Genomic DNA, 459,227 nt, shown 5'->3' with positions numbered 1-459,227 from the left:
CCCGGGCGCTGGAGGCCGAGCAGCTCGCCCGGCTGATCCTGGCCACGGCCCAGCGGGCGCAGCGCTCGATCGGCGCCCAGGTCGTGGAAATCATGACCGAGTACCTCGGCGACGGCGCCGCGCTGGACTTCGTCCAGCGGAACATGCCCGCGGCGGCGGGCGTCGAGGAAGGCCCGTACGACGAGGACGACTACTTCGCGAACCCCCGGGTGGTGGTCCGGTGAACGCGCCAGGTGAACTCCACGTCGACCTCGCCCAGATCCGGGCGCACGCGGGCACCGTGGCCGAGCTGGCCGGTGGGCTGTCCACCGCCGCCGGTGGCCCAGCGGGCGGGCTGGCCGAGAACGCGCTCGGCACGTTCGTCCACTCCCTCGCGGCCGGGCTGGGCAGCGCGATGGCGCAGACCGGGGACGCCCTCGCGCAGGCCTCGTCCGCGGTGCACGAGGTGAGCGGCGCGCTCGCCCGGACCGCCGCGGACTACGAAGCCGCGGACCAGGACGGCGCCGCACTCCTGCGCGGGGAGGGATCGCGGTGACCGCGCCGACCACCGCCCGGCTGGTCGAGGACCTGCGGGCGACCACGCACGCCGTGCGGAGCGGCGGCTGGCGCTCCACCGACCTCGACGGCGGCACCGGGGCGGAGGCCCCGGACGCGGCGTCCGACCCGATGTCGGCCCTCAGCAGCGCCGGCTTCGGCTTCATCGTCGGGCCCGTGTCGTTCCTCGCCGAACCGCTCGGGCAACTGGCCTGCAACCCGGACGCGGTGTCCACCAGCGCGCAGGCGTGCCAGGACGCCGGGCGGGCCGTCACCTCGATCGCCGACTCCTACCGGCAGTCGACCGGCCCCGGGACCAGCGGCTGGTCCGGTACCGCGGCGTCCGAGTACCTGAAGACCGGCGCGGAACTCGTGGACGGGCTCACCGGTCTCGGCGAGGCGAGCCAGGCGCTGGCGGAGTCGGCCACCGGCGCGAGCGAGGTGGTCGCGACGACGCTGCACCAGGTCACGACGCTGGTCAACGAGGCCGTCGGCCGGATCATCGCGCTCCTCCAGCAGGCCCTCGCCGCCGCCCAGGCGACCTTCGGCGCGAGCGTCGCGGCGGCGATCCCGCAGGCCGTGCAGCTCGCCGCGGAGTACGGCGGGCGGATCGTCGGCGCGATGCAGCACCTGCTCGCCAGCGCGCAGGGCCTGCTGCAGCACGTGGGCACGGCGACGAAGGCGGTCGGGGAGCTCACCGGGACGATCGCGCGGATCGGCGAGCGCTGCCGGCAAGACTCGGGCGACACCTCCGCCACGGACACCGGGACGACGTCCACCCGCGACGTCCCGGCGGAGGCCGGGCCGGAGCGCCGGACCGCGGCCGACGCCGAGGCCGGCCCCCTGATTGCCACCGCCGACCGGCGGGACGGCGCCGGTACCGACCAGGCGGAGCCCGGCACCACCCGGCAGGAGATCTGACCCGACGCGCGCACCTCCGGGGCGCGGGACCGGGCGCGAGGCGAGCGAACCGCTCGTCTTGCCGGTAGCACGTAGGCTGGTGGTCGTGCGATCGATCATGTTCGACGAGCGATCGGTCGACCGACGTCCTGAGCCGCAGGAGGAGTGTTCATGGTGGACCAGCACGCCGAACCCGTGGAGTTCAGCCCGACGAACTGGGTCCAGGAGATGACGAAGGAGATCCTGGAAACCGGGACCACGCAGGGCATCGAGGTGAGCGGGACGCCGATCGTCCTGCTCACGCTGCGCGGGGCGCGGAGCGGCAAGCTGCGCTACACCCCGCTCATGCGGGTGGAGCACGACGGCGCCTACGCCGCCGTGGCGTCCAAGGGCGGCACGCCGGAGAACCCGGCCTGGTACTACAACATCAAGGCCCACCCGGAGATCTCGCTCCAGGACGGGACCACCACCGGGGAGTACGTCGCGCGCGAGGTCGACGGCGCGGAGCGAGCGCGGTGGTGGGACCGGGCCGTCGCGGCCTTCCCCGCCTACGCGGACTACCAGGAGCGGACCGACCGGACGATCCCGGTCTTCGTGCTCGAACCCCGATGACGCTCGGCGCGCGGACGCCCCGCCCGGTCGAACCGGCCGGCCGGGGCGCGTCGCCGGTCAGCCGTGGAACCGGTCGGCCTTCACCGCACCGATGAACGCCGACCACTGGGTGCCGGTCGTCGTGAAGTACCCGGCGGCCCGGTCCTTGGTGTCCCGCACCGCAGCACCACCACCGATGCTGCCGACCTCGACGCGGGTGCTCGTGTTCGCGCTTCGGCTGGACTTCCGCCAGTTCCCAGGCGTTTGCGATACGGTCATTGTGTCGTCTCCACTTCGTGGATGACATCGCGAATGAGTTCGCTGTGGCATCAGCGCTCATCGCGATCTCCTGTACCGTACCGGCGGCTTCCCGATACATGTCCACATCTTCCTGCTCGTGCAAGAACAGCCCGGAGCGGCGGTTCTCCAACTGCACGATCGGTCCTTGTTCTGCCTCGATAAGCACGAACGGCCCTTCAAGGGCAGGATGCCACCCAGTCGTATACGGCATCGCGCGGAGCTCAACATTCGGCAATGCAGCGCCCTCCAGTAGGTACTCAAGCTGCTCAGCCGTGACAGCGTCGGTCCCGATGCGCTGCCGTATAGCGGATTCACCTACCAACGCGCAGAACTGCGCGGGATGACGCCGGGTGATGGCATCACGCCGTCCGACTCGCACGGCAACCCGTGTCTCGACTTCGTCGGCAGGCACTTTCGCCGCGACCATGATCGCGCGTGCGTACGAACTCGTCTGGAGAAGACCGGGAATCAGCAGCGGTGAAACCTCGGTGATCCGGGTCGCCTGGCTCTCGAAGTCCAGCAACGCTGCGAGCTGATGGCGCTGCTCCGGAAGCGTCACTGCTAGCCAACGCGGCTCGTCGGTGCCGCTGGACATTTCGATGATCTCGTCGTAGCGGGCTCCGGTGACCTTCAGCGTGGCGAGGATCTGCGCAACATCGGTAGGACGCGGCGCGCGCTCGCCGGTTTCCCAGCGGGAGCCTCGCCGACGAACCGACCCACGTCCTGCCCCGCGTCGCGCCGGACCCGCTGCCCTCGTCCTACTCCCGCGACCAGGCGATGCTGCGTCGGCTCCTCGACGCGCTGCACCGCCTGTAGACCCGGCGCGGCGCCGACCGCACCCCCGATGCTCGGCGCCGCGTCGCGGCCGGCCGGTGCGATCCCAGCACCGGCCGGCCATCCAGGCGGCCTCACCCCCAGCGCCGGACGTGCTCCAGCAGCGCGTCGCGGACGAAGGCTGCCACCTCCGGTGCGCCGTAGGTGCCGGCGAAGTCCGGGTCCTGCGCGTACATCTCGGCGAGGCAGCGCACCATCTCGGCAGAGCGCTCCCGGTCGCCGTCCGCGAGGGGTGTCGCGGGGACCTGGGCCAGCCACCGCACGTGCCGGGCGGCGATCTCCTGGGCGCTGTCCGCCCCGGGGGATCCGCCCACGCGCCACGCGTCCTGCCACGCCGCGATCAGCTCGTCGGTGTCCCGCTTCCAGTCGACCTGCTCGCGCAGGCTCTTGCCGTGCCACCAGTCGTGCGCCTCCTGGTAGGCCCGCTCCCCCCAGCGGGCGACCACCTCGTCCCGGTACGGGTCGTTGAAGCCCTCCAGCAGCGCGTCCAGGGACGGATCGACACCGGTGCGCCGCGCTTCGACGGCGCGGCGCACCGCATCGATCCGCCGGTCCAGCCGGTCCCGCTCGGCTTCCAGCAGCGCGACGTGCTCGCGCAGCGCGGCCTCCTCGTCACCGGACCGGTCGAGCACCTCGGCGATGTCGTCCAGGGACAACCCGAGGTCGCGCAGCAGCAGGATGCGTTGCAGCCGCGCCACCGCCGTGGCGTCGTAGTAGCGGTAGCCGTTCGCCCCCACGCTCGAAGGCCGCAGCAGGCCCAGGTCGTCGTAGTGGCGAAAGGTGCGGCTGGAGACGCCCGCCTTGCGCGCGACCTGCTGAATCGTCCACTCCACGACGTCCTCCCCGGCGGTCACCGCTCGGCGAATTCTCCCCCGAAGCTCCGCGCCCACTCCTGGGCGGCCTGCTGCTCGGCCTCGCGCTGCGCGGTGAGGACCACCAGGTTGCCGTCGGGGTCCTCGACGCGGAGGTCGGAGGTGAACCACGGGGTGTCCACCGGGCCCTCGACGCGGGCGGTCGGGGGCGCGACCGCGCGGATCTCGCGGGCCAGCCGCGCCAGGTCCTCGCCGTGCGCGGCGAACGACACGGTGGTGCTCCCGCGCACCGGCTGCCCGGGCACGAGCAGGACGTCCTGGTACGTCAGCCGCCGCAGGTGCACCACGGCGGCGGTGCCGTCGGCGTCCGGGACCGTGGCCAGGGAGATGAAGCCGAGGGCGCGGTAGAAGGTCTCGGCCACGGCCAGGTCCGTCACCGCGAAGGTGGCGAACATGGGCATGGGGTAGATGGTGCGGTCGATGTCGAGTCCTGCCATGTCCCCGACGCTAGGAGTTGACGCGACGTCAAGGTCAAGCCGACGACGGGCGCCCCCGCAACGGGTTGCGGGGGCGCCCGGCTGATCGGACCTCGGCGGGGATCAGACCTTGGCGGTGCGGTCCTCCTCGGCGGTCGCGCCGGTCGGCTCCGCGTCACCGGACAGCAGCGGCGGGGCGCTCGGCGCGGCGAGCACCTCGTCGTCCAGCAGTCCCTCGCGGCGGGCGACGACGGTGGGCACCACCATCTGACCCGCGACGTTGGTCATGGTGCGCATCATGTCCAGGATCGGGTCGACCGCGTAGGCGATCGCGATGCCGGTGGCCACCACCTCGGCCGGGAAGCCGAGCGCGGCCAGCGTCAGGGTGAGCATGGTGAACCAGCCGGTGACCCCGGCGGTGGCGATCGCGCCGAACACCGCCACCGCGATGATCGTCAGGTACTGCACCACGCCCAGCTCGATGCCGAACATGTTCGCGATGAAGATCGAGGCGATGGCCGGGTAGATCGCGGCGCAGCCGTCCATCTTGGTGGTGGTGGCCAGCGGGACCGCGAAGTTCGCGTACGAGCGGTCGACGCCGAGGTCGACCACGGCCTGCCTGCTCAGCGGCAGCGTCGCGCTGGACGAGCGGGAGACGAAGGCGAACTGCAGCACCGTCCAGGTCTTGGCGAAGAACCGCCCGGGGCCGACCTTGGCGACGAACCGCAGCAGCAGCGGGTACACCCCGAACAGCACCAGCGCGCAGGCGAGGTACACGCCGCCGGTGAGCTTGAACAGTGGCAGGAAGAACTCGTTGCCGTAGGTGGCCACGGCGTGCCCGATCAGGCCCAGCGTGCCGATCGGCGCCAGCCGGATGATCCAGCCCAGCACCCGCTGGATGACGTCGAAGGCGGACTGGTTGAACCGCACGAAGGGTTCCGCCTTGTCCCCGAGGCTGTAGGCGGCCGCGCCGACGATCAGGGACACGAACACGACCTGCAACGTCTCGCCCTCGGCGAAGGCGGCGACCAGGTTCTGCGGCACCAGCCCGTTGATCAGGTCCAGCCAGGAGCCCGCGGTGCGCTCGCCGACGGAGTCGAGGTTCTGCTGGTCGGGCCGCAGGACCAGGCCGCGCCCCGGTTGCAGCAGCGAGGCGATCACCAGACCGATCAGCACCGCGATCAGCGAGGTCAGCGCGAACCACAGCGCCGTGCGCCCGCCGAGCCGCGCGGCGGTGCGCCCGCCGCCGACCGACCGCAGGCTGTTGATGCCGACCACGATCGCGGTGAAGATCAGCGGCAGCACGGTGAAGGTGAGCAGGTTCTTGAACGTCGTGCCGATGGTGTCGAGCGCGGTGATCAACCACGTCGCGTCGACGGCGCGGGCCAGCCAGCCCAGCAGCGCGCCGAGCACCAGCGAGGCGAGCACCGCGACGGCGAAGACCTTCGGGTTGAAGCGGACACGGGTCCGGCGGGCGGACGCGGAGGAACTGGCCACAGGGATCTCCCGGATGACTGCGGATCACCGGCGCGGTGCGCGCCGTGGCGGAGCGCCCTGGTCCGGGCGCCCGCGAGGACTGGAGGGCGGGGTTCCTACCGACAGCAGCAACTGGCCTGCCGTCGCAGATCGACGTGCAGGCGGCAGGTCAGGTACCAGCGCTTCGGCTCCATAGCGATCTCGTCAACCGATGGAGTGGCGTCTTTCATCCATATCGGTAAGGTTTGTGACCACCTTCACTCGAATGGAGCAGCAATGGCGGCGGGGAACCTGCGCCGCCCGCCGAAGCGGACCGGGTGATCGCGCTGCGGGACACGAGTGGTGCCGCGTCAGGGGCGGTCAGGTCGCTCCAGGACTCAGCCGATGACCCAGGGCGGCGCCCCGCGACCAGGGGTGCCACCGCGTTCCAGGAGGAGGCAGCACCATGCACGAGACGACCTACACCCCGCCGGAGCTGACCGAGGTCGGCGACTTCTCGGCCGAGACCCTCGGGTTCGGGGGCCGCAACTGGGACAGCCTCTGGCGCATGAACTGGTGAGCACGAAGCGGCGGCCCGGATCTTCCCGCGGGAAGGCCCGGGCCGCCGCGAGGCGCGCACACCGAGGACGGCGGGGCCTACCGCACGCACCCCGCGGTGACCGCGGTGCCGCGTCCTACGGCTGCGGGGCGGTGGGCGCGGTGCTGGTGGCCCCGGGCGCGCCCCGGGAGTCGTCGCGCCGTCCGCGCCGGGCGTGCGCCACGCCCACCGCACCGGCCAGCACCACCCCGAGCGCCGCGGCGGCCAAGCCCTTGTTCATGCCCGGCGGGGTGAAGGTCAGCCGCAGCTCGCCCGCCCGGGTGCCCGGCGGCAGCTCCACCTCGAGCAGCCCGCCGGGACCGGAGCGGGCCGGGACCACCGCGCCGTCGAGCTCCGCCCGGTAACCGGGCCACGCCAGGCGGCTGAACACCAGCGTCGCGGGCTCGTCCGCCGTGGCCCGCTCGAACCGCAGCCGCTCGGCGCGATCGCCGCCGGCCACGTCCGAGACCACCCGCACCCCGGGGGAGGCGGCGGCCAGCGTGCCCGCCGGCCACGGCGAGGTGAAGTCCCGGCGCAGCACGGTGACCTGCTCGCCGCGCTCGACCCGCCAGCCCGCGGGCACCCGCGGTGCGTCCAGGACGCTGCGCTGCACCACGACGGTGTCCAGCCGCAGCAGGTCGGCCAGCGGCACGTCGGTGCCCTCCGGCGCCCGCCACAACCGCGGCACGGCGTCGGCGCACGAGGTGCTGGTGTAGTTCAGGCACAGCAGGTCGGAGAACGGCGCGTAACCGATGCCGGTGTAGGCGTTGATGCTGGTCACCCCGGCCGCCGGGTACATGCCGCCGGGCAGCATGTCCTGCCACACCCCGGGCTGCTCGGTGCTGTCGAGGTCGGCGACCTGGAACACCACGCCCGGGTAGCGCTCGGCGAACCGCTCGCGCAGCTCCGGCACCGACGACGGCAGGCCCGCCGTGGCGAACCCGGGCGAGGTCACGAACGCGGGCGCCTGCACCGCGACGACCAGCGCGGTGCCCAGGGCCAGCACGGTCGCCAGCCACCGGATGCCGCCGACGAAGAACACCCCGAGGGCCAGCGCGGTCAGCACCACGACCACCAGCAGCCCGAAGGCGTTGCTCCGGAACCGGTCGGGCTCCAGTGCACCGGACATCCCCGCCGCCGCCAGCAGCAGGGCGACCGTGCCCCCACCCGCAGCACCGGCCGGTCCCGGCGCAGCCCCCGGGACAGCAGCACGGCGAGGATCACCGCGAGCCCCAGGTAGCCGTAGTGCAGCACCCGGATCGGCCACCGGAACATCCACATCTCCGACGGCCCGATCGCCAGCAGCAGGAACCCGCCCGCGACCACCGCGCAGGCGCTCAGCGATCGCCACCGCCCGCGCAGCGCGCCCCAGTCCAGCCAGGCGGCCAGCGGTAGCGCGAACCAGCAGAAGTACACCGCCGGGACGGCCAGCGGGGCGCCGCCGAGCCCCTCCACGTCGGGCACGTGGTGCGGCAGGCTCAGCGCGGGCAGGTCGAACGGCGACGGCGCCATCACCCCGGTGTTGCCGAACGAGGTCTCCGAGCGCCAGGTGACCGACGAGCTCAGCACCAGCGGCAGGTACACCAGCGGCACCAGCGCCCCGATCCCCAGCGACACCAGCACCAGGTCGCGCACCGACCGCCACCGCCCGCGCAGCGCGGTCTCCACCAGCACGCCGAGCAGCACCAGGCAGACCGCGAGCATGCCGTAGGGATTGCCCGCGGTCACGATCAACCCGCCGAACAGGAACGTCCACATCGGGTTGATCCGCCCCCGGCCCGCCTTCCGCGCCGCCCACCACAGGTGCGGCAGCCACGCGAACGCCAGCAGCGCGGCGGGCCAGAGCACCACGTCGAAGTAGAACAGCGAACCGGCGAAGGGCAGCGCCGCGCCCAGCGCCGCCGACATCGACCGCCGCGCCCCGTACTCCCGGCACAGCGCGTAGATCCCGAGGGTCAGCACCACCAGCGCCGCCGCCCGGATCACCATCCCGGCCACCGCCAGGTCGGGCACCAGCGCGGCGGTGATCCAGACCAGCGGGTAGAGCGGGTTCCACACGCCGTAGAGCGCCTCGGCGGCGATGTTGCCGCCCATCCAGGCGTCGACGTCGAGCAGCGGCGGCCAGCCCCCGGCCAGCACCTGCTCCCCGAGCCGCCGCCAGGTCGGCAGGATCTGCACGGCGGCGTCGTCGTAGAAGTAGAACCACGGATCGGCCCGCAACGGCAGCAGCAGCACCACCACGACGAGCAGGCACGCCGCCAGCGGCGGCCCGAACCTGCCCCGCGCTCCGACCGCGGGCGGCTCCACCGCGCGCGTCCTCCCGTCGAGCACAATCCCTCCCCTGCGTCGCATGGCACCCCGTGTGTACTGCACCCGTCGGCGCCGCACCGCAGGCATCAGCCCTTCGGGTGGCGCTACCGGTCCAGCCGCACCTCCCAGAACCCCGGCCCGACCGGTTCGCGGAAGTCACCGCGCGCGATGAAGTAACCGTCCTCGTCGACGGTGATCGGCAGTTGGGGCAGCGAGCGGGTGGCCGGGCCGAACACCGGCTTGGCCGACTCGGTGATGAGGAACTGCGACTGGTGGCACGGGCACAGCGCGATGTTGTTCTGCACGTCGTACTGCGAAGCCGGGCAGCCGAGGTGGGTGCAGATCTTCGAGAACGCGTAGAAGTCGCCGTGGTTGAACTCCTCCTGGCCCGGCCGCTTGCGCACGGCGGTGCCCGGGCGCAACCGGATCAGCATCACCGGGCCGTCGGAGGCGCGCTCGGCGGCCAGCAGCAGTTCCTCGTGACCGCGCTCGGACTCCCGGAACGGCACCACCGTCAGGAGCGTGCCCGGTTCGAGGTCCTCGGGGCGCACCAGCACGATCCGGCCGAGCACTCCGGTGTGGACGCGCAGGTAGACCTTCTCGTCGGAGACCGGGTGCCAGCCGGTGATCCACAGCGCCGCGTTGCGCCGACCGGTCCACGGGTCGCGGACGAATCCGCCGACGCCGAGCACCGCGGTGGCGGCGGCGACGAACGCCCCCGCGCCCAGCAGCGCCCGGCGCAGCAGCGGGCGCCCCGCCCCGGCGTCCTCGGCGATCTCGGTGAGCCGGGCCGCCGCGCTGCGGCGCGCGAAGTCCTCCGACGGCCCGTCCTGGCGCCGCTGGACCGCGAGCTCCTGCGGCATGACGCGCTTGCTGTGCAGGCCGACCCCGACGGCCAGGCACAGGAAGGCGCAGCCGAACGCGGTGCCGATGACCGGGGTGTAGAGCAGGTAGAGCAGGTGGCCGTGCTCGGCGGGGCGCCGGTACTCGTGCGGCCAGAGCACGTAGGCCGCCACGAACAGCACCGCGAACACCGCGGCCAGCGCGAACCACAGCGCCACGATCCGCTCCGCGCGCGGGCCGCCGGTGCGCTCCTTGACCACCACGGAGACGCCGTCGGCCGCCGATCCCCGCCGGAGCAGGTCGGCCCGCTCCGCCTCCCGGCGACGGCGACCGCGCCGGAACAGCCGCCTCACGCCCGGGCCCCCAGCCACAGCGCCACCCCGATCAGCGCCGGCACCCCGAGGAGGAAGACGACGAACCCCTCGGTGGTCGGGCCCCACTCGCCGAGGTTGAACCCGCCCGGCGCGTTGTGCTGCCCGCGGACCTCCAGCACGTAGGCGATGATGTCGGCCTTCTCGCCCGGGGAGAGCTCGCGGTCGCTGAACACCGGCATCGCCTGCGGTCCGGTGAGCATCGCGGTGTAGAGCTGTTCGGGCGTGGCGTCGTGCAGGTTCGGCGCGAACTTGCCCGCGGCGAGCACCCCGCCGCGTCCGGTGAAGTTGTGGCACTGCGAGCAGTTCGACCGGAACAGCTTGCCGCCGCGCGCGGTGTCGGTGCCGACGAGCGCGGCACCGCTGCCCTCCGGCCGCCGCGGGCCACCGCCGTGGGCCTGCACGTAGGCGCCGAGGGCCGCGAGGTTGCGCCGCCCCTCCTCGGTGCCCGGGTCGAACTCCGGCGGCGGAGGCTTGCGCTCGGCCTGGGCGGTGCTGCGCGCCAGCGGCATCCGCCCGGTGGACACCTGGAAGTAGGTGGCCGCCTCCCCCACCCCGATCAGGCTCGGCCCCCGGTCCGGGACGCCCTGCAACGCGCTGCCGTGGCAGGTCAGGCAGGAACGCCGGTACAGCTCCTCGCCCCGTTCGATCAGCGGAGCCTCGGCGGAAACCCGCTGCGGCGCGGGGACCAGCACCGCGTAGGCGGTTCCGGTGGTGAGCAGCCCGAGCAGCAGGCCGAGCACCATCGCGCACCGCCGGCGTCGCCGACGCGGTCGGCTCGAAGGGCCCGGATCGACCACCACGCCGCCTCCCGTCGCTGCGCTGATCCGCCGCACGCGGAACGCGCCGCCATGCTGCGCCCGGAGCCCCGAGGCCGCAATCCACATCGGAGCGCTGATCGCACGATCCGGTGGCCCGCGCACGGCACCGGAGTCCACGGCGGACGGCCGACCTGCTGTTTCCCCGCCGCGGGGCGGACCGGCGCCGTGTTGCCGCCACCGGCTCGCGCCCCGACGCTGGCGGTGGACCGCGCCCCGGACGGCCCGTCACCTCCGGTGGTGACCGATACCGCAGGCGAACACCTCGCAGGCGCGTGGCGACGCCGAGGGAGGAACGCATGCGCTTCAACGAGGTCTTCCACGAGATCCTGCACACCTGGTCCTGGATCGCCGGGGTGGTCTTCGCCCTCGTCGTGGTGGTCCTCGGCTGGGCCGTGGTGTTCAACCGCGCCGGGCGGCGCCGGCGCCCGCTGTTCCGGGTCTCGCAGAACGTCCGGCTCGAACTCGGCTACGCGGCCGTGCTCGCCGCGGTGGCCGCCGTGCTCGTGATCGTCGGGTTCGGCGCCAACGCCCGGGTGCACGACGGCGAGGGCAACACCGCCGAGGCCGTCCCGGCGGAGCGGATCGACGTCACCGCCTACCGCTGGTGCTGGGACTTCCGCTACACCAGCGCGCCGATCCAGGTCACCGGCGAATGCCGGGGCGGCGAGATGCCCACCGTCGTGGTGCCCGCGGGCCGCCCGGTCGAGTTCGCGCTGACCTCCCACGACGTGATCCACTCGTTCTGGCTGCCGGACTTCGCGGTCAAGCGCGACGCGAACCCCGGGCAGGTCAACGAGCTCCGGATGACCTTCCCCGAGCAGGGCCGCTGGAAGGGCCGGTGCTCGGAGTACTGCGGCACCCACCACGTCACGATGGACTTCTGGGTCGAGGTCGTCTCCCCCGAGGAGTACCAGGACTACCTGGCCGGCGGCGGCACCGCGGTATGACGCGGTCGCCCGAACGTCCCGCCGCGGGCGCGCTACCCGCCCGCGGCGGTTCGATCGCCGACTGGCTGGCGACGACCGACCACAAGCGCCTCGGCGTGCTCACGATGGGCACGGCGCTGGTGCTCATGCTGGTCGCCGGTGCGCTGGCCACCGTGATGCGCACCCAGCTCGCCGGTCCGGAACTCCGGATCGTCGGCCAGGACCAGTACAACCAGATGTTCACCATGCACGGGTCGATGATGATCTACCTCGTGCTCACCCCGCTGGCGGTCGGCAGCGGGCTCTACCTGGTGCCGTTGCAGCTCGGCGCGCCGAACGTCGCCGCACCGCGCGCCACGCTGTTCGCCTACTGGCTCTACGCCGCCGGCTCGGTGACCATGCTGTCCGGCTTCGCCACCGGGACCGGCGCCGCCGACCACGGGTGGTACTCCTACACACCGCTGGCGACCAGCCGCTACACGCCCGGTCACGGCGTCGACCTGTGGATCGTCGGCGTCGCGCTGGCCGGGGCGGGAATGCTGATCATGGCCTGCACCGTGCTGTGGTCGGTGCTGGCCAAGCGCGCCCCGGGGATGAGCATGCTGCGGATGCCGGTGTTCAGCTGGGCGACCGTGGCGACGAACCTGATGGTGATCGGGGCGTTCCCGCCGCTGCTCCTGGCCGTGGCGATCCTGGCGCTCGGCCGCTTCCAGCCCGACCTGTTCACCGACAACATCTGGAACATCGGCTACCAGCACGTGTTCTGGTTCTTCGGCCACCCCGTCGTCTACGTGATGTTCTTCCCGTTCCTGGGCGCGGTCGCCGAGGTGCTGGCCACCTTCGCCGGGCGCCGGTTCTTCGGCTACCGGCTGACCGCGTTGTCGCTGCTGCTGTTCTCGGCGCTGTCGATGAGCGTGTGGGGCCACCACATGTTCACCACCGGGCAGAGCGCGAACAACTACTACTCGCTGACCTCGACGCTGCTGCTGGTCCCGGCGGGCATCGAGTACTTCGGGATGCTGGCGACGGTGGTGGGCGGCCGGTTGCGCTTCCCGGTGCCGATGCTGTTCGCGCTGGCGTTCATCCCGCAGTTCCTCGTCGGCGGGCTCACCGGGATCATGCTCGGCACCCCGGTGCTGGACTACCAGATGCAGGACAGCTATTTCGTGGTCGCGCACTGGCATTACACGCTGGCGGCGGGCAGCCTGTTCGGCCTGTTCGCGGGCGTCTACTTCTGGTTCCCGAAGGTCAGCGGCCGGATGCTCGGCACCGGGCTCGGCCACGCGCACTTCTGGATCTGGATCGTCGGCACCAACCTGACCTTCCTGCCGATGTTCTGGGTGGGCCTGGAGGGGATGCCCCGGCGCGTCCCCACCTACCTGCCGCAGGACGGCTTCGGCGCGGAGAACCTGCTGTCCACGATCGGCGCGTGGCTGCTGGCCGTCGGTGCCCTGGTGTTCGCGATCAACGCCGCCTCGGCCCTGACCCGGCCGAGGGATGCGCCGCCCGACCCGTGGCGGGCGCACACCCTGGAGTGGGCCACCAGCTCGCCACCGCCCCGCTACAACTTCGACGCCCACCACCCGGTGCCGCCGGTGACCAGCTACGCACCGCTGCTGGACCGGCGGGAGCGGGCCGAGGCGGAGGGCGGCGGATGAGGTCGGAGCTGCTGCTCGTCGTCGGGTGGGCCGTGGCGAACCTGGGGCTGGCGCTGGGCCTGCTCGCCTTCGACCAACCGCTGCGGCCGCTGCCGGTGGTGCTGTTCACCGGCGCGAGCGCGCTGGTCGCCTGCTACGGGTTGGTGGCCGCGACGGCGATCCGCCGCGGCGCGGGCGGCGTCCGGCTGCGGCAGCCGCGGCGGGGCTGGTCGGCCGCGTTCGCCGCCCTCGGCCTCGCGGTCGCGCTGCTCGGCGTGGCCTACGGCTGGTGGATCACGCCCTTCGCCGCGTACCCGCTGCTGCTCGCGGTGGTCACCGCCGGGGACCGGCGGGTGTCCCGGGGGACCGGGCCGTGGCCGGCCGCGCTGGACGGCGCCGAGCCCGCGCCCGGCCGCCGCTTCGTCCACGACGGCACCGGACTCGGCCAGTCCGTCCCGGTGCCCGAGGACCACCCCGGGCACGGTCCCCCTCCGACGCCCGCGCCCGCCCCGCGCCGCACCGGGCTGCTGCGGCGGGCGGTGGCCCGCCTGGTCCCCGGGAGGCGCCGGTGAACCACGAGATCTGGCACATGGCGCTGATGGGCCTGGTGGTGTCCGCGCTGTGCCCGGCGGGCTGCGCCGCGCTGCTCCGCCTGCTCCCGGCCGCGGAGGCGTGGACGGTCCCGGGCTGGTGCGCGCTGCCGCTGTTCGTCGTGCTGCACGCGGCGGTGGCGGTGCGGTCGGAGCACCACCACGGCGGTGCGGTCGCGCACGCGCTGCTCGTCGTCGGCGCGCTGCTGTTCTGGGCACCGGTGCTCGGGACGCGCCACCGGCTCAGCGATCCGGGCCGGACGCTCTACCTCTACACCGCGCTGCCGCTGCTCGACCTCGCCGGGGTGTGGCTGGTCGCCGCCGGGCGGCTGGCCGGCGGCTTGGCGATGATCGCCGGGATGCTGCCGATGGGGGCGATCGCGGTGGTCATCACCTGGCGGTGGATGTGCCGCGAGGAGCAGGCCCTCGGCCCGCAGGAGGAGACGTGAGCGCACGCCGCAGCCAGGCGGGTGGCAGCCCGGGCGGGTGGTCGCGGTGAGCCGCCCGGGACCGCTGACCCGCGCGCTCGGCCGCCGGATCGGGCGCGGCGTCGACGAGCGCTTCCAGCTGGCCGGGCTGGTGCGCTCGGAATCCTCGCACGTGTTCCCCAAGCACCACTCCTTCCTGTGGGGCGAACTCGCCCTGTACTCGTTCGTGGTGCTGCTGGTGACCGGCACCTACCTGTCCCTGTTCTTCGTGCCCGACACCACCGAGGTCGTCTACCAGGGGGCCTACGACAACCTGCGCGGGCTGCACGTGTCCCGGGCCTACGAATCGGCCCTGAACCTGTCGTTCGAGGTGCGCGGCGGGTTGTTCGTCCGGCAGATCCACCACTGGGCCGCGCACGTCTTCGTCGCCTCGATCGTGGTGCACATGTGCCGGAACTTCTTCACCGGGGCGTTCCGCAAGCCCCGCGAGCTGACCTGGCTGACCGGCATCGCGCTGCTGGCACTGTCCATGCTGGAGGGCTACCTCGGCTACTCCATGCTCGACGACCTGCTCTCCGGCGTCGGGGTGCGGATCGCCTCCGGCCTGGTGCTGTCGATCCCGGTCGTCGGCACCTGGCTGCACTGGCTGGTCTTCGGCGGCGAGTTCGAGGGGGAGCTGTGGATCTCCCGGTTCTTCGTCGGGCACGTGTTCGTGCTGCCCGGCCTGCTGTGCGCGCTCGTCGGCGTGCACCTGCTGCTGGTCTGGTACCAGAAGCACACCCACTTCCCGGGCCCGGGGGCGACCGGGTCCACGGTGGTCGGCGACCGCGCGGCGCCCGGGTTCCTGGTGCGCACCGCCGCCAACGGGCTGGCCGTGGTCGCCGTGCTGGCGCTGCTCGGCGCGCTGTTCCAGATCAACCCGGTGTTCCTGTGGGGCCCTACACGCCGATCGACGGCTCCACGGGGGTGCAGCCGGACTGGTACATCGGCTTCCTCATCGGGGCGCTGCGGATCTTCCCGCCGTGGGACCTGCACCTCGGCCCGTACACCGTGAGCGCCCCGTTCTGGCCCGGGGTGGCGCTGCCCGGAGCGCTGTTCGCGCTCGCGGCGGCCCACCCGCTGCTGGAGCGGCTGCTGACCGGGGACCGCGGACGCCACCACGTGCTGCAACGACCGCGGGACAACCCGGTGCGCACCGGGCTCGGCGCGATGGCGCTGTCGTTCTACCTGGTGCTGCTGGGCTCCGGCGCCGACGACGTGCTCGCCGTGGGCCTTTCCGTCCCGGTGGAACGCCTCGTGTGGGCCGGGCGGATCGGGGTGCTCGTGCTGCCACCGCTGGCCTACCTGGCCACCGTCCTGATCTGCCGGGGGCTCCAGCGCGAGGACCGGGACGTGCTCGAACGCGGGCTCCGGACCGGGCTGCTGCGCGCCGGGCCGGACGGCGTCCACGCGGAACTGCGGCAACCTCCCGGCGGCACCGACCACGCGGGGCGCCCGAAGCCGATGGACTACGGCGGCGCCCGGATCGGCTCGCGCATCGTGGTGCGTCCCGAGGACGAGCCGCCGCGTCGGGGTGCGGGGCGCGGGGAGCAGGGGTAGACAGCGGACATGGCGAACTCGGGGCTTCGGCGGGCGGCATCGCTGGTGCTGCTCGCGGTGCTCTGCGGCTGCGGCCACCGGCAGCTCCCGCCGGACCTGCTGCGGGTCAGCACCGGCGCCGAGGGCGACGTCGGCCCGATCGCGGTGCGTGAGGTGATGTTCGCCCACCGCACCTCGGGCTACCGCACCGGCGCGGACGTGCCGGTGCTCGCCACGGTGGTCAACGGGGGCGCCACGCCGGACCGGCTGGTGGCGGTGCGCACCCCGCTGGCCCCGGAGGTCGTCGTGCGCGGCGACACCGCGCTGCCTCCGGAGGGGACGGTGCACACCGCCTACCCGAACCAACCCGCGGGCGCCGATGCCGCGCTGATCGAGATCCGGCTGCGCGACCTGCGGGCCCCGCTGCGGCCGGGGATGACCTACCCGGTGGAGTTCCGCTTCGCCCGGGCCGGGGCGGTGCGCCTGGAGGTCACCACCGACCACGCCCTCGCGCCCCGGCCGGAGTGCCCGCTGCCGCCGAACGGGACGCCGCTGGAGACCTACCACGCACCGCTCGACGCACCCCACCCGCCGACGCCGACACCTCCCGACTGCTCCTCGCTGCCCTGAGACTCAGCGCGACGCGGCGATCCGCACGCGAGGGCGGTCGCCGGAGAGCAGCGACGCCAACTCCCGCCCCTCCTCGGCGACGGCGGTGCGCTCGGCCCGGGAGAAGCGGCGCAGCGGGCCGACGACCACGGTCCCGCCCTCGACCGCCCAGGTCGCGGCGACCCGGCCGTCGACCAGGACGACGCGCGCACCGGCGACCGACAGGCCGCGGTGGGCGTCGTCGATGATCCGGCCGCGGTCGTGGTAGCCGAGGACCGCGTTGTCGAACGCCGGGAGGTACCGCACCGGGGCGGGCGTGCCGGGATCGGGCCGCGGCGCGTCGGGCAGGTCGAGCAGCCGCCTGCCCCGCTCGTCGCGGAAGGTGACGAGCTCCTCGCGCATCGCCGACACCGCGGCGGGCAGTCCGGCCAGACCGCACCAGGCGCGCACGTCGGCCGTGGCGGCGGGGCCGAAGGCGGCCAGGTAGCGGCGGACCAGCGCCCGCCCGACCGGATCGGAGCCGTCCGGGGACGGCGGATCGATCTCGCGCCCCAGCCACGCCGAGACCAACGCGTAGCGCGCCGCCCCCGTGGCGCCCCACAGGCCGCGCGGTGGCAGTTGGACGACGGGCAGGAGGGCGGCGATCAGCAGCTCGCCCAGCGCCCGCGGCCCCGGCTCCGGCCAGCGCCCGGTGAGCTCCCGCGCGAGCCCGGACATCGTGCGGGGTTCGCCGTCGGCCAGCACCGCCCGCCCCGCCGCCGCGAGCTCGTCGAGGTCCACCCCGGCGAGCTCCCGGCGGTAGGTTCCGAGCACCCGCTGGCGCAGCATGGCGCCGTGGCGGGCCCGCCACGCCAGGACGTCGGCGGCGGTGAGAAGGTGGACGGTGCGGCGCATCAGGTGGGTCCGCACCACGCCGCGCCGGACCAGCAGGTCCGAGAGCACCGCCGGGTCGAATCCGCGCAGCCGCGACCACAGCCCGACGAACGGTTCCTGCGGTTCCTGCGCCTGCAGGCCGCACAGGTGCCCGACGGCGTCGTGGACCGGCAGTTCGGCGCGGTCGAGGAGCAGCTGGCGGGCCAGCGTCGCGCGGTTGAGCGCCCGGGCGTCCAGCACGGTCATCGGACCACCGCCCGCGCCGGCTGGTCCGGATGGTGCTCAGATGTCGTCACGATGCTCCCTCCCGGTCGGTGCCCGGCCCCGGTCAGGACGACCGCTGCCCGTCGATCGCCTCGCGCAGGATGTCGGCGTGCCCGGCGTGCTGGGCGGTCTCGGCGATGACGTGGGTCAGCACCCCGCGCACGCTGCGCACCGCTCCCGGCTCGTGCCAGGGCACGTCGGGCAGGGGATGGGTCACCGACAGGTCGGCGGTGGCGATGACGTCCTCGCTGCGGGCGGCGACCTGTTCGTAGCGCGCGAGGATCCCGGCCAGCGTCTCACCGGGCAGCATCCGGAAGTCGTCCTGGTGCTCGATCATCCACTCCGGGACCACCCGGGCGGTCCCCGCCGCGAGGTCGGCCCAGGTGACGCCCGCGGGCAGGTCGTGGCGCATCGCCGACGGGCCCTCCACCGCGAAGCGCAGCCAGCTTTCCTCCATCGACGCCACGTGCTTGATCAGCCCGCCCAGGCACAGGGCGCTGACCGTCGGGGTCTCGCCGAGCTGCTCGTCGGCGAGTCCGCGCACGGTGCTGGTGAGGGCGGCGCGCGCGGCCGCGAGCGCGGCGATCAGGTCGGTCCGCTCGCCGTCGGTGGTCGTGGTGGCAGTGGTCATCTCGATGCGGCCCTTCGGGTCGTCGTTGTCCGGCACGACGCCAACGATGGCAACCGAAGCGGCCGGGGAGTGTCCGCTTCCCGGTGCAGCATGGCGACCATGCCGAAAACCTCAGCGCGGCTGCTGTCCCTGCTCTCGCTCCTCCAGGCGCGCCGGGACTGGCCGGGCCGGACGTTGGCCGAGCGGCTGGAGGTCAGCCCCCGCACCGTCCGCCGCGATGTCGACCGCCTGCGCGAACTCGGCTATCCGATCGCGGCCACCAGGGGGCCCGACGGCGGCTACCGGCTCGACGCGGGTGCCGAGCTGCCGCCGCTGCTGTTCGACGACGAGCAGGCCGTCGCCCTGGCCATCGCGCTGCGGATCGCCACCACCGCGGGCGCCGGGATCGACGAGGCCGCGGCCCGCGCGTTGCACACCGTCCGGCAGGTGATGCCCGCGCGGTTGCGCCGCCGCATCGACACCGTCCAGGTCACCGCCGTCGAGCGGTCCGCGGTCCCGCCGCACGTCGACAGCGGCGTCCTGGTGGCGCTGAGCAACGCCGTCCACGCGCGCGAGGTGCTGCGCTTCGACCACGACCCACCGCCGTGGGGCGGGGACGAGGTGCTCCCGGTGCGCCGGGTCGAACCGCACCACCTCGTCACCTGGGGCGGGCGCTGGTACCTGGTCGGCTGGGACCTCGACCGCGACGACTGGCGCACCTTCCGCGCCGACCGGATCACCCCGCGCACCCCCACCGGACCCCGCTTCACCCCGCGGGCGGTGCCCGGCGGTGACGTGGCCGCGTTCGTCGCCGCCCGGTTCCGGGGCGCCGACGGCTCCGGCGGCTGGCCCTGCCGCGGCGAGGTGATCCTCGACCTGCCCGCCGAGGAGGTGTCCCGCCACGCCGGCGACGGAATCGTCGAGGAACTCGGCCCGGACCGCTGCCGCCTGGTCCTGGGCTCGTGGTCGTGGTCGGCCCTGGCCGCCGCGCTGGGCCGGTTCGATGCCGACCTCGAGGTCGTCGGACCGGCCGAGCTCAAGGCCGCCTTCGCGCACCTGGCCCGCCGCTGCGCCGCCGCGGCGGGCGACCACGCCTGAGGGGACCTTTCAGCATGCGGCGGAGCCGCATGCGGGTGCGGCCGTCAACCGGTGCCGCGGCCCGCGCTCGGACGTGACCGCTCAGCGGTCTTCTCGCGAGGACGCCCTGGTGCCGTGCATGGGCAAGGGCGCCCGGAGCGAGAAGGCCGCTGAGGTTCCGCCGCCCGCACCGCCACGCAGGTCTATGGCGAAAGCGGCCCTAACTCCGCGGGAACACGAGGGCGTCGTAGAGGTAGGTCTTGGTCTGGCGCTTGGCGTAGAGCTCGTGCTGCACGTGCGGCAGCCGCTGCGACGGGGACCACTGCCGCACCTGCCCGGAGGTGCCCTCGACGCGCACCACCTCGCCCTCGACCAGCTCGACCGGACGCGCGGCCAGCACCGTCACCCGGGTGCCGGGAGCCTCGGCAGCGACCAGTTCGAAGCGTTCGGGACCGTGCACCCGGACCACCTTCGCGTCGGAGACCACGACCCGCTCGCCCAGGTATTCGCCCTCGTAGAAGTGCTCCGGCGCCTGCAGGTCCGGCACCGGGACCTCGGCCTGCCCACCGCCTCCGCACGCCCCGACCGAGGCCAGCACCCCCGCACCGATCAGCGCCGCCGCACCGCGCACCGACACCACTCCCCCTCCGACACCCCGCGAAACCGCCGTGCCGGGATGGTGCCGGACGCGCCGCCGTCCCGCCCGCCCCGTCACCCGGGCCGCGCACCGCCCGCCGGCACCAGCACGAGCAGCGCGACCGCGGCGAGACCGCCGACCACCAGCACCGCGGCCCGCAGGCCGAGGTGTTCGGCGGCGAATCCGGTCAGCGGCGGACCACCGAGGTGGGCGAGGTAGCCCCAGGCGGTCACGGTCGCCGCGGCACCGCCGACCGCCCCGCGCGCTCCCGCCGCGCTCAGGGCCAGCGGGAACAGCGGCCCGCACCCCACCCCGGCCAGCGCGAGGGCGCCCACGAGGACCACCGGCGAGGGCTGCGCCACCCCGATCGGCACCGCCACCAGGAGTGCCCCGGCCGCCCACCGCGCCACCACCACCGGACCGGCGCGCCGGACGACCCGGCCGACGAGGCCCCGCGACACCGCCATGGCACCGCTGAACACCACCACGCCGAACCCGGCCAGCGACGCGGGGGCGCCGAACTCCTCGGCGAGCAGGACGGCCGACCAGTCGGTGAGCAGCCCTTCGAGCAGCAACGCGCACAGCGCGACACCGATCAGCCGCCACCCCGGATGAGCACCGCCCTCGACCCCGCCCCGCTCAGGACCACCTGCGGGACCGGGGGCGTGCTCGGGCAGCCGGCGCCACGCGACCGCGAGCGCCCCCAGCAGCACCGCGGCAACCAGGAGCAGGTGCGCGGCCACGGGGAGCGTCCCGGCGACCGCGGCGCCCGTCCCCGCACCGCCGAGCACGCCGAGGCTGTAGGCGGCGTGCAGCCCGGGCAGCGCGACGACGCGGTGCCGCCGTTCGAACTCGACCGCCGCCGCGTTCATCGCCACGTCCAGCATCCCGCTCGCCGCACCGAGCAGCACCAGCACCACCGCCAGCCCGACGACGTCCCCCGCCGCCGCGATCAGCGGCAGCCCGGCCGCGAACACCAGCGCCGAAGCCCGGCACAGCAGGTGCGCCGGGACGGACCGCAGCAGCCGACCGGTGAGCAGCAGCGTCGGCACCGAACCGGCGGCCACGCCCAGCAGCGCCGCGCCCAGCGCCAGGTCGGACAGCGCGAGGTCCGCCTTGACCGCCGGGATGCGCGGCGCCCAGCTCGACAGCACCGCACCGTTGAGGAAGAAGACCAGGCGCAGCGCGCGCGGTACCTCGGGCATCGGTCCCTCCACGAGACCGCCCTGCCGCACGCACGAGGAGCGCGGTGCGCCGATCGGCACCTCCGGACGGAACAGAGGACCCGGCGACCGCGCACCCACCGTACCGCACGATCATCGCGCCGGGGGCGCTCCGCGCCGCACCCACCGCGCGGCGAGCAGCGCCAGCACCCACGCCGTTCCGGCCTCCACCAGCAACCACGTCCAGATCCCGGACATCATCGACCTCCCTTTCTGGTCCACTTCGGACTGATCACGTCACGTCGGCCGCGCGGCGGATCCGCAGCGACAGCAATGCGGCGGCGGCGCAGAGCAGCCCGGCACCGATCCAGACCGCCGCGTACGAGCCGAGCAGCGCCCGGGTGGTGCCGCCGGCGAAGGCCGCGGCACCGGCGCCGAGGGCGTGCGCCGCGCTCACCCAGCCGAACACCACCGCGCCGTCGTCGCCGCCGAAGAACTCGCGGCACAGCAGGATGGTCGGCGGCACCGTGGCGAGGTCGAGCAGGCCGTACACCACCACGAACACGATCATCGGCGGCTGCACGGTCGGCCCCAGGAACAGCGGCAGCAGCACCAGCGAGACCCCGCGCACGAGGTAGTACGCCCCGAGCAGCCATCGCGGGTCGATGCGCTCGACCAGCCATCCCGACGCGGCGGCGCCGACGGTGTTGAACACGCCCACCACCGCCAGGAGCGTCGCCGACACGGTCGTGGGCATCCCGTGCTGGCTCGCCGCCGGGACGAAGTGCGTCATCATGATCCCGTTGGTGGACGCCCCGCACACCGCGAAGGTGCCCGCCAGCAACCAGAACGGCCGGGTCCTGGCGGCGGTGCCCAGCAGGCCGACAGCGTGGCCCGCCGCGCCCGTGGTCCGGGGCGGCGCGGGGGTGAACTCCGCCGCGCCGTAGGCCTTCAGGCCGACTTCGCCGGGGTGTTCGCGCAGCACCCACCAGACCAGCGGCACCAGCGCGGCGGCGGCCAGCCCCACCGCGAGCACCCCGGCGCGCCACTCGAAGCGGTGGACGATCGCGGCCAGCACCGGCATCAGCACCATCCCGCCGAACATGCTCGCCGAGGTGAGCACGCCGCTGACCAGTCCGTGCCGCGCGACGAACCACCGGTTCGCCACCGTCGCGGCGAACGTCAACGCCATCGCACCGGTGCCCAGGCCCACCAGCAGCCCCCAGGTGAGCACCAGGTGCCACGACTCGCCCACCGCGGTGGTCAGCGCGGCGCCCGCGACCATGACGACCAGCGCCGCGACCACCACCCGGCGGATGCCGAACCGGCCCATCAGCGCCGCCGCGAACGGCGCGGTCACGCCGTAGAGCACGATGTTCACCGCGAAGGCGAAGGAGATCGCGCCGGTGGACCAGCCGAACTCGCGCCGCAGCGGGTCGGTCAGCACGTCGGGCATCCCGGTCGACCAGCCGGTCACCAGGATGACCAGCCCGGTGGTCGCCGCGATCCACCACGCGCGGTGCCTCCCGGCGCGGGGCCGCACCGCCCGGTCCGGGCTCCTCGTCTCGGTCATGCCGACCATCGTGGGGCGCCGATCCGCGTCGAACGAGTGGCCCGACGGCCAACATGTGCAAGGATCGGGCCATGACGGCCTTCCACCACCCGCGCCGGCACCGCATCGCGGTCCTGGTCCGCCACGGCGTCCTGCCGATGGAGCTGGGACTGGTCCACCAGCTGTTCGCGCTGGCCACCGACCGCGACGGCAGCCCGCTGTACGAGGTCCTGACCTGCGCCGCCCCGCCCGGACCGGTGCGCACGACCGCGGACTTCACGCTGCACGTCGAGCACGGCCCGGACGCCCTCGCCGAAGCCGACACCGTCTTCGTGCCCGCCTCCGACGAGGACTACGACCCGACCCCGGAGGGCGTGCTCACCGAGCCGATGGCCGCCGCGCTGGCCCGGGTGCCCGCGCACGCCCGGATCGCGTCGATCTGCACCGGCGCCTTCGTGCTCGCGGGCGCGGGCCTGCTCGACGGCAAGCGGGCCACCACGCACTGGAACGCCGCCGCGCGGTTCGAGCGCCTGTTCCCGTCCGTCGCGCTCGACCCCGACGTGCTCTACGTCGACGAGGGCACCGTGCTGACCTCAGCGGGCGAGGCGTCCGGGATCGACCTGTGCCTGCACCTGATCCGCACCGACCACGGCGCGGCGGTGGCCAACGACGTCGCGCGCCGGGCCGTGGTGCCCGCCCACCGCGACGGCGGGCAGGCGCAGTTCATCCGGCAGGCGGTGCCCGAACCGCAGCGCTCCTCCACCGCCCGCGCCCGCGCCTGGGCGCTGGAGCACCTCGACGAGGAGCTGACCTTGCGCGCCTTGGCGGCGCGGGAGTCGATGAGCGTGCGCACCTTCACCCGGCGGTTCCGGGACGAGATGGGGCTGTCGCCGCTGCGGTGGCTCACCCGGCAGCGCGTCGAACGGGCCCGGCAGCTCCTGGAGGAGACCGACCTGCCCATCGACCAGGTGGCCGTGGACGCCGGGTTCGGCACCGCCGCCTCGATGCGCCAGCACCTGCGCGCCGTGCTCGGCACCTCCCCGAGCGCCTACCGGAGCACCTTCCACCCCGGCCCACCCGCGGCGGCGAGCTGAGCCCCGCCGCCACGGCCAGGGCCGCCAGTGCACCGGGCCGTCAGTGCACCGGGCCGAGGGAGAGCAGGTCGTCGTACTCCTTCGGGAGCTGCGTGGCGAGGTCGTCGAACTCGTGCCCCGTGAGGCTGCCGCGCAGCGCGGTCATCACCGCGCGGGAGTGCTGGCGGGCCTGGCTGGCGGTGCAGCCCTCGCCCTCCTCGCGGGCCACCCTGCGGTAGAACTCGTCCATCCCGAAGCGCTCGCCCTCACCCTGCGGCGGCAGCTCCCGGGCCAGCGGCTCGGGAAGTTGCGAGGCCAGGTGCCGGGTCTCCCCGCCCGCCAGGCGTTCCCCGAGCACCCGCACCGTCGCCCGGACCGCCTGCTCGGTGTGCGCGGGGTCGCCCAACCCGGTCGTCTTCTCGACGGCGGAAACGATCTCGTGCTCCTTCATCAACACCACCCCGTTGCCGTGACGTTTCGCGTCCTCGGGGTGCCCGGCGGCGCCGCGCCGCTAACCCGCCGTGACGCTCCCGAGGCGCACCGGGAGGGACTGGAAACCGTTGCCGATGAAAGACTCCAGCGGGAGCAGGTGGTCCGGGTGGGCGGCCAGCGCGAGGTCCGGGAAGCGGTCGAACAGCGCGGGCAGCGCGATGCCCGCCTCCAGCCGGGCCAGCGGGGCACCGAGGCAGAAGTGCACGCCATGCCCGAAGGCGAGGTGCTGGTCCTGGTCGTCCCGGGTGAGGTCGAACCGGTCGGCGTCGGTGCCGAAGACCTCGGGGTCGCGGTTGGCGCCCGCGTACCCGGCGAGGATCGCCTCACCTCGCGGGATGGTGGTGCCATCGGACAGCACCAGGTCCTGCACCGCGAACCGCAGCGGGAGGTTGGCCAGCGGGGGCTGCCAGCGCAGCGCCTCCTCGATCGCCCGGTCCCAGCCGACCTCGCCACCGCGCAGCAGGGCGAGCTGGTCGGGGTGGGCCAACAGCGCGGTGACGGCGTGGCCGAGCAGGTTCACCGTGGTCTCGTGCCCGGCGCCCAGCAGCAGGATCAGCGTGTCGGCCAGTTCCCGCTCCGACAGCGGCGGATCCGCCTCGGCGGTGAGCAGGGTGGTGGTCAGGTCCTCGGCGGGTTCGGCGCGCTTGCGGGCCAGGAGTTCGCGCAGGAAGGCCTCCATCCGCCCGGCGACCGCCACCGCCTCGTCCGCGCTGGTGGTGCGGAACACCGCGTCGACGATGTCGCGCAGCTCCGCCTCGGTGCCCTCGGGTACGCCGAACAGCTCCGAGATCACCCGGATCGGCAGCGGGTAGGTGAACGTCGCGCGCAGGTCCACCGGCTCGTCACCGGGACGGGCGGCCAACGCGTCCAGCAGTTCGCCGGTGATGGCCGCCACCCGGGGCCGCAGGGCTTCGACCCGGCGGGCGGTGAACGCCTGCGACAGCACGCCGCGCAGCCGCCGGTGCGCGTCGCCGTAGGCGGTGAACATGTTGTCGACCCCGACCCACTGGAGCAGCGTCCAGTCCGGTGGGATTTCCCCGGTCCCCCACTTCGACCAGTGCCGCCGCGGGTCCTTGGACACGTGGGGATCGGTCAGCAGCGCCCGCAGGTCGGCATGGCGGGTGACGACCCACGCCGGGATGCCGCCGGGCAGGTCCGCGCGGACCGCCGCCGCGGTGGTGCGCCACTCGCGGGCCTGGGCCTGCAGGTGGCGTCCGGTCGGGTCGAGGGCGGTCGGATCGAGGGCTAGGTGCTCGTCGCGTGGTGCGGGCATGGTGTTCCTCCGGTGGTGCGTTGGGTGCGTGCGGGGAAGACCACGGGCAGCGCGGACAACGCGCGGTGGAACGGTCCGGGCCGCCAGTGCAGGTGCACGTCCGGGGCGGCCCGGAGTCCGGGCAGGGCGTCGAGCAGCGCCTCGATCGCCACGGTGGCGATCAGGCGGGCGGGGTCGTGGGCGGGACAACCGTGCGGCCCCGCGCCGAAGGCGAGGTGCGCGCGGTTGCCGGTGGGCACGTGACCGTCGGGGCCGACCACGGCCGGGTCGGTGTTGGCGGCGGCGATGCTGATCACCACCGGTTCGTGCGCGGCCAGGGTGGTCCCGCCGAGGCGCACCGGCCGCACCGGGTAGGTGATGGCGTAGTTGGCCAGCGGCGGGTGTCGCCAGAGCACGTCGTCGAGCGCGTCGGCGATGGCGACGCCGCCGTTGACCAGGTTCTCGGCGAAGCAGGTTTCGGTCAGCAGCAGCCACAGGGCGTTGCCGATCCAGCCCGCCACCGGCTCCACGCCCGCACCCATCATCACCACGAGCTGGTGCAGCAGCTCGTCGTCGGTGAGCCCGTGCGGGTGCTGGAGCAACCGGGTGGTGACGTCGTCGCCGGGATCGGCCCGCTTGGCGGCGATCAGGTCGCGGACGCAGTCCTCCAGCTCCTCGTTGGCCCGGACCGGATCGCTGCCGTCCCAGAGCGCGCGCATCGCCGCGGCCATCCGCGCCGACAGCCCGGGCGTGCAGCCGAACATCAGGTGCAGCACCTGGAGCGGCAGCGGCGCCGCGTAGTCGGCGATGAGGTCGGCGTGGCCGCGGTCGGCGACGGCGTCGATCAGCCCGCTCGCGGTGTCGTGCACGAAGCGGCGCAGCGCCGCCGGATCGGTGCGGCGCAGGCTGTCGGTCACCGGCGGGCGCAGCCGGGCGTGGTCGCCGCCGTCGGCGAACAGGGTGTTCGGCCGCCAGGACATCATCGGCAGCACGGCGGCGTCCGGCGGCGCGCTCTCCTGCCAGGTCCGCGAATCCTTGGCGAAGTCCTGCGGCGAGTGCAGGATCTTCAGCGCCGTGGCGTAGTCGGTGACGAGGGTGGCGGTCACCCCGGGCGCCAGCTCCACCAACGCCACCGGGCCCCGGGCGCGCAGCATCGCGTAGGTGCGCTGCGGGTCCGCCGCGAAGTCGGTGCCGTAGAGCGGTACGGCGGGGCCGGGGGGCTGCGATGTCGTCACGTGAGCTCCGAGTGGACGTGCTGGACGAGCGTGATGAGGGCGCGGCGGCAGTCCTCCGGCCGACGCGCGTCGCAGGTCACCAGCGGGACCTCGGCGGGCAGGTCCAGCGCCTCCCGCACCTCCTCGTCGGGCACCTGCGGGGAATCCGGGAAGCGGTTGACCGCGACGCAGAACTTCAGCCCGTCGTCCTCCAGCCGGGTGAGGGTGTCGAAGGCGAGGTCGAGGCGCCGGGTGTCGACCATCAGCAGCGCCCCGATCGCCCCGGTGGTCAGCGTCGGCCACAGGTAGTGGAACCGCTGCTGGCCGGGCGCGCCGAACAGGTAGAGCACGAGGCTGGAGCTCAGCCGGAGCCGGCCGAAGTCCATCGCCACGGTCGTCTCCCGCTTGTCCGGGGTGAGGGTGAGGTCGTCCACGGCCTCACCGGCCCGGGTCATCGGCTCCTCGGTCCGCAGCGGCGGGATCTCCGAGATGCTGCCGATGAAGGTGGTCTTGCCGACGCCGAGGGGTCCGGCGACCACCAGCTTCGCCGACCGGGTCACGGTGGCGGGCAGCGCGGGATCAGCCCGCGGTGTCGAGGTCGCGGAGACCACGCAGCACCTCCTCCAGCACGGCCGCGCTGGGCCCCTGCGGTGCCGCCGCGCGCACCGACAGCCAGCCGTCGGCGACCAGATCACCGATCACCACGGCGGCCACCGTCACCGGCAGCCCCGCGTGCGCGGCGACCTCGGCGACCGCCAGCGTCCCGCCGCAGCACACCTCGACGACGCGGTGCTGCTGCGGGCCGAGCCCGCGCGGCGGCTGCCGGACCTCGGCCCGCACCAGCGTCGCCGGGTCCAGCCCCGGGTCGTCGGGCCGCGCCCGCCCCGCGGTCACCACGTAACTGCGGACGAGGTCGCGGCGGGGGTGCGCCGGGCTCATGTCGAGCGCTGTCCGGTGCCCAGGGCGCTGCCGAGGCGTTGCACGATGCCCTCCAGGGTCGTGCTCACGATGCCCATGTCCGCGGTGTAGCTGACGTGCACCACGATCGTGGTGTGCTCCCCGGCGCGCTGCACGATCTGGTGACTGCTGTGGCCGTCGTCGATGATGGTGCGGGTGCGCGTGGAGAGGGATCCGCCGCTGCACTGCACCATCTGCTGGGCCGCGGCGTTGATCCCGGAGGCCGCCGCGGCCCACGGGTCGGCGGCGTCGCGCGAGAGGCCCGGAGCCTCCTCGGCGAGCAGCCCGTCGTCGGAGACGACGAAGGCGGTGAGCACGCCGGGCACCTCGCGCAGGCGGTCGGTGATCCAGGCGCTGTCCACGGTGCTCATGTGCTGTTCACTCCCGGTTCTGCGTGATGGCGACGAACTGATCGTGCCGGGCCTGGGTCACCGCCGGGTCTTCGCCGGTGCCCGTCCCGGGCGCGGGGAGGATCTCCCCGGTGCGCGAGGTCGGTGGGCGGCGGCGGTCGCGCTTGGGCAGACCGCTGGCGGTGCGGACCGAGGCCTCGGCGGGGCGCTCCTCGGCGGGCTCGGGGCGCGCCGAGGTCCCGGCGGGCGGGTCGTCCGGCTCGGGATGGGTGAGCAGTTCGTTCGGCACGAAGACGGTCGCGCGCATCCCGCCGTGCGGCGAGCCGCTGTCCAGCGCGACCTCGAAGCCGTGGCGGCGGGACTGCTGCGCGCACACCGCCAGCCCGAGGCACGGCGGGTTGCCCAGGTCGGTCAGCTCGGGGTCCTGCTCGGCGACCAGCACCCGGCGGGCCCAGTCGAGCCGGTCGGAGGGCATCTTGATCCCGCCGTCGAGGACCTCCACCGACAGGCCGTGGTGGTTGCGCTCGAAGAGGACCTCCACCGCGGCCTGCGGCGGGGAGAACTTGGTGGCGTTGTCCAGCACCTCGGTGATCGCCATCTTCAGGCCCTCGACCGCGCGGGCCTGCACCGAGACGTCGTGGTCGGAGACGAGCACCTTCACCCGCTGGTAGTCGTGCACCCGCGACTGCGCGCCCTGCACGATGTCCACGAGCCGCTCGGTGCGCCGCTGCTGGCCCGGCCAGGACCCGGCCAGCGCCAGCAGGTTCTGCACCCGGCGGGACATCTGGGCGATCGAGTGGTCGACCGGCATGAGATCGCGCAGCACGCGCGGATCGGAGTGCTCGCCGATCATGTCGTGGATGCGCTGAGCAGCGGTGTTGCCGAGCGCGAGGAGTTCGTTCATGGCGCCGTTGAGCGCTTCGCGCACGGCGTGGACGGCCTGCTCCCGGACCTCGACGAGATCCTCGGCACGCGGCGACCGGGCCGCGGCGGCGAGCCGCTGCTCGGCCGCGTCGCACTGCCGCTGGAGCTGGTCGGTGAACTCCCGTTCCTGGTCCAGGGCCCGCCGGGAGCGCTGCAGCAGCACCCCGAGCACGACGACCAGGGCGATGAGGCTGAGGACCACGGCCAGCCAGACCGCGTTGGGCATCACGTCTCCATTCCCGCCGCGGCGCGGTGGGCACCGGCGACGGCCGAGCTGAACACTGCGCGGACGGCATCGCCCTCCGCGTACGCGCCGCAGCGTATCGAATCACGATCGCCTGATCGAGACGGTGGCGCTTCCACGATCGGCGGAAGCGCCACCTCGAAGCGCTACCAAGGCCGGGCGCCCACTCGCGGAGAGGTGATCACGCTCACCCGGACGGCGGAGGTTTCGCACCCCCGTCGGCCCGGCAAGCCCCTGGGCACGGATCGGGAGGGGAGAACCATGCCCAGGCCAGGAAGCCACAAGTACGAGATCAAGCGGGCCCACCGGCGCACCGGCTACGAACGCCAGGAAGGCATGCCGGACCAGCGCGCCAAGGAGAAGGCCGACTACGACCTGCACCAGCAGAACCCGCCGATGCGCCCGGCCGACGACCGCGCGGCCGGACCGTTCGGCGAGCGCCCGTCCGGGCGGCCCGGCGCGAAGGGCCGGCAGCACGACGCCGAGGGCGGCGGCATCCGGTTGCGCAGCAGCAGCTTCCAGGACCACGACCTGATGCCCCGGTGGTGCAGCGGGGACGGCGAGGGCGTCTCCCCCGAGCTGGAGTGGGACGGCGTGCCGGACGGGACGGTGGAGCTCGCCGTGGTGTGCGTCGACCCCGACGCGCCGACCGGCACCTTCGTGCACTGGCTGCTGACCGGGCTGCGCCCCGGCGAATCGGGGCTGGAGCCCGGTCGGCTGCCCGACGGCGCCGTGGAGTCCCGCAACGACTTCGGCGAACCGGGGTGGGGCGGACCGCTGCCGCCCGCCGGGGACGACCCGCACCGCTACTTCTTCCGCGTGCACGCCTCCGACCACCCGCTGCGGCTCGGTGAGGACTCCACCGTGGACGACCTCGACCGCGCCCTGGGCGGGGGCGAACTCGCGCGCGGCACCCTCGTCGGGGTCTACCAGCGCTGAGCCCTCCCCCGCGCGAGACGGGCGCCCCTCGTCGCGGTCCCGGTGAGCGGGAGCGCGACGGGGGCCGAGTGCTGCCGGGCGCAGAATCGGCACGCAGCACCGGCCGTCGGGATGCGAGGGGGCGCGATGAGCAGCGCGGAGGATCCACGTCGAGCGGCCGCCGCGCTGCTGGCGGAGCTGACCGGGCCGGGAGGTGACTTCGAGCTGGTCACCGAGGAGGTGCTCGGCTCGGCGATACCGGTCTTCCGCGAGCGGGACCGCTCGCTCGACGCCGTGCTGCGCCGGTCCCGGCGCCACGGGGACCGGGACTACCTCGTCTCGGTCGACCAGCGGATCAGCTTCGCCGAGCACGCCGACCGGGTCGCCTCGCTGGCGGTGGCGCTGCGCGACGAGTACGGCATCGGCAAGGGCGACCGGGTCGCCATCGCCGCGGCCAACTCCCCGCAGTGGATCATCGCGTTCTGGGCGGCGGTCTCGCTCGGCGCCATCGCGGTGGGGTGCAACGCGTGGTGGTCGCGCCCCGAGCTGGCCTACGCGATCGGGCACAGCCGTCCCTCGCTGCTGGTCGTCGACGCCAAGCGCGCGGAACTGGTCGACCCACCCGGGATCCCGGTGCTCGACGTCGAGCGGGACGTGCCCCGGCTCGCCGCGCGGCACCCGGGCGCCGAGCTGCCGACCGCCGAGGTGGCCGAGGACGATCCCGCGGTGCTGCTCTACACCAGCGGGACCTCCGGGCGCCCCAAGGCGGCGGTGCACTCCCACCGCAACCTGATCGCGGTCATCGACTACCACCGCCTCAGCGCCGAGATCCCGCACCGGCTCGGCGATCCGGTGCCGCCCGAGGACAAGCGCTACCTGCTGGCGCTGCCGCTGTTCCACATCGCGAGCCTGCACAACCTGGCCCTGCCGCGACTGGCGACGGGCAGCGCGGTCGTGATCCACCAGGGCGCCTTCGACGCCGATCGGGTGCTGGCGCTGGTCGAGCGCGAGCGGGTCACCAACTGGGCGGTGGTGCCGACCCAGGCCAACCGGCTGCTGGAACGCGGTGGGCTCGACCGGTACGACCTGTCCGCGCTGACCGCGTTCTCGTTGGCCTCGGCACCGTCCTCGCCCGCGCTGAAGGACCGCGTCCGCGCGCTGCTGCCCACCGGCGCCCGGCAGTCGGTCACCGACAGCTACGGGCTCACCGAGTCTTGCACCGGCGCGTGCGTCGCCACGCCCGCCGACCTCGCCGAGCACCCCGACGCGGTGGGCCGCCCCGTCGTCGGCGTGCAGCTGGAGATCCGGGACCCCGCGGGCCGGGCGCTGCCGGACGGCGAGGAGGGCGAGGTGTGCCTGCGCAGCATGTACAACATGCTCGGCTACTGGGAGGACCCGGAGGCCACCGCGCACGCCCTGCGCGAGGACCGCTGGCTACACACCGGTGACCTCGGCGTCCGCTCCGGCGGACTGCTCCGGCTCAGCAGCCGCCGCTCGGACCTGATCCTGCGCGGCGGGGAGAACGTCTACCCGGCCGAGGTCGAATTCGCCCTCGCCGACCACCCCGCGGTGCGCGAATGCCTCGTGCTGGGCGTCGCGGACGCCGACCTCGGCCAGGCCGTCGGGGCGGTGGTCGTGACCGGGCAGGACGGCGCCGTGCGGGCGGACGAGCTCGCCGACCACCTCCGGGAGCGCCTCGCCTACTTCAAGGTCCCGACGGTGTGGCGGCTGACCACCGACCCGCTGCCCCGCAACGCCACCGGGAAGGTGGTGCGGGCGCGGGTGCGGCTCACCGAGGACAGCTGACCCGGTTCCGCTCAGCGGGACGACCGGTCGGCACCGAGCGGGATCGGCGCTAGCTTCGCCGCCGTGCCGGGCGGCATCCCGGACCGACATCGGATCTCGACGGCAGGAGGGCGGAATGGGTGCGGACACGGACCTGACCGGGCGGACCGCGATCGTCACGGGAGCGGGCGGCGGCCTCGGCCGCAGCGAGGCGCTCGCCTTGGCGCAGCGCGGTGCGGCGGTCGTGGTCAACGACGTGGGCGCGGGCGCGGAGGCGGTGACCGCCGAGATCACCGCCGCCGGTGGCCGGGCCGTCGCGGTGCCCGGCGACGTCGGCGACTGGTCGTCGGGCGAGCGCTTGGTGGACGCGGCGGTGGCGTCGTTCGGCCGGCTCGACGTCGTGGTGAACAACGCGGGCGTGCTGCGCGACCGGATGCTGTTCAACCTGTCCGAACAGGACTGGGACGACGTCGTCCGGGTGCACCTCAAGGGCCACGCCGCGGTGTCCCGGTCCGCCGCCGCGCACTGGCGCGCGGAGAGCAAGCGGGCGGGGGCCGCGGTGTACGGCAGGGTGATCAACACCGCCTCCGAGGCGTTCCTGTTCGGCGCCCCGGGGCAGCCCAACTACTCGGCGGCGAAGGCGGGCATCGTCGCGCTCACCCTGTCCACCGCCGCCGGGCTGGCCAGGTACGGCGTGCGCGCCAACGCGATCTGCCCCCGCGCCCGGACCGGGATGACCGCCGACGTGTTCGACGGCCCGACCGACGGGCCGGATCTGCTGGACCCGGAGCGGGTCGCCACCTTCGTCAGCTACCTGGCGGCGCCGGCCGCCGAGGACATCAGCGGCCAGGTGTTCGTGGTCTACGGGGACATGGTCGCCCTGCTCGCACCGCCCGCGGTGGAGCGGAAGTTCGTCGCGGCGGACGGGACGTTCTCCGTCGAGGAGCTGGACCGGACGCTCTCGGCCCACTTCACCGGACGCGACCCGCACCGCACCTTCGCCGCCACCGACGTCGCCGCCCTCGACACCACCGGCGCCACCACCCCTTAGCACCGCTTCCGGATGCGTAGCGGTGCCGGTGGCGGAACATCAGCGGCCTTCTCGCTCCGGGAGCCGCTCCTGATGCACCGAAAGCGGTCCGCAGAACCAGTCCGCGGCCCGGGCGCGGAAGGTGTCCGGGTCGAGGTCCCCCGCACCGCGCGGGAGCCGGGCGGTGATCGGGAGTCCGGTCACCCGCGGCAGTTCGGTGAGGTTGTGCCGGGCGGCTTGGTCGGGGTCCGCGGGCACCGAGCCGAGGATCAGGCCCGCCGGTTCGAGGCCGCGGGAGCGCAGGGCGGCGACGGTGAGCTCGGTGTGGTTGAGGGTGCCGAGGTCGAGCCGGGTCACCACCTGCACTCGGACCGGCGCCAGCGCGGCGGCCAGGTCGAGCAGCGTGCCGCCCTCGGTGTCCAGGCGGACCAGCAGCCCACCGGCGCCCTCGACGATCACCCGCTCGTACCGGGCCGCGAGATCCCGGAGGCGGGCGGCGTGGTCGCCGATCCGCGGGATCGCCACGCCGCGCAGCCGGGCGGCGGTGTCCGGGGCGAGCGGGTCCGCGAGCCGGGTGAACTCGGCGACCGGGCAACCGGCCAGCCGCGCCACGACGGCGGTGTCGGGTTCGTCGGCGGGCACGCCGGTCTGGGCGGGCTTCACCACGACCGTGCCCGGGCCGGAGCGGACGGCCAGCGCCGCGGTGGCGAGGGTCTTGCCGACACCGGTGCCGGTTCCGGTGACGATGGTGATCATGTCGGCCTCCGGGTGAGACGGGTCAGCACGTCGAGGGCGTGCGCCCAGCGGTCCTCGGGCAGTCCGGCCCGGGTGGTGATCCGCAGCCGCGAGGTCCCGTCCGGCACCGACGGCGGCCGGAAGCACCCGACCCGGACCCCGGCCTCCAGTGCCGCGGCCTGCGCGGCGAGCGCGGACCGCGGCGACGGCATCGGCACCGACAGCACGGCTCCGGCCGAGCGCGGCACGCCGAGGTGGTCGGCCAGCTCCCCGCCGCGCCGGTGGATCCGGGACGGCAGCGCGGGTTCGGCGCGCAGCAGGCGCAGGGCGCGCAGCGCCCCGGCGGTCGGAGCGGGCGCCAGCGCGGTGTCGAAGACGAACGGCCGCGCCCGGTTGACGAGGTGGTCGATCACCGCGTGCGAGCCGAGTACCGCTCCGCCCATCGCACCGAGGGACTTCGACAGCGTCGCGGTCAGCACCACCTGCGGGTGCCCGGCCAGGCCGTGCGCGTGCACCAGACCCCGGCCGCCGTCGCCGACGACGCCGAGCCCGTGCGCCTCGTCGACGACCAGCAGGGCGCCGTGCTCGGCGCAGACCTCCGCCAGCTGCGGCAGCGGGGCGGCGTCGCCGAGCACCGAGAAGACCGACTCGGTGAGCACCATCGCCCGCCGCCGCCCGGCTCCGGCCAGCGCGGAGCGGACCGCGTCGACGCGGTTGTGCGGCACCACCTCGACGGTGGCCCGGGACAACCGGGCGGCGTCGATCAGCGAGGCGTGCACGTGCGCGTCGGAGACGATCAGCGCGTCCCGGTCCGCCAGCGCGGTCACCGCCGAGAGGTTGGCGTGGTAGCCGGTCGAGAGCACCAGCGCCGCGTCGCGGCCGGTGAACCCGGCGAGGGCGCGTTCCAGCTCGGCGTGCAGCGCGGTGGTGCCGGTGACCAGCCGGGAGGCACCCGCGCCCGCACCCCAGGCCAGGGCGGCGTCCGCGGCGGCCCGGCGCACCTCGGGGTGGCGGCTCAGCCCCAGGTAGTCGTTGCCGGCGAGGTCGACGAGGTCCTCGTCGGGTTCCCGCGACCGCAGCGTCCGCTGCAACCCGGCCGCCTCGCGCGCGGCCCGCTGCTCGGCGAGCCAGTCCGCCCAGCTCATCCCGCCGCCGCCGCGGCAGCGATCCCGGCGCAGAGGGTCGCGACGTCCTCGTCGGTGCACACGTACGGCGGCATCGTGTAGATCAGGTCGCGGAACGGGCGCAGCCACACCCCCGCGGCCAGCGCCGCCTCGGTCGCCGCGGCCACGTCGACGGCGTGGTCGAGCTGGACCACGCCGACCGCACCGAGCACGCGCACGTCCGCGGCCTCGATGCGGTGCAGCGCCTGCAACCCGGTGTTGATCCGCCGCACGTTCGCCGACCAGTCCTGCGCGGCGAGGAGATCGAGGCTCGCGGTGGCGACCGCGCAGGCCAGCGGGTTGCCCATGAACGTCGGCCCGTGCATGAGCACCCCGGAGTCGCAGGCCGACAGGCCGCGGGCGACCTCGGCGGTGCACAGCGCCGCGGCCAGCGACAGGTACCCGCCGGTGAGCGCCTTGCCGACGCAGAGCACGTCCGGGCGCACCCCGCCCGCCTCGGCGGCGAACAGCGTGCCGGTGCGGCCGAACCCGGTGGCGATCTCGTCGAAGACGAGCACCAGCCCGTGCCGGTCGGCGACCTCGCGGAACACCGCCAGGCACTCGGCGGGATAGGGGTGCATGCCACCGGCGCCTTGCAGCAGCGGCTCGACGATCAACCCGGCGAGCCGGTCGGCGTGCTCGGCGGCCAGCGCGCGGAACCCGTCGGCCCACTCCGCGATGTCCGCGCCGAGGGCGGGCGGGCGCTCGCCGAAGACCTGCTCGGGCAGCACGCCGGACCACAGCGCGTGCATCCCGCCCGCCGGGTCGCACACGCTCATGCAGTCGAAGGTGTCACCGTGGTAGCCGCCGCGGACGGTGAGGAACCGGGTGCGCCCGGTCCGCCCGGTGCCGCGCTGGTGCTGCAACGCCATCTTCATGGCGACCTCCACGGCCACCGAACCGGAGTCGGCGAGGAACACCCGGTCCAGCCCGTCCGGCGCGAGCGCGACCAGCCGCCGCCCCAGCTCCACCGCGGGCTCGTGGGTGAGCCCGCCGAACATCACGTGCGCCATCCGGTCGAGCTGCTCGCGCACCGCCGCGTCGAGCACCGGGTGGCGGTAGCCGTGGATGGCCGACCACCACGACGCCATCCCGTCGACCACCTCGCCGACGCCGTCGATGCGGATCCTGCTGCCCGCGGCGCCGGTGACCAGCCGCGTCGGCGCGGGATCGGTCATCGAGGTGTAGGGGTGCCACAGGTGCTCGCGGTCGAAGGCGAGCAGCTCCGCCGGGCCCATCACGCGTTGGGGACGACGTCGGTTCCGGCGCCGCGCCGCCGGATCGCCGGATCGACCGGGCGCTGCGCGCGCTCCTCCGCCGAGCCGAGGACGACGAAGCCGCCGTCCCGGATCAGCTCCAGGTCGGCCTGCGCCGCCTGGCCCTCGGAGGTGAGGTAGTCGCCGAGGAAGAGCGAGTTCGCCACGTGCAGCGCGAGCGGCTGCAACGAGCGCAGGTGCATCTCGCGTCCCCCGGCGATGCGCACCTCGCGGTCCGGGCACACGAACCGCGCCATCGCGAGGATCTTCACGCACCGGGCCGGCGTGAGCTCCCAGGTGCCCTCGAACGGCGTGCCGTCGAAGGGCATCAGGAAGTTCACCGGGATCGAGTCGGACCCCAGCTCGCGGAGCGCGAACAGCGCCTCGACGAGCTGCTCATCGGTCTCCCCCAGCCCGGCGATCAGCCCGGAGCAGGGCGACAGGCCCGCGTCCTTGGCCTTCTCCACGGTGTCCACCCGGTCGGCGTAGGTGTGGGTCCCGACGATGGCGTCGTGGTGGCTCTCGGCGGTGTTGATGTTGTGGTTGTAGGCGTCCACCCCGGCGTCCCGGAGCCGGTCGGCCTGGCCGTCCCCGAGCAGACCCAGGCAGGCGCAGACCTCGACGTCCGGGTGCTCCTGCTTGAGCGCCCCGACCAGCTCGGTGACCTTGGCGACGTCGCGGTCGGACGGCCCGCGACCGGAGGCGACCAGGCACACCCGCGCGGCGCCGCCCCGCAGTCCCGCCGCGGCTTGCCCGAGCGCGTCCTGGCGGGACAGCCACGAGTACTTCAGGATCGGGGCCGCCGAACCGAGGGCCTGCGAGCAGTAGCCGCAGTCTTCCTGGCACAGCCCGGACTTCAGGTTCACCAGGTAGTTGACCTTCACCGCGTTGCCGAAGTGCGCCCGGCGCAGCCGGGACGCGGCCGCGACGACCGCGAGCAGTGCGGCGTCGTCGGCGCGCAGCACCGCGAGTGCGTCGTCGGGGGTGGCCGGTCTCCCGGCCAGGACCGCATCGGCGAGCTGCTGGAAGGTGTCGGGCATCGGTTCTCCCGGTGTCGGCGTGCTCCACGAACTGAACGGTGTTCAGGTGAACGGCGTTCAGGCTAGACTGGACGGGTCCACCGGTCAAACGGGAGGGGTTCGCGTGCGCTACCACCGCAGCGACGTCGTCGACCGCGCCCTCGCGGTCCTCGACGAGTACGGGCTGGAATCGCTGACGATGCGCCGGCTGGCCACCGAGCTCGGCGTGCAACCCAGCGCGCTGTACCACCACGTGCCGAACAAGCAGACGTTGCTGGCCGCGGTGGCCGACGAGATCCTCGCCCGCGGGCGGCGACCCCGCCGCGCCCGCACCTGGGACCGGCGGGTGGTCGAGCTCTGCGGCGAGCTCCGCGACGCGATGCTGGCCTACCGCGACGGCGCCGAAGTGGTCGCCACCGCGCAGTCGTTCGGACTCGGCGCCGGTGACCTCGCCGCGGCGCTGCGGGAGGCGCTGCGGGACGGCGGCCTGCCCGACGAGCTCGTCGACGTCGCGACCCGCACCCTGCTGCACCTCGTCTTCGGCCACACCGCCGAGGAGCAGACCGCGCTGCAGGCCGCCAGCGCCGGGGCCATCGACGGCGAACCCGCCCGCTCCTCGGACTTCGAGCGCAGCCTGGAGATCGTCCTGGACGGCCTCCGCACCCGGGTCCGCAGCTGAGCCCCCTCACTCGCGAGGACCGCACGGCGCGCGCGGAGCCGGTGGGCGGCGTTCAGCGGACGTAGCCGCGCGGGGTCCCCCAGTTCTCCCCCCGGGTGGTCGTCCGGTCGACGAGCACGCAGCGGGTGCCCGTGTAGCTGGTCACCATGCACTTGTTGCAGTGGATGCACAGCGACGGGGTCGCGGCGTCGGCGCGGATCCGGTCGAGCAGGTCCGGCTCGCGCAGCAGCGCGCGTCCCATCGCCACGAACTCGAAGCCCTCGGCCATCGCGCGGTCCATCGTGGACCGGCCGGTGATGCCGCCGAGCAGGATGACCGGCAGGTCCACCGCCGACCGGATCTGCCGCGCGTCCTCCAGCAGGTACAGGTCCTCGTAGGGGTAGGCGCGCAGCATCCGGCCGCCCACGAGCCGCACGCCCAGCTTGACCGGATGCGGCATCACGGCGGCGAAGTCGGCCAGCGGCGCGTCCCCCTTGAACAGGTACATCGGGTTCAGCAGCGAACTGCCCGCCGTCATCTCCAGGGCGTCGAGGGACCCGTCGGACTCCAGCCACCGCGCGACCGGGATCGCCTCGTCCAGCCAGAAGCCGCCGGGCACGCCGTCGTCCATGTTGAGCTTGGCGATGATCGCGATCCGGTCGCCCACCGCGTCGCGGACCGCCCGCATGATCTCGCGGGGGAACCGGGCCCGGTTCTCCAGGCTGCCGCCGTAGCGGTCCCCGCGGCGGTTGATCTTCGGGCTGAGGAACGAGCTCGCCAGGTAGTTGTGGCCCAGGTGGACCTCCACGGCGTCGAAGCCGGTCTCCACCGCGCGGCGGGCGGCCTCGGCGTGGGCGGTGACGATCCGCTGGAGGTCGGCGACCGCCGCCTCCCGGGCGAAGCTCAGCGTCGTGGCGTGGAACTGCCTGCTCGGCGCGAGCGCGGGCCGCCCGTTGGCCTTGGGGTTGGCGACCGGTCCGGCGTGGCCGATCTGGGCGGACGCGGCGGCGCCGTGGGCGTGCACGGCCTCGGTGAGCCGGCGCAGGCCGGGCAGCGCGTCCTCGTTCCACAGGATCTGGTCCGGGTGGGTCCTGCCCTCCGGCGCCACCGCGCAGTAGGCCACGGTGGTCATGCCCACCCCGCCCTTGGCGTAGCCGACGTGGAAGTCCAGCAGGTCCTCGGTGACCAGCCCGCGGTGGCTCAGCCCCTCGTAGGTGGCGGACTTGATGATCCGGTTGCGCAGCTCCACCGGACCGAGCCTGGCCGGCGCGAAGACGTCCGGAACCGATCGTTGACCCATGAGACCTGACCTTCCTGGCATTCGTGTCCGTCGCGGCTACCCGAAGTGCGCCTGGCCGCCGTCCAGCGGGACCGTGGCCCCGGTGAGGTAGCCCAGGTCGGGGCCGACCAGCGCCACCACGGCGCGCCCGATGTCCTGCTCGCAGTCGCCGATCCGCCGCATCGGGATCGTCGCCTCGAACGCCGCGGCGTCCTCGGGGTTGGCCTCGGCCCACGCCCGGACCCCGGGCGAGGTGGCGTGCGGGGCGATCGCGTTGACCCGGATGCCCTGCGGCGCCCACTCGACCGCCGCGGTCCGGGTCAGCGAGCGGAGGGCCTGCTTGGCGGCGGCGTAGGCGCCCCAGGTGGACAGGTCCCACCGCACCATCGCGGAGGTGACCACGTTGACGATCGACCCGCCGCCGCGCTCGACCATCGAGGGGTGGCACGCGGTCATGAACGCGAACGCCGCGAACGGCGCGGTGGTGAAGCCCCGCTGGAAGTCCTCCTGCGTCATCGACAGCAGCGGACCGTAGGCACCCCGGTACGCGTTGTTGACCAGCAGGTCCACCCCGCCGAACGCGGCGACGACCTCCGCCACGACGCCCGGGATCGCCGCCGTGTCGGCCACGTCGAGGACGAACGGCTCCGCCCGGACGCCGCGCGCCCGCAACTCCGCGCAGGTGCCCTCGAGCGTCGAGCGCGTCCGGCCGAGCGCGGCGACGTGCACGCCCTCGCCCGCCAGCGCCAGCGCGATGCCCCGGCCCACGCCCTGCCCGGCACCGGTGACGAGCGCGACCTGGTCCCGCAGCGCTGCCATCGCGCACCTCCCGCCTTCCCGACGGACAGGGTCGGGCATCGGCGGGGGCCGCGCACCGTCCGTCCCGGTGAACGGGAGCGGCCCGGCGGGTTCGTAGCATGGGGGCGACGCGACGGACGCACCGAGGGGGAGCCCGTGCCCAGGATCGCCGAACCCAGGCAGGCCGCCGAGCCCCACTCGCCCGGGCAGAAGGCCCGGCGCGAACGCATCCTGCGCGCCGCGGCGCACCTCGGCGCCGAGCACGACCTGGAACACGTGCAGATGCACGAGGTGGCGCGGGAAGCCGAGGTGGCCATCGCCACGCTGTACCGCTACTTCCCCTCCAAGACGCACCTGTTCACCGCCCTCCTGGCTTCCCACGTCGAGCGCCTCGGCGAGGACGCGGCGGCGGTCGACCCCACCGCCGACCCGGTCGAGGCGGTGGTGGACGCCCTGCTCCGCGCGACGCGGCACCTGGTGCGCCAGCCGCGGCTGGCGCGGGCCATGCTGCAGTCCAACAACGCCGCCCACACCGCCACGATCAGCGAGGCGACCGCCATCGAGCGCCGGGTCCTGGACGCCGTGCTCGGCCTGCTCGGCCTGGACGATCCGACCGAGCAGGACGAACGCCTGGTGGGGCTGCTGATGAAGTGCTGGCACGGCGTCCTGGTGTCCGCGCTCAGCGAGCACTCCAGCACCTCCGACGCCGAGGCCGAGATCCGCTTGGCGTGCCGGGTGCTGCTCGCCTCCCGCTCGAACGCGCGCTGACCTCCCGCTCACCGGGACCGCGCCCCCGCCGGGAGGCGCCCCGGCCTACGGTCGCCTTCCCGAGCCGCCGCACCGGCGCCTCGGCCCGCCGACGAGGGAGGCCCCCATCGCACGCACCGTCGTGGTCACCGGCGCGGCCTCCGGGATCGGGAGGTGCACCGCGGACCTGCTGCGCGAAGGCGGCGACCGGGTGATCGGCGTCGACCTCCGCGGGACCGAGGTGCTCGCGGACCTGTCGACCGGGGACGGCCGCCGCGCCGCGGCCGAGGCCGTCCTGGCGCGCACCGGCGGGACCGTCGACGGCGTGGTGACCTGCGCGGGCCTGGCCGGGACGGACCCGCGCCTGGTCTCGGTCAACTACTTCGGCACCACCGAGCTGCTGGCGCAGCTGCGCCCCGCGCTCGCCGCGGCGCCCCGGCCGCGCGCCGTCGCCGTGTCCTCGGTCGTCGTCGTGCACGGCTGCGACGAAGCCCTGGTCGAGGCCTGCCTGTCCGGTGCCGAGGCGGAGGCGCTGGCGCTGGCCGAGCGCGCCGTGGCCGAGGGGCGCGGGCGGCAGCTCTACCCCTCCTCGAAGGCCGCGCTCGCGCGGTGGGTCCGGCGCACCTGCCTCGCCCCCGGCTGGGCGGATGCGGGCATCCCGCTCAACGCGGTCGGGCCGGGCGTCGTACTGACCCCGATGGCGGCCACCGCCGTGACCGACGAGCGGACCCGGCGGGCCCGGGACGCGGCCGTGCCCATGCCGCTGAACCACCACCAACCCCCGGAGTCGGTCGCCGAGGTCCTCGCCTTCCTGGTGTCGGAGGCCAATTCGCACATCACCGGGCAGCTCGTCTACGCCGACGGCGGCGCCGAAGCCACCCTGCGCGGCCCGCTCGCCTACTGACGCCGACCGGGGTCACACCAGGTTGTCCTCGACGTCGAAGCCGAACGCGCCGCGCCCGTAGAGGGCGAGGGTCCGCTCGACGTCGTTGGCCGCGTGCATGCCGCCCGCGTGCACGTCCCGCCACGCGCGTTCGATCGGATCGCCGCGCCGGAGCGCGCGGCCCCCGGCCATCGCGAACAGCCGGTCCACCGCCTCCAGCGCGCGTTCGGTGCCGTGCACCTGATCGCGCCGGGCGCGCAGCCGCAGTTCCCGCGGCGGGTCCTCGCCGCGGTGCGCGCAGTCCAGCAGCTCGGCCAGGTTCCGCTCCAGTTGCAGCACCGCGGCATCGATCTGGGACGCCGCCCGCGCCACCGCCGCGTGGGCGAACGGGTCCTCGGCGAACCGGCCACCGCCCAGGCTGAGCCGCGTCCGGTCCCGCGCGGTCTCGACGTAGGTGCGCAGGCACCCCTCGGCGGCGCCCAGGATCGGCGCGGTGATCGCGGCGGTGAACACCGCGCCGAACGGGAGCCGGTATAGCGGGCCGCGGTTCACCCGGTGCCCGGGGCAGCGCAGCCGGGCCTGCGCGTAGTTGCGGATCACCCGGTGCGCGGGCACCACCGCGCGCTCGACCACGATGTCGTTGCTGGCGGTGCCGCGCAGGCCGACGACGTCCCACACGTCCTCGATCGCGTACTCCGAGCGCGGGACCAGCACGGTCAGGAAGTCGACGGGGCGGCCGTCGGCACCGGCCACGACCGCGCCCAGCAGCGCCCACGAGGCGTGCTCGCAGCCGGAGGAGAAGCTCCAGCGCCCGGACAGCGCGTACCCGCCGTCCACCGGCACCAGCGCGCCGACCGGGGCGTACGCCGAGGACAGCAGCGCCTCCGGGTCCTCGCCCCACACCTCGTCCTGCGCCCGCCGGTCGAACAGGGCCACCTGCCAGGGGTGCACGCCGAGCACCGCGCCGAGCCACCCCGTCGAGGTGCACGCGCCCGCGATCGACCGCACCGCGCGGAAGAACTCGACCGGGTCGCCTTCGAGGCCGCCGTACCGCCGCGGCCGCAACGCCCGGAAGAAACCGGCCTCGCGCAGTTCCCGCACGGTCTCGACGGGGACGCGGCTCGTCTCGTCGGTGACCGCGGCGCGCTCGGCGATGCGCGGCAGGAGCGCGCGCACCGCCTCCCGCAGCTGCTCCATCACGCACCGCCTCCCGCACCGCGTTCGGCCAGCGGCCCCAGCAGCGCGCGGCAGGCCAACCGGAGATCGGCCTCGGCGGCGGCGACCGAGCTGCGACCGTTGAGGTTGGTCTGCAAGATCCCGTACCAGGCGTGCTGCAACAACCGCACGAGCACCCGCTCGCGGTCGGTGGGGTCGCCGATGCCCGCCGCCCGCAGCAGCATCGCGCTCACCTCGGCGTCGATCGCCGCGGATTCGGTGACCACGGACGGATCGGCGGCGTTGTTCGACTGGATCATCGCGTTCGCCAACCGGGGCGTGCGCAGCAACGACCGGGTCGCCCGCGCCAGCAGGTCGACGACGCGCTCCACCGGGTCCGCGGAGACCGGCGTGCGCCGGCCGAGGGCCTCGGCCATCCGGTCGGTGCGCTGGGCCAGCACGCCGACGAACAGGTGCGTCTTCGACGGGAAGTAGCGGTACAGGGTGCCCAGCGCCACCCCGGAGAGCCGGGCGACCTGGTGCATCTGGACGTCGATCCCCTCCGCCGCGCCCAGCCGCGCGGCGACGTCGAGGATCTTCCGGCGGCGGGCGCGCTGTCCCGGCGAGCTCGGTTCGGCGGCCGGCCTGCCTTCCGCGGTCCTGGGCAACACCGCCTCCTCTCCCCCGCGACCACCGGCGGGCGCGGGCCCATGGTGGGCGAGCCCGCGGCGGGCCCGGTCCGCCGTCCCGGTGACCGGGACGCGCCGACCCGCCCGGTGCCGGGCTCCCTACCGTGGCGCAGCGAGCGGTAGGAGGAGACGTGATCGACGACAAGACGTACGGGCCGTGGGCGGTCATCGCGGGCGGCTCCGAGGGCGTGGGCGCGTCCTTCGCCGAGCAGCTCGCCGGGGCGGGCATCAACCTCGTGCTGATCGCCCGCAAACCCGGTCCGCTGGACGAGGCGGCCGCACGGGCGCGGAAGTGCGGGGTCGAGGTCCGGACCCTCGCGCTGGACCTGCTCGACGACGACGCCCTGCCCGCGATCCGGGCGGCCACCGACGACCTCGACGTGGGCCTGCTGGTGGTCAACGCCGGGGCCAACAGCTACGGCCACGAGTTCGTCACCGGGGACCTGGACCGCTTCGGCGAGGTGCTCGCGCTGAACATCACCGTCCCGATGGCGCTGGGCCACCACTTCGGCGCGCGGCTGAAGCGGCGCGGGCGCGGGGGCGTCCTGCTGGTCGGCTCGCTCGCCGGGTACCTCGGGCAGGCCGACCTGAGCGTCTACGCCGCGGCCAAGGCGTTCAGCCGGATCTTCGCGGAAGGCCTGTGGCTGGAGCTGCGCGAGCACGGCGTGCACGTGCTCGAACTCGTGCTGGGCGTGACCCGGACCCCGGCGATGGAACGGGCCGGGCTCGACTTCGACCTCCCCGGGCTGAACGTGGCGGACCCGGACGAGGTGGCGCGGGAAGGGCTCCGGCACCTCGCCGACGGCCCGGTGCGGATCGCGGGCGGCAACGAGCGCGCCGCCGAGCAGCGCAGCGGGCCCGACCGCGCGGCGCTGGTCGCCGGGGCGCACGAGGCCTCGCGGCGGTTGATGGGGCGCGCCCGCTGAGCCTCAGCGGGCGTCCCGCGCCGGGGACCCGGCCGCCGCCGCACCCGCCCGCCTGCCGAAGAAGGTGCCGTCGCCGAGCGAGGTCCCGCTGACGTAGCCGTCGCCGTGCAGGCCGGAACTCGCCCGCCCGGCGGCGAACAGGCCGGGGACCGGCTCCCCCGGCACGTCGAGCACCGCGCCGTCGGGGGTGGTGCGCAGGCCGCCGAGGGTGAACGCCGCCGCCCCGGTCCCGATCCCCGCGCTGCGGCGCGCCCCGCCCGCGAAGCCGAGCCGCGGGTCGAAGGCGGCCAGCGGTGCCCGCAGCGGCCGCAGCCATCGCCCGCTCTTGCGCAGGACCGGGTCCGCGCCGCGGGCGGCGTGCCGGTTGTACTCCCGCACCTCGCCGCGCAGCGCGCCGTCCGGCATCCCGAGGTCGCGCTCCAGCTCGGCCGCGGTCGCCGCGACGTGCACCGGCCGCACGCCCCACCGCTCCGGCTCGGGGACGTCCTCGTAGGCCGCCTCGTCGGCGATCACCCAGCACGGGCCGGGCTGGTGGCGAACCGCGGCGATGCTGAACAACCCCGGGTAGACGTCCTCGTTGATGAACCGCCGGCCGCGCGCGTTGACCAGCATCCCGCGCACCGCCAGGGCGGGCAGGGCGGTCAGCGCGATCTGGGCGGCCGCCATCCGGCGCGTCGCGGCCCCGGCGGCCATCGCCATCAGGATCCCGTCGCCGTCGTCGAGGCCGTCGCTGACCTTGCCGTGGGCGAGCAGGTCGGGCGCGTGGTCGGCGAGCATCCGCTCGTTGTCCACGAACCCGCCGGTGGTCAGCACGACCCCGCGGCGCGCCCGGTAGACGAGGTCGCGCCCGTACCGCCGGGCGACCACGCCGACGACCCGGTCGCCGTCGCGGATCAGCGCCCGGGCCCGGGTGTCCACGTGGACCACAGCACCCGCACCGCTCACGGCGGCGATCAGCGCGTCCATCAGCACCCGGCCGCCGGGACCGGGCGCGGGCGGGCGGTGCCCGCGCGGCGCCGGCCTGGCCAGCTCGGCGTAGGGCCAGGCGTTCTCCCCCAGCCACATCAGACCGTCGGTGGTCAGCGGCATCCAGGTCGGCGCCTCGTGCAGGGAGTGCTGGAACTCGACCCCGAGCTCCCGCAACCAGTCGAAGTGCGCCGCGCTGCCCGCGCAGTACAGCCGGAGCTTCGCCGCATCGACGTGCGGCCCGAGCGCGGCTTCGAGGTAGGCGAACATGTCCTCGGCGGTGTCGGTGAACCCGCACGCGCGCTGGACCGGGGTCCCACCGCCGAGGTAGAGCTCGCCGCCGGACAGGGCCGACGAACCGCCGGGGGCACCGGCCCGCTCCAGCACCAGCACCCGGGCGCCGCGCGCCCGCGCCTCGTGGGCCGCCGCGGCGCCCGCGCAGCCGAACCCGACGACGAGCACGTCGGTCTCGTGGTCGGGCTCACCCACCTCCTGGACCGGGACCGGTCGCGGGCTCACGGCTTCGCCGCGAAGGCCGCGAGCGGCTCGGAGGCCGACCAGTCGTGCCCCCAGTAGCTGTCCGCGGTGATCTCCTCGGCGGTGTAGTGGGATTCGTCGACCAGCATCCCGTCGGTGCCGAACTCCAGGTCCCACCCGCCGGGGGCGCGGACGTAGAACGAGACCATCTTGTCGTTGGTGTGCCTGCCCAGCGTCGAGGACAGCGAGAACCCGGCTCGCTGCACCCGGTCCAGCGCCCGGCCCACCGCGTCCAGCGAGTCGACCTCGACCATCAGGTGCACCACGCCCGGAGCACCGCTGCGCGGGGCGGGCACCACGGCGAGGCTGTGGTGGCGCTGGTTGACGCCCATGAACCGGACCCGCCGGTGCGGCGGCCCCTGGGTCCCGCCGCCGAGCTTGACCGCCCCGCGCGGCAGGAAGCCGAGGACCTCGGTGTAGAACCGGACGGTCTCGTCCATCGCGGTGGTCGGCAGCACCACGTGGCCCATGCCCTGCGCCCCGGTGACGAAGCGCTGGCCGGGTCCGGCCTGGACGGGGCCGTGGTCGAGCACCGGGCCGAAGAACACCTCCACCGCGACCCCCGCGGGATCGCGGAAGGTGATCGCCCGCTCGACCGCGCGGTCGTCGGCCTCCTCGGGGGACAGGGGCGCGACCGGCGTGCCGGCGGACTCGACCGCCTCGGCGACGTCGTCGAGGGCGAACTGGTCGCGCACCTCCCACCCGACGGCCAAAACCCGGTCGGTGTCCCCGGGCAGCACGACCAGGCGGGCCTGCCGTTCGTCCATCCGCCCGTACAGACCGCCCGGATCCGGTCCGGTGCCCTCGGCGAAGCCGAGGCAGTCCACCACCAGCTCCCGCCACCGCGCCACCTCGGCGGTCTGCACCCGCAGGTAGCCGAGCCCGCGAATTCCCACCATCGTCTCCTCCTCGAATCTCGTCAGATCATGGAGCGCATCGGGCCTTCCGGCGGCTCCACGCCGATCTCGGTGAGCGCCGAGGCGTGGAAGACCGAACCGGTGACGTGGATCGCGTGGGCCAGGCCCACGTGCGCGTCGCGCCAGAACCGCTGGATCGGGTTGCTCATCCGCATCGCGCCGCCGCCGGAGCGCCCCACGACCTCGTCGACCGCGCGCACCGCCCGCCACGCGGCCTGCACCTGGGTCCGGCGCCCGATCGCGCGTTCGGCGAAGGTGAACTCGTGCCCGGCCTCGGCCCGGTCGTACATCCGGCTGGCGTTGTCGAGCAGGGCCACCCGGGAGGCGTGGATCTCGGCGGCGGCTTCGCTGATCGCGGTGAGCACGTACGGGTCGTCGGCGACCCGGGTGCCGGTGATCTGGACGCGGTCGCGCTGGTGGTCGAGGTGGTGGGCGAGCGCGCCCTCGGCGATGCCGATCACCGCGGCGGTGATGCCGAGCGGGAACGCGCAGGAGAACGGGATGCGGTAGAGGGGGTTGCGCAGCCCGGCCTCCGCCGCGGCGGTCCCGTCGACCACCTTGGCGTACTCCAGCACGCGGTGCTGCGGCACGAACGCGTCCTCCACGACGACGTCCTTGCTCCCGGTGCCCTTGAGCCCGACCACGTCCCACGACCCCTCGACGATCCGGTAGTCCGAGCGCGGGAGCACCAGGTGCATCGACACCGGCGGCTGCGCCCGCGCCCCGGAGGGGTCCCCGAGGAACCCGCCGAGGAAGATCCAGTCGCAGTGGTCGGTGCCCGAGGAGAACTGCCAGCGCCCGTTGAACACGTACCCGCCCGGCACCGGGCGGGCGATGCCCATCGGGGCGTAGGGCGAGGCGATCCAGGTGTCGCGGTCGGCGCCCCAGACCTCCTCCTGCAGCAGCGGATCGCAGAAGGCCATCTCCCACGGGTGCACGCCGACGATCCCGGCGACCCAGCCCGCCGAGCCGTCCAGCGCCGCCACGGCCATCACCACTTCGGCGAACTCGCGGGGATGCGCCTCGGCCCCGCCGTAGCGGGCGGGTTGCAGCATCCGAATCGCGCCGCAGTCGCGCAGGGCCTTCGCCGCCTGGTCGTCCAGCCGACCGAGTTCCTCGTTGACCGGGCCGAGGTCGCGGATCTCGTCGGCCCGCGCCACGATGCGGTCGAGTACCTCGTTGGTCATGTTCTGCTCGCTTCCCGCCGGTGCCGCCCCGCCTACCCGGTCCACCGTCGCAGGACGGGATCACCGGTCGCGCGCGCTCTCCCGCTGACCGGGACCGCTGCCGTGCACCGGTTCGGGTTCGGGGGCGCGGGCGAGCAGATCCCGCACCGCCGCGCCGACTTCCGCCGGTTCCCACCGCCTGCCGACGTCGCGGCCGGGACCGCACCGCCACCCGGTGACCGCGGTCAGCGCACCGCCGCCCACTTCGAACACCCGCCCGGTGACGTCGCCGGAGTCGGCGCTGCCCAGCCACACGACCAGCGGGGCGACGTTCTCCGGTGCCATCGCGTCGAAAGCGCCGTCGCCGGGCCGCGCCATCGACCCGGCGAACACCTCCTCGGTCATCCGGGTCCGCGCCGACGGCGCGATCGCGTTGACCGTGACCCCGTAGCGGGCGAGCTCGCAGGCGGTGTTCACGGTCAGCGCCGCGATCCCGGCCTTGGCCGCCGCGTAGTTGGACTGCCCGACGCTGCCGCGCAGTCCCGCGCCGGAGGAGGTGTTGATCACGCGCGCCGCCACCTGCTCGCCGGACTTCGCCCGGTCCCGCCAGTGCGCCGCGGCGTGGCGGGTGGTCGCCGCGTGCCCCTTGAGGTGGACCCGCACGACCTCGTCCCACTCCGCCTCGGCGAGGTTGACGAACATCCGGTCGCGGACGAAACCGGCGTTGTTCACCAGGACGTCGAGCCGGCCGAACTCCTCGACGGCGCACCGGACCAGCTCCCGGGCCTGGTCCCAGTCCGCGACGTCGGCCCCGTGGACCACCGCTCGCCCGCCGAGCGCGCGGATCTCGGCCGCCACGGCGCGCGCCGGGCCGCCGTCGCCACCGCTGCCGTCCAGCGCCACCCCGATGTCGTTGACCACCACCTCCGCGCCCTGCCGGGCGAATTCCAGCGCGTGCGCGCGGCCGAGCCCGCGCGCCGCACCGGTGACCACCACGACCCTGCCGTCGCAGATTCCGGGCACCGTCCACCTCCTGCTCCTCCGGGCGCTCGCACGGATCCGGCACTGGCGGCCCGCCCGCCCCGTTGCTACCGTAACCACCCAACCAAGCAATTGCTAGGTTTTGGAGGGCTCGTGAGCACGACCTGGGAACGGCGCGAGGACGGGACGGTGGTGCTCACCGTCGACCACCCGCCGGTGAACGCGCTGCCCGCCCGCGCCTGGCACGAATTGGCCGCGACGATCCGCGCGGTCGGCGCCGACGAGGCGACCCGCGTCCTGGTCCTGCGGGCGGCGGGCCGGGGCTTCAACGCGGGCGTGGACATCAAGGAGCTCGCGGCCGACGGCGGGCACCGCGCGCTCGTCGAGGTCAACCGGGGCTGCGCCGAGGCGTTCGCCGCCGCCTACGAGTGCCCCGTGCCGGTGATCAGCGCCGTGCACGGGTACTGCCTGGGCGGCGGCATCGGGCTGGTCGCCAACTCCGACGTCATCATCGCCGCCGACGACGCCACCTTCGGACTGCCCGAAGTGGACCGCGGCGCGCTCGGCGCGGCCACCCACCTGTCCCGCCTGGTGCCGCACCACGCGGCCCGGGCCCTGTACTACACCGGCCGCACCGCCACCGCGCAGGAGCTGCACCGCTTCGGCTCGGTGTGGCGGGTGGTCGAACCGGACCGGTTGCTCGACGCCGCGCTGGAGCTCGCCGCGGAGATCGCGGCGAAGGACCCGCGGGTCGTGCGGATGGCCAAGGAGTCGTTCAACGGCATCGACCCGGTGGACGTGCGGCGCGGCTACCGGTACGAGCAGGGGTTCACCTTCGAGCTCACCCTCGCCGGGGCGGCGGACCGGGCCCGCCGGGAGTTCGCCCGCGGCGGCGATGCCGAGACGTGAGGGAAGCGCGGATGCGGGACAAGCTGATGAGCGCGGACGCGGTGGTCGCCGAGCTCGCGGACGGCATGACGATCGGGATCGGCGGCTGGGGGTCGCGGCGCAAGCCGATGGCGCTGGTGCGGGCGATCCTGCGCTCGGACCTGGCGGACCTGACGCTGGTGTCCTACGGCGGCCCCGACGTCGGGCTGCTGTGCGCGGCGGGCAAGGTACGGGCGCTGGTGCACGGGTTCGTCTCCCTCGACTCGATCCCGCTGGACCCGCACTTCCGGGCCGCGCGGCAGCGCGGCGAGCCGCAGGTCGCCGAGTACGACGAGGGCATGGTGCTGGCGGGCCTGCGCGCCGCCGCCGCGCGGCTGCCGTTCCTGCCGACGCGCGCCGGGATCGGCTCCGACGTCCTGGCGCTGAACCCGGGCCTGCGCACGGTCACCTCGCCGTACCCGGACCGCGAGGAGCTGGTGGCGATGCCCGCGCTGGAACTCGACGCCGCCCTGGTGCACCTCAACCGCGCCGACCGGTACGGCAACGCCCAGTACCTCGGCCCCGACCCGTACTTCGACGACCTGCTGTGCGCCGCGGCCCGGCGCAGCTTCGTGAGCTGCGAACAGGTCGTGCCCACCGCCGCGCTGCTGGACGGGGCGGGCCGCAGACCTTGCTGATCAACCGGACCCACTCCAGCGGCGTGGTGCACGCGCCGCGCGGCGCGCACTTCACCGACTGCGCCCCGGACTACCCGCGCGACGAGGCGTTCCAGCGCCGGTACGCGGCGAGCGGGACCGACCGGGAGAGCTGGGAGCGCTTCCGCGCGGAGTTCCTCGCCGGGGACGAGCAGTCCTACCAGGACGCGGTCGACGCGTTCCACGCGACCGGAGGAGCGGTGGCATGACCGACGACGTCACCCGGGCCGAGGTCTGCACCGCGGCCTGCGCCGACACCTGGCGGGACGCAGGCTGCGTGCTGGCCTCCCCGATCGGGCTGATCCCCGCGCTCGGGGCGCGGCTGGCCCGGCTGACCAGCGCCCCGGAGCTGCTGCTGACCGACGGCGAAGCGCTGCTGCTCGCCGAGCCGCCGCCGATGGGCGCCGAGCGCGGCGCCGGCCCCGTGGAGGGCTGGATGCCGTACCGGCGGGTGCTCGACCTGCTCGCGGGCGGGCGGCGGCAGGTGATGATGGGCGCCAGCCAGATCGACCGCCACGGCAACCAGAACATCTCCCGCATCGGCCCGTGGGACAAGCCGTCGGTGCAGCTGATCGGCGTGCGCGGCGCCCCGGGCAACACGATCAACCACACCACCAACTACTGGATCCCCCGGCACGGCGAGCGGGTGTTCGTCGACTCCGTCGACCTCGTCTCCGGGGTGGGCCACGACCGGGCGCGGCGCGCCGGGGCGCGGTTCCACGACGTGCGGGTGGTGGTGACCGACCTGGCCGTGCTCGACTTCACCGGCCCGGACCGGACCATGCGGCTGCGCTCGGTCCACCCCGGCGTGACCCCGGAGCAGGTGCAGCAGCGCACCGGGTTCCCGCTGGTCGTCGACGAGGTGGCCGAGACCCGGCTGCCCACCGGCGAGGAGCTCGACCTGATCCGCCGCACCCTCGACCCGGAGGGCCTGCGGCACCGCGAGGTCCCGGCGTGACCGCCCCGGCGTTCGACACCGCCCCGCCTTTCGATACCGCGCTGTGCCGCCTGACCGGCGTCCGACACCCGCTCGTGCAGACCGGGATGGGCTGGGTCGCGGGACCCCGGCTGGTGTCGGCCACCGCCGAGGCCGGGGCGCTGGGCGTGCTGGCCTCGGCGACGATGAGCACCTCGCGGCTGGCCGAGGCCATCGCCGAGGTCAAGCGGCGCACCGACCGCCCGTTCGGCGTGAACCTGCGCGCCGACGCGGGCGACGCCGAGGAACGCGTCGACCTGCTCATCCGCGAGCGCGTCGCGGTGGCCTCGTTCGCCCTGGCGCCCGACGAACGGCTGATCGGCCGGCTCAAGGACGCCGGGGTGGTCGTGATCCCGTCGGTCGGCGCCCGGCGCCACGCCGAGAAGGTCGCGGCGTGGGGTGCGGACGCGGTCGTGGTGCAGGGCGGTGAAGGCGGCGGGCACACTGGCGCGGTCGCCACCACCCTGCTGCTGCCGCAGGTGGTCGACGCGGTGGACGTCCCGGTCATCGCGGCCGGCGGCTTCTTCGACGGGCGCGGGCTGGCCGCGGCCCTGTGCTACGGCGCCGCCGGGATCGCGATGGGCACCCGGTTCCTGCTGACCACCGACAGCACCGTGCCCGACGCGGTCAAGCGCCACTACCTCGCCGCGGCGACCTCGGACACCGTCGTGACCTCCCGGGTGGACGGGATGCCGCACCGGATGCTGCGCACCGGCCTGACCCGCGCGGCCGAGTCGGCGCACCCGCTGCGCCGGCTGCCCGCAGCGCTGCGGCAGGCGTGGGCGTTCAAGGAGCTGACCGGCATGTCCTGGCGGCGGTTGCTCGCCGACGGCCTGGCGCTGCGCCGGAACCACGAGCTGCCCTGGAGCAGCGTCCTGCTGGCCGCGAACGCGCCGATGCTGATCAAAGCCGCGCTGGTCGACGGACGCCCGCAGGCCGGGGTGCTGCCCGCCGGGCAGGTCGCCGGCGTCATCGACGAGCTGCCGAGCTGCGCGGAACTGGTCGACCGCATCGTCGGCGAGGCGGCGGCCGTGCTCGCCGACCGCGCCGCGACCGTCAGGCCCGGTCCGGCTCGCTGATCCCGTCGCAGAAGATCGCGACGTACTGCTCGGCGACGACGTTGGCGGTGAGCCGGCCGCGCGGGTTGTACCAGTGCACCGAGGTCCACACGGTGTCCCGGATGAACCGGTAGGCGAGCTTGACGTTGAGATCACCGCGGAAGGCGCCCGCGCGCTGACCGTCCCGCAGCACCCGGGTCCAGGTGCGCTCGAACTCGGCGGCGGCCCGGGACAGGTACTCGAACCGGTCGAACTGCGCCAGGTACTTGGACTCGTTCTGGAAGATGGCGACCGCGTGCGGGTACCGGTGCATCGCCCGGAAGGACTGCCGGATCAGCTCGGCGATCGCGGTGCGCGCGTCGGGGTGCGCGCGCAGCACCTCGTCGTTGATCGCGCGCTGGTGGTCCAGGAAGTCGCGCAGGATCTCGTCCACCATCGACTCCTTCGAGTCGAAGTGGTGGTACAGGCTGCCGGAGAGGATGCCCGCCGCGTCGGCGATCTCGCGGACCGTGGTCGCCAGGAAGCCCCGCGAGGCGAACAGCTCCCCGGCGATGGCCAGCAGTTCCGCGCGCCGTCCGGAACCCGCTTCCCGCGTCGCGGCCCGGGGGGACGCGTCCTTCGCACTCACCACGGAACTCATCCTCTCAGAACCCGGTTCGGACCCGGCTGCGCGGGGCCGCGCGGTGCGGTCACGGCCGCGGTTCCCGGGGCAGCCCGAGGACCCGCTCGGCGACGATGGTGCGCTGGATCTCGTCCGAACCGCCGTAGATCGTGTCGGCCCGGGTGAACAGGAACAGCCGCTGCCACTCGTCGAGCTCGTACGGCGGCCCGCCCGCGGCCAGTCCGCCCGCCCCGGCCACCTCCATCGCGAGCTCGCCGAGACCGCGGTGGAAGCCCGCCCAGTACAGCTTCGCGATGGACGCCTCCGGGCCGGACGTCCCCTCGGCCACCCCGGTGAGGGTGCGCAGCGCGTGGAACCGCATGATCTCCAGGCCGATCCGGGCCCGCACGATCCGGTCCCGCAGCACCGGGTCCTCGATCGCCCCGTTGCTCCTGGCCAGCGCCACGATCCCGGCCAGCTCGCGGCGGAAGACCACCTGCTGGTCCACGGTGCCCACGCCGCGCTCGAAGCCGAGGGTGCCCATCGCGACGCGCCAGCCCTCGCCGACCGCGCCGACCACGTCGTCGGCTCCGGTGCGGGCGCCGTCGAAGAACACTTCGTTGAACTCGGAGGTCCCGGTGAGCTGCACGATGGGCCGCACCTGGACGCCCGGCTGGTCCATCGGCACCAGCAGGCAGGACAGCCCCGCGTGCCGCGACCCGGCGGGATCGGTGCGGGCGAGCAGGAAGCACCAGTCCGCCACGTGCGCCAGCGAGGTCCAGACCTTCTGCCCGTGCACGACCCACTCCCCGCCGTCGAGCACCGCCCGGGTCGACAGGCTCGCCAGGTCGGAACCCGCGCCGGGCTCCGAGTAGCCCTGGCACCACAGCTCCCGCACCGACACGATCGGGGGAAGGAACCGGCGCTGCTGCTCGGGGGTGCCGAAGGCGATCACCGTCGGACCGAGCAGCTCCTCCCCGATCCGGCCGACCCGCACCGGGGCTCCGGCGCGCGCGTACTCCTCGTGGAAGATCACCTGCCGGTGCAGCGACGCACCGCGGCCGCCGAACTCCTCGGGCCAGCCGAGGCAGGTCCAGCCGTGCGCCGCCAGGTGGCGGTCCCACGCGAGCCGCACGTCGAAGGCCTCGTGCTCGCGGCCGGGACCGCCGAGCCCCTTGGCCTCGGCGAACTCGCCCGCCAGGTGGTCGCCGAGCCAGTCCCGCACCTCGCGGCGGAACGCCGCTTCCTCCGCGCTGTCCGCGAGATCCACTCCAGCCTCCCCGGAATCCGGCGTCCCCGTGATCCTACCAAGCACTTGCTTGCTACGGCTAATCTGGCGCGGAACGGGCGCGCCGCACCACCACCGGGAGGACACCGTGCACTTCGCGTTCACCGACGAGCAGGAGGACCTGCGCCGGACCGTCCGCACCCTGCTGGACCGCCGGGGCGGTCCGGACATCCCCCCGCCGGAGGCACCGGCCGCGGCCCACGACGCGGCGCTGTGGGCGCGGATGGCCGAGCAGATCGGCACCCACGGCTTGGCAGTCCCCGAGGAGCACGGCGGCAGCGGGGCCGGTCTGGTGGAGGCCCTCATCGTCGTCGAGGAGCTCGGCAGGCGACTGGTGACCAGCCCGTACCTCGGCAGCGCGGTGCTGTGCAGCCAGGTGCTGCTCGCCGCCGGCGATCCCGGCGCCGCCGCGCGCCTGCTGCCCGGGATCGCCTCGGGCGGCTCCGTCGCGGCGCTGGCCTGGGCGGAGCCGAAGCACCGGTGGGACACCTCGACGTGCGCCGCGCTCGCGCGCCGCGACGGCGACCGGTGGCTGCTGACCGGCCGGAAGCTGTTCGTGCTCGACGGCGCCGAGGCCGACGTCCTGCTCGTGGTCGCCACCACCGGGACCCGCCCCTCGCTGTTCGAGGTGGACCCGGGTGGGTTGCCGCACGCGCGGACCGACGCGGTGCCGATGGACCCCACCCGCCGCTGGACCGGGTTCACCTTCCACGACGCGCCCGCCCGGCTGATCGGCGCGGCGGGCGGCGCGGAACCGGCGCTGGCGCGCTGCCGGGACGTCGCCGCCGCGGCGCTGGCCGCCGAGCAGGTCGGGGCGGCGCAGCGCTGGCTGGGCGAAATCGTCGAGTACACCAAGGTGCGCGAGCAGTTCGGCAGGCCGATCGGCTCGTTCCAGGCGCTCAAGCACCGCCTCGCCGACCTGTTCGTGGCCGTCGAGTCCGCCCGGTCGATGTCCTGGGCCGCGAGCTGGGCCGTCGCCCACCGCACCGAGCAGGCGGCCGAGTGGGCGGCGATGGCCAAGTCGTACTGCTCGGAGACCTACGCCGCGGTGGCCGCCGAGGGCATCCAGCTCCACGGCGGCCTCGGCATCACCTGGGAGCACGAGGCCCACCTGCACCTCAAGCGGGCGCACTCCAGCGCGCAGCTCTTCGGCACGCCGCGGGACCACCGGCGACGGCTGGAGGCCGCGCTCCTGCGGGCCCGGCCGTGAACCGCCGCGCCGCTACAGCCGCTCGACGATCGTGACGTTGGCCGTGCCGCCGCCCTCGCACATGGTCAGCAGGCCGTAGCGGCCACCGCGCCGCTCCAACTCGCACAGCAGGGTGGCGAACAGCTTCGTCCCGGTGGCGCCGATGGGGTGGCCGAGCGCGATCGCGCCGCCGTTGACGTTGACCCGGTCCGGGTCGGCACCGGTCTCGGCCAGCCACGCCAGGACCACGCTGGCGAACGCCTCGTTGACCTCGAACAGGTCGATGTCGTCGACGGACAGCCCGGTCCGCCGCAGCGCGTGCTCGGTGGCCGGGATCGGACCGGTGAGCATCCACACCGGATCGGCACCGCGCACGGCGAGGTGGTGGATCCGCGCGCGGGGGCGCACTCCGTGCTCGGCGACGAACCGCTCGGAGGCCACCAGCGCCGCGCTGGCGCCGTCGCAGATCTGGCTGGCCACCGCCGCGGTGAGCCGGGAACCGTCGGCCAGCGCGGGGAGTTCGGCCATCCGCTCGGTGCTGGTCCCCCGGCGGGGGCACTCGTCGGCGGTCGCGCCCGCGACCGGCACCAGCTCGCGGTCGAACCGCCCGGCGTCGAGGGCGGCGAGCGCGCGTTCGTGGCTGCGCAAGGCGTAGTGCTCCATCCGCTCCCGGGTGATCCCCCAGCGCTCGGCGATCAGGTCGGCGCCGCGGAACTGCGAGACCTGCTGCTCGCCGTACCGGGCGCGCCAGCCCGTCGAGCCCCCGAAGGGATCGGGGAAGCCGTGCTGCTGCCCGGCGAGCATCGCGGCGCTGATCGGGATCGCGCTCATGTTCTGCACCCCGCCCGCGACGACGAGGTCGGCGGTGCCGGACAGGACCGCCTGCGCCGCGAAGTGCAGCGCCTGCTGGCTCGAACCGCACTGCCGGTCGACCGTCACCCCCGGGACGTGCTCCGGGAACCCGGCGGCCAGCCAGGACGTGCGTGCGATGTTGCCCGCCTGCGGTCCGATCGCGTCGACGCAACCCAGGACCACGTCGTCGACCAGCGCCGGGTCGATCGCCGCGCGGTCGAGCAGGGCGGCGAGCACGGCCGCGCCCAGGTCGGCGGGGTGCACCGCGGACAACGCGCCGCCGCGCTTGCCGACCGGGGTCCGAACGGCATCGATGATGTAGGCCTCGGGCATGGTCGCCTCCTCGTCGGGCCGGTGGGGTGGGACGGTCCCGCTCACGGGTGCTGGCCGCTGACCGACACGACCTCGCCGGTGAGGTACGAGGCGTACTCGCTGGCCAGGAAGACCACCACGTTGGCCACCTCCCACGGTTCGGCGGGACGGCCGAAGGCCTCGCGCTCGCCGAGCCGCGCCAGCAGCTCCTCCGAGGTCACCTTGGCCAGGAACGGGTGCGCGGCCAGGCTCGGCGCCACGGCGTTGATCCGGATGCCGTGCGCGGCGACGTCCAGCGCGGCGCAGCGCGTCAGCGCCATCACCCCGGCCTTCGCGGCGGCGTAGTGGGCCTGCTCGGCCTGCGCCCGCCAGCCGAGCACCGAGGCGTTGTTGACCACCGCGCCACCTCCGCCCTGCGCGAGGAACCGGCGCAGCACGGCGCGGGTGCAGCGGAAGGTGCCGCCCAGCGTGACGTCGAGGACCCGGCGCCACTCGTCGTCGGACATGTCCACGATGGACCGGCTGCCGCCGAGCCCGGCGTTGTTGACGAGCACGTCGATGCGGCCGAACTGCTCGGCGGCGCCCGCGACGAGCCGCTCGACCTGCTCCTGGTCGGTGACGTCGCAGCGCAGCGCGTGCACCCGGTCCGGGAACTCCGCTTCGAGTTCCTCTGCCGCGGCCGCGAGCCGACGCCCGTGCGCGTCGCTGAGCACGACCGACGCCCCTTCTTCCAGGCTGCGCCGGGCGACCGCGGAGCCGATGCCGGTCCCGGCCGCGGCGGTGATCACGACGACCTTGGCGGCGAGCAGGTCGTGCGCTCGCGGGTAGGGGGGTGGGATCACGTGTCCTCCTCGGGCGGCTCCACGACATCTGTTCAACGGAGCCCGCCGTGCGTAGGATAAGCCACCAAGCACTTGCTTGGGAGGTGTCGGAGTGGACCGGATCGGCGAACGCGCCACCGTCCCGGCAGCGCTGGATGCGGCGGCGCGCCGCTTCGGCGACCGCGAAGCCCTGGTGGACGGGCCGGTCCGGCTCGGCTTCGGCGAACTCCGCGAGTCGGCCCGCGACTGCGCCCGGGCGTTGCTCGCCCGCGGGATCGGCGCGGGCGACCGGGTGGCGATCTGGTCGCCGAACACGCACCACTGGGTCCGGGCCGCGCTCGGCGCGCTCTGCGCGGGCGCGGTCCTGGTGCCGATCAACACCCGGTTCACCGGGGCCGAGGCCCGCGACGTGCTGGCGCGCAGCCGGGCCCGCGCGCTGGTGGTGGCCGGGCCGTTCCTCGGCCAGGACCGGCTGAGCAGCGTGCGCGAGGCCGCCGGGGACGGGCCGGGCGGACCGGTCCCCGGGCTCCCGGAGCTGCGCACCGTGCTGCGGGTGCCCGTCGAGGACGCGGTGGCCGCGGAAGCGGGCGTGCTCCGGTGGGACGACGTACCGGCGCTGGCGGCGGCGGTCCCGGGAAGCGCGGTGGACGACCGGATCGCGGCGCTGTCCCCGGACCACGTCAGCGACGTGCTGTTCACCTCGGGCACCACCGGGCGGAGCAAGGGGGCGATGAGCGCGCACCGCCAGGCGCTGGCGGTGGCCGACGCGTGGGCCGAGCGCACCGGGCTCACCGAGGCCGACCGCTACCTGGTGATCAACCCGTTCTTCCACAGCTTCGGCTACAAGGCGGGCATCCTGGCCGCGCTGCTGCGCGGCGCCACCGTCGTCCCGCAGCGCACCTTCGACGCCGGGGCCGCGCTGCGGCTCATCGCGGCGGAGCGGATCACCGTCCTGCCCGGGGCGCCCACGATCTACCAGGTGCTGCTGGACCACCCCGACCGGCACCGGCACGACCTGGGCAGCCTGCGGATCGCGGTGACCGGCGCGGCGACCGTGCCGGTCGCGCTGGTGCGGCGGATGCGCCGGGAACTGGCCTTCGAGCACGTGCTCACCGCCTACGGACTCACCGAAGCAGTGGTGGCGACGATGTGCCACCGCGACGACGAGCCGGACGCGGTGGCCCGGACCTCCGGCCGCCCGGCCGCCGGGTTCGAGGTCCGCGTCGTCGACCCCGACGGGCGCCCGCTCGGTCCCGGCGAGCCGGGCGAGGTGCTGCTGCGCGGGCCCAACGTGATGCTGGGGTACCTCGACGACCCCGCCGCGACGGCCGCCGCGATCGACGACCGCGGCTGGCTGCGCACCGGCGACGCCGGGGTGCTCGACGAGGCGGGCTACCTCAGCATCACCGACCGCATCAAGGACATGTACATCTGCGGCGGGTTCAACGTCTACCCCGCCGAGGTGGAGCAGGTGCTCGCCCGGCTGCCCGGGATCGCCGACGCCGCCGTCGTCGGCGCGCCCGACGCCCGGCTCGGCGAGGTGGGCAAGGCGTACCTGGTCCGCCGCGGCGGGGCGGAGCCGTCCGCGACCGAGGTCATCGCGCACTGCCGCGAGCACCTCGCCAACTTCAAGGTGCCGCGCCAGGTCGAATTCGTCGAGGCCCTGCCGCGCAACGCCGCGGGCAAGGTCCTCAAGCAGCGGCTCGGCGGGCAGGCCACGAACGGGGAGGAGCACGGATGAACGAGGACGACGCCGTGGTGCGCTACGACCGGCGCGGACCGGTCGCGACCATCACGATGAACCGCCCGGAGTACCGCAACGCGCAGAACTCGGCGATGACCTACGCCCTCGACGCGGCCTTCGCGAAGGCGGTGGACGACGACGAGGCGGCGGTGATCGTGCTGGCCGGGGCCGGCGAGCACTTCTCCGCGGGCCACGACATCGGCACGCCGGGGCGCGACGTGGACACCTCCTTCGACCGCGCGGCCGTGCTGTGGTGGGACCACGTCGGCAAGCGGGGCGGGGACCAGCGCTTCGCCCGGGAAGCCGAGGTGTACCTCGGCATGTGCCGCCGCTGGCGGGAGATCCCGAAGCCGGTCATCGCCCGCGTCCAGGGCGCCTGCATCGCCGGTGGGCTGATGCTCGCCTGGGTCTGCGACCTGATCGTCGCCGCCGAGGACGCGTTCTTCGCCGATCCCGTGGTGCGGATGGGGATCCCCGGCGTGGAGTACTTCGCCCACCCGTGGGTGCTCGGGCCACGCGCGGCCAAGGAGGTGCTGTTCACCGGCGAGCGCTTCTCCGCCGCGCAGGCGCGGGAGTGGGGCATGGTCAACCGGGTCGTCCCGCGCGACCGGCTCGACGCGGAGGTCGCCGGGATCGCCGACCGCATCGCCGGGATGCCGCCCTTCGGGCTGGCGCTGGCGAAGAAGGCGGTGAACCAGGCCGAGGACCTGATGGGGATGCGGGCCGGGATGGATTCGGCATTCGGGTTGCACCACCTGGCCCACGCGCACAACGCGGAGGTCTCCGGCGGGGATTCGCTGGGCGGGCAGGACGCCCGGTCGATGGCCCGGTCGGCGGACGGGAAGGGCTGACGTGGACCTGGACCTGGACGAGCGCGCCCTGGCCTTCCGGGCCGAGGTGCGCGCGTGGTTGCGCGAGCACGTGCCCGAGCGGCCGCTGGCGTCCTTCGACACCGCCGAGGGCTTCGCCCAGCACCGCGCGTGGGAGGCGGAGCTGGCCGAGGCCCGGCTGTCGGCGGTCTCCTGGCCCGCCGAGTACGGCGGCCGGGACGCCTCGCTGCTGGAGTGGGTGCTTTTCGAGGAGGAGTACTACGCGGCGGGAGCCCCGGGGCGGGTCAACCAGAACGGCCTGTTCATGCTCGCCCCGACCCTGTTCGCCCACGGCACGCAGGAGCAGCGGGACCGGGTGCTGCCGCGGATGGCCCGCGCCGAGCAGGTGTGGGCGCAGGCGTGGTCCGAACCCGAAGCCGGCAGCGACATCGCCGCGCTGAGCAGCCGCGCGACCCGGACCGCCGGCGGCTGGCTGCTCTCCGGCCAGAAGACGTGGAGCTCCCGCGCGGCCTACGCCGACCGCGCCTTCGGCCTGTTCCGCACCGGTCCGGCGGGAGAACGGCACCGCGGCCTGACCTACTTCCTGTTCGACCTGCGCGCCGAGGGGGTGACGGTCCGGCCGATCCGGCAGCTCGACGGCGAGCCGGGGTTCGCCGAGATCTTCCTCGACGAGGTGTTCGTGCCCGACGCCGACGTGCTCGGCGCCGTCGGCGACGGCTGGCGGGTGGCGATGACCACCGCGAACAACGAGCGCGGGCTCTCGCTGCGCAGCCCCGGGCGGTTCCTGGCCGCCGCGGACCGGCTGGTGCGGATCTGGCACCGGGAAGCCGACCCCGCCGACACCGCGCTCGCCGACCGGGTGACCGACGCCTGGATCGGCGCACGGGCCTACCAGCTCCACACGTTCGGCACGCTCACCCGGCTCGCCGCCGGTGGCGACCTCGGCCCGGAGTCGAGCGTGACCAAGCTGTTCTGGTCCGGGCTCGACGTGGCGCTGCACGAGACGGCGCTGGACCTGCTCGGGCCGGACGCCGAGCGCCGCGATCCGGACGCCCCGGACGGCGGGCGGTGGCCGGACGGGTACCTGTTCGCGCTGGCGGGGCCGATCTACGGCGGCACGGACCAGATCCAGCGCAACACCGTCGCCGAACGACTGCTGGGGCTGCCGAAGGAGCGCCGATGAGGTTCGCGCCGTCGAACGAGCACACCGCTTTCGCCGCCAGCCTCGGCGAGCTGCTGGGCGGCTCGGACGTGCCGGCGATCGCCCGGGCGTGGGCCGAGGGCGACCACGGGCCCGGTCTCGCGCTGTGGCACCGGCTCGCCGAGCTCGGCGTCACCGCGCTGCTGGTGCCCGAGGGCGAGGGCGGGCTCGGGGCGGACGCGGTGGACCTGGCGATCGCCTTCGAGGTGCTCGGCTACCACGCGGTTCCCGGACCGCTGGTGGAATCCGCTGCCGTCGTCCCGGTGCTGCTCGCGGGCAGCGCGGCCGGGCAGCGCTGGCTGCCCCGCCTGGCCGCGGGCGAGTCCCTCGCGACGGTCGCGGTGCACCCGCACGTCCCGCACGCCGTGGACGCCGACGTCGCGGCGCTGCGGCTCAGCATCACCGGCGACGAGGTGCGGGCCTGCACCGGCGCCGGGACCGGTCCGCTGCGCTCGGTGGACCCGGCGCGCCGGCTCTTCGCGCTGCCCCCGGGCGAACTCCTGCCGATCGGCTGCGGCGCGGCGTTCGACCTCGGCGTGCTGGCGGTGTCGAGCCAGCTGATCGGCGCGGCGCAGCGGGTGCTGGACGACTCGGTCGCCCACGCCGCGCGGCGCACCCAGTACGGCCGGGAGATCGGCCGGTTCCAGGCGGTCAAGCACCTGCTGGCCGACGTGGCCGTCGCCGTGGAGCTGGCCCGCCCGCTCGTGCGCGGGGCCGCGGTCGCGCTGGCGGGCGGCGCGCCGGAGGCCGCGCGGGACGTGTCCGCCGCGCGGGTGGCCGCCGCCGACGCCGCCCACCTCGCGGTCCGCACCGGGCTGCAGGTGCACGGCGCCGTCGGCTACACCCGGGAGCACGACCTCGGCCTGTGGCTGACCAAGGTGCGCGCGCTGATCGGCGTGTGGGGCACCGGATCGTTCCACCGCCGCCGCGTGCGGGAGGCGCTGACCGGCGCGGCGGACGGCAGCGGAGGAGGACGGGCATGATCGACTTCACCGGACGCGCGGTGCTGATCACCGGCGGCACCAGGGGCATCGGCCGCGCCATCGCCGAGGCGTTCCTGGCCTCGGGCGCGGACGTGGTGGTGTGCGGGCGCTCCGCGCCCGAGCAGCCGCCCACCGCGGCGGGCCGCAGCGCGGCGTTCGTGGCGGCCGACGTGCGCGCCGCCGACCAGGCCGAGGCGGCGGTGTCCGCCGCGGCCGAGCGGTGCGGGCGGCTGGACGTGGTGGTGAACAACGCGGGCGGCTCACCGGACGCCGACGCGGCGACGGTCTCGCCCCGGTTCGTGGACAAGATCGTCGCGCTGAACCTGCTGGCGCCGTTCTACGTGGCGCAGGCCGCCAACGCCCGGATGCGGGACGGCGGTGGCGTCGTGATCAACATCGGCAGCGTCTCGGCGCACGACCCCCAGCCGGGCACCGCCGCCTACTCCGCCGCCAAGGCGGGACTGCTGGTGCTGACCAGGGCCCTGGCCCTGGAGTGGGCACCCCGGGTCCGGGTCAACCACATCACGACCGGCCTGGTGCGCACCGAGGCCGCCGCACCCGGGTACGGCGCGGACGGCGGGGCGGCGGTGGCGTCGCTGATCCCGATGGGCCGGATGGCGACCCCGGACGACGTCGCGGGCACCTGCCTCTACCTCGCCTCGGACCTGGCGTCCTACGTCACCGGGGCCGACATCGCGGTGCACGGCGGCGGCGAGGTCCCGGCCCGCTACGTCGCGACCCGGCCCTGACCCGTCACGGCGCGCTCAGCAGCAGGCCGCTGGTCGGCACCCCGGTGCCCGCGGTGACCACGGCGGTGCCGACCTCCCGCGGCTGGTTGCACGAGGTGCCGCGCACCAGCCGGACGGCTTCGGCGATGCCGTTCATGCCGTGCAGGTACGCCTCGCCGAGCTGCCCGCCGTGGGTGTTGGTGGGCAGCCGCCCGGCGAGCCCGAGGTGGCCGTCGGCGATGAAGTCCTTCGCCTCGCCCCGGCCGCAGAACCCGAGCTCCTCCAGCTGCGGCAGCACCAGCGGCGTGAAGTGGTCGTAGAGCACCGCCGCGTCCACGTCCGCGGGCCCGATCCCGCCGCGCTGCCACAACCGCCGCCCGACCACGCCCATCTCCGGCAGGGTCGCCAGGTCGCGGCGGTAGTAGCTGGTCATCATGTGCTGCTCCGCCCCGGAACCCTGCGCCGCCGCGCGCACCCGCACCACCGGCTGCCGCAGGTCCCGGGCGCGTTCGGCGGAGACCACCACGAGCGCCTGGCCGCCGTCGGTCTCCTGGCAGCAGTCGAGCAGCCGCAGCGGTTCGGCGATCCAGCGCGACGCCTGGTGGTCGGCCAGCGCGATCGGCCTGCCGAAGAACCAGGCGGCCGGGTTGGTGGCGGCGCGCTCGCGGGCCACCACCGCCACCCGGCCGAAGTCCTCGGTGGTGGCGCCGTATTCGTGCAGGTACCGCCGGGCGAACATGGCCACCCACTGCGCCGGCGTGTTCAGGCCGAACGGGGTCATCCAGGAGTACGCCGTCCGGTCGGCCCCGGGGTCCACCGCCCGGTCCGCCTGGCCGAGGCCGTAGCGCTCGCCGGAGCGCTCGTTGAACGCCCGGTAGCACACCACGACCTCGGCGGCGCCGGTCTCGACGGCCATCGCGGCCTGCGCGACGGTGCCGCACGCCGCGCCGCCGCCGTAGCCGACGCGGGAGAAGTGCGTCAGCTCGCCCATCCCGGTGCCGCGCGCGAGGTGGATCTCGGAGCTGGTGTCGGCGGTGAAGGTCACCAGCCCGTCCACGTCGGAGGGTTCCAGACCGGCGTCGGCGAGCGCGGCGAGCGTCGCCTCGCAGGCCAGCCGCAGCGCGCTGCGCCCCGACCGCTTGGAGAACTCGGTCGCGCCGATCCCGGCGATCGCGGCCCCGGACGACGTGCTCATCGGCCCCACCCCTCCGGCAGCGCGACCACGACCGCGCCGCTGACGTGCACGCCCCGGGCGTGCTCGCCGCGCACGGCCACCTCCACCCGACGACCGTCCACAGCAGACACCTCTCCGGTGAGCACCAGTTCGTCGCCCGGGTGCACCGGGGCGCCCAGCCGGATCCGGATGGCGCGCACGACGGCCTGCGCTCCGGCCCACGAGGTGACGAACCGCTCCACCAACCCGTTGGTGGTCAGGATGTTCAGGAAGACGTCCGGCGCCCCGCTGCGCCGGGCGAGTTCGGGATCGTGGTGGACGTCCTGGTAGTCGCGGCTGGCGATCGCGGTCGCCACCACCATCGTCCGGTCCACCGGGATGGTCAGCGCCGGGAGTTCCTGGCCCACCGCGGGCGGTCCGGGGCTCACCGCGCCCGCCCCCCGACGAGGACGTCGCCGAGCTCGGCGAGCACCGCGCTCGGACCGCCGAGCGTCCCGGCGAGCTGCTTGCCCCGCAGGAAGTACCGGTGCACCGGGTAGTCGATGTCCACCCCGATCCCGCCGTGCACGTGCTGCACGCGGTGGACCACGTTCAGCCCGCCGTGCCCGGCCCACCACTTCGCCACCAGCACCGCTTCGACGGCCCGCTCCCCCGCCACCACGGCCGACACCGCCCGCCACACCGCGACGCGCAGGGCGTCGACCTCCACGTAGCAGTCGGCGAGCTGGTGCTGCACGGCCTGCAGGCTGCCCAGCGGGCGGCCGAACTGCTCCCGCTCGCGCACGTACCCGGCGGCGCGGTCCAGGGCACCCTCGGCGACGCCGAGCTGCAACGCCGACAGCGCCACCGAGGCCCACCGCAGCACCTCGGCCGGCGCTCCCCCGCCCGGGGCGCCGACCGCCTCGGCGGAGGCGCCGTCGAGCCGCAGGTGCCCGGCGACGTCGCGATCGGTCGTCTCGCACCGCTGCCACCCGATCCCGGCACCTCCGGCCGCGATGAGGAACAGGCCCGGTCCTCGCCCGGTCGTCGCGGACACCAGCACCCGGTCCGCCCCGAACGGCGCGGGCACCACCGCCTTCTCCCCGGTCAGCCGCCACCGCGATCCGTCCTCCTCGGCCGCGCAGGCCGGCGCCGCGGGCGGCGCGGGACCGAACTCCTCCAGCGCCGCGGTGAGCCGCACCGACCCGTCGGCGACGCCGGGCAGCAGCGCCGCGCGCTGCCGGTCCGCGCCCCACCGGGCCACGGCCAGCGCCGCCACCGCCGACGGCCACAGCGGGACCGGTGCGACCGCCCGGCCCTGCTCGCGCAGCAGCGCGCACAGCCCGCCGAGCCCCAGCCCGGCACCGCCCACGTCCTCGTCGAGCACGCTCCCGAGCAGACCGGCCCGCCCGAGCTGCGCCCAGAGCGCCTCGTCGATCCGGTCCGGCCGCTCCTCGACCGCGCGCAGCCGTTCCGCGGTCGCGTGGTCGGCGAAGATCTCGCGCGCCAACTCCGCCGCCGTCGCCCACTCCTCGTCCAGCGCGAAATCCATCAGCGTCCTCCTCCCGGCCGGAACACCGGCAGGGACAGCTCCTCGTCGGCGTCCAGCCAGTCCAGCGCCACCGGCATGTCGATCCGCACGTCCGCGGGCGCGACGTCGACCAGGTTCGCGATGAGCCGGGTGCCCTCCGCCAGCTCGACCACCGCGACCACCAGCGGGTAGTCGAAGGCGGGGTGCCGGGGGTGGTGGTTGACCGCGAAGCTGTGGACCACGCCGCTGCCGCCGGATTCCACGGTGTCCCAGTCGAAGGAGCGGCACTCCGGGCAGCACGGACCGGGCGGGTGCCGCAACGCCCGGCAGGCGGCGCAGCGCTGGATCAGCAGCCGGTGCTCGCGGGCCGCCTCGAACCAGAACGCGTTGTCCTCGTTGAGCGCCGGACGCGGTCGCCGCGCGGCCGGTGCGGGACCGGGCCGGTAGCGCAGCGTGCGCCAGCGCTGGGTCGCCACCACCGCACCACCGCTGTCCCGGTAGGTCCGCACGGTGGTGACGAAGCGGCCCGCGCCCAGCGCGGTCGCCTTCTCCGGTGAGATCGACTCGACGACCTCGGTCATCCCGATGCGGTCGCCCGGCACGAGCTCGCGCTCGAAGGCGAACTCGGAGTCGGTGGCGACCACGGCGGTGTAGCCGCCCTCGGCCAGCAGCGCCGACAGCGCCTCCTGACCGCCGGTCCCCTCGGGGTCCACCGCGGCGGCGTACCCGCGCATCGTCCACGCCTGCACCATCGACGCCGGGGCCACCACGCCGGCGCGGCCGGTGGCGCGGGCCGCCTCGTCGTCCAGGTGCACGGGATTCCGGTCGCCCATCGCCTCGGCCCAGTGCCGGATCATCGGCCGGTTCACCGGGTCGGGCGCGGCCCGCCAGCCGATGAGCTCCGCGCCGGCGAACTCCCGCAACCGCCGCTCGTAGTCCCCGCTCATGCGCCGCGCCTCGCCCTCGGCAGGCCGAGCCCGCCCGTCGCGACCATGTCCCGCAGCACCTCGTTCACCCCACCGCCGAAGGTGTTCACCAAGCCCTGCCGGGACAACTGCTCCACCTGCCCGGCCAGCGCCGCCCCCGGCGACTCCGGGCGGATCCGGCCCGCGGCCCCGAGGACACCGCTGAGCAGCCGCTGCACCTCGATGTGCGTCTCGGTGCCGTAGACCTTGGTCGCGCCCGCGTCCGCCCCGGTGAGCGTGCCCGCCGCCACCGCACCGGCCATCTTCCAGTTCAGCAACCGCATGGCTTCGAGGCGCGCGTGCGCGCGGGCGAGGTCCTGCCGCACCCACGGCAGGTCGGCGACGCCGTTCTCCCGCGCCCAGGCCAGCACCTGCTCCCACAGCTCGATCATGCGCCCGCCCAGCGCGGCCAACCCGATCCGCTCGTGGTTGAGCTGCGTGGTGATCAGCCGCCAGCCACCGTCGACCTCGCCCACCACGTCGGTGGCCGGCACCCGGATCCCGCTGTAGTAGGTGGCGGTGACCACCATCCCGCCGACCGTCCTGATCGGACTCCAGGAGAAGCCGGGGGCACTGGTCGGAACGATCAGGATGGAGATGCCCCGGTGCTTCGGCGCCGCCGGATCGGTGCGGCAGGCCAGCCAGACGTGGTCGGCGGTGTTGGCGCCGCTGGTGAAGATCTTGCTGCCGTCCACGACGAAGTCCTCGCCGTCCCGGACCGCCCGGGTGGACAGCGCCGCCAGGTCGGTGCCCGCGCCGGGCTCGGTGTAGCCGATCGCGAACACGACGTCCCCGGCCAGGATGCCCGGCAGGAACCGCCGCTTCTGCTCGGCGGTGCCGTGGTCCATCAGCGTCGGGCCGACGGTGTTGACGGTGACGAACGGGAACGGCACGCCCGCCCGCTGCACCTCGTCGAAGAACACGTACTGCTCCTCGGCGGAGCGCCCCTGCCCGCCGTACTCGGTCGGCCACCCGATCCCGAGCCAGCCGTCCGCGCCCAGCCGCTTGACCACCTCGCGGAACCGCTCTCCGCCGACGCCCTGCTCCCCGGCTCGCCTGCGCTCGTCCGGGGGCAGCAGGCCCGCGAAGTACTCCCGCAGCTCGGCGCGCAAGGCGCGGTGCGCCCCGGTCTCCCGAAGGTCCATCGACACTCCCTCCGCCGGTCGGCGCTCAGGGCAGCAGGCGCGCCCGGCCGCTGGTGGCGAACTCGGCCCGCAGCGCGTCCTTGTCCGCGTCGGTCATCAGCACGTAGTCCGCACCGCCCCGGCCGGTCCACCGGTAGACGGGATCGGTCGTGCGCCACCCCTCGGCCTGCAGCTCCTTCTTCCGCAACTTCCCCGAACCGGTCGCGGGCAGCGCGTGCGACACCCGGACGAAGCGCGGCGCGCCCTTGGTCCCGAGGTCCCGCTGCGCGGCGAGGAAATCGGGCAACCGGAGGTCCGCGAAGCACCGGCCTTCGGGGATCTCCAGCGCCGCCATCACCTGATCACCCGAGCGCGGGTCGGGCACCGCGAAGGCCGCCGCCGCGAGCACGTCCCGGTGCCTGCGCAGCACCTGCTCGGTGACCAGCGCGGAGATGTTCTCGCCGTCGACCCGGATCCAGTCGCCCGCGCGTCCCGCGAAGTAGAAGTGGCCGTCCTGGTCGACGTAGCCGAGGTCCCCGGTCCAGTACCAGCCGTTGCGGACCCGTTCGGCGTCGGCCACCGGGTCGGCGTAGTAGCCCTCGAACGCCGCCGCCCCGTCGACGTCGACGATCGCTCCGATCGCCGCCGCCGCGTTGCGCACCCGGCCGTGCTCGTCGAGATGGGCCGGCGGGCACTCCCGGTAGCTGTCCGGGTCGACGATCCGCACGCCGTCCTTCGCCGCGACCCCCAGGCTGCCCGGCGGTGCGCCCGGGGCGCGGGCGAACATGCCCGCGCCTTCGCTGGAACCGTAGCCCTCCAGCAGCCGGCAGCCGAACCGCCGCAGGAACGCGGCCTGGTCCTCCGGCGAGGCCTCGGTGCCGAAAGCGTGCGTCAGGGTGTTGTCGGCGTCGTCAGGACGTTCCGGCTGCGCGAGGACGTAGCTGATGGCCTTGCCGACGTAGGTGAAGAACGTCGCCCCGAACGCGCGCACGTCCGGCAGGAACCCGGAGGCGGAGAACTTCGGCGTCAGCGCCACGCAGGCCCCGGCCGCCAGCGCGGGCGCCCACAACGCCATCAGCGCGTTGCCGTGGAACAGCGGCATCGGGCAGTAGCAGACGTCGGTGGCGGTGACGTCGTACTTGGCGCTGTTGCGGTGGCCGAGACCGGCGAGCCGGCCCTGCGAGCACAGCGCGGCCTTGGCCGCCCCCGTGGTGCCCGAGGTGAACAGCAGCAGCATCCGGGTGCTCGGCGCGATGTCCGGGTCGAGGTGGGGCTCCGCCGCGCAGGCGGCCACCCGGGCCGCGTAGTCCGGCTCGTCGACCAGCAGGAACCGGTCGCGCCGCACCCCGATGTCGAGACCGTCGAGCAGTTCCAGGCCGCGCCGGTCGGTGACGATCAGCCGGCAGTCGGTGCGCCGGACCTCCTGCTCCAGCGCGGCACCGCGCCGCGTCGGGTTGATCCCGACGACCGCCGCCCCGGCCAGCGCCGCCCCGCCGAGCCAGAACACGTACTCCGCGACGTTGTCGAGCAGGATTCCGATGTGGAACGGACCGCCACCGCGCACCGAGCGCGCCAGCGCGGCCCGGTCGGCGCTGGCGCGCACGACCTCGTCCCAGTTCCAGGTCCGCTCCCGAGTGCGCAGCCCGGGTCGCCGGTCTCCCAACCGGTCCAGCAACAGCTCGGCGATCGTTTCGCGTGCCACACGTCCTCCCTGCGTCGCGGTGGGACGTTAGCGCCGCGCCGCGCGGGATTCCGGCTCCGTCCCGGTGACCGGGAGCCGGGCTAGAACCCGGCGCCCGCCGTCATGCCCCCGTCCACGACGAACTCGGCACCCGTGCAGTACCCGGATTCCTCGGCGGCCAGGAACAGCACCAGTTCGGCGACCTCGGCGGGTGCGCCCGCGCGCGCGATGGGCAGGGCCGCCAGCGGGGAACCCGCCCGTTCCGGTCCGGGCACGTCCGGGTCGCGGCCGGTCATCGCGGTGGCCACCCCGCCCGGGTGCACCGAGTTCACCCGGATGCCGCGCGGGCCCAGTTCCAAGGCAGCGGAGCGGGTGATGCCGCGCACCGCGAACTTGCTCGCGCTGTAGGCAGAAACCCCGGCCCCGCCCACCAGTCCGGCGACCGAGGAGACGTTGACGATCGAGCCTCCCGGACCCATCGCGCGGCTCGCGTGCTTCACCCCGAGCCACTGCCCGACGGCGTTGACCTCCAGCACCGCCCGGAAGTCGGCGACGGCCATCTCCTCGATCGAGCCGGCGCGCAGCACACCGGCGTTGTTGACCAGCACGTCCAGCCGGCCGAACACCGAGGTGGCGGTCCGCACCGCGGCGATCCACCGGTCCTCGTCGGTGACGTCGTGCGGCACGAACCGGCACCGCTGCCCGAGCTCGGCGGCCAGCGCCCGCCCTTCCGGCTCCAGCACGTCGCCGAACACGACCGCGGCACCCTCGCGCAGGAACGTCCGCACGTGCGCGGCTCCCATCCCCCGCGCGCCTCCGGTGATCAGCGCGACCTTGCCCGCGAGCCTGCCCATCGCCGCCTCCCTCCCCACCGCCGACGCGGCAGGCGTCCGTCGTCGTCCCCAGCACGTCCACAGCGGTCTGCTCGCGAAACCCGGCGCAGCTCCCACGCCCCATCACCCGTTCGGGAGCCAGGCTCCCTTGTGCCAGTTCGGGGTCCTTTCGGAATGCGGCGGAGCCGCATGCGGTGCGGCCGTCAACCGGCACCGCGGCCCGTGCTCGGACGTGACCGCTCAGCGGTCTTCTCGCGAGGACGCCCTGATGCCGTGTATGGGCGATCCATCAAGAAGGGCGCCCGGAGCGAGAAGGCCGCTGAGGTTCCGCCACCCGCACCGCCACGCAGGCCATTGGCGAAAGCGGTCCCAACTCGGGCAAGGGTGCCCCTCACTCACTTCCCGAACGGGTGACTCAGCGGCGGATCGTGGCGGTGGCGTGGGTGAGGACCGGCGCCTCGTCCTGCTCGGGGCAGGTGGCCACCAGGGCCAGTCCGGGGTGCTGCCACCACAGGCTGGTGCGGATCGTCCCGCCCGGGAACACCGGCCGGGCGAACCGGACCGACAACCCCGCCAGCCGCGTCACGTCCCCGTCGAGCGCGCCGTCGACGACGGCCTTGGCGACGATGCCGTAGGAGGCCAGGCCGTGCAGGATCGGGCGGTCGAACCCGGCCGACGCGGCGAACTCCGGGTCGACGTGCAGCGGGTTGAGGTCGCCGTTGAGCCGGTAGAGCAGCGCCTGGTCCGCCGTGGTGGGCGTGTCCAGCACGAGGTCGGCAGGGCGGTCCGGGGCCGGTTGCGGGCTCGCCGGTCCGGGGTCGCCGCCGAAACCGCCTTCGCCGCGGGCCCAGATCCGCGTCGTCGTGGTCCACAGCGGATCGCCGTCCGCGGTCGCGCGCTGCTCCTGGACGATCAGGGCCGCCTTGCCCTTGTCCCACAGCTCGGCGACCCGCGAGGTGACCACGGCGGTCCCCGCGGGCGGGATCGGGCGGTGCACCGCGAGCTCCTGCCCGGCGTGCAGGAGCCGGTGCAGGTCGACGTCGATCCCGGGCAGGGACAGCCCCGGCGCCGGACCGTCCCCGGCCGAGGGCCCCTGCCCCGCCACCATCGCGAAGGTCGGCAGCACCCGCAGGTCCCGCTCGTAGGTGTACCCGAGCTCCGGCCCGGTCGCCGCGTGCCGCCCGGCGCCCAGGCTCAGGTGGTACAGCAGCACGTCGCGCGACGTCCAGCGCACCTCCCGCGAGGTGGGTTCGGCGGCCAGGGCCGCGGTCGGGTCGATCGGCATGCTCAGCTCCGTTCGTCGGTCGGCGGCACCGGTCAGGGCGTCGCGGGTTCGGGGTCGCGCGGGAGCCCGAGCAAGCGCTCGGCGATGATGTTGAGCTGCACGTCCGTGGTCCCGCCCGCGATCGACATGCACCGGGAGTTGAGGAACATCCAGGTGGCGGAGTGCCGACCGGGGTCGCCGTCGAGCGCCGCGGGACCCCGCCACTCCACGGCGGTCTCCCAGACCTGCTGGAGGTGCTCGACGCCGATCAGCTTGGCCACGCTCGATTCGGCTCCCGGTTGCCCGCCCGACAGCGAGCGCACGGTGCTGCGCAGGCCGAACAGACCGCCCGACTGGGCATCGCAGAGGACGCCACCGAGCGCGGTCAACCGCTCGTCGTCGAGCGCGACGTCGCCGCCGGCCGCCATCGCCAGCAGGGCCTCGCCGCCGCTGCCCAGCGAGGAGTCCCGCGACAGCGACACCCGTTCGTTGGCCAGCGTGGTGCGGGCCAGCTTCCAGCCGTCGCCCGGCTCCGCGACGAGCATCTCGTCGGGGACGAACACGTCGTCCAGGAACACCTCGTTGAACAGCGCGTCGCCGGTGAGCTCCCGCAGCGGCCGGATCTCGACGCCGGGGGCGGACATGTCCAGCAGGAAGTACGATAAGCCGCGGTGCTTGGGCGCGGCGGGGTCGGTGCGGGCGAGCAGGATGCCGTACCGCGCCTCGCGGGCCATCGACGTCCACACCTTCTGGCCGGTGATCCGCCACCCGCCCTCGGCCCGCTCGGCCCGGGTGGACAGACCGGCGAGGTCGGATCCGGCGCCGGGTTCGCTGAAGAGCTGGCACCACACCAGCTCGCCGCGCAGGGTCGGGGGCAGGAACCGCTGCTGCTGCTCGGTGCTCCCGTGCGCGATCAGCGTCGGCACCACCCACGCGCCGATCACCATGTCGGGCGCGGACATCCCGGCCGCGGCCAGTTCCTCGGCGATGACGAGCTGCGCGACGGCGTCGGCGCCCCGTCCCCACGGTCGGGGCAGGTGCGGCGCGGTGAACCCGCGGTCGGCCAGGTGCGCTCGACGATCTGCGCCGTCGAGCCCGGCCGCCGGGGCGAGCTCCGCGCGGACTTCGGCCCGGACCCGCTCGGCCTCCGGCGGCAGCTCCACGGCGAGCTCCCGCCGGACACCGCCCAGGGTGAGCCGGGCGACCCGCCGCCGCCACCAGGCGGTGGAACCGAGCAGCAACCGCGACGTCTGGGCCCGCCGCAGGTACAGGTGCGCGTCGTGCTCCCAGGTGAACCCGATGCCGCCGAGCGTCTGGATGCAGTCCTTCGCGCCGGAGAACCCGGCCTCCACGCTGGTCGCGGCCGCCACCGCCGCCGCGAGCGACGCCTCCTCCGCACCGGCCGACGACCACGCCCGGGCCGCGTCCCAGGCGCACACGGCGGCCTGCTCGGCCCGGGTGAGCATCCGCGCACACCGGTGCTTGACGCCCTGGAACTGGCCGACCGGCCGACCGAACTGGTGGCGCACCTTCGCGTGCTCGGCGGCGGTGGTGGCGGCCCAGCCCGCGAGGCCGGAGGCCTCGGCGGCCAGCAGCACGGCCGCCAGGTCGAGCGGTGCCTGCTCGGGCACCTCCAGCACGTCACCGGCCGGAACCGCCGCCTCCCGCGCCCGCACCCGGGCGGACCGGCGGGTCGGGTCGTGGCTGGGCAGGTCGACGACCTCCAGCGCGTCGCGGGGCAGCACGATCCACCGGACCCGGTCGCCGTCGCGTGCGGGCAGCACGAAGAAGTCCGCGAGCTGCCCGCCCAGCACCGGATCGGGTTCGCCGGTGACCCGGTGGCCGGAACCGGTGCTGGTCAGCTCCAGGCTCCCCGGCCGGAGCGCGACCGCCCCGGTGGTGGCGCCCGACGCGAGGTCGGCCAGCAACCGCCGGTGCCCGGCGTGGTGCAGGACCGCGCCGGCCAGCGCGGTGGGCAGGAACGGTCCGGGAGCCAGCGCCCGGCCGAGCTCCTCGACGACCACCGCCAGTTCCAGCAGCCCGTACCCGGCGCCGCCCGCGGACTCCGGCAGGTGCAGGCCGAGCAGGCCTTGCTCGGCCAGCAGCGACCAGAACTCCGGCCGCTGCTCGGTCCCGGCGTCGACGGCCGCGCGGACCACCTCGGCGGTGATGTGCCGCTTGCTCAGCGCGCGCACCGAATCGCGCAGCTCCCGGTGCTCCTCGGCGATGGCGATGGTCATGGGCTCACCTCAGTGCTCGTCGTGGTCGTGCCCGCGCGGGGGCGTTCGGACCCGGTCGTGGAACCCGCTGCGCCGCGCGAGGCGGTTCCCACGGCGGGCTTCAGATCCGTTCGAGGACGGTGGCGGTGGAGTGCGCCCCGCCCGCGCACATCGTCACCAGCGCCGTCGAGGAGTCGGACCGCTCCAGTTCGTGCACGGCCTGGGTGAGCAGCCGCGCCCCGGTGGCGCCCACGGCGTGCCCGAGCGCGATCGCCCCGCCGTTGACGTTGACCCGGTCCTCGTCGGGCTCGTGCACCCGCGCCCAGGACAGCACCACCGAGGCGAACGCCTCGTTGATCTCCACCAGGTCGATGTCGGAGAGCGCCATCCCGGCCCGGCGCAGCACGTGCTCGGTGGCCGCGATCGGCCCGTCGAGGTGGAAGTGCGGATCCGTGCCGACCATGCCGGAGGCGACGATCCGCGCGCGGGGGCGGAGCCCGAGGGCGTGCGCCCGCTCCCGGCTCATCAGCAGGACCGCCGCCGCGCCGTCGCTGATCTGCGAGGAGTTCCCCGCGGTGTGGATGCCGTCGGGCAGCACCGGCCGCAGCGCGGCCAACGCCTCCGCGCTGGTCTCGCGCAGCCCCTGGTCGCGGCGCACCTCCGCCGGTCCCGAGTCGTCCGGCGCGGTGACCGGCACGAGCTGCGCGTCGAAGCGGCCCTGCTCCCACGCCCGGGCCGCCTTGCGCTGGGAGGCGAGGCCGAACGCGTCGGCCTCGGCGCGGGTGATGCCGCGGTGGGCCGCGATGCGCTCGGCGGCGGTGAACTGGTCGGGCATGTCCAACGACCAGCCGGGCGGCGTGGGCGTCCCGGTGTCCGGCGTGCTGGCCTGCCCGAGGAAGACCCGGCTCATCGACTCGACGCCGCAGCCGATGCCCGCCTCGATGGCGCCCGCCGCGATGAGGCCGGCGACCAGGTGCACCGCCTGCTGCGAGGAGCCGCAGGCGCAGTCGATCGTGGTGCAGGCGGTGGTGTGCGGCAGTCCCGCGTGCAGCCAGGCGTTCCGGGTGACGTTGTTGGACTGCTCGCCCGCCTGGGTGACGCACCCGCCGATCACCTGCTCGATCTCCGCCGGCGCGGTGCCCGTGCGGTCGAGCAGCCCGCGCTGGGCGATCCCGAGAAGCTCCGCGGGGTGCAGACCGGACAGCGCACCACCGCGCCGCCCCACCGGCGTGCGGGCGGCGTCGACGATGACGGCCTCAGCCATGTTGCCTCCTGCGGTCCGCGGATCCCCGAGCATCCGCAAAACTAGAATGAATTTTCAGCACCCGGCAAGGGCCGTCCCGGTGCCGCGGCGGCGGGGTCACCCGCGCTCCGCGAGCGTCACCGCGATGTCGATGAGCTGGTCCTCCTGGCCGCCGACGAGGTTGCGCCGACCCGCCTCGACGAGGATCTCGGTGCCCGACACGCCGTAGCGCCGCGCCTGCTGGTCGGCGTGCTTGAGGAAGCTGGAGTAGACCCCGGCGTAGCCCATGGTCAGCGACATCCGGTCCAGCAGGCACTCGCCGTCCATCACCGGCCGCACCGCGTCCTCCGCGGCGTCGATGACCGCGGCGGTGTCGATGCCGGTGCGGATGCCCAGCCGTTCGGCCACGGCGACGAACGCCTCGACCGGGGTGTTGCCCGCCCCGGCGCCGAATCGGCGCGCCGAGCCGTCGATCTGCCGGGCGCCCGCGCGCACCGCGAGCACCGAGTTGGCCACCCCGAGGCCGAGGTTCTCGTGGCCGTGGAAGCCCACCTGCGCGTCGGCGCCGAGTTCGGCGACCAGCGCGGCGACGCGGTCACCGGCCTCCTCCAGCACCAGCGCCCCGGCCGAATCCACCACGTACACGCACTCGCACCCCGCATCGGCCATGATCCGCGCCTGCGCCGCCAGCACCTCCGGCGGACGGCTGTGCGCCATCATCAGGAACCCGACCGTCTCCAGCCCGAGGTCGCGGGCGAGCCCGAAGTGCTGCCCGGCGATGTCCGCCTCGGTGCAGTGCGTCGCGATCCGGCAGATCCGGGCGCCGTTGTCGGCCGCCTGCCGGATGTCGTCGCGCACCCCCAGCCCGGGCAGCATCAGGAACGCGATCCGCGCCGACGTGGCCGTCTCGACCGCGGCGCGGATCAGCTCCTGCTCGGGCGTGCGGCTGAAGCCGTAGTTGAACGACGAGCCGCCGAGCCCGTCGCCGTGCGACACCTCGATCACCGGGACCCCGGCGGCGTCGAGCGCGGCCACCACCGAGCGCACCTGCTCGGTGGTGAACTGGTGCCGCTTGGCGTGCGAACCGTCGCGCAGCGAGGAATCGGTGATCCGGACGTGGCTGTCTTCGTGGGTCATCGCGTGGTCGCCTCCTCGGCCGCGGCGCGGGTGGACAGGACCCGCCGGGCGATGCCGGCGCCGACCGCCGCGGCGGCGGCGGTCATGATGTCGAGGTTCCCGGCGTAGGGCGGCAGGAAGTCGCCCGCACCCTCGACCTCCAGGAACACCGCGACGCGGGCGAGTCCGCCGCTCATCGGGGTCGGATCGTCGAACTGCGGCTCGGCGCGCAGCCGGTAGCCCGGGACGTAGGACGCGACCTCGGCCACCACCCGCTCGATCGACCCGGCGATCGCCGCCCGGTCCGCGTCCTCGCCGATCGAGCAGAACACGGTGTCGCGCATGAGCATCGGCGGCTCCGCCGGGTTGAGCACGATGATCGCCTTGCCCCGCCGGGCCCCGCCGATGCGCTCGATGCCCCGCCGGGTGGTGTGGGTGAACTCGTCGATGTTGGCCCGGGTGCCCGGTCCCGCCGAGGGGGAGGCCACGCTGGCGACGATCTCCGCGTAGGCCACCTCGGTCACCCGCGACACCGCGTGCACGATCGGGATGGTCGCCTGCCCGCCGCAGGTGATCAGTCCGACGTTCGGGGCCGCGACGTGCTCGCCGAGGTTCACCGCGGGCACCACCGACGGCCCGAGCGCGGCGGGGGTCAGGTCCACCGCCGGAATCCCGCACCGCTCGTACCGGGGCGCGTGCTCGCGGTGCACCTGCGCCGAGGTCGCCTCGAAGACCAGGTCCGGCCGCTCGTCGAGCGCCAGCAGCCAGTCCACGCCCGCGGCCGAGGTGCGCAGGCCGCGCTCGGCCGCGCGGGCCAGCCCCGGGCTGTCCGGGTCGACCCCGACCATCCAGCGCGGTTCGATCACCTCCGATCGCGCCAGCTTGTGCATCAGATCGGTGCCGATGTTGCCCGAGCCGACGATCGCGGCAGTCGCCTTCGCCACTGCGCCCTCCCTCATTCGAACCGTGCCGTCACGTGGCCGAGCCCGGCGAACTCGGCGCGGAACACCGAACCGGGGTCGACGTCGACCGCGCGGGTGCAGGAGCCCGGCAGGACCAGGTGCCCCGCCTCCAGCACCACCCCGAACTCCGCGACCGTGCGCGCCAGCCACGCCACCGCGGTCGTCGGATCGCCGAGGACCGCGCTGGTGTTGCCGCGCGCGACCTCCGCGCCGTCGCGGTGCAGCACGGCCTCGACGTCGGCCGGGTCGATCTCACCGGGCCGGACCCGGGCCTCGCCCAGCACCACACCGGCGGACGAGGCGTTGTCGGCGATGGTGTCGGCCAGCGCGATGCGCCAGTCGCGGATCCGGCTGTCGATCAGCTCCAGCGCCGGGACCAGGTACTCCGTGGCGGCGAGCACGTCGGCCTCGGTGCAGCCCCGACCGGGCAGGCGGGCGCCGAGCACGTAGCCCACCTCGACCTCGATGCGGGGAGCGCAGTAGCGCGCCACCGGGATCGGTCGGTCGGCGGCGAGCACCATGTCGTCGAGCAGATGGCCGTAATCGGGTTCGCCGACGCCCATCATCCGCTGCATCACCGGTGAGGACAGGCCCACCTTGTGCCCCCGGACGCGGGCGCCCTCGGCGCACCGCCGCCGGACGTTGTCCAACTGGATCCGGTAGGCGTCCTCGACGTCCACCTCGGGCCACCGCGCCGTGAGCGGTTCGATCGGTGCCCGGTCGAGCTCGGCGGCCCGCAGCAGGTCGGCCGCGGCGCGGCGGTGGTCGAGATTGAGCATTCCCTGGCCTTCCCGCTGGTCGGTGAGCTCGCCGCACGCTGCCACGGGAGGCGGCCGGCGCGGCGCGCCGATCCCGGTGAGCGGGAGCACCGGCTCACCCGTCGTAGCTGATCCGGACCCGGTCGCCGACCGGTCTGGCCTGGCACGCCAGCACCAGGCCGTCGTCGAGGTCGCGCTGGTCGAGCACCTCGTTGCGGTCCATCGCCACCTCGCCGTCGAGCAGCACGCACGCGCACGCGCTGCACGCCCCTTCCCGGCAGGAGAACGGCGCGTCGATCCCGGCCGCCAGCAGCGCTTGGAGCAGGGTGGCGCCCCGCGGCCAGGGCACGCTGCGGACCCGGCCGTCGAGCGCCACCTCCACCTCTCCCGACGGGCCGCCGGTGTCGAAGGCGGTGAACGGGTCGCCGCGGTGCGAGGTGAACCGCTCGGTCCTGATCCGGTCCGCGGGCACGCCGAGGTCGGCCAGCACGGCGGCGGCGAGCTCGACGAACGGTTCCGGGCCGCACAGGAAGGCGCGCCGGTCCGCGTGCGCGGCCACCAGGGCGCGCAACCCCGCGCCCGACGGCACGCCCTGCACGGACTCCAACCAGTGCACCACGGCGAGCCGCCCCGGGTGCTCGTCGGCGAGGGCGCGGAGCCCCTCCCGGAAGATCACCGAGCGCTCGTCGCGGTTGGCGTAGAGCAGCGCCACGGACCCGGTCCCGGCGCTCAGGTGCGCTTTGGCGATCGACATGACCGGCGTGATCCCGCTGCCCCGGCCAGCAGCAGCACGTCCTCGTCCAGCGAGTCCGGGGTGAACGCGCCCGCGGGCCGCAGCACCTCCAGCACGGTGCCCGCGACGACGTTGTCGCACAACCAGTTCGAGCCGTACCCGTCGGCGGTGCGCTTCACGGTGATGGTGGGCCGCTCCCCGCGGTGCGGTGAGCTGCACAGCGAGTAGCAGCGCGCCACCCCGCCGCCGGCGCCCGGGATCCGCACGGTCACGAACTGGCCGGGCCGGTAGTCGAAGTCCGCGTCCCCGGGATCCAGCACGAACGACCGCGCGTCCGGGGTCTCCTGGATCACCCGCACGACCCGCGCGCGCAGGCCGGCGGACCGCGCCCCCCGGTCCGCGGGCGTCACGCAGCGCCGTCCGGGCGGGTCAGGAACGCCAGCACCGCGCTCTCCCACGCCTGCTTGCGCTCGATCATCGCCCAGTGCCCGCAGTCCGGGAACACGTGCAGCTCGACGTCGGGGATGGTGCGCATCGGCACGATCGCCATGTCCAGCGGGCTCACCCGATCGTCGCGGCCCCAGGTGATCAGCGTCCTGGCCCGCACCCGGTCCAGCACCGCCCAGGTGGGCGGTTCGCCGGAGGCCGCCGCCGCGGCGGCCCGGGCCGCCAGCGCCTCCCGGCCGTACATGGCGCGGGCGCTGGCCAGCGATTCCGGTGCGGTGGCCAGCCGCCACCGCTGCTCGACCAGCTCCTCGGTGATCAGCGACCGGTCGTGGACCATCGAGTTCAGCCACCGGACGAGCCGTTCGCGGGTGGGGTCCTCGGCGAACTCGGTCAGCAGGTTGATCCCTTCGCCCGGCCCGGGGCTGAACAGGTTGCGCCCCATGCCGCCGACCGTGACCAGGGCGCCGATCCGCTCCGGGAAGTCGATCGCGGTCCGGGTGGCGACGATGCCGCCCATCGAGTTGCCGATGACGTCCACTCGCGACAGTCCGAGGCCGTCGAGGAAGCGCGGCACCGCCGGGGCCGCGGCCGCCATCGGGTGCTCCCCGGTGGCGTCGCTGACGCCGAAACCCGGGAACTCCAGCACCAGGCAGCGGAAGTGCTCGGCGAGCGCGGGCAGGTTGCCCCGGAAGTTCTGCCAACCGCTGACGCCCGGCCCGGAGCCGTGGAGCAGGAGCAGCGGCGGCCCCGCGCCGAACTCGTGGTAGCGCAGCACCCCGCGGTCGGTGCGGAGTTCGCGTGCGGTGGATTCGTAGGTCGGTTCCGGCATGTGCCCCACCCCTCGACGGCCAGCTCCGCGCGGCGGCGGACCGCCCGGTCGCCGCCGCGGCGACGCTAACCGGCTCCGCCGCCGGAGCACCGCCGACGTCCCGGTCAGCGGGACCCCCTCGTCGGCCTTCGGACCCGGGGCCCGGCGTCCGCTGACCGGGATGCCCGCAGCCGCAGGGAGAAACCGCTTCCTACCGTCCGTGGCATGACTTCCCGAGGAACATCGGCCGCACCGACCCCGGCGGAGCTGCGCAGCGCGCTGGGGGCGTTCGCCAGCGGCGTCACCGTGGTCACCGGGATCGACGGCGGCGAGGCGGTCGGCTTCACCTGCCAAGCGTTCGCTTCGGTCTCGCTGGACCCGCCGCTGGTGCTGTTCTGCGCCGACCGGTCCGGCCGCGCCTGGCCGCGCATCCGCAGCGCCGGCCGGTTCTGCGTCAACGTGCTCGCCGAGCGGCAGACCGAGGTCTGCGCGCGCTTCGGATCGCGCCGGGGCCGCAAGTACGACGGGCTGGAGTGGGACGTGTCGCGCTGGGGCACGCCCGCGCTCCGCGACGTGCTGCTGCACGTGCACGCCGAGGTCGACGACGTCCACGCCGCGGGCGATCACGACGTGGTGATCGGCCGGGTCCTCCAGGTGGCGCCGGGCGCCGAGGACCGCCCGCTGGTGTTCTACCGCGGCGGGTTCGGGCTCGCGGACGGGCACCGCCGCGGCTGATCCCCGCCGCCGCGCAGCGCCTCCCCGGCGCTCAGAGCCAGGCGCCGCGCCCGGTGTCGGCGAGCAGCCGGTCCATCGCCTCCGGCGACCAGGTCTCCTCCGGCGCCTCGGCGACCGGGCGGGTGCGGCGGCCCCCCGGCGGGAACAGCTCCTGCGCCGCCCGCCGGGTCGCGTCGACCACGAGCGGAGCGACCTTCTCCAGCGGCGCGCGCCGGTCGCCGACGAGCGACACGCTCGCCAGCGGCTCCTCCGGTCCGCGCACGGCCGCCGCGACGCAGCTGATCCCGGCGGCGCACTCGCCCCGCTCGAAGGCCAGCCCGTGCCGCCGCCGGATGCGGTTGAGCTCCTGGTGCAGCGTGCTCAGGTCGCCGATGGTGCGCTCGGTCAACCGCGCGACCGCCCCGCCGAGCCGGTCCTCCACCGCCTCCGGGGCCAGCCAGGCGAGCATCGCCTTGCCGAGCGCGGTGCTGTGCGCCGGCGCGCGGCCCCCGACCCGGGACGGCACGCTGGCGGCGAACCGCCCGCCGACCTTGTCCAGGTAGTACACGTCGGTGCCGTCGAGCACGGCCAGGTGCACCACCATCCCGGTCCGCATCTGGAGTTCGTGCAGCAGCGGCGCGGCGACGGAGCGGATCTCGGCGTAGCTGCCGTCGCGGCCGCCGATGCCGAGGACGCGCTGGCCGAGGCCGTAGCCGAACGAGGTCCGCTCCAGCCACCGCAACCGGACGAGCTGGTCGAGGATCCGGTGGGTCGTCGATCGGGGGAGCCGGGTACGCCGGGCGACGTCCTCCAGGCCCAACCGCGCGGACCGCCCCTCGAAGGCGTCCAGGATGAGGGTCATCCGCTCGACCATCGACGGCGGGATCTCCTGGCCCTGGTCCCGTCCGGCCCCGGCGTTGTGCTGAGCACGGTCATGACACCCTCCCACGGCCGAGAAACTGAAACGAATTATGTTTTTGCGAATCTAACAGCGACCCGGAGCGCGCGGAAGCACCCGCGCGGGTGCGCCCCGGAGGCCGCCGCGCGCCCCCGATCCCGGTCAGCGGGACGTCGGGGCCGGGCGCCCCGCGCGGCGGATAGGAACGCGGGTGACGACCAGGAACGGGAGGCATCGCATGCGGATCGGGATCGTGAGCCCGGTCGTGACCCGGGTCCCCGGCGCGCACTCGCCGTGGGAGGCCGAGGCGGGCATCGAGGAGCTCGGCGCGATCGCCGAAACCGCGGACCGGCTGGGGTTCCACCACCTGACCTGCAGCGAGCACGTCGCCGTCCCCACCGGCGTCGCCGAGCAGCGCGGCGGCACCTACTGGGATCCGCTGGCCACGCTCGGCTACCTGGCCGGGCGCACCACGCGGATCCGGCTGACCACCCAGGTGCTCGTCCTCGGGTACCACCACCCCCTCGAAATCGCCAAGCGCTACGGCACGCTGGACCGGGTCTCCGGCGGGCGGCTCACCCTGGGGCTCGGCGTCGGCAGCCTCCAGGAGGAATTCGCGCTGCTGGGCGCCCCGTTCCGGGAACGCGGCGCCCGCGCCGACGACGCGCTCGGCGCGCTGCGCGCCGCGCTGTCCCGGCGGGAACCGCGGTACCGCGGCGACCACTACGAGTTCTCCGACGTCGTGGTCGATCCGCACGCCGTCCAACCGCGGGTGCCGCTGTGGATCGGCGGGCGGACCCCGCGCTCGCTGCGGCGGGCACTGCGCTTCGGCGACGGCTGGGTCCCCTTCGGACTCCCGCTGGACGACTTGGCCGCGATGGTGCGCCGGGCCGACCCACCCGAGGGGTTCGACGTCGTCCTGCCCGCGGGGCGCCTGCTGGACCCGCTCGGTGCGCCGGAGGCGACCGACCGGGCGCTGCGCCGGGCGCGGGAGGCCGGGGCCACCGTCGTCGGTGCCGCCCTCGCGGCCACCTCCGCCGACCACTACCGCGAGCAGCTGGCCGCGCTGGCCGACCGAGGAGTGACATGAGCAGCGATGCCGAGCGGCGCCTGAGCGCTCTCGAACGGCGGGTCGCCGAGCTGGAGGACGAGCGCGCGGTGGCCCGGCTGGTGGCGTCCTACGGGCCGCTGGTCGACAGCGGCAGCGCCGAGGCGGTGGCCGCCCTCTGGGAGCCGGGCGGCAGCTACGACGTCGACGAGCTGGTGCTGGCCGGGCACGAGGACATCGCGGCGATGGTGCGCTCCACCGCCCACCAGCGGTGGATCGACGGCGGCTGCGCCCATCTCGTCGGCCCGCCGCAGGTCACCGTCTCCGGCGCGGAAGCGACCGCGATCTGCCATTCCCTGATGGTGGTGCGCACCGGCGGGCGCTTCCGGGTGCACCGCGCGACCGCGAACCGCTGGCGGCTGCGCAAGGGCCCCGACGGCTGGCGGGTCACCACGCGCACCAACCGGGTCCTCGACGGCCGGGTCGAGGCACCGGCGCTGCTCGCCGAGGCGCAACCGCCCGCCTGAGCACCGCTTTCGCCGATGCCCCTGTCGCCGATGCCCCCTGTTGCCGATGCCCCGGGGCGGTGCCGGTGGTGAGCCGCACCCGCAGCGGCTCCGCCGGGCCCCCGGGTCTCCGCCCCGGGTGGCGGGCGAGCGGCTCGCCCACCACCCGAGCGCTCACCTCGGGCGCGGCAGGTGCTTGCCGATGAAGAAGCCCTTCGCCGCCACGCACACCGCACCGTCGGCGGTGCTGATCGCGCCCTCGGCCCAGAGCTTGCGGCCGTCGACCGCGACCTGCCTGCCGGTGACCGCCAGCGGGACGAACAGCGGGACCGGCGCGCGGTAGCGCAGGGTCAGCTCGGCGGTCATGCCCGACCGGCCGCCCCAGTGGTTGGCGACGCCGAGCGCGTGGTCGAGCAGCAGCGCGCTCACCCCGCCGTGCGCGCAGCCGGGCTGGCCCTGGTAGGCCACGCCCAGCTCGACGACCGCGGAGACCGAACCGTCGGCGGCGCCGGCGAAGCGCACCGGCGGCGCGAGGGCGTTCTCCGGGCCGGTGACCGGGTCGTGGCGGGTCGTGGCGTCACCCGCCCACATCGCCACCATCCGCTCGTCGAACGGCGGGGCGTGCGCGTCGAGCCGGTCGGCGATCGCGGTGAGCTGCTCGGCGATGCCGGACATCGCGACCCCGGTCCCGTCCCCGGCGCGCAGCAGCGAGTCGATCAGCCGGCGGGCGGCGGCCGCCGCCGCGTCCACGCCGTCCTCGCGGGCCACCGCGGTCAGCTCGACCGGTGGTTCCTGGTGCGCCGTCACGGATTCCCGCCCCGCACGGGCGTGCCGAGCGCGCGGCATGCAGAGATCATCACGCGGCCGACGGTAGGCCCCCGGCGCGGGCTCCACAACGGACCGTCCCGCTGAGTCGGACGCCGGTCGTGCTCCCGATGAGCGGGAACGCGCGGGGGTCCGGCGCCGCCGCGCAGTAGCGTCCGGCGCCCGCCGCTCACCCACCGGGAGTTCAGATGAGCGAAACACCGACGTCCTCCCCGCTCGGTTCGGACGCCGACGGCGAAGCCCTCCGCCCGGACCGGTCCCGGGCGCACCACGCCGCCACGGTGGCGCTGCTGGTGCTGCTCGTGGAGATCACCGGACTCACCTACACGATGGTCACCCCCGCGCTGCCGCTGATCGCGGCGACCTTCCGGACACCGCACGTCGCGTGGACGATCACCGCGGTCACGCTGGTCGGCGCGGTGGCCTTCGCGCTCTGCGGCAAGCTCGGCGACCTCTTCGGGAAGAAGAAGGTCGCGCTGGTGTGCGCGGGCCTGTTCGCCGCGGGCTCGGTCGTCAGCGCGCTGGCCGACAGCTTCGCCGTGCTGATCGCCGGGCGGGCGCTGCAAGGGGTCGGCCCCGCGGTGCTGACCCTGACCTACGGCCTGGTGCGCGACGTGCTGCCCAGGTCGCTGATCCCGGTCGCGCTGGGCTTCCTCGGCACCGGCATGGGCGCCAGCGCCATCTTCGGCCCGGTCCTGTCCGGGGTGCTCGTGGAGGGCTTCGGCTTCCGCGGCATCTTCTGGTTCCAGGTGCTCTACGTGGTGGTGATCGGCGCGCTCGTGCTCCTCCTGGTGCCCGAGAGCAGCCTGCGCAGCAGGGCGCACCTGGACTGGGTCGGGGCGCTGCTGCTCGGGGCGGGCACGCTGGCGCTGCTCGCCGCGCTCAGCGGCGTCGAAGCGGCCGGCTGGTCGTCGCCGGGCGTGCTCGGCGGGATCGCCCTCGGCGTCGCCCTGCTGGCCGCCTGGTTCCGCCACGAACGGCGCACCGCCGAGCCGCTGGTCGACTTCGCCCTGCTCCGGCAGCGCCGGGTGGCGCTGACCCTGGTGGCCAGCTTCTGGGTCCAGTTCACCCTCGTGAGCGCCTCCATGCTGGTGCCGCTGCTGGTCATGACGCCCGCCGGGACCGGCTACGGGTTCAGCGCCTCCCCGCTGGAGGTGGCGGTGTTCATGGCGGCCAGCGGGGTCGCGGGCATGATCGCGGGCCCGATCAGCGGCGCGGTCGCCCGGTGGCGCGGGCCCCGGCTGACCCTGATCGTCGGCGGCGCGTCGCTGGCCACCGGCTCGGCCGTGCTGGCGGTGCTGCCCGGCGCCGAGCTGTCGGCGCTGCCTGGCGCGGAGCTGTGGGTGCTGGTCGGGCACTTCATCATCGGCATCGGGATCGGCACCTGCACCGCGTCGCTGCCGAACCTGATCACGGTCTCGGTGCCCGCCGGGGCGCAGGGCATCAGCGGCGGGATGCTGAACCTGCTCGGCAGCCTCGGCAGCTCGCTGGGTTCCCAGCTGGCCGTCGTGCTCCTGCTCGTGCCCGCCGCCACCTACGCCGGGGACCGGGTGATCTACGGCCAGTCCGGGTTCGTGCTCGCCTTCTCCGCCTGCGCCGGTGCCGGTGCGCTGGCGCTGGTCAGCGCGATCGCGATGGGTCCGGTCGGCCCGCGGCGGTGAACCCGGCGTACCGCTGAGCGGGATCGGCGCCGGATCGCGCCGGGTGGTGCGGTTTCGTACGACCACGTTCCGGCGCACGTCGAGGAGGTCCGGCAGTGGGGCAGCAGTGGGATGAGGAGTACGACGTCGTGGTCGTGGGGTCCGGGGCCGGGGCGCTGACCGGCGCCCACCTCGCGGCGCGGGCCGGCCGTTCGGTCGTCGTCGTCGAGAAGACCGATCGGGTCGGCGGCATGGCGTCGTACTCCGGGGCCGCGCTGTGGCTGCCCGGCACGCAGGTCCAGGAGCGGGCCGGGGTCGGCGATTCCACCGAATCCGCCCGCACCTACCTGCGCGCCGTCCTCGGCCCGGCGGAGGCGGCCAAGCAGGACGCCTTCGTCGAAGCCGCCCCGGCCGTGGTCGCCGCGCTGGAGGAGGACCCGGCCGTCGAATTCGCCCACCAGGTCTTCCCGGACTACTTCGACCGGCCGGGGCGGATCCCGGGCGGGCGCTCGATCATCCCGGTCGACATCGCCCCGGAGGAGCTGGGCGAGCTGCTCCACCTGGTCCGGCCGCCCGCCTCGCGCGACCGGGTCGGGTTGGACCACTCCCCGGAGCCGCTCACCCGCGGGCGCGCCCTGATCGCCCGGCTGCTGCTCGCGTTCGCCCGGACCGGTCGTGGGGTGGTCCACACCGGGACCTGCGTGGACGAGCTGGTGACCGACGGCGACCGGATGATCGGGATCGCCGCCGAGCGCGGCGGTCGCCGGGTTCGGATCGGTGCGCGGCAGGCGGTGCTGCTCGCCGCGGGCGGTTTCGAGCACGACGCGGGAATGCGGGGCGAGCACGGGGTGGCCGGCGAGGCCGCGTGGTCGATGGCGCCGGAAGGCACCAACACCGGTGAACCGCTCCGCGCCGCGATGGCCCTCGGCGCGGCCACCGACCTGATGCACGAGGCGTGGTGGGGCACCGGGCTGGCCATGCCGGACGGCACCGCGGGTTTCATCGCCGGGTTCGCGGGCGGGCTCGTGGTCGACGGGCGAGGTCACCGCTACACCAACGAATCCCTGTCCTACGAGCGGCTGGCCCGCGAGATGGCGGCCGACCCGGCGCGGACCCCGTCGTACGCGCTGTTCGACCACCGCACCGGTGGGCACCTGCCCGCCGTCGTGGTGCCCGCGGGACATCCGGAGGACCACCTCGCCGCCGGGACGTGGACGAAGGCGGACACCCTCGCCGAGCTGGCCGAGTCGATCGGCGTCGCACCCGAGGAGCTGACCGCGACCGTCGAGCGCTACAACCGCTTCGCGGAGTCCGGGACCGACGAGGACTTCGGCCGCGAGGCCGACGAGTACGGCCGGTGGTTCGGCGAACCGGTGCTGGTGCCGGTCGACCGGCCGCCCTACTACGCCGCGAAGCTGGTGCTCGCCGACCTCGGCACGAAGGGCGGGCTGGTGATCGACGTGGCCGGGCGGGTGCTGCGCGCGGACGGGACGCCGATCCCGGGCCTGTACGCCGCCGGGAACACCAGCGCGTCGTTCACCGGGGCGTTCTACCCCGGCCCCGGCACGCCGATCGCGACCGCGATGGTGTTCGCCGCGCTGGCCGTCCAGGACGTCCTGGACGCGTACCGCTGAGCGGGACTCCGGGCCGGGGGCCCGGTGCGCGGCCTTACGTTGGCGGCGCGGGAACTTCGGCGGGAGGAACCAACGATGACCACCTTCGACGACATCCGCGACATCGAGGCGGAGGCGCTCCCGACGCGCTTCGCGCGGGGCTGGCACTGCCTGGGGCTCGAACGGGACTTCGCCGACGGCGAGCCGCACACGGTCCACGCCTTCGGGCAGAAGCTGGTCGTGTGGGCGGCTTCGGACGGAACCCTGAACGTGCTCGACGCCTACTGCCGGCACATGGGCGGTGATCTGTCCCGGGGTTCGGTGGTCGGGGACGCGATCGCCTGCCCGTTCCACGCCTGGCGCTGGGGCGGCGACGGGCGGTGCGCCGGGATCCCCTACGCCCGCCGCGTGCCGCTGCGCGCGCGCACCGCGGCGTGGCCGACCGCGCAGCAGGACGGGATGCTGTTCGTCTGGAACGACCCGGAGGGCAACCCGCCGCCGGAGGACGTCACCGTCCCGCGCATCCCGGGCGCCACGAGCGACGAGTGGACGGACTGGTACTGGTTCTCCACCACGATCGAAGGGGCGAACTGCCGCGAGATCGTCGACAACGTCGTGGACATGGCGCACTTCTTCTACGTGCACTACTCGTTCCCCACCTACTTCAAGAACATCTTCGAGGAGCACACCGCGACGCAGATCATGCACGGCGTCGCGCGGGAGGACGTGCGACGTCCCCAGGCCGACAGCGGTGCCCCGACGGTGCTGGGCAACACCTCGGTCGCGACCTACCACGGCCCGTCGTTCATGATCGACGAGCTGACCTACCACTACGGCGACGGCGACGTGAACTCGGTGCTGGTCACCTGCCACTACCCGGTCAGCCCGGACTCGTTCGTGCTGCAGTACGGGGTCGTCGTGGAGAAGGCCGCGCACCTGGGCGACTCCGCGCCGCAGGTGGCCGCGAAGATGGGCGATTTCATCCGGATCGGCTTCGAGCAGGACGTGGAGATCTGGCGGCACAAGGCGCGCATCGACAACCCGCTGCTGTGCGAGGAGGACGGTCCGGTCTACCAGTTGCGCCGCTGGTACGAGCAGTTCTACGTCGATGCCGCCGAGGTGCGCCCGGAGATGACCGAGCGGTTCGAGTTCGAGATCGACACCACCCGGCCCAACGAGGCGTGGCGCGCGGAGATCGAGGCGAACGTGGCGCGGCGGCGGGTGGCCGCCGGGGAACGGCCCGCGTGATGGGCGTGCGCTCCGACGCCCGGCTGCTCGACGTGCCGATGGAACCGGTGACCTGCCGCCGGTGCCGCGCGCGGGTCGAGGTGCGCAAGAGCAGTTGGGACCAGACCAGCGTCCAGTGGCACGAGGACGCCGCGCGGTCCTGCGCGGAACGCCGGGCCGGTGCCCGCGGGACGGGTCCCAACGCAGCGGTCTTCGCGGGCTGCTCCGCACTGCGCGACTCCATCCGCCGGGCCGCGGTCCGGGGTGAGCTCCCGGTCGGCACCGAGCGGGGCTGACCGGGCGCGGCGCGGGCGGGCGCCGCGCCCGGTGGCTCACCAGGTCACCGGGAGCTCGTGGACCCCGTAGACGGAGCCGTCGTGCTTGAACGGGATGCGGTCCCGGTCGGTGGCCAGCCGCAGGCCGGGCAGCCGCCGGTAGAGGGTGCCGTAGACGACCTGGAGCTCCAGCCGGGCCAGCGGCTGGCCGAGGCACTGGTGCACGCCGAAGCCGAAGGCGACGTGGCGGCGGGCGTCGCGGGTGATGTCGAGCCGGTCCGGGTCGGCGAAGACCTCCGGGTCGCGGTTGCCGATGTCGTTGGGCACGATCACCCCTTCGCCGGCCCGGAACACCTCGCCCGCGATCTCGATGTCCTCCAGCGCCACCCGGCGCCGCCCGTTGTGCGTGATGTTGAGGTACCGCAGCAGTTCCTCCACCGCCGAGGCGACCAGCGACTCGTCCTCGGCGTCGCGCAGCAGGGCGAGCTGATCCGGGTTCTCCAGCAGCGCCAGGGTGCCGAGGGCGATCATGTTCGCGGTGGTCTCGTGCCCGGCGATGAGCAGCAGCACGCCCATCTCGGCGGCGTCCTGCTGGGTCAGCTCGCCGCCGTCGACCCGCTCGACCAGCCCGGACAGCAGGTCCTCGCGCGGTTCGGCGCGCTTGGCGCCCAGCAAGTCGTGGAGGTACCCGACGAGGGCGCCCATCGCCGCGGCGCGTTCCTCGGGCGCGGCGTCGCGCCGGATGATGGTCTTGCTGTTGTCCTGGAAGAAGTCGTGGTCGGCGTAGGGCACGCCGAGCAGCTCGCAGATCACCAGCGACGGCACCGGCAGGGCGAACTCCTCCACCAGGTCCACCGGCTTCGGACCGGCGAGCAGCCGCTCGATCCGCTCGTCGACGATCCGCTGCACCGCGGGGCGCATCGCCGCGACCCGCTTGACCGTAAACGGCGGCGCGACCATCCGGCGCTGCCTGCCGTGCTCCGGGTCGTCCATCAGGATGAAGCTCAGCCGCGATCCCGAGACCGGCGCCGGGCTCGGGTATCCCGGCCGGGTGACGTCGGAGCTGATCCGCGGATCGGCGAGCAGCGCCCGCTGCTCGGCGTAGCGGGTCACCAGCCACGTCGTGCGGCCGTCCCACAGCCGGACCCTGGTGAGCGGGGCCTCCTGCTGCGCGGCCTTCAGGCCCGGCGGCGGGTCGAAGGGGCACCCGGAGGCCCGGCTCATCGGGTACTCCGGGGCCTCGGGCTGCTCGGCTGCGGGGTTCGCGGCGGTGGTCATCCCACTCCTCCATCGGACGTCGTGTTCGTGCGGTCCCCCGGCGCGGAGGACGCGGGCGCCGACCACAGGCCGGTGATCGCATCGATCAACCCGGTCGCGGCATCGCGCCAGGTCGCCCTCGGGGTGGCCGTACCCGCAGCGAGCGCGCGCTCGCGCTCGGCGCACAGGTGGACGATGAGCTGACCGGTCATGCCGTCGCGCTCGTCGACCACCTCGGCCGGCAGGTCGGGCCGGCACCGGTGCAGCCCGGTGAGCAGGCGGCGCAGCGCCGGGGACGCGAGCGCCTCGTCGAGCACCACCTCGCGCAGCGACGCGTCGGCCAGGACCTGCGCGCTGAACCGGGCGTACCAGCTCGGGACGCCCAGCGCGGCGAGGTGCTCGGTGCTCGGCCGGACCAGGCAGGACACCTGGTCCCGCAGGTCCGGGCGGTCGCCGATGGCGGCGACCATCCGCTCGCGCACCCGCTCGATCGGCTCGGCGTGCCTGCGGACGATGGCGCGCACCAGCCCGGACCGGGCACCGAAGTGGTAGCCGACCGCGGCGGTGTTGCCCTGCCCGGCGGCCTCGCCGATCTGCCGGTTGGACACCGCGAACACGCCGTGCTCGGCGAACAGCCGCTCCGCGGTGACCAGGATCCGCTCGCGGGTCGCGCCGACCCGCTCGATCCGCCCCCGCTGCGGCGCCGCCGCGTCGTCCCGGCCCATCGAGCACCTCCTCGGCCCCGGCTTCCCGGGGACCAGTCAACGCCCTCCGCTGGATTAAGTCAAGCGACTGATTTAATGTGTGCGTCGTACGCAACCCCAGGAGGCCACCCATGCCCAGCTCGTCCGCGAACCACGCCCCACCGGGAGGCACCGGCGTGGTGGCCGTGCTCGCCTTCGCCGGGATCGTGGTCTCGCTGATGCAGACCCTGATGATCCCGCTGGTCCCCCGGCTCCCCGAACTGCTCGACGCCTCGGCCGCGAACACCGCGTGGGCGATCACCGCCACGCTGCTGGCCAGCGCCGTCGCGACCCCCACGGTGGGGCGGCTCGGCGACATGTACGGCAAGCGGCGGATGCTGCTGACCAGCCTGGCGCTGCTGGTGACCGGATCCGCCGTCGTCGCGCTCAGCCACTCGCTGGTGCCGGTGATCGTCGGACGCCTCCTGCAAGGCCTGTCCGCGGGGGTGATCCCGCTGGGGATCAGCATCATGCGCGACGTGCTCCCGGCCGAACGCCTCGGTTCGGCGACCGCGCTGATGAGCGCCTCCCTCGGCGTCGGCGGCGCCCTCGGTCTGCCCGCCGCCGCCTTCCTCGCCGAGCGCACCGACTGGCACGTGCTGTTCTGGGTCGCGGCGGGCTTCGGCGCCCTGGCCGCCGTCCTGGTCCTGGTGCTGGTGCCCGAATCCGCGGTGCGCACCGGCGGGCGGTTCGACCTCCTCGGCGCGATCGGGTTGTCGATCGTGCTGGTGTGCCTGCTGCTGGCGATCTCCAAGGGCGCCGACTGGGGCTGGACGAGCCCGACCACGAGCGGACTGTTCGGCGCGGCCGTCGTCGTGCTGCTGCTGTGGGGGACCTGGGAGCTGCGCACCCGCCGACCGCTGGTGAACCTGCGCACCAGCGCCCGCCACCAGGTGCTGCTCACCAACCTGGCGTCCGCGGTGTTCGGCTTCGCCATGTTCGCGATGTCGCTGGTGGTCCCGCAGCTCGTGCAGCTGCCCGAGGTCACCGGGTACGGGCTCGGCGGCACGATGCTCACCGTGGGCCTGGTGATGGCACCGTCCGGCTTGGTGATGATGGCCATGTCCCCGGTGTCGGCCCGGATCTCCGCCACCCGGGCCCCAAGACGACCCTCATGGTGGGCGCCGTCGTGGTCGCCGCGGGCTACGGCCTCGGGACCGTGCTGATGTCGAGCACCTGGCACCTCGTGCTGCTGTCCACCATCATCGGCGCGGGCATCGGGCTGTCCTACGGCGCCATGCCCGCGCTGATCATGGCCGCCGTGCCGGTCTCCGAGACCGCCGCCGCCAACAGCCTCAACACCCTGATGCGCGCCATCGGCACCTCGGTGTCCAGCGCCGTGGCCGGCGCCCTGCTCGCGCAGCTGACCACCACCGCCGGCGGCCAGAGCTACCCGAGCCAGGGCGGCTTCCAGCTCATCATGGGCATCGGAGCGGGCGCCGCGCTGGCCGCGCTCGTGCTGGCCGCGTTCCTCCCGAAGCACCGGCGCCCCACCGCCGAACCGACCCCACCGACGCCCGCACCCCAACCCACCGGTCGCTGACGGCCGGTCGACGCCGCGAACGCCAGGTGCCCCTGCGCGCGGGCCGGGGGCTCCCGCAGTGGTCTGCGGTCAGCCCCGCCGCGCGTAGACCATCCTGGTGCCGGTGCCCTTCGGCGCCGCCGCGGCGTCCTGGAGCTCGACGGCGAAGCCCCGCTCCCGCAACAGGTCCGCGACGCGGTCCAGCGCGCCCCCGGCGGTGTGGACCTCCAGGACGACGTGCCGGATGCGGCGCCAGTCCGCATCGGACACCCCGGCGAGGACCGCTTCTTCGCTGCCCTCGACGTCCACCTTGAGCAGGTCGATGTCGCCCTCGGCGTGCGCGGAACCGCGCAGGACCGCCGACAGCGGGCGCATCGCCACCGCGCACTCCTCGTGCCGGTACACCTGCTCGGCCACCTCCGGGCCGGCGTAGGTCGCGACGGTCCGCTTGTCCGCGAGCTTGCCGTCGAGGTGCACCGTGGAATTGCCCGGCATCGCGGGGAAGTAGAAGAACCGCGCGTCGCCTTCCCGATCCGAGAGACCACCGGCGTGGACGGCCACACCGGACACGCCGTGCAACGCGAGGTTCGCCCGCAGCGCCGCCACGTTCTGCGGCGCGGGCTCGACGGCGAGCACCGCAGCCGCCGGGAACCGCTGCTTGACGAACAGGGTGAACAGGCCGATGTTGGCCCCGGCGTCCACGACGACCCGGGGGTTGATCGGGCCCAGCCCGCCCAGGTAGGTGTCGCGGCGGAAGATCTCGTCGTAGATCAGCACCGCCTCGGAGAGCACCGGGTTGCCGTTCGCCGGGCTGTAGCAGGAGAACGCGTCGTCGATCTCGACGAGTCGCAGACCGGTCATCACATCACCACTGAACCTTCGCGATCGGAGGACGGCAGGACGGCAAGGCCCGGCTCACCCGCCACCGGGCGGACGTGGCGCGCGGGCCAGGAACTCCTCCAGGGCATCGGCTCCCCGCGCCCCCGCGTCGACGGACCGGAGCCGGTCCCGCCAGCGGTCGAGCGTCGACCGCAGCACCGGATCGGCGACCACCTGCTCGACGGCGGCGCGCAGCTCCGCCGCCGTCAGCGACTCGGTGTCCAGCGCGCGCCCGAGCCCGAGTTCGGCGGCCCGCCGCCCGTTGAGGGCCTGCTCCGGGGTCTGCGGCACCGACACCACCGGCACGCCGTGCAGCAGGGCTTCCATGGTGGAACCCATGCCGGTGTGCGAGACGAACGCGGCGGCATGCCGCAACACCTCGAGCTGCGGCACCTGGCGGTGCACCTCGACGTTCGGCGGAACGGCTCCCGGCGGCGCGGCGCGGCCGGTGGCCATCACGACGTGCCACGGCGTGCCCCCGAACGCCTCCAGGCAGACCCCGAGGAGGTCGGGGCGGTCGTTGAACACGGTGCCCAGCGACACCAGCACGAGGGGGTCACCGGTGGGCGGGGACCAGGCATCGGGTCGGGCGCGGCGGGGCAACGCCGGACCGAGGAAGCGGAACGCCTCCCCGAAGGTCTCACCCGCGACCTGGAACTCGCGGGGCACGAACACCAGGTTCAGCGGCGCCCGGGCATCGGTGGGGCGCAGCGCTGCGGGCGACAGACCGTACCGGGCGGCGAACGCGGCGAGCTCCCGGCCCACCTCGGCCAACCGCGGGTCGGCGGGATCGAAGTCGACCGGCCACATCAGCGCGCGCAACGAGAAGTGCTCGTTGCCCACCATGTTCGGGGCCATCGCGACGCCGGGGACCGCGAGCCGATCGGCCAGCGCGCGACCGGGCAGCCCCATCGCGTCGTAGCACACGCAATCCGGCGGATCCGCCAGGAACGGCGCGAGCAGCGCGTCGAAGCTCGCGGTCAGCTCCGCGGTACCGGCCACCATCATGCGGACCAGTCCGTCCTGGGTGTAACCGCGGCCGGCCAGATCGCTGAGCTCGACGCCCCACGGCATCACCACCGCCGTCGCCCCGGCCCGCTCGACCGCGGGCGCCTGTTCGGAGCCGGTGGCGTAGGTGACGCGGTGCCCGCGCGAGACGAGTTCCTCGACCAAGGGCAGCGTCGGATTGACGTGGCCGTGCGCGGCCAGCGATGCGAAGGCGAAGTGCCCGGCCAAGATCGTCCCCCATCCTCTCCCGCCGCGGCGGGCCGCGCGCACCGGCCGGAGCCGACCCCGACGGCGTTCCGGCAACGCGCGCCGTCATCCTACGGCCGGACGAGCCCACGGGACCAGTCCCGCGAAAACCTTGGCCGCGGCGGCACATCCTTGGTTGAATGCGCTCGACACCGCACGGCACCGGGGAGTGGCATGGACGGCAACCAGCCCGGCGAGGGCGGATCCGGCACCTGGCGCGGGATCCAGGTGTACTTCTACGCCGAGGACAAGGACGACCTCCTCCTGAACTGCGTCCGACCGCTGTTCGGCCGGGTGGCGGCGCGCACCGAGCGGCTGCTGTTCACCCGGCACTGGCTGCGCGGTCCGCACCTGCGACTGGCCTTCCGCGCGCCGGACGACACCGTGGTGCCCACCGTCGAGCGGGAGATCACCCGGTACCTCGCCGCACATCCCTCGACGGCGCGGATCGATGAGCGCGCGCTGCTGGCCACCCATCGGCGACTGGCCGAGCAGGAGCAGGAACCCGGGCCGCTGACCCCGCTGCACCCGGACAACTCCGTCCAGCACGCCCCGCACGACCGGCGTTTGCCGGTCCTGGGCGGCGCGGCCGCCGCTGCGCTGCTGGAGGACTTCTACCACGAGACCAACGACGCCGCCTTCGACATGCTGGCGCACGTCCGGGCCGGCGGTGATCGGCTGGTCCTGGCGCTCGACCTCATGCTGGCCACGGCGCACGCGCTGTGGCCCGGGATCGACCGCGGCTTCATCTCCTACCGCTCGCACGCCGAGGGCTTCATCGTGCGGGCGGCGGATCCCGCTGCACGCCGGGCGTTCTGCGAGGAGCGGTACCGCGCGCAGTCGGCCTTCCTGCGGGAGCGGCTGACGGCGGTGCTGGCCTGCCTGGACGGCGGTGGTGGGGACGTCCCGTTCATCACCGACTGGGTCGCCGTGCTGGCCCGCTATCGGGCCGCGGCCGAGCCGCTGATCGGTTCCGGCGAGCTCTCGTTCGCCGCCGCGCAGCGCAGTCCGGGTCGGGGAGGTTCCGGGCGGCGCGGCTGGGACGAGGGGATGCTGGCGCACAGCACCTTCCACCAACTGCTCCAAGGCGAAGGCGGCCGGATGGAACAGCTGCAGCGGGATCCGGCCTTCCTCGGGTACCGCTTCGCGCTGAACTACCTCTACCTCCACCTCAACCGGATCGGTCTGCGCCCGGTCGAGCGGTTCCTGCTGTGCCACCTCATCTCCGACGCGGTGGAGGAGCACTACGGGATCTCGGCCCACGACTTCGTCGCCTCCTGAGCGCTGTGGCGGGAACCGACCCCGTGGTGTTGCGGTGGCCGGTCGCCAGCCGTGCGGAGGGGCCACGCGGCCGGCGACGAGGCCCGCGAAACCGCTGACCGGCGCTGCGCGGCGCGACTAGGCTGGCCGCGTGGGCGAAGAGGTGGTGGCGGTCCCGGTATCCGAGCGCGGCCTGGTGGGCGTGCTGCACAGTCCGGCCACGCCGGGACCGCACCCGGCCGTGCTCGTGCTCGGCGGTTCGGAAGGGCTGGTCCCCGAGCACGCCGCCGCCCGGCTCGCCGGGGAGGGGTACGCGGCGCTGGCCCTGGCCTTCTTCGGGCCACCGCCGCTACCGCGCGATCTGGTCGAGATCCCGCTGGAGTACGGCACCGCGGCGTTGGAATGGCTGGCCCGGCACCGGGGAACCGACCCGGAGCGGATCGCCGTCCTGGGACGTTCGCGGGGCGGCGAACTGGCGCTGCTGCTGGCAGCCGCGCATCCGGAGCTGGTCGGCGGTGTCGTCGCCTACGTGCCCAGCAGCGTGGCCTGGCAAGCCGTGCCATCGGACCCTCGGGCTACGATGGCCGCACCCCGCTCGTCGTGGAGCCGCGGCGGGTCCCCGGTGCCCTTCGTCCCGATGGCACCGCCCACCGCGGCCGACGCGGCCGCCTTCGCCGGCTTCCTCGACGGCGAGCCGATGTCGTTCCGCTCGTTCTTCGAGCGGGCGATGGAGCAGGACGCCGCGGTGCGGGCCGCGACCATCGAGGTGGAGCGGATCGGCGGACCGGTGCTGGTGCTCAGCGGAGGTCGGGACGAGCTGTGGCCGTCCGGGCCGTTCGGCGACCGGATCACCGCACGACTGGCCGACCACGGCCACCCCTTCCCGCACCGGCACCTGTCCTACCCCGACGCCGGCCACCTGCTCGGCGTGCCGGGCACGGCGTCGCGCCGCCGCCGATCCGGCTTCGACCGGCTGCGGATGGGCGGGTCCCCGGAAACCGACGAGGCGGCGAGTCGGGATGCCTGGCCGCGGGTGCTCGACGTGCTCGCCTCGGCGCGGTCGCGTCCGGCGGCGCGGCCCCGCGCGGACGGCCCCGGACGCTGACGGCGGACCGCGCGCGCCGGACGAGCACCGAAACCGGTTGACGTGCCGCGGCCGGACTGGCAAGAATGGCCGCGCTACCGAACTACTGGGGGAACACATGGTTCGAACTGCGAAGAAGTCGGCCGGCCGTCCCGGGGAATGTGCGATGGGCTGACGCCCGCCGACCGAGGAATGCCGTAGCGATTCGCCACGTCGAGTCCGGGGTTCCGGCGACCTGATTCGCCGGATCGACCCCGATCGCGCTCGATCCGGCGAACCGCCGATTCCTGTCGCACGAAACCGGACGACGATCCGACTTTCACAAGAATTATCAGCAATTTCTCAGATTATCGAACCGGAGCGCCGCGGCGAACCGAAGTCCGATCACTACTAGCGGGTCGGTCGCACCTGTTGCTCTGTTCGGCGCACCACCACCAGCAGCGGAACCGGCAACGCGCATGACGGGCGGTACCGCTATTTCGTCGCGCCCACCAGAATTCCACACCACCCGAAAATAGGAGCGCTTTCAACCAAGGCATTCCGATGACAGCCGATCGGAGATCGTGCTACAAAGTTCTCGTCGACGCCAGGATCCCGGGAAAGCGCGTTGACGAATGATCTATTCCTATGACCGAACGTGGGGTATGACATGGAAGGTCTGAAACTCGAGCTCGACAACCTCGAGGTGGAGAGCCTCGCCTTCGGCGGCGACGCCGACGGCGACCTGCAGTCGCTGGGCATGGGCCACGGCATGACCGAGGTCGGCGCCTCCGCGGGCTGCTGCTGCTGCACCTGCAGCTGCTGCTGCTGCCCGTGCGGCTGATCTGACTCCACCGCGGACATCCGGGCTGATCGCCACGCGATCCCTCCCGGATAGGTGAGGTCTGCTCTGCTCGCCTGCCGCACAGGCGGGCGCGGGGCTCCGGACCCGTTGTTTCGCCGGCGCCGTCGTCCGGAGTCCCGTGCTCGCCGTGCGCCCACCTCGTTGCCGTGAACCCGTGCGATGCCTGGATGGAGCAAGTGAAGCCGAAGCTCAAGAACGACACGCTCTACCTCCCGTCGTCGGACGGGATCTACTTCGTGAGCAACCGCGGGACGCTGACGCTGGAGGGCAAGCACGTCTACCAGTGGGTCGACAAGCTGGCCCCGTTCCTCACCGGCGCGCACACCCTCGACGAGATCACCGAGAACCTCTCCGAAGACCGCAAGCGGATGGTGACCGGCTTGATCGACGGCTTGGTCGCGAAGGGATTCGTCAAGGACGTCGGCGACGACCGTCCACACGGGCTGGACGAGCGGGAGCTCGCCGCCTACGAGTCCGGCATCGCGTTCATCGACTACTACCAGGACTCGGCGGCGCACCGGTTCGAGGTGTTCCGCGACAGCCGAGTCCTGCTGATCGGCTCCGGTCGCACGGGCGCCGCGCTGGCCCGGGCGTGCCTGCACGCCGGTGTGCGGGAGGTCCGCTGGGCCCGCACCGGTGGCGCGGACGCGGGCCTGGACCGGGTCCGGGAGTTCGCCGCGCGGAACCGGGAGAGCGATCCGCGGCAAACCCTGGACGTGCTGCCCGATCCGGGCGACGCCGCGGAGGAGGCGATCGCACCGTTCGACGTGGTGCTCCACGTGTCCGACGCGCCGATGCTCGACCGCGCGCGACGGCTCAACCGGACCTGCCTCGAGCGCGGCGCGGTGTTCGCGCAGGCGGTGGTCGACGGACCGGTCGCCTGGATCGGCCCGCTGGTCGCCCCGGGCCGGGGCGACGTCTGCTGGGAATGCGCGTGGTTGCGCGTGCTGGGCCGGAACCCCCGGCCCGGTGCGCCGTTCACCGACACCCCCGACGTCGTCCCGAGCGAGTTCCTCGCCGGCCCGACCGCGGCCATCCTGGCGAACCACCTCGCGTTCGAGGTGTTCAAGCACCTCACCGAGGCGGGTCCGGTGGAGACCGCGGGCGCCGTGGTCCGGCTCGACCTGGAAACGCTGCAGAGCAGCGTCCACCCGGTCACCGCCCACCCGCTGTGCACCGCGCACGGCGACCCGGTCCCGGCCGGGGAGCGGGAGTTCACCACCGCGGTCCGGCAGCGCGCCACGGCTCCCGCGGTGTCGGCCGAAGCCTTCTCGACCGCCGCGGCCGGCTGCTTCGACGCGGCGACCGGTCTGCTCGGCGCACTCGACGAAGGTGATTTCGGCCAGCTCCCGCTGAAGGTGTCGCGCGCCGAATACGCCAACGCCGTGCTGGCGCCGGACTTCGACCAGGAGCGGTCCGCCGCGGTCGAGGTGTCCACCGACTTCACCGAGGCACGCGAACGCACGACCCGCCGTGCCTGCGAGCTCTACGCCGCGAGCGTGGTCGACCGGCGCAGGCTGGCCGGCTCCGCGGAAGCACCGCTGACCTGGGGGTGGGACCTGGTCGCAGCGCAAGCGCGCGAGCTGCCCGCCGCAACCGCCTTCCCCTCGCTCACCGGCGCCGCGCCCTCGCACCGCAGCACGCCCGGCCTGGCCTCCGGACTCACCTGGGCCGAAGCGGTGGGCCGCGGCCTGCTGGCGCAGGTCGCCCGGATCACCGCCGTCGAGGCCGCCGGGGCGCGGACCGCCTTCCCCCGCGTGGACCCCGGCTCGCTGGAGCGCACCGACCGGGTCCGCCGGTTCACCACCATGCTCGACGTCCTCGGCGTCGACGTGGTGGTCCACGACATCACCGGCGTGCTCGGCGTACCGACCTTCGCGGCCCGCGTCGGGAGCACCACCGTCGGCTGCGCCTCCGGGTTCGACACCGCACTGCTCCTGGAATCCGTCCTGGAGCAGGCGCTGCGGCACGACCAGGCGCGGACCGAGCGGTGGCCGGACTACGCCGCCGACGCCGGGGAACCACCGGACCTGCCCGAGGCGCTCGGCGACGACGCACCGGTCGCCCAGGTGACCCCTGCGGCTCCGCAGGGCTGGGCCGACGCGCAGGAGCTGCTGGTGCGACACCTGCGGGACGCCGGACACCGGCCGGTCGTGGTCCCGCTGGACCACGACCCGGTCCTGGACCAGGTGCTCCACCTGGTCAACGTCGTACTCGTGGAGGAGGACTGAGTTGCCCGCGGACGTGGCGGCGATGAGCGCCGGACCTGCCCTGATCGGCCTCGTCGGGGAAGGCGCCCTGCACGAGGCGATCCGGCGAGCGCTGGCCGAGGAGCACCGGGTGGTAGTGCCGGACCAGCACGACAGCGCCGAGATCGACCTGCTGCTCCTGGTCGAGGACGGCTGGGACCGGGATCGGCAGCACCGGTGGAACGACTGGTCGCTGACGACGGGGGTGCCGCTGCTGCCGGTCTACCTCACGCCGGGAGCGGCGATCGCCGGACCGTGCACCTCTCCGGCGGACGGCGGTTGCCAGGTGTGCGTGGAACAACGCCGCCTGCGCGCCCGCGACGACCACGGTGACTACGAGCAGGCGCTGGCGTCCCACCCCGACGGGATGTCGACGATCGGGGCGCTGTGGCTGACCTCCTTCGCGGCGGACCTGGTCAGCACGCTGGTCGAGCGCGAAGTCTCCCGGTTCACCGCCGACCGCTCCGCGATGACCACCCGCGGCGCGCTGCTCCGGCTCGGCTTGGACGACCTGCGGACCAGCGTGCACCGGTGGCTGCCCGATCCGCTGTGCGAACGGTGCGGCACGTTGCCCGAGGATTCCCGGGAAGCCGCCGTGATCGAGCTCCAGCCACGGCCGAAGGCCTCCCCCGACGGCTACCGGGTGCGTTCCCTGGCCGGGGAGGAGGACCGGCTGCACCGAGTCTACGTCGATCCGGAGGCCGGGTTGCTGCGCGCGGTCTACAAGGAGGGGCGCAGCGTCTTCCCCAGCTCCAGCGCACCGATGGGGCTGCGGGCGACGACCCGCACCGAAGTCGGCTACGGCCACCGGTTGGACTTCGCCGCGAGCAGGCTGACCGCCGTCGCCGAGGGCATCGAGCGCTACGGCGGCATCGAACCGGGCGGCAAGCGCACGGCCGTGCGCGCCAGCTACCGCGAGCTCGGCGAGGACGCGCTGGATCCGACGACGCTCGGGCTGCACGCCGAGGACCTGCACGCGCGTCCCGGGTTCCCGTACCCGCGTTACCACCACGATCTGGCCTTCAACTGGGTGTGGGGGTACTCCTTCGCCCGAGGCAGGCCCGTCCTGGTGCCGGAGAACTACGCCTACTACGGCACCGTGTACCGCAACACGCGCGACCACCCGTTCGTCTACGAGATCTCCAACGGCTGCGCGCTCGGCGGATGCCTGGAGGAGGCCGTCCTGCACGGCATCCTCGAAGTCGCCGAGCGGGACGCCTTCCTGATGACCTGGTACGCGCGGCTGCCCGCACCCCGGATCGACCCGCGCTCGGCGCCGGGACCGTCGGTCCCGCTCGTGATCGAGAGCATCGAGGCCTTCTCCGGCTATTCGATCGAAGTCTTCAACATCACCCTGGAGCAGGGCGTGCCGTGCTTCTGGGTGATGGCCGTGGACCGCACCGGGATGCCGGACATGCCCAAGGTGCTGTGCTCCTCCGGGTCCAACCTCGACCCCGAGAAGGCCGTGATCAACGCGCTGATGGAGCTGGGGCCGCTGGTGAGCAGGCCACCGGAGTTCCACCGGCGGAACCGGGCGCGGGTGGAACGGATGCTGGCCGACCCGTACGCGGTGGTGTCCATGGAGGACCACGCCGCGCTCAACGGCGCGCCGGAGGTCTTCGACCGCTTCGGCTTCCTGCTGGACACCCCGGGCAGCCAGAGCTTCACCGACGCGTTCAAGGACCACTACCAGAAGCCGAGGAACGCCGACCTGAGCGCGGACCTGGCCGAAGTGCTCGAGCAGTACCAGCGCACCGGCCTCGACGTCGTGGTCGTCGACCAGACCACGCCCGAGCACCGCGCCGGGGACTTCCGCTGCGTCAAGGTGATCATCCCGGGAGCGCTGCCGATGACCTTCGGGCACCAGCGCCGCCGGGACCGCGGGTTCGAGCGGCTGCACCGGATCCCGCACGAGTTGGGCTACTACGACCGCCCGCTCACCGACGCCGACATCAACCCGCACCCGCACCCCTTCCCGTGACGCCAGGACAGGAGGGGTGATGGGCAACTGGGACCTCGACATCGGGGAGCACTACCTGCGGCGGACCGTGCACGAGGCGGAGGAGCTGTTCGCCGAGGTACTGGCGGAGGAACCGATCGGCGCTGATCCGCTGCCGTTCAAGGTCTACCGGGGCGTGCCGCGGTACCGGCTACCGGAAGGGCTCCCGCTGGAGATCGGCGACGCCCGCCGCTGCTTCGCGGACGTCCCGACGAGCGGGGACACGCCCGGCGGGGAGCCCGACGGGCTGCTCGCCGCGCTGCTGTACTACGCGTACGGCTTCTCCCGCTGGGACGAAGGCCCGGGAGCGGTGTGGCCGTACCACCGGGTGGTCCCCTCGGCCCGGTGCTACTTCCCCACCGAGCTCTCGTTGTGGATCCCCCGCACCGGGGGCATCCCCGCGGGCCTCTACCACTACGACCCGCTGCACCACTCGCTCGCCCTGCTCCGCGGTGGTGACCTGCGCGGCGAACTCGGGCACCTGCTCGGCACCGGGCTCGACGACGTCCGGTGCGTGCTGCTGCTGTCGTCGCTGTTCTGGAAGAACGCCTTCAAGTACCGCGGCTACTCGTACCGGCTGTGCGCGCAGGAAGCGGGCATGGTGGCGGGCAACGCGCTGCTGGTCGCCGGCGCGCTGGGCCTGCGCGGCGCGGTGCACTACCAGTTCCCGGACCGGCGGGCCGGGGCCCTCCTCGGCCTCCGGGGAGGCGAGGAACAGCTCTTCGCCGCCTTGCCGCTGCGGTCGGCCTCCGCCGGTGAGCCCGGTCCGGTCCCACCACCCCCGCCCCGCCGGTACCCGACCCGGTGGCGCACGACTACGTCCGCCCGGAAGGCCCGGTCCACCCGCACGACGCGCTGTTCACGTCGATCGCGGAGAACTCGCTGCTGGCGGACGGCGAGGAGCGCCCCCGCGAACCACCGGACGCGCGACCGAGGTGCCCGCACGACGCAGCCGCGGTGGTGCCGATGCCGCCCGCCCGCCGCGACCCGATCGAGCTCGGCGCGGCGCTGCGCGCCCGCAACTCCGGCAACGTGCTGTTCAACCCGGTCGCCCGCCCGTTGGCGCGGGACGACTTCTGGGAGATCCTGCGCCACGCCACCAGCCCCTACCGGTGCGACCTGCGGGACGGACCGGCGGAGCCGGGCGTGGCGCTGCACGTGGTGGTGTTCGACGTCGACGGGATGACCCCCGGCGCCTACCGCTTCTGCCGGGAGCACGGCGGCCTGCACCCGGTGGTCGAGGGCGCTCTCGCGATGCGGTTGCAGGGCGCGCTGCCGGTACCCAACATCAACCTGTGCGCGACCAACGCGGTGGTGTACCTGGCCGCGGACCACGCCGCGGCCTCGAACACCTTCGGCAACCGCGCCTATCGCTTGATCAACCTCGAAGCGGGTCTGGTGGCGCAGCGGCTCTGCGCGCTCAGCGCCGCGCACGGCCTCGCCGCGCGGGTGCACAACGGGTACGACGCCGCCGGGGTCGGGGCGGTCCTGGGTTTCGACGACGCCACGCTCACCCCGTTCTTCCAGGTCGCCGTCGCCCACAACCGGCCGGGGGTCCAGCACGGCCTCCCGGTCCTGTTCTGAAAGGGGCCGCCGCCGATGGACGTCCACGTCGAACCCACCTTCGTGGTGCGCGTCGCGGGACTGCCGCTGGAGGTGCTGGACCGGCTGCGCACTCCCCGGACGGCCGCGCTGGTCGAGGCGGCCCTGGACGCCGAGCAGTGGCTCGACGAGCACCAGGAGGAGTTGTCCGACGCGCTGCACGAGGTCGTCGGCGCCACCACCGACACCGCGCTGCGGCGCAGGCTGCTGACCCTGCGCCGCGACGTCCACCGCAGCCGGGCACCCCGTTCCGGCCTGGTCGACGCCGACCTGCTCGGCGCGCTCCCCGGCTCGGTCGCCGCGGCTGCCGAGAGTTGGCACCGGCGGGTGACCGAGCGCGACGCGCTGGTCGAGCGGGCCGCGGCCGGGTTCGACGCCGAGGTCGACGAACAGCGCCACGCCCTGCACGACATCGCCGCGGCCCCCGACTTCCGGCGCGGGTTGGTGCTGGCCAGCGAGGACCTGCGGCGAAGCCTGTCCAAGGCCGGACCGCACCGGGCGGACCGCAAGCTGGAGCGCAAGCTGGCCAAGTACCTCGCCCGGATGGCGTCCAAAACCAGCCCCTACAGCACGTTCACCGGTGCGGCGCTGGGCCGGTGGGCCGGCGCGGACGAATCGCCGCGGTGGTCGACCGGGACGCGGTGGCGCAGCATCGTGGAGCTCAACGCCTTCACCCAGCAGCAGATCCCGCGGACGTTGGCGAGCTGGCCGGAGATCCGACCGACGCTGCCGGTGGCCGTCAACAGCAGCGCCGTCGAGGACGGCCGTGCGATCCGCTTCCTCGGCCGCGACGGCGGTGAGGCGCTGCTCGAACTGCCCGCCTCGGAGACGCTGCGGCGGTTCCTCGCGGAGATCGGGCACGGCGACGACCGCACCTGGGCCGGCGTCGTACGTGCGCTGTCCGCAGTGGACGGAGGTGGCCGGGACGCGGCGGTCGGCGCCTTCCTCGACCGGCTCATCGACATGGGGCTCGTCGAGATCGGCTTCGGCATCCCCGACGACGCGGACGACCCGCTCGGACGGCTCGTCGACGCCCTCGCCCGGTTCCCGCAGCAGCGCGTCGTGGACGCGCGCCGATCGCTCGCGGGGCTGCGCGCGGAACTGGACGGCTACGGCGGGATCGATGGACCCGACGACCGCCGCACCCGCGCCGCGTCGATCGACGACCGCCTGCGCGAGGTCTACGACCTGCTGGGCTGGACCGCCTCGGGCGAGGAGTTCCCGAAGAACGCGTTCTACGAGGACGTTCTGATCACCGAGGACACCCCCGTGGTGCCGCCGCGGATGTGGCGGGAGACCTTCGGCGAACTGGACCTGGTGCGACGGCTGGCCGGGCTCTACGACCGCTTCCTCCCCGGCCGCATCGCCGCCGAGGCCTTCTTCACCGATCACTTCGGCGTCGGTGCGCGGGTGCCGCTGCTCGACTTCTACGGCGCTTTCAGCGCCGCGCTGAGCGCCTCCGCGCGGCCCGACGCCCGGGTCAGCGGTGCGGACCTGCTGGCCTGCTACGAGCGGGCCTTCCCGGTGCCCCGCACCGGTCTCCCCCGGCTCGACGAACTCGCCGACTGGCAGGAGAAGGTGGTCGCGGCGGTGGCGGGCGCGTCCGTCGACGGCACCGGCGTGCGGCGGTGGGAGCCGGGCGCGGTGCGCGCGCTGCTGGACGGGCTGCCGGAGTTCGTGCGGCCGATCGAGTCCTTGGCCTGCTACCTGCAACCCGTCGCGGACGGCGCGATCCGGGAGCGGGCCGTGCTCAACGAACTGATGACCGGATTCGGCCGGAGCCGGGCCCGCTTGCTGCGGCTCGGCCGGACGGCGGGGGTGGCCGGTCCGCCCGCACCGGCGCGGCGGCCGTTGCCGGGCGAGCGGGTTCCGGCCGAGGTGACCGGCACCGTCGGCTCCAACCTCAACCTCACGCATCCGGCCACCCACTACGAGATCAGCTACCCGGCGAGCACCAGCTGCCGACCACCGGAGCAGCGGATCCCGCTGGGTGACCTGGTTGTCGCCCACGATCCCGCGGCCGGCGAGCTGCGCCTGCTCTCCCGCAGCCGCGGCTTCGAGGTCATGCCGGTGCACCTCGGCGTGATGGTGGAGTTCCTGCTGCCCGCGGCGCATCGGTTCCTGCTGCAGATGTTCGGCCAAGCGGTGCCCCGGTTCGAGTTCGTCAAGCAGCTCGCCACCGCGGCGCCCAGCGGCGAGCGCGACGGCGTCCGCCGCCATCCGCGGCTGGCTCTGGGCGGCCTCGTGCTCAACCGGGCCGCCTGGTCGGTGCGTGCCGCCGACCTGCCCCGGCGGGAGAACCGCGGCAGCGTGGACCACCTCCTCGCGGTGAACCGCTGGCGGCGGCGGCACGGTCTCCCGCACCGGTGCTTCGTGCGGGCCATCGCCGCGCGGGGCGAGGCGGCACGTCGCTCCCGCGTGGCGGGCCTGTTCGACAAGACGCGCAAGCCCGTGTACGTGGACTTCTCCAGCGAGCTGTTCCTGAACGTCTTCGAGGAAGTCGCCGGGAGCACCGACCAACTGCTCGTCTTCGAGGAAGCGCTGCCGGGGCCGGCGGAACTGCTCCTGCGCGACGAGCACGGCCGCCCGCGCGCCGGCGAATTCGTCGTCGAGGTGGGCCGCCATGGATGAGACCGGCTGGATCAGCGTGCACGTCCACTACCACGACCCGCTCGACGGGCTCATCACCGACGCGGTCCGGCCCTTGCTGACCGAGCTGACGGCCGACGGCCTCACCGGCGGCCACTTCTTCGTCCGGCACTGGCAGGGCGGCCCGCACTTGCGGCTGCGCATCGCACCGGTCTCGCAGGACCGCGCTCGGGAGGTCCGGGCGCGGCTCGATCGCCACGTCGGCGCGTTCCTCGCCCGGCACCCCTCGCGCGCGGTCGTCGAGGAGGCGGACTACCTCCGGATCGCCGAACCGCTCGTCGGCGTCGAGCGCGGCCAGGACGCCGCCGAACCGCTGCGGCCGAACAACTCCGTCCGCGACGTGCCGTACGAGCCGGAGCTCGCCCGCTACGGTGGGACGCCCGGGGCCATGCGAGCCGTGGAACGGCATTTCACCGCCTCCAGCGAGCTGGTGGCCGAGCTCCTGACCGCCGGGATGGGCGAGGCCCAACGCACCGGTCAGGCACTGGCGATGATGCTCGCCGGCGCGGTGGTGGCCGCCGACGGCGTGGACGGCGTGGCCGCCTACCTCACCACCGGGCAGCGCGACTGGGGGCGGCGGCTGGTGTTCGGCGACGTCACCACGGGCGAAGACGTCTTCGAGGCGAAGTACCAGCGGCAACGGGAGCACCTGACCGGGCTGGTCGCGCGGCTGCTGGACGGCGGGGTGGCCGATCGGGCCGGGACCGCGGTGGGCCGGTGGGTCGCCACCACCTCGGCGCTCCGCGACGAGCTCGTGCGGCTGCGCGCGCAGGACGCGTTCCGGCCCGAGGACGTGCTGGTGACCGCCGCGGCCGACGAGCGCTACGACACCGCGCTGGCCAGCGTGCTGCTGTTCTGCTCGCACATGCACAACAACCGCTTGGGGGTCTCGTTGCCGGAGGAGTCCTACCTGATGTACCTGCTGCGGCGGGCCGTCTCCGAGGTCACCGGAGCCGCGCGGTGAACCCCGGACGTGGGCGGACCGGCGCGGGCACCGCCGCCCGCGAGTACGTCGAGCTCGTCGAGAGCTCCCCGCTTCCCGGCGATGTCGAGTGGGACGACGCCCCCGGCCAGTTCAAGCTGTACCGGGGACGCCCGCGGATCCCGCTGGACGAGGCCCCCGGCCAGGTGGGCGAGCTGCTGCTGGACTCCTACGGCGTGACGCGCTACCGGTGGACCGCCGCGGACGCGCTGCGCCGCCTGATCGGCACCCGGGGGCCGAGCCGGGCGGCGGGGCCGAGCTGGCCAGGAACTCGCTGCGCCCGGTGCCCTCGGGAGGTTCCCGGTTCCCCGGTGAGGTCTACGTGGTCTCCGGACCCGGCGGTGCGCTGCCCACCGGGGTGCACCACTACGACGCCGCGCACCACGCCTTGGTGGCGCTGCGCGAGGGCGACTGGACCGGCGAGCTGGCGGCGGGCCTGGGCGCACCGGCCGCGCGGCTCCCGCTGACCCTGCTGGTCACCGCCTTCTTCTGGAAGAACGCGTTCAAGTACGGCGAGCTGACCTACCGGCTGTGCGCGCTGGACCTGGGCGTGCTGGTCGGCCAGGTGCTCGCGATCGCCCCCCGGCTCGGCCCGGCCCGGGTGCGCTACCGCTTCGTCGACGACGACCTCGACGGTCTGCTGCGCCTCGACCCGATGCGGGAGAGCGTCTACGCGGCGATCACGATCGACGAGGCCCCGGGGCGGGGAACCGGCCCGCTCCGCCCGCTGCGCGACGGGACAGCGGAGGTCTCGCGCACCGGGACGGCCGCCAAGTCGGAGCGGGAGTGGACGCTCGACGCCCAGCCGTTGCAGGCCCGGGTGCACCGCGGCGCACGGCTCCCGGATGCCACCGCGGTGCGGTCGGCACCGGCGGCACCCGATCACGTCACGGCACCCGGTCCGACGGTGGCGCTGCCCGAGCGCGCGGTCGACCTGCTCGCGGGCCTGCCCGAGCGCCGGTCCTCGATGGGCTACTTCACCCCGGCCGAGCTGCCTGCGGAGCCGGTGTCCGCGCTGCTGGCCGCCGCGGCCGAGGGCTACCGCAACGACCTCGCCGACGGGTCCAGCGCATCGCTGCGGCACACCGCCCTGTACTGCGCGGTGAACCGGGTCTCCGGTGTGGCGCCCGGGGTCTACCGCTACCGGCCCGGGTGGTCCGGCGGCCCTGGGCTCGAGCGGGTGCGCACCGCCGACATCGGCGCGGAGCTCCAGGACTCGTTGCTGATCAAGCTGTTCAACATGGACCACACCGGACTGTGCGTCTACCCGGTCGGCGATTACGGAGCCGGGTTCGACGTCCACGGCGACCGGTGGTTCCGGATGCAGAACATGGAAGCGGGCATCGCGGTGCAGCGGCTCTACCTCGCCGCCGCGTCGTTGGGGCTGCGCTGCCACGCCAGCCTCGGCTACGACGTCCAGCGCACGCACCGGCTGCTCGGCCTCGACGGCACCGGGTTGAGCAGCCTGATCCAGGTGATGATCGGCTCCGGCCGGGCGCCCGGTGATTTCTACGAAGCCTCCTGGCGCTGACCTGGTGGTCGCCCCGGCGTCCGGCCGGGACGACCACCGCGCCGGATCAGGACCGGGCGCGAGCGCGCCGCCGCATCATGCCGTTCATGGCGCGGAACGAGGCCCTGGACAGCGACGTCGCGATCGTGCCGCTCCGCAGCCCTTGGTCCTGGTAGCGCAGCGCCTTGCGGACGGCGGCGAAGCCGTAGTCGAGCATCGCGGTCTCGTAGGCCCCGATCGCCTGCTCGGTCGACGCCGCACCACCGTCGAGCCGGACGAGCTGACCGCGGAGCTCGTCGGCGTCGCGCAACGCCGTGTTGCCGCCCATGCCACCGACCGGCGACATGCTGTGCACGGCGTCGCCCAGCAGCGTGATGTTGGTGCTCTGCCACGGCTTCAGCGGCACGGAGGTCTTGTACGGCACAAGCAGCGCACTACCGGGGTCCGATTCGGCGACCAGCCTGCGCAGATCCGGGTGCCAGCCGGAGATCATCCGTCCGACGAGCCGGATCAGCTCGGCCCCGTCGAGCGCGTGGATGTTGGCCGGGCAGGCGCCGCGCCGCACGACGAAGGCCGTGCCGACGTAGGCGTCGTCGCCGGACGAACCGGGTCGCTCGGCGGACCGGTCGAAGACCGACACCGACAGGAAGTACGGCGTCGGGGCCATGATCATGCAGCGCCCCGTGGACAGCGGCGGGCGCAGCCAGGCGCGCACCTCATCGGTCAGCGGCAGCTTGAGGCCGATGCCGAAGGCATCGGTGTCGACCCGTTCGGCCTGCGGGAGGTACTGGCCCCGCACCGGCGAACCGACGCCGTCGGCGCCGATGAGGACGTCACCGGTCGCGGTGCTGCCGTCGGCGAAGTGGGCGACCACCCCGTCCGGAGTGCGTTCGTAGCGCTCGAACTTCTTGCCGAAGTGCAGCACGTCGTCGAGCCCGGTCAGCAGGATGTCGCGCAACGTCACGCGGTCGATGGCGTGGGAGCGCGAGGTCGGCCCACCGTCGGGCACGCGGTGGGCGTCCGGCTCGAGTTCCATGAGTTCCCGCAGCCCTTCGGTGAGGAAGCGGAAGCTGCCGAGATCCACCGTGCTGGCCGTGAACTCCGCCCAAGCCTTCTCCGGCAGGCAGGAGTGCAGCGCCTTCGCCCCGTCCGGATCGATGTGGATCCGGTAGCCCTCGAGCCGGTCGTCCCTGGTGCGGTCGCGTTCGTACACGGCGACGTCGATCCCGGCGCGCTTGAGCCCCTGCGCCAGGCACAGGCCGCCGATACCACCGCCGACGACGAGGACCTTCAACGATGCTCCGGACATGCTCCCGTGGCCTCCTGTGCTTCCGGACGAGTAGGGCGGTGTGCCGTGCCTGGGCCCGCGCGCTCCGCTTTCCTTGCCGGCCGGATGACGCGGACGCTATACTGCGGCCCGCGACGACCAGCCTTGAATCGCGTTCCAGGACAACGGTTCACGCGACGCGCGTTCGCGGTTCGGCGGAATCCTCCCCAGTTCGGACCACAGCCACCGCAGACTGTTTCACACTACCCCTCGGGCGGTCCAGGATGCAGATGCACGACATCACGACGAAGGCGGGGTACGACCTCTGGGCGGAGTCCTACGAACGGACGCCGAACCCCGTCGTCGCCGTGGACGCCCAGCAGGTGATCGGGCTGCTCGACCCGGCGCCGGGCGAGCACGTCCTGGACGCCGGGTGCGGGACGGGGCGCAACTTCGCGGGAATGCTCGCGGCCGGGGCGCGGCCGCACGGCGTGGACTTCTCCCCCGGAATGCTCGCGGTGGCGCGCCGCGCCTTCCCCGACGTACCGCTGACCGAAGCGGACCTGCAGGACGCCCTGCCGTTCTCCGACGGCGAGTTCGACGCGGTGTGCTGCGCGCTGATCGGCGAGCACTTGGAGCACCCGGATCGGGTCGTCGCCGAATTCCACCGGGTGCTGCGCCCGGGCGGCAGACTGGTGTTCTCGGTGTTCCACCCGGAACTGGCCGCGACGGGGATGTCGGCCCAGTTCGAGAACGACGGCGCCGCGTACCGGCTGGTCGCCCACCCGTACTCGGTGGACGACTACGCGTCCTGGGTGACGGCGGCAGGGTTCGAACGACCGCAGCGGCACGAGTTCACCGGCGGCCCGGACCTGGTCTCCGAGGTGCCGTGGGCGTCCTGGCTGGTGGGTCGGCGGATCCTGCTGGTGCTCACCGCGACCAAACCCGGCTGAAGGCGGAGGTGCTCGCCGTCGAGGCGCTGCGCCGACGCCCCCACGTCCGGACCGGACGCACCTCGGTGCCCAGCATCCTGCTCGTGCTGGCGGCGGCTACTCGGCGGGCTCCGCGGTGCGGGCGGCGGCGAGCAGCAGCAGGCCGCGGGCGGTGCGCGGGTCGGCGCCGGTGCGCGCGGTGATCCGGGAGAGCCGGTTGTCCACGGTGTTCGGGTGCACGTGCAGCGCACGCGCGGTGCGGTGGCGGTTGAAGTCGTGCGCCAGGTAGGCGTCGAGCGTCGCGGCGAGCTCCGGCCTCCGGCGCAGTTCCCGGGCCAGCGCGGTGAGCCCGCTGCGCGCCGCGCTGTCCCGGCTGAGCTGGTACTCCAGCAGCAGGTCGGGCAGGACGGCGACGTCGTCGTCCCGGCGTCCGGGCAGCCGCAGCAGGTCCCTCGCCTGCTGCGCGGCGCCCGGCAGCGCCGAGCGCGTCGGGGCGTGCGCGAAGGCGGCGGCGATCGGTGCGCCCGCCGCCGCCCGCAGCCGGGGCAGCGCCTCCCGGACCGCGCGCAGGTCGTGCGCGGAGCTCTCCGGCGCGGACGGCAGCAGCACCAGTCCGCCGTCCGGGTCGAGGGCGGTGAGCGACCGGGTGCCGAGCCGCCGGTGCACCTCCGCCACCAGCCGGTGCAACGCGCGCCGTTCGGCGATCCGGCGACCGATCCCGTCGGCGGCCGCTCCGGTGGCGGGGTGCTCGCCGAGCCGCACGGCGAGCACCCCGTAGGCGTCGGCGAGCCGGACGTCGAAGCGGTGCGCGAGCTCGGCGGCGGACCCGCCTGCGACGAGGGCCTGCACGATCTCGTGCACCGCGAAGCGCTCCTCGCCGTGCACGAGCTGGTACTCCTGCTGGTGCGCCTGGACCGCGGCGTCGACGATCTCGTGCATCCGGTGCAGCAGCGCCGCACCCAGCTCCCCCGGCACCGCTCCGCCCGCGGCGCGCGCCAGTTCTTCCCACGTCATCTGGATGTTGACCAGGTAGGCGGTGACGAAGTCCGCCACCGGCAGCCCCTCGTCGGCCCGCTGCCGCGCGCGCTCGCGCAGCAATTCCAGCTCCGCCCCGGTGGGCGAGCGCTGCTCCCGCACCGCGCGCAGCGCCAACCGGGCGCTCTCCCGGCAGGAGTGGGCCATGTGCTCGCGCACGTGCTCGGGCCACCGCCCCTGGTAGCGCGCCGACCGCCGGACGTACTCGCGCACCGCGCGATCGGCCGCGGCGGGCAACCGGCGCTCCACCGCGTCCAGCAGCGGTTGTGACATGTCACAGCAGTCTAGGGCGGAGAGTGGACATCGGGCGATACCTCGGTCGCGGGTGCGCGAGCCAGAGTGGGGCCACGCCGTCATCCGAGGAGGCACCGTGACCGATCTGCTCGACTACGCCGACCGCGTGTGGCGCGGCGAGGAGACCATGAAGGCCTACCACTCCGGCGCCCTGCGGGCCGAGGGGCTGCACGAGGTCGCGCCCGAGGTGTGGACGTGGCCCGCGTTCGGCAACGTCCACGTCTTCCCCACCGCGGAAGGGCTGTTCTGCTTCGACACCGGCAGCGCGGCCACCGCGCCCGACCTGTTCGCCGCCACCCGGGCCCGCACCGACGCCGCCCTGCACACCGCGGTCTACTCCCACGGCCACATCGACCACGTCTTCGGCACCGCACCGTTCGACGCGGACGCCGCGCGGCGCGGTCTGCCGCGACCGACCGTGCTCGCGCACGAGAACGTGCCCCGCCGGTTCCGCCGCTACCAGGCCAGCCAGGGCTACAACAGCGTGATCAACCAGCGGCAGTTCCAGAACCCCGGCATCGAGTGGCCCGCGGAGTTCCGCTTCCCGGACCTCACCGTGGCCGACGCGACCACCGTGCGGCTGGGCGAGCTGTCGGTCCGGCTGCGCCACGCGCGCGGCGAGACCGACGACCACCTGACCGCGTGGCTGCCGGACCGGGGGATCCTGTGCACCGGCGACTTGTTCATCTGGTCCTGCCCGAATCCCGGCAACCCGCAGAAGACCCAGCGCTACGCCCTGGAATGGGCCCAGGCGCTGCGCCGGATGGCCGCCCTGGACGCCGAACTGCTGCTGCCGGGCCACGGCGTCCCCATCGTCGGCGCGCAACGCGTGCGCACCGCGCTGCTCGACACCGCCGAGCTGCTGCAGACCCTGCACGACCAGACCCTCGCGGCGATGAACGCGGGCGCCACCCTGGACGAGGTGCTGCGCGAGGTCACCGCTCCGGACGAACTGCTGCGCAAGCCGTACCTGGCACCGTCCTACGACGAACCGGAATTCATCGTCCGCAACGTCTGGCGGCACTACGGCGGCTGGTACGACGGCGACCCGGCGCACCTCAAACCCGCGCCGGCGGGCGACCTGGCCGGGGAGATCGCCCGGCTCGCGGGCGGCGGCCCCGCGCTCGCCGAGCGGGCGCGGGAGCTGCTGGCCGCGGGCGAGCTGCGGCTGGCCGGTCACCTCGCGCAGTTCGCCGTGGACGCGGACCCGGCCGACCACCTCGCGCACGCCGCCCGGGTGGAGGTGTTCCTGGCGCTGCGCGCGGCGGCCACCTCGACGATGGCCAAGGGGGTCTACGGCTGGGCGGTGGCCGAATCGCGGGCGGCGCTCGACGGCGGCGACCGCGACGAGGCGCTGCGCGCCGACGGCCCGGAACGCACCTCGTGGGCGGCGCTGTGACCAGCACCGTCCGAAGTGGACCGCGTTCGGGCCGAGCGGGCCCCGTTCCCGGAAACCGCCCGCCGCGCCCGACCTCGGGCCTACTCTCCAGGCATGGCGACCTTCCCCCGTTCCCGCCGCGGCGCCGCCGCGGTGCTGGCGTTCGCGGCCCTCGGCGGGTGCACCGCCGCCGACGCCCCGGACCGCGCTCTCCCCGCGCCGCCGCCGAGCACGGCACCCCGGCCGAGCCGGGAGCCGGGCCGCACCGGCGCGGTGACTGCCTGAGCATCGTCGACGGGCGGATCCAGCAGGTCGGCTGCGAGACCGAGCACCAGTACGAGGTGGTGCTCTCCCGGCGGATGCCGCCGGAGGTCGGGGACGCCTACCCGCCGCCGCTGGACACCGCGGTGAGCCCGGTCTGCCGAGGCGCCTTGCCCGAGTACGTGGGCAGCCCGGACGCACCGGCCTCCCGGTTGGAGGCGCTGTCGACCTGGTCGGACCAGCAGGAGTGGGACCGCGGCGACCGATGGTTCGCCTGCCTCGTGGTGGAGCGGGGCCCGGACAACGAACCGCTGCCGCGGACCGGATCGCTGGCCGGGGCGCTGACCGGCGGGCTCGGCTCGTTCCGGCGGTGCTACGTCGACGAGCCGCTCGCCGACGGCCCGACCCGGGTGGTGCCCTGCTCGCGGCCGCACCGCAGCGAGGCCGTCCCCGGGGTGCTGGACCTGGGCTCACCCGACGAACCGGCGCCCGGCATCGACGCCATGCTCGACCGCACCATGCCGCACTGCGATCGCGTCGTCGCGGACTACCTCGGCGGTCCCCGCCCGGGGTCGAGCCCCACGGCCTGATGCCGTTGCCCGCGGACTGGCCGACGGGCAAGACGACGGCGGTCTGCTACGCGGTGTCCGAGACCCCGGTGACCGGAACCCTCGGCGGCTGAGCCGCCGGGCGCCTCCCGGCGCCGCCGTGCCGCTCGCCCCCGGTGCGGTGCACTGGGACGATCGGTCCGGTGCGACCGGAGGCTGCGACATGGGATTGAGGTACTCCAGCGTTCCGGGACCTCGACCTCGAACCGGCGCTGCGGCACCTGCTCGGCCGCGCTCCCCGGCGCGACACCTGACCGGTCAGCGCCCCAGGTCGGCCAGCACCGCGCGGGCCACCCGCCGTCCGGAGACCAACGCGCCCTGGATCGACGGGGTGTCCCGGTGATCACCGCAGACGTAGCGCCCGGAGCCCAGGCGCACCGGGCGGCGCAGCGGCTCGCCGGGGCCGAACACCGGCAACGCGCGGTCGATCGGGTACGCACCGATCAGCTCCCAGTCGGCGGTGCCGGTCCGATGCAGCTCCGCGAGCCGGGTGCGCACCCGGGGCTCGATCCCGAGGTCGGCCCGGCCCGGTGCGGACGCCGCGACCAGGGCCGCGCCGAGCGGCGCGTAGCCGGGGGACACGTCGCTGAGCACCGCGCTGTTGAGCAGCAGCCCACCGCCGTCGACCAGCAGGACCGGTGCGCCCGCCGGGGAACCGGCCACGCGGTAGTAGAACGTCGTGACCGCGTGCCAGGACGGGGTTCTCAGCCCCGGCAGCAGCCGCGCCGCGACGTCGGCATCGGTGGCCACCACCACCGCCCGCGCCGTCAGCTCCGCACCGCCCGCGAGCCGCACCGCGACCCCGTCCCCGGTGTCGCCGAGTCCGTCGACGCGTTCCCCGGTGCGGACCACCCCGGACGGCAGCGCGGCGGCGAGCTGTTCCGGCAGCGCCCGCATCCCCCGGGCGGGCAGCACCGCTCCCCCGGCCAGGAAGCTGCGCCACACCAGGTGGAACAGGTGCGCCGAGGTGCTCAGGGCGGGATCGAGGAAGACCCCGGCCAACAACGGTCGCAGCACGTCCTCGACGGTGCGCGACGAGATCCCCCACCGCCGCAACTCCGCGCCGGTGCCGCGCGCGACCCGACCCAGCCGGTCGGCCGGCAGCGCCAGGTCGCGGGCGGACAGCAGGGACAGCGCCGCGCAGTCCCGGGGCCGGGCGAGCACCTCCCGGGCGCCGCCGCCCGCACCCGCCGGGCGGGACCGCGGCGGGCCCAGCCACCGCCGCTGCGCCCCGGCGAGCAGGCCGCGGCTGAAGTACCCCGGGGCCAGCGCGGTGAGGTCGACCTCGCGGCGCACCTCCGGGTACGCGGGCAGCAGCACCTGGAACCCGCGGTCGAGCAGGAACCCGTCGACCTCGTCGGTGGCCACCCGCCCGCCGACCCGCTCCGCCGCCTCGCACACCCGGACCGCCACCCCGGCGCGGTGCAGGTGCCGGGCCGCGGCGAGCCCGGCCAGCCCCGCCCCGACCACGACGACCTCCGCGCTCGCCGCCATCGCTTCCCTCCCCGCCCCGGTGTCCGCCGGTACCACCATCCCGGTCGCGCGGTCGCCCCGCTCAGCGAGGCCTACGGCGCGCGGAGGCGGGTGAGGAGTGCGTCGAGCTGGGCGAGCTGGCGGTCCGGGGTGGTCTGCGCCGGGGACAGCACGGCGAGGACCTGCAGGCCCACCAGCGCGGACAGCAGCTCGTCGGCGGTGGTGCCGGGGTCGACGTCGGCGCGCAGCGTCCCGTCCTGGCGGGCCTCGGCCAGCCGCGCCGCCAGCTCCGCCCGCCAGCGGTCGGTGGACCGGGTGTGCAGGGCGGCCCGCGATGCGGAGTGCAGGGCCTGCTGCCAGAACGTGACGGCCAGCCGCGCCTCGGCGAGGCGCTCGGCGTCCAGCGGCAGGATCTCCAGGCACAGCGTGCGGAGCCCGTCGAGCCCCCGCCGGTCCGGGTCGGCGGCGTCGGCCCGGGCGTCGGTGGCCTCGACGACGTGCCGGAACGCGGCGTCGAGCACCGCGTCCTTGGTCGGGAAGTAGTAGAGCAGCGTCCCGTTCGCGAACCCGGCCTCCTCGGCGATCCGCCGGGTGGTCACCGCGTCGAGGCCTTCGGCGGCGATCAACCGCCAGACCACGTCGACGATCGCGCGGCGGCGCGCCTCGTGGTCGACGATCTTGGGCACGCGTCCTCCCATCGGGTCGGTGGGGCTTCAGCGTAGAACCCGATCGGACCTTCTTTTTCGTACGAGCGCTCAGTAACCTCGGCCCGAGTCCGGCACGTTCCCGATCCCGCAGCGCTGTTCTCCGCCCCGAGCCCCGCAGTGAGGAAGTGCCCCATGCCGCGAACCTCCGCACCGCACCCGCTGGATCCGATCGAGCCCGAGGAGATCCGGGCCGTGCACCGCGCGCTGGCCGAGGCGGGCCTGGTCACCGCCGACACCCGCTTCGCGCACGTCGGCCTCGACGAACCGCCCAAGCACGAGTTGCTCGCGCACACCCCGGGGGCGCCGGTGGTGCGGCGGTTCCGCGCCCTGCTGCTGGACCTGGCCGCGCAGACCTCCCGCGACGTGCTCGTGGACGGCACCGCCGGAACCGTCCTGTCGGTCACCGAGCTCGATCCCGCCACCGGCGGGCAACTCCCCGTCCTCGACGAGGAGTTCAGCTTGGTCGAGGAACTGCTGTCCACCGACGAGCGGTGGCTGGCCGCGCTGGACGAGCGCGGGCTCGACGTCCGGCAGGTGCGGGTGGCCCCGCTGTCGGCGGGCGTCTACGCCGACGAGTACCCGGACGAGGCGGGGCGGCGGATCCTGCGCGGCCTGGCGTTCCTGCAGGAGCACCCCACCGGATCGGCTTGGGCGCACCCGATCGACGGGCTGGTCGCCTACGTCGACACCCTCAACCGCGTCGTCGACCGGGTCATCGACCGCGGCCCGGTCCCGGTGCCGCGCGGCTCGGGCGACTTCGACGACCCGGCGGTGACCGGACCGCCGCGCACCACCCAGCGGGAGATCGCGATCAGCCAGCCCGAAGGTCCGAGCTTCACCCTCGACGGGAACCTGCTGACCTGGGAGAAGTGGTCGCTGCGGGTCGGTTTCGACGCGCGCGAAGGGCTGGTGCTGCACCAGGTCGGCTTCGACGAGGGCGGCGGCACCCGGCCGATCGTGCACCGCGCGTCGATCGCCGAGATGGTCGTGCCCTACGCCGACCCGTCCCCGGTGCGGTCCTGGCAGAACTACTTCGACACCGGCGAGTACCTGGTCGGGCGCTGCGCCAACGCGCTGGAGCTGGGCTGCGACTGCCTCGGCGAGATCACCTACCTGGACGCGGTGATCTCCGACGCGCGCGGCGAGCCGAAGGTGCTGCGCAACGCGGTCTGCATCCACGAGGAGGACGCGGGCGTCCTGTGGAAGCACACCGACCTGTGGTCGGGGGCGGCGCAGACGCGGCGCCAGCGGCGCCTGGTCATCTCGTTCTTCACCACCATCGGCAACTACGACTACGGCTTCTACTGGTACCTGCACCTCGACGGCACCCTCGACTGCGAGGTCAAGGCCACCGGGATCGTGTTCACCTCGGCGCACGACGGCGGCGAGTACCCCTACGCCGCGCCGCTGGCGCCCGGCCTCGGCGGGCCGCTGCACCAGCACCTGTTCAGCGCCCGGCTGGACATGGCCGTCGACGGGGTGCGCAACCGGGTCGAGGAGGTCGACGTCGAGCGGGTGGCGATGGGGCCGGAGAACCCGCGCGGCAACGCCTTCACCACCACGCGCACCGTGCTGGCCTCCGAATCCGCCGCCCAGCGCGACGCGGCGCCGGAGCGCAACCGCACGTGGCACGTGGTGAACCCGGAGCGGCGCAACCAGGTCGGACGGCCGGTGGGCTACGCGCTGGTGCCGGAGGGACTGCCGACGCTGCTGGCCGATCCGGGCTCGTCCATCGCCCGCCGCGCCACCTTCGCCACCCGGCACCTGTGGGTCACCCGCTACGACCCGGCGCAGCGCTACCCGGCGGGGGACTTCGTCAACCAGCACCCCGGCGGGGCGGGCCTGCCCGCCTACACCGCGGCCGACCGCGACCTCGACGGCGAGGACGTGGTGCTGTGGCACACCTTCGGGCTCACCCACGTCCCGCGTCCGGAGGACTGGCCGATCATGCCGGTGGACCGCACCGGGTTCCGCCTGCGCCCGGTCGGCTTCTTCGACCGCAACCCGGCCCTCGACGTGCCACCCCCGCGGCACTGCGGGGCGCAATGACCTACTCGGCGGTATCTACCGCTGAGTAGGTTCCGCTACCGTCGCTCCGCTCGTGCAACGAAGCCGGAGCGAGGAGTCGTCATGGGACAATCGCGCGCCATCGTCGGAGCGCTCGCCGCGGCTCTGCTGGTGGGCGCCGGGGCCGGCCCGGCGCCCACCGCAGCCGCCGAGGACGTCGGGGCGCACCGCTCCACCGTCCGGTTCGTCGACATCGAGGGCCACGACGGCGTCGTGCTCAAGGCCAACGTCGTGTCCCCGGCCGGGGGCGGCAGCCACCCGCTGCTGGTGCTGCCGACGAGCTGGGCGGTCCCGCAGGTGGAGTACCTGGCGCAGGCGCAGCGGCTCGCCGACAGCGGATACGTCGTGGTCAGCTACAACGTCCGCGGCTTCTGGCAGTCCGGCGGGCGGATCGAGGTGGCGGGGCCACCGGACATCGCCGACACCTCGCGGGTCATCGACTGGGCGCTGGCCCACACCCGCGCGGACGGCGAGCGGGTCGGCGTCGCCGGGGTGTCCTACGGCGCGGGCATCGGGCTGCTGGCCGCCGCCTTCGACGAGCGCGTCGACGCCGTGGTCGCGCTCAGCGGTTGGGCCGACCTGGTGGACTCGATCTACAGCGGACGCACCCAGCACCTGCAGGTCGCCGGGCTGCTGGCCGGCTCGGGCGAGCTCACCGGGCGACCCAGCGACGAGCTGCGCGACATCCTGGAGGGCTTCCTCAGCTCGGACCTCGCCCGCGAGCAGGAGCTGATCGAGTGGGGACGCAGCCGCTCGCCCGCGACCTTCGTGGACGCGATCAACCGCGGCGGCGCGGCGGTCATGCTCGGCAACGCCTGGGGCGACAGCTTCTTCCCGCCCAACCAGTACGCGGAGTTCTTCGAGCGGCTCACCGTGCCCAAGCGCCTCGAATTCCGGCCCGGCGACCACGCCACCGGCGAGCTGACCGGGCTGCTCGGCCTGCCCAACGACACCTGGACCAGTGCGCACCGCTGGCTCGACCACCACCTCAAGGGCGCGGACAACGGCGTCGGCGAGGAGCAGCCGGTGCGGATCAAGTCCCGCTCCACCGGGGACTACGAGTCCTACCCGGACTGGGACGCGGTGGGCGCGCGGCGCTACGAGATGCCCCTCGGCGGCACCGAAGGGATCGCCGCCAACGTCGACTCGGGCGCCAACGGCGGGGTCGTGCTGCTCACCGGGGCGCTGGACCAGTTCGCGCGGCTGCCCCCGGTCGTGCCGGTGCCGCTGCTACCGCCCGCGCACACCGCCGTCTGGGAATCCGCACCCGCCGCCGAACCGCGGCCGGTCCGGGGCACGCCGGTGCTGCGCACCACGGTCACCAGCGACGCCCCCAGCGGGACCTTCGTCGCCTACCTGTACGACGTCGGACCGCTCGGCACCGGTCGGCTGATCACCCACGCCCCGCACACGTTCCACCACCGGACCCCGGGCGAACCGTTCACCGTGGACCTGGAGCTGTTCTCGACCGCCTACGACGTGCCCGCCGGGCACCGCCTCGCGCTGGCCGTCGACACCGTCGACCCGCTCTACGCCGAGCACAACCCGCACGGCGCCGACCTGACGTTCTCCTCCCCGGCGGACGACCCGTCCCACCTGTCGGTGCCCCTGGGCTGACGGCCCCGGCTTTCACCCGTTCGATACCTGAGTGAGGGGCACCTTGATCCGACCATGCCGGATGAAGGCGCCCCTCGCCTGGAACGAGCAGGCCGTCGAGGTCCCGCCTCGCGAGGCGGGTTCAACGCCGGGTGGTGGCGCGCAGCGCGGTGCGCAGCGCGCCCCACAGGTCCGGGGGTTCCTGGTCGGCGCTGTGCTCGACGGCCACCCGCATCGCGGCGTTGACCACGGCCGCCTCCACCTTGACGTCGAGGTCGCCGGGGTCGCGGCCGGACCGCTCGGCGATCCCGGCGGCGAACACCGGCTCGGCGTCCTGGTGCGCCCGCAGCCACACCGCGCGCACGCCGGGCTCGGTGCGGGTCAGCCGCACCAGGTCCAGCATGGTGTCCACGTCGGCCAGTTCCGGGCGCGGCAGACGCTCCAGCGCCTCGGGCAGGTCCTCGTCGGGGCTCCACCCGGCCAGCGCCCGGGCGACCTCCTCGATGCCGGTGCTCAGCAGCGGGCGCACGCAGTTCTCCTTGCCCGGGCCGGGGAAGTACCGCCACAGCGTGCGCAGGGAAACCCCGGCCTCGGACGCGATCTCCTCGGCGGAGGTCGCGGCGACCCCTCGGGTGGTGAACAGCCGCACGGCCGCGCGGGCGATGTCGCGGCGGATCTCGGCCTTGCGCCCTTCAGTCAGCGGTGGACGTCCGGGACGCTTCGCCGACACCGCAACTCCCTCCTCCGGCACTGGGACCGCCCCATCGTAGGGCCCCGTGATCCGCATCCTCCCGGAAGTATCTGGCACACTGTGCCTGAAACGTCGAGGACGCCCGGCCCGCGCCGGGCCCGATGCGAAGGAGCATCCGATGAGCCCCACCGGTCTGGAAGGCCGCACCGCGATCGTCACCGGCGCCGGATCGGGCATCGGCCGCGCCGCCGCCCTGCGGTTCGCCGCGGAAGGGGCGCGGGTGCTGATCGCCGACCTCAACGGCGAGGGAGCCGCGGCCGTCGAGCAGGAGATCCGCGCGGCGGGCGGCACCGCCACCACCGTGGTCGGCGACCTGAGCGAGCAGCCCGTGGTGGACGAGGTCGTCGCGACCGCGGTCGAGCGCTTCGGGACGGTGGACGTGCTGGTCAACAACGCCGGCATCATGGACAGCTTCGCCGCGGCGGCCGACGTCACCGATGCCGAGTGGGAGCGGCTGGTGCGGGTCAACCTGACCGCGCCGTTCCTGCTCGCCCGCGCCGTGCTGCCGCACATGCTGGCCGCCGGGCGCGGTGCGATCGTCAACACCGCCTCAGAAGCGGCGCTGCGGGGCAGCGCGGCCGGGGCCGCCTACACCACCACCAAGCACGGCGTCGCGGGGCTCACCAAGTCGCTCGCGGTGATGTACCGGGACAAGGGCGTCCGGGCCAACGCGATCGCCCCGGGCGGCACCGCCACCGGCATCTCCGTCGACATCGACGCCGAGGCCCACGGGCCGGGCGTGGTCATGGGCTACGGCGGGAACATCGGCCGCGTGTCCGAAGCCGAGGAGCAGGCCGCCGCGATCGTCTTCCTCGCCTCCGACGCCGCCAGCAACATCAACGGCGTCATCCTGCCGGTGGACAACGGCTGGTCCGCGGTCTGATCCCGGCACGAACCCTGCCGAATCCCCGGCGGTCCGGCACACTGACGCCTGACCGTCGGGGATCAGCCGCGCACTGGCGGTGAGCACGCTGGTCGGGCTCACCACGACAGGGGAGGTTCTGGCCACCCTTCGCGGCGACGGTCCGCCCCGGGGAGTAGTTTCCCGGCTCGGTGTCTTTGGCGGACGTCTCGGGGGATCGAAGGGGCCGGAGTGCGGGAACGGGGGGTGCGCACCGACGCGGCGCGCACGGGTCGATCGGCGCGGAAGCAGCCCTCGGTGCTGCGGCAGCCGGCGCGCGTGGTCGCCGCCGGCTTCGGGCTGGCCATCGCGATCGGCACGGTGCTGCTGATGCTGCCGGTCTCCAGCGAGTCGGGCGAGGCGACCTCCTGGGTGTCCGCGCTGTTCACCTCGACCTCGGCCGTGACCGTCACCGGCCTGTTCGTCGTCGACACGCCGACGCACTGGTCGACCTTCGGCGAGCTGGTGCTGCTCGGGCTGTTCCAGGTGGGCGGGTTCGGCATCATGACCTTCGCCTCCCTGCTGGGGCTGCTGGTCACCCGGCGGATGGGGCTGCGGATGCAGCGCAGCGCCCAGGCCGAGACCAAGACCCTCGGCCTCGGGGACGTCCGCCGCGTCGTGCTCGGCGTCATCGCGCTGAGCCTGCTGGTGGAAGCGGTCACGGCCGTGCTGCTGACCGCGCGGTTCGCCACCGGGTACGGCGAGCCCTTCGGGTCGGCCGTCTACCTCGGGATCTTCCACGCGGTGTCGGCGTTCAACAACGCCGGTTTCGTGCTGTACTCGGACAGCCTGATGGGCTTCGCCACCGACCCCTGGATCTGCCTGCCGATCGTGGCCGCCTTCGTGCTCGGCGGGTTGGGCTTCCCGGTGCTGTTCGAACTCGTCCGGCACCTGCGGCGCCAGCAGCGGCGCTGGTCGCTGCACATCCGCATCACCCTGGGCGCCTACGCCGCGCTGTCGGTCGTCGGGCCGGTCGCGATCATCGGTTTCGAGTGGGACAACCCCGCCACCCTCGGCCCGCACGGCGTGGGCGGCAAGCTGCTGGCCGGGTTCGTCCAGGGCATGAGCCCGCGCACCTCCGGGTTCAACGTGCTGGACGTGGGCGCGATGCAGCCCGCCAGCCTGCTGGTCAGCGACGTGCTGATGTTCATCGGCGGCGGCAGCGCCGGAACCGCGGGCGGCATCAAGGTCACCACGTTCGCGCTGCTGGCCTTCGTGATGCTCGCCGAGATCCGCGGTGAGCCGCACGTGCACGTGCTCGGCCGCAAGCTGCCGCCCGAGGTCCACCGCCAGGCGCTCACCGTGGTGCTGGCCGGGGTCGGCCTGGTGCTGGCCGCCACCCTGGCGCTGCTGGTCATGACCCCGTTCAAGCTCGACGACGTGCTGTTCGAGGCGGTCTCGGCCTTCGCCACCGTGGGGCTGTCCACCGGCATCACCCCGGAACTGCCCGCCGCGGCCCAGATCCTGCTCGTCGTGCTGATGTTCGTCGGCCGGATCGGACCCATCACCTTCGCCTCCGCGCTCGCCCTCCGCGAACGCGGCCGGCGCTACGACCTGCCCGAGGAGCGCCCCATTGTCGGCTGACCGCACTCCCTCCCGTCACCGCGAAGGCCCCGCCCGGGTCGTCGTGATCGGCCTCGGCCGGTTCGGCGGTTCGCTCGCGCTGGAGCTCGTCGAACGCGGCACCGAGGTGCTGGCCCTGGACGCCCGGCCGCACCTGGTGCAGCGGTTCGCCGATTCGGTGACGCACGCCGCCGTGGCCGACACCACCGACGTCGAAGCGCTGCGCCAGCTCGACGTGCCCGACTTCGACCGCGCCGTGGTGGCCATCGGCGACGACCTCGAGGCCAGCATCCTCACGACCTCCCTGCTGGCCGAGTTCGCCATCCCGCACATCTGGGCCAAGGCCGTCAGCCGCCAGCACGGGCGCATCCTCGAACGCGTGGGCGCCACCCGGGTGGTGCTGCCCGAGCACGACATGGGCGAGCGGGTCGCGCACCTGGTCACCGGGCGGATGCTGGACTACATCGAGTTCGAGGACGACTACGCGCTGGTCAAGACCCGGACCCCGGCGATGGCGGTGAACCGGCCGCTCGGCGAGACCCGGATCCGCAGCCGCTACGGCGTCACCGTGGTGGCCATCAAGCGCCCCGGCGCGGGGTTCACCACCGCCACCCAGGACACCGTGCTCGAACCGGGCGACATCCTCATCGCCGCGGGCCGCGCCCGCGACGTCGAGCTCTTCGCCGACCTCACCTGAGCGGCTCGGGCCGGAACCGGTACCGATCGCCGTGGGCGACGTAGTGGAACTCGGTCGTCGCCGACGACTCCGCCGCGGCGGCCTTGAACTCGTCCAACCCGGACCGGAAGACCGAGAAGTCGTTGTAGTGGATCGGGACCGCGTTCCTGGGCCCGATGATCTCCACGCAGCGCACGGCCTGCTCCCCCGTCATGGTCACCACCGTGCCGAGCAGAGTCGTGCCGCCGGCGTGCACCAGGGCCAGGTCGACGTCGGGGTACCAGCGCGGGATGTCGTGCAGACGCTCGTGCAGCAGCGTGTCGCCGGTGATGTAGAGGCGGAACCGGTGCGCTTCGCCCTGGTAGAAGTCCAGCATGCTGCCCATCACCGGTGGGAGCAGCCCCGCCACGTGGTCGGGCGCGTGCTTGCCGGGCATCGACGTCACCCGCAGGCGCGCGTCCCCGCGGACCACGTCCTGCGCCTCCCAGGTGTCCAGCGCGTGACCGCGGTGGAACCCCTGCTCGCGCAACAACCGCACGGCGTGGTCGTTGGTGATGATCGGCAGCTCGTGGTCGAGCTCCCGGGCCGCCACGTCGTCGAAGTGGTCGCCGTGGTGGTGCGACAGGACCACCAGGTCCACCGGCGGCAGGTCGGCGACCTGGCACGCCGGTTCGACCTCCCGCCGCGCGTACGCACCGTGCCCCAGATGCACGTGCTCCCCGGCGTGGAGGAACGCCGGATCGGTCAGCACGGAGAACCCCCCGTAGCGGATCACCGTCGTGGCGTTGCCCACGAAGTACAGCTCGCCCGCGTCGAAGTCGACGTCCGCGGCACTCGGCAGCTCGATGGCCATGGCAGCTCCTCCCCTCCCCCGAGCAGGTACCCCGCTGCCCGGCCGCCCATGCCGCCTCAGCCGACCACCCGCCACGGGGCGGTGACGCGGTGGGAGCCGCTGCCGAGCTCGGCCGGGGCGGTCCCGGGCAGCGCCACCTCGGCGGTCGTACCCGGCGGGACGACCACGTCCACGTGCAGCTCCTCGCCCGCGCGCCGCCAGGCGACCTCGGCGGGGCCGTAGGGCGTCAGGTGCCGGGCGCGGGCGCTGGTGAGGCCACCGCCGGGCAGCGGCGCGACCCGCAGCCGCCGGTAGCCCGGTGCGGCCGGGGCCAGGCCCGCGACCCGCCGGTGCAGCCAGTCGGCGACCGCGCCGAGCGCGTAGTGGTTGAACGAGGTCATCTCACCCGGGTTGACGCTGCCGTCGGGCAGCAGGCTGTCCCACCGCTCCCAGATCGTGGTGGCGCCCTGGACGACCGGGTACAGCCAGGACGGGCACCGCTGCCCCAGCAGCAGCCGGTAGGCGGTCTCCGGGTAGCCGTTGTCGGCGAGGGCGTCGCAGATCACCGGGGTGCCCGCGAACCCGGTGGCGATGGTGTGGTCGGCGGCGACCACCAGATCCCGCAGGCGACGGGCCGCGGCCGCCCGCAGCTCGGCGGTCGGGAGCAGGCCGAAGTGCAGCGCCAGCGCGTAGGCCGCCTGCGTGTCGGAGCTCAGCGCGCCGTCCTCGCCCACGTGCACCGCGGCGAACGCCGCGCGGGCCCGCCGCGCCATCGCCGCGTAGCGGTCGCGGTCGGCGTCCTCGCCGAGCTCCGCCGCCGTCCGCGCGAGCACGTCGGCTGAACGGACGAAGTAGGCCGAGGCCACGAGGTGCGGATCGGTGCGCGCCTGGAACGGGTCCTCCGGCGGCGCGGCCGGATCGAGCCAGTCGCCGAGCTGCTTGCCCCGCCGCCACAAGCCGTCCTCGTCGAGCTGGGAGTGCACGAGTTCCACCCACGCCCGGGCCGAGGGGTACTGCGCGGCGAGCACACCCCGGTCGCCGAACCGCTCGTGCAGCGTCCACGGGGTCAGCACCGCGACGTCGCCCCACACCGCCGCCGCCCACGGCGGGGTCCACCCCGGTGCCGGGATCGTCGGGACGATGAACGGAACGGTGCCGTCGGAGTGCTGCTCGGCGGCCAGGTCGGCCAGCCACGAGGTGAGCAGCCCGGCGCAGTCGAACAGGAAGCTCGCCGTGGGTGCGAACACCTGGATGTCGCCGGTCCAGCCGAGCCTCTCGTCGCGCTGCGGGCAATCCGTGGGCAGGTCGAGGAAGTTGCCGCGCATGCTCCAGACGACGTTGTCGTGCAACCGGTTCAGCAACGGGTCCGAGGTCTCGAACCAGCCGGTGCGGCGCATGTCGGTGTGCAACACCTGCGCGGCCACCTGGTCGCGCGACGGCGTGCCCGGCCAACCGGTGATCTCGGCGTAGCGGAAGCCGTGGAAGGTGAAGCGCGGCTCCCACTCGCCGTCCGGGAGGCAGCGATCGGTGGCCTCGGCGCGGCGCAGCGGCCGGGTGCACAGCTCGCCGTCCTGGAGGACCTCCGCGTGCCGCAGCACCAGGTCGGCGCGATGCGGGGCGTGGACCCGCAGCCGCCCCACCAGGTTCTGCCCGAAGTCCAGCAGCGCGCGGCCGTCCTCGGTGGTGCTGATCGCCGCCGGCCGGACCTCCTCGACCCGCCGCACCGGCGGTCCCAGCGGTGCCACCAGAGTGGCCGGGTCGCGCTGGAGGACCCGGACCGGGCGCCACCCGGCGGTGTCCAGGCCCGGCTCCGACCAGCCCGGCACCTCCTGCCGCGCGTCGTAGGACTCACCGTCGTAGAGGCTCGCCGACAGCGTGGGGCTCGGGTACCAGCACCAGGAACCGTCCGTTCCGGAGCGGACCGCGCTGCCGTCGGCGCACTCCACCTCCAGCTGGCCGAGGAACCCGACGTCCGGCCCGTAGATCTCCCTGGTACCGCCGTGGAAACCGAGCCGACCCCGGTACCAGCCCTCGGCGAGCCAAGCGCCGATCGCGTTCTCGCCCTCGCGCAGCAGCCCGGTGACGTCGTAGGTCTGGTAGCGCAGGCGGCGGTGGTAGCTCGTCCACCCCGGGGCGAGCACCTGGTCGCCCACCGCAGCGCCGTTGATCCACGCCTCGTACAGGCCGTGCGCCGTGGCGTGCAACCGGGCCCGGCGCGGTGCCGCGGGCAGGTGCAGCGCGCCCCGCACCAGCACCGGCCGCTCGGGGCCTCGGCCTCCGGCTGCGGCCCCACCATCCGGGCCGTCCAGTCCGCCGCGCGCAGCAGCCCTGCTTCGACCACCAGCGGCGGGCTCCAGCTGGACGCCGAACCGTCGCGGCCCCACACCCGGACCCGGACCTCGCGCCTCTCGCGGGAGTCCAACGGCGAGACCGGCCACGGCACCAGGACCGACTCGTCGCTGTCGACGCGCCCGCCGGTCGCCGGCTCGGCGTCCGCGGCCCGCACCTCGATCTCGTAGGCGCGCTGCCGCCAGTCCGGCTGTTCGGCGTCCACTGTCCACGACAGGCGCGGGCGGGCCGTCCCGATCCCGAAGGCCTCCCGGTGGTGCTCCGCGGTGGGAGCGGTGACGGTGACGGATTCGCCAGGTGGCACGGAACCCTCCGATTCTGCGGTCCTGTTGGGCGCCCGTTCCGCGAACGGGCGCCGACGGCATCAGCGCGCTTCGACCGCCCCGGCCGACGGTGTCGCTTCCGCGCGCCTGCCGTGCATCCGGTCGATCGCGTAGCCGAATCCCATCGAGATCGCGACCAGCACGGCCAGGCTGGCGAACAGGAACTCGGGGCCGATCTCCACCAGCAGTGGCGTCCACAGCGCCACCACCGCGGCCAGCACCCGGGCCAGTGCGATCGTCGTGCCCTGCGCGGTGGATCGCAACAGGGTCGGGAACTTCTCCTGGGTCCACACCTTGTAGATCGCCTCGAACGCGAAGGCCAGGCCCAGCGTGCCGACGAGGTTGCCCAGTGCGAGGCTCCAGATGCTCACCCCGAACACCGCGGGCAGGGCGAACTCCCCGACGAAACCGATGGCGCCGATGGTGTACCAGCGCATCCGCCGCGGCCCGTCGACCACCCGCATGAACACGATCGCCAATCCCACGCTGACGATCTGGGCGGCCAGCCCGAGGGCCGAGGCGATCTGCACCGTGCTGCCCGCGGCGTTGACGTACATGTAGGTGCCGAACTGGCCCTTGGTGTTGGCGGCCACGTTGGACAGGCAGTAGAAGCCCGCCAGCGCCAGGAACGGCAGGAGGTAGCGCCGGTCGCCGAGCAGCCGCCGCACGGCCGAGGCGTTCCCCGCCGCGCTCGGCACCTCCTCGGCGGCGTTGCGCTCAGCGATCCACTGCCGGGACTCGGGCACCCGCAGCCGCAGCACCAGCACGACCAGGGCGACCACCGCGAGGTGCCCGTAGATGATCCGCGCCCCGAGTTCGCCCATCCCGCCGATGAGCACGCCGATGAGCTGGCTGCCCAGGATGCCGCCGTACCACAGCACCTGGGACAGGCCCACCAGCTTGCCCTTGGCACCTTCCGGCGCCTCCTCGGAGATGAGCGCGATGGACACCGGGAGGTCGGCTCCCGAAGCGAAGCCGACCAGCAGGATGCCGGCGTAGAGCAAGGCCGCGTTCGGCGCCGCGGCGAGCAGCGCCGAACCGGTGACGAGCAGGACCATCGTCACCGTGAACACCCGCCTGCGCCCGTACCGGTCGCCGAGCCGACCGCCGACCAGGGCGCCCACCGCGATCGCGAACGTCAGCATCGACGACAGCGCGCCGATCTGGCCGGCGCTGAGCCCCAGCGGTTCCTGGTAGAGCACCAGGGCGATGCCGGTGGACACGATCGCGGCGGCGTCGAGGTACGAGGCCATTCCGGCGACACCGGACCGGAACCAGTCCTTGGCGGTCACCGCGGCGGGCGGCGGGGTGGCGGACATCCTTCTCGCCTTCGTCGTCGAGGGAGGAGAAGCTGAGCGGCTCGCGAGCACCGATCCGGCGCCCTGTCGTGCTGCGCGGATGAACCGTTTTAACGGACCGTAAGGTGACCTCGACCACAAGTCAAGACCACCCTTCCCCTCCCCTGCCGACCTCACTATTTCGTCCGTCGAGATTTGCTGTGGTCCGAAAAGTCGCGCCCCGAACGGCTCATTGACCCGGGAACACTGCCGTTCCTACGCTCGATGAAACCTTTCAAAGTCTCCCGTGCCGGGCCACCGCCCGCCGACGATGTCCGGGCCGCACCGCGGCACCGGGAAACGGAGTCCAGACATGACCGACGTCCCCGCCGCCGCCCGCACCCGCGTCGTCGAAGGGCTCAGCGGTCTGCGCATCGAGACGCCGTCCTGGGGCTACGCCAACTCGGGCACGAGGTTCAAGGTCTTCGCGCAACCGGGCGTGCCGCGCACGGTGCACGAGAAGATCGACGACGCGGCGACGGTGCACCGCTTCACCGGCGCGGCGCCGTCGGTGGCGCTGCACATCCCCTGGGACGCCGTCGAGGACTACGGGGCGCTGGCCGACCACGCCGCCGAGCGCGGCGTCCGGATCGGCACCGTCAACGCCAACGTGTTCCAGGACGACGCCTACCGGTTGGGCAGCGTCTGCCACCCCGATCCGGCGGTGCGGCGCAAAGCCGTCCGGCACCTGCTGGACTGCGTCGACATCATGGACGCCACCGGGTCGCGGGACCTGAAGCTCTGGTTCGCCGACGGCACGAACTACCCCGGCCAGGACAGCATCCGGCGGCGCCAGGACCGGCTCGCCGAAGCCCTGCGCGAAGTCCGCGACCGGCTCGGCGGGAACCAGCGGCTGCTGCTGGAGTACAAGCTGTTCGAGCCGGCCTTCTACACCACGGACGTGCCCGACTGGGGGACGGCGTTCGCGCACTGCCTCGAACTCGGCGACCGCGCGCGGGTGGTCATCGACACCGGGCACCACGCGCCGCACACCAACATCGAGTTCATCGTCGCCGTGCTGCTGCGCTTGGGCAAGCTCGGCGGGTTCGACTTCAACAGCCGGTTCTACGCCGACGACGACCTGATGGCCGGGGCCGCCGACCCCTTCCAGCTGTTCCGCGTCCTCTTCGAGATCGTGCAGGCGGACGCGCTGCGCCCGGACTCCGGGATCGCCTTCATGCTCGACCAGTGCCACAACGTCGAGCCCAAGATCCCGGCGGTGATCCGCTCGGTGATGAACGTGCAGGAGGCCACCGCGAAGGCGCTGCTGGTCGACACCGCGGCGCTGGCCGAGGCGCAGCGGTCCGGTGACGTGCTGGGCGCGCACGCCGTCCTGATGGACGCCTACGACACCGACGTCCGCCCCCTCCTGGCCGCGCTCCGCGAGGACACCGGCCTCGCCCCCGACCCCATCGCCGCCTACCACCACTCCGGTCACGCCGACCGCCTCAGCGCCGAACGCGCGGGCGGCAGGCAAGCGGGCTGGGGCGCGTAGCGGGACCCGCCGCGAGGACCACGACGCCACCAGAACGGAGAAGGAATGCACTGCGCCGTCGACTCCCTGCTCTCCCGCTCCCACCGGCTCGGCTCCGACCCCCGCAACACGAACTACGCGGGCGGCAACACCTCGGCGAAGGCGACGGCGATCGACCCCGTCACCCGCGAACCGGTGGAGCTGCTGTGGGTCAAGGGTTCCGGCGGTGACCTCGGCACGCTCACCGAGGAAGGGCTGGCGGTGCTGCGGTTGGACCGGTTGCGCGCGCTGGTCGACGTCTACCCGGGACCGGCGCGCGAGGACGAGATGGTGTCGGCGTTCGACTTCTGCCTGCACGGCAAGGGCGGCGCGGCACCGTCGATCGACACCGCGATGCACGGCCTGGTCGGGGCCGCGCACGTCGACCACCTGCACCCCGACGCCGGGATCGCCCTCGCCACCGCCGCCGACGGGCAGGCGCTGACCGAGCGGATCTTCGGCGGTCGGGTGGCGTGGATCCCGTGGCGCCGCCCGGGTTTCCAGCTCGGGCTGGACATCGCGGCGGTGGCGGCGGACCACCCCGAGGCCATCGGGGTCGTCCTCGGCGGGCACGGGATCACCGCGTGGGGCGCGACCTCGCAGGAGTGCGAGCAGAACTCGCTGGAGATCATCCGGACGGCGCAGCGCCATCTCGACGAGCACGGTGATCCGGAGCCGTTCGGGCCGGTGCGCCCGGGGTTCGAGCCGCTGCCGCGGGAGGAGCGCCACGCGCGCGCGGCAGAACTGTTCCCATTGCTGCGCGGCTTGGCCTCGACCGACGCACCGCAGGTGGGGCACTACGTCGACGACGACGTCGTGCTGGACTTCCTCAGCCGGGAGAAGCTGGCACCGCTGGCCGCGCTGGGCACCTCCTGCCCGGACCACTTCCTGCGCACCAAGGTGCGGCCGCTGGTCGTCGACCTGCCCGCGACGGCCGCGCCCGAGGAGGTCGCGGAGCGGCTGGGCGAGCTGCACACCGCCTACCGCGCGGAGTATCGCGCCTACTACGAGCGGCACGCCGGTCCGACCAGTCCGCCGATGCGCGGGGCGGATCCGGCGATCGTGCTGGTGCCCGGGGTCGGCATGTTCAGCTTCGGCCGGGACAAGCAGACCGCCCGGGTCGCCGGGGAGTTCTACGTCAACGCCATCAACGTGATGCGCGGCGCGGAATCGGTCTCCCGCTACGCCCCGATCGAGGAATCCGAGAAGTTCCGCATCGAGTACTGGGAGCTGGAGGAGGCCAAGCTCCGCCGCAGGCCCGCGCCGAAGCCGCTGGCCACCCGGGTCGCCCTCGTCACCGGCGCGGGCTCGGGCATCGGCCGCGCGGTGGCGGAGCGGTTGGCCGCGGAAGGCGCGTGCGTGGTGGTCGCCGACCTCGACCAGGACCGGGCCGCCGAGGTCGCCGCCGGGATCGGCGGGAGCGACACGGCGATCGGCGTGGCCGTCGACGTCGCCGACGAGTCCGCCGTCTCCCGGGCGGTGGCGGCGGCCGTGCTCGCCTTCGGCGGGATCGACCTGGTGGTCAACAACGCGGGCCTGTCCATCGCCAAACCGCTGCTGGAGACCACCGCCCGGGACTGGGAGGTGCAGCACGACGTCATGGCGAAGGGGTCGTTCCTGGTGGCGCGGGAGACCGCCCGGACGATGCTGGCGCAGCGGATGGGCGGCGACGTCGTCTACGTCTGCAGCAAGAACGCGGTGTTCGCCGGCAGCGACAACCTCGCCTACGGCGCGACCAAGGCCGACCAGGCGCACCAGGTCCGGTTGCTGGCGGCCGAACTCGGCGAGCACGGCGTCCGGGTCAACGGCGTCAACCCGGACGGCGTCGTGCGCGGCTCCGGCATCTTCGCGGGCGGCTGGGGCGCCAGCCGGGCGGCGCACTACGGGGTGCCGGAGGAGGAGCTCGGCGCGTTCTACGCCCGGCGCACGCTGCTCAAGCGCGAGGTGCTGCCCGAGCACGTCGCCGACGCGGTGTTCGCGCTCACCGCGGGCGAGCTGTCCCGGACCACGGGCCTGCACGTCCCGGTCGACTCCGGCGTCGCAGCGGCGTTCCTCCGATGAGCGCCGCCCACGTCGCGGCCGTCGATCTCGGGGCGGCCAGCGGGCGCGTGGTGCTCGGCCGGGTCGCGCCGGACCGGTTGGAGCTCGAGGAGGTGCACCGGTTCCCCAACGGACCGGTGCGGCTGCGCAACGCGCTGCACTGGGACGTGCTCGGGCTTTACCGCGAGATCCTCGAGGGCCTGCGCGTCGCCGGGCGGGCGGCCGGGCGCCTGGACGCCGCGGGCATCGACACGTGGGCGGTGGACTACGGGCTGCTCGACACCACCGGGGCGCTGCTGGGCAACCCGGTGCACTACCGCGACGCCCGCACCGACGGGGTCGCCGAGGCGCTGCACGAGCGGATCCCGGCCGCCGAGCTCTACGCCGCGACCGGGTTGCAGGTGCTCCCGTTCAACACGATCTACCAGCTCGCGGCGGCGACCGGGACGCCCGCGCTGGCGGCGGCGCGGCACCTCCTGCTGCTGCCCGATCTGCTCGCCTACTGGTTGACCGGGCACCGCCGCGCCGAGATCAGCAACGCCTCCACCACCGGGCTGCTCGACACCGCGCGGCGGTGCTGGGACCGGAACCTGATGGCGCGCGCCGGGATCGACCCGGGGTTGTTCGCGCCGCTGGTCGAGGCGGGCACCCGGGTCGGCCCGCTGAGCCCGCACGTGCTGGCCGAGACCGGGCTGGGCGGACCGGTCGAGCTCGTCGCGGTGGGGTCGCACGACACCGCCTCGGCGGTCGCCGGGGTACCCGCCGCGGATCCGGCGTTCGCCTACGTCGCCACCGGGACCTGGTCGCTGGTGGGCGTCGAGCTCGACGCCCCGGTGCGCGGCGAGGCGAGCCGGGCGGCGAACTTCTCCAACGAGCTGGGCATCGACGGCACGGTCCGCTACCTGCGCAACGTGATGGGGCTGTGGCCGTTGCAGGAATGCCTGCGGCACTGGGGGAACCCGGACCTGGCGGAGCTGCTCGCGGCGGCGCGCCGGGAACCACCGCTGGCCGCCGTGGTCGACGCCGCCGACCCGGCCTTCATCCCGCCCGGCGACATGCCGGGGCGGATCGCCGCCGCCTGCGTCCATCTCGGCCAGCCCGCGCCCCGCTCCCGGGCCGCGATCGTGCGGTGCGTGCTGGACAGCCTCGCGCTGGCCCACCGCCGCACCGTCCGCGAAGCCGTGGCGCTGTCCGGCCGCGCGGTCGGCACCGTGCACCTGGTGGGCGGTGGGGCCCGCAACGAACTGCTCTGCCGGCTCACCGCCGACGCGTGCGGCCTGCCGGTCGTGGCGGGTCCGGTCGAGGCGGCGGCGGTGGGCAACGCGCTCGTGCAGGCGCGGGCGCTGGGCGCGCTCGACGGCGACCGGTTCGCGCTGCGCGACCTGGTCCGCCGCACCCACCGGCTCGCCCGCTACGAACCGGCGGCCGACGACACCGCCTGGCAGGAAGCCGAAACCCGGCTGGTCGGCTGAAAACCGGGCCCGGTTGGACCCGCTGCGGTCCGCCCGTCCCACGCGAGGCGGGTCCGGTTCAGCGGCGGCGGGTCGAGGCCCGCGCCACCAGTTCGGGGGTGAACAGGATCTGCTGGTGCTCGTGATCCGGATCGGTCGCCTCCTCGATGAGCAGCGTGGCCGCGGTGCGGCCCAGCTCGTGCCGCGGTTGGCGGACCGAGGTGAGCGGCACGGCCGCCGCGTCGGCGAACTCGATGTCGTCGTAGCCGACGATGGCGAGGTCACCGGGCACGTCGAGGCCCAGCGCGACGCACTGCTGGAGCAGCCCGAGCGCGACGAGGTCGTTGGCGCAGAAGGCCGCCGTGGGCCGGTGGCTCGAGCGCATCCCCGCGATCCGGGCACCGGCCTGCCGCCCGTCGCCGACGGTGTTCGAGGCGGTGTCGATCCGCACCACCGAATCCGCCGGGTGCCCGGCCCGCACCGCCTCCCGCACGGCACCGGCGCAGCGGTCGCGGATCTGGCCCAGGACGTGCGGGCCGCCGACGAACGCGATCCGCTCGTGGCCGAGGTCGAGCAGGTGCGCGGCGGCCAGCTCCCCGCCCAGCACGTCGTCCACCGCGACCGTGCAGTGCGCGCCGTCGGCGCGGGTGCGGTCCACGACGACCACCGGTGTGCCGCGCCTGGGGATCTCGTCGAGCGAAGGGTGGTCGGCGTCGACGGGCGTGATCAGCACGCCGGCGACCCGCTGCTGTTCGAGGCGGGTGAGGTAGGACAGCTCCCGGTCCGGCCGGTTGTCGCTGTTGCACAGGTACAGCGACAGGTCCGCCGCCTCGGCGGCGCCCTCGGCGCCCCGCGCCACGTCGGTGAAGAACGGGTTGGCCGCGTCCAGCACCACGTAGGCGATGGTGTTGCTGCGCCCCGCGCGCAGTTGCCGGGCGGATTCGTTGCGCACGAAGCCGAGTTCGATCATCGCGTGCTGCACCCGCAGCCGGGTGCTCTCGCTGACCACGTGGGGCCGGTTGAGCACGTTGGAGACGGTCCCGAGCGACACGCCGGCGGCCCGGGCCACCTCCCTGACGCTGACCACGCTCCGAACCTCCCGCGCCGACGCTGCCGTCGCAACTCTACCGGCACGAGCCCGTCGTCCCAGCGCACGGGACGACGGGCGGCACCGACGGGGCCGGCCACCCGACGGCGGGCCGAGCGGTTCCTCGCCGACGCCCGGACCGGACGTCGTGCGGCCCCGCCCGGCGGACCCTCAGGCGGTCGCCCCGAGGTCGGCGAGCAGGGCCCGGACGCGGCGGTCGATCTCGTCGCGGATCGGGCGGACCTCGGCGGCGGTCCGGCCCGCCGGGTCGTCGAGCTCCCAGTCCAGGTAGCGCTTGCCGGGGTAGACCGGGCAGGCGTCACCGCAGCCCATGGTGATCACCACGTCGGCCGCGTCGACCGCGTCGGAGGTGAGCCCGGCGGGGACCTCGCGGGAGAGGTCGAGGCCGAGCTCGGCCATCACCTCGACGACGGCGGGGTTGACGGTCCCGGCGGGCGCCGATCCGGCGGAGCGGACGACGACCCGGTCCCCGGCGTGGTGGGCGAGCAGGGCGGCGGCCATCTGGGAACGTCCCGCGTTGTGCACGCAGACGAACAGGACCTCGGGGACGGAGCTCATGGTTCCTCGCTGGTGGTCGCCGGGCGGGGTGCGCGCCGGGAGGGGCGGAAGCGGCGGCGGGCGGCCAGGGAGACGGAGACCAGGCCCACCAGCACCGGGACTTCGATCAGGGGGCCGACGACTCCGGCGAGCGCCTGCCCGCTGGTGACGCCGAAGGTCGCGATGGCCACCGCGATGGCGAGCTCGAAGTTGTTGCCCGCCGCGGTGAACGCCAGCGTGGCGCTGCGCTCGTAGCCGAGGCCGATCCCCGCGCCCAGGGCGAAGGAGCCGGCCCACATCACGACGAAGTACACCAGCAGCGGCAGCGCGATCCGGACCACGTCCAGCGGCTGCGAGGTGATCGCCCCGCCTTGCAGCGCGAACAGCACCACGATGGTGAACAGCAGGCCGTACAGGGCCAGCGGGCCGATCCGCGGCAGGAACCGCTCCTCGTACCACCGCCGCCCCTTGGTGCGCTCGCCGAGACGGCGGGTGAGGAACCCGGCCACCAGCGGGATCCCGAGGAAGATCAGCACGTTCTGGGCGATCCCCCAAGCCGAGACCGCCAGGCCCACCTGCGGCAGCCCGAGCCACCCGGGCAGCACCGACAGGTAGAACCAGCCCAGCCCGGCGAAGGCGATCACCTGGAACACCGAGTTCAGCGCCACCAGCACGGCGGCGGCTTCCCGATCGCCGCAGGCCAGGTCGTTCCAGATGACGACCATGGCGATGCAGCGGGCCAGCCCGACGATGATCAGGCCGGTGCGGTACTCGGGCAGGTCGGGCAGGAACACCCACGCCAGCGCGAACATCAGCGCCGGGCCGACGATCCAGTTCAGCACCAGCGAGGAGACCAGCAGCCGCGCGTCGCCGGTGACCGCGTCGAGCCGGTCGTAGCGGACCTTGGCCAGCACCGGGTACATCATCACCAGCAGGCCGAGCGCGATCGGCAGCGAGATGCCGTCGATCGCGACGGCGTCCAGCGCCGGACCGAGTCCGGGGACCCAGCGTCCGGCCAGCAGTCCGGCGACCATCGCCAGCGCGATCCACAGCGGCAGGAAGCGGTCCAGCGCGGAGAGCTTCCCGACGACGGCCTCGTCGGCGGTCCGGGTCATGCCGGCACCGCCGGGGCGAGCGAGTCGGCCAGCAGGCGCAGCGCCTCGGGGCGGACGCGGTAGTAGATCCAGGTGCCCCGGCGGCTGCCCTCGATCAGCCCGGCTTCGCGCAGCACCTTGAGGTGGTGCGAGATCGTCGGGCCGGACAGCTCGAAGGCCCCGGTCAGGTCGCACACGCAGGCCTCGCCCCCGGCGTGGCAGGCGATCAGCGACAGCAACCGCAACCGGACCGGATCGCCGATCGCCTTGAACACCGGCGCCAGCTCCTCGGCCCGCGCGGCGCTCAGCGGCTCGCACAGCAGCCGCGTCATGCAGCCTTCCTTCGACATGCATCTAATTTGACACACATCGATGCGTGGGACAGCCTCGGGGTCCGGTACCGGGCCCCGAGGAGGCGTGGAGTTGGCAGCACGGGCCGACGACCGCGAGGTCGTGGTGATCGGCGGCGGTCAGGCGGGCCTGGCCGCGAGCTACTTCCTGCGCCGCGCCGGGGTGGACTTCGCGGTGCTCGACGCCGCGTCGGCACCGGGCGGGGCCTGGCGGCACGGGTGGGACTCGCTGCGGCTGTTCTCCCCGGCCCGCTACAGCCCGCTGCCCGGCTGGTGGATGCCCGAGCAGCCCGGCGAGGAGTTCCCCACCGCCGGTCATGTCGCCGACTACCTCGCCGCGTACGAGCGGCGCTACGAGCTGCCGGTGCTGCGCCCGGTGCGGGTCCGGCAGCTGCGCGGCGGGCCCGAGCGGCTGACCGTGGACACCGACCGGGGGACCTGGCGCCCGCGTGCGGTGATCAGCGCCACCGGAACCCGGGGCGCCCCGCACCGACCGCACCACCCCGGGCTGGAGCGGTTCACCGGCCGCGTGCTGCACTCCGCCGACTACCGGTCACCCGCGGACTTCCGCGGTCAGCGGGTGCTGGTGATCGGCGGCGGCAACTCCGCGGCGCAGATCCTCGCCGAGCTCTCCACCGTCGCGGACACGACGTGGGCCACCCGGCGACCGCCCCGGTTCATGCCCGACGACGTCGACGGGCGGGTGCTGTTCGACCTGGCCACCGCTCGGCACGCGGCCCGCCGGGCCGGGCTGCCCGACACCGGAGGTCCGGCCGCGCTGGGCGACATCGTGGTGGTGCCGCCGGTGCGGGCCGCCCGCGAGCGGGGCGCGCTGCGCGCCGAACCGATGCCGGAGCGCTTCACCGGGCGCGGCGCGGTGTGGCCCGACGGGTCCGAGCGGCCCTTCGACGCCGTGCTCCAGGCCACGGGGTTCCGGCCCGACCTGTCCCACCTCGCACCGCTGCTGCGTCCCGGCGGCGACGGCCGGATCGCCACCGAGGGCACCCGCTCGCTCCAGGACCCGCGGGTGCACCTGCTCGGCTACGGCGACTGGACCGGCTGGGCCTCGGCGACGGTGGTCGGGGCCGCCCGCACCGCCAAGGCCGCCGTCGCCGGGCTCACCGCCCTGCTCCGCGAGGCACGGGCCCGGTCCCGGTGACGGCACCGACGGCGGCGGCACCGTCCTCGAAGGCGGTGGAGTCCTGGAAACCGGAAACGGCGTGGGACGCTGCCCGCCGTCCCGGTTCAGCGCCACCCCGGCGCCGGTCGCGCAGCTGCCGGACGGTCCTCGGGGCGAGTCAGCGCGCGAGCCATCCGCCGTCGACGGCCAGCACGTGCCCGTGGACGTAGTCGGCGGCCGACGAGGCGAGGAACAGGGCAGGCCCCACGACGTCGGCCGGGTCGCCCCAGCGCCTCGCGGGGATGCGCGCGAGGATCTCGCGGCTGCGCTCCCGGTCCTGCCGGAGCCCGCTGGTGACGGCCGTGGCCAGGTAGCCGGGGGCGAGGGCGTTGACGTTGACGCCTCTCCCGGCCCACTCGTTGGCCAAGGCGCGGGTCAACCCGCTCAGGGCGTGCTTGCTCGCGGCGTAGGAGGGCGCGAACATCCCGCCCTGGAAGCTCAGGACCGAGGCGATGTTGATGATCTTCCCGCGCCCGCGTTCGAGCATGCCGCGGCCCGCCGCGCGCGCGAGTTCGAACGCGGCGTTGAGGTTCAGCTCGATCACCTGGTCCCAGTCCGCGTCCGGGAAGTTCTCCGCGGCGGCCCTCCTGATCTGCCCGGCGTTGTTCACCAGGACGTCGACCTCGCCCCGCCCGAGCAGTTCGGGGATGGCCTCCCGGCGCTGCCGCGCATCCGCGAGGTCGAGGCGGAACTGATCGGCGGAGACCCCCAGACCGACGGCCTCGGCGACCACCGGACCCAGGTTGTCCTTTTCCGACAGGAGCAGGAGATCCGCACCGGCCGCGGCGAAGCCGAGGGCGATCGCCCGCCCGATCCCGCTACCGGCTCCGGTGACCAGGACGCGGCGTCCCTGGAAGTCCCCCGATTTCGGACTCGCTTGACCCGACACACCCGCTCCGTTCTCCCGTGCGGCTGATGCGACTTGCGGTTCGTTCGCCTGGGAACGATACGAACCCGCACGCACGCTCGTGAAGCGCACGTTCCGAATGCGGGTATCCAGCTGGCGAATCCACGTTCGGCCCCGAGCGGCGGGCCGCCTATCGCGGTCCGGCGCGGCGGGCCCGCGCGCGTTCCGGGGTGGGATCGGTGCCCGCGGGCGGCTCGGTGTCGATGATGCCGTGCAGCAGCGTCCGGGCGGCCGGGGTGAGCGGCCGGACGGAGTCCCAGCACACGGCCACCCGCCTGCCCGCAGGCCCTTCCAGGCGGCGCACCTCGACACCGGTGGTGTCGGCGACCTGCGCGGCGAGCCAGTTGGTGACACCGACGCCGATTCCCTGCCGCACGAGGGAAACGAGCGTTTGGGGCTGGTTGGTCGCCTGGACCGGCTCCACTTCGTACCCGTGCTCGCGGAACAGCTGGTAGGACTCGAACTCCCCCGTCTCCGGTGCGTCGAGCCGACCGATCGAGACGATGGGGTGCTCCACCACGGCTCCGAGCGGTATCGGCTCCGGCAACCGGGCCAGCGGGTGGTCCGGGGCGTGCACGACGACGAGCGGTTCGTTCCACAGCGGCAGCGAACGCGCCGAGGCCGAAGCCGGCGGCGGGGACATCGGCCGGAGGTAGGCGTCCACGGCGCCCGAGGTGAGCGCGTCGTCGAGCTCCAGTGTGGACCGTTCGAGGAGCACGACCTGCACGTCCGGGCTGGAACGGCGCAGCGACGCCAGCAGGCGTGGTACGAAGGCCGCGCTCGCGCTCGGGTACGACCCCAGCGTGACGACTCCGCGCGTCCCCCCTCGCCACGGGGCCATCGAGGCTTCGGCGGATTCCAGCGCGTGCAGGATCTCGCGCGCGTGGACGGCCAGCGCCGCACCGGCCCCGGTCAGCTCGACGGGGCGCTTCCGGCGATCGAACAGCGGTAAGCCGATCTCCCGCTCGAGGGAGGCGACGTGCGTGCTGACCCGGGGCTGCGAACGCCGCGTCGACTCGGCGGCGGCGACGAAACTGCCCGTGTCGATGACGGCGAGGAAGGAGACGAACCATTCCAGCCTGACATCGGCGCTCAACATCATCGTCCTCCCTGTTCGCCGCCCGGAACCGCATCCGGACGACCGTTGGTCCGGCCGAGTGGCCCCGGTCACAGCCGACGAATCAGTCTGCGCTCCCCGTCCGCGCGTGGCAATGGCCGAACTCGGTGACATGGCCGGACGGCCGCCCGGGAAGGCGGCACCGCGGGATATTGCGGAGTCGAATGCCGCCATTCAAACCTCGCGCTTGACCAGGTGCGGAGCCGGATGATTACTGTTGCAACCACGCATTCGGGTGCTCACGGACGATTTCTCACCCACTCGATTTCCCATTCTTCGGTGGAACGTCCCGTTTCCGCGGTGAGCCGACCGCTCTGGAGGCATAGGTGCACGACAAGACGAGTGAAAGCAACGGGTCCACGAGGAAGTTCGGCCGCCGGAACTTCCTGACCGCGGTGGCGGCGGGAGCGGGCGGGATCGGGCTCGGCGCCGCGCTCGCCCCCTACGAGGAACGCGTCGCGTACGCGACGCGCAACGTCAACCGGAATTCCGCGCCCAGCTCCCTGAAGATCACCGACCTGCGGGTCGCCGTGCTCGACGAGGTGCCGTTCACCAGCCCGATCGTGCGCATCGACACCAACCAGGGCATCTCGGGGTACGGCGAGGTCCGCGACGATGCCGACCCCCGCTACGCCCTGATGCTCAAGAGCAGGCTCCTGGGGCAGAACCCGACGAGCGTCGAGAAGCTGTTCGCCGGCATCCAGCAGTTCGGCGGGCACGGGCGGCAGGGCGGCGGTGTCTCCGGTGTCGAGATGGCCCTGTGGGACTTGGCGGGCAAGGCGTTCGGGGTCCCCGTCTACCAGATGATCGGTGGCAAGTACCGGGACGATGTCCGGCTCTACACCGACACCGCGGCGTCGCAGGACCCGGCCGTCTACGCCAGGCGCATGAAGGAGAAGGTCGACCGGGAAGGGTTCACCTTCCTGAAGATGGACGTCGGGATCGAGCTGATCAAGGACATCCCCGGCGCGCTCACCGGCGCAGGCGCGTGGGGTGATCTCGAGCAGTACAGCGGGAAACACGGTAGCTACGGGATGACCGAGCACCCCTTCACCCGGATCCAGATCACCGACAAGGGTCTCGACGAGATCGCCAAGTACTACGAGGCGGTCCGCAACGCCGTGGGCTACGAGATCCCGCTCGGGTCCGACCACTTCGGACACTTCGGGGTCAACGAGGCGATCAAGCTCTCCGAGCGGATGGCCCAGTACAACCTCGCCTACATGGAGGACCTGGTCCCCTGGTTCCACACCGACATGTGGAAGGAGATCTCCCGCGCCACGACGGTGCCCACCATGACCGGGGAGGACATCTACGGCTTGGAGGACTTCAAGCCGCTGATCGACGAGCGCGCCGTGGACCTCGTGCACCCCGACATCGCCAGCGCGGGCGGGATCATGCCGACGAAGGAGATCGGCGACTACGCGGCCGAACACGGCATCGCCATGTTCCTGCACTACGCGGGATCGCCGATCGGAGCGATGGCGAGCGCCCACGTGGCGGTCGCCAGCCACAACTTCGTGGCGTTGGAGAACCACTCCGCCGAGGTCGAATTCTGGGACGACCTGGTGACCGGCGTGGAGAAGCCGCTGGTGCGCAAGGGATTCTACCGGATCCCGGATGGCCCCGGGCTGGGCGTCGAGCTCAACGAGGAAGCCGCCCGGCAACACCTGAAGAAGGATACCGAGCTCTTTCCCCCGAGCGACCAGTGGAACGAATCCGGCTCCTGGGACCGCACCTGGAGCTGACCCGCCGCTCACCCCTGCGGCAGCAGGCACCCACGATGGAAAGGACCACGATGGCCGACAACGGCACCTCCCCCGGCCGCGGACCCGCCGGCCTGCCCGACGAGATCGCGATCCCGGCCCTCCCCGAGGACGACCGCGGATGGGTCCCCCAGGCCCCCGACGTCTGGTTCCGCCCGCTGTTCCTCAACACCGTGACCGGGCAGTGGTGCAACCTGCTGCGGGTCACCGCATCGGGGATCGTCTCGCGACACCGCCATCCCGGCCTGGTGGTCGGTTACGTCCTCCGCGGCAAGTGGCACTACCTGGAGCACCCGTGGACCGCGGAGGAAGGGCACTTCGTCTACGAACCGCCGGGAGAGGTGCACACCCTCGAGGTTCCGGACGACTGCACCGAGATGATCACGTTCTTCAACGTCGCGGGAGCCATGATCTACCTGGACGACCGGGGACGGCAGACCGGCTACGAGGACGTCTTCACCAAGATCGAGATGTGCCGCGCGCACTACCGCGACACCGGGCTCGGCGCGGACTACGTCGAGCAGTTCATCCGGTGAGCGGGGAACCGAAGCCGGACAACGCCGCACGCACGGTTCAGCAGGAGCTTCGATGAGCACACCAGGGCAGCACAACGCGGACGTGGCACCGCCCGCAGGCACCGGCCGGACGGGCCGGGTGCGCTGGGCCATGATCGCGATGGCCTTCGGCGCCACCACCATCAACTACGTCGACCGCGCCAACCTGGGCGTGGCCCTGCCGTACATGACCGAGGAGCTGCGGCTGTCGAGCACCGCGTACGGCATCCTGCTCGGAGCGTTCTTCTGGACGTATTCCTTCATGCAGATGCCGTCCGGCTACCTGGTCGACCGCTTCGGCCCCCGTCGGATGCTGGCGTTCGCGCTGATCACCTGGTCGGTGATCACCATGCTGATCGGCGCCGCGACCGGATTCCTGGTGCTGCTGCTGTTGCGCCTGCTGCTCGGCGTGGGCGAATCCCCGGCGTTCCCGTCGAGCTCGGCGGTCGTCGCGCGCTGGTTCCCCGTGCGGGAACGCGGCATCGCCGCCTCCATCTTCGACAGCGGAGGACGTGCGGGCACGGCCTTGGCGCTGCCGCTGATCGCCGTGCTCATCGGCGTCATCGGATGGCGCGGTTCGTTCCTGGTGTGCGGGCTGCTCGGCCTGGTGTTCGTGGCGATCTGGCTGCGCGTCTACCACGATCCCGACCAGCACCCGAAGGTCACCGCGCAGGAGCTGGCGCACATCCGGGGCGGAACCGGCGACGCCCGGGACGACCAGCCCCCGCTGCCGTGGCTGAGCCTGCTCACCTACCGGACGACCTGGGGGATGATCGCGGGCTTCTTCTGCTTGTCCTTCGTCCTGTACTTCTTCATCACCTGGTTCCCGTCCTACCTGGTCGACGCGCGCGGCTTCGACCTGCTCAACCTCGGAATCTTCGGCATGCTGCCCGCACTGCTGGCCATTCCGTCGCAGTGGCTCGGGGGCCTGCTGCAGGACGGGCTGATCAAGCGGGGACGTTCGGTCTCGTTCGCGAGGAAGCTCCCGCTCGTCAGCGGCTTGGTCGTCTCGTCGGTGATCGTCTTCGCCGCCCAGGCCCCCAACGCCGCGATCGCGCTGACCTTGCTCACGATCTCCTACGGCGCGCTGACCTTCGCGGCGTCGAGCCTGTGGGCGCTGCCCAGCGACGTCGCGCCGTCCCGGGGCAACGTCGGATCCCTGGCGGGCATCCAGGGGTTCGCCTCCAACGCCGCCGGCGCGGCGAGCCCCATCGTCATCGGCGTGCTGCTCGACGTCACCGGGGGCTCCTACGTCGTCCCCCTCGCCGTCGCGGGGGCGATGGCCCTGCTGGGCGCCCTCGTCTACGCCTTCGGCATCGGCCGGATCGCGCCGCTGCCCACGTCGTGACCGGCGCCGCGGACCCCGGCGAGGACCTGATGCGACCCCGTCCGGCGCAGCGGTGCGGCCGGACCGCAGCGGCCACCGCGGGACCGGTTCCTGATGTACCCCACTTCGAACGGAGCAGAGGATGAACCAGTCGTACTCCCCCGAAACCATCGCCGCGTTCGCGGAACTGCCCACCGCGTCGGTGGCCGACGCGGTCGAGCAGCACGGCGGGCGGGGCTACCTCTCCGGGCGGATCCACCAGATCGTCGCGGGCAAGGTCGTCGGCCCCGCGGTCACCGTCCGCGAAGTCCCCGACGAGGAGGCGCTGCCGCCCGAGCACGCGCTGCGGGCCATCGACCGGTCCGAGCCGGGGAGCGTGATCTGCATCGACGCCGGGAGCGCCGACGTCGCGGTCTGGGGCGGCCTGATGACCGCGGGTGCGGTGGCCAAGGGGCTGGCCGGAGCGGTCCTCGACGCCGCCGTGCGCGACGTCGAGGAGATCCGCAGGGACTACGGCTTCCCCGTCTACGCGCGGGGCAGCGTCCCGGCTACCACGGTCGGCCGGTTCCGGACCGTGTCGCTGAACGAACCGGTCGTGCTGGGCGAGGTCACCGTGCACCCCGGCGATCTCATCGTGGCCGACTCCGACGGCGTGGTCCGCGTTCCGGCCCGGCACGTCGAGTCGGTCCTCGCCGCCGCCACCGAGATCGAGACCCGCGAGCAGGAGCAGACGAGGTTGATCCTGGACAGCGGGTCGTTGCAGGACGGCCTCGCGAAGTACGGCCGGATCTGAACATGAGCGGTATCGACGTCCTCGCGATCGGCGAACCGCTCGTGGAGTTCAACGCGGGCACCGACGGCGACCTGTCCGGCAGCGAAACCTTCTCCCGGGGCTACGGCGGCGACACGTCCAACTTCACCATCGCCGCCGCCCGCTCGGGAGCCCGCACCGAGTACTTGACCAGAATCGGCGACGACGCCTTCGGGACCGCCCTCGGCGACCTGTGGCGGCGGGAAGGCGTCGGGACACCGCACGTCGTGCGCGAGGCGGGCGGGCGGACCGGCATCTACTTCATCGCCCGGAACGGCGGGGAGCACGCCTTCACCTACTACCGCCACGACTCACCCGCCACCCGGTTGTCCCCGGCCGACGTGACCGGCGAGGTGATCGCACGGGCCAGGCTCGTCCACCTCACCGGCATCACCCAGGCGATCAGCCCCTCGGCCTGCGATGCGGCCTTCCACGCCATGGCGCTGGCCCGGGAGCGCGGCGTCCTCGTCAGCTACGACCCGAACCACCGGCCGGGGCTGTGGGCGACCGAACGGGCGCGAGCGGTCATCCTCCGCAGCCTCGCCCTCTGCGACATCGCGCTGCCCAACCTCGACGAGGGGCGCATGCTCACCGGTGCCGACCAGCCGCGTGACGTCCTCGCGGCACTGCGCGAACTCTGCCCCGGCACGGTCGTGCTGAAGAACGGCGCGCAGGGGGCGCTGCTGGCCGACGGGGCGACGATCGCGGAGATCCCCGCACCGCCGGTCGCTTCGGTCGACGCCTCCGGGGCCGGGGACGCCTTCGACGGGGCCTTCGCGGCGCGACTGCTGGGAGGAGGTGAACCGGCCGAAGCGGCCCGCTACGCCGCCGCGGCGGCGGCGCTCAGCACCACCGGGCACGGTGCCGTGCGCCCCATCCCGCGCCACGAGGACGTGCTCGAACTCCTCTGACGAACCGTCCGCCGAGGCTCCCGGCCCGTCCAGCGCACTGGGCCGGGAGCCTCGGCAGTCCCGCGCCGGGCAGCTCCGCCACGTCGGCGACGGCGTGCGCGGGCGGGTCGTCGGCAAGGCCCCGCCGCACCGCCAGGTCACCGCCGCGGACGAGGTGGGCTGTGGACGCCGCAGACCTCGACCTTCCCGGAGAACCGCGTGAGCCCCGCCCCGCCCCGCTCGGCGGGATTCCGCACGGTCGGCCTGCGCGAGCGCGTCGCCCGCCAGCACGGCCGGTGGCGGGACACCGCCGTGCTCGAACGCCGCCGCGCCGACTGACCGCGGCCCCGTGCGGGCGCCCCACCGCCCGCACGGGGGCGGTCCCGGGGTAACCGCGGGCGGCGCCGCCCAATCCCGGAACCACCGGTCCTCAGGGGCGCAGCAGCACCTTCACCACCCGGTCCCGCCGCTCGCCGAGGAGCCGCAGGGCCGTCGCGGCGTCCTCCAGCCCGAACTCGCGGCCGACGATCCGGGACGGGTCGAGCACCCCGGCGACGAAAGCCCGCACCGCGTGGACCCACGCCCGGGACGAGGCGCCGAACACCGTGTGCAGGGTGAGCTGGGACAGCACCAAGTGGCTGGCCGACAGCGTCCGGTCGTCGGCGGCGGGCACCCCGGTCAGCACGACCCGCCCGCCGCGGCGCGCGAGCCGGGTGGCGAGGTCCGAGGTGCCCCGGGCCCCCGCCGCCTCCAGCACCGCGTCGAACCGGCCGGCGCGCCGCCCGGCCTGCTCCGGACCGAGCAGCTCGGTGGCGCCGCACGCCGCGGCCAGCTCCGCGCGTCCGGGTTCGGGATCGACCACGACCAGTTCCGCGGGCGAGGCGGCGGCGAGCAGTTGGGCGGCCAGCAGGCCCAGGCTGCCGCCGCCCACCACCGCGATCCGCTCCCCCGCCGCGGCGCCCAGCTTCAGGCACGCCTCGGCGACGCACGCGGCCGGTTCCAGCACCGCGGCGGCGCGCAGGTCGGCGTGCTCGGGCAGCACGTGCAGCAGCCGCGCCGGGAGCGTGAGGTGGTCGGACCACGCGCCGGGCCGGGTGAACCCGGTCTCGTCGTACCCGCCGCCGCACAGGTTGTTCTCGCCCCGGCGGCAGGCCTCGCAGACCTGGCAGTTGCGGAACCCCTCGCCGACGACGGGACGGCCGACCAGATCGGCGGTCACGTCGGCGCCGACCTCGACGACGGTGCCGGACCACTCGTGGCCGGGCACCACGGGGTAGCGGACGAGCTCGGCCGGGCGGTGGCCGGTGAACACCTCGCGATCGGAACCGCAGATGCCGCTCCACGCCACCCGCACCAGCGCCTCCTCGGGCCCCGGTCGTCGCGGTTCGGCGGGGGCGATCCGCAGCTCGCCGGGCCGGTCGATGATGACGGCGCGCGATGTCATGCCTTGCCTCCGATCAGGGCCCGGCCGAGCCCGGTCACCGGTCGCCGTGGCCGAGCGGGCGCAGCTTGAGCCACAACGCGAACGCCGCGCCCACGACGAGCATGCCAAGCCCGGTCCAGAGGTTGATGTTGATCCCCTGGGACTTGGCCATCCCGGCTTCGGTCGGGAACAGCCCGGCGCCGCCGATGAGCACCCCGTACACCAGGAACAGGCCGCTGATCACGGCACGCACGTCGAACAGCCTGGCCGCGGTGCCCGACCGCTCCTCCAGCCGCGAGATGTTCTCGGCGTGCTCCTTCGGGTTCTCCTGCATCCGTTCCTCCTCCGGGTCGCCCTACAGCGTGAACGGGACGTAGCACAGCGCGGCCAGGACCACCGCACCCCAGCCCAGCAGCGCCGGCCGGCGGTACCAGGCGTCGTCGCCCGGGGCGGGGGTCCCGCCGTCGCGCGCGGCAGCGCGACTGTAGACCAGCCCGGCCAGTTCCGCGTCCGTCTTCGGGGTGGTGGCCAGCGCGATCGGCACGCTGACCGCGATGTCCACGGCGAAGGCGATGATCGCCGCGGTCATGTTCGCACCCTGGTCGGTGCTGATCGGCACGTAGCCGGCCTGGTAGGCGAGGTAGAAGCAGATCGGTGCCAGGGTCCCCAGCAGCAGACCCCAGAACCCCGCCTTGGCCGTCATCCGCTTCCAGAACAGCGCGAGGATGAACGTCGCGAACAGCGGGACGTTGAAGAACGAGAACAGGGTCTGCATGTAGTTCATGATGTTGCTGAACGACGCGGCGATGAACGCCGTGCCCATGCCGACCACCACGCCGACGGCGGTGATCACCCGGCCCACCCGCAGGTAGTGCGCGTCGGGCATCCGGGGCTTGATGTAGGCCTGCCAGATGTCGGTGGTGAACACCGTGTTGAAGCTGGACACGTTCGCCGCCATCCCGGCCATGAAGGAGGCCATCAGGCCGGTCACCGCGAGCCCGAGGACGCCGTTGGGCAGCAGGTCGCGCATCAGCAGCGGGATCGCGTCGTTGTAGGTGTAGCCGCTGCCCGGCTGACCGATGGTCGGTTCGACCAGCAGCGCGAGGATGCCGGGCAGCACGACGATCAGCGGGATGAACATCTTGGGGAACGCCGCGATCAGCGGGGTGCGCCGCGCGGCGGAGAGGTTCTTGGCCGACAGCGACCGCTGCACCTCGGCGAAGTTCGTCGTCCAGTAGCCGAAGGAGATCGCGAACCCGAGCCCGAGCGTGATGGTCAACCAGTTCGCGCCCAGCGGGTTCTCCTGCCCGAAGCCGGTCCCGCCCCACGCGGTGAGGAATTCCGGTCCCGGTCCGGCGAAGACCCGGTCGATGAACCCGTCGATGCCGCCGACCCGCGCCAGCCCCAGCACCGTCAGCGGAACCAGCGCGGCGACGATCACGAAGAACTGCAGGACCTCGTTGTAGATCGCCGAGGACAACCCGCCGATCACGATGTAGGCGAGCACGAACACGCCCGACACGACGATGGAGACCGGCAGCGGCCAGCCGAGCAGCGCTTGCAGCACGATCGCCAGCGCGTAGAGGTTCACCCCGGCGATGAGCACCGACGCGACCGCGAAGATCACCGCGCTGAGCAGGTGCGAGGACGGGCTGAAGCGCAGCAGCAGGAACTCCGGGACGCTGCGGACCTTCGAGTTGTAGTAGAAGGGCATCATCACCAGGCCCAGGAACACCATCGCCGGGATCGCGCCGATGAGGTACCAGTGCACGGTGTAGGCGCCGTACTGCGCGCCGTTGGCGGCCATGCCCAGGATCTCGGTCGCGCCGAGGTTCGCCGAGACGAACGCCAGTCCGGTGACCCAGGCGGGCAGCGACCGCCCGGACAGGAAGAAGTCCAGCGTGGTGTTGACGCTGCGCTTGGCGGCGAAGGCGATCCCGAGCACCACGGCGAAGTAGATGACCAGGATCAGGTTGTCCAGCCAGTTCATCGACAGCCGTAAGCCGTCCGCGGGTATGTCCATTGTCGACGCTTCCTCGTCTTCGGCGGCGGATCCGGTCGGTTCGAGCGGGAGGTGATGTCCGATGGGCCGGACGATGTTCGGGAACGTACGCGAGCCCGCGGGTCCGGTCAACACGCTCACCGGAACGGGTAAAACCGAAAAGTGTTGGAGTGAAGGGACATTCCGGCATTCGTGGCGCACCGCCGCGCCGGCGCGGGCGCGGCGGTGCGACGGCGGGCGGGTCAGCGGCCGCGCATTCCGGTGCTCTCCCGCACGATCAACTCCGGCGGCACGATGGAACGCCCCGGCGGGTCGTCACCTTCGATGCACCGCAGCAACCGCCCGAAGGTCAGGCGACCCAGGGCGAGGAAGTCCTGCCGCACCGTGGTCAGCGGCGGCGAGTAGTACGCGGCTTCGGGGACGTCGTCGAACCCCACGACGCGCACGTCGTCGGGCACCCGGCGCCCGGCTTCGGACAGCGCCCGCAGCAGCCCGAGCGCCATCTGGTCGTTGGCCACGAACACCGCCTCCACGCCCTCGCGGTCGAGCAGCTCCTTCCCGAGTTCGTAACCGGAACGCGGGCTCCAGTCGCCGCGCAGCACCGGAGGCGGCGGCGCACCGCGCTCGGCGAGCACCGCGCGCCACCCCTGCTCGCGGGCCCGGGTCTCCAGCCAGCCGTGCGGCCCGGCGATGTGCCAGGCGGTCCGGTGCCCGAGCGCCAGCAGGTGCTCCGTCGCGCGCCGGGCCCCGTCACGCTGGTCCACCGCCACCACCGGCACCGGCGCCTCCTCGGTGTCGGCCACCGCCACCAGCGGCACCTCCCGGGGCGCGATCTCCAGCGCGCGCCCGGCCGCGACGTGGGGGCGATCACGACTATCCCTTCGACGCCCTGCCTGCGCAGGTTCTCCACCGCATCGACGATCGAGGTCCGCTCGGGAGCGCTGACGCTGGCGACCGAGACGCTGTAACCGGCCTCGCGCGCGGCGTTCTCGATGCCGAACAGGGTGCTCGCCGGTCCGTAGAGCACCGAGTCGAGCGCGACCACGCCCAGCGCGCGCGAGCGCCCGGTGGCCAGCCCGCGGGCGAGGGAGTTCGGCCGGTACCCGAGCCGGTCGATGGCGTCGAGCACCCGGCGCCGCGTCTCCGCACGCACCGGCCCCGCGCCGTTGACCACCCGGGAGACGGTCATGTGCGACACCCCGGCCTGCGCCGCGACGTCGGCGAGCGAGGGCGGCCGTCCCGTCGGTTCGGACGTGCCCTCGGACCGCTTGACCACCGACCTGCTCCCTTCAGCGCCCGGGCGTTGCGTATCGAGTGTTAGCGGTAACACGCCCGCGGTCAATCCGCCGATGGGCGCACCCATAGGCCCAGGCGCCAACTGGATGACCTATTCGGATGATGCGAGCGGATCGCCACGGCCCACCGCTACCTGGACGCGCCGCTCGACGGCCTGCGCGGGGCGCTCGACGGGCAGCGGAACGCGGCTGAACCCGCACCCCCGCCTTCGCGCCTGCCGGAGTCCGGGCGGCGCGGTCCCTAGTCGGCCGCGCCGCAGCGCCCGGCGATCACGATCCGCGCGGCGTCGACGGATTTGCGCACCACGAGGTCGACGTCATACCCGTGCTGGCCGAAAACGCCGTCCAGGTGCAGCGTGGCGTAGCCGTGCGCCTGGGCGAGCAACTGCTCCATGAGCTCCAGGGCCGTGGGCGGGTCGGGGGCGGCGGCCAGCGCCAGTTCGAGGAAGCCGTCCATCAAGGTGCGCTTGCTCTCGTGCAGGTCCTCGCGCTGGGAGTTGTGCAGCTCGGAGGCGAACACCACCGGCAGCCCGGCCCGGCTCTCGATGGTGTGACGCGTGTAACCGCCCGCCGCCGCCGCGAGGCGGTCCGCCGGGTCGGTGTGCTCCTCGGCGGCGGCGCGGACCTGGTCCGCCAGCTCCTCGGCGACCGTGCGCGCGACCGCCGCGAGCAGGCCTTCCCGGTCGGCGAAGTGCCGGTACGGCGCGGCCGTGCTGACCCCGACCCGGCGGGCCACCTGGGCCACCGAGAACCGCTGCATCCCCTGCTCGGCGATGAGCTCCAGCGACCCCCGGATCATCGCGGCACGCAGCTCGCCGTGGTGGTACCGGCGCACCATGTCGAGGATCACCTCCGCTTCACACCGATGTAAGTGGGGTCTTACATTGGTGGTGCATTCACAGATAGCAATGTTGCGGTCCGCGGTGCGGGCCTTCTCTGGAGGATCTCATGGCACAGACGCGCGCGATCAGCGTTCCCGCTCCGGGGGCGCCCTTCGAGCCGACCACGATCGACCGGCGGGAGCTGCGCCCGGACGACGTGCAGATCGACATCGCCTACGCCGGGATTTGCCACAGCGACATCCACCAGGCCAAGGAGGAGTGGGGCAGCGCCATCTTCCCGATGGTGCCCGGCCACGAGATCGCCGGCGTCGTTTCCGCGGTCGGTTCCGAGGTGACCGCCCACCGGGTCGGCGACCGGGTCGGCGTGGGCTGCATGGTCGACTCCTGCGGTGAGTGCGAGTACTGCCGGGCGGGCACCGAGCAGTTCTGCGTGCGCGGCAACGTCCAGACCTACAACGGCGTCGGCTTCGACGGCGAGCCCACCTACGGCGGCTACAGCCAGCAGGTCGTGGTCAAGGACCACTTCGTCTGCTCCATCCCGGACGGCATCGGGCTCGACGTCGCGGCCCCGCTGCTGTGCGCGGGGATCACCACCTACTCGCCGCTGAACCGCTGGAACGCGGGGCCGGGCAAGAAGGTCGCCGTGGTCGGGCTGGGCGGTCTCGGCCACCTGGCCGTCAAGATCGCGGTGGCGATGGGCGCCGAGGTCACCGTGCTCAGCCAGAGCCTGAAGAAGCAGGAGGACGGGCTGCGCCTGGGGGCGGAGCACTACTACGCCACCAGCGACGAGTCCACCTTCGAGGCGCTGCGGTCGAACTTCGACCTGATCCTCAACACCGTGTCCTCGGAGATCCCGGTCGACGCCTACCTGGGTCTGCTGCGGACGGGCGGCGCGATGGTCAACGTGGGCGCCCCGAGCACCCCGCTGTCCTACAACGCGTTCTCGCTGATCGCGGGCAACAAGGTGCTGACCGGGTCGATGATCGGCGGTCTCCCGGAGACCCAGGAGATGCTGGACTTCTGCGCCGAGCACGGCATCGGCGCCGAGATCGAGACGATCCCGGCCGACCAGGTCGACACCGCCTACGAGCGCGTGCAGAACAGCGACGTCCGCTACCGGTTCGTCATCGACACCGCCACCCTCGGCCCGCGCTGAGGGCGGTAACGCCCGCCGGGCCGACGGCCCCGCCTCCGTTCCCAGGGGCGGGGCCGTCGAGGCCGCTACCGGTGCAGCGGCCTGATCCAGATGTCGCGGAACTCGGTGCGGCTGTCCGGGTCGTGGTTCTGCAACCCGACGTGGCCCTCGGTGCCGCGCGCCGGGTCGGTGCTGGTGAAGTCGTTGACCAGCACGTCGTTGAGGTAGATCCGGTACCGCTGGCCGACGACGACCAGCCGGTACTCGTTCCACTTCCCGACCGGCTTGGACGCGGTCCGGAACGGGTCCTGGAAGTTGTAGACGGTGCCGGTCTTCTGCGGGTCGCCCCCGGGGTTGTCGTTGATCTGGATCTCGTAGCCCCGGTCCACCGCGACCCACGGGTCCTGGCCGGGGTCGGGGAACCGCAGGAACACCCCCGAGTTGTCGGTCTCGGCCGTGACCCGCCACTTCAACCGCAGTTCGTAGTCGGCGAAGGTGCGCTCGGAGTACCACAGCAGCCCCATGCCGCCGCGGCTGACGAGCTTGCCGCCCTCGACGTCGAACCCGCCCGGTCCCGCCTGCGACCACCCGCGCAGCGAGTGGCCGTCGAACAGCCGGATCGGCTTGGCGCAATCCCGGTCCCGCGTCGTCACCGCCGTCGCGCCGTCCACCGGCGCCGCGGCGGCGGACCCGCCCGACAGCGCCATCACCAGCGCCACCAGGGCGGTCACCGTCGACTTCGCACGCATAGCTCCTGCCTCCTCCTCGGACGAACGGTGCTGCTCGATCGCGGGGTGCGGCAGGCCGAACCGCGGCCTGCCGCACCCCCGGCGCTCAGTCCAGCGGCCGGACCCGGACGTTGCGGAACCGGAGCTGGTCACCGGCGTTCTCCAGACCGATGAACGGCCCCTGGCCCCGGTCGGCACCGCCGGTGTACTCGGTGACGACCTGGTCGTTGAGCCGGACGACGTAGCTGTCGCCGCGGACCTCGATGGAGAACTTGTTCCACCCGCCCTGCGGCGGCTTGGCGGCCAGGAACTCGGCGGCCTTGACCCCGCGCAGCGATCCGGTGCGCTGGTCGACGGCCTCCACCCGGTCCAGGATCGCCACCTCGTAGCCCTGCGTCCCCGGCACCTCCGGATCACCCTGCGGATCCGGGAACCGCAGCATCAGCCCCGAGTCTGCGCTGACGTCGTCGGTCTCGTACTCGGCTTCCAGGACGAAGTCGCCGAACTCCTGCCCGGAGTACCAGAGCACGCCCCGGCCCTCGGCGGACGGGCGCAGCACGCCGTCGACGACGGTGAACCCGCCCTCCCCGACGTGGCTCCACCCGGCCAGGCTGCGGCCGTCGAACAGGGTGTGGAAGCCCTGCTCGTCCGGGGCGGGGCGCCACGTGGCGTCCGCCACCGCGACCGGGACGTCGGTGCGCGCGTTCACCGGCTCGTCGTCGACGACCGCCAACCGGCCGTCACCCCGGCTGCAGGAGTCCCCGGCGGCCACGCAGGCCAGCACCACTTCCGAGCCGGCCACCGCGGAGCTGTACTCGAACACCGCCCGGCCCTTCTCGTCGGCCTGGACCACCTGCCGTTCGGCCCGCATGTGCGGCACGCCCTCGGTGTGGCCCGGGGGCAGACCGGCCGCCGGGGCCCGCCGGTACACCTCGAAGGTCACCGGCTGCGCCGCCGCACCGCCCTCGGGCCGGAAGGTGGCGGTCACCCGGTGCTGCTGCCCGGCGTCGAGGTTGGCGGTGGGCGGGACGAGCCGCATCGTGCCCTCGACCCCGTCCACCACCTCGACGGTCGTCGTCGCCGAGCCGCGCACCACCCCGTCGGGGTCGGTGACGGTGACCCGAGCGGTGTGCTCGCCGGGTTCGGTGTAGGTGTGCGACGCCTGCGCGCCCTCACCGGTGGCGCCGTCGCCGAAGTCCCACCGGTAGGTCGACCCGGCCGGGGCGTGCGGCGCCTGCGCGGTGAAGCCGACCTCCATGGGCGCCGGGCCGCGGGTGAGGTCGCTGCTCGCCGAGACGTTCAGCGGCCCGGCCGCGCCCAGCCCGTTGAACTGCATCGCGTCCAGGCGGAACAGGTCCTGCTCCCCCTCCGCCCCGCGGGCGACCGCGAAGTACTCGTGGCTGCCGCCGGGATCGGTGACCGGCACCGGTGGGAGGTCGACGTAGCCGGTGGTGCCGCCGGGCACCTCCGCGGTGGCCGCCACCGGGCCGTCCGGGGCGCCCGCGCGCAGCTCGATCGTCCCGCCGGGGCCGGGTGCGCTGACCCGGAAGCCCACCGATTCCACCGACTGCAGGCTCAGCGGGTCGAACGAGACCGCGTCCCCGGGGCGAGCTCGCCGACGGCGGTGCCGCCTTCGGCCGCCTCGTCCTCGACGACCGCCGCGCCCTGGTTGCCGCTGAAGTGCTCGGCCTGCTTGTGCTTCGGCTGCAACCGGATCTCGTGGTTGCCCTCGGCGGGCGGGACGCCCGGCCCCCCGGCGTCGGTGTAGGACGCGCGCAGCACGGTGAACAGGTTCGCGTCCGCCCCGTGCCCGGCCTCCTCCTGGATCTGGATGCGGCCCTCGCACCCCTTGGTCTCGGTCTGCGGGTGCGCGTGCTCGTCGTGGCCCAGCGCCACCTGCACGGTCACGTCGTGGCAGTTGACCCCGGAGCCGATGGAACCGTCCTCGGCGTCGTTGACGCGCACCCGGTAGGAGACCTCGTCCCCGAATTCGAACGTCGAGCCGTCCGGTGGCAGCTCCAGCGTCACCTCCGGCGCCTGGTTGCCCACCGACACCGGCACCCGCGCCACCGTGACCTTGCCGGTGGCGTCGGTGATCGTCAGCTTGGCGTCGTAGGCGCCGTTCTCGGCGTAGGTGTGCTCGGCGGTCGGGCCCGCGGCGTCGTCGGTGCCGTCACCGTCGAAGTCCCAGGCGAAGGTGAGTGCGTCGCCGTCGGCGTCCGAGGAGCCCGTCGCGTCGAACGACACCGCCAGCGGCGCGTCCCCGGAGGTCGGGGTGGCGTCGACGACGGCGGTCGGGGACCGCTGCCCGCCGGTGTGGTCGATGCGGTAGAGGCCCGCGTTGGGACCGGGGGTGAAGAAGCCGCCGCCGTACTCCAGGACGTAGAGCGAGCCCTCCGGGCCGAACTCCAGGTCCATCGGCTGGTCGAAGTCCGTGCCCGGCAGGAACGGGTCGATCGACTGCAACGCGCCCTGCTCGTCGACCCGGACGGACTTGACGAAGCCGCGCGAGTACTCGTAGAAGAACTCCACCCCGTCGTACTCCGGCGGGAACTTCGTCGGCGAGTCGAGGTTCTCGTCGTAGCGGTACACCGGGCCGCCCATGGCCGTGCCGCCGCCCGGGCAGTCGATCTGCGGGAACTCCTCGGAGCAGTCGTAGGGGTACCACACCAGCGGTGGCTGGGCGGGCGGCAGCTCGCGCAGCCCGGTGTTGTTCGGCGAGTCGTTCACCGGGTTGGCGCAGTCGAACAGCTCGCCGGGCTGCTGCGTCGCGAAGTCGTAGTCGCGGTACGGGATGTTGTCGGCGATGCAGTACGGCCAGCCCGCGTTGCCCGGACCCTTGATCAGCTCCAGCTCGTCGTACTGGCGCGGCCCGCGCTGCGGGTCGTCCTCGGCGGCGTCCGGACCGACCACGCCCAAGTACACCCAGTCGGTCGCGGGGTCCACGCTGAAGCGGAACGGGTTGCGCAGCCCCATGTAGTAGATCTCCGGGCGGGTCCCCTCGGTCCCGGGCGGGAACAGGTTGCCCGGCGGGATGGTGTACGAACCGTCCGGCTGCACCGTGATGCGCAGCAGCTTGCCGCGCAGGTCGTTGGTGTTGCCCGAGGTCCGCTGCGCGTCGAACGGCTCGCGCCCCGGCCGCTCGTCGATCGGCGTGTAGCCGTCGGAGGCCCAGGAGTTCGTGTTGTCCCCGGTGGACAGGTACAGGTTGCCCTTCGAGTCGAAGTCGATGTCCCCGCCCACGTGGCAGCACAGGTCGCGCTGGGTCGGCACCTCCAGGATCACCTGCTCGGTGGCGAGGTCGAGCACCGCGCCGTCGAGCTTCATCCGGGACAGCCGGTTGAGCGGCTCCGGGCCCGCCGGCGAGTAGTACACGTACACCCAGTGGTTGGTGGCGAAGTCCGGGTCGAGCGCGATGCCCTGGAGGCCGTCCTCCTCGCCCGTGTAGACCGGGATGCGCGCGGCCTCGGTGACGTTGTGCGTGGCCGGGTCGAACAGCCGGACGATCCCGCGCCGGTCGGTCATGAGCACCCGGCCGTCCGGGGCCACCGCCAGCGCCATCGGTTCCCCGACGTCGTCGGTGAGCTTCTTCTTCTCGAAGTCGGACTCCGCGGCGTTGGTCACGTTGCCGGCCACCACCCGTTCGGCCGAAGCCGGCGGTGGTGGCGGCGGATCGGGCTCGCGGGCCGTCCCGACCCCCACCGAGGCCCCCGCCACGGCCACCACCAGGCCGAGGACGACCAGGGGCCGCCGCACGAGGTGCGTCAACGATGTCATCGCTACGTCCTTCCGCTGCGTCGTCAGAAGTGAACAACGGCCCGGGAACGCGTGGACCGGCGGCGATCGGCGGAAGCGTACGATGAAAACGATTCGAATGGTCCGGACAATCTGCGTCGAATTGATTTTTACGGCACCCGACGGACGGTTCCGGCCCCCTTTCGGTCGCCCCGGTGCGCCAGGATGATCGATCAAGTACCGCGCCCGGCGACGCGGCGGGAGATCAGGCGTCGTAGTCGACGACGACGGCGTCCGAGGACGGCAACGACTGGCAGGTGAGCACGAAACCTTCGTCTACTTCGGACTTCTCCAGGGCGAAGTTGCGGCGCATGTCCACCTCGCCCCCGGTGATCTTGGCGCGGCAGGTGCCGCACACCCCGCCCTTGCAGGCGAACGGGAGGTCGGGCCGGGCGCGCTGGGCGCCGTCGAGCACCGCGACGTCCCGCGGCACCGGCACGGTGGTGGAACGCCCGTCCAGCACGATCGTCACCTGGCTGGCCGAGGCGTCGACCGGGGCCTCCTCGTGCCGCACCGGCTCGGGCGGGGCGGCTTCGACGAAGAACAGCTCCTGGTGGATCCGATCCTCGGCCACACCCGCCGCGCGGAGCCGCTCGCGCACCCCGGTGACCATCCCGAACGGCCCGCACAGCCACCAGTGGTCCACCCGCGCGAGGTCGCCGAGCACCGGCCGCAGCGCGTCGAGCTTGTCGGCGTCGAGCCGGCCGGTGAACAGCTCCGCCTCGCGCGGCTCGCGGGAGAGCACGTGCACCAGCTCCACCCGCGTCGGGTAGCGGTCCTTGAGGTCGGCGAGCTCGTCGGCGAACATGACCGAGTCGCTGCGCCGGTTGCCGTACAGCAGCGTCACCGATGCCGCCGGCTCGCGCAGGACCGTCGCGGCGATCGAGAGCATCGGCGTGATGCCCGACCCGGCCGCGACCAGCACGTGCCGCCCGGGGACGTCCGGTTCGGGGCTGAACGCGCCGGTCGGCGTGCCCACCTCGATCCGGTCGCCCGGCCGGACCTCGCGCACCAGCCAGGTGGAGAACAGGCCGTCGGGCACCTCGCGGACGCCGATCCGCGGCGGCGCCCCCTCCGGGGCGCAGATCGAGTAGGAGCGCCGTTCCTCGCGGCCGTCGACCACCCGGCGCAGGGTCAGCGACTGACCCGCCCGGAAGGCGTAGCGGTCGGCCAGCTCGGGCGGGACGTCGAAGGTGATGGCGGCGGCGTCGTCGCACAGCGGGGTGAGCTCCGCGACGGTGAGTGCGTGGAACTCCCCGCGCAGGCGGGACTTCGTGCTCGCGATCAACTCAGATCTCCTTGACGTGCTCGAACGGTTCGCGGCAGGATCGGCACCGCAGCAGCGCCCGGCACGCGGTGGCGCCGAACTCCGAGACCCGCTCGGTCTCCGCCGAACCGCACCGCGGGCACCGCACGTCGGCCGGGGGCGGCGCGAGCGTCAGCGGGACCGGACCGGGGCGGCGCCGCGGCGCCCGGCCGGGCGGGGCGATCCCGGCCTCGGCTAGCTTGCGCCTGCCTTCGGCGGTGATCCAGTCGCTGGACCACGCGGGGTGCAGCACGGTGCGGACCTCGACGTCGGGGTACCCGGCCCGCTGGAGCGCGTGCACGAGGTCGTCGCGCATGGTGTCCAGCGCCGGGCAGCCGGTGTAGGTGGGCGTGATGGACACGACCACCCGGCCGCCCTCCTCGGCGACCTCCCGGAGCACGCCCAGGTCGGCCAGGCTCAACATGGGCAGCTCCGGGTCGGTCACCGACTCCGCCACCGCGCGCGCCGCGGTCACCACGTCGCCTCCGGGTCCGCCCGCGCGACGCCCTGCATCTCTGCCAGCAGCTCCACCAGCGCCGGGGTGTGCGCGCCGTCGCGGCCGGCGGGACCGGGGACCGCGGGCGGCGGTCCGGGCGCGGGCAGGGTCGCCGCCGCGCACACCTGGGCCAGCACGTCGTCGAACTCGGCGCGCACCTCGGCCGGGTCCACGCCGATCCCGGCCGCGGCCAGCCGCGACTCCACCTCGTGCGGGGTGAACAGCTCCCCGACGTGCGGGTGCACCGCCGCCAGCCCCGCGAGCAGCCGCTCGCGGGAGAACTCCGTGCCGTCGCCGAGCCGCACGGCCCACCGCGCGGCGTAGTCCCGGTGGTAGGTCAGCTCCTTGACGCCCTTGGCTGCGATGGCGGCCAGCACCGGGTCCCGCGAGGAGGTGAGCCGCTGGAACAGCGCGAGCCGCCAGGTGGTGAACACCAGCAGCGCGGCGGTGAGCCGGCCGAAGTCGCCGCGTTCGAGCTCGGCGAGCCCGACGTTGCGGAACTCGTGGGCGTCCCGGAAGAACGCGTAGTGGTCCTCGCCGCGCCCGCCGCCCTCGGCGTGCCCGGCCCGGGCCAGCAGGAGCCGGGCCTGGCCCAGCAGGTCGAGCCCGATGTTGGCGAGGGCGACCTCGTCCTCCAGCTCCGGCGCGCGGGTGCACCACTGCTGCAACCGGTGGCTGAAGACCAACGCGTCGTCGCCGAGCATCAGGCAGTAGGCGGCCAGCGTGCCGGGCTCGACCCCCTCCGGGATCGCGGTGTCCACTCCGGACAGCGGGTCGTCGAACCCGGTGCCGAACGCCCACCGGGCGCTGTTGTCCTCGGTGATCGCCTCGTAGGCGTTGTCGAAGGCCATGGCTGCTCGCTCACAGGTGGGGCACGTCGTCGGGGATGTCGTAGAAGGTGGGGTGCCGGTACACCTTGTCGCCGCTCGGGGCGAAGAAGGGATCCTTCTCGTCCGGGCTCGACGCGGTGATGTCGGCGGCCTCGACCACCCAGATGCTCACGCCCTCGTTGCGGCGCGTGTAGAGGTCGCGGGCGTGGTGCAGGGCCATCTCGGCGTCGGCGGCGTGCAGCGAGCCGACGTGCACGTGGTTGAGCCCCCGCTTGCCCCGGACGAACACCTCGTAGAGCGGCCAGGTGCTCATGCGACGGCCACCTCCGCCCGCTTGGCCGCGTGCGCGGCGGCGGCCTCGCGCACCCACGCGCCCTCCTCGTGGGCGGCGCGCCGGTGCTCGAGCCGTTCGGCGTTGCACGGCCCGTCGCCGGAGACCACCCGCTTGAACTCGTCCCAGTCGATCTCGCCGAAGTCGTGGTGCCCGCGTTCGGCGTTCCACCGCAGCTCGGGGTCGGGCAGCGCGACACCGAGCGCCCCGGCCTGCGGCACGGTCATGTCGACGAACCGCTGGCGCAGCTCGTCGTTGGTGTGCCGCTTGATCTTCCACGCCATCGACCGCTCGGTGTTGGGCGAGTCGGAGTCCGGCGGGCCGAACATCATCAGCGACGGCCACCACCACCGGTCGGTGGCGTCCTGCACCATCCGGCGCTGCTCGGGGGTGCCCCGCATCATGGTCATCAGCAGTTCGTAGCCCTGCCGCTGGTGGAAGGATTCCTCCTTGCAGATGCGGATCATCGCGCGGGCGTAGGGCCCGTAGCTGCTCCGGCACAGCGGGACCTGGTTGCAGATCGCCGCGCCGTCGACCAGCCAGCCGATCACGCCGACGTCGGCGAAGGTCAGCGTCGGGTAGTTGAAGATCGACGAGTACTTCTGCGCTCCGGAGATGAGTTTGTCGGTGAGCTCGGCCCGGTCGGCGCCCAGCGTCTCGGCCGCGGAGTACAGGTACAGCCCGTGGCCCGCCTCGTCCTGCACCTTGGCGAGCAGGATCGCCTTGCGCCGCAACGAGGGGGCCCGGGTGATCCAGGCGCCCTCCGGCTGCATCCCGATGATCTCGGAGTGCGCGTGCTGCGCGGTCTGGCGCAGCACCGACTTCCGGTAGTCGGCAGGCATCCAGTCGCGCGGCTCGATGCGCTGGTCGCGGGCGATGGTGCGCTCGAAGTGGGCTTCCAGCTCGTGCTCCGGTGTCATCGGCGGTCCTCCTTGGCGACCAGGGTGAGCACGTCGTACTTGGCCACCGAGTCGCCGTCGGCGTTGGTGACGTCGGTGTCCCAGCGCACCTCGCCGTAGTCGGCGTTCTCGCGCGGCGTGATCTGCTTGGCGGTCAGCGTCACGGTCAGCTCGTCGCCCGGCTGCACCGGCGTGAGGAACCGCAGGTTCTCCAGGCCGTAGTTGGCCAGCACCGGCCCCGGTTCGGGCGAGACGAACAGCCCGGCGGCGAAGGACACCACCAGGTAGCCGTGCGCCACCACGCCGCCGAACAGCGGGTTCTCCCGCGCCGCCGCCTCGTCGGTGTGGGCGTAGAAGGTGTCCCCGGTGAACTCGGCGAAGTGCGCCACGTCCTCGGCGGTGACCCGGCGCGGACCGGCCACGACGCTGTCGCCCACGCGCAGTCGGGCCAGCGGCTTGCGGAACGGGTGCTCGTCCTCCGCCGCGCGCGGCGCGCCCGGCACCCACCGGCCGGTGACCCCGGTCAGCACGGCCGGGCTGCCCTGCACCGCGGTGCGCTGCATGTGGTGCAGCACGCTGCGGATGCCACCCAGCTCCTCACCGCCGCCCGCGCGCCCGGGTCCGCCGTGCACGAGGTTGGGCAGCGGCGAACCGTGCCCGGTGGACTCCCCGGCGTCGTCGGCGTCGAGCACCAGCAGCCGACCGTGCCACGGCGCGGCGCCGAGCACCACGTCCCGGGCGAACTCCGGGTCCCCGGTGACCACCGATCCGGCCAGGCTGCCCTGCCCGCGCGCGGCGAGCTCGACGGCGTGCTCGGTCGAGCGGTACGGCAGCAGCGCCGCCACCGGGCCGAACGCCTCCACCTCGTGCGGCTCGGAGCGTTCCGGGTCGTCGCAGCGCACCAGCACCGGCGAGAGGAACGCGCCGCGCTCGGCGTCGGCACCGACCACCTCGACCCGCTCCGGATCGCCGAAGACCACCGAACCGGCGCCCAGCAGGGACTTCAGCGAGCGGCGCACCTCCTCGCGCTGCTCCAGGCTCGCCAGGGCGCCCATCCGCACGCCGTCGGCGCCCGGAGCTCCGACGACGACCTCGGCCAGCCGCTCGCCCGCCGCGGCGGCGACCTCGTCCAGCAGCTCCGCGGGGACCAGCGCGCGCCGGATCGCGGTGCACTTCTGCCCGGCCTTCACCGTCATCTCGGTGACCAGCTGCTTGACGAACAGGTCGAACTCGGTGGTGCCGGGGACGGCGTCCGGGCCCAGGATCGAGCAGTTCAGCGAGTCGGCCTCGGCGTTGAACCGCACCGAGTGGCGCACGATCGCCGGGTGCGCGCGCAGCCGCTGCGCCGTGGACGCCGAGCCGGTGAACGACACCACGTCCTGCGGCCCGACGTGGTCGAGCAGGTCGCCCGCCCCGCCGCACACCAGCTGCACCGCGCCGGCGGGCAGCAGCCCGGAGTCCACGACGAGCTCGACGAGGCGGTGGGTCAGGTAGGCGGTCTGGCTCGCGGGCTTGATCAGCGTCGGCATCCCGGCGAGGAAGGCGGGCGCGAACTTCTCCAGCGGCCCCCACACCGGGAAGTTGAAGGCGTTGATCTGCACCGCGACGCCGCGCAGCGGGGTGCACACGTGCTGGCCGACGAACGTGCCGCCCTTGCCCAGCGGCTCCGGCGCGCCCTCGACGTGGACGGTGGCGTTGGGCAGCTCCCGGCGTCCCTTGGAGGAGTAGGCGAACAGCGCGCCGATCCCGCCGTCGACGTCGACCTTCGCGTCGCCCCGGGTGGCCCCGCCGCGCGCCGAGAGCCGGTAGAGCTCCTCGCGGTGCTCCTGCAGGTGCGAGGCCAGCGCCTTGAGCAGCGCCGCCCGCTGGTGGAAGGTCAGCTCCCGCAGCGCGGGACCGCCCACCTCGCGGCCGTGCGCCAGGGCGGCCCGCATGTCGATGCCCGCCGAGGAGATCCGGGCCACCGCCGCACCGGTCACCGCGTCGTGCACGGGCACGCCCTCGTCCGACGGCGCCTGCCACCGGCCGCCGACGTAGCTGGGCAACAGCGGTGTCGCTCGCTGGTCCATCGAACCTCCTCGGGATTACCTACCGAACGTTCAGGAATTGAGGGTAGCGCGCGGCGGCCGCTTGCGGAAGCCGGAGCGGCGACGCACTCCGCCGCCTTGACATCGGCTCACCCGCTGGCTTTCATGAGGCCCACCCTTTCCCCACCGTCCATTCGGTCGGTAGGGCGTTCCCGCTCCGAACCGCGTCCTCCACGTCCGGCACCGGGCAGACCGAGGAGTCCCGCATGATCACCACGCACGACGACGTGCCGACCCGGCGGCTCGGCGCCGCACCGGCGGTCGACGAACTCACCCCGGCGGAACGGCTCAGCACCGACGAGTTGCGCTCGGTGCAGTGCGAACGCCTGCGCTGGACGCTGCACCACGCCTACGACAACGTCCCCTTCTACCGGCGCAAGTTCGACGCGGCGGGGGTGCACCCGGACGACTGCCGGGACCTCTCCGACCTCGCGAAGTTCCCGGTGACCACCAAGCAGGACCTGCGGGACAACTACCCGTTCGGGATGTTCGCGGTGCCGCGCGACGAGGTGCGCCGGCTGCACGCCTCCAGCGGGACCACCGGCACGCCCACCGTCGTCGGCTACACCGAGCGGGATCTCGACACCTGGGCGACGGCGGTCGCCCGGTCGATCTTCGCCGCGGGCGGACGACCGGGCCACGTGGTGCACGTCGCCTACGGGTACGGGCTGTTCACCGGCGGGCTCGGCGCGCACTGCGGGGCCGAACGGCTCGGCTGCACGGTCATCCCCGCATCCGGGGGCATGACGGCCCGGCAGGTCCAGCTCATCACCGACCTGCGGCCCGAGATCATCATGGTGACCCCCTCCTACATGCTCACGCTGCTCGACGAGTTCGAGCGCCAGGGCGTCGATCCGCGCGCCTGCTCGCTGCGGGTGGGCATCTTCGGGGCCGAACCCTGGACCGAGGGGATGCGCCGCGAGATCGAACAGCGGATGGACATCGACGCCGTGGACATCTACGGCCTGTCCGAGGTGATGGGACCGGGCGTGGCCCAGGAGTGCGCGGAGACCAAGGACGGCCTGCACATCTGGGAGGACCACTTCTACCCCGAGGTCGTCGACCCGGTGGACTGCGCCCCGCTGCCCGACGGCGAGCACGGGGAACTGCTGTTCACCTCGCTCACCAAGGAGGCGCTGCCGATCATCCGCTACCGCACCCGCGACCTCACCGCGCTGCGCCCGGGCACCGCGCGCCCGGCGTACCGGCGGATGGACCGGATCAGCGGGCGCAGCGACGACCTCATCATCCTGCGCGGGGTCAACGTGTTCCCGCTCCAGGTCGAGGAGATCGTGCTCGACGTCGATGGGCTGTCCCCGCACTTCCAGATCGAGCTGACCCGGCGGGACCGGCTGGACGAGATGACGGTGCTGGTCGAAGCCCTCGACGACACCCCGGCGGAGCGCCGGACCGCCGCCGCCACCGAGATCGCCGCGCGGGTCAAGGACGGCGTCGGCGTCAGCATCGGCGTGCGGGTGGTGGACCCGGCAACCCTCGAACGGTCGGTCGGCAAGCTCCGCCGGGTTCTCGACCGGCGGCCGAAGGCCTGAGCGCCCGCCGTGCCCGCCGCAGCGGCACTCGCCCACCCCCGCACCCGCCGCGGGTCCGCAGCGCTCCGCGCCCGGCGGCGAGCTCACCGCCGGGCCCCGGAACGGCCTGGGAGAATGCGGTCATGAGCACCCCGCCCCAGCGCGCAGGCAGACGAGGCAGGCCCGGCTACGACCTGGAGTCGTTGCTCGCGGTCGCGGTCGGGCTGTTCAACGAACGCGGCTACGACGGCACCAGCATGGAGGACCTCGCCCGCGCCCTCGGCATCACCAAGTCGGCGATCTACCACCACGTGCCGGGCAAGGAGGAACTCCTGCGGCTGGCCGTGAACCGGGGGCTCGACGGGCTGTTCGCCGAGGCGGCCCGGATCGAGACCGTCGACGGGCGGGCCATCGACCGGCTGGAGCACCTGGTGCGGGCCAGCGTCCTGGTGCTCGTCGAACAGCTGCCGTTCGTCACGCTGCTGCTGCGGGTCCGGGGCAACACCGAGGTGGAGCGGGCCGCGCTGGCCCGCCGCCGGGAGTTCGACCAGATCGTCGCCGACCTGGTGAGCAAGGCCGCCGCCGACGGCGACCTGCGCCCGGACGTCGATCCGGCGACCTCGGCCCGGCTGCTGTTCGGCATGGTCAACTCGCTGGTCGAGTGGTACCGGCCGGACGGCGACGTGGGCGCCGACGCCCTCGCCGACGCGCTGACCGCGGTCGCCTTCGACGGCCTCCGCCCCCGCCGGGACTGATCCCCACCCGAACGTGCGCTGAGTGAGGGGCACCCTTGCCCAACATAGGACCGCTTTCAGAATGATCTGCGTGGCGGTGCGGGTGGCGGAACCTCAGCGGTCTTCTCGCTGCGCCGATCGCCTCCTGATGTACCAACGACGTACACGGCGTCGGCGCTGTCCTCGCGAGAAGACCGCTGAGAACCCGCCGCGGTGCACGCTGCGTGCCTCACCGCATGCGGCTCCGCCGCATTCTGAAAGGACCCCATACTGGGACAAGGGTGCCCCTCACCTGTTCGACTCGGCTCGCGATTAAGTCAATCGCTTGACTTAAGGTGGTGCGGAGCGGTTGACTGGTCGGCAGTTGCGAGAGCGGATGCAGGGAGGTCGTGCGGTGACTCAGGCCGACAAGCAGGTGCTGGACTACCCGATCCCCGCCCCCGGGGCGCTGGAGCCCCCGGCGGAGTGGGAGGAGCTGCGCCAGCAGTGCCCGGTGGCGCGCGGGAAGCTGCCCAGCGGGGACGAGGTGTCGCTGCTCACCCGCTACGACGACGTCAAGCAGGTGCTGTCCGACTCCCGGTTCGGCAGGCAGCTCAACGCCCCGGACGCGGCCCGGGTCAGCGACACCGAGTCGGGCGGGCTGTTCAACAGCGACATCGCCTCGGCGATCCCGCAGAGCGGCGACGGCCACCAGCGCTGGCGGCGGCTGGTCAACCGGTGGTTCACCGCCAAGCGGATGGCGGCGCTGCGCCCCGAGATCGAAGCGATGGCCGAGCAGCTCATCGACGAGATGGTCGAGCGGGGTCAGCCCGCGGACCTGAAGGCGGGGCTGGGCTTCCCGCTCCCGGTGTGGGTCATCTGCGACATGCTCGGCGTGCCCACCGCGGACCGGGACCGCTTCTCCCGCTGGTCGGACATGTTCCTCAACCTCACCCGGTTCACCGGGGAGGAGTTCGACACCGCCCAGCACGAGTTCTTCGCCTACATGGCGGGCCACGTCGCGGCCAAGCGCGCCGACCCCGGCGACGACGTGCTCAGCGAGCTGATCAACGCCACCGATTCCGAGGGCGAGCGGATGTCCGACCACGCCCTCGCGGCCACCGGCTTGGGCCTGCTGATCGCCGGGCACGAGACCACCGCCAACATGATCGGGAAGATGGTGGCCATGCTGCTGTCCGACCGGCGGCGCTGGGAGTCGCTGCTGGCGGACCGCTCGCTGATCCGCACCGCGGTCGAGGAGGTGCTGCGGTTCGACGCCAACTCCGGCCTGGGCATGGTCCGCTACCTCCACGAGGAGGCCGAGATCGGCGGCACCGCGCTGCCCCGGGGCACGACCGTGATGTGCAGCATGGCCGCGGCGAACCGCGACTCGGCGGCGTTCGAGGACGCCGACGAGATGGACCTGGGCCGCAACCCGAACCCGCACCTGGCCTTCGGCGCGGGCGCGCACTCCTGCCTCGGGCAGGCGCTGGCCCGCACCGAGCTGCAGGTCACGCTGGAGGTGCTGCTGCGCAAGCTGCCCTCGCTCGAACTGGCCGTCCCGGTCGAGGAACTGCGCCCGTTGGAAGGGCTCGTCGTCGGCGGGCTCACCGAAGTGCCGGTGCGGTGGTGACTTCCGGCGCCGGTCCGGTGGGGACGCGGCGGGTCGCCGCGACGCGGGAGCAGATCCTCGTCGCGGCGGAACGCCTGTTCGCCGAGCAGGGGACGGCCGCGGTGTCCCACCGCCGGATCAGCGAGGCGGCGGGGCAGGGCAACAACACCGCCGTCGGCTACCACTTCGGCACCAAGGCGGCGCTGGTCCGCGCGATCGTGCGCAAGCACCAGGAGCGCATCGAGCACGAACGCGGTGCGATGGCCGACCGGGCCGGCCGGTCCACCGAGGTGCGCGACTGGGTGGCGTGCCTGGTGCTCCCGACCACCCGCCACCTCGCGGACCTGGGTCCGCCGACGTGGTTCGGCCGGTTCAGCGCGCAGATCATGACCGATCCGGCCTACCGCGGGATCGCGGTGGCCGAGTCGCTGCACTCCCCCGCGCTGCTGCGCGCCACCGACGCGCTGGTGCGGTGCCTGCCCGAGCTCCCGCAGGAGGTGTGGCGGGAGCGCCGGGACATGTCCCGCCTGCTGCTGGTGCACACGATCGCCGAGCGGGAACGCGCGCTCGCCGACGGCGGCTCGACCAGGCGGGCGTCCTGGGAGCAAGCGGCGACCGGGCTGATCGACGCGATCACGGGGCTGTGGCTGGCCCCAGCGACTCCGGCGGTGCCCGACGCCGCACGCGAGGAGATTCCCCACGGAGGAGAGGAGGACGCGTCATGAAGGTGACCGTCGACGAGGACAAGTGCTGCGGCGCGGGGACGTGCGTCATGGTCGCGCCCGACCTGTTCGACCAGCGCGACGAGGACGGCGTCGTGGTGCTGCTCGACGCCGAACCATCGGCGGAGCTGCACGACGGCGCGCGGGAAGCGGCCAACATGTGCCCGGCCCGGGCCATCGAGCTCGACGAGTCGGCATGACGGTGCCGGACTCGGTGCTGGTCGTCGGCGCCTCCGCCGCGGGTCTGTCCACGGTGGAGGCGCTGCGGCGCGGCGGGTACGGCGGTGCGGTGACCGTGCTCGGCGCCGAGCGGCACCTGCCCTACGACCGGCCGCCGATGTCGAAGAAGGTCCTGGCCGGGGACTGGGAACCGGACCGCGCGCGGCTGCGGCCGGAGGACGCCTTGGAGGCGTTGGGCGCCGAGTTCGTCCTCGGCGACCCGGCGACCGCCCTGGACCCCGCGGCCCGGACCGTGCGCACCGCCTCCGGGCGGGAGCTGCGCGGTGACGCCGTCGTGCTGGCCACCGGGGTGCGGCCGCGGACGCTGCCCGGCCAGTCCGGTCTCGGCGGCGTCCACGTGCTGCGCACCGTGGAGGACGCGCTGGCCCTGCGGGCCGACCTGCTCGCGGGCGAGCGGCTGGTCGTCGTCGGCGAGGGCGTGCTCGGGGCCGAGATCGCCGCGACCGCGCGGGGCATGGGCGCGACCGTGACGATGGTCGGTCCGCAGCACGCGCCGATGGCCGCCCAGATCGGTCCGCTCGTCGGGAGCAGGCTCGCCGAGCTGCACGCCGGGCGCGGCGTCGAGCTCCGGCTCGGCACCGGGGTGGACGGTCTCACCGCCGCGGGCGAACGGGTCTCGGGAGTCCGGCTGACCACCGGCGAGGTGCTGCCCGCCGACGTGGTCGTGGTCGCGATCGGCGCCGTCCCGGCGACCGACTGGCTCGCGGGCAGCGGCCTGGACCTCGACGACGGAGTGGTCTGCGACGCGCACTGCCGGGCCGCACCGGGGATCTACGCGGTCGGCGACGTGGCGCGGTGGCGGCACGAGGGGCTGGGCGGGCTGGTGCGGCTGGAGAACCGGACCAACGCCACCGAGCAGGCCGCTGCCGTGGCGGCCACCCTCCTCGGCGAGCAGCGCCCCTACACCCCGGTGCCCTACTTCTGGACCGACCAGTACGACGTCAAGGTGCAGGTGCACGGCGTCCTGCCACCGGACGCCGAGGTGACCATCGCCGAGGGCGCCGTCGAGGACGGCCGGTTCGTGGCCCGGTACCAGCGCGACGGGCGCACCACCGGCGTGCTGGGCTGGAACATGGCCAAGCGGGCGAGGCTGCTGCGCCAGGAGATCACCGCCTGATGGGGGCTGCCGGGCAGCTCATTCCGGCACGAGCCTGCCCTCCAGCCGGGCCGCGGCCAGCTCCACCCGCGAGCGGCAGTCGGTGCGCTCGAACAGGCGGGTCAGCCTGCTCTCCACGGTCTTCACGCTGATCCCCAGCGCGATCGCGATCTGGCGGTTCGTGCACCCGTCGCTGACCAGGTCGATGATCCGGTTCTCGACGGCGGACAGCACGGTGCGGGGACTGCGCGTGCGCGGCGCCGCCGGGCCAGCTCCACGCCTTCCCGGACCCGCCCGACGTCGGCGTGCAGGCCACCGCCCACGATCAGCACCATCTCCCGCGCGGAGCCGGTGCGCGCCCGCCGGTCGACGGCGCGCAGCTCGCCGAGCAAGCCGTGCGCCCCGGCGGTGTCGCCGAGCTGCAGGCTGTAGGCGATCAGGCGGGCGAGAAGCCGCTCCAGGCCGACGACCGCGCCCAGCTCCCGGCACCGCGCCAAGTCCCGCCTGCCCTCGGCCACGGCCTCGGCGGTGCGCCCCTGCCGGTGGCGCAACCCGCAGCGGACCCAACTCGCCAGGTGCCCGGTCGTGCGCGGCGACCGGTGCAGCCACCAGGCCGCCCGGTCGAGTTCACCGCGCACCGAGCAGATCTCGGCGGCCACCACCCGGGAGAGGTGGTGCGCCGGTCCGGTGCGGCCCGGTCCCCGCTCGGTTTCCAGCGCGCGGGCCGCGGAGAGCGCGGCGTCCCAGTCCCCGGCGTGGTAGGCGGACACGACGTGGTGGTAGCGGTGCGGCGCACCGCGCCGCGACGGCCGGTAGTGCGGCCCCAGGACCGCGCTCAGCGCGGCGGCGTGGTCGCCCCACGCCCCGGCCTCGCGCAACCGGGGCGAGCACGTCCCCTCGATCCCGGCGGGCGCGGCAGCCTCCCACGCCGTGCGCGCGCGGCGGAACCGGCGGTCCTCCCCGCCGAGCGCGGCCAGCAGCGACAGCAGCGCGGCGAGGGAACCCACCCGCAGCACGGCCGCACCGGCACCGGCCGTTCCGGCGGTGATCAGCGCGCTGAACGCGGACAGCACCTCCTCCGCCCCGCCGCGCACCAGGGCTGCGGCGAAGCGGCGCGCCTGTTCGACGCAGCCGCGCTCGGCGGCCACCGCCTCGACGACGCGCACCGCATCGCGGACCTCGCCGATGCGCTGTTCGTGCAGCAGCGCCGCCACCCACCAGGCCGCGACCTCGAACAGCAGCACATCGCGGTCGGCCGCCGGAGCGGGTGCGCCACCCGCCACGGCTGCCACCACGGCACCGAGGTCGTCGGCCAGTTCGTGCTGCCGCCCCGCAGCGAGCTGCAACCGCATCATCGTGGGCAGCGCCCGGCTCCAGCGGCGGTCCGCGCCGGGCGGCCGGCGCACCGCGGCGTACCAGCCGAGGTCCACCGCCCCGTCGGTGCGCTCGCCCGGCGGCGGGAGCGGGTCGCCGAAATCGTGCTCGGCGCGGGCGAGGTGGTCGGCCAGCGCGGTCCGGTCCACCGCCGCGCCGCGTTCGACGGCGGCCAGCAGGTGCCGCGCGACCGCCGCGTGCACCGCCCGGGGCGACCGCCCGGTCGCGCGTCCCGCCGCCACGCCCAGCGCGGGCACCGGCAGGTCCAGCGCGCCGTCCCGCGACCGGACGACCTCGCGGTCGACCAGCCGGTCCAGCACCTGACCGCAGGTCCGCACGTCGGTCCCGGCGGCCACCGCGAGCACCGGCAGGTCGTGGGCGGCGATCTCGCCGAGGACCGCGACCGCCCGGACCACCGCCGCGGCTGCGGGTCCGCAGTCGCGCACCGCCGCGACGAGTTCGTGGTCGTCGGGCAGCGCGATCGGTTCCCCCGCCGGGCGCAGGCAGACGTGCCCGTCGACGAGCACCAGCCGGCCCTCCGCGCGCAGCGCCCGCAGCGCGGCGCGCACGGTGCCCGGATTGCCGAACAGCGGGCCGAGCCCGGTCAGCAGCGCGCGGGTCACCGAGGCGTCCACCGGCGCGCGCATCCCCGCCCACGCGCCGAGCAGACCGGCGACGTCGGAGTCCCGCAGCGGCGGCAGGTCCACCACGACGTCGGCGTTGCGCGTCCACCGGCCGATCGCGGAACCCGGTCCACCGGTGGCGATGACGACGACACCGGCCGCGCGGACGCCGAGGGCCAGCGCCGACAGCGCTGCCGCCGACGTCCGGTCCATCCGGTCCACGTCGTCGACGAGCAGCGCGGTCCGCTCGCGGGGCACCAGGTGGGCCAGCGCGCGGGTCAGCTCGTGCACCAAGGGCAGCGGGTTGTGCTCGGGAATCTCCCGGTCGCGGTGGCGGAGCCGGGATCCGGCCGCCACGGCGTCGAGCAGGCTCGGCGGCCACCGGACGTCGCGCGGCTCGTCGATGCGCCGCCGCACCGCGTCGAAGAGCTCCTCGAACACCCCGGGCGCGGCGGTGGCGGTGCTCGCGAACGTGCGCACGCCCCGCTCCGCCCAGCGCTTCCGGACCGCGCCGAGCACCGCGCTCTTGCCCGACCCGCGCGGTCCGCGCACCACGACCAGCGCCCCGCCGCCACCGGCTACCGCGCCGTCCAGCGCCGCGAGCTGCTCGTCCCGCCCGAGCACTGCCTTGTGCTTCCGGGTCATGCGCGTTCCTCCCGTTCAGCGGTACCGACGCGGTGCTCGACCCCGGGCCGCGCTCGCGCGGTTCGTCCGGGATCCCGGCCTTCGGCGGTGGTCGAGTTCACAGGCCGCCTCGATCGGGGGCGAATCCCGGTGGACCATAATCGTCCGGCATGGGAAAACCCACCGCGCTGCACCCTCCTGTCCGGACGCGCGAACGCCGCCGTGGTTGAGTCCTCCCGGTGGACGCCGCGCGATCCGCCCGTCCCGCGGGGCGACGAACCCGAGAACCTGCCGCTCCCGCCGCGCCGGACCGCCCTGGTGCACGAGGTGTGCGCGGCGGTGCGGGCCGGTGATCCACCGCTGACCCTGCTCGCCGGGGAACCGGGCAGCGGGCGCACCAGCCTGCTGGACGCGGTCGCCGACGAGCTCGCCGGGACGGGGACCCGGGTGTTGCGGGTGCGGCTCGGCGAGGACGACGCGATCGGCGGGCACGGGCTGCTCTACCGGCTGCTGGCCGAACTCGAATTCGCCGACGGGCGCCCGCCGTCGTCCGCCGATCGGGAGAACTCCGCGCTCGGCCTGGTGGCGCGGTGGGGCGAGGCCGGCCGCGGTCCCGCGTCGCCGACCGCGCTGCCCCCGCTCGCCGGGGTGCTGTCGGCCGCGGTGCGCGGCCACGTCCCGCTGGCCGTGCTCGTCGACGACGCGCACTGGACCGACGCCGGCACCGCGTCGTTGCTCGACCAGTTCGTGCGCAGGCTCGCCCGCCCCGGTTGCGCCCTCGTCGCGACCTGGCGCTGCTGGCCGCCGACCGGTCCGGACGACCACCACCGCGCCGCCGCGGTGCGGCGGCTGGTCGCCGCCGGGTCGGCCCGGATGATCGCGCTGCGCCCGCTGACCCGCTCCGAGACCGGTTCGGTGATCGCCGAATCCGTCCGCGCCAACCCGGGTTCCGAACTGGTCGACCGGCTGCACGCCGACAGCCGGGGCAATCCGGCGGCGCTGGCCGCGACGATCGAGGCGCACCGGGAATCCGGGGCGCTGCGCGTGGTGGACCGGCATGCCTACTTGCAGCGGGCGATCGAGTCCCGGCCGCTGCCCGGCGGGCACCCGCTGCTGACCGCGCTCCGCGACGCCGGCGAGCTGTGCTGGTCGGTGGCCCGGGCGATGGCGGTCCTCGCCCCGCTCGGCGACGCCGCAGCCGGGCTGGTCGCCGAGGCGCTGGAGCTGGACCCGGCCGTCGTCGACGTCGCGCTGCGGAGGCTGCGCGCCGGGCGGGTGCTCGTCGGCTCGGCGGGCCTGCGGTTCCGGATCCCGGTGCTCCGCCAGGCGCTCGAACACTCGCTGGGCCCCTACGAGCGGCAGCGGCTGGCCGCGCTGGCGGTGCGCGCGGTGTGGGACGGCGTCGCCGCACCCGCCGACGGGACCTACCTCCCGGACCAGCTCGTGGCGGCGGGCCGGCTCGTGGACCCCGAACGCGCCACCGCCGAACTGCTGGCCGCCGCCGACGCCGCGATGTTCACCGACGGGCTGCGCACCGTGCGCTGGCTGCGCGCGCTGGTCGACCGGGTCCACGAGCCGGAGCAGCGCGCCAGGGCGCTGCTGGCGCACAGCGCGGCGTGCGCCATCCACAACCGGCTGGAGGAGGGCGTCGATACCGCGCGGGCCGTGCTGGTGGAGCACGCCGCGCACCTGTCCGCGGAGACGTTGCAGGAGACCGAGATCGTCTACGCGATCGCGCTCGCCGCGTGCGGTGACCGGGCGGAGCTGCGGCGGCTGGCCGCCGGGGACGTCCCGGTGCCCGGCGGACCGGCGAACGAACTGGTCACGAGGGCCTACGCGCTGCTGATGCTGGGCCGCGGCGTCGAGGGCGACGCGTTGCTGCGGGAGCACGAGGCGACGTGGGCGGTGGCGAACCCGGTGACCGCCGACATGGCGAACCTCTACCGCGGCGGGCTCGGCGTGCAGACCGGCGATCTCGGCGTGCTGCGGCGGTTCCTGGCCGACCCGGCGGCGTGGCGCTCGCGGGAGGCACCGCGGCACCGGTTCGAGCAGGTCCGCTACGAGGTCGACATGCTGCTCGTGCTGGGCGAACTGGACGAGGCGATGCGGGTGCTGCGGGCCAACGGCATCGACATCGAGCAGTTGCACAGCACGGACCAGTCGCTGCTGCGGGTGCTGCGCGGTGAGCACTCGGCCGCCTTGGACGCGGCCCGGCGCAGCATCGCCGAGGGCGTCTACTCGTCCCGGCCGTTCATCCCCGTGGCGGTGGCTCATGAAGCGGCCGGAGTCCTGGTCGGCCGGGGCTGGCTCACCCGGGCGCACGAGCTGACCGGCGTGGTGCGCGGGATGCACCTCGACCACCTGCTCGACCACGCCGACGCGCGCTGCCTGCGGGCGCTCGGGGACGACGACGGCGCCGACGAGCTGCTGCGCGCGGCGTTGCGGGACGCCGACGAGCGGGGCTTCGTGTTCGGCACCGACCGGATGTGGTCGGAGCTGGCCCTCCGCGAACACGCGCTGGGCGACCAGGAACGGGCCGAGCGGTGCGTGCGCCGCCTCGCCGGGGTCGCGGCGGCGCTGGGGACCGGCCGCGCCGAGATCGCGCACCTGATCGCCCGGGCGCGCGTGCACGGCGATCGCGCGGCGGGCGAAGCGGCGGTGCGGCGGGCCCGCGAGCGCGGGATGCCCGACGAGTCGGCGTGGACCTTCACCCGGGCAGCGCTGTCCGGCATCGACCCGAAGCGGTTGCTCCCGGAGGCCTACGCCCTGTTCGGCGAGCTCGACGCCCTGCTCTGGCGGGCGCGGCTGCGCTCCCTGCTGCGGGAGCACCGCGTTCCGGTGCCCGGCCGCAGCACCACCACGGCGGAGAACGAGCGGTTGCTCGCGGTGCTGGTCACCGAAGGGCTGCCCAACCGGCGGCTCGCCGTGCTGTTCGGCACCAGCGAGAAGAGCGTGGAGAGCAGGCTGACCCGGATGTTCGCCCGCCTCGGCTACCGCTCCCGGGTCGAACTGGCCGCGGCGATGGTCGCCGGCGAGCACCCGGGCTGAGCACCGCTCCACCGGCACGCCGGCGCGGTGCCACGCGCCCGGGGGTCCGGGCCTCGTGCGGGAGAACCCTCCGCGGGACCGTCCCGGCGGCTTCGGCGGCAGACAGCGCCCGGGCCCGCTCGCAGACTTGGCCCCGAAGCGCCGCACCGGTGGCGCGGAAAGGCTGGAACGGCACAGTGAACGCAGTACGCGTGTTCGTCCGGGCGGCGGATCCGTTGACGAGCACGGCGATCAGCACCCACCTCGACTCCTTCCCCGACATCGACGTCGTGCCCGCCGAGCAGCTCGCCTCCGTCGACGTGATCGTGGTGGCGGCCGAGCGGATGACCGTGGAGGTCTCCTCGGCGCTGCGCAAGTGGAAGGCCACCGTGGACGTGCCGGTGGTGCTGATCGTCGCCGAGACCGGTCGCGACGACCTGGTCGTCGCCGTGGAGTGCAACGTCGTCGCGGTGCTGCCCCGGGAGGCGGCCACCGCGGACCGGATCGAGCACGCGGTGCGCACCGCCGCCACCGGCGGCGGGGTGCTGCCGCCGAGCGTGCTCGGCGAGCTGCTCAGGCAGTTCGAGCAGGTGCAGCGGGAAGTGCTCGCCCCGCACGGCTTGCACGTCTCCGGGCTGACGCCCAGGGAGATCGATGTGCTGCGGCTGATGTCGCACGGCCTGGACACCGCGGAGATCGCCGAGGAGCTGTGCTTCTCGGAGCGGGCGGTCAAGCGCGTGGTCTCCGGGGTGACGAGCCGCCTCGATCTCCGCAACCGGCCCCACGCCGTCGCCTACGCCCTGCGGATGGGCGTGATCTAGCAGGGGGCCGCCTCGCGCGGGGCACCAGGCCGTAGCGGACCACGTCATCGAGACCGGAAGGCACCGCCGGATCAGCGGTATTCCACTTCGGACGCGCCCGGTCAACTCGGGACCTGCGGTGCGTCGCTGCCTCCACGGTCAACACCCGGACCCTCCGTGCCGACGACGCGCCGCCGCTCCCGGGCGGGAACGGCGGCGCGATCGGGGGAGCGCGGTCAGCTCACGCCGGTGAGCTCGTTGGGCGCGGCGGGCAGCGTCGCGGTGGCGGTCTTGTCCCCCGTGGCGAGGTCGACGGCGTGGATCGCCCGCCCGGCGGGGTCGGTGACGTAGGCGGTACCGCCCCGGACGAACAGCGCGGGCCGCGGCTGCTGCCACTCCAGCGGCTCGGTCCACCGCTCGATCACCGGGATCGAGCGCACCACCCGCCCGGCCACCGGGTCGATCTCGTGCAGCGCGCCGTCGGTGCCGAGCACCAGCGCCTCGCCCTCGGGCCCGCGGGCCAGCGAGCGGAACGTGTAGCTGGTGCCGAGATCCACCAGCCGCAGCGTGCCGTTGGTGGTGTCGATCAGCGAGACCTGCTGGGGGCGCTCCAGTTCCGCGTCCTCGTCCTGCTTGTAGTCGCCGAGCACGATCGGCGAGTGCTCCGAACCGGCCTGGTTGCCGATGCGGCCGTACTCGGTCGGGCTGGTGATCTTGGTGATGGTGCCGTCGCGGTAGACCAGGGCGCCGTCCTCGCAGCCGACCACGACCGCCCCGCCCTGCGCGGTCGATTCACCGTGCACGCCGGGGCACTGCTCGTTGCGCGCGATCTCCCGCCGCTGCTCGTCGAGCACGACGATGCCGGTGCGCTCCTCCTCGTTGCCCAGCGTGGTCACGAGTTCGCCGTTGCCCAGCTCCACGGCGACCCCGTGGTGGGGTTCGGCGGACAGGTGGCTCTCGGTCTCCGGCGACCCTTCGGCCAGCGTCGCCGGGTCGAACGTGAGCACCTCGCCGGTGCCGTCGATGAACAGCGCGGTGCGGCCGTCGTGGTGCACGACGTGCCCGGGCTTCTCGCCGGGGAAGCGGATGTCGGTGAGCTCCGGGTGGACCGCGTCGAGCACCCGGAAACCGTCGGAGGTGGAGACCATCACGTGCCGGCCGTCGCCCGCCGGGTTGATCCGGTTGAAGCCTTCCAGCGGGATGTCCCGCGCCACCTCCAGGGTGCGGCCGTCGAGCACCTGGAGACCGCCGTCGTAGGTGACCACCAGCGGTTCCGGCACGGCGGGGCCCGGTGCCGCCTCGGGCTCGCCGGAGGCACCGGTGGGTGCCTCCGCGGCGCCGCAGCCGGACAGGACCAGCGCCGCGGCGGTGATGGCGAGCACGGCGGGGCGCCTGCTCGCTCGGATCGGGTTGACCATGGATTCCCTCTTCTCCTCGGTCGGGACGTGCGCGTTCAGCCGCCGAGCGCGGTGGCGATCGCGTTCGCGTTGTGGGTGGTCATCTCCAGGTAGGTGGCCGCGCCTTCCCCGGGCCGGCTCAGCGATTCGGAGAACAGCGGGACGATCCGCACCTGGACCCCGGCCTGCTCCGCGAGCGCGCGGGCCAGCCGGTCGGGCTGCGAGGTGTCGGCGAAGATCGCCGGGACTCCCTCGGTGGTGATCTGCTCGGCGAGCCCGGCCAGGTCGGAGGCGCTCGGTGAGGCCAGCGTGGTGCCGCTGGGGATCACCGCGCCGATCACCTCGAAGTCGTAGCGCTGCGCCAGGTAGCCGAACACGTGGTGGTTGGTGACCAGCGTGCGGCGTTCCGGGGGAATCGCCGCGAACTGTTCGGAGATCGTCGCGTGCAGCGCCTCGACCTCACCCCGGTACCGCTCGGCGTTGGCCCGCACCACCGCCGGGTCCACCCCGTCGACGTGCTCCACGACGTGCCGGGAGATGACGTCCACGGCCCGCGCGACCCGCACCGGATCGGTCCAGAAGTGCGGGTCGGGCGCCCCCGCGGACTCGTCCTGGGCGTACCGGAGGGGATCGACGTGCTCGCCCACCGCGAGGGTGGGTACTCCGGCCTGCGCCGCCGCGTCGATGTTGCGCGCGACGCCTTCCTCCAAGCCGAGTCCGTTGGCGATCACGAGATCGGCCCGTTCGAACTGGGCGGCCTGCTGCGCCGACACCCCGAACGAGTGCGGGTCCGCGTTCGGCTTCATCAGCACCGAGATCCGTGCCTGGTCGCCGATGATCTCGCGGGTGATGTCGCCGAGCACGTTCGTCGTGACGACCACCTGCACGCGTTCGGCAGCCGGGGCGCACCCGGCGATGGCGAGCAGCGCGAGCAGGCCCGTCACCAGCGCTGCCACCCGGCTCCGGAATCCGGTCGCGGCCCTCATCGTCCCGTCTCCACCACGTGCGCGACCTCGCCGCCGAGCGGGAATTCCCTTGCCAAGCGCAGGGAATCGTTGTAGTCGAGCTCGTGGATCGTCCCGGTGGCGACGTCGTTGACGTACGCGCGGCTGGTGTCGATCTCGATCGCGGGGTCCGGGCGCGCCGGGTCGAGCGGCTGCTCGCTGATCCGGGTGGTGGCGATCTCCTCACCGGTGCCCTGGTCGTAGCCGTGCAGCACGCCGTCCGCAGTGAGCGCGAGCACCGGACCGCCCGCACCCACGGCGTTGGCCGTCACCACCGGGCCGGTGGGCAGCAGCGTCCACGCGCGTTCGGAGACGTCGAGCACCCACACGCCGCGATCGCCCGCCGGCGCGGCGAGGGTGGCGCTGCCCGGCCGGTTGCGGAACTCCACCGCGCGCTCGTCCGGGGCGACCGGCCGCGGGTACCCGATCTTCGTCCCGGTGAGGGCGCCGTCGTCCTCGTCGACGAGCAGGGCTCCGTCCGCGCAGCCGATGACGACGCCCCGCCCGGTCACCGCGGTGCCCCGGGGGCCGGGGCAGGGCCGCTCGATCGTCCCGACCTCGCGGCCGGACCGGTCCAGCACCCGCACCCCGGACTCCCGGGGCGCGAGGACGTGACCGGCGTGCGGGACCGCCGCAGCACCGGGCGCCACCGGGACGGTCGCGAGCGGGGCGACCGATCCCTCGTCCAGCGCGGCGCGGTCGAGCAGCGTCGCAGTCCCGGTCTCGTCGGTGACGGCGGTGACGGCGGTGTCGCTGTGCGCGGCGACCGGCCGCCCGGCGGGGAAGGAACCGACGTCCCGGGCGGCGGCCCGGTAGTAGTGCACGTGGTCGCCGTGGTCGACCATCCAGGAGCCGCTGTCCACCACCCGCACCGACCGGCCCGGGCCGCCGACGTAGGCGTAGCGCCCGTCGCCGACGAGACCGGTGGCGCCGTCCACCCGAGCGATCTCCTCGACGTCCTCGTTGATCAGGTCCAGCACCCGGACCGCGCCGCCGCCCGCGACGACGAGCCGGGACTGGGCCTCGGCCGCCTCCTCGGCGCCTTCGACGTAGCCGTGCGGTGCGGCGGGCGGGGGCGGCGCGGGCTCGGCGGCGCAGGCCGCGGTGGTGAGCAGGGCCAGCAGGACCAACCCGGTTTTCGTGGTGGTTCTCATGCGGTGAACTCGACTTTCCGTGGTTCGGGCGCGATCGCGGGGCGGACCCGGTCGCGCAGTGCGGCGCACAGCGCCGAGAGGAAGAACAGGGCCACCGAGGTCGCCGCGATCGTGGCGCCCGCGGCGGTTCCCCAGTGCCAGGAGATGAGCAGGCCCGCCGCGGTGGCGAAGGAACCCAGCAGCGCCGCGCCGAACATGATCGCCGGGATGCGGCGGGCCCAGAGCACCGCGGCGGCGGGCGGGGCGATGAGCAGGCCGAAGACCAGCAGGGTGCCCACGACGTTGAACGACGCCACGATCGCCAACGTGACCAGGCCGAGCAGCAACGCGTGCGCCGCTCCGGGCCGCAACCCCCAGGTGCGGGCCTTGCGGGGGTCGAAGGCCAGCGCGACGAACGAGCGGTGCCCCGCCAGCGCGAGCACGCCGGTGACCAGCAGGGCCACCAGCAGCCACACCAGGTTCGACTCGGTCACCGCGAGCACGTCGCCGAACAGGAAACCGGTGAGGTCCACCGCGAACGAGTCCGAGTGCGACACGATGATCACGCCGACCGAGAGCATCCCGACGAACAGCAGCCCGATGGCGGTGTCCCGGCTCAGCCGCCGCGACCGGCCCAGCGCGGTCACCCCGGTCGCCATCGCGCCCGCGCTGAGGGCCGCCCCGACGAGCAGGTCGCCGCCCAGCACCGAGGCCAGCGCCACGCCGGGCAGCATCCCGTGCGACATGGCGTCGCCGAGGAAGGCCATCCCGCGCAGCACCACCCAGGTGCCGACGAGCGCGCAGATGAGCGAGACCAGCACCCCGGCCAGCAGCGCCCGCTGCACGAAGGACACCTCGAAGGGCAGCACCAACCAGTCCATGACGAGGTACTCTAAGATGAAAATGAATCTCATTCCAGTCTGAGTTCGGTGAGCGTGGTCACCAGTGGAGGAGCGGAGTCCGATGAACACCGACCGGAGCGCGGTCGCACTGCACGAGATCAGCGCCGGGTACCGGAACCGGCCCGTCCTGCACGGGATCACCGCCGAGGTCCCCCGGGGCGGGATCACCGCGATCGTCGGGCCGAACGGTTCGGGGAAGTCGACCCTGCTCGACGTCGTCGCCGGGGTCCTCGCGCCGAGCGGTGGCGCGGTCCGGCTCGCCGACCGCAGCCGCCCCGCGCTGGTCCCGCAGCGCTCCGCGGTCTCCGACGCCCTGCCGCTCGCGGTGCGCGATGCGGTCGCGATGGGCCGGTGGTCCGCGCGGGGGCCGTGGCGCCGGCTCACCCGCGCCGATCGGGCGATCGTCGATGATTGCCTGGAGCGCCTGGACATCGCCGACCTCGCCGACCGCCAGCTCGGCGCGCTCTCCGGCGGTCAGCGCCAACGCGCGCTCGTCGCCCAGGGACTCGCCCAAGAGGCCGGGCTGCTGCTCCTCGACGAACCGGGCGCGGGACTCGACCTGGAAGCCCAGCAGCGGATCAACGCCGTGCTCGAGGACGTCGCGGCGCGCGGCACCACCGTCGTCCACGTGACGCACGACCTCGCCGAGGCGATGCGGGCCCGGCACTGCCTGCTGCTCCGCGACGGACGGCTGGCCGCGGCCGGACCACCCGGCACCGCGCTCCACCCCGAACTCGTCCAGGAGGTGTGGAGCCTCACCCTCACCCGTTCGGGAGACGTGTGAGGGGCACCCTTGCCCGAGCAAGGGCCTGTTTCAGAATGATCTGCGTGGCGGTTCGGGTGGCGGAACCGCCGCGGTGCAAGTTGACGGCCGCACCGCATGCGGCTCCGCCGCATCCTGAAAGAACCCCTTACTCGGGCAAGGGGTTTTCCCGTTCGGCCTAGTCGATGCCGGGGACCTCCCCGGTGGTGATCACGCGCTGGGCGATGTCGCGCAGCTTGGTGTTGCCGTGCTGGGAAGCCTGCCGCAGCAGGGCGAAGGCCTGCTCCTCCGGAACCTTGCGGCGTTCCATGATGATGCCGAGGGCCTCCCCGATGTCCTGCCGGGTGCCGATCGCCGACTGGAGCTGCGCGCTGGAGCGCGCGGAGGAGAACGCCACCGCGGCGTGCGAGGCGAGCACCCAGCCCAGCCGTTCGGAGCGGTCGGTGAACGCCCCGGGGCGGGAGGAGTAGAAGTCCAGGGCGCCCAGCTCGTCCTCGTCGGTGTAGAGCAGCAGGCCCATCATGCTGCCGATGCCGAGGTCTCGGGCCCGCGGCGCGTAATGCCGCCACCGGTGCCCTTCACCGGCCATGTCGGCGATGCGGTACGCGGGGGTCGAGTGCGCGGCGGCGTCCAGGCAGGGACCTTCGCCCAGCTCGGCCTGGGTTTCGTCGGAGATCCGAACCAGGTCGTCGGTCGCCGAGGCGGTCTCGACCCGGCCCTTGCGGTGCACCACCATGATCCCGGCGGCCTCGCAGCCGTCGACGAGGTCCACGGCGTGCGCGCTGATGCTGTCCAACGTCCCCTGCACCGTTTCCTGGGCGAGCAGGTCCCGCGACATGTGCGCCAACGCGATCGCCAGGTACTCGTCCGACTCCGGCATCCCCGCTCCTCTCTCCCGGTACCGGACGCCGTCCGCCCGGCGGCGCACGGCTGAAGCAGGTCGGCGGGCGGTCCGAACGCACGGGGCGCGGCACCGGGCACCGCGACGCGGGGCCGCGCGGGCGCCGCAGGGCGCGCCGGACCGCCCGGACCTCACCGCTTCCGGGCCTTGCGGGTCCGCTGCCCGCTGGCCTTCTCCAGCGCCTCGACGAGCTGGGGCTTGTTCATCGACGACCGGCCCTTGACGCCGAGCTCCCGCGCCCGCTCCACGAGGTGCTGCTTGCTGGCGCCGGCGTCCACACCGCCGGCGGTCGGCTTCTCCCGCTGACCCGCGCCCCGCCGGGCCTGCTTGTCCGAGGGGCCGCGCTCCTCCTTGGGCTTCCAGCGGTCCCCGACCTTCTCGAAGTCGTGCTTGAGCGCCGAGTACGCGGTGCGGTGGGCACGCTGGCCCTCGCCGTAGGTGCGCACGGCGCTGTCGTGGGCCTTGATCCACGTCCGCTGCGCCGCCCGCGGCGACCGCTCTAGGGTGGACGGGAGTTCCTGGCGTCCCGGCACAGTTCTCACCTCCGGATCTCGTTTCGGCTCCCCAGCGGTTTCCCGATCCACCGGCGCGCAAACGTACCGGGGCGGAGCGGGGCCTCCGGCGCACCGCTCCGCCCCCGGCTCAGGCCGAGCCCACCGACCTGCGGAAACCGCCGATGCCCTCGTCGTCGGCGTCCCGCCACAGCTCGGGGTCGTGGGGCGTGTCCGGGATGAGCACGACTCCCCGGTCCTCCCGGCGGTCCGCGCAGGTCGCCGGGAGGCCGTCGGTCAGATCGAGTTCCAGGAGCTCGACGGCGTTGTGCAGCCGCCGCACCACCGGGCAGTTCCGGTGGTCGCGGCGCAGCGAGTCGATCGAGCGGCGCAGTTGGCCGACCAGGTGGTTGACCCGGCGGAGTTCGGCGTCGGACATCGTCACCTCCGGTGGAGCATCGCTGCGACGGCGGTCGCGAGGTCCAGCGACTGCCTGCGGTTCAGCCTCGGGTCGCACGCGGTCTCGTAACGCCCCGCGAGGTCGGCGTCGCCGGTGGCGCCGTCGACGCATTCGGTCACGTCCGAGCCGGTGAGTTCCAGGTGCACCCCGCCGGGGTGGGTGCCGAGCCCGCGGTGGACGTCGAAGAAGCCGCGCACCTCGCGCACCACGTCCTGGACGTCGCGCGTCTTGTAGCCGGATGCGGATTCGTGGGTGTTGCCGTGCATCGGATCGCACACCCACACCACCGGGTGCCCGGCGGCTTCGACGCGTTCCACGAGGGGCGGCAGGGCGTCGCGGACCGCCTCGCACCCCATCCTGCTGATCAGCGCCAGCTTCCCGGGAACCCGGCCCGGGTTCAGCCGGGAGGCGTACTCGACGACCTCCTCCGGCGTGGTCCTCGGCCCGATCTTCACGCCGATCGGGTTGGCCAGCAGTGCGGCGAAGGCGAGGTGCGCGCCGTCCGGCTGCCGGGTCCGCTCCCCGATCCAGAGGAAGTGGCCCGACGTCGCGTACAGGTCCTCGTCCGGGTCGATGCGGAGCTGGGCCCGCTCGTAGTCGAGCAGCAGCGCCTCGTGGCTGGTGAACAGCCGCTTCCCGGCCGGGTCCTCCCGCTCCTGGAGCATCCGGAGGAAGTTCATCGTGCTGCTCGCGTGGCCGTGGGCCCGGACCAATCGGTGGGGGTCGGGCCGCCTCGCCGCGGGGGTCGGGTCGACCCCGTTGACGATGTCGCCCCGGTACGCGGGCAGCCCCAGCACGTCGGTCGGCTTGGAGCGGGGCTTGGCGTACTGCCCGGCCATCCGGGCGAGCTTCACCACCGGCAGCCCGGCCCCGGACAACACCCCGGCCATCCTGGCCAGCAGGTTCACCGTGCCCCCGAGGTGCTGCTCGGTGCCGCCCGCGAAGGTCTCCGCGCAGTCGCCGCCCTGCAGCAGGAACGCCCGGCCCCGGGCGACCTCGGCCAGTTCCCGGCGCAACCGCCGGGTTTCGGCGGGCGAGGTGAGCGCGGGCGCGGCGCGGAGCACCCCGGTCGCGGCCCGGAGCGCGGCCCGGTCCGGCCAGTCGGGTTGCTGCGCCGCGGGCCGGGCCAGCGCCTCGTCCAGCTCGCGCCGCCGGTCCGGCGGGATGCCGTCCGCCACCGCGGTCTCCAGGTCGACCCGGAGGCCGGCGAGCGAGGGCAGGGCGGCGGGTTGCGGCCACGCTTGGGGGATCATGGTGCGCCTCTCCATCCGTTCGGTCCACCGGAGCCCGCCCCGATCGGCGGCGCCAGCCTGGACTGCAGTTCCTCCGACGCGGCCGCGAGCCCCGTGGCGTCGTCGACCGCGCCGAACGCGTAGAAGTCCGGGCGGACGAGGATCGCGCCCGACCCGGTCTCCGCCAGGTACGGCAGGTAGACGTCGTCGACGTCGACGACCGCGTCGCCGTCCGCCCGCTCCGCAGGGGTCCCGGCGGGCAGCAGCCGGACGACCGCGGTCCCGAGCTCCCGCAGGAACGGCGGCATCCCACCGCCGAGCACGGCATCGTCGGCCACGAGCAGCACGAACCCGCCTCCGACGAGGTCGTCGAACAGGCCGGTCCGGCCGCCGCGCGCGACGTCGGCCTGCGGGACCAGCTCACCGGCCCGGGGACCGCCGGCCGCCGGGAGCAGCCCGGTGGTCAGCCGCTGCACCGAGGACCGGGGGCGCACCCCGCTGGTGCCCCGCTCCCGGGCCGCGACCATCACCTCGTCGCGGTCCCGCGCGGCCGCGGCATCGGTCTGGCAGATGACCTTGCCCAGGTCGACCGAGATCCGCAGCGCGTGCTGGACGTGCGCCCGCCGCTCCTCCTGGTAGGTCTCCAGCAGCTCCTCGCCGGCGAACCCGCTGAGCACGAGGTCGAGCTTCCAGGCGAGGTTGGCGGCGTCCCGGAACCCGGAGCACATCCCCTGCCCCGCGAACGGCGGCATGAGGTGCGCCGCGTCCCCGGCCAGCAGCGCGCGCCCGGAACGCCACACGTCGGCGCAGCGGGCTTCGAAGGTGTAGAGCGCGTAGCGCTCCAGCTCCGAGTTGCGCGGCGTGATGCCGTAGGGCTCCAGCAGGTCCCACACCGCGGCGGCCTGGTGCAGCTCCTCGACCGACTCGTCCGGCAACCGCATGAACTCCCACCGCCGATGCCCCGGCCCGGCGGAGACGACCGTCGCGGGCCGCCGGGGATCGCACACCTGCAGGTTGTTCGGGGTGAACTCGCGCCCGTCGTTCGGGACGACGTCGCAGGTCAGCCAGTCGTTGGAAAAGCCGAGGTCGGTGCTGGTGATGCCGGTGGCGGCGCGCACGAAGCTGTTCGCCCCGTCGCACCCGACGACCCAGCCGGCCGAGATCCCGAGCCGCTCGCCGCCGCTGCCCTCCACGACGAGCTCGGCGGAATCCGGCCCGTCGGTCAGCTCGACGGCCTGGTAACCGCGCAGGACGCGCAGCCCCGGCAGCGCCGCGCCCCGCTCGGCGAGAGCGGCTTCGATGCCCGGCTGGTACATCGACGTGGAGTCCGGCCAGCCGGAGTAGCCCCGCTCGGGCACGTCGACGTGCAGCAGGACGCTCCCGGCCCCGTTCGTCCACGTGTAGTCCCGGGAGCACTCGCCGTGCTCCCCGATCGCCGCACCGACCCCCGCCGAAGCCAGGATGCGCGCGGATTCGCCGTCGAACGAGACCGCGCGCGGCATCGGGTACGGGCTGGGCCACCGCTCCACGACCACGACCTGGTGCCCGCGCTGCGCGAGCAGGGCCGCCAGGACCTGCCCCACCGGGCCGTACCCGACGATCGCCACGTCACAGCGCTGCGCCTGGCTGCTGCTCGTCATGCTCTCCTCGCCACCTTCCGCTGCCCGGATCGCCGGGTCGAGTTCCTGCCCGCGACCCTGCGAGCGGATCGCCGGGGTTCCGCCCCGCGAGGCGGGTTCACCGAAGGCACTCAGGACTCCGCGCGCAGGATCGTGCGCACCACGCGGTCGTGCTCGTCCTGGTCCACGAGCACGCGCACGGCCTCGGCGCCGTCGTCGACGTGCAGGTACCGCCGGCCGATGAGGACCATCTGACCGGTCTCGAACGCGCGGCCCCGGATCACCGTCCCGGCACCCACCAGCCGCTCCGCGAACTCCACGAGGGCGGGCTGATCACCGCTCCACTCGTGGAACTGCCGGGGCGTGGGTCGGAACCGGTACACCGGCGACCAGTCCGCGGTGCGCCCCTTGCGCTCGACGACGTGGTAACCGTCCTGCTCGGTGATCCGGAAGCGCGAACCGCACTGGCTCTGCTCTTCATCGGACAGCAGCAGCGGCTCCACGTAGGACGGTCCGACGAACCCGACGTCCACCAGCCAGCTCCGGCCGGCCAGCTCCACGCGGTTGAACACGTGCTCCAGGTCGGGGCCGAAGGTGCCGTCGACCTGCCGGATGCCCGCCGAGAGCACCGCGGTGCGGAAACCCAGCTCGTCGAGCAGCGCGCGGAACAGGCCGTTGAGCTCGTAGCAGTTGCCGCCCCGGCCGCCGCGCACGACCGCGTCGAACACGGCGTCGACGTCGATGTCGACGTCGCGCCAGATGGAGATCCCGCGCTCGGCGTTCCACGAGCTGTCGTACGGGATCGTCATCAGGTGGCGCTTGTGCAGGAACCGCAGCGACTCCAGGTCCGCCTCCGGACGCTCGTCGCACCCGAGGACCGCCAGGTATTCGTCAACGTCGAACATCGGACACCTCCGGGGTGGGCTCGCCCGCGGACTCGGCCAGCAGGTCCTGGACGTGATCGGCCAGCAGCGCCGGGGTCGGGTGGTCGAACAGCAGCATCGCGGGCAGCGCCAGGTCGAAAGCCGCGCCCAGCCGGTTGCGCAGCTCGACGGCGGTCAGCGAGTTGAACCCGATCTCGAAGAACGGGCTGCCCCCTTCGATCGCCCCCGCGTCGGCGTGCCCGAGGACCGCGGCGGCTTCGTCCCGGATCCTGTCCAGGACCAGCCGCGCGCGCTCCTCCTCGGGCAGCCCTTCGAACCGTCGGGCGAAGGTCTCCTCCGGCGCCGCGTCGGCGCCGTGGTCGATGTGCTCGGACATGGTCGTCTCCCTCGTCGTGTCGTCGGATTCCAGCCAGTAGCGCTGGTGCTGGAAGGCGTAGGTCGGCAGGTCGACCCGCCGGACGTCCGCCGGGAACAGCGGGGTCCAGTCCACCGCCACGCCCCGCACCCACAGCTCCGCCAGCGAGGTGGCGAACCGGGTCAGGTCGCCTTCGTCGCGGCGCAGCGTGCCGGTCACCGCGGCCGCCACGCCGCGGTGGGCGTCGAGGGTCTCCTGCACGGCCATCGTCAGCACCGGATGTGCACTGACCTCCACGAACACCCGAAAACCCGCGTCGATCAGCGCGTCGGTGGCCTCGGCGAACCGCACCCGCTGCCGCAGGTTCCGGTACCAGTAGTCCGCGTCCAACACCGTGGTGTCCTCGACCCACATGCAGTCCACCGTGGAGAAAAACGGCACCTCCGATTCCTCCGGCTTGATGTCGGACAAGACCGCGGTGAGCTCGTCGCGAATGCTCTCCACCTGTGCGCTGTGCGAGGCGTAATCCACCGGCACCCGACGCACCCGGACCTCCCGCCGCTCCGCCTCGGCCACCAGCGCCTCGCAAGCCGCCGGATCACCAGCGACGACCACCGACGACGGCCCGTTGACCACCGCCACATCCAGCCCCGGACCGATCAGCTCCGCCGCCTCGGACTCCGGGACCGCCAACGACACCATGCCACCCCGACCCGCCAACTCCTCGCCGATCAACCGACTCCGCAGCACCACCACCCGAGCCGCATCTCGCAGTGACAAGGCACCCGCGACGTGCGCGGCAGCGATCTCGCCCTGCGAATGCCCCAGGACCGCGTCCGGGGTGACCCCGTGGGACTGCCACAGCCGAGCCAGTGACACCATCACCGCGAACGACACCGGCTGCACCACGTCCACCCGGTCCAGCTCCCGCCCCTCGCGAATCACCTCCAGCAGGGACCAGTCCACGAACTCCGACAACACCGAATCGCACTCGTCCATCGCCTCCGCGAACACCGGCGAAGCATCCAACAACTCGGCACCCATACCGACCCACTGCGCACCCTGACCCGGGAACACCAACACGGTCCGACCATCCACATCGGCCACACCGGACACCTGGCCCGGGGCGCCCGATGCGACCGAGGCCAGATCCATCGCGATGCGGTCGTGGTCGGCCGTGAGGACCACCGCGCGGTGCTGGAGCTTCGCGCGGGACAGCAGCGACCACCCCACGTCGCAGCGCAGCAGGTCGGGGCGCGGCGCGAGGAAGTCGCCCAAGCGCTCCGCCTGCGCGCGCAGGGCGGCCGGGGAATGCCCGGACAGCACCCACGGCACCACTCCGGCATCAGCGCGTTCGTCCATCGATCCCGCCGGTGCCTGTTCCAGGATGACGTGCGCGTTGGTGCCGCTCACGCCGAAGGACGACACCCCGGCCCGACGCAACCGACCCGTCTCCGGCCACACCCGCGACTCGGCCAGCACCTCCACCGCACCCGAATCCCAGTCCACCTTGGACGACGGGGACGACACGTGCAGCGACGCCGGAAGGACTCCGCGCTGCAGCGCCAGCACCATCTTGATCACGCCCGCCACACCGGCAGCCGACTGGGCGTGCCCGATGTTCGACTTCAGCGAGCCCAACCACAACGGAGCAGCCGAATCCCGTCGGCCGTAGGTCTTGAGCAGCGCACCGGCCTCGATGGGATCCCCGAGCGAGGTCCCGGTGCCGTGCGCTTCCACGGCGTCCACATCGGATGGACCCAGGCCCGCGTTGGTCAGCGCAGCCCGGATGACCCGCTCCTGCGCGGGACCGTTCGGCGCCGTCAGACCGTTCGACGCACCGTCCTGGTTCACCGCCGAACCCGCCACCACGGCCAGCACCCGATGACCCAACCGCCGGGCATCCGACAACCGCTCCACCACCAGCACGCCCACGCCCTCGGACAACCCGGTGCCGTCGGCATCGTCGGAGAACGCCTTGCACCGCCCGTCGGCGGCCAACCCGCGCTGCCGGGAGAACTCCACGTACGGGCTCGGCTGCGCCATCACGGCGACGCCCCCGGCCAGCGCCAGCGAGCACTCCCCCGTGCGCAGCGACTGCACCGCCAGGTGCAACGCCACCAGCGACGAGGAACACGCCGTGTCCACCGTCACCGCCGGACCCTCCAGACCCAGCGCGTAGGACACCCGCCCCGACGCGACGCTGCCCGCGGTGCCGGTGCTCAGGAAACCTTCCAGCCCGGCGGGGACACCGCGGGTGCGGGTGCCGTAGTCGTGGTACATGACGCCGGAGAAGACGCCGACGTCGCGCTGCGACAGCGATCGCGGGTCCAGTCCGGCGTGTTCCAGCGCTTCCCACGAGGACTCCAACAACAACCGCTGCTGCGGATCCATCGCCAACGCCTCACGCGGACTGATCCCGAACAACCCCGCATCGAAATCACCCGCACCCTCGAGAAAACCACCACGCCGAACGTAGGACTTGCCCGCCGCACCAGGGTCAGGATCGAACAGCCCGTCCACGTCCCAACCACGATCCGACGGGAACTCCCCCACCGCATCGCCACCGGAAGCCACCAGGTCCCACAAGCCCTCCGGCGACGACACCCCGCCCGGCAACCGGCACGCCATTCCCACGATCGCGATCGGCTCCCGCCAGGCGGCGGTGAGCGAGGTGTTCTCCTGCTTCAGGCGTTCGTTCTCGCGCAGGGCGGCGCGCAACGCCGCCACGACCTTGTCGTCCGAACCCGTCATCGTCATCTCCGCATCCGCGATCGAGTCAGTTGCCCGCGCCCAGCGCACGGGCCACGAGCTCGTCGACGTCCATCGTTTCGATCCAGTTGCTCTCGTCGTCCTGCTCGGCACCGGCCCCGTCCTCTTCGGCGCCGATCAAGCCGAGCAGGGCCTCCAGCACGCCGAGCTCGCGGAACCGGCTCAGCGGGGTGCTGGCCAGCGCGCTGCGCAACCGCTCCTCGTCGACGCCGGGGTCGGCGGCGCACAGCTCGTCGTGCAGGTGCTCCGCGAGCGCGTTCGGGGTCGGCCGGTCGAAGACGAGCGTGGCGGGCAGCCGCAGGCCGGTCTCCGCGGCGATCCGGTTGCGCAGCTCGACGGCGGCCAGCGAGTCGAATCCCATCTGCTTGAACGCGTGGTCCGCGCGGACCGGGTCCACCGAGGGGTGGCCGAGCACGGCGGCGGCGTTCCTGCGCACCAGCTCCACCAGGGTGCGCAGCTGCTCCTGCTCGGCCATCCCGGCCAGCCGGTCCGCCCACGAGACCGCACCCGCCCGTGGCGCCGCCCGCCGGATCGGCGCGGCCAGCCCGCGCAGCAGCGGCGAGGTCGACGCACCGGACCGCAGCGCGGCGAGGTCGAACTTCGCGGGCACCAGCAACGACCGCTCGCTCCGCACGGCGCGGTCGAACAGGGCCATGCCCTCGTCGTCACCGAGACCGAGCAGTCCGTCGCGGGCCAGTCGCTCGTGGTCGGCGTCGGACATCCGCGCGGTCAGGCCGGTGGCCTCCGCCCACAGGCCCCACGCCAGCGACACCGCGGGCAGGCCGAGGCGCCTGCGGTGCGCGGCCAGCCCGTCCAGGTAGCCGTTGGCCGCGGCGTAGTTGGCCTGGCCCGCGCCGCCGAAGACCCCCGCCGCCGAGGAGAACAGCACGAACATCGCGAGGTCGGCGTCCGCGGTCAGCTCGTGCAGGTGCCACGCCGCGTCCACCTTCGGCCGGAACACCCCGTCGAACCGCTCGGGCGAGAGGGAGGAGAGGACCCCGTCGTCGAGCGCACCCGCCGCGTGGACCACGCCGGTCAGCGGTCGGTCGGACGGCACGTCGGCCAGCACCCGGGCCAGGGCTGCCCGGTCGCCGACGTCGCACGCGCTGATCCGGACCTCGGCGCCCAGCGCGCGCAGCTCCGCCGCCAGCTCCGCCGCGCCGGCCGCGTCCGGGCCACTGCGGCTCACCAGCAGCAGATTCCGCACGCCGTGCGCACCGGCCAGGTGCCGGGCGACCGAGGCGCCGAGCGTCCCGGTGCCACCGGTGACCAGCACCGTGCCCGCCGGGTCGAGGACCGGCGCATCGCGCTCGTCGCCGCGGGCCGCGACCAGTTTCGGGGCCCACGCGCGGTCGCGCCGGACCGCGAGCTGCGGTTCGTCGACGGCCGCGAGCGCCGCCAGCGCGGCGTCGGACTGCGCACCGTCGACGTCGACGAGCGCGATCCGGCCCGGGTGCTCCGCCTGCGCCGCCCGGACCAGCCCCCAGACCGCGGCGGCCCCCGGACGGACGTCCGCGTCGTCCGCGGCGACCTCGACGCCGCCCTCGGTCAGCACGACCAGCTCGCCGGGCTGCCCGGTGTCGTCGGCGAGCCACCGCTGCACCACGGCGAGCACCGCGCCGACCAGCGCCCGCACCGCCCCCGGGTCCGGATCACCACTTCCGGTGCAGTCCACCACCACGGCGTCGGGTGCCTGCTCGATCGCCTCCGCCAGCTCCGGCGCGGTGGCGTCCGCGGTGAGGCGGACGATCCGCGCGGTCGTCGGTCCGGTGGTCACCGGGCTCCAGTCGAGCCGGTGCAGCGGCAGCTCGTCCCGGCGGAGCCGGTCGATCGGGGTGGGGCGCAGCACCAGGGACTCCAGCGACGCGACCGGCGCCCCGGTCTGGTCGGTGAGCGCCAGCGACACGGCGTCCTCGCCGGACCACACCGCGTGCACCCGCAGCGCCGTCGCACCGGAGGCGTGCGAGGAAAACCCGTTCCAGGCGAACGGGAGCAGGACGTGTCCCGCGGCGACCTCGGTGGCGCTGCCGAACCGGGTCGCCTGCATGGCGGCGTCGAACAGCGCCGGGTGCAGCCCGAACTCCCCGGCATCCACCTCTTCCGGGAGCGCGACCTCCGCGAACACCTCGGCACCCCGGGTCCACGCCGCCGACAAGCACCGGAACGACGGACCGTACTCGTACCCGGACTCCGCCATCCCTTCGTAGAAGCCCTCCACCGGAACCCGCCGCGCCCCCACCGGAGGCCACTGCTGGGCCGGGGCCGCGGGGGCCGGTGCCGTGGACAGGGCACCGCTGGCGTGCCGGGTCCAGTCACCGTCGTCGTCGGGCCGCGAGTAGATCCGCACCGCACGCCGGCCCGCGTCGTCGGCCTCGTCCACGTGCACCTGGAGGCGCACCGCGGACTCCTCGGGCAGGACGAGCGGCGCTTCGACGACCAGCTCGTCGAGGGCCGGGCAACCGACCTCCGCACCGGCCCGGGCGGCCAGTTCCACCAAGGCCGCGCCGGGGACCAGCACGGTGCCGAACACGGCGTGATCGGCCAGCCACGGGTGCGTCCGCAGGGACAGCCGGCTGGTGAACGCCGCAGCACCGGACTCCGGGAAGGCGAGCGCCGCGCCGAGCAGCGGGTGCCCCACGGCGTCGAGCCCCGTCAGGGCGAGGTCACCGCCGGACTTCGCCGGGTCCGAGGCCAGCCAGTAGCGCTGGTGCTGGAAGGCGTAGGTCGGCAGGTCGACCCGCCGGACGTCCGCCGGGAACAGCGGGGCCCAGTCCACCTCGACCCCGCGCACCCACAGCTCGGCCAGCGAGGTGGCGAACCGGGTCAGGTCACCCTCGTCGCGGCGCAACGTGCCGGTCACCACGGCGGGAACATCCGCACACCGCTCCAAGGTCTCCTGCACCGCCATCGTCAACACCGGATGCGCACTGACCTCCACGAAGACCCGGAAGTCATCGTCGATCAGCGCGTCGGTGGCCTCGGCGAACCGCACCCGCTGCCGCAGATTCCGATACCAGTAGCCCGCATCCAACACAGTGGTGTCCTCAACCCACGCGCAATCCACCGTGGAGAAGAACGGCACCTCCGATTCCTCCGGCTTGATGTCGGACAAGACCGCGGTGAGCTCGTCGCGAATGCTCTCCACCTGTGCGCTGTGCGAGGCGTAATCCACCGGCACCCGACGCACCCGGACCTCCCGCCGCTCCGCCTCGGCCACCAGCGCCTCGCAAGCCGCCGGATCACCAGCGACGACCACCGACGACGGACCGTTGACCACCGCCACGTCCAGCCCCGGCCGCCGCTCGATCAACTCGGCGGCTTCTGCTTCCGGCAGGGCCAACGACACCATGCCGCCCCGACCCGCCAACTCCTCGCCGATCAACCGACTCCGCAACACCACCACCCGAGCCGCGTCACGCAACGACAACGCACCCGCCACGTGGGCGGCCGCGATCTCACCCTGCGAATGCCCCACCACCGCATCCGGATCCACACCATGCGACTGCCACAGCCGCGCCAGCGAGACCATCACCGCGAACGACACCGGCTGCACCACATCCACCCGGTCCAGCTCCCGCCCCTCGCGGATCACCTCCAGCAACGACCAATCCACGAACTCCGACAACACCGCATCGCACTCCGCCATCGCCTCCGCGAACACCCGCGACGACCCCAACAGTTCCGCACCCATACCGACCCACTGCGCACCCTGACCCGGGAAAACCAACGCAGTGCGCCCATCCACACCCGACACTCCGGTGACGAGACCGTCCGCGAGGTCGCCGGACGCCAGCGAGCGCAGGTCGGCCAGCGCCGCGTCGACGCCCGCACCCAGCACCACCGCGCGGTGTTCCAGGCTCGCGCGGGACAGCAGCGACCAGCCGACATCGCCCCGGTCGAGCTGGCCGGGTTCGATCGCGTCGGCGATGCGCGCGGCGTTCGTCCGCAGCGCCTCCGGCGAGTGCGCCGAGAAGTTCCACGGGACGGGAACGCCGGAGGAAACGCGCTCGTCGGGCCGGGCGGTCTCGGCGGGGGCGTGTTCGAGGACGACGTGGGCGTTGGTGCCGCTCACCCCGAACGACGACACCCCCGCCCGACGCACCCGACCCGTCTCCGGCCACGACCGCGACTCGGTCAGCACCTCCACCGCACCCGAATCCCAGTCCACCTTGGACGACGGGGACGACACGTGCAGCGACGCCGGGAGAATCCCGCGCTGCATCGCCAGCACCATCTTGATCACACCCGCCACGCCCGCAGCCGCCTGCGCGTGCCCGATGTTCGACTTGATCGACCCGAGCCACAGCGGTTCGGCGGATTCGCGCTGGCCGTAGGTAGCCAGCAGGGCGCCCGCCTCGATCGGATCGCCCAACGAGGTGCCGGTGCCGTGCGCTTCCACCGCGTCCACGTCGGAGGGACCCAGGCCCGCGTTGGCCAGCGCGGCCCGGATGACCCGCTCCTGCGACGGACCGTTCGGCGCCGTCAGACCGTTGGAGGCACCGTCCTGGTTCACCGCCGAACCCGCCACCACGGCCAGCACCCGATGACCCAACCGCCGGGCATCCGACAACCGCTCCACCACCAGCACACCGACGCCCTCGGACAGACCGGTCCCGTCCGCCCCTTCCGAGAACGCCTTGCACCGGCCGTCGACCGCCAACCCGCGCTGCCGCGAGAAGTCGACGAAGACCGCGGGCTCGGCCATCACGGCGACGCCACCGGCCAGCGCCAGCGAGCACTCCCCCGTGCGCAGCGACTGCACCGCCAGGTGCAACGCCACCAGCGACGAGGAACACGCCGTGTCCACCGTCACCGCCGGACCCTCCAGACCCAGCGCGTAGGACACCCGCCCCGACGCGACGCTGCCCGAGTTGCCGACCCCGAAGTACCCTTCGAGCCCGCCGGGCAGCTCGCGCAGGGTGCTGCCGTAGTCGTGGTGCATCAGCCCGGAGAAGACACCGACATCCCGACCCCGCAACCCCAACGGATCCAACCCGGCGTGCTCCAACGCCTCCCACGAGGACTCCAACAACAACCGCTGCTGCGGATCCATCGCCAACGCCTCACGCGGACTGATCCCGAACAACCCCGCATCGAAATCACCCGCACCCTCGAGAAAACCACCACGCCGAACGTAGGACTTCCCCACCGCACCAGGATCAGGATCAAAAAGACCCTCCACATCCCAACCACGATCCGACGGGAACTCCCCCACCGCATCACCACCGGAAGCCACCAGATCCCACAAACCCTCCGGCGACACCACCCCACCCGGCAACCGGCACGCCATCCCCACGATCGCGATCGGCTCGTTCTGCCGCTCCTCCACGTCGCGGAGCCGTCGGCGGGTCTGCTGGAGGTCCGCCACCGCGCGCTTGAGGTAATCGCGCAGCTTCTCGTCATTCGACATCGTCAAGCCTTCCCAGAAGTGCGGAGTCGGTTCGATCGGCGCAAGCCGTCACGCGTTCCCGATTTCCTGGTCGATGAAATCGAACATCTCCTCGTCGGTGGCGGAGGTGAGGTCGAAGCCGTCGTCGACGGCGGTCACCGCCCCGAACCGCTCCGCCAGGACCCGGAGCCGGTCGGCCAGCAGCGCGCGGACCTCCTCGTCCACGGCCGCGTCCGACAGCAGTTCCCGCTCCAAGGCGTCGAAGCGGTGCAGCAGGGGCTGTTCCGGCGCCGCGCTGCCGCCGATCTGCTCGCGCAGGAAGTCGGCGACCGCGTTCGGGCTCGGGTGGTCGAACACCAGCGTGGCCGGCATCCGCAGCCCGGTGGCCTTGGTGAGGCGGTTGCGCAGCTCCACCGCGGTCAGCGAGTCGAACCCGAGCTCCTTGAAGGCCCGGTCCGCCGGGACCGGGTCCGCGCTCGCGAACCCGAGGACCGCGGCGGCCTGCTCCCGGACGAAGGCGACCAGCGTCCGGCGCTGCTCGGCCGCGCCCATCCCGGCCACGCGCTGCGCCAGCCCGTCCGCCGCGGTGGCCGCCGCCGCGGCCTGCTTGCGGACGGGTCGCACCAGCCCGCGCAGCAGCGGCGGCAGTTCGCCTTCGGCGGCCGCGGTGCGCAGCGCGGGCAAGTCGAGCTTGACCGCCGCGAGCACCGGCTCCCCGGCGCGGAGCCCGTCGTCGAACAACGCCATGCCCTCCGCCGAGGACAGGCCGCGCACCCCGCCGCCGGCCATCCGGGTGTGCTCGGCCGCCCCGAGGTGCCCCGTCATGGCGCTGGCCTGGCTCCAGAGCCCCCAGTCCAGGGACACCGCGGCCAGCCCCCGCCGCACCCGGAGCTCCGCGAGACCGTCGAGGTAGCCGTTGGCCGCCGCGTAGTTGCCCTGGCCCTTGCCGCCGAACGCCGCGGCGGCCGAGGAGAACAGCACGAACGCGGCCAGGTCGGCGCCTTCGGTGAGCAGGTGCAGGTTCCACGCCGCGTCCACCTTCGGGCGGAACGCGGTGTCGAGCCGTTCCGGCGTCAGCGCGGAGACCACGCCGTCGTCGAGGACGCCCGCGGTGTGCACCACCGCCGTCAGCGGGTGCGCCGCGGGGATCGAGCCCACGACCGCCGCCAGGGCGTCCCGGTCGGCCGCGTCGCAGGCGACGATCCGCACGTCGGCGCCGCGCTCGCGGAGGCCGGCGGCCAGCTCGTCGGCTCCGGCCGCGTCCGGGCCGCTGCGGGAGAGCAGCACCAGGTGGCGCACGCCGTGCTCCGCAACCAGGTGGTGGGCGACGAACCCGCCGAGCGTCCCGGTACCGCCGGTGATCAGCGCCGTGCCGTCGGGGTCCAGCGGAGTCGGCACCGCGCGCTCGGCATCGGTCTTCCCCAATCGGGGGACGACCAGCGCCCCGCCGCGGACGGCGACCTGCGGTTCGCCGGTGGCCACCGCCGCGGGCACCAGCGCGCGAGCGCCCGGTGCGTCGTCCACCCCGACCAGCACCGCGCATCCGGGGTTCTCCGCCTGCGCCGACCGCAGCAGGCCCCACACCGCGGCCGCGGCCGGATCGGCGACCGGGTCGGCGGTGAGGACCACCAGCGGCGCGACGGTCGGAGCGCCGAGGTGCTCCTGCACGCGGGCGAGGGCCTCGGCGGTCAGGTCGCGGACGGCGGCCGGGTCGGCGGCACCGCGCGCCCGCGTCAGGTCCAGCACCGCCTCCTCCGGCGGGGCGGTGACGGAACCGGGCACGTCCAGCGTCGTCCAGTGCACCCGCAGCAGGCCGTCCCGCGCGGTGCCCGGGGACGCGCTGAGCTTCTCCGTCGACGTGGGCCGCAGCACCAGGGAGTCGAGCACCGCGACGGGGTTGCCCGCGGTGTCGCTCAGCGCCACCGCCACCTCGTCCGCGCCCGACCAGGTGGCGCGGACGCGCAGCGCCCTGGCTCCGGTGGCGTGCAAGGCGAACCCGGTCCAGGCGAAGGGCAGCAGGACCGCGCCCGGTTCGGCGGTGGGCGCGGAACCCAGGTTCGTCGCCTGCATGGCTGCGTCGAACAGCGCCGGGTGCAGCCCGAACCCCCCGGCATCCACCTCCGCCGGGAGCGACACCTCGGCGAAGACCTCGGCGCCCCGCGTCCACGCCCCCGACACGCAGCGGAACGACGGACCGTACTCGTACCCCGACTCCGCCATCCGCTCGTAGAAGCCCTCCACCGGCACCCGCCGCGCCCCCGCCGGAGGCCACTGCGCGTCCTGCGGGGCCACGTCCGGGAGCCGCGTCGAGAGCGCTCCGCTGGCGTGCCGGACCCAGGACGACGCCGCACCGGTGCGGGAATGCACCCGCACCGCACGCCGCCCCGACTCGTCGGGCGCGGCGACACCGACCTGCACCAGCACGTCACCGCGCTCGGGCAGGACCAGCGGCGACTCGATCACCAGCTCGTCGAGGACGGGGCAATCGACCTCGTCACCGGCTCGCACGGCCAGCTCCACCAGCGCTGTGCCCGGGACCAGCACGGTGCCGAACACCGCGTGGTCGGCCAGCCACGGGTGCGTCCGCAGCGACAGGCTGCTGGTGAACACGACCTCCTCCGACTCCGGCAGGGCGAGGACCCCGCCCAGCAGCGGGTGGTCGACCGGGGCGAGGCCGGAACCGCTCACGTCACCGTCCCGCGCCTTCGGCTCCAGCCAGTAGCGCTGGTGCTGGAAGGCGTAGGTCGGCAGGTCGATGCGCCGGACGTCCGACGGGAACAGCGGCGACCAGTCCACCTCGACGCCCCGCACCCACAGCTCCGCCAGCGAGGTGGCGAACCGGGTCAGGTCACCCTCGTCGCGGCGCAACGTGCCGGTCACCACGGCGGGAACATCCTCGCGCCGCTCCAGGGTCTCCTGCACCGCCATCGTCAACACCGGGTGCGCGCTAACCTCGATGAACGCCCGATAACCCGCCTCGATCAGCGCGTCGGTGGCCTCGGCGAACCGCACCCGCTGCCGCAGATTCCGGTACCAGTAGTCCGCATCCAACACAGTGGTGTCCTCGACCCACGCGCAGTCCACCGTGGAGAAGAACGGGACCGCTGCTTGCACCGGGACGACCTCGGCCAGGATCGCGGTGAGCTCGTCGCGGAGGCTCTCCACCTGTGCGCTGTGCGAGGCGTAATCCACCGGCACCCGACGCACCCGGACCTCCCGGCGCTCCGCCTCGGCCACGACCTCAGCGCACGCCTCGGGATCACCGGCGACGACCACCGACGACGGACCGTTGACCACCGCCACATCCAGCCCCGGACCGATCAGCTCCGCCGCCTCGGACTCCGGGACCGCCAACGACACCATGCCACCCCGACCCGCCAACTCCTCGCCGATCAACCGACTCCGCAGCACCACCACCCGAGCCGCGTCACGCAACGACAACGCACCCGCCACGTGCGCGGCAGCGATCTCGCCCTGCGAATGCCCCAGGACCGCGTCCGGGGTGACCCCGTGGGACTGCCACAGCCGAGCCAGTGACACCATCACCGCGAACGACACCGGCTGCACCACATCCACCCGATCCAGCTCCCGCCCCTCGCGAATCACCTCCAGCAGGGACCAGTCCACGAACTCCGACAACACCGCATCGCACTCCGCCATCGCCTCCGCGAACACCCGCGACGACCCCAACAGCTCCGCACCCATACCGACCCACTGCGCACCCTGACCCGGGAACACCAACACGGTCCGACCATCCACACCGGACTCGCCGGTGATCGCGCCGGGAGCTCCCGAGGTGATCGCCGCGAGCCCGTCGACGGCGGTGCCGTGGTCGGTGTTCAGGACCACCGCCCGATGCTGGAGCTTCGCACGGGACAGCAGCGACCACCCGATGTCGCCGCGCGGCGAATGCGGTGCGACGACTGCGCTGATGCGCTCCGCCTGCGCGCCCAGGGCTTCCGGGGTGTGGCCGGACAGCACCCACGGCACCACACCGGCGTCCGCGCGTTCCTCCCCGGCACCTCCGCCTCGGGAACGTGTTCGAGGACGACGTGGGCGTTGGTGCCGCTCACCCCGAACGACGACACCCCCGCCCGACGCACCCGACCCGTCTCCGGCCACGACCGCGACTCGGCCAGCACCTCCACCGCACCCGAATCCCAGTCCACCTTGGACGACGGGGACGACACGTGCAGCGACGCCGGAAGAATCCCGTGCCGCATGGCGGCGATCACCTTCATCAGACCGGCCATGCCCGCCGCGGCCTGGGTGTGCCCGATGTTCGACTTCACCGAACCGAGCCCCAGCGGCTCGCCGGACTCGCGCCGACCGTAGGTGGCCAGCAGCGCCTCAGCCTCGATCGGGTCGCCCAGCGAGGTTCCCGTGCCGTGCGCCTCCACGTAGTCCACAGCGGACTCGTCGAGCCCGGCGTTGGCCAGTGCGGCCCGGATGACGCGTTCCTGCGACGGGCCGTTCGGCGCCGTCAGGCCGTTTGAGGCACCGTCCTGGTTCACCGCCGAGCCCGCCACCACGCCCAGGACGGGGTGGCCGTTGCGCCGGGCGTCGGACAGCCGCTCCAACAGCACCACGCCCACGCCCTCCGCCATGCCGAACCCGTCGGCGTCGTCGGAGAACGCCTTGCACCGCCCGTCGGCGGCCAGCCCGCGCTGCCGGGAGAACCCGATGACGCCGTCGAGGGTCGCCATGGTGGACACCCCGCCCGCGACGGCCAGCGAGCACTCCCCGGTGCGCAGCGACTGGGCGGCGAGGTGCAGGGCGACCAGCGAGGAGGAGCACGCCGTGTCCACCGTCACCGCCGGGCCCTCCAAGCCCAGCGTGTAGGACACCCGGCCGGACAGCACGCTGCCCGCGGTGCCGATGACCAGGTAGCCCCCGTCCGGACCGGTGCTGCCCTCGGCGCCGTAGTCCTGGCCGTGGGTACCGACGAACACCCCGGTCGGCGTGCCGCGCAGCGCGGAGGGGTCCAGGCCGGCCCGCTCGAAGGTCTCCCAGGAGACCTCCAGCAGCAGGCGCTGCTGCGGGTCCATCGCCACCGCTTCGCGGGGGTTGATCCCGAAGAACTCGGCGTCGAAGTCGCCTACGCCGTCGAGGAACCCGCCCCGCCGCACGTAGGTCTTGCCGACGGCGTCGGGGTCGGGGTCGAAGAGGTCGTCGAGGTCCCAGCCCCGGTCGGTCGGGAAGTCAGCGATGGCGTCGCCGCCCGCGAGCACGAAGTCCCACAGCTCGTCCGGCGACGACAGCCCGCCGGGGTAGCGGCAGCCCATCGCCACGATGGCGATCGGATCGTCGTCGCGGTCGGCGGTGGGCGCCACCGCCGCGGCGGTCCCGGGGGTCCCGGCCGGAACGACGAGCTGCTGCAGCAGGTGGTCGGCCAGCGCCGCGGGGCTCGGGTGGTTGAAGATCAACGTCGCCGGGAGCCGCAGCCCCGTGCTCGCGTTGAGCCGGTTGCGCAGCTCGACGGCGGTGAGCGAGTCGAAGCCCAGGTCCTTGAACGGGCGGGCCGGGTCGATGCTGTCCGGACCGGCGTGCCCGAGCACGGCGGCGGAGGCGCCGCGCACCAGGTCCAGCAGCACCCGGCGGCGCTCGTCCTCGCCGAGCGCGGCGAGGCGCTGCCCGAGTTCCGGTCCGTCCCCTGCGCCGTCCACCCGGTCGGCGGCGCGACGCGCCCGCTGCGGCACCAGGCCGCGCAGCAGCGCGGGGACCTCGCCACCGCTGCGCACCGCACCGAGGTCCAGCCGGATCGGCACCAGGGCCGACCGCCGGCTGTGCAACGCGGCGTCGAACAGCGCGAGCCCCTGCGCCGCGGACAGCGGTCGGGTCCCGCCGCGCGCCATGCGCGCCAGGTCGGTTTCGCTGAGCCGGCTGCCCATGCCGTGCTCCTCGCCCCACAGCCCCCAGGCCAGCGCCACCCCGGGCAGGCCCAGCTCCCCGCGGTGCTGGGCGAAGGCGTCGAGGAACGCGTTGGCCGCCGCGTAGTTGCCCTGCCCCGCACCGCCGAACGTCGAGGACGCCGAGGAGAACAGGACGAAGGCGCGCAGGGCGAGGTCCGCGGTCAGCTCGTGCAGGTTCCAGGCGCCGTGGACCTTGGTGCGCAGGACCGCGTCCCACTGGTCCGGCCGCAGATCGGCCACCACGCCATCGTCGACGACGCCGGCCGCGTGCACGACGCCGACCAGCCGATCGGCCAGCGGCGCGATGACCTCGGCCAGCGCGTCGCGGTCGGCGACGTCGGCGGCGACCAGCCGCACCGACGCGCCGGTCTCGGCCAGCGCGTCGACCCAGGCACCGCCGGTCCCGGAGCGGGACACCAGCACGAGCTCGCGCACCTGGTGCACGCTCGCCAGGTGGGCGGCCACGAGCCGGCCGATCCCCCCGGTCGCACCGGTGACCAGCACGGTTCCGCCGCGCAGCGGCGATTCCCCGGGCTCGGCGGGGACTTCGGCGCGCACCAGCCGGGGGACGTGCGCCCGGCCGTCCCGCACGACGACCTCGGGTTCGTCCCCACTGACCGCAAGCCCGGCCCGCACCGCGGCGGTGTCGCGCCGGTCCAGGTCGAGCAGGGTGAACCGGTCCGGGTTCTCCGACTGGAGGGTGCGGACGAGCCCGGCGAGCGGGCGCTGCACCACGTCGGTCCCGTCGATGGCCACGACCAGCCGCGAGGTCGCCGTGGCCGGGTCGGACAGCCACTCCTGGACCGACCGGAGCACGCGCAGGCCGGTCAGCCGCACCCGCTCCGGGAGCGGGCCGTCGGGCTCGGTCTCGGGCGCGTAGACCACCACGGACGCCGCGGGACCCGCCGGGAGCACCGCGTGCGGCGTCGGATCGCCCACCTCGGCGGCGCCCGCGGGGGCGGGCACCGCGTCGACGGCGAACATCAGGCCACCGACGCCGTGGGACGCCTCGCGGAGCCGGTCGACCTCGACCGGGCGCACCACGAGCCCTTCCACGTCGACGACCGGGGCGCCGGTGCCGTCCACGCCGGTGATCGCCACCGAGTCCGGGCCGGTCGCGGTCACGCGGACCCGCAGGGTCCGGGCGCCCGCGGCGTGCCACCGGACTCCGGACCACGAGAACGCGAGGCGGGGCTGCTCCGGGTCGGCGAAGAAGCCGGACACGCCCAGCGGGTGCAGGGCGGCGTCGAGCACGGCGGGGTGGACGCCGTAGCCGTCGGCGTCGGGCAGGTCGCCGGCGTCCTCCGGCAGCGCGATCTCGGCGTAGACGCGGCCCTCGTCCACCCACGCCGCGCGCACCGCCCGGAACGACGGCCCGTAGTCGACGGCCAGGCCGGCGTAGAGGTCCGCGACGTCCACGGGACGCGCCCCCGGCGGTGGCCAGGAGGTGAACCCCGGCTCGGCACCTCCCGGAGCGCCGTCCGGGGCCACCGAACCGGAGGCGTGCTCGGTCCAAGTGCCGTCCGCACCGGCCCGGGAGTGCACCCGCACCGCGCGGTAGCCCGCCGGATCGGGTTCGCCGACGCGGAACTGCAGGTCGACCGCATCGGGAACGAGGATCGGTTTCGCGATCGTCAGCTCGGCCACCACGGGCGCCCCCACGTGGGCACCGACCGCACCGAGGGCGTCCACCAGCGCGGTGCCCGGCAGCAGCACCGCCCCGCCGACGCGGTGGTCGTCCAGCCACGGAAGCGTCCGCGACGACAGCCGACCGGTGAACACCACCTCGCCGGAGTCGGGGGCGCTGACCATCGCGCCGAGCAGCGGGTGCTCGACGACGTCCAGGCCCGCGGCGGAGACGTCGGCGGGCGCCGCCGCGGTCGATTCCAGCCAGTAGCGCTGGTGCTGGAAGGCGTAGGTCGGCAGGTCGATGCGCCGGACGTCTGCGGGGAACAGCGGAGCCCAGTCCACCTCGACCCCGCGCACCCACAGCTCCGCCAACGAGGTGGCGAACCGGGTCAGGTCACCTTCGTCGCGGCGCAGCGTGCCGGTCACGATCGCCGCAGTTCGGTGAGCGTCCAAGGTCTCCTGGACCGCCATCGTCAACACCGGGTGCGCACTGACCTCCACGAAAACCCGGAAGTCATCGTCGATCAGCGCGTCGGTGGCCTCGGCGAACCGCACCCGCTGCCGCAGATTCCGATACCAGTAGCCCGCATCCAACGTCGCGGTGTCCTCGACCCACGCGCAGTCCACGGTGGAGAAGAACGGCACCTCACCCGCTGAAGGACTGATTCCTGCCAGCACCTCGGTGAGCTCGTCGCGGATGCTCTCCACGTGCGCGCTGTGCGAGGCGTAATCCACCGGCACCCGACGCACCCGGACCTCCCGGCGCTCCGCCTCGGCCACGACCTCAGCGCACGCCTCGGGATCACCGGCGACGACCACCGACGACGGACCGTTGACCACCGCCACATCCAGCCCAGGGCCGATCAGCTCCGCCGCCTCGGACTCCGGGACCGCCAACGACACCATGCCACCCCGACCCGCCAACTCCTCTGCGATCAACCGGCTCCGCAGCACCACCACCCGAGCCGCATCTCGCAGTGACAAGGCACCCGCGACGTGCGCGGCAGCGATTTCGCCCTGCGAATGCCCCAGGACCGCGTCCGGGGTGACCCCGTGGGACTGCCACAGCCGAGCCAGTGACACCATCACCGCGAACGACACCGGCTGCACCACGTCCACCCGGTCCAGCTCCCGCCCCTCGCGAATCACCTCCAGCAGGGACCAATCCACGAACTCGGCCAGCACCGCATCGCACTCCGCCATCGCCTCCGCGAACACCGGCGAAGCATCCAGCAACTCGGCACCCATACCGACCCACTGCGCACCCTGACCCGGGAACACCAACACGGTCCGACCATCCACATCGGCCACACCCGACACGGGACCTTGGGTTCCCGAAGCAATGGCGGCGAGACCGTTCCCGGCGCTGTCGCTCGATGCGGACACGACGACCGCGCGGTGGTCCAGCGTCGCGCGGGACAACAACGACCAGCCAAGGTCGGCGCGATCGGTTGCCCCGACCGCCGCGCTGATCCGCTCGGCCTGGGCTCGCAGCGCCTCCGGGGTGTGGCCGGACAGCACCCACGGCACCACACCGGCGTCCGCGCGTTCCTCCCCCGGCACCTCCGCCTCGGGGGCGTGTTCGAGGACGACGTGGGCGTTGGTGCCGCTCACCCCGAACGACGACACCCCCGCCCGACGCACCCGACCCGTCTCCGGCCACGACCGCGACTCGGTCAGCACCTCCACCGCACCCGAATCCCAGTCCACCTTGGACGACGGGGACGACACGTGCAGCGACGCCGGGAGAATCCCGCGCTGCATCGCCAGCACCATCTTGATCACACCCGCCACGCCCGCAGCCGCCTGCGCGTGCCCGATGTTCGACTTCAGCGAGCCCAACCACAACGGCTCGCCCTCGCGGTGCCGACCGTAAGTGCCGAGCAGGGCGCCCGCCTCGATCGGGTCGCCCAACGAGGTGCCGGTGCCGTGCGCTTCCACCGCGTCCACATCGGAGGAATCCAATCCCGCGTTGGCCAGCGCAGCCCGGATGACCCGCTCCTGCGACGGACCGTTCGGCGCCGTCAGACCATTCGACGCACCGTCCTGGTTCACCGCCGAACCCGCCACCACGGCCAGCACCCGATGACCCAACCGCCGGGCATCCGACAACCGCTCCACCACCAGCACACCGACGCCCTCGGACCAGCTCGTGCCGTCGGCATCGTCGGAGAACGCCTTGCACCGCCCGTCGGCGGCCAACCCGCGCTGCCGGGAGAACTCGACGAAATCGCTGGGGCTGGCCATGATCGCGACGCCACCGGCCAGGGCCAGCGAGCACTCCCCGGTGCGCAGCGACTGGGCCGCGAGGTGCAGGGCGACCAGCGAGGAGGAGCACGCCGTGTCCACCGTCACCGCCGGACCCTCCAAGCCCAGCGCGTAGGACACCCGCCCCGAGGCGACGCTGCCCGCGCGGCCCGTGCTGAGGTAGCCCTGGATCTCCTCCGGCACTTCGGCTAGCCCGGAGGCGTACTCGTGCCGCATCAGCCCGGAGAAGACACCGACATCCCGACCCCGCAACCCCAACGGATCCAACCCGGCGTGCTCCAACGCCTCCCACGAGGACTCCAACAACAACCGCTGCTGCGGATCCATCGCCAACGCCTCACGCGGACTGATCCCGAACAACCCCGCATCGAAATCACCCGCACCCTCGAGAAAGCCACCACGCCGAACGTAGGACTTCCCCACCGCACCAGGATCAGGATCAAAAAGACCCTCCACATCCCAACCACGATCCGACGGGAACTCCCCCACCGCATCACCACCGGAAGCCACCAGATCCCACAAACCCTCCGGCGACACCACCCCACCCGGCAACCGGCACGCCATCCCCACGATCGCGATCGGCTCGTTCGCGGCGGGTGCCACCGCGGCGCGGTCGTCCGCGTCCTCCCCCGGGATGCCGAACAGCAGCGTCGCCAGCCGTTCGGCGAGAGCGGCGGGCGTGGGGTGGTCGAACGCGGTGGCGGCGGGCAGGCGCAGTCCGGTCTCGGCGCTGAGCTCGTTGCGCAGTCGCACCGCCATGAGGGAGGTGAACCCGAGTTCCTTGAACGCGACGTGCGGCCGGATCGCCGAGGGGGCCGCATCGAGCGCGGTCGCCACCGCCGACCGCACCAGGTCGAGCAGCGCGCGGTGCCGCGCGGCGCCCGGCCGGGCGCGCAGGCGCTCGCGGAGCCGGTCGGCCTTCGCGTCGTCGGCCTCCTGGGCGCCGCCGACCGCCACGTCGAACAGCCCGGTCAGCACCGACGGCGGGGTGGAGCGCAGCGTTTCCGGGGTCGGCTTCGCCGCGAGGACCGCGGCCTCGGGCTGGTTCAGGGCCGCGTCGAACATCGCGCGGCCGTCGCGGACCGGCAGCGCGGACAGGCCCGGCATGTCGCGCTCCCCGCCGAGGTCCCAGCCGAACGCGAGCGCGGGCAGGCCGAGTCCCCGCCTGCGACGCGCGAGCTCCGCCAGCGACGCGCGGACCGCCGCCTGGTGCCGGTCCCCGGCGAGGCCCGGCGCCGCGACCGGGGTGAGCAGGACGAAAGCGCGGAGGTCGGCGTCTTCCACCAGCTCGGCGAGGTGGTGGGCACCGGTGACGACGGTCCCCCGGTCCTGGCCGTCCCGGCCGGGGGTGTGCACGACGGCGGTCAGCGGCGGGGTGCGGCCGTCGAGCACGGCGGCGAGCGCCTCGCGGTCGGCCGTGTCGCAGGCCTCCAGCGCCACCTCGGCGCCGGACTCGGCGAGGTCGGCGGCCAGCTCCCGCGCGGCGCTGTCCTCGGCCCCCCGCCGGCTGACCAGCAGCACGTGGCGGGCCCGGTGCCCGGCGACCAGGTGGTGCGCGATCGCCGCGGCTTCGGCGCCGTCGGCACCGGTGATCAGCACCGTGCCCTCCGGGTCGAGGGAGTCCGCGGCCCCCACCTCGGGCACCGCCACGCGGACCAGCCGGGGACCAGGGCGACGCCTCCGCGCACCGCGGCGCAGTCCTGCCCGGAAGCCACGGCGGAGGCGAGCAGGTGCGCGGGCACGTCCGCGGCGGCGTCGAGGTCGACGAGGACCACCCGGCCCGGGTGCTCCTGCTGCACCTCGGCCACGCGCACCCACGCCGGGTGCTCGGGCGCGTCGTCGTCCACCCCGCCGACGGCGACCGCCCGGTGGGTGACCACCACGACCCGCGCGCCCCCGGTCCGCTCGTCCGAGGACCACGCCCGGAGCTCGTCCACCAGCTCGTCCACCTCGGCGGGGCCCGGCTCGACGACGAGCACCGGTCCGAGCGCGCCGGCCGCCACCGCCTCGCGGGCGGCGGCGAGATCGGCCCACCGGTGCGCCGGTTCCCCGGGCAGCACCGCGGTGCCCGCACCGACCGCGGCCCACGGGACGGCGGCGACCGGGGTGGCCGTCACGGACGGCAGCGGGGTCCACTCGACCCGCAGCAGGTCCTCGTAGTGCGTGCTGCCGGCCATCCGCAGCCGTCCGGGCTGTTCGAGCAGCACGTGCCGGGTGATCTTGCCCGAGGCGGTGCGCGGCACCCGGTCGATCTCGTAGAACTCCTCCGGCACCTTGAAGTAGGACAGCCGGCGGCGGCACTCGTCGAGCAGCCGCCGCGGGTCCACGCCCTCCGGGCCGGGGACCAGGTACGCCACCGGCACCTCGCCGAGCAGGTCGTGCGGCTTGCCCGCGACCGCGACGTCGGCGACGCCGGGGACGCCGCGCAGCACCTCCTCGACCTCGCCGGGGTGGATGTTCTCCCCGCCGCGGATGATGAGCTCCTTGATCCGCCCGGTGATGGTGAAGAAGCCGGCCTCGTCGCGGCGCGCCAGGTCGCCGGTGCGGTACCAGCCGTCGCGCAGCACCGACTCGGTGACGTCCGGGCGGTTGTGGTAGCCGACCATCACGCTCGGCCCGCTGACCCACACCTCACCTTCCCGGCCGTGCGGCACGTCCAGGCCGGTGTCGGGGTCGACCAGCCGCACGTTGACCCCGGGCACCGGGAGGCCGCAGGAGCCCTCGACCCGGGCGCCGTGCGGCCAGTTGATGGTGATCGACCCGCAGGTCTCGGTGCTGCCGTAGGCGTCGACCAGCGGCGCGCCGAAGGCCTCCTCGAAGGAATTGCGCAGCGCCGCCGTGGTGACCGCGCCGCCCACCAGGCACATCCGCAGCGCGGGGGCCTGGAAGCCGTCCCGCCGGGCCGCCTGCACCAGGTAGTGGTACATCGTCGGCACCCCGGCCAGGAACGTCGACCGCTCCTCGCGCAGCGCGGAGAGGATCTCCTCCGGCGCGAACCCGTCGACGATGCGCGCGGTGGCGCCGACCGCGTTGACGGCGAGCACGCAGGCGATGTGGGAGAGGCTGTGGAACAACGGCAGCGGCCACAGCACCCGGTCGTCGGCGGAGAGCTCCGGCACGGGCACGTAGCAGGCCGCCACCGACCACAGGCAGTTGCGCTGGGTGGAGAGCACGCCCTTGGGCTTGCCGGTGGTGCCCGAGGTGTAGAGCATCCACGCGAGGTCGCCGAGGCCGAGGTCGTCGCGCGCGGGTTCCGGCGGTTCGGAGGTCGCGAGGGCCTCGAAGGACGCGGTGCCCGCGGGTGCATCGAAGGGCCGGTCCTGGTCGACGACCACCAGCCGGACGTCGTCCCGGTCGCCGACCGCGCGGCGCACCTGGTCCACCCGGCCCGCGTCGGTGAACACCACGCGGGCGCCGCTGTCGGCGAGGAAGAAGGCCAGCTCCTCATCGGAGGCGCGCGGGTTCAGCGGCACCCCGATGGCGCTCGCCCGCGCGACGGCGAGGTAGCTCTCCACCACCTCGACGCGGTTGCCGAGGAAGATCGCGGCGCGATCGCCCGGCTGCAGCCGCAACCGCGCCAGGTGCCCGGCCAGCCTCCCGGTCCGCCGCGCCAGCTCGGCGTAGCCCACGCTCCGCCGCGCATCGCGGAAGGCGACCTTGTCCCCGAATCGATCGGCGTTGTCCCGGATCATCTCGGGCAACGGCCGGATCAGTTCGGTTCGCAGCATGTTCCACCACATCCTCGGTCAGCACACCGGACGCGGGGAGGCCATCCGGGACCCGTCCATCGTTCGCCGGTCGGGAATTCCGGCGTGCGAGCGCGGCAACGCGCAGCCCGGTCGCCCATGACCCACCCCAGTGCACCGATTCCTATCGCACGGGGACCGCCGCGCAGCCCCCTGCACACCCCCCTAGGACGTCCCTAACTTCGGACTGCTGCGGCGTTCTCGCCGGTTGCGCGTGGCGCGGAGGCGCTCGTCGGAACTAGTGTCGGGCGGGCGCGGGCCCCGATGTCCCGCCGGGCGAGCCCGCCCGGCGGCGTCCCGCGCTTCCCCCGTCCGTTCGCACATTCGCCGAGGTGCTTTGCGTTGACGCGTGACTGGTCACTCCTACTCGTGCAGACGTCCCCGAATCCCGAAGCGACGACGGGCGAACCGCTCGCCGCGCTGCGCACCCTCGCGGCCCTGCTGCGCGCCGAAGACCCGGACGGCCGGTGGTTCTTCGAGCGCCAGGACCACCCCGAGCCGATCCTGGCGGTGTGGTCGCACACCACCCCGACCGCGCGGGACGCCGCCGCGCGCGAGACCGCGGCGGCGCACCCCGGGGTGCACCTCGCCCCGCGCCCGTGCGAGGCGGATCCGGCGGCGCTGTCGGGCACCGCGCTGGCCCTCGCCGCGCTCGGCAGCGAACTCGCCCTGGAGGTGCTGCGCGACGGCGAGCTGTCCCCCGCCCGCCAGCTCCCGTTCACCGCACTGCACCTGGACCGGCTCAGCGACCACGTCGCGGCCGGGCAGCGCTCGGCGTTCCTGTTCCAGTGCTGGCAGAGCTGGGCCGCCCCGCTCTCCCCCGGCGAACGGGTGGAGCTCGGCGCGCACGCCGACCGGCAGGTCGACGAGGTGCTGGAGGCGGTCCCCGACCAGGGCGACGAGGCGGGCACGGCGTGGCGCCGGTACGCCGAGGCGGTGGAGGAGCTCGCCGCGACCGCGGCCGAGGGCACCACGCCCTGGAACTACCTGCTGTTCGACCACGCCCACCGCACCCATCACCGGATGGGGATCGGCGGACCGGTCCAGGCGCTGACCGCGCGGCTGCTCCGCACCGCGCACCGCACCGGTCGCGGCGTGCGGACCGCGGAACCGGCGCTGGCCCACGCCGGGGGAGCCGGCCGTGACGGCGGACCTGGCCGGAACGGCCACCAGGATTCGGGTCGACCTGGACGAACGCGGTTACGACGTGCACGTGGGTCCCGGCGTGCGGCGGTTGCTGCCCGAGCTGGTCGCGGGCCTGGGCGCGGGCAAGGCCGCGGTGGTCACCGCCCGGCCGCCCGAAGTCCTGCCGAACCTCGGCGTGCCGACCCTGGTGCTGACCGCACGCGACGGCGAGCACGACAAGACCTTGTCCACAGTGGAGTCCATGTGCCGCCGGTTCGCCGAGTTCGGCCTGACCCGGTCGGACGTGGTGATCTCCTGCGGTGGCGGCACGGTCACCGACTCCGCCGGTCTGGCCGCCGCCCTGTTCCACCGCGGCGTGCCCGTCATCCACCTGCCGAGCTCGCTGCTCGCCCAGGTGGACGCCAGCGTCGGCGGCAAGACCGCGGTCAACCTGCCCGAGGGCAAGAACCTGGTCGGCGCCTACTGGCAGCCGAAGGCCGTGCTGTGCGACACCGACCTGCTGGCGACCCTGCCCGAGCGGGAGCGGATCAACGGCTACGGCGAGATCGCCCGCTGCCACTTCATCGGGGCCGGGGACCTGCGCGGCCGGTCGCTGCCCGAGCAGATCGCCGCCAGCGTGGCGCTGAAGGCCTCGGTGGTGGCCGCCGACGAGCGCGACACCGGCCGCAGGCACCTGCTCAACTACGGCCACACCCTCGGCCACGCCCTCGAACGGGCCACGGACTACGCGCTGCGCCACGGCGAGGCCGTCGCCATCGGCACCGCCTTCGCCGGTCGCCTGGCCGCGGAGCTGGGCCGCATCGACCAGCGGCGCGCCGCCGAGCACGAGGAGGTCGTGCGGCACTACGGGCTGCCGTGGCGGCTGCCCACCGAGGTGCGCACCGAACGCTTGCTGGAACTGGTGCGGCTGGACAAGAAGGCCACCTCGGGCCTGGCGTTCGTGCTGGACGGACCGGACGGGCCGGACCTGGTGCAGGACGTGCCCGAGCCGGTCGTCACCGGGGTGCTGGCGGCGATGCCGCGCGGCTGAACGGCATCGGCCCCGGACCGAGCGGTCCGGGGCCGTTGTCGCGTCCGGTCAGCGCGGCGGCGCCACCAGCGCCAGCAACTCGTCCGGGACGCCCAGCACGGCGTCCGGCTCCGCGCCCAGCAGCGCCGCCACGTCGGCCTCGGCCCACGTCGCCGCGATGCCCCGGACACCCGCCTCGCGGGCGGCGACGAGGTCGGTGACGGCGTCACCCACCATCACCGCGCGGTGCGCCGGGGTGTCGAGCAGCTCCAGCGCCCGCAGCACGATGTCGGGGGCCGGCTTCGCCCGGGCCACCTCGTCGGAGCCGATGACGTGCTCGAAGTGCCCCAGCACGCCCAGCCCGTCGAGCAACGAGCGCGCCCGCGGGCCGCTCTTGCCGGTGGCCACGGCCATCCGGACGCCGCGACCGCGCAGGTCCGACAGCAGCTCCCGGACCCCGTCGAACAGGCGCACCCGGTCGGCGAGCCGGTAGCTCTCCCGGACGAACGGCTCCTCCAGCTCCAAGGGCAGGTCCATGATCCGCATGATGTCCGGGAAGTACCGGCCCAGGTGCTTGCGGTACTCGTCGAACGGGGCCGCGCCCTCCCCGACGACCTCGGCGTAGGCGCGGGCGAACGCCTGCTGCATCACCCCGAAGCTGTCCACCAGCACACCGTCGAGGTCGAACACCACGGCCGCGATGCCCTCTTCGGCCGCCAGCGGCCGCTGTCGTTGGATCGTCGTGTTGCTGTCCACCCACGTCTCCTCTCGGCACGTCCTGGGTTCAACGGCGGGTCCGGGCGGCGGAGGCGTAGACCCGTTCGATCACGCCGATCGTGCGGGTGGCGTCCGCGACGGCCCGCCCGCGCGCCGCCGGATCGGCCAGCAGCGCGGCCAGCTCGTCGAGCTGGCGGTGGTACTCGGCACCGATCTCCTCGGCCGGCACCGCGACGGCCTCCGGCTCGCCGTCGCGGGTCAGGGTCAGCACCGGCCCGCCGTCGCGGTTCGGGCTGAACCCGAAGGTGCAGCGCAGCTCGGCGATCCCGGCGCTGCCCTCGATGCGGATCGCGGTGACGTCGCGGGGCTCGTGGGAGGCCCAGCTCGCGCGCAGCGACGCGCTCACCCCGGTCCCGGTGACCAGGAAGGCCCGGGCGGTGTCCTCGACGTCACCGCCGGCGGCGGTCGACGCCTCCTTCCGCCAGACCGCCCGCCACGCCCCGTCGTGCAGGAAGTCGTCGGTCACCGAACCGACGACCTGGTCGACCGCCACCGGACCGAGCAGGTCGGTGAGCACGTCCAGCAGGTGCCAGCCCAGGTCGACCAGCGCGCCGCCGCCCGACTTCGCCCGGTCGGTGAACCACCCGCCCGCGCTGGGGATCCCGCGCGAGCGCACCCAGGACACGTCGACGTGCCGGACGGTGCCGATCTTGGCGGCGAGCTCGGCCAGCGCGCGCACGTCGGCCCGGCAGCGGGCCGCGCTGCCCGCCAGCAGCACCGCACCGCCGACCCGCTCCGCCTCGGCGAGGCGGGCCGCCTCCGCGGAGTCCAGGCACACCGGCTTCTCCAGGAACACCGGCACGCCCCGTTCCAGCAGCGCGCAGGCGACCGCGCAGTGCAGGTGGTTGGGCACCGCGACGACCGCCAGGTCGATCTCCTCGGGCCGCACCTGGTCCACCGACGACAGCAGCGCCGGGCCGGGGTGCTCGCGCGCCGCGGTGGCCCGGACGGCCGGATCCGGGTCGACGGCCGCCGCCGCGGCGAACGCCGGGTGCCGCTCCAGCCGGGGCAGCCAGATCGATCGCGCCGCCCAGCCCAGCCCCACCACGGCGGTGCGGATTGGCCCGCCGTCCGCCGGTGCGGTGGCGCCGGGGCCGCTCACCTGCTCTCCACGGTGTCCGCGACGACCTCGGCGAGCTCGTGCATCTGCTGCTCGGTGCCGAGCAGGGTGCGGTGGTGCAACCAGATGCAGTCCTGGTTGATGGCCTCGGTGTTCGGGCACCGGCGCGCGATGTCCTCGACCGACTCCGCGGGCGCGGCGGTCTCCCAGAAGCCGTCGCAGCGGTAGATCGCCCGGAACGCCGCGAAGGCGGGCACGCCGCGCTCGACCAGCGTGTCGACCAGCTCGTTGCGCCGCTGCTCGCTGATGCCGGGGATGCGGAACATCGCCATGTAGTGCGGGTTGCGGTCGCAGCGCTTGTCCCGGCCCTGCGGCACGACGCCGGGGATCTCGGCGAGCAGGTTGGCCAGCAGCGGCCAGCGCTGCTCCCGGGTCTCGATCTGCTCCTCCAGCCGGGAGAGCTGGGCGCGCAGCACGCTCGCCGAGAATTCGTTGAGCCGGAAATTCGACCCGGAGGTCTTGTGGAAGTAGCGGCGATCGGTCGGCGGGCGCCCGCAGCTGTGCCGCAGGAAGGCGGTCTCGTGCAGCTCGGCGTTCGGGAACAGCACCGCGCCGCCCTCCCCCGCCGTCATCAGCTTGCCGTTCTGGAAGCTGAACGCGGCCACCGACCCGAGCTCGCCGACGCGCTTGCCCATCCACTGCGCGCCGTGCGAGTGCGCGGCGTCCTGGACGATCGCGATCCCCGCGTCGTCGGCGAGCTTCTGCAGGCCGGTCATGTTGGCGAAGTGGCCGGCCATGTGCACCGGCATGATCGCCTTGGTGCGGTCGGTGATCGCGCGCTCGGTGGCGGCGACGTCGATGCAGTAGGTCTCGGGGTCCACGTCGACGGGGACCGCGACGGCACCGAGCCGCTGCGCCGCCTGGGACGAGGAGATGAACGTGAAGGCCGGGACGATCACCTCGCTGCCGGGGCCGACCCCGAGCACCTGCAGCGCCAGCTCGAGGGCGTGCGTGCCGTTGGTGACCGCCAAGGCGTGCTCGGCACCGTGGTGCTCGGCGAACTCGCGCTCGAAGGCGTCGACCTCACCACCGCCCATGCGCCACCACTGGCCCTGGTCCAGGGCCCGGATCAGGCCGGTGCGCTCGGCCTCGCCGTGCTGGGGCCACACCGGGAATTCGGATGCCATCCGTGCACCGCTCATGATTCTCCACTCGATTCTCAAGACCGCCGGCGACAGGAGCGCGATCGCGCTGCGGCGATTCGCGCGGAGACGAACACGTCCGCCGAAGGCGCTGCCGTGATCCACTGAGGACGGAAGTGCCACGGGCGGACCGCGCTGCCCCCAGGTTCCAGGATTCCCCGCCATTCCGGGGGATCGGCGGCACGTGTCCGCGAACGCCGTGGACGCTACCGCAGCTCGCGGGGCCCGTCATGTCCCCTAGCGCCCCCCTAGGACCCCCCTGGTTCCGGCGATCACCGCCGACGTCGGTCCGCGCCCGGAAATCCGGTGCTATAACGAGATCGCCCGGACGATCGCATTCTTCCGCGATTCCGGCAGCGCCCGTGACGAATCGAGCACCGAGGTGACCGTTGCGCGAACTGCTCCTGCTGAACGGACCGAACCTGGGAATCCTGGGTAAGCGAGAACCGGAGGTGTACGGCACCGAAACGCTGGCCGATGTCGAGGCGTCGGTGGCCGCGGAGATCGCCCCGCGGGGCTGGCGCGTCCGCGCCGTCCAGGACGACTGCGAAGGCGCGCTCGTGCGCACCCTCCACGACAGCTACGAGACCGTCGGGGCGATCGTGAACCCGGGCGCGCTGATGATCGCGGGCTGGAGCCTGCGCGACGCGCTGGCGAACTACCCGAACCCGTGGATCGAGGTGCACCTGTCGAACGTGTGGGCGCGGGAGAGCTTCCGGCACGAGTCGGTCATGGCCCCGCTGGCGAGCGGTCTCATCGCCGGTCTGGGGGCCACCGGCTACCGGCTCGCCGCCCGGGCGCTGCTGGGCCTGGTCGACGGCTGAGCCACCGCGGCACCCTGCGCGGTCCCGCGGGCGGCTCGTCGCGGGTGCTCAGCGGTTCCGCGAGCACGGCGGCGAGGGGACCCGCCGAGCGGGTTCCGCGCGCTTGAGGGTGGCGTGCGCGCGACCGCCGTCGCGCGCACGCCACCGTCAGCCCTGCCGGGCCAGCAGCACGGCGCCGTGCAGGGAGGACAACCCGCCCAGACCGGCGGCGCCCACCCGCGGCACCGGTTGGCCCGGTCGGGCCAGCTCGGCGACGCCCTCGGCCACCACCTCGGCGAACCCCGGCAGTCCGGCGGCGAAACCGCCGCCCACCAGAACGAGCTCGGGGTGCAGCAGCTCGGCGGTGCCGATCGCGACGGTGGCCAGCGCGGTGCAGCTCCGCCGCACCGCGGCCACCGCCCACTCCTGCCCGGACCGCCACGCCGCGCGCAGCTCCTCGTACCCGGTCTCGCCGCCGCGCAGCTCTCCGGCGTAGCGCAGGGTGGCCGGGCCGGAGGCCAACGCCTGCAGGCAGCCGCGCCGGCCGCAATCGCACCGCGGGCCTGCGGGATCGGCGATCACGTGCCCGATCTCGCAGGAACCGCGGCGCGGGCCGGGCAGCGGACGGCCGTCGAGGACGGCACCACCGCCGATCCCGGTGCCGACGCCGAAGTACAGCACGTCGGTGCTCCCGGCGTGGTCGGCTTCCGCCAGCGCCGCGAGGTCCCCGTCGTCGGCGGTGCGCACCGGCACGTCCGGGAACAGCTCGGCGAGCGCGCCGTGCCAGTCGAGGCCGACCCAGCCGGGCCGGTTCGGCCAGCTCGTGACCCGGCCGGCACCGTCCACCGTGGCCGGTAGCGCGATCCCGACCCCGCCGGGCGGGCCGGCCGCCGCCCGGGCCGCGAGCGCGCCCGCGCGCAGGACCGCCAGATCGCGCCGCACGTCACCGGAGTCCGACCAGCGCACCGCCGACTCGTACGGCGCGCGGCCGTCCGCCGCGCGGAAGGCGACCTTGGTCCCGCCGATGTCGATTCCCAGCAAGCCCATGCGCCACCTCGCCCCGGTGCCGCGCTCAGCTCGCGGTGGAGGCCCGGACCTGCGCCACCGGGCGCACGCCGATCCGGAACTGCAGGACCGCGTTCGCGGCGGCCACGATCAGCAAGACCACCGGCATCAGACCGTTCTGCAGCAGGTCGCCGCTGATCACGTGGAAGCCGACCGCGCCGAGCATCATCAGGACCAGGCCGATCGCCGCCGCCGCGCCGAGCACCCTGATCTTGAACCCGGCCAGCAGCCCGAGCGCACCGGCCACCTCCAGCAGACCCAGCACCACGACCATCCCCGACGGCAGACCGAGCTGACCGACGAAGACCTCCGTGTTGAAGATCTTCATCGCGCCGATCGCCAGGAACACCAACGCCAGGATCCCGGACAGGACTCCGAGCAGGATTCGCATCGCACAACTCCAGAATTCACGTCGCAACGTCCCGCGCAGAGTAGCCGCGAAACCGGTCCATCCCGGGTCGTCGCCACCACCGACCGCCCACGCCCGGGTAATTCCGCGCCCATCCCGGTTCCCGTTGTAGCGGCGATCACAGCGCGGCAGGTAACGCGGGTGCGCTCGGTTTCAACGATGGGCGGCCAGTTCTCCGGGAATGGGCGCAGAACCCGGGTGCGCGCCCATTCCGTTGCTACCGTCCGGTCCCGGATGTTTCCGGCGACAACTGAGTGGCGGGTACGGCACCTATGAGCGTGAACGGAGTCGATTCGAGAGGCGCTGCGACGCTGCGGCGCGCACCTGCATCCGAGCGCGCGGCGCAGCTCGCGATCCTGCGGCGGGCGCACGACGATTGCCTGCGTGGGCGGGGCTCGGTCGTCCTGGTCGAAGGACCGCTCGGCGGGGGCAAGACGGAGCTGCTGCGCACCACGGTGGAGCAGGCCGAGCAGGCGGGGTTCCGGACGGTGCAGGCGGTCTGCGCCGAGACCGAGCGCCAAGTGCCCTTCGGGGCGCTGGACCAGCTCGCGCGCGGGCTCGTCGACCGGCCCACCGACCTGCTCGGCGGGCCGGTGGAGGAGGCCGAGCGGGCGCGGACGTTGCAGCGGCTGCGCGCCGCCGCGCTCGACGTCGCCGCCGAGGTGCCGGTGCTGATCTGCGTCGACGACGCGCAGCACCTCGACGACGACTCCGCGCGCTGGTTGCTCCAGCTCGTCGGCAGGTCGCGGTCCTCGCGGGTGCTCGTCGTGCTCACCTCCGGGATCGGGACGGCGCCCGGGCCGCTGCGCACCGAGCTGAGCAGGCAGCCGCACTTCCGGCACGCGGTCCTCGCGCCGCTGTCGGTGTGCGAGGTGACCGAAGTGGTGCGGCGCCGGACCGACGACGTCACCGCGCAGCGGCTCGGCGCGGACCTCCACTCCCGCACCGGCGGGAACCCGCTGCTGCTCAACGCGGTCCTCGACGACCACGAGGGGGGCACCGCACCGCGCGATCACGACCTGGCGCTGCTGAGCTGCCTGCACCGCGGTGGTCCGGTGGTGCGCGGGTGCGCCCGCGCGCTGGCGGTGCTGGACCGGGAGGTGACCCCGGCGGAGCTCGCCCGCGTGGTCGGCGCCGAGATCCCGGACGTGCGGCGCGCGCTGACCGACCTGTGCGCGGCCGGGCTGCTCGACGACGGCAGGTTGCGCAGCGCGCAGGCCATCACCGCGGTGCTCGGCGAAACCGGCGCCGCCGAGCTGGGCGGCATCCGGCGGCGCGCCGCCGAGCTGCTGCGCGACCGCGGCGCGGACGCCTCCTCGATCGCCGCCCAGCTCGTGGCGGCCGGCTCGGCGGGGCCCGCCTGGGCCCAGCGGGCGCTGCGGGAGGCCGCCGAGCTCGCGCTGCTGGAGGGATCGCCGGAGTTCGCCGCGCGATGCCTGGAGCTGGCCCACGAGTCCACCCGGCGGCCCGCGGAGCAGGCCGCGATCCGGGCCCGGCTGGCAGAGGCGGAATGGCGGCTGCAACCGTCCTCCGTGCTGCGGCACCTGGCACCGCTGGTCGCCGCCGCCTCGGCCGGCCAGCTCGACCGCGCCGACCACGTCGTGCTGGTCCGCCAGCTGCTGTGGCACGGCCGGATCGACGAGGCGCAGCAGGTGCTGCGCCGGCTGCGGGGCACCGGTGCGGACGCGGCGAGCGGCGAGCTGCACGACATCGAGTCGTGGCTGGCCTACTCCCACCCGTCGCTGGCGCACCGCTGGCAGCGCCCCCGGAGCGGCCCGCGCACCGACTCGCCGCAGCTCACCGGGGACGACCCCTGGCTGCACTCCACCGCGGTGCTCGCCGACGTGCTGGCCCGGGGACGCAGCCACGAGGCCGTCGAGCACGCCGAGCGGGTGCTGCGCGACGTGCACCGCACCCGGACGACCGTGTGGTCGGACGAAGCGACCACCTTCGCGCTGATGGTCCTGCTGCACGCGGAGCGGACGGAGACCACGGCCGAGTGGTGCCGACGGCTGCTCTCCGAGGACCCGCAGCGGTGCACGCCGACCCGCCGGGCGGTGGTCTTCAGCGTCCGCGCCGAGATCGCGGCCCGGCGCGGCGAGAACGCCGCGGCCGTGGAGCACGCCGAAGCCGCGCTGCACCACCTCCCGCCGCAGGCGTGGGGCGTGGCGATCGGCCTGCCGCTGAGCACCCTCGTGCAGGCCAACACCCGCCTGGGCCGCTACGACGAGGCGGCCCGGCACCTGGCCCGCCCGGTGGACGAGGCGGTGTTCCGCAGCCGCTACGGACTGCACTACCTGTTCGCCCGCGGCGAGTACTACCTGGCCACCCGGCACGGGCACGCGGCGCTGGCCGATTTCCTGGCCTGCCGCGATCTGACCCGCGACTGGGGGCTGGCCCAGTCCGGCCTGGTGCCGTGGCGGATCAACGCGGCGGAGGCCTGGCTGCTGCTCGGCAACACCGACGAGGCGCGGCGGCTGCTCTACGACGAACTGGCCCAGGCGGGCACCGAGCGGGTGCGCTGCCGCGGTCTGGCGCTGCGCCTGGTGGCGTCGACGAACCCGCCCCGGCGGCGACCGCAACTGCTCGGCGAGGCGCTGGACCTGCTGGAGCAGTGCGGTGACCGGTACGAGCAGGCGAGGGTGCTGGCCGACCTCGGGCAGGCCCACCACGAGCTCAAGGACAACCGCCGCGCCCGCCGGATGTTCCGCCGCGCGTGGCACCTGGCCAGCGCGTCCGGGGCGGACGCCCTGTGCGAACGGCTCCTGTCGATCAGCGGGGAGGCGGCGACGCCGGTCGCCACCGGCGACTCCGACGACCGGGCCGCGCGGCTGACCGAATCCGAGCGCCGGGTCGCCTCCCTGGCCGTGATGGGCTACACCAACCGGGAGATCGCCGAGAAGCTGTTCGTCACGGCCAGCACCGTGGAGCAGCACCTCACCCGGGTGTTCCGCAAGCTCGGGGTGAAGCGGCGCGACGACCTGCCGGTCGACCTGTGGGGCGCTGCGGCGCGCACCGCATGACCCCCGGACGTGTGACCGTCGTCGCTCCCGCCGCCCGGCCCGGGCCCGCTGCCCGGACGGACACATCGATGTTCCCGTGGCACAAGGAAGTGCCTCCTTCCGAGCGCTGTCGCGGCGCCGCAGACTGACCGCAGGACGGCCCGGTCGACGGCTCCCCGGAGCCGACCCTGGACCGCTGCGGAACCTCCGCCACCGCCCCGCACGGGCCGAGCACGCGCCCGCGGCGGGGTGGCGCCGAGACCCCGCACCCGCACCACCCAGCACGCCCGTCCGGACATCCGAGAGAGGAAACCGTGAACGAGACAGCCGCCCGACCGGCCCCCAGGCCCGGGCTCGTCCTCGCCCTGCTGGCCTTCGCCCAGTTCATGACCGCCATCGACTTCGACATCGTGTTCGTCGCGCTGCCCGAGATCGGCCGCGCGCTGGACTTCTCCGACCAGTCCCTGCAAGCCGTGGTCAGCGCCTACACCGTGGCTTTCGGCGGGTTCCTGCTGCTCGGCGGTCGCGCCGCGGACCGGCTCGGCGCCCGGCGGATGTTCGTCCTCGGACTGGCGCTGTTCGGCCTCTCCTCGCTGGCGGCCGGGCTGGCCGTGAGCCCCGCGATGCTCATCGTCGCCCGCGCCGTGCAGGGCCTGGGCGCCGCGCTGCTCACCCCCTCGACGCTCAAGCTCGTCACGAGCAGCTTCGCGGAGGGCCCGAGCCGCAACCGCGCGATGGCCATCTGGGGCGCCGCGGGCGCCTCCGGCGCCGCCGTCGGCGCGCTCGGCGGTGGGGTGCTCACCAGCTTGCTCGGCTGGGAGTGGGTGTTCATCGTCAACGTCCCGCTGGTCGCCCTCGCCCTGCTGGCCACGCCCTCGCTGCTCGCGGCGGACGCGCCGGGCACCGGTGCGCGCGGTTTCGACCTGCCGGGCGCGCTGACCTCCACCGCCGGTGCGACGCTGGTGGTGTTCGGCCTGGTCAGCGGACCGGAGACGGGCTGGCTCACGGCCCGCGGCGGTGGCGCCGTGGTGGTCGGCGCGCTGCTGCTGGTCGCCTTCCTCGGGATCGAGTCCCGCACCCGGGATCCGCTGGTGCCGCTGCGGATCTTCCGCAACCGCAACGTGGTCGCGGCGATCGCGGTGATCTTCGTGTTCATGGGCACCGTCGGCACCCAGTACTACCTGTTCACCACCTACCTGCAGACCGTGCTGGGCTACACGCCGCTCCAGGCCGGGTTCGCCTTCCTGCCGCTGAGCCTGTGCAGCATGGCGGCCTCGGCGAAGGTGGTGCCGCTGATGCTCAACCGCTTCGGCATCCGCACCACGCTCGTCACCGGCATGGCCGGGGTGGCGGCGTCGATGATCGCGCTGGCGCTGGGCATGTCGACCGCGGGGGCCTACTGGGCCGTGCTGCCGGGCGTGGTGCTGTGGGGCGTGTTCGCCGGGCTGTCGTTCCCGCCGATCTTCGTGGCGGTCTCCACCGGGGTGCCCGCCGAGCAGCAGGGCGTGGCTTCGGCACTGGCCTCGACCTCGCAGTACATCGGTTCCGCGGTGGGCCTGGCCGCGCTGGTCGCGGTCGCCACCGCCGGGGTGGGCGCCACCGCCGGATCCGACGCCGTGGTGGCGGGCCTGCAGCGGGCGGGCTGGGTGGCCGCGGTGGTGACCCTGGCCGGCGCCGCGCTCAGCGTCCTGATCCTGCGCAAGCCCGGCGCCGCGCCCGGGAACTCCCCCGCACGGGAGGAAGTCCCGGAACCTGCCGAGCGCTGACCGCGCGCACGAGGCGGGGGTGCGGCCGATGCCGCACCCCCCGCTTTCGTCCGCAGTGGTCAGAGCAGGTCCCGCACCCGTTCGTAGCAGCGGATCCGCTCGTCGAGGTCGGTGACGTTGTTGGTCACCATCAGCTCGTCGGCACCGGTGGTGACCAGCAGCTCACCGAGGCGCCGGGCGACGTGCTCGGCGTCCCCGATCGCCTGCGCCGCGACGATGGCGTCGGCCTCGGCGCGCTGGCGGGCCGTCCACTCTTGCGCGTCGGCCTCCTTAGGGCTCGCGAACGGTTCCGTCCGCCCCGCGCCACCGACCCCGAGCGCCGACATGATCGCGGGTGCGGCCAGCCAGCGGGCGTGCTCGGCGTCCTCACCGCACACGACGTGCGCCGTGATCATCGCGTGCGGCCGGGCCATCCCGGAGACCGGGCGGAACTCCGCCCGGTACGCGGCCAGCGCCTCGGCCGCGCCGGTAGCCCCGAAGAAGTGGTGGGCGAAGGCGTAGGGCAGGCCGAGCAGCGCGGCGGCCCGCGCGCTCGACGTGCTGGCGCCGAGCATCCACACCTGCGGCGGTGCGGCGGGAGCCGGGACGGCGCGGATCCCCTCGTAGTGGTGACCGGGCGGGAACGATCCGCGCACGAACCCGATCAGGTCGTCCACTTCGGACCCGAACCGCTCGGCGGGAACGCGGCGCAGGGCTTCGGCGGTGGTCGGGTCGGTGCCCGGCGCCCGGCCGACGCCCAGGTCGACCCGGCCGGGGTGCAGCGCGTCGAGCGTGCCGAAGGACTCGGCGACCACCAGCGGCGGGTGGTTGGGCAGCATCACCCCGCCCGAGCCGAGGCGGATCCGCTCGGTCACCGCGCCGACCGCGGCGAGCAGCACGGCCGGTGCGGAACTGGCGATGTTGCCGGAGTTGTGGTGCTCGGCCACCCAGAACCGGTGCAGCCCGGCGGAGTCGGCCCAGCGGGCGACCTCGCGGGCGGCGGCGACGGCACCGGCCGCGGCGGTACCGCGTTCGACCGGGGCCAGCTCCAGGACGGACAGCGGAATGCGGTCACTCATCGTCGGACTCCTCGCTGCGGATCTCGTCGTGCCGACGGCGCCCACCGGTCAGGAAGTGGTGGCCGACCTCGGCGATGTCGGGCGCGACGCGCGCGGCCAGCGCCCGCACGTCGCGCCAAAAACGGCCCAGCGCCGCCATGTCGGCGTCGGCGGTGCCGACCGCGTCGAAGGCGCGGCGGCAGACCTCCTCCGCGACGGCGGCGGCCCGGTCGAGCACCGCGGTCGCCCGCACCCGGTGCCCGTCCCGGTCCCGGCCGTCCACCGACCTGCGGCGGTCGTGCAGCACCTCGGCCTCCCGCCCGACCTCGTCGGCGAACGCCTCGGCCTGCCACAGCACCGGCAGCAGCGCGCCGAGGACACCGGCCGCCCGCGGTGGCGCGGACGCCCGCGCGCGGTCGGCGGCCGCCTCCAGGGCACCGCGGGCCAGGCCGAGGAAGACGTTGGCCAGGCCGAGGTCGAGCGTCGGGTGCAGGAAGGCGTTGTAGGTGCGGGGACGGAACACCTTGTCCACGTGCCCGAGGGCGCCGGTCCACGGGATCGCGACGTCGTCCACCAGCACCGGCGCGGACGCCGACCGCCGCAGCCCGAAACCGGTCCGGCGCCCGGCGAGGGAGAATCCCGGCTCGGTGGCCATCGCCAGCGCGCTGATCGGCGTGGGGCGCCCCGGGATCCGGCCCTCCAGCATCACGATGTCGCACACCTGGCAGCCGATGGGGTCGTCGATCTCGCCGCGGAAGACCATGTCGGAACCGGCGTCGGAGATCTCCAGCGCCGCCTCGCGGACCCGCGACGGGCCGCCGAACAGCCACCGGGCGCGCACCGCGACCTCGCCGATGTGCTCGATCTTCTCGTCGGTGCCGATGAACTCGGCCAACCACACCCAGGCGTAGTGGTGCGCCAAGAGGTGCCCGATGGAGCCGTCGGCGGCCGCGAGCGCGCGCACCACGTGGTGCGCGGTCGACCAGCGCTGCCCCCCACCGCCGTGCTCGGCGGGACCGAGCACGGTCACCAGCCCCGCCGCCTTGAGCAGCTCCGCTTCGGCGTGCGGCGGTTCCCCGGCGCGGTCCCGTTCGGCGGCGTCGGCGGCGAGCACCTCGGCCACGTCGGCCGCCCGGGCGCGCCACTGCTCGGCGGGGCCGCCCGGCGGCAGCTCCGGCCACCGCGCCGCCCGCAGTGCCGCGACGCTCCCCCGGCCGACGACATCAGCGCTGTTCATCATCTCGAAACCTCGTCCAGTCGTGGTGGTCACCGGTGCCCGTCCGCGGAGTGGTTCCTTCCCCCGGTGATCGGTTCGCATCCCCGCGGGGCCGCAGCGGCCCGGCGCGGCAGGAGGGGAGCACCGCGCGACGAGCGGATCCCGGACGGGCGTTCACGACGCCGACCGCTCGCCCGGCCGCTCCACCGAGGGCGTCGCGGCGAGCAGCAGGCGCGTGTAGTCGTGCCGCGGGGCGGTGAAGACCTCCTCGGTCGTCCCCCGCTCGACGATCCGGCCCTCGTGCACCACCACGACCCGATCGCTGATCTCGCGCACCACGGCCAGGTCGTGGGTGATGAACACCAGCGCCACGCCCGTCTCGGCGCGCAACCGCTCCAGCAGGTCCAGCACCTGCCGCTGCACCGAGACGTCCAGCGCGGACACCGGTTCGTCGCAGATCAGCACGCGCGGGGACGGCGCGAGGGCGCGGGCGAGCGCCACCCGCTGCCGCTGCCCGCCGGAGAGGGTGCGCGGTCGGCGGCTCGCGAACTCCGGTCCCAGGCCGACCTGGCGGAGCAGCTCCGGCACGCGCGCGGCCCGCGCCGCCCTCGGCAGCGCCTCGCCGATGATGCGGGCGACCGGGTGGCGGGGGTCGAACGCCGAGAGCGGGTCCTGGTGCACGAGCTGGATGGCCCCGCGGTGCGGTCGGCGCGCGCGTTCGGGCAGCGCGGACCAGTCCTGCCCCGCCAGCAGCACCTCGCCGGAATCCGGGCGCACCAGCCCCATCGCGAGCCGCGCGAGGGTGCTCTTGCCGGACCCGGACTGCCCGACCACGCCGAGGACCTCGCCTTCCCGCAGCGAGAACGACACGTCGTCGACCGCGCGGACCGGTCCTCCCGGCCCGCGGTGGTCCTTGACGAGGTGCCGACCGCGCAGCACCTCGGCCCCGGCGGCCGGGGCCGCGACCCGCCGCCTGCCGGGGATCGCCGCCACCAGGTCCCGGGTGCGCGGGTGCGCGGGCGCCCGCAGCAGTTCCTCCGGCGGCCCGCTCTCCACGACGGCCCCGCCGCTCATCACCAGCACCCGGTCGGCGAGCCGGGACACCACGCCGAGGTCGTGGCTGACCAGCAGCAGGCCCCGGCCGTCGCGGGTCGTCTCGGCGAGCAGGCCCAGCACCTGGTCCTGCACGACCACGTCCAGCGCGGTGGTGGGCTCGTCGGCGATGAGCAGGTCCGGGTCCCCGGCCAGCGCCGAGGCGAGCAGCGCGCGCTGCCGGAGCCCGCCGGAGAGCTGGTGCGGATGGCGTTCGCGCAGCACCTCGGGTTCGGGGACCCCGACCCGCGCGAGCAGGTCCACCACCCGCTCGGTGACCGCGGCACCGCGCACGCCGCCGCGGCGCGCCGCCTCGGCGATCTCGGCGCCCACCGTGCGCAGCGGGTCGAGGGAGACCATCGCGTCCTGCGCCACGAGCGCGACGCGCCGGCCCCGCACCGCCCGCCACCGCTGCTCGGTGAAACCGGTCGCGTCCGCACCCGCGATCTCCAGCCGTGCGGCGCCGACCCGGGCGTTCCGGCCGGCCAGGCCGAGCAGCGACCGGGCGGTGACGCTCTTGCCCGAGCCCGACTCGCCCACCAGCGCGACGCACTCGCCCGGGCGCACCGACAGCGACACCCCGGAGACCACCGGTGCGCCCCTGCCGAAGCCCACCCGCAGGTCCTCCACGTCCAGCAAGCTCATCGCAGCACCCTCAATTGCAGACCGCGACCGACCAGGGTCATGACCACGACGACCAGCACGATCGCCGCACCGGGGGTCACCGAGACCCACCACGCCAGTTGCAGGAAGTCCTTGCCGTCGGCGACCATCGCGCCCCAGTCGGCCTGCGGCGGCCGGGGCCCGAGGCCGAACAGGCTCAGCCCCGAGGCGGTGATCAGCGCGGTGCCGGTGCCGATCGAGGCGAGCACCACCACCGGTCCGCTGACGTTGGGCAGCACGTGCCGCACCAGGTAGCGGGTCGGCGCGACGCCCAGCATCCGGGCCGCTTCGACGTAGTCGGAGCGCAGCACCACCAGCGCCTGGCCGCGCACCAGGCGGGCGTAGTTCGGGATCGCCGCGATGCCGATCGCCAGCGCGGTGTTGACCGCACCGCTGCCGAGCACGGCCACCACCAGCAGCGCCAGCAGGAGTTCCGGGAAGGCCAGCAGCACGTCGACGGCGCGCATCAGCAGCGAGTCCACCCGGGTGCCCGCGGCCGCCGACAGCAAGCCGATCAGCGCGCCGCCGAGCACCCCGACCGCGGTGGCCGCGGCGGCGATCAGCACGGACAGCCGCGCGCCGTCGACCAGCCGGGAGAGCACGTCGCGGCCGAGCTGGTCGGTGCCGAGCGGGTGCGCGGCGCTGGGTCCCTCCAGCACGGCGCGCAGATCGGTCCGCTCCGGCGGGTACGGCGCGAACCAGTCGGGGAAGGCCACCACGAGGACCATCACCAGCAGCACCGCCCCGGCCAGCGCACCGAGCACCGCCGTCGTCGTCGTCGATCCACCGGTCGCCGGTCGTCCGGGGTTCATCGTGGCGCACCTCCTCGCAGCCGCGGGTCGATCAGCGGGTGCAGCAGGTCGACCACCACGTTGATCACCACGAAGGCGATCGCCGCGAGCACCACCAGCGCCAGCACCACCGGGATGTCCCGGGCGGACACCGCCTCCACCAGGACCCGGCCCAACCCGGGCCGGGCGAAGATGTTCTCCACCAGCACCGCACCGCCGAACAGGCTGCCCAACACCCAGCCGGACAAGGTGGTGACCGGCAGCAGCGCGTGCCGCAGCGTGTGCCGCAGCAGCAGAGCGGTCTCGGAGAGCCCGCGCGCCCGGGCGGTCAGCGCGAACGGCGCGGCCTCCGCCGCCTCCAGCTCCTGCCGGATCACCTGCGCGAGCACCCCGGCCAGCGGCACCGCCAGCGCCAGCGCGGGCAGCACCAGCCCGGCGAGCCCCCGCGCGCCGATGGCGGGGAACCAGCCCAGGCCGAACGAGAACACCGCGATGAGCACCATGCCCAGCCAGAACGCCGGCGTGGAGACGGCGATCAGCTCCACGGTCGAGGCCACCGCCTTGGCGAACCGGCCGCGTCCCGCGGTGACCACGGCCGCCAGCACCGCGAGGAGGAACGCCGCGGCCAGGGCGGCCAGCGCCAGCTCGACGGTGGGCCAGATCTGCCCGGACAGCAGCCTGCTGACCGGCTGGCTCTGCTGGTAGGAACGCCCGAGGTCCCCGGTCAGCAGGCCGCCCAAGTAGTCCAGGTACTGCACCACCAGCGGATCGTCGAGCCCCGCCTCGGCGACGATCTGCCTGCGCAGTTCCGGGGTGGCGGCGGCCCCGGGGCCCAGGACGGCGTCCACGACGCTGCCCGGCATCAGCCGGATGGCGAGGAAGGCCAGCGTCGCCGTCGCCCAGACGACCACGATCCCGGCGAGCAGCCGGCGGAGCACGAAGCGCACGACCATCAGCTCTCGCTCACCCACGTGTCGTAGAAGTTCGGCCACGAGTGCGCGTCGAAGGTCAACCCCCGCACCCGATGCCCCACCGCCGTGTCGCGCAGCGGCACGTAGACCGGCACCGCGTAGGCCTGCTCGACGACGCGGTGCTGCACCCGCCGCTGGTACTCGGCGATCCGGACCGGGTCCGTGGTGGCCTGGCGCAGGTCGAGCCACTCGTCGAGCAGCGGGTCGCGGACCCGGGAACCGTTGGCGCCGCCGTCCGGGAACTGCTCGCCGGAGTGGAACAGGGTGCGCAGCGGACCGCCGTCCGCGCCGCCCCAGGAGAAGGCGAACACGTCGTAGTCACCGGTGCGGGTGCGGCCCATGCTGGCCGCCGAATCCAGCGGCGCGAGCACGAGTTCCACGCCCACCCGGCGCAACTGGTCCTGCACCCCGATGTTGACCGTTCGGTTCTTGGTCGAGACGAAGGACTGCACGTAGGGCAGCTCTACCGACAGCCGCCTGCCGTCGCGGGTGCGGTAGCCCTGCTCGTCGCGACCGGTGAACCCGGCCTCGTCGAGCAACCGCCGGGCCTGCGCCGGGTCGTGCGGCCAGCTCCGCTCCAGCGCGGGAGCGTAGCCCGGCGTGCCGGGCGTCAGGGGCGACCAGGCGCGCGGGTACTCGCCGAGGAACACCCCGTTCGCCACGGCACCGACGTCGATGGCGCAGCGCACCGCCCGGCGCACCGCCACGTCGTCGAACGGCGGGCGCCGGGTGTTGAGGTGGAACGAGTACGGCGAACCCGGCGTGACCGCCCGCACCACCCGCAGGGTCTGGTGGGCGCGGATGGCGCCGAGCCGCTCCGCCGGGATCTGGTCGGCGACGTCGACCTGCCCGGACAGCACGGCTCCGGTGCGCGAGGAGTCCTCGGTGACGATCTCGAAGACGAGCCGGTCGAGGTGGGCCGGGCCGCGGTGCGCGGCCGTCTCCGGTGCCCACCGGTAGTCCTCCCGGCGGCGGAAGACCGCCCGCTGCCCGGCCCGGACCTCGGTGAAGGTGAACGGACCGGTCCCCACCGCGTACCGCCCGCCCGAGGCCAGGTCGTCGGGGTGCTCGCGCAGCGCCCGCGGCGAGTGGAACCCGAGGAAGGTGCTGCTGGCGGCGTTGAGGAACGCCGAGTACGGGCTGCGGAAGTGCACCGCGACCGCGTGCTCGCCGAGCACCTCGGTTCCCTCGTAGGGGCCGAGCAGGCCGGCGGCGCGCCGGGACGCCGTCTCCGGGGCGACGATGCGGTCGAAGTTGAGCCGCACCGCTTCGGCGTCGAACGGGGTCCCGTCGCTGAAGGTGACGTCGTCGCGGAGCCGGAAGGTGTAGGTGCGCCCGTCCGGCGAGACCTGCCAGGAGCGGGCCAGCCAGGGAGCCGCCGACCCGTCCGGCCGCTGCGCCACCAGCGAGTCGAACACCCCGCGCAGCAGCAGGCCGGTCACGTCGGTCGACGCCACGTGCGGGTCCCAGCTCTCGCTGTCGACGGCGGAAGCGAAGGTCAACGTCCCCCCGCGGCGCGGCGGGCCCGGGCCGCCGCCGGCGCGGTCCGGGAGCACGCCGACACCGCGGCGGCGGACGCTCCCAGGGCGGCCAGGCGCAGCACCGCGCGTCGATCGTGCATGGACCTCACCCCTCGGGATCGGTGGTGTCGCCGAACGCGGCAGGAGCCCGCGTTCCGCCGTCGCGGTTCGCCCAGTCTGCCCCGAACGGACCTGGTCCGATCCCCTTGTTCACCCCCCTAGACCCCCCAACTGTCCGCAGTGGACGGTCCTGCGCCGGCGCGCGGACCGCGGTCCGGCACGGGAACCGGCGGACCCGTCCCGACGAATCCGGGTGCGTCCGAACAGCGGTACCCGGACCGCCGGTGGGATTCCCTCGGAATGCGCTGGTGGTTCCCGTTCCGTTCTCTTCTCCCGAGGGCTGGAATCAATTCACGGCACGGCCGACAAGCGCCTCCGGGGAGGAGTAACTTCCCCCCGGGAAGATCCGAGCGAAGAGGTGGCCGAACACGATCGCGCACTACGGAGGGACGCACCGTGCACGCGAAGTCACTTGGCACCGCGAACCCGCGGGCGGCGCGGGGGCGCGGGGGCGCACCGCGCACGTGCCGCCGCAGCACCAGGTGACGAGCCGCACCACTTCGCCATTCGGACACCATTCTGGGGAGTTCTCATGCAGTTCAACTTGCTCGGCCCATTGGAGGTCCTGGTCGATGGTGAGAAGGTGCCGATCAGCGGGCTGAAGCAGCGCTGCACCCTCGCCTACCTCCTGCTCAACGCCAACAAGGTCGTCGCCACCAGCCGGCTGCTGCGCGCGCTGTGGGGCGAGCAGACCCCGCCGACCGCCCGCAAGATGCTGCAGAACGCCGTGTCCGGACTGCGCGTCACCCTCGCCCGGCACGCCGTCGACGACGACGGCCCGGAGGTGCTCACGCACGCCCCCGGGTACCTGCTCCGGATCGCCGACGACCGGGTGGACCTGACCCGGTTCCAGGCGATGGTCGAGGACGGGCGCGCCGAGCTCGCCACGGGGTCCTGGACGTCGGCGGCCAGCACGCTGCGGCGGGCGCTGGGCCTGTGGCGCGGCCCGGCGCTGGCCGACCTGACCGAGGCCGGGATCGACTGGCCCGAGCTGACCGCGCTGCGCAACGCCCGGCTCGCCGCGCTGGAGGACTACGTGGAGGCCGAGCTGGCCGCGGGCAACCACCACGAGGTCGTCAGCGAGCTGGAGACCGTGGTGGAGACCGAACCGCCCCGCGAACGGCTGTGCGGGCAGCTCATGCTCGCCCTGTACCGGTGCGGTCGGCAGGCCGACGCGCTGGGCGTCTACCGGCGGGCGCGCACCGCCCTGATCGACGAGTTCGGCCTCGATCCCGGGCACGAGCTGCAACGGCTGGAGCGCGCCATCCTCAACCAGGACCCGGGCCTGGACCAGGTCGCCGACGCGGTCGCCCCCGCGCGGAGCTCCTCCCGGATCGAGGTCTCCCGCGAGACCGCCGCGCCGCCCGCCCCGGCGGCCGAACCCGCACCCGCCGCGCCGCCGACCAGACCCACCACCGAGCGCAAGTGGGTCAGCGTGCTGCTGGTGCAGACCGACCAGCTCCGAGTGCCCGGCGAGCACGACCCGGAGGACGTCGACGAGGTGTTCCGGCGGCTCACCGCCACCGTCCGGGACGAGGTGGACCGCTTCGGTGGCACGCTGCACACCACGTTCGGCGGCGTGTGGTTCGCCGCCTTCGGGACCCGCCGCACCTACGAGGACGACGCCGAACGGGCCATCCGGGCCGGCTTCGGGCTCCGCCAGCGGCTGGGGGCGCAGGCCCCGCGGGGCCGGGCGGCGAGCCGCAGCACCGGATCCGGGCCGCGGTGGCCACCGGGGAAGCCCTGGTGACCAGCCGTCCCGGCGGCGCCCCGGGCGAGGTGACCGGCGACGTGCTGGACGCCTGCCTGCGGCTGCTGGGCTCGGTGCAGCCCGGCGAGATGCGGGTCTGCGAGACGACCAGGCTGGCCAGCCTGGGGGCGGTCACCTACGCCGACACGGCCTCGACCGGCAGTGACGTCCTCGCGGTGCGCCCGGAGCACGAGGGCGCCACGGTCAGCGTCCCGTTCGTGGCCCGGGAGCGGGAGAAGGCCACCCTGGACGGGCTGCTGGCGGACGTGCAGGAGCGGCGGTCACCGCGCCTGGTCACGCTGCTCGGCGAACCCGGCATCGGCAAGAGCCGCCTGATCAGCGAGTTCCGCGTGTCGGCCGAGACGTCGGGGCCGGTGCGCTGCTTGATCGGCCGCACGCCGCGCTTCGGCTGGAACGCGCCGCTGACCGCGCTGGCGGGCGTGGTGAAGGCCTACTGCGGCATCTCGCACGCCGACACCACCGGCATCGCCGTGCAGAAGCTCAGCAGCGCCGTGCACGACCTGGTCGGCGATACCGACACCGCGGCGTGGCTGCTGTCGCACCTGCGCCCGCTGGCCGGTCTGCAGGACGACGTGCGCGGTCCCGCGGCGGTCGACGAGGCGTTCCAGGCGTGGCGGCGCTTCCTGGAGGAGGTCTCGGCGCGCGGACCGCTGGTGGTGGTGATGGAGGACCTCCAATCGGCCGACGACACGCTGCTGAACTTCGTCGAGGACCTGGACGAGCAGCTCGGGCCGGTGCCCCTGCTGGTGATCGCGACCGCCCGCCCGGAGCTGCTGCGCCGCCGCCCGTCCTGGGGCAGCGGCAAGCACGACGTCACCACCATCACGGTGGGGCCGCTGCCCCCGGACGCGACCCGGCGACTGCTCGCCTCGCTGCTGGTCCGGCACGGGCTGTGCGACAAGCCGCTGGACAGCCCCGAGCAGCACGACGACAGCGGCTTCTACCAGGACCTGATCGAACGGGTCGGCGGCAACCCGCTCTACGCCACCGAGCACGTCCGGATGCTGCGCAACGAGCTGGTGCCCGGCCGCGAGCTGGCGGTTCCGGCGCTGACGATCTCGTGCGCGGGCCCGCGCGCGAGCGCGGAGCGGTCGGTGCGGCTGCCGCAGTCGGTGTACAACATCATCGCCGCCCGGCTGGACACCCTGTCGCGCGTGGAGAAGTCGGTGCTGCAGAACGCGGCCGTCTTCGACCGGGTGGTGTGGGCCGACCCGGTCACCGAGATCAGCGGGCTGGCCCGCGACGAGGTGGCCGAGTACCTGAAGTACCTGGAGCAGCGCGGTTTCCTGGTGCGCACCCGGCAGCGCTCCGGCCACGGCGAGTTCAAGTACGAGTTCCGGCACAGCCTGGTGCGCGACGTCGCCTACTCCCAGCTCCCGAAGGCCACGCGCGCCGACAAGCACCAGCGCTGCACCCGGTGGTTGGCGGAAGCGGGCGGCGGCGCCGGACTGCTCGACCACCACCGGGGGCGGGCCGCCCACCACGCCGAGACCGCGCAGCCGCGCACCGGATCGTCGTGACCGGTCGTCAGCCGGTGCCCGGTTCGGCGTCGTAGGCGACCCGGGACCGCTCGATCGCGTCCCGGTGCCGCTGCGCCCAGTCGGTCAGCGCGGTCAGCGACTCGCACAACTCCACGGCCATGCCGGTGAGGGCGTACTCCACCTTCGGCGGCACGGTGGGGTACACGGTCCGGACCAGCAGGCCGTCGCGCTCCAGGTTCCGCAGCGTGAGCGTGAGCATCCGGCGGCTGATGCCGGTCACCGACTGCTCCAGCTGGGTGTACCGGACCGGGCCGTCCGCGGCGGCGAGCAGCACGCCGATGCTCCACTTGCCGCTGACCTGCTCGACCACCTCGCTCAACGCGCACGCGTGGTCGTTCGGCCGCTGGGATCCGACGCCGCTCCGCCTGGTCATCCAGCACCTCCGTCGCGCACCGCGTCACCCCGCATCCTAGCCCGCCGGGTGCGGCGCGTCCCGCCGACCGGGAGGCGCGGCACGGCGCCCCGCCCATCCGTCCACTGCGGACACCGCCGGGCGCGGCCGCACCGAACCCCGGTGCGGCCGCGCCCGGCGGACCGTCAGTGCACCGTGACCAGGCCCAGCGCGAACCCGGCGGAGATGACCACCGCGCACACCACCAGCGCCCACTTGATCGCGAACCGGTGGTGGTCGCCCAAGTCGACCTTCGCCAGGCCGAGCAGCACGTACATGGCGGGCACCAGCGGGCTGAGCATGTGGATCGGCTGCCCCAGCAGGGAGGCCCGCGCCAGCTCCATCGCGCCGATGCCGTGCTGCGCCCCGGCCTCGGCCAGGATCGGCAGCACGCCGAAGTAGAACGCGTCGTTGCTCATGAAGAAGGTGAACGGCACGCTGAGCACCGCGACGATGACGCTGAAGAACGGGAACAGCCCGTCGGGCATCGCGGCGAGCAGGTAGTGCGCCATCGCCTCGATCATCCCGGTGCCCGACAGCACCCCGGTGAACACCGCCGCCGCGAACACCATCGACACCACGGCCACCACGCTGTCGGCGTGCGCCGCGATGCGGGTGCGCTGCTGCTCCAGCCGCGGGTAGTTGGCGATCAGCGCGATGCCGGTGCCGATCATGAACAGCACCGCGATCGGCAGCACCCCGACGATCAGGCCGATCAGCAGCGCGGCGGTCAGGGCGGCGTTGAACCACAGCATCCGGGGCCGCAGGCTCTCGCGGTCCGGGGCGAGCACGTCGAAGCCGCCCGCGCCACCGGCCGGGCCGTCCGCGGGCGGACCGGCGGCACCGGCGGGCACCAGGTCGCGGGTGCGCAGCTTCGCCCGCTCGCGCAGGCCGATCCCGAAGGCGATGACGAACACGGTGGCCAGCCCGGCCAGCAGCGCCGGGATCATCGGCACGAACATCTCCTGCGGGTCCAACCGCAGCGCGCTCGCGGCGCGGGCGGCCGGGCCGCCCCAGGGGACCACGTTGAGGATCGCGTTGGTCATGCACGCCAACCCGGTCATCAGCACCGGGCTCACCCCGAGCCGGTGGTAGATCGGCAGCAGCGCCGACACCGTGATCATGAAGGTGGTGGTGCCGTCGCCGTCCAGCGACACCACGGCGACCAGCGCGACCGTCCCCACGATGAGCCGCAGCGGGTCGTTGCGGGTGAGCCGCACGACGCCGCGCGCGATCGGGTCGAACAGACCGGCGTCGATCATGATGCCGAAGTACAGGATGGCGAACATGAGCATGGCCGCGGTGGGGGCCAGCTCGGTGATGCCGTCGAGGACCATCGAACCGAGGTCCGGGGCGAAACCCGCGAGCACGGCGAAGATCACCGGGATCACGATCAACGCCACCATCGGCGAGAGCCGTTTGCTCATCACCAGGTAGAGGAACACGGTCACCATGACCAGTCCGAGCAGCGCGATCACGGCTTTCCTCCTTTCCGGACTGCGGCGCGGCGGTTCCGCCGCGCATGAGGGGGCGGGAGCACCGCCCGACCGCGTGCCGCTCGACGTGGTCGGCGTTACAGCGGTGTTGCGTTCCGCGGAACCGTAGGTGCTGCGGGCCGGGCTGGGGAGACTTGCCGACGTTGTCCGCGTAGTCCGCGTTCGCCGCGTTTTGCGCGTTTCGCTCCCGAGGTACCGTCGGCGCGTGGCACGTCGTCCCCCGCGGTTCGCGCGGCAGGTGCTCGCGTTGCAGGTCGGCCTGGTCGCCCTGGTCACCGGCGTCGGGTTCGTCCTCGCCGCCACGCTCCTGGACCGCAGCCTCGTCGAGCAGTACGGCCAGCGGGCGCTGGGCGTGGCCCGCGCGGTCGCCGCGGACCCGGACCTCGCGCGCGCCACCGCCGCGGGCGACCCGGCCGGACTGGTCCGCGACCGGGCCCAGCGCGTCCGGCAGGCCACCGGGGCGCTGTTCATCGTGGTCGCCGACCGCGGCGGGATCCGGCTCTCGCACCCCGACCCGGAGCAGATCGGCGAACCGGTGAGCACCGATCCCGCCGCACTGGCCGGTCGCGAGGTGGTGGACGTGCAGCGCGGCACCCTCGGCCCCTCCGCGCGGGGCAAGGTCCCGCTGCGGGAACCGGGCGGCCGGATCGTCGGCCAGGTCAGCGTGGGGTTCGACGCCCAGGACATCGACACCGCCTTCCTGCGCCTGCTGGGCACCTCCGCCGCGCTCACCGGTGGGGCGCTGCTGGTCGGCATCGCGGGCTCCGCGCTGCTGGTGCGGCTGCTCAAGCGGCGCACCCTCGGCCTGGAACCGCACGAGCTCGCCGAGCTGCTGCGGCAGCGGGAGGCGGTGCTGCACGGGATCGGCGAAGGGGTGCTCGCGGTGGCGGCCGGCCGGATCTCGCTGGCCAACGGCGAGGCGCAGCGGCTGCTCGGCCCCGCCGCGTCCCCCGGCGCGCCGCTCGACGACCTCGACCTGCCGCCCCGGCTGCGGGAGGCGATCACCGCCCGGCAACCGCTGGACCACGTGATCGCGGTCGTCGGGCCGCGGGTGCTGGTGGCCAACCACCGGGTCGTGCGGCGCGGCGGCGCGGACCTCGGCTCGGTGCTGACCCTGCGCGACCGCACCGACCTGGAGGCGCTGAGCCGCGAGCTGGAGGCGGTGCGCGGCACCACCGACGTGCTGCGCGCCCAGCGGCACGAGTTCAGCAACCGCCTGCACGTGCTGTCCGGGCTGCTGCAGACCGGGCACCACCAGGAAGCGGTGGACTACCTGCACGCGCTGTCCACCGGCACGGTCGCCGGGCTCGGTCCGGCCGCCGACGCGGTCCGCGATCCCTACCTCGCCTCGTTCCTCGCCGCGAAGAAGGCGGGCGCGCTGGAGCGGGGCGTCGAACTGGTGCTCGGCGAGACGAGCTGGGTCGAGACGCCGGTGGCGGCCCCCGTGGAGGTGCTCACCGTGCTCGGCAACCTGGTGGACAACGCCTGCGAAGCCGCCCAGGTCGGGGCCCGGCGACCGGCCCGGGTGGAGGTCGACCTGCTGTCCGAGGGCACCGCGCTGCACGTCTCGGTGCTCGACAGCGGCGACGGCGTGGCCGAGCGGGCGCGGGACGAGGTGTTCGCCCAGGGCATCAGCACCAAGGGCGGGGAGCGGGGCATGGGCCTGGCGCTGGCCCGCCAGTCGGCCCGCAGCCTGGGCGGTGACCTGCGGCTGGCCGATCCCGGCGGCACGACCGGCGGCGCACTGTTCGTGGCGCGGCTGCCCGACGCGCTGGAAGTCCCATCGGATGCGGAAGGGGTGGCGCGGTGATCCGCGTGCTGGTGGTGGAGGACGACTTCCGGGTGGCGCAGGTCCACGCGGAGTTCACCGACGGGGTGGCCGGGTTCCGGACGGTCGGGATCGCGCACTCGGCGGCGGAGGCCCGCGACCTCGTCGCCCAGCGCGCGCCGGAGCTGGTGCTGCTGGACAACTACCTCCCGGACGGGCCCGGCGTGGCGCTGCTGGCCGGGCTGGAGGTGGACACCATCATGCTCACCGCGGCCAGCGACCCGGCCACGGTGCGCGCCGCCCTCGCCGCCGGGGCGCTGAACTACCTGGTCAAGCCGTTCAGCGCGGAGCAGCTGGCGGCCCGCCTCACCGCCTACGCCCGGTTCCGCGCCCGCCTGCCGGAGGACGGCGGCCAGGTCGGGCAGGAGGAGATCGACCGGGCGATGCGGTTGCTGCACGACGGCGACCAGCCGGGCAACCCCAAGGGCCAGTCCACCATCACCACCCAGCTCGTGGTGGACGCCCTGCACGCCGCCGACCGGCCGCGCTCGGCGACCGAGATCGCCGAGGCCCTCGGCATCGCCCGCGCCACCGCGCAGCGCTACCTCGCCGGGCTCGCCCGCGACGGCAGGGCGGTGGTCTCCCTGCGCTACGGCGCCAGCGGACGCCCCGAGCACCAGTACGAACCGGTGAACCCGCCGCGGCGGTGATCACCACGGCGCCGCGGGGTCGGGCAACCCGGGGTGCCGGTTGCCGGAGCGCCACCCGACCGACCACGGGTGCAGCGGCACCGGATCGACCACCGGGGTCCGCACCAGCCGACCCGCATCCGCTCGCCGACGAAGGTGAGCAGCGACCCCGGGACCGGCGATGGTGTCCACCATGGACTCCATGCCGAAGTCCGGCCCGGTCCGGTTGCTCCCGAGCGCGAACGACTGCGCGAGCTCGTCGTAGCAGCCCGCCCACCCACCACCGCTGACGGTGCCCGGCACCCGGGTCCTGCGCTGAACCGGCGGACGGGGATCGACTGGCGTCGGCCGGGGTTCGCTGCGACGGTGGCCGCACCGGACCGGTCCGGTCCCGGCGGCGGGTGTTGTGGAGGTGGCGATGCTGCTGAGCCTGCAGGAGCGGGAACGCTTGATGGTCTACACCGCGGCCAAGCTGGCGCTCGAACGCCGGGACCGCGGCGTGCGGCTGAACCTGCCCGAGGCCACCGCGGTGATCACGTCCTTCCTGCTGGAGGGGGCGCGTGACGGGATGGGGAAGGTCGACCTCCAGGAAGCGGCTCGGGGTGTCCTGGGCCGCGACGAGGTGATGGCCGGGGTCGCCGAGATGCTGCCCCAGGTCCAAGTGGAAGCGACCTTCCCCGATGGCACGAAGCTGCTCGCCGTGGAGGAGCCGATCCAATGATCCAGGAACGACCTCGAGCGGGCACCGGCAAGGAAGCCGCTCCCGGCACCGGCAAGGGCGCGAACACCGGACTGGTGCAGCCCGGCGCCGAGTCGAGCGAGTCGGCCGGGGCCCCGGGGCAGATCCGCTACGCCGAGGAACCGGTGCGGATCAACGAAGGCCGCCCCGTGCGGTCGCTGCGCGTGGTCAACACCGCGGACCGCCCGGTCAGCGTGGGATCGCACTACCACTTCGCCGAGGTGAACCCGGCGCTGGAGTTCGACCGGGAGGCCGCGTGGGGGCACCGGCTGAACATGCTGGCCGGTGGCATGGTGCGGTTCGACCCGGGCGCGACGGTGGAGGTGGAGCTGGTCCCCTTCGTCGGGCGGCGGATCGTGCGCGGTCTGCGCGGCGAGGCCGGAGGTGCCCTCGATGGCTGAGGTCGAACGCCGGGAGTACGTGGCATCGCTGGGTCCGACGACCGGTGACCGGCTGCGGCTGGCCGACACCGACCTGTTCGTCGAAGTGGAGGAGGACCGCTGCGTCGGCGGCGACGAAACGGTCTTCGGCGGCGGCAAGTCCGGGCGCGAATCCCAGGGCCAGTCCCACGCCACCCGCGCCGAGGGGACGCCGGACCTGGTGATCGGCGGCGTCGTGGTGCTGGACCACTGGGGCGTGGTCAAGGCCGACGTCGGCGTCCGGGACGGGCGCATCGTGGCCGTCGGCAAGTCCGGCAACCCGGACATCATGGACGGCGTGCACCCGGACCTGGTCGTCGGCCCGGCCACCGAGATGGTCAACGGCAGCGGTCTCATCATGACCGCGGGGACGGTGGACACGCACGTGCACTTCGTCTCCCCCGACATGTCGGTGGTGGCGCTGGAATCCGGGACGACGACCGTGGTCGGCGGCGGGACCGGCCCGACCGACGGATCCAAGGCGGCGTTGGCGACCCCGGCCGGGTGGTGGATGCGGCGCATGCTGGAGGGATTCGACCCGTGGCCGCTGAACGTGCTGTTCCTGGGGCGGGGCAGCACGGTGTCCGAGGAGGCGCTGTGGGAGCAGCTGCGCTCCGGGATGGCCGGGTTCAAGTGCCACGAGGACTGGGGCGCCACCCCGACCACGATCGACGCCGCGCTCACCGTCGCCGACGCCGCCGGGGTCCAGGTCGCCATCCACAGCGACACCCTCAACGAGGCGGGCTTCGTCGAGGACCTCCTGCGCACCGTGGCCGGGCGCAACTTCCACGCCTTCCACACCGAGGGCGCCGGTGGCGGCCACGCGCCGGACATCATCCGGATCGCCGCGGAACCGCACGTGCTGCCCTCCTCCACGACGCCGACCAGGCCGTTCACCGTCAACACCGCCGACGAGCAGCTCGACATCTGCCTGATCGCCCACCACCTTAACCCGCGGGTGCCCGCGGAGCTGGCCTTCGCCGAGAGCAGGGTGCGCGCCTCCACGATGGCCGCCGAGGACGTCCTGCAGGACATGGGGGCGATCTCGGCGATGTCCTCGGACGCGCAGGCGATGGGGCGGCTCGGCGAGGTGGTGCGGCGCACCTGGCAGACCGCGCACGTGATGAAGCGGCGGTTCGGCTCGCTGCCGGGCGACGTCCGGGCCGACAACAACCGCGCGCGCCGCTACGTCGCCAAGTACACCATCGTGCCCGCGGTCATCCACGGGCTCGAACGCGAGGTGGGTTCCATCGAACCGGGCAAGCTGGCCGACTTCGTGCTCTGGGAACCGGCCGTGTTCGGGATTCGGCCCACGGCGGTGTACAAGTCGGGCATGGCGGTCTCGGCGCTGCTCGGCGACCCCGGTGCCGCCGTGCCGACGCCGCAGCCGATGCTCCCGCGGCTGGGCTACAACGTGCACACCAGGGCGGCCGCGGCCACCAGCGTGGCCTTCGTCGCCCCGGCCGCGATCGAGGACGGGCTCGCCGACCGGCTCGACGTCGATCGGGAGCTGGTCCCGGTGCAGGACGTGCGCGGCCGCAGCAAGGCGGACCTGCCCGAGAACGACGCGACGCCGTCCATCGAGGTGGACCCGGACACGTTCACCGTGCGCATCGACGGCCAGGTCGTCGACCACGAGCCGGTGGACGAACTGCCGATGGCCCAGCGCTACCTCCTGTTCTGACCGGCTGGAAAGGACGCGCCCATGTCGACCGGTTCGCCAGGCAGCCCGGGCCTTTTCGCGCTGGTGCTGCTGGCCGACGGCCGCTTCCCCACCGGTGGCCACGCCCACTCGGGCGGGTTCGAAGCCGCAGCCGCCGCCGGTCGGGTGCACGACGTTCCCACGCTGGAGGCGTTCCTGCGGGGGCGCGCGGCCACTGCCGGGTGCACGTCGGCGGCGTTCACCGCCGCGACGTGCGCCGCCCTGGCACGCGGAACGGCCGACGAGTGCGACGGACTCGACGCCGAGCTGGACGCGCGCACCCCCGCACCGGCACTGCGCGCGGCCTCGCGGGCGCTGGGCCGCCAGCTGCTCCGCGCCGCCCGTGCGGTCCGCCCCGACGCCGCCCTGGACGCGCTCGCCGCGGCGTGGCCGCACGGCCCGCACCAACCGATCGCGCTCGGCGCGAGCGCCCGGGTTTTCGGACTCGGACCGCGCACCGCGGCCGTCGCCGCGCTGCACGAAGCGGTGACCGGGCCCGCCACCGCGGCGGTGCGCCTGCTGGGGCTCGACCCGTTCGCGGTGCACGCGGCGCTGGCCCGGCTCGGGCCGCTGCTGGAGGAACTGGCCGACGCCGCGGCCGGTTCGGCCCGCACCCCGCCGCGGGACCTGCCTGCGCTGAGCGCGCCCATGCTCGACATCTCCGCCGAGGACCACGCCACCTGGGAGGTGCGTCTCTTTGCGTCCTGACCACCACGAGCACACCGGCCCGCAGCCGACGTTGCCCCGCACCCCGGGGCAGCCCCTCCGGATCGGGCTGGGCGGACCGGTCGGCTCCGGCAAGACCGCCCTCGTCGCCGCGCTGTGCCGGGCCTTCGCCGATGACCTGCGGCTGGCGGTGGTGACCAACGACATCTACACCACCGAGGACGCCGATTTCCTGCTCCGCAACGGAGTTCTGCCCGCCCGGCGGGTCCGTGCGGTGGAGACCGGGTGCTGCCCGCACACCGCCATCCGCGACGACATCTCCGCGAACCTGGAGGCGATCGAGGACCTCGAACGCGAGCTGTCCCCGCTCGACCTGCTGCTGGTGGAAAGCGGTGGGGACAACCTGACCGCCACCTTCAGCCGCGGGCTGGTGCACCACCAGATCTTCGTCGTCGACGTGGCCGGCGGGGACAAGGTGCCGCGCAAGGGCGGGCCCGGCGTGAGCACCGCGGACCTGCTGGTCATCAACAAGACCGACCTGGCCGAGCAGGTGCGGGCCGACCTCTCGGTGATGGAGCGGGACGCGACCGCGGTGCGCGGCGAGCTCCCGGTGCGCTTCCTGTCGCTGGTCGACGACCCGGCGGCCGCGGAGATCACCGCCTGGGTGCGCACCCGGCTGGCCGCCTGAGGGCACCGGACCGTGCGCGCCCGTGCCCGGCTCGGCACCGAACACGACGCCTCGTCCGGCGGACGGGGGCGCACCCGCGTGCGGACCCTGCGGTCGGAGTGGCCGCTGATGCTGCGCACCACCGCGCCGCTGCGCCGGGACGTGATCAGCGCGTGGGCGTCCCGGGGCGCGGACCCGGCCCGGCTGCACCTCGCCGCCGCGGCGGCCGGTCCGGTGGGCGGGGACGCGCTGCACCTGGAGGTCGTCGTGGGGCCGGGCAGCGCGCTCCTCCTCGGCGAGGTTTCCCCGACCCTGCTGCTGCCGGGTCCGCGGGGCGAGCGGTCGAGCATCCGGGTGGACGTCCGGGTGGGCGCGGGCGCCACCCTCGCCTGGCTGCCGCAGCTGGTGATCGCGGCGCGGGGTTGCTCGCACCGCACCGAGGTCCACGTCCACCTGGACCCCGAAGCGCGCCTGCTGCTGCGGGAGGAGGTGCTGCTCGGTCGGCACGGCGAAGCGCCGGGCGCGCTGGCGCAGCGGCTCCGGGTCACCGTCGGCGACCGGCCCCTGCACGACCAGGAACTCGTCCTGGGCACGCCGTCCTCCGGGTGGAGCGGTCCCGCCGTCGCGGCCGACCACCCGTGCCTCGGCTCGCTGCTGCTGGTCGACCCCGCCCTCCCCGAAGGCCCCCGCATCGCAGGAAACGCGGCCGCGACGATGCCGCTGGCCGGGCGGGGGTGCCTGGTGACCGCGCTCGCCCCGGACACCTCCGGCCTGCGCGATCAGCTCGACGCGGCCTGCGCCGACCTGATCGGCGACGAGCAGCCGCAGCCCGTCCCAGCCGCCCCGGCGAGAGCCGCGCGCTGACCGCGCTCACCAGAGGTGGAGGGTCCAGGCCAGGGAACCGAGCACCGCCACGCCGGCGCACAGCCCCGCGGCACCGGCGAGCCGCGCCACGCCGAGGCGCCGCAGGAGGGTGCGGACGAGGACCCCGCACGCGAGCGCGGAGTGGAGGGCGAAGAAGACGCCCGAATGCGCCGCGGTCCCGAGGCCGAGCGCGCCGCCGCGCTGGAGCAGGTAGGCGACACCGCCGAGGGCCACGACCACCAGGCTCGTCCCCAGGACGGGGCGCAGCGAGTCCGGCAGAGCGCGGCCGGGCAGCTCCGGGTCCGGGCGCCGGAGTCCGCCCGATCGCACCAGCACGACCACGCCGACGACCACCACGACCGCACCCACGAGCAGCGAGAGCACCTCGCCCACGTCCAGCCAGGGCGAGGCGTGGGGCGGGCAGTCGATCCGCTCGCGGGAGCCGTCCGGGTGCACCACGGTGCAGCGCCGGGCCAGGTCCTCCATCGGGCGACTCCTCGCGGTGCGGCCGAGCGCGATCGCCGCGCCGTCCGGCGATCCTAGCCGCGCGGAGATGATCCGCCCGGTTCCGGCAGCGCAGCCGCCCCGCAGCGCGAGACGTCCGCCATCGCGTCGGCACCGGCGGGCGCGGGCAGCGCCCCGGGCCCGCGGGGCGCTGCCCGTCGTCTCAACCCTGCCGGGCCTTGTAGCGCGGGTTCTTCTTGTTGATGGCGAAGACCTTGCCGTGCCGTCGGACGACCTGGGCGCCGGGCTTGTCCTTCAGCGACCGCAGCGACTTCCGCACCTTCATCGTCGTCCTCCTCGTCGTCGGCGAGCGCCCGTCGGCGCCCGCTCCGGTTCAGCGCTCCTCGCGGAACTCCACGTGTCTGCGCACCACCGGGTCGTACTTCCGCAACCGGAGCCGGTCCGGATCGTTGCGGCGGTTCTTGCGGGTCACGTAGGTGAATCCGGTGCCCGCGGTGGAGCGGAGCTTGATCACCGGGCGCGCGTCGGTGGCGGCCATCAGGGGGCCACCGCCCGCGCGCCCGGGCGCACCCGGGAACCTCGGTCCCCGACCACTTGGCGTACGACTCCCATGCGCTCCTCCTGAAAACGACATTCGTTTTCATTAAGCTTAGACGTGGGAGCCGGCGCGGCGCAAGGGAGGGATCGCACTCCGGCCTGGAAGGGCCGCGACCGCCCCAGCGGGGCAGCGGCGTCCAACACCCGAGGTCCCGGGTCACGCCGACCGGTGCCCGGAAGGCCAGCCGCCGTCGGCGAGCAGCACCTCGTACCCGGTGCCGGAGCCCTCGCCGGGGCTTCCAGCGGTGCGGATCACCGGGCCTGGGCGAACGGCTCCGCCACCGCGGACGAACCGCACTCCGCACCATTCCCGCGCGGCGGAACCCGTCCCCCTCGACGTACCGCCCGGAGTCAGGGCCGCGAGCCGTCCAGCCGGAGCAGGACCTTGCCGCTGGCGGGATCGGCGGCGACCGCGAGGGCCTCGGCCGCATCGCCGAGGGCGAAGGTGTGCGTGATGAGCGGATCGACGTCCAGCCCGTCGCGCAGCGCGGCGAGCGCGTCGGTGATCTCGTCGACGAAGCGGTAGGAACCGAGCCAGGTGATCTCGCGGGTCACCAGGTCGCCGAGCGCGGCGGGCGCCGGGGCGCCCGGCAGGTTGCCGACCTGGACCAGCGTCCCGCCGCGCGCCGTCGCCCGCAGCACCGGTCCGAGCGCGCCGGGTGCTCCAGATGCCTCGAAGACCAGCTCGACGTCCTGGGGCAGGGGCTCGCCCGCGCCGAGCCGCCGCACCTCGTCGGCGCCGAGCCGCTCGGCGATCCGCAGCGCCGGATCCGCCGGGTCGGCGGCGATCACCCGCGCCGCCCCCCGGTGCTTGGCCGCGGCCACGACCAGCGCACCGATCGGCCCGGTCCCGTTGACCAGCACCGTCCGGCCGGACACGTCCCCGGCGCGGTGCACCGCGTGCAGGGCCACCGCCAGCGGCTCCGCCAGGGCGCCCCGCCTGGTCGACACGCCGTCGGGCAACGGCCGGAGCTGGTCGGCGCGCACCGCGCGGAGCTCACTGAAGCCGCCGTCGGTGTGCGGGTCGAACGCCGCCGATCCGTAGTAGCGGACCCGCGCGTGCAGGTTGGTCCGCCCGGCCAGCCGCTCGGGCAGCGGCTCCGGGCCGACCGGCTCGGCCGGGTGGACGGTGACCGGCCTGCCGACCTCGATCCCGGTGACACCCGGTCCGAGAGCCGCGACGCGTCCCGCGACCTCGTGGCCGAGCACCAGCGGGTGCCGGAGCGCGGCCGTGCCGGAGCTGCCGTGCCGCCAGTAGGCCACGTCGGACCCGCAGATCCCGCCCCACTCCATCGCGACCATCACTTCGCCTTCCCCGGCCACGGGGTCGGGTCGGTGGTCGACGCGGACATCACCGGGGCCGTGCGCGACTGCGGCTCTCATGCGGCGTCCTCCAACCGGACCAGGTCACGACCGCGGGTCTCCGGCGCGAAGTAGGCCGAGACGAACGTGATCAGCGAGTAGGCGATGAGCATCGCCGCGATGGGCCACCAGTGCCCGGTCACGGCGGTGAACGTGGCGGCCAGCACCGGGCCGATGGCGGTGGCGAGGGTGCCGCCGATCTCCTTGGCCACGGCGAGCTGGGTCAGGCGCGTCCGGGCGCCGAACAGCTCCGCCATCGCGGCGCTCTCCACCGAGAACAGGCCGAGCACCCCGATGTTGAGGCCGAGGACCAGCGCCGCGCTGAGGGCCACCGGGTGCCCGGTGCCGATGACGGCCATCATCGGCACCGCGATCACGACCGTCAACGCGGTCAGCGCCAGGTACACCGGACGGCGGCCGAACCGGTCCCCGAGCACGCCCACCGCGGGCACCACGGCGAACCCGAGGACCGAACCCCAGACCAGCGCGCTGGTCGGCACCGCCTCCGCCACGGCGAGGTTGGTGGCGATGTAGCCGACGAGGAAGGTCTGGATCAGCCCGGAGTTGCCCGCCTGCCCGAAACGCAGGCCCAGCGCCAGCAGGAAGGCCTTGCCCTTGCGCTGCCGCAGCCCCGCTTCCAGCCCGCTCCCCGCGGTCGCCGCGACCTCGGCCCGCGCCACCGCGACCCCGTCGACGACGTCGGCCCGCTCCTCGAACACCGGGCTCTCCTTGAGGTGCGCGCGCATCCACACGGCGAGCAGCAGCAGGGCGAAGCTCAGCAGGAACGGCAGCCGCCAGCCCCAGCTCAGCAGTTGCTCCTCGGACAGCACCGCCAGCAGCACCGCCCACAGCCCGGAGGCGGCGAGCGTGCCGGAGTTGGTGCCCAGGGCCACCAGCGAGGCGATGAGCCCGCGCCGCCTCGCCGGTGCGTACTCGACGAGCATCACGGTGGCGCCCGCGATCTCGGCACCGGCGCCGAAGCCCTGGACCAGGCGGAGCGCGACGAGCAGGACCGGCGCCGCGATCCCGATGGTCGCGTAGGTCGGCAGCACGCCGATCAGCGTGGTCGAGCCGCCCATCAGCAGGATGGTGAGGAACAGGACCTTCTTCCGGCCGATGCGGTCGCCCATCCGCCCGAAGTAGACGGCACCGGCGAGCCGCGCGACGTAGCCCACGCCGTAGGTGGCCATCGAGGCGATCAGCCCGATGGCGGGGCTGACGTCGGGGAAGAAGAGCTGGTTGAAGACGGTGGCGGCGGCCAGCGAGTACAGCTGGAAGTCCATGAATTCCATGGCCGTGCCGAGCCAGCCGGACGCGGCGGCGCGGCTCAAGTCCTTGGTCGTCCTGGTCCCGCCCGGCGCCGTCGGCGCGCTGTCGGTCATCGTGAGCCCCTTCGCCGCACGTGGTTGCCTGTTCTGCGACCTCGTGAACCCCTCGTCACAGGTCGATCCGCCCCGCGCGCACGTCCGGCATCCGCGCGGCGACCGAGCGCACCAGGTCACCGTCCTCGGCCAGGTCGGCGGCGCCGAGCGCGGTCAGCAGCCGGGCGACCACCTCCGCCGGTCCCGCCGCACCGTCCCAGCACTCCGCGAGCGCCGCCTGCGCCGGGTCCGCGGTGCCGAACGCCTGCCCACCGCGCTGCCCGGGCCGGGTCGCGTCGGCCCAGGCGCCGAGGGCGAGTTCGAGCACGGGCGCAGCGGTCCCGCGCGCCCGCAGTTCCCGCAGGCCGCCGAGCCACCGCTCCGGGACCTTCCGCGAACCGTCCGAACCGATCTGCTGGAGGCGGTGCGCGATCGCCGGGTTGCCGAACCGCGCGACCAGGTCCTCGACGTAGGCCGCGACGTCGAGCCCGGCGGGCAGGGTGGCGGCGACCTCGCCGGTGAACCGGCGCACGAGCCGCTCACCCCACTCCGCGCGCATCACCTCGGCCACCGTCGCGCACCCCGCCGCCAGCCCGAGGTAGGCCAGCGCCGAGTGCGCGCCGTTGAGCAGCCGCAGCTTCATCAGCTGGTGCGGGGCCACGTCCGTCACCAGCAGCGCCCCGTCGAGCTCCCACGGCGGCCGGTCCGCGGCGAAGGCGTCCTGGACGACCCACTGCCGGAACGGCTCGCCGAGCACCGCCGACCCGTCGCGCACCCCGAGCGCCCGCGACGCCCGGTCCCGGTCCTCGTCGGTGGTCGCGGGCACGATCCGGTCCACCACCGAGTCCGGGAACGCCACCGACTCCCGCAGCCAGTCGAGCAGCCGGTCCCGGTCCGGCCAGGCGGCGGATTCGGCGAACCCACGCACCACGGCCGCCAGCGCGGTGCCGTTGGCCGCGGCGTTGTCGCAGGAGACGACCGTGATCGGCGCGCCGCAGCGGCGGAACCGCGCGGCCAGGGACGCGGTCAGCCTGCCGACGACGGTGCGCATCGGCACCGGTTCCCGGCCGGCGGTGGCCGCCAGGTCGGCGGCGATCCCGGGATCGGCGGTATCGAGCGCTCCGGTCCCCGGAAGGCGGGAGTAGCCCTTCTCCGTCACGGTCAGGGTCACCGCGGTGACCTCGGGGCAGGACAGCAGCGCGTCGATGCGCTCGGCGTCCGGGCCCATCCGCAGGGCATCGACCACCGAGCCGACCACCCGGGTCCGGCCCGCGCCCGGCACCCGGTCGGTGACCGAGAACAGGCAGTCCTGGGCGCGGGCGTCCTCGATCGGCGCGCTGGAGCGCGGTCCGACGGCGACGATGCCCCAGGGCTCGCCCGAGCGGGCCGCGGCGGCCTCGGTGTAGACGGCCTGGTGCGCCCGGTGGAACGCACCCAGTCCGAAGTGGACGATGCGCGGGCGCAGCTCCGCGGGATCGACCAGCGGGCGGCAGGCTTCGGGAAGCGCGGGCAGGGCCGCGCGGTTCAGCGTCGGGTTCACCAGTCGTGCACCGATCCGTCCAGGCGCCGCGCCACCGGCAGCGAGCGCGGCTCGTAGGGGAAGCGCTCGGCCGCCTCGGCGTCGTACTCCACGCCGAGCCCCGGGGCTTCCGGCGGGTGCAGCATCCCGTCCTCGAAGCGCACCCCGCCGCGGAACACCTCCGCCGTCTCCGGCGCGTGCGGCATGTACTCCTGGATGCCGAAGTTCGGCACGGCCAGGTCCAGGTGCACGGCCGCCGCCAGGGTGACCGGGGACAGGTCGGTCGCGCCGTGCGATCCGGTGCGGACCTGGTGCAGGGCGGCGAGGTCGAAGATCCGGCGCAGGTGGGTGATGCCCCCGGCGTGCACGACGCTGGTCCGCACGTAGTCGACGAGCTGTTCGGTGATCAGGTGCCCGACGTCCCAGATCGAGCTCAGCGCCTCGCCCACGGCGATCGGCGTGGTGGTGTGCTGCCGGATCAGCCGGAACGACTCCTGGTTCTCGGCGGGAGTGGGGTCCTCCAGCCAGAACAGGCGGCAGTCCTCGACCCGCTTGCCCAACCGCGCGGCCTCGATCGGGGTGAGCCGGTGGTGGACGTCGTGCAGCAGGTGGAAGCCGAAGCCGAAGCGCTCCCGGACCGCCTCCAGGTAGGTCGGGGCGAAGTCCAGGTAGGCCTCGGTGGACCAGAGCTGCTCCTCGGGCACCGCGGCCGACGCCGGCTCGTAGATCGCGCCCTTGCGCACCCCGTAGCTGCCGGACCCCGGCACGGCGGCCTGGGCCCGGATCGCCCGGTAACCGGCCTCGCGGAAGCGGGCGACGTCGTCGAGCAGCGCAGGCACGTCGGTGCCGCTGGCGTGCGAGTACACCAGCACGCCGTCCCGGGAACGACCGCCGAGGAGCTGGTAGACGGGCAGGCCCGCGACCTTGCCCTTGATGTCCCACAGCGCGGTGTCCACGGCCGCGATCGCCGTCATCGTGACCGGCCCGCGCCGCCAGTACGCACCCCGGTACAGGTACTGCCAGGTGTCCTCGATGCGTGCGGGGTCCCGGCCGACGAGCTGCGGCGCGACGTGGTCGCGCAGGTAGGCGGCCACCGCGAGCTCGCGGCCGTTGAGGGTGGCGTCCCCGAGGCCGGTCACCCCGTCCGAGGTGGTCACGCGCAGCGTGACGAAGTTCCGGCCCGGGGAGGCGACGAACACCTCGGCCCGCTCGATCGTGCTCACGGCGATCCGCTCCTTCGAGGACGTTGCTGGCGTACCAGTGCTGGTATACAAGCAGTCCTCGAGGAGTGCGTCAAGGGTTGGCCGGTCCGGCGCCTCGGGTGACCTCGGCGCCGGGAGCAAGCCGTAAGGTGGGGCCCGTGGCGGAGGGGGCGAAGCGACGCATCGGCAGGCGGGCCATCTACGAGGCGCTGCGCCGCAAGGTGCTGACCCTGGAGCTGCCGCCCGGGACGGCGCTGTCGGAGAACGAGCTCGCCGCGTCCCTCGGCGTGAGCCGCACCCCGGTGCGCGAGAGCCTCGTGCTGCTGGCCGAAGAGGACCTGGTCCAGGTGTTCCCGCAGATCGGCACGTTCGTGTCCCGGGTCGACCCGCAGCGCGTGGCCGACGCGCAGTTCCTGCGCGAGGCGGTCGAGCTGGCGGCACTGGAGGACCTGCACCGCGATCGCGACCCCGAGGTCCTCGCCGCCCTGGAGGAGAACCAGGCCCGGCAGCGCGAACCCGGGATCGACCTCGAGGAGTTCTTCGCGCTCGACGAGGAGTTCCACCGCCTGCTGCTGCGGCTGTCCGGCCACGAGAGCGCGTGGCCGACCGTCGTGTCGGCCAAGGGCCACCTCGACCGCGCCCGCCGCCTCGGGCTCTACGAGGCCGCCTCCCCCGGGACGTTCGTCGAGCAGCACGCCGAGATCCTGCACGCGGTGCGGGACCACGACGTCCCGCGCGCCCGCGCCACCATGCGCGGGCACCTGCGCGAGGTCTTCGCCGACATCGAGCGCATCCGGGCCCGCAGCCCGGAGCTGTTCGCCTCCAACGACGCGGGCGCCCCGGTACGGCGCAACGTCGTCGTGTGGGAGTGACCCGGCGAACACAACAGAACAACACCACGCAGATCACGCCCGAATCGGGCGGACTTGTACGGCAATAGTGTTGACTTGTGAGCGTCTGCGTTGACACTTGTTGGCTGCTCCGCGTTCAATACGACCGCACCGCGCCAGCGAGGCGCCGCGTCCGGCGTTGTGGCGTCGGCGCGGTCCCCCCGGAGAAGGGTGTCCGACAATGGTGTCACCAGCCTCGACGACTCGACCGCGGACGACGCGGAAGCTCCTGAGCGCCCTCGCGATCACCACGGCGGCCCTGCTCACCGCCGCGGCGACACCGGTCGCCGCGGCGCAGGAACCCGTCTGGCGGATGGGCGAGCCACCCCTGACCACGCCGTGGACCGCGCAGGTCTCCCCGGACAACGCGCTGCCGGAGTACCCGCGCCCGCAGCTCACCCGCGAGAAGTGGCAGAACCTCAACGGCACGTGGGAATTCGCCGCCGCCGAAGCCGGTGAGGCCCCGCCCTTCGGGCGGAGCCTGGGCGAGCGGGTCCTGGTCCCCTACCCCATCGAATCGGCGCTGTCCGGGATCCAGCGGCACGAGGACCGGATGTGGTACCGGCGCACGTTCACCGTGCCACCGGACTGGCGGATCCACCACGGCCGCGCGCTGAAGCTCCACTTCGGGGCCGTGGACTACGACGCCGTGGTGTGGGTCAACGGGAAGCGGGTGGCCACCCACCGCGGCGGCTACGGCGCGTTCTCCGCCGACATCACCGACGCCCTGCGGCCGCGCGGCGAGCAGGAGATCGTGGTGGGCGTCGAGGACCGCACCGACGCGACCTGGCAGCCGGTGGGCAAGCAGCGCCTGGTCCCCGACCGCGGCATCTTCTACGAGGGCGCGTCCGGCATCTGGCAGACGGTCTGGATGGAACCGGTGCCGACGGCCCACGTCGTCGAGCTCGACATGGTGCCCGACATCGACACCTCCACGCTCGGCATGACGGTGCGCACCGGCGGGAACGCCGCGGGGCTGCGCGCGGAGGTGGTCGTCCGGGACGGCCGGCGGGTGGTCGGGCGCGCAGTGGGCGCCGCCGACCGGCCGATGGAGGTCCCGGTCCCGAACGCCAAGCTGTGGTCGCCGGAATCGCCGTTCCTCTACGACATCGACGTGGTGCTGCGCGACCGCGGCCGTCCGGTCGACCGGGTGTCCTCCTACGTCGGGATGCGCGAGATCGGCACGGCGACCGGCGCGGACGGCAAGCTCCGGATGACCCTCAACGGGGAGATCCTGTTCCACATGTCCACGTTGGACCAGGGCTACTGGCCGGACGGCATCTACACCGCTCCCACCGACGAGGCCCTGCGGTTCGACCTGGAGCAGCACAAGCGGCTCGGCTTCAACACCGTGCGCAAGCACATCAAGACCGAACCCGACCGGTGGTACTACCACGCCGACCGGCTCGGCCTGCTGGTCTGGCAGGACATGCCGTCGATGCGCACCGGCGCGGGCCGGCCGCCGGTCGAGGCGCAGCGGCAGTTCGAGGCCGAACTGCACGAACTGGTCGAGGAGAAGAAGGACTGGACCTCGATCATCGGCTGGGTCCCGTTCAACGAGGGGTGGGGCGAGTGGTCCCGCGAGGCCACCGGCCGCATCGCCGACGAGATCGCCCGGCAGGACCCGACCCGGCTGGTCAACGCGCACAGCGGCGTGAACTGCTGCGATTCGCTCGGTGATTCCGGGAAGGGCGACGTCATCGACTGGCACCAGTACGTCGGACCGGCTGCTCCCCAGCCGGAGGGCGACCGGGTCTCCATGGACGGCGAGCACGGCGGGTTCGGCCTGGAGGTCGAGGGCCACATGTGGTTCGGCGAGGGCCACGCCTACGAGATGACGCCGGACAAGGCGACCCTCACCCGCCGCTACGTGGAGAACCAGCGCGACGTGCTCACCGCGGCGCAGCGGTGCGGCATCAGCGGCGCCGTCTACACCCAGATCACCGACGTGGAGCACGAGGTCAACGGCTTCTTCACCTACGACCGGCGGGTCGAGAAGATGGACTTCGCCCGGGTCCGGGCGATCAACGAGGAGATCGTGCGCACCGCCGACGGCCGCACCGCACCGCCCGCCCCGGACCCCGGGACCCCCGGGCTGGGCGGCGTGCACCGGTACGAGTTCGAGGGCACCGGCCCGACGGCGGTGGATTCCGCCGGTTCGGCCGACGCCGCGCTGACCAACGCCGAGCGGGTGCCCGGGGTCCAGGGCGGCGGGCTGTCCTTCCGCGGCGACGGGCAGGCCGACACCGGTGCCGCGTTGATCGACACGGCGGGCAGCTACTCCGTCTCGGCCTGGGTCCGGCTGGACGAGGCGGCCGGGGGCTTCCAGACCGTCGTCAGCCAGGACTCCGGTTCCCACAGCGCGTTCTTCCTGCAGTACTCGGGCGCCGACCAGCGGTGGGCGATGAGCTTCGCCGGGTTGCGCGCGCTGTCCCCGGACAAGCCCGAGCCGGGCCGCTGGTACCACCTGACCGGGGTGCGCGACGCGGCCTCCGGCACCCTCTCGCTGTTCGTGGACGGTCAGCGGGTCGCCCAGCAGAGCGCCTGCCTCGCCGGGGAGTCCAGCGGCAGCACGGTGATCGGGCGCGGCCAGTACGGCGGTCAGCCGGTCGACTTCCTGCGCGGCGACGTGGACGACGTCCGGATCTTCGACCGGGCGCTGTCCGACGAGGAGGTCGCCGCCGTGGCCGCGCGCGGCTGACCGCGGCGGCGGAGGGCACCCGGTGCCCTCCGCCACGCGTCGCCCGGGCTCAGCCCGTCCCGCACCTGCCCGGTGCCCGGCTCACGCCGCGGCCCCGGGCAGGCGCAACCGCTGCCAGCCCGCGGTGTCCCGCAGCAGTTGCCGGTCGTGGGTGGCGAGCACGACCGCGGCACCGGTCGCCCGGAGCGCCTCGGTCAGCTCGTCCACCAAGGACATCGACAGGTGGTTGGTGGGTTCGTCGAGCAGCACCGCGTGCGGTCGGCCCGCCAGCACGATGGCCAGGTCGAGCCTGCGCTGCTGGCCGACCGAGAGCTCCGCCACCGGCCGCCCGGTCGAGGGCAGCAGGCCGAGCTGCGACAACGGCACCCGCTCGTCCTCGGCGAGGCGACCGGCGCTCACCCACCGCTGGACGGCCTGCTCGTAGGCGGCGTGCGCGCTGCGCCGGGCCGACGCGGCCGATTCCTGCCCGAGCCACCCGATGCGCGCGGCCCGGTTGCGCCGCACCTCGCCGGAGGTCGGCTCCACCGCACCGGCCAGCACCGCGAGCAGCGTGGACTTGCCCGCCCCGTTCGGCCCGGTCACCACGAGCCGGTCGCCAGAGCTCACCGCGACCGACACCGGCTCGGGCAGCCGACCGGCCACCGCCACCTGATCGGCGCGCACCAGGGTCGCGCCGCGCAGCTCCGGCAGCTCGGGCATCCGGAACCGCTGCGGCGGCTTCGGCACGTCCACCGCGTGCTGCTCCAGTGCCTCCCGCTTGCGGTGCACGGCCTGCACGAGCCCGGGCGCGCGGGTGGCCCGGGTGTGCTTGCCGGTGCCCTTCGGCGGCCGCCAACCGGTCGACAGCCGGTTCTGCGCCGCCGAGAGGTCCTCCGCGAGCCGCCGGTGCTCGGCCTGCTGGTCGGCGTGCTCGCGCTCCCAGCGCTCGCGCTCGGCGCGGTGGCCGTCGACGTAACCGGCGTACCCGCCGCCGTGGACGCGCGGCCGCCCGTCGCTGGTCGGGTCCAGGTCGAGCACCGTGGTGGCGAAGTCGGACAGCAGCGCGCGGTCGTGGCTGACCAGCACGACGCCCCCGGGGTGCTCCCGCAGCGCCGCGGTGAGGTGTTCCAGCCCGGCGATGTCGAGGTGGTTCGTCGGCTCGTCGAGCAGCAGCAGGTCGTGCCGCGCCCCGAGCAGGCAGGCCAACCGGACCCGGTAGCGCTGCCCGACCGACAGCGCGGCCAGCTCGCGGTCCCGGTCGTCGACCGCGCCGAGCGCCGCGAGCGAGACGTCGACGCGGCGGTCGGCGTCCCAGACGTCGCGCGCTTCCGCGGCCGCCAGCGCCTCCGCGTAGGCCTCGTCGGCACCGGGACGCCCTTCGACGAGCGCCTCGGTGGCGGTGTCCAGTTCGCGGAGGACGGCGCGGACGCCGGCGAGCTCCACGTCGATGAGGTCGCCGACCGTGCCGTCCGGCGGGATCTCCTGGTCGGCGACGCCGAGGCTGCCCGCCCGGCGGATCTCGCCGGAGTCCGGCCGGAGCCGACCGGCCAGCACGTGCAGCAGCGTGGTCTTGCCCCGTCCGTTCTCGCCCACGACGGCGAGCCGGTCACCGGCCGAGACGGTGAGGTCCACCCCGGTGAGCACGGGATTTCCACCCCGGGCGAGGTGCACGTCGGAGGCGGCGAGATGGGCCCGCGAACGCGCGCGGGCAGCAGTGGTGGTCATGTTCTTCCTCGAGCATGAGTCGTCGCGCGCACGCCGGGAACGGCGGCGCGGCGAAGGTGCGTTGGACGCGGCCCCGCTCAGCGCTGACCGGGCTTGAGCCCGTGCGCCGAGCGCTCTGCGCTCAGAGGAAGAAGTAGTGCATGCCGACGAGCGTAGGCGGCGCGATCGCGGTCACGCAACGTGTTTTCCGGCGGCCCACACCCGGGAGTGAAGTGTGACGTGCGCCACTTTCCCTTGGATGGCGACGATCAGCGGGGTACCCAGTTACTGCTACTTCAAGTAACAGTTACTCCTCGTCCGGAACAGCCGTCACCGCAGGGAGCTCCCATGACCGGCACCGCGAACCACACGGCCTCGTCGCAGTCCGGCCGCCACGACGTCGCGGACCGACTGCTGCGCTCCTCGGAAGTCCTGTCCTACGACCCGGCGCGGGAAGTGGACTGGGACACCCCGCTGGACACCAGCTACCACGGCACCAGCCCCGAGTGGAGCACGCTGTACGGGACCGCCTACTGGCGCGAGATGACCCCGGAGCAGCAGCGCGAGCTCACCCGGCAGGAAGCCGCCTCCGTCGCCAGCACCGGCATCTGGTTCGAGATGATCCTGCAGCAGATGATGCTCCGGGACTTCTACGCCAAGGACCCGACGAACCCCGACTTCCAGTGGGCGCTGACCGAGATCGCCGACGAATGCCGGCACTCCATCATGTTCGCCCGCGGGGCGGCCAAGCTGAACGCGCCCGCCTACCGGCCCAAGCGCCTGGCCGTGGAGCTCGGCCGCGTGTTCAAGACGGTCGCCACCGGGGAAGCCGCCTACGCCGCGATCCTGGTGGCCGAAGAGGTCCTCGACGTGATGCAGCGCGACTGGATGCGCGACGAGCGCGTCGTGCCGTTCGTGCGGACCGTGAACAACATCCACGTGGTCGAGGAGTCGCGGCACATGAAGTTCGCCCGCGAGGAGACCAAGGCCCGGCTGGAGGGATCGGGGCGGCTGCGCCGCGAGCTCAACGCCGTGGTCGTCGCCACCGCCGCCCACGTCATCGTCACCAGCATGGTCAGCGACCAAGTGTACGCCAGGGCCGGGCTGGACCCGAAGCGCGCGATCCGCGAGGCGAAGGCCAACGAGCACCACAAGTCCATGCTGCGGTCGAGCTGCTCCGGGCTGATGGAGTTCCTCGGTTCCGCGGGCCTGCTCACCGCCCCGGCGCAGCGGATCTACCAGCGCGCGAACCTGATCTGATGGCCTTCGCGATCACCCAGACCTGCTGCAACGACGCGTCCTGCGTCGCGGTCTGCCCGGTCAACTGCATCCACCCGACGCCGGACGAACCGGACTTCGGCACGACCGACATGCTGCACATCGACCCGGCGGCCTGCATCGACTGCGGCGCCTGCGCCGACGCGTGCCCGGTCGACGCGGTCTTCCCGGTGGAGTCGCTGACCGCACCGCTCAAGGCCTATGCCGACCTCAACGCCGCCTACTACGCCGACCGCGACCCCGCCCCGCACGACCGCGACCCGGCGCCGAACTTCCACACCTGGGCCCCACCGGTGTACGACCGCGTGCTGCCCAGCGACTTCCCGGAGCTGGACGTCGCCGTCGTCGGCACCGGTCCCGCGGGCATGTACGCCGTCCAGGACCTGCTGCTGCACACCAGCGCCCGGGTGACGCTGCTCGACCGGCTGCGCACCCCCGGCGGGCTCGTGCGCTACGGCGTCGCCCCCGACCACCCGTCGACCAAGAAGATCGGCGAGGCGTTCCGCCGCTTCCACGACCACCACCGGCTCCGGCTGCGGCTCGGCGTCGAGGTCGGTGCCGACGTCTCGGCCGCGGAGCTGGCCGAGCGGCACGACGCGGTGATCTACGCGGTCGGGGCCTGCGCACCGCGCCGCCTGGGCCTGCCCGGGGAGGACCTGCCCGGCAGCATCCCCGCCACCGACGTCGTGGCCTGGTACAACGGACACCCGGACGCACCCGCCGACGGCATCGTCCTGTCCGCCGAGCGCGCGGTCGTGGTGGGCAACGGCAACGTCGCGCTTGACGTCGCCCGGATCCTCACCGCCGATCCCGAGGACCTGAGCGGCACCTCGATCGCCCCCGCCGCGCTGGACGCGCTGCGCTCCAGCCGGGTGCGCGAGGTCGTCGTCCTCGGCCGGCGCGGTCCGGAGGCCGCTGCCTGCACGGCACCCGAACTGCGCGCGCTCGCCCACCGCACCGAGCTCGTCCTCGACGACCACGACCCGCGCATCGCGGAGGCCCTCGACGCCGCGACCGACGAGAAGGCCCGGCTCCTGCGCGAGCTCCCCCGCGAGGGCGTCGACTGGACCGCGCCTCCTGGGACCCGCCGCATCGTCCTGCGCTTCCACTCCGCACCGCGGGCGTTCCTCGGCGACGGCGCGGTGCGGGGACTGCGGGTCTCCGGCGGCGCCGGCGAGGTGGACATCGGCACCGGCCGGGTGATCACCGCCGTCGGCTACCGCGGCACCGCGCTGCCCGGACTGCCGTTCGACGAAACCGGCGGCACCGTCCCGAACGAGGGCGGACGCGTGCTGGACCGGCCCGGCACCTACGTCGTCGGCTGGATCAAGCGCGGCCCCTCGGGCGGGATCGGCAGCAACCGGGCGTGCGCGCGGGAGACCGTCGACGCCCTGCTCGACGACGTCGTCCGCGGGCGGCTGGTCCCGCGCCGCGGCGGGCGGGCCGCCGCCGCGCTCCGGCGCCTGCGCGGCAAGGCCCTGCCCGACTGACCGGCGGGCGTCCAGCCGGAGCCGGGCGATCCCGCGGATCAGGAGTTCCGCATCCGGGCGACATCGGGCACGGTGGCACCGAGGCGATGGCGACCCGGACGGAGGGCTGCGATGGAGACCGGGACAACAGCGCACGCGGGGGCCGAGGCGGTCGTGTCGGCGTTCTCCCGGGGGTGGCGGGAACCGCACCCGCACGCCTGGGACGACGTCCTCGCCGAGGACATCAGGCTGGTCCAGCCGCTGCTGCGCGACCGGGTGGGCAAGCAGGCGCTGGCCGAGGAGTACGGCCGGTTGCTGGCCCTCGTCCCCGACCTCCGGGGCGAAGTGACCGGGTGGTCGGCGACCGGGAGCACGGTGCGCGTCGCACTGCGGCTCACCGGCACCCTCGGTCGGCTGCCGCTGGTGCTCGACGTCGTCGACCAGCTCGGACTGGACGACCGCGGGCTGATCCGCTCGCGGCGCGCCCGGTTCGACCCGCTGCCCGCCGTGGCCCTGCTCGCCCGGCAACCGCGCGCGTGGCGGGCGTGGTGGCGCTCCGGCGTCGGTCCGCTGCTCGGACGGCGACGACTGCTCCCGCACGACCCCGAGCACGCCGGGAGGACGCCGGTCGTCGCCGTCGGCGGGTTGCTGCTCGCCGCCTCGGCGTGGGCGCTCTCCCGGCACGGCCGACCGGCTCGGCGGGGGGTCAGCTCACGGCCTTCCGGACGAGCGCGGCGAGGGATTCCTGGGCCTGCTCGCTGAGCTCGGTCACGGCGTAGGAGGTCGGCCAAAGACCGCTGCCGTCGTCGAGACCGGCTTCGGGGGTGAACCCGAAGGTCGAGTAGCGCTCCTTGTCGTCGTGGCCGCTGCGGAAGAAGCACACGACCTTCCCCTTCCGGGCGTAGGCGGGCTGGCCGTACCACAGCTTCGGCGACAGCTCCGGGGCGTTGGCGGTGACGATGGCGTGGACCCGTTCGGCCACCGCGCGGTCGGGGCCTTCCATCCGCTCGATCTTCGACAGCACGTCGGCTTCGTCGGCTGCCGCCTTGCCGCCCCGGCCGCGGACCTTCTTCAGCTCGGCGGCGCGCTCTTTCATGGCCGCGCGTTCCTGCTCGGAGAACCCGCCCGCGTTCGTCGTGGCGGCCTCGTCGGGCGTGGAGCTCATCGCTGCTTCCCCTCCTGGTGGTGATCGCTGGTCGCGACGGTAGTCGCGGCGAGCACCCCGGGCTTCTCGAATCCTGATCGATCAGCTCGCCGCGATCGACGCCCTGGACACGGGCGTGCGCGGCGGTCCGGAACCCGAGGAGATCACCTTGGAGTCCTTCGGCCTGGAGATCCCGGAAGCCTGAGCGGCCGTCCCCCGCGAACCGGGGTGATCGCGGTCGGGCTCACCGGGCCGACTCCTCGGCCAGCGCCGCCATGCCGGACAGCACCTCGGCGAACGACGTCGACAGCGGTGCGGGACCGATCCGGATGCCGTCCGGCGTCCGGAAGTCCGGGAGCACCCCGCGCTCCCAGAGCCGGTCGGTGACCTCGCGGAAGTCCGCCCGGCGCAGCGTCAGGTGGCCGCCGCGCCGCTCCGGGGCGCGCGGGGAGGCGACCACCACCCCGCGCGGGCCGAGCCACTCGTCGGCGAGGCGCAGCGCGAACCCGGTGAGCAGCACCGACTTCGCCCGCACCGCGTCGATCCCTACCTCGTCGAGCAGGTCGAGCCCGGCCAGCAGCGGGATCATGGCCAGGACCGGCGGGGTGCCGGACAGCAGCGCGCGGACGTCCGGCGCCGCCTCGTGGCCGGGCCCCATGGCGAACGGGTCGCGGTGCCCGAACCAGCCCTGCACCGGCTGCCGCAGCGCGGCCTGGTGCCGCGCCGCGAGGTAGCCGAAAGCCGGGGCGCCGGGGCCGCCGTTGAGGTACTTGTACGAGCAGCCGACGGCGAGGTCGGCGCCCCACTCGTCCAGCGCGACCGGCACCGACCCGACCGAGTGGGACACGTCCCACAGGACCGGTGCGCCCGCGTCGTGGGCGATCCGGGTGATGGCCGGGCCGTCGGCGAGGTGCCCGGAGCGGTAGGCGACGTGCGAGAGCACCACCAGCGCGGTCGCCGGGCCCACCTCGGCGGCCACCTGCTCCGAGGTGACCCCGGCGGCCGGGTCGGGGTCGATCCAGCGCAGCGCGGCGCCGCGCTCCGCGGCGATCCCCTCCAGCACGTAGCGGTCGGTCGGGAAGTTCTCGGCGTCGAGCACGATCTCCCGGCGCCGCGGGTCGGCCGCCATCGCCGCGTCGACGGCGGCGCGGGCCAGCTTGTACAGCAGCACCGTCGTCGAGTCGGCGACGACGACCTGGCCCGGGGCGGCACCCAGCGCGGCCCGGCCGATCCGGTCGCCGACCTGGCGCGGCCAGTCGATCCAACCCTCGTCCCAGCCGCGGATGAGCCGCCCGCCCCACTCCTGGCCGACGAAGCGCCCGAGCCGCTCCCCCGCGGCGCGCAGCGGCCGGCCGAGCGAGTTGCCGTCGAGGTAGGCGACGACGCCGTCGGCGGGCAGGAAGCGGTCCCGGTACCGCCCCAGCGGGTCTTCGGCGTCCAGCCGCCGGGCCTGCTCCGCGAACCGCTCGAACTCCCGCACCGCGTCCTCCGCCCACCGCCCGGCACCCGTCGGCCGACAGGGTAGTGAGCGCGGCGCGACGGCGGTCGCTAGGCGGTGCGCATCCCCCGCCACACCAGGTCGGTGAGGCTCTCGGCCTGGCTCCGCCAGTCCCCCTCCGGGTCGAGGAAGAACAGACCGCACAAGCCCCGCTGGACCGTCTCCGCGTCCAGGTCGGCGCGGACCGCACCGGCCTCGACGTTGGCCCGCAGGAGCGCGTCGACCGCGCCCACCACGGACTCGTAGGCGTTCGCGGGCAGTTCCAGGTCCGAGGTCGTCGCGGCGCGCAGGGCGGTGGCCAGGCCCCGCTTGGTCATCATGTAGTGCGCCAGGTGGTCGGTCACCCAGACCCGGAAGGCCCGTTCCGGGCCGTGCTTGTCGAGCAGGTCCGGAACGACCTCGACGAGCTGCCGCACCTCGCGCTGGTACACCGCCAGGATCAGCGCTTCCGGGGTCGGGAAGTGCCGGTACACCGTGCCGACCCCCACGCCCGCCTGCTTCGCGATAGCGTTGAACGAGATCTTGCCCGACGAAGCCAGCGACCCGGCCGCCACCGCGAGGATGCTCTCGTGGTTGCGGCGGGTGTCCGCACGCCGGGAACTGACCGGCCCCATCGCCCCTCCCGGTTGTCCGCGTTCGAGCAAGGTGACGGTAGTCCACCACCCGGAGCAACCGCGCCCGGGCAGCGTGCTCCTTGCGGAGCGGATTGTAATCCGCTAGCTTCGGACCAAGAAGCGGATGAATATCCGGTTCGCTCCTGGACACGACGATCCCACCACACCCACCGCCAGACGTCCTGCCCGGACGACCCACGGGAAAGAGACGCAGTGGACATCACACTCGACATCAACGGCAGAACAGAACGACTCGACGTCGAACCCGGCGTGACGCTGCTGGACGCGTTGCGGGAACGACTCGGCATCACCGGCCCGAAGAAGGGCTGCGACCGCGGCCAGTGCGGCGCCTGCACCGTGCACGTCGACGGCGCGCCGGTGCTCTCGTGCCTCACCCTGGCCGCCACCGTGCGCCGGCCCGTGACCACCGTGGAGGGCCTCGCCGCGGACGACGAGCTGCACCCGGTGCAGCAGGCGTTCGTCGACCAGGACGCCCTGCAGTGCGGGTTCTGCACCCCCGGGCAGATCATGTCGGCGGTCGCCGCCGTCGACCAGGACGTCGACGACGTCCGGGAGTTCATGTCCGGCAACCTCTGCCGCTGCGCGGCCTACCCGAACATCGTCGCGGCGATCGACCAGGCGAAGGCGGGCTGATGCGACCCTTCGAACTCACCGCACCCGCGACCGTCGACGAGGCGCTCGCCGCGTCCGGGGACTTCCTCGCCGGCGGGACCACCCTCGTCGACCTGATGAAGCTCGACGTGCTGCGGCCCCAGCAGGTCGTGGACATCAACGAGCTGCCGCTGCGCGGCATCGACACCAGCGACGGCCTGCGGATCGGCGCGCTGGAGCGGATGGGCGCCGTGGCCGAGCACCCCGGCGTGTACCCGGCGATCTCCCGCGCCCTGCTGCTGAGCGCGTCCCAGCAACTGCGCAACATGGCCAGCATCGGCGGGAACCTGCTGCAGCGCACCCGGTGCACCTACTTCCGCGACGTGGCCTCGCCGTGCAACAAGCGGGAGCCCGGCACCGGCTGCTCGGCGATCTCCGGGCACAACCGGATGCACGCCGTCCTGGGCACCAGCGACGACTGCGTGGCGACCCACGCCAGCGACGTGGCCGTCGCCCTGGTGGCGCTCGACGCGGAGGTCCGGCTGGTCAGCGCCGCCGGGACCCGCACCGTCGCGCTGGCCGACTTCTACCGGCTGCCCGGCAGCACCCCGGAGGTCGAGAACGATCTCCGCCCGGGCGAGATGATCACCGAAGTGCTGGTGCCGCACCGGGACTGGGCCTCGCACTCGACCTACGTCAAGGTCCGCGACCGGCAGTCCTACGAATTCGCGCTGTGCTCGGCCGCGGTCGCCCTCGACGTCCAGGACGGCCGCATCGCCGACGCCCGGGTGGCGGTCGGCGGGGTGGCGACCACGCCCTGGCGGCTGCCCGCGGTCGAGGAGGCCCTGCGCGGCACTCCGCCGACCCCGGCGTCCTTCGAGGAAGCCGCGTCCGCGGCGGCCGACGGCGCCGAGCCGTTGTCCGGCAACGGCTTCAAGGTGTCCCTGCTGAAGCGGACCGTCGTCCGCGCACTGCTCGAACTGACCGAGGAGCGCCGTTGATGCCCAGCCGACTGGACAGCCCGCTGAAGGTCACCGGCCAGGCGAGGTACGGGCTGGACCACGACCTCCCGGGCATGACCTACGGGTACGTCGTGGTGAGCACGATCGCGCACGGCGAGATCGAGGCCATGGACGTCACCGCCGCGACGAGTTCCCCCGGTGTCATCGCCGTCTACACCCCGTTCGAGCCGCTCGACCTGCGCTCGCCGAGCACGCCGATGTTCGGCGAGACGTGGGTGCCGCTGCGGGACCGGGAGGTCGCCCACTACGGACAGCCGATCGGCTTCGTGGTGGCGGAGACCTTCGAGCAGGCCCGGGACGCGGCGGGGCTCATCGAGGTCTCGTACCACGAGCGCCCGGCGCTGACCTCGCTGCGGGACGGCCTCGCCGAGGCCCCGGACGCACCGCCGAGCATGGGCGGTGAGCCCCCGTCGCTCGACGTCCTCGCGCCGGACGTCGAGTCCATCGAAGACGCGCTGGCGGCGAGCCCGGTGGTCGTCGACCAGACCTACACCACCGCGACCCAGAACCACGCCGCGATGGAGCCGCACTCCGCGGTCGCCGCGTGGGGCCCCGACGGCCTGGTGCTGCACAGCGGGAACCAGATGTCGGACATGCAGGCGGCGGAGGTGGCCGGCGCGCTGGGCCTCGACCCCGCGTCGGTGCACGCCGTCAACCCCTTCGTCGGCGGGGCGTTCGGCGGCAAGGGCCAGACCTCGGCACCGACGTTCCTGGCCGCCGCGGCGGCCAAGGCCCTCGGCCGACCGGTCAAGGCCGCCCTGACCCGGGAGCAGGTCTTCACCGCGACGGCGAACCGCGCCGCCACGGTGCAGCGGATCTCCCTCGGCGCGGACCACGACGGCACCCTCATCGCGGTCCGGCACGACTCGTGGGCCGCCACCCCGGCGGGCGGCGGGTTCGTCGAACCGACCTCGCACGGCACCTCCCGCGAGTGGTATGCGACCCAGAACCTGTCGCTGCGCCAGAAGATGGTGCCGCTGAACCTCCCGCCGACCACGTTCATGCGCGCACCGGGCGAGGCACCCGGGTCCTTCGCGCTGGAGAGCGCGATCGACGAGCTGGCGGTGGAGCTGGGCGTGGATCCGATCGAGCTGCGCAGGCGCAACAGCTCGACGGCACCGCCCGGCAAGGACCTGCAGTGGTCGGCCAAGTACCTCGACGACTGCTTCCGCATCGGCGCGCAGCGGTTCGGCTGGGCGGAGCGCTCGCCGCACGGCCGCACCGACGGCGACTGGCTCGTCGGGATGGGCACGGCCACCGCGATGTTCCCCGCGCTGCGCTTCCCCGCCACGGTCGAGGTCACCTTGCGGGCCGACGACACGGCCGCGGTCTCGACCAGCGGAGCCGACCCGGGGACCGGTCTGCGCACCGTGCTCTCCCTGGTCGGGGCCGAATCGCTGGACATCGCGCCGGACCGGGTCACCCCGCGGCTGGGCGACTCGTCGTTGCCGTCGGGCGGCATGTCCGGCGGCTCGACCGCCACCGCGAGCGCGGGCACCGCCATCATGATCGCCGCCACCAAGGTGATCGACGAGCTGCTCGCGCTGGCGTCGGCGGCGGGCGCGCCGTTCGAGGGCGCGGACGTCACCTACGAGGACGGCCGCGTGCTGGCCGACGGCCGGACGATGACCTTCGGCGAGCTGCTGCGGGCGCTGGGCCGCGAATCGCTGTCGACGACCGGCTCCTCGGCGCCCGGCGAGGAGCGGACCAAGCACTCGTTCAGCTCCTTCGGGGCCCAGTTCTGCGAGGTCCGCGTGCACCGGCTGACCCGCGAGATCCGGGTGTCCCGGATGCTCGGCGTGTTCGACGCGGGCCGCATCATCAACCCGCAGCCGGCCCGCAGCCAGCTCATGGGCGGCATGATCTGGGGCATCTCGGCGGCCCTGCACGAGGGCCTGGAGGTGGAGGACAGCGGGCGGTTCGCCAACGGTGACTTCGCCGGCTACCTGCTCCCGGTCAACGCCGACATCCCCGAGGTCGACGTCCAGTTCGTCGAGCACCCCGACACCCTGCACAACGACCTCGGCGCCAAGGGCATCGGCGAGATCGGCGCGGTCGGCATGGCGGCAGCGGTCGCCAACGCCATCCACAACGCCACCGGCACCCGAGTCCGCCACATCCCCATCACGATCGAGGACCTCCTCGACTGACGGACCCCGTGCTCCCCACCGAGCCCCTCGGCGGGGAGCACGGGGAACCTCCGCTCCTGGACCTCGCGGGGATCGGGTTCTTCCGGAACGGAGCCGATTGGTCGTGAGGCCTTCAACTCGCACCGCCACCCACACGGTTGGCGAAAGCGGTCCTCAGTCGCCGGAGAGCAGGCCGAGTCTGGTCGGGAGCCACAGGGACAGCTCGGGGAGGAAGACGACCAGCAGCAGCACCGCCGCCAGCGCCGCAAGGAACGGGACGAGTCGGCGGATCACCGGCTCGATCGCCTGCCCGCCGACGCGGGACGCGATGAACAGCACGTTGCCCACCGGTGGGGTGATGGTGCCGAGGCCCAGGTTGAACACGATCATGGTGCCGAAGTGGACCGGGTCGATGCCGAACTCCTCGGCAATCGGCAGGAAGATCGGCGTGAAGATGAGGATCGCCGGGGTGGGGTCCATGAACGTGCCCACCACCAGCAGGACGAGCATCATCAGGAGCAGCACGACCGCGGCGTTGTCGGTGATCCCCAGCAGGCCGCTGGAGATCACATCCGGGAGCCCGGTGAACGACATCACCCAGGACAGCGCCGCGGAGACCCCGACCAGGAGCATGACGATGGCGGTCGTGCGGGTGGCGCTGAGCAGGATCCCGGGCAGGTCGGACACCGTGAGGTTGCGGTAGGCGAAACCGAGGACGAGGCAGTACAGCACCGCGATCGCGGCTGATTCCGTGGGTGTGAACAACCCGCCCAGGATGCCGCCGATGACGACGATGATCAGCAGCAGCGACGGAACGGCCCGCCAGAGCACGAGCAGCGCTTGGCGGAAGTGCACGCGCTCGGTCCTCCGGAGCTCCGACCGCTTCCGGGAGTACAGGAAGACGACCACCATGCAGGCCAGCGCCCACAGCAGTCCCGGCCCGTACCCGGCGACGAACAGCGCGGCGACCGAGCTGCTGCTGACCAGCGAGTACACGATGAACGTGTTGCTGGGCGGGAGCAGCATCCCGGCCGGGGCCGAGGCCGCGTTGACCGCCGCGGAGAAGGCGGGGTCGTAGCCGTCCTCCTGCTGCCGCGGGCCCATGGTGCTGCCGACCGCCGCGGCCGAAGCCACCGCGGCGCCGCTGACCGAGCCGAACAGCGCGTTGGCCACCACGTTGGTCTGCGCCAGCGACCCCGGCATCCGGCCGACGAGCACCTTGGCCGCGTCGACCAGCCGCGCGGCGATGCCGCCGTTGTTCATCAGCACTCCGGCCAGCACGAAGAACGGGATCGCCAGCATGGTGAACGAGCTGGTCCCGGAGACGATCTGCTGGGAGGCCACCAGCACGGCGTGGTCGGCACCGAGCACCGCGATCGCCGCTACGGTGCAGGACAGGCCGATCGCGACGGCGATGGGCACGCTGAGCAGGATCAGCCCGGAGATGCCGACGAGCAGGACGAGCCCTGCGAGCAATGCTGGATCCATCACCGCTCCTGGTTCGGTTCGGCCGGGCCCTCGCCGACGACCGGTGCTTCGGCTCGGCGCAGGACCAGGGCCAGGTGGTAGAGGGCGTAGAACGCGATGATCAGGCCGCTGATCGGCATGACCAGGTAGACGATCCCCAGGTGCGCGGGCAGCGCGGTGAGGCTCTGCCCCCAGGCCACGGCCGCGAGGCGCGTGCCGCCCCACACCAGGGCCAGGACCGCGAACGCGAGGATCGCCGTCTGGACCGCCGCGGCGGCCACCTGCTGGAACCGGTCGGCGAACCTGCGGACGACGACGTCGACGGCGATGTGCCCGCGTTCGGAGAACACGAGGGCGGCACCGAACATGCCGAGCCAGACGAACACGTGCTTCGCGAGCTCTTCGGACCAGCCGCTGGGCTCGTCGAGCACCTGCCGGGTGAACACCTGCCAGCTCACCGTGGCGATCAGGACCGCGAACAGCGCCACGCAGCCGGCGGCGAGAACCTTGTCCAGGACCTTCTTCACACCGTGCATCCCGGCCCTCCGGAATCGTCGGATCATCGCGCTGCCGCCCGGGCCTGCTCGTAGATCGTGCGCGCGCTCGCGCCGGCCTCGTCCAGCGCCCGTTCGGTCAGCGGTGCCAGGGCTTCGCGGAAGGCGGCGGCGTCGACCTCGTGGAACCGCACGCCCCGGCTCCTCAGCTCGGCGACGGCGTCCTCGGTCGCCTGCGCCCACAGCGCGGTGAACTCGCGCATCGTCGCGTTCCACTCCGCGTCGAAGACCGCCCGGTCCGCGGCCGGCATCCGGGTCAGGCGACCGGTGTTGGCGACCAGGTAGTCGAGCCCGATGAGGTGTTCGGTGCGGGAGAAGTGCGGAGCGACTTCGTAGTGCTTCTGCGTGACGTAGGAGACCTCGTTGTTCTCCGCGCCGTCGAGCACGCCGGATTGCAGCGCCGTGTAGACCTCGCCGTAGGACATCGGCGTGGCCGAGCCGCCCATCATGTCGAGCATGTCGGAGTGCACCTCGCTCTCCTGCACTCGGATCTTCTGGCCCGCCAGGTCGGCGGGGGCCGTGACCGGTCCGCGCGAGCTGTAGACGCTGCGGGCGCCCTGGGTGAACCCGCCGAGGACGGTGAGGTTCCGGTGCTCCAGCGAGGAGTACAGGTCACCGACGATGCCCGGATCGTTGATGACCTCCATCTGGTGCTCGATGGAGTCGAACACGTGGGGCAGGTTGAAGACGACGAAATCCCGGTCGAGGTTCTCCAGCTGGGTGCCGGAGACGATCGCGAGGTCGACGCTGCCGTCGCTGGTCAGCTGCAGGGTTTCGAGCTGGCTGCCGAGGTTGGAGTTCGGGTGGACGTCGATCTTCCACCGACCGCCGGTGCGTTCGCTGAGCCGCTCGCCGAAGTTCTCCAGCGCGGTGAAGGACGGGTGGTCCTCGGACTGGTTGAGCGCCAGCCGCAACGTCGTCCCGCCACCGCTGTGCGCGGCGCCGGTGGCGCACCCGGTCAGCACCAGCACCAGCGCGCCGAGCGCCGCCGCGAGCTGGGACGGTCTTCCGATCATCTGCTTCCCCTCCTGCTCCTCGTCGAGCGGCGCGGTCGCCGGGGTCGGACGTCCCCGCATTCACCCAGGGCGGCCTCGGCGGCGGCAACGAGTTGCCAGCAGTTGCCAGCGGTGGATTGCGAGGCCGTGATCCGCCGCGAACCGCACGGCCAGGTGCGGATTCGGGCGAGCGTTCCCCTCCGCCGCGCGAGCGCCGGACCGGATCAGCCGCGGAGATCCCGCAACGGCCGCGCCATCGGATTCCCGCGGCGGTGGCCGGGTATCGATCAAGCCGCCGGAGGCCAGGGATCAGCGGGCTGCACCGAATTCGCGCGCACGATCCTCGACGGCCGCGACCAGTTCGTCGTCGGCGGCGAGTTCCTCGTCGAGGGCGGCCAGGGCACGGCGAGGCGCGTCCGGTCCGTGCGCGAGCGCGGTGAGCTCCTCGACGCGGGGATCGCGCACCTCGTGGGTGCGGAGGTGGAGCAGCCACCCGGCCAGCGCGGCGACCGCGCTGTCGGGCAGGCGTCCCCGGTGCCGTTCGGCCCGCAACACCGGCAGGATCCGGGCGGGCAGCTTCTGGGAACCGTCGGAGGCGATCTGCCGGAGGTGGTGCCGCAGTCCCCGGGAGGCGAAGCGCTGGCGCAGGCGTCGCCGGTACTCCAGCAGGTCGTCGGAGCCCAGGGTCGCGTGGCGCCCGGCCGCGTCCCACCAGGATTCCACCCAATCCGAGAGCCTCGGGTGCCGCACGGCCTCGTCGATGGTCCCGCAACCCAGCACCGGGCCGGTGTAGGCCAGCAACGAATGGGCGCCGTTGAGGAACCAGAGCTTGCGCTGCTCGTAGGCGTCGAGGTCGTCGACGAACCGCGCGCCGGCCCGCTCCCACGCCGGTCGGCCGAGGCGGAACTCCCCGGCGAGCAGCCATTCGCCGAACGGCTCGGTCACCACGGGCGCGCGGTCCTCCAACCCGAGCAGGCGGGCCGTCGTGGTGCGGTCCTGCTCGGTGGTGGCGGGGGTGATGCGGTCCACGACGGTGTCGACGAAGGACACCTGCTCGTCCAGCCACGCGCGGAACTCCGCACCGCACCGCTGCGCGCCGGACCGCAGCGCCGAGCGCAGCGCGGCGCCGTTGCCGGGGAGGTTGTCGCAGGGCACGAGGGACAGGGGTGCGCGGCTGGTCTCGTAGCGCCGCCGCAGCCCGGCGAGCAACCGCCCGAGGGCGGTGCCCGCGGGATCATCGGGCGCGCGGTAGGCGGCTTCGGTGACGGTGAGCGTCACCAGCGCGACCTCGGGCGAGGTGAGATCGGCCAGCCATCGCTCGGTGTCGTCACCGCGGTGGACCCGGCTGATCGAGTCGACGATCTCGACCCGCGGCGCGGTGTCGCCGCGGACCTGCACCGAGTACAGGCCCTCCTGCTCGGTCAGCAGGCGCGGGAGCTCGGTGTTGCGGAAGGTGTAGGCGGCGATGCCCCAGTCCGGATCGGCGGCGGTGTAGACGGCCTGGTGCGCGCGGTGGAACGCGCCGAGTCCGAGGTGGACGGCGCGCACCGGCGCGGCGGGGCGGGCGCGGGCGGAGGTCCGGTCCAGGCGTGCCATCACAGGCGGAAGGCGATGCGCGGCTGGCGGTCGTTGAGGTCCCGGATCACCTGCGCGGCATCGTCCTCGGCGAGCACGTGCTCGGCCACGAGCCCGGCCAGGTGCGCGGCGTCGACGCGGCGGGCGGTGTCGTGCCGGGCGGGGATCGAGCAGAACCCGCGGGTGTCGTCGATGAATCCCGCGCTGCGGTAGAACCCCGCCGTCTCGGTGACGGCGTCCCGGAACCGGTGCATGGCGCGCGGTGCGTCGAGGAACCACCACGGCGCACCCAGGTACACCGCCGGGTAGAACCCGGCCAGCGGGGCGAGTTCGCGGGAGAACGCGGTCTCGTCGAGGGTGAACAGCACCGTCCGGAAGCGCGGGTGGGTGCCGAAGCGCTCCAGCATCGGTTGCAGGGCCCGGGTGAACTCCGCCCGGACGGGGATGTCGTGGCCGGTGTCCGGTCCGAACCGGCGCAGGGTGTCCGGGTGGTGGTTGCGCCGGCTGCCGGTGTGCAGCGCCAGCACCATGCCGTCCTCGCTGGACATGCGCGCCATCTCCCCGAGGAGCTGCTGGGACAGCAGCACGGCCTCGTCCCCGGTGGCGCCGCCGGAGCGGACCCGCTCGAACAGGGCGGCCGCCTCCGCCGGGTCGAGGAAGGCCATCCGCGCGTCGGGGGCGCTGTGGTCGGTGGCCGTCGCACCGTGGGCCCGGAAGAACTCCCGGCGCGCCTCCAGGGCGCCGACCAGACCGGCGTAGTCGCCGGTGTCGATGCCGCTGGCCGCCGCGAGGTCGTCCAGGGCCCGCGCCCAGCCGGCCGCGGTGGCGTCGAGGTAGCGGTCGGGGCGGAAGGTGGGCACGACCCGACCGGACCAGCTCGGGTCCTCGGCCAGCGCGCGGTGGTGCCACAGGTCGTCGGCGGGGTCGTCGGTGGTGGCCAGCACCGCGATGCCGAACGACTCGTACAGCGCGCGGGGGCGGAACTCCGGCTGCCGCAGCCGGGCGGTGAGCTCGTCGAACAGCTCGTCGGCGGTGTCCGCGGACGGCTGCACCGCCACCCCCAGCACCTCGTGCAGCTCCGCCTCCAGCCACTGCCGGGACGCGGTGCCCAGGAACAGGTGCCAGCGGGAGCAGAACGCCCGCCACACCTCGCGGGGCTCGGCGGGCTCCGCGCCGTCCTGGTCGCGCAGGCCGAGTTCGGGCAGGCCGACGCCGTCCGCGTGCAGCAGGCGCGTCACGTAGTGGTCCGGGGTCACCAGCAGGGACGCCGGGTCCGGGAACGGCCGGTCCTCGGCCAGCAGCCGGGGGTCGACGTGACCGTGCGGGCTGATCAGCGGCAGGTCGCGCACGCCCTCGTACAGGCGGCGCGCGATGGCGCGCCGCTCGGGCTCCGGGGGCAGGAGCCGGTCCGGGTGCGGGGCCAGGGGGACGCGGCCGTCGCTCGGCATCCCGCGCCGCGGGGCGGCGGAGCTGGTGGTCGTGCGCGCACCGTTCGACGATGCCGCCGGAGTCGAGTCCGTGCGGTGGTCCATGCGCCGCAGCGTGCTCGGTCGGGCGCCGGTGCGGCAACGAGTTGCCATCAGTTGTCGTGCGCGGGCGGCCCCGTGGAGCCCCGGGTCACCAGGTGGGCGTCGAACAGCATCGACGGCGGTCCCGCCTCGCGGTGCGTGAGCCGCGCGTGCAGCGCGTCCACCGCGCGCTTGCCCACCAGTTCGGTCGGTCCGGAGATCGTGGTCAGCGGTGGGCCGGTGAAGTCGGCACCGAAGATGTCGTCGCAGCCGACGAGGCTGAAGTGCTCGGGCACGACGACCCCGGCGGTCCGCAGCCGCTGCAACGCGCCGATGGCGATGAGGTCGTTGTAGGCGATCGCCGCGGTGCAGCGCCGCAGGATCAGCGCGTCGGCGGCTTCCTGGCCGCCCTGGCGGTTGGGCGCGTGGGGTCCGAGGAACTCGGCCTCCACGCCGAGCGCGGCGGCCTCGTCGTGGACCCCGCGCCAGCGGGCGCTGTTGATCCACGAGTTGCGGGGGCCCGCGAGGTAGGCGATGTGGCGGTGCCCGAGGGCGGCGAGGTGGCGCACGGCCTTGCGCATCCCGCCCGCGGTGTCCACGACCAGGCTCGGGAGCCCTCGGACGTCGCGGTTGACCATGACCAGCGCGCGGTGCTGGGCGAGCTGGTGGATGACCTCGTCGGACAGCCGCGAGGTCGCCAGGATCGCCCCGCTCGTGGTGGCCAGGAGCTGCCGCAGGTTGCTGACCTCGATCCGCGGTGACTCGTCGCTGTCGAGCAGCGCGAGCGCGTAGTCCTTCTCCAGCGCCTGCGCCTGCGCCGCCTTGATCAAGGGCGCGTAGTAGGGGTTGGCGATGTCGGTGACGACCAGCATCAAGGTCCGCGCCCGGCCGGGAGCCTCGGCCCGCGCCACCGGTTTCGGGGTGTAGCCGATCTCGCGGGCGGCCGCGCGGACCTTCTCGCGGGTCGCCGGGTTGACCCGGCTGGGATGGGCGAAGGTGCGCGAGACCGTCGAGGCGGCGAGCCCGCAATGCCGGGCCACGTCGTAGATCGTCGGCCCGCTCCGGCCCATGTGGACTCCCGGGGAGGTGACAACAAGTGGCAACTGGGTTGGCACGCTACGGGCGGGCTCCTAGCGTGGGCAAGCACCCGCTGCGCAGGGATCACCGCGTCTCGACCGGAGCACGCGCGGCGCCGACGGCTCCGGTCACCGACGCTGGACGGCACACCGGAGAGCGGCCCGCCTCCGCCGCCAACGCAGGACAAGGAGTGGTGCAGTGCTCATCGAACGCGCGGACGTCATCATCACCAGCCCCGGCCGGAACTTCGTCACGCTGAAGATCACCACCGGCGACGGCGTCGTGGGCCACGGCGACGCCACCCTCAACGGCCGCGAGCTGTCGGTCGCCAGCTACCTCGACGACCACGTCGCTCCCCTGCTGGTGGGCCGGGACGCCCACGCGATCGAGGACACCTGGCAGTACCTGTACCGCGGCGGGTATTGGCGGCGCGGGCCGGTGACGATGGCGGCGATCGCCGCGGTGGACACCGCCCTGTGGGACATCAAGGCCAAGGTCGCCGGACTGCCGCTGTACCAGCTGCTCGGCGGGCCCAGCAGGCGGCGGTGCCTGGTCTACGGCCACGCCAGCGGCAAGGACCTCCCCGAGCTGTTCGACTCCGTGCGGGAGCACCTGGAGGCGGGGTTCCGCGCGATCCGCGTCCAGACCGGCGTGCCCGGCCTCGACTCGGTGTACGGGGTGGCCTCGAGCGCGGCGGCTTCGGTCGGTGAGCCGGGCCGCTACGACTACGAACCCGCGCGCCGGGCCGCGTCGCCGGCCGAGGAGTCCTGGGACACCCGCGCCTACCTCCGGCACGTGCCCTCGGTGTTCGAGGCGGTGCGCGGCGAGTTCGGCGAGGAGGTCGCGCTGCTGCACGACGCGCACCACCGGCTCACCCCGATCCAGGCGGCCAAGCTCGGCAAGTCGCTGGAGCCCTACGACCTGTTCTGGCTGGAGGACGTCACCCCGGCCGAGAACCAGGAGGCCCTGCGGTGGGTGCGCCACCACACCACCACTCCGCTCGCGATCGGCGAGGTGTTCAACACGGTCTGGGACTACCAGCACCTGATCCGGGAGCAGCTCATCGACTACGTCCGGTCACCGATCACCCACGCGGGCGGCATCACCGGCGTCCGCCGCATCCTGGACTACGCCGCCCTCTACCAGGTGAAGTCCGGGATGCACGGTCCCACCGACGTCTCCCCCGTCGGCCTGGCCGCGGCGGTGCACCTCGGGCTGGCCGTGCACAACTTCGGCATCCAGGAGTACATGGTCCACAGCGAGCGGACCCGGGAGGTGTTCGGTCCGACCCACGAGTTCGCCCAGGGCGGGCTGCGCCCGAGCGAGGAACCGGGCCTGGGCATCCACTTCGACGAGGAGCTGGCGGCCGAGCACCCCTACGAGCCGGCCTACCTGCCGGTGAACCGCCTGCTGGACGGGTCCGTCCACGACTGGTGAGGCTGCGCGCCGGTGCCCGGGAGCCGTTTGAGAGGCTGCGCGGGTGAACGCGATCCGCCCGTGCCCGTGCGGCCTCGGCGAGCCGTTCGCCGACTGCTGCGCCCCGCTGCACGCCGGCGAACGCCGAGCGGCCACCGCCGAACAGCTCATGCGCTCGCGGTACTCGGCCTTCGCCGTCGGCGACCGCGCGTACCTGCTGGCGAGCTGGCACCCGTCGACCCGCCCGGGCGGGCTCGACCTCGATCCGGAGCAGCGCTGGGTCGGCCTCGACGTCCTCGACCGCACCGGGGGCGGACCGTTCGACGCCGACGGGACCGTGCGGTTCCGGGCGCACTACCGGCTGCGCGGACGAGCCGGCTCGCTCACCGAGACCAGCCGCTTCCGGCGCGCGGGCACGAGCTGGTACTACGTCGACGGCGACCACGACTGACCCCTCCTGCGCCGCGGGCGCGACGCCCGACACCTGGTGCGACCTGACCGCCCGCCCCTGCTCGGCGCCCACCGGCACCGGTCGAAGGCCGCGGCCGGAGGCGCGCCGCGCCGGTCGCCGCAGCGCGGCAGCCCGGCGCCCGGCCGGGCATTGACACGGCGGGCGGCGCATCGTTCACTGAGACCGCTTCGCGGAACCCTGGTTCCGCCAAGCGGAATCAGAGGAGGTGGTATGTCAGAAGGTGACGCCCCCGCGGCCGCGGCGCCCCACCGTCGTTGGTACCGGTCCTTGTTCGTGCAGGTGCTGATCGGCATCGCGCTCGGAGTCGTGGTCGGACTGCTCTTCCCCGACTTCGGACAGCTGCTCTCGCCCTTGGGCGACGGCTTCATCAAATTGATCAAGATGCTGGTCGCGCCGCTGATCTTCCTGGTGATCGTCACCGGCATCGCCAAGGTCGGCAGCATGAAGTCGCTCGGTTCCATCGGGGTGAAGGCCCTCGCCTGGTTCACCGGCGCCACCTTGGCCGCCCTGGTGCTCGGCATGGTCATCGGCAACCTCGCCCGGCCCGGCGCCGGCCTGGACATCGACCCCTCCACCCTGGACGCTGGCGCGGTGGAGGCCACGACCGGCGGCGAGCAGCTGCCCGGCGGGGTCGAGTTCATCATGAACATCATCCCGACCAGCGTGTTCAGCGCCTTCGCCGAGAACAGCCTGCTGCAGGTGCTGCTGTTCGCGATCCTGTTCGGCGTCGGGCTCGCGGCCCTGGACAGCAGCGCCCCGCCGGTCCTGATGAACGTCATCGACCAGGCGCTGCACGTCATCTTCAAGGTCGTCGGCTACATCATGTACCTCGCGCCGCTCGGCGCCTTCGGCGCCATGGCGGCCACCGTCGGCAACTACGGGGCGAGCTCGCTGGCCTCCTTCGGGCTGCTCGTCCTCGCGGCGTACGGGGCGGCGATCGTGTTCGTCGTCGGCCTGGGCGTGGTGGTCCGGATCATCACGGGCGTCAGCCTGTGGAAGTTCGTCCGCTACTGCCGGGACGAGTTCATGCTCGCCCTGGGCACCGGCTCCTCCGAGGCCGTGATGCCGCGGATCATCAGCAAGCTGACCGGAGCGGGCTGCGACCGCGCCGTGGTCGGGCTGGTGGTGCCCACCGGGTACTCGTTCAACCTGGACGGGGCGGCCATCTACCTGTCGTTGGCGATGCTCTTCCTCTCCCAGGCGGTCGGGGTGGACCTGACCCTCGGCGAGCAAATCCTCGTCCTGGGCGTCCTGATGCTCAGCTCGAAGGGCATGGCCGGAGTCCCGGGCTCGGCCTTCGTCGCGCTCTCGGCGACGGCGGCCGCGGTCGGCGCGTTCCCGGTGGCCGCGGTGTCGTTGCTGCTGGGCGCCGACCGGTTGATGGACTCCATGCGCGTGTTCACCAACCTGCTCGGCAATTGCGCGGCCACCTTCGTCGTCGCCCGCTGGGAAGGGATGCTCGACCGCGACCGGATGCGGGCCGTCCTGAACGGCGAGACGCCCGCCGGGAGCACGCCCGATCACCAGGACGCCGACCGAGCCGACCGGTAGTCCCGCCGGCGCTCGCCCACCGGGCCCGGCACCTCCTCCACCCACCGCACCAACGAAGTGAGTTCTTCCATGACCGAGTCCACGTACTACACCCCGACCGGCGGGCTGCCGCCGCAGACGACGCTGCTGACCGACCGGGCGATGTTCCGCGAGGCGTACGCGGTGATCCCGCGGGGCACCAACTCCGACATCGTGACCAGCCAGCTCCCGTTCTGGGAGAACACCCGGCTGTGGGTGCTGGCCCGGCCGCTGTCGGGGTTCGCGACGACGTTCTCGCAGTACATGATGGAACTGTCCCCCGGCGGCGGCAGCGACCGGCCGGAGAGCGACCCCGGGGCCGAGTCGGTCCTGTTCGTCACCGCCGGAGCGCTGCACCTCATCATCGAGGGCACCGAGCACGTGCTGCACGCCGGTGGCTACGCCTACGTCCCGCCGGGCGCGGACTGGTCGGCGCGCAACCGCAGCGCCGAGGTCGTCCACTTCCAGTGGATCCGGAAGCGGTACCAGCAGGTCGACGGCGTGGCGCGGCCGGACGCGTTCGTCACCAGCGATGGCGACGTCGAACCCGTGTCGATGCCCGGAACCGACGACCGGTGGCGGACCACCCGCTTCGTCGATCCGACGGACCTCCGGCACGACATGCACGTCAACGTCGTGACGTTCGAACCGGGCGCGGTGATCCCCTTCGCCGAGACCCACGTCATGGAGCACGGGCTCTACGTGCTCGAGGGCAAAGCGGTCTACCGGCTCAACGAGGACTGGGTGGAGGTCCAGGAAGGTGACTTCCTGTGGCTGCGCGCCTTCTGCCCGCAAGCCTGCTACGCGGGCGGGCCCGGGCGCTTCCGGTACCTCCTGTACAAGGACGTCAACCGGCACATGAGCCTCGACCAGCCCTGCTGACCGCGGTCGCAACCGGCCCGGATCACCGTCGGCGGGCGGAGATCCGGGCCGCCGCGTCTCCCATGGCCGCGAAGATCTCCGTGGCATCGTCGACCAGCCGTTCCCGCTCGACGTCGAGGACTCCGTCGAGCCACGCCACGAGCAGCTCGCTGAACGCGCCGACCAGCATGAACGACATGATCGCGCCGATCCGCCCGCCCTCGGACGCCGCCGACCGGTTCCGCCCGGCGGCGTCCGACTCGACGATCGAGGCGATGCTGAACCCCGTTTCCAGGCGGCGGCGGTTGAGCTTCTCGTTGCCCAGCGCCTCCACGTAGAGGACGCGCGCCCGGCGGTGGTCTTCGTCGACGAACCGGACCGTGGTCTCCACGGTGGCCCGGAGGGCGGCCCGCGCGTCGGCACCGGCCGCCCGGACCGCGGCGCGGACCTCCTCGTGCAGCTCGGCGATGAGCCGATCGTGCAAGGCCACGACCAGGTCGTCGAGGTCGGCGAAGCTCTCGTAGAAGTAGCGGGGGTTCAGCCGGGCCGCCTGGCAGACCGCGCGCACCGACGTCCCGGACCAGCCCTCGGTGCCGAGCAGCTCCAAGGCCGCGTCGAGCAGCAGGGCGCGCCGGGCCGCCACCCGGTCGGCGGCCGGGACGCCCGCCCAGCGGGTCGGTTTCGCGGAATCATCGGGTGTTGGCAACAGGCGTGACCATACCTTACGATCACTCTGGAAACAGACGTTGCCAGATTCGTTCGCACGGTCCCGGTCCCCGCACGGCTTTCGCCAAGGGAGCGCCATGCCCGAACGCACGGTCAGCCACGGCGGTGTCGCGCTGCACGTCGTGGAGGAAGGCACCGGGCCGCCGGTGATCTTCTCGCACGGATTCCCCGAACTCGCCTACTCCTGGCGACACCAGCTCCCCGCCGTCGCCGCCGCCGGCTTCCGCGCGGTGGCGCCCGATCAGCGCGGCTACGGCAGGACGTCGCGGCCCGAACCCGTCACCGACTACGACATCGAGCACCTCACCGGCGACCTCATCGCACTGCTCGACGACCTCGGCGAGCAGCGGGCGGTCTTCGTCGGGCACGACTGGGGTTCGATGGTGGTGTGGCACCTGGCCCTGCTGCACCCCGACCGGGTCGCCGGGGTGTGCGGCATGAGCGTGCCGTTCCAGCCGCGGCCACCGGTGCCTCCGGTGGCAGCGATGCGCGCGCGGTTCGCGGGCGAGTTCTTCTACATCCTGCACTTCCAGGAGCACGGCGTCGCCGATGCCGAGCTCGACGCCGACCCGGGCAGGACGATGCGGCGCCTGCTGTCCGGCACCCGGGTCGACCGGGACGCCCCCGGCGGACTGCTGCCCACCGGCAGCGGGACCGGTTTCCTGGACCGGTTCCCGGAGCCGGACGCGCTGCCGGCCTGGCTCGATCAGGCCGAGCTCGACCACTACGTCGCCGAGTTCGGCCGCACCGGCTTCACCGGCGGCCTCAACTGGTACCGCAACCTCGATCGCAACTGGGAGCGCACGCCGCACCTGGCCGGCGCGCGGGTCGAGGTGCCCAGCTTCTTCATCGCCGGGTCCGCCGACCCGGTGGTGGCGATGGGTCCGCTGTCGGCCCAGGAGGAGTGGCTCGCCGACCACCGGGGCAGCGTGCTCGTCGAGGGCGCGGGCCACTGGGTGCAGCAGGAGGCGCCGGACGAGGTCAACGCGGCCCTCCTCGGCTTCGTCCACTCCCTCGACCACGACGAGGAGACGCGATGACCGACCGAGCACCGCTGAACTTCGGCGTCTTCTACGCGCCGTTCCACCCCGTCGGCCAGGACCCCGCGCTCGCGTTGGAGTACGACCTGGAGCGGGTCGAGGCGCTGGACCGCTTCGGCTTCGACGAAGCCTGGTTCGGCGAACACCACTCGGGCGGCTACGAGATCATCGCCTCGCCGGAGATCTTCATCGCCGCCGCGGCGCAACGCACCAAGCACCTCAAGCTGGGCACCGGCGTGGTGTCGCTGCCCTACCACCACCCGTGGCTGCTGGCCGACCGGCTCGCGATGCTCGACAACCTCACCCGGGGGCGGCTGATCTTCGGCGCCGGGCCCGGGGCGCTGCCCACCGACGCCCACGTCCTCGGCATCGACCCGGTCGACCAGCGCCGCATGATGGAGGAATCGCTGGAGGCGATCCTCGCGCTGTTCCGCGGCGAGGAACCGGTCAGCAGGCGCACCGACTGGTTCACGATGAACGAGGCGCACCTGCAGGTCCGGCCGTACACCTGGCCGCACCCGGAAGTGGCGGTGGCGGCGATGGTCTCGCCCTCCGGACCGCGGTTGGCGGGCCGGTACGGCACCTCGCTGCTGTCGCTGTCGATGTCGGCCGCGAGCGAGGGGTTCGCCGCCATCGGCAAGGCCTGGGGCGTGGTGGAGGAGCAGGCCCGGCAGGCCGGGCGACCGGCCCCCGACCGGGCGAGCTGGCGCGTGCTCGGCACCGCGCACCTCGCGGAGACCGCCGACCAGGCCATCGAGGACTGCACCTACGGCCTGCCGGAGTTCGCGGACTACTTCGGCGCCGGAGCGGGTTTCGTCCCGCTGGCGCAGGACACCGGGTCCGGCCCGCGGACGCGGCGCGAGTTCGTCGAGGCCTACGCGGACTCCGGCAACGTCGTGATCGGCACCCCGGACGACGCCATCGCCTACATCGAGGGCCTGCTGGAGCAGTCCGGCGGTTTCGGCACCTTCCTGCTGCTCGGCCACGACTGGGCATCGCCGGAGCGGACCCTCAACTCCTACCGGTTGTTCGCCCAGCACGTCCTCCCGCACTTCAAGGGCCGGTTGTCCGCCCCGCGCGCCGCCCACCGGTGGGCGGTCGACAAGCGCGAGCAGCTCTTCGGCCGCGCGGGCGAGGCGATCGTGAATGCGGTCACCACGCACCAGCGGGACACCGGCGCGGAGGGCACCTGATGCGCGCGGCCGTGCTCCGGAGCGGCCGGATCGTGGTCCGCCCGGACGTGCCCGATCCGCGCCCCGGGCCGGGGCAGGTGCTCGTCCGGGTCCGCGCCTGCGGGATCTGCGGATCGGACCTGCACTTCGCCCGCCACGGTGGGCGGATGCTCGCGCTGGGCCGGGAGGTGGAGGGCACGCCGAGCGGCTCGTCCGATCCCGTCGACCTGGACCGCGACGTGTTCATGGGGCACGAGTTCGCCGCCGAGGTGCTCGAACTGGGCCCCGGGGCGGCGGAGCACACGGCGGTCGGGGCGCTCGTGACCTCGGTGCCCGTGCTCCTGGCCGAGGGCGGCGTCGCGCCGATCGTCTACTCCAACACCGTCCACGGCGGCTACGGCGAGCTGATGCTGCTGTCGGCCCCGCTGCTGCTCGACGTGCCCAACGGGCTGCCCCCGCACCACGCGGCGCTGGCCGAACCGATGGCGGTCGGGCTGCACGCCGTGAACAAGTCCGCGATCCGGCGCGGGGAGGGGGCGGTGGTGCTCGGCTGCGGACCGGTCGGGCTGGCGGTGATCGCGGCCCTGCGCGCCCGGGGCGCCGAGCCGATCGTGGCCAGCGACTTCTCCCCCGCGCGCCGGGACCTCGCCGCGGTGCTGGGGGCGCACCGCACCGTCGACCCCCGCGAGGAGACGGCCTGGTCCGCCTGGGCGCGCGAGGACGGGCGGCAGCTCGTGGCCTTCGACGCGATCGGGGTGCCGGGCGTGATCAACGACGTCCTCCGGTCGGCGCCGCGCGGGACGCGACTGGTCGTGGTCGGCGTCTGCATGGGCACCGACTCGATCGACCCGTACTTCGGCATCACCAAGGAGCTGAGCCTGCAGTTCGTCCTCGGCTACGACGCGGCGGAGTTCGAGCGGTCGCTGCGCTCCATCGCCGAGGGCGAGATCGACGTGGCGCCGCTGGTGACGGCGCGCGTTCCGCTCGACCGCATCTCCTGGGCGTTCGACGCCCTGGACGACCCCGACCGGCACTGCAAGATCATCGTGGAGCCCTGATGGCGGACTGGACCGAGATCGCGACCCGACTGGCGGAGGAATTCGCCGAACGTGCGGCCGAAGTGGACCGGAGCGGTCGGTTCCCGATCGACAACGTCGAGCGCATGCAGGAGGTCGGCTACCTCAACATCGCCGTGCCCGAGGAATTCGGCGGCGGCGGAGCCGATCTCGCCACCGTCGCGGCGTGCCAGGGCATCCTCGCCGGGGGCTGCGCCTCCACGGCACTGGCGGCGAACATGCACATCTTCGGCCTCGGCTCCGCCGCCGAGAGCTGGTCCGCCGGTGACCGCGGTGCCGAGCCGCTGTTCCGGATGGTCGCCGAGCGCACGATCGTCGGCGGCAGCCTGACCGACGCGGCCACCGGCCTGAACGTGCGGACCTCCTCGACCCCGGCGAAGCGGGTCGACGGCGGCTACTCCATCAGCGGGCGCAAGTCGTTCTGCTCGCTGGCGCCTGTCCTCGGGTTCTTCTGGGGGACCGCGGCCGACACCGCGACCGGCGAGCTGATCCTGTTCGGACTGCCGCGCGACACCCCGGGCCTGGATTTCGTCGACACCTGGGACACGATGGCGATGCGCGGCACCGGCTCCTGGGACGTGCGCTTCGACGACGTGTTCGTCCCCGACGCCGCCGTCCAGCGCGGTGCGGCTCCGGGCGACGCCCTGGTCTGGGACGCCGCGCGGGAACGCGGGTTCGCCTGGTTCGCCATCACGGTCGCGTCCATCTACCTGGGCGTGGCCCGGGCGGCGGCCCGCTTCGCCTACGACCACGTCACCAGCCGCACCGTCACCGGTGCCTCGCTGCCGATGTCGCGCCAGCCGGCGCAGGTCTTCAACGCCGCGGAGGTCGAGCTGCTGCTGCGCCCCGCCGAGGCGCTGGTCAGCGACGGGCTCCGCCGCCGCGCCGAATCCGGTCCGCTCAGCCCGGCCGACCTCAACACCCTCAAGTACGCGGCGGTGAACGCGGCCGACGACGCCGTCGACCGGTGCGTGCGGATGACCGGCGGGCACGGGATCTTCCGGAAGCTCCCGCTGGAGCGCTACTACCGGGACGTGCGCGCGGGCCAGTTCCACCCGCCGAACAACGATGTCGCGCTGGAGACGATCGGCAAGTCCGCGCTGGACATCGACCCGCTCGCCGAACCGCGCTGGCCCGCCGACTGAGCGGTGCGTCGGCGAGGCGCGGTCGCGCCTCGCCGACGCACCGGTGCTACCGGTCCGCCACGTCGGTCAGCGCGGTGTCGAGGACCTCCAGCCCGCGGTCGATCTCCGCCTCGGTCGCGGTCAGCGGCGGAGCGATGCGGAACGTCCCGCCCATGCCGGGCAGCTGCACGATGTTCATGTGCAGCCCGAGCTCGGCGCAGCGGCCGGTGACGGCGGCTCCGAGCTTGTCGGCATCGCCGCCGGGACCGTCGACCAGTTCCAGCCCGACCAGGAGTCCGCGACCGCGGACGTCACCGATCGCCGGGTGCCGCCCGGCGAGTTCGCCGAGCCCGCCCCGCAGCCGCTCGCCGAGCTCGCGGGCGCGCACGTCGAGGCGGTCGCGGGCCAGCACGTCCAGCACGGTGCTGCCGACGGCGGCGGGCAGCGGGTCGTTGACGTGCGTGGTGAAGAACAGGAACCCGCGGTCGTGGGCTTCCCGCTCGATCTCGGCAGTGGTCACCACGGCGGCGAGGGGCAGTCCGGCACCGAGGGTCTTGGACAGGGTGAGGATGTCCGGGACGACGCCGTCGCGCTGGAACGCGTACCAGTCCCCGGTGCGGCACAGCCCGGTCTGGGCCTCGTCCAGGATCAGCAGCATCCCGCGCTCGTGGCACTTGTCCCGCAGCGCGGCCAGGTAGCCCGGCGGGAGGTCGACGACACCGCCCGAGCTCAGCACGGGTTCGACCAGGCAGGCCGCGAGGCTGCCGACCGACTGCGCGTCGATCAGGTCGAAGCCGAGGTCGAGCTGGCGGCGCCAGTCCAGGTTCCCGTCGGCGTCGACGATGTCGGGCCGGAACCGGTCGGGGACCGGCAGGGCGAAGTTGCCCGGCACGGCGGGCCCGTACCCGCCCCGCCCGGCGCTGTAGGTGGCGCTCGCGGCGGCCTGGGTCATCCCGTGCCAGGACCGGGCGAACGAGACGACCTCGTGCCGACCGGTGACGAGCTTGGCCATCCGCAGCGCGGCTTCGTTCGCCTCGGCGCCGGTGGTCAGGAACAGCGACTTCTCCAGCGGTTCCGGCATCGTCCCCGCCAGCCGCCGGGCCAGGTCGAGGACCGGGCGGCTCAGCATGCCGCTGTAGAGGTGGTCGAGCCTGTCGATCTGCGCCCGGACGGTCGCGACGATCTCCGGGTGCGAGTGGCCGAGGATCGCGCTCATCTGCCCGGAGGTGAAGTCCAGGAGCTCGCGTCCGTCCTCGGTGAACACGGTGCTGCCCTCGGCGCGGTCGATGATCCCGGGGCTGAAGGCGCCGCGTCCGGAGTAGCGGACCAGGCGGCGTTCGGGGCGGTGTCGTCCAGCATGCCCCGACGCTACGAACGGACACCGCCGCGCGTCCACCGGCGGCCCCTCAGGGCAGTGCGATGGGGAAGGCCCGCGCGGGGTCCTCCAGCAGCCCGAGCAGCGTGGTCAGCGCCGCGGTGTCGCCTTCGACGGTCACCTCACCGGCCGCGATCGCGTCCGGGAAGGTCGTCCCTCCGGACAGGACCCGGTCGAACGCCGCGCGGTCGAGCCGCAGCACCGCGTCCGGCCGCTCCGCGCCGACGGCCTCCCCGCGCATCGGCGTGAGCACGCCGTTGGCCAGCAGCAGCGTCCACACCTCCACCGGCTCGGTGAACTCCCAGCGCAGCAGCACGCGGTGCGCGGCGGCGGCGGGCCCGTCCAGGCGCACCGCCCAGGTCTGGAACAGCTGCCGGGTGGACAACGCCGGGACCATCGCCTGGTTGACCCCGCCCGTGGTGGTGCGCCGCTCCTCGGCGGGCCGGCGCAGCTCCCACGCACCGGAGAGGTAGAAGTTGCGCCAGGTCCCGTTCTCCGACCCGTACCCGAGCCGCTCGAAGGTCGCGGCCTGCAACCGCCTGGCCCCGGCGTGGTCGGGTTCGGCGAACAGCACGTGGCCGAGCACCTCCGCGACCCACCTCAGGTCACCGGCCTCGAAGGAGTCCCCGGCCTTCGCCACCACCCGGTCCGCACCGCCCATGAAGTCCACGTACCGCTGCGCCGCCTCCGCGGGCGGGAGCTGCCACAGGTGGGCCGGATTGCCGTCGAACCACCCCATGTAGCGCTGGTAGACGGCCTTGCTGTTGTGGCTCAGCGAACCGTAGTAGCCGCCCACGTGCCGCGCGGCCAGCGACGGCGGGAACTCCCGCAGCTCCTCGGCGATCTCCGCACCGGTCAGGCCGCGGTTCATCAACCGCACCGTCTGGTCGTGCAGGTAGGCGTAGGCGTCGCGCTGCTCGGACAGGAACCTGGTCAGCTCCGCACGGCCCCAGGTCGGCCAGTGGTGCGAACCGACCAGCACCTCCGCCCGGTCGGCGAAGAGCTGGAGGGTCTCGGTCAGGTAGTCGGCCCACGCCCGCGCGTCCCGGACCTCGGCGCCGCGCAGCGTCAGCACGTTGTGCAAGGTGTGGCTGGCGTTCTCGGCCACCAGCAGCACCCGCGGGTCCGGCAGCAGGAAGTTCATCTCGCTCGGGGCCTCGGTCCCGGGGGTGAGCTGGAAGACCATCCGGACCCCGTCGACCACCAGCTCCGCACCGGTCCGCTCGACCACCTCCGTCGGCGCGATCAGCCCGACCCGACCGGTCGAGGTCGCCTGGCCCAGACCGAAACCGATCGCCCCCTCCGGCCCCGCCGCCAGGTGGCGGCCGTACATGTAGCGCGCCCGGGCCAGCATCGCCGGCCCGGCGACGACGTTCTCGCTGACCGCGTGCTCCATGAAGCCCGCCGGCGCGATCACCGGGATCCCGCCCGCGGCGACCTCGGCGGCGTCCACCACCCCGCCCACCCCGCCGAAGTGGTCGGTGTGGCTGTGGGTGTAGACGACCCCGGTCACCGGCCGCTCCCCGCGGTGCGCGCGGTAGAGCGCCAGACCGGCGGCGGCGCACTCCTCGCTGATCAGCGGATCGACGACCACGACCCCCCGCTGCCCTTCCACCAGGGTCATGTTGGAGACGTCGAACCCGCGGACCTGGTAGACGCCCGGCACCACCTCGAAGAGCCCGTCCACCGCGTTGAGCCGGCTCTGCCGCCACAAGCTCGGGTTCGCGGTCTCCGGGCACTCCTGCCCCAGGAACGACCACCGCTCGTTGTCCCACACCACGCGCCCGTCGGCGTTGCGGACGATCGTGGGCTCGGCCCGCCCGAGGCGGCCCCGAACGGCATCGCGCGCCTCGGCGGAATCATCCCGGATCGGCTCGGAATTCGAGGACATGCGGTCCACCTCCCGGATCAGGCGTCCGGCCATCTGTAATTCGTTTGAATTACACAGTATGGTGCATGAATTAAACGCACAAGACCCATCGTCGGCGATGGGCAGGATCGGAGCCGAGGCGCGACATGGACGGCAGGACCGGCCGGCAACCCGGCACGCGCGAGCAACTGATCATCGCCGCCGAGCGACTCTTCGCCCTGCAAGGGATCCGCGAGGTGTCGCTGCGCGAGATCGGCGCCGCCGCGGGTCAGCGCAACACCTCCGCCGCCCAGTACCACTTCGGCGACAAGGCGGCGCTGATCGAAGCCATCTTCGACCACCGCATGAGCACGATCAACGAGCGGCGCATGCGCCATCTCGCCACGATGCGCGTCGACGGGCGCGGCGGCGAACTCCGACCGTTGATCGAAGCCTTCCTGGTCCCGCTCGCCGAAAGCGTCACCGGCCCCGAGAGCTACTACGCCCGCTTCCTGGCGCAGTTCTCCGCCGATCCGCGCTACCGGACGTCCTTCGACTGGGAGACCGCCGAAAGCCTGCGGCTGGTGTGGCGCGGCTTCCGCCGCTGCCTGTCGCACCTGCCGGAGCCGACCGTGCGGGCGCGCCTGCGCATGCTCGAACACCTCGTGCTGCACACCATCGCCGACCACGAACGCGCCGCGGAACCGGGCGGCGGCGAGCACCCCGGACCGTGGGTGGCCGAGCTCGCCGACGCCGCCGAAGGGCTGCTCACCGCCCCGGTCACCGGGTAGCGCGGGCGGCCCCGGGTGACCGCTCAGACGTCCTCGGCGAGCAGCTCGTCGAGCTTGTCGAAGCCCTCTTCGACGCCGACGTCCATGCCGCTGGCCAGGATTCCGTCCCGGGCCTCGAAGTCCGGCACCACGCTCAGCACCTGGAGCCGGGTGCGCCCGCCCGCGAGCTCCTCGAAGGTCATCGTCTCCAGGGCGACCCCGTCGGGTTCGGCTTCGTAGGTGAAGGTCCACACGATCCGCTCGTGCGGTCGCACCTCGTGGAAGCTGCCGTAGAAGGAGGCGATCTCCTCGCCGTCGCGGTCGTTGGCGAAGGCCCACGCGCCCCCCGTGCGGGCTTCCCACCTGGTGATCCTGGTGCTCAGCGAGCGCGGCCCGATCCACCGCGCGTAGAGCTCGGGGTCGACGTGGGCCCGGAACACCCGTTCGGGAGCCGCGTCGAACTCCCGGGTGATCCGGATGGTCGGCAGCTTCTCGTCCGCCACGATCTCGGTCTCGTGCTGGGTCGTCATGATGCGCCCTCCGCTCGCGTCCCGTCCTCGTCCTCGACCATCCGGTCCAGCAGAGCATCGAGGCGCTGGTAGCGCTCCTCGACCTCCCTGCGGTAGCGCTCGATCCACTTCCCCATCAGGTCGAACACCTCGGTGTCCAGGTGGACCGGTCGACGCTGGGCGTCCTTGCTGCGGGTCACCAGTCCGGCCTCCGCCAGCACCTTCACGTGCTTGGAGACCGCTTGCAGGCTCATGTCGTACGGCTCCGCCAGCTCGCCCACGGTCGCGTCCGCCCCGGCCAGCCGGGCCACCAGGTCGCGCCGGGTCCGGTCGGCCAGTGCCGCGAACGCCCGGTCGAGTCGTTCCGCGTCCTCGTCCACCAGTATTCCTCAACTCATCGGTTGATTACGACCGTAGGGCGCCGACCGGCATTCGTCAACCGGCTGGTTGAGGAACCGGGACGGCGGGTCAGCTCCCGGGCCGCCGACCGCGGGGACGCAGCACGTAGGCGTGGGAATAGGGCCGGTCCGCGGGCAACCGGTACTGCTCGCGAGGCCGTCCGGAGGAGACGAAGCTGTTGTCCCCGACGCCCATCTGGCGATGGTTGAGCTGCAACGTCGTGGCCACCCGGGTCAGCTCGTACGGGTGCCGGCAGGTCTCCAGGTCCTCGGTCGTGACGTGCAGGGCGCCGACCTCCATGAGCCCGTCGGCCTCGGCTTCGAGACCGACGCCCGCTGCGCCGGTGAGCCGCACCCAGCGCACGTCGGTGAGGTTGCCGGTCTCCTGGCACTGCACGTACGGGACGAACCGGTCGTCGACGGTGCTCCGGTACCGGCCGACGAACGCGCTGTCCTTGCGGTCCCAGTAGTTCTCGTGCGGTCCCCGCCCGTACCACGACAGGTCCTCCAGGCCGTCGGCCACGGTCATCCGGGTGCCGACCAGCGGGAGGTCGGCGACCCCGTCCCCCGGCGCGAGCGTGGCGAGCACCTCGACGGAACCGTCCGGGGCGACGGTGAACGCCATGTCGTGCCGCGACGGGCTCGGTGCCGTCGGCAGGGCGGCGCGGACGTCGACGCGCACCCGCCCGTCCTCGGTGCGCGTGATCGTCGCGGACTCGACCCGCCGGTTCGCGGCGGCGTCGCGCCACGTGGTGAGCTCCGCGGCGTACCCGCTGCCCTTGTCGTTGTCGGTGGGCGCTCGCCAGAAGTGCGGCACGGGGCCGTCGCGGAACAATTCGGTCCCCTGGTACCGGTACGAGGCGACCGTGCCGCGGACCTTGTCGAAGTCGATGCGCAGTCCCGCCCCGCTGATCCGCGCCCGCTCGGCCGTCTCGTCGACCCGCAGCGGCGGCCCCGCAACCTCCGGGCCTGGAACCACCGGCCGCGCCCGCTCCGGTCCCGACCGGGGCAGGGCGAACTGCTCGGCGGCCACGACGTGCCCGGCCGGGGCCCACCGCGTCGCCTCCGCGAGCGCGAACGTCACGGTGAGGTGGTGCTCGGCGCCCGGAGCGGGTTCGGGTTCCCGGAACGGCACGTCGACGACCTGCCGCCGACCGGGCGGCACGTCCAGGCGCGGCAGCACGCCCCGCTGGACCACGACGCCGTTCTCCGCCAGCTCCCACCGTGCCTCGAAGGTGTTCAGGTCGGTGAAGAAGTGGCCGTTGACGACCTCCAGCCGCCCGCGGCGCAGGTCGTCGGCGATCACCTGGACGTTCTGGTGGACCTTCTTGACCTCCCACAGCTCCGGCTCGCACTCCCGGTCGCCGGAGACGAGCCCGTCGGCGCAGAAGTTGTCGTCGTTGGGGTAGCCCTCCTGCCAATCGCCGCCGTAGGACAGGTAGGTCCCCGACGAGCCCGGGACGGGCCACCGCACGGTCTGGTCCACCCAGTCCCAGATGAACGCGATCCGGGCGTTCGGGTGCTCGGCCAGCGTCCGCCAGTAGGCCGCGAAGCCGCCCTGGCTGTTGCCCATGGCGTGCGCGTACTCGGTGACCACGAACGGCTGGCCCTGCGCCGCGGCCTTCGGGGCGTAGGTGTCGATCTGCTCGGGACCGCCGTAGCACTGGACGCCGTACACGTCGACGAGGTGGTTGTCGATCTCGCCCGTGGTGTAGTCCAGCGCGTAGTAGTGCACCGGGCGCGTCGGGTCGTGCTCGTGGGTCCATTCCGTCATGGCCCGGAAGTTCTCGCCGGACCCCGCCTCGTTGCCCAGCGACCACAGGACGACGGAGGGGTGGTTCTTGTCCCGCTCGACCATGGCGCGCATCCGGTCCACGCACGCCGCCCGCCACTCCGGGTGCTCGCCGGGGAAGTTCCGGCTGGTGGCCAGGCCGTGGGTTTCCAGGTTGGCCTCGTCCATCACGTAGAGCCCGTACTCGTCGCACAGCTCCAGCCAGCGGGGGTGGTTCGGGTAGTGCGAGGTGCGCACGGCGTTGATGTTGAAGCGCTTCATCAGGGTGATGTCCTGGACCATGCGCGCCTCGTCGAGGGCCTGCCCCCGGTCGGGGTCGGTCTCGCACCGGTTGGTGCCCTTGAGCAGCACCGGCTCGCCGTTGACGAGGAACCGGGCGTCCCGGATCTCGACCGCGCGGAAGCCCACCCGGACGCGCTCGGCCTCGAGGACCGCACCGGTCCCGTCGACCAGCGACAGCACGAGGGTGTACAGGTTCGGCACCTCGGCCGACCACTTGAGCGGGTCGGCGACGGGCACCTCCTCCTCGACGGAGATCTCCTGGCCGGCGCCGACGTCGACGGCCATCGTGACCGGGCGGGACCACATGGGACGGTCGTCGGCGTCGTGCAGCATCGCTTCGACCGCGTGCGGCCCCGACGGCCGCCCCGCCGCGTTGGACACCGCGACCCGCAGGCCCAGCACGGCGTCGCGGTACTCCGCGTCGAGACCGGTGCGCACCCGGACGTCGCGCAGGTGCACCTCCGGCGTGGCGTACAGGAAGACCTCGCGGAAGATCCCCGAGAGGTCGATCATGTCCTGGCACTCCAGCCAGCTCCCGTCCGACCACTGGTAGACCTCGACGGCCACGGTGTTCGCGCCCGGGCGCACGTGCTCGGTGATGTCGAAATCCGCGGCGGTGAAGCTGTCCTCGCTGTAGCCCACCTTGCGCCCGTTGACCCAGACGTAGAAGGCCGACTTCACGCCCTGGAACGACAGCAGGACGCGCCTGCCGCGCCACCCGTCGGGCAGCTCGAAGTCGCGGCGGTACGAACCGACCGGGTTGACCCGGGTCGGGGCCCGCGGGACCTGCGGCTGCTCGTAACCGACCCACGGGTACTTCTGGTTCAGGTAGATCGGGTGCCCGTAGCCCTGCAGTTCCCAGTTCGACGGGACCTCGATGGTGTCCCACCCGCTGACGTCGACGTCCTCGCGGTAGAAGTCCGCGGGCCGCGCGTCGGGATCGGGGGACCAGCGGAACCGCCACCGCCCGTCCAGCGAGCGGAAGTACGGCGAGGCGGACCGCTCGCCCCGCAACGCGGCCGCCGGGTCGGCGTAGGGCGTCAGCGGCGCGCGGGCGGGTTCGCGGTTGATCTCGAAGATCTCCGGGGCGGCGTTCCACTCCTTCCCGAACTCCGCCGCGAAGGCGGCCTTCTGGTCGGCGAAACCCTGCCACCCCGCCAGGACGCCCAGTCCCAGGCCACCGGCGCGCAGGAAACCCCGTCGCGTGAAACCCCCGGTCATGATGTCTCCCTCCGGGACCCGTCCCGGCCGCTGTCCGCAGTGGACCGGCTCGGCCAGCGGGCTCCGTTCTCCCAGTAGGTGCTGATGCTCTCCAGCGAACGGCCCTTGGTCTCCGGCGCGAACCGGAGGACGAACAACCACGAGAACGCCGCCAGCGCGAGGAAGATCGCGAAGGTCGCCGCGCCCCCGATGCCCTCCATCAGCGGGAGGAAGAGCTGGGCGACGATCAGGTTCGCGACCAGGTTGGACGCCAGCAGCAGCGAGGCTCCGAAGGAGCGCAACCGGGCGGGGAAGCTCTCCGAGGCGAACACCCACACCATCGAGCCGAACCCGAAGTTGAACCCGGCCGTGAACAGCAGGATCGCCACGAATCCCCAGAAGGAGCCGCCGCCGAGCGATCCGGTGGCGAACACCGCGATCATCATGGCGCTGGCGAGCATCATCGTGGTGATGCCGCCGAGCAGCAGCGGCCGGCGGCCGAGCCGGTCCACCGCGACCAGCGAACCGACCGTGGCCACCAGCGCCGCTGCCTGCACGACGGCGGGCAGGCCCAGGATCGCCGCGTAGCCCTCGAAGCCCATCTCCTGGAAGATGATCGGGCTGTAGTAGGTGATCGCGTTGATCCCGGTGATCTGCACGAGGAATCCCATGGCCAGGACGAACATCGTGGCGATCGAGTACGGCTTGCGGAACATCTCGGCGAGGTTGCCGCCCCGCTCGGCGGCCATGTCGGCGCTGATCTCGGCGAGCTTGCGGTCCGCGTCGGCAGCCGGGTCGACGAGCCGCAGCGTGGCCCGCGCTTCCTCCCGGCGTCCCCGCATCAGGTACCAGCGGGGCGTGTCGGGCAACCGGACGACCAGGAACAGGATCAGCACCGACGGCACGGCCGACAGGCCCAGCATGAGCCGCCAGTTGCCGGAGTCGGCCAGGGCCCAGTCCACGAGGTAGGCCAGCAGGATGCCGCTCACGGTGGCGACCTGGTAGCCGACCACCAGGGCACCGCGGATGGCCGTCGGCGCCGACTCGGCCAGGAAGATCGGGCTCACCACCAGCGACAGCCCGATGCTGACGCCGAGGAAGAACCGGGAGATGTCGAGCCAGAGGACGTCGGTGGTCAGGCTCGACCACACGGAGAACACGGCGTAGCCCAGCACGACCAGCACCAACGACTTCTGGCGACCGATGACCGTGGCCAGCTTGCCCGCGATCAGGGCACCGACGATGTTGCCGGCCACCAGGACCGTGGTGACGCTGCCCTGCAGCAGTGGGGAGAGCTCCATCTCCTCGGTGATGAACAGCAGTGCACCGGAGATGTTGCCGATGTCGTAGCCGTAGACGACACCGAGCGTGGCCGCCGCGACGGCGATCTTCCAGCCCGTCGACGAAGTGGCACGACCGGTGGAGGTGTGCTCGGTCATGGATCCGCTTCCTCTCGCACGTCGGTGATGCGGACGCTCACGGCGCGGTGGTGGCCGGTTCCCCCGCGCCGTTGAGCGCTGCCAGCAGCCGTGCGGTCTCCCGGGTGATCGCCTCGCGCCCCGCGCCGAGGTAGCGGCGGGGGTCGACGCCGTCGGGGTGGTCGGCCAGGGATCGCCGCACCGCTGCGGTGAATTCCTCGTTGAGCCGGGTGGCGATGTTGATCTTCGTCAGCCCGGCCCGCACCGCCGTGCGCAGGTCGGCGTCGGCGACGCCGGAGGACCCGTGCAGCACCAGCGGGACGTCCAGGGCGGCGCGCAACCGTTCGACCAGGCCGAAGTCCAGGTCCGCGTCGCGGGTGCGCATGGCGTGGGAGGTGCCCACCGCCACGGCGAGGGCGTCGACCCCGGTGTCGCGCACGAACTCCACCGCCTCGGCGGGATCCGTGCGCGCCCCCGGCGCGTGCACCCCGTCCTTGCCGCCGATCCGGCCGAGTTCGGCTTCCACCCAGACCCCGTTGTCGTGGCAGTACCGCGCCGTCCTCGCGGTCGCCCGCACGTTGTCGTGGTGCTCCAGCGCGGAGGCGTCGAACATGACCGAGGGGAAGCCGAGCGCGACCGCCCTCGCCACCAGCTCGAAGGTCTCCGCGTGGTCGAGGTGCACCCCGACCGGGGTGCGCGCCGCCCCGGCGGCGGCCAGCATCGCGGCCCCGAGCGGTTCCAGGGCGCCGTGGTAGCGCACCGCGTTGTGGCTCACCTGCAGCACGACCGGCTGGTCCAGCTCTTCGGCGGCGGCGACGATGGCGGTGGCGTGCTCCAGCTGGATCACGTTGAACGCCGGGCAGCACCGCCCCGCGGCACGCGCCTCGGCGACGAGCTCACCCGTGGGAACCAGTGCCATGCGACTCCTCCTGTCCCGCCAGGGCGCGCACCCGCGCCGCGCCGCGTTCGCGGTGGTAGTGCTGTTCATCGAGGTCACCGGCCACGGGAGCGGCCACCGCGGCGGCGGAGGCGGCGACCGCCTCGCGCAGCCGGTCCGGCCACGGCGCCCGGGTGACGAGCCCGCCCGCGAGGGCCGCGACGACGGCGTCCCCCGCCCCGGTCGGATTGCCGGACACCTGCCGGGACGGCTCGGCGCGCCAGCTCCCCGCGTCCGTCACGGCCAGCAGCCCCGCGCCGCCCAGGGAGACCACCGCGCTGCCGGCACCGAGGTCCCGGAGCAACTGCGCGCCTTCGCGCGGACCCACCGCGCCGCTGAGCTCGGCGAGCTCCTCGGCGTTCGGCTTGACGACGTCGGGCCGGGCGGCCACCCCTCGGCGCAGCGCGGCACCGGAGGTGTCCAGCACGGTCGGCACGCCGCGGCCGCCTACCCTCGCGATGAGCCGCGCGTACCCGTCGTCGGCGACGCCGGGGGGCAGGCTGCCCGCGAAGACCACCGCCGCGGACCGGCCGCTCACCCGGCGCACGACCTCGCCGAGCTCCGCCCATTCGCGGTCGGCGACGTCCGGCCCCGGTTCGTTGATCAGCGTGGCCCGCCCGTCGTCGGACACCAGCGCCACCGTGCGGCGCGACTCCCCGCGGAGCTCCACGAGCTCGTGGGGCAGCCCGGCCGCGTCGAGGTCCGCCCGGATCGCCTCGCCGGTGGCACCGCCGACCAGCCCGACGACCCGGGTCTCGTACCCGAGCCGCCGCAGCACGCGTGCCACGTTGACGCCCTTGCCGCCCGCCCGCTGGTGCACCGACCGCGCGCGGTGGACGCGGTCCGGCGTCAGCCGGTCGAGGCGGTAGGTCACGTCCAGGGCGAGGTTCGCCGTCACCGTGGTGATCACGAGAGCACCTCCCCACCTCGCCGGGCTCGTTTTAGGGTTCTTTTCGGAATGCGGCGGAGCCGCATGCGGTGAGGCACGCAACCGGCACCGCCGCCCGTGCTCGGACGGTGCCGCTCAGCGGTCTTCTCGCGAGGACAGCCGTGACGCCGTGTACGTCGTCGGTACATCAGGAGCGGCTCCCGGAGCCCGCACCGCCACGCAGGTCTTTCTGAAAGCAGTCCCTAGGCGGTCTCCAGCACGACCGAGCGGTTCAGGTGGCGCGGCCGGTCCGGGTCCAGCCCGCGGTGGACGGCGAGGGCGACGGCGAACCGCTGCACGGCCACGAGATCGGCCATCGGGTCCGCCGGGTGGTCGACGAACGTCGCGCCGGTGGCCCGCACCTCCTCGGCCAGCCCGTCCGGCGGGCCGCCGAACATCCAGGTGGCCCGGCCGGGTTGGGCGATGCTGATGGGGCCGTGCCGGTACTCCAGCGCGGGGTAGGACTCCGTCCACCCGTTGGCGGCCTCGCGGACCTTCAGGGCGGCCTCGTGCGCGATCCCCACGGTCCACCCGCTACCCAGGAAGCTGATCTGCTCGGTGGCGAGCAGGGCCGCATCCGCCGGTTCGGCGAGGACCGCCTCGGCCTGCTCGACCACCTCGGTGAGATCGGCACCGAGGTGCGCGCGCAGCAGCGCCAGCGCGGTCGTGGCGAAGCGGGTCTGGACGACGGAGCGTTCGTCGCAGAAGGAGAGGTCGACGACGTGCCCGGCCCGCCCGGCGACCGCCTCCGGCACTCCGGTGAGGACGGTGGTGGCCGCGCGGTCCCGGACCTCGTCGAGGGCCCGCAGGACCTCGGTCGTCCTGCCGGAGCGGGTGATCGCGACGACGCGGTCGTAGTCGCGGGTGCGCGGGAGCTCGGAGGCGGTGAACGCGTCGGTCACCCCGGCGCCGGAACCCTCCCGCAGGGCGGCGTAGGACTGCGCCATGAACCAGGAGGTCCCGCAGCCGATCACGGCGACGCGCTCCCCGGACCGCGGCAGACCGCCCGGGGCGGTCGCCGCCAGCCGCGCGGCACGCCGCCAGCACTCCGGTTGGCTGGCGATCTCCAGCTGAGCGAACGATTCCGCCATCTCGCGTCCTCCCTGCGCCGGGACCGGCTGAGGTCCCGCGATCGAGGGCCTCGGGACGGAGATCACGTTAAGTTGATCGAAGATGCACTGTCAATGCGCTTTTCGCGCATCTTCGAACACCGCGGTTCGGCGAGTGCGCGCAGCGGCGGTCAGACGACCTGGACCTGCGCTCCCTCGCCCCGGAAGGCGCTCACCAGCTCCTCGTCGGCCCCCTCGTTGGTGATCAGCGCGTCCACCCGGCTGCACGGGCAGATCTGCGCGAACGCCCGCCTGCCGAGCTTCGAGCTGTCGGCGACGACGGCGACCCGGGCGGCGCGGGAGGTCATCAGCCGGTTGATGCTGGCCTCGCCCTCGTGGTGCGCGTAGGCCCCGGAGGCCGGATCGATCGCGTCGACGCCGAGGAACAGCAGGTCGAGCGCGATCTCGTCGAGGATGCGGGTGCCCAGCGGGCCGGTCAGCTCGAACGACTGCTGGCGCGCCACGCCGCCGGTCACCACGATCTTGACGTGCGGGCGGATGATCAGCTCGTTGGCGATGTTGAGCGCGTTGGTCACCACCGTCAGCGACGGGTGCTCCCCGCGCTCGGCCAGGTCCGTGCGGGTGGCGATGGCCCGCGCGACCTCGGTCGTCGTCGTGCCGCCGTTGAGGCCGACGACCATGCCGGGCCGGACCAGCGCCGCGGCCGCCGCGCTGATCCGCTGCTTCTCGGGGGCGTGCCGCGCGCTCTTGTGGCGCAGCGGCAGGTCGTAGGTGACGTTGGAGGCCACCGCCCCGCCGCGGGTCCGCGCCACGAGCTGCTGCCCGGCGAGCTGGTCCAGGTCCCGCCGGATGGTCGCCGCCGAGACCCCCAGCTCCGCCGCCATCTCGTCGACATCGATCCGTTCGCGCTGGCCCACGATGTCGAGCAGCGTGCTGAGCCGCTCGTGTCGATTCACCTCGGGTCGCCCCTTCCACTAGCCGGTCCGCGCGAGCGCGGCGGACCGCCCGAGGGCGATTCCCGCGAGACGATCGCCGGGAGATCGCCGCTACCGAATACCTCTGTTCGGACGATAGCAATCGCGGATGCGGCTGTGTGAAAGTGATCGGAACCACGAACTTTCGATCATGATCGTTCAGGAGGTTTGCATGTCCGAGGGCGAGACCGACCACGGCGCGCTTTCCCGCCGAGCACTGCTGCGCACCAGCGCGGCGACCGCCGCCGGACTGGGGATCTCCGGCCTCGCCGGACAGGCGGCCGCCGCCACCCGCGAGGACGTCCCCGCGCGCCAGGGCGAGTCGATGATGGGCGTGCCCTTCGAGGCCCGCGACGAGGTGCGGATGGGCATCATCGGCCTCGGCAACCGGGGCAGCGCCATGCTCGCGCAGATCCTCGCCGTACCGGGGGTCCGCGTCACCGCGCTGTGCGATGTGGACGCGGCCGCGGTGCGGCGCGCCACCAGGACCGTCACCGACCACGGCGACCCCGCGCCGGCGCAGCACACCCGGGGCGAGAACGACTTCGAGAACCTGTGCACCCGCGACGACGTGGACTTCGTCTACGTCGTCACCCCCTGGGAATGGCACGTCCCGATGGCCCTGGCGGCCATGCGCGGCGGCAAGCACGTGGGCGTCGAATGCCCGATCGCGCCGTCGGTCGCCGACCTGTGGGAGCTCGTCGGCACCTCCGAACGCACCCGCAGGCACTGCATCCAGCTGGAGAACTGCTGCTACGGCCGCAACGAGATGCGGGTGCTGCGCCTGGCCCACGAGGGCAGGTTCGGCACCCTGCTGCACGGCGCCGGCGCCTACATCCACGACCTCCGCGAGGAGCTGTTCTCCGACAGCTACTACGCGGGCGAGTGGCGCCGCGCCTGGCACACGAAGGTCAACGGCGACCTCTACCCCACCCACGGTCTCGGCCCCGTCGCCTCCTACCTGGACATCAACCGCGGCGACCGCCTGGTCAGCATCAGCTCGCTCGGCTCACCCGCGGCGAGCCTCGCCGAGTACCGGGAGCGCCACGTCCCCGCGGGCGACCCGGCGTGGCGGGAGGACTACGTCAAGGGCGACGTGACCATGAGCCTGATCCGGACCGAGCTGGGCCGGATCATCCACCTGGTGCACGACGTCTCCAGCCCGCACCCCTACAGCAGGCTCAACCACCTCGCGGGCAGCAAGGGCGTGTTCGAGGACTACCCGCCGCGCATCTACCTGGAACCGGAGATGCGCGATCACGCCTGGGGTGACTTCGCCGATTACGCCTCCTACGACCACTGGTTGTGGAAGGAGGTCGACCCCGGCCCCGGCGGCGGCCACGGCGGCATGGACTACATGATGGTCTACCGCTTGGCGCAGACCATGCAGCTCGGCCTGCCCCCGGACATCGACGTCTACGACTCGGCCGCCTGGAGCGCCCCGTTCGCCCTGAGCGCGGCCTCGATCAGCGCGGGCGGCACGGCCGTGCCGTTCCCGGACTTCACCCGCGGCGACTGGACCACCCCGCACCCCGGCGTCGACTCCCCGGACCCGACGCCCTGACGCACCGCCCGCCGGCAGCACGCGGCGGTCCTGGACCGAGCGGCACCCGCGAACCCCACGGCGGGTGGCGGGTCCGGCGTGACGACGGGTCAGCCGCCGCGGTCGGGCGTCCAGTAGCGGGTGAGCACCCGCAGCACCACCGACACCTCGAAGGCGGTGATCCCGGGGTGCCGGCCGAGGTCGTCGGTGAGGAACCTGGCGAGGTCGTCGTCGTGCTGGAACACCCCTTGGTGGATCACCGACGACGTGCCCGCCACCGTGGTCACGTAGCGGGCGGAGGGATGCGTCGCGAGCGCGGTCGCGGTGTCGCGCATCGTGCTCGCCGAGGTGGCGAGCGAGACCACCGCCTCCAGCGGGTAGCCGAGCAACGCCGGTTCGATCTCGACCCGCGGCTGCACCAGTCCGCGGTCCAGCAGCGACTGCGTCAACCGGTAGGCGGTGGACGCGCTCTTGCCCAGCTCCCGCGCCACATCGGCCGCGCTCGCCCGGCCGTCGCGCTGCAGGACGCCGGCGACCTCCCGCTCCTCCTCCCCGAACGGGACCGGGGCGGCGGGCAGCGGGCCGTGGCGGTGCTCGAAGAGCTGCCGTTCCCGCTCGGCGCCGAGCCGTTCGATCCGCCAGGACGATCCCGAGGCGAACCGGTGCAGCCCGGGCTCCGAGTGCGTGCCGACGATGCCGGGGATCGACGGCAGCGTCCTGGTCAGCAGGTCGGCCGCGTCGGCGCGGCGGGTCGGGTGCAGGATGCAGAACACGTCGGCGCGTCCCGTGGTGGTGGCGACGAACTGCGCCTCGTCGAGCTCCGCGACCGCGGCGGCCACCTGGTTCGTGCTGCCGGGCGCGGTCGAGATCCAGACGTGGTGCGGCGTCGCACCGCCGAGCCACCACGGCACCTGCCCGACGATCCGGACCCCGTGCCGTTCGCGCAGCCGCGCCATGCGCCTGCTGACCGTCCCCGTGGACACCCCGAGCGCCGCGGCGAGCACCTGCATGCTCGCGCGCGGGGCGATCTGCAGCGCGGCCACCAGATCCAGGTCACCGCCCCCGAGGGCACCAGCGGACATGCCCCGTTTCTACCACGCGGCCATTTTTGAACGATTACAGCCATCTGTTCCGCGACTGTTGACAGATTCACTTTATGGGGAGAGCGTCTCCGGTCACAGTCAATCGAGGAGATCGGAGCTGCCCGATGGCCCCATCCCTGCTCGTCCGCAACGCGCACGTGCTCGACGTGGAAGCGGGCGACTACCGGCGAGCCGACCTGCTATGCCGCGACGGCCGGGTGACCGAGGTCGACGACCGGATCACCACCTCCGCCGACGTCCCCGTGCTCGACGCCCGCGGGGCCGCCGTGCTGCCCGGCCTCATCGACTGCCACGTCCACGTGTTCGCCTTCAGCGCGGACCTCGGCGAGGTCGCCGACGCCCCGCCCACCTACGCCACGGCGGGCGCCATCCGCGCCATGGGCGCGATGCTCGACCGCGGCTTCACGACCGTCCGCGACACCGGCGGCGCCGACTTCGGCTTGGCCCGGGCGCGCGAGCGCGGCCTGATCCGCGGGCCGCGCCTGATCCACGGCGGCAAGGCCCTGAGCCAGACCGGCGGGCACGGGGACAAGCGGTCCATCGAGGAGCACCACCTCGACGACCACCCGTGCTGCTCCGGAACGGGCCGGGTCGTGGACGGCGCGGACGAGATGCGCAAGGCGGTCCGGGAAGAGCTCCGCCGCGGTGCCCACCACATCAAGCTGCACGCCTCCGGTGGCGTCTCGTCCCTGGGCGATCGCATCGGTTCCACCCAGTACTCCGCGGACGAGCTGCGCGCCGCGGTGGAGGAGGCCGAAGCCGCCGGACGCTACGTCACCGTGCACGCCTACCCGCCGCACGCCATCAACCGAGCGCTCGAAGCCGGTGTGCGCTGCGTGGAGCACGGCAACCTGCTCGACGAACGCACGATCGAACTGCTGCTGGAGCGCGACGCCTTCCTGGTGCCGACCCTGGTGACGTACCACGCGTTGCAGGAGGAAGGCCGCGAGCACGGCCTGCCGCAGGCGAGCTGGGAGAAGGTCGCCGAGGTGCTCGACGGCGGGCTCGGGGCCCTGGAACGCGCCGCCCGCGCCGGCGTGCGCATCGCCTACGGCTCGGACCTGCTCGGCGGGATGCAGCGCAAGCAGAACGAGGAGTTCCGCATCCGCGCCGAGGTGCAGAGCCCGCTGGAGGTCCTCCGCGCGGCCACCACGAACGCGGCCCAGCTCGTCGGCATGGCGGGCGAGATCGGCACGCTCACGCCGGGGGCGCACGGCGACCTGATCGTCGTTGACTGCGACCCGCTCGCCGACGTCGCGGTGCTCGCCGATCCCGCCAACATCCGCGCGGTCGTGCAGGGTGGTCAGGTCGTCCGGGAGACGACATGACCGACACCGGCGTCCTCCTCGCGATCTGCGCGTACGTGCTGGTGATGATCGGCATCGGGGCCTGGGCAGCGCGCAAGGTCAAGAACAACCACGACTTCATGCTCGCCGGGCAGCGGATCGGCAGGCTGGTGCTGACGGGCACGCTGCTGGCGACGTGGACGGGCGCCGGCACGATCATGGGCCGGGCGAGCTTCTCCTACACCTACGGCCCGTTCGCGAGCATCTTCTACAGCCTCGGCGCGCCGCTCGGCATCCTGATCATGTACCTGTTCCTGGCCAAGCGCATCCGGATGCACAGCAAGTACACCGTTCCGGAGATCATGCAGGAGCGCTACGGGTCCTCGGTGCGCGTCGTGACAGCGGTCGCGATCCTGCTGGCCTACACGGCGATCATGTCCGAGCAGGTCCGCGGCCTCGGCTACATCCTGCACCTGACCACCGGGGTCTCCGAGGACGCCGCGAAGGTCATCGGCCTGGTCGTCATCGTGTTCCTCGCCTTCGCGGGCGGGCTGATCTCCGTGGCCTACACCGATGCGATCAGCGCGCTGCTCATTACCGTCGGGCTGGCCGGCGGGTTCGTCTTCGTGCTCGTGCACGTGGGCGGGTTCGGCGGGCTCGTCGACTCGCTCCCGGCCGACCACACGACGTGGACGGGCGGGTTGAGCCCGATCCAGCTGGCCGGCTACGTCCTGCCGACCCTGCTGCTGATCCTCGGCGACCAGAACATGTACCAGCGGTTCAGCGCCGCCAGCAGCCCGGAGGTCGCGAAGCGCTCGACGCTCGGCTTCCTGTTCGGCGACGTGTTCTTCTACGGCGCGATCATCGTGCTCGCCTCGAGCGCGACCGTGCTGCTGCCCGCCGTCCAGCCCGACACGGCGGTGCTGCGGCTGGCGACCGACTCGTTGCCGGGGGTGCTGGGCGGGCTGCTGCTCATGTCGGCAACGGCGTTCATCATCACGACAGGCAACTCCTACCTGCTGTCGTCGGCGGGGAACCTGGTGCACGACATCTACCGCTCGTTGTCGCGCAAGGAGGAGAACTCGCGCGGTGAACTGCTGCTGACCCGGGTCGCGATCGTCGTGCTCGGAGTCGGGGCGTTCGCGGTCGGCGAGCTGTTCCCCGGCGTGCTGGAGATCCAGGTGTTCTCGTACACGATGTACGGTGCCGTCGTGACCCCGTCGCTGCTGGCGACGTTCCTGTGGAAGCGCGCGACGGCGGCGGGCTGCATCGCCTCCATGGTCACCGGGATCACCGCGACGCTGGTGTGGGAATTCGCCCTCGACAAGCCGCACGACTGGAACAGCGTGCTCGTCGCGCTGCCGCTGTCCGTGCTCGCGCTCGTCCTCGGCAGCCTGGCGACCCCGTCGCGCAGGTCCGGGCCGGTCGCGAGCCCGTCGGTCGGGGAGCGGGAGCAGTAGCCCGGGACGAGTGCCGCTGCCACCGGCGGCGGCACTCGCCGAGCTACCCGGATGCGCGCGGCCTCACGAGCGGGCGGCGAAGTAGCCGAACGTCGGACCGGCGCCGAGCTGGCAGCCCGCCCCCGGGTACTCCGAGGCCATGATCGAGTGGGCGTCGTTGCCGCAGGCGTAGCGCCCGGCGACCGGTTCGCCGCGGCCGTCCAGCACCCGGTCATCCGGGTCGGTGCGCAGGCCCAGCGCGGTGGCCAGCGGTGTCGGGACCACGGCCATCGCGTAGAAGGGGCCGTCCCGATCACCGCAGCGGGAGCTGCGCGCCTCGCTGGTCCGTCGGCCGCGAGCCGATGATGCGCCGGTCGGCTTCGCCGATCGGGACGTCGTTGATGCTGGACTCCCGGCGGCTCATCAGCCCGTCCTCGGCGAACTCCCACAGCTCGTTGCCGTAGCTGCGCCACCACTGCCCCGCGGCGTCGTGGCACTCGTACTGGTAGCGCACCGCCATCCGGTTGCCCCGGAACCCCCACAGCTCCTTGCGCAAGGCGTACTCCAGCTCGCGGGTCCACTTCTCCCGCAGGAACGCGACGATCTCCTCGCGGCCGGTGAGGAACCGGCCCCGGTTGCGCCAGACCGAATCCTCGGTGTAGGCCAGCGCGATCCGCTCGGGATCGCGGGTGTTCCACGCGTCCTCGGCCGCCTGCACCTTCTCCAGTGCGGACTGCTCGTCGAACGGTGGGAGCGGAGGACGTGCTGCCATGGCGGACTCCTCTCCTCGGACACCGAGAACGGTCGCGCTCGGTGCTGTCGACCACCGTAGACAACGACCGGACGGCGCGGAGTGCCGAACGGCGTCCTGTCCGCAATTCAGGGACGGAAACGCCGGAAAGGATCCGGATCGCCCGTCTCAGCGATCTCGGTCGACCCGCCGATCGGGTTCGAGTAGGTTGTTCGGCGAACAGGGCCTCGCAGGCGGGAGGGCGGGAATTGCCGAACATCGGTCTGAATGCCGACAGCGTGTGCGCGGTCGTCTCGGTGGTGGATTTCCAGTCCGCGCAGACCTGGTATTCGACGCTCTTCGGCCGCGCCCCCGACCTCGTGCCGGTCGACGGGGTCGCGGAGTGGAAGCTCGCCGAGAACGCCTGGCTCCAGCTCGGCGAGGACCCGGAGCGCGCCGGGAAGAGCACGGTCGTGATCGGGGTCCGGGATCTGGCCGAGCAGCTCGAGGCGGTCCGGGCCGCCGGGTTCGCGCCGGGGGAGATCGAGACGATCCCCGGGCTCATCCGGATGAGCACGATCCTCGACCCCGAGGGCAACGCGGTGAACTTCTTCGAGGAGTTGTAGGAGCGGTCGCCGAGCCGTTCGCCGCCGGGCACGGCCGGGGATGCCGACCGCGCCGCGGCGACGAACGCCGGACCGCAGCGGAAAGCGGTGCTACGAGCCGGTTCCCGGCCGATCCCCGACCATCTCCGGTTCTTCCTCGACCGTCGGTTCGGCGACTACCCCGGACCCCTCCTGCGCCTTGACGTCGGCGACCAGCCAGCGCCGGAAGGACACCATCACCAGCCCCAGCACGAAGATCAGCGGGAACGCGGTGAGGATCGACAGCGTCTGCAACGCTTCCAGTCCCCCGGCATACATCAGCACGATCGACACGGTCGCCAGGACCACCGCCCAGAACACCCGGTGCCACCGCGCCGGGTGCGCGTCCCTCGGCAGCTCCTTCGACGCCACCGCGGCCATCGTGTACGCCGAGGAGTCCAATGTGGTCGCCAGGAACAGCACCAGCAGCACGATGAACGCGATCACCGCGACGGTGCCCCACGGCAGCGCCTGCAGCACCGCGAAGATCGCCGGGGTGTCGCCCTGGTTCTGCACGATGTCGGCCACCGGCACGATCTTGTTCAGCTCGTAGAACAGCGCCGTGTTGCCCAGCAGCGTGAACGCCAGCCAGCAACCGGCGCTGCCGGCCAGGCACATCGCACCGATCATGCCGCGGATGGTGCGGCCCTTGGAGATCTTGGCCACGAACAGGCCGACGAACGGGGCGTAGGAGATCCACCAGCCCCAGTAGAAGACGGTCCAGTCCTCCTCGAAGCCCGAGCCACCGACGGGGTCGGTGTAGAAGCTCATCTCCACGAAGTTCTGCAGCAGCAGGCCGACGCTGTTGGTGAAGGTGTCGATCAGGAACACGGTGGGGCCCACGATCAGGATGAAGGCGCCGAGCCCGAACGACAACCACACGTTGACGTCGGCCAGCCGCTTGAGCCCCTTCTGCAGGCCGAGGAACACGCTGACGCCGAACAGCGCGGTCCACACCACGATGATCCCGATGTCCAGCAACAAGCCCTTCTCGATCGGGAACAGCGTCGCCACGCCTTCGGAGACCACCGGGACCTCCAGCCCCAGCGACGTTCCCGCGGCACCGATCAGGCCGAAGATGAACAGCACGTCGATCATCCGGCCGAGCCAGCCGTCGGCCCGGTCACCGATGACCCCGCGGCACGCTTCGCTGAGCCGCAGCGAGCCGCGCTTGCGCACGTGGTAGGCGTAGGTCAACGCCAGCGCGGGCAGGCAGAACAGGCCCCACGCGGTGAAACCCCAGTGGAACATCGGGTAGGTGGCCGACCAGTGCGCGGCCTCGATGCTGCGCGGCACCATCTGCTGGGGCGGATCGTTGTAGTAGTAGGCCCACTCGATGATGCCCCAGTACATGATCCCACCACCGATGGCCGAGGTGAAGATCATGCCGAGCCAGCTCACGGTGGAGAACTCCGGCTTGTCGTCGGGGCCGCCGAACTTCACCCGTCCGTAGCGGCTGGCAGCCAGCCAGACGAGCACCCCGGCGACCACCACGGCGAACCAGAGGTACAACCACCCGAACTTACCCGTGAGAAAACCGAGGATCCCGTCGAGCACCAGCTTGCCGCGCTCGGGCGCGATCACAACGGGTACGCAGATGATTGCCACGAGCAGCAACGAGATCCAGAAAACCTGTTTGTCGAGCCGGATTTTCCCGGCCTGGACACCGATGGCGGAAGCACCTCCCAGTAGTGGTCGGCGGGCCATCCCCGCCGTGCGACCCGCCGGGCGCGTACGCCGCGCGCCGTTGCGAGTCGACTGAACTATCAGTCATGCACGAACTGCAACTCTGAACCACATACCCTGATCGGGTCAAGCCAACGATTTGTTTTCGCTGGTCAGTACGCTTACCACGTTCAGCTCTAGGCCATTCGTGCCACCGAGGATCGCAACGCACGTCCCAGTGGTTGCGATTATCGCAATGTTACGCCGAGGTCTCGACGCAACCCGGATGCGAAGCGGAGGGCACCCGGCGCAGTGCGCTCAGGGTGACCCGCGTCGCCATCGCCACCGCGCGGCGGGACGTGACGCGGCGCGCACCCGCAGTCACCAGTGGTCGGACGGCCTGCGGCGAGAACCTAGATACCGCAGCAGATCCGGCGCTTCCACTCCGGTTCGTGCCACCACAGCGCGGGATCCCGCTCCGCCTCGGCACTTCGGGCGTGGCGGACCGCCGCGGCCCCGGACGGCGGGTGCGGCCGCGCGAAGGGCCGCATCAGCTGCTCGGGGGTGTGCACGTGCCCGCCCCGGATCACGGTCCGCACCGCGGCGGCGGCGGTGATGTCGGTGAGCGGATCACCGGAGACCAGCGCCAGGTCGGCGTAGGCGCCGGGGCGGACCTCACCGAGCTCGCCTTCCAGGCCGAGCCAGCGCGCCGGGTTCCTGGTGGCGATGACCAGCGCTTCACGCGGGGTGAAGCCGTAGCGGACCATGGCGCGCAGGTTCATGTGCAAGGAGACGGCGACGTTGTCCAGCGGCGCGTCCGTCCCGGCGATGACGACACCACCGCCCCGGTGGATGCGCAGCAGCATGTCCACCTGGTTCGCCAGCTCGCGACGGGTCACCTCGCCTTCCGGGCCGGATGCCTCCTCGGCCTCCGCGAGCAGCCGTTCGTACTCCCACGGGGGGAACAGCACCCGGGTGCGCCGGTCCTCGACGAGGGAGCGGTCGAACGCGTACAGCGCCGTGGAGGTGAACAGCGTCGGAGTGATCGACATGCCACTGCCGAGGAACAGGCGGATGGCGTCGTCGTAGGAATGGCCGAGTTCGTCGCAGGTGTGGGAATAGCCGAGCCGGTTGGTCGCGCCGGTGTGCTCCATCCCGTCCATCCCGATGTTCGCCGCGGGATACACGTAGTGCGAACTGAGCGGCAAGCCCTCCCGGTGCGCCCACCGGACGGCCTCGCGCTGCAGGTGCACGGGCAGCCGCACGTAGGTCTTCACCATGTCGTAGTCCAGCGCGGAGGCGCGCTGGACCTCCCGCCGGAGCTGCTCGGCGCTGAGCGTCGGCCGCATGAAGTTGTAGTAGATCCGGCTGCCGTCGATGGCCTCGCCGGTGGCGTAGTAGCGGGGGCCGACGCGATCGCCGGCGGTCAGCGCCTCGCGCGTTTCCTGCATCTGGTAGGCGGGATCGCCCGGCGAGCGGGTGGTGGTGATGCCGTAGGCCAGCCACGTCCGCCCCTGCCGGTCGCCCCACTGCCGTCCGCGCAGGTGCCAGTGGTTGTGGGCGTCGATCAGCCCGGGCATCGCCGTCAGGTCCGGCGCGTCGACGGTGGGGCGCCCGCCTCGGTGCGGTCGCACGGCGGCGATCCGATCGCCGGCCAGGACGATGTCGACGTCGCGCCGCAGCGCCTCGGTGCGCCCGTCCCACAGGGCGCCGACCCGCACCACCTGGTGTTCCTCGGTGCGCGCCGGCCGCCACGCCAGGTCCAGCGGGACGTCCTCGACGTCGCCGGTGCCGATGTGCACCGACCGCAGCGCGCCGCCGTTGAGGAACATCAGCCGTTCGGAATCCCGCCAGAACGGTGAATCGGTGAGCTCGTCGGTCACCCGGCGCGGTGCGCCGGTGAACCGGCCGGCCGCGTCCACCGGCACCACCCACGCCTGCGATTCCATCGAGAACGCGAGGTGCGCCCCGTCCGGCGACCACACCGGACCGTCATCTCCCCTGGTGCTGATCGACCGGAACGGCAGCGGTTCGGCGTAGTGCAACGCGCCGCTGTCCAGTTCGACCCGCAGCACCTGGCTGGTGCCCTCCCGGAAGCGCCTGCTGGAGGGCTTGACCGCGGCCATCACCAGCACCCGGCCGTCCGGTGACCAGTCCGGCCGTCCGGGCATGAACAGCGGCGGGGTCACCTGGCGCGTCCGGCCGGTCCCGAGCTCGGCCACCCAGGTCGCGCCGTCCTGGTCCTGGTAGGCGATGCGGTCGCCGTCCGGCGCGAAGCGGGGCGTGAGCTGGGCACCGTCGAGCCCGGTGATCCGGCGCTCGGCGCCGGTGTCCAGCTCGTGCAACCACAGATCGGCGGTGCCGGACCGGTCCGAGGCGTAGACCAGGTGGCGCCCGTCCGGGGAGAAGTCCGGGTCGGAGGCGAAGTACCCGTCGGCGACGAGCTTGCGGGGGCGCTCGCCGATCGCCATCAGCCACAGCGCGTTGAGCGCGCGGAACGCGATCCGGGTTCCGTCCGGCGAGCACACCGGACCGGCGATGCCGGTGGCCTTCGGACCGCGCACACCGGGGCGCCGCCTCCGGTACGAGCGGCGGGACAGCACCGGGACGGTCGCGGCGAAGGGCACGTCGGTGGTCCCGCCGGTGAGCCGCCGCCTGCGCACCCGCCCGTCGGCGGTGTACTGCAGTTCGTCGGCGGAGAGCCAGCGCGGGGCGAACCCGAAGACGTCCTCCCCGTCGGTGACCGCGTCGCGGCCCACCACCAGGTCGGACCGGGCGCCGGTGCGTCGCACGTAGCTCAGCGTCGAGCCGTCCGGTCCGAGGCTCGGCCCGGACAAGGTGGTCGCCGAGTCGGCTTCGACCAGGCGCCGCACCCGCCCGTCGGCCAGGCGCACCCGTTCGATGACCGACTCACCGGTGACGTAGACGAGAGCGCTGCCGTCCGGGGACCAGCTCGGCATCCCGGCTTCCGGCCGGTCGGGGGCCACGGGTGCGATCCGCCCGGTGGACACCTCGAAGGTGTGGCGCCGGTACCCCTGGCCGGACCGGTCCGAGCTGAACGCGATGTGCCTGCCGTCCGGGGAGAACCGGGGTTCGCGGTGGTCGTGCCGTCCGCGGGTGAGCTGCCGCAGTCCGGAACCGTCCGCCTCGATCGTCCAGAGGTGGAAATTGCCGTCCGCGTAGGACTGGAACACCACCCGGCGTCCGTCCGGCGACCAATCCGGTTGCGTCGCGTCCTGCGACTCGCCGGTGAGCTTGTGCGCACGTCCCTCGGACACCACCCAGATGGCGTTGACCAGGTCGAAGGCGATCGCGGTGCCGTCCGGCGACGGTGCGGCGCAGAGGTTCGTGCCCGCGGTGAGCAGGACGTCCGTGGACGGTCCCCCGGGCTCGGCGTCGGCGGTCGCGGGCCGCACCCCGCCGGAGGTGAGGAAGAAGGCCGCCGCCGCACCCGTGCCCGCCTGCAGGGCCCGCCGCCGGCTCAGCCCGTGCTGCCCCGGCTCGCCTTGGGACGTCGTGCTCATGACACCTCCAGGACGCCTGCCGGCACCGCCGTGCCACCCTCGCTCCCCTCCAGCGTGTTGCAGGCTCGACCCGGTTCGTATCACCCGTATTCATGAACGGCACCGGCCATTCGGACGGCGTTCACCCGACTGCGGGAGGGACCACGAGCCGCGCCCCGCACGGCAGGCCCCAGCCGAACGTCGCAGGCGCGGTCAGCGCGTCAGGGCGATGGCCGCATCGGGTTCGGTCACGCGGAACGTGAAGCTCTCCTCGAGGTAGAAGGTGACCGTGGTGTCGTCGTGGCGCTCGTAGCCCACCGACAGGTCCTGGCCGATCTCCAACCGGAAGTCCCCGCCGCGCAGGCTCATCACGACGGCGCCGTCGATCCCCGGCGAGCGCACGACGCTGCCACCGCCCAGCACCCGGCGGAGGTGGTCCATCAGCAGGTACCCGCCGTGCTCGGTCGTCTCGACGATGTGCGTGTAGCCCTCCGGGTCGATGACCAACCCGTACGGCCCTTCGATCCCCGCGCTGCGCAGGGTGTCGACGGCTCGGGCGGCCACGCGCGGGTAGTCGTCGGCGTCCTCCCCCAGCGCCGACGCCGGGTGCGAGCTGGCCTGGGTGATACCGGTCATGCAGGCTTCTCCCCAGCCGTGGAACACCGCCCGGTTCTCGATGCGCGCGGCCCGCTCGGCGGCCCGCCGCGCGGCGTCCAGGTCGAGGTCGAGGGCACCGCGCTCGGCGTCGGCGATCTCGGCGCGGTTGAGGATGAACGGGACCCGCACCTCGACCAGCGGCAGGACCTGCCGCTGGCGCGTCGTCGTGCCCTCACCCACCTCTCCGGCCGGTGGCCCGCTGAGCGTCGCGGTCCGGCCGAGACCGCTGGCGTCGTGCTGCCAGCCGTGCGGCCCGTGGAAGTCGGCGAGGCGTCGAGCGGCCAGGTGCGGCTTGAGCCGCTCGGCGACCTCCGAGTCGATCGCGGCCCACGCGGCGTCCGAAAGCGGGGCGAGGTCGCGGAGCAGGTGGTTCATGCCGATCCCCGTTCCCGCAACCCGCCGATGCCCAGCGAACCGTCGGGCTCGGCGGGCCGCTGACCGGGAAGCCGCTGCTTCACGACCTCGACGTAGTGCTGCGGGTCGATGTCGCCGATGTCGAGCCCGGCCGCCCCCGGGTGTTCGTCCTTGAAGGCCTGGAAGCGGCGACCGAGCTCCTCGCGCAGTCCCGGGTCGGCGTGCCGGCGGAAGTCCGGCAGCGCGTCGTCCTCCTCCTCGGCCATGTGGTTGCTGTTGGCCACGCGGGCCTTGCGCACCGCCGCGTGCCAGGGCTCGCTGCCGACCGGGTGCAGCGCCGCTTCGTGGAGACCGTCCCGGATGTCGTTGTGATCGCCCACGGCGTCCAGCGTTTCGTCCTCGGCCCCGGAACCCCGGGAGATCAGCTCCGGGTAGAAGATCTCCTCCTCCGCCTTGGCGTGCACCTCGAGGAGGTCGGCCAGGGCGCGCCACACGTCCTGGAGCTGCCGGGGGTCGGTGAGGTCGTCCATCGCGGCGAACTGCCGCCGGAAGCGCTCGTGATCATCCAAGATCAGTTGGGTGATGTCGGACATGGCACCGGAGGCTAGCGGCGCCCACGGGTGTTCGCCGCGCAGAAGTCGGCGGTCGTGGACGGCGCGGCTACTTCCCGTGCCCGCCCCCTCGGCGGCTCCCACGTCCTCACCGGACCGAACGCGCCGGGCGCACTCTCGGTAATCGCGGTGGGTCCGCTGTGGAGGCCCGGGCGGATCCATCGGGTGCTGTACCGCGCTCGGCGCACGATCGGGAACGGGTCGCCGCGACGTCGGCGCCCGGCCGAAGTCCCGGTGGTTGGCTATCCTGCCGAACGTGCTGCTCAACGTGGCCCCCGCCGGGAAGTCCCCGCTCGGCAGGGGGATCTCCGCCCTCCTCCCGCCCGCGGTGGGACGCCGCGCGGCCGCCGCCTCGACGAGCCGGGACGGCAAGGCGGAGTCCTGAATGGCCGCGGCCGCGAAGACCCGACCGGAGGCGGCACCCGGGAAGCCGTCCCCGGACTGGTCGGGGTGGTCGGCTTGCGCGATCGCGGTCGTCGGGTTCGGCACGTGCCTCGCCGGGTGGCTGACCGGAGGCGGCGGCGTGTCGCTGCCCTGGGCGCCGAGCATCGGCCTGGAGCTGAGCTTCGCCCTCGACGGGCTGGGTGCGCTGTACGCGCTGCTGGCCACCGGCATCGGAGCGGTGGTGTTCGCCTACGGCACCTGCTACCTGCGCCTGCACCTGGCGCACGAGCACCGCCCGGCGACCGAGCGCCGCCGGTTCTGGCCGTGGATGGTCCTGTTCGCCGTGGCGATGGTCGGGCTGGCCACGGCCCAGGACCTCGTGCTGCTGTTCTGCTTCTTCGACCTGACCGCGGTGTGCTCCTACTTCCTCATCGGGTTCGACCGCGGCGAACAGCACGCCCGCACCGCCGCCCTGGCGTCGCTGGTGGTGACCGTGGCCAGCGCCGTCGCGCTGCTCGTCGCGGCCGTCGTGCTCCGCGCCGAGCACGGCACCTTCTCGGTGCCCGAGCTGGTGGCCCGGGTCGAACCGGGCCCGGTGGCCACGACGGCGGCCGCGCTGCTGGCGGTGGCGGCCCTGGTCAAGAGCGCGCAGGTCCCGCTGCACTTCTGGCTGCCCCGGGCGATGGCGGCGCCCACGCCGGTCTCGGCGTACCTGCACTCGGCGGCCATGGTCGCCGCCGGGGTGCTCGTCCTCGGCCGGGTGCACCCCCTGCTGGCGCGCAGCGAGGCCGTCCTGACCGGTCTGCTCGTGGTCGGCTTGGCGTCGATCTTCGTCGGCGGGGTCCTCGCGCTCGGCCAGGACGGACTCAAGCAGCTGCTCGCCTGCTCCACGATCTCCCAGTACGGCTACGTCGTGATGCTCTACGGCATCGGGGGACCGACCGCCAACGGCGCCGCCGGGTTCTACGTCCTCGCCCACGGCATCGCCAAGAGCGCGCTGTTCATGACGGCGGGAGCGGTGACCACGGCCACCGGCGAGGACCGGCTGTCCGCGCTGGGCGGGTTCGGCCGCCGCGCGCCCGTGCTGGCGGCCGCGGCGGGCGTGGCCGCCGCGACGCTGGCGGCGCTGCCGCTGACCGTGGGGTTCTTCAAGGACGAGCTGTTCTTCCGCGCCGCGCGCGAGGCCGGCCCCGTCGTGGCCGTGCTCGCCGTGATGGCCGCGGCGCTGACCGTCGCCTACATCGGCCGGTTCTGGATCCGGCTGTTCCTGGGGCCCGCGGAACCGGGCACCGCGCATCGGGCGCCGGCCCGCGCGCTGGTCGCCCCGGTCGTCGTGCTCGCCGCGATCGCCCTGTTCGGCGGCGTGGTCGCCGAACCGTTCGCCCGGCTCGCCGAAGCCGCGGGGGCGGTCGCGACCGCGGGTCCGGTGAGCCTGTCGCCGTCCTACCACCTGGACGCGCGGGCCGGGAACCTCATGGCGCTGGCGGCCTACCTGCTCGGCGGGCTGCTGCTGCTCGGCGCCCGACCCACCTCGGCGGTGGCGCGGGCCGTGGCGCTCGCCGGTGACCGGCTGGGCCCGAACCGGATCTACGTCGGCGCCCTGCGCGTGCTGGCGCGGTGCTCGGCGATGCTGCACGACCGGGAGGTGCGCGACCTGCGCACCAGCGTCGCGGCCGTGCTCATCCCGGCCGGCCTGCTCACCGCTGTCGCCTTCGCCGCGACACCGACCGCCGGGGCCTACACCACCGGCCGGATCGACGGCCTCGACTGGCTGATCCTGCCGCTGCTGGGGCTGGCCGCGCTGGCGGCGATCGGGGCGGCCCGCAGCGAGGCGCGGATGGCGATGGTGCTGGCGCTGTCGGTCGTCGGCTTCGCGCTGGCCACGATCTACGCGCTGGCCGCGGCACCCGACGTCGCCCTGGTCGCGGTCGTCGTCGAGACCATGCAGACGCTGGTGTTCCTGGCCGCCCTGTCCCGGATGCCGCGCCCCGTGCGGGCCGCCGCTCGTCCGCTCGGCCGGTGGCGCGACCCGCTGGTCGGCGCCGTGGCCGGTGCCGCCACCTTCGCCGGGGTGTGGGGCTTCCTGTCGCAGCCGACCAGCGCGCCGGGCGTGTCCGCCGAGATCCTCCGGCTCACCCCGGTCGCGCACGGAGCGGACGCGGTCACGGTCATCGTCGCGGACTTCCGCGGCCTGGACACCCTCGGCGAGATCACCGTGCTGCTGGTGGCCGTCGTGGGGGTGGCCACCCTGGTCCGGCGCGGGAGGTTGTGGTGAGGCGGGACGACGTGGTGGTGCGGGGCGTCGCGCGGCCCCTGCTGGACGCCAGCGTCCTCGTCGCCGCCGGGCTGGTCGTCCAGGGCTACGCGGAGGTGGGCGACGGCTTCAGCGCGGGGATGATCGTGGCGCTGGCCATCGCGCTGCACTACGTCGGCCTCGGTGCCCGGCGCACCGAGCAGGCGCTCCCGCTGCTGCGCCGCGCACCGGCGCTGGCGATCGCGGGGCTCGCCCTCGCCCTCGGCACCGGGTTCTTCCCCGTGGTGCTGGGGCAGCCGCCGCTGAGCCACCGCCCGGCGCCCGGCGCCCCCGTGGTCACCTTCGGATCGCTGGAGCTGGCCACCCCGATCCTGTTCGACCTCGGGATCTTCCTCCTCGTCGTCGGACTGCTGACGACGCTGCTGCACCTGCTCGCCGGACGGATCGACGAGTCCGGCCCGGACGGGGGGTCGCGATGATCCTCGCGTACGCGGCGGGTGCCGCGATCCTGTTCGGCGTCGGGTCCTACCTGCTGCTGCAGCGCGATCTCGTCCGCATCGTCGCGGGGGTCATGCTGATCTCGCAGTCGGCGGTCCTGACCTTGATCGGCTCCAGCCTGACCCGCGGGCAGGCGCCGATCGCTCCGGAACCGGACCGGCCGGTCAGCGATCCGCTCCCGCAGGCGCTGTCGCTGACCGCGTTGGTCATCGGCCTGGCCACGGTGGCGCTGCTGCTCGCCTTGGCGCACCGCGTCGCCGTGGTGTTCCGCAGCGAGCGGCGCGAGGCGCTGGCCGCCAACGAGGTCGAGCACGAGGAGGAGCTCTCGCCCGAGCGGCAGCGCGACCAGGACGAGACCGCCGGACCACCGCCTCGCCCGGGCGGGTCCCGATGAGCGTCCCGGTGGCTCTGCTGGTGCCCTGGGCGGCGGGGACGCTGCTGATCGGGCTCGACGGGCGGCGCCGGTCGGTGATGTGGCTGGCGGTGGCCGCGCTCACCGCCACCCTGGCCGGTCTCCTCGCGGTCGCCGCCCGGGTCCTCCCGGCCACCGCGCCGCCGGGGGCGGGGCACGTCGTCACCGGCGGCTGGCCCGCCGGGGTCGGCATCGTGCTGCGCGCCGACGCGCTGGGGCTGTCCTTCGCCCTGCTCGCGATCCTGGTCCTGCTGGTCGTGGTCGCGACCGAAGCAGCGGCGGGGAGCACCAGCCGGACGTTCCCCGGCCTCGTGCTCCTGCTCGCCGCCGGGCTCACCGGCCTGTTCCTCACCGGGGACGTGTTCACCTTCTACGTCTTCTTCGAGCTGTCGATGACCGCCTCCTACGCGCTCACCTCGTTCGGGAACCGGCCGCGCCAGCTCCGGGCCGCGCTGGTGTTCGCGGCGGTGAACCTGTTCGGGTCGTTCGTGTTCCTGATCGCGGTGGCCGGCACCTACCGGGTGACCGGCGCGCTGGCGATGTCCCAGGTGGCCGACCGGATCGGCGAGGTCGACCAGAACGCGGCGCTGCTCATCGCAGTGGGCTTCTTCGTCGCGTTCTCGGTCAAGCTGGGCCTGTTCCCCTTCCACTACTGGCTGCCGACCGTCTACACCAGCGCCTCGCCGGGGGTGGCCGCGATCCTCAGCGGGGCCGTCGCCAACATCGGCGCCTACGGCCTGCTGCGCCTCGGTGGCGAGGTCTTCACCGCCCAGGCGCGGTTCGCCTCGACCGCCCTGGTGCTGCTCGGCATCGCCTCGATCCTCTACGGCGCGGTGCTCGCCATCGCTCGCGGCGACGCCGCCGAGATGCTCGCCTACTCCGCGATCGGGCAGGTCGGGTACGTGCTGGTCGCCGTGGGCATCGGCGGGCCGCTCGGCTTCACCGCGGCCGTGCTGTACAGCATCGTCAACGGGCTGAACAAGACGCTGCTGTTCCTGGTCACCGGGCTGCGCGGGATGCTGGTCGCCGCCGCGTTCGCGGTCGGGGCGTTCAGCGTCGCCGGCGTTCCCCCGGCAGCGGGGTTCATCGGCAAGCTCACGATGTTCCAGGCGGGCGTCGCCGCGGGCAGCCCCGCCCTGGTGATCCTGCTCGTCCTCGGCAGCACCCTGTCGCTGATCTACCTGTTCCAGGTCTACCAACGCGACTTCTGGTGCGAGAACACCACCGCCGGCGCCGCGCCGGCGACCCCGCTCGCCGGGCGGCTCGTCGTCGGAGCCCTCGCCGCGGTGGTGCTGGCCGCCGGGATCTGGCCCGAACCGCTGCTGGCGCTGAGCCAGGACGCCGCAGCCGTGCTGGTGGGGGGTCGCCGATGACCGGGACCGCGTTGCGCATCGCCGGGCTCACCGCCGTCTACCTGCTGACGCTGACCAGCCTGCACCCCGCTGACGTCGTCGTGGGCGCCGCGCTCTCGACCGCGCTCGTGGCCATCGGAGCGCGCGCCCGGGCCGCGGCGCGGACCCGGGCGGCACCGGCGAGCACGCCGGGGAGACGACCGCCACCACCGCTCACCCGCCGCTTGGCGGGCGTGCCGGCCCTGGTCGGCGGAACGCTCGTCGACGTCGCCCGGGGGACCTGGCTGACCGTCGGCTACTGCCTGACCGGTCGGACGCAGCGGTCCGGGCTGGTCGCGGTACCGATCGATCCCAGCACCACGGGTTCGGCGACGGCGTGGGCGATTCGGGTCGGCATCGCCCCGGACACCGTCGTGGTGGACGTCGAGCTCGATCCCGGAGCCGACGACGACCACCGGGGGCGGATGCTGCTGCACGTTCTCGACGCCTCCGCCCCCGATCGCGTGCGCGCCGAGGTCCAGGACTCCTACGAGCGCCGCCAGCGGGAGGTCTTCCCGTGACCGCCGTCCCGCTCGTCCTCGTCGCCCCCGGGCTGGTCTGGATCACGCTGCTGCTCGTCGCAGGCGGTGTGGTCCTGATCCGCGCCCGCAACGCCCTGCAGCGCATCATCGCGCTGGACCTGCTGGCGCTGGTCGTGGTGTCGCTGCTGGCCTTGCTGTCCTACGCCCGCGACGTCTCGTACTACCTCGACGCCGCGGTGGCGCTCGCGCTGCTGTCCTTCGTCGCCACCGTCGCCGCCGCCCGCTACCTCGACGCCGGAGGCCCCTTGCGATGATCTCCCCCCTGCTCGACGTCGTCGGCGGCGGCCTGCTCCTGCTGGGCCTGGTGCTGATCAGCATCGGCGTCTACGGCGTGCTGCGCCTGCCCGACACCTACAGCCAGTTGCACGCCCAGGGGCTGGCCACCGGTCCGGGCGTCATCGCGGTGCTGGCGTCCGCGGTCGCCACCGAGAACGCCGCGACGATCACCTCCGCCGTGCTCGCCATCGCGTTCCTCGCGCTCACCTCGCCGGTGGCCGGCCACGCCATCGCCCGCGCCGCCCACCGCACGAACCGCGGGCCCGGCTCCCGCCGGAGCACCTCCGACGGTTGAGCGCGGTGCGCCTGGATCGGACCAGCCGGACGGGCGGGCGCGAACGGGACGGCGGAGCAGGTGGGCAACGTCCGAGGACGAATGCGGCAGTTTTTCTCACAGCAACGATGTTGCATCCACAGAACTAGCGAGAAGTCGCACATCTACGGCTTCCCCGGGCACGAAGCACGACCCGAGAAGAGTCCCTGAAGACGAACCGGTGGGCCGGGCACGATCTTGACAAGGCCAACGGGCGCTTCTACGTTCCGTTGAGCGCAACGCGGTTGCGATTGATGTCCAGAACGAGAACGCCGAGGAGGGCAGGCGACCCAGGTCCGAGTCCACCGCCGGCAGCGGCCTCCCGGCTCCTGGCGGCACGAGGCACGCAGGAGCGGGTGCGAATGACACCACCGGGTTCCGACTCCGGCACCGGTCCTCCCGGAACGGCGACGACGCGCCGGGTCATCGCGGCGAGCTTCATCGGCAATCTCGTCGAGTGGTTCGACTACGCGGTCTACGGCTACCTCGCCACGACCATCGCGGTGGTGTTCTTCCCCGCGGCCTCCCCGACCGCCGGTCTGCTGGCGACCTTCGGCGTGTTCGCGCTGTCCTTCGTCGTCCGCCCGATCGGCGGCATCTTCTGGGGGTACTTCGGCGACCGGTTCGGCCGGCGCAGCGCGCTGTCGCTGTCGATCCTGATCATGTCGGTCGCGACCTTCGTGATCGCGCTCCTGCCCGGCTACGCCCAGGTGGGCGTGCTGGCCCCCGTGCTGCTCCTGGTCGTGCGCACCGTGCAGGGCTTCTCCGCGGCCGGTGAGTACGCGGGGGCCGCGGCCTTCCTGTTCGAGTACGCACCGCGGCACCGGCGCGGCCTGCACACCAGCGTCGTGCCCGCGAGCACCGCGGCCGGGCTGCTCCTCGGTTCCGTGGTCGTCACGGTGCTGACCTCGACGCTCCCACCCGAGACCGTGGAGTCCTGGGGGTGGCGGGTGCCGTTCCTGCTCGCCGCGCCGCTCGGGCTGATCGGCCGCTACATCCGGACCAAGCTGGAGGACACCCCGGAGTTCCGCGTGCTGGCCGAACGGGAATCCGTGGCGCGGACACCGCTGAAGGAGACGTTCGCCCACAACAAGCGGGCGATCGTCGTCGCCTTCGGCGCGACCTGCCTCAACGCCGTCGGCTTCTACACGCTGCTCAGCTACATGCCGACGTACCTGACCACCGAGCTGCACCTCGACGAGACGGACGCGTTCCTGTCCACCACCATCGCGCTGGTCGGCTACATCGGCTCGGTCTTCGCGATGGGCAGGCTGACCGACGTGGTCGGACGGCGCGCGATGCTGGCCGCGGCGGGGATCCTGTTCGCGGTGCTGGCGGTCCCGGTGTTCCTGCTCCTCGGCCCCGGCGGGCTCGTCGGGATCACGCTCGTCCAGCTCGCGCTCGGCACCATGCTGACCCTCAACGACGCCGCGCTGCCCGCCTACCTGGCCGAACTCTTCCCCACCCGGGTGCGCTACAGCGGGTTCGCCTTCAGCTTCAACACCGCCAACGCCGTGTTCGGCGGCACCGCGCCGTTCGTGGCCACCGCCCTGATCCACGGCAGCGGCAGCGTCGTGGCCCCGGCCTGGTACCTCGCCGTCGCCGGGGCGGTGGCCGCCCTCTCGCTGCTGGCGAGCCGCCGGATCAGGACCGCCCGCCCCACCGCTCCGCCACCGCGGACCCGAGAGGAAGGAAGCCGCCCATGACGCTCGACCGGCTCAAGGAGATCCACAACGGCGAACGCGTCCGCTCGACCTTCTCCGACGAGGAGATGCAGCGCCGGGTGACCGCGCTGCGCGCGCACATGGCCGCCGAGGGCCTCGACGCCGTCGTGTTCACCAGCTACCACAACATCAACTACTACAGCGACTTCCTCTACACCGCGTTCGGCCGCAACTACGCGCTCGTGGTCACCGCCGACGAGCACGTGACCGTCTCGGCGAACATCGACGCCGGGCAGCCGTGGCGGCGCAGCTTCCAGGACAACGTCGTCTACACCGACTGGCAGCGCGACAACTACCAGCACGCCATCGCCACCGTGCTGGCCCGCGCCGGGGTCGGCTCCGGCCGCCTCGGCGTCGAGGACGACCACATCCCGCCGGTGCTGCGCGCACAGCTCGCCGAGGCGCTGCCCCGCTTCTCCTTCGTCGACGTCTCGGCTGCCACCGCGCGGCAGCGGATGGTGAAGTCCGCCGAGGAGATCGCGCTGATCAAGCACGGTGCGCGCATCGCCGACCTCGGCGGCGCCGCGGTGGTCGAGGCCGTCCAGGACGGCGCGCCCGAGTACGAGGTCGCGCTGGCCGGAACGCAGGCCATGGTGCGCGAGATCGCGCGCACCTTCCCGGACGCGGAACTCCGGGACACCTGGGTGTGGTTCCAGTCCGGGGTCAACACCGACGGGGCGCACAACTGGCCGACCTCGCGCCGGGTCCGGCCCGGGGACATCCTCAGCCTCAACTGCTTCCCGATGATCGCCGGCTACTACACGGCGCTGGAACGCACCCTCTTCTACGGCGAACCGGAGCCCGAGCACCTGCGGTACTGGCGGGTCAACACGGCCGTGCACGAGCGGGGCCTCGAACTGATCCGCCCGGGCGCGGTGTGCAAGGACATCGCGCACGAGCTCAACGCGCTCTACGAGGCCGAGGGGCTGCTGGCCAACCGCACGTTCGGCTACGGCCACTCCTTCGGCGTGCTGTCGCACTACTACGGCCGCGAGGCCGGGCTGGAACTCCGCGAGGACATCGGCACCGCGCTCGAACCGGGCATGGTGGTGTCCATGGAGCCGATGATCACCATCCCGGAGGGCGCCCCAGGGGCCGGCGGATACCGCGAGCATGACATTCTCGTGGTCACCGAGGACGGTGCCGACAACATCACCGGTTTCCCGTTCGGCCCCGATCACAACATCATCAGCGCCTGAGCGACGCCGCGGTGCCCGTGCGCGACGGCGGTGCCGCGCACGGGCGCCGAACGGCGCGCAGGGAGGCCCCGCCATGACCGACGACCCCAGCACGAACGCGCCCTCGAAGCTGCACAACGGGATTCGCGTCCTGCGCGCGTTCTCGGTGGACGAACCGGCGCTGGGCGTCACCGAGATCTCCCGCCGGGTCGACCTGCACAAGAGCACCGTCTCGCGCATCCTCGCGCAGTTCGAGCAGCTGGACCTCGTGGTCCGCGACGCCGACAGCGGCCGGTTCCGCCTCGGGCTCGGGCTGATCGGCCTCGCCGGCCCGCTGCTGGCCAACCTCGACGTGCGACGCATCGCCTACCCCTCGCTGGAACGGCTCACCGAGCGCACCGGCGAGACCAGCGCGCTGGTGGTCTGGAGCGGCAACGAGTCGGTATCGGTGGAGCAGGTGCCCAGTCCCAAGCAGGTCAAGCACACCACACCGATCGGCACCCGGTACTCGACGTCGGCCAGCTCGTCGGTGCAGGTGTTCCTCGCCGACCTGCCCGAGGCGACGGTGCGGGACCTGCTCGCCAGCCGGCTCGCGCACCCCGGGCACGACGACGAGACGTCCGTGCGGCGCTACCTCGACCGCCTGGCCACCGCGCGCGCGGACGGGTTCGCCGTCAACGCCGGTGAGACCTCGGTGGAAGAACTGGGCATCAGCGCGCCGGTGCGCGACCACCGGGGGCGCACGGTCGCCGCGATCCTGCTGTCGGCACCGAGCTTCCGCGTCTCCGAGCAGCTCCAGGCCCGGCTCGCCGCGATCGTGCGGGAGACCGCGGTCGAGGTCTCCGAGCGGCTCGGGGCGTCCCCGTCCTGAGCACCGGCGGAGGGGCTGCCGCCGGGTCCGGTCGGCAGCGCCTCCGCCCGGAGCTCACTCCGCAGCAGCGATGTCCGGCTTGGTGTGCACGCGCGCCGGGCCGCACACCCGGTCGGCGTGCTCGGCGATCTCCCGCAGCGGGGCCACCCACATCCCGTCCATCGCCTTGACCTCCTCGACGAGCCCTTCCAGCGCCGCCGCCCGCGCCGGGCGGCCGGACAGGAACGGGTGGTTGGTCAGCACGAAGCAGCCGCCCTCGGCATGCCGGGCCCGCGCCTCCAACGACCACATCCGCACCGCCTTGTCCGGGCTCTCGATCACGCCACTGCCGGTCCAGCCGGGGAAGAACGCGTACTGCTCCCAGTCGTCGAGGGCCCAGTCCACCGGGATCTCCACGAGCGCGGGGGCCTGCGGATCGGCCGTGCCCAGCCGGTACGGCACGTCGTCGTCGAGCAGGCTGGAGTCGTAGGCGAAGCCGCGCTCGACCAGCAGGCGCGGCGTGCGCCAGTTCATCTCCCACCACGGGGCGCGGTAGCCGACCGGCCGCGCGCCGGTGAGGCGCTCCAGGACCTCCAGCCCGCGATCGAGGTACCGCGCTTCCGCGGACTCGTCGATCCCGCGCATCTGCTCGTGGAGGTAGCCGTGGTGGCCGATCTCGTGCCCACCGTCCACGATGGCCTCGACGACGTGCGGGTAGCACTCAGCGGTGTAGCCGGGGACGAAGAACGTCGCGCGGACCTCCTGCCGCCGCAGCAGCTCCAGCAACCGCGGCACTCCCACCCGCGGCCCGTAGGCCTGGTGCCCCATCAGCGACATCCGCCCCACCGCGCCGGGATCGTGCGCGAGCACGCACGATTCGGCATCGACGTCGAAGGTGAACGAGGCCGCCGCGCGGTATCCGTCGGGCCAGGGGAACGCGGGGGGTCGCTGCGCTGTCATCGCACTCTCCTTCTCTTCCGGTGGCAACCGCTAGCTCGGCTGCTTCGGGGCGGGCTCGCCGACCTGCTCGGGCACGTAGCGGCGGTGGATCCGGGGGCCGAACGCGGCGTAGACCGCGGCCGAGACCGCGCTGCCCGCGAGCCACGACAGGTCCACCCCGCCCATGGCCGTCGCGATCGGGCCGCGGAAGACGTCGACCACCCCGTACATGCACATCCAGGTCGCGGTGATCCCGGCCGCGAACGCCGACAGCGCCGCCGGGTTGACGTCCGGGAGCCGCCGCGTCCCGACCGGGTCGAACAGCCGGTGCACCCGGGTGGCGTCGCGTTCGACGGCGAAAAAGTGGACGAGCATGATCCCGGCCCAGGAAGCGACCCACCCGACCAGGCACACCAGCCAGGAGTCGAGCACGGTGGCGAAGTCGCCGTGCAGGACGAACACGACGACGCACAGCATCGAGAACACCCCGACCACGACGCTGAGGAACCGGCGGGACAGGCTCAGGTCCAGCGCCTGCGCCGCGACGCCGAAGGTGTAGATGTTCAGGATGTTCGTCGCGATCGGGCCGTGCACGACCAGGAACAGCACCGGGATGGCCAGGGATCCGTACGCCTCCACGATCAGCTGCCCCGGGTCCACGTGCCCGTTCTCGGTGGCCAGCGAGGCGCCCAGCAGACCGAGCCACACCACCGGCAGGAACTGCCCCAGCGCGCTGGCCAGGTACAGCCGCCGCCGCGGGACGGCCGCGCTGACGAACCGCGAGTAGTCGGCCGCGTAGGTGAACCACGTGATGCCCCAGCCGATCCCGATCGCGGTCATCACCGCCGTCATGGCGGCCCACCGCTGCGGTCCTTCGAGCACCATCCCGGGCGGGCCGGCATAGCTCCAGTCGATGTCGAGCCGGGTCCAGGCCACGATCGACATCCCCACCAGCACCACGATCGTCGGCGGCACGGTCCACTTCTCGAAACCCGAGATGGCCCGGTAGCCGATCCACGAGATCGCCACCTGCACGGCCATGATCACCGCCGCGACCAGCATCTTCGCCGCGTGGTTCGGCCCGCCGGGGTCCACCAGGCCCAGCTCGCCGAACAGGGCCATCACGAGGTCGAGGATGATCCAGGTGTTGACCGCGCACCACCCGACCGCCAGCACGGCCTGGATCGCGGCCGGGACGTAGTTGCCGCGCCGACCGAACGCCGCCCGCGACAGCACCATCCCGGTGGCGCCGGTGCGCTGCCCCAGCAGGACGAACAGCCCGAACACCGCCATCCCGACGAAGTTGCCGACGACCAGCACGATCATCGTGTCGAGCAGGCCAAGCCCCAGACCGATGCCCAGCGCGCCCAGCACCCAGTTGATCGGGGCGATGTTCGCGCCCGCCCAGATCCAGAACTGCCCGGACACCGCGGAGGTGCGCGCCGATTCCGGGACCGGCTGCAACAGGTCCTCCAGCCCGTGGTGCGGGTGTGGGTCGTTCGCGGCTTCGGATCTCATGGGGCCTCCGCACTGCTCATGGCGATCCAGCCATGCTTGTGGCCCGCACGCCGCAGAACAAGGTACGGTCTGCCTACTAAAACCACCGCCGGAGTGGACGGAGTGTCCAGGTGCCCATACCGCTGCGCGATGCGCTGCGACATCCCGGCCTCGCTCCGGCGGAACCGGTGTTGGTCACCGGCCGGGACGATCCGCTGGTGCGCTGGGTGCACTCCAGCGAGGTCCTGGAACTGGCGAAGCTGCTCCGCGGCGGGGAGCTCGTGCTCACCGCCGGTCTGGTGCTCACCGCGGCCACCGAGTCGCGGCAGCGCCGCTACGTCCGGGAACTCGTCGCGCGGAAGGTGGCCGCGGTCGCGATCGAGACCGACGGCAGCATCCCGTTCCCGGTGGTCGACGAGGCGCGCCGACTGGGGTTCGCCCTCATCCGGCTGACCCGGACGGTGCCGTTCGTGGCGATCTCGGAGCACCTCAACGGCGAACTCGTCGACGAATCGGTGCGCCGGTTGCGCCTGGCGGATTCGCTGTCCGACGAGCTGTCCAGGCGGCTGACCGAGGGTGGCGAGCTCGGTGACCTGGTCGACGCCCTCGCCGCCCGCCTGCGGGCCGGGGTGTCGGTGCTCGACGGCGGCGAGTCGGTGCTGGCGGAGGCCGCACCGGAGGAGGGCGCGGTCCCGTCCGGAGGCGACCACCTGGCCCCCATCGCCGTGCGCCAGGTCGTGACGGCCACGCTGCGGATCCGGCCCGGTGCGCGGACCGACCCGGCCATGCTGGCGGCGGCGCTCGACCGGGCTCCGCACTCCCTGGCCCTGTCGCTGCTGCGCTCCCGGGCGGCCGACCTCGACGACGGCGCCGCCCGCGCCTTCTTCGACGCGCTGGAGGACCGCACGCCGGTCCCGCTGGCGCCGCTGCTCGCGACCACCCCGCTGCACCGCGAGCAGCACTTCGCCGCGGTGGTCACCGCCGACCGCGGCCGGTCCGGGGTCGTCGAGCAGGTCGCGCGCAAGCGCGGCTGGGCCGTGCTCAGCCGCGCGTCGTCCGAGGAGCTGCTCTCCGTGGTCGGACTGCCCGGTGACGACCCGGACGGCGCCCGGCGGAGCCTCGTCGACGACCTCCGGGAAGCGGTCGGGCGCGAGCGGATCGCGGTCGGCCCCTCGCGCGCGACGTCGAGCGGCTACCGCACTCCGCCCGGGAAGCCGGGCGCTGCCTGGACTTCCCCGCCGCCGAGCCCGTCGTCGACGCCGCGGCCTGGGCCGTGGAACGCCTGGTCTCCCGGCTGGGCGACCACGACGCCCTGCTCGACTTCGTCGACGAACACCTCGGGCCGCTGTTCGACCAGCCACCTCCGGTGCGGGACCGGCTGCTCACCACCCTCACCGCGTTCTTCGACTGCTCGACGAACAAGACCGCCACGGCCCAGCGCCTGCACCTCCAGCGGCAGACCCTCTACCAGCGCCTGGACCGGTTGTCCGAGCACCTCGGCCAGGACGTCACCGCCGCGGAGTCCGCACCCGCCCTGCACCTCGCCCTGCGGCTGCGGCAGGCGATGTCCTCGCTCCCCCATCACCGCAGGCCGAACCTGACCGGCGACGAGCCGTAGGCCGGAGCCGCAGCACCTCGACGGACCATGCGCGTGGCTCAGTCGGCCGGCCGGAGGCGGAGGGTGGTGTCCACGGCGGGTGCGGCGAGCATCGGCGGCAGGTAGTCGTCCGCGTAGCGGGCGTACTTGCTGCGGTAGGCGTCATCGACCGCGGGCAAGGTGGCCTCGGGGGCGTGGTCCACGGCCACGTCCCGTTCGATCCCCGCCGCGTTGATCCGGGCGCCGGCCTGGTCGGTCGTGCGCCGGTACCAGGCGCCGTCCGCACCGCGGTACGAGCGCACGTACAGGTCGTCGCCGAGGCGCACCACCCAGATCGGCGTCCGCCGCAGCGATCCGTCGCGGCGGGCAGTGGTGATCTCCAGCTCCTCGGCGGCACCGAGACTGTCGAGTTCCTGACGGGTCCAGGTGGTCATGCGCTGCCTCCTCCATCGGGTGTGCCGGTGAGCATGGCGCGCGGACCGCGCGGCCGCAGCTCGACCACCGGGAGCCGACGTCCCTCCGCTGGTGCCGCGCGACCTCGATGCGGACGTCGTGAGGCTGCTTCACCTCCACCTTCGGACCCGGTGCTGAACCCCGGCCATCACAGCGGATCGAGGCGCGCCTTGAGCAGGCAGAACTCGTTGCCTTCGGGGTCGGCCAGGACGTGCCACTGCTCCTGCCCCGTCTGGCCGATGTCGGCCGGGCGCGCACCGAGCTCCAGCAGGCGTTCGAGCTCGGCGCCCTGATCGCGGTCGGTGGGGTTGACGTCGATGTGCAGCCGGGACTTCCCCGGCTCCGGCTCCTCCCTGCGGCTCAGGATGATCGTCGGCTGCGGACCGCCGAACCCTTCGCGCGGCCCGATCTCCAACGTGCCGTCGTCCTCGCGATCGAGGACGACGAAGTCCAGGACCTCGCACCAGAACCGCGCCAACACCTCAGGATCGCGGCAACCGAGCACGAGCTCACTGAGACGACATGCCATGAATGAAACCCACTCTCCAACCGGGGATCTGCCGGGACCCCCGGCAGCACGACGATTGCGCGACCGTACCGGACGACGGCCGGTGCGGGCGAGGGAATTTCAGCGCCGCCCGGCACGCCCCCCCGGGGGGGGCCGCGGGGGTAGGTCAGAACAGGTGCTGGTACCCCAGTGCCACGAGGTTGTCGCGGGAGGTCGCGAGGCAGTCGTACGGGTCGCGGCCGTACTGCTGGTCCTGCTCGATGAACAGGTACTCGGCGCCGGAGGCCAGCGACTGCTCGATGATCCCGGTCCACTCGAGGTTGCCCTCGCCGACCTCGCCGAACTGCACCACCCCGGTGAACGCCCGCATGAACGCGGCGCGGTCCCCGTCGCGCAGCGCCTCGAACGCGGCCGGGTCCAACTCGCCGACGCGGTAGTCCTTGAGGTGCACGAGGTCCACCAGGCCCGCGTACTTCTCCAGCGTGCGCACGGGGTCCTTGCCGCCGCGCTGGACCCAGTGCACGTCGATCTCCAGCCGCATCGTCGGCGCCTCGGCGCGGATGACGTCCAGCAGGGTGTTGCCCCCGCGCCGGGCGAACTCGACGTGGTGGTTGTGGTAGTGGAGCGCGATGCCCTCGTCGGCGAGCCGGGTGGAGACGTCCTCGGCCTGCCGGCAGAAGTCCAGCAACGCCTCGTGCGAGGCCATCGCGGTGAACGGCATCATGCCGATGCGCAGCCGGGAGGACCCCAGCGCCTTGGTGTCCTCGACGATCTTGTCGAAGTCCGCCAGGAGGGAGTCGTTCGGCCCGCCACCCAGACCAGCGGACAGGGCGCCGAAGTCGATGCCGAGCTCGTCCCTGGCGCGGCGCATCTCGACGAGGTTCTCCGTGGTCATGGCGATCTGCGAGACCTCGACGGCGGAGAAGCCGGACTCCCGCAGGCGCCGGAGCACCTCGTACGGGCCCGTCTTCTCGACCTCGTTCTTCAGCATCATCAGCTGGACGCCGATCCTGGGCATGGGGACTCCTTTCGCGGGCAGCGCTCCGGTCGGAGAGGCGGGTCAGCCGACGGTGGTCATCCGGTCCACGCCGAGGCCGCTCTGGGCGTAGACGTCGGTCAGGACGCGCAGGGACTTCATGGCCTCGCGCGGGCTGATCCAGAACGGCTCGTCCTCGCCCAGCCGGGCGTGGAAGTCGCGGATGAGGGCCTCGTGCGAGGCGCCCCAGTAGGCGCGCCCGTTCGAGGGCGCCCGGCGTTCGCGCACCGTCTCGACGCGGCCGTCGGCGTGGGTGGTGGTGAGGTCGCCGCGCAGGGAGAGGCTCCCCCGCTCGGCGGTGATGTCGATCGTGACGGGGGCGTGGACCACGTTGGCCAGCGAGCCGAAGACGACGCTGCGGGCCCCGCCGTCGTGGGTCAGCAGCAGCTCGGCGGTGTCCTCGACCTCGATGACGTCGCCGTGCAGGCGCGTGGCGGCGCGGCCCCGCACGTCGACGACGTCACCGACGAGCCACTGCACCAGGTCGAGGGTGTGGATCGCCTGGTTGATGAGCAGCCCACCGCCGGCGGTCGCCCACCGCCCGCGCCACGGCTTGGCCAGGTAGTAGTCCGGGGTGCGGGTCCACAGCACCGTGGCGGTCGCGCCGAGCACGGCGCCCAGCTCGCCGGAGTCGAGCAGCTCGCGGGCGGCCTGCGCGGTGGCGTTGTACCGGTTCTGGAAGCACACGCCGATGCGGGCGGGGTTGCGCTCGGCCGCCGCGACGAGGCGCTCGGCCGCCGCGAGGGTGTGCGCGAGCGGCTTCTCGACGAGCACGTGCACGCCGGCGTCGAGGAGGTCCAGCGCCACGGGCACGTGCTGGTGGTGCGGCGTGCAGATGTGGGCGACGTCCGGGCGCACCTGAGCCAACAGCGCCCGGTGGTCGGCGAAACCCGGGACGCCGCAGCGCTCGACGGCGGCCGCGAGGACCTCGGGGTCGGTGTCGCACACGGCGACGAGCTCGCTGCCCACCGCCTCGATGGCCTCGAGGTGGACGGTCGAGACGTCGCCGCACCCGATGACCGCCGCCGTGGTCATCGGTACTCGATCCCCTCGGCCGCCAGGAGGCCGGTGAAGGCCCGCCACGCCTCGGTGAACAGGTCGGGCCCGGAGAAGCCGCCGAGGCGGTGCGCCTGCGACAGGTGCGGTTCGAGGGAGAAGAAGCCGTCGAAGCCCCCGTCCCGCAGCGCGCGGACGGTCTCCACGACCTCGCCGTCACCGCGACCGGCGGCGCAGACCTCGCCGTCGGCCAGGTGGGCGTCCTTGATCTGGACGTACTCCAGGTGCGGGCGCAGGCCGGAGTAGCCCTCGGTGAACGGTCGCACGCCGACCTGGACGAAGTTGGCGGCGTCCCAGGCGGCGCGCAGGTTCGGCGATCCCACGGACTCGAGGAGGTCGACGCAGCGGCGCGGGACGTCGCCGTAGATCTCCTTCTCGTTCTCGTGCAGCAGGACCACCTCGCCCCGCTCCGCCACGTCGGCCAGGGCGCGCATCCGGCGCAGGACCTCGTCGCGGTGCCGGTCCGGGTCGTCGCCGGGGCGGATGAAGAAGGAGAAGACCCGGATGTACGGGGCGCCGAAGTGGTGGGCGACGTCGACGGCGTGGCGAGCCCGGTCGAGGTGCGGCCCGAAATCCTCATCGATGGCGATCTTGCCGATCGGGGACCCGATGCTCGACACCTCGAGGCCGTGGGCGTCGAGGACCTCCTTCGCCCGGGAGAGCCGCTCGGCGTCCAGGTCGAGCACGTTGGTGCCCCAGGCGCTGCGGAATTCGAGGTGGGACATGCCGAGCTCGGTGAGCAGCGCGGCCTGTTCCTCGAGGTCGGGGGAGATCTCGTCGGCGAATCCCGACAGCATCCACATGGGGGCTCCTCACTGGGCCTGGTCCGAAGGACCGCTCCGGCCACCATGAGGGGTGATCCACGACACGCCTACGGGTTGCCATTTGTTGCCACCCGCGACGCGCGGCAACAGGTGGCAACCCGTGGCCGTCCCCCGGTGCGGCCCAGCAGAGTGAACCGCACGGCGGGGCCGCACACGTCGCGGCGGCCCGCGCTCGGCGAGTCCGCCGGTCCGGTCGGCGGCGCGGCTCGCACGTCGGGTCCGTTCCCGGGCCCGCCCGCCCTGCGAAGGAGGACCGCCCATGTCCAGGAAGGTCAGGCTCGGGATCATCGGGGCCGGGACCCAGGGGTCGGCGTACGCGAAGTTCATCGCGGACGGCCTGGTTCCCAACATGGAGATCGGCGCCATCGCCGACGTCGAGCCCGAGAAGCGGGCGGCCGCCGCGGAGCACGGCGTGCCGGTGCACGAGGACCACCGCAGCCTGCTGGCCGGTGGTGGCGTGGACGCGATCGTGACGACGGTGCCGCACTACCTGCACCCGGGGATCGCGATCGACGCCCTGGCGGCGGGCGTCCACGCGCTGGTGGAGAAGCCGGCCGGGGTCTACACCAAGCAGGTCCGGGAGCTCAACGAGTTCGCCGCCCAGCACCCCGAGCTGACGTTCGCGATCATGTTCAACCAGCGCAACAACCCGCTCTACCAGCGGATCAAGCAGATCGTGGACGCCGGTGAGATCGGCGGCATCCGCCGGACGAACTGGATCATCACGACCTGGTGGCGACCGCAGGGCTACTACGAGCAATCCGCGTGGCGGGCCACCTGGGGCGGTGAAGGCGGCGGCGTCCTGGTCAACCAGGCGCCGCACCAGCTCGACCTGTGGCAGTGGATCTGCGGCATCCCGAAGTCGGTCTACGCCAAGGTGGCGTACGGCTTCCGCCGGGACATCGCCGTGGAGGACGAGGTCACCGCCGTGGTCGACTACGGCGACGGCGCCAGCGGCACCTTCGTCACCGCCGTGCACGACCTCGTGGGCACCGATCGGTTGGAGATCCTGGGCGACCGGGGGAAGATCGTCGTCGACGGCTCCAGGACCGCCACCGTCACCCGCCTGGTCGAGGACGAGCGCGCGCTCTCGGACGCCATGGGCATGGACGACGTGCGCAGGCTGTTCATGGGCGAGCTGGACCCGACCGCGCACCACTCGCAGGAGGTCATCGAGCACGCCTCGGCGTGGGGGGCGCAGCACGCGGGCGTGCTGGAGAACTTCGCGGCGAACATCCTCGACGGCACCCCGCTGCTGGCGCCGGGCAGCGAGGGCATCAACGGCGTGCGGCTGGCCAACGCGATCCACCTGTCGAGCTGGCTCGGCGAGGAGGTCCCGCTCGACTTCGACGAGGATCTCCACCTGGCCGAGCTCAACAAGCGCATCCGCGCCGAAGGCAGGTTCCCCGAGCGGGCGGCGAACACCGCCGGCTGACCCTTCCCCGGCAACGCCCCGGCGGCTCCCCTCGCGGGTGCCGCCGGGGCGTCGTGCGTTCCGGTGGCTTCGCGAAGGCCGCGCCGACGGCAACTGCTGGCAATCGCTTCCCCGCCTGTGCCGCCCGTCACATATTGATGCCCCACGCAGGACAGACCCGCCGGTCCGGCCCTCCCGCGCACCGGCGGCCGCCCAACGACGAGCGGCGAGAGGAAACCCCCGATGAGCGTGAGCGAACCCGATTCCGCCTCCGGCACGACGAGCACCGGCGACGCCCCGCGGGTCGCCGACCCCGACCGCCCGGCACCGGCCAAGGGCCGCGGCAAGGCCGTCGGGACGTTCGCGGTGGCGTTCTCGGTCGACAACACCGAGAACAGCCTGATCAACACCTTCTTCCCGCTGATCCGCGACGCCTTCGGCCTCAGCCTCGGCGCCTTGGGCCTCCTGGCGAGCATCGCCCGCTTCGCGCGCATGATCGCCGGGCCCGCGTGGGCCTTGGCCGCCGACCGGTTCGGCCGCAAGAAGGTGCTGTTCATCGTGACCGGCCTCTGGGGACTGTGGACCGCTTCGGCCGGTCTCGCGCAGAACTTCACGATGCTGCTGGTCCTCTACGGCATCGGTGTCGTCGGCACCGTCGCCTCGGAGCCCATCATCTACGGCCTCCTCGGCGACCTCTTCGACGACGCGGAGCGGGGCCGCGCCTTCGGCACCGTCCGCGGCCTCGGTTCGCTCATCGGCATGGGTCTGGGACCCGCCATCGCCCTGTTCGCCAACGATCCCAACGGGTGGCGCTACGGCATGTTCGTCATGGGCGGCCTGAGCGTGCTCTCCGGGTTCGGCATCCTGCTCTTCGTCCAGGAGCCGGAGCGCCGCACCGCCATCTCCGATGCCCCGGACGTGGGCCGGTTCCGCCTCTCCGACGCCGCCAAGCTGTTCACCATTCCCACGATCGCCCTGCTCGCCGGGATGCTCCCGCTCGTCACCAGCCTCGTGCTGTACACGTTCTTCGTCACCTTCATGGTGGACGCGCGCGGCTGGGAGGTCCCTTCCGCCGCGCTGCTGTTCGCCGTGTTCTCCGGCGGCCTGGCGCTGTCCTCCTTCCTCGGCGGATTCCTCGGCGACTGGTTCGCCCGGCGCTTCGGCCCCAAGGGCCGCGTCCTGCTCATGCAGCTCTACCTGGTCGCCGTGGCCGTGATGTCCACCGTGGCGCTGCAGATCGACTGGGGCAAAGGCGTCCTCGCCTACGCCATCGTGTTCCTCTTCGGTCTGATCATGTCGATCGGCTTCTCCGCCTGCGTGTTCCCGATGGTCTCCACCGTCGCGCCCCGGCAGCTCTCCGCCACGGCCTTCGCCGTGCTGTTCTCGCTGATCCAGGGCGGGCTGGCCGCGCTGATGACGCTGGCGATGGGCTTCCTCGGCGAAGTGCTCGGGCTGACCCAGGTGATGTTCTACTTCGTGACCGTGCCCTACCTGCTCAACGCGGTGTACTGGTTCGTCTTCTACCAGACCTACCCCGCCGACGCGGCCAAGCAGGCGGAGCGCACGGCCGCCATCGAGGCGGGCGCGCACTGAGCCGCACGAGCCCGGGCGCCCACGCACCGGCCCTTGGTGGTGAGCGCCCGGGTCGGCTACTCGCCCGCCGCGCTCCGCGCGGTGAACGGCAGCACGAGCCGCGACCGGTGGGCGGCGTCGCGGTAGATCTTGTGCGTGACGGGGCGGCCCACCGGCAGGTGGAAGGCGTCCGGCGGCAGCAGGGAGTTGTGCGCGTCGGCCAGCGGCTCGTCGTTGGACAGCTCCACGACGAGCCGGTGCCCCGGCCTGAACGTGGCCGCGAACGGGTAGAGCCGCAGCACGTACTCCTCGACGGCGCCGGGCTCCACCGGGATCGCGCGGGTGTGCGGGTGGTGCGGGTCGCCCTCGGTGCTGCGGTCGTCGAGCTCGCGGTGCGAGGCCTTGAGGTAGCCGGTGGTGATCAACTGCCGGTCGCCGTTCGGGGCCGCGTCCCACAGGCGCAGGATGAAGTTCGTGTCGTCCTGGTCGATCTCGGCGAACAGGTGCGCGGCGCCGGTGCCGATCAGCTCCGCGTCCTCGGTGAACGGATCAGTGCTCCAGCTGAGGATCTCCACCCGGTCGGTCACCGTCAGCGGGGCCTGGTAGAAGCCGTCCGGGGCGGCGTGCTCGGCACCCATCGGTTCCGGTTCGGACGAGAGCTTGCCGCGCGGGCGCAGGTACAGCGACCGGTGCGCCACGTCCTTCGGCGGCCACTGCGAGCCGGTCACCCGCTCGCGGGCGCCCTCCACGAAGACGGTGACCGCCGGCTCGTCCATCACCCCGTTGTCGATGCCCTTGAGCCAGTAGTCGTACCACCGGAACATCGCGTCGTGCTCCTCGACGAAGGGGCGCGACTGCATCGGCGGGTACGGCCCGATGTCCAGCTTCTTGGGGCACTCCAGGGCGTTGAACAGCTCGATGGTGCCGTCCACGCTCCAGCCGCGGCCCTGGTCGATCTGCAGGTGGACCGGGATGTCGATGTTCGGGGCCAGCGCGATGGGGTTGCGCTCCTCGTACCACTGCCCGTCCAGGTGGTTCAGCACGATGTCGAACCAGAACTCGCGGTTCCTGGGGTACTTCAGCACGTGCACCAGGTTCGGCCAGGCGGCCACGTCGGGGTCCTGCAACCGCTCCTCGACCAGGTCCCGGAGCTCCTCCGGGGAGTGGACCTGCTGCATCCGGGACTTGACGTTGGCGTGGGCGATGCCGGAGTCGCCGCCGCGGCCCTCCCGGGCGGCGCGCGGCATGAACCACATGATGCCGCCGTGGTAGGTGGTCTCGTAGAAGTCGTAGTGGCCACCGCTGACGAAGATCGCCTTCAGGTGCGGCGGGCGCTCGGCGGCGGCCAGCACCTGCATGGACCCGAAGTAGGAGATGCCGATCATGCCGACGTTGCCGTCGCACCACGGCTGCGCGGCGACCCACTCGATGAAGTCGTAGGCGTCCTGCCCCAGCGGGACACCGCCGGCGTTGTAGTTGCCGATCATCTCGCCGCCCGAATCACCGGAGCCGCGCAGGTCACCGATGACGTGGGCGTAGTCCTCCGCCACGACGCGCGCGATGTCGCCCGCCTCGATGCAGCCGTCCCACATCGGGCTGGGGCGCCGCTGCGCGGGCGTGGTGAGGGCGAGCGCCTGGAGTTCCTTGCCGTACGGGCTCAGGGCCACCAGCGCGGGCCGCGGCTCGTCCTCGGTGCCGTGGTAGGTGTCCGCGGCGAGCTCGACCCCGTCCCGCATCGGGACCCGGAGGTCCTTGCGGACGGTGATCCGCCGCCCGCCCGCGTCGATCTCGCGGATGTCAGCCATCGGTGGGCACGCTCCTTGTCGTCGAGGCCCGCACGTCACGGCCTCTGCTCGGCCTGCACGCGGTAGCCGTGCAGGGTGGTGAAGAACGGGGACGGTTCGCGCGCCGGATCGCCCTCGTAGCCGAGCTCCGCGGCCACGGCGGCGAACGGGGAGTACGCCGAACCGGTCTCCCGCAGGCCGGTGCGCAGGCAGCGCCGGGCCGCCGCGCCGACCCGCGCCTCGATCTCCAGGCTCCCGTCGAGCGCCTCCCGCGCCTGCGCACCGTCGAGTTCGACGCCGTAGGCCACCCCGTCCGCCCGGCGGTAGGGGTGCCCGAGGTACAGGTGCCGCGGGCGGAGCTCGTCGCGGAGGTACCGCAGGCTCGCGCGGTAGGCGACCGGGTCCTCGTAGCCGGGGAAGCCGTTGGCGGCCCCGTGGACCTGCACGGCGTCGCCGACGAAGACCGACCGCTGCCCGTCCACGACGTAGGCGACGGATCCGGCCGTGTGACCGGGGATCGCGTGCACCGAGACCGTGACGTCCCCGCCGAGGGAGAGCGTCTCACCGCCTTCGACGAGCGTGGTCGGTTCCACCTCACCGGAGATGACCGCCGCCGCGGCCGCTTCCTGCTTCGCCTCGCCGTCGGGGTCGCGCAGGTACTGCTGCCGCACGCCCAGGTAGTGCTGCACGTGGGCCCGCCGCGAGCGCAGCAGCGGTGCGTCGGCCCGGTGGATCACGACCTGCGCCCGCCGGCCGGTGAGCTCCCACAGGGCGTGCGCGCCGCCGATGTGGTCGATGTGGCCGTGGGTCAGCAGGATCCAGCGGACGTCCTCGATCCGGCGCCCGATGGCTTCCAGCGCGGGCGCCATCCCCTCGGCCGGTGACGAGGCGATGCCGGTGTCCACGATGGCCGGTTCGGGCGCGTCGAGGTAGAAGCTGTAGAGCCCGAACCGGCCCCACGGCGAGATCAGCGGGTGGATGCGCACGTCGCGCGGCATGGTCCTCTTCCCCGCCCGGTCGTGGCGGCTCAACGGCTGCGCAGGAAGTCGCGGGTCTCGGCGTAGACCCGGTGGAACTCCGGGATCCACGAGAAGTTCTGCACGAAGCCGTGGCCGGCGCCCCGGTAGCGGCTGACCGTCGCGGCCACGCCGGCCTCCGCCAGCCGTCGGCCGTAGAGCTCGCCCTCGTCGCGCATCGGGTCGTGCTCCGCGGTGACGACCAGCGCGGGAGGCAGCCCGGCGAGGTCCGCCCGCTTGATCGGCGAGACCAGCGGGTCCGCCGGGTCGGCTCCGCTGTCGAGGTAGAAGGCGTTGAACGGCTTCAGCCCCGCCGTTTCCAGGCCGTACCCCTCGGCGTTGTCGCGCAGCGAGGCGTAGCGGTCGACGTCGAAATCCAGGTCGAGCGACGGGTAGTACAGGACCTGGTGGGTGATCCGGTCGAAGCCCTCGTCGCAGGCCATCGCGGCCACGGCGGCGACGAAGTTGCCGCCCGAGCTGTCCCCGGCGATCGCGAGGGTCGCCCCGTCCCACGCCAGGGCCGCACCGTTGTCCGCGGCCCAGCGCACCACCGCGTAGCAGTCCTGCAGACCGGCCGGGTAGGTGTCCTCCGGCGCCCGGCGGTAACCGACCGAGATGACCTCGAGGCCGGTCTCGTTCGCCAGCGACCGCGCGACGTGGTCGTGCGTTTCCAAGCTGCCGAGGAAGAACGCGCCGCCGTGGAAGTAGACCAGCAGGCCGTGCGCGTCGGCCTCGTCCGGGGTGTAGATCCGCACCGGCACCTCGCCCGCGGCGGTCCGGGCGAACTCGTCGGCCACCGCGTGCACCGGTGTGCGCTGGTCCACGGGCGGCACTTCGGCCTCCTCGCCGGCGCGCATGGCCACCGGGTCGAGCGGCCCTCCGGGCGGGGCAGGCGCGTTGCGGAGCACCTCGGCGACCTTGGGATGCAGCGTCATCACCGCTCACCTTCCTTTCCTGCACCCGCGGGCTTCTGCCCGGGGAAGACGTCGTCGATCTCGTCGGCGTCCCACGACCGGCGGGAGACGCTCTGGAGTTCGTCGGTGACCGGCTTGCGCTCGGCCTGGAACCGCGCGAGCGCGTCCCGGACGGAATCGGCTTCCCGCAGCGCGTCGGCGAGCGCTCCACCGTCCTGGATGGCCTGGTTGGCGCCCTGGCCCTGGTGGTGCAGCATCGCGTGGGCGGCATCGCCGAGCAGGGTGACCGAATCCGTGTACCAGGTCTCGACCGGATCGATGTCGAAGGCGGCGCGGCAGGTCAAGGCAGCCATGTCCAGGTCGCGGGTGATGTTCACGAGCCGCTCGTCGAACCCGTCCATCAGGGCCAGCAGGCGCTCCTTGGTGACCTGCGGGGACCAGGAGTCGTCGTCGGACAGGGCCGTGATGTCGAAGGACAGCTCGTTGCGGTGGCGCAGCGGCAGGAAGTAGACCTTCGTGCCCTTGTCGTCGAGGAACATGCGGAGGTCGTCGTCGACGACCATCCCGCAGGCGTCGTCGGCCGGGATCACGGTGCGGTAGGCGTGCTCCCCGGAGAAGACCGGCCCCCGCTCGGTGAACAGCTGCCTCCGCACCAGGGAGCGGATGCCTTCGGCGCCGATCACGAGGTCGGCCGTCACCTGCTCGCCACCGGCGAAGGTGACCGTCGCCCGGTCGCCATGGTCGGTGATCGACTCCATCCGGTGACCGAGGTGCAACCGGTCGGCGGGCAGGGCCTTGAGGAGGGTGTCGATGAAGTCGCCGCGGTGGATGAAGCGGGTCTTGTTCACCTGGGCGTAGTCGTGCATCCCGGGCCATTCCTCCCGCAGGATGACCTCGCCGGTGCCGTCGAGGATCTCGAAGTGGTCGCTGGGCGAGCTCACGGCCGCGATCGCGTCGAAGATCCCCCACCGGCGGAACAGCTCCACGGTCGCCGGGCGCAGCCCGATGCCCGCGCCGACCTCGCGGATCCGGGGCGCCTGCTCGTAGACGTGCACGTTGGCACCGAGGAGGCTGAGCGCCTTGGCCGCGGCGGCCCCGCCGTACCCGGCACCGACGATGGCGATGTCGAGCTCGTTCAGGTCGGAGGTTTCCATGTTCCTCTTCCTCTTCGGATCGGCGCGACGGTGCGCCGGTGTTCGCGCTCCGCGCGCGACGTTCAGCTGCGGATGGTCAGGAAATCGGCGGGGTTGTCGACGAAGAGCTTCGTGATGGTGGCCTGGTCGACTCCGGCGTCGCGCAGATCCGGGATGAGGTCTTCGAAGAGGTAGTTCACCGTGTGGCCCCGCACGCCGGGCCAGCCCAGCGGGCTGCAGTTGGCGTCGGCGGAGGCCAGCAGCTGGTCGAGGTACCCCTGGCGGACCAGGCCGAGGAAGTGCTCCAGGCGCTCGCGCCGGGGCCGGGCCCAGAACGGCGGGTCCGCCAGCTCGGTCTCGTAGCCGAAGGTGTCGAAGCCGATCCGACCGCCCCGCTCGAAGATCCACTCGTGCGGGGTGTTCGGCGCGTTCGGGCCGTCGTCGGCGTGCCCGAACAGGACGCGGTGCAGCGGGAGCCCTTCCTCCTCGAAGATGGCGACCGCCGGTTCGGGGTCGATGGCCAGGTGGGTCAGGATCGGCACCCCGGTCGTCACGGCGGCGCGGGCGGCGGCGCGGTAGATGCGCTTGTCCAGCTCGGTCATCCGGCCACCGCGGCTCACCCCGACCTTGATGACCCCGGCGCGGCTGCCGGTGCCCCCGATGCCGACCGTGATCTCGTGGACGAACTGCCGATTCAGGTAGTCCACGCTCGCCCGGGCGAAGTGCGGCAGCGCGGTGTCGCCGCCGACGAAGCCGGTGCAGGCGACGATGTGGACGCCGGTCTTCGCGGACAGGGACTTGTAGTAGTCGACGTCGCGGCCGTTGCAGATGCCGGTGACGTCGACGAAGGTCCCGCCGCCGTGCTCGCGGAACCGGCGCAGCTTCGGAACGGTCTCGGCGTACCGCTGCTCGGGGGTCTTCCACCACTGCGGGTCCAGTTCCGAGCCGGGCATGCCGTAGCCGACGTGCTCGTGGACGGCCACGAACCCCAGCTCCGCTGCCGGGACGGGCCCCAGGACGGTGTTCACTCGCGACACAACACTCACCTCCGGAAGGAGTTCGACGATCGACGGGTCAGCGCACCGACAGCAGGTCGCGCGGGTTGTCGACCAGGATTCGCCTGCCGTCCTCGCCGCTGAGCCCCGCGGACTCCGCCAGCGGGACGAACGTCGAGCAGACGTGGCCGTACGGCAGGTCGTAGGCGGGAAGGCCCTTCGCGACGCCGATCGCGTTGCTCGACAGCAGGATCCGGTGCGCGTGGCCCGCCCGGACGAGGTCGAGCACCAAGGCGGCGCGCTCGCGGTCGGTGACGTGTGCGTCGTCGTCGTTGCGCCCCACGTGGTCCAGCGCGACGAAGGCCCCGCGGCGGGCGATCTCCAGGGGCGCGCCCGCGGCGACCGCGTCCTTGTGGTCGAGCCCGCCGACGACGACGCGATCGGCGGGCAGTCCTTCGCCGAGGACCACGTCGAGGTCCGCGAGCGCGTCGCCGCCGTACCGGATGGAGAGCGGGACGCCGGTGCTCCGCGCGGCCCGGGCCGCGCCGCGGAAGAGGCTCTCCTCGGTGGCGGTCATGCCGCCGCGGTCGGCCGCGGTGGCCACGAGCCCCGCGGCGCCGCGCCGCTCCAGGCGCGGGACCACCATGCCTTCGGTGATCTCCGCGGTGAACAGGTCGGCGAACTTCTCGGCGGGCCACGGCGTCGGCGGATTGGTCTGCGGCGTCAGGAAGTAGCCGCCGAGCAGCTCCTCCGGGCCCATGCCCGTCGACGCGACGAGGTGCACCCCGGTCGCACGCGAGAGCGCCTCGTACAGCGGCAGGTCGCGGCCGTGGAACATGCCCGTGCTGTCGACGACCGTCCCCCCGCCCTGGTCGCGGAAGGCCGTCAGCTTCGCCGCCAGGACCTCGAAGATCTCCGCGCGGTCCACGGTGATGTCGAACGCGTGCTCCGCGCCCGGGACCACCGACAGCAGGGTTTCGTGGACCGCGACGACACCCAGGTCGTCCGCCGGAACGGGGCCGAGCACCGTGTTGACGGTGCCGGCGGTCTGCGCGCCTGTCACTGGCAGTTCCTTTCCGATGCCGACGCGGCGGCTCACCTCGATGTGCTCCGCGGCGGGCCTTGCTGCCCCGTGCTGCCGTCGGGCCGAGGCGGTCGGCGAGTGGTTGCGGTCACGTACGAGGTCGATGGTGACAACCGACTTTACGTCGTGTCAAGTGAGTGGTTTATGCGTAAATGAAACCCGATGCGCACACGAGCACCCCGGATCAGCCGGGGATCCACACCGCCGCCTCCGCTCAACACGGAGGGCATCAGCACTGGTCATGGGCATCGCCGCACCGGCACGCCACTCCTGGGACGACCCGCCGCAGGGCTCCACGAGACGTCCGCCACACCGGAATCCTGCACCTGCGCCGACGGCCCCGATCGCTCGACCGACGACACGAGCCCCGCATGCGTTCAATACATTTATGATCTGTAAAGATCATTGGCATCGAGCATGGTGGACCGGTGCACGGCGCAGCCGCCGTGCTCTACCCTGGCGGTATGGCGAGGCTCCGCGAGGCGCAGAAGGAGATGACACGACAGCTCCTGCTGGACGCCGGGTTGAACCTGTTCGCGTCGAAGGGCTACACGGCCACCACGGTCGACGACATCGCGTCGACCGCGGGCACGACGCGGGTGACCTTCTACGCGTACTTCCCCTCGAAGGCCGACCTGATGAAGGCGCTCATCTCGGAGCGGCTGAACGCCGCCCTGCACCGGGTCTCCTCCACGGAGCACGGCACGACCGAGAGCGCGCTGGTCGCCGTGGTCGAGGACGGCTCGCGGGAGCAGCTCCGCACCTGGCTCGAGTCGTCCGCGCGGCGATGGGACTCGATCCGCCCCTACACCACATCCGCCTTCGAAGCCGCGGCCGTCGATCCGGAGATCCGCACGTCGCTGGACACGTGGCTGGACGAGGCCACGGCCGACATCAAGGCCGGGCTCGACCGCGCCGACCGCTTCCCCGCGAGCACCCGGCATTTCCGCAGCGTGCTCGCCATCACGGAGCTCGACCACGTCGCGCGCCACTGGACGCCGGGCCACTGGGGTGTCGAGCAGGAGGAGATGCTGGACGTCCTCGCGGAGAGCTGGGCCGGCCTGATCGGACGGCCCTGAACCGGAAGGATCCCGGTCCGGGAACCGCAGTGCGACGTCCGCACCGCCGCCCGGGTGCGGCCCTCAGGCCGCGGGGAAGCGGTACGCGGTCTCAGGGCGCGGGGATGGTCGTCGCCGAGGAAGCCGCCTCCACCCGGGCCATGCGATGCCGGCGCCCGATGTGCCAGGCCGCGAGGGCGCACAGCAGGGCCAGCACCGCGACGGCGACGAGCACGTCGGCGGTCGACGAGACCAGGCCCGCGAGCAGCAGCGGTCCGCAGAGCCCACCGATCCGGTTGAACAGCGACACGGTCCCGGTCGTGCGCCCCCGGCTCGAAGCCGCGGCGAGGTCGGCTGCGATCGGCAGGAACACCGCGGCCATCGTGTTCACCGCGAACAGCGCCGCGACCAGGGCGAGCGCACCGACCCAGCTCACCGCGGACACCGCCCCGGAGAGCGTCAGGCCCAGCAGCACCGCGGCCGTGGTCACCGCCATGCCCACCGCGATCCGGGTGGGACCGAAGCGGCGGTAGCCGAACATCATGAGCACCGCGCACGGCACCATGATCAGGGAAGCGACGGTCAGCAGCAGGTTGGCCGTGGCCACCGGCACCCCGCTGACCCGGGCCAGGCTCGGGACCCAGGTGGTGAGGCCGAAGGTCAGCAGACCGATCAGCAGGGCGTAGGCGCGCTGCACTCCGCCGCTGAAGGCGCGCACCTGCACCGGGGTCGACGGTGCCGGTGCAGCGCGCTCGGCGGTCCAGTTCGGCACCCACGGCGTCAGCAGCACCAGGACCAGGCCGGTCGGCGCGCCGATCAGCCAGAGCACCCGCCAGCCGAAGACCGGTTCCAGCCACAGCGCCGTGCCCGCCGCGACCAGGTAACCCACCGCCGTGGCCACGACGGACAGGGCGACCACCACAGAACCCCGGGACGGCCCGCCGATGACGTCGGTGAGCAGCGTGATCAGCAGCGGCGCGAGCCCGCCGACCGCCACGCCCATCAGCAGGCACATCACGAGGTTGCCCCCGAAGGTCGGCATGGTGCCGCACATGCTCGTCGCGGTGAAGCCGAGCGTCGCCAGCAGGTAGGAACTCCGGCGGCCGAACCGATCGGCGAACACCCCGAACAGCACGGCCCCGGTGGCGGTGCCCGCCAGCCCGAACACCGCCAGCAGCGAGGCCGTCCTGGCATCGAGTCCGTACTCGGCCCGCATCCCGGGGATGACGAACCCGAGCGTCGAGGTCTTGCTGATGTCGATGGTGAGCGCGAGCGTGCCGATCACCGCGACCACGCCCCGCCCGCGCACGTGTTCGGCCCGCGGGGCCGGTCTGGCCGCGCGGGGCATCGCGGCGCCGGCGACGACCAGCAGCAGGCCGATTCCGGCGACGTACATCTCGGGCATCTGCGACAGCGGCATGCCGTGCAGCGGGTCGGAGGCGGCGGAGCGCACGGCGTGCCCGCCGGACATCGCGTGGCCCATGGTGAAGGCGTTGACGAAACAGATGGCCGACGAGAGCAGGACGATCGCGGTGCCGGCGAGGACGAGCCAGTTCCCGGGCGTGGTCGGTCGGACGAGCAGGGCCACGGTGTGCTCCTCGATGCTGGTCGTGACATCCCCGGGTGCTCACCGAACCGGTGCGGGCAGCGGGGTCCCGCGGACGACGGGTCCGGGACGCAGCCACGCTCCACCGGCCGGAACTCCGGGACGGGGTGCGACGGTGCCGTTCAGCGGTGCACCGGGGCCGCGACAGGCCGCCCGGCGCCGCAGCGGGGCAGGAGGACGAGGAGCGGGGCGGTCAGCTCAGGCCGAGCATCCCGGTGCAGCGGTGCATGACCTCGGGCTCGCCTTCGATCTTGATGTCACCGGCGACGACGGCGTCGAACGGGGCGAGCATCCGCGCGCCGATGCGCACGAAGGTGTCCGGATCGGAGGTCACCACCAGGTCGGGGCTGTCAGCCGGTCCCCGGCTGAACGACACCGAGCCGCCCTCGACGTGGACGGCGAAGACCTGATCGCCCACGCGGAACTCGTAGACCTCGTCGGCTTCCGGGATCCGGTCGTCGGCGATCATGGCCTGCACGGCGAGGAAGCCCCACTCGGCACGGACGGCACCGGTCGCATCGTCCTCGGCGAGGAACTGCAGGCCCCACCTGGCCAGCGCCAGGATCGGGGCGCGCAGACCCCAGCCGAGCTCGGTGAGCCGGTAGAGCTTGCCGCGCCCGTCGCCTGCCACCGCGGTCTGCTCGATGACGCCCTGGTCGGCCAGCGTCCGGAGCCGGTCGGCGAGCAGGTTGGGACCGATCCCGGGCAGGTTGTCGATCAGCTCGTTGAACCGCGCCGGCCCGATCATCAGTTCGCGGAGGATCAGCAGCGTCCACCGCTCCCCGACGACGTTCAGGCCGGCCGCGAGCCCGCAGAACTGGCCGTAATCGCGCTTGCCGGTCATCGCAGCCGCCTTCTACTCCCACTCACTATCGTCAGCTATAGTATCACTCCCCTTCGTGCTCGCGGCCACGTGATCACCCGGGTCAGGAGAACTCCCGCAGCGCCCTGGCCAGCTCCGGTGGCACCGGCGTCGGGCGCATCCCGCCGCCGTCGCGGCGCATGCAGGCCACCACCTGCGCGCCCCGGGCGATCAAGTCCTCCGCGCGCCGGAAGGCGAAGTCCATCTCCACCCGGTTGCGCGCGGTCGCCCGCAGGCTCATGTCCACGTCGAGCCGTTCCAGCGCGAACGCCTCCGCGTAGTAGTCCATCGAGCAGGACACCGTGACCAGCGCGAGCTCCCCGGCGGTCAGCTCGGCGAGCACTCCCGGGGCGTGCTCGCCGAGGAAGTGCTCCCGGCAATGTCCCTGCCAGCGCAAGTAGTGCGCGAAGTAGACGTTGCCCACCAGGTTGGTCTCGTCGAGGGTCACGACGTGGCTGTACCGGAACGAACGCATCTCAGCCCTCCACCGGTACGGCGATCGCGGTGACGGCGGGAACGCCGCCGTGGGCGGCGGTGGCGATCCGGACGTCCCCCGCGCTCAGCAGTGCGAGCCCGTCGGCGGCGACCTCATCGACGCGCAACGGTCGCGCGGCCGTGATCCCGAGCTTGGTCACCGCCTCCCGCGCCGACCACACCCGGGCGCCCGCCGCTTCCGGGGCCCCACCCAGCGCGTCGGCGAGCTCTCCCGCCGTGCGCCGGTCGGGACCGTCGAGCACGTCCGCGCAGCCTCCCGCCGGCACCGCCGTCCAGTCCGCACCGACCGGCATCGGCGCCATCGCCAGCAGCACCTCGTCGCCCCGGTAGCTGGCGCTGAGGTGGCACCGCTCGGTGCGCAGCGCCCCCGCCGGGTCGTGCCACACCTCGTCCCCGGTGGCCCGCGCCGCGAGCGCGGCCGCGGTGCCCGCCCGGCGCGTGCCCGGTGCGGTCATCAGCTCGACCGCGGGCAACCCGCATTCGATCATCCGGCGGGACAGCCACGGCCCGACCAGGTCCGCGGCGGGTCCGTCCGGGAGCTCCAGCGGTCCCACCGCGCGCAGTCGCAGCCCGGACCACCGCGCGACCGGGGTGCCGTCGATCCCGACCAGGTCGACGTCGAAGACGTAGTCGTCGGGGCCGTGCGCGATCTCCTCGGCCAGCACCCGCAGCAGCCCGTCCGGTCGGCACCACACGTCCACCCGGTCCGCTCCCACCGGCAGCGCCCGGCGGTGCGGCACGCAGGCCAGCAGGGCGTGCAGCGCGGCGTCGTGCGCACCCGGATCGCCCAGCAGCAGGTCCCCGCTGTGGAAGTCGGAGAACCAGCGCGCCCGGGGATCGGCGCGGATCCAGGCCCGCACCCGGAACGCGGAGAGCTGGTCGTAGCGCAGCACCCGGCGGAACCGGCCCCGGTGGAACAGCGTGTTCCCGTAGTGCGAGGTCGGCGCGTCATCGGCCGATACCGCGACCTCGGCTTCGTCGCGCGGCCCCGGGGGCGTGGCGGCGGCCACCACCCGGCCGGTGAACCGATCGGTGCCGAAGTCGTCGGTGTCGTCGCGCAGCGCGACCTCCGCCGCACCGCCGTCGACGAGCGCGGCGAGCCGCAGCCGCCGGGACCGGTTCTGCTCCACCACCACGGGCGTGCGGAACTCCAGGTCGGTCAGCGCCCAGCGCTCGTGGGCCGCGCCGGCGGTCGCCGCGGCCTGGGCCATCGCCTCCATGCCGACCACGGCGGGCAGCACCGGGCTGCCCTCGATCCGGTGATCGTCGAGGTAGGGGTCCGATCCCAGCGACAGCTCAGCCTCCACCACGGCTTCGACGCCCGGCACCAGCACGCGGGGCTCCTCGGCGAACCGGAGCCAGCGCGGCGGACCGCCGGTGATGGACAGCGTGGGGGTGGTGGGGAATCGCGAAGTGACCAGTACCGAGACCGGGGCCTCCGGATCGGCCAGCACGTCCAGCATCGCGGCGACGCCGTCGCGCGGCCCGATCGGTTCGACGCCCCGGCGGCGCAACGAATCCACCACGTCGAGCCGCACGCCCATCCCGATGCCCGACCACAGCGACCACTCCAGGACGTGGGTGCGGCAGCCGTGGTGCGCCCAGCGCTCCAGCTCGACCCGCATCCAGTCGTTGGCCACGCAGTACTCCGCCTGCCCGCTCAGCCCCTGCCTGCCGATGATCGAACCGAAGCCGAGCACCAGCCGCAGGTCGGCACCGACCGCGTCGAGCAGCACCCGCAGTCCGCGCACCTTGGGACGCAGGGTGCGCGCGAACGAGTCGCGGGTGACGCCACCGAGCAACGTCGGCTCGTTCACCCCGGCTCCGTGCAGCAACCCGCGCACATCCCCGATCTCCCGCACCCGCGCCACCACCCGGTGCACCGCCGACTCGTCGCCGACGTCGCAGGCGAGGTAGTGCACGTCCGCGCGACCGGACAGTTCGCGCACCGCGGTGCGCACCTCCGGGGCATCGGCGCGGGTGCGGCCGAGGAAGACCAGCGAGCACCCGGTCCGCTCGGCCAGCGCCGCCGCCGCGTAGGCGCTGATCCCGTGCACGCCGCCGGTCACCAGGCACACCTCGCCGCGGCCCAGCGGGATCTCGGCGCCCTCGCCCGGGGTGCGGGCGCGTTCGACGCGGCGGTGCAGCGCACCGTCGGCGGTCAGCGCGACGTCGAGGTACCGGTCTCCCGCCGGATCGGCGACGTCGGCGGGGTCGAAGCGGTGGTCCTGCTCCGGGACCTCGACGACGACGACCCGGCACCGGTCGAGCTCGACCGCGGCGCTGCGGGCCAGCCCCGCCGCCGCGGGGTGTCCGGCGTGCACGACCAGCAGCTCCGCCGGCGCCGCGCGGCCCAAGCGGGCCAGCAGGTCGGCGACGTGGTCGGGACCGTGCTCGGCGACGAGCGCGATGGCGAGCCCGCGCGGCTCCCCCTCGGAGGCGGCGATCTCGTGCAGCCAGTGCCCGTCCGGGGCCAGCACCTCCCAGGCGACCTCGTCCCCCGGACGGCCGCGAAGGGTTCCCACGCGGATTCGAAGGTCCGCACCCACCCCCGCACCCCGGCCACCGAATCGGGGGAGCCGCCACCGCGGCGTCCTGCGCGGGCAGCTCCCGCAGGACGTGGGCCACGTCGGCCACGTCGGCGTCGCTGAGCGACAGCGGCGCGGCGGGCACCTGCTTGCCCAGTGCCTTGGCCACGGCGTTGACCGCCTGGACGACCTGCAACGAATTGAGGTGCAGGTCGCCGAGCAGCGAACTCGACGGGGCGATCGAGGCTTCCGGCAGCTCCAGGGTGGTGGACAGGTGGCGGGTCAGCGCCACGAGCGGATCGGCCGCGCCGACCTCCACCGGCGCGGGTGCGCTGCCGAGGCCCTCGCGCGGGAGCTCGGGAGCGCGCGACCACCCGGACCGCAGCTCGACGGGGTTGGCGAGGAAGCGCGGTTCGGCATCGATCACCAGGGGCCGGAACGGGCGATCGGCGAACCACGGATCGAGGTCGGCCTCCGCGCCCGCCGCCAGCACCGCCGTGGCGAAGGCGTGGGAGCGCGGATCACCGGCGCAGTCCATCGCGACCACCGGAACCGGGCAGCTGTTGGCCGACGCCAACCCCGCCAGGATCGTGCCAGGGCCGGCCTCGACGAGCACGTCGCACTGCTTGGCCAGGGCCGCGAGCGCCTCGGTGAAGCGCACCGGCGCGGTGAGCTGCTCGACCAGCAGCTCGCGCAGGTCCTCGGTCGGCGGGAGCTGCTCCCCGGTGATCGTGGACAGCACCGGGCGTTCCAGCGCGCCGAGCCCGGTGGTCGCCAGCGCCTCCCGCAAGGGTTGCCGGGCCTGGATCATCGCGGGGCTGTGGAAGGCGTGCGAGACGGGCAAGTGGCTCGCGGGCACCGCGGCGTCCCGGGCCCGGCCCAGCACCACCTCGACGTCGGCGAGGGTGCCCGAGACGATCACCCGTTCCGGCGCGTTGTACCCGGCCACCACCGCCGAGGTGCCCGCGATCAGCTCGTCCACCTGCTCCGGCGCGGCGCCGACAGCGATCATCGCGGTCCCGGCACGCCCGTGCTCGGCCATGATCCGGCCGCGCACCCGGCCCAGTTCCAGCGCTTCGGCGGCGTCGCACGCCCCGGCCCAGTGCAGTGCCGCGATCTCGCCGAGGCTGTGCCCGGTGGCGGCCACCGCTTCCACACCGATCCGGTGCAGCCACGCCATCCCGGCCAGCGATTGCCGCAGCACCGCGGGTTGGGCCACCAGCGTGTCGACCTCGGCGTCCCGGCCGACGAGCTCGGTGGGCAGGTCGGGCACGTCCAGGTCCCGGGCCCAGGCGGCGAGTTCGGTGCGCACCGGCGCGGCTTGGCCCGGCAGCAGCAGCCCGACGCGCGCCGGTTCGGCCCCGAGCGCGAACCCGCGGCGCGCGTCGCCGCGGACCCCGCCGGTCCAGTCGGCGGTGGCCGCCGCCGCTTCCGCCGCCGCGGCGGCGAGTTCGTCCGGGGTGCGGGCGACGAGCGCGGCCCGGAACCGGGCGGTACCGCTGCGCTCGCCCCACGCGGTCGCCGCGACGTCCCGGACCTCCGCCTCGCCCAGCCGCTCGGCCAGCCCGGCCAGCCGCTCCAGCCTGCCGCGCAGCGCCGCGACGTCGTTGGCCTCGGCGACCACGATCTCGTGCCGACCGGTGCGGCGCGCCCACCTGGCCATCGCGGGCGGCATCTTGCGCGGCGCGGCTGCCGAGGTCCGTCCTTCGACGACGAGATGCACGTTGATGCCGCCGAAGCCCATCGACGACACCGCCGCGCGCGGCGTCCGGTCCGTCCACACCTCCGCCTCCGGCAGCACCCGCAGCGGCGCGTCGGCGAACAGCTCGTGGGGCCGCTCGCAGCCGGTCGTCGGTGGCAGCACCCGGTGGTGCAAGGCGAGCGTCGCCTTGATCAATCCGGCGACGCCCGCCGCCGCCTTGGTGTGCCCGATGTTGGCCTTGATGGTGCCCAACGCGGCGGCGGGCGCCCCGGCACCGCGGACCGAGTTCAACGTCTCCAGTTCGACCCGGTCACCGACGGCGGTGCCGGTGCCGTGCCCCTCGACCAGGCCGACCGCCGCCGGGTCGAGCTCGGCCATCCGGTAGGCCCGCCGCAGCGCGAGGGCCTGGCCGCTGCGTTCGGGGCGGGTCAGCCCGCCGGAACCGTCCGATGAGGACGCCCAGCCGACCAGGTGCCCGTAGCTGCGCAGATGCGCGCGCTCCGCGTCTTCGGCTCGCATCAGCGCCACCACCCCGCAGCCCTCGCCGGGCAGGAACCCGGTCGGGTCGCGGTCGTAGACGCGCATCTCGTCCGCGGCGAGCGCGCCGAGCCGGGCGAAGCCGACGAGCTCGAACGGGTCCAGGGACAGGTCCACGCCCCCGGCGAGCATGAAGTCGCATTCCCCGGCGGCCAGCGCGTTGCACGCGGTCATGACGGCCAGCAGGCTCGACGAGCACGCACCGTCCACCGTGTACCCGGTGCCGTGGAGGTCGAAGTGGTTGCAGATGCGGCCGGCGATGGTGTTGGCCAGCGCGCCGGCCAGCGACTCGTCGCCCGGCACCTCGAAGGGCTCCTTGACCAGCCGCTCCAGGTGTCCCAGCACCTCGGCGGCCTGCGGGTCCGCGACACCGCCCGCGTGCAGCGCGGTGGCCGCCGCGTCGGCAACGAAGGGCCAGCGCAGCCGCAACGTCGCCGCCCGGCTGAACTCCCCGGTCAGCGAGTTGCCGAGCACCACGCCGGTGGCGTCCCGGTCGAGGCCCTCGCCGCCGGGGCGCCCGGCGTCGGCCAGCGCCGCCGCCGCGGTCTCCAGCGCGAGCCAGTGGGTGAGGTCGGTGGCGCGGAACAGCGGTCCCGGCACCCCGAACCCGGACCGGTCGAACTCCCAGTCCCGCAGCACCGCCGCCCGGTCGACGTAGGTCCGGTCCGGGTCGTCCGGCTCACCTCGGTAGGCCGTCCCGAGGCGCTCGGGCGGGATCCGGCGGAACGCCCGCCGACCGGCCAGCACGTTCTGCCAGAGCTCCGCCGGGGAGTTCGCATCCGGGTACCGGCACGCCATCCCGACGATGGCGATCCGCGCGGCGGTCATCTGCCACCTCCCGCACCGACGGCTCCGGCCGGCCGCCACCGCGCGCCCACCACCGGGGCGACGAGCAGCACCCCGGCCCGCAGCAGGCAGGCGATCACCAGCGCGAAGAACAGCCCGAAGGCGACGCCGGAGACGACCAGCGCGCCGTAGACGAACGCGGTCGTCAGGCCGAAGATCACCTGGTTGCGCGGGAGGACCGGGGTGGTGCCGGGGTCGGTGATCATGTAGTTGGTGAACAGGATGAACGCCACCCCGGTCAACGGGGTCAGCGTCGCGAGCAGGGAGTGGTCGAACAGCAGCCAGCGCAGCACCGCTTGCAGCACGAACCCGCCGAACCACCCGAGGATGAGGGGCGTCTTGCCGGTCAGGCGGAGGTTGAGCATCGTGCCGAGCATCAGGATGCCCAGCGGGACCAGCCAGTCGACGACCGCGGGCACCGCGTTGGTGAAGTGGTACGGCGGCGCGATGCCCACCCACGGGAACAGCACCAGGGTCACCGCGATGCCGCAGTTCGACGGGTTGAGCAGGTGCCGCAGCCGCCCCCGGATCCGCGCGCGCACCAGGTACTTGCTGGAGTTGGCGACCACCACCGCGAACAGGTAGGGCCACAGCGAGGTGTTGCCGTAGAGCAGCATGGCGCAGGCCAGCGCGGTGATGTGCGGCGGCAGCAGGAAGGTCACCAGGTTGCCCGCGCCGCCGAGGTACTCCGGTCGCGTGCCGCGCGCCCAGCAGTCGAGCCACTCGAACAGCAGCGCGGTGGCGTAGCTGGCCACCAGCGCCGCCAGCGGGGTGAGCGGGGACTGCTCGAAGCCGAGGAACAGGTGTCCGACGACGTTGAACGCGGTGATCGACAGGGCGAATCGGCGCAGCGCCGTGACCCGCTTGTCCACCGGGGCCTTGACCTCGGGCGGCGGTGGCGCCGCACCGGTGGGGATCGGGGCCAGTCCGGTCTCGTGCTCCCTCGTGCTGGTCACCGCGGCACCGCCGTTCCATCGGGTCGGAGGAGGATCGTGTGGTGTCCCGGCTCGACGTCGACCGTCGCGGTGTGCACCGCCCGACCGTCGCGCCAGGTGATCGTGACCGGAGCCGGGCCGCCCTGCGGGAGCGCGACGTGCACCTCGCTGGCCGAGACCCCGGCGTGGCCGTTGGCCGGGTAGAGCTGCGCCTTCTGCGGTGGGGCGGCGCCACCGACCTCCACCTGCGCCCCGATGGCGTCCCGCAGCCCTCCGGCCGCTCCGGCGCGGACCAGCCGCAGATCGGCCGCCGGCGGGGATTGCGCGGTGTTGCGCAGCAGCACCGAGTCCTCCCACTGGTTGGCGACCAGCACGTCGAGGCGGTTGTCCCCGTCGACGTCGCCGACGGCGAACCCGCGCGTCACGTGCGGCTGGTCGATCCCGGTCCGGGGGGCCACGTCGGTGTAGCGACCGCCGGTGCGGGCCCACAGCGGGTTGTGCTCGTGCCCGGACAGATCGTCGCCCGGCTGGAAGTTCGGCCACGCCGCCGGGTGTTCGAGCACCTGGTCGTTGCCCATCGCGAGCTCCTGGAGCTCCGGCCACCGGTCCCGCTCGCCCTTGATGAAGCCGGTGGCCTGGATGAGCTCGTCCACACCGGAGTTGTCGAAGTCGGCGGCCTTGATGTCCCACGACCAACCGCTGCGCGCGATGCCCAGTTCCTCGCTGCGCTCGTCGTAGGGCAGCTCGCCCGCCATCAGGTCGCTGCCCTCCCCCGTGGGCACGAACGCGAAGTTGCTCTCCTGCAAGGCGAACGGCGTGGTGATGTTGCTGACGGCGATGAGCGGCAGCCCCCGGCCGCCGGGGTGGGTGAAGGTCACCCCCATCCCCTTGAACGAGTCGTGCCCCAGCACTTCCGAGCGGGGCGTCGTCAGGTCCCGGGAACCCTTGACCTCGCGCCACCGGACCCGACCCGGTGTCGAGTGGTTCACCAGGAGCTGGTCCGGGCCGAAGTCGTTGGCCACGTACATCTCCGGCAGCAGATCGCCCGTGAGGTCCTGCATCCCGAACGCGAGCGTCCACGCTCGGGCCGAGTGGTCGGGCGCGGAATTGCTCACGTCGACCAGCTCGGGGCGGTCATCGGCGCGCCGGTCGGCCGGGTCAGGAAGATCCGGTTGATCCCGCCGTTGCGCGCCAGGCCCATCGAGTCCTGCATCGCCATCCGGTCGTCGTCGTGGGCGGTCGGATCGAGCACCTTCGCGCCGTCCGGGAAGTAGTTGCCGACGAGCACGTCGAGGTGCCCGTCACCGTCCACATCGGCCACGTTGAGCGAGGTGGAGTTCCACACCTCCATCGGGCGCACCAGCTCGGTCGGCCGGAAGTCGGTGGCCCGCGGTGGTGATCCCGGCGTGGTCCCGTTGAGGAACAGGACCGGGGAGCGTCCCCAGTAGTAGATCAGGAAATCCATGGTCCCGTTCTCGTCGAGGTCCGCGGGGACGCAGCCCATCGGGGCCATCGTCGCGTCGTAGCGCAGTCCGCGCGGGAACAGCTCGAACCGCTCGTAGGCCGGTTCCGAGCCGCGGACCGGGAACACGGTCACCGAATCGTCCCGGGGGTCGACCAGGCAGACGTCGGCCTGGTGCCCGAGCCCGCGCAGGTCGGTCAGCGCCACGGCGGCGCCCACCGCGGAGATCCAGCTCCGGATGTGCTCGAGCTGCGGCTGCACCGGGCGCTCGTACCGGGCGTCGGCGGGCGCCGAGTTGAGGGCCTCGGTGCGGAACGAGAACGAGCTCGCGGTGGCGGCGCTCGCCGTGGTGTCGGGACGGGCGGTCGCGATGGCCAGCATTGCGCAGAGGGCGATCGCGACTCCTGGCAGGATCGCTCTCCGTAACGCACGGGGCATCCTACGCATCCTTCCTGCAGGAGGTGAGGTGATCAGGTCAGCGCCGCTGCTCGGCGACGCGGCGCAGCCGCGCCTTCCACTCGCCGTACGCGGCGATGTCGGTGGACGACACGAGCCCGACCGCGGCCTCGTCCGTCCACCCGGCGGCTTCGGTGGGATCGGCGCCGAAGAGGTGTTCGGCGGCGCGCCGGGTGTGCTCCGGCACGATCCCCGAGCGCTGGCGCGCCGCGATCGCGAACAGCGCGCCTTGTCCGTAGTGGGCCGCGTGCGGACCGCTGGCCGCGCGCAGCCCGTCCAATGCGGACTCGTCGGCGCACCCCGCGTAGCAGGAGGCGAGCCCGATGCCGGACCACAGGTGCGGACGCGCCGGAGCCGGCGCCTCGGCGATCACCGCGGCGACCCCGTCGACGTCGGCGGACTCGGCGAACCACAACGCGCGCCCGCAACCCGCCACCCGGGACTGCCACCGCAGCGACGAACCCGCCCGGCATCGGCGCCGCAACGCCGCCAGCCCGCCGAAGTAGGTCTCGGCGAACCCCGCGCCGTCCAGCGCCAACCAGCGCAGCAGCGGCGTCGGCGGGATCGGGACCGGAAGCGGCACCCGCAGCGGCACCAACGCCCAGCCGCAGCCGACGTGGATCAGGTGGGTGTAGTCCTGGCCGGGCCCGGCCAGCAGCCGGGCCCGCGCATGAGCCCGCCCGGCGGTGAGGACGTCGCGCAACGCGGCGTGCATGGCCGCACCCTCGTAGGCGAACCCGCGCTCCTCCACCGGCAGCGCGCCGAGGGCCGAATGCGGATCCCGCCACTGGCGGACCGCGATGTTGAAACCGTGCAAGAAGTGGGCGGCATGCCCTTCGAGAACCTCTCGCCATTCCGGGCGGTCGAGGCGAAACCGGCGCTTCTCGAAGTCCGCGAGATCAAGAGGAAGACCGATCCGACCCACTCCGGCAGCATCTCGACCACGTTCCACCGACCGCACTGCGCGAATCCCCCAAGATACTTGTGTTCCCCCGGCTGATAAATGGTGGTGCGCACTGCATCGGCAATCTACGGACACCGCGACCGCAGGCGTGACGGACTGATAACACCAAATCCGGGCAGGGCGGGTCAAGTCCCCCTGCGAGATCATCCGGGACGCCGGAATCACCTTCCGCCACCCTTTCGGTCTAGTGATCGGGCAGGCACGATTCCGGTACGGGTACGCAACGGGAACGAGCACGAACGGCCGCCGAAATTAGACCTTAAAGGGGATCAGGAAATTCACGTCGGAGCCGCGATCGAAGCCACTCGGACACTAACTCCCGACTGCCGCGGATTCCACATTTCTCCACGATGGCCGGACCAATTGCACACGCCCCGCATCGACCGCTCCAGGACAACCCGCCATCAGTGTGAACGGAAGCGACGCCAGATACCACCGCGCCTCCGCGAGGCGGAGTGCACGTTTCCGCGAAAAGGACGTTCAGTCACCTCGGAGAGCGGCCACCAGGTCCGCCACGAGATCGGCCGGGTCTTCGATGCCCGCGGACAGGCGCACCATCCGCTCGGTGATGCCCAGTTCCGCCAGCGCCGCGCGCGGAGCAGGCCGGTGGGACATCCACGCAGGACATTCGATCAGGGAGCGGACGCCGCCGAGGCTGACCGCGCACGCGAAGAGTTCGACGCGTTCGAGCAGCACCGCGGTATCCCCTCGGTGCTCGAACGTCACCACACCGCCGCCGCTGCTCATCTGCCTGCGCAGCGGCGACCCCGGTGCCGCGTCGGCGGGGTCGGGGTACCGCACGCGCTCCACCTCCGGGCGGGCGCGCAACGCCTCCGCCATCGCACGCGCGTTGGCCGCTTGCCGCTCCGCCCGCACCTCCAAGGTGCGCAGTCCGCGGTGGACCAGGAACGAATCCCACGCTCCGGGCACGTTGCCCGCGGTGGTCCGGTACTGGCGCAAGGCGTCGAGCACCGATTCGTCCTCGGTGACCAGCGCGCCGCCGAGCACGTCGAGGTGCCCCGAGATGACCTTGGTGGTGCTGTGCAGCACGAGATCGGCGCCGTGATGCAGCGGCTGCTGCACCGAAGGACCGACTAGGGTGTTGTCGACGAGCACCCGCGCTCCCCCGGCGTGCGCCCGCTCCGCGACCGCCGCGATGTCGGTGATCTTGAGCAGCGGGTTGGTGGGCGTCTCCAGCCACACCAGGTCGGCCGGGCGGGCCAGCACCTCGCGGGCGGTCGCGGGATCGCTGAGATCGGCGCGGACGACCTCCACGCCGTACCGGCCGAACAGGCGGAACAGGGAATGCGTTCCGCCGTAGACGTCATCCGAGGCGACGACCCGGCCGTCCGGCGGCACGAGCGACAAGGCGGCCATCCCGGCAGCCTGCCCGGAGGAGAACGCGACGGCGGAACGGGCGCCCTCCAGCTGCGCGATCGCCGCCTCCACGGCCTCGGTGGTCGGGTTCTCACCCCGGGAGTAGAAGTACCGCGGGTCCTCCTGGGCGCGCCGGTCGAACGTCGAGGTCAGGTGCACCGGCGGCGTCACGTCCCCGGTACCCGGCGTGATGTCCCCTCCGGCGTGGACGGCGCGGGTGCCGAACCGCCTCGACGCCGGCGGTCCCGTCACGCCGGTGCCTCCGCGCGCACGCACAAGGACGTCGACGGCAACCGCACCGTGCCGTCCGGGGCGGTGTGCTCGGCGGCGGATTCGGCGACCGCGTCCCACACCTCCGGCGCGTCCAGCGTGCCGCACCGTTCGCGGACCGCGTTGCGCATGCCGGGCGGGAGCACGTCCTTGGTGTAGGCGGCGAAGTGCGCCGCCGAGTCGAGCACGAACGGCACGGTCAACGCCTCCACCTCGACGTGCGCGAAACCCGCCTCGGCCACCTCCCGCTCCAGCAGGCCCGGTTCCGACATGGTGAACGGACCGGGCCCGCCCGGAGGCGGCGGGGCGAGTCCGAGCACGCCGGAGATCACCCGGAACCCGAGCCCGATCATCGGCACGGCCGGCGGCGGGCCCCACACCGCGGCGGAGAGCACACCGCCGGGGACGAGCACTCGGCGGATCGCCCGCAGTGCCGCCACCCGGTCGGCCGCGAACATCAGTCCCCACCGGCTCAGCACGACGTCGAAGGTTCCGGCGGGCAAGTCCATCGCGAGCACGTCACCGACCTCGAAGGCCAGCCCAGCGCGACCCCCGGCGTGCTCCCGCGCGAGTTCGACCATCTTCTCCGCGAGATCGATGCCGAGCACCGATCCGGTCGGGCCCACGACCTCGGCCGCCGAGATCGCGGGCTCCCCGATGCCGGAACCGACGTCGAGGATCCGCTGACCGGTGCGGACCGGAGCGGAGCGCAGCAACCGTTCGGTGACCACCGCCGCGCCGCGCTCGAAGTCCCGCCCGCGGTTCGCCCATCCGGCGCTCACCGCGTTCCAGACGTCCCGCTGCTGCGCCGCCACATCGCCTTCGCTGCTCACCAGTGCACCTCGCGCTCGTTCGGGGTTCGCAGGAATCGTCGGAGCGATTCCGCAATGGGCGACGCCCCGCGCAGGACGCCGCCGGGCAGACGAACCGGAAGTCCCTAGTTGAATATACGTTTGTATAGCTACCGTCACAAGAGTGCAGGGAACGACCCGGGGGGCGAGGCACCGCTGCGCACGCGAACGCCTCGACCGGCCAACCGAGTCGCCACCTCGAGAACCAGCACAGGGAGGACCACCGTGCCGGGCGAGCCCACCGCGAGCGAGGACATCAGCACGTTCATCGCGAACCTGCCCAAGGTCGACCTGCACGTGCACCTGCTGGGCGCCGCCTCGGTGCACGCCGTGGCCGCGCTCGCCCGGCGGCACCCGGAACGCGGAGTGCCCGCCGACCCCGAAGCGCTCCGCCGGTATTTCGAGTTCACCTCGTTCGCGTACTTCGTCGAGGTCTACACCGCCGTGAACCGCCTCGTCACCACCGGCGAGGACGTGCTCGCCCTCGTCCTCGGGCTCGGCGAAGAGCTGGCGCGGGAGTCGGTCCGCTACGCCGAGGTCACCGTGACGCCGGTGTCGCACCTGCGCACCGGGATCGCCCCCGGCGACCTCGCGGAAGCGCTCGAGGCGGGACGCACCGCGGTGGCCCACCGCACCGGCGTCGAGCTGAACTGGATCGTGGACACCTCCGGCGACGACGGCCGCGAAGGAGCAGCGGCCGCCCTCGACTGGGTGCTGCGGCACCAACCCGACGGGACGGTCGGGTTCGGCCTCGGCGGCCCGGAGTCCGGCATCCCCCGCCGCGATTTCCGCGCGGTGTTCCGGCGGGCCGTCGCGCACGGGTTGCACAGCGTCCCGCACGCCGGCGAAACGACCACGGCCGAGGAGGTCCGGGACGCCGTCCGCGAACTCGGCGCCGAACGGATCGGGCACGGCATCCGCGCGGTCGACGACGCCGCCCTGGTGGCCGAGCTCGGCGAGCGCGGCATCACGCTGGAAGTGTGCCCGACCTCGAACCTGCGGACCCGGGCTGTGGCCGAGGCTGCGGAGCACCCGCTGCCCCTGCTCCGCGCCGCCGGGGTCCCGGTCACGCTCGGCACCGACGACCCGGCCATGTTCGGCACCACGTTGACCGGCGAATACCGGCTCTGCCACGAGGAGCTGGGCATGTCCGCCGAAGACCTGCTCGACCTCGCCGAGACGGGGATGCGCGCGGCGTTCTGCGGCGAGTCCCGGCGTCGCGGGCTGCTCGCCGAACTCGACGCGTTCCGAGCGGGAGCCGGCGACGACGTCTGGTAGGCCGACCGCCTTCCGCGGGCGCGGAGGCCTCAGAGGAAGCGCGCGTTCGGGTGCTCGGCGGTCCACGTCCCCGGCCGGACCGAGCGCAGCGCCCGGCACACCTCGTCGACCTCCTCGGTGGTGTTGTAGACGCCGAAGGACAAGCGGACGGTGCCGAGGAGCCCGAGGGCGTCGAGGAACGTGCTCGCGCAGTGCACGCCGCAGCGCACCGCGATCCCGTGCTGGTCGAGGTAGCCGCCCACGTCGTAGGGGTGGATCCCGTCCACCACGAAGGACACGATCCCGCTGGGATCCCGTTCCGGCGCACCGACCACGCGCACACCGCCGATCTCCCCCAACGCCGACACCGCGTACCGGACGAGCTCCGCATCGTGCCTGCGCACCTGCTCGAACCCGAGGCGCCGGAGGTAGTCGAAGGCCGCGGCGAGCCCGACCGCGCCCGCCACGTCCGGGGTCCCCGCCTCCAGCCGGGCCGGAGTGGGCACGTAGGAGACCGGCTCGTCGAACCGGACGCCCTTGACCGTTCCGCCGCCGACCCGGTACGGCGGCAGGTCCGCGAGGCGCTCGGACCGACCGTGCAGGACCCCCACGCCCTGCGGCCCGTACATCTTGTGCGCCGAGAAGCAGTAGAAGTCGGCGCCGATCCCGGCCACGTCGACCGGGCGGTGCGCCACCGCCTGCGCGCCGTCGACGACCACGACGGCGCCGCGGCGCCGGGCCAGCGCGGTCATCTCCCGGACCGGATTCACCGTGCCGAGCACGTTGGAGACGTGGCTGATCGCGGCGATCCGGACCCGGTCGCCGAGCGCCGCGTCGAACGCCTCCAGCGACGTGGCACCGTCCGGCCCGACGGGAACGACCACCAGTTCCGCACCGCGCTCCTCGCAGAGCCGGCGCCACGGCAGGAGGTTGGAGTTGTGCTCCATTCCGGTGATCAGGACCTGATCACCGGGGCCGACCAGTTCCGCTCCGGCGGTCGCCGCCACCAGGTTCACCCCATCCGTCGTGCCGCCGGTGAAGACAACCTCGTCGGGGGAGCCGGCACCGATCGCGGACGCGACGGTGCGGCGGGCCTGGTCGAAGCGGTCGGTCGCGGCGAAGGCCAGCCGGTGGTAGCCGCGGCCGACGTTGCTGTTGGCGGTGGTGTAGTAGTCGACGATCGCGTCGAGCACGGGCGTCGGCTTGTGCGTGGTGGCCGCGTTGTCCAGGTAGACCGCACCCGCCGCGGCCCCGGTGCCGGACAGGATCGGGAAGTCCTCCCGAATGGACACCGGGGTTTCGGCACCGTGCTTCTCCACCGTCAGCGCGTCGAGCATCGCGAACTCCCCACAAGTCGTACGACCGGGTCGGCTACCGCGCGGCGGAACGGCGCTCCAGCCCCCGACGTCCGTCGGCAGGGCACGTCCGCTCCGACAACACCCGAACAAACATACTTTTGATGAATCGACCACCACAAGGTGCGGGCGAGCACCAACGCCGGTTCAGCACCTCGAACAGCATCGACGGGCGCGCTATCGACCGGGTACGCCTCTTGCGGATCGACCGGCAACTCTTGTTCGATATTTCAATGTCAAGTAATCTTCATCATCGACGATCGACCAGCGGTGGTGCGCGCACGACCCGGGCCACCGCCGGGTCGCCGGACCGACCACGGAGCAAGCCCGATGCCGGTCATCGACCCCGCATTCTCCGCCCTCCCGCTGGACTCGCTCGCCGATGCCGCGCTCGGACGCGCTCGCGAACTCGGCGTGCGGCACGCCGCGTTCCGGTTGCAGCGCAGCCGGCACGCCCAGCACCTGCAACGCGACGGACGGTTGCGGGGCAGCCAGGACACCACCGGACTCGGCCTCTCGGTCAGCGTCGTGCACGGGGGGCACCGCGGCTTCGCCGCCGACGTCGAGCTGAGCCCCACGGCCGCCGCGCGCGCGAGCGAACGGGCCGTGGCGCTCGCCCGGCTCATGCGGGACACCGGTTCGGAGCCGGTGGCGTTCGCCGCCGAGCCCGCCCACGAGTCGACGTGGATCTCCGACTACGAAGTCAACCCCTTCGACGTCCCCGAAGCTGAGCGGCTGGAGCTGATGGCGGGGTGGAGCTCCCGGCTGCTCGCCGCCGCTCCGGTGGCGCAGGTGCTGGCCAAGTTCACCGCGGTCCAGGAGAACAAGTTCTACGCCGATCTCGCGGGCAGCCGCACCACGCAGCAGACGGTGCGGGTCCACCCGCAGCTCGTCGCACTGGGCGCGACCGACGACGCGACGCACAGCCTCCGCACACTCGGCCCCCGGTGGCGCGCGGCTGGGAATACCTCGGCGGGGCCGGCTGGGACTGGGAAGGCGAGATCGACGCGCTCCCGGAGCTGCTGGACGAGGGCCTGCACGCCGACACGATCCCCGAAGGACGCTACGACCTGGTGATCGAACCCTCGAACCTGTGGCTCACCATCCACGAGTCCATCGGGCACGCCACCGAACTGGACCGGGCCCTGGGGCACGAAGCGTCCTACGCGGGAACCACCTTCGCCACCACCGGCGGCCTGGGCACGCTGCGCTACGGATCCCCGGCGATGAACGTGGCGGCCGATCGCACCACCCCGCACGGGCTGGCCACCACGGGTTTCGACGACGAGGGGGTGGCGGCCCAGTCGTGGGAGCTGGTCCGCGAGGGCGTACACGTCGGCTACCAGGTGGACCGGGGCACGGCGGGCGCACTCGCCATGCCGCGGTCCAACGGCTGCGCCTACGCCCAATCCGCGCACCACGTGGCGCTCCAGCGGATGCCCAACGTGTCCCTGGTCCCGGGCCAGGGCGGTCCCGCCACCGAGGACTTGATCAGCGCGGTCGACGACGGCCTCTACGTGGTCGGGTCCGGGAGCTGGTCGATCGACACCCGGCGGGAGAACTTCCAGTTCTCCGCGCAGCGGTACTTCAGGATCCGCCGGGGCTCGCTGGTGGGTCAGGTCCGCGACCTCGCCTACCAGTCCAGCACCCTCGACTTCTGGCGCTCGCTGGAGGCCGTGGGCGGGCCGAGCACGTTCGCCCTGTTCGGCGCCGACCTCTGCGGGAAGGGCCGCCCGGTGCAGTCCGCCGCCGCCAGCCACGGCAGCCCGTCGGCGTTGTTCCGCTCGGTCCCCGTGCTCGGCATCTCGGAGGCGCTCGCATGACCGCTCCGCAGCAGATCGTCGAACGCGCGCTCGCGACCTCGTCCACGTCGGGCTGCGTCGCCATCGTGGACGAGGTCCACACCCACCACCTGCGCTGGGCCGAGAACGCGATCACCGCCGTCGGCGCGGACCGGTCCCGGCGGCTCACCGTCATCGCCCTGAACGAGCGCACCGACGGGGCCGCCGTCGGATCGGTGGCGCGCCACGGCCCGCTGGACCGCGCGACGATCGAGGACGTGGTGCGGCAGGCGGAAGCGGCCGCACGTTCCGGCCCGGCCACCGGGACCGCGCACCCGCTGCCCGCTTCGCCCTGCCTCGGGGACTGGGACGCGCCCTCCGCGCAACCACCACCGCAGGTCCTCCACCCGGTCGCCGCCGACCTCGCCGAATCGCTGGCCCGTGCCCGAGCGCGTCGGCTCCACCAGTACGGCTACGCCGAGCACCGCGCGGCGAGCTGCTACCTCGGCACCTCGACGGGCGTGCGTTCCCGCCACGACCAGCTCGGCGCGCTGCTGGAGAAGACGGTCAAGAACGCGGACCGGTCGGCATCGGCCTGGCACGGCGCGAATGCGGTCGACTTCACCGGTCTCGACACCGCGGCGGTGGACGCCGACCTGGACACCAGGCTGGGCTGGTCGGCCCGTCGCGTCGAGCTGCCGCCGGGCCGGTACCCGGTGGTCCTGGAACCGTCGGCGGTGGCCGAGCTGATGCAGCACCTCTACTCGGCGGCGGGTGCGGACGGAGCGCTGGGCGGCCATTCGGTGTTCAGCCGCTCCGGCGGCACCGCCGCGGGGGAACGGCTGACCGGCTTCCCGCTGACCATCGCGAGCGACCCGGCGGCGCCCGGAATGGAATGCGCGCCGTTCTTCGTCGCCCGCGCGTCGAGCGGCGCGGCCTCGGTCTTCGACAACGGCCTGCCGCTGGCCCGCACCCGCTGGCTGGACGACGGGGTGCTCGGCTCGCTGGTGCAGACCCGCGACTCCGCCGAGCGCACCGGCCTGCCGGTCACCCCGGAGATCGGCAACCTGCTGGTGCACGCGCCGGAGACCGCGGGGTCGCTGACCGAGCTGGTCGCCGGTGTCGAGCGCGGCCTGCTGATCTCCTGCCTCTGGTACCTGCGCGATCTGGATCCGCGAAGCCTGCTGCTCACCGGGTTGACCCGCGACGGCGTCCACCTCGTCGAACGCGGGGAGATCGTCGGAGCCACGAACAACTTCCGCTTCAACGAGAGCCCCGTGGGACTGCTCCCCCGGATCACCGGCTCGGGCCCCACCGGGCCGGCCCTCGTCCGGGAACCCAGCACGGTCCAGCTCCCCACCGCCGCACCGCCGCTGCGCGTCGAGGACTTCACGATGTCCTCGGTCAGCGGCCTGTCCTGACCGCATGGCGAGCCGAGAGAACGGAGCGGTGATCGCGTTGGGCGAAACCTCCGGCGTGCACGACGACCGCCGACAACTGCTGCTGGCGCTGCTCGGCGATGTGCGGGGACAGCGCGTGCTCGATCTCGGCTGCGGAGACGCGCTGCTGACGGCCGAAGTGCTGCGGCGCGGCTGCGCGCGCTACCTGGGGCTTTCCCAGGACCCGGCCGCGGCGCTGCCCGACGGGGCGGAGCTCCAGGTCACCGATCTCAACCGGTGGTCAGGGCTGTCCCCCGGCCAAGTGGTCGACGTCGCGACGTCGGTGGAGTTCCCCCGCCTGGTGCCCAACCTGCCGAGGACGCTGGAAACGCTGCGGCACCACCTCGCCCCGCACGGCCGGTTCGCCTTCGTCGTCGAGCACCCGATCGCGACGGCGAGCGCGAGCGGACGTACCCCGGTGACCGGGTACTTCCGGGAGACCACTACCGGGATGCGCGGGCGCGGTGATGGCGATGGCCGCGACCACCGCTCGCTGGAGACCTACTTCAGCGAGCTGCACTTCTGCGGCTTCCAGGTGGAGGAGTTCTCCGAGGGCGCACCGCGCAGCGGTGCCGCCGGGACCGACCTGCCCCGGTGGGCCATGTTCGGGTGCTCCCGGACCACGTGAGCCGGTTCAGCCGAATGCCCGCAGGAACCCGTCGAGGTACGCGCGGGGGAACACCAAGAGCTTCTGCTCGGGGTACGGCCGTTCCGACGGCGGCACGTGACCGGGCTCGCCGGGGGCCGCGTCCGCCAGGTGCGGACCGTAGTAGAACCAGCAGAACTGGCCCACCTGCTCGGCGAACAGCACCGGGTGGACCGAGGCCGGGTACATGGTCAAGTGGCAGTAGGTGGCGCGGAATTCACCTCGCGGCCCGAAGGCGTTGCCGTGCATCACGTGCCCGAACACGTCGTGCACGGCGCGGAACACGTCGTTGTGGGCGAATTCGACACCACCGCTGGTGATCCCAGCCGGCTCGCGCATGGGATGCGGCAGCCGGGGCCGTGCGGGCCCGTGCCCGGACCGCGTCAGGTGCACGTGCAGCACGCCCGTGGCTCGGACCCGCTCGTACAGGTGCCGCGAGTTGCGGTACGGGGCCCCCTCCCCGAGCCAGGGCTCCACCCGCAGCCCGGCGTCCAGGATGGCCTGGTACTGCGCGAGGTTCTCCTCTTGGAGGCTCCGGTAGGCCGCCCTCAGCCGGGCATCGGCAGGCACCACCGGCGCGCGGTCGAAGTGGTCGGCCACCGCGCGGCAGTAGGCAGGGCTCAACCGCAGCGGGAGTCGCCGGAGCTCGCTGATCGACCGCCTCGCGGCCGCCCCCTCCGGAAAGCGCCACCGGACGTAGCGATCCGCCACCTCCTCCAGATCGGTCAGCACCTCGCACCCCCGGAACCGGGATCCCGCCCGAACCGTAGCTACCACCCCACCATTTCACTATAGTATTTAGGATGCACTTTTACTACGCTGGGGTCACCAGATCGGCTAACCGAACCGAAAAGAGGGCCTGCGCATGAGCACCGCAGCCGAGACCAGCTCCGACTCGCGCCCCGGTTCCAGCTCCCCGGAGTCCGGCGGCGAGCCGCGCTACGGGGGAACGCTCCGCATGCTCGGCCCCGGCGGTGTCGACCACATCGACACCGCGAGCGCGTACTACGCGACCTCCAGCCAGATCCTGCGCGCGTTGACCCGGCAGCTCTTCGCCTATCCGGCGACCGGCGACCTGTCCACTCCGGAGAAGGCGTTCGCCCCGGCTCCGGACCTGGCCGTCGAGATCCCCACCACCGCCAACGGCGGGATCAGCGAAGACGGTCGCACCTACACGATTCGCTTGCGCTCGGGCGTGCGGTGGGATTCCACGCCCCCGCGCGAAGTCACCGCTCAGGACGTGATCCGCGGGCTCAAGCGCCTGGGCAACCCCGGGTGCGGTGCGGGGGCGCTGCACTTCTACACCAGCACGATCGAAGGAATGCGGGAGTACTGCGATGCGTACCGGAGCGCCTTCGAGAACGCCGCGCCGACGCCGCGCGAGCTCGCGGACTTCCAGAACGGCCACGACATCGCCGGACTGCACGCCGCGGACGACAAGACCCTGGTCGTGCGGCTCCTGCGCCCTGCGCACGACTTCCTGAACATCCTGGCGATGGGGTTCGCCTCGCCCGTCCCGGTGGAGTACGACGACTTCCTCCCGGATAGTGCCGAGTTCCGCGCCGGTATCCGTTCCTGCGCTCCGTACCGGCTGACCCGTTACACCGAGCGCGGTCAAGAGATCCTGATGGAACGCAACGACGTGTGGCGCCAGGAGACGGATCCGATCAGGCACCAGTACGTCGACGCGATCCACATCACCGCATCGAAGGAACCCGGTGACGTGGTGAAGGCCAAGCTCGACAGCGGCGAGGTGGACCTCGCCTGGTCGTTCACCTCGGTGTCGTGGGCCCGTCCTGAGCCGGGTCAGTTGATGACCCCTCGCAGCTACCCCGGTTTCGCGCTCAACCCCTACATCGTGTTCAACCTGCGCAGCCCCAATCCGGCGACCAGCGACCTCGCCGTTCGCACGGCCGTCGCCTACGCCATCGACAAGGTGGCCATCGGTGACATCCTCGACGTCCTGGACGCGCCGAACCGGCCGCTGCACTCGGCCATCCCCCCGGGCAGCGCCGGGCACCGGGAGTTCAACCCCTACCCGACTCCGGGGGACCGCGGCGATTCCGCCAAGGCACGCCAAGTGCTCGCCGATGCCGGCTACCAGGACGGGCTCACGCTGGTGGCCGCGGTGCGCGACATCGGGATCCACCTCAAGGTGATGGAGTCGGTCGCCGCGGACCTCCAAGAGTGCGGCATCACCCTGGAGTTCCGCAAGTACAGCCAGGCCGAGTACTACGGGTCCCTGCTGAGCGACCCAGCGCGGGCCGCCGCCGGTGAGTGGGACATCGCCGAGCCCGGCTTCACCCCGGACTGGTTCGGCGCCAACGGGCGCGCCATCGTGCAGCCGTTGTTCCAGACCAACCCGAACGCGGGGACGACCAACTACGGCGGGTACAGCGACCCCGATGTCGACGCCCTCATCGAACAGGCCCTCGCCGAGCCCGACCAGGTCCGCGCCGACGACCTGCTGCACGAGGTCGACGTGCGCATCATGCGCGACCTGCCGATCGTGCCGATCCTGGCGTTCGCCGCGATGACCTCCCGCTACCACGGCAAACGGGTCCGCAACGCCGTCCACGTACCGCAGATCGAGTTCTTCGACATCACCAACGTCTGGTTGGAGGACTGATCGCGGGAGGGGCCGGGACACTGCTTCCCGGCCCCTCCCGCGATCGTCAGCCCCGGGAAGCGCCGGTGTAGGAGTTGCCCGCGTACCACTGCCCGCGCCCGGTCGGCAGCAGGTCGAGCGCCTGCCAGACCGGGGACAGCAGGTCGATGCCGCGCTCGCGCTCCACGGTGGTGAACGCGGCTTGCCCGGTGTAGAAGTGCCGCACACCGCGCCCCTCCCGGAGCAGCACGCTCACCCCCGGTTGCTGGTGGCCATCCGCTTCCTCGACGCCGAGTTCGATGTTGAAATCCGTTCCGTAGCTGGACACCAGCCGCAGTCCCTCCCACCCCCGCGCCCGGCCCCACGCCCGCAATTCCGCCGAAGGCGCCTTCGCGACCACGGCGAACGCCGTGTGCTGCGCCAGGTGGTGCGCCACGCCATGGAACCCGTCCACCCACATCGAGCACATGGGGCACCCCTGGCCGGCTCCCGGTGCGAACATCAGGTGGTAGATCAGCAGGGTGTCGTGCTCGCCGAAGAGGTCGAGCAGCCCGACCTCGGCCTCCGGCTCGTCACGAGCGAGATCACCAGGGCCTTCCACGAACACGTGGTCACCCAGTAGGCCGCCGGGTGGCAACGATCGGCGGGCCGCGGCGACCCGCTCCACCGCGTCGACGAGTTCGCGCTCGGCGGCCCGCAACGCGCGCCGGGCCTCTACGTACTCCGGATCGGCCGACCGCGGCCACAACCTCAGCTCGGTCCCTTCAGCCACGTTGCCTCCACTCAACTCGATACCGCAGGATGTGCGCGCACCATCGTGGTGGTCCGAAAGGAGGCTTGGCAATCACTCGCTATGGTTTTCCTCACCGAAGAGCGGCCGACCGCGACGTGAACCGATCACCCAGCGCGGCCAGGTGCGCGGGAGTGGTCCCGCAACAGCCGCCCACGATCCGCAGCCCGTGCTCGGTCCGCCAGCGGTCCGCCAGCTCGGCGAACCCCTCCGCGTCGAGGGCGGTCGGCAGCGGCCGGTCCACTGGTGTCCGGGGCGGGACGCCCGTGCGGTCTTCCAGGTTCGGGCTCGCCCCGATCGGTCCCGAGCACGCCGCCGAAAGCGCCGCCAGGCAGCGTTCCATCGCGGCCGGAGCGGTGCAGTTGACCAGGACAGCCTCCGCACCCGCGTCCTCGACGGCCCGTGCGGCGGCCCCCAAGTCCTCCCCGGACAGCAGCCGCCCATCCGCCCGGCAAGCAAAGCCGACCCAGGCACGTGCACCGGCTTCCTGCGCCGCTTCGAGCGCGATCCGGGCCTCCCGCACCGTGTTCATGGTCTCGATCAGGACGAGATCGACCCCGGCCCGGACCAGTTCCGTGGTCAACCACCGGTGCTCGTCGCGCATGTCGTCGTCCGGCGGGGCCAGGTCGGGCCGATAGCAGTCCTCGACGGGCGCCACCGACCCCGCGACCAGCGGCGCCGCAGCCGACTCCGCGCGCGCCGCCAGCGCGACGCCGACGGCGGCGTGCACCATCCAGCCGAGCCCCGCGGCGTCGAGCCCGGCCCGGCGCAACGTCCGCAGGTTGCACCGGAAGGTGTTGGCGGTGATCACCTCAGCTCCGGCGGCGATGAAACTCCGGTGCACGTCGCGCAGCAGCGCACGCTTCTCCCCGGTGAGCAGGACCCGGCTGGTCCACCAGGGCTCGCGCAGCGAAACCCCTGCGCGGTGCAGCTCGGTGGCGGTCCCGCCGTCGAGCAGGATCGGTGCGCCTTCGGACATCGGTTCAACCATGCGTGCTCCACTCCCCGGCATCAGCGCTGCGCGAGACCGCCTCGCGCAGGACGTCCAGCCCGGCCGGTCCGACGCCCAGGGCCCTGCGGTGGAACTCCACCGGGTCGAACTCGGCACCCGCAGTCCGCGCGCACTCGGCTCTGATCTCCCACCAGAGCCGCTCGCCGAGCTTGTAGGACGGCGCTTGGCCCGGCCATCCCAGGTATCGGTCGACCTCGTCGTGAACGTACTGCTCGGCGATCCCGGTCCGGGTGCGCAAGAACTCAGCCGCCAACCCGGGAGTCCAGCGTTGCCCGTCGAGCCCCGCATCGGGGGGGATGGCGAGCCGGAGGTGCAGTCCGAGGTCGAGCACGACGCGCGCGGCCCGCAGGCACTGCCCGCCGAGCATGCCCAGCCGGTACCCGTCGTCGTCCAGAAAACCGAGTTCGTGCATCAACCGCTCGGCGTAGGAAGCCCAGCCTTCGTGGTGCCCGGAGATCTCGCAGAGGTGCCGTTGGAAGGCGTTCCACCGGGACGAGTCCACAGCCAGCGCACCCGCCTGGAGGTGGTGGCCCGGAACGCCCTCGTGGTGCACCGTCGTGCGCTTGCGCCACAGCGACACCGAGCCCTCCTCGGGTACCGACCACCACAGGCACCCGGGACGTGCGGGAGTCGGTGGTGTGTACCTGGCGCCGGGCGGTGTTCCGGGCGGGGCCAGGGCGCAGTCCAGCACCAGCAGCTCGTCCGGGATGTCGAACTGCGTCCCGCACAGCCGCTGCGCCACCTCGGACGACGTCCGTCGCGTCCACTCCAGCAGCGCCGCACGGCTCGGCACCCGGTAACGGGGATCCGCGTCCAGCGCCCTCGCGGTCGCGCGGAGGTTCGCGCCCAGCCCGAGGTGGTCGACCAGCTCAGCGGCCTCCTGCTCCAGTCGGCGGAATTCCGCCCAGGCCCAGGCGTAGGCCTCGTGCGGGTCGAGTTCGGCACCGAGGAACCACCTGGACCACAACCGGTGGACGTCGAGCCCCACGGCATCCCGCCCGGTGGCCCGGGGCAGCAGCTCCTTCCGGAGGAAGTCCGCGAACCCGGCGAACGCCGAAGCGGCGGCGTGGGCGCCCGCGCGCAACGCGGATGCCAAGCCCGGTCCGCACTCCGCCTCCGCCACTCTCCGGCCGAACCACGACCCGGGCCCGGTCAGCAGGGCCTCGCACTCCCTCGCGAGGCCGAGCACCCGTCGAGGAGGCACGGAGTTCCCCGCCTCCACCAGGCACGCCCGCACGCCGGCCAGCGCACCGGGAACCGCCCGCATGCGGGCGGCGACGGCCGCCCACTCGTGCTCGGTACCGGTCGGCATCATCCCGAACACCCGGATGATCCGCTGCACCGGGCCGTCCACCAGCGCACATCGGTCGAGGCCGGCCTCGTGCAGCCGCAGCTGCACGTCCAGCCGCTCGAGGAAGACGACGCGGGCCAATCGTTCCTCCGGCCCGGACGGCACGGCTCGCTCCACCGCTCGTCTCGCACGCCGACGCAGCAGGGCGAGCTCGCGGAAACCCTCCGGGGAGAAGTCCGGGAGGAGCGAGTCGAAGCCGGGCAGACCTGCTTCGGTCGCCGCGATCGGGTCCAGCGCGGGGTGGTCCACCAGCGCGTACCTGTCGCAGAGGGCGTGCACCTCGGCACTCATCGTCGTACTCGCATCACGCGGTCTCCACCCAGCCGAACGAACCCGTGCGGGCCGCGCAGCTCTCGCACGCGAAGGCCAGCAGCGGCAGCACCGGCAACTCCCGGCGGACGAAGGAATCGACCTCGCGCCAGAGGACGGCCGCGCGCTCGCGGTCGGGTGCTCCCAACGCCCGCTCCATCAACGCGTCGAGCTCCGGAGCCCGGTAACCGCCGAAGTTGCCCGTCCCGCCGCTGCCGAGCAGCGGCCGCAGCACCGCGCGCCCATTGTTGCCGAACCAGTCGGGGGTCCAGCCCACCAGAGCGAAGTCCCATGCCTCCGGGACGGCGAGGACTCCGCCGTAGAAATCTCCCGGTGCGACGACGTCGACGTCGAGGACGATCCCGCACGCCGCCAGGTCGGACGCCACCAGGTCCACGACCTCGCGCTGAAACGCGATGTCGCGCACCGCCGCGCGCAGCACCAGCTCCCGCCGATGACCGGCCGCCGCCAGCAGCTCCGCCGCGCCGGGCGCGTCGGCGAACTCCCACGTCGGCAGGTCCGGATCGTGCCCGAGGTTGCCCGGCGGGATCACCGAGTGCACCGGTGCCGCAACTACTCCGTTCAGCCGCCGGACGACGGCACTGATCTTACGCTTGTCCACGGCGTGCGCGATGGCCCGCCGAACCCGCACGTCGGCGACCGGCCCGCCCGCGGCGATGTTGAACGCGAAGTACGGGTTGAGGGTGGTGCCGGGAAAGTCGTGGGGGAACTCGGCGGCCGTCGGACGTCCCGGCACCACGCCGAGCGGCCACGCGGGGGTGTTCGCACGACCACCGGCAGCATCGATCTCGATTCGCTCGTGCTCGCGGACGCGAACCGGGTCGGTCTCTTGCCGCCACGCCGTGTTCTGGACCAGCACGGTCCGGCGAGCATCGCGGTGCTCGACCTGGTACGGCCCGTTCACCAAGGTGCCGGGCTCAGCGGGCGCACCCGGCGGCCGACCCGCGTTCTCACGCGGCACCGCGACGGCGTAGCCGAGCGAGAGCAGATCGAGCAGGTCGTTGGCCGGCCTCCGCAGGAGCAGCACGAGGGTCCGGTCGTCGGTAGCACGCACACCCGCGATCCGGCCCCCGGAGCCCCCCGCCCAGAATCGCTCGCAGAACTCCCCCAGCCCGGCGATCACGTCGGTGAACATCGCGAGGACATCGCTGCCCGGGCCGAGGTGCGCAAGCCGTTCGAAACCGCGCACGAAGTCGTCGGCCACGACCGCGCGGGGAGGCCGACTGTTCCAGCTCACATCACCGCGCAACCGGATGGTGTACCGGGTGCCGGTGCCGTCGACGCCTCCGCCAGCCTCAGTGGGGACGGCGCACGCGACGTCCGGGACAGGCTCGAAGCTGCCGTCATCCAGCACGGCGTGCACGAAGAGCTGCCTGGAAAGCAGCCTCCGGACCTGGCCGGGCCGCAGGTGGTACCGGCTGGCCGGGTCGAGGTGGTCGGGATCCCCCGGCCCGAGGACGCGAACGGTGGTCATCGGTGCCGCGGTCGGCGGCGCGTCGGTCACGTCGAACACACCTCCGTCGTGGACGGACTGCTTGAGTTCGATATACCCGGTCGGCAGCAGAACAGCACCCCGGAATCACCCTTGGTCAAGCTAACAGACCCACCAGCCCAAAAGACACTCTCCACGTTAAATTGAATTTATGATAGCTTTCTGGCTGCAGCCACAGCCCCACGGGAGGCAGCTTTGAGCACGAGCCCAGCGGGTGCGATCGAACCATCGGCCGCCGTGGCGGCGGCCCGCGAGCGAGCCGAGTCGGTGGCGGCCGAGCAAGCCGCGGTGATCCCGGAACAGCGGTTCAACCACCTCCCCTCCGGTCCCCTGGAGGATCCGGCGAACTGGCGTTCGGTCCGGGATCTCTTCAGCCTGCGCGACGACCTGCTTCACCTCAACGCCGGGACCATGGGATCCGCACCGAGTCCGGTGCTCGCGGAACTGGGCGAAGCGGACCGCGCGTACGCGGCACATCCGGCCGACCCGTACCCACCGACGACCCTGGCCCGAACCCGAGGCGTGCTCGCCCGCAGCTACGGCTGCGATTTCGACGAGATCGCGGTGGTCCAGGGCGCGGCCGACGGCAACGCCCGCATCCTCAACGGAATCGACCTCGAACCAGGTGACGAGGTCATCACCACCACGCACGAGTGCTACACGATGCACGCCCCGCTCAACGTGCTGCACAACCGCCGCGACGTGGTCGTCACCAAGTTGACGCCGCCGCTGGGACCGCACCAGTCCGCGGACGAGATCGTCGCGATGTTCGAGGCGGCGATCACCAGCCGCACGAAGGTCTTGGAGTGGGCGGGGGTGACTTTCACCGTCGGGACCACCTTCCCCACCCGCGCGCTGGCCGAGCTGGCACATCGCCACGGCCTCATCTCCATCGTGGACGGAGCGCACCTGCCGGGACAGTTCGAGCTCGACCTGCACGGTACCGGGGTGGACTTTCTCAGCGGTTCCGGTGCGAAGTACCAGTGCGGGCCGATGGGAACCGGCATCGTCTACGCTCGCAACAAGGTGCTGCCCGAGTACAACCCGCTGCCGCTGCCGGAATTCTGGCCGGTGATCTCGCTGTGGTACCCCATCGAGGGAAAGCTCCCCCGCGCGCGACGGGCCGCGAGCACACCTACGACGTGGCAACGCTGCTGCAGAAGACCGGCTCCGCCGACCTTTCGCGCGGCCCCGCGCTGCAAACGGCCTGCGAGATCTGGGATCGGATCGGCCGCGGGCACATCGAGCGCTACGTCCTGGGCCTGAGCAGACACCTCAAGCAACGCATCGTGGACCACTGGGGCGAGGAATCACTCTACAGCCCCTGGCACGACGAGCGGCTGCACTCGGGCATCGTCGCGTTCCAGCCCTTCGACGACGAGCGCCTCGCCGCCGATCCCGCGACCTACGTCCGGTTCGAGGAGCGCATGGAGGCCGAGTACGGGATCAACATCCGGTTCACGTTCTTCCCCGTCGCGGGGTCTTCCCGGGAGCACTACGCGGTCCGGATCGCGCCTCACCTCTACAACGACCACGACGACATCGATCGCGTCGCCGACGCGTTGATCGACCTCACCGCTCGGATGCGGTGACCGCGGTGGGCGGCCACCGGCCGCCATCCGGGCGACGACCACCGGCTCGTCTGGAGGTCCGATGATGACCGACACCTCAACGGCGCCCGTCTCCCCCCGCGGAACGCCTCGGCCGGCGGACGGCTCGCCCGCTCCCTCGTGGCCCTGGACACGCCGACGAGCCCAGCCGGTTCCGTCGGGCCATGGCTCGACGAGCACCGCCTGCGCTCGACGATGCGAGTGCGGACGGTGCCTCTCGCGGAACTCACCGACTGGTCCGCCGACCCGGTCAGCGGGGACATCACCCACCGGAGCGGGCGGTTCTTCCGGATCGAAGGCTTGGACGTGCACATGCCGACGGCACCGATCGCGCGCTGGCAACAGCCCGTGATCAACCAACCGGAGGTCGGCGTGCTGGGTTTCCTGCTCCGGGAGTTCGACGGCGTGCTGCACTGCTTGGTCCAGGCCAAGGCCGAGCCCGGCAACCCCGACCTCGTCCAGATCTCCCCAACCGTGCAGGCCACCCGCAGCAACTACACGCGGGTGCACAACGGCCGGCACGTGCCCTACCTGGAGCACTTCCAGGACCGCCGCGACCACCGGGTGCACGCCGACGTTCGCCAGTCCGAGCAGGGTTCGCGGTTCCTGCGCAAGCGCAACCGCAACATGGTCGTCGAAACCACCTCCGAGATCCCGGTGCTCGACGGTTTCCGGTGGCTGACGCTGGGCCAGGTGTACCGGCTCACCGCCACCGACAACGTGCTGAACATGGACGCGCGCTCGGTCCTGGCCTGCCTGCCGATCGAGGTGCCGGAACTCCCCGCCCGCACCGACGACGTGTTCCAGCGTGCCCTGCACCACTCCTACGAGCCCGGCATCGCGGGCGGCGTCGACGAAGTCTTGCACTGGCTCACCGAAGTCCGCACCACCACCGAGGTGTGGACCGAGCGGGTTGCGGTGCGAGCGCTGCGCGACTGGACCAGCTCGCCACGCCGGATCTCGCACCGCACCGGTGGCTTCTTCGAGGTCGTCGGCATGCGCGTGAGCGCCGCCTGCAGGGAGGTCGAGGAGTGGGCACAACCGGTGGTCCGCCCGCGGGGTGTCGGAGTGGTCGCCTTCCTCGTGGCCCGCATCGGCGGCGTGCTGCACGCGCTGGTGCAGGCGGTCGCCGAGCCGGGTTACGTCGACGTCGCCGAACTCGGCCCGACCGTGCAGTGCACCCCCGGCACTTACGACGAGTTGTCCGCGGCCGTCCGGCCACCGCTGCTGGAAACCGTGCTCCGCGCCGACCCGGGTCAAGTCCGGTTCGATTCGATCCTGTCCGAAGAGGGCGGTCGCTTCTACCACGCGCGCAACCGCTACCTCGTGGTCGAGGTGAACCCCGGCTCGATCCCCGACCTGCCGAGCCATCGCTGGATGACGGTTCGCCAGCTCACCGACCTGGTCCGGCACAGCCACTACCTCAACGTCGAGGCCCGCAGCCTGGTGACCTGCCTGCACGGACTGGCCGCGGGGACCTGACCGGCATCCATTCGGCGCAACTCCCACCGGGTCATATCACTACACTTTCCACCATGTACCGCTGCCAGTTGTGCGCCGGTGAGCTGACCGTCTTCCTCGACCTGGGTCGGCAACCCCTCTCGGATCGCTTCATCGCCCCCGGCGATCCGGAGTTCACCTTCGACATGCGCGTCGGGACCTGCACCGCCTGCACCATGGTGCAACTCACCGAGGACCCGGGGTGTGACCGCATGTTCCACCACGACTACCCGTACCGCTCGGCGCAGTCCGTGGCGATGCGCGAGCACTTCGAGCGCACGGCGCATCGGTTGGCGAGCCGGTACCTGAACAACCCGGGCGCATCGGTCGTCGAGATCGGGTGCAACGATGGGACCACGCTCCAGGCGTTCGACGCCCTCGGGATCAAGCACCTCGGCGTCGAGCCCGGCGGCCGCGTCGCCAAGGAGGCCGCTGCTCGCGGGCTCCGCGTCCTACCCGAGTTCTTCGACGAGGCCGTCGGTGCGCGCATCCGGGCCGCGGAGGGCCCTGCCGATCTCATCTTCGGCGCCAACACGATCAGTCACATCGCGGATCTGCCGTCGGTGCTGCGCGGGGTGGACCGGCTGCTCGCGTCCGACGGCGTCTTCATCTTCGAAGATCCGTACCTCCTCGACGTCGTGGAGCGGACCTCGTTCGACCAGATCATCGACGAGCACTTCTACCTCTTCTCCGCCTGCTCGGTGTCCGAGATCGCCCGGCGGCACGGGTTCGAACTGATCGACCTGGAACGACTTCCGGTGCACGGCGGGCAGATCCGGTGCACCCTCGCCCGAGCAGGCACCCGCGACCGCGCCGCGTCGGTCGGGGCCACGATCACCGAGGAGCAGGCACGGGGACTCGCAACACCAGCGACGCTCACCGCGTTCGCCCACCGGGTCGCCCGCACCCGCGACGACCTCGTCGCGCTGCTCACACGGTTGCGCGACGAGGGCAAGCACGTAGTCGGCTACGGCGCGACCGCGAAGAGCGCGACGCTGACGAACTACTGCGGTATCGGACCGGATCTCCTCTCCCGGATCCATGATTCCACGCCGACGAAGCACGGACTGCTCGCACCCGGCTCGCACATCCCGGTGCGCCCGGCCGAGGAGTTCACCTCGCCGTACCCCGACTACGCCCTGCTGCTGGCGTGGAACCACGCCGAGGAGATCATGCAGAAGGAGCGTGCCTTCCACGATGCCGGAGGCCGATGGATCCTCCACGTACCGGAAGTCCACCTGGTGTGAAGATCAGCCCGGTTCCGGCCGACGCATCCCGACGAACAGACCGCGCCCGTTGGGCCCACCCGGCAGGTGTTCGACCGCACATCCCGCGCGCTCGAACGCGGCTTCATACTCCTCTTGAGTGAACAAGGTGACGAGCTCGGTCTCCGTGAAATCGGTGATCCCGCCCGCATCGGCGACCGTGTACCGCACCGTCATGCGGGTAGCGGCGCCCTCGCGCGCGGAGTGCGTCACCCGGGAGATCACCCGCGCACCGTCCTCGGCCACGTGCCCGGCGACGTGGCCGTCGAGGAACCGTTCCGGGAACCACCACGGTTCCACCACCAGGACGCCACCAGGCACCAGGTGCCGGGCCATGCAGCCCAGCGCCAACGCCAGCTCGTCCGGTGTGGCGGTGTAGGCGATGGCGAAGCACAGGCAGCAGATCGCATCGAAGCTCCGGTCGAGCCGGAAGCACCGCAGATCGCCGACGTGGACCGGTGTGCCGGGCACCCGTCGACGCGCACGCACCCGCATCGGCTCGGACAACTCCAGCCCCGCGACCTCGTCGAACAGCGCGCGGAAGGACTCCAGGTGGACGCCGGACCCGCAGGCCACGTCCAGCAACGACCGGGCCTGCGGGTGCCGGTCCCGGACCAGCTCGGCCACGAGCCGCGCTTCACCCTCCCAGTCCTTTCCCCGGCTGCGCATGACCGCTTCGTAGACGTCGGCATGCCGTCGGCTGTACTCCATCCGCCCTCCGCTCAGCACGTCAGCACATCGAGATCTTCACTATATTGTTTTAAACTCATGATGAGCCACCCCGGATGAGGAGCGCAGGACGATGCGGGCGCTGTTTCTGTCGACCCCCCATGCCAAAGACGTCTTCCCGATGGTGCCGCTGGCCTGGGCCCTGCGCGCTTCGGGGCACGAGGTCGCCATCGCGACCTCCGGTCCCGCGCTCGACCACGGGTCGGGTTTGCCGACGATCGACTTCGGTCCGGCGGACCCGAAATCCGCGGAGGTCATCCCGCTCGCCGACGAGCACCGCCGGATGGTCTGGACCCGGCTGGACACCGTGGAGGAGGGCTGGACGGTACTCGCGCAGGTCGCCAGCACCTTCGCCGACCCGATGATCGACGTTGCACGGCAGTGGCGACCGGACCTGGTAGTGCACTCCCAGCTCCAGGGCGGCGGCGCGCTCGCGGGCGCGGCCCTGGGTGTGCCCGCCGTCGAGCACGGCTTCGGCCTGCTGCGCAGCAACGGGTTCTACGAAGCGCTGCCGGATCTGCTGCCGGGCACGATGGACCGGCTCGGCCTCGACTCCGCCCCGGTGCCCCGCGCGGTGGTCGACATCGCGCCACCCTCTATGGTCCGCACCCAGGACCGGGCGTGGCCGACTCGGTTCGTTCCGTACAACGGTCCCGGAGCCTTGCCCGGATGGCTGCACGAGGAAGGTCCGCCCAGGATCGCGCTGACCATCGGCTCCATGGGACTGATCGGTGGACCGGACCGGGATGCGGACCCCTTCGTCGAACGCTTCCTGGACCGGATCGCCTCCGCGGCCGGGAAGGTCACCGCCGAGCTGCTGCTGATCGGCATCGACCCGCGCCACCCCGGGGTGGCGCGGCTGCCCGGCAACGTCCGGGTGCTCACCGGGTGGATACCACTGCGCGAGCTGCTCGGACACTGCTCGGCGATCGTGCACCAGGGAGGAGCGGGAACGATGCTCAACGCCCTGGAAGCGGGCCTGCCCCAGTTCACCGTTCCCGCCGTCGCACCCAACTACATCCATTCGGTGGCGATGCAGGAGCGCGGTGTCGGCTGGTGGTCCGAGCTGGACGAACTCGACGCCGCGGTGTTCGAGCGACTCGTCGAGGACACCGGGTTGGCCACGGCGGCGGCGGAGGTCCGGGCGGAAATCGCGGCGATGCCCGCACCCGCCGACGCGGTACCCGCAATGCGGCGACTGGTCGGCTGACCATCCCCATCCGGTGGCGACCGCTCCACATCCTTGCACTTATATTCCACCTTCGGCATATTGGGTGCATGTCGGTCTTCGGCGTGCTCGCGCAGCCAGTTCGACGGCGGATCCTGGATCTGCTGCTGGAACGACCGCACCTCGCCGGTGAAATCGGGGACAGGCTCGGATTGCCGCAGCCCGCGGTCTCCAAGCACCTGCGGGTGCTGCGCGAAGCCGACCTCGTCCACGTCCGCGCGGACGCCCAGCGTCGGTGGTACGAGCTCGCCCCGGAGGTGCTCAGCGAGGTCGACACGTGGTTGGCCCCGTACCGCCTGCTGTGGTCGGACCGGCTCAACGCGCTCGAACGGCACCTCGACGACGATGACGACCCTCACTCGGAAACCCGCACAGGAGGTTGAATACCCGTGAACGCCACGCACGGCACCACCGACGGCCGCCAAGTCCTCCGCCTGGAGAAGCGACTGCCGCACGCACCCGAGAAGGTCTGGCGCTCGATCACCGAGCCGGACCAGCTCAGCCGCTGGTACCCGTTGACGGTGACCGATGTAGACCTCCAGATCGGCGGCGAGATCAAGTTCGACGACGGCGAGGGCACCACCTATTCGGGCACCATCACCGAACTCGAGCCGCACCGCGTGTTCGCCTTCAACGAGGAGGACGACCTCCTGCACCTCGAACTGCGCTCGGACGACCGCGGGACCGTGCTGGTGCTCACGCACACCTTCGACGGCCGGATGATGGTCCCCGCCACCGCCGCGGGTTGGCACGATTGCCTCGACACGGTCGAGGCGGTCGTCGAAGGACGTCGTGCGGACGACACCGACCGCACCGTGGAGCTGCACGAGCATTACGTCCACGAGTTCGGGTTCGACCGGGGCTCGCTCGAGACCTCCGGCACCGGATGGGAGCTGCGTTTCGATCGACCGCTGATGAAGCAGCCGGTCGACGTCGTGTGGGCCGCGTTGACCGCCGATGGGCCGCCGCAGCCGGGGGGCGCCGTTCCCGCGGCGTTCACCACCCCGCAGGTACCCGCGAGCTCGGTCGTCTCGGTGGAACCGCCTCGACGCCTGGAGTACGACTGGACGGTCGACGGGAGCAGCGTGGGACGAGTCGGCTGGGAACTGGCCGACGGCGCCGGCGGTGCCCGGATCGTGCTCACCCAGACAGGCCCTGCGGAGCTGTCCGATCGCGGCGATGCCGCGTTGCCAGTCTGGCGGCAGCACATCGAATCGGTCGTCGGGCGGCTGCGCTCCTCGGCGGAGTGAGCAGCACGCGGTGCTGCTCGGCCGCCCTCCGGGAACGGGCCGTACGGCCAGAGCAGCACCGCGGCCGAGCCGCCGGTTCATCCGCGGGCGATGCCCACCGCGAGCAGCACCTCACCGGTCAAGCGCACCGGTCCCGCCGGGAACTCGGCCCGCAGTGTCTCGACGCCGTCCACCCGCATCCGCTCGCGCTGTTCCGGCGACATCGCACGCAGCATCCGGATCAGCGGTCCCATGGTCCGTTCGAACATCGTCCAGCAGGCTTCCGCATTGTCGATCTCGATGAGCGTCGTCTCGAAGGACTCGACCTCGACATCCGCGAAACCCGACTCGACGAAGAGGTCGCGCAACTGGTCCGGATCGGACAGCGCTACCGGCCCTGGCCGCTGCGCTGGGGAATCCTCCCGGGGCGGGGCGTGACGTGCGATCACCCCGGAGCTCAACGCGAACGCCATGCACCGGGCTGGCGAACCGAGCGTGGTTGCGACCATGCGCCCCCGGGAACCAGGCATCCACGCACCGCCGAGAGGGCCCCGCGCTGGTCCGGCATGTACTGCAGGCCGACGCGGCACACCGCTGCGTCGAACCGCTCCCCACCGAGGTCCAGCGCACCTTCTTCCCGGATGACGCGGAACTCGACCTGGGAAGCAGCGCGCTCAGCCGCCCACCGCTTGGCTCCGGCGATCATCTGCTCGGACAGGTCCAGCCCCAAGACGCGTCCTCCGGAACCGACCACCTCGGCGATCTCGGCGGAGGGGTTCCCGATCCCGCACGCGAGATCGAGCACCGCGTCACCGGAACGCAGAGCGGCCCGCTCCAGGATCCGCCAGGTCATCGCACCGGATGGCGCGGAGAGGTGGTCGCGGTGCTCCAGCCACCCCGGGGCGGAGAGCCCCCACTCCAGGCGCTGCTCGTCGCGAAGCGCTTCCAGTTCCATGCCGTCCCCTCCAGATCCTTCGCGTTGCGCCGAGATCCGCGGGCGTCGACCAGGCGATCGACGTCTCACGGTTCCAGGTCGTAGAGCGCGTCGAGTTCGGCACCCAACGCACGGGCATCGACCATCGGGGTGCCATCGAGCGTGCGCACCCAGGTGATCCGGTGCGTCGCAGAGGTCAGGAAAAGTCCGTCGGCACCACGCAAGTCCTCGACGCGCAACGGCGCGGAGACCGCCTCCCAGCCGGCGCGCCGCGCTGCCCGGAACAGCGCCGCCTGCGTCGTGCCCGGCAGGATGCCACCGACCGCGGGCGGCGTGCGCAGCGTCCTGCCGAAGGCGGCGACCACCGTCGAATTCGCCCCTTCGAGCACCGCGCCCCCGGACGTCACGAAGACCGCGTCATCGGCGCCCCGCGCACCGGCATGGCGCAATGCCGCCATGTTCGTCGCGTAGGACAGCGTCTTCGCCGACCTCAGCAGCCACGGCGCGGCGTCGGCCCGATCAGGATCGTCCCCGCGGTCGAGGGTGATCGCGCTGATCCCGTTCCGCCGGTTGTCCCGCCGCCGGGCCGACACCGGAACGCCCCAGGCGAACGCAGTGGGCGCGGACCCTTCCGGATCGGTACCTCTGGTGTGCACCAGCGTTAGCGAGATCTCCCCGCGCTCGAGGCAGGAAGCGGCCGCGAGCTCGGCGCACCGCCGCCACGCCGCTCGATCCGGTCGCGGCAGCTCCAGCAGGTCCGCCGACCGCTCGAACCGGTCGAGGTGGGCGTCGAACTGCCGGATCCTTCCTTCCGACACCAGCAACGTCTCGAAGATTCCGTCCCCCGCAGCAATCCGAGATCACCGGCGCGGACGAGCGGTTCCTCCGGGTCAGCGAGTCGCCCATCGAGCGTCACCAGCACGCACATCGGCACCTCCGCACCGGGGGACGAAGACCGCGGACGCCTAGTTCTTGTTGAGGTAGAGGTAGAGCGTGATCGGCGCGAGGGCCAACACGAGGACCGCGCAGATCAGCAGGGCCCAGAGGAGCTGCCCTGCGTCGAGGGAGCCGTGCATCAGGCCGCGCACGGCGGCCACGGCGTGCGTGACCGGGTTGATCGTGACCACCACCTCGAGCCAGGAAGGCATGGTCTGCGGATCGACGAAGATGTTGCTGCCGAAGGCGAGTGGGAACAGCGCCATCGAGCTCACGTTCATCACGGACTCGGGTTCCCGCATGAGCATCCCGAGCACCGTCCACAGCCACGCCAGGCTGAAGGCGAACAGGATGGCCATCAGCACCCCGAGCACCGCGCCGAGCACACCGCCGGAAGGCCGGAAGCCCAACAGCACGCCCACGACCAAGGCGACCGTCGCAGCCACCGCGTAGCGCACCGCATCGCCGAGCAAGGGGCCGACGAGGGTGGCCGGCCGCCATATCGGCATCGAGCGGAAGCGGTCGAAGATGCCCTTCGCCACATCGGTATTGAGCGCGACGCCGGTGTTCATGCTGATCATCACAACGGCGAGCACGAGGATTCCTGGCAGCACGTACTGGAGATAATCCCCAGTCGAGCCGGCGATCGCACCACCGAACAGGAAAGTGAAGATCAACGTGATCATGATCGGGAACGCGACCGCGTCGAAGAGTTGCTGCGGGTTGTGCTTGATCTTCAGCAACGCGCGCCAGCCCAGGACCAGCGCGGCCGCCGTCGGCCCAGGTGGCGATGGTGGCGGACCGGACGACAACGCCGCCCGCAACGAAGACCCCTCACCAGGATCGGCGGACCGCAGCCCGGCGTTCGTGGCCACGTTCTCCTCGGTCACTCCGCAACCTCCTTGGGATCCTCGGTGCGCTCGCCGTCGCGCGCTTCGGCGGGATGACCGGTCAAGGCCAGGAAAACCTCGTCCAGACTGGGCTGCCCCAGGGAGAACTGGCTGACCTCGACGCCGGATCGAGCGAGCTCGCCCAGCGCCCGGGCCACCGGCTCGGCGGCCGAGACCCCGGCCGACAGCGCGACCGGGTCGCTGCCGAGGTGTACCGCCGACCCGAGCTGCCGCTCCAGCAACTGGGCCGCCTCCGAGCGTTGCGCGGCTTCCCGCAGCCGGACGTACAGCGCTCCCGTCCCGACGGACGCCTTGAGCTCGCCCGGGGTTCCCTCCGCGATCACCTTGCCGCGGTCGATCACCGCGATGCGGTCGGCGAGCTGGTCGGCCTCGTCGAGGTACTGCGTCGTCAGCAGGACCGTCGTGCCCTCCGCGACCAGAGCTCGCACGATGTCCCAGACCTGCCCCCGGCTGCGCGGGTCCAGGCCGGTGGTCGGCTCGTCGAGGAAGATCAGGTCCGGAGTGACCACGATGCTGGCGGCGATGTCCAGCCTGCGCCGCATCCCGCCGGAGTAGCTCCGGACCACCCGGCCGCCGGCCTCGGACAGGCCGAAGGCGTCCAGCAGTTCACCGGCCCGCGCCGCAGCACGGGCGCCGCGGTAGCCGCGCAACCGAGCCAGCAGCAGCAGGTTCTCCCGGCCGGTCAGCTCCTCGTCCACCGAGGCGTACTGGCCTGCGAGACTCACCCGCCGCCGCACCGCGTCGGCCTCCCGGGCGACGTCGTGCCCGAGCACCGTCGCGGTTCCGCCGTCAGGTCTCAGCAGCGTCGCCAGCATGCGGATCGTCGTCGTCTTCCCGGCGCCGTTGGGTCCCAGGACGCCGTAGACCGAACCGCGGCGCACCGCGAGGTCCACACCGTCCACAGCGCGCATCTCGCCGAACACCTTGCTCAGCGACGCCGTCTCGATCGCGAGCTCTTCGCGCGATTCCAACTTCGTTACTCCCGGATGTCACTCGGTCAAGGATCGGGTGGCACCGGTCGTCCACCGGCGCGGGACCAGCGTTGCAGCGGAGTGCTTCAGCGACAGTCTTGATAAACATATAGTACCAAACCGTGTTCGATCCACCACTCTCCGGACGCGACACGCTGACGGGAAGCCTCGTCGACGGCCTGACCTCGATATCTCGATCTTGATTTTCTATTGCACAAGATATAGCTTTATCCGCGCCGACCCCTCTCTGCGCACCGTTGACCCGACGAGCCCGAAGGGCCTCACCATGCGCGTGCTGTTCGTCTCCACTCCGGGGCGGAGCCACTTCTTCCCGCTGGTCTCGATCGCGTGGGCACTACGCGCGACGGGTGCCGAAGTGCTTGTCGCCACCGCCTTCGCCGACCTCACCGCCCAGGACGTGACCGCCAGCGGCCTGCCCATGGTGGACGTGGCTCCCGACTACGACCCGGAGACCGTGGTGGGAGCGACCCTGGACGAGCACCCCGAATTCGCCCGCACCGCCTGGGCCGAGCCGATGGGCCCCGACCTGACACCCTGGGCGCCGATGTTCGCCGGCGTCAACGCCGCACTCCTTCGGGAGACCCTCGCCTTGGCGCGCGAGTGGCGGCCGGACGTCATCGTCTACGAGCAGGCCGCCACCGCGGGGCTGCTGGCAGCGGCCGACCTCGACGTCCCGGCGGTCCAGCGCAACCCGGAACCGCATCGGTCGGGCTCGATGCACCCGGCGACCGCCGAGCTGCTCGCCGCCCGCTTCGGACGGGACCGGATCCCGTCCCCGAGCGCGCCTGCGGCGACCATCGAGTCCTTCCCGCCGAGCATGCTCGCCGGTGCCCCGAGGGGTGGTGCATGCGGGACACCGCGCCGAGCGCGGGCGGCGTGCTCTCGGAACATCCGGCCGGCGCGCCGGAACGGCCCAGGGTGGCGATCACCGCGGCGGGATGCCGGACGTTCGGGTTCGACTGGGTCGAGGCCCTGCTGCCCGCGGCCGCCTCGATCCCCGCCGATTTCCTGCTGGCGGTGCAGGACGACGGTGCACTCGGCGAGTTGCCGCCCAACGTTCGACGCACCGGGTGGCTGCCCACCGACGTGCTCTACGCCGGTTGTGCGGGCGTGGTGCACGACGGTGATGCCGGTGCGGTGAGCGCCGCGGTCGTCGCGGGCACCTCCCAGATGGTGGTCCCGCACCCCGGGGACCAGAGCAGTCCCCGCATCGCCGACGCCGTCCGCGAGCGCGGGATCGGCCTGTCCGCGCCCCCGGGCGAAGTCTCGTCGGAGGCACTGGGGCAACTGGTCGCCGACGACGCCCTCCGGGCGGGGGCGGCCGCGGTCCGGCGCGAGCTGGCCGCGCTCCCCTCTCCTGCCGACATGGCGGCACGGATCGTCGGGCTCGCCGGCTGATCCACCGGTCAGCCGGCCGCATCGGTCAGCGGTCGACGCTTCCAGCGGAAGAAGGGCACTTCGACGAAGCGGTGAGCGAGCTCGGCGACGACCGCGATGACGACCAGCGCACCGACCGCCGCGATGATGCCGACCGCGCTCCACGGTGCCTCGGACCCACCGGACCACACGTCCACGAACAGCCAGACGATCGGCGTGTGCAGCAGGTAGACGCTGTAGGAGAGGACACCAGCGCGGACCAGGAGGCGGTTGGCGAGCACTCGCTGGAAGCGCCCGCCCCGCACTGCATGGAACGCTGCGGCGGCGAACAGAGCCGCGACGACCGAGTACTGCCAGACCCACCCGCCCCGGTCGGCGAGGAGGACCGGTAGGGCCAGGTCCGGCGGAAGTCTTCCGGTGAGCCACGCGGCATGTACGACCGTCCCTGCCAGCACGATCCCGCTCATCGCCAGGACCAGCGGCGCATACCGCGCCCACCGAGCCCGCAGCTCGGGGAAAGCGGTGCAGGCACCCCAGGCGAAGGCATCGAGGTAGGTCACGGGCGAGGAGAAGACCGCGAGGAGCAGGAACTCGCTCCGCACCCCCGCCCCCGAGCTCGCCCCGGCGAGCGCCACCCGGGCTAGCGGTCCGAGGCAGATCAGCCCCAGGACGAGCCGCTGAAACTGCCGCCGGGGCAGCAACGCCGCCACCGCCCACAGCAGGTAGATCTGCGACTCGGCCCCGATCGACCACATCGGGTCGTAGACGTCGAAGGTGTTGGGCGTGAAGCCGGGGTCCAGCGGTCGCAGGTTGAAGGTCCAGGTCCACAGCGCCAGCAGGTCGTCCTGGATGCGCGGGTCGCCGCTGATCAGCGCCGCGGCCGTGACCAGGCCGCAACAGAGCAGGTACAGAGGCGCGAGCCGCAGCGCGCGGTTGCGGGCGAAGTCGCGGAGCCGGACGAGCGGCCGGAGCTCCCGGCGGGCCATCAGGGTCCTCGTGATCAGGTGCCCGCTGATGACGAAGAACAGGCTGACGCCGAGCCACCCGAACTCCAGCACCTGGAGGTGGAACAGGACGACCAGCAGGACCGCCGCACCCCGCAGGCCGTCCAGTCCAGGGTCGCGGGCCTCGCCTGCCATGTCGTCCCCGGCCAAGGCCCTCAAGCCCGAATGCCGACGAACAGACCTCGCTGCGACATGAAACCCTCGAGGTGCTCCACTGCGCAGCCCGCCCGGGCGAACGCAGAAATGTACTCGGTCCGGGTGAACAGGGTGATCCACTGGATGGCGGCAAAGGACCGGGTGCCGGTCGGGTCCGCGACCGCGTAGTGCGCCTCGTGCCGCACCACGTCGCCCACCCGAGTGGAGCGGGACCGGCGACGAACTTCCTGCTCACCTTCGTTCACGGTGGACTCGCTGGTGAAGCCGTCGAGGAACCGATCCGGGAACCACCACGGATCGACCACGAGCACTCCGCCCGGTCGCAGGTGCGCGGCCATCCGCGCGATCGCGGCATCGAGATCGCGCACCGTGGCCAGGTAGCCAACGGAACTGAACAGGCAGCACACAGCGTCGAAGCGCCGTCCCAGTTCGAAGTCGCGCATGTCGGCACGGTGCACCGGGACCCCCGGAAGCTTCGACCGCGCGATCGCCAGCATGTCCGGTGACACCTCGACCCCCTCGACCCGGGCGAAAGAACCGCGCAGCGCGCGGAGGTGCTCGCCCGTCCCGCACGCCACGTCCAGGAGCGCGTTCGCGTCCCGGGCTCGCGCGGTGACGACCTCGGCGACCGCCTCGGCCTCAGCCGCGAAGTCCTTGCCCCGATTTCGGTAGAACAGGTCGTAGACCGCGCTGACCTCGGGACCGAACGGGTCCACCGGCAGGTCGTTCTCGTCCGCTGCCCCCAACACTGTTCTCCCTCCGCCGGGTGACGTCAGGCCGGACGAGGGAGCCCGGCGGTGCGCGTGAACACCCGGTCCCGCAGCGAGCCCGTGATCAGGTCGAGATCGGCATCGCTGAGCGCTTGGTGCAGTGGCAGGTTCAACGTTGCCTCCGCCGCCCTCTCCGCCTTCGGCAGCCGGGCGTCGGACCGGTAGATCGCCACCCGGTGCAGCAGCGGGTACCGGAAGGTCGTGTAGATCCCGCGCTGGTAGAGGTCGGCGGCCACGGCATCGCGGATCCGCTCGTCCATCTGCACCCAGTACAGATAGTACGAGTGGCGGTGGTCCTGGGGCAGCTCCGGAGGCAGGACGATACCCGCCACGTCGGCCAGCACGTCGTCGTAGTGCGCCACGATCTCCCGGCGGCGGTCCAGAAAGCCGCCCAATCTGCGCAGCTGCACTGAACCGATGGCCGCGAACACGTCGTTCATGGTGGCCCGCCGGGAGAACGACGAAACCTCGAACTCCCACCACCGGCTGTCGGTGCGCTGGGCCTGCGAGTATCCGCTGACCTGCTCCATTCCGAAGTAGGCTCGCTTCGCCGCCCGCGCGACGTGCTCCGGGTCCCGGGCGTAGAACATCCCGCCGTCCACGGTGACGGCGATTTTGCCGTGGTCGAAACTCCACGCACCGAAGTCGCCGAATACCCCGCAGGCCGTGCCGTCCGCGCGGGAGGCCACCGAGCAGGCGGCGTCCTCGACCAGGAAGATGCCGCGGTCGCGGCAGAGCCGTGCGATCTCGGCGATGTCTCCGGGGTAACCCCCGTAGTGCATCACGATCACGGCCCGGGTCTTCGGGGTGAGTGCGGCCTCGACATCCTCGACCGTGGGATTCAACGTCCTCGGGTCCACGTCGCAGAACACCAGCCGGGCACCGTGCGCGGCGGCGGCGTTGGCGATCCCGACGAAGCTCACCGTCGGCAGCACGACATCGCAGTCGCCGTCCACTCCCGCCATCTCGAGCCCGAGGTAGGCGGCCTCGGTGCACGAATTCATCGTGGTGACGTGCTCGGCGCCCACGCCCAGGTGCTCGGCGAACTCCTGCTCGAACCGCTGGACCCGCGTTCCCTTGCCCACCCAGGAGGTCTCGAATACCTCCCGCACCGCGGCGAGTTCCTCATCCCCCAGTGACGGCTGGAACATGTTGATCACGGGATGACCTCCTGGACCGGGACGAGGGGCGATTCGAAGAGGACACTAGTTAATCTTTTCTATAGTAACACTAAGTTCGCTGAGCGCACCAGAATCCTGCTACTCCCCTCCGCACCACGCGCTCTGCACACCAACGCAGAACGCGGCCCGTTCCGTCGATGACAGGTGGTTTGCACAACGGTTAGCATCCCGTACGACGAGTCACGAGGAGACACCGAGAGGACCGCCCAAGTATGCGCGTGCTGATCAGCTCCACCGACGGAATCAGCAAGTTGTTCCCGCTCGTTCCGCTGGCCTGGGCCTTCCGCGCCGCCGGTCACGAAGTCCTGGTGACCTTCGCCGAACAGCTCGACCAGGCCAGGACCACCGGCCTCCAGGTCGTGGATGTCGCGCCCGGTTTCGACGGGATGGCCATCCTCGGCAAGGCCATCGAGGACGAACCGGAACTCGCCGCGATCTGGGCGGATCCGCTCGGTGACGACCCGGGAGCCCTCTCGGTGGCCAACGCCCTGCTTAACCGCCCGTTCCTGGACCGCACGCTCGACCTCGCCGAACGGTGGCGGCCCGACCTGGTGGTCTACGAACAGACCGCCACGTACGGCTTGATTACCGCGGCACACCTCGGTGTCCCCGCCGTGCAGCGCAACCTCGGTCTCATCCGCACCGGTGAGCTGCACCAGGCGACCTGCTCGCGGATGCCGGACGTGCACGCCCGGATCCGGACCGCCGAGCTGCCCTCGCCGGCGCGGATCTTCGAGTACGTCCCCCCGAGCATGCTGCCGTTCCCGACGCCGGAGGGTGACTTCCTCCGGGAGTTGCCCTTCACCGGCGGAACCGCGCTGGAGGACCCGTCACCCGCACCCCCCGACCGCGCCCGCATCGCGATCACCATGGGCAGCACCAAGCCAGGTACCGACGGCTTGGGGCCGATGGCGGCGACGATCGAGGCGGCGTCCCAGGTGGACGCCGAGTTCATCCTCGCGCTGGGCGCCGCGGCCGATGGGCCGCTGCCCGCCCTGCCCGCCAACGTCCGGGTGATCGGGTGGACGCCCCTCGACGTGCTGTTGCGCGGGTGCACGGCGATCATCCACCACGGCGGGAGCATGACGGCGATGGCGGCGATCGACGCCGGGATCCCGCAACTGCTGGCCTTGCCCCCTCAGTCGATGGGCAACAAGACGGTGGGCCCCGGGGTGCGGCACCGCGGGGTCGGCATGATCGCACTGGAGGACGAGGTCGACGTCGGCACCGTGGAACGACTGCTCTCCGATGAGCAGATGCGCCTGGCGACCGGCGAGGTGCGTACCGAGATGCACGGACTGCCGACGCCCGCCGAGGTCGTGCCGGGACTCGTCGAACTCGCGTCCTGACGCACCGGGAGGTGTTCCCACCGCGCTGGGCGGCACGGCATCGGCGGTCGCGTCGCCGAGGTGGTCGACGACTCCTGACGTGCGACGCCGGAGGGAGGCGGCCGTCGCCCGGACCGGTCAGCCGGTGTCCGGGACGAGCGACCCCGACACCGGCGTCGCCGCCCCACCCGGCAACCACCGGGCCCCCTCCCCGTGGTGCGATCTGCCGCCGAAATCGAGGCTGACCAGCGACGTCGCGTACATCCGGAAGGGCCGCCGCGACTCGTCGTCCCGCACCGCGCGCCATGCGCGGTAGCCCGACCAGGTCGGGGTCGCGCCGGGCGCGTGCTCCTGCAGTTCGGCCAGGTAGCGCTGCGCGTCCGGGGCTTTCGGGTCGAGGCTCAGGGGGATGAGCTGCCCGGCCGGGATGCGCAGCAGCGGATCGGCGAACAGCCACGGTGCGAGGTAGGCCCCCTCCGCCCGCAGCGCTCCGGTGGCGACTCCGGACAGCACCTCCTCGGCTTCCGACCAACCCCCGACGATGAGCAGCGGCACCCGCTCGGCCCCGGGATAAAGCACGTCGATCCCGTGCCGGGTGCTCGCGGCCCGGACCACCGCGTCCGCGGCCACCGACCGGGGCGCGGAACCTCCCGCCACGGCGAGCGCCCGAATACCGCGCGCGGCGAGGAACGAGACCACGGCATCGAGCGCTGCCCGGTCGGCCCCTCCCAGACGTGCGTCGGGACACTCCACCAATGGCCTGGTGGCGCCACCGACGAGGGAACCGAGCGCAACGCTCGCGCACTCCGCACCGCCCGATTCCGCCACCGCGAGCCCCGGTCCCGACCGTCCCGCGTCGAAGGGCAACAAACCCACCTGGTCCGCAGCGTGCACCTGCAGGCTCCCGGCGCCTTCCGGGAGCCTGACGAGCGCCCAACCCCCGTCCGCGCCCGGCTTGCTCCGCAGCGGTACCGGAGGCTTCGCGCCGACGGACACCGCGAGTCCGGGCTCCGGCGAATGCACCAGGTTGATCCCCGGCCGGTGCGGCACCACGAGCATCTCGACCCGCCGCTCGCCGACCGCAACCCGCGCGGACAGCGCGAACCCGGGAGGTGGCGGCTCACCGGCGATCCCCGCACCCGGGGTGAGGCCGGCCAGCAAGGCGAGGGAGAGCACGGCGGCTTGGGCCTGCGTGGTCCGGCGCAGAGCCGTGGACCGGGTCCGGCTGACCGCCGACCAGCCGAGGGCCGCGATGCCGAGCAGCGTTCCGGCTTGCCACCACATCGTGCGCTGCCCCGGCGCGACGGGAGCGAGCAGGCTGCTCACCAGCAGGAACAGAGCTACCGCCGCGCACACCAGCGCCACCCACGCCGCGGACCGACCGAGGCGCCGGGCGTCCGGTAGGGCGGCAGTCACGAGCGCGATCAGCGCCAGCCCCACCCCAAGCGCACCGACCGCCGGCGGTGGCATCGCGGACGGGAGCCGCGCATTGGTCCCGAGGAGCACCAGCAGGCATGCCGTCCCGGTCACGCCGGCCACCGCGGCCGGCAACGCGCTCCACCTGCCCGAGGTCCCGGTGAACGGGCGCAGCAGCGTGGCCCCGACCACCACGACCACTGCCAGGACCACCGCGCATTCGACGAAAACGCGCCACGGTTCCAGCGGGGAGGCCCCACCGTGGTCGTGCGTTGCGGCGGCCAACGCCGCCGGGGACCAGTCGTGGACCCCGGCAGCGGAGAGCAACCTCAACGGAGGTCCTTCTCAGGCACCGCGAACAGCACTCCGTGCGGCTGCGCCGAGCCGAAGTCTCCGTGCGGCCACCGCTCACGGTCGAAGTCCACGCACGGCGTCCCCTCCACCTCGTCGCGGAAATCCTCGTCGAGGTCCAGTCCGCGCCAAGGCGAGAAGTCGGTCATGCACACCTTGTGGTCGCCGTCGATGCCGGTCTGCGCGACGAAGTAGTTCGAGGTGGCGATCCGCCGGACCTGCGAGGTCTCGACGTAGCGACCGTCCAGGCCGAGCCGGAAGTTGTCCATCGCACCCCAGTGCGGACCGACGCCGACCCGGCCCTTCTCGCCTCCGACGCCGCCCTTGATCTGCTGCACGTCGACCAGTGCGGGGCAGTCCCACTCGGCGCCGCCATCGGTGACCTCCTCGATCTCGTCGATGCGGCACTGCGTCCGGTCCCCGGCCGCCATGAGCTTGCGGATGTCGAGTACGAACACCATCCCGCTGTTCTGCTCCGGGGTCAGCCGCGGATCCGATCCCATCACCGCGTGGAAGAGATAGCGGTCGTCCGGGCTGGTCTGCAACCAGCTCCCGCCACTGAGCTGGCCGGTCAGCGTTCCGGTCGGGTCGATCTGCCGGTAGGCGGTGCTGTTGTCGAACACCTGCCGCCACTCCGGTTCCGCGACAGTGATGTCCGGGGTGTAGTAGGTGGCACCGCCACCCATCGTGCTGGCGAAAGCACCGCGGTTCCACGGCAGGTTGGTCACGGTGGTCTCCATCACCATGCGACTCTCCTCGAAGGGCGGCTCGTCCACGCGCGGCCCGTCCGGGAGGTATGACACCGACGTGAGCGCGGGGTCGTTGCGATCGGTGATGTCGAAGATCCGGACCGTGGGGCGCAGCAGCTTCGGATCGAGCTGGACCGTGTCCGGGTCCAGGTAGTTGCGCACTTCGGCGAAGTCGCTGACGATCAGGCGATTCAGGTCTTCGCGAGCCTGGATGCCGTGCGGGTTGGCGCAGGCCGGCTGGGGCAGCGGCGGGACGTTGCCGCACGCCGCCGGGTCGTCCCCGCCCTTCGGGAGCGCGGGGATCTCGGCCAGCGTTTCACCGTTCTCGCCGATCCGCACGACCTCACCGGGGGAGCCACCGAAGCCGTTGCCGTACCGGACCTCACCGTTGGTGTAGGTGCACGGTCCCGCGACGTCCGGACCGCCCATGTAGGACGCGTAGGCGGTGCCGTCCCGCAAGGTCCAGAAGGCGTCCGGCACCGAACCGCAGGGGGTGTCCTGGCCGAGGTTGACACCGGAGATCCGGACCTCCGGCAACGCGGTCACGTCCAGCACGAACACCGTGTCGCTGAACATCGCCCCGGCGAAGACCTTGTCGCCCTTGTGCCACAGGTACTGCATGTGGTGCGGCTCGCTGCCGACCTGCGGGCTGAGCACCGCGGTGTTGACCACGTCCCCGTAGGTGGGGGAACCGGCGGTGGCGTCGATGACGGCGAGGAAGTCCGGGTCGGTCCCGGTGGCGTTTTCGGCGTCCCCGGCCCAGGTCAGGAGGTACTCGCGGGGATGTTTCGACTCGGGAAGCGGCACGAGGTGGTTGGTCGCGCGGTATTCCTCGCCGTCCGAACCGATGACGCTCGAACTCCGGGTCAGGACGTCGGCTCGTGCATCGCGCCCGACGTGGGTCAACAGAGCGGCCACCAGAACTAGCAGCAGCGCGGCGATGATCGCCCTGGTGGGCAGTCGGCGTATCGAGTTCAATGCGGACACGGGACTCTCCCCCGAAAGGACGACCGGCTTCAGTTTAAAAAACTATACCTAACTGAGATCGTCTGGACAAGATCCGCACGTCGCCCACCAACGGGGCTGGGCTACTTCGCGCCGAAGAGACCGCGCATCAGGATCGGCTTGGCGGCCTCCTGGAAGTCCATCCCGGGATCGAGATCGCGAATGGTCCCTTCGATGACCAGAAGCGACAGCAGCGGGAAGATGAGCTCCGGCGCGGCGTGCACGCCGAACCTCCGCTGCAGGTCGAACATCTCCCCCGCGAAGGCGATCAGGCTGAAGTCCCTGGCGGGCAGGCCGTGGCTGCGCCGCACCAGGTCGGACATGCGGCGGAGGAACCCGTCGAGATCGGCTTCGGGGCCGGTCCCGGCCGCGCTGCGCACCACGATCTCGGCGCACTTGTCCCCGTTGCCGGTCGACATGTTCATGAAGAATTCCGCGAACAGCCGGCGGAGGCGTTCGCTGAGCCGCACGCTGAACCCGGCGTCGAGCACCACCACCTGCGAGCTCGCGGTGAAGTACAGGTTGCCGGGGTGCATGTCGCAGTGCACGAAGCCGTCGACGAAGATCATCTGGTAGATCGCCGCGAGGCCGGACGCCGCGAACCTCCGGCGCGCGGCCGGGGAACAGCGCTGCGCCGCCTGCGCATCGAGATCCGGGACGAACTCCATCACGATGCAGCGCGGGCGCGACTGCTCCACGTGGACCTTCGGGACCCACACGCGCGGCACGACGGACAGGTTCTCCCGCAATCGACGCAGGTTCTCCGACTCGCGGACGAAGTCGAGCTGCCCCAGCACGGCGTCGGACATGCTGCCGACGACTTCCACCACGGGGAGCCCGCGGAACACCGGCAGCCGCGCGACGATCCCCGCGCCCCTGCGGACCAGGGCCAGGTCCTCGGTCATGGTCCGGGCGACGTCCGGCCTGCGCAGCTTCAACGCGACGACCTCACCGGTCCGCAGCTCACCGCGGTACACGCAGGCGACGCTCCCGGCGGCGACGGGGCGGTGGTCGATCCGGGCGAAGTCGGGGGGGTGAGCGGTGCCGTAGGCCTCCACCAGGGCACGACGGGTCTGCACCAGGTCCATCGGAGCGGCGGAGTCCTGCAGCGAGGACAGCTCGTCGCAGAGCGCGGGCGGCAGGACATCGCGCCGGGTGCCCAGCACCTGACCCGCTTTGATGAACGTCGGCCCGAGCCGGACCAGCAGGGCGGTCAGCCTCCGGTAGGCGCAACTCCGCGCGGCGTCCCGCCCGCGCACCACGGCGAGCAGCAACGCGGCGACAGCCGCCGGGACCAGGTGCGCGACGCCGAGGGCCAGCACCCGGAACGCGCGCCGCGGCAACGCCGCCCGGATGCGGTCGGCGATCGGAGCGCTCACCTCGGACGTGGTCATCGCGGAACCTCCGGTCAGCCCTTGAGGATGCCCGGCACCTCGATGGCCCTGAGCTGGAACGTGGCGTAGTCGCAGTACCAGATCCTGCGACCGTCCCAGGTGAGGCCGGTGGGGTTGCCGTGCACCCAGTACGCGGCGACCTCGCGGCCGCTGTCGATGTCGACGAGGTTGATCAGCCCGCTGCGGTAGTCGGCGTACACCAGGTACCCGTCGGACACGGTGACCCCGGCCACGCCGCGCTCGACCCGGAAGGTGTCGATCAGCGTGAAGTCGACCGGACTCCGCAGGTCGATCACCCGCAGGTCCTCATAACCGAGCCACAGCCCGTCCCGGGTGGCCTCCAGACCGCACAGGGTGTTGCCGGGCCGCGGGTTCGGGTGCTCGCCGAGGACCGCACCCGTCTGCGGGTGGATGACCCGCAGGTCGCGCCGTTCCCCCGCCACCTGGACCAGGTTTCCGCCCAACGTGGTCAGGTCCGTGCGCACGTCCGCGCAGTCGAGGCGGTGCTCGATCGCTCCCGTGTGCGGGTCCACCGCCATGATCTGCTTGAGCACCGATTCCGAGAACCAGAGGAACTCGCCGGACCAGGTCAGTCCGCACAGCTTCAACGCCCGCACCGGGATGTCCCGGACCGAACCCACCGCGTACGGCATCAGACGTTCCCCCGCCCGATCGCGCAATCGAGCCGCCAACCGGTGACGTCCCGGACGCCACGCGTGCGGGGTGGACGGTGCACCACCACTCGGATCTCGTCGCCCTCGTCGACGTCGGTGCTGCGCACCGGCCAGATCCACACCGCCCAGTTGCACCCGGGGTAGGAGGGGAAGTTCGCCAGCGAGACGCCGGCGCCGAAATCCGCCTCGAAGTAGCCCATGACCGCCTGCACCCGGCCGGACCGGCCGATCGGCAACCGGACCACGGACGGGACCTCGTCCGGACGCTCGCCCAGCTCGCCGTCGACCAGCACCACCGGTTCGCCCAGCAACACCGGGTCGCGCTGGAAGAAGTGCAGTTGCGCTTCCGGGCGGACCGATTCGGCGACCACGTCCAGGTGGAAGCCCAGCAGGTCGTCGTGCCACACGCCCCAGCCCTCGGCGTCGAACTCGATGGCCGCGAACCGAGTGACCAGCCGCTGCGGGACGATCCGTCCGCCAGGAGCGAGGTTGCGCCGTGCGACCGCACCCACGACCTCGGCCATCTGCTCTTCCGGACCGAGGTTGCCCATCATCTCCGAGACGATCACGTCCGCCTTGCGGGGCAACCGGACGGCACGCGCATCGCCCTGCAGGAGCGTGATCCGATCGCCGAGGTCGTTGGCCCGGATGATGCGCTCGGCGACCGCGGCCATCTCCGGGTCGGCCTCCACCGCGTAGACGTGCTCGGCACCGTGCCGCAGCGCCAGCATGCCGAGCACCAACGTCCCTGCTCCGACGTCGACCACCACGTCCCCCGGCTCCACGGCGCGTTCCAACGCCTGGTCGTAGGCCCGCATCCGGGGTCCGTCGGCGAGCATTACCTGGTGCATGACCAGCGAACGCTGATCCATGCCCCCTCCAATCGACGTGCGGCCCTCCCGGTCGCCCGGAGGATGAACCGGGAGGGCCCGGCCTCGCGGAGGCCACCGCTATCGGGAATGCAACCAAACCGGGTGCGCGAGCGGCCCGTCAAGCGGCCGAACGAGGGTCAGACGTTCACCGCGGCGTGCTCACCGACGTGCGCGTCGCGCATCGCCAGCCGGACGCCGGTGAGCCGGGCGCGGACCTCGTCCTCCGTCGTGACCAGCGGAGCATCGGCACCGCCCATGCGCAGCTCGGTGCCGGTGGCCTCCATGCCGTTGAGCCGCCCGCTGACGTGCACCGGGTTGGCGGCGTAGAGCACACCGGACGGCGTGACCAGCTCGAACTCGGTGTCCACGTGCAGCTCGCCGGGGAACTTCACGCGGCTGAGGCTGTCCTCGGTGCCCTCGCCCAGGGTGCCACCGGAGACCTTCGGCCAGCTCGCCCGCAGCATCACGCGGCCGCCCAGCTCGTGGCTGTGGCCGGTCACCGCGATCCGCGAGATCTGCGCCTGGATGCCCGGTCCGTCACCGTGCTTTTCGGGACCGAACAGCAGGATCTCGATGCCGGCGGCCTGCTTGTAGTCACCGGCCAGGTCGATGGTGACGGTCCGGCCCCCGACCTCGACGTCGATCGCACCCTCCAAGGAGACCTGCATGATCATCGTCGGATCGACCAGCATGGACATGCAGGGGCCCGCGCTGGGCGCGAAGAACACGCTCGGGGTGAGGCCGACCGGCTGGTTGTCGTCGTCGGCCGGGTACCACGCCTCGGGCAGCGTCGTGCCGCCAGCGACGTTCGGCGCGGGGACGACCTCGAACGGGCCGTCACCGCGCGGGGTGCCGAGGTACGGTCCGGTCAGCGGCTTCTTGAACGGCGGGACGTTGTCGACCACGCCGTTGATGTCGATGACGTTGCGGTGCGCCAGCCGCATCGTGCTCGACTCCAGGATGCCGAACCGGCGGATGTAGAACTCCGCCGGGAAGTTCTTGCCCGGCACGATCTGGCGCACGTGACCGCTGTTGGGCAGGAACGGGTTGGACAGGACCTGGATGCGGTCGTCCAGCTCGTAGCTGTAGCCCTTGATGCCGACCTCGGGGGCGCTGATCAGTTCGAGCCCGAACTGCGCGTACCCCTCGTCGTCGACCTTGTGCGTGAACCCGGGCATCGGCCACTTGTTGAGCTGGACGAAGCCGGACAGGTTGATGGTCTCGCGCCGGCCCGCGTAGTAGTCATCGCCGAACACCACGGTGGCGGCGGCGAGAATGTGCGGGCGGATCGGCTTGGGCTCGATGTTGAGCGACTCGTAGGTCTCCCTGGAACTCAATCCAGACACCTCCAGCGTCTGTCGAGTGCGACGTGGTAGCCGGCGACTGCGGCGACGGGGCTCCGTGGGCATCGCCCCGTCCACGCGAAGCAACGTATAGTTTTTTATAGCTCTCGGTCAACGGGGAGTCGGCGACGAGACGCCACCAGGACGGCGCTTCACCCATCTGCCGGTCGCTGTACCCTCGACCAATAGCCCTACGGGAGCATCGATGCACCCCACACGCATTCAACGAAACTCACTTCATTTTCACGTAACGATGTACTGCGATTGTGCGCCGACCCCTCGGAATCCGGCGCCACGGCGGCTAATCTCGGACCACCGGGCGCGGGAGCCCCGGCCTCGACGACGGGACGAGCCATGACCGAGGACGACCGGGGTCGCGGTGCGGTTTCGATGGCCGTGCTGGGGTGCGCCGACATCGCCTGGCGCCGCACCCTGCCAGCGCTGCGCGGCCAACCGCGCTTGCGCTTGGCCGCGCTCGCCAGCCGGGACCTGCGCCGGGCGCGCGAGTTCGCCGCGCGCTTCGGCGGTGTGCCGGTGACCGACTACCAGCACGTGCTGGACCGCGATGACATCGATGCCGTTTACCTCCCGCTCCCCCCGGCCTTGCACGAGGAGTGGGCGTGCCGCGCGCTGCGCGCGGGCAAGCACGTGCTGGTCGAGAAACCGATGGCGACCTCGGCCGGCGCCGCCGAGCGCATGCTGGCGCTCGCCCGGGAGCAGGACCGCTGGCTCGTCGAGAACATGATGATCGCGCACCACGGCCAGCACGCTGCCGTGCGCGGCCTCATCGCAGCAGGCCGGATCGGACAGCCGCGCGGACTGACCGGGGTATTCGGCATCCCACCACGGCCGCCCACCGACTTCCGCTACGACCCCGCCCTCGGCGGCGGCGCGCTGCTCGACCTCGGCGTGTACCCCCTGCGGGCCGCCGCGTTGCTGTTGCCCGGCGAATGGGAACCGGCGGGTGCCGCACTCCGGGTCGATCAGCGCACCGGCGTAGACCTCAGCGGCCATGCGCTGCTGCGCGGTGCCCTCGGCTCGGTGGCGCACGTGTCATTCGGCTTCGAGTTCGCCTATCGCTGCGCCTACTCCATCTGGGGAGCCGAAGGGCGGTTGGTGCTCGACCGCGCGTTCACGCCTCCACCGACGCGACGACCGGTCATCCGGATCGAGCGCGGTGGGCACGTCGAGGAACTCCCACTGCACGCGGAAGACCAGTTCGCAGCCTCCCTCCGCGCATTCGCGGACGCGGTGCTCGACGGGCGTCCTCCGGCTCACGATGCCACCGACGTGCTCGCCCAGGCCCGGCTCGTCGACAAGGTGCGGGCTCGAGCCGTCGAAATCCCGGTATGACGGTTGGTCCACCCCGAACCAGTCGCCGAACCCGTCCGAGGAGGAAGCCGTGGCATCCCACCAGGAAGCGATCCTGGACATGGTGCGCGAGCACCACGCCGAGCAGGAAGGCGGGGAGTTCGTTCCCGGAAGCACACCGATCCTGTCCTCCGGAGCGGTGCTCGACGCCGAAGACCGCGCCGCGCTCGTCGCTGCCGCCCTGGACCTGCGCATCGCCGCCGGACCGTACGCGCAGCAGTTCGAGCGGTTCTTCGCTCGCTACCTCGGCGTCCGGCGGGTGCTGCTGACCAACTCGGGATCATCGGCGAACCTGCTCGCACTCACGGCGCTGACCGCACGGGAGCTCGGTGACCGTCGCCTCCGCCCAGGAGACGAGGTGATCACGGTCGCCGCGGGATTCCCGACGACGGTGAACCCGATCGTGCAGAACCAGCTCGTCCCCGTGTTCGTCGACATCGACCCCCGCACCTACAACACGACGGCCGCGCACGTCGAGGCGGCCATCGGACCGCGGACCCGAGCGATCATGGTGGCTCACGCGTTCGGCAATCCCTTCGAGGCGGCGGAGATCGCAGCACTCGCGCAGCGCCACGGACTGTGGCTGATCGAGGACAACTGCGATGCCGTGGGCTCCCGATACGGAGGAGAGCTGACCGGCACGTTCGGACACCTGAGCACGGTGAGCTTCTACCCGGCCCACCACATCACGATGGGCGAAGGCGGGTGCGTCGCCACCGACGACCTGGCGCTGGCCCGCCTCGTGGAGTCCTACCGCGACTGGGGACGGGACTGCTGGTGCAAGCCCGGCGAGGACAACAAGTGCCGGAAGCGATTCGGCTACGAGGTGGGCACCCTACCGCCGGGCTACGACCACAAATACATCTTCTCCCACCTCGGCTACAACTTGAAGACGACCGACCTGCAAGCCGCGCTCGGACTCAGCCAGCTCGCGAAGATCGACGACTTCGGCGAGCGGCGCAAGCGGAACTGGCATCGGCTCCGCACCGGGCTGGACGGCTTGCCCGGCCTGCGGATGCCCGAAGCCACCCCGGGCAGCGATCCGAGCTGGTTCAGCTTCGTGCTCTCCGTCGAACCGGACGCGCCCTTCGGCCGGTCCGCTCTGCGGTCCTACCTGGAGCAACGGCAAATCCGCACCCGCGCCCTGTTCAGCGGGAACCTGGTCCGCCACCCCGCCTACGACTCGGTGGAGTACCGGGTCGCCGGGGAACTGGAGCACAGCGATGCCGCCACCGAGCAAACGATCTGCCTCGGCGTGTACCCGGGGATCAACGACCGGATGATCGAGTACATGGTGGGAGAGCTCCACGCCTTCGTCCGCGCGCGGACGTGACGTGGTCGAGCCCGTCGCCGGGGATCAGCGGTGCAGCGACAGGAACGGAACCTCGTCGGCGGGCGGTGAATGGCGCGACGATGTCGTCGATACCCGTGATGCCGTGCTCGAGCGCCCGCGAGCGCTCGGTTCAGGCGGGAACCATCGTCGCGCGCGGTGGCAGGAGGATCATTTCCCACGCACGACTGCGCGATGTGGTGGACATGGTGACTGCGTCCGAACTGCATTGGCCCTCCAGCAATGAGTCGTTGACCGAATGGCGAGATCGATGGCGCATCGTTCAAGTGCCGATCACAGCTGCTGCACGCGAAGTGCGCTGGGGCCGGGTGAACTGCCGACGACCGAGCACTGAACCCGCCCTGGATCCGCCAAATGACGAAGAACACGCCTTGAAACCCGTTCTGGGGATTGAGGAAACCCGGACGGGGCAGCGGTAATCGAGAGCGAGCCGGATCGCGGCTTCCCGCCGTTCGGAAATTCGGTCGAGCGGGCTGGAACCGGCATCGCGGTGCGCCACGATCAGCGGGAAGCGGGACGGGCTCCGGCGGGAATCGCCGCCTGCCCGGCGGCAACCAAGGGCAGATCCGCGGAACGAGCGGTCAACCCGGCTGTCCCGACCACGATCGACCGGCACCCGTCCGGTGCCGGTCGATGCCCGACGCGGCACCGGTGACCAGGATCGAGGTGCCGCTCATCGGCCCGCGCCGAGGAGCGCGTCGACGTCGGCGTAGCGGCCCAGACCCGCGCGGTCCAGCTCGATGCCGAGCCCGGGACCTTCCGGGATGGGGAGCATGCCGTCGGCGTCGAGGGTCCACGGCGCGGTGCGGATCTCGTCGACGTACGGGGAGCCGGTGACGTACTCGACGAGGTCGGTGTCGGGCAGCGCGGAGGCGATCTGGAGGTCGGTGGCCAGGCCGACGGCGGTGTTCCAGCCGTGCGGGATCAGCCGGATCCCGCGGTCGTGCGCGGTCCAGCCGATGCGGCGCAGCTCGCTGATGCCGCCGACCTTGGTGACATCGGGCTGGACGACGTCGAGGGCTCCGCGTTCCAGCCAGGGCTGGAAGCTCTGGCGCCTGGTCAGGACCTCACCGCCGGCGATCGGGACCGGGGCGTGTTCGCGCAGCCGGGCGTAGTCGTCGATCGCGTCCGGTGGCAGCGGCTCCTCGAACCAGTCGACGTCGTGCTCGGCGAGCATGTGGGCGGTGCGCAGGGCCCACTTGTAGCCCTGGCGCCACGCGCCGTCGCTCGCCCCCGCGTCGACCATGAGCAGCGCGTCCGGGCCCACCGCCTCGCGAGCGGCGGCGACGATGCGCTCGTCCACCGCGGACGTGGTCCGGCCGAAGGGGCCCCAGCCGATCTTGAACGCGGTCCAGCCCGCCTCGACCAGCGGGCGCAGCCGCTGGACCATCCGGTCGGGTTCGGCCATGAGCAGCGAGGCGTAGGGCCGCACCCGGTCCCGGTGACGTCCGCCCAGCAGCCGGCCCACGGGCTGCCCGGTGGCCCGGCCCAGCAGGTCCCACAGCGCGGAGTCGATCCCGCTGATCGCGTGGGTGACCGAGCCGCCGCGGCCCAGCCAGAACGTGGTCCGGTGCAGCTTCTCGGCGACCCGCTCGGGTTCCAGCGCGTGCTCGCCGAGCAGCAGCGGGCGCAGCACCTCCAGCGCGCCGCGCACCAGCGCCTCGCTGGTGAACACGCTGCCCACCCCCACCGCACCGGCGTCGGTGTGCACGGCCACGAGGGTGTGGACGACGTCGTCGGGCTGGAGCTCCTCGGTCCATCCGCCTTCGGGGGTGGCGCCGCGCAGCCCGGCCGCGCGGATGTCGGTGATCTTCATGAGGTCCTTCCCCGGTGGAGCCACCACCCGAGTCGTCGCCGGTGCTCGCCGGCGGGGCCCGCTGCTCGCGGTCGCCAGGACCGCACCCGTCCCGAAGGTACGACGCGAATGGCAGATGGTCAACCATCTACCGGATGAGACCACCCGGGTCCGCCCGGCGGTGCGGTCAGTCCCCCAGGTAGAACCCGATGTGCTGGACGACGTCGTCGTCCAGGGCGTCGGCGTCGCCGCGGCGCAGAGCCGCGAGCAGGGCCCGGTGCTGACCGGGGATCTCGTCGGGGTCGGCGTGGCGGGGGGCGTCCCGGAGGAAGTAGGCCCGGACCCGCGGCAGGATCGTGCGCCAGATCTGCAGGCTCTGGGTGTGCCCGCTCGCGCTGATCACGGCCTCGTGGAAGGCGACGTCGAGATCGGCGAGCCGTTCAGCCGCCCCGTCGTCGCCGGGCCCGACCCGCTCCATCTCGGCGACGAGCCGCTCGAGCTCGGCGACCAGGGCGCCGCGGTCCGGGAGCGCGACGACTTCGCGGAACGCGAACCGCTCGATCGCCGTCCGGATCGGCACCAGCACCTCGCGCACCTCGCGCTGGGAGATGCCGGCGACCTCGGCACCGCGGTAGAGGTGCGAGACGACCAGCCCCTCCTGCTCGAGGACCATGATCGCCTCGCGGACCGGGCCGCGGCTCACGCCGGAACGCGCCGAGATGTCCCGTTCGACGAGCCGGTCGCCCGGCTTCAACTCGCCGCTGGCGATCGCCCCGCGAAGCCAGGACAGGATCCAATCGCGCCGGGACACCGGCATCGCCGACGTCGGTGCTGAGTTGCGCACGCTCTTCCAGTTCTGGGAGTCGGTTCGCCGGACGCACCCAGCATAGGGCACGGCGGTGGAGCAGGTAGACGGTCGACCATCCGCCATCCGCGGTTCAGCTCCAGCCGTGGCCCGCTCCCGGCCGGAAGGAGATCCGCCGGTCACCGAACATCGGGAGGCCCCGTGCCGGGGCGGGCGGGGTGGACTCGTCCGGGGCGCTCGACCGTAGACTGGCGGGCACTGGAGGTGCGATGCTCGGACTCGGTGAGCTGGAGCTGAAGGTGATGGACGTCCTGTGGACGGCCGAGGACCAGCTCCGCGTGCGCGACGTGCTCGACCGGCTCTCCGCCGAGCGGACGTTCGCCTACACCACGATCATGACGGTCCTCGACCACCTGCACGACAAGGGCTGGGTGCGGCGCACCCGGGTCGGGCGCGGCTACCGCTACTGGCCCGTGCGCTCGCGCGAGGAGGCGGGTGCGCACGTGCTGCGCGAGGTGCTCGACTCCTCCGGCGATTCCGAGTCGGTCCTGCTGCACTTCGCCGCCTCGGTCTCCGAGCGCGAGTCGGAGCTGCTGCGGCGAGCGCTGGAGAACGGGCGTGGGACACCATGACGGTGGCCCTCGGCCTGCTCATCGGCGCGGTCGTGATCGCCGTCTTCGGGCCGGTGTACCTGCGCGCCCTGCTCCGCCCGCGCGTGCGCCCCGGCATCGCGCTGGCCGGGTGGGTCGCGTCCCCGCTGGTGGCCATCGGCGCCGCGATCACCGGTGCGGCGCTGCTGGTGGTCCCGGACGGCGCGTCCGTGGACGGTCTCATCGGCATGGCGCGGAGTTGCGTCAACGTGGTGCACGGCGACCCGGCGGCCTGGGGGTACGTGGCCCGGCTCGGCGGTGCCGCGCTCGTGGCGGCGGCGGTGCTGCGCGTGCTGGTCGTGGCCGCCGGGATCGTCCGCAAGGAGGCCGCGCTGCGGCGCCGCCACCTGACCGCGGTGCGGTTGCTCTCCGGCGAGGACCCGGACTCGCGGGTGCTGTGGCTGGACCAGGCCGTGCCGGTGGCCTACAGCATCGGCGGTCGGCACGGCGCGATCGTGGCGACCACCGGCGTGCGGCACCTCGCCCCCGAGGCCCGGGAGGCGGTCCTCGCGCACGAGCGCGCCCACCTGTCCGGGCGGCACCACGCACTGGTCCGGCTGGTGACCGCGCTGGCCAAGGCGCTGCCGTTCGTGCCGCTGTTCCGCGCCGCACACCCGGCCGTGCGCGTGCTCGTCGAGCTCGCCGCCGATGCCGGGGCGGCCCGGCACTGCGGTGCGAGTTCGGTGTGCGCGGCGCTGCGGGCGGTGACCGGCGAGGTGGTGCCCACGACGTCGCTGGCGATGTCGCGGGAGTCGGTGCAGCTGCGGCTGCACTGGCTGCAGGCCGCGCCCCCGGGCGGTCGGCACCGGGCGAGCTGCGTGGCCGCCGTGGTCGCCTCGGCGTCCCCGGCCGTCCTCGCGATCGGTGCCGCCGCGTGCCTGGTGCTCCTGTACTGCCTCGGCCTCGAAATCCTCTGACCGCGCAGGCGCCCGCGCCCGCGATCCCCGCTGCCCGCGGTGGGACCGCCGTGGGCAGCGGCACCGGCCTTCGCGGCCCCCGCCCCAACTACTACGTCACGTAGTAGCTAGGCTCGGGGCAGCCGAGCGAGGGAGAGTGGTGACCGATGGGTGGCACCAGCGCGAAGAGGAAATGGCTGAACGTGACCGCGGCGGTGCTCGTCGCGGTGGTCGCGTTCCTGCTGGGGCACTTGGTGACGTCCCAGGGCGGGTCGAACCAGGCCGCGCCGCAGCAGGCCGAGCAGCAGCAGGAGAGCCCGCTGGCGAAGCTGGCGCGCCGGACCCCCGGCGACCCGCTGGCGCTGGGCAGGCATGACGCCCCGGTCGTCATGCTCAACTACGGCGATTACCGGTGCCCGTTCTGCGCGAAGTTCTCCCAGGACATCGAGCCCGAACTGATCAAGCGCTACGTCGACAACGGCGTCCTGCGCCTCGAGTGGCGGGACTTCCCGATCTTCGGCGAGGAGTCGATCGAAGCCGCCAAGGCCGGGCGCGCCGCGGCCGCCCAAGGCAAGTTCTGGGAGTACCTGGGCGCGATCTACCACGATTCCCCGGGTCGGGGGCATCCGCCGCTGCCGCACGACACGCTCATCGACTACGCCGAGCAGGTCGGGATCACCGACATCGCCCGGTTCGAGGCCGACATGAACAGCCCCGCCACCATGTCCGCCATCCAGGCCGACGCGATGGAAGGTTCCGAGATCGGCGTGTCGAGCACCCCGACGTTCCTGGTCAACGGTGATCCGATCCTCGGCGCCCAGCCGCTAGACCAGTTCGTCCAGGCCATCGAACAGGCGAAGGCCGCGGCGGAATGAGCGAGATCGGTCTGCTCGGCGCCTTCTTCGGCGGGTTGCTGACGCTGCTCAGCCCGTGCGCGGCGATGCTCCTGCCGTCCTTCTTCGCCTACGCCTTCGACGGACTCGGCAGGCTGGTCGCCCGGACCGCGGTCTTCTACCTGGGACTGGCGACCACGCTGGTCCCGCTCGGGGCCGCGGCCGGGCTCTTCGGCGCGCTGCTGACCCAGCACCGCACGACGGTGACCGTGGTCAGCGGTCTGGTGCTGATCGCCTTGGGACTGCTGCAGATCTCCGGCAAGGGTTTCGGGTTCGCCGCGGCGCAGCGGATGACCGGCCGCATCCGGATCTCCTCCGGGCTGTCGGTGTACGCGCTCGGCACGGTCTACGGGCTGGCCGGGTTCTGCGCCGGGCCGCTGCTGGGCAGCGTGCTCACCGTCTCGGCCGCCGGGGGCGAGCCGCTCTACGGCGCGATCCTGCTCGCCGTGTTCGCGCTCGGCATGGCTTTCCCGCTGTTCCTGCTGGCGCTCCTGTGGGAGCGGTTCCAGCTCGGCCGGCGGGCGTGGTTGCGCGGACGCGAGGTCGCCATCGGGCCGCTGCGCCTGCACACCACGAACATCATCTCCGGCCTGGTCTTCGTCGCCATCGGCCTGATGTTCGTCCTCACCGAGGGCACCGCGAACCTCGGCGGGTTGTCCGATGTGGACAGCCAATTCGCGGTGCAGGCGTGGTTGCAGCAGACCATCGCCGGAATCTCGAACACCACCGTGCTGCTGGTGCTCGCGGTGGCCGCCCTCGCCGTGGTGCTGTGGCGGATCGCGCGCCTGCGCCGCGCCGAACGCGCCGGATCCGCCGCCGTCGGCGAGCGGGAGAGCTGACCGGCCCGCGCGACGCCGGTGGGTCGGGACCCACCGACGTCGCGCTGCTCACGTCAGCGCCAGCATTCCGGCGAACGCCGTCCCGGTCACCAGCACCGTCGACACCGCTCCGAGCACGAACGCCTTGGGGCCGGTCCGGACCAGGTCCACGACCCGGACCGCACTGCCCAGGGCGAACAACGCCGCCGTCAGCAGCACCGCCGTCACCTGCTGCGCCCCGTGCAGCACCGGCGGCGGCAACACCCCGAGGCTGCGCACCGCCACCGCGACCAGGAACCCGACGACGAACAACGGCAGCAACGGCGGGCGCTTCCCGCCCGCGGCGGTGGTCTCGCGCCGCCGCACCACGCCGACGAGGGCCACCACCGGCGCCAGCAGCACCACCCGGCTGAGCTTGACCACGACGGCGATCGCCACCGCCGCACCGCCCATCGGCGAGGCCGCGGCCACCACTTGCGCGACCTCGTGCACGCCGGCCCCGGCGATCCGCCCGAATTCCGCGCCCGAGAGCCCCCACTCGGCGCCGAGCACCGGCAGCAGCAGCATCGAGAGGCTGCCGAACACCGTCACCAGCGCCACCGCGGTCGCCACGTCTTCGTCCTTCCGGTCGACCACGCCCTCCACCGCCGCGATCGCCGACGCCCCGCAGATCGAAAAGCCGGTCGCCACCAGCAACGACAACCCCCGCGACACGCCGAGCCACCGCCCCAGCAGCACCGTGCCCGCGAACGTCACCGCCACGACCACCACGACCGCCACCACGGTCCCGGCGCCCAGGCCGAGCACCTGACCGACCGCGAGCTGGAGCCCCAGCAGCACCACCCCGAGCCGCAGCGATCGCCGCATCGTCCACGCCAGCCCCGGCCGCACCGCCCCCGGCACCACCGGCAGGTTGCCGACCACGACGCCCAGCAGCACCGCCAACGTCAGCGAACTCACCGCGGGCACCAGGACCGCGACCGACATCGACACCGCCGTCCCGGCGACCGCCACCGCCACTCCCGGCCACCGCCGCATCACCGCGGACGTCTGCTGCGCGTTCCCCGTCTCAGCCACGTGCCCAGCGTCGCCAGCGGAACCACCCGCGCGTAGCCGTCGACCGGACAGGACGTCATAACCCCGCTGCATGCCCAGCACCGGCGCATCCCCCGGCCGCAGCGCCCCGATGCCTATCCTCGGGGCATGACCGCGCCCGACTCCGAATCACTGCGCCTGCTCGTCCTCGTCGGCGAACTCGGCAGCATCGGAGCCGCCGCCAGCGAGCTGCGGGTCAGCCAACCCGCCGCCAGCAAGCGCCTCACCAGCCTCGAACGCCGCCTCGGGCTCGAACTCGTCGAACGCACCCGCCAGGGCTGCACGCTCACCCCGGCCGGGGTCGTCGTCACCGACTGGGCCCGCCAGGTCCTCGCCCACGTCGACGGTCTGATGAACGGGGTCCGCGCCTTGCGCGCCCAGCAGCAGTCCCGGCTGCGCGTCGCCGCGAGCATGACCATCGCCGAGTACCTCGCCCCCGGCTGGATCAGCGAACTGCGCCGCGCCTTCCCGGAAAGCCACCTCGAACTCGACGTCACCAACTCGGCCACCGTCGTGGAAGCCATCCGCCACGGACGCGCCGACCTCGGCTTCGTCGAGACCCCGATCGCCCCGGAAGGCGTCTCGGTCCGCCACGTCACCCGCGATCGCATGGTCCTGGTGGTCCCGCCCGACCACCCCTGGGCCCGGCTCCGCCGCCCCCTCGACCCCACCGAGCTCGCCGCCACCCCGCTCATCGTCCGCGAACGCGGTTCCGGCACGCGCGAGACCCTGTACCGCGCCCTCGCCGACCTCGGCGCCGATCCCGTCGCTCCCCTGCTGGAACTGCACTCCACCACCGCCGTGCGCAACTCCGTCGTCGCCGGTGCCGGCCCCTCGGTGCTGAGCATCCTCGCCGTCGGCACCGACCTCGCCGAACGCCGCGTCACCGAGGTCGACGTCGACGGGATCGACCTGCGCCGACCGCTGCGCGCCGTCTGGCGCTCCGGCCTGCAGCTCACCGGTCCCGCCGCCGCACTGCTGGCCACCGCCATGCGCACCCGCGATGGCCGGCCGGCGCGGTGACGGCCGCCGCGCTCAGCCGGCGTACCGCTCCTGCAACCGCCGACCGGTCCGGTCCGGCCGCAGGAACAGCAGGGCGACGACGCCGGCCACCAGGAGGACGACGCCGGTCAAGGCGAAACCGTGGTGCAGCCCGGCGGCCATGCTCTCCACCATGTCCGGGGTGGACTGGCGCCCCGGCGCGGGGGACCGGTACCCCGCCGCGTCCATCAGGACGCCGATGACGAACGGCGAGCAGATCGCCCCGACCGAGGCGACGCCGCCCAGCACCGCCATCACCAGACCGCGCTGGGCCGGGGCGACGGCGTAGGCCAGCGCGCTGGGCAGCATCGGGTAGACGATGCTGCAACCGGCGGCCACCGTGAGCAGCACGACCGCGAGCGCACCCCCGGCGGCGGGCAGCAGCAGGAACGCGACACCTGCGACGACGGCCGCGACGCCGAACGGCACGGCGATCGCGGCCCGAACGCTCGCGCCGCCGCGCATCAGCCGGCGACCGACCAGGCCCAGCCCCAGCAGCAGCCCGGCACCGAACAACCACGGCAGGGTGGAGACCACGCCCACCTCGCCCAGCGAGAGCCCGATGACCCCGGTGAGGTACTGCGGCGACCAGGTGGTGAGGAAACCCTGGGTCCAGAAGTTGCCGAACCCGCCGATCACCGCGGCCGCGAAGGAACCGCTCAGCAGCAGGGCGCGGGTCGGGACGACGCGCTGCCCGTCGAACCCCGACCCCTCGAACCCCGGCCCGGCGGCGGCCTCGGACCGGGTCGGCGGCTCCGCCGCGCGGTCGGCGCCGGATGCCCGGGCGCGCCGGACGGCGAACGGCCCGTCCGATCCGGCCAGCAGCCAGGCCACCGACCACACGATCCCGACGATGCCCAGCACGCCGAAGGCCCACCGCCAGCCGAACGCGACGATCACCCAGGCCAGCGCCGGGGCGGCGATCACCGGACCGAGCGCGGATCCCGCGGCGACCAGGTTGCTCGGCAGGGCCCGGTCCTCGGGGGCGTACCAGCCGTGCACCGAGGCGAGCGACATCGCGGTCGCCGGGCCCTCGGCGCCGCCGAGCAGGATCCGGGTGACCAGGAGGACGGCCGCACCGCCACCGAGCAGCATCGGGAACTGCACGAGGGCCCAGAGCACGCCCATCGCGAGCAGGATCCAGGTGACCGACACCCGCCGGGACAGGATCCCGACGGCGAAGGAGACCGCGGAGTAGAGGAAGAAGAATGCGCTGCCGATGAAGCCGAACTCGACGGCCGAGATGCCGAGCTCGGGGATCGCCTCCCCGGCCACCAGGCCGAGGACCGCCTTGTCGGCGAAGGCGATGATCTGGAAGGCGAGCAGCATCGCGGTGACGGTCCAGGCGCGGCGGTTCATCCGTCCCCGCCGGACGGCGCCGGTCAGCGTCGCGGAGCCGGGCACGTCGGTCGGTGTGGACATGGTTCTCCGTTCGGTCCGGTGCGGGGAGCCGGTCAGTAGAGCTCGATCTTCAGCCGGGCGGTGCGGGCCCGGGAGACGCACAGCGCCAGCTGGTCGTTCGCCGCGCGGTCGGCCCTCGACAAGCAGCTGTCGCGATGGTCCGGGATCCCCTCCAGGACGCCGGATACGCAGGAGCCGCAGACGCCTTCCTCGCATGACTTGAAGACCTCGACGCCGTTGTCGCCCAGCACGGACAGGATGGAGCGGTCGGCGGGCACCTCGAACTCCTCGCCCGTGTCGAGCTCGACGGTGAACGCGGTGTCCGCGGTGCGGTCGACCTCGGCGGCGACGAAGTGCTCGACGTGCACGTGGTCCTCGCCCACGACCGGCCCCAAGGTCGCGCCGACCTGCGCCATGAACCCGTCGGGTCCGCAGGTGTAGACGTGGCTGGACGGGGTCAGGGCGCCGGCCCGCTCCTCGAGCACCGCGGGCCGGTCCGCGCGCGGCACTCCCCAGTGCAGGTGCACGCGGTCGCGGAACTCGACGCGGTGTTCCAGCAGGTCGGCGAAGGCCGCCTCGGACCGGGACCGGGCGAAGTAGTCCAGGGTGAACTCGGCGCCCCGCCGGTGCAGCTCGTAGGCCATGCTCAGCAACGGGGTGATCCCGATCCCGCCGGCCACCAGCAGGTGCCGGTCGGCGTCGGCGGCGACAGTGAGCAGGTTGCGCGGGGCGCCGATCTCCAGCACGTCCCCCACCCGCACGTCGTGCAGGGCCGCCGAACCGCCCCGCGACTCCGGTTCCCGCTTGACGGCGATCAGCCGCGACGCCGGGTCGTCCGGCCGGCTGCACAGCGAGTACTGGCGCAGCACACCCGTCGGGCCGACGACGTCGACGTGCGCGCCGGCCTCGTAGGGCCCCAGCGAGGACCCGTTCGCGGCGACCAGCCGCAGGCTGCGGACACCGGTCGCCTCCTCGGTGACCTCGCTGACGCGGACCGCGACGGTGGGCGTCATCGGAGCTCTCCCCTTTCCGGAGCAGATCGGGATGGTGCGGGTTCAGCGCAGGTAGAGCCCGCCGTTGACGTCCCAGCACGCGCCGGTGACCGAGATCGCCTCGGGCGAGGCGAGCAGCGCGACCATCCGGGCCACGAAGCCCGGGTCGCCGAGCCGGCCGACCGGGATGCCTGCGCGCAACCGCTCCAGCCCGTCGGCACCGACGACCTCGCGGACGGTGTCGCCGTCCTGCGGGCCCGGCGACACCGCGTTGACCGTGACCCCGCGTGCGGCCAGGTCCCGGGCGAACACCTTGGTCGTGGTCAGGACCGCGCCCTTGGAGGCGGCGTAGTGCGCGCCGGTGGCGGTGCCGCCGTTCTGACCGGCCAGCGATGCCATGTTCACGATCCGGCCGTAGCCCTGCTCGGCGAGGTGGGCGCCGAACACCTGGCAGGCCCGGAAGGTCCCGCCGAAGTTGACGTCCATCACCGCGTCGAGCTCGTCCGGTGCGATCTCCAGCACCGGGGTGGCCTGCGTGCGCGCCGCGTTGTTGACCAGCACGTGCACCGCGCCGAAGGCGTCCAGCACCCCGTGCAGCAGCCCGGCCGGTGCGGCCCGGTCGGCGACGTCGGCGGTGAACCCGCGCGCGGTCGTCCCGGTGCCGTCGAGCTTCTCGGCGAGCGCGTCGGCACCGTCGAGGTCGGCGACCGCGACCCGGTAGCCGTCGGCGTGCAACCGACGGACGATCGCCTGCCCCAGGCCGCGGGCGCCGCCGGTGACGACGGCGACCTGCGCGGTCACAGCAGGAACCCGGCGGCGGGCACCGCCGACTCGCTGTTGACCAGCCGGACGACCTTCCGCACGATCGCGTCCCCGGCCGGGTCCTGCGGCGACAGCCGGATCCGGTGCACCAGGTCGGCCGCCCAGATGTCGTGCCGGTCCCGCTTGAACGCGATCAGGACCTGCGCGGACCGGACGACGACCTCGGAATCCGACACCGACTCCGGCACGAAGCGGGACACGGTGCGCACGGTGCGGGCCGCGTCGACGGCGGCGATCGCGTACCCCTCGGTCATCCGGGTCACCCGCATCCGCCGCATCCGGGCGTCGTCGTAGACCATGTTGAGGACGTCGTCGAAGTCCTCGGTCTCCGGGTCGATCGGCACCACGTAGGTGCCGTCGGCGGCGTAGAGCTCCTCCCAGGCCAGGTAGGCCGCGCGGTCGAGCAGCTCGGCCTCGCGCCAGATCAGCTCGATCGCCCGGACCACCCGCGGGTCGGTCGTGGGCACCGCGGCGACCGGCGCGGGCGTCGTGGTCGTGTCAGTCATCGCTCATCATCGCCTTCCACTGCCGGTACGCGGCGCGCATGCCGGTCTCGTCGGTGACGTGCGAGGTCGGCCAGCCGCCCTGGCCCGCCTGCTCCCGGGCGAGGCCGCGGTTCACCAGGATCGGCATCTCCGGGTCCGCGGCGGCGCCGCGCTGCACCCGGTCCCAGCCCTCGGCGTCGTCCGGGGTGCCGAACCCGAACGGGCCCTGGAAGTGCTCGTGGATCCGCAGCCGTTCCCGGTTGGCGGCGTCGAGCTCCGGCGGGCCGTCCGGGCCGATCGCCACGTGCTCGATCCGCGTCTCGCCGACCGAAATGGGGCGCAGCACCCGGAAGAACGCCGCCGACATGGCCACGTTCGGGAACAGGTTCAGGTTGAACCCGGTGCCGTGCATCGCCCGGACGACCTTGCGCACCTGGGCCTGGTCCAGGGTTTCCGACAGCTCGGCGACGAGACCGTCGAACCGGCCCTGCAGGGGCTCGGAACCGTCGTCGGCGTCGAGGTCGGAGTGCTCGGGCACCATCTGCATCACGCTGTGCCCCCGACCCAGGTCGTGCGTGGTGCACTCCGGATCGGTCATGAACGACATCATGTTCGCGGTCTCGGCGTCCACCGAGGCCATCCACGAGCGGTGCACGATCGGGAAGTGGTAACCGTCGGTGGTGTTCTCCAGCTGGATCTTCCAGTTGCCGCGGAAGGTGAACTGGTGGCGGCCCAGCACCTTGATCGGATAGCCGCCGCCCTGCTTCATGAACCGGTCGATCCACAGCCGGGCGTCGCCCAGGAAGTCCTCCAGCGGTGGGGCGTCCTCCGCCAGCGTCGCGAAGATCATCCCGCCGTAGGACTCCGTGCGCAGGCGGCGCAGCGACAGGTCCTTCTTCTCCAGCACGCCCTCGTAGCCGTCCGGGTAGGGGATGCCGCGCAGCGCGCCGTCCAGGCCGTAGGACCAGGCGTGGTACGGGCAGGTGAACCCGTTGACCTGCCCGCTGGGCTTCTCGCACACGCTCGCACCGCGGTGCCGGCACCGGTTCAGCAGCGTGCGCACGGTGCCCTTGCGGTCCCGGACCACGATCACCGGCTGGCGGCCGACGTGGGTGGACTTGAACGAGCCGGCCTTCGGCAGCTCGCTGGTGTGCGCCACCCAAATCCACGCCCGCTCGAAGATCCGGTCCATCTCGAGCTCGAACAGCGCGGGGTCGGTGTAGAGCCGACCGGCCACCCGGTCCTCGCGGACCAGCTCGGCGGGTTCGGCACCGACGACGTTCTCGGTCATCGCTGGCCTCCGGTCACTCGGGGAGCGCGACGTCGTCGCGCACGGTGAGGGCCCGGCCGATCCGGGCCTCGATCTTGGCGAACCGCCACAGCTTCACCGCGCCGTCGCCGACGGGCGTCGTGCGGAACAGGCCGCAGGCGGTCTTGACGGTCTCCTGGGTGTCGACGTCGGCGAGCAGGTAGCAGGTCCACGGCCAGCCGTCGGACGGCCCGACCACGTGCGAGTCGTCGTCGATGTCGCCGATGAAGTCCACGCCGGGCAGCGCCTTGATGCCGTCCATCATGGACACGAACGCCTGCCAGACGTGGCCGTGCGTGATGCCGTCGGTGGGCAGGTCGAAGAAGTTCTGGTTGATGCCGATGCAGAACAGCACCCGGAGCGGGTGGGGGGCCATGCGGCTCTCCTCGTGGTGGTCGGTGCGCGTCAGCGGAAACCGGGACTGGTCGACGGGAGTCCCATCAGGACGGCCCCGGCGGCGTCGTAGATCGCCGGGCCGAGGAAGGCGTGCTGCTTGGGGACCAGGGCGTCGCCGAGCAGCCGCTGCAGCGGGTGCGTGGTGGCGATGGGTGCGGTCCCGGAGATCTCGACGAGCGCGCCGACCACGTCCGACGCGGTCTTCGCCAGGTGCGCCGAGGCGAGCCGGAGGTCCGCGTTCTGCTCGTCGCTGGCCGGGTCGCCGGCCAGGACGGTGGCCCAGACCTGCTCGCTGATGTCGTAGAACCAGGCGCGTGCCGAACGCAGCGCGGCCTCGGCGCGGGCGACCTCGGTGCGGTAGTACGGCCGGTCGGCCAGCTTCGGCGCCCCGGTGACGCCGGTGTAGCCGCCCCCGACCTCCTTGGCGTGGTCCAGCGCGGCCCGGGCGACACCGGCGCCGACGACGGCCAGCACCTGCGCGGCGTAGGCGATCGTCGGGTAGCGGTAGAGCGGGTCGTCGACCGTCGGCTCCCCGCCGCGCACGAACGTCCATTCCCTGGGCACCTCGACCCCGTCCACGACCAGGTCGAACGACCCGGTACCGCGCATCCCGACGACGTCCCACTCCGGCACGATCTCGACCTGCTCGGGCGAGAGCACCGCGGTCCGCGGCTTGCCCGCGGAGGCGTCGTCGCCGGGCATCCCGACCCCCAGCAGGTCCGCACCCATGCACCCGCTGGCGAACTTCCAGCGCCCGGAGAGCCGGAATCCCAGGTCGGTCTCCTCGCCGCGCTGCGGCGGGAACAGAGCCCCGGCGAATGCCAGGTCCGGGCCGTCGGCGTAGATCCGCTCCTGGGTCTCGACCGGCAGCGCCGCCAGGTAGGTCAGCGCCGAACCGAAGCTCGCCACCCAGCCGGTCGACCCGTCGACCTCGGAGATCCGCTCGATCCGGTGCAGGAACTCGGCCGGCGCGAGCGGCTCGCCGCCGAAGCGCGCCGGGGTGGCCGCCCGGTAGAGGCCGGTCTGCTTGAGCCGGACGACGAAGTCCCGGGGGACGTACCGCAGCCTGCGGAACTCGTCGCGGCGGTGGACCAGCTCGCCGAGGACCTCGTCCAGCGGAACGGTCTCGCCCGCGGGTGCCCGCGTCGTCGGAAGCGTTCGCCCTCCCGCTCCCTCGGTGTGCGGCATCGTGCCTCCTCGTCGTCGCGGTTGCCGGGATCGACCGTAGGAAGGACGACGCCTGCGCCGGAATCAGAACCATCCCTGCCCGGATAGGGGTGTCCCGCCCGTCGCGTAGGGAATTCCTTCAGCTCGACCCCGGGGAAATGTGACCTATGCTGTGCCGATGTCGGTCGACCCGAGCGCGCCGGAGATCGTCACCGCGGACCTGGCGACGCTGACGAACGCCAGCCGGACGTGCGTGCTGGTGCACGACGCCGCCACCAAGGACATCCTGTGGGCGAACCCGGCCGCCTGCGAGCTGCTCGGCTGGAGCCTCGACGAGCTGCGCCCGCTGAAGGCGAACCGCATGAGCAGCACCGCGCCCCAGTACCACCGGGTGCTCGGCCGGGCCTGGCTGCAGGACGCGGTGGAGCGGGGCACCAGCCGCATCGAGTGGCACTACCGCACGCGCAGCGGCCGGGTCGTCCCGACCGACGCGCTCGCGGTCCGGGTCGAGCTCGACCAAGGCCCCGCGGTGATGGTCGAGTTCCGCGACATCGAGCGGGAGCAGGCCACCGAGCAGGAGCTGCGCCGCACCACGTCGTCGATCGACGCCCTCGCCCGCCACACCTCGACGATCGCGCTCACCCTGGACACGTCCGGGACGGTGCGGTTCGCCACCGACACCGCGCTCGCCCTGCTCGGGATGGCTCCCGACGACATGGGCCGCCACCTCGGCGAGTTCGGCACGCTCCGCCGCGGTGGCCGACCGGCGGCCTGGGCGGACCTGGTCGAACGGGCCGACCCGACGATCGAGGTGCAACTGCTGGTGCCGCGCCCGGTCGGCAAGGCGGTGTGGCTGGAGGGGACCCTCGAACGGCTCGCCGAGCCCGACGGCGACGGCCTGCTGATGATCCTGCACGACGTCTCCGGGCGGGTGCACCGCGAGGAGCTGCGCGAGCGGGAACTGCACCGGGAGAACTACCTGGCCCGCTACACCGCCATGGGCGACATGGCGATGGCGATCGCGCACGAGCTGGGCCAGCCGCTGGCCGCGGCGGGCAACTTCCTGGCCGGGACCGGTCGGCACGCCGACGCGCTGGAGGGGGCCGGGACGTTGCCGCGGGAGTCGGCGGACCGGCTGCGCTTCGGGATCGGCAGCGCCGTCCGGCAGATCGACCGCGCCAGCGCGATCGTGGACGCCGTGCGCGTGTTCGTCGGCCACCTGGAGCACACCCGGCAGGTGGTCGACCTCAACGAGGTGGTCGACGAGTGCTCGTACTTCGTCCGCCTGCGGGCCGCGGAACCGGGGGTCCACGTCGAGGTGCGCAGGCACCCCGAGCCGCTGCCGACGCCGTGCGAGCGGGTGCTGACCGGCCAGGTGCTGCTCAACCTGTGCTTCAACGCGATCGACGAGATGGCGACCTGCCGGGACGTCGACCGCCGGTTGGAGGTCACGACGACCGTCCGGCACGGCGAGGCCGTCGTCACCGTCGACGACCGGGGCCGCGGGCTGCCGCACGACCCGTTCGCCGAGTCGTTCACCTCCAAGCAGCACGGCAGCGGGATCGGTCTGGCGCTGAGCTACCGCATCATCACCCGGCAGCACGGCCGCATCTGGGCCGAGCCCCGCCCGGGCGGCGGGTCCCGCTTCGGGTTCGCGCTCCCCCTCGCCGCCGAGCGCGCACCGGAGTAGGGGAAAGCCTCAGCAGGCCAGGAGGAAATCTCGATACCGGCGCCCGGCGGCCCGGCCGTAGGTTTCCGGTGCCCGTCCGCCGGAGCTCCGATCGGCCCGCCGACAGTCCAGGAGGAACCGTGCCCGAACCACCCCAGCCCGACTTCCGGTCGGAATTCCGGTCCGCCATGGCGAACCTGTCGGCCGCGGTCAACGTGATCACCACCGACGGCCCGCACGGGCGGGCGGGGATGACGGTCAGCGCGGCGTGCTCGGTCACCGACTCCCCACCGACGGTGCTGGTGTGCCTCAACCGCTCCAGCCGCTCGCACGGGGTGCTGGTCGGCAACGGCCGGCTCTGCGTGAACGTGCTGGCCGGCGAGCACGAGGCGCTCGCGAGGCACTTCGCCGGTGCGACCGGGGTACCGACCGAGCAGCGGTTCACCGACGACCGGTGGGACCTCGGCACCCATGGCGTGCCGGTGCTGCGCGGCGCCGCCGCCGCGGTGATCGGCCGGATCCGGGCCCGGCGCGAGCAGGGCTCGCACACCGTGCTGTTCGTCGACGTCGAGCAGGTCAGCACGCACGACGACGGCGGCGCGCTGGTCTACTTCCAGCGCCGGTTCCACAGCCTGGGAACGGCGCGGCTGACCGCCTGACCTGCCCGACCCGACCTGGAGGAGGCACCGTGACCCGAGTGGCCGACCATCGGATGACCCTGACCTGCTACAACGACACGCACGGCTACGGCTGGCGGCACGTCGACCTGTTCGTGCACGACGCCGCGGGCCGCGAGGTGAACTGGGTGCACTGGCAGGTCGCGCAGGACGGCCCGGACGAGGCCGACCGCGTCACCGCCCGGGTCGAACCGACGTTGCGGCGCACCTCGGAGTGGCGGCACGGGGTGAGCGCGAGCGGGATGGACTACTGGGTCGCCGACGCCGCGTGGGACGACGAGTGAGCGCCCCCGGGTTCCGGCCCTGGTCGCTGCGCGAGCTCGCCGGTGAACTGGCCGCGGGCGCGACCACGCCGACCGCCGCGCTGGCCCGCGCCCGGGACCGGGTCGCCGCGACCGACCAGCGGCTGCGGGCCTGGGTCGTGCCCCCGGCGCCACCCGGTTCCGGTGCGGTGCCGGGCTCCGGACCGCTGGGCGGCGTGCCGCTGGGGGTCAAGGACATCATCGACGTCGCCGGGCTGCCGACCCGGTGCGGCTCGTCGCTGCGCGCGGACGCCGCACCCGCCGGTTCGGACGCCGCCGTCGTGCGCGCCTGGCGGGCGGCCGGCGCCGTTGCGGTCGGCAAGACCGCCACCACCGAGTTCGCCTACTTCTCCCCCGGTCCGACGGCGAATCCGGCCGCGCTCGGGCGTACCCCCGGCGGGTCGTCGAGCGGTTCGGCCGCGGCCGTCGCGGCCGGTCAGGTGCCGCTCGCGCTCGGCTCGCAGACCGCGGGGTCGGTGACCCGCCCGGCGTCGTTCTGCGGGGTCGCCGCGCTGGTGCTCTCGCACGGCAGGATCCCGGTCGACGGCGTCACCGGGCTGAGTCCGAGCCTGGACAGCCACGGCGTGTTCGCCGCCCGCACCGCGGACCTGGCGCTGGCCTTCGCCGCGCTCACCGGCGAGCCCGACGCCGCCGCACGCCCGCCCCGGCTGCTGTTCTGGGAGCCGCCGGCGGTGGCGCCGGCGATGCGGGACGCCCTGCGCAGCGCCCGGGACCGGCTCGGCGCGGCCGGAGCCGTGGTCGAGGACCTCCCCGAACCGCGGCGGATCGACGCGCTGACCGCCGCGCACCCGGTGGTGATGGCGGCCGAGGCCGCCGTCGAACGCGCCGCCGAGCTGGCCCGGGCCGACGAGCTGAGCGCGCCGCTGGCCGAGCTGCTGCGCCGCGGCGCCGCCACCTCCGCCGAGGACCTGCGCGCGGCCCGCGCGGTGGTGGACGAGGGGCGCGACCGGATCGGCTCGCTGCTCGCCTCCTGCGACGCGATCATCGGACCGGCCGCTCCCGGACCGGCCCCGGAGGGGCTGGCCGCCACCGGTGACCCGGTGCTGAGCCGACCGTGGCAGGCGCTCGGCCTGCCCGCGCTCACCGTGCCCGGGCTGGCCAGCCCGGACGGCCTCCCGCTCGGCGTGCAGCTGATCGGGTCCGTCCGCGGCGAGACAGCGCTGCTCGGGACCGGGCGCTGGGTGGAGTCCGCGCTCGACGGGGGCTGAGCTCAGACCTCGATCCGGTGCGTCAGGACGTCGCGCATCAGCGCGGCCAGGCTGTCCGCCCCGGTCTTGGCCTTGATCCGGGCCCGGTGCACGTCGATCGTCTTGACGCTGGTGCCCAGCCGCCGCGCGACCGCCTGGCTGGCCATGCCCTCGATCACCAGCCGCAGCACCTCGCGCTCGCGCTGGGTCAGCTCGCCGAGCCGGCGCAGCACGTCGCGGCGCTCGGCGTCGGCGACGAAGCGCTCCCTGGCCAGCCCCTGCTGCCGCTGCACGATCTCCAGGATCCGCTGCGGCTCGTAGGGCTTCTCCAGGAAGTCGACCGCACCGTTGTTCAGCGCGCGGACCGACATGGGGATGTCGCCGTGCGCGGAGCAGAAGATCACCGGAGCCGGGTAGCCGCGACCGGCCAGTTCCTCCTGGAGCTGGAACCCGCTCATGCCCGGCATCCGGACGTCGACGATGACGACGGCCGGCTCGGCCGGGTCGAACTCGGCGAGGAACGCGGGGGCGTCCGGGTAGTCGAGCGCCTGGATGCCGACGCTGGCGAGCAGGAACCGCAGCGACTGCCGCAGGTCGTCATCGTCGTCGACGATGTGGACGACCGGCTCGGTCGGTTCGGCGGCGGTCACGGCCGCATGAGGACCGAGGCCGACGGGTGGTCGCTCACCCACCCGGCCGCCAGCGGCGCGACGAACACGTTCTCGGTCCGGGTCCGGGAGATCTTCCAAGTCGCGCCCACCTTGCGGAAGGCGTTGTTCAGCCGGCTGGAGCGCAGCAGCGACGAGCCGTCGGAGAACAGCCAGGGCTGCACGTGGATCCACTGCCCGGTCGCGGTGTCGCCGTCGACGTGGATCTGCTCGGAGGTCAGGTAGTGCGCGTTCAGCACCAGGGCGGGGTCCCGGTCCCGACCCCAGAAACCCTCGAAGTGCCTGCGCACCGCGTCCGCTCCCTCCGCCCGGCCGAACTGGCCGTCATAGTACTCCCCCACGCCCTCCCAGACGGCGTCCTCGGTGTAGAGGTCCATGAGCAGGTCGATGCGCTGGGCGTCGTCGGTGACCCCGTACTCCGGGACCGGGCTGTCGCACAGGAACACGTAGCGCGCTTGCAGGCGGCGGATGTCCGCCTCGGCTTCCAGGACCTCGACCCGGCGGGTCAGCGCGGCGATCGCCTCGCTCGTCTCGCTCATCGGTTCCTCTCCTCGCGGCTCGAAGCCTCGGCCCGTCCCACCGTCGGACGCGGTCCGGCTCCCGGGCAATGGGAAGAAGTACCTATGGCGGGCCGGGAAACCTTGCCGGCGCGGAAGGGTTCAGCCGATGTCCGGGCGGCCCGGACCGCTCTAGCGTTCACCCCCGATCCGTCGGCTCGACAGGAACGGAGACCGATCGTGGACGATGCCGCCACGCCCCGGACCGCTGACCCGGCCTCGCCCGGGATGCCGTCGGCCCGCCGGTACGTCGTCGCCTCGGTCGTCGGCAACGCCCTGGAGTGGTACGACTTCTTCCTCTACGCGACGGCGGCCTCGATCGTCTTCGGGCAGCTGTTCTTCCCGGCGGTCGGCGATCCGCTGATCGCGACGCTCGCCTCGCTCGCCGGTCTCACGGTCGGGTTCCTGGCCCGGCCGTTCGGCGGGGTCGTGTTCGGTCACATCGGCGACCGGTTCAGCCGGCGTTCCGCGCTGGTGGCGACGCTGTGCATGATGGGCGTCGCGACGTTCCTGATCGGCTTGTTGCCGACCTACGCCACCGCGGGCGCCTGGGCACCCGTCCTGCTCGTCGCGCTCCGGGTCGTGCAGGGCGTCGCCGCCGGTGGCGAATGGGGCGGTGCCGTGCTGATGATCAGCGAGAACGTCCCCGCCGAACGCCGCGGTTTCCTGTCCGCGTGGAGCCAGGCCGGACTCGCGCTCGGGTTCGTGCTCTCCTCGGGCGTCTTCCTGCTCACCCAGCTCTCGATGGGCGAGCAGGCCTTCCTCGACTGGGGCTGGCGGATCCCGTTCCTGATCAGCCTCGCGATCGTCGGGGTCGGGGCGTACATCCGGTTCCGGATCCCGACGGACCAGGTCGGCAGCGAATCCGCGCACGGGGCCGGCCGACCCCGGCTGCCGGTGGTGGAAGTCGTCCGCACGCACCGGCGCAGCCTGCTGCTGGCGATGGCCCTGCGGATCGCCGAGAACGGCGGCGCCTACATCTTCCTGACGTTCGCGCTGGCCTACGGCGCGCACGTCGGCGTCCCGCAGGAGCTGCTGCTGCTCGGCGTCATGCTGTCGATGACCTTCGCGGTCGGGAGCATGCTGCTGTTCGGGCACCTGTCCGACCGGATCGGCCGCCGGCCGGTCTACTCCGGCGGTGCGCTGGGCCTGGCGGTGCTGGCGTTCCCCTTCTTCTGGATGCTCGACACGACCGCCCCGGCGCTCGTGCTGCTCGCGTTCTTCCTGGGCAACGGCGTGTGCCACGCCGCGATGATCGGGGTGCAGCCGGCGTACTTCACCGAGTTGTTCAGCCCCGAAGTGCGCTACTCCGGGCTGTCGCTGGCGCACGAACTGGCAGCGGTGCTGGCCGGCGGCCTGTCGCCGCTGATCGCCACCGCACTGCTGGCCGCGACCGGCAGTTCCGTCCCCATCGCGCTCTACGTGATCGGTCTGGCCGCGATCACGCTCATCGCGCTGCTGGTGTCGCGCCACTGGTCCCACGGCGAAACCACCCGCCCCGCACCGACCGCCGCGGCGGAGGACGCGCGCTGAACAGCTCCGCTGTCAGGCCGCCTCGTCGGTGTAGAAGTGCTCGCCGCGCACCGAGGCCTCGCGCGCGTAGACGTCGAAGTCCTCAGCCATGCCGGGCTGCGGGCTGCTCATTCTGCGTCTGTCTCCTGGTCGCCGGGGGCTTCGCCCATGGGGCGTCCGGTCCAGCGCTCCCAGAGGGTGGCGATGGAGGCGTAGTCGAGCCGGCCGAGCCCTTCGGCGACGCCGAGCTCGTAGACGGTGTGCGCGCCCTGGATGCCGAACAGCGGCACGCCGCCATCCTGGGCCATGGCCAGTGCGAGCGTGGAGTCCTTGCGGGCGGCTTCGGTGGGCATGCCGCCGTCGTAGTCGCCGCGCAGGACGCGCTCGGCGAAGCGGTGCGTGAGCGGGCGGGTCAGGCCGGCCTCGGGTCCGGACAGCAGCGAGGCCAACGCCGAGCCGGAGACCCCGGTCGCCGCGCCCAGCGCACCGGCCTCGGCGAGCACCACCATCACCGCGTGCGCCACCGCGTTGTTGATCACCTTCGCGGCCATGCCGCTGCCCACCGGGCCGAAGCGCAGGACGCTCCCGCTGATCGCCTCCAGCACCCCGGCCACCCGGTCCACAGCGGACTCGTCGCCGCCGACCAGCAGCGTCGCGGTGCCCTCGGCCATCTGCGCCACGCCCGAGAGGATCGCGGCATCCACGATGCCGATGCCGTGCGCGGCGCAGAGCTCCCGCTCCGCCGCCATGTCCGCGGGGCTGACCGTGCTGGTCTCCATGATCACCGCACCCGCGCGCATCCGCGGCGCCAGCTCGGCGATCACCTGGCGCGAGATCTTCGGTGCGGGCAGGGAGAGCAGCACGACGTCGGATGCCGCCAACTCGCCCACCGCACCGACGGCGGTGATCCGCGGATGCTCGACGGCCGGTGCGACCCGCGCCGGGTCGAGGTCGAACACGCGCAGCGGACCACGCGCGGCGAGGCGACCGGCGACGGCGCCACCCATGTTCCCCAGGCCGCACAACGAGACGGTGTCGCTCAAGGCGTTCTCCTTTCCGGTTCCGCACAGAACGGCGTTCTTCGCCCCGTGGTTCAGAGGCGGATCGCGAAGGGGTCCGGGGTCCGGCCGCTCAGGTCGACCATCACGTTCTTCGTGCTCAGGTACTCGTGCAGCGCTTCCTCGCCGCGTTCCCGGCCGTAACCGGATTTCCGGGTACCGCCGAACGGCGCCTGCGCGGCGCTGGCCCGGTAGGTGTTCACCCACACCGTCCCCGCCCGCAGTCGCCGGGCGACCCGGTGGGCGCGGGTCAGGTCGTTGGTCCAGACCCCCGATGCGAGCCCGAAGTCGCTGTCGTTGGCGATCGCGACGGCCTCGTCGTCGTCGCGGAACGGGATCGCGCTGAGCACCGGCCCGAAGATCTCCTCGCGGGCCAGCGCCGAGGTGTTGGCGACGTCGGCGAACACGGTCGGCCGCACGAACAACCCCTCGCCCAGGGCCGGGTCGTCGACCGGCTCGGCACCGACGACCGCGCGCGCCCCGGAATCGACACCGGCGTCGATGGCGCGTTGGATGCGGTCGCGCTGCGGCCGGTTGGCGACCGGGCCCATCTGGGTTCGCGGGTCCATCGGATCGCCGAGGCGGATCTCGGCGGCCCGCGCCGCGACCGCCACCACCACCTGCTCGTAGATCGACTCGTGCACCAGCAACCGGCTCCCGGCGATGCAGGTCTGCCCGCCCGCGGCGAAGATCCCGGCGACCGCGCCGGCGACCGCGCGATCCAGGTCGGCGTCGGCGAACACGATGTTCGGCGACTTGCCGCCGAGTTCCAGGGTGACCGGGACCAGGTTCTTCGCGGCGGCAGCGGCGATCGCACTGCCGGTCGGCACGCTCCCGGTGAAGCTGATCCGGTCCAGGTCGGGGTGCTCGGTCAGGGCGACCCCGGCCTGCCGGTCGCCGGTGACGACGTTGACCACGCCCGGCGGGAAACCGGCCTGCTCGATCAGGTCGGCCATCCGCAGCGTGGTCGCCGAGGCGTGCTCCGAGGGCTTGACGACGACGCAGCACCCGGCGGCCAGCGCCGGCGCGAGCTTGTTGGCCAGCAGCTGCATCGGGGAGTTCCACGCGGTGATCAGCGCGGCGACACCGATCGGCTCCGCCACCGTGTAGTCCAAGGTCTCCGGGTCGTCCAGCGGAATGGTGCGCCCGTACAGCTTGTCGGCGCAGCCGGCGAAGAACCGGTAGTTGCGCGCGGCGAAGCGCGCTTGGCCGGTCGTTTCGCGGACCAGCTTGCCGTTGTCGGTGGACTCCAACGCCCCGAGTTCGTCGGCGTGCTCGTCCACCAGCGCGGCGAGCCGGTTCATCAGTTCCGCACGCCGGACGCCCGGAGTGGTCGACCAGTCGCCGTCGAAGGCGGCGCGGGCCGCGGCCACCGCGGCGTCGACGTCCTGCGGGCTCGCGTCCGGGATGGTGGCGAACTCCTCCGCCGTGAAGGGGTTGACCGCGGGCAGCTCCTGCCCGGTGGACGCCCCCACCCGCTGCCCACCGACGAGCATCCGGTACCTGGGATCGGTCATCAGGCGCACTCCCTGGGCGTGTTGGTCGGTCGACGTCGCAGTGCGCGGTACCGAACACCTCCACAGCCCCCGGACCGCAGCGGTACGCTCTTGTATACAGAAGAATACGCACAGTGCGGCGGCACGTGTCAAGACTCGATGGCGCGTCGCCGAGTTCGGCAGCGCAGACCTCTTGACGCGGCGCAGCGCCTACGTATCCTCCTGCATGCAGTCGTGCACCGCTGTGCTCGCGCAGCTTCCGCTCGCCTTCCGACCCGCGGGGAGGAACACCGATGACCGCTGCGATCGCGACCAGCGTGGGTTGCCTGCTCCTGATGTTCACCTTGGCCATCGCCTTCAACGTCAACATCGGCGCGCTCGGCTTCGTCGCCGCGCTGGTGGTCGCCACGGTCGGCGGCCTGTCCGCGGACCAGGTGCTGGAGTCCTTCCCCGCCGACATCTTCGTGCTGATCGCCGGGGTCACCTACCTGTTCGCGATCGCCCGGGAGAACGGCACCGTCGAGCTCATCATCCGCACCGGGGTGCGGCTGGTCGCCGGCAAGGTCGCGTTGATCCCCGTGGTGTTCGGCGTGCTCGCCGCGGTGCTGGTGGCCTTCGGCGTCTTCCCGTCCGCGGCGCTCGCGCTGCTGGCCCCGCTGGCGATGACCTTCGCCGCGCAGTACCGGGTCAGCCCGCTGCTGATGGGCCTGCTCGTGCTGCACGGCGTCAACGCGACAGCGATGTCGCCGCTGAACTCCTACGGCGCGGTCACGCGGAGCGTGCTGACCGATTCCGGGTTGGCCGACGTGTCGATCTGGACCGTGTTCAGCCTGTTCCTGGCGATGTACCTGCTGCTGATGACGGTCGTGTACTTCGCCTTCGGCGGCCTGCGCCTGATCCGGTACGGCCACGGCGGGGAACCCGCGGTCGACGGCGTCGACGTGGAGGTGACCACGGGCGAGGTCACCGGCGAGCAGCGGGCGACCTTGCTGGCCATCGCCGCGTTGATGGTGCTGGCGCTGGGTTTCGGCCTCGACGTCGGGATCACCGCCTTCGGTCTCGGCGCGCTGCTCACCCTGCTGTTCCCGAAACGGGCCGACGGCGCGGTCCAAGGCATCTCGTGGAGCGTCATCCTGCTGACGTCGGGGCTGTTCGTCTTCGTCGGCGTCGCGGAGGAAGTCGGCGCGATCGCTTACGCCTCCCACGCGATCGGCAGCTTGGGCGACCCGGTGGTGACGACGCTGCTGGCGTTCCTGACCGGCGGGGTCGTCTCGGCCTTCGCCTCCACCACCGCGACGCTCGGCGCGACGTTCCCCATCCTGATCCCACCGCTGCAGGCCGCCGACTTCGCGCACATACCCGGTGCGGTGGCCGGTTTCGGCGTCGCGGCCAGCGTCGTCGACGTCAGCCCCACCTCACCCAGCGGAGCGATGCTGATGGCCAACGTCCGCAACCGCGCCAAGCAGGTCTACTTCCGCCAGCTCGTGTACTACGCGGGCGCGATGCTCGTGACCGGTTCGGTCGTGCCGTGGCTCCTGCTGGTCGTGCTCGGCCTCGGGTGACCGGACTACCCGTTCGCGCGTGCCCCGCGGCCGTGCGCCTTCTTCTCCTTGATGCGCGCCGCCTCCTTGCGGACTTCGCCCTGGAGGGCGCGTTCCCGCCGGAGCCACCCGGGCATGTCCGCCTTCAGGGCGTTGATCTGCTCCGTGGTGAGCGGGTCGGTGATCCCGCCGCGGGCGAGGCCGCCGATGGAGACGCCCAGCCGGGCCGCGACGACCGGCCGCGGGTGGGGTCCGTCGCGCCGCAGCTCCTGCAGCCACTCCGGCGGGGCCTCCTGCAAGGCGTTCAGCTCGTCGCGCGAGACGACCCCCTCCTGGAATTCCGCGGGCGTGGCCTCGAGGTGCACGCTCAGCTTCTTCGCCGCGGTCGCGGGCTTCATCGTCTGCGGGGTCTTGCGCGCCGTCATGTCCCCAGGGTAACCACCGTGCGCACGCCCCCTGCGGCCACGCCCGGTAGTCTGCCCACGTGATGGGTCCGGACGCGCCTCCCGCCTTCACCCTCGCGCACGTACCGGGGGTGACGCCCGACAAGTGGGTGCGGAAGTGGAACGAGCGGGTGCCCGACGTCCCGCTGGTCCTCGCGCAGGTGCCCGCCGCCGAAGCCGCCGACGCGGTGCGGGACCGCGACGCCGACGCGGTCCTCCTCCGGCTGCCGACGGACCGCACGGGCCTGCACGCGATCCCGCTCTACACCGAGACGACCGTGGTCGTGACCCCGAAGGACCACCTGGTCACCGCGGCCACCGAGGTCTGCGCCGACGATCTCGCCGACGACGTCGTCCTGCACCCCCTCGACGACGTCCTCGACTGGCAGCAGCCGCCCGGACGGCCGGCGATCGAGCGCCCGGCCACGACCGGGGCGGCGATCGAACTGGTGGCCGCCGGAGTGGGCCTGCTCGTCGTCCCGCAGTCGCTCGCCCGGCTGCACCACCGCAAGGACCTCACCTACCGACCGGTCACGGACGCCCCGCAATCGCGCGTCGCGCTGTCCTGGCTGGAGGACGAGACCACCGATCTGATGGAGCAGTTCATCGGGATCGTCCGCGGCCGGACCGTCAACAGCACCCGCGGCCGGCCGCCGCCCCCGCCGTCGGCGAAGCGCACGCGGTCCGACAGCACCAAGCCGACGGCGCGCACCAGGCGGAGCGGGCAGCGACCGCGGCCCCGCCGCCGGGGCGGCGGCGGGAAACCCCGTCGGCGCTCGTAGCGGCCCGAGGACGCCGGGCGGCCTGCGGCCCGCGCACGCCACCGCCAGTCTTCGCCAGTCACACATCGTGCGCCGTGCGTACACGTTCAGCGCGCGACCGGCTGGTCGTCGACCCGCACGCCGCAGCGGGATCGGTACCCGGCATCGAAGCACGCGAAGGGCGTCGTGGTGAACTCGGCTGCGCTCCTCGCCCAGGTCTTCGGTGGGTTCATGCTTCCACGTCGGCGGGCCGGACGTTGACGAGATCCACGGCGTGTCCGGACGCGGGCAAGGCGATGGCGTCGCGCAGCCGTGAGCTGCGTCGCGATGCTCCCTTCGGCGACCGGAACAGCAACAGCACGATGGCGCAGTCCTCGATGGGTTCCTGCTCCAGCGCTCCCCACCGCGCGGCGGACTCGCGCGGGTCGACCGTGTTCAGGGCGTCGTTGATCAACCCGTCCACTCGCGGGGTGCCGTACTGGCCGCAATTCGCCGTACCGCGCCAGTCGCTCGACTGGAACAACGGCTGCAGGAACACTCGGGCGTTGTCGTGGCACCAGCTCGGCGACCAGGACGTGCACGCGAGGTCCCACGCTCCCTCCCGGGCCCGCGCCGGATCGTCGAGCAGCTCGCGGTACTCGTCGAGCGGCAGCTCCGTAACCACCACCGAAACCCCGATCCTCGCCAGGTCCTGCGCGCAAGACCGGGTGATCTCCGGGTACGGGGGGACAGCCGGGCATACCGCGATCAGCTTGTGCTCGCCGGTCCAACCCGCCTCCGCCAACGTTCTACCCGATTCGCCCGGCGCCGCCACGGGAGGCCTCTCCCGGACGTGGTGGCCATCGTTGCCGGTCGGGACGATCGACCACGCGGGATGCGCGGTCCACCCGGGGTCGACCCGAGCCGCCAGCTCCGCGACTCCCTCCCGGTCGATGGCACCCGCGAGGGCACGCCTGATCTGCCGTCGGCCCAACACCTCGTCAGCTCGCGGGCCGATGACATTGAAGGCGAGGTACGGATCCAACGCGTACCCGGTCTCCGAACCGCCGATCGGAACACCTTCTTGGGGAAGAAGCACCCCCCACGGCAGATCGGCGGATCCGGCCGCCAAGTGGCCGGAAATGACCTCAGGTTCGGCCGACCCGACCACCACCTCGGCCCGGTCCCATGCCTGCCTGCGGATCGGGTCGGTCTCCTGCCGCCATACCGGGTTCCGCTCGAACACGAGTCGCGCGTCCGACACCTCGACTGGCCGGTACGGGCCAGTGGAACGAATGTTCGCGCGTGGAGCCCATGTGGCCTACCGGGGCGAGCGAGGAATACATCGCCGCACGGGTAGAACTCGCCCGCGCGAAACGAGCCCTGCGTGACCGCATCGAAGAGGTGGCGGGCGCTGCGGCGACGGATGCCCGAGGGGCTCGAGCTCCCCGATTACCGGTTGACCGAGGGGCCGCCCGACCCGGGCGAGGCCGAGCCGGCGCCTCCACCCGATTTGCTCGACCTGTTCGGCGAGCACCGGACCCTGGTGGTCTACCACCTGATGTTCCACCCCGATGCGGACGCGGCCTGCTCGATGTGCTCGATGTGGGTGGACGAGTTTCACGGCGTATCCCACCACCTGGCCCAGCACACGGCCTTCGCGGTCGTCGGCAAGGCCCCCTTCCGAAACTCCGCCACTGGGCACTCCGCCGCGGCTGGGACGGCCTGCGCATGCTGTCCAGCTACGGCACGACGTTCAACGCGGACCTCAACACCGAACGCGCCAACGGTGATCAACGGCCGATGATCAGCGAAGGCCACACCCGATGAGGTCGGCAGGCACATCAGAGCCGGGCACGCCGACCTGTCCTGGGCGTCCCCGATCACGGAACCCTACGAGGTCAATCCGACCGACCCGGGCAACAACCTGGGCTACGCCCTCAACCCGTACCTGGTCTTCAACATGCGCAGCCCCAACTCCGACGGCGCGATGGGCAAGGTGGGGGTGCGGCGAGCGATCGCTTATGCGGTGGACAAGGCCGCCATGGTGGACATCTTCGACGAGCTCAGCGCGGGCACGGTGATGTGGCCGGCGCGTTCGGCGATCCCGCCCGGAAACTACGGATACCGGGGCAACGACCGGTACCCCACGCCGAGCGACCGCGGCGACCCGGAAAAGGCGCGGGCACTGCTCGCCGAAGCCGGCTACCCCGACGGATTGACGCTGAACGATGCTGCACCGCGACGTCGACGCCAATCCCGAGGTGGCCCAGTCGCTGGCAACGGACCTGGGCAAAGCCGGGATCAGAATCCGCTTCGTGTCCAAGGGACATGCCGACTACTACCCGATGCTCCAGGATCCCGCCCACGCGCGTGCCGGCGCCTGGGACATCTCCGCCCCGGCATGGACTCCGGACTGGTTCGGCAACAACGGACGCGCCTTCCTGCAACCGATGTTCCAGACGAACGACGTGCGAGGCACCGGGAACTACGGCGGATACAGCAACCCCCGGGTCGACGAGCTGATCGAGGCCGCACTGTCGGCCACCGACCCCGACGCGGCCAGCGCGGCCTGGCACGCCGTCGATCTCCAGGTCATGGAGGACGTCGCCATCGTGCCGATCCTGGTCCACGCCCCGACCATTCCGCACATCCGCGGCGAACGGGTCCGCAACGCCGTTCCGATGCCGACCATCGACCGCTGGTTCGAGCTGGCCAACCTGTGGCTCGAAGGAGATCGCGGTTCTTGAGCCGCCCGGTGCCCGAGCTCGGCAACCGGCGGGGGTCCGCCACCGACGAGTCCGGAAACGGGCACCCGTCTCTGACTTCGTACGCGGAGGCGCCGGCCTCAGTGGCCGACTTCCCATGACGACCGCCGGCATCGTCGGTCGGCACACCCGCCGACGCAACAGGTGCCACCCGCGGTCAGGACGCACCGGGTCATCGGGTGATGGCGGTGGCGGCTTCTGCGGTGGCTCCGAGCACCGCATCCGGAGGCTTTCCGGCCAGCGGCTCGGCTTGGGCGACGATGACCGATCGGCCCGCAAGTTTCGAGTCGTAGTGGTAGCCGGTGAACGGCACAACGGGCGCGATCGGGTGGATGTCGCCGGTGCCGTGTTCGTCGATGAGGCGACGGAACTTCCAGGCTTGCGACGCTCGTCGCATCGTCACCTTGGACACGATCACCACCATCGTGCTTCCTGCCTCATCGTCGACCGGGTACTGCCAGCGCTCGAGGCCCTGGCAGGGCGTGGCGAGGAAGAACTCCTGCACCTGGCCAAAGGTGGAAGTAATGCACTCGACGGCGCTCACACGTCGTTCCCGACCCTTGCGCATTCGCAGTTGCTGCCAAGCGCGTTGGGTCTTTCCCTGCCGTGCCGACTGTTTCGCCTTGCCGAGGTTGGACTGGATGTGGCGAACCACCGCGGCGTCGACCGCGGACACGGCGGTGGAACCACCCGCCGATCCACCGACCACAGCGGTGCCACCGAGCCCACCCGAGGCTCCGAGCACCACCGCGGTACCGACGGCGACGGCAGCAGGACCGCCCCGTCCTTTCGGCTTGTTCAGCCGAATCCGTCTTCCATCCGGCAGCGTGCGCCACGCCTCGTCCCCCATCGCCCTCCCATCGTCGGTGCAGCGCGCATTCTCGACCAGTTGCCCGCGAAGCCGCAGCAGAGTCGATCATCGTCCCCGGAACGGAGCAATCGAGGCGAGACCGCCGCCCGTAGCACCACGCGGTACGGGCGGCGGTGCCGAGGACGTCGCGAAAAGGCACGACCGAAGACGGCATCGACCGATTGTCCAGCCATCGGATGAATGCGAAATCGGGAGATCCCCATTCGCGTTCGCAGCGATGCGTTGTCGGCCGGGGCGCGATCCCGCGGGCGGAACAGGAGCCCCGTCGAACGTCACACGGGCCGCTGACGGCGCGTGCTCGGGTCGGCACCCGGGGTGCCGAACCCGTCCTGCGCGGGAGGAACTCGTCACAGCCCGGCCGCCGCGCTTTGACCGGCGCCGAGCTGGGCGACTAAGGTTTCGGCGTTCTCCGGCGCCAACGTGGAGGTACCTCCCGAGAGCAAACGGTCGGCTTCGCCGACCTCATCGCCCCGGCGTCGGTCTGGCTCTGCCGCGCACATCATCGCGACTTCTGCGCAGCGCCGGTCCCGCTCTCGACGTGCCGCCCCGGCCCACTTCTCCGCACCACAGATTGGCTACACCGTGCCGTCCACCACCCACGAACCTCCGGATACCGCTGCGCAGAGCCGCCAGAAGAGCTCGGGGGCCAGGACGAACCTCGCGGTATCCCTGATCAGCGGCGGGCTGCTCGTCGCCTTCGTCGTCGCGGCGGTCGTGGCCCCCACCGCGACCGGGGACGCGGTCACCGCGGCGTTCACCGCGAGCGCCGACCTGTTCGGGCCCTACTGGCAGGTCCTGCTGCTGGCGACCTTCCTCGTCGCCGTCGTGCTGGGGGCTTCCCGGCTGGGGCGGGTCCGCCTCGGCGGCGTGGACGCCCGTCCCGAGTTCGGGACCTTCAAGTGGATCGCCATGATCATGACGACCCTGCTGGCGGCCGGGGGCGTGTTCTGGGCGGCGGCGGAGCCGGTGTTCCACTTCGCCGATCTCCCGCCCGCGTACTCCGACGTCGCGCCCGGATCGGCCGAGGCCGTCACGGTCGCCCTCGCGCAGAGCTTCTCGCACTGGGGATTCCTCGCGTGGGCGGTGCTGGGCACGCTCGGGGCCATCGTCATGCTCCGCGCGCAGGACAAGGGCCTGCCGCTGCGCCCCCGCACGCTGCTCGACCCGGTGTTCGGCGAACGCATCCAGCACCACTGGGGCGGCACCGTCGTCGACGTCATCTCCATCATCGCGGTGGTCGCGGGAACGGTGGGGCCGGTCGGGTTCCTCGGCCTGCAGGTGTCCTACGGCATGTCGCAGATGTTCGGGACCCCCGACACCTTCCCGGTGCAGCTGCTGATCATCGTGGGCCTCACCGCCATCGCGGCGATCTCGGTGGCCACCGGGCTGGAGAAGGGCATCCAGACCCTGAGCCGGTTCAACATCTGGCTGGCGGTCGCCGTGGTGGCGGCGATCCTGGTGGTCGGGTCCGCGTCGTTCGTCGTGGACGGGTTCCTGACCGGATTCGCCCGCTACGCGCAGGACTTCGCGCCGCTGTCGCTCTACCGGGGCGACAACGATTGGCTCGGCAGCTGGACGGTGTTCTTCTTCGGCTGGTTCATCGGCTACGCCCCGCTGATGTCGATCTTCGTCGCCCGCATTTCGCGCGGACGCACCGTGCGCCAGCTCGTCGGGTACATCGCCGTGGTGGCCCCGGTGGCGACCGCCCTGTGGTTCACCGTGCTCGGCGGCACCGGGATCATGCTGGAGCAGCGCACTCCCGGATCGGTCTCCGGACCGCTGAACGACGCCGGACTCCCGGCGGCCGTCGTCGCCATCACCCAGCAGCTCCCCTGGGGAGGTGTGCTCGGCGTCGCGCTGCTCGTCCTGACGACCACCTTCGTGGCCACGACGACGGACTCGATGTCGTTGGCCATCTCCACCTCGGCGTCCAACGGGGGCGAACCGCCCCGGAAGGCCCGCGTCTTCTGGAGCATGATGATCGGCGCCGCCGCCTGCGCGCTGGTCTCCGTCGGGGACAGCGGCGTCGACGCCCTCCAGTCGTTCATCGTGGTGACCGCGGTGCCCGTCGGCTTCGTGCTCCTGCCGTCCCTGTGGTCGGCGCCGAAGGTGCTCCGCGAGATGGCCGCCGAGCAAGAGATCGGCCGCTGACGGCCTGCCTCCGCGTGCCCGAGGACCTCGACGGCCTCGCGAGGTAGGCGGCTCCACGGAAGGTGGCCGCCGGCTGCACTGCCCGGCCACCTTCCGGACGGCCGGTGACCGGGGCGGCGAAGGCTCCACCTCCACCGCGGGTGCTCAGCCGCGCGGGGACTCGTCCACGTCGACGCCGGTGGCACCGCTGACCGCGTCGGCCACCTCGGTCCCGCACAACGCCTCGAGGGCGATCAGCCCCTGCTCCAGGGCGTCCGAGCAGGCCTCGCCGCTGAGCCGGGACAGCTCGGCGGCCAGCCCCTCCGGACCGAGCGCCAGCGCCCGCTCGTCCAGCTCCAGGTCGACCAGCATCCCCTGCAGGTCCACCGCCATGCTGATGCCCTCGCCGCGCGCGAGGCCGCGGATGGCGTCCATGCCCGCCGCCAGACCGCGCGAGGCGGGGAGCTCCTCGGCGAGCGCGATGAGGTCGTCGATGCTGCGCGGGTCGTCGCTCACTGCCGCCACCCCTCGGTTCCGGGCTCCTCGTCGTCCTCGATCAGCGGGTCGTCCTGGGCCAGCCCCAACGCGGCCAGGTCGGCGTCGGTCAGGCCGCCGAGCCGGTCGCGCATCGCTTCTTCGGCAGCCCGGTTGGCGTTCCTGGTCGCCTCCCGGACCAGGGCGGTGATGGTCGCGGCCAGCGCCGCCGGACCGAGCCGGAGCGCCTCCGGCTCCAGCTCGACCGACCGCAGCGCGCCGCCGGGCGCCACGCCGATCGAGACGCCGCCGCGCTCGGCATTCCCGGTGATGATCACTTCGGGTGCACCCCTCCGTAGAACTCGCCGGCGTCCTGCGGGAACGTGTAGGTCCGCCGCCGCACCTGGTCGCCGGAATTGCCCTCGATGGTCGTGATCGTGTTGCCGTCGACCTTCTCGACGATGCCGATGTGGGTGCTGTTGCCGTAGGACGGCCCGGTGCCGAACAGCAACGCGTCCCCGGGCTTGGCCTGCTCCGCGATGTCGCCTTGGCCGTAGGCGGTGCCCTGCTCCTGGCCCCACTTGTAGACGTCGCCGGTGAAGCCCAGCTTGTCGATGTCGACCCCGGCCTCCCGCCACATGGAGGTGGCGAAGTAGGAGCACCACGGCTGCCCGGTGGGTCCCCACTTGTTCTGGTTGTTCGGGCCTTCCTGGAAGCCGAGGTGCTGGCGGGCGTTGTCCAGGATCTCCTCGGCCGTGCCCGACCCGGCGCCGTCCTGCTCGCCGCCGCCATCATCACCGCCGCCGTCCGGGCCTTTGCCGCCCGGGCCTTTGCCGCCGCCTTGGCCCTCCCGGTCCGGCTTGCCGTCGCCGGGCTGCTTCGGGTCGGCGATGCCGTCGGTGTCGACCTCGCGCAGCAGCGCCCGCAGTTTGCGCGCGGCCTCCTCCATCTCGTCCCGGGCGTCCTTGAGCTGCCCGCCGGATTCCTTGAGGTAGCTCTGCGCCAGGTCGCTGATGCCCGCGATCGCCTTCATCAGCCCGGCGGGGGCGGCGACCCCGGCCAGCGCCAGCCCGGCCTGGATGAACTGCCCGGCCTTGCCGGCGAAGTCGTCGATCAGGTTGCCGACGGCGCTGTGCCTTCCGTCGAGCGCCTTGCTCACCTCGGCGACGATCCGGGCGCCCCGCAGGCTGGCCTCGGCGGTCGCGTCGAGGTCCGCGTCGAACCGGGCGACCTTCTTCTCGAAACCCGGCGTCGCCTCGCTGTCCCAGTGCGCGAGCAGGGTGTCCGCCGCCTTGCGCTGGGCGTCGCGCTGGTCCTGGATCGCCTTGGCGGCCGACTCCAGGGCTTCCTGCGCCGTGCGCGCCTCGTTCTGCTTGCCTTCGAGCTTGCCCTGGTGGGCCTTGAGCTCACCGGCGAACCGATCCGCCAGTCCTTGCACGTCCACTGCGGGCTCCCCCGATCACTTGGTCAACCGGCCGAGCAGGCTGGTGAGTTCCTTGGCCGCCGATTCGTCGGTCTCCCGGTAGGTCTTGGCGGCCTCCGAGGTCGCCGCGCCGAGCTTGCGGGCGTTCGACCCGACCGCTTTGACCTGGTTCTCCAGGCTCTTGCCGAAATCGCCGAGCGCGGCCGAGAACCCGGTCTCCTCGCCGACCTTGCCGAAGCTGTCCGCGGCGATCCCGCGCACCGAGTTGACCGTCTTCTTCCCGACGTTCTCCAGGTTGTCGGCGAACCGCTCGGCCTCCCGGGTGTAGGTCGTGAGGCGATCGGGGGCCACGGAGAAACCACCACCACCGCCTCCTCCGCCGCCACCACCGGATCCGCCGCCCGAGCCGCCGCTGCCCCCGCCGCCGCTCGACACCGCCCGCGCCGCCTTCTCCGCCTCGTCCATGTACTTCTCGTGCTTGCCGTCCGCGTAGGTGGTCCACGGACCGAAGTCCTTGCCGTCACCGGAGATCTCGAACGCGGCGGCGGCGTTCTCCGCCGGGTCCAGCAGCTCGTCGTCGGAGCCGAGCCCGTACTGCTCCCGCCGGGCCGTCCCCAGGTCGCCGAGCATGTTGATCTGCCACAGGCCGTAGGAGTCGTCCGGCGGCTGGTCGTTGTGCGCATCGGTGTTGCCGCCCGACTCCGCGAGCGCCACGGCCACCGAGGTGGCCAGGGCATCGCCGCGGAAGCCGGCATCGTAGGCGTGCTGGGCGATCTGCTCCGGTGAGAGTGTGGTCACGTCAAGGAGTATGCCCCCGGAACGCGTGCGGAATGGGCGGTTTCGCACAGCTCGTCCGCCGATTCCGCCGGGTGGCCGCGTCCGGTGCTCAACCGCTCGCGGCGGGCGGGGTGAACAGGCAGCCGCCGAACAGGGTCGCGGTGGCGGGTTCGACCGGGTACGGGTGGCCGCGCAGGAAGGCGTTGAACGACGTCAGCGGCAGGAACGCCAGTGATTCGGTCCCCGCGGTGGCCAGCCCCTCGCCGGTCACCGACGCGGTCCGGTAGAGCCGGGCCGGATCGAGCCCGGCGGCGCCGAGCAGGTTGAGCTCCTCCCACAGCCCGGCGCCGGGCAGCACGCCGGGGTTCGGGGTGTCGCTGCCGACCACCAGCCGGACGCCCGATTCGACCAGCCGCCGCACCACCGCACCCATCTCCTTCTCCGCGCGTTCGGCCGCGCGCAGCTCGGCGGTCGTCCACGGCCGGGACGCCACCGCCATCCGCCGCCAGAACGCGGCCAGCCCCGGCTCGATGCCGGTGAAGGCCCACTGCTCGGCCGCGTGCACGACCAGCCGCCGCTGGACGACCAGGGTCGGGCACAGCACCGTGCCCGGCGGCAGCACCGGCCAGGTGTCCTCCGGTGACCGCGCCGCCCACGCGCGGTTGGCGTGGTGGGTGCCCCGCGGCCCGCCGAGCTCACCCGGGACCAGGCAGCCGAGATGCTCGATCTCGTCCACCCCGGCACGCAGCGCCGGTTCCACCGTCCCGGGCGCCGGGTGCAGCGCGACCCGCAGGCCGCGCTCGTGGGCGAGCGGCACGACGACGCCGTAGAGCTCCGGTGGGAACCCGGCGTAGAGCTTGAGCCAGGAGCCGTCCCGCCGGACCGCGGCGTCGAGCACGCCGGGCAGGTCGTCGGCGTTGCGCCACGGCGTCGCGAGCCAGAACCGGGGCGGGCCGGGGCTGTCCAGCAGCGCTCCGCAGCGGACCACCTCGGGAACCGGCACGGCACAACCCCGCAGCGGGGGCACGGCGTCCGGCAGCGAGCCCAGATCCCGGATGCGGGCGATCCCGTAGCGGAGGAACGCGCCGAAGTCCATGCCGGGATGGGGATGCACGTGCGCGTCGGTCAGCGCCGGGGCGACGACGGCGTCCGGGAGCGAGACCGCCACCGGCGGACCGGAGTGCTCGGCGGGTCCCGCGCGGCGCAGCGTCCACCGGCCGTCGCGCAGCACCGTCAGCACGTGCGGACCGCGCTCGACGCCGTCCCGGGAGAACACCGCGCCGACCTCGACCCGGTACGGCGCGCGCACCCGGCACGCGCGGTGGGCCAGGTTCATCGGAGTCCTGCGGCAGCGGGAGCCCGGCTCGGATCGGCGGCGGCCCCACCGCCGTCTCCCGGCCTCGCCGAGGTTCGCGGTCCCGGCGCCGGTCCGGGGTCGTCCCGGCGGCGGAGCACCACGCCGCTCCCCGGCACCGGGTCGGTTCCGGGCTTCGACATCGACGCACCTCCTCCGGTCCGCGGACCGGGAGCCCCGGGCCGCGGAACCCTGCTTCCCGCCTCCGAGAATGCCGCGAACGCACGACCGCGCTCAATTCCACCTTCGTGGCCGCCACGCCCCGGACGGAGCAACGGGCGCACCGCCGGAGCCGCGCCCCCTACCGGGTTCCCGAGGCGATTCCGCCGGACGGCGCGGGAAACCCGCCCTCGTCGGGCCGCACCGACCCGGCGGCAGGCGCGACGACCACCGGCAGCCCGATCGGCCCCCGCGCGAGGAACCCGTCCAGCCACGGCAGTTCCGCTGGTCCCGCGGTCCCGCGCAGCCGGTCGCTCCGGGCCAGGAACGCGCCGACCCCGACGTGCAGGAGGGTCCGCGCCAGCACCGCACCGAGGCAGGAGTGCTTGCCGTGGCCGAAGGTCAGCGACACCGGAGCGGTGCGGTCCAGCCGGATCCGGTGCGGCTCCGGGCAACCGCGCTCGTCGTGGTTGGCCGAAGCGATCGCGGCGAAGACGGTGTCGCCGCGCCCCAGGTCCACCCCGGCCAGCCGCATCGGCCCGGTCGCGTAGCGCGAGTGCGTCACCTGGGGCACCGGCGCGAACCGCAGCACCTCCTCCACCGCATCCGGCACCAACGCGGGCTCGGCCCGCAACCGGGCGAGCAGGTCGGGTCGGCGCAGCAGCACCAGCAGCGCCGACGCGAGCTGCACCGCCGTCTTGACGTGCCCGCTGACGTGCAGGGAGGCCACCAGCACGGACAGGTCGGCCTCCGGCACGTCCGGGCGGGCCAGCAACGCGCTGATCAGGTCGTCACCGGGGCAGCGGCGCTTGGCGTCCACGACGGCGGCGACGAGCTGCGCCTGCGCCGCGGCCGAGGACGCGCAAGCCGCCGGGGTGAACTCGGTCATCCCCAGGTAGCCGTAGGTCCACCGCACGTTGTCCTTCTGGAACTCCTCGGGGAGACCGGTGATCCGCCAGGTGGCGCGGGTCGCCAGCGGCAGGCAGAACTCCGCGTAGAGGTCGGCCGGGCCGCCCCGGTCGAGGAGTCCGTCCAGCAGCCGGGCGGCGTCCGCTTCGATCCCCGGGCGGCGCTGCTCCACGGCACCGGTCGAGAAGGTCGCCGCGACCGCGCGGCGCAGCGCGGTGTGCCGGGGTGCGTCGATGCCGGAGAGCATCTCCACCGCGTGCGCGGGATAGGCGCTGGCCACCGGCGCGACGCGGCTGAGCCGGGGGTCGCGCAGCATCGCGGCGGCGTCCTCGCGACGGGTCAGCAGCCACGTCCGCGGCCCCGTCCCGCCGTCGACGCGGACGGCCGGGCGTTCCCGCCGGAGCCGGTCGAGCTCCTCCGGGGTCCCCAGGTGGCGGCCCGCGAACGCGGCGCGCAGTTCGTCCAGCACTCGGTCCTCCCCGGACGTCGGTGCTGCCAGTCTCCGACCGGCCGCGACCCGTCGACAAGAGACACGAACCGGTGATCGCGCGTAATCGTCCTCAGTGGACGGACTGATCGGACCCGGCCGAGAGCGCCTGTTGTCGCAACACCGCCCCGGCGAGGCGAACTTCGGCCCAGGAGGAGACGGTCGCGGCGCGGTCCGCCACCGGCACCGCCACGCACGCCATGGGCGGGAGCGGCCCTAGAAGCCCACGGTGGCGTCGGTGGTGACCGTCGGAGTGATCAGCACGCCGTCGAAGGCCTCGGCCACCGCGGTGCGCACGTGGTCGCCCTGCGCGCGGATGCGGTCGGGTAGCACCTCGGCGGGCAACTCCTGGCGGGCCCGGCGCAGGTCGGCGATGGTGCAGGCGGCGCCGAACCCGGCATCGACCACCCCGGCCTCGACGCTGCCCGGCTCCGGCGGACCGAAGGACGTTTCCGCGATCGTGTATCCGAGCTCACCGACTCCGTCCGGATGCATCTCGGGCACGTGGTCGGCGGTGTGCGTCACCGCCAGCGGCCGGTAGTCCTCGCCGAACATCCGGTGCAGGTGCAGCCCCATCGGCAGGGCCAGCAGCTCGCCGTCGAAGCTGATCGGGGTGCGCTGGAGGTGGTTGTTGTGCGCGGCGAGGACCACCCGGTCGGCCGGGTCGAGGCGGTCGAGGTGCCAGCGCACCGACTCGGCCAGGTAGCGCTCCCGGACCGTGGTGTCGCCCGGCATCCCGCCACCGGCGAAGAGGTCCCGCATCGCGCCGAACATGTAGTCGGTGTGCCACGCCGCCTCCAGCCTGCGCCGCGCCACGTCGTAGCGATCCTGGTCGCTGAGCTCGACGTAGCGCGGTTCCAGCGAGCGCAGCCGCAGCAGCAGCCGGGACAGCGACGCGGTGAGCGCGTCCTGCTCGGCGGTGCCGAGCTCCGCCCACAGCGGTGCGGCGGCGGCCACGGAGTCCGCCGAGCACCGGTCGCCGAGTTCGAGGGCCCGCCGCGCCAGCGGGACCAGATCCGGGTCGACGTCCCGCAGGTAGTCGACCACCGGCTCCAGCGCCGGGCGCAGCGATCCGCCCGCGATCGGGACGTCGACACCGGCGAAGCGCAGCGGGTGCCCGCTGGTGGCGTTGTGGCGGCGCAGCCAGCGCACGAGGACCTGGTTCGCACCGGCCGCGGTGGTCCCGCTCAGCCCGCTGAGGTCCGCGTCCGCCCCGGCGCCGCGCAGCCAGCGGTCCAGGGCGTAGCCCTCGCTGAAGCCGAATTCGAAGGCCAGCACGGTGAAACCGCACCGCTCGGCGAGGAAGCGCAGCACCCGCTGGCGCAGCCGGGTGAACTCGTCGACGAAGTGGGCGCCTTCGCCGATCCCGACGATCCGCGCGTCACCGATGAGGTCGCGCAGCGGTTCCAGGTCGTCCAGCGGTGCGTCCGGGTCGAGGCCGCCGAAGGTGCCGGCGTGGTCTCGCAGCCACGTGGCGAAGGGGTCGAGGTGCGGGGCGGTCATGGTCGATCGCTCCAGGTTCGCGGGGGTGGGTGTCAGCGGTCCGGCGAGCGCGCGCGAGGGCCCGGCGTCGCCGCGGTGTGGTGCGGCTCGCCGCGGAGCGATCAGCGGAATAGGCTGCCCACTGCCATGCCGACCAGCCTACCCGGAGCGCCGAACTCACCCGGGGCAGCTCAGGGCGCCGGGATCTCCGCGCCACAGCGCGCGCAGCGGGTCGGCGGTTCCGCCTCGGCGAAGGCGCCGCACTCCGGGCAGACCCGCGCGGCCCAGCACACCGGGTCGCCACCGGGTTCGTCGTCGGGCTCCACGTCCGCAGCCTACGGGCGGGAACCGGGGTGCTGAAACCATCCACCCTAGTGTTCGCGCCAAACGTGGTTCACGCCGGGTGCCGAAGCGACCGGCGGCGACGATTCGTCCGCTGCGCCCGATTTCGCGGCACGCCACCCCACGGAATCGCTGCGGCGACGCCGGAGCGATCCCGCGCCGAGGCGGAATCAGTTCGCGAATTCCGACGCGTTACGACTCATTTTGCACACCTTCGTGTTCGCGCAAATACACCCGATAGCGATTTGATCAGGGCCCGCACCGTTCATTAGGGTATCGAGCCGAGAGCCGCGCCTCATGCCCGCGCGGAATCAATTACGACCGCCCGCAATGCCGCGAAGCGGTCCGTTCCCGCCGAATCCGGTTCTCATCGAAGAAGCACACCCCGCACTGCCCCAATTGGGAGAAGCTTTGAAGCACGGGACCGCACTGCGCGACGAAATCCTGTCACCGCAGATCACCCCCCTCATCGGTGTTTACGACATGTTCTCCGCGTCGATCACCGCGAAGCACTATTCGGGAATGTTCATTTCGGGCTTCGGCTTCGCGGCGTCGCACTACGGATTGCCCGACATCGGGTTCATCGCCTGGCCGGACATCGTCGCCTTCGTGCAGCGGTTGCGGCTCGCCTTCCCGCGGCAACACCTGCTGGTCGACATCGACGACGGTTACGTCGACCCGGAGGTCGCCTGCCACGTCGTCGAACAGCTGGAACTGGTCGGTGCCTCCGGCGTCATCCTGGAGGACCAGAAGCGCCCGCGCCGCTGCGGGCACGTGGACGGCAAGCAGGTCCTGCCGCTGGACGAGTACCTGGACAAGCTCGAACTCGTCCTGGCCACCCGGCGCGATCTCGTGGTCGTCGCCCGCACCGACGCCACCGAGGAGTCCGAGATCCTGCGGCGCGCCGAGGCGTTGGCGGCCACCGACGCCGACGTGCTGCTGGTCGACGGCGTGCGCAGCATCGACTGGATCCGCGAGGTGCGCTCGGTGATCGGGGACAAGCCGCTGCTGTTCAACCAGATCGCGGGCGGCAAGTCGCCGCGCGTGTCGTTGCCGGAGCTGCAGGACCTCGACGTGAACGTGGCGATCTACAGCACCCCGTGCCTGTTCGCCGCGCACACCGCCATCGACACCGCGCTCAGCGAGCTGCGGCTGGCCGACGGCAGGTTGCCCGAGGTGATCGACGGTCGGGGCGGCATCGCCGACGCGCTCGAACTGCTGGAGCGCAACATCAGCCGCAACCACCCGCGGTCCGTCTCCGCGCACGCGTGAGCCCGAGCGGAAGCAGCGACGTGCTCTCCCCCTCCCGGCTCCTCGCGCGACTGCGCCTGGACCCCTACGTGGTCGCGCTGCTGTGCGCCGCGGGCGTCGCCGCGCTGCTGCCCGTCCGAGGCGCACCGGCGGAAGTCCTCGGCGTGGCGGTGAAGGTCGCCATCGGGCTGCTGTTCTTCCTGTACGGCACCCGGCTTTCGCCCTCCGCCGCCTGGGGCGGCGTGCGGCAGTGGCGGTTGCACGGCCTGGTCCTGCTCATCACCTACGCGGTGTTCCCGATGCTGGGCCTGGTGCTGGGGGTGCTGGTGCCCTCGGTGCTGGCACCGGAACTGCACCTGGGCGTGCTGTTCCTCTGCGTGCTGCCGTCGACCGTCCAGTCCGCGATCACCTTCACCTCGGTGGCCCGCGGCAACGTGGCCGCGGCGATCTGCCAGGCCTCGTTCTCCAACGTGCTCGGGGTCTTCCTGACCCCGTTGCTGGCCGGACTGCTGGTGCTGTCCTCCGGTGGCGGCATCACGCCGGGGGCGCTGCGCGACGTCGTGGTGCTGCTGCTCGCGCCGTTCGCCGCCGGACTGCTGCTGCGGCCGGTCGTCGGTCCCCGGCTGCGCGAGCACGCCGGCGTCCTCGGCCTGCTGGACCGGGGCGTCATCCTGGTCGTGGTGTACCTGGCGTTCAGCCGGGGCACCGCGGCCGGGATCTGGGACCGGCTGTCGCCGCGCGACATCGGCGTGCTGCTCGCCGTGTGCGCGGTGCTGCTGACCGCGGTGCTGCTCGGCACCGGACTGCTCGGCCGGTGGTGCGGGTTCGCCCGGCAGGACCGCGTCGTGCTGGTGCTCTGCGGGGCGAACAAGAGCCTGGCCAGCGGGTTGCCGATGGCCACCGTGCTGTTCGCCGGCAGCGCGAACGCGGGCCTGGTCGTGCTGCCGCTGATGCTCTACCACCAGATGCAGCTCATCACCTGCGCCTGGATGGCGCGCCGGTTCGCCCGGTCGGCGGAGCCGGCGGCCGAGGCGGTCACTCCGGTCGCCGCGGCACAACTCGAACGAGGAGGACGCTGACATGTGGGCAATCCGCACCGCGGCCGGGGTCGCCGCCTTCCTGGCCGCTTCCGCCGCGACGAGCGCCCCGGCGCACGCCGGGGCCAGCGATGAGGGCAGCAGCGCCTTGCGCGGCCTGGCCCTGATCCAGTTCAGCAACAACGGCGACAGCCTGATCGAGATCGACCGGGTGCTGAACTTCGACTCGGGCGAGGGCAGCGCCGGGGCCGACCACGACGGCGGCTGAGCGCAGGCTCAGCCCTCCGCGGCGAGCAGCGGGATCTGCCCGCCGTGGAGCACGGCCCGGACCTGGCGCGGCGACAGCGAATGCCGCACCGGGTACTGCTCGTCGCGGGAGGCGTTGCGCGCGGTGATCCGGTCACCGCGTTCCAGCGCCTCCCGCACGCCGTCGAGGACCAGCACGTCGCCGGTGCCGATCCGGTCGTAGTCGCCGGGTTCGGCGAACTCCAGCGGCAGGATGCCGAAGTTGGCCAGGTTCTGCCAGTGGATCCGGGCGTAGGACCGCGCGAGGACGGCGCGCAGCCCGAGGTAGCGGGGCGTGATCGCCGCGTGCTCCCGCGAGGAGCCCTGGCCGTAGTTCTCCCCGCCGACCACGAGGTGCCCGCTGCCGTCGCGGACCTCGCGGGCCCGCTCGGGGTATCCCGGGTCGATCCGGGTGAAGGTGAAGTCGGCCAGCTTCGGCACGTTCGACCGGTACGGCAGGGCCTGCGCCCCGGCGGGCGAGATCTCGTCGGTGGAGACGTTGTCGCCCGCTTTGAGCAGCACCGGCGCCTCGATCCGGTCCGGCAGCGGCGGGAAGTCCGGCAGCGCCGAGATGTTCGGCCCGCGCGCCAGCTCCACCTCCCGGGCCTGCTCGACGGGAAGCGGCGGCATCAGCATGGCCGTGTTCACCGAGGCCTGCTCGGGCAGCGCCAACCGGGGCGCCGGGATGTCGTGCTCGGCCGCGACGTCGCGCGGGTCGCCGATGCGCCCGGTCAACGCCGCCGCGGCGGCCGTCTCCGGCGAGCACAACCACACCGAGTCTTCCTCGGTACCGGACCGGCCGGGGAAGTTCCGGGGGAAGGTGCGCAGCGAGTTCTGCCCCACCGCGGGCGCCTGTCCCATTCCGATGCAACCCATGCACCCGGCCTGGTGGATGCGGGCGCCCGCGGCGATCAGGTCGAAGGTGGCGCCCATCCGGGTCAGGTCCTCCAGGATCTCCCGGGAGGTCGGGTTCACGTCGAAGCTGACCGCGGCGTCGGTCTGGCGGCCGCGCACCATCGCGGCGGTGACCGCGAAGTCCCGCAGCCCCGGGTTCGCCGAGGAACCCACGACGACCTGGCTGACCGGTTCCCCGGCGACCTCGCGGACCGGCACCACGTCGTCGGGCGCCGAGGGCCGCGCGATCAGCGGTTCGAGCGCGGACAGGTCGATCTCGTCGTGCACGTCGTACCGGGCGCCGTCCTCGGCGCGCAGCTCGGTGAAGTCGTCCTCCCTGCCTTCCGCGCGCAGGAAGTCGCGGACCGCGTCGTCGGCCGGGAACACGGTGGTGGTGGCGCCCAGCTCGGCGCCCATGTTGGCGATCACGTGCCGGTCCATCGCGGTCAGCCCGGCCAGTCCCGGGCCGTGGTACTCGATGATCCGCCCGACGCCGCCGCGCACGGTGTGCCTGCGCAGCATCTCCAGCACCACGTCCTTGGCCGAGACCCACGGCGGCAGCTCCCCGGTGAGCCGCACGCCCCAGATCTCCGGCATCCGGATGCGCAGCGGACGCCCGGCGATGGCCATCGCCACCTCCAGGCCGCCGACGCCGATCGCCAGCATCCCCAGCGATCCGGCGGCGCAGGTGTGCGAGTCCGAACCCACCATCGTCGTGCCGGGACGGCCGAAGCGCTGCATGTGCGTCGGGTGCGAGACCCCGTTGCCGGGCTTGGAGAACCAGATCCCGTAGCGCTGCGCCGCCGAGCGCAGGAAGGCGTGGTCCTCGGCGTTCTTCTCGTCGGTCTGCAGCAGGTTGTGGTCCACGTACTGCACGCTCACCTCGGCCTGGGCCCGGTCCAGCCCCAGCGCCTCGAGCTCCTGCATCACCAGCGTGCCGGTGGCGTCCTGGGTCAGGGTCTGGTCGACCGCGAGCGCGATCTCCTCCCCCGGGCTCAGCTCGCCGTCGACCAGGTGGGACGCGATGAGCTGGTGCGCGACGGTCCGCGGCATGTCGGCCCTCCACTACGGTCGGCGGCCACCTCGGCTACCCCGCTCGGCGCCGGGCGAAACGGCGGCGCCGAGCGGGGGCCGGTCACACCGGTGTCCAGGAACCGGTGCGGGCGGCGGCGAGCACGGCCTCGACGAGGCGGGCCGAGCGCAGGCCGTCGGCGAAGGTGGGCAGCCCGTCGGGGGCCTCGCCGTCGACGGCGGCGTAGCTGTCGGCGACGAAGTTCTCGAAGCACTGGGCGTAGCCCTGCGGATGCCCGGCGGGCAGGTGCGAGAGCCGCCGCTGCTCGGCCCCGCCGTGCTCGGGATCGCGGACCAGCACGCGGTTCCCGGCGACGCCGCCGAACCACGCGCGTTCCGGGTCCTCCTGGTCGAACACCGCGCTGCCCAGCGCCCCGTCGAGCTCGAACCACAGCCGGTTCTTCCGCCCGGCCGCGACCTGCGACACGGTGGTCGACCCGAGCACGCCGCCGCCGGTGCGGAACAGCAGCGCCGCGGAATCCTCGGTGCGCACCGGCACCCGCTCGCCGCTGCCGGCCCCGGAGAAGGCCGGGCCGCCGGTGGCGGGGCGGTCCGGGACCGCGATGGAGGTGGCCGCGACGAGCTCCTCGATCCGGTGGCCGGACACCCACTCCACCAGGTCGCACCAGTGCGAGCCGATGTCGGCGAAGGCGCGCGACCGCCCGCCCAGCTCGGGATCGACCCGCCAGCCCGACGCGTCCGGGGACAGCATCCAGTCCTGCAGGTAGCTGCCGTGGACCAGGGCCAGCTCGCCCAGTTCCCCGGCGATCCTGCGCTCGCGGATCTCGCGGACCATCGGGTGGTAGCGGTAGACGAACGGCACCGCGGCCACCAGACCGCTGCGGTCGGCAGCGGCGGCCATCCGCTCGGCTTCGGCCACCGACACGCCTAGCGGTTTCTCGCAGATCACGTGCTTGCCCGCGGCCAGCGCCCGCTCCGCGAACGCGGCGTGGGTGGCGTTGGGCGTGCACACGTGCACCACGTCCACGCGATCGTCGGCCAGCACCGCCTCGACGTCGGGGTAACCGGTGGGCACGCCCCAGTCCCGCGCGACCTCCCGGGACCGCTGCGCGGTGGACGCCAGCACCCCCACCACCTCGGCCCCCGCGAGCAGAGCCGCCCGCCGGTGCACCGCGGCGATCATCCCGGCGCCGAGGACCGCCGCCCCGCGGCTCACGCGAACCAGTCCTGCGGTGCGTTGGCCACCCGCGGTTGCTCCCGCGGCACGCCCGGCCGCGCGGCCCAGCGCACCCCGTTGCCCAGCACCCGCCGCACCTGCGGGTGGTGGTAGACCGGGTAGCGCTCGTCGCCGGGGCTGAAGTAGAAGATCCGCCCCTTGCCGCGGTGGAAGGTCGCGCCGGAGCGGAACACCTCGCCACCGCTGAACCCGCTGATGAACACCAGCTCGTCGGGCGCCGGGATGTCGAAGTGCTCGCCGTAGGTCTCCTGCTCCGGGATGACGATCGGGTTGGGCACGCCCTCGGCGATCGGGTGCGTCGGGTCCACCGTCCACACCAGCTCCCGCTCGGCGTTGTTGCGCCAGAACAGCGAGCAGGTGGTGCCCATCAGCCGGGTGAAGATCTTCGAGAAGTGACCGGAGTGCAGCACCAGCAGTCCCATGCCGCCCAGCACGTGCCGCTGGACCCGGTCCACCACCTCGTCGGCCACCCGGTCGTGCGCCTTGTGCCCCCACCACAGCAGCACGTCGGTGGCGGCCAGCACCTCCTCGTCGAGCCCGTGACCCGGGTCGTCGAGCAGCGCGGTGCGCACCGTGGCGCCGGGGAGCTGCTCGTGCAGCGCCTCGGCGAGCGCGCCGTGGATCCCGCCGGGGTAGTACTCGGCCATGCCCGGCGGGTCGTTCAGGGCCTCGTGGACGCCCTCGTTCCACACCGTGACCCGGAGTTGCGACTGGTTCATCCGACTGCGATCTCCTTCTTCTCCGCCGCCGACTGGTAGCAGGCGTCGATCACCTTGGCCCGCTCCAGCGCCAGCGCTCCGTCGTTGGCCGACCACAGCTCCGGCGCGCGCAGCACGCGCACGAAGTTGCCGACCACCCCGGCGTGGTCGGTGCCGGGCCCGGCCGGCGGGGCGTAGTCGGCGATCTCCCCGTCCTCGTCGGTGTAGACGACCAGTTCGGCGACCTTGGCCTTGGTGGCCCCGACCGCCTTGAGCTCGGCGCCGCCCTCGGTGCCCAGCACCCGGAAGTCGATCAGGTCGACCGGGTCCCGGAACGCCGCCCACGAGGTCTCCAGCACCAGCGTGCCGCCGGTGGACAACCGCATGAACGCCGAGGCGAAGTCCTCCACCTCGAAGGCGGAGCTGCTGCGGTCGGCGGTCACCCGCGGATCGCCGCCCAGGTCGCGCGGGCCGAGTTCGGCGTAGGTCACCGCGGTCACCGACGTCACCTTCGGCTCGCCGAGCAGGAACAGCGAGTAGTCCAGCACGTGCACGCCGATGTCGGCCAGCGGACCGCCGCCCGCCATCTCCTGGTTGGTGAACCAGCTGCCCAGCTTCGGGATGCCGCGGCGGCGCATCCAGGACGCCCGCGCGTAGTAGGGCCGCCCGAGGTCACCGCGCCCGATCACCTTCCCGAGCTCCTGGATGTCGCCGCGCAGCCGGTGGTTGAACACCACGTCGAGCACCCGGCCGGCGTCGCGGGCGGCGCCGACCATCTCGGCCCCCTCGACCGCGTTGCGCGCCAGGGGTTTCTCGGTGAGCACGTGCAGCCCGCGCTTGAGCGCGGCGATGGCGACCGGTGCGTGCAGGAAGGTGGGGACCGCGATGCTCACCGCGTCGAGGTCCGGTACGTCCAGGAGGTCCTCCCAGCGCTCCAACAACCGCTCGGCGCCGTAGCGCTCGCCGAGCTCGGCCAGCAAGTCGGGTTCCTGCCCGGCGATGGCGGCGATCTCGACGCCGGGCAGCTCGTGGTAGGCGGCGAGGTGCTGCCTACCCGCCCAGCCGACGCCGACGACGCCGACCCGCAGCGGTGCGGTGGACTGCTCTGGTCCGGTCATGGACGGTCCTCCCTCGTTGTGTGGCGGGTCATCCCTTGATCGCCCCGGAGGTCAGGCCGGAGACGATCCGCTTCTGGAAGATCAGCACGACGACCACCAGCGGGATCGTGACGAGCACCGAGGCCGCGCTGATGGCGCCGATCGGCTTGTCGAACTCGCTCACGCCGGTGAAGAACGCGATGGCCATCGGCACGGTGCGCGCCGACGGGGTGGAGGTCAGCGTCACGGCGAGCAGGAACTCGTTCCACACCGAGATGAACACCAGGATCGCGGTGGTGGCGATGCCGGGCACCGCCAGCGGCAGGATCACCCGCCGGAACGCCTGGAACGGGCTCGCGCCGTCGATGTAGGCCGATTCCTCCAGTTCCGCCGGGATCTCGCGGAAGAACGAGGTGAGGGTGAAGATGGCCAGCGGCAGCGCGAAGGTCAGCTTCGGGATGATCAGCCCGATCAGCGTGTCGTAGAGCCCGATCTCGCTCCAGATGGTGAAGATCGGCGCGGCGATGGCGATCACCGGGAAGGTGGTCACCGACAGCACCAGGCTGAGGATCAACCCCTTGCGGCGCAACGTGAGCCGGGCCAGCGCGTAGGCGGCGAAGGAGGCGAACAGCAGCGCCAGCGCGGTGGTGCTCACCCCGACGACCACCGAGTTCAGCAGCGCGACCAGGAATTCGCCGTCGCGGAGCACGTCGGCGTAGTTGCGCAGGGTCGGGTTCGCCGGGACCAGCGATCCGCTGGACAGGTCGTCGCCGGTACGCAGCGAGGTGCCGAGCAGCCACAGGAACGGCACCAGCGACACCAGCATCGCCAGCAGCACGAACACCCAGGTGACCGGGTGCAGCCGGGCCGGTTCGCCGCGGCGCGCGGCGGTGCCGCCGCGCGCCGGGCCGAGCGGGATCGTCGCCATCACTTCTCCTCGGCCACGTCGCGGATGTTGCCACCGGCGTAGCGGATGTAGAGCAGGGACACCGCCATCACGGTGAGGAACGTCAGGATCGACAGCGCCGAGCCCTGGCCGATCAGCCTGCCCTCGCGCAGTTCCTGGTAGGCCAGCATGGACATGGTCTCGGTGCCGTTGGCGCCCCGCGTCAGCACGAACGGCAGGTCGAACACCCGCAGCGCGTCGAGCAGCCGGAACAGCGTCGCGACGGCGATCGCCGGGCGCAGCAGCGGCAGCGTGACGCGCCGGAACGCCTGCCACCGGGAGGCACCGTCGAGCGCTGCGGCCTCGTAGGTGTCGCGCGGGATGACCTGGAGCCCGGCGAGCACCAGCAGCGCCACGAACGGCGTGGTCTTCCAGACGTCGGCGGCGATGATCACCGCCATCGCGTAGCCGGGTTCGCCCAGCCACACCAGGTCGCCGCCGGGCAGGCCGAGCGCGTTGAGCACCCCGGTGACCAGCCCGAAGTTGGGTTCGAACATGGTCTGCCAGGTGATCGCGCTGACCACGGTGAGCACCGCGTAGGGCAGCAGCACCGTCGAGCGCAGCAGCGCCCGGCCCCGGAACGCCCGGTCCAGCAGCAGCGCCAGCAGCACGCCGAGCACCACCTCCAGCCCCACCGAGACGACCGCGAAGAAGAAGGTCTGGCGGAACGCCTCCCACCACTCCGGGGACACCAGCGCGTTCAGGTAGTGGGTGAGGCCGACGAACACCGACAGGTCGGCCTGCCGGACGCTGTAGGCGTTGAGCGAGAGCCAGATCGCGTAGCCGATCGGCACCGCTGAGACGAGGAACATCAGCACCAGGGACGGTGCGAGCATCCAGCGCGCGGTGCGCCGCTGCTGCTCGCCGATCCCGCGTCGTGTCGCTGCCATGGTGATCAGAAGGTCTCCTGCGCCGCTTCGAGGTCCTCGACCATCCGGCGCACCGCCGACTCCACATCGGACTGACCGGAGATCGCGTCGTGGACGTTGGTGTAGATCGCCCGGGAGAGCTGCGCGTACACCGGCGACCGGGGCCGCGGCCGGGCGTTGGCCACCGATTCGGCGAGCTGCGCGGCGAACGGCACCCGCGCCAGCACCTCGGGATCGCGGTAGGTCGCGGAGATCGCGGGCGCCTGGGAGTGCTCCAGCAGGATGCGCTTCTGGAACTCCGGGCTGGTCGCGTGGTCGATCAGCGCCACCGCCCCGCCGACGTTGGTGCTGCTCGCCGCGATGGCCATGTTCCAGCCGCCGAGCACCGAAGCGGGCTCGGCCTCCGCGTCGAACGCGGGCAGCGGGGCGACGGCGACCGAGTCGCCGACGTCGGTCTCCTCGATCAGCGCGTGGGCGCTGGGCCACTGCCGCAGGTAGCCCGCCGCGCCGGATTCGAAGGCCCGCCGGGAGTTGTCCTCCTCGTAGGTCAGCGAGGCCCGGTCGATCGCGCCGTCGCGCAGCGCGCCGGTCATGGTGCGCAGCACCTCGCGGGTCTGCGGCGAATCGACGGTCACCTCCCCGTCGTCGGAGAGCACCGAACCGCCCGCGGAGTACAGCAGTTCGAGGAAGTTCACCGTCAGCCCCTCGTAGGGCTTGGCCTGCATCTCCAGCCGGTTGCCCGGTTCCCGGGCGGCTTCGGCGTAGACCTGCCGCCAGGTGGTCGGCGGCGGCACCCGGTCGCGGCGGTAGAACAGCAGACCGGCGTTGGTGTGGAACGGCGTCGCCCAGTAGCGCCCGTCGAAGAACGCGGTGTCCAGCGTGGTGGGGATCAGGCCGTGCCGGTTGGCCGCCACCAGCTCGCTCTGGTCGAGCACCCAGCCCTGGGAGGCCCACTCCCCGACCCAGGTCACGTCCATCACGTAGACGTCGCACTCGGTGGAGCCGCCTTCGAGGCGCTGGATGGCCTGCGTGCGGGTGTAGTCGGTGTCGGCGCCGAGTTCGACGTAGCGGGCCGACAACCCCGGTCGGCTCGCGGTGAACGACTCGACGAGCGTGGTGTAGACGCCGGTGTCGCGCGGTCCGCACACCGTCACCTCGCCGGTGGCGCCGACGGCCGCGGCCGGGTCGACGACGCGCGCCTCGGGGGCGCCCACGTCGGCCGGTGCGGTCGGCAGCTCCACCGCGCATCCGGTCAGCACCAGCGCCAGTGCGGGCACCAGCGCGCGGGTCGGTCGGGTCGGCTCCATCGGCGATCCCTCCTGCTCGGGTCAGCCCACCACCGGGTTCGGGGAGAACACGTCGTCACTGATCATCCGCACCGCGCCGAGCACCCCGGCGGCGTCGCCGAGCCCGGTCAGCACCACCGGCAGGTTGCGGGTGGCCAGCGGCAGGGAGCGGTGGTAGACGGTGCTGCGGACCTCGGCCAGCAGCAGGTCACCCAGGTTCGCCAAGCCGCCGCCGATGACGATCCGGGCCGGGTTGAAGAAGCTGACCAGCTTGGCCACCACTTCGCCGACGTGCCTGCCACCCTCCCGGATCAGCCCGGTGGCCACCGGATCCCCCGCCGCGGCGGCGTCTGCGACGTCCCGACCGGTCAGCACCGAAGTGGTGGTGAGCCGCTCGGCGAGGAACGGCGAGCGCCCGGCCTCTGCGGCGGTGGTGGCGTCGCGGCGCAGCGCCACGCCGGAGAAGAACGCCTCCAGGCACCCGACGTTCCCGCACGCGCACACCGGGCCCTGGTCGTGCACCTGGATGTGCCCGATGTCGCCCGCCGAGCCGTCGACACCGCGGTGCACCCGGCCGTCGACGACGATCCCGGCGCCGACGCCGGTGCCGAGCTTGACGAACAGGAAGGTGCCGACGCCCCGGGCCGCCCCGGCGTGGAACTCGCCGGCCGCCATCAGGTTCACGTCGTTGTCGAGCAGGGCCGGGCAGTCGAACTCGGTGGAGAGCCGCTCGCGCACCGGGTACTTGTCCCAGCCGGGCATGATCGGCGGCACCACCGCGACCCCGTCGGCGAAGCTGACCGGCCCGGGGACCCCGGCACCGATCCCCGCCAGCGCGCTCGTCCCGGTGCTCCGGCACAGCTCCCGCAGCAGCGCGGTGGCGGTGCCCAGCACCTCCTCCGGCCCGGACCGCACGTCGACCCCGCGCTGCACCTTCCGCAGCACGCGCAGCGCCCCGTCGGTCACGGCCACGTCGACGGAGGTGGCGCCGATGTCGATCCCGGCGAAGCGCAGGTCGCTGCCGACCCGCACCAACGACGACGGACGACCGCCGCGCGAGGCGGCCCGACCCGCGTCCTCGACCAGTCCGGTGCCGCCCAGCCGTTCCAGCTCGACGGCGACCTTCGACTTCGACAGCGCCAGCCCGTCGGTCAGCTCGGCGCGGGACAGCGGACCGCGGTCGCGCAGCAGGCGCAGCAGTTCCGCCTGGTCCCGGTTCCGCACCCTGGTCCCCACCGCACCCACCTCGTCGTGATCGAGCTCACGCGTCGATCGGGGACAGTAGGCGACTTCGGCCCGGTGCGGAAGGACTTCTGCGCACGAATTCACCGACTTCGACCACTCCCGGGTCGAAGTGGTCGCAACGGGCTCAGCCGAGCGGAAGCGCGCCGGACCGCCCGAACGGCCGAGCGCGGGACGTTCCCCGAGCGCGGGCCGGGCGGGGTTCGGCCGGGCGGGTCAGCCGGGCAGCCGGTCGCGCAGCGTCCGGGCCACCGCCACGGCGGCGGGATCGACCGGTTCGACGCGCGCCGCCGACCGCAACCACGCGGCGAGCGGTCCGGCCAGCGCGGGCGACATCGCCGCGATCCACCGCGCGCTCGCGGCGCGGGCCTCCGCGACGTGCTCGGTACCGCCGTCGGCGCGGTGCGCGATCACTTCGGGACGGCTCGCCAGCAGCCCGCCGAGCCGCCAGTCCCCGGCGGTCGACGACGCGGCGGCGCGCTCCAGCGCCTCGGCCGCGGCGACCACCTCGTCCCGTTCCACCACGCCCTCCTCCGCGCGCGACAGCGCCCGCGTCGACCTCGCAGCACCGCACGGCAACGGCGCACCCACCCCTGGGTCGCAGGCGGGTCAGTGGTGGTGGACGTCCTTGTTCTCGTGGGCGCCCCAGCCGTGCCAGCGCGCCACGTCGATCAGCGCGCTGACCCGGTGGCGCCCGCGCTCGTGGTAGGGCCCGCCGGTGTAGTGCCGGGCGAGGCGGTCGATGTCCACCAGGTCCGGGTCGTCGCGCAGCTCGGCCACCCGGCCCTGCAGGCTGACGTGGGTGTACCAGTCGGTCCCGTCGAGGACGGTGAGCGTGACGCGCGGCTCGGCGCGCAGGTACTCCAGGCGCTTGCGGCCCTCGTCCATGTTGACCAGGACCCGCCCGTCCTCCCACAGGTACCAGGTCGCCACCGAGACGGGTTGGCCGTCCGGGCGCACGGACGTGATCACGGCCGGGTTGGCCGCGCGCAGGAACGCGTCGACCTCCTCCGGGACAGGTGCCTTGGGCATCCCGCAACCTCCTCAAGCTCGGACGTGGTCTCCACCCCGCCGTACCCGGCTCCTGCTTACCTCACGCCTGCGAGGCCGCCGCGCGGGGGTCGAGCTGTTCCGGGGTGAGCCGGTGCCGGGGCGCACCGGAGAGCACGTCGCGGCTGCGCACCCGCAGCCGCTCGTCGACGTGCAGCAGCTCGCCGGGCCGCAGCGCCCGCCAGCCCGGGTCCTCGTCCATCCGCTCGCTGGCCACCACCACCGCCGGGTGCCGGGCCAGCTCACCGCACCGGGTGCGGATCCGGCCCGCCGGACTCGCGTGGTCCAGGTGGCGATCGCCGTGCGGCCCGCCCCGGGTGCGCGCCAGCACGTGCAGCCCGTGCGTCTCGGGGTAGCGCAGCGCCCACAGCTCGGTGGCCGTGGTGAGCACCAGGTTCAGCGCCAGCACCGGCACCGCGTCGGCGAGCCAGCGCACCGCGTCGGCGATGCCCGCGGCCACGTCACCGCCCCGCGACTCGACGCGCCGGGTGATCAGGGCGAAGAACCGCTCCGAATCGGTGTCGCCGGCCACCAGGTCGCGGTGCTCGCCGAGCTCGGCGTCCAGCGCGGCCAGGTCACCGATCACGCCGTTGTGCGCGAACAGCCGTCCCCGCTGCTGGAACGGGTGGGTGTCGCGCGGCTCGGCCGCGCCCGCGGAGGCGTAGCGGACGTGCGCGAGGAACGTGGTGGACGCCCGCTGCCGCGCGTCCTCGACGAACGCGCGGTCCTGGTAGGCGGCCACCGGCTGCTTGTCGACCTCGGGGGCGCCCGCGGCGGTGAAGGTGCCCAGCCCGGTGCCGTCCGGTTCCCGCCTGCTCTGCCTCGCGAGACTGTCCGGCGCCTCCAGCAACCAGAAGGTGGCGCGCACCCGGCGCGGCGCGGCGGACATCCCGAACAACCGGCACATGCCGGTGGGATACCCGATCCGGGCCGCGCCCAAAGGCGCCGCCGCGGGGAACACCCGAGCGGTGCGGTGCTATCCCGCGTACGCCGCCACCGGCGTGCCGAGCCCCGCACCGGGGACCCGGAACAGCGCTCCGGACTCCGGATGGCGTCGCCGGTCGGCACCCACCGCGGAGGTCGTGATGTAGAGGTCGCGCAGCTCGGGACCGCCGAACGTGCAGGCGGTCACCTGCGAGGCCGGGACCTCGATCCGGTCCAGCAGTTCGCCCGCCGGGGAGTACCGGTGCACGGCTCCGCCGCCCCACAGCGCCACCCACAGGTGACCCTCGGCGTCGACGGTGAGCCCGTCGGGCGCCCCGAGGTCCGCGTCGATGCGCACCGCGGGGCGCCGGGCGCGCAGCGCCGCGCCCCCGTGGTCGAAGGCGTCGATCCGGCGCGTGGCGGTGTCGACGTAGTAGGCGGTCGCGCCGTCCGGGCTCCAGGCGAGGCCGTTGGAGATCGTGACCCGGTCGAGGGCGGTCCGCACCCGGCCGTCGGGTTCCAGCACGTGCAGCGCTCCGCGCCCCGCCTCCTCGGCGTAGGACATCGACCCGCAGTAGAAGCGGCCCTCGGGATCGCAACCGCCGTCGTTCATCCGCACGGTCGGGTCGTCCCAGAGGTCGCCGAGCGGGCGGACGTCGGTGAGGTCGTCGTCGGCCAGCGCGAAGCCGCGTTCCAGCGCCAGCACCGCGCCACCGGACCGCCGGGGCCGCAGCGCCGCGACCACCCGGCCGACGTGCGCGCGGCGGACCTCGCCGGTTCCCCGGTCCAGGGTGAGGACGTCGCCGGCGAGCAGGTCGACCCAGCGGAGTCCGGGCCACGCCGGGTGCCACACCGGGCCCTCGCCGTGGTGCGCGCACGGATCGGTGATCTGCTCGACCTCCACCGGACCTCCTCCGCCCGCGCGATCCGCCGGTCCGTCCACTTCGGACCGCATGGGGCGGACCCGCGGGCAGCCAGTGTTGGCGATGGCGGGGCGCGCGTCAAGAACGGAACCGGCCGGCGCCCGGTCAGCTCCGCCCGGCGGCGTCCCGCGCGGCGCGTTCGATCTCGGCGCGGTGGTCCCGCCACCACGCCGCGTCCCCGGGCGCCATGTTGTCGTTGTCCCGCCGCAAGCCGACCTGCCCGTCGATCAGCTCGCGGACCACGTCGGCATGTCCGGCATGCCGGTGGGTCTCGGCGATCACGTGCACCAGGATGTGGTGCAGGGTCACGTCGGCCTTGCCCTCGTGCCACCAGGGCACCCGACCGGGCGAGTCCAGGTCCAGCGACTCGATGGTGGCGTCGGAATGCGCCGCGGCCCGGCGGTACAGCGCCACCAGGTCCTCCCGCGACTCCTCCGCGGTGGCCCACATGTCGGCGTTCAACGGGGCGTCCTCGGCCAGCCAGGGCATCGGCTCCTCGGGCGGGCGCCCGAAGGAGGAGCCGAAGTAGCCCAGCTCGACGCTGGACACGTGCTTGATCAGGCCCAGCAGGTTGGTGCCCGTCGGCGTCAGCGGACGCCGGAGGTCGTACTCGGAGAGGCCCTCCAGCTTCCACAGCAGCACGTCACGGGCCTCTTGCAGGTAGCGGTGCAGGTCCGCCTTCGGTTCGGTCATGCCGACATCCTGCCGACGGGCACCGACAGCCGGGCGGAACGGCGGTTTCCGCCACCGGCCCCGCTCGGCGGGCGGCAGCCGTTCAGCTCGTCGAGAAGCGCCTGCTGGAGGGGACCAGCGCGGCCAGCGCCGGGGCGAGGAAGCAGAGCACCGCGCAGCCGCCGAGCACGGCGACCGGGCCGAGCACGTCCACCGCGGGGGCGATCAGCGCCAGCCCGAGCGGCGCGAGCCCGTAGGACAGCAGGAAGTCCAGGGAGGACACCCGGGCCAGCTTGTCCGGGGCCACTTCGCGCTGCGCCGCGGTGAACCACGGCACGTTGAACAGCTCGATGCCGATCCCCGCGATCACGTAGGCCGCCACCACCAGCACCGGGTGCACCGGCAGCAGCAGGCTCAGCGGGGCGAACCCGTACGCGGCGAGCCCGGCCAGCGCCGCCCAACCCCGGTCCCTCGGCCGCCACCGGGCCACGACCAGCGCGCCGAGCAGGGCTCCGGCGGTGTAGGCGGTGAGCGCGGCGGCCAGCACGGCCTCGGTGCCGAAGGTGTCGCGGCTGATCAGCGGCAGCAGCACCCCGGTGGCGGAGTAGCCGGTGGCGATGACGGCGGTGAGCGCACCGAGCCCGGCGAGGAACCACGGGTGCCGCCGCGCTTCGCGGACGCCCTCGGCGAACTCGACGTGGAACGGCACCCGGTGGTGCGGTCCGGCGGGGCCGGGTCGCCCGGCGGGCGGCAGCAGGGCGGTGACCAGCCAGAGCGCGGCGGTGAGCAGCAGCAGCGCCGTGGTGCTCAGCGCGGTCGCCAGCAGCGCGGTCAGCCCGGGGGCGACCAGGGTGGTGACCCGCACCGCGAAGGTCATCGCGGCGTTGGCCCGCTGGCGCCGGGATTCGTCGACGACTTCGGCGGTGAGCGCCTGGAACGCGGGCCGGCAGGCGCCCTGCCCGGCTCCGACCACCGCGGCGGCCACCGCCATCAGCGCCACCGACCGGCCGAGCCCCAGCGCCACCAGCGGGGTCGCCACCGCCGCGGCGAGACCGGCCCACAGCACGGCGGCGCGGCGCGAGTAGCGATCGGCCAGCACCCCGCTGATCGGCACCGCGACCAGGAAACCGGCGGTGCGCGCGGCCAGCACCAGACCGAGCCCGGCGGCACCGAGGTCGCGGTCGAGCACGGCGAGCCCGAGCACGAAGGGCAGCGCCCAAGTGGCCAGGCCCGATGCGGTGCTGCCCGACCACAAGCGCAGGAACGACGGGTCGCGCAGGACGTGCCGGGCGGGTGCGCGGGCGGGCGGTGCGGTCACGGGCTCGCTCTCCTCTGCTGGTCCGGGCATGATCTCCACCACGCTAGACGATAATGGTTTTCATTTGTAGTATCGCTCCCGCCGGGCGGCGGCCGGCACCGCCCCCCTCGAACGTCCCCCTGACCACCCACTGTGGAGGTAGCTGTGGTTTCGGTTGGCACGGCGCCATCCCCGACCCGCACCACGACGCGGACCGGCCGCCTGCCCTGGGCGGTGGCCGGGCTGTCGGTCGTGCTCGCCGGGTCGGCCGTCGCGGGCATCTCGCTGGGCCCCGCGACGGTGCCGCTGCCGGAGGTGCTGCGCTACCTCGGCGCCGCGCTCACCGGCGGCACCATCGGGGCCGAGGAGGTCACCGGGTACTCGATCGTCTGGCAGGTCCGCACGCCCCGGGTGCTGCTCGCCGCCGTGGTCGGCGCCGGGCTCAGCGCGATCGGGGTCGCCGTGCAGGCGATGGTGCGCAACGCGCTGGCCGACCCGTTCGTCCTCGGCGTGTCCTCCGGCGCGTCCGTCGGCGCCAGCGCGGTGGTGTCCTTCGGCCTGTTCGCGGGCCTGGGCATCTACGCGCTGTCGGCCGCGGCGTTCCTCGGCGCGCTGCTGGCCTCCGCGCTGGTCTACCTCGCCGCCCGGGGCGGTGCCGGGCTCACCCCGCTGCGGCTGGTGCTCATCGGGGTCGCCCTGGCCTACGGGTTCCAGGCGCTGATGAGCGTCATCGTGTTCTTCGCCCCGTTCGGCGAGGCGGCCCGGTCGGTGCTGTTCTGGCTGCTGGGCAGCCTCGGCGGTGCGGCGTGGGGCTCGTTGCCGATCGCGGCCGCCGCCGTGGCCGGCGCGATCGCCCTGCTGCTGCGGCACAGCCGCTCGCTGGACGTGCTGGCGATGGGCGACGAGACCGCGGCGAGCCTCGGCCTGGACGCCGCCGCGCTGCGCCGGGGTCTGTTCCTGCTCACCGCGGTGGTCACCGGCGCGCTCGTCGCGGTCAGCGGTGCCGTCGGGTTCGTCGGGCTGGTGATGCCGCACCTGGTGCGGATCCTCGTCGGCGCCGACCACCGGCGGGTGCTCTCGCTCGCCCCGCTGATCGGGGCGATCTTCCTGGTGTGGGTCGACCTCGCCTCGCGGACGCTGTTCGCGCCCCGGGAGCTGCCGCTGGGGGTGATCACCGCGCTGATCGGGGTGCCGGTGTTCGTCGTCCTGCTGCGCCGCCGCGGCTACCTGTTCGGAGGTCGCTGACATGCGGGTGGAGCTCGACCAGGTCTCGGTGCGCATCGCCGGGACGACGCTGGTCCGCGACCTGGTGCTGACCGCGGGGCCCGGCGAGGTGGTCGGCCTGGTCGGACCCAACGGCAGCGGCAAGTCCACCGCGCTGCGCTGCGCCTACCGCGCGCTGCGCCCCAGCACCGGGGCGGTCCTGCTGGACGGCACGGAGCTCGCCGCGATGTCCCCGCGCGATGGGGCGCGCGCGGTGGCCGCCGTGACCCAGGAGCAGCACACCGAGCTGGACTTCACCGTCGCCGAGGTGGTCGCGCTCGGCCGCTACCCGCACCAGCGCGGCGGCCACCGGCTCGGCGAGCGGGAACGCGCGGTGTGCGCGGAGGCGATGCGGCGCACCGACGTCGAGCACCTGGCCGAGCGCGGGGTGCTGTCGCTGTCCGGCGGCGAGCGGCAACGGGTGCTCATCGCCCGCGCGCTGGCCCAGGAGTCCCGGGTCCTGGTGCTCGACGAACCGACCAACCACCTCGACGTCCGCCACCAGGTCGCGCTGCTGGCCTTGCTGCGCGACTGCGGGCTGACGGTCCTGGTGGCGCTGCACGACCTCAACCTCGCCGCCGCCACCTGCGACCGGATCGCCGTGCTCCGCGACGGCCGGCTGGTCGGCACCGGCGCGCCCGCCGACGTGCTCACCCCCGAGCTCGTCGAGGACGTGTTCGGCGTGCGGCCGACCGTGGTGCGCCACCCGCACACCGGCACCCCCCAACTGCTCTACTCGCTTCCCGGAGGAGACCGACCGTGACACACCGCCGCGCGGGCCTGGCCGCCGCGCTCACCTGCTGCCTGCTCGCCACCGCTTGCGGCGCCACCGTCGCACCGCGGACCGATCGCGGCCCGGAACCGGTGACCGTGGACAACTGCGGCCAGCGGATCACCTACCCGCTGCCGGAGCGGGCCGTGGCCTACGACATGAGCAGCACCGAGAAGATGTTCGCGCTCGGGCTGGCCGACCGGATGCGCGGGATCGTGATGCCCAGCACCGCCGACCCGGCCGTCGAACGCTCCCCGTACCTGGACGACTACCGCTCGGTCGAGACGCTGTCCACCGACGTCCTCGGGCTGGAGACCGTGGTGGCCGCCGGGGCCGACTGGGTGCTGGCGGGGTGGAACTCCGGCTTCAGCGAGGACCGCGGCATCACCCCCGCCAAGCTGGCCGAGCTCGGGATCAAGAGCTTCCAGCACACCGAGAGCTGCTTCAACTACGGCGCGAACCCGGTGCGGGTGCCGCCGCTGGAAGCCCTCTACACCGACCTGGAGCAGCTCGGCCGGATCTTCCACGTCGAGGACCGGGCCGCCGCGCTGGTCGCCGACCTGCGGCAGCGGGCCGAGGCGCTGCGCGCTTCGCGACCGGCCGGGGAACCGGCGCGGGTGTTCATCTACGACTCCGGCACCACCGAACCGTTCACCTCCGGCCGCCAGGCCTCGCCCGACGCCATCGTCTCGCTGGCGGGCGGGCGCAACGTGATGGGCCACCTCGACGAGCGCTGGACCACCGTGGGCTGGGAACCGGTCGTGGCCGCGCAGCCCGAGGTCATCACCGTCGTCGACTACGGCGACCAGCCGGTCGAGGACAAGATCGCGTTCCTGAAGTCCTTCCCGCCGCTGGCCTCGACCCCCGCGGTGCGCCACGACCGGTTCCACGTCATGGACTACGGCGAGGCCGTCAGCGGCCCGCGCAACATCGACGCCGCCGAGGACCTCGCCGCCTACCTGCGCTCGATCGGGCGCTGACCCACCCACCGGAAAGGAGCCCCCGTGCCCGGCACGCCGCTCACCGAACTCCCGCCCCCGCTGCCCGCCGACCGGATCGTCGCGCTGAACCGGCCGAAGCAGGACCTGCGCACCACCCGGCACCACGAGTGGAACGGCTGGACCTTCGAGGTCCCGCCGGGGGTGTTCCTGCCCGGCGCGACCAGCCGGATGATCCACCAGCGCATCCTCGACGGCGACATCGAGGTCCGCGACCGGCGCTACGCCGCGATGGGCGTCGGCCTCGGCGTCGAGGCGGTCGCCGCCGGGGTGCGCGGAGCCCGCGAGATCCACGCGATCGACGTGCACGCCGAGAGCGTGGCCACCACGTCGCGGCACTACCGCGCCCTGGTCGGCGACCGCCCGCCGCTGGTCCCGGTCGTCGCCGACGTCTTCGACGGCGTCCCGGACGGCGCCGCCTTCGACGTCGTCACCTTCAACCCGCCCGCGGTGAGCCAACCGGTCAGCGACGACCCGGACGTGGTGCGCAACGTGTGCGCCGGTGCGCCGCTGCTGGCCGAGTTCTTCCGCCAGCTCGCCGGACGCGACCTGCTCGCCCCCGGCGGCGAGGTCTTCCTCGTCGCCTCCAACACCGCCGACCTGCGGCGGATCGTCGGCGACGCGGCCGAACACGGGTTCACCGCCGAGGTCCACCACCGGCACGACTGGCAGGACGGCGTGCTGACCTACCTGTTCCGGCTGCACCGGGGAGGTGCCGCATGACCGGCGTGGCCGAACTGCTCGACGCGGCCCGGGACGAGGCGGGCGAGGTGGTGGCGACCAGCGCGTTCTGGCTGCACCACGGCACCCGGCTGGCCGGGTCCGGCACCACCTACCGGAACAGCTACGTGCTGGTCCGGGTCGGCGACTCCTTCGGCGCCTGCGCCTTCGAGACCGGGGAGCTCGATCCCGCGGTGTGCGCGGAGGCCTCCGGCGCCCCGCTGGCCGAGCTGCTCGCCGACGCCCCGCTGCCGCTGCGCATCGCCGCGCTCGACGCCCACCTGGCGCATCGCCGCCCGCACCGCGACTCCCCCGAAGCCGAGCCGGTGACGCTGCCCGCGGGCACCCCGGAGGTGCGGGCGGCCGCGCGGGACGCGGCCGTCGCCGGGCTGCTGGACATCGAGCCGGGCGCTGCGGTGGCGCTGATCGGCGTGGTGAACCCGCTGGTCGCGGCGATCCGGGAGCGCGGCGGGACATGCCTGCCGTGCGACCTGAACCTGCGGGAGACCCGGTGGGGCGAGCCGGTGTCCCGCGATTCCGCCGAGGTGCTGGCCGCGGCCGACGCGGTGGTCGCCACCGGCATGACTCTGGGCAACGGCACCTTCGACGCCATCCTGCGGACCTGTCGGGAACGGGGCCTCCCGCTGATCGTCTACGCCCAGTCCGCGGCGGCGGTGGCGCGGGCGTTCCTCGGCTCGGGGGTGACCGCGCTGTCCGCGGAACCGTTCCCGTTCTCCCAGTTCAGCGCCGACCCGACGGTGCTCTACCGGTACCGCTCGGAGGGTGCCGCATGACCGAGGGCATCGGCTGGGCGCCCTGCCACCACGGCGAGCTCCTCCAGGGCTTCTTCCACGACGCGACCGGGGCCACCCGGCGCGGTCTGGTGACGCTGCCGATGACCGGGCCCGGCACCCGGGCCCACTTCACCCGCACCGAGGGCGGTCCGCTGCTCGCGGTGCCCGGCGAGCGCGCGAAGGCGCGGCGGGCCGCCGAGCTGGCGGTCCGGGAATGCGCCCGGCGGCGCCGCTGCCCGCCCGGTGGCGGGCGGCTCCAACTCGGCGCGGGCGTGCCGGTCGGGTTGGGCATGGGGTCGTCGACCAGCGACGTGATCGCCGCGGTGCGCGCGGTGTTCGCCGCCTTCGGACTGGTCGCGGACCCCGGCACCACGGCGCGGATCGCGGTGCGCGCCGAGCGCGCGTGCGATCCGCTGATGCTCGGCGGCGGACCGCTGCTGTTCGCCCAGCGCGACGGCGAGGTGCTGGAGGAACTGGGCGCGGCGCTGCCGCCGCTGGCCGTCGTCGGGTGCCTCACCGGCGGCGGGCGGCCGGTGGACACCCTGGCGCTGGCCGCGGACCGGGCCGCCGACGTGGCCGGCTACGAGCGGTTGCGCGGCGCGCTGCGGACGGCGGTCGCCGACGGCGACGCGGCGCTGCTCGGGCGGGTCAGCACCGCCAGCGCCCGGCTCAACCAGCGGGTGCTGACCAAGGCCGAGCTGCCCGCGCTGGAGCGGCTGGCCGAGCACGTCGGCGCGGTCGGCGTGCAGGTGGCGCACAGCGGCAACGTGGCGGGCCTGCTGTTCGACGCCACCACCCCCGACTTCGACCGCAGGGTCCGCGCCGGGGTGCGCGGGCTGCGGCGCGAAGGCATCACCGCGACCCGGGTCTTCCGGGCCCAGCAACGCGCGAGCGGAGGACGAGCGTGGACGAGCACATCTCCGAAGCCATCGGCAGGCCGGACCTGGTGCGGACCGGTTCCGGCGTCGTCTGCCTCCGATTCGAGACGATGAAGGTGGTCTCGGCGCTCGCCGCGGTGCGCCGGCTGCTCGACGCGGGCACCGTGCGGCCCGGCGACACGCTGCTGGACAGCTCCAGCGGCATCTACGCGTACGCGCTGGCGCTGGCCTGCCACCGATACGGGCTGCGCTGCCGCATCGTCGGGTCCACCACCATCGACGGCGCGCTGCGCACCCAGCTCGCGGTGCTCGGCGCGGACCTGGAGCAGATGGAGCCGTCCACCGACCTGCGGCTGGACCAGAGCAGGCGGGTCGCCCGCATCGAGGAGATCCTGCGGGAACACCCGGACTACCACTGGATGCGGCAATACCACGACGACGTGCACTACCTCGGCTACCGGGCGGTGGCCGACCGCATCGCCGCCGAGGTGCCCGGCCCGCTGCTGCTGGTCGGCGGGGTCGGGTCCGGGGCCTCCACCGGCGCGCTGGCCGGGTACCTGCGGCAGCGCTCGCGGGATGTGCGGCTGGTCGGCGTGCAGCCGTTCGGCAGCGTGACCTTCGGCAGCGAGCACGTGGCCGACCCGGACATCATCATCGCGGGCATCGGCAGCTCGATCCCGTTCGGCAACGTGGCGCACGAGCGCTACGACCTGCTGCACTGGGTCGGTTTCGAGGCCGCGCTGGCGGGCAGCGTCGCGCTGCTGCGCGAGCACGCGGTGTTCGCCGGGCTGTCCTCCGGTGCCGCCTACCTCGCCGCGCGCTGGGAACGCGAGCAGGACCCGGTCCGCACCGCGGTGTTCGTCGCCGCCGACACCGGCCACCGCTACGTCGACGGCGTGTTCGCGCGGCACGCCGAGGCCGCGGCGCCGGAGGACCTCGCTCCGAAGCGGATCGGCGACCTCACCGCGCTGGCGCGGCCGTGGTCGCGGATGGCGTGGAACCGCGCGCCCGCCCCTCCCGGGGCCGTCGAGCCGCTCCTGGCCGGATGACGCGCGGGGGCCGTGCGCCGCACGGCCCCCGCGACGTTCCCCTCCAGCGCGGTATCGCCGCCCTCGGGTGACCATTCCCCTTCGGACAACGGGAAAAATTGTCGATTGCGCTGGATTCTGCCTACTTTACAACCGGTTTCAAGCGAAGAGAATGGTCCGCGCACTCGGGCAACACGATCGGATTTAACTCCATGGCATGGAAACCCGGGGTATCGGTGGCGTTCGAGTGACGCTGCTCGCGCGCCCGCACCGGCGGCGGCGGGACTGCTAGCTTGCGGTTCTGAATCGACCCAGCGGCCGTCGCCGCGGAACTCCCGACGGGCTGAAACACCAGGAGAACCCATGCCCGAGATGTCCACCGCGCTCGACGACGTCGACACCGCGTTCCTCCGCGCCTGGACCGACCAGCGCGCCACGACGAGCTGCGGCCTGTGGCAGGACGCCACCGACCTCGGCGCCGCGCACACCGCCAAGTTCGCCCGGCTCGCCGACCTCGCCGGGGTGCGCTCCGGCGCCCGGGTGCTCGACGTGGGGTGCGGCTCCGGCGGACTGCTGGAATACCTCGCGGTCCGGCGCGACGCCGTGGCGGTCGGCGTCGACCGGTCCGCGCGGTACTGCCGGGACGCGGCGTCCCGGTCCGGCGTGATCGACGTGGAGTGCGCGGACTACCGGGACTACGCGCCCGCCGAGCGGTTCGACGCGGTGGTCTGCGCCCAGCTCCTCGAGCACACCACCCGCTACTCCGAGGCGCGCGCGGGCCGGCACCTGGAGCGCTACCGGGACTTCTTCCAGCGGCTGCACGACTGGACCCGGCGCGGCGCCAAGCTCGCGCTGGAAGTGCTGGCGATGCCGGACATCCGGTGGGCCACCCCGTCCCCGGCCCAGCAGCGGCTGATCGAGGGCGTCGGCGGGCACCGCTGCTTCGTGCGGCCGAGCGACCTGGGCGCGAGCTGCCTCGGGCTCTGGCAGCCCACCCACTCGGTGCTGCTGCGCGACGACGCGGTGCGCACCCACCGGGAGTGGCTGCGGCGGCTCACCGGGCAGCGCGAGGAGCTGCACCGGCGCTGGGGCACCGACCTGGTGACCGGGTACGAGCGGGTGCTGCGCCACGAGCTCGACGCCCTGCACTCCGGCACCGCCGCCGTCGCGCTGCTGGGTTTCCGCCGGATCGACCCCCGCTGACCACATCGGACGCGGCGTGGGGCTCAGGCGGTCCGCTGCGGCCGGCGCCTGCCGAACCGCTCGGCCAGCGCGGTGTCGACCTCGTCGAACTCCCGCCCGCCGGTCTCCGGGACGTAGCGGGCGACGAACCAGAGGGCGAACGCGCACACCACCGCGAACAGCCAGAACGTCTGACCGGTGCCGATCGAGTTCACCACGGTCAGGAACGTCAGGCTGACCACGAAGTTGGCCAGCCAGTTGACCGTGGTGGACGCGGCGGAGCCCACCGCCCGCGCGTGCGGCGGGAACACCTCGCCGATCAGCACCCAGAACACCGGGCCGAGCCCGGCCGAGTACGCCGCGATGTAGAGCACCATGAACACCAGCGACAGCGCCGGGTCCAGGACGAGCACGAAGGACAGCCCCAGCAGCACCAGCGAGACCGTCATCCCGGCCAGCGACACCAGCATCAGCCGGCGCCTGCCGCGGGTGTCGATGAACCGGATCGCCACCAGCGTCATCACCAGGTTGATGACGCCGATGAACACCGAGCAGAAGATCGAGCTGCCCGCGCTGATCCCGGTGCCCTCGATGACCGTCGGCGCGTAGTAGATGATCGTGTTGATCCCGCCGAACTGCTGCACGGCAGCCAGCAGCAGCCCCACCACCAGCGCCGGGCGGACCGACGCGGCGAGCAGCACCCGCCAGCCGGAGCGCCCCCGATCGGCGCCCGGTCCGGGCCCGCCCTCGGACCGGTACCGGTGGACGAGGTCGTCGACCTCCTCGGGGCGGGCGATCGACCGGAGCACCGCGCGGGCCTTGTCCACCCGGCCGTGCGCGATCAGCCAGGCGGGCGTCTCCGGGAGCCAGAACGCGGCCCCGGCGAGCAGCACCAGCGCGGGCAGGGCGCCGACCCCGATCATCTCCCGCCACCGCCCGCCCGCCGAGAACGCCAGGTTCACCAGGTAGGCGGCCAGGATCCCGGAGGTGATCATGAGCTGGTTCAGGGTCAGCAGCCTGCCCCGGATCCGCTTCGGGGCGATCTCGGAGAGGTAGGCGGGCACGGTCGCCGAGGCGGCCCCCACCGCCACGCCGAGCACCACCCGGCCCAGCACCAGCGTCCAGTACCCGGTGGCGGTGACCGCGAGAGCGGTGCCGAGGAGGAACACGAGCCCCTCGACGCCCAGCGCCGCGCGCCGTCCCAACCGGTCGGCGAGCCAGCCCGCGGCCAGCGCGCCGACCATCGCGCCCAGCAGCAGCACGCTCACCACGCTGCCCTGCTCGAAGGCGGTCAGACCGAACTCGCGCTTGATGAACAGCAGCGCACCGGAGATGACCCCGGTGTCGAAGCCGAAGAGGAACCCGCCGACCGCGATCGTCGACGCCCAGATCCAGACCGTGCGCGTCGCGGGGCCCGGGACCGCTCGCAGCGGGCCCTCCGTTCCCGGATCGCTGGAGAACGCCTGCATCCCACACCCCTTCGTGCCGACGCGGCCCGGACCTGCTGGTCCGCAACGGGTTCAGCTTGCGGTCCGCCGCGCCTGCGGGCAAACCGGCGTCAGCCCAGCGAGTTCTTCCAGATCCGGCCGCCTTTGACCACGAGCGCGAGGTTGGCCGCGGGATCGGCGAGCACACCGAGGTCGCGGGTCGGGTCCCCCTCGACGACGAGCAGGTCCGCCAAGGCGCCCGGTCGGATGACCCCCAACGGAGCCGTCGGGTGACCGTCGATCACCTGCTGGTACGGATCCCGTTCCCCGGCCATCCGGAACAGCGCGGCGTTGCCGGACGTGGCGATGCGCAGCGCCTCGACCGGGCTCAACCAGCGGGAGAGCCGGGCCAGCATCGCGCCCTGCCGGTGCGCCTCGGCGGGAGCGAGCAGATCGGTGCCGAAGGCCAGCGGCACCCCGTGCTCCCGCGCCCGGTGCAGGGTCCGCTCCACGCCATCGCACACCATCGTGTTCTTCGCGGCGAGCTCCGGCGTCGGGTAGTGGTGGTCGTCGACGTCGAAGGGCTGGGTGCTGAGCCAGGCGTCGTGCTCGGCGAGCATCCCGATCGTGCGCTCGTCGGCGAGGTGCCCGTGCTCGATGCAGCGCACGCCCGCCTCCAGGGCCCGCCGGACGCCCGCCGAGCCGTAGACGTGGGCCGCGACGTAGGTGCCGAAGTCCTCGGCGGCGCGCACCGCCGCCCGCAGCTCCTCCGGGGTGAACTGCAGCGTGCCGAGCGGGTCGTAGCGGGAGGCCACCCCGCCGCCGGCCATCACCTTGAGCTGGCTCGCGCCCTTCTTCAACTGCTCCCGGGCCCCGGCCAGCACCCGCTCGGGACCGTCGACGACCCGCATGAACCCGATCTCCTCGGCCCGCGAGGGCGCTCCGCCCAGCGCCACCGGCGGCTCGTGCACGGCGCCGAAGTCGCCGTGCCCGGAGGTCTGGGACAGCGCGGCCTGGCTCGGGTAGAGCCGCGGGCCCGGGAACAGCCCCTCGTCGATCACCTGCTTGACGGCCGCGACGTCCCCGCCCATGTCGCGGACCGCGGTGAAGCCCCGCAGCAGCATCCGGCGCGCGGCCTCCAGCGCCCGCAGGTGCGGCAGCCCCGCGCTCGCCGTCGCGAGCCCGGCGGGCTCGGTGCCCAGCGCGACCAGGTGCACGTGCGCGTCGGTGAGACCGGGCAGCAGCACCCGGCCGCCGCCGTCGAGCACCTCGGCCCGCTCCGGCGCCCGCTCCCGCGCCTCCGCCCCGGTGGCGGCGATCCGGTCGCCCTCGACCAGCACCGCGCCCGGCTCCGCGGCGTCGCCGAGGCCGTCGAACACCCGCACCCCGGTGATCAGGAGCGATTCCGGCCGCTGATCCATGCCGCCTCCTCCGCGCAACGCCGCCCGCGCCGGAGCCTGCGCCCGCGCCCGCCGGACCGCATCCGCACCGCCACGCGAACGGGTCAGCGGTGCAGCACGCCGTGCAGCCCGCGCACGACCGCGCCGTAGACCTCGCCGAGGACGCCGTCGCGGGCCAGCGCGGCGCGGGCGGCGTTGGCCCCGGGGCCGCCGTGCACCGCGCCGCCCGGGTGCGCCGAGGCACCCGCCAGGTACAGCCGGTCGACCGGGGTGTCGGCGCGACCGAGCCCGGGGACCGGCCGGAAGACGAGCTGCTGGTGCAGCGCGGCGCTGCCGCCGTTGAGCGCGCCCTCCACCAGCGCCGGATCGCGCCGCTCGAAGTCCGCCGGCCCCTGCACGTGCCGACCGCGCACCAGCGTGCCGAACCCGGGAGCGTGCCGCTCGACGGTCCGCTCGACGCGGTCGGCGACCCGGCGCAGGTCGTCGGCGGTCCACCGGACACCGCGCGGCAGGTGGGTGTAGGCCCACGCGGTCTCGGTGCCCGCCGGCGAGCGACCGGGGTCCGAGGTGCTCATCTGGCCGAGCACCAGGAACGGTTCCTCCGGGACGCGTCCGGTGGCCAGCCGGGTGGCGAAGTCGGCCAGCCCGGTCAGGTCCGCGCCGAGGTGGACGGTGCCCGCGCGGCCGGCCGCCGGGTTGCGCCACGGGATCGGGCCGTCGAGGTTCCAGTCCACCTTCAGCGTGGCGTCGTCCCAGTGGAAGGCCTCCAGGTCGTCGAGCAGCCGGGCGGGCAGCGCGTCCGGGCCGACCAGCCGCAGGTAGAGCGTCGGCGCGGGCACGTCGGCCAGCACCGCGCGGCGGGCGCGCACCAGCCCGCCCGCGCCGTCGGCGACCCCGACGGCCCGGCCGCGCGCGGTGAGCACCCGCGCCACCGGTCGTCCGCAGTCGATCCGGCCGCCCCGGTGCCGCAGCCGCCGGACCAGCGCCCCGGAGAGCTCGCCCGCACCGCCCGCCGGCACCGGGAAGCCGACGTCCTGGGCCGCCATGCACAGCAGCCAGCCGAACAGCCCGCTGCCCGCCTGCAGCGGACCGAGGTCGGTGTGCAGCGCGTTGCCCGCCAGCAGCAGCCGGGCGCCCTCCCCCGCGAACCGCTCCGCGCCGAGGGCCGCGGCGGGGGTGGTGGCCAGCCGCGCGAACCGCAGCGCGTCGGCCGCGCCGAGCGAGCGCAGCAGCTTGGCCCCGGACCGCACCGGGGGGAACGGGTCGAACAGCGCACCGACCAGGTCGTCGCGGATCCGCCGCCAGGTGGCGAACTCCGCGCGCCAGGCCCGCGCATCGGTTCCGGCGAACCCGGCGAGGGAGGACGTCGTCTCGGCGAGGTCGCGGGACAGCACGGCGCACCGGTCGTCGGGCAGCACGTGCGCCAGCGCGGCCGGGGCGTGCCGCCAGCGCAACCCGTGTTCGGCGAGCCCCATCCCGGCCACCCACGGCGACAGCGCGCCCATCGGGTAGAAGGCGCTGAACACGTCGTTGCGGAACCCGGGTTCGATCAGCTCGGCGCTGCGCACGGCGCCACCCGGGGTCGGGAGGGCTTCCAGCACGAGGACGTCCCAGCCGGCGTCGACCAGCAGGTTCGCCG

At 73.2% G+C, this 459,227-nt stretch carries 403 protein-coding genes and 11 pseudogenes (2 of these 414 cut by a window edge); 173 read left to right on the top strand and 241 right to left on the bottom strand.

Going from position 1 to position 459,227, the window contains the following annotated elements; genetic code table 11:
• From ACQP0T_RS12250 to ACQP0T_RS12235, 4 genes are all read left to right on the top strand, one after another.
• Positions 1-224: the 3' portion of a YbaB/EbfC family nucleoid-associated protein gene (locus ACQP0T_RS12250; RefSeq protein WP_433873092.1), read on the top strand. Its footprint begins 184 nt before the window's first position; 224 of the gene's 408 nt are visible here — the last part of the coding sequence; its start codon lies off the left edge, out of view; the stop codon is at positions 222-224.
• A complete protein-coding gene (locus ACQP0T_RS12245) occupies positions 221-535 on the top strand; it encodes a type VII secretion target (protein WP_433873090.1) in 315 nt (104 codons plus the stop codon). The genes ACQP0T_RS12250 and ACQP0T_RS12245 overlap by 4 nt, the downstream gene beginning before the upstream one ends.
• Positions 532-1,455, top strand: coding sequence for a hypothetical protein (locus ACQP0T_RS12240; RefSeq protein ID WP_433873088.1), 924 nt, complete (start codon positions 532-534; stop codon positions 1,453-1,455). The genes ACQP0T_RS12245 and ACQP0T_RS12240 overlap by 4 nt, the downstream gene beginning before the upstream one ends.
• Before the next feature lie 150 nt (positions 1,456-1,605).
• Positions 1,606-2,046: a nitroreductase family deazaflavin-dependent oxidoreductase gene (locus ACQP0T_RS12235; protein WP_433873086.1), complete on the top strand. Its 441-nt coding sequence runs from the start codon at positions 1,606-1,608 to the stop codon at positions 2,044-2,046.
• A gap of 57 nt (positions 2,047-2,103) precedes the next feature.
• Here the strand turns inward: ACQP0T_RS12235 and ACQP0T_RS12230 are convergent, their stop codons facing one another.
• The 5 genes and pseudogenes from ACQP0T_RS12230 to ACQP0T_RS12210 all read right to left on the bottom strand — a co-directional run bounded on the left by ACQP0T_RS12230 (position 2,104) and on the right by ACQP0T_RS12210 (position 5,944).
• Entirely contained in the window at positions 2,104-2,304 is a 201-nt protein-coding gene (locus ACQP0T_RS12230; protein WP_433873084.1) for a DUF397 domain-containing protein, read from the bottom strand.
• A 100-nt stretch (positions 2,305-2,404) separates the two neighbouring features.
• Positions 2,405-2,920: pseudogene (locus ACQP0T_RS12225) on the bottom strand (DUF5753 domain-containing protein); the annotation flags it as partial.
• Positions 2,921-3,233: 313 nt separating this feature from the next.
• Positions 3,234-3,992, bottom strand: a complete 759-nt coding sequence (locus ACQP0T_RS12220; protein ID WP_433873082.1) for a MerR family transcriptional regulator — start codon at positions 3,990-3,992, stop codon at positions 3,234-3,236.
• A 17-nt stretch (positions 3,993-4,009) separates the two neighbouring features.
• Positions 4,010-4,468 (bottom strand): hypothetical protein, encoded by a 459-nt coding sequence (locus ACQP0T_RS12215; protein WP_433873080.1) that lies wholly within the window; start codon positions 4,466-4,468, stop codon positions 4,010-4,012.
• Positions 4,469-4,570: 102 nt separating this feature from the next.
• Entirely contained in the window at positions 4,571-5,944 is a 1,374-nt protein-coding gene (locus ACQP0T_RS12210) for a dicarboxylate/amino acid:cation symporter (RefSeq protein WP_433873078.1), read from the bottom strand.
• Between the two features lie 424 nt (positions 5,945-6,368).
• On the opposite strand from ACQP0T_RS12210, the gene ACQP0T_RS12205 reads away from it, so the two are divergent.
• Positions 6,369-6,482: a lasso RiPP family leader peptide-containing protein gene (locus ACQP0T_RS12205; protein WP_433873077.1), complete on the top strand. Its 114-nt coding sequence runs from the start codon at positions 6,369-6,371 to the stop codon at positions 6,480-6,482.
• 115 nt (positions 6,483-6,597) lie between these two features.
• On the opposite strand, the gene ACQP0T_RS12200 is transcribed toward ACQP0T_RS12205, so the two are convergent.
• From ACQP0T_RS12200 to qcrC, 4 genes are all read right to left on the bottom strand, one after another.
• Positions 6,598-7,629 (bottom strand): hypothetical protein, encoded by a 1,032-nt coding sequence (locus tag ACQP0T_RS12200; protein ID WP_433873075.1) that lies wholly within the window; start codon positions 7,627-7,629, stop codon positions 6,598-6,600.
• Positions 7,560-8,807 (bottom strand): hypothetical protein, encoded by a 1,248-nt coding sequence (locus ACQP0T_RS12195; RefSeq protein WP_433873073.1) that lies wholly within the window; start codon positions 8,805-8,807, stop codon positions 7,560-7,562. Before ACQP0T_RS12195 ends, ACQP0T_RS12200 begins: the two co-directional genes overlap by 70 nt.
• Before the next feature lie 107 nt (positions 8,808-8,914).
• Entirely contained in the window at positions 8,915-10,006 is a 1,092-nt protein-coding gene (qcrA, locus tag ACQP0T_RS12190; protein WP_433873072.1) for a cytochrome bc1 complex Rieske iron-sulfur subunit, read from the bottom strand.
• Positions 10,003-10,827: a cytochrome bc1 complex diheme cytochrome c subunit gene (qcrC, locus tag ACQP0T_RS12185; RefSeq protein ID WP_433873070.1), complete on the bottom strand. Its 825-nt coding sequence runs from the start codon at positions 10,825-10,827 to the stop codon at positions 10,003-10,005. Before qcrC ends, qcrA begins: the two co-directional genes overlap by 4 nt.
• 314 nt (positions 10,828-11,141) lie before the next feature.
• On the opposite strand from qcrC, the gene ACQP0T_RS12180 reads away from it, so the two are divergent.
• From ACQP0T_RS12180 to ACQP0T_RS12150, 7 genes are read left to right on the top strand one after another with little or no spacing between them, the layout of a single operon-like run.
• On the top strand, positions 11,142-11,792 hold the full coding sequence (locus ACQP0T_RS12180) for a cytochrome c oxidase subunit II (RefSeq protein WP_433873068.1): 651 nt from the start codon (positions 11,142-11,144) through the stop codon (positions 11,790-11,792).
• Complete coding sequence (locus ACQP0T_RS12175) at positions 11,789-13,429, top strand: cytochrome c oxidase subunit I (protein WP_433873066.1); 1,641 nt, start codon at positions 11,789-11,791, stop codon at positions 13,427-13,429. The genes ACQP0T_RS12180 and ACQP0T_RS12175 overlap by 4 nt, the downstream gene beginning before the upstream one ends.
• The gene (locus tag ACQP0T_RS12170) at positions 13,426-13,980 is read left to right on the top strand and encodes a hypothetical protein (RefSeq protein ID WP_433873064.1); all 555 of its coding nucleotides are present in this window, start codon (positions 13,426-13,428) and stop codon (positions 13,978-13,980) included. The genes ACQP0T_RS12175 and ACQP0T_RS12170 overlap by 4 nt, the downstream gene beginning before the upstream one ends.
• Positions 13,977-14,447 carry a hypothetical protein gene (locus tag ACQP0T_RS12165; RefSeq protein ID WP_433873062.1) on the top strand — a complete coding sequence of 157 codons (471 nt, stop codon included), beginning with the start codon at positions 13,977-13,979 and terminating at the stop codon, positions 14,445-14,447. Before ACQP0T_RS12170 ends, ACQP0T_RS12165 begins: the two co-directional genes overlap by 4 nt.
• Positions 14,448-14,493: 46 nt before the next feature.
• On the top strand, positions 14,494-15,480 hold the full coding sequence (locus ACQP0T_RS12160) for a cytochrome b (RefSeq protein WP_433873060.1): 987 nt from the start codon (positions 14,494-14,496) through the stop codon (positions 15,478-15,480).
• Entirely contained in the window at positions 15,393-16,025 is a 633-nt protein-coding gene (locus tag ACQP0T_RS12155) for a hypothetical protein (protein ID WP_433873058.1), read from the top strand. The genes ACQP0T_RS12160 and ACQP0T_RS12155 overlap by 88 nt, the downstream gene beginning before the upstream one ends.
• A gap of 9 nt (positions 16,026-16,034) precedes the next feature.
• On the top strand, positions 16,035-16,634 hold the full coding sequence (locus ACQP0T_RS12150; protein WP_433873057.1) for a hypothetical protein: 600 nt from the start codon (positions 16,035-16,037) through the stop codon (positions 16,632-16,634).
• A gap of 3 nt (positions 16,635-16,637) precedes the next feature.
• Here the strand turns inward: ACQP0T_RS12150 and ACQP0T_RS12145 are convergent, their stop codons facing one another.
• Positions 16,638-17,732 carry a winged helix DNA-binding domain-containing protein gene (locus tag ACQP0T_RS12145; RefSeq protein WP_433873056.1) on the bottom strand — a complete coding sequence of 365 codons (1,095 nt, stop codon included), beginning with the start codon at positions 17,730-17,732 and terminating at the stop codon, positions 16,638-16,640.
• 82 nt (positions 17,733-17,814) lie between these two features.
• Positions 17,815-18,381: a DinB family protein gene (locus tag ACQP0T_RS12140; RefSeq protein WP_433873691.1), complete on the bottom strand. Its 567-nt coding sequence runs from the start codon at positions 18,379-18,381 to the stop codon at positions 17,815-17,817.
• 99 nt (positions 18,382-18,480) lie between these two features.
• On the opposite strand from ACQP0T_RS12140, the gene ACQP0T_RS12135 reads away from it, so the two are divergent.
• Positions 18,481-19,458: a helix-turn-helix transcriptional regulator gene (locus ACQP0T_RS12135; RefSeq protein ID WP_433873055.1), complete on the top strand. Its 978-nt coding sequence runs from the start codon at positions 18,481-18,483 to the stop codon at positions 19,456-19,458.
• A gap of 199 nt (positions 19,459-19,657) precedes the next feature.
• Here ACQP0T_RS12135 and ACQP0T_RS12130 read toward each other — a convergent pair whose 3' ends face one another.
• From ACQP0T_RS12130 to ACQP0T_RS12120, 3 genes are all read right to left on the bottom strand, one after another.
• Entirely contained in the window at positions 19,658-20,074 is a 417-nt protein-coding gene (locus ACQP0T_RS12130; protein WP_433873053.1) for a hypothetical protein, read from the bottom strand.
• Between the two features lie 74 nt (positions 20,075-20,148).
• Positions 20,149-21,279, bottom strand: a complete 1,131-nt coding sequence (locus ACQP0T_RS12125) for an MFS transporter (protein WP_433873052.1) — start codon at positions 21,277-21,279, stop codon at positions 20,149-20,151.
• A gap of 250 nt (positions 21,280-21,529) precedes the next feature.
• Complete coding sequence (locus ACQP0T_RS12120) at positions 21,530-22,810, bottom strand: MFS transporter (protein WP_433873050.1); 1,281 nt, start codon at positions 22,808-22,810, stop codon at positions 21,530-21,532.
• A gap of 71 nt (positions 22,811-22,881) precedes the next feature.
• Here ACQP0T_RS12120 and ACQP0T_RS12115 point away from each other — a divergent pair, with 71 nt between their 5' ends.
• The gene (locus tag ACQP0T_RS12115; protein ID WP_433873048.1) at positions 22,882-23,883 is read left to right on the top strand and encodes a GlxA family transcriptional regulator; all 1,002 of its coding nucleotides are present in this window, start codon (positions 22,882-22,884) and stop codon (positions 23,881-23,883) included.
• A 40-nt stretch (positions 23,884-23,923) separates the two neighbouring features.
• On the opposite strand, the gene ACQP0T_RS12110 is transcribed toward ACQP0T_RS12115, so the two are convergent.
• Genes ACQP0T_RS12110 through ACQP0T_RS12080 form a run of 7 tightly spaced genes read right to left on the bottom strand, consistent with a single transcriptional unit; the run spans position 23,924 to position 29,277 of the window.
• The gene (locus ACQP0T_RS12110) at positions 23,924-24,313 is read right to left on the bottom strand and encodes a DUF2267 domain-containing protein (RefSeq protein WP_345364047.1); all 390 of its coding nucleotides are present in this window, start codon (positions 24,311-24,313) and stop codon (positions 23,924-23,926) included.
• 60 nt (positions 24,314-24,373) lie between these two features.
• A complete protein-coding gene (locus ACQP0T_RS12105; protein ID WP_433873045.1) occupies positions 24,374-25,627 on the bottom strand; it encodes a cytochrome P450 family protein in 1,254 nt (417 codons plus the stop codon).
• Positions 25,600-26,841 (bottom strand): cytochrome P450, encoded by a 1,242-nt coding sequence (locus tag ACQP0T_RS12100; RefSeq protein WP_433873043.1) that lies wholly within the window; start codon positions 26,839-26,841, stop codon positions 25,600-25,602. Before ACQP0T_RS12100 ends, ACQP0T_RS12105 begins: the two co-directional genes overlap by 28 nt.
• On the bottom strand, positions 26,838-27,431 hold the full coding sequence (locus ACQP0T_RS12095) for a GTP-binding protein (RefSeq protein ID WP_433873041.1): 594 nt from the start codon (positions 27,429-27,431) through the stop codon (positions 26,838-26,840). Before ACQP0T_RS12095 ends, ACQP0T_RS12100 begins: the two co-directional genes overlap by 4 nt.
• Positions 27,400-27,759 carry a DUF742 domain-containing protein gene (locus ACQP0T_RS12090; RefSeq protein ID WP_345364039.1) on the bottom strand — a complete coding sequence of 120 codons (360 nt, stop codon included), beginning with the start codon at positions 27,757-27,759 and terminating at the stop codon, positions 27,400-27,402. The genes ACQP0T_RS12095 and ACQP0T_RS12090 overlap by 32 nt, the downstream gene beginning before the upstream one ends.
• The gene (locus ACQP0T_RS12085) at positions 27,756-28,148 is read right to left on the bottom strand and encodes a roadblock/LC7 domain-containing protein (RefSeq protein WP_433873039.1); all 393 of its coding nucleotides are present in this window, start codon (positions 28,146-28,148) and stop codon (positions 27,756-27,758) included. Before ACQP0T_RS12085 ends, ACQP0T_RS12090 begins: the two co-directional genes overlap by 4 nt.
• A gap of 7 nt (positions 28,149-28,155) precedes the next feature.
• Positions 28,156-29,277, bottom strand: a complete 1,122-nt coding sequence (locus ACQP0T_RS12080; RefSeq protein WP_433873037.1) for an ATP-binding protein — start codon at positions 29,275-29,277, stop codon at positions 28,156-28,158.
• A gap of 279 nt (positions 29,278-29,556) precedes the next feature.
• Here ACQP0T_RS12080 and ACQP0T_RS12075 point away from each other — a divergent pair, with 279 nt between their 5' ends.
• From ACQP0T_RS12075 to ACQP0T_RS12065, 3 genes are all read left to right on the top strand, one after another.
• Positions 29,557-30,234, top strand: a complete 678-nt coding sequence (locus tag ACQP0T_RS12075; protein WP_433873035.1) for a YbhB/YbcL family Raf kinase inhibitor-like protein — start codon at positions 29,557-29,559, stop codon at positions 30,232-30,234.
• A gap of 126 nt (positions 30,235-30,360) precedes the next feature.
• Positions 30,361-32,019 carry a class I adenylate-forming enzyme family protein gene (locus ACQP0T_RS12070; protein WP_433873034.1) on the top strand — a complete coding sequence of 553 codons (1,659 nt, stop codon included), beginning with the start codon at positions 30,361-30,363 and terminating at the stop codon, positions 32,017-32,019.
• Positions 32,020-32,134: 115 nt separating this feature from the next.
• On the top strand, positions 32,135-33,049 hold the full coding sequence (locus ACQP0T_RS12065) for a 3-oxoacyl-ACP reductase (protein WP_433873032.1): 915 nt from the start codon (positions 32,135-32,137) through the stop codon (positions 33,047-33,049).
• A 39-nt stretch (positions 33,050-33,088) separates the two neighbouring features.
• Here the strand turns inward: ACQP0T_RS12065 and bioD are convergent, their stop codons facing one another.
• The 4 genes from bioD to bioB are packed head-to-tail and all read right to left on the bottom strand — an operon-like array spanning position 33,089 to position 37,222.
• Entirely contained in the window at positions 33,089-33,784 is a 696-nt protein-coding gene (bioD, locus tag ACQP0T_RS12060) for a dethiobiotin synthase (protein ID WP_433873031.1), read from the bottom strand.
• A complete protein-coding gene (locus ACQP0T_RS12055; protein WP_433873029.1) occupies positions 33,781-34,908 on the bottom strand; it encodes an 8-amino-7-oxononanoate synthase in 1,128 nt (375 codons plus the stop codon). Before ACQP0T_RS12055 ends, bioD begins: the two co-directional genes overlap by 4 nt.
• Complete coding sequence (locus tag ACQP0T_RS12050) at positions 34,905-36,164, bottom strand: adenosylmethionine--8-amino-7-oxononanoate transaminase (protein ID WP_433873028.1); 1,260 nt, start codon at positions 36,162-36,164, stop codon at positions 34,905-34,907. The genes ACQP0T_RS12055 and ACQP0T_RS12050 overlap by 4 nt, the downstream gene beginning before the upstream one ends.
• Positions 36,164-37,222: a biotin synthase BioB gene (bioB, locus tag ACQP0T_RS12045; protein WP_433873026.1), complete on the bottom strand. Its 1,059-nt coding sequence runs from the start codon at positions 37,220-37,222 to the stop codon at positions 36,164-36,166. The genes ACQP0T_RS12050 and bioB overlap by 1 nt, the downstream gene beginning before the upstream one ends.
• Positions 37,223-37,325: 103 nt before the next feature.
• Here bioB and ACQP0T_RS12040 point away from each other — a divergent pair, with 103 nt between their 5' ends.
• Complete coding sequence (locus ACQP0T_RS12040; protein WP_345364019.1) at positions 37,326-37,880, top strand: TetR/AcrR family transcriptional regulator C-terminal domain-containing protein; 555 nt, start codon at positions 37,326-37,328, stop codon at positions 37,878-37,880.
• 52 nt (positions 37,881-37,932) lie between these two features.
• Here ACQP0T_RS12040 and ACQP0T_RS12035 read toward each other — a convergent pair whose 3' ends face one another.
• Both ACQP0T_RS12035 and ACQP0T_RS12030 read right to left on the bottom strand, forming a co-directional pair.
• Positions 37,933-39,159 carry an NADH:flavin oxidoreductase gene (locus tag ACQP0T_RS12035; protein ID WP_433873024.1) on the bottom strand — a complete coding sequence of 409 codons (1,227 nt, stop codon included), beginning with the start codon at positions 39,157-39,159 and terminating at the stop codon, positions 37,933-37,935.
• Between the two features lie 36 nt (positions 39,160-39,195).
• Positions 39,196-39,957: an SDR family NAD(P)-dependent oxidoreductase gene (locus tag ACQP0T_RS12030; RefSeq protein WP_433873022.1), complete on the bottom strand. Its 762-nt coding sequence runs from the start codon at positions 39,955-39,957 to the stop codon at positions 39,196-39,198.
• Between the two features lie 135 nt (positions 39,958-40,092).
• Between ACQP0T_RS12030 and ACQP0T_RS12025 the strand changes: the two genes are divergently transcribed.
• Both ACQP0T_RS12025 and ACQP0T_RS12020 read left to right on the top strand, forming a co-directional pair.
• Entirely contained in the window at positions 40,093-40,704 is a 612-nt protein-coding gene (locus ACQP0T_RS12025; RefSeq protein WP_433873020.1) for a TetR family transcriptional regulator, read from the top strand.
• A gap of 121 nt (positions 40,705-40,825) precedes the next feature.
• Complete coding sequence (locus tag ACQP0T_RS12020) at positions 40,826-41,587, top strand: SDR family oxidoreductase (RefSeq protein WP_433873018.1); 762 nt, start codon at positions 40,826-40,828, stop codon at positions 41,585-41,587.
• Positions 41,588-41,599: 12 nt separating this feature from the next.
• Here the strand turns inward: ACQP0T_RS12020 and hsaA are convergent, their stop codons facing one another.
• A complete protein-coding gene (gene hsaA, locus ACQP0T_RS12015; protein ID WP_433873689.1) occupies positions 41,600-42,763 on the bottom strand; it encodes a 3-hydroxy-9,10-secoandrosta-1,3,5(10)-triene-9,17-dione monooxygenase oxygenase subunit in 1,164 nt (387 codons plus the stop codon).
• Positions 42,763-43,389 (bottom strand): TetR family transcriptional regulator, encoded by a 627-nt coding sequence (locus ACQP0T_RS12010; RefSeq protein ID WP_433873016.1) that lies wholly within the window; start codon positions 43,387-43,389, stop codon positions 42,763-42,765. Before ACQP0T_RS12010 ends, hsaA begins: the two co-directional genes overlap by 1 nt.
• Before the next feature lie 152 nt (positions 43,390-43,541).
• On the opposite strand from ACQP0T_RS12010, the gene ACQP0T_RS12005 reads away from it, so the two are divergent.
• Positions 43,542-44,336 carry an SDR family NAD(P)-dependent oxidoreductase gene (locus ACQP0T_RS12005; protein ID WP_433873014.1) on the top strand — a complete coding sequence of 265 codons (795 nt, stop codon included), beginning with the start codon at positions 43,542-43,544 and terminating at the stop codon, positions 44,334-44,336.
• A 3-nt stretch (positions 44,337-44,339) separates the two neighbouring features.
• Here the strand turns inward: ACQP0T_RS12005 and ACQP0T_RS12000 are convergent, their stop codons facing one another.
• Genes ACQP0T_RS12000 through ACQP0T_RS11985 form a run of 4 tightly spaced genes read right to left on the bottom strand, consistent with a single transcriptional unit; the run spans position 44,340 to position 48,945 of the window.
• On the bottom strand, positions 44,340-45,821 hold the full coding sequence (locus tag ACQP0T_RS12000) for an FAD-dependent oxidoreductase (protein WP_433873012.1): 1,482 nt from the start codon (positions 45,819-45,821) through the stop codon (positions 44,340-44,342).
• Positions 45,818-46,738: a VOC family protein gene (locus tag ACQP0T_RS11995; protein WP_433873010.1), complete on the bottom strand. Its 921-nt coding sequence runs from the start codon at positions 46,736-46,738 to the stop codon at positions 45,818-45,820. The genes ACQP0T_RS12000 and ACQP0T_RS11995 overlap by 4 nt, the downstream gene beginning before the upstream one ends.
• Before the next feature lie 20 nt (positions 46,739-46,758).
• Positions 46,759-47,943 (bottom strand): acyl-CoA dehydrogenase family protein, encoded by a 1,185-nt coding sequence (locus ACQP0T_RS11990; RefSeq protein ID WP_433873009.1) that lies wholly within the window; start codon positions 47,941-47,943, stop codon positions 46,759-46,761.
• Between the two features lie 60 nt (positions 47,944-48,003).
• Entirely contained in the window at positions 48,004-48,945 is a 942-nt protein-coding gene (locus tag ACQP0T_RS11985) for an SDR family oxidoreductase (protein ID WP_433873007.1), read from the bottom strand.
• Between the two features lie 111 nt (positions 48,946-49,056).
• On the opposite strand from ACQP0T_RS11985, the gene ACQP0T_RS11980 reads away from it, so the two are divergent.
• The 4 genes and pseudogenes from ACQP0T_RS11980 (at position 49,057) to ACQP0T_RS11965 (ending at position 52,541) form a co-directional block, all read left to right on the top strand.
• Positions 49,057-49,812: an enoyl-CoA hydratase family protein gene (locus tag ACQP0T_RS11980; protein ID WP_433873005.1), complete on the top strand. Its 756-nt coding sequence runs from the start codon at positions 49,057-49,059 to the stop codon at positions 49,810-49,812.
• Positions 49,813-49,823: 11 nt separating this feature from the next.
• Positions 49,824-50,695, top strand: a pseudogene (locus tag ACQP0T_RS11975) (CoA transferase subunit A).
• The gene (locus tag ACQP0T_RS11970; RefSeq protein ID WP_433873004.1) at positions 50,692-51,444 is read left to right on the top strand and encodes a CoA-transferase subunit beta; all 753 of its coding nucleotides are present in this window, start codon (positions 50,692-50,694) and stop codon (positions 51,442-51,444) included. The pseudogene ACQP0T_RS11975 and the gene ACQP0T_RS11970 overlap by 4 nt, the downstream one beginning before the upstream one ends.
• Complete coding sequence (locus ACQP0T_RS11965; RefSeq protein ID WP_433873002.1) at positions 51,441-52,541, top strand: NAD(P)H-dependent flavin oxidoreductase; 1,101 nt, start codon at positions 51,441-51,443, stop codon at positions 52,539-52,541. The genes ACQP0T_RS11970 and ACQP0T_RS11965 overlap by 4 nt, the downstream gene beginning before the upstream one ends.
• On the opposite strand, the gene ACQP0T_RS11960 is transcribed toward ACQP0T_RS11965, so the two are convergent.
• Both ACQP0T_RS11960 and ACQP0T_RS11955 read right to left on the bottom strand, forming a co-directional pair.
• A complete protein-coding gene (locus ACQP0T_RS11960; protein ID WP_433873687.1) occupies positions 52,519-53,148 on the bottom strand; it encodes a TetR/AcrR family transcriptional regulator in 630 nt (209 codons plus the stop codon). The genes ACQP0T_RS11965 and ACQP0T_RS11960 overlap by 23 nt on opposite strands.
• Positions 53,149-53,209: 61 nt before the next feature.
• Entirely contained in the window at positions 53,210-54,391 is a 1,182-nt protein-coding gene (locus tag ACQP0T_RS11955) for an acyl-CoA dehydrogenase family protein (RefSeq protein WP_433873001.1), read from the bottom strand.
• A gap of 106 nt (positions 54,392-54,497) precedes the next feature.
• On the opposite strand from ACQP0T_RS11955, the gene ACQP0T_RS11950 reads away from it, so the two are divergent.
• The gene (locus ACQP0T_RS11950; RefSeq protein WP_433873000.1) at positions 54,498-55,619 is read left to right on the top strand and encodes an acyl-CoA dehydrogenase family protein; all 1,122 of its coding nucleotides are present in this window, start codon (positions 54,498-54,500) and stop codon (positions 55,617-55,619) included.
• A gap of 12 nt (positions 55,620-55,631) precedes the next feature.
• Here ACQP0T_RS11950 and ACQP0T_RS11945 read toward each other — a convergent pair whose 3' ends face one another.
• Entirely contained in the window at positions 55,632-56,783 is a 1,152-nt protein-coding gene (locus ACQP0T_RS11945) for an acetyl-CoA C-acetyltransferase (protein WP_433872999.1), read from the bottom strand.
• Between the two features lie 41 nt (positions 56,784-56,824).
• Entirely contained in the window at positions 56,825-57,604 is a 780-nt protein-coding gene (locus ACQP0T_RS11940; RefSeq protein ID WP_433872998.1) for an SDR family oxidoreductase, read from the bottom strand.
• Between the two features lie 91 nt (positions 57,605-57,695).
• On the opposite strand from ACQP0T_RS11940, the gene ACQP0T_RS11935 reads away from it, so the two are divergent.
• From ACQP0T_RS11935 to ACQP0T_RS11915, 5 genes are read left to right on the top strand one after another with little or no spacing between them, the layout of a single operon-like run.
• On the top strand, positions 57,696-59,324 hold the full coding sequence (locus tag ACQP0T_RS11935) for a FadD3 family acyl-CoA ligase (protein WP_433872996.1): 1,629 nt from the start codon (positions 57,696-57,698) through the stop codon (positions 59,322-59,324).
• Positions 59,321-60,178, top strand: coding sequence for an enoyl-CoA hydratase (locus ACQP0T_RS11930; RefSeq protein WP_433872994.1), 858 nt, complete (start codon positions 59,321-59,323; stop codon positions 60,176-60,178). The genes ACQP0T_RS11935 and ACQP0T_RS11930 overlap by 4 nt, the downstream gene beginning before the upstream one ends.
• A gap of 1 nt (position 60,179) precedes the next feature.
• The gene (locus tag ACQP0T_RS11925) at positions 60,180-61,340 is read left to right on the top strand and encodes an acyl-CoA dehydrogenase family protein (RefSeq protein WP_433872992.1); all 1,161 of its coding nucleotides are present in this window, start codon (positions 60,180-60,182) and stop codon (positions 61,338-61,340) included.
• The gene (locus ACQP0T_RS11920) at positions 61,337-62,341 is read left to right on the top strand and encodes an acyl-CoA dehydrogenase family protein (protein ID WP_433872990.1); all 1,005 of its coding nucleotides are present in this window, start codon (positions 61,337-61,339) and stop codon (positions 62,339-62,341) included. The genes ACQP0T_RS11925 and ACQP0T_RS11920 overlap by 4 nt, the downstream gene beginning before the upstream one ends.
• Positions 62,338-63,090 carry an SDR family oxidoreductase gene (locus tag ACQP0T_RS11915; RefSeq protein WP_433872988.1) on the top strand — a complete coding sequence of 251 codons (753 nt, stop codon included), beginning with the start codon at positions 62,338-62,340 and terminating at the stop codon, positions 63,088-63,090. The genes ACQP0T_RS11920 and ACQP0T_RS11915 overlap by 4 nt, the downstream gene beginning before the upstream one ends.
• 4 nt (positions 63,091-63,094) lie before the next feature.
• On the opposite strand, the gene ACQP0T_RS11910 is transcribed toward ACQP0T_RS11915, so the two are convergent.
• From ACQP0T_RS11910 to ACQP0T_RS11840, 15 genes and pseudogenes are all read right to left on the bottom strand, one after another.
• Positions 63,095-64,264, bottom strand: a complete 1,170-nt coding sequence (locus ACQP0T_RS11910) for a lipid-transfer protein (protein ID WP_433872986.1) — start codon at positions 64,262-64,264, stop codon at positions 63,095-63,097.
• Positions 64,261-64,605, bottom strand: coding sequence for a MaoC/PaaZ C-terminal domain-containing protein (locus tag ACQP0T_RS11905; RefSeq protein WP_433873685.1), 345 nt, complete (start codon positions 64,603-64,605; stop codon positions 64,261-64,263). Before ACQP0T_RS11905 ends, ACQP0T_RS11910 begins: the two co-directional genes overlap by 4 nt.
• 62 nt (positions 64,606-64,667) lie before the next feature.
• Entirely contained in the window at positions 64,668-65,774 is a 1,107-nt protein-coding gene (locus tag ACQP0T_RS11900; protein ID WP_433872984.1) for an acyl-CoA dehydrogenase family protein, read from the bottom strand.
• Complete coding sequence (locus ACQP0T_RS11895) at positions 65,774-66,700, bottom strand: bifunctional MaoC family dehydratase N-terminal/OB-fold nucleic acid binding domain-containing protein (RefSeq protein ID WP_433872983.1); 927 nt, start codon at positions 66,698-66,700, stop codon at positions 65,774-65,776. The genes ACQP0T_RS11900 and ACQP0T_RS11895 overlap by 1 nt, the downstream gene beginning before the upstream one ends.
• Positions 66,697-67,863 carry an acyl-CoA dehydrogenase family protein gene (locus tag ACQP0T_RS11890; RefSeq protein WP_433872982.1) on the bottom strand — a complete coding sequence of 389 codons (1,167 nt, stop codon included), beginning with the start codon at positions 67,861-67,863 and terminating at the stop codon, positions 66,697-66,699. The genes ACQP0T_RS11895 and ACQP0T_RS11890 overlap by 4 nt, the downstream gene beginning before the upstream one ends.
• Positions 67,864-67,888: 25 nt before the next feature.
• Positions 67,889-69,544 carry an AMP-binding protein gene (locus ACQP0T_RS11885; protein ID WP_433872980.1) on the bottom strand — a complete coding sequence of 552 codons (1,656 nt, stop codon included), beginning with the start codon at positions 69,542-69,544 and terminating at the stop codon, positions 67,889-67,891.
• Positions 69,545-69,624: 80 nt separating this feature from the next.
• Positions 69,625-70,377 carry a glucose 1-dehydrogenase gene (locus tag ACQP0T_RS11880; RefSeq protein WP_433872978.1) on the bottom strand — a complete coding sequence of 251 codons (753 nt, stop codon included), beginning with the start codon at positions 70,375-70,377 and terminating at the stop codon, positions 69,625-69,627.
• A 394-nt stretch (positions 70,378-70,771) separates the two neighbouring features.
• Positions 70,772-71,641: a MaoC/PaaZ C-terminal domain-containing protein gene (locus ACQP0T_RS11875; RefSeq protein WP_433872976.1), complete on the bottom strand. Its 870-nt coding sequence runs from the start codon at positions 71,639-71,641 to the stop codon at positions 70,772-70,774.
• Positions 71,642-71,673: 32 nt separating this feature from the next.
• Complete coding sequence (locus ACQP0T_RS11870) at positions 71,674-73,860, bottom strand: acyl-CoA dehydrogenase (RefSeq protein ID WP_433872975.1); 2,187 nt, start codon at positions 73,858-73,860, stop codon at positions 71,674-71,676.
• Between the two features lie 100 nt (positions 73,861-73,960).
• Complete coding sequence (locus ACQP0T_RS11865; protein WP_433872973.1) at positions 73,961-75,103, bottom strand: steroid 3-ketoacyl-CoA thiolase; 1,143 nt, start codon at positions 75,101-75,103, stop codon at positions 73,961-73,963.
• Between the two features lie 96 nt (positions 75,104-75,199).
• The gene (gene dmpG / locus ACQP0T_RS11860) at positions 75,200-76,219 is read right to left on the bottom strand and encodes a 4-hydroxy-2-oxovalerate aldolase (RefSeq protein WP_433872971.1); all 1,020 of its coding nucleotides are present in this window, start codon (positions 76,217-76,219) and stop codon (positions 75,200-75,202) included.
• The gene (locus ACQP0T_RS11855; protein WP_433872970.1) at positions 76,216-77,157 is read right to left on the bottom strand and encodes an acetaldehyde dehydrogenase (acetylating); all 942 of its coding nucleotides are present in this window, start codon (positions 77,155-77,157) and stop codon (positions 76,216-76,218) included. Before ACQP0T_RS11855 ends, dmpG begins: the two co-directional genes overlap by 4 nt.
• Positions 77,154-77,939: a 2-keto-4-pentenoate hydratase gene (locus ACQP0T_RS11850; RefSeq protein WP_433872968.1), complete on the bottom strand. Its 786-nt coding sequence runs from the start codon at positions 77,937-77,939 to the stop codon at positions 77,154-77,156. Before ACQP0T_RS11850 ends, ACQP0T_RS11855 begins: the two co-directional genes overlap by 4 nt.
• Before the next feature lie 94 nt (positions 77,940-78,033).
• Positions 78,034-79,025 (bottom strand): annotated as a pseudogene (locus ACQP0T_RS11845) (2Fe-2S iron-sulfur cluster-binding protein).
• A gap of 32 nt (positions 79,026-79,057) precedes the next feature.
• A complete protein-coding gene (locus ACQP0T_RS11840) occupies positions 79,058-79,927 on the bottom strand; it encodes an alpha/beta fold hydrolase (protein WP_433872966.1) in 870 nt (289 codons plus the stop codon).
• A gap of 204 nt (positions 79,928-80,131) precedes the next feature.
• Here ACQP0T_RS11840 and ACQP0T_RS11835 point away from each other — a divergent pair, with 204 nt between their 5' ends.
• A complete protein-coding gene (locus ACQP0T_RS11835) occupies positions 80,132-80,641 on the top strand; it encodes a flavin reductase family protein (protein ID WP_433872965.1) in 510 nt (169 codons plus the stop codon).
• Positions 80,642-80,672: 31 nt separating this feature from the next.
• Here ACQP0T_RS11835 and ACQP0T_RS11830 read toward each other — a convergent pair whose 3' ends face one another.
• Positions 80,673-81,494 carry an IclR family transcriptional regulator gene (locus tag ACQP0T_RS11830; RefSeq protein WP_433872963.1) on the bottom strand — a complete coding sequence of 274 codons (822 nt, stop codon included), beginning with the start codon at positions 81,492-81,494 and terminating at the stop codon, positions 80,673-80,675.
• Between the two features lie 262 nt (positions 81,495-81,756).
• Between ACQP0T_RS11830 and ACQP0T_RS11825 the strand changes: the two genes are divergently transcribed.
• Positions 81,757-82,608, top strand: coding sequence for an LLM class F420-dependent oxidoreductase (locus ACQP0T_RS11825; RefSeq protein WP_433872962.1), 852 nt, complete (start codon positions 81,757-81,759; stop codon positions 82,606-82,608).
• Positions 82,605-83,093, top strand: a complete 489-nt coding sequence (locus tag ACQP0T_RS11820; protein ID WP_433872961.1) for a nuclear transport factor 2 family protein — start codon at positions 82,605-82,607, stop codon at positions 83,091-83,093. Before ACQP0T_RS11825 ends, ACQP0T_RS11820 begins: the two co-directional genes overlap by 4 nt.
• Before the next feature lie 153 nt (positions 83,094-83,246).
• On the opposite strand, the gene ACQP0T_RS11815 is transcribed toward ACQP0T_RS11820, so the two are convergent.
• Complete coding sequence (locus ACQP0T_RS11815; RefSeq protein ID WP_433872959.1) at positions 83,247-83,879, bottom strand: PaaI family thioesterase; 633 nt, start codon at positions 83,877-83,879, stop codon at positions 83,247-83,249.
• Positions 83,880-84,085: 206 nt separating this feature from the next.
• Here ACQP0T_RS11815 and ACQP0T_RS11810 point away from each other — a divergent pair, with 206 nt between their 5' ends.
• The 4 genes from ACQP0T_RS11810 to ACQP0T_RS11795 all read left to right on the top strand — a co-directional run bounded on the left by ACQP0T_RS11810 (position 84,086) and on the right by ACQP0T_RS11795 (position 88,673).
• Entirely contained in the window at positions 84,086-85,558 is a 1,473-nt protein-coding gene (locus tag ACQP0T_RS11810; RefSeq protein WP_433872957.1) for an MFS transporter, read from the top strand.
• A gap of 95 nt (positions 85,559-85,653) precedes the next feature.
• Positions 85,654-87,171 (top strand): FAD-dependent oxidoreductase, encoded by a 1,518-nt coding sequence (locus tag ACQP0T_RS11805; RefSeq protein WP_433872956.1) that lies wholly within the window; start codon positions 85,654-85,656, stop codon positions 87,169-87,171.
• Between the two features lie 75 nt (positions 87,172-87,246).
• Positions 87,247-88,398 carry a Rieske 2Fe-2S domain-containing protein gene (locus ACQP0T_RS11800; protein WP_433872954.1) on the top strand — a complete coding sequence of 384 codons (1,152 nt, stop codon included), beginning with the start codon at positions 87,247-87,249 and terminating at the stop codon, positions 88,396-88,398.
• Positions 88,398-88,673 (top strand): ferredoxin, encoded by a 276-nt coding sequence (locus tag ACQP0T_RS11795; protein ID WP_433872952.1) that lies wholly within the window; start codon positions 88,398-88,400, stop codon positions 88,671-88,673. The genes ACQP0T_RS11800 and ACQP0T_RS11795 overlap by 1 nt, the downstream gene beginning before the upstream one ends.
• A gap of 36 nt (positions 88,674-88,709) precedes the next feature.
• Here the strand turns inward: ACQP0T_RS11795 and ACQP0T_RS11790 are convergent, their stop codons facing one another.
• Complete coding sequence (locus tag ACQP0T_RS11790; RefSeq protein ID WP_433872950.1) at positions 88,710-89,930, bottom strand: cytochrome P450; 1,221 nt, start codon at positions 89,928-89,930, stop codon at positions 88,710-88,712.
• Positions 89,927-90,634 (bottom strand): TetR/AcrR family transcriptional regulator, encoded by a 708-nt coding sequence (locus ACQP0T_RS11785; protein ID WP_433872948.1) that lies wholly within the window; start codon positions 90,632-90,634, stop codon positions 89,927-89,929. Before ACQP0T_RS11785 ends, ACQP0T_RS11790 begins: the two co-directional genes overlap by 4 nt.
• A 110-nt stretch (positions 90,635-90,744) precedes the next feature.
• On the opposite strand from ACQP0T_RS11785, the pseudogene ACQP0T_RS11780 reads away from it, so the two are divergent.
• Positions 90,745-92,195 (top strand): annotated as a pseudogene (locus ACQP0T_RS11780) (MFS transporter).
• A gap of 69 nt (positions 92,196-92,264) precedes the next feature.
• Here ACQP0T_RS11780 and ACQP0T_RS11775 read toward each other — a convergent pair.
• Together ACQP0T_RS11775 and ACQP0T_RS11770 are read right to left on the bottom strand one after the other, a co-directional pair.
• A complete protein-coding gene (locus ACQP0T_RS11775; protein WP_433872946.1) occupies positions 92,265-93,035 on the bottom strand; it encodes an FkbM family methyltransferase in 771 nt (256 codons plus the stop codon).
• A 54-nt stretch (positions 93,036-93,089) separates the two neighbouring features.
• The gene (locus ACQP0T_RS11770) at positions 93,090-94,289 is read right to left on the bottom strand and encodes a macrolide family glycosyltransferase (RefSeq protein ID WP_433872944.1); all 1,200 of its coding nucleotides are present in this window, start codon (positions 94,287-94,289) and stop codon (positions 93,090-93,092) included.
• 192 nt (positions 94,290-94,481) lie between these two features.
• On the opposite strand from ACQP0T_RS11770, the gene ACQP0T_RS11765 reads away from it, so the two are divergent.
• The 10 genes from ACQP0T_RS11765 to ACQP0T_RS11720 all read left to right on the top strand — a co-directional run bounded on the left by ACQP0T_RS11765 (position 94,482) and on the right by ACQP0T_RS11720 (position 108,507).
• Positions 94,482-95,588 carry a thiopeptide maturation pyridine synthase gene (locus ACQP0T_RS11765; RefSeq protein WP_433872942.1) on the top strand — a complete coding sequence of 369 codons (1,107 nt, stop codon included), beginning with the start codon at positions 94,482-94,484 and terminating at the stop codon, positions 95,586-95,588.
• Between the two features lie 130 nt (positions 95,589-95,718).
• Positions 95,719-96,672, top strand: a complete 954-nt coding sequence (locus ACQP0T_RS11760; protein WP_433872940.1) for an acyl-CoA thioester hydrolase/BAAT C-terminal domain-containing protein — start codon at positions 95,719-95,721, stop codon at positions 96,670-96,672.
• A gap of 628 nt (positions 96,673-97,300) precedes the next feature.
• Positions 97,301-97,474 (top strand): thiomuracin/GE37468 family thiazolyl RiPP peptide, encoded by a 174-nt coding sequence (locus ACQP0T_RS11755; protein WP_345363903.1) that lies wholly within the window; start codon positions 97,301-97,303, stop codon positions 97,472-97,474.
• A gap of 188 nt (positions 97,475-97,662) precedes the next feature.
• The gene (locus tag ACQP0T_RS11750; protein ID WP_433872938.1) at positions 97,663-99,726 is read left to right on the top strand and encodes a TOMM precursor leader peptide-binding protein; all 2,064 of its coding nucleotides are present in this window, start codon (positions 97,663-97,665) and stop codon (positions 99,724-99,726) included.
• Between the two features lies 1 nt (position 99,727).
• Positions 99,728-101,725, top strand: coding sequence for a TOMM precursor leader peptide-binding protein (locus ACQP0T_RS11745; protein ID WP_433872936.1), 1,998 nt, complete (start codon positions 99,728-99,730; stop codon positions 101,723-101,725).
• Positions 101,726-101,744: 19 nt separating this feature from the next.
• Entirely contained in the window at positions 101,745-102,929 is a 1,185-nt protein-coding gene (locus ACQP0T_RS11740) for a SagB/ThcOx family dehydrogenase (protein ID WP_433872934.1), read from the top strand.
• Positions 102,890-103,327: a hypothetical protein gene (locus ACQP0T_RS11735; RefSeq protein ID WP_433872932.1), complete on the top strand. Its 438-nt coding sequence runs from the start codon at positions 102,890-102,892 to the stop codon at positions 103,325-103,327. The genes ACQP0T_RS11740 and ACQP0T_RS11735 overlap by 40 nt, the downstream gene beginning before the upstream one ends.
• A gap of 15 nt (positions 103,328-103,342) precedes the next feature.
• Positions 103,343-105,976 carry a lantibiotic dehydratase gene (locus ACQP0T_RS11730; RefSeq protein ID WP_433872930.1) on the top strand — a complete coding sequence of 878 codons (2,634 nt, stop codon included), beginning with the start codon at positions 103,343-103,345 and terminating at the stop codon, positions 105,974-105,976.
• Positions 105,969-106,958, top strand: a complete 990-nt coding sequence (locus ACQP0T_RS11725; protein ID WP_433872928.1) for a thiopeptide-type bacteriocin biosynthesis protein — start codon at positions 105,969-105,971, stop codon at positions 106,956-106,958. Before ACQP0T_RS11730 ends, ACQP0T_RS11725 begins: the two co-directional genes overlap by 8 nt.
• A 340-nt stretch (positions 106,959-107,298) precedes the next feature.
• Positions 107,299-108,507, top strand: coding sequence for a nitroreductase family protein (locus ACQP0T_RS11720; RefSeq protein ID WP_433872926.1), 1,209 nt, complete (start codon positions 107,299-107,301; stop codon positions 108,505-108,507).
• Between the two features lie 46 nt (positions 108,508-108,553).
• On the opposite strand, the gene ACQP0T_RS11715 is transcribed toward ACQP0T_RS11720, so the two are convergent.
• The gene (locus ACQP0T_RS11715; RefSeq protein ID WP_433872924.1) at positions 108,554-109,795 is read right to left on the bottom strand and encodes an FAD-dependent oxidoreductase; all 1,242 of its coding nucleotides are present in this window, start codon (positions 109,793-109,795) and stop codon (positions 108,554-108,556) included.
• Between the two features lie 248 nt (positions 109,796-110,043).
• On the opposite strand from ACQP0T_RS11715, the gene ACQP0T_RS11710 reads away from it, so the two are divergent.
• On the top strand, positions 110,044-110,706 hold the full coding sequence (locus ACQP0T_RS11710; RefSeq protein WP_433872922.1) for a class I SAM-dependent methyltransferase: 663 nt from the start codon (positions 110,044-110,046) through the stop codon (positions 110,704-110,706).
• 96 nt (positions 110,707-110,802) lie between these two features.
• Here the strand turns inward: ACQP0T_RS11710 and ACQP0T_RS11705 are convergent, their stop codons facing one another.
• Positions 110,803-111,993 (bottom strand): PucR family transcriptional regulator, encoded by a 1,191-nt coding sequence (locus tag ACQP0T_RS11705; protein ID WP_433872920.1) that lies wholly within the window; start codon positions 111,991-111,993, stop codon positions 110,803-110,805.
• Positions 111,994-112,090: 97 nt separating this feature from the next.
• Here ACQP0T_RS11705 and ACQP0T_RS11700 point away from each other — a divergent pair, with 97 nt between their 5' ends.
• Both ACQP0T_RS11700 and ACQP0T_RS11695 read left to right on the top strand, forming a co-directional pair.
• Positions 112,091-113,413: an alkyl sulfatase dimerization domain-containing protein gene (locus ACQP0T_RS11700; protein WP_433872918.1), complete on the top strand. Its 1,323-nt coding sequence runs from the start codon at positions 112,091-112,093 to the stop codon at positions 113,411-113,413.
• A gap of 158 nt (positions 113,414-113,571) precedes the next feature.
• Positions 113,572-114,243, top strand: coding sequence for a septum formation family protein (locus ACQP0T_RS11695; protein WP_433872916.1), 672 nt, complete (start codon positions 113,572-113,574; stop codon positions 114,241-114,243).
• Between the two features lie 276 nt (positions 114,244-114,519).
• On the opposite strand, the gene ACQP0T_RS11690 is transcribed toward ACQP0T_RS11695, so the two are convergent.
• Positions 114,520-115,755, bottom strand: coding sequence for an NAD(P)/FAD-dependent oxidoreductase (locus ACQP0T_RS11690; protein WP_433872914.1), 1,236 nt, complete (start codon positions 115,753-115,755; stop codon positions 114,520-114,522).
• A gap of 71 nt (positions 115,756-115,826) precedes the next feature.
• Positions 115,827-116,420: a TetR/AcrR family transcriptional regulator gene (locus ACQP0T_RS11685; RefSeq protein ID WP_433872912.1), complete on the bottom strand. Its 594-nt coding sequence runs from the start codon at positions 116,418-116,420 to the stop codon at positions 115,827-115,829.
• 153 nt (positions 116,421-116,573) lie between these two features.
• Here ACQP0T_RS11685 and ACQP0T_RS11680 point away from each other — a divergent pair, with 153 nt between their 5' ends.
• Both ACQP0T_RS11680 and ACQP0T_RS11675 read left to right on the top strand, forming a co-directional pair.
• Positions 116,574-118,490: a primary-amine oxidase gene (locus ACQP0T_RS11680; RefSeq protein WP_433872910.1), complete on the top strand. Its 1,917-nt coding sequence runs from the start codon at positions 116,574-116,576 to the stop codon at positions 118,488-118,490.
• An 81-nt stretch (positions 118,491-118,571) separates the two neighbouring features.
• Positions 118,572-120,125: an alpha/beta fold hydrolase gene (locus ACQP0T_RS11675; RefSeq protein ID WP_433872908.1), complete on the top strand. Its 1,554-nt coding sequence runs from the start codon at positions 118,572-118,574 to the stop codon at positions 120,123-120,125.
• Positions 120,126-120,246: 121 nt separating this feature from the next.
• Here ACQP0T_RS11675 and ACQP0T_RS11670 read toward each other — a convergent pair whose 3' ends face one another.
• A complete protein-coding gene (locus ACQP0T_RS11670; RefSeq protein WP_433872906.1) occupies positions 120,247-120,834 on the bottom strand; it encodes a TetR/AcrR family transcriptional regulator in 588 nt (195 codons plus the stop codon).
• 139 nt (positions 120,835-120,973) lie between these two features.
• Between ACQP0T_RS11670 and ACQP0T_RS11665 the strand changes: the two genes are divergently transcribed.
• From ACQP0T_RS11665 to ACQP0T_RS11655, 3 genes are all read left to right on the top strand, one after another.
• Positions 120,974-121,738, top strand: coding sequence for an SDR family NAD(P)-dependent oxidoreductase (locus ACQP0T_RS11665; protein WP_433872904.1), 765 nt, complete (start codon positions 120,974-120,976; stop codon positions 121,736-121,738).
• A gap of 225 nt (positions 121,739-121,963) precedes the next feature.
• On the top strand, positions 121,964-123,340 hold the full coding sequence (locus tag ACQP0T_RS11660; protein WP_433873684.1) for a TrkH family potassium uptake protein: 1,377 nt from the start codon (positions 121,964-121,966) through the stop codon (positions 123,338-123,340).
• A complete protein-coding gene (locus ACQP0T_RS11655) occupies positions 123,330-124,016 on the top strand; it encodes a potassium channel family protein (RefSeq protein WP_433872901.1) in 687 nt (228 codons plus the stop codon). Before ACQP0T_RS11660 ends, ACQP0T_RS11655 begins: the two co-directional genes overlap by 11 nt.
• On the opposite strand, the gene ACQP0T_RS11650 is transcribed toward ACQP0T_RS11655, so the two are convergent.
• Together ACQP0T_RS11650 and ACQP0T_RS11645 are read right to left on the bottom strand one after the other, a co-directional pair.
• Entirely contained in the window at positions 124,009-124,848 is an 840-nt protein-coding gene (locus ACQP0T_RS11650; protein ID WP_433872899.1) for an MBL fold metallo-hydrolase, read from the bottom strand. The two genes, ACQP0T_RS11655 and ACQP0T_RS11650, sit on opposite strands and share 8 nt — an antisense overlap.
• A gap of 56 nt (positions 124,849-124,904) precedes the next feature.
• Entirely contained in the window at positions 124,905-127,082 is a 2,178-nt protein-coding gene (locus ACQP0T_RS11645; protein WP_433872897.1) for a family 78 glycoside hydrolase catalytic domain, read from the bottom strand.
• Here ACQP0T_RS11645 and ACQP0T_RS11640 point away from each other — a divergent pair.
• Complete coding sequence (locus ACQP0T_RS11640) at positions 127,059-127,346, top strand: hypothetical protein (protein WP_433872895.1); 288 nt, start codon at positions 127,059-127,061, stop codon at positions 127,344-127,346. The genes ACQP0T_RS11645 and ACQP0T_RS11640 overlap by 24 nt on opposite strands.
• A 194-nt stretch (positions 127,347-127,540) precedes the next feature.
• On the opposite strand, the gene ACQP0T_RS11635 is transcribed toward ACQP0T_RS11640, so the two are convergent.
• Positions 127,541-128,818 carry an MFS transporter gene (locus ACQP0T_RS11635; RefSeq protein ID WP_433872893.1) on the bottom strand — a complete coding sequence of 426 codons (1,278 nt, stop codon included), beginning with the start codon at positions 128,816-128,818 and terminating at the stop codon, positions 127,541-127,543.
• 331 nt (positions 128,819-129,149) lie between these two features.
• Here ACQP0T_RS11635 and rhaI point away from each other — a divergent pair, with 331 nt between their 5' ends.
• From rhaI to ACQP0T_RS11620, 3 genes are read left to right on the top strand one after another with little or no spacing between them, the layout of a single operon-like run.
• Positions 129,150-130,331: an L-rhamnose isomerase gene (gene rhaI, locus ACQP0T_RS11630; RefSeq protein ID WP_433872891.1), complete on the top strand. Its 1,182-nt coding sequence runs from the start codon at positions 129,150-129,152 to the stop codon at positions 130,329-130,331.
• A gap of 45 nt (positions 130,332-130,376) precedes the next feature.
• On the top strand, positions 130,377-132,410 hold the full coding sequence (locus ACQP0T_RS11625; protein WP_433872889.1) for a bifunctional aldolase/short-chain dehydrogenase: 2,034 nt from the start codon (positions 130,377-130,379) through the stop codon (positions 132,408-132,410).
• Positions 132,407-133,861 carry a rhamnulokinase gene (locus tag ACQP0T_RS11620; protein ID WP_433872887.1) on the top strand — a complete coding sequence of 485 codons (1,455 nt, stop codon included), beginning with the start codon at positions 132,407-132,409 and terminating at the stop codon, positions 133,859-133,861. Before ACQP0T_RS11625 ends, ACQP0T_RS11620 begins: the two co-directional genes overlap by 4 nt.
• 58 nt (positions 133,862-133,919) lie before the next feature.
• On the opposite strand, the gene ACQP0T_RS11615 is transcribed toward ACQP0T_RS11620, so the two are convergent.
• From ACQP0T_RS11615 to ACQP0T_RS11600, 4 genes are all read right to left on the bottom strand, one after another.
• Entirely contained in the window at positions 133,920-134,927 is a 1,008-nt protein-coding gene (locus ACQP0T_RS11615) for a LacI family DNA-binding transcriptional regulator (RefSeq protein ID WP_433872885.1), read from the bottom strand.
• Between the two features lie 171 nt (positions 134,928-135,098).
• Positions 135,099-135,506 carry an arsenate reductase ArsC gene (locus ACQP0T_RS11610; RefSeq protein WP_433872883.1) on the bottom strand — a complete coding sequence of 136 codons (408 nt, stop codon included), beginning with the start codon at positions 135,504-135,506 and terminating at the stop codon, positions 135,099-135,101.
• A complete protein-coding gene (gene arsB / locus ACQP0T_RS11605; RefSeq protein ID WP_345363844.1) occupies positions 135,503-136,600 on the bottom strand; it encodes an ACR3 family arsenite efflux transporter in 1,098 nt (365 codons plus the stop codon). Before arsB ends, ACQP0T_RS11610 begins: the two co-directional genes overlap by 4 nt.
• Complete coding sequence (locus tag ACQP0T_RS11600) at positions 136,597-136,911, bottom strand: ArsR/SmtB family transcription factor (protein WP_433872880.1); 315 nt, start codon at positions 136,909-136,911, stop codon at positions 136,597-136,599. Before ACQP0T_RS11600 ends, arsB begins: the two co-directional genes overlap by 4 nt.
• Before the next feature lie 85 nt (positions 136,912-136,996).
• On the opposite strand from ACQP0T_RS11600, the gene ACQP0T_RS11595 reads away from it, so the two are divergent.
• Positions 136,997-138,088: an ArsO family NAD(P)H-dependent flavin-containing monooxygenase gene (locus tag ACQP0T_RS11595; RefSeq protein ID WP_433872878.1), complete on the top strand. Its 1,092-nt coding sequence runs from the start codon at positions 136,997-136,999 to the stop codon at positions 138,086-138,088.
• A gap of 139 nt (positions 138,089-138,227) precedes the next feature.
• Here the strand turns inward: ACQP0T_RS11595 and ACQP0T_RS11590 are convergent, their stop codons facing one another.
• Together ACQP0T_RS11590 and ACQP0T_RS11585 are read right to left on the bottom strand one after the other, a co-directional pair.
• Positions 138,228-138,998 carry an SDR family oxidoreductase gene (locus ACQP0T_RS11590; protein ID WP_433872876.1) on the bottom strand — a complete coding sequence of 257 codons (771 nt, stop codon included), beginning with the start codon at positions 138,996-138,998 and terminating at the stop codon, positions 138,228-138,230.
• 148 nt (positions 138,999-139,146) lie between these two features.
• Entirely contained in the window at positions 139,147-140,112 is a 966-nt protein-coding gene (locus ACQP0T_RS11585) for a LysR substrate-binding domain-containing protein (protein ID WP_433872874.1), read from the bottom strand.
• A 347-nt stretch (positions 140,113-140,459) separates the two neighbouring features.
• On the opposite strand from ACQP0T_RS11585, the gene ACQP0T_RS11580 reads away from it, so the two are divergent.
• From ACQP0T_RS11580 to ACQP0T_RS11560, 5 genes are all read left to right on the top strand, one after another.
• Positions 140,460-141,881 (top strand): mandelate racemase/muconate lactonizing enzyme family protein, encoded by a 1,422-nt coding sequence (locus ACQP0T_RS11580; protein ID WP_433872872.1) that lies wholly within the window; start codon positions 140,460-140,462, stop codon positions 141,879-141,881.
• Positions 141,882-141,931: 50 nt separating this feature from the next.
• Positions 141,932-142,435, top strand: a complete 504-nt coding sequence (locus ACQP0T_RS11575) for a 2,4'-dihydroxyacetophenone dioxygenase family protein (protein WP_345363830.1) — start codon at positions 141,932-141,934, stop codon at positions 142,433-142,435.
• Between the two features lie 52 nt (positions 142,436-142,487).
• Positions 142,488-143,801: an MFS transporter gene (locus tag ACQP0T_RS11570; RefSeq protein ID WP_433872870.1), complete on the top strand. Its 1,314-nt coding sequence runs from the start codon at positions 142,488-142,490 to the stop codon at positions 143,799-143,801.
• 121 nt (positions 143,802-143,922) lie between these two features.
• Positions 143,923-144,573: an RraA family protein gene (locus ACQP0T_RS11565; protein ID WP_345363826.1), complete on the top strand. Its 651-nt coding sequence runs from the start codon at positions 143,923-143,925 to the stop codon at positions 144,571-144,573.
• Positions 144,574-144,575: 2 nt separating this feature from the next.
• Positions 144,576-145,502 carry a sugar kinase gene (locus tag ACQP0T_RS11560; protein WP_433872868.1) on the top strand — a complete coding sequence of 309 codons (927 nt, stop codon included), beginning with the start codon at positions 144,576-144,578 and terminating at the stop codon, positions 145,500-145,502.
• Positions 145,503-145,911: 409 nt separating this feature from the next.
• Here ACQP0T_RS11560 and ACQP0T_RS11555 read toward each other — a convergent pair whose 3' ends face one another.
• From ACQP0T_RS11555 to ACQP0T_RS11535, 5 genes and pseudogenes are all read right to left on the bottom strand, one after another.
• Positions 145,912-146,925 (bottom strand): zinc-dependent alcohol dehydrogenase, encoded by a 1,014-nt coding sequence (locus tag ACQP0T_RS11555; RefSeq protein ID WP_433872866.1) that lies wholly within the window; start codon positions 146,923-146,925, stop codon positions 145,912-145,914.
• Between the two features lie 34 nt (positions 146,926-146,959).
• A complete protein-coding gene (locus ACQP0T_RS11550) occupies positions 146,960-147,238 on the bottom strand; it encodes a hypothetical protein (RefSeq protein ID WP_433872864.1) in 279 nt (92 codons plus the stop codon).
• Between the two features lie 21 nt (positions 147,239-147,259).
• Positions 147,260-148,927 (bottom strand): sodium:solute symporter family protein, encoded by a 1,668-nt coding sequence (locus tag ACQP0T_RS11545; protein ID WP_433873682.1) that lies wholly within the window; start codon positions 148,925-148,927, stop codon positions 147,260-147,262.
• A gap of 221 nt (positions 148,928-149,148) precedes the next feature.
• A pseudogene (locus ACQP0T_RS11540) lies at positions 149,149-150,095 on the bottom strand (LacI family DNA-binding transcriptional regulator).
• A 347-nt stretch (positions 150,096-150,442) separates the two neighbouring features.
• Positions 150,443-151,051, bottom strand: coding sequence for a TetR/AcrR family transcriptional regulator (locus ACQP0T_RS11535; protein ID WP_433872862.1), 609 nt, complete (start codon positions 151,049-151,051; stop codon positions 150,443-150,445).
• Between the two features lie 98 nt (positions 151,052-151,149).
• Between ACQP0T_RS11535 and ACQP0T_RS11530 the strand changes: the two genes are divergently transcribed.
• A complete protein-coding gene (locus tag ACQP0T_RS11530; RefSeq protein ID WP_433872860.1) occupies positions 151,150-152,199 on the top strand; it encodes an NAD(P)-dependent alcohol dehydrogenase in 1,050 nt (349 codons plus the stop codon).
• A 65-nt stretch (positions 152,200-152,264) separates the two neighbouring features.
• Here the strand turns inward: ACQP0T_RS11530 and ACQP0T_RS11525 are convergent, their stop codons facing one another.
• From ACQP0T_RS11525 to paaZ, 9 genes are all read right to left on the bottom strand, one after another.
• Positions 152,265-152,927: a 3-keto-disaccharide hydrolase gene (locus ACQP0T_RS11525; protein ID WP_433872858.1), complete on the bottom strand. Its 663-nt coding sequence runs from the start codon at positions 152,925-152,927 to the stop codon at positions 152,265-152,267.
• A gap of 85 nt (positions 152,928-153,012) precedes the next feature.
• On the bottom strand, positions 153,013-154,470 hold the full coding sequence (locus ACQP0T_RS11520; RefSeq protein ID WP_433872856.1) for a family 16 glycoside hydrolase: 1,458 nt from the start codon (positions 154,468-154,470) through the stop codon (positions 153,013-153,015).
• An 11-nt stretch (positions 154,471-154,481) separates the two neighbouring features.
• Positions 154,482-156,683 carry a PQQ-dependent sugar dehydrogenase gene (locus tag ACQP0T_RS11515; RefSeq protein ID WP_433872854.1) on the bottom strand — a complete coding sequence of 734 codons (2,202 nt, stop codon included), beginning with the start codon at positions 156,681-156,683 and terminating at the stop codon, positions 154,482-154,484.
• Between the two features lie 223 nt (positions 156,684-156,906).
• Positions 156,907-157,989 carry a 1,2-phenylacetyl-CoA epoxidase subunit PaaE gene (gene paaE, locus ACQP0T_RS11510; protein WP_433872852.1) on the bottom strand — a complete coding sequence of 361 codons (1,083 nt, stop codon included), beginning with the start codon at positions 157,987-157,989 and terminating at the stop codon, positions 156,907-156,909.
• 1 nt (position 157,990) lies between these two features.
• Positions 157,991-158,485, bottom strand: a complete 495-nt coding sequence (gene paaD / locus ACQP0T_RS11505) for a 1,2-phenylacetyl-CoA epoxidase subunit PaaD (protein ID WP_433872850.1) — start codon at positions 158,483-158,485, stop codon at positions 157,991-157,993.
• Complete coding sequence (gene paaC / locus ACQP0T_RS11500) at positions 158,479-159,354, bottom strand: 1,2-phenylacetyl-CoA epoxidase subunit PaaC (protein ID WP_433872848.1); 876 nt, start codon at positions 159,352-159,354, stop codon at positions 158,479-158,481. Before paaC ends, paaD begins: the two co-directional genes overlap by 7 nt.
• Positions 159,355-159,364: 10 nt before the next feature.
• Entirely contained in the window at positions 159,365-159,646 is a 282-nt protein-coding gene (gene paaB / locus ACQP0T_RS11495) for a 1,2-phenylacetyl-CoA epoxidase subunit PaaB (RefSeq protein ID WP_345363799.1), read from the bottom strand.
• Complete coding sequence (gene paaA / locus ACQP0T_RS11490; RefSeq protein WP_433872846.1) at positions 159,643-160,584, bottom strand: 1,2-phenylacetyl-CoA epoxidase subunit PaaA; 942 nt, start codon at positions 160,582-160,584, stop codon at positions 159,643-159,645. Before paaA ends, paaB begins: the two co-directional genes overlap by 4 nt.
• Positions 160,581-162,632: a phenylacetic acid degradation bifunctional protein PaaZ gene (gene paaZ, locus ACQP0T_RS11485; RefSeq protein WP_433872844.1), complete on the bottom strand. Its 2,052-nt coding sequence runs from the start codon at positions 162,630-162,632 to the stop codon at positions 160,581-160,583. The genes paaA and paaZ overlap by 4 nt, the downstream gene beginning before the upstream one ends.
• Before the next feature lie 224 nt (positions 162,633-162,856).
• Here paaZ and paaK point away from each other — a divergent pair, with 224 nt between their 5' ends.
• The 6 genes from paaK (at position 162,857) to ACQP0T_RS11455 (ending at position 168,583) form a co-directional block, all read left to right on the top strand.
• Positions 162,857-164,200, top strand: a complete 1,344-nt coding sequence (gene paaK / locus ACQP0T_RS11480) for a phenylacetate--CoA ligase PaaK (RefSeq protein ID WP_433872842.1) — start codon at positions 162,857-162,859, stop codon at positions 164,198-164,200.
• Between the two features lie 122 nt (positions 164,201-164,322).
• Positions 164,323-164,934, top strand: a complete 612-nt coding sequence (locus tag ACQP0T_RS11475; RefSeq protein WP_433872840.1) for a TetR/AcrR family transcriptional regulator — start codon at positions 164,323-164,325, stop codon at positions 164,932-164,934.
• A gap of 355 nt (positions 164,935-165,289) precedes the next feature.
• Positions 165,290-166,525: a cytochrome P450 gene (locus ACQP0T_RS11470; RefSeq protein WP_433872838.1), complete on the top strand. Its 1,236-nt coding sequence runs from the start codon at positions 165,290-165,292 to the stop codon at positions 166,523-166,525.
• Positions 166,522-167,229 carry a TetR/AcrR family transcriptional regulator gene (locus ACQP0T_RS11465; protein WP_433872836.1) on the top strand — a complete coding sequence of 236 codons (708 nt, stop codon included), beginning with the start codon at positions 166,522-166,524 and terminating at the stop codon, positions 167,227-167,229. The genes ACQP0T_RS11470 and ACQP0T_RS11465 overlap by 4 nt, the downstream gene beginning before the upstream one ends.
• Positions 167,226-167,426 (top strand): ferredoxin, encoded by a 201-nt coding sequence (locus tag ACQP0T_RS11460; RefSeq protein WP_345363784.1) that lies wholly within the window; start codon positions 167,226-167,228, stop codon positions 167,424-167,426. Before ACQP0T_RS11465 ends, ACQP0T_RS11460 begins: the two co-directional genes overlap by 4 nt.
• The gene (locus tag ACQP0T_RS11455; protein ID WP_433872834.1) at positions 167,423-168,583 is read left to right on the top strand and encodes an NAD(P)/FAD-dependent oxidoreductase; all 1,161 of its coding nucleotides are present in this window, start codon (positions 167,423-167,425) and stop codon (positions 168,581-168,583) included. Before ACQP0T_RS11460 ends, ACQP0T_RS11455 begins: the two co-directional genes overlap by 4 nt.
• An 18-nt stretch (positions 168,584-168,601) precedes the next feature.
• On the opposite strand, the gene ACQP0T_RS11450 is transcribed toward ACQP0T_RS11455, so the two are convergent.
• Both ACQP0T_RS11450 and ACQP0T_RS11445 read right to left on the bottom strand, forming a co-directional pair.
• Positions 168,602-168,796, bottom strand: coding sequence for a helix-turn-helix domain-containing protein (locus ACQP0T_RS11450; protein ID WP_433872832.1), 195 nt, complete (start codon positions 168,794-168,796; stop codon positions 168,602-168,604).
• The gene (locus tag ACQP0T_RS11445) at positions 168,706-171,204 is read right to left on the bottom strand and encodes an AAA family ATPase (RefSeq protein WP_433872830.1); all 2,499 of its coding nucleotides are present in this window, start codon (positions 171,202-171,204) and stop codon (positions 168,706-168,708) included. The genes ACQP0T_RS11450 and ACQP0T_RS11445 overlap by 91 nt, the downstream gene beginning before the upstream one ends.
• Positions 171,205-171,405: 201 nt before the next feature.
• Between ACQP0T_RS11445 and ACQP0T_RS11440 the strand changes: the two genes are divergently transcribed.
• Together ACQP0T_RS11440 and ACQP0T_RS11435 are read left to right on the top strand one after the other, a co-directional pair.
• A complete protein-coding gene (locus ACQP0T_RS11440; protein WP_433872828.1) occupies positions 171,406-174,231 on the top strand; it encodes an AAA family ATPase in 2,826 nt (941 codons plus the stop codon).
• Between the two features lie 176 nt (positions 174,232-174,407).
• The gene (locus tag ACQP0T_RS11435) at positions 174,408-175,031 is read left to right on the top strand and encodes a response regulator transcription factor (RefSeq protein ID WP_433872826.1); all 624 of its coding nucleotides are present in this window, start codon (positions 174,408-174,410) and stop codon (positions 175,029-175,031) included.
• Between the two features lie 215 nt (positions 175,032-175,246).
• Here the strand turns inward: ACQP0T_RS11435 and aztD are convergent, their stop codons facing one another.
• From aztD to aztB, 4 genes are read right to left on the bottom strand one after another with little or no spacing between them, the layout of a single operon-like run.
• The gene (gene aztD, locus ACQP0T_RS11430; RefSeq protein ID WP_433872824.1) at positions 175,247-176,428 is read right to left on the bottom strand and encodes a zinc metallochaperone AztD; all 1,182 of its coding nucleotides are present in this window, start codon (positions 176,426-176,428) and stop codon (positions 175,247-175,249) included.
• Positions 176,429-176,463: 35 nt separating this feature from the next.
• The gene (aztC, locus tag ACQP0T_RS11425; RefSeq protein ID WP_433872822.1) at positions 176,464-177,393 is read right to left on the bottom strand and encodes a zinc ABC transporter substrate-binding protein AztC; all 930 of its coding nucleotides are present in this window, start codon (positions 177,391-177,393) and stop codon (positions 176,464-176,466) included.
• Entirely contained in the window at positions 177,390-178,565 is a 1,176-nt protein-coding gene (locus ACQP0T_RS11420) for a hypothetical protein (protein ID WP_433872820.1), read from the bottom strand. The genes aztC and ACQP0T_RS11420 overlap by 4 nt, the downstream gene beginning before the upstream one ends.
• The gene (gene aztB / locus ACQP0T_RS11415) at positions 178,562-179,425 is read right to left on the bottom strand and encodes a zinc ABC transporter permease AztB (protein WP_433872818.1); all 864 of its coding nucleotides are present in this window, start codon (positions 179,423-179,425) and stop codon (positions 178,562-178,564) included. The genes ACQP0T_RS11420 and aztB overlap by 4 nt, the downstream gene beginning before the upstream one ends.
• An 82-nt stretch (positions 179,426-179,507) precedes the next feature.
• Between aztB and aztA the strand changes: the two genes are divergently transcribed.
• The gene (gene aztA / locus ACQP0T_RS11410) at positions 179,508-180,230 is read left to right on the top strand and encodes a zinc ABC transporter ATP-binding protein AztA (RefSeq protein WP_433872816.1); all 723 of its coding nucleotides are present in this window, start codon (positions 179,508-179,510) and stop codon (positions 180,228-180,230) included.
• A 157-nt stretch (positions 180,231-180,387) separates the two neighbouring features.
• Here aztA and ACQP0T_RS11405 read toward each other — a convergent pair whose 3' ends face one another.
• The 12 genes and pseudogenes from ACQP0T_RS11405 to ACQP0T_RS11350 all read right to left on the bottom strand — a co-directional run bounded on the left by ACQP0T_RS11405 (position 180,388) and on the right by ACQP0T_RS11350 (position 208,992).
• On the bottom strand, positions 180,388-181,089 hold the full coding sequence (locus ACQP0T_RS11405; RefSeq protein WP_433872814.1) for a GAF and ANTAR domain-containing protein: 702 nt from the start codon (positions 181,087-181,089) through the stop codon (positions 180,388-180,390).
• 152 nt (positions 181,090-181,241) lie between these two features.
• Positions 181,242-181,643 carry a ChaB family protein gene (locus tag ACQP0T_RS11400; protein WP_345363768.1) on the bottom strand — a complete coding sequence of 134 codons (402 nt, stop codon included), beginning with the start codon at positions 181,641-181,643 and terminating at the stop codon, positions 181,242-181,244.
• 109 nt (positions 181,644-181,752) lie between these two features.
• Positions 181,753-182,040, bottom strand: coding sequence for a hypothetical protein (locus ACQP0T_RS11395; RefSeq protein ID WP_433872812.1), 288 nt, complete (start codon positions 182,038-182,040; stop codon positions 181,753-181,755).
• A gap of 2 nt (positions 182,041-182,042) precedes the next feature.
• Positions 182,043-183,314, bottom strand: coding sequence for a 3-deoxy-7-phosphoheptulonate synthase (locus tag ACQP0T_RS11390; RefSeq protein WP_433872810.1), 1,272 nt, complete (start codon positions 183,312-183,314; stop codon positions 182,043-182,045).
• Positions 183,311-184,933, bottom strand: coding sequence for a bifunctional 3-(3-hydroxy-phenyl)propionate/3-hydroxycinnamic acid hydroxylase (locus tag ACQP0T_RS11385; protein WP_433872808.1), 1,623 nt, complete (start codon positions 184,931-184,933; stop codon positions 183,311-183,313). Before ACQP0T_RS11385 ends, ACQP0T_RS11390 begins: the two co-directional genes overlap by 4 nt.
• Before the next feature lie 110 nt (positions 184,934-185,043).
• Positions 185,044-185,817: an arylamine N-acetyltransferase family protein gene (locus ACQP0T_RS11380; protein WP_433872806.1), complete on the bottom strand. Its 774-nt coding sequence runs from the start codon at positions 185,815-185,817 to the stop codon at positions 185,044-185,046.
• Positions 185,804-188,869, bottom strand: a pseudogene (locus ACQP0T_RS11375) (type I polyketide synthase); the annotation flags it as partial. The pseudogene ACQP0T_RS11375 and the gene ACQP0T_RS11380, both read right to left, overlap by 14 nt.
• A 61-nt stretch (positions 188,870-188,930) precedes the next feature.
• Entirely contained in the window at positions 188,931-194,291 is a 5,361-nt protein-coding gene (locus tag ACQP0T_RS11370) for a type I polyketide synthase (RefSeq protein WP_433873680.1), read from the bottom strand.
• Between the two features lie 90 nt (positions 194,292-194,381).
• Positions 194,382-198,017: an SDR family NAD(P)-dependent oxidoreductase gene (locus ACQP0T_RS11365; protein ID WP_433873679.1), complete on the bottom strand. Its 3,636-nt coding sequence runs from the start codon at positions 198,015-198,017 to the stop codon at positions 194,382-194,384.
• Between the two features lie 134 nt (positions 198,018-198,151).
• Positions 198,152-205,756, bottom strand: a complete 7,605-nt coding sequence (locus ACQP0T_RS11360) for an SDR family NAD(P)-dependent oxidoreductase (protein WP_433872804.1) — start codon at positions 205,754-205,756, stop codon at positions 198,152-198,154.
• Positions 205,714-207,849 carry an AMP-binding protein gene (locus tag ACQP0T_RS11355; RefSeq protein WP_433872802.1) on the bottom strand — a complete coding sequence of 712 codons (2,136 nt, stop codon included), beginning with the start codon at positions 207,847-207,849 and terminating at the stop codon, positions 205,714-205,716. The genes ACQP0T_RS11360 and ACQP0T_RS11355 overlap by 43 nt, the downstream gene beginning before the upstream one ends.
• 381 nt (positions 207,850-208,230) lie before the next feature.
• Positions 208,231-208,992: a hypothetical protein gene (locus ACQP0T_RS11350; RefSeq protein WP_433872800.1), complete on the bottom strand. Its 762-nt coding sequence runs from the start codon at positions 208,990-208,992 to the stop codon at positions 208,231-208,233.
• Between the two features lie 16 nt (positions 208,993-209,008).
• Here ACQP0T_RS11350 and ACQP0T_RS11345 point away from each other — a divergent pair, with 16 nt between their 5' ends.
• Positions 209,009-210,043 carry a 3-dehydroquinate synthase family protein gene (locus ACQP0T_RS11345; RefSeq protein ID WP_433872798.1) on the top strand — a complete coding sequence of 345 codons (1,035 nt, stop codon included), beginning with the start codon at positions 209,009-209,011 and terminating at the stop codon, positions 210,041-210,043.
• A 48-nt stretch (positions 210,044-210,091) separates the two neighbouring features.
• Here ACQP0T_RS11345 and ACQP0T_RS11340 read toward each other — a convergent pair whose 3' ends face one another.
• From ACQP0T_RS11340 to ACQP0T_RS11330, 3 genes are read right to left on the bottom strand one after another with little or no spacing between them, the layout of a single operon-like run.
• Entirely contained in the window at positions 210,092-210,778 is a 687-nt protein-coding gene (locus ACQP0T_RS11340; protein ID WP_433872796.1) for an HAD-IA family hydrolase, read from the bottom strand.
• A 28-nt stretch (positions 210,779-210,806) separates the two neighbouring features.
• Positions 210,807-211,901, bottom strand: coding sequence for a Gfo/Idh/MocA family protein (locus ACQP0T_RS11335; protein WP_433872794.1), 1,095 nt, complete (start codon positions 211,899-211,901; stop codon positions 210,807-210,809).
• Positions 211,898-213,061, bottom strand: coding sequence for a DegT/DnrJ/EryC1/StrS family aminotransferase (locus tag ACQP0T_RS11330; RefSeq protein ID WP_433872792.1), 1,164 nt, complete (start codon positions 213,059-213,061; stop codon positions 211,898-211,900). Before ACQP0T_RS11330 ends, ACQP0T_RS11335 begins: the two co-directional genes overlap by 4 nt.
• 389 nt (positions 213,062-213,450) lie before the next feature.
• Between ACQP0T_RS11330 and ACQP0T_RS11325 the strand changes: the two genes are divergently transcribed.
• On the top strand, positions 213,451-213,885 hold the full coding sequence (locus ACQP0T_RS11325; protein ID WP_433872790.1) for a type II 3-dehydroquinate dehydratase: 435 nt from the start codon (positions 213,451-213,453) through the stop codon (positions 213,883-213,885).
• A gap of 147 nt (positions 213,886-214,032) precedes the next feature.
• On the opposite strand, the gene ACQP0T_RS11320 is transcribed toward ACQP0T_RS11325, so the two are convergent.
• Together ACQP0T_RS11320 and ACQP0T_RS11315 are read right to left on the bottom strand one after the other, a co-directional pair.
• The gene (locus ACQP0T_RS11320; protein WP_433872788.1) at positions 214,033-214,911 is read right to left on the bottom strand and encodes an ROK family protein; all 879 of its coding nucleotides are present in this window, start codon (positions 214,909-214,911) and stop codon (positions 214,033-214,035) included.
• Between the two features lie 25 nt (positions 214,912-214,936).
• A complete protein-coding gene (locus ACQP0T_RS11315; protein WP_433872786.1) occupies positions 214,937-215,320 on the bottom strand; it encodes a DoxX family protein in 384 nt (127 codons plus the stop codon).
• A 296-nt stretch (positions 215,321-215,616) separates the two neighbouring features.
• Between ACQP0T_RS11315 and ACQP0T_RS11310 the strand changes: the two genes are divergently transcribed.
• Together ACQP0T_RS11310 and ACQP0T_RS11305 are read left to right on the top strand one after the other, a co-directional pair.
• Positions 215,617-218,361 carry an AAA family ATPase gene (locus ACQP0T_RS11310; protein ID WP_433872784.1) on the top strand — a complete coding sequence of 915 codons (2,745 nt, stop codon included), beginning with the start codon at positions 215,617-215,619 and terminating at the stop codon, positions 218,359-218,361.
• Positions 218,362-218,654: 293 nt separating this feature from the next.
• Positions 218,655-220,106, top strand: a complete 1,452-nt coding sequence (locus tag ACQP0T_RS11305) for an MFS transporter (RefSeq protein WP_433872782.1) — start codon at positions 218,655-218,657, stop codon at positions 220,104-220,106.
• A 59-nt stretch (positions 220,107-220,165) separates the two neighbouring features.
• Here ACQP0T_RS11305 and ACQP0T_RS11300 read toward each other — a convergent pair whose 3' ends face one another.
• From ACQP0T_RS11300 to ACQP0T_RS11270, 7 genes are all read right to left on the bottom strand, one after another.
• Positions 220,166-221,164, bottom strand: coding sequence for an MsnO8 family LLM class oxidoreductase (locus ACQP0T_RS11300; protein ID WP_433872780.1), 999 nt, complete (start codon positions 221,162-221,164; stop codon positions 220,166-220,168).
• Positions 221,157-222,383 carry an acyl-CoA dehydrogenase family protein gene (locus tag ACQP0T_RS11295; RefSeq protein ID WP_433872778.1) on the bottom strand — a complete coding sequence of 409 codons (1,227 nt, stop codon included), beginning with the start codon at positions 222,381-222,383 and terminating at the stop codon, positions 221,157-221,159. Before ACQP0T_RS11295 ends, ACQP0T_RS11300 begins: the two co-directional genes overlap by 8 nt.
• Positions 222,384-222,533: 150 nt before the next feature.
• A complete protein-coding gene (locus ACQP0T_RS11290; protein ID WP_433872776.1) occupies positions 222,534-224,096 on the bottom strand; it encodes a dipeptide ABC transporter ATP-binding protein in 1,563 nt (520 codons plus the stop codon).
• Complete coding sequence (locus ACQP0T_RS11285) at positions 224,093-224,926, bottom strand: ABC transporter permease (RefSeq protein ID WP_433872774.1); 834 nt, start codon at positions 224,924-224,926, stop codon at positions 224,093-224,095. Before ACQP0T_RS11285 ends, ACQP0T_RS11290 begins: the two co-directional genes overlap by 4 nt.
• Positions 224,923-225,876, bottom strand: coding sequence for an ABC transporter permease (locus ACQP0T_RS11280; RefSeq protein WP_345363727.1), 954 nt, complete (start codon positions 225,874-225,876; stop codon positions 224,923-224,925). Before ACQP0T_RS11280 ends, ACQP0T_RS11285 begins: the two co-directional genes overlap by 4 nt.
• The gene (locus ACQP0T_RS11275) at positions 225,858-227,378 is read right to left on the bottom strand and encodes an ABC transporter substrate-binding protein (protein ID WP_433872772.1); all 1,521 of its coding nucleotides are present in this window, start codon (positions 227,376-227,378) and stop codon (positions 225,858-225,860) included. The genes ACQP0T_RS11280 and ACQP0T_RS11275 overlap by 19 nt, the downstream gene beginning before the upstream one ends.
• Positions 227,375-227,497 carry a hypothetical protein gene (locus ACQP0T_RS11270; protein ID WP_433872770.1) on the bottom strand — a complete coding sequence of 41 codons (123 nt, stop codon included), beginning with the start codon at positions 227,495-227,497 and terminating at the stop codon, positions 227,375-227,377. The genes ACQP0T_RS11275 and ACQP0T_RS11270 overlap by 4 nt, the downstream gene beginning before the upstream one ends.
• 551 nt (positions 227,498-228,048) lie before the next feature.
• On the opposite strand from ACQP0T_RS11270, the gene ACQP0T_RS11265 reads away from it, so the two are divergent.
• Both ACQP0T_RS11265 and ACQP0T_RS11260 read left to right on the top strand, forming a co-directional pair.
• The gene (locus tag ACQP0T_RS11265) at positions 228,049-229,266 is read left to right on the top strand and encodes a BTAD domain-containing putative transcriptional regulator (protein WP_433872769.1); all 1,218 of its coding nucleotides are present in this window, start codon (positions 228,049-228,051) and stop codon (positions 229,264-229,266) included.
• Entirely contained in the window at positions 229,263-230,807 is a 1,545-nt protein-coding gene (locus ACQP0T_RS11260; protein ID WP_433872767.1) for an ATP-binding protein, read from the top strand. Before ACQP0T_RS11265 ends, ACQP0T_RS11260 begins: the two co-directional genes overlap by 4 nt.
• A gap of 7 nt (positions 230,808-230,814) precedes the next feature.
• Here the strand turns inward: ACQP0T_RS11260 and ACQP0T_RS11255 are convergent, their stop codons facing one another.
• Positions 230,815-231,201 (bottom strand): winged helix-turn-helix transcriptional regulator, encoded by a 387-nt coding sequence (locus ACQP0T_RS11255; RefSeq protein WP_433872766.1) that lies wholly within the window; start codon positions 231,199-231,201, stop codon positions 230,815-230,817.
• Positions 231,202-231,365: 164 nt separating this feature from the next.
• Positions 231,366-232,697: a CitMHS family transporter gene (locus ACQP0T_RS11250; RefSeq protein WP_433872765.1), complete on the bottom strand. Its 1,332-nt coding sequence runs from the start codon at positions 232,695-232,697 to the stop codon at positions 231,366-231,368.
• 223 nt (positions 232,698-232,920) lie between these two features.
• On the opposite strand from ACQP0T_RS11250, the gene ACQP0T_RS11245 reads away from it, so the two are divergent.
• Positions 232,921-234,525 (top strand): ATP-binding protein, encoded by a 1,605-nt coding sequence (locus tag ACQP0T_RS11245; protein WP_433872764.1) that lies wholly within the window; start codon positions 232,921-232,923, stop codon positions 234,523-234,525.
• Positions 234,522-235,193 (top strand): response regulator, encoded by a 672-nt coding sequence (locus ACQP0T_RS11240; RefSeq protein ID WP_433872762.1) that lies wholly within the window; start codon positions 234,522-234,524, stop codon positions 235,191-235,193. The genes ACQP0T_RS11245 and ACQP0T_RS11240 overlap by 4 nt, the downstream gene beginning before the upstream one ends.
• On the opposite strand, the gene ACQP0T_RS11235 is transcribed toward ACQP0T_RS11240, so the two are convergent.
• A complete protein-coding gene (locus ACQP0T_RS11235; RefSeq protein ID WP_433872760.1) occupies positions 235,194-235,475 on the bottom strand; it encodes a hypothetical protein in 282 nt (93 codons plus the stop codon).
• A 115-nt stretch (positions 235,476-235,590) separates the two neighbouring features.
• Here ACQP0T_RS11235 and ACQP0T_RS11230 point away from each other — a divergent pair, with 115 nt between their 5' ends.
• The 6 genes from ACQP0T_RS11230 to ACQP0T_RS11205 all read left to right on the top strand — a co-directional run bounded on the left by ACQP0T_RS11230 (position 235,591) and on the right by ACQP0T_RS11205 (position 240,229).
• On the top strand, positions 235,591-235,893 hold the full coding sequence (locus ACQP0T_RS11230) for an urease subunit gamma (RefSeq protein WP_345364279.1): 303 nt from the start codon (positions 235,591-235,593) through the stop codon (positions 235,891-235,893).
• Positions 235,894-235,967: 74 nt separating this feature from the next.
• Positions 235,968-236,312, top strand: coding sequence for an urease subunit beta (locus tag ACQP0T_RS11225; RefSeq protein ID WP_345364277.1), 345 nt, complete (start codon positions 235,968-235,970; stop codon positions 236,310-236,312).
• The gene (locus ACQP0T_RS11220; RefSeq protein ID WP_433872759.1) at positions 236,305-238,014 is read left to right on the top strand and encodes an urease subunit alpha; all 1,710 of its coding nucleotides are present in this window, start codon (positions 236,305-236,307) and stop codon (positions 238,012-238,014) included. Before ACQP0T_RS11225 ends, ACQP0T_RS11220 begins: the two co-directional genes overlap by 8 nt.
• Before the next feature lie 21 nt (positions 238,015-238,035).
• Positions 238,036-238,740 (top strand): urease accessory protein UreF, encoded by a 705-nt coding sequence (locus ACQP0T_RS11215; RefSeq protein ID WP_433872757.1) that lies wholly within the window; start codon positions 238,036-238,038, stop codon positions 238,738-238,740.
• A complete protein-coding gene (gene ureG / locus ACQP0T_RS11210; RefSeq protein WP_433872755.1) occupies positions 238,730-239,386 on the top strand; it encodes an urease accessory protein UreG in 657 nt (218 codons plus the stop codon). The genes ACQP0T_RS11215 and ureG overlap by 11 nt, the downstream gene beginning before the upstream one ends.
• 12 nt (positions 239,387-239,398) lie before the next feature.
• Entirely contained in the window at positions 239,399-240,229 is an 831-nt protein-coding gene (locus tag ACQP0T_RS11205; protein ID WP_433872753.1) for an urease accessory protein UreD, read from the top strand.
• Positions 240,230-240,235: 6 nt separating this feature from the next.
• Here ACQP0T_RS11205 and ACQP0T_RS11200 read toward each other — a convergent pair whose 3' ends face one another.
• The 7 genes from ACQP0T_RS11200 to manD (ACQP0T_RS11170) all read right to left on the bottom strand — a co-directional run bounded on the left by ACQP0T_RS11200 (position 240,236) and on the right by manD (ACQP0T_RS11170) (position 246,756).
• Positions 240,236-240,715, bottom strand: a complete 480-nt coding sequence (locus ACQP0T_RS11200; protein ID WP_433872752.1) for a hypothetical protein — start codon at positions 240,713-240,715, stop codon at positions 240,236-240,238.
• 181 nt (positions 240,716-240,896) lie between these two features.
• The gene (gene ykgO / locus ACQP0T_RS11195; protein ID WP_433872750.1) at positions 240,897-241,019 is read right to left on the bottom strand and encodes a type B 50S ribosomal protein L36; all 123 of its coding nucleotides are present in this window, start codon (positions 241,017-241,019) and stop codon (positions 240,897-240,899) included.
• Positions 241,020-241,067: 48 nt separating this feature from the next.
• Positions 241,068-241,232, bottom strand: a complete 165-nt coding sequence (gene rpmG, locus ACQP0T_RS11190; RefSeq protein ID WP_433872748.1) for a 50S ribosomal protein L33 — start codon at positions 241,230-241,232, stop codon at positions 241,068-241,070.
• Positions 241,233-241,642: 410 nt separating this feature from the next.
• Complete coding sequence (locus ACQP0T_RS11185) at positions 241,643-242,674, bottom strand: L-idonate 5-dehydrogenase (protein ID WP_433872746.1); 1,032 nt, start codon at positions 242,672-242,674, stop codon at positions 241,643-241,645.
• Positions 242,671-244,035 (bottom strand): MFS transporter, encoded by a 1,365-nt coding sequence (locus ACQP0T_RS11180; protein ID WP_433872745.1) that lies wholly within the window; start codon positions 244,033-244,035, stop codon positions 242,671-242,673. The genes ACQP0T_RS11185 and ACQP0T_RS11180 overlap by 4 nt, the downstream gene beginning before the upstream one ends.
• Before the next feature lie 55 nt (positions 244,036-244,090).
• Positions 244,091-245,554: a mannitol dehydrogenase family protein gene (locus ACQP0T_RS11175; protein ID WP_433872744.1), complete on the bottom strand. Its 1,464-nt coding sequence runs from the start codon at positions 245,552-245,554 to the stop codon at positions 244,091-244,093.
• Entirely contained in the window at positions 245,551-246,756 is a 1,206-nt protein-coding gene (gene manD / locus ACQP0T_RS11170) for a D-mannonate dehydratase ManD (RefSeq protein ID WP_433872742.1), read from the bottom strand. The genes ACQP0T_RS11175 and manD (ACQP0T_RS11170) overlap by 4 nt, the downstream gene beginning before the upstream one ends.
• A gap of 137 nt (positions 246,757-246,893) precedes the next feature.
• On the opposite strand from manD (ACQP0T_RS11170), the gene ACQP0T_RS11165 reads away from it, so the two are divergent.
• Both ACQP0T_RS11165 and ACQP0T_RS11160 read left to right on the top strand, forming a co-directional pair.
• The gene (locus ACQP0T_RS11165) at positions 246,894-247,607 is read left to right on the top strand and encodes a GntR family transcriptional regulator (protein WP_433872741.1); all 714 of its coding nucleotides are present in this window, start codon (positions 246,894-246,896) and stop codon (positions 247,605-247,607) included.
• Positions 247,608-247,806: 199 nt separating this feature from the next.
• Positions 247,807-250,326, top strand: coding sequence for a LamG-like jellyroll fold domain-containing protein (locus tag ACQP0T_RS11160; protein WP_433872740.1), 2,520 nt, complete (start codon positions 247,807-247,809; stop codon positions 250,324-250,326).
• A gap of 81 nt (positions 250,327-250,407) precedes the next feature.
• On the opposite strand, the gene ACQP0T_RS11155 is transcribed toward ACQP0T_RS11160, so the two are convergent.
• Complete coding sequence (locus ACQP0T_RS11155; RefSeq protein ID WP_433872738.1) at positions 250,408-252,030, bottom strand: ATP-binding cassette domain-containing protein; 1,623 nt, start codon at positions 252,028-252,030, stop codon at positions 250,408-250,410.
• A gap of 327 nt (positions 252,031-252,357) precedes the next feature.
• Between ACQP0T_RS11155 and ACQP0T_RS11150 the strand changes: the two genes are divergently transcribed.
• The 3 genes from ACQP0T_RS11150 (at position 252,358) to ACQP0T_RS11140 (ending at position 255,518) form a co-directional block, all read left to right on the top strand.
• Positions 252,358-253,269, top strand: a complete 912-nt coding sequence (locus ACQP0T_RS11150; protein WP_345363680.1) for an AurF N-oxygenase family protein — start codon at positions 252,358-252,360, stop codon at positions 253,267-253,269.
• On the top strand, positions 253,269-254,777 hold the full coding sequence (locus ACQP0T_RS11145; protein ID WP_433872737.1) for an FAD-dependent oxidoreductase: 1,509 nt from the start codon (positions 253,269-253,271) through the stop codon (positions 254,775-254,777). The genes ACQP0T_RS11150 and ACQP0T_RS11145 overlap by 1 nt, the downstream gene beginning before the upstream one ends.
• A 111-nt stretch (positions 254,778-254,888) precedes the next feature.
• Positions 254,889-255,518, top strand: coding sequence for a nuclear transport factor 2 family protein (locus tag ACQP0T_RS11140; protein ID WP_433872735.1), 630 nt, complete (start codon positions 254,889-254,891; stop codon positions 255,516-255,518).
• Here the strand turns inward: ACQP0T_RS11140 and ACQP0T_RS11135 are convergent.
• The 3 genes from ACQP0T_RS11135 to ACQP0T_RS11125 all read right to left on the bottom strand — a co-directional run bounded on the left by ACQP0T_RS11135 (position 255,463) and on the right by ACQP0T_RS11125 (position 258,012).
• On the bottom strand, positions 255,463-255,921 hold the full coding sequence (locus tag ACQP0T_RS11135; protein WP_433872734.1) for a DUF1801 domain-containing protein: 459 nt from the start codon (positions 255,919-255,921) through the stop codon (positions 255,463-255,465). The two genes, ACQP0T_RS11140 and ACQP0T_RS11135, sit on opposite strands and share 56 nt — an antisense overlap.
• A 223-nt stretch (positions 255,922-256,144) precedes the next feature.
• Positions 256,145-257,380 (bottom strand): kynureninase, encoded by a 1,236-nt coding sequence (locus ACQP0T_RS11130; protein WP_433872733.1) that lies wholly within the window; start codon positions 257,378-257,380, stop codon positions 256,145-256,147.
• 68 nt (positions 257,381-257,448) lie between these two features.
• A complete protein-coding gene (locus tag ACQP0T_RS11125; protein WP_433872732.1) occupies positions 257,449-258,012 on the bottom strand; it encodes a TetR/AcrR family transcriptional regulator in 564 nt (187 codons plus the stop codon).
• Positions 258,013-258,225: 213 nt separating this feature from the next.
• Between ACQP0T_RS11125 and ACQP0T_RS11120 the strand changes: the two are divergent.
• The 3 genes and pseudogenes from ACQP0T_RS11120 to ACQP0T_RS11110 form a co-directional block, all read left to right on the top strand.
• Positions 258,226-258,676: pseudogene (locus ACQP0T_RS11120) on the top strand ((2Fe-2S)-binding protein); the annotation flags it as partial.
• Positions 258,666-259,625, top strand: coding sequence for an FAD binding domain-containing protein (locus tag ACQP0T_RS11115; RefSeq protein ID WP_433873677.1), 960 nt, complete (start codon positions 258,666-258,668; stop codon positions 259,623-259,625). The pseudogene ACQP0T_RS11120 and the gene ACQP0T_RS11115, both read left to right, overlap by 11 nt.
• Positions 259,625-261,796, top strand: coding sequence for a xanthine dehydrogenase family protein molybdopterin-binding subunit (locus tag ACQP0T_RS11110; RefSeq protein ID WP_433873675.1), 2,172 nt, complete (start codon positions 259,625-259,627; stop codon positions 261,794-261,796). Before ACQP0T_RS11115 ends, ACQP0T_RS11110 begins: the two co-directional genes overlap by 1 nt.
• 153 nt (positions 261,797-261,949) lie before the next feature.
• On the opposite strand, the gene ACQP0T_RS11105 is transcribed toward ACQP0T_RS11110, so the two are convergent.
• The 6 genes from ACQP0T_RS11105 to ACQP0T_RS11080 all read right to left on the bottom strand — a co-directional run bounded on the left by ACQP0T_RS11105 (position 261,950) and on the right by ACQP0T_RS11080 (position 268,944).
• Entirely contained in the window at positions 261,950-263,263 is a 1,314-nt protein-coding gene (locus ACQP0T_RS11105) for a TRAP transporter large permease (protein WP_433872731.1), read from the bottom strand.
• Positions 263,263-263,778, bottom strand: a complete 516-nt coding sequence (locus ACQP0T_RS11100; protein WP_433872729.1) for a TRAP transporter small permease — start codon at positions 263,776-263,778, stop codon at positions 263,263-263,265. Before ACQP0T_RS11100 ends, ACQP0T_RS11105 begins: the two co-directional genes overlap by 1 nt.
• Before the next feature lie 23 nt (positions 263,779-263,801).
• Positions 263,802-264,872 (bottom strand): TRAP transporter substrate-binding protein, encoded by a 1,071-nt coding sequence (locus ACQP0T_RS11095; protein ID WP_433872728.1) that lies wholly within the window; start codon positions 264,870-264,872, stop codon positions 263,802-263,804.
• 228 nt (positions 264,873-265,100) lie between these two features.
• Complete coding sequence (locus ACQP0T_RS11090) at positions 265,101-266,387, bottom strand: mannitol dehydrogenase family protein (protein WP_433872727.1); 1,287 nt, start codon at positions 266,385-266,387, stop codon at positions 265,101-265,103.
• Entirely contained in the window at positions 266,387-267,898 is a 1,512-nt protein-coding gene (uxaC, locus tag ACQP0T_RS11085; RefSeq protein WP_433872725.1) for a glucuronate isomerase, read from the bottom strand. The genes ACQP0T_RS11090 and uxaC overlap by 1 nt, the downstream gene beginning before the upstream one ends.
• A gap of 47 nt (positions 267,899-267,945) precedes the next feature.
• Complete coding sequence (locus tag ACQP0T_RS11080; protein WP_433872723.1) at positions 267,946-268,944, bottom strand: LacI family DNA-binding transcriptional regulator; 999 nt, start codon at positions 268,942-268,944, stop codon at positions 267,946-267,948.
• A 205-nt stretch (positions 268,945-269,149) separates the two neighbouring features.
• Here ACQP0T_RS11080 and manD (ACQP0T_RS11075) point away from each other — a divergent pair, with 205 nt between their 5' ends.
• The 4 genes from manD (ACQP0T_RS11075) to ACQP0T_RS11060 all read left to right on the top strand — a co-directional run bounded on the left by manD (ACQP0T_RS11075) (position 269,150) and on the right by ACQP0T_RS11060 (position 273,290).
• Positions 269,150-270,388, top strand: coding sequence for a D-mannonate dehydratase ManD (gene manD / locus ACQP0T_RS11075; RefSeq protein WP_433872722.1), 1,239 nt, complete (start codon positions 269,150-269,152; stop codon positions 270,386-270,388).
• Positions 270,389-270,431: 43 nt separating this feature from the next.
• Complete coding sequence (locus tag ACQP0T_RS11070; protein ID WP_433872720.1) at positions 270,432-270,818, top strand: YchJ family protein; 387 nt, start codon at positions 270,432-270,434, stop codon at positions 270,816-270,818.
• A 231-nt stretch (positions 270,819-271,049) separates the two neighbouring features.
• The gene (locus tag ACQP0T_RS11065) at positions 271,050-272,390 is read left to right on the top strand and encodes a cation:dicarboxylate symporter family transporter (RefSeq protein WP_433872719.1); all 1,341 of its coding nucleotides are present in this window, start codon (positions 271,050-271,052) and stop codon (positions 272,388-272,390) included.
• Positions 272,391-272,459: 69 nt separating this feature from the next.
• On the top strand, positions 272,460-273,290 hold the full coding sequence (locus ACQP0T_RS11060) for a bifunctional allantoicase/(S)-ureidoglycine aminohydrolase (protein ID WP_433872717.1): 831 nt from the start codon (positions 272,460-272,462) through the stop codon (positions 273,288-273,290).
• A 22-nt stretch (positions 273,291-273,312) separates the two neighbouring features.
• Here the strand turns inward: ACQP0T_RS11060 and ACQP0T_RS11055 are convergent, their stop codons facing one another.
• Positions 273,313-273,975: a TetR/AcrR family transcriptional regulator gene (locus tag ACQP0T_RS11055; RefSeq protein WP_433872716.1), complete on the bottom strand. Its 663-nt coding sequence runs from the start codon at positions 273,973-273,975 to the stop codon at positions 273,313-273,315.
• Positions 273,976-274,072: 97 nt separating this feature from the next.
• Between ACQP0T_RS11055 and ACQP0T_RS11050 the strand changes: the two genes are divergently transcribed.
• Genes ACQP0T_RS11050 through ACQP0T_RS11035 form a run of 4 tightly spaced genes read left to right on the top strand, consistent with a single transcriptional unit; the run spans position 274,073 to position 278,428 of the window.
• Complete coding sequence (locus ACQP0T_RS11050) at positions 274,073-275,035, top strand: alpha/beta fold hydrolase (RefSeq protein WP_433872714.1); 963 nt, start codon at positions 274,073-274,075, stop codon at positions 275,033-275,035.
• Positions 275,032-276,228, top strand: coding sequence for an LLM class flavin-dependent oxidoreductase (locus ACQP0T_RS11045; RefSeq protein ID WP_433872712.1), 1,197 nt, complete (start codon positions 275,032-275,034; stop codon positions 276,226-276,228). The genes ACQP0T_RS11050 and ACQP0T_RS11045 overlap by 4 nt, the downstream gene beginning before the upstream one ends.
• Positions 276,228-277,265 (top strand): zinc-binding dehydrogenase, encoded by a 1,038-nt coding sequence (locus ACQP0T_RS11040; protein WP_433872710.1) that lies wholly within the window; start codon positions 276,228-276,230, stop codon positions 277,263-277,265. Before ACQP0T_RS11045 ends, ACQP0T_RS11040 begins: the two co-directional genes overlap by 1 nt.
• Positions 277,265-278,428, top strand: coding sequence for an acyl-CoA dehydrogenase family protein (locus tag ACQP0T_RS11035; RefSeq protein ID WP_433872708.1), 1,164 nt, complete (start codon positions 277,265-277,267; stop codon positions 278,426-278,428). Before ACQP0T_RS11040 ends, ACQP0T_RS11035 begins: the two co-directional genes overlap by 1 nt.
• Before the next feature lie 46 nt (positions 278,429-278,474).
• Here the strand turns inward: ACQP0T_RS11035 and ACQP0T_RS11030 are convergent, their stop codons facing one another.
• Positions 278,475-279,803 (bottom strand): aspartate aminotransferase family protein, encoded by a 1,329-nt coding sequence (locus ACQP0T_RS11030; protein WP_433872707.1) that lies wholly within the window; start codon positions 279,801-279,803, stop codon positions 278,475-278,477.
• A 10-nt stretch (positions 279,804-279,813) separates the two neighbouring features.
• Positions 279,814-281,673: an alkyl/aryl-sulfatase gene (locus tag ACQP0T_RS11025; RefSeq protein WP_433872705.1), complete on the bottom strand. Its 1,860-nt coding sequence runs from the start codon at positions 281,671-281,673 to the stop codon at positions 279,814-279,816.
• A 125-nt stretch (positions 281,674-281,798) separates the two neighbouring features.
• Here ACQP0T_RS11025 and ACQP0T_RS11020 point away from each other — a divergent pair, with 125 nt between their 5' ends.
• Positions 281,799-282,422 carry a TetR/AcrR family transcriptional regulator gene (locus ACQP0T_RS11020; protein WP_433872704.1) on the top strand — a complete coding sequence of 208 codons (624 nt, stop codon included), beginning with the start codon at positions 281,799-281,801 and terminating at the stop codon, positions 282,420-282,422.
• 23 nt (positions 282,423-282,445) lie between these two features.
• Here the strand turns inward: ACQP0T_RS11020 and ACQP0T_RS11015 are convergent, their stop codons facing one another.
• The 8 genes from ACQP0T_RS11015 to ACQP0T_RS10980 all read right to left on the bottom strand — a co-directional run bounded on the left by ACQP0T_RS11015 (position 282,446) and on the right by ACQP0T_RS10980 (position 291,891).
• Positions 282,446-282,931: an SRPBCC family protein gene (locus tag ACQP0T_RS11015; RefSeq protein ID WP_433872703.1), complete on the bottom strand. Its 486-nt coding sequence runs from the start codon at positions 282,929-282,931 to the stop codon at positions 282,446-282,448.
• A complete protein-coding gene (locus ACQP0T_RS11010; protein ID WP_433872702.1) occupies positions 282,928-283,290 on the bottom strand; it encodes an ArsR/SmtB family transcription factor in 363 nt (120 codons plus the stop codon). The genes ACQP0T_RS11015 and ACQP0T_RS11010 overlap by 4 nt, the downstream gene beginning before the upstream one ends.
• Positions 283,291-283,378: 88 nt before the next feature.
• Entirely contained in the window at positions 283,379-286,603 is a 3,225-nt protein-coding gene (locus tag ACQP0T_RS11005; RefSeq protein ID WP_433872701.1) for a glycoside hydrolase family 2 TIM barrel-domain containing protein, read from the bottom strand.
• Positions 286,600-288,021: a sugar porter family MFS transporter gene (locus ACQP0T_RS11000; RefSeq protein ID WP_433872700.1), complete on the bottom strand. Its 1,422-nt coding sequence runs from the start codon at positions 288,019-288,021 to the stop codon at positions 286,600-286,602. Before ACQP0T_RS11000 ends, ACQP0T_RS11005 begins: the two co-directional genes overlap by 4 nt.
• 37 nt (positions 288,022-288,058) lie before the next feature.
• Positions 288,059-288,919, bottom strand: coding sequence for a class II fructose-bisphosphate aldolase (locus ACQP0T_RS10995; RefSeq protein ID WP_433872698.1), 861 nt, complete (start codon positions 288,917-288,919; stop codon positions 288,059-288,061).
• Positions 288,897-289,847: a 1-phosphofructokinase family hexose kinase gene (locus ACQP0T_RS10990; protein ID WP_433872696.1), complete on the bottom strand. Its 951-nt coding sequence runs from the start codon at positions 289,845-289,847 to the stop codon at positions 288,897-288,899. Before ACQP0T_RS10990 ends, ACQP0T_RS10995 begins: the two co-directional genes overlap by 23 nt.
• A 221-nt stretch (positions 289,848-290,068) precedes the next feature.
• Complete coding sequence (locus ACQP0T_RS10985) at positions 290,069-290,956, bottom strand: SIS domain-containing protein (protein ID WP_433872695.1); 888 nt, start codon at positions 290,954-290,956, stop codon at positions 290,069-290,071.
• Positions 290,957-291,105: 149 nt separating this feature from the next.
• On the bottom strand, positions 291,106-291,891 hold the full coding sequence (locus ACQP0T_RS10980; RefSeq protein WP_433872694.1) for a DeoR/GlpR family DNA-binding transcription regulator: 786 nt from the start codon (positions 291,889-291,891) through the stop codon (positions 291,106-291,108).
• Between the two features lie 190 nt (positions 291,892-292,081).
• Between ACQP0T_RS10980 and ACQP0T_RS10975 the strand changes: the two genes are divergently transcribed.
• Complete coding sequence (locus tag ACQP0T_RS10975) at positions 292,082-293,473, top strand: Gfo/Idh/MocA family protein (protein WP_433872692.1); 1,392 nt, start codon at positions 292,082-292,084, stop codon at positions 293,471-293,473.
• 89 nt (positions 293,474-293,562) lie between these two features.
• On the opposite strand, the gene ACQP0T_RS10970 is transcribed toward ACQP0T_RS10975, so the two are convergent.
• On the bottom strand, positions 293,563-294,534 hold the full coding sequence (locus ACQP0T_RS10970; RefSeq protein WP_433872690.1) for an Lrp/AsnC family transcriptional regulator: 972 nt from the start codon (positions 294,532-294,534) through the stop codon (positions 293,563-293,565).
• A 125-nt stretch (positions 294,535-294,659) separates the two neighbouring features.
• Here ACQP0T_RS10970 and ACQP0T_RS10965 point away from each other — a divergent pair, with 125 nt between their 5' ends.
• Positions 294,660-295,883 (top strand): amidohydrolase family protein, encoded by a 1,224-nt coding sequence (locus ACQP0T_RS10965; protein ID WP_433872689.1) that lies wholly within the window; start codon positions 294,660-294,662, stop codon positions 295,881-295,883.
• Positions 295,880-297,301, top strand: a complete 1,422-nt coding sequence (locus tag ACQP0T_RS10960; protein WP_433872687.1) for a sodium:solute symporter family protein — start codon at positions 295,880-295,882, stop codon at positions 297,299-297,301. The genes ACQP0T_RS10965 and ACQP0T_RS10960 overlap by 4 nt, the downstream gene beginning before the upstream one ends.
• 63 nt (positions 297,302-297,364) lie before the next feature.
• On the opposite strand, the gene ACQP0T_RS10955 is transcribed toward ACQP0T_RS10960, so the two are convergent.
• Together ACQP0T_RS10955 and ACQP0T_RS10950 are read right to left on the bottom strand one after the other, a co-directional pair.
• Positions 297,365-297,571: an FAD-binding protein gene (locus ACQP0T_RS10955; RefSeq protein WP_433872685.1), complete on the bottom strand. Its 207-nt coding sequence runs from the start codon at positions 297,569-297,571 to the stop codon at positions 297,365-297,367.
• A 22-nt stretch (positions 297,572-297,593) separates the two neighbouring features.
• Positions 297,594-298,052: a nuclear transport factor 2 family protein gene (locus tag ACQP0T_RS10950; protein WP_433872684.1), complete on the bottom strand. Its 459-nt coding sequence runs from the start codon at positions 298,050-298,052 to the stop codon at positions 297,594-297,596.
• A 227-nt stretch (positions 298,053-298,279) separates the two neighbouring features.
• Between ACQP0T_RS10950 and ACQP0T_RS10945 the strand changes: the two genes are divergently transcribed.
• The gene (locus tag ACQP0T_RS10945; RefSeq protein WP_433872682.1) at positions 298,280-298,636 is read left to right on the top strand and encodes a VOC family protein; all 357 of its coding nucleotides are present in this window, start codon (positions 298,280-298,282) and stop codon (positions 298,634-298,636) included.
• Between the two features lie 90 nt (positions 298,637-298,726).
• Here the strand turns inward: ACQP0T_RS10945 and ACQP0T_RS10940 are convergent, their stop codons facing one another.
• From ACQP0T_RS10940 to ACQP0T_RS10925, 4 genes are all read right to left on the bottom strand, one after another.
• Positions 298,727-300,361 (bottom strand): BCCT family transporter, encoded by a 1,635-nt coding sequence (locus ACQP0T_RS10940; protein ID WP_433872680.1) that lies wholly within the window; start codon positions 300,359-300,361, stop codon positions 298,727-298,729.
• A gap of 371 nt (positions 300,362-300,732) precedes the next feature.
• Positions 300,733-303,843, bottom strand: coding sequence for an amidohydrolase family protein (locus tag ACQP0T_RS10935; RefSeq protein WP_433872678.1), 3,111 nt, complete (start codon positions 303,841-303,843; stop codon positions 300,733-300,735).
• Between the two features lie 192 nt (positions 303,844-304,035).
• A complete protein-coding gene (locus ACQP0T_RS10930; protein ID WP_433872676.1) occupies positions 304,036-304,854 on the bottom strand; it encodes a family 1 encapsulin nanocompartment shell protein in 819 nt (272 codons plus the stop codon).
• On the bottom strand, positions 304,851-305,426 hold the full coding sequence (locus ACQP0T_RS10925; RefSeq protein ID WP_433872675.1) for a hemerythrin domain-containing protein: 576 nt from the start codon (positions 305,424-305,426) through the stop codon (positions 304,851-304,853). Before ACQP0T_RS10925 ends, ACQP0T_RS10930 begins: the two co-directional genes overlap by 4 nt.
• Positions 305,427-305,700: 274 nt before the next feature.
• Between ACQP0T_RS10925 and ACQP0T_RS10920 the strand changes: the two genes are divergently transcribed.
• The 11 genes from ACQP0T_RS10920 to ACQP0T_RS10870 all read left to right on the top strand — a co-directional run bounded on the left by ACQP0T_RS10920 (position 305,701) and on the right by ACQP0T_RS10870 (position 315,287).
• A complete protein-coding gene (locus tag ACQP0T_RS10920) occupies positions 305,701-305,829 on the top strand; it encodes a hypothetical protein (RefSeq protein WP_433872673.1) in 129 nt (42 codons plus the stop codon).
• Positions 305,830-308,103: a hydrogen gas-evolving membrane-bound hydrogenase subunit E gene (gene mbhE, locus ACQP0T_RS10915; RefSeq protein WP_433872671.1), complete on the top strand. Its 2,274-nt coding sequence runs from the start codon at positions 305,830-305,832 to the stop codon at positions 308,101-308,103.
• A complete protein-coding gene (locus tag ACQP0T_RS10910; protein WP_433872669.1) occupies positions 308,100-308,561 on the top strand; it encodes an MnhB domain-containing protein in 462 nt (153 codons plus the stop codon). The genes mbhE and ACQP0T_RS10910 overlap by 4 nt, the downstream gene beginning before the upstream one ends.
• Entirely contained in the window at positions 308,558-308,974 is a 417-nt protein-coding gene (locus ACQP0T_RS10905) for a sodium:proton antiporter (protein WP_433872667.1), read from the top strand. Before ACQP0T_RS10910 ends, ACQP0T_RS10905 begins: the two co-directional genes overlap by 4 nt.
• 8 nt (positions 308,975-308,982) lie before the next feature.
• Positions 308,983-310,365: a complex I subunit 5 family protein gene (locus ACQP0T_RS10900; RefSeq protein ID WP_433872666.1), complete on the top strand. Its 1,383-nt coding sequence runs from the start codon at positions 308,983-308,985 to the stop codon at positions 310,363-310,365.
• Positions 310,362-310,904, top strand: coding sequence for a Na+/H+ antiporter subunit E (locus ACQP0T_RS10895; protein WP_433872664.1), 543 nt, complete (start codon positions 310,362-310,364; stop codon positions 310,902-310,904). The genes ACQP0T_RS10900 and ACQP0T_RS10895 overlap by 4 nt, the downstream gene beginning before the upstream one ends.
• Complete coding sequence (locus tag ACQP0T_RS10890) at positions 310,901-311,179, top strand: monovalent cation/H+ antiporter complex subunit F (RefSeq protein WP_345363574.1); 279 nt, start codon at positions 310,901-310,903, stop codon at positions 311,177-311,179. Before ACQP0T_RS10895 ends, ACQP0T_RS10890 begins: the two co-directional genes overlap by 4 nt.
• Entirely contained in the window at positions 311,176-311,496 is a 321-nt protein-coding gene (gene mnhG / locus ACQP0T_RS10885) for a monovalent cation/H(+) antiporter subunit G (RefSeq protein ID WP_433872662.1), read from the top strand. Before ACQP0T_RS10890 ends, mnhG begins: the two co-directional genes overlap by 4 nt.
• A gap of 380 nt (positions 311,497-311,876) precedes the next feature.
• Entirely contained in the window at positions 311,877-313,220 is a 1,344-nt protein-coding gene (locus tag ACQP0T_RS10880) for an MFS transporter (RefSeq protein WP_433872661.1), read from the top strand.
• The gene (locus ACQP0T_RS10875) at positions 313,217-314,437 is read left to right on the top strand and encodes a M24 family metallopeptidase (protein WP_433872659.1); all 1,221 of its coding nucleotides are present in this window, start codon (positions 313,217-313,219) and stop codon (positions 314,435-314,437) included. Before ACQP0T_RS10880 ends, ACQP0T_RS10875 begins: the two co-directional genes overlap by 4 nt.
• A 73-nt stretch (positions 314,438-314,510) precedes the next feature.
• A complete protein-coding gene (locus ACQP0T_RS10870) occupies positions 314,511-315,287 on the top strand; it encodes an IclR family transcriptional regulator (protein ID WP_433872657.1) in 777 nt (258 codons plus the stop codon).
• A 54-nt stretch (positions 315,288-315,341) separates the two neighbouring features.
• Here ACQP0T_RS10870 and ACQP0T_RS10865 read toward each other — a convergent pair whose 3' ends face one another.
• Entirely contained in the window at positions 315,342-316,226 is an 885-nt protein-coding gene (locus ACQP0T_RS10865) for a polysaccharide deacetylase family protein (RefSeq protein WP_433872655.1), read from the bottom strand.
• Positions 316,227-316,256: 30 nt separating this feature from the next.
• Positions 316,257-317,723 (bottom strand): purine-cytosine permease family protein, encoded by a 1,467-nt coding sequence (locus tag ACQP0T_RS10860; RefSeq protein WP_433872653.1) that lies wholly within the window; start codon positions 317,721-317,723, stop codon positions 316,257-316,259.
• A gap of 110 nt (positions 317,724-317,833) precedes the next feature.
• Between ACQP0T_RS10860 and ACQP0T_RS10855 the strand changes: the two are divergent.
• Both ACQP0T_RS10855 and ACQP0T_RS10850 read left to right on the top strand, forming a co-directional pair.
• Positions 317,834-318,184: pseudogene (locus ACQP0T_RS10855) on the top strand (PucR family transcriptional regulator ligand-binding domain-containing protein); the annotation flags it as partial.
• A gap of 791 nt (positions 318,185-318,975) precedes the next feature.
• Positions 318,976-319,320, top strand: a complete 345-nt coding sequence (locus ACQP0T_RS10850; RefSeq protein WP_433873674.1) for a PucR family transcriptional regulator — start codon at positions 318,976-318,978, stop codon at positions 319,318-319,320.
• 38 nt (positions 319,321-319,358) lie between these two features.
• Here ACQP0T_RS10850 and ACQP0T_RS10845 read toward each other — a convergent pair whose 3' ends face one another.
• The 5 genes from ACQP0T_RS10845 to ACQP0T_RS10825 form a co-directional block, all read right to left on the bottom strand.
• A complete protein-coding gene (locus tag ACQP0T_RS10845; RefSeq protein WP_433872651.1) occupies positions 319,359-319,733 on the bottom strand; it encodes a DUF2255 family protein in 375 nt (124 codons plus the stop codon).
• Positions 319,734-319,900: 167 nt separating this feature from the next.
• Positions 319,901-320,281, bottom strand: a complete 381-nt coding sequence (locus ACQP0T_RS10840; protein WP_433872649.1) for a VOC family protein — start codon at positions 320,279-320,281, stop codon at positions 319,901-319,903.
• 145 nt (positions 320,282-320,426) lie between these two features.
• On the bottom strand, positions 320,427-321,278 hold the full coding sequence (locus tag ACQP0T_RS10835) for a sugar phosphate isomerase/epimerase family protein (protein WP_433872647.1): 852 nt from the start codon (positions 321,276-321,278) through the stop codon (positions 320,427-320,429).
• Between the two features lie 42 nt (positions 321,279-321,320).
• Complete coding sequence (locus tag ACQP0T_RS10830) at positions 321,321-322,331, bottom strand: Gfo/Idh/MocA family protein (protein ID WP_433872645.1); 1,011 nt, start codon at positions 322,329-322,331, stop codon at positions 321,321-321,323.
• On the bottom strand, positions 322,328-323,155 hold the full coding sequence (locus tag ACQP0T_RS10825) for a sugar phosphate isomerase/epimerase family protein (RefSeq protein ID WP_433872643.1): 828 nt from the start codon (positions 323,153-323,155) through the stop codon (positions 322,328-322,330). Before ACQP0T_RS10825 ends, ACQP0T_RS10830 begins: the two co-directional genes overlap by 4 nt.
• Before the next feature lie 280 nt (positions 323,156-323,435).
• On the opposite strand from ACQP0T_RS10825, the gene ACQP0T_RS10820 reads away from it, so the two are divergent.
• Positions 323,436-324,611, top strand: coding sequence for a Gfo/Idh/MocA family protein (locus ACQP0T_RS10820; protein WP_433872642.1), 1,176 nt, complete (start codon positions 323,436-323,438; stop codon positions 324,609-324,611).
• A gap of 222 nt (positions 324,612-324,833) precedes the next feature.
• Complete coding sequence (locus tag ACQP0T_RS10815) at positions 324,834-326,183, top strand: MFS transporter (RefSeq protein ID WP_433872640.1); 1,350 nt, start codon at positions 324,834-324,836, stop codon at positions 326,181-326,183.
• Positions 326,184-326,239: 56 nt separating this feature from the next.
• On the opposite strand, the gene ACQP0T_RS10810 is transcribed toward ACQP0T_RS10815, so the two are convergent.
• The 6 genes from ACQP0T_RS10810 to ACQP0T_RS10785 form a co-directional block, all read right to left on the bottom strand.
• A complete protein-coding gene (locus tag ACQP0T_RS10810) occupies positions 326,240-327,967 on the bottom strand; it encodes a CocE/NonD family hydrolase (RefSeq protein WP_433872638.1) in 1,728 nt (575 codons plus the stop codon).
• A 35-nt stretch (positions 327,968-328,002) separates the two neighbouring features.
• On the bottom strand, positions 328,003-328,944 hold the full coding sequence (locus ACQP0T_RS10805) for an MBL fold metallo-hydrolase (protein WP_433872636.1): 942 nt from the start codon (positions 328,942-328,944) through the stop codon (positions 328,003-328,005).
• A 29-nt stretch (positions 328,945-328,973) separates the two neighbouring features.
• Positions 328,974-329,897, bottom strand: a complete 924-nt coding sequence (locus ACQP0T_RS10800; protein ID WP_433872634.1) for an alpha/beta hydrolase — start codon at positions 329,895-329,897, stop codon at positions 328,974-328,976.
• The gene (locus ACQP0T_RS10795) at positions 329,897-331,030 is read right to left on the bottom strand and encodes an FAD-dependent oxidoreductase (RefSeq protein WP_433872632.1); all 1,134 of its coding nucleotides are present in this window, start codon (positions 331,028-331,030) and stop codon (positions 329,897-329,899) included. The genes ACQP0T_RS10800 and ACQP0T_RS10795 overlap by 1 nt, the downstream gene beginning before the upstream one ends.
• A gap of 62 nt (positions 331,031-331,092) precedes the next feature.
• On the bottom strand, positions 331,093-332,046 hold the full coding sequence (locus ACQP0T_RS10790) for a phosphotriesterase family protein (protein ID WP_433872630.1): 954 nt from the start codon (positions 332,044-332,046) through the stop codon (positions 331,093-331,095).
• 37 nt (positions 332,047-332,083) lie between these two features.
• Positions 332,084-333,067, bottom strand: coding sequence for a phosphotriesterase (locus ACQP0T_RS10785; protein WP_433872628.1), 984 nt, complete (start codon positions 333,065-333,067; stop codon positions 332,084-332,086).
• 485 nt (positions 333,068-333,552) lie between these two features.
• Here ACQP0T_RS10785 and ACQP0T_RS10780 point away from each other — a divergent pair, with 485 nt between their 5' ends.
• Complete coding sequence (locus ACQP0T_RS10780) at positions 333,553-334,167, top strand: TetR/AcrR family transcriptional regulator (RefSeq protein ID WP_433872626.1); 615 nt, start codon at positions 333,553-333,555, stop codon at positions 334,165-334,167.
• 91 nt (positions 334,168-334,258) lie between these two features.
• Here the strand turns inward: ACQP0T_RS10780 and ACQP0T_RS10775 are convergent, their stop codons facing one another.
• From ACQP0T_RS10775 to ACQP0T_RS10725, 11 genes and pseudogenes are all read right to left on the bottom strand, one after another.
• Positions 334,259-335,734 (bottom strand): MFS transporter, encoded by a 1,476-nt coding sequence (locus ACQP0T_RS10775; protein WP_433872625.1) that lies wholly within the window; start codon positions 335,732-335,734, stop codon positions 334,259-334,261.
• 211 nt (positions 335,735-335,945) lie between these two features.
• Positions 335,946-336,596 (bottom strand): winged helix-turn-helix transcriptional regulator, encoded by a 651-nt coding sequence (locus ACQP0T_RS10770; protein ID WP_433872624.1) that lies wholly within the window; start codon positions 336,594-336,596, stop codon positions 335,946-335,948.
• Positions 336,597-336,678: 82 nt separating this feature from the next.
• Positions 336,679-337,089, bottom strand: coding sequence for an acyl-CoA thioesterase (locus ACQP0T_RS10765; protein ID WP_345363468.1), 411 nt, complete (start codon positions 337,087-337,089; stop codon positions 336,679-336,681).
• A gap of 1 nt (position 337,090) precedes the next feature.
• Complete coding sequence (locus ACQP0T_RS10760; protein WP_433872622.1) at positions 337,091-339,634, bottom strand: SDR family NAD(P)-dependent oxidoreductase; 2,544 nt, start codon at positions 339,632-339,634, stop codon at positions 337,091-337,093.
• 157 nt (positions 339,635-339,791) lie between these two features.
• Positions 339,792-342,674, bottom strand: a pseudogene (locus tag ACQP0T_RS10755) (beta-ketoacyl synthase N-terminal-like domain-containing protein); the annotation flags it as partial.
• Between the two features lie 26 nt (positions 342,675-342,700).
• Positions 342,701-343,678, bottom strand: coding sequence for an enediyne biosynthesis protein UnbU (locus ACQP0T_RS10750; RefSeq protein ID WP_433872620.1), 978 nt, complete (start codon positions 343,676-343,678; stop codon positions 342,701-342,703).
• Positions 343,675-344,772, bottom strand: coding sequence for an ASPIC/UnbV domain-containing protein (locus ACQP0T_RS10745; protein WP_433872618.1), 1,098 nt, complete (start codon positions 344,770-344,772; stop codon positions 343,675-343,677). Before ACQP0T_RS10745 ends, ACQP0T_RS10750 begins: the two co-directional genes overlap by 4 nt.
• Positions 344,769-345,500 carry an FG-GAP repeat domain-containing protein gene (locus ACQP0T_RS10740; protein WP_433872616.1) on the bottom strand — a complete coding sequence of 244 codons (732 nt, stop codon included), beginning with the start codon at positions 345,498-345,500 and terminating at the stop codon, positions 344,769-344,771. The genes ACQP0T_RS10745 and ACQP0T_RS10740 overlap by 4 nt, the downstream gene beginning before the upstream one ends.
• A 94-nt stretch (positions 345,501-345,594) precedes the next feature.
• Positions 345,595-346,686: a DUF1702 family protein gene (locus ACQP0T_RS10735; protein WP_433873672.1), complete on the bottom strand. Its 1,092-nt coding sequence runs from the start codon at positions 346,684-346,686 to the stop codon at positions 345,595-345,597.
• 333 nt (positions 346,687-347,019) lie between these two features.
• A complete protein-coding gene (locus ACQP0T_RS10730; protein WP_433872614.1) occupies positions 347,020-348,168 on the bottom strand; it encodes a trans-sulfuration enzyme family protein in 1,149 nt (382 codons plus the stop codon).
• Positions 348,165-349,019 (bottom strand): class I SAM-dependent methyltransferase, encoded by an 855-nt coding sequence (locus ACQP0T_RS10725; protein ID WP_433872612.1) that lies wholly within the window; start codon positions 349,017-349,019, stop codon positions 348,165-348,167. The genes ACQP0T_RS10730 and ACQP0T_RS10725 overlap by 4 nt, the downstream gene beginning before the upstream one ends.
• Before the next feature lie 243 nt (positions 349,020-349,262).
• On the opposite strand from ACQP0T_RS10725, the gene add reads away from it, so the two are divergent.
• Complete coding sequence (gene add, locus ACQP0T_RS10720) at positions 349,263-350,315, top strand: adenosine deaminase (protein ID WP_433872611.1); 1,053 nt, start codon at positions 349,263-349,265, stop codon at positions 350,313-350,315.
• Positions 350,316-350,344: 29 nt separating this feature from the next.
• On the opposite strand, the gene ACQP0T_RS10715 is transcribed toward add, so the two are convergent.
• Positions 350,345-351,631, bottom strand: a complete 1,287-nt coding sequence (locus ACQP0T_RS10715) for an aminotransferase class V-fold PLP-dependent enzyme (protein ID WP_433872609.1) — start codon at positions 351,629-351,631, stop codon at positions 350,345-350,347.
• 348 nt (positions 351,632-351,979) lie between these two features.
• On the opposite strand from ACQP0T_RS10715, the gene ACQP0T_RS10710 reads away from it, so the two are divergent.
• Genes ACQP0T_RS10710 through ACQP0T_RS10695 form a run of 4 tightly spaced genes read left to right on the top strand, consistent with a single transcriptional unit; the run spans position 351,980 to position 355,497 of the window.
• The gene (locus tag ACQP0T_RS10710; protein WP_433872607.1) at positions 351,980-352,726 is read left to right on the top strand and encodes a PmbA/TldA family metallopeptidase; all 747 of its coding nucleotides are present in this window, start codon (positions 351,980-351,982) and stop codon (positions 352,724-352,726) included.
• Positions 352,723-353,472 (top strand): TldD/PmbA family protein, encoded by a 750-nt coding sequence (locus ACQP0T_RS10705; RefSeq protein WP_433873671.1) that lies wholly within the window; start codon positions 352,723-352,725, stop codon positions 353,470-353,472. Before ACQP0T_RS10710 ends, ACQP0T_RS10705 begins: the two co-directional genes overlap by 4 nt.
• A complete protein-coding gene (locus tag ACQP0T_RS10700) occupies positions 353,469-354,851 on the top strand; it encodes a metallopeptidase TldD-related protein (protein ID WP_433872605.1) in 1,383 nt (460 codons plus the stop codon). The genes ACQP0T_RS10705 and ACQP0T_RS10700 overlap by 4 nt, the downstream gene beginning before the upstream one ends.
• Before the next feature lie 4 nt (positions 354,852-354,855).
• Complete coding sequence (locus ACQP0T_RS10695; RefSeq protein WP_433872603.1) at positions 354,856-355,497, top strand: methyltransferase domain-containing protein; 642 nt, start codon at positions 354,856-354,858, stop codon at positions 355,495-355,497.
• Between the two features lie 6 nt (positions 355,498-355,503).
• Here the strand turns inward: ACQP0T_RS10695 and ACQP0T_RS10690 are convergent, their stop codons facing one another.
• The gene (locus ACQP0T_RS10690; RefSeq protein WP_433872601.1) at positions 355,504-356,247 is read right to left on the bottom strand and encodes a crotonobetainyl-CoA--carnitine CoA-transferase; all 744 of its coding nucleotides are present in this window, start codon (positions 356,245-356,247) and stop codon (positions 355,504-355,506) included.
• 133 nt (positions 356,248-356,380) lie between these two features.
• Here ACQP0T_RS10690 and ACQP0T_RS10685 point away from each other — a divergent pair, with 133 nt between their 5' ends.
• On the top strand, positions 356,381-358,144 hold the full coding sequence (locus ACQP0T_RS10685) for an ABC transporter substrate-binding protein (protein ID WP_433872599.1): 1,764 nt from the start codon (positions 356,381-356,383) through the stop codon (positions 358,142-358,144).
• Between the two features lie 46 nt (positions 358,145-358,190).
• Here ACQP0T_RS10685 and ACQP0T_RS10680 read toward each other — a convergent pair whose 3' ends face one another.
• From ACQP0T_RS10680 to ACQP0T_RS10665, 4 genes are all read right to left on the bottom strand, one after another.
• On the bottom strand, positions 358,191-358,895 hold the full coding sequence (locus ACQP0T_RS10680; RefSeq protein ID WP_433872597.1) for a DUF899 family protein: 705 nt from the start codon (positions 358,893-358,895) through the stop codon (positions 358,191-358,193).
• Positions 358,896-358,986: 91 nt separating this feature from the next.
• Positions 358,987-359,892: a homocysteine S-methyltransferase family protein gene (locus tag ACQP0T_RS10675; protein ID WP_433872596.1), complete on the bottom strand. Its 906-nt coding sequence runs from the start codon at positions 359,890-359,892 to the stop codon at positions 358,987-358,989.
• Between the two features lie 4 nt (positions 359,893-359,896).
• Positions 359,897-361,567 (bottom strand): DUF885 domain-containing protein, encoded by a 1,671-nt coding sequence (locus ACQP0T_RS10670; protein ID WP_433872594.1) that lies wholly within the window; start codon positions 361,565-361,567, stop codon positions 359,897-359,899.
• Between the two features lie 13 nt (positions 361,568-361,580).
• Positions 361,581-363,110: an ABC transporter substrate-binding protein gene (locus ACQP0T_RS10665; protein ID WP_433872592.1), complete on the bottom strand. Its 1,530-nt coding sequence runs from the start codon at positions 363,108-363,110 to the stop codon at positions 361,581-361,583.
• A gap of 183 nt (positions 363,111-363,293) precedes the next feature.
• Here ACQP0T_RS10665 and ACQP0T_RS10660 point away from each other — a divergent pair, with 183 nt between their 5' ends.
• From ACQP0T_RS10660 to ACQP0T_RS10645, 4 genes are all read left to right on the top strand, one after another.
• Positions 363,294-364,364, top strand: a complete 1,071-nt coding sequence (locus ACQP0T_RS10660; RefSeq protein WP_433872590.1) for an aminotransferase class V-fold PLP-dependent enzyme — start codon at positions 363,294-363,296, stop codon at positions 364,362-364,364.
• A gap of 23 nt (positions 364,365-364,387) precedes the next feature.
• Entirely contained in the window at positions 364,388-364,690 is a 303-nt protein-coding gene (locus ACQP0T_RS10655) for a hypothetical protein (protein WP_433872588.1), read from the top strand.
• Positions 364,691-364,828: 138 nt separating this feature from the next.
• On the top strand, positions 364,829-366,190 hold the full coding sequence (locus ACQP0T_RS10650; RefSeq protein ID WP_433872586.1) for an NDP-hexose 2,3-dehydratase family protein: 1,362 nt from the start codon (positions 364,829-364,831) through the stop codon (positions 366,188-366,190).
• A gap of 53 nt (positions 366,191-366,243) precedes the next feature.
• Complete coding sequence (locus ACQP0T_RS10645) at positions 366,244-367,455, top strand: methyltransferase domain-containing protein (RefSeq protein ID WP_433872584.1); 1,212 nt, start codon at positions 366,244-366,246, stop codon at positions 367,453-367,455.
• Between the two features lie 3 nt (positions 367,456-367,458).
• Here the strand turns inward: ACQP0T_RS10645 and ACQP0T_RS10640 are convergent, their stop codons facing one another.
• Positions 367,459-368,184, bottom strand: coding sequence for a class I SAM-dependent DNA methyltransferase (locus ACQP0T_RS10640; protein ID WP_433872582.1), 726 nt, complete (start codon positions 368,182-368,184; stop codon positions 367,459-367,461).
• 91 nt (positions 368,185-368,275) lie between these two features.
• On the opposite strand from ACQP0T_RS10640, the gene ACQP0T_RS10635 reads away from it, so the two are divergent.
• The 3 genes from ACQP0T_RS10635 (at position 368,276) to ACQP0T_RS10625 (ending at position 370,680) form a co-directional block, all read left to right on the top strand.
• The gene (locus ACQP0T_RS10635; protein WP_433872580.1) at positions 368,276-369,412 is read left to right on the top strand and encodes a nucleotide disphospho-sugar-binding domain-containing protein; all 1,137 of its coding nucleotides are present in this window, start codon (positions 368,276-368,278) and stop codon (positions 369,410-369,412) included.
• Positions 369,413-369,480: 68 nt separating this feature from the next.
• Positions 369,481-369,813, top strand: a complete 333-nt coding sequence (locus tag ACQP0T_RS10630; RefSeq protein ID WP_433872578.1) for an ArsR/SmtB family transcription factor — start codon at positions 369,481-369,483, stop codon at positions 369,811-369,813.
• A gap of 6 nt (positions 369,814-369,819) precedes the next feature.
• Positions 369,820-370,680, top strand: a complete 861-nt coding sequence (locus tag ACQP0T_RS10625) for an SRPBCC family protein (protein WP_433872576.1) — start codon at positions 369,820-369,822, stop codon at positions 370,678-370,680.
• Between the two features lie 77 nt (positions 370,681-370,757).
• On the opposite strand, the gene ACQP0T_RS10620 is transcribed toward ACQP0T_RS10625, so the two are convergent.
• The 5 genes from ACQP0T_RS10620 to ACQP0T_RS10600 all read right to left on the bottom strand — a co-directional run bounded on the left by ACQP0T_RS10620 (position 370,758) and on the right by ACQP0T_RS10600 (position 374,411).
• On the bottom strand, positions 370,758-371,027 hold the full coding sequence (locus tag ACQP0T_RS10620) for a hypothetical protein (protein ID WP_433872574.1): 270 nt from the start codon (positions 371,025-371,027) through the stop codon (positions 370,758-370,760).
• A gap of 89 nt (positions 371,028-371,116) precedes the next feature.
• Complete coding sequence (locus tag ACQP0T_RS10615) at positions 371,117-371,614, bottom strand: methyltransferase domain-containing protein (RefSeq protein WP_433872572.1); 498 nt, start codon at positions 371,612-371,614, stop codon at positions 371,117-371,119.
• A 65-nt stretch (positions 371,615-371,679) separates the two neighbouring features.
• Entirely contained in the window at positions 371,680-372,411 is a 732-nt protein-coding gene (locus ACQP0T_RS10610) for an aminotransferase class IV (RefSeq protein ID WP_433873669.1), read from the bottom strand.
• Positions 372,412-372,558: 147 nt separating this feature from the next.
• On the bottom strand, positions 372,559-373,419 hold the full coding sequence (locus ACQP0T_RS10605) for an ABC transporter permease (RefSeq protein ID WP_433872570.1): 861 nt from the start codon (positions 373,417-373,419) through the stop codon (positions 372,559-372,561).
• Positions 373,416-374,411, bottom strand: a complete 996-nt coding sequence (locus tag ACQP0T_RS10600) for an ATP-binding cassette domain-containing protein (protein WP_433872568.1) — start codon at positions 374,409-374,411, stop codon at positions 373,416-373,418. Before ACQP0T_RS10600 ends, ACQP0T_RS10605 begins: the two co-directional genes overlap by 4 nt.
• A 286-nt stretch (positions 374,412-374,697) precedes the next feature.
• On the opposite strand from ACQP0T_RS10600, the pseudogene ACQP0T_RS10595 reads away from it, so the two are divergent.
• A pseudogene (locus tag ACQP0T_RS10595) lies at positions 374,698-375,108 on the top strand (hypothetical protein); the annotation flags it as partial.
• Positions 375,109-375,278: 170 nt separating this feature from the next.
• The gene (locus ACQP0T_RS10590; RefSeq protein ID WP_433872567.1) at positions 375,279-375,830 is read left to right on the top strand and encodes a glycosyltransferase; all 552 of its coding nucleotides are present in this window, start codon (positions 375,279-375,281) and stop codon (positions 375,828-375,830) included.
• A gap of 8 nt (positions 375,831-375,838) precedes the next feature.
• Here the strand turns inward: ACQP0T_RS10590 and ACQP0T_RS10585 are convergent, their stop codons facing one another.
• From ACQP0T_RS10585 to ACQP0T_RS10575, 3 genes are read right to left on the bottom strand one after another with little or no spacing between them, the layout of a single operon-like run.
• Positions 375,839-376,948: an acyltransferase family protein gene (locus tag ACQP0T_RS10585; RefSeq protein ID WP_433872565.1), complete on the bottom strand. Its 1,110-nt coding sequence runs from the start codon at positions 376,946-376,948 to the stop codon at positions 375,839-375,841.
• Between the two features lie 20 nt (positions 376,949-376,968).
• A complete protein-coding gene (locus ACQP0T_RS10580) occupies positions 376,969-377,685 on the bottom strand; it encodes a class I SAM-dependent methyltransferase (RefSeq protein ID WP_433873667.1) in 717 nt (238 codons plus the stop codon).
• A gap of 56 nt (positions 377,686-377,741) precedes the next feature.
• The gene (locus tag ACQP0T_RS10575; protein WP_433873665.1) at positions 377,742-378,890 is read right to left on the bottom strand and encodes a DegT/DnrJ/EryC1/StrS family aminotransferase; all 1,149 of its coding nucleotides are present in this window, start codon (positions 378,888-378,890) and stop codon (positions 377,742-377,744) included.
• A gap of 242 nt (positions 378,891-379,132) precedes the next feature.
• Here ACQP0T_RS10575 and ACQP0T_RS10570 point away from each other — a divergent pair, with 242 nt between their 5' ends.
• Positions 379,133-380,269, top strand: coding sequence for a nucleotide disphospho-sugar-binding domain-containing protein (locus ACQP0T_RS10570; RefSeq protein WP_433872564.1), 1,137 nt, complete (start codon positions 379,133-379,135; stop codon positions 380,267-380,269).
• A gap of 117 nt (positions 380,270-380,386) precedes the next feature.
• Here ACQP0T_RS10570 and ACQP0T_RS10565 read toward each other — a convergent pair whose 3' ends face one another.
• The 6 genes from ACQP0T_RS10565 to ACQP0T_RS10540 form a co-directional block, all read right to left on the bottom strand.
• Complete coding sequence (locus ACQP0T_RS10565; protein ID WP_433872563.1) at positions 380,387-381,997, bottom strand: DUF6239 family natural product biosynthesis protein; 1,611 nt, start codon at positions 381,995-381,997, stop codon at positions 380,387-380,389.
• Positions 381,994-383,751, bottom strand: a complete 1,758-nt coding sequence (locus ACQP0T_RS10560) for a hypothetical protein (RefSeq protein WP_433872562.1) — start codon at positions 383,749-383,751, stop codon at positions 381,994-381,996. Before ACQP0T_RS10560 ends, ACQP0T_RS10565 begins: the two co-directional genes overlap by 4 nt.
• A 101-nt stretch (positions 383,752-383,852) precedes the next feature.
• A complete protein-coding gene (locus ACQP0T_RS10555) occupies positions 383,853-385,163 on the bottom strand; it encodes an ABC1 kinase family protein (protein WP_433872560.1) in 1,311 nt (436 codons plus the stop codon).
• Between the two features lie 14 nt (positions 385,164-385,177).
• Positions 385,178-385,816, bottom strand: coding sequence for a hypothetical protein (locus ACQP0T_RS10550; protein ID WP_433872558.1), 639 nt, complete (start codon positions 385,814-385,816; stop codon positions 385,178-385,180).
• Positions 385,816-386,709 (bottom strand): methyltransferase domain-containing protein, encoded by an 894-nt coding sequence (locus ACQP0T_RS10545; protein ID WP_433872556.1) that lies wholly within the window; start codon positions 386,707-386,709, stop codon positions 385,816-385,818. The genes ACQP0T_RS10550 and ACQP0T_RS10545 overlap by 1 nt, the downstream gene beginning before the upstream one ends.
• A 137-nt stretch (positions 386,710-386,846) precedes the next feature.
• Positions 386,847-388,046 (bottom strand): DUF6004 family protein, encoded by a 1,200-nt coding sequence (locus ACQP0T_RS10540; protein WP_433872554.1) that lies wholly within the window; start codon positions 388,044-388,046, stop codon positions 386,847-386,849.
• Between the two features lie 360 nt (positions 388,047-388,406).
• Between ACQP0T_RS10540 and ACQP0T_RS10535 the strand changes: the two genes are divergently transcribed.
• A complete protein-coding gene (locus tag ACQP0T_RS10535; RefSeq protein ID WP_433872552.1) occupies positions 388,407-389,405 on the top strand; it encodes a Gfo/Idh/MocA family protein in 999 nt (332 codons plus the stop codon).
• Positions 389,406-389,454: 49 nt separating this feature from the next.
• A complete protein-coding gene (gene rfbH / locus ACQP0T_RS10530; RefSeq protein ID WP_433872551.1) occupies positions 389,455-390,756 on the top strand; it encodes a lipopolysaccharide biosynthesis protein RfbH in 1,302 nt (433 codons plus the stop codon).
• Between the two features lie 691 nt (positions 390,757-391,447).
• Here the strand turns inward: rfbH and ACQP0T_RS10525 are convergent.
• Both ACQP0T_RS10525 and ACQP0T_RS10520 read right to left on the bottom strand, forming a co-directional pair.
• Positions 391,448-392,590, bottom strand: a complete 1,143-nt coding sequence (locus ACQP0T_RS10525) for a mandelate racemase/muconate lactonizing enzyme family protein (RefSeq protein ID WP_433872549.1) — start codon at positions 392,588-392,590, stop codon at positions 391,448-391,450.
• Between the two features lie 166 nt (positions 392,591-392,756).
• Complete coding sequence (locus ACQP0T_RS10520; protein ID WP_433872547.1) at positions 392,757-393,413, bottom strand: GntR family transcriptional regulator; 657 nt, start codon at positions 393,411-393,413, stop codon at positions 392,757-392,759.
• Between the two features lie 230 nt (positions 393,414-393,643).
• Between ACQP0T_RS10520 and ACQP0T_RS10515 the strand changes: the two genes are divergently transcribed.
• The 4 genes from ACQP0T_RS10515 (at position 393,644) to ACQP0T_RS10500 (ending at position 396,652) form a co-directional block, all read left to right on the top strand.
• Positions 393,644-394,006, top strand: a complete 363-nt coding sequence (locus ACQP0T_RS10515) for a BlaI/MecI/CopY family transcriptional regulator (protein ID WP_433872545.1) — start codon at positions 393,644-393,646, stop codon at positions 394,004-394,006.
• Complete coding sequence (locus ACQP0T_RS10510; protein ID WP_433872543.1) at positions 394,003-394,941, top strand: M56 family metallopeptidase; 939 nt, start codon at positions 394,003-394,005, stop codon at positions 394,939-394,941. Before ACQP0T_RS10515 ends, ACQP0T_RS10510 begins: the two co-directional genes overlap by 4 nt.
• Positions 394,942-395,087: 146 nt before the next feature.
• Positions 395,088-395,795, top strand: a complete 708-nt coding sequence (locus tag ACQP0T_RS10505; protein ID WP_433872541.1) for a DsbA family protein — start codon at positions 395,088-395,090, stop codon at positions 395,793-395,795.
• Entirely contained in the window at positions 395,792-396,652 is an 861-nt protein-coding gene (locus tag ACQP0T_RS10500) for a cytochrome c biogenesis CcdA family protein (protein WP_433872539.1), read from the top strand. The genes ACQP0T_RS10505 and ACQP0T_RS10500 overlap by 4 nt, the downstream gene beginning before the upstream one ends.
• A gap of 48 nt (positions 396,653-396,700) precedes the next feature.
• Here the strand turns inward: ACQP0T_RS10500 and ACQP0T_RS10495 are convergent, their stop codons facing one another.
• Entirely contained in the window at positions 396,701-397,669 is a 969-nt protein-coding gene (locus ACQP0T_RS10495; protein ID WP_433873663.1) for a YeiH family protein, read from the bottom strand.
• Positions 397,670-397,834: 165 nt separating this feature from the next.
• Here ACQP0T_RS10495 and ACQP0T_RS10490 point away from each other — a divergent pair, with 165 nt between their 5' ends.
• Positions 397,835-398,749, top strand: a complete 915-nt coding sequence (locus tag ACQP0T_RS10490) for a LysR family transcriptional regulator (RefSeq protein ID WP_433872537.1) — start codon at positions 397,835-397,837, stop codon at positions 398,747-398,749.
• 12 nt (positions 398,750-398,761) lie between these two features.
• Here the strand turns inward: ACQP0T_RS10490 and ACQP0T_RS10485 are convergent, their stop codons facing one another.
• From ACQP0T_RS10485 to ACQP0T_RS10455, 7 genes are read right to left on the bottom strand one after another with little or no spacing between them, the layout of a single operon-like run.
• Positions 398,762-400,189 (bottom strand): MFS transporter, encoded by a 1,428-nt coding sequence (locus ACQP0T_RS10485; RefSeq protein ID WP_433872535.1) that lies wholly within the window; start codon positions 400,187-400,189, stop codon positions 398,762-398,764.
• A 32-nt stretch (positions 400,190-400,221) separates the two neighbouring features.
• Positions 400,222-401,181 carry a PDR/VanB family oxidoreductase gene (locus ACQP0T_RS10480; protein ID WP_433872534.1) on the bottom strand — a complete coding sequence of 320 codons (960 nt, stop codon included), beginning with the start codon at positions 401,179-401,181 and terminating at the stop codon, positions 400,222-400,224.
• 42 nt (positions 401,182-401,223) lie between these two features.
• Complete coding sequence (locus tag ACQP0T_RS10475) at positions 401,224-401,961, bottom strand: SDR family NAD(P)-dependent oxidoreductase (RefSeq protein ID WP_433872532.1); 738 nt, start codon at positions 401,959-401,961, stop codon at positions 401,224-401,226.
• Positions 401,958-402,488: an aromatic-ring-hydroxylating dioxygenase subunit beta gene (locus tag ACQP0T_RS10470; RefSeq protein WP_433872530.1), complete on the bottom strand. Its 531-nt coding sequence runs from the start codon at positions 402,486-402,488 to the stop codon at positions 401,958-401,960. Before ACQP0T_RS10470 ends, ACQP0T_RS10475 begins: the two co-directional genes overlap by 4 nt.
• Positions 402,481-403,758, bottom strand: coding sequence for an aromatic ring-hydroxylating oxygenase subunit alpha (locus tag ACQP0T_RS10465; RefSeq protein WP_433872529.1), 1,278 nt, complete (start codon positions 403,756-403,758; stop codon positions 402,481-402,483). The genes ACQP0T_RS10470 and ACQP0T_RS10465 overlap by 8 nt, the downstream gene beginning before the upstream one ends.
• A gap of 13 nt (positions 403,759-403,771) precedes the next feature.
• Positions 403,772-404,152 (bottom strand): hypothetical protein, encoded by a 381-nt coding sequence (locus ACQP0T_RS10460; protein WP_433872528.1) that lies wholly within the window; start codon positions 404,150-404,152, stop codon positions 403,772-403,774.
• A 29-nt stretch (positions 404,153-404,181) separates the two neighbouring features.
• On the bottom strand, positions 404,182-405,360 hold the full coding sequence (locus tag ACQP0T_RS10455; protein WP_433872527.1) for an acyl-CoA dehydrogenase family protein: 1,179 nt from the start codon (positions 405,358-405,360) through the stop codon (positions 404,182-404,184).
• A 157-nt stretch (positions 405,361-405,517) separates the two neighbouring features.
• On the opposite strand from ACQP0T_RS10455, the gene ACQP0T_RS10450 reads away from it, so the two are divergent.
• From ACQP0T_RS10450 to ACQP0T_RS10435, 4 genes are all read left to right on the top strand, one after another.
• Positions 405,518-407,029 carry an ATP-binding protein gene (locus tag ACQP0T_RS10450; RefSeq protein WP_433872525.1) on the top strand — a complete coding sequence of 504 codons (1,512 nt, stop codon included), beginning with the start codon at positions 405,518-405,520 and terminating at the stop codon, positions 407,027-407,029.
• A 119-nt stretch (positions 407,030-407,148) separates the two neighbouring features.
• Entirely contained in the window at positions 407,149-407,667 is a 519-nt protein-coding gene (locus tag ACQP0T_RS10445) for a flavin reductase (RefSeq protein ID WP_433872524.1), read from the top strand.
• A 29-nt stretch (positions 407,668-407,696) separates the two neighbouring features.
• On the top strand, positions 407,697-407,969 hold the full coding sequence (locus ACQP0T_RS10440) for a hypothetical protein (protein WP_433872523.1): 273 nt from the start codon (positions 407,697-407,699) through the stop codon (positions 407,967-407,969).
• Positions 407,966-409,216 carry an amidase family protein gene (locus ACQP0T_RS10435; protein WP_433872522.1) on the top strand — a complete coding sequence of 417 codons (1,251 nt, stop codon included), beginning with the start codon at positions 407,966-407,968 and terminating at the stop codon, positions 409,214-409,216. The genes ACQP0T_RS10440 and ACQP0T_RS10435 overlap by 4 nt, the downstream gene beginning before the upstream one ends.
• A gap of 2 nt (positions 409,217-409,218) precedes the next feature.
• Here the strand turns inward: ACQP0T_RS10435 and ACQP0T_RS10430 are convergent, their stop codons facing one another.
• Both ACQP0T_RS10430 and ACQP0T_RS10425 read right to left on the bottom strand, forming a co-directional pair.
• Positions 409,219-409,845, bottom strand: a complete 627-nt coding sequence (locus tag ACQP0T_RS10430) for a response regulator transcription factor (protein ID WP_433872520.1) — start codon at positions 409,843-409,845, stop codon at positions 409,219-409,221.
• A complete protein-coding gene (locus ACQP0T_RS10425; protein WP_433872519.1) occupies positions 409,842-410,402 on the bottom strand; it encodes a nuclear transport factor 2 family protein in 561 nt (186 codons plus the stop codon). The genes ACQP0T_RS10430 and ACQP0T_RS10425 overlap by 4 nt, the downstream gene beginning before the upstream one ends.
• Before the next feature lie 198 nt (positions 410,403-410,600).
• Between ACQP0T_RS10425 and ACQP0T_RS10420 the strand changes: the two genes are divergently transcribed.
• Positions 410,601-411,953, top strand: a complete 1,353-nt coding sequence (locus ACQP0T_RS10420) for an MFS transporter (RefSeq protein WP_433872517.1) — start codon at positions 410,601-410,603, stop codon at positions 411,951-411,953.
• A gap of 107 nt (positions 411,954-412,060) precedes the next feature.
• Here ACQP0T_RS10420 and ACQP0T_RS10415 read toward each other — a convergent pair whose 3' ends face one another.
• On the bottom strand, positions 412,061-412,975 hold the full coding sequence (locus ACQP0T_RS10415) for an NAD(P)-dependent oxidoreductase (protein WP_433872516.1): 915 nt from the start codon (positions 412,973-412,975) through the stop codon (positions 412,061-412,063).
• 50 nt (positions 412,976-413,025) lie between these two features.
• Complete coding sequence (locus tag ACQP0T_RS10410) at positions 413,026-414,507, bottom strand: aldehyde dehydrogenase (protein WP_433872514.1); 1,482 nt, start codon at positions 414,505-414,507, stop codon at positions 413,026-413,028.
• Positions 414,508-414,779: 272 nt separating this feature from the next.
• Here ACQP0T_RS10410 and ACQP0T_RS10405 point away from each other — a divergent pair, with 272 nt between their 5' ends.
• Positions 414,780-416,048, top strand: coding sequence for an SLC13 family permease (locus ACQP0T_RS10405; protein ID WP_433872513.1), 1,269 nt, complete (start codon positions 414,780-414,782; stop codon positions 416,046-416,048).
• A 5-nt stretch (positions 416,049-416,053) separates the two neighbouring features.
• On the opposite strand, the gene ACQP0T_RS10400 is transcribed toward ACQP0T_RS10405, so the two are convergent.
• Complete coding sequence (locus ACQP0T_RS10400) at positions 416,054-416,452, bottom strand: DUF5997 family protein (RefSeq protein ID WP_433872512.1); 399 nt, start codon at positions 416,450-416,452, stop codon at positions 416,054-416,056.
• Positions 416,453-416,514: 62 nt separating this feature from the next.
• Here ACQP0T_RS10400 and ACQP0T_RS10395 point away from each other — a divergent pair, with 62 nt between their 5' ends.
• Positions 416,515-417,252: a LysR family transcriptional regulator substrate-binding protein gene (locus tag ACQP0T_RS10395; RefSeq protein ID WP_433873661.1), complete on the top strand. Its 738-nt coding sequence runs from the start codon at positions 416,515-416,517 to the stop codon at positions 417,250-417,252.
• A 208-nt stretch (positions 417,253-417,460) separates the two neighbouring features.
• Here the strand turns inward: ACQP0T_RS10395 and ACQP0T_RS10390 are convergent, their stop codons facing one another.
• The gene (locus ACQP0T_RS10390; protein ID WP_433872510.1) at positions 417,461-418,474 is read right to left on the bottom strand and encodes an ABC transporter substrate-binding protein; all 1,014 of its coding nucleotides are present in this window, start codon (positions 418,472-418,474) and stop codon (positions 417,461-417,463) included.
• Between the two features lie 123 nt (positions 418,475-418,597).
• Between ACQP0T_RS10390 and ACQP0T_RS10385 the strand changes: the two genes are divergently transcribed.
• From ACQP0T_RS10385 to ACQP0T_RS10375, 3 genes and pseudogenes are all read left to right on the top strand, one after another.
• Complete coding sequence (locus ACQP0T_RS10385) at positions 418,598-419,017, top strand: DUF899 family protein (protein WP_433872509.1); 420 nt, start codon at positions 418,598-418,600, stop codon at positions 419,015-419,017.
• Between the two features lie 36 nt (positions 419,018-419,053).
• Positions 419,054-419,422, top strand: a pseudogene (locus tag ACQP0T_RS10380) (ABC transporter substrate-binding protein); the annotation flags it as partial.
• Positions 419,423-419,441: 19 nt separating this feature from the next.
• Positions 419,442-419,960, top strand: a complete 519-nt coding sequence (locus tag ACQP0T_RS10375) for a hypothetical protein (RefSeq protein WP_433872507.1) — start codon at positions 419,442-419,444, stop codon at positions 419,958-419,960.
• Between the two features lie 190 nt (positions 419,961-420,150).
• Here ACQP0T_RS10375 and ACQP0T_RS10370 read toward each other — a convergent pair whose 3' ends face one another.
• On the bottom strand, positions 420,151-420,828 hold the full coding sequence (locus ACQP0T_RS10370) for a hypothetical protein (protein WP_433872505.1): 678 nt from the start codon (positions 420,826-420,828) through the stop codon (positions 420,151-420,153).
• A gap of 603 nt (positions 420,829-421,431) precedes the next feature.
• Between ACQP0T_RS10370 and ACQP0T_RS10365 the strand changes: the two genes are divergently transcribed.
• Positions 421,432-423,000: a BCCT family transporter gene (locus ACQP0T_RS10365; protein WP_433872503.1), complete on the top strand. Its 1,569-nt coding sequence runs from the start codon at positions 421,432-421,434 to the stop codon at positions 422,998-423,000.
• Between the two features lie 144 nt (positions 423,001-423,144).
• Here ACQP0T_RS10365 and ACQP0T_RS10360 read toward each other — a convergent pair whose 3' ends face one another.
• The 8 genes from ACQP0T_RS10360 to ACQP0T_RS10325 form a co-directional block, all read right to left on the bottom strand.
• A complete protein-coding gene (locus tag ACQP0T_RS10360) occupies positions 423,145-423,495 on the bottom strand; it encodes a hypothetical protein (RefSeq protein WP_433872501.1) in 351 nt (116 codons plus the stop codon).
• On the bottom strand, positions 423,492-423,791 hold the full coding sequence (locus ACQP0T_RS10355; RefSeq protein ID WP_345361569.1) for a YbaB/EbfC family nucleoid-associated protein: 300 nt from the start codon (positions 423,789-423,791) through the stop codon (positions 423,492-423,494). The genes ACQP0T_RS10360 and ACQP0T_RS10355 overlap by 4 nt, the downstream gene beginning before the upstream one ends.
• The gene (locus tag ACQP0T_RS10350) at positions 423,788-424,897 is read right to left on the bottom strand and encodes a CHAP domain-containing protein (RefSeq protein ID WP_433872499.1); all 1,110 of its coding nucleotides are present in this window, start codon (positions 424,895-424,897) and stop codon (positions 423,788-423,790) included. The genes ACQP0T_RS10355 and ACQP0T_RS10350 overlap by 4 nt, the downstream gene beginning before the upstream one ends.
• Positions 424,898-424,912: 15 nt before the next feature.
• On the bottom strand, positions 424,913-425,674 hold the full coding sequence (locus ACQP0T_RS10345; protein ID WP_433872497.1) for a transglycosylase SLT domain-containing protein: 762 nt from the start codon (positions 425,672-425,674) through the stop codon (positions 424,913-424,915).
• A gap of 88 nt (positions 425,675-425,762) precedes the next feature.
• Positions 425,763-426,989 (bottom strand): amidohydrolase family protein, encoded by a 1,227-nt coding sequence (locus tag ACQP0T_RS10340; protein ID WP_433872496.1) that lies wholly within the window; start codon positions 426,987-426,989, stop codon positions 425,763-425,765.
• Positions 426,990-427,308: 319 nt separating this feature from the next.
• The gene (locus ACQP0T_RS10335) at positions 427,309-428,544 is read right to left on the bottom strand and encodes a cytochrome P450 (RefSeq protein WP_433872495.1); all 1,236 of its coding nucleotides are present in this window, start codon (positions 428,542-428,544) and stop codon (positions 427,309-427,311) included.
• 234 nt (positions 428,545-428,778) lie between these two features.
• Complete coding sequence (locus ACQP0T_RS10330) at positions 428,779-430,065, bottom strand: erythromycin esterase family protein (RefSeq protein ID WP_433872494.1); 1,287 nt, start codon at positions 430,063-430,065, stop codon at positions 428,779-428,781.
• A gap of 170 nt (positions 430,066-430,235) precedes the next feature.
• Entirely contained in the window at positions 430,236-430,370 is a 135-nt protein-coding gene (locus ACQP0T_RS10325; RefSeq protein WP_433872492.1) for a hypothetical protein, read from the bottom strand.
• Positions 430,371-430,785: 415 nt separating this feature from the next.
• Here ACQP0T_RS10325 and ACQP0T_RS10320 point away from each other — a divergent pair, with 415 nt between their 5' ends.
• From ACQP0T_RS10320 to ACQP0T_RS10310, 3 genes are read left to right on the top strand one after another with little or no spacing between them, the layout of a single operon-like run.
• Positions 430,786-431,658 carry an isocitrate lyase/PEP mutase family protein gene (locus tag ACQP0T_RS10320; RefSeq protein ID WP_433873659.1) on the top strand — a complete coding sequence of 291 codons (873 nt, stop codon included), beginning with the start codon at positions 430,786-430,788 and terminating at the stop codon, positions 431,656-431,658.
• Positions 431,655-432,716 carry a bile acid:sodium symporter family protein gene (locus ACQP0T_RS10315; protein WP_433872491.1) on the top strand — a complete coding sequence of 354 codons (1,062 nt, stop codon included), beginning with the start codon at positions 431,655-431,657 and terminating at the stop codon, positions 432,714-432,716. The genes ACQP0T_RS10320 and ACQP0T_RS10315 overlap by 4 nt, the downstream gene beginning before the upstream one ends.
• A gap of 1 nt (position 432,717) precedes the next feature.
• Positions 432,718-432,942 carry a hypothetical protein gene (locus tag ACQP0T_RS10310; protein WP_433872489.1) on the top strand — a complete coding sequence of 75 codons (225 nt, stop codon included), beginning with the start codon at positions 432,718-432,720 and terminating at the stop codon, positions 432,940-432,942.
• 8 nt (positions 432,943-432,950) lie between these two features.
• Here ACQP0T_RS10310 and ACQP0T_RS10305 read toward each other — a convergent pair whose 3' ends face one another.
• From ACQP0T_RS10305 to ACQP0T_RS10240, 14 genes are all read right to left on the bottom strand, one after another.
• Complete coding sequence (locus tag ACQP0T_RS10305; protein WP_433872487.1) at positions 432,951-434,906, bottom strand: aconitate hydratase; 1,956 nt, start codon at positions 434,904-434,906, stop codon at positions 432,951-432,953.
• Positions 434,907-434,988: 82 nt separating this feature from the next.
• Positions 434,989-436,101 (bottom strand): Gfo/Idh/MocA family protein, encoded by a 1,113-nt coding sequence (locus tag ACQP0T_RS10300; RefSeq protein ID WP_433872485.1) that lies wholly within the window; start codon positions 436,099-436,101, stop codon positions 434,989-434,991.
• A complete protein-coding gene (locus ACQP0T_RS10295; RefSeq protein ID WP_433872484.1) occupies positions 436,098-436,841 on the bottom strand; it encodes a ThuA domain-containing protein in 744 nt (247 codons plus the stop codon). Before ACQP0T_RS10295 ends, ACQP0T_RS10300 begins: the two co-directional genes overlap by 4 nt.
• On the bottom strand, positions 436,838-437,938 hold the full coding sequence (locus ACQP0T_RS10290) for a Gfo/Idh/MocA family protein (protein WP_433872483.1): 1,101 nt from the start codon (positions 437,936-437,938) through the stop codon (positions 436,838-436,840). The genes ACQP0T_RS10295 and ACQP0T_RS10290 overlap by 4 nt, the downstream gene beginning before the upstream one ends.
• A 28-nt stretch (positions 437,939-437,966) precedes the next feature.
• Positions 437,967-438,743: a carbohydrate ABC transporter permease gene (locus ACQP0T_RS10285; RefSeq protein ID WP_345361730.1), complete on the bottom strand. Its 777-nt coding sequence runs from the start codon at positions 438,741-438,743 to the stop codon at positions 437,967-437,969.
• 101 nt (positions 438,744-438,844) lie between these two features.
• Complete coding sequence (locus ACQP0T_RS10280) at positions 438,845-439,753, bottom strand: carbohydrate ABC transporter permease (protein WP_369775350.1); 909 nt, start codon at positions 439,751-439,753, stop codon at positions 438,845-438,847.
• A gap of 5 nt (positions 439,754-439,758) precedes the next feature.
• A complete protein-coding gene (locus tag ACQP0T_RS10275) occupies positions 439,759-441,039 on the bottom strand; it encodes an ABC transporter substrate-binding protein (RefSeq protein WP_433872481.1) in 1,281 nt (426 codons plus the stop codon).
• A 21-nt stretch (positions 441,040-441,060) separates the two neighbouring features.
• Positions 441,061-442,254: an ROK family protein gene (locus ACQP0T_RS10270; RefSeq protein WP_433872479.1), complete on the bottom strand. Its 1,194-nt coding sequence runs from the start codon at positions 442,252-442,254 to the stop codon at positions 441,061-441,063.
• Between the two features lie 222 nt (positions 442,255-442,476).
• A complete protein-coding gene (locus ACQP0T_RS10265) occupies positions 442,477-442,782 on the bottom strand; it encodes a hypothetical protein (protein ID WP_433872478.1) in 306 nt (101 codons plus the stop codon).
• Positions 442,783-442,869: 87 nt separating this feature from the next.
• On the bottom strand, positions 442,870-443,292 hold the full coding sequence (locus ACQP0T_RS10260; RefSeq protein WP_433872476.1) for a PPOX class F420-dependent oxidoreductase: 423 nt from the start codon (positions 443,290-443,292) through the stop codon (positions 442,870-442,872).
• A 61-nt stretch (positions 443,293-443,353) separates the two neighbouring features.
• Positions 443,354-444,217, bottom strand: a complete 864-nt coding sequence (locus tag ACQP0T_RS10255) for a class II glutamine amidotransferase (protein WP_433872475.1) — start codon at positions 444,215-444,217, stop codon at positions 443,354-443,356.
• Between the two features lie 69 nt (positions 444,218-444,286).
• Positions 444,287-445,138 carry an SMP-30/gluconolactonase/LRE family protein gene (locus ACQP0T_RS10250; protein WP_433872474.1) on the bottom strand — a complete coding sequence of 284 codons (852 nt, stop codon included), beginning with the start codon at positions 445,136-445,138 and terminating at the stop codon, positions 444,287-444,289.
• A 124-nt stretch (positions 445,139-445,262) separates the two neighbouring features.
• A complete protein-coding gene (locus ACQP0T_RS10245; protein ID WP_433872472.1) occupies positions 445,263-445,850 on the bottom strand; it encodes a DinB family protein in 588 nt (195 codons plus the stop codon).
• Between the two features lie 82 nt (positions 445,851-445,932).
• Positions 445,933-447,177 (bottom strand): MFS transporter, encoded by a 1,245-nt coding sequence (locus ACQP0T_RS10240; RefSeq protein ID WP_433872471.1) that lies wholly within the window; start codon positions 447,175-447,177, stop codon positions 445,933-445,935.
• A gap of 114 nt (positions 447,178-447,291) precedes the next feature.
• Here ACQP0T_RS10240 and ACQP0T_RS10235 point away from each other — a divergent pair, with 114 nt between their 5' ends.
• The 8 genes from ACQP0T_RS10235 (at position 447,292) to ACQP0T_RS10200 (ending at position 454,782) form a co-directional block, all read left to right on the top strand.
• Positions 447,292-448,371, top strand: a complete 1,080-nt coding sequence (locus tag ACQP0T_RS10235) for a FecCD family ABC transporter permease (RefSeq protein WP_433872469.1) — start codon at positions 447,292-447,294, stop codon at positions 448,369-448,371.
• Position 448,372: 1 nt separating this feature from the next.
• Complete coding sequence (locus ACQP0T_RS10230; protein WP_433872468.1) at positions 448,373-449,152, top strand: ABC transporter ATP-binding protein; 780 nt, start codon at positions 448,373-448,375, stop codon at positions 449,150-449,152.
• Positions 449,149-450,141, top strand: a complete 993-nt coding sequence (locus tag ACQP0T_RS10225) for an ABC transporter substrate-binding protein (protein WP_433872467.1) — start codon at positions 449,149-449,151, stop codon at positions 450,139-450,141. Before ACQP0T_RS10230 ends, ACQP0T_RS10225 begins: the two co-directional genes overlap by 4 nt.
• Before the next feature lie 24 nt (positions 450,142-450,165).
• Positions 450,166-450,882, top strand: coding sequence for a methyltransferase (locus tag ACQP0T_RS10220; RefSeq protein WP_345361643.1), 717 nt, complete (start codon positions 450,166-450,168; stop codon positions 450,880-450,882).
• On the top strand, positions 450,879-451,673 hold the full coding sequence (locus ACQP0T_RS10215; protein WP_433872465.1) for a Rossmann-like domain-containing protein: 795 nt from the start codon (positions 450,879-450,881) through the stop codon (positions 451,671-451,673). The genes ACQP0T_RS10220 and ACQP0T_RS10215 overlap by 4 nt, the downstream gene beginning before the upstream one ends.
• Entirely contained in the window at positions 451,670-452,665 is a 996-nt protein-coding gene (locus tag ACQP0T_RS10210; protein WP_433872463.1) for a GHMP kinase, read from the top strand. Before ACQP0T_RS10215 ends, ACQP0T_RS10210 begins: the two co-directional genes overlap by 4 nt.
• The gene (locus ACQP0T_RS10205) at positions 452,578-453,600 is read left to right on the top strand and encodes a pyridoxal-phosphate dependent enzyme (protein WP_433872462.1); all 1,023 of its coding nucleotides are present in this window, start codon (positions 452,578-452,580) and stop codon (positions 453,598-453,600) included. Before ACQP0T_RS10210 ends, ACQP0T_RS10205 begins: the two co-directional genes overlap by 88 nt.
• 342 nt (positions 453,601-453,942) lie before the next feature.
• The gene (locus ACQP0T_RS10200) at positions 453,943-454,782 is read left to right on the top strand and encodes an SAM-dependent methyltransferase (protein ID WP_433872460.1); all 840 of its coding nucleotides are present in this window, start codon (positions 453,943-453,945) and stop codon (positions 454,780-454,782) included.
• Positions 454,783-454,805: 23 nt separating this feature from the next.
• Here ACQP0T_RS10200 and ACQP0T_RS10195 read toward each other — a convergent pair whose 3' ends face one another.
• The 3 genes from ACQP0T_RS10195 to ACQP0T_RS10185 all read right to left on the bottom strand — a co-directional run.
• Positions 454,806-456,230 carry a sugar porter family MFS transporter gene (locus ACQP0T_RS10195; RefSeq protein ID WP_433872458.1) on the bottom strand — a complete coding sequence of 475 codons (1,425 nt, stop codon included), beginning with the start codon at positions 456,228-456,230 and terminating at the stop codon, positions 454,806-454,808.
• Between the two features lie 89 nt (positions 456,231-456,319).
• Complete coding sequence (locus ACQP0T_RS10190) at positions 456,320-457,609, bottom strand: amidohydrolase family protein (protein ID WP_433872456.1); 1,290 nt, start codon at positions 457,607-457,609, stop codon at positions 456,320-456,322.
• A gap of 83 nt (positions 457,610-457,692) precedes the next feature.
• Positions 457,693-459,227 carry the 3' portion of a phytoene desaturase family protein gene (locus tag ACQP0T_RS10185; protein ID WP_433872454.1) on the bottom strand. It continues 55 nt past the right edge of the window, so the window shows 1,535 of its 1,590 coding nt (coding positions 56-1,590); its start codon lies off the right edge, out of view; the stop codon is at positions 457,693-457,695.

Origin of the sequence: Saccharopolyspora sp. CA-218241 (assembly GCF_050954615.1) — a bacterium.
Taxonomy (GTDB): domain Bacteria; phylum Actinomycetota; class Actinomycetes; order Mycobacteriales; family Pseudonocardiaceae; genus Saccharopolyspora; species Saccharopolyspora cebuensis.
The sequence above is the reverse complement of the archived record's forward strand: the minus strand, read 5'-3'. Positions and strand labels throughout refer to the sequence as shown.

Coding starts and splice junctions, on each gene's coding strand:
- ACQP0T_RS12235 (WP_433873086.1), top strand. CDS start 1,606: ATGGTGGACCAGCACGCCGAACCCGTGGAGTTCAGCCCGACGAACTGG.
- ACQP0T_RS12230 (WP_433873084.1), bottom strand. CDS start 2,304: ATGACCGTATCGCAAACGCCTGGGAACTGGCGGAAGTCCAGCCGAAGC.
- ACQP0T_RS12215 (WP_433873080.1), bottom strand. CDS start 4,468: ATGGCAGGACTCGACATCGACCGCACCATCTACCCCATGCCCATGTTC.
- ACQP0T_RS12205 (WP_433873077.1), top strand. CDS start 6,369: ATGCACGAGACGACCTACACCCCGCCGGAGCTGACCGAGGTCGGCGAC.
- ACQP0T_RS12200 (WP_433873075.1), bottom strand. CDS start 7,629: ATGTCCGGTGCACTGGAGCCCGACCGGTTCCGGAGCAACGCCTTCGGG.
- ACQP0T_RS12180 (WP_433873068.1), top strand. CDS start 11,142: ATGCGCTTCAACGAGGTCTTCCACGAGATCCTGCACACCTGGTCCTGG.
- ACQP0T_RS12175 (WP_433873066.1), top strand. CDS start 11,789: ATGACGCGGTCGCCCGAACGTCCCGCCGCGGGCGCGCTACCCGCCCGC.
- ACQP0T_RS12170 (WP_433873064.1), top strand. CDS start 13,426: ATGAGGTCGGAGCTGCTGCTCGTCGTCGGGTGGGCCGTGGCGAACCTG.
- ACQP0T_RS12150 (WP_433873057.1), top strand. CDS start 16,035: ATGGCGAACTCGGGGCTTCGGCGGGCGGCATCGCTGGTGCTGCTCGCG.
- ACQP0T_RS12145 (WP_433873056.1), bottom strand. CDS start 17,732: ATGACCGTGCTGGACGCCCGGGCGCTCAACCGCGCGACGCTGGCCCGC.
- ACQP0T_RS12140 (WP_433873691.1), bottom strand. CDS start 18,381: ATGACCACTGCCACCACGACCACCGACGGCGAGCGGACCGACCTGATC.
- ACQP0T_RS12135 (WP_433873055.1), top strand. CDS start 18,481: ATGCCGAAAACCTCAGCGCGGCTGCTGTCCCTGCTCTCGCTCCTCCAG.
- ACQP0T_RS12125 (WP_433873052.1), bottom strand. CDS start 21,279: ATGCCCGAGGTACCGCGCGCGCTGCGCCTGGTCTTCTTCCTCAACGGT.
- ACQP0T_RS12120 (WP_433873050.1), bottom strand. CDS start 22,810: ATGACCGAGACGAGGAGCCCGGACCGGGCGGTGCGGCCCCGCGCCGGG.
- ACQP0T_RS12115 (WP_433873048.1), top strand. CDS start 22,882: ATGACGGCCTTCCACCACCCGCGCCGGCACCGCATCGCGGTCCTGGTC.
- ACQP0T_RS12110 (WP_345364047.1), bottom strand. CDS start 24,313: ATGAAGGAGCACGAGATCGTTTCCGCCGTCGAGAAGACGACCGGGTTG.
- ACQP0T_RS12105 (WP_433873045.1), bottom strand. CDS start 25,627: ATGCCCGCACCACGCGACGAGCACCTAGCCCTCGATCCGACCGCCCTC.
- ACQP0T_RS12090 (WP_345364039.1), bottom strand. CDS start 27,759: ATGAGCCCGGCGCACCCCCGCCGCGACCTCGTCCGCAGTTACGTGGTG.
- ACQP0T_RS12085 (WP_433873039.1), bottom strand. CDS start 28,148: ATGAGCACCGTGGACAGCGCCTGGATCACCGACCGCCTGCGCGAGGTG.
- ACQP0T_RS12080 (WP_433873037.1), bottom strand. CDS start 29,277: ATGCCCAACGCGGTCTGGCTGGCCGTGGTCCTCAGCCTCATCGCCCTG.
- ACQP0T_RS12075 (WP_433873035.1), top strand. CDS start 29,557: ATGCCCAGGCCAGGAAGCCACAAGTACGAGATCAAGCGGGCCCACCGG.
- ACQP0T_RS12070 (WP_433873034.1), top strand. CDS start 30,361: ATGAGCAGCGCGGAGGATCCACGTCGAGCGGCCGCCGCGCTGCTGGCG.
- ACQP0T_RS12065 (WP_433873032.1), top strand. CDS start 32,135: ATGGGTGCGGACACGGACCTGACCGGGCGGACCGCGATCGTCACGGGA.
- bioD (WP_433873031.1), bottom strand. CDS start 33,784: ATGATCACCATCGTCACCGGAACCGGCACCGGTGTCGGCAAGACCCTC.
- ACQP0T_RS12055 (WP_433873029.1), bottom strand. CDS start 34,908: ATGAGCTGGGCGGACTGGCTCGCCGAGCAGCGGGCCGCGCGCGAGGCG.
- ACQP0T_RS12050 (WP_433873028.1), bottom strand. CDS start 36,164: ATGGGCCCGGCGGAGCTGCTCGCCTTCGACCGCGAGCACCTGTGGCAC.
- bioB (WP_433873026.1), bottom strand. CDS start 37,222: ATGCCCGACACCTTCCAGCAGCTCGCCGATGCGGTCCTGGCCGGGAGA.
- ACQP0T_RS12035 (WP_433873024.1), bottom strand. CDS start 39,159: ATGGGTCAACGATCGGTTCCGGACGTCTTCGCGCCGGCCAGGCTCGGT.
- ACQP0T_RS12030 (WP_433873022.1), bottom strand. CDS start 39,957: ATGGCAGCGCTGCGGGACCAGGTCGCGCTCGTCACCGGTGCCGGGCAG.
- hsaA (WP_433873689.1), bottom strand. CDS start 42,763: ATGGAGCAGCTGCGGGAGGCGGTGCGCGCGCTCCTGCCGCGCATCGCC.
- ACQP0T_RS11995 (WP_433873010.1), bottom strand. CDS start 46,738: ATGGTGGGAATTCGCGGGCTCGGCTACCTGCGGGTGCAGACCGCCGAG.
- ACQP0T_RS11990 (WP_433873009.1), bottom strand. CDS start 47,943: ATGACCAACGAGGTACTCGACCGCATCGTGGCGCGGGCCGACGAGATC.
- ACQP0T_RS11970 (WP_433873004.1), top strand. CDS start 50,692: ATGACCGACGACGTCACCCGGGCCGAGGTCTGCACCGCGGCCTGCGCC.
- ACQP0T_RS11945 (WP_433872999.1), bottom strand. CDS start 56,783: ATGCCCGAGGCCTACATCATCGATGCCGTTCGGACCCCGGTCGGCAAG.
- ACQP0T_RS11930 (WP_433872994.1), top strand. CDS start 59,321: ATGAACGAGGACGACGCCGTGGTGCGCTACGACCGGCGCGGACCGGTC.
- ACQP0T_RS11920 (WP_433872990.1), top strand. CDS start 61,337: ATGAGGTTCGCGCCGTCGAACGAGCACACCGCTTTCGCCGCCAGCCTC.
- ACQP0T_RS11915 (WP_433872988.1), top strand. CDS start 62,338: ATGATCGACTTCACCGGACGCGCGGTGCTGATCACCGGCGGCACCAGG.
- ACQP0T_RS11910 (WP_433872986.1), bottom strand. CDS start 64,264: ATGAGCACGTCGTCCGGGGCCGCGATCGCCGGGATCGGCGCGACCGAG.
- ACQP0T_RS11905 (WP_433873685.1), bottom strand. CDS start 64,605: ATGGTGGTGGCGACCGCGATCGCCAGCCGCGACTACCAGGACGTCCAC.
- ACQP0T_RS11900 (WP_433872984.1), bottom strand. CDS start 65,774: ATGGATTTCGCGCTGGACGAGGAGTGGGCGACGGCGGCGGAGTTGGCG.
- ACQP0T_RS11895 (WP_433872983.1), bottom strand. CDS start 66,700: ATGAGCGGGGACTACGAGCGGCGGTTGCGGGAGTTCGCCGGCGCGGAG.
- ACQP0T_RS11890 (WP_433872982.1), bottom strand. CDS start 67,863: ATGGACCTTCGGGAGACCGGGGCGCACCGCGCCTTGCGCGCCGAGCTG.
- ACQP0T_RS11880 (WP_433872978.1), bottom strand. CDS start 70,377: ATGGGCAGGCTCGCGGGCAAGGTCGCGCTGATCACCGGAGGCGCGCGG.
- ACQP0T_RS11875 (WP_433872976.1), bottom strand. CDS start 71,641: ATGCCGATCGACCCGACCGCGGCCCTGGCCGCCGAACCCACCTCGCGG.
- ACQP0T_RS11870 (WP_433872975.1), bottom strand. CDS start 73,860: ATGACCATCGCCATCGCCGAGGAGCACCGGGAGCTGCGCGATTCGGTG.
- ACQP0T_RS11865 (WP_433872973.1), bottom strand. CDS start 75,103: ATGGCTGAGGCCGTCATCGTCGACGCCGCCCGCACGCCGGTGGGGCGG.
- dmpG (WP_433872971.1), bottom strand. CDS start 76,219: ATGACCCACGAAGACAGCCACGTCCGGATCACCGATTCCTCGCTGCGC.
- ACQP0T_RS11855 (WP_433872970.1), bottom strand. CDS start 77,157: ATGAGGGAGGGCGCAGTGGCGAAGGCGACTGCCGCGATCGTCGGCTCG.
- ACQP0T_RS11850 (WP_433872968.1), bottom strand. CDS start 77,939: ATGCTCAATCTCGACCACCGCCGCGCCGCGGCCGACCTGCTGCGGGCC.
- ACQP0T_RS11840 (WP_433872966.1), bottom strand. CDS start 79,927: ATGCCGGAACCGACCTACGAATCCACCGCACGCGAACTCCGCACCGAC.
- ACQP0T_RS11835 (WP_433872965.1), top strand. CDS start 80,132: ATGACTTCCCGAGGAACATCGGCCGCACCGACCCCGGCGGAGCTGCGC.
- ACQP0T_RS11830 (WP_433872963.1), bottom strand. CDS start 81,494: ATGGTCGAGCGGATGACCCTCATCCTGGACGCCTTCGAGGGGCGGTCC.
- ACQP0T_RS11825 (WP_433872962.1), top strand. CDS start 81,757: ATGCGGATCGGGATCGTGAGCCCGGTCGTGACCCGGGTCCCCGGCGCG.
- ACQP0T_RS11820 (WP_433872961.1), top strand. CDS start 82,605: ATGAGCAGCGATGCCGAGCGGCGCCTGAGCGCTCTCGAACGGCGGGTC.
- ACQP0T_RS11810 (WP_433872957.1), top strand. CDS start 84,086: ATGAGCGAAACACCGACGTCCTCCCCGCTCGGTTCGGACGCCGACGGC.
- ACQP0T_RS11800 (WP_433872954.1), top strand. CDS start 87,247: ATGACCACCTTCGACGACATCCGCGACATCGAGGCGGAGGCGCTCCCG.
- ACQP0T_RS11795 (WP_433872952.1), top strand. CDS start 88,398: ATGGGCGTGCGCTCCGACGCCCGGCTGCTCGACGTGCCGATGGAACCG.
- ACQP0T_RS11790 (WP_433872950.1), bottom strand. CDS start 89,930: ATGACCACCGCCGCGAACCCCGCAGCCGAGCAGCCCGAGGCCCCGGAG.
- ACQP0T_RS11785 (WP_433872948.1), bottom strand. CDS start 90,634: ATGGGCCGGGACGACGCGGCGGCGCCGCAGCGGGGGCGGATCGAGCGG.
- ACQP0T_RS11775 (WP_433872946.1), bottom strand. CDS start 93,035: ATGACCGGTCTGCGACTCGTCGAGATCGACGACGCGTTCTCCTGCTAC.
- ACQP0T_RS11765 (WP_433872942.1), top strand. CDS start 94,482: ATGGACGGCAACCAGCCCGGCGAGGGCGGATCCGGCACCTGGCGCGGG.
- ACQP0T_RS11755 (WP_345363903.1), top strand. CDS start 97,301: ATGGAAGGTCTGAAACTCGAGCTCGACAACCTCGAGGTGGAGAGCCTC.
- ACQP0T_RS11750 (WP_433872938.1), top strand. CDS start 97,663: ATGGAGCAAGTGAAGCCGAAGCTCAAGAACGACACGCTCTACCTCCCG.
- ACQP0T_RS11740 (WP_433872934.1), top strand. CDS start 101,745: ATGGGCAACTGGGACCTCGACATCGGGGAGCACTACCTGCGGCGGACC.
- ACQP0T_RS11730 (WP_433872930.1), top strand. CDS start 103,343: ATGGACGTCCACGTCGAACCCACCTTCGTGGTGCGCGTCGCGGGACTG.
- ACQP0T_RS11725 (WP_433872928.1), top strand. CDS start 105,969: ATGGATGAGACCGGCTGGATCAGCGTGCACGTCCACTACCACGACCCG.
- ACQP0T_RS11715 (WP_433872924.1), bottom strand. CDS start 109,795: ATGTCCGGAGCATCGTTGAAGGTCCTCGTCGTCGGCGGTGGTATCGGC.
- ACQP0T_RS11710 (WP_433872922.1), top strand. CDS start 110,044: ATGCACGACATCACGACGAAGGCGGGGTACGACCTCTGGGCGGAGTCC.
- ACQP0T_RS11705 (WP_433872920.1), bottom strand. CDS start 111,993: ATGTCACAACCGCTGCTGGACGCGGTGGAGCGCCGGTTGCCCGCCGCG.
- ACQP0T_RS11690 (WP_433872914.1), bottom strand. CDS start 115,755: ATGGCGGCGAGCGCGGAGGTCGTCGTGGTCGGGGCGGGGCTGGCCGGG.
- ACQP0T_RS11680 (WP_433872910.1), top strand. CDS start 116,574: ATGCCGCGAACCTCCGCACCGCACCCGCTGGATCCGATCGAGCCCGAG.
- ACQP0T_RS11675 (WP_433872908.1), top strand. CDS start 118,572: ATGGGACAATCGCGCGCCATCGTCGGAGCGCTCGCCGCGGCTCTGCTG.
- ACQP0T_RS11665 (WP_433872904.1), top strand. CDS start 120,974: ATGAGCCCCACCGGTCTGGAAGGCCGCACCGCGATCGTCACCGGCGCC.
- ACQP0T_RS11650 (WP_433872899.1), bottom strand. CDS start 124,848: ATGGCCATCGAGCTGCCGAGTGCCGCGGACGTCGACTTCGACGCGGGC.
- ACQP0T_RS11635 (WP_433872893.1), bottom strand. CDS start 128,818: ATGTCCGCCACCCCGCCGCCCGCCGCGGTGACCGCCAAGGACTGGTTC.
- rhaI (WP_433872891.1), top strand. CDS start 129,150: ATGACCGACGTCCCCGCCGCCGCCCGCACCCGCGTCGTCGAAGGGCTC.
- ACQP0T_RS11625 (WP_433872889.1), top strand. CDS start 130,377: ATGCACTGCGCCGTCGACTCCCTGCTCTCCCGCTCCCACCGGCTCGGC.
- ACQP0T_RS11620 (WP_433872887.1), top strand. CDS start 132,407: ATGAGCGCCGCCCACGTCGCGGCCGTCGATCTCGGGGCGGCCAGCGGG.
- ACQP0T_RS11610 (WP_433872883.1), bottom strand. CDS start 135,506: ATGAGCTCCGTCCCCGAGGTCCTGTTCGTCTGCGTGCACAACGCGGGA.
- arsB (WP_345363844.1), bottom strand. CDS start 136,600: ATGACCCGGACCGCCGACGAGGCCGTCGTCGGGAAGCTCTCCGCGCTG.
- ACQP0T_RS11600 (WP_433872880.1), bottom strand. CDS start 136,911: ATGACGCGGCTGCTGTGCGAGCCGCTGAGCGCCGCGCGGGCCGAGGAG.
- ACQP0T_RS11575 (WP_345363830.1), top strand. CDS start 141,932: ATGGCCGACAACGGCACCTCCCCCGGCCGCGGACCCGCCGGCCTGCCC.
- ACQP0T_RS11570 (WP_433872870.1), top strand. CDS start 142,488: ATGAGCACACCAGGGCAGCACAACGCGGACGTGGCACCGCCCGCAGGC.
- ACQP0T_RS11565 (WP_345363826.1), top strand. CDS start 143,923: ATGAACCAGTCGTACTCCCCCGAAACCATCGCCGCGTTCGCGGAACTG.
- ACQP0T_RS11560 (WP_433872868.1), top strand. CDS start 144,576: ATGAGCGGTATCGACGTCCTCGCGATCGGCGAACCGCTCGTGGAGTTC.
- ACQP0T_RS11555 (WP_433872866.1), bottom strand. CDS start 146,925: ATGACATCGCGCGCCGTCATCATCGACCGGCCCGGCGAGCTGCGGATC.
- ACQP0T_RS11550 (WP_433872864.1), bottom strand. CDS start 147,238: ATGCAGGAGAACCCGAAGGAGCACGCCGAGAACATCTCGCGGCTGGAG.
- ACQP0T_RS11545 (WP_433873682.1), bottom strand. CDS start 148,927: ATGGACATACCCGCGGACGGCTTACGGCTGTCGATGAACTGGCTGGAC.
- ACQP0T_RS11530 (WP_433872860.1), top strand. CDS start 151,150: ATGGCACAGACGCGCGCGATCAGCGTTCCCGCTCCGGGGGCGCCCTTC.
- ACQP0T_RS11525 (WP_433872858.1), bottom strand. CDS start 152,927: ATGCGTGCGAAGTCGACGGTGACCGCCCTGGTGGCGCTGGTGATGGCG.
- ACQP0T_RS11515 (WP_433872854.1), bottom strand. CDS start 156,683: ATGACATCGTTGACGCACCTCGTGCGGCGGCCCCTGGTCGTCCTCGGC.
- paaC (WP_433872848.1), bottom strand. CDS start 159,354: ATGGCCTTCGACAACGCCTACGAGGCGATCACCGAGGACAACAGCGCC.
- paaB (WP_345363799.1), bottom strand. CDS start 159,646: ATGAGCACCTGGCCGCTCTACGAGGTGTTCGTCCGGGGCAAGCGGGGG.
- paaA (WP_433872846.1), bottom strand. CDS start 160,584: ATGACACCGGAGCACGAGCTGGAAGCCCACTTCGAGCGCACCATCGCC.
- paaZ (WP_433872844.1), bottom strand. CDS start 162,632: ATGGACCAGCGAGCGACACCGCTGTTGCCCAGCTACGTCGGCGGCCGG.
- paaK (WP_433872842.1), top strand. CDS start 162,857: ATGATCACCACGCACGACGACGTGCCGACCCGGCGGCTCGGCGCCGCA.
- ACQP0T_RS11475 (WP_433872840.1), top strand. CDS start 164,323: ATGAGCACCCCGCCCCAGCGCGCAGGCAGACGAGGCAGGCCCGGCTAC.
- ACQP0T_RS11470 (WP_433872838.1), top strand. CDS start 165,290: ATGCAGGGAGGTCGTGCGGTGACTCAGGCCGACAAGCAGGTGCTGGAC.
- ACQP0T_RS11460 (WP_345363784.1), top strand. CDS start 167,226: ATGAAGGTGACCGTCGACGAGGACAAGTGCTGCGGCGCGGGGACGTGC.
- ACQP0T_RS11455 (WP_433872834.1), top strand. CDS start 167,423: ATGACGGTGCCGGACTCGGTGCTGGTCGTCGGCGCCTCCGCCGCGGGT.
- ACQP0T_RS11445 (WP_433872830.1), bottom strand. CDS start 171,204: ATGACCCGGAAGCACAAGGCAGTGCTCGGGCGGGACGAGCAGCTCGCG.
- aztD (WP_433872824.1), bottom strand. CDS start 176,428: ATGGTCAACCCGATCCGAGCGAGCAGGCGCCCCGCCGTGCTCGCCATC.
- aztC (WP_433872822.1), bottom strand. CDS start 177,393: ATGAGGGCCGCGACCGGATTCCGGAGCCGGGTGGCAGCGCTGGTGACG.
- ACQP0T_RS11420 (WP_433872820.1), bottom strand. CDS start 178,565: ATGAGAACCACCACGAAAACCGGGTTGGTCCTGCTGGCCCTGCTCACC.
- aztB (WP_433872818.1), bottom strand. CDS start 179,425: ATGGACTGGTTGGTGCTGCCCTTCGAGGTGTCCTTCGTGCAGCGGGCG.
- aztA (WP_433872816.1), top strand. CDS start 179,508: ATGAACACCGACCGGAGCGCGGTCGCACTGCACGAGATCAGCGCCGGG.
- ACQP0T_RS11405 (WP_433872814.1), bottom strand. CDS start 181,089: ATGCCGGAGTCGGACGAGTACCTGGCGATCGCGTTGGCGCACATGTCG.
- ACQP0T_RS11395 (WP_433872812.1), bottom strand. CDS start 182,040: ATGTCCGACGCCGAACTCCGCCGGGTCAACCACCTGGTCGGCCAACTG.
- ACQP0T_RS11390 (WP_433872810.1), bottom strand. CDS start 183,314: ATGATCCCCCAAGCGTGGCCGCAACCCGCCGCCCTGCCCTCGCTCGCC.
- ACQP0T_RS11385 (WP_433872808.1), bottom strand. CDS start 184,933: ATGACGAGCAGCAGCCAGGCGCAGCGCTGTGACGTGGCGATCGTCGGG.
- ACQP0T_RS11380 (WP_433872806.1), bottom strand. CDS start 185,817: ATGTTCGACGTTGACGAATACCTGGCGGTCCTCGGGTGCGACGAGCGT.
- ACQP0T_RS11365 (WP_433873679.1), bottom strand. CDS start 198,017: ATGGGTGCGGAGCTGTTGGGGTCGTCGCGGGTGTTCGCGGAGGCGATG.
- ACQP0T_RS11355 (WP_433872802.1), bottom strand. CDS start 207,849: ATGCTGCGAACCGAACTGATCCGGCCGTTGCCCGAGATGATCCGGGAC.
- ACQP0T_RS11330 (WP_433872792.1), bottom strand. CDS start 213,061: ATGAGCGGTGCACGGATGGCATCCGAATTCCCGGTGTGGCCCCAGCAC.
- ACQP0T_RS11320 (WP_433872788.1), bottom strand. CDS start 214,911: ATGGGCTTGCTGGGAATCGACATCGGCGGGACCAAGGTCGCCTTCCGC.
- ACQP0T_RS11315 (WP_433872786.1), bottom strand. CDS start 215,320: ATGCGAATCCTGCTCGGAGTCCTGTCCGGGATCCTGGCGTTGGTGTTC.
- ACQP0T_RS11300 (WP_433872780.1), bottom strand. CDS start 221,164: ATGAGTGACCGCATTCCGCTGTCCGTCCTGGAGCTGGCCCCGGTCGAA.
- ACQP0T_RS11295 (WP_433872778.1), bottom strand. CDS start 222,383: ATGATGAACAGCGCTGATGTCGTCGGCCGGGGGAGCGTCGCGGCACTG.
- ACQP0T_RS11290 (WP_433872776.1), bottom strand. CDS start 224,096: ATGAGCTTGCTGGACGTGGAGGACCTGCGGGTGGGCTTCGGCAGGGGC.
- ACQP0T_RS11285 (WP_433872774.1), bottom strand. CDS start 224,926: ATGAACCCCGGACGACCGGCGACCGGTGGATCGACGACGACGACGGCG.
- ACQP0T_RS11270 (WP_433872770.1), bottom strand. CDS start 227,497: ATGCACGATCGACGCGCGGTGCTGCGCCTGGCCGCCCTGGGAGCGTCC.
- ACQP0T_RS11265 (WP_433872769.1), top strand. CDS start 228,049: ATGCAGTTCAACTTGCTCGGCCCATTGGAGGTCCTGGTCGATGGTGAG.
- ACQP0T_RS11255 (WP_433872766.1), bottom strand. CDS start 231,201: ATGACCAGGCGGAGCGGCGTCGGATCCCAGCGGCCGAACGACCACGCG.
- ACQP0T_RS11230 (WP_345364279.1), top strand. CDS start 235,591: ATGCTGCTGAGCCTGCAGGAGCGGGAACGCTTGATGGTCTACACCGCG.
- ACQP0T_RS11220 (WP_433872759.1), top strand. CDS start 236,305: ATGGCTGAGGTCGAACGCCGGGAGTACGTGGCATCGCTGGGTCCGACG.
- ACQP0T_RS11215 (WP_433872757.1), top strand. CDS start 238,036: ATGTCGACCGGTTCGCCAGGCAGCCCGGGCCTTTTCGCGCTGGTGCTG.
- ACQP0T_RS11200 (WP_433872752.1), bottom strand. CDS start 240,715: ATGGAGGACCTGGCCCGGCGCTGCACCGTGGTGCACCCGGACGGCTCC.
- ykgO (WP_433872750.1), bottom strand. CDS start 241,019: ATGAAGGTGCGGAAGTCGCTGCGGTCGCTGAAGGACAAGCCCGGCGCC.
- rpmG (WP_433872748.1), bottom strand. CDS start 241,232: ATGGCCGCCACCGACGCGCGCCCGGTGATCAAGCTCCGCTCCACCGCG.
- ACQP0T_RS11185 (WP_433872746.1), bottom strand. CDS start 242,674: ATGAGAGCCGCAGTCGCGCACGGCCCCGGTGATGTCCGCGTCGACCAC.
- ACQP0T_RS11180 (WP_433872745.1), bottom strand. CDS start 244,035: ATGACCGACAGCGCGCCGACGGCGCCGGGCGGGACCAGGACGACCAAG.
- ACQP0T_RS11160 (WP_433872740.1), top strand. CDS start 247,807: ATGGTGTCACCAGCCTCGACGACTCGACCGCGGACGACGCGGAAGCTC.
- ACQP0T_RS11155 (WP_433872738.1), bottom strand. CDS start 252,030: ATGACCACCACTGCTGCCCGCGCGCGTTCGCGGGCCCATCTCGCCGCC.
- ACQP0T_RS11150 (WP_345363680.1), top strand. CDS start 252,358: ATGACCGGCACCGCGAACCACACGGCCTCGTCGCAGTCCGGCCGCCAC.
- ACQP0T_RS11145 (WP_433872737.1), top strand. CDS start 253,269: ATGGCCTTCGCGATCACCCAGACCTGCTGCAACGACGCGTCCTGCGTC.
- ACQP0T_RS11140 (WP_433872735.1), top strand. CDS start 254,889: ATGGAGACCGGGACAACAGCGCACGCGGGGGCCGAGGCGGTCGTGTCG.
- ACQP0T_RS11135 (WP_433872734.1), bottom strand. CDS start 255,921: ATGAGCTCCACGCCCGACGAGGCCGCCACGACGAACGCGGGCGGGTTC.
- ACQP0T_RS11125 (WP_433872732.1), bottom strand. CDS start 258,012: ATGGGGCCGGTCAGTTCCCGGCGTGCGGACACCCGCCGCAACCACGAG.
- ACQP0T_RS11115 (WP_433873677.1), top strand. CDS start 258,666: ATGCGACCCTTCGAACTCACCGCACCCGCGACCGTCGACGAGGCGCTC.
- ACQP0T_RS11110 (WP_433873675.1), top strand. CDS start 259,625: ATGCCCAGCCGACTGGACAGCCCGCTGAAGGTCACCGGCCAGGCGAGG.
- ACQP0T_RS11105 (WP_433872731.1), bottom strand. CDS start 263,263: ATGGATCCAGCATTGCTCGCAGGGCTCGTCCTGCTCGTCGGCATCTCC.
- ACQP0T_RS11100 (WP_433872729.1), bottom strand. CDS start 263,778: ATGCACGGTGTGAAGAAGGTCCTGGACAAGGTTCTCGCCGCCGGCTGC.
- ACQP0T_RS11095 (WP_433872728.1), bottom strand. CDS start 264,872: ATGCGGGGACGTCCGACCCCGGCGACCGCGCCGCTCGACGAGGAGCAG.
- ACQP0T_RS11090 (WP_433872727.1), bottom strand. CDS start 266,387: ATGGCACGCCTGGACCGGACCTCCGCCCGCGCCCGCCCCGCCGCGCCG.
- uxaC (WP_433872725.1), bottom strand. CDS start 267,898: ATGGACCACCGCACGGACTCGACTCCGGCGGCATCGTCGAACGGTGCG.
- ACQP0T_RS11080 (WP_433872723.1), bottom strand. CDS start 268,944: ATGGGCCGGAGCGGGCCGACGATCTACGACGTGGCCCGGCATTGCGGG.
- ACQP0T_RS11065 (WP_433872719.1), top strand. CDS start 271,050: ATGTCAGAAGGTGACGCCCCCGCGGCCGCGGCGCCCCACCGTCGTTGG.
- ACQP0T_RS11060 (WP_433872717.1), top strand. CDS start 272,460: ATGACCGAGTCCACGTACTACACCCCGACCGGCGGGCTGCCGCCGCAG.
- ACQP0T_RS11050 (WP_433872714.1), top strand. CDS start 274,073: ATGCCCGAACGCACGGTCAGCCACGGCGGTGTCGCGCTGCACGTCGTG.
- ACQP0T_RS11045 (WP_433872712.1), top strand. CDS start 275,032: ATGACCGACCGAGCACCGCTGAACTTCGGCGTCTTCTACGCGCCGTTC.
- ACQP0T_RS11040 (WP_433872710.1), top strand. CDS start 276,228: ATGCGCGCGGCCGTGCTCCGGAGCGGCCGGATCGTGGTCCGCCCGGAC.
- ACQP0T_RS11035 (WP_433872708.1), top strand. CDS start 277,265: ATGGCGGACTGGACCGAGATCGCGACCCGACTGGCGGAGGAATTCGCC.
- ACQP0T_RS11025 (WP_433872705.1), bottom strand. CDS start 281,673: ATGTCCTCGAATTCCGAGCCGATCCGGGATGATTCCGCCGAGGCGCGC.
- ACQP0T_RS11020 (WP_433872704.1), top strand. CDS start 281,799: ATGGACGGCAGGACCGGCCGGCAACCCGGCACGCGCGAGCAACTGATC.
- ACQP0T_RS11015 (WP_433872703.1), bottom strand. CDS start 282,931: ATGACGACCCAGCACGAGACCGAGATCGTGGCGGACGAGAAGCTGCCG.
- ACQP0T_RS11005 (WP_433872701.1), bottom strand. CDS start 286,603: ATGACCGGGGGTTTCACGCGACGGGGTTTCCTGCGCGCCGGTGGCCTG.
- ACQP0T_RS11000 (WP_433872700.1), bottom strand. CDS start 288,021: ATGACCGAGCACACCTCCACCGGTCGTGCCACTTCGTCGACGGGCTGG.
- ACQP0T_RS10995 (WP_433872698.1), bottom strand. CDS start 288,919: ATGGCACTGGTTCCCACGGGTGAGCTCGTCGCCGAGGCGCGTGCCGCG.
- ACQP0T_RS10985 (WP_433872695.1), bottom strand. CDS start 290,956: ATGGCGGAATCGTTCGCTCAGCTGGAGATCGCCAGCCAACCGGAGTGC.
- ACQP0T_RS10975 (WP_433872692.1), top strand. CDS start 292,082: ATGTCCGAGGGCGAGACCGACCACGGCGCGCTTTCCCGCCGAGCACTG.
- ACQP0T_RS10970 (WP_433872690.1), bottom strand. CDS start 294,534: ATGTCCGCTGGTGCCCTCGGGGGCGGTGACCTGGATCTGGTGGCCGCG.
- ACQP0T_RS10965 (WP_433872689.1), top strand. CDS start 294,660: ATGGCCCCATCCCTGCTCGTCCGCAACGCGCACGTGCTCGACGTGGAA.
- ACQP0T_RS10960 (WP_433872687.1), top strand. CDS start 295,880: ATGACCGACACCGGCGTCCTCCTCGCGATCTGCGCGTACGTGCTGGTG.
- ACQP0T_RS10955 (WP_433872685.1), bottom strand. CDS start 297,571: ATGGCCGTGGTCCCGACACCGCTGGCCACCGCGCTGGGCCTGCGCACC.
- ACQP0T_RS10950 (WP_433872684.1), bottom strand. CDS start 298,052: ATGGCAGCACGTCCTCCGCTCCCACCGTTCGACGAGCAGTCCGCACTG.
- ACQP0T_RS10940 (WP_433872680.1), bottom strand. CDS start 300,361: ATGGCCCGCCGACCACTACTGGGAGGTGCTTCCGCCATCGGTGTCCAG.
- ACQP0T_RS10935 (WP_433872678.1), bottom strand. CDS start 303,843: ATGAGCACGACGTCCCAAGGCGAGCCGGGGCAGCACGGGCTGAGCCGG.
- ACQP0T_RS10930 (WP_433872676.1), bottom strand. CDS start 304,854: ATGAACCACCTGCTCCGCGACCTCGCCCCGCTTTCGGACGCCGCGTGG.
- ACQP0T_RS10925 (WP_433872675.1), bottom strand. CDS start 305,426: ATGTCCGACATCACCCAACTGATCTTGGATGATCACGAGCGCTTCCGG.
- mbhE (WP_433872671.1), top strand. CDS start 305,830: ATGGCCGCGGCCGCGAAGACCCGACCGGAGGCGGCACCCGGGAAGCCG.
- ACQP0T_RS10905 (WP_433872667.1), top strand. CDS start 308,558: ATGATCCTCGCGTACGCGGCGGGTGCCGCGATCCTGTTCGGCGTCGGG.
- ACQP0T_RS10895 (WP_433872664.1), top strand. CDS start 310,362: ATGACCGGGACCGCGTTGCGCATCGCCGGGCTCACCGCCGTCTACCTG.
- mnhG (WP_433872662.1), top strand. CDS start 311,176: ATGATCTCCCCCCTGCTCGACGTCGTCGGCGGCGGCCTGCTCCTGCTG.
- ACQP0T_RS10880 (WP_433872661.1), top strand. CDS start 311,877: ATGACACCACCGGGTTCCGACTCCGGCACCGGTCCTCCCGGAACGGCG.
- ACQP0T_RS10875 (WP_433872659.1), top strand. CDS start 313,217: ATGACGCTCGACCGGCTCAAGGAGATCCACAACGGCGAACGCGTCCGC.
- ACQP0T_RS10870 (WP_433872657.1), top strand. CDS start 314,511: ATGACCGACGACCCCAGCACGAACGCGCCCTCGAAGCTGCACAACGGG.
- ACQP0T_RS10865 (WP_433872655.1), bottom strand. CDS start 316,226: ATGACAGCGCAGCGACCCCCCGCGTTCCCCTGGCCCGACGGATACCGC.
- ACQP0T_RS10860 (WP_433872653.1), bottom strand. CDS start 317,723: ATGAGATCCGAAGCCGCGAACGACCCACACCCGCACCACGGGCTGGAG.
- ACQP0T_RS10845 (WP_433872651.1), bottom strand. CDS start 319,733: ATGACCACCTGGACCCGTCAGGAACTCGACAGTCTCGGTGCCGCCGAG.
- ACQP0T_RS10840 (WP_433872649.1), bottom strand. CDS start 320,281: ATGGCATGTCGTCTCAGTGAGCTCGTGCTCGGTTGCCGCGATCCTGAG.
- ACQP0T_RS10835 (WP_433872647.1), bottom strand. CDS start 321,278: ATGCCCAGGATCGGCGTCCAGCTGATGATGCTGAAGAACGAGGTCGAG.
- ACQP0T_RS10830 (WP_433872645.1), bottom strand. CDS start 322,331: ATGACCACGGCGGCGGTCATCGGGTGCGGCGACGTCTCGACCGTCCAC.
- ACQP0T_RS10825 (WP_433872643.1), bottom strand. CDS start 323,155: ATGTGGATGCTGTCGGGATTCGCCGACGAGATCTCCCCCGACCTCGAG.
- ACQP0T_RS10820 (WP_433872642.1), top strand. CDS start 323,436: ATGTCCAGGAAGGTCAGGCTCGGGATCATCGGGGCCGGGACCCAGGGG.
- ACQP0T_RS10815 (WP_433872640.1), top strand. CDS start 324,834: ATGAGCGTGAGCGAACCCGATTCCGCCTCCGGCACGACGAGCACCGGC.
- ACQP0T_RS10810 (WP_433872638.1), bottom strand. CDS start 327,967: ATGGCTGACATCCGCGAGATCGACGCGGGCGGGCGGCGGATCACCGTC.
- ACQP0T_RS10805 (WP_433872636.1), bottom strand. CDS start 328,944: ATGCCGCGCGACGTGCGCATCCACCCGCTGATCTCGCCGTGGGGCCGG.
- ACQP0T_RS10800 (WP_433872634.1), bottom strand. CDS start 329,897: ATGACGCTGCATCCCAAGGTCGCCGAGGTGCTCCGCAACGCGCCTGCC.
- ACQP0T_RS10795 (WP_433872632.1), bottom strand. CDS start 331,030: ATGGAAACCTCCGACCTGAACGAGCTCGACATCGCCATCGTCGGTGCC.
- ACQP0T_RS10780 (WP_433872626.1), top strand. CDS start 333,553: ATGGCGAGGCTCCGCGAGGCGCAGAAGGAGATGACACGACAGCTCCTG.
- ACQP0T_RS10770 (WP_433872624.1), bottom strand. CDS start 336,596: ATGACCGGCAAGCGCGATTACGGCCAGTTCTGCGGGCTCGCGGCCGGC.
- ACQP0T_RS10765 (WP_345363468.1), bottom strand. CDS start 337,089: ATGCGTTCGTTCCGGTACAGCCACGTCGTGACCCTCGACGAGACCAAC.
- ACQP0T_RS10740 (WP_433872616.1), bottom strand. CDS start 345,500: ATGCTGGCCATCGCGACCGCCCGTCCCGACACCACGGCGAGCGCCGCC.
- ACQP0T_RS10735 (WP_433873672.1), bottom strand. CDS start 346,686: ATGATCTCGCAGGGGGACTTGACCCGCCCTGCCCGGATTTGGTGTTAT.
- ACQP0T_RS10715 (WP_433872609.1), bottom strand. CDS start 351,631: ATGCTCGACGCGCTGACGGTGGAGAAGCACGGTGCCGAAACCCCGGTG.
- ACQP0T_RS10710 (WP_433872607.1), top strand. CDS start 351,980: ATGCCGGTCATCGACCCCGCATTCTCCGCCCTCCCGCTGGACTCGCTC.
- ACQP0T_RS10700 (WP_433872605.1), top strand. CDS start 353,469: ATGACCGCTCCGCAGCAGATCGTCGAACGCGCGCTCGCGACCTCGTCC.
- ACQP0T_RS10695 (WP_433872603.1), top strand. CDS start 354,856: ATGGCGAGCCGAGAGAACGGAGCGGTGATCGCGTTGGGCGAAACCTCC.
- ACQP0T_RS10685 (WP_433872599.1), top strand. CDS start 356,381: ATGAGCACCGCAGCCGAGACCAGCTCCGACTCGCGCCCCGGTTCCAGC.
- ACQP0T_RS10675 (WP_433872596.1), bottom strand. CDS start 359,892: ATGTCCGAAGGCGCACCGATCCTGCTCGACGGCGGGACCGCCACCGAG.
- ACQP0T_RS10670 (WP_433872594.1), bottom strand. CDS start 361,567: ATGAGTGCCGAGGTGCACGCCCTCTGCGACAGGTACGCGCTGGTGGAC.
- ACQP0T_RS10645 (WP_433872584.1), top strand. CDS start 366,244: ATGTACCGCTGCCAGTTGTGCGCCGGTGAGCTGACCGTCTTCCTCGAC.
- ACQP0T_RS10640 (WP_433872582.1), bottom strand. CDS start 368,184: ATGGAGTACAGCCGACGGCATGCCGACGTCTACGAAGCGGTCATGCGC.
- ACQP0T_RS10635 (WP_433872580.1), top strand. CDS start 368,276: ATGCGGGCGCTGTTTCTGTCGACCCCCCATGCCAAAGACGTCTTCCCG.
- ACQP0T_RS10630 (WP_433872578.1), top strand. CDS start 369,481: ATGTCGGTCTTCGGCGTGCTCGCGCAGCCAGTTCGACGGCGGATCCTG.
- ACQP0T_RS10615 (WP_433872572.1), bottom strand. CDS start 371,614: ATGGAACTGGAAGCGCTTCGCGACGAGCAGCGCCTGGAGTGGGGGCTC.
- ACQP0T_RS10590 (WP_433872567.1), top strand. CDS start 375,279: ATGCGGGACACCGCGCCGAGCGCGGGCGGCGTGCTCTCGGAACATCCG.
- ACQP0T_RS10585 (WP_433872565.1), bottom strand. CDS start 376,948: ATGGCAGGCGAGGCCCGCGACCCTGGACTGGACGGCCTGCGGGGTGCG.
- ACQP0T_RS10575 (WP_433873665.1), bottom strand. CDS start 378,890: ATGTTCCAGCCGTCACTGGGGGATGAGGAACTCGCCGCGGTGCGGGAG.
- ACQP0T_RS10570 (WP_433872564.1), top strand. CDS start 379,133: ATGCGCGTGCTGATCAGCTCCACCGACGGAATCAGCAAGTTGTTCCCG.
- ACQP0T_RS10555 (WP_433872560.1), bottom strand. CDS start 385,163: ATGACCACGTCCGAGGTGAGCGCTCCGATCGCCGACCGCATCCGGGCG.
- ACQP0T_RS10550 (WP_433872558.1), bottom strand. CDS start 385,816: ATGCCGTACGCGGTGGGTTCGGTCCGGGACATCCCGGTGCGGGCGTTG.
- ACQP0T_RS10545 (WP_433872556.1), bottom strand. CDS start 386,709: ATGGATCAGCGTTCGCTGGTCATGCACCAGGTAATGCTCGCCGACGGA.
- ACQP0T_RS10535 (WP_433872552.1), top strand. CDS start 388,407: ATGACCGAGGACGACCGGGGTCGCGGTGCGGTTTCGATGGCCGTGCTG.
- ACQP0T_RS10525 (WP_433872549.1), bottom strand. CDS start 392,590: ATGAAGATCACCGACATCCGCGCGGCCGGGCTGCGCGGCGCCACCCCC.
- ACQP0T_RS10515 (WP_433872545.1), top strand. CDS start 393,644: ATGCTCGGACTCGGTGAGCTGGAGCTGAAGGTGATGGACGTCCTGTGG.
- ACQP0T_RS10510 (WP_433872543.1), top strand. CDS start 394,003: ATGACGGTGGCCCTCGGCCTGCTCATCGGCGCGGTCGTGATCGCCGTC.
- ACQP0T_RS10505 (WP_433872541.1), top strand. CDS start 395,088: ATGGGTGGCACCAGCGCGAAGAGGAAATGGCTGAACGTGACCGCGGCG.
- ACQP0T_RS10500 (WP_433872539.1), top strand. CDS start 395,792: ATGAGCGAGATCGGTCTGCTCGGCGCCTTCTTCGGCGGGTTGCTGACG.
- ACQP0T_RS10495 (WP_433873663.1), bottom strand. CDS start 397,669: ATGCGGCGGTGGCCGGGAGTGGCGGTGGCGGTCGCCGGGACGGCGGTG.
- ACQP0T_RS10490 (WP_433872537.1), top strand. CDS start 397,835: ATGACCGCGCCCGACTCCGAATCACTGCGCCTGCTCGTCCTCGTCGGC.
- ACQP0T_RS10485 (WP_433872535.1), bottom strand. CDS start 400,189: ATGTCCACACCGACCGACGTGCCCGGCTCCGCGACGCTGACCGGCGCC.
- ACQP0T_RS10480 (WP_433872534.1), bottom strand. CDS start 401,181: ATGACGCCCACCGTCGCGGTCCGCGTCAGCGAGGTCACCGAGGAGGCG.
- ACQP0T_RS10470 (WP_433872530.1), bottom strand. CDS start 402,488: ATGACTGACACGACCACGACGCCCGCGCCGGTCGCCGCGGTGCCCACG.
- ACQP0T_RS10465 (WP_433872529.1), bottom strand. CDS start 403,758: ATGACCGAGAACGTCGTCGGTGCCGAACCCGCCGAGCTGGTCCGCGAG.
- ACQP0T_RS10460 (WP_433872528.1), bottom strand. CDS start 404,152: ATGGCCCCCCACCCGCTCCGGGTGCTGTTCTGCATCGGCATCAACCAG.
- ACQP0T_RS10455 (WP_433872527.1), bottom strand. CDS start 405,360: ATGCCGCACACCGAGGGAGCGGGAGGGCGAACGCTTCCGACGACGCGG.
- ACQP0T_RS10450 (WP_433872525.1), top strand. CDS start 405,518: ATGTCGGTCGACCCGAGCGCGCCGGAGATCGTCACCGCGGACCTGGCG.
- ACQP0T_RS10425 (WP_433872519.1), bottom strand. CDS start 410,402: ATGAGCGAGACGAGCGAGGCGATCGCCGCGCTGACCCGCCGGGTCGAG.
- ACQP0T_RS10410 (WP_433872514.1), bottom strand. CDS start 414,507: ATGACCGATCCCAGGTACCGGATGCTCGTCGGTGGGCAGCGGGTGGGG.
- ACQP0T_RS10405 (WP_433872513.1), top strand. CDS start 414,780: ATGACCGCTGCGATCGCGACCAGCGTGGGTTGCCTGCTCCTGATGTTC.
- ACQP0T_RS10400 (WP_433872512.1), bottom strand. CDS start 416,452: ATGACGGCGCGCAAGACCCCGCAGACGATGAAGCCCGCGACCGCGGCG.
- ACQP0T_RS10395 (WP_433873661.1), top strand. CDS start 416,515: ATGGGTCCGGACGCGCCTCCCGCCTTCACCCTCGCGCACGTACCGGGG.
- ACQP0T_RS10375 (WP_433872507.1), top strand. CDS start 419,442: ATGCTGCACCGCGACGTCGACGCCAATCCCGAGGTGGCCCAGTCGCTG.
- ACQP0T_RS10370 (WP_433872505.1), bottom strand. CDS start 420,828: ATGGGGGACGAGGCGTGGCGCACGCTGCCGGATGGAAGACGGATTCGG.
- ACQP0T_RS10340 (WP_433872496.1), bottom strand. CDS start 426,989: ATGAACCTGGCCCACCGCGCGTGCCGGGTGCGCGCGCCGTACCGGGTC.
- ACQP0T_RS10330 (WP_433872494.1), bottom strand. CDS start 430,065: ATGACCGCCCCGCACCTCGACCCCTTCGCCACGTGGCTGCGAGACCAC.
- ACQP0T_RS10310 (WP_433872489.1), top strand. CDS start 432,718: ATGTGGGCAATCCGCACCGCGGCCGGGGTCGCCGCCTTCCTGGCCGCT.
- ACQP0T_RS10305 (WP_433872487.1), bottom strand. CDS start 434,906: ATGCCGCGGACCGTCGCGCACCAGCTCATCGCGTCCCACCTGGTCGAC.
- ACQP0T_RS10295 (WP_433872484.1), bottom strand. CDS start 436,841: ATGAACCAGTCGCAACTCCGGGTCACGGTGTGGAACGAGGGCGTCCAC.
- ACQP0T_RS10290 (WP_433872483.1), bottom strand. CDS start 437,938: ATGACCGGACCAGAGCAGTCCACCGCACCGCTGCGGGTCGGCGTCGTC.
- ACQP0T_RS10285 (WP_345361730.1), bottom strand. CDS start 438,743: ATGCTGGTGTCGCTGGTGCCGTTCCTGTGGCTGCTCGGCACCTCGCTG.
- ACQP0T_RS10280 (WP_369775350.1), bottom strand. CDS start 439,753: ATGGCAGCGACACGACGCGGGATCGGCGAGCAGCAGCGGCGCACCGCG.
- ACQP0T_RS10275 (WP_433872481.1), bottom strand. CDS start 441,039: ATGGAGCCGACCCGACCGACCCGCGCGCTGGTGCCCGCACTGGCGCTG.
- ACQP0T_RS10260 (WP_433872476.1), bottom strand. CDS start 443,292: ATGCCCAAGGCACCTGTCCCGGAGGAGGTCGACGCGTTCCTGCGCGCG.
- ACQP0T_RS10255 (WP_433872475.1), bottom strand. CDS start 444,217: ATGTGCCGGTTGTTCGGGATGTCCGCCGCGCCGCGCCGGGTGCGCGCC.
- ACQP0T_RS10245 (WP_433872472.1), bottom strand. CDS start 445,850: ATGACCGAACCGAAGGCGGACCTGCACCGCTACCTGCAAGAGGCCCGT.
- ACQP0T_RS10240 (WP_433872471.1), bottom strand. CDS start 447,177: ATGCCCGGACCAGCAGAGGAGAGCGAGCCCGTGACCGCACCGCCCGCC.
- ACQP0T_RS10230 (WP_433872468.1), top strand. CDS start 448,373: ATGCGGGTGGAGCTCGACCAGGTCTCGGTGCGCATCGCCGGGACGACG.
- ACQP0T_RS10215 (WP_433872465.1), top strand. CDS start 450,879: ATGACCGGCGTGGCCGAACTGCTCGACGCGGCCCGGGACGAGGCGGGC.
- ACQP0T_RS10210 (WP_433872463.1), top strand. CDS start 451,670: ATGACCGAGGGCATCGGCTGGGCGCCCTGCCACCACGGCGAGCTCCTC.
- ACQP0T_RS10200 (WP_433872460.1), top strand. CDS start 453,943: ATGCCCGAGATGTCCACCGCGCTCGACGACGTCGACACCGCGTTCCTC.
- ACQP0T_RS10195 (WP_433872458.1), bottom strand. CDS start 456,230: ATGCAGGCGTTCTCCAGCGATCCGGGAACGGAGGGCCCGCTGCGAGCG.
- ACQP0T_RS10190 (WP_433872456.1), bottom strand. CDS start 457,609: ATGGATCAGCGGCCGGAATCGCTCCTGATCACCGGGGTGCGGGTGTTC.